Annotated in this window: 430 protein-coding genes, 2 pseudogenes, 1 riboswitch and 2 other annotated features (1 of these 435 cut by a window edge); of the genes and pseudogenes, 106 read left to right on the top strand and 326 right to left on the bottom strand. The window is 36.7% G+C overall.

Annotated elements, in window-relative coordinates; translation table 11 throughout:
• Positions 1 to 1,642: the 5' portion of a DAK2 domain-containing protein gene (locus MHH81_RS05985; RefSeq protein ID WP_340919052.1), read on the bottom strand. Its footprint begins 14 nt before the window's first position; 1,642 of the gene's 1,656 nt are visible here — the first part of the coding sequence; the start codon lies at positions 1,640 to 1,642; the stop codon falls past the left edge of the window.
• 16 nt (positions 1,643 to 1,658) lie between these two features.
• Positions 1,659 to 2,021 (bottom strand): Asp23/Gls24 family envelope stress response protein, encoded by a 363-nt coding sequence (locus MHH81_RS05980; RefSeq protein WP_340919050.1) that lies wholly within the window; start codon positions 2,019 to 2,021, stop codon positions 1,659 to 1,661.
• Between the two features lie 504 nt (positions 2,022 to 2,525).
• Here MHH81_RS05980 and rpmB point away from each other — a divergent pair.
• Positions 2,526 to 2,714: a 50S ribosomal protein L28 gene (gene rpmB, locus MHH81_RS05975; RefSeq protein WP_142605779.1), complete on the top strand. Its 189-nt coding sequence runs from the start codon at positions 2,526 to 2,528 to the stop codon at positions 2,712 to 2,714.
• 56 nt (positions 2,715 to 2,770) lie between these two features.
• Here rpmB and spoVM read toward each other — a convergent pair whose 3' ends face one another.
• The 13 genes from spoVM to gmk form a co-directional block, all read right to left on the bottom strand.
• The gene (spoVM, locus tag MHH81_RS05970; RefSeq protein ID WP_340919048.1) at positions 2,771 to 2,863 is read right to left on the bottom strand and encodes a stage V sporulation protein SpoVM; all 93 of its coding nucleotides are present in this window, start codon (positions 2,861 to 2,863) and stop codon (positions 2,771 to 2,773) included.
• A 14-nt stretch (positions 2,864 to 2,877) separates the two neighbouring features.
• A complete protein-coding gene (locus MHH81_RS05965; protein WP_340919045.1) occupies positions 2,878 to 3,534 on the bottom strand; it encodes a thiamine diphosphokinase in 657 nt (218 codons plus the stop codon).
• Positions 3,531 to 4,199, bottom strand: a complete 669-nt coding sequence (gene rpe / locus MHH81_RS05960; protein ID WP_340919043.1) for a ribulose-phosphate 3-epimerase — start codon at positions 4,197 to 4,199, stop codon at positions 3,531 to 3,533. The genes MHH81_RS05965 and rpe overlap by 4 nt, the downstream gene beginning before the upstream one ends.
• A 2-nt stretch (positions 4,200 to 4,201) precedes the next feature.
• Positions 4,202 to 5,086 (bottom strand): ribosome small subunit-dependent GTPase A, encoded by an 885-nt coding sequence (rsgA, locus tag MHH81_RS05955; RefSeq protein ID WP_340919041.1) that lies wholly within the window; start codon positions 5,084 to 5,086, stop codon positions 4,202 to 4,204.
• An 11-nt stretch (positions 5,087 to 5,097) separates the two neighbouring features.
• Positions 5,098 to 7,074, bottom strand: coding sequence for a Stk1 family PASTA domain-containing Ser/Thr kinase (pknB, locus tag MHH81_RS05950; protein WP_340919039.1), 1,977 nt, complete (start codon positions 7,072 to 7,074; stop codon positions 5,098 to 5,100).
• A gap of 2 nt (positions 7,075 to 7,076) precedes the next feature.
• Complete coding sequence (locus MHH81_RS05945; RefSeq protein ID WP_340919036.1) at positions 7,077 to 7,814, bottom strand: Stp1/IreP family PP2C-type Ser/Thr phosphatase; 738 nt, start codon at positions 7,812 to 7,814, stop codon at positions 7,077 to 7,079.
• Between the two features lie 40 nt (positions 7,815 to 7,854).
• Positions 7,855 to 9,207 (bottom strand): 16S rRNA (cytosine(967)-C(5))-methyltransferase RsmB, encoded by a 1,353-nt coding sequence (gene rsmB / locus MHH81_RS05940; protein WP_340919034.1) that lies wholly within the window; start codon positions 9,205 to 9,207, stop codon positions 7,855 to 7,857.
• The gene (gene fmt / locus MHH81_RS05935) at positions 9,204 to 10,145 is read right to left on the bottom strand and encodes a methionyl-tRNA formyltransferase (RefSeq protein WP_340919032.1); all 942 of its coding nucleotides are present in this window, start codon (positions 10,143 to 10,145) and stop codon (positions 9,204 to 9,206) included. Before fmt ends, rsmB begins: the two co-directional genes overlap by 4 nt.
• Positions 10,142 to 10,633: a peptide deformylase gene (def, locus tag MHH81_RS05930; protein WP_340919029.1), complete on the bottom strand. Its 492-nt coding sequence runs from the start codon at positions 10,631 to 10,633 to the stop codon at positions 10,142 to 10,144. Before def (MHH81_RS05930) ends, fmt begins: the two co-directional genes overlap by 4 nt.
• A 23-nt stretch (positions 10,634 to 10,656) precedes the next feature.
• Complete coding sequence (gene priA / locus MHH81_RS05925; RefSeq protein WP_340919027.1) at positions 10,657 to 13,068, bottom strand: primosomal protein N'; 2,412 nt, start codon at positions 13,066 to 13,068, stop codon at positions 10,657 to 10,659.
• Complete coding sequence (gene coaBC / locus MHH81_RS05920; protein ID WP_340919024.1) at positions 13,065 to 14,273, bottom strand: bifunctional phosphopantothenoylcysteine decarboxylase/phosphopantothenate--cysteine ligase CoaBC; 1,209 nt, start codon at positions 14,271 to 14,273, stop codon at positions 13,065 to 13,067. Before coaBC ends, priA begins: the two co-directional genes overlap by 4 nt.
• A gap of 169 nt (positions 14,274 to 14,442) precedes the next feature.
• Positions 14,443 to 14,667, bottom strand: a complete 225-nt coding sequence (gene rpoZ, locus MHH81_RS05915; protein ID WP_340919023.1) for a DNA-directed RNA polymerase subunit omega — start codon at positions 14,665 to 14,667, stop codon at positions 14,443 to 14,445.
• Positions 14,668 to 15,288 (bottom strand): guanylate kinase, encoded by a 621-nt coding sequence (gene gmk, locus MHH81_RS05910; protein ID WP_340919020.1) that lies wholly within the window; start codon positions 15,286 to 15,288, stop codon positions 14,668 to 14,670.
• Positions 15,289 to 15,812: 524 nt separating this feature from the next.
• On the opposite strand from gmk, the gene MHH81_RS05905 reads away from it, so the two are divergent.
• Positions 15,813 to 17,498, top strand: a complete 1,686-nt coding sequence (locus tag MHH81_RS05905; RefSeq protein ID WP_340919017.1) for an Rqc2 family fibronectin-binding protein — start codon at positions 15,813 to 15,815, stop codon at positions 17,496 to 17,498.
• A 400-nt stretch (positions 17,499 to 17,898) separates the two neighbouring features.
• Here MHH81_RS05905 and MHH81_RS21300 read toward each other — a convergent pair whose 3' ends face one another.
• From MHH81_RS21300 to MHH81_RS05875, 8 genes are all read right to left on the bottom strand, one after another.
• The gene (locus MHH81_RS21300) at positions 17,899 to 18,258 is read right to left on the bottom strand and encodes a tyrosine-type recombinase/integrase (protein ID WP_445678126.1); all 360 of its coding nucleotides are present in this window, start codon (positions 18,256 to 18,258) and stop codon (positions 17,899 to 17,901) included.
• Positions 18,259 to 18,566: 308 nt separating this feature from the next.
• Positions 18,567 to 24,194, bottom strand: a complete 5,628-nt coding sequence (locus tag MHH81_RS05900; RefSeq protein ID WP_340919016.1) for a sacsin N-terminal ATP-binding-like domain-containing protein — start codon at positions 24,192 to 24,194, stop codon at positions 18,567 to 18,569.
• On the bottom strand, positions 24,119 to 24,424 hold the full coding sequence (locus MHH81_RS21295) for an HNH endonuclease (RefSeq protein WP_445678070.1): 306 nt from the start codon (positions 24,422 to 24,424) through the stop codon (positions 24,119 to 24,121). The genes MHH81_RS05900 and MHH81_RS21295 overlap by 76 nt, the downstream gene beginning before the upstream one ends.
• A gap of 154 nt (positions 24,425 to 24,578) precedes the next feature.
• Complete coding sequence (locus tag MHH81_RS05895) at positions 24,579 to 25,241, bottom strand: hypothetical protein (RefSeq protein ID WP_340919014.1); 663 nt, start codon at positions 25,239 to 25,241, stop codon at positions 24,579 to 24,581.
• A gap of 416 nt (positions 25,242 to 25,657) precedes the next feature.
• Entirely contained in the window at positions 25,658 to 26,932 is a 1,275-nt protein-coding gene (locus tag MHH81_RS05890) for a hypothetical protein (protein ID WP_340919012.1), read from the bottom strand.
• A 140-nt stretch (positions 26,933 to 27,072) separates the two neighbouring features.
• A complete protein-coding gene (locus tag MHH81_RS05885) occupies positions 27,073 to 27,489 on the bottom strand; it encodes a hypothetical protein (protein WP_340919009.1) in 417 nt (138 codons plus the stop codon).
• 1,129 nt (positions 27,490 to 28,618) lie between these two features.
• Positions 28,619 to 30,076 carry a D-alanyl-D-alanine carboxypeptidase/D-alanyl-D-alanine endopeptidase gene (dacB, locus tag MHH81_RS05880; protein WP_340919006.1) on the bottom strand — a complete coding sequence of 486 codons (1,458 nt, stop codon included), beginning with the start codon at positions 30,074 to 30,076 and terminating at the stop codon, positions 28,619 to 28,621.
• A gap of 194 nt (positions 30,077 to 30,270) precedes the next feature.
• Positions 30,271 to 30,684 (bottom strand): hypothetical protein, encoded by a 414-nt coding sequence (locus MHH81_RS05875; protein ID WP_340919004.1) that lies wholly within the window; start codon positions 30,682 to 30,684, stop codon positions 30,271 to 30,273.
• Between the two features lie 223 nt (positions 30,685 to 30,907).
• On the opposite strand from MHH81_RS05875, the gene MHH81_RS05870 reads away from it, so the two are divergent.
• Positions 30,908 to 32,098: a M14 family metallopeptidase gene (locus tag MHH81_RS05870; protein WP_340919001.1), complete on the top strand. Its 1,191-nt coding sequence runs from the start codon at positions 30,908 to 30,910 to the stop codon at positions 32,096 to 32,098.
• Between the two features lie 389 nt (positions 32,099 to 32,487).
• Here MHH81_RS05870 and MHH81_RS05865 read toward each other — a convergent pair whose 3' ends face one another.
• The 8 genes from MHH81_RS05865 to MHH81_RS05830 all read right to left on the bottom strand — a co-directional run bounded on the left by MHH81_RS05865 (position 32,488) and on the right by MHH81_RS05830 (position 42,218).
• Positions 32,488 to 33,633, bottom strand: a complete 1,146-nt coding sequence (locus MHH81_RS05865; protein ID WP_340918999.1) for a DHHW family protein — start codon at positions 33,631 to 33,633, stop codon at positions 32,488 to 32,490.
• A gap of 11 nt (positions 33,634 to 33,644) precedes the next feature.
• On the bottom strand, positions 33,645 to 35,030 hold the full coding sequence (locus tag MHH81_RS05860) for an MBOAT family O-acyltransferase (protein WP_340918997.1): 1,386 nt from the start codon (positions 35,028 to 35,030) through the stop codon (positions 33,645 to 33,647).
• A gap of 6 nt (positions 35,031 to 35,036) precedes the next feature.
• On the bottom strand, positions 35,037 to 35,519 hold the full coding sequence (locus MHH81_RS05855; RefSeq protein ID WP_340918995.1) for a DUF4358 domain-containing protein: 483 nt from the start codon (positions 35,517 to 35,519) through the stop codon (positions 35,037 to 35,039).
• 329 nt (positions 35,520 to 35,848) lie between these two features.
• Positions 35,849 to 37,492 (bottom strand): class II aldolase/adducin family protein, encoded by a 1,644-nt coding sequence (locus MHH81_RS05850; RefSeq protein WP_340918993.1) that lies wholly within the window; start codon positions 37,490 to 37,492, stop codon positions 35,849 to 35,851.
• Between the two features lie 116 nt (positions 37,493 to 37,608).
• Positions 37,609 to 38,658 carry an autoinducer 2 ABC transporter substrate-binding protein LsrB gene (lsrB, locus tag MHH81_RS05845; RefSeq protein WP_340918991.1) on the bottom strand — a complete coding sequence of 350 codons (1,050 nt, stop codon included), beginning with the start codon at positions 38,656 to 38,658 and terminating at the stop codon, positions 37,609 to 37,611.
• A 32-nt stretch (positions 38,659 to 38,690) separates the two neighbouring features.
• Positions 38,691 to 39,647, bottom strand: coding sequence for an ABC transporter permease (locus MHH81_RS05840; protein WP_340925131.1), 957 nt, complete (start codon positions 39,645 to 39,647; stop codon positions 38,691 to 38,693).
• 19 nt (positions 39,648 to 39,666) lie between these two features.
• Complete coding sequence (locus MHH81_RS05835; protein WP_340925129.1) at positions 39,667 to 40,674, bottom strand: ABC transporter permease subunit; 1,008 nt, start codon at positions 40,672 to 40,674, stop codon at positions 39,667 to 39,669.
• A gap of 8 nt (positions 40,675 to 40,682) precedes the next feature.
• Entirely contained in the window at positions 40,683 to 42,218 is a 1,536-nt protein-coding gene (locus MHH81_RS05830) for a sugar ABC transporter ATP-binding protein (RefSeq protein WP_340918989.1), read from the bottom strand.
• Positions 42,219 to 42,670: 452 nt separating this feature from the next.
• On the opposite strand from MHH81_RS05830, the gene lsrK reads away from it, so the two are divergent.
• Positions 42,671 to 44,236, top strand: a complete 1,566-nt coding sequence (lsrK, locus tag MHH81_RS05825) for an autoinducer-2 kinase (RefSeq protein WP_340918986.1) — start codon at positions 42,671 to 42,673, stop codon at positions 44,234 to 44,236.
• Positions 44,237 to 44,251: 15 nt separating this feature from the next.
• Positions 44,252 to 44,605 carry a cupin domain-containing protein gene (locus MHH81_RS05820; protein ID WP_340918984.1) on the top strand — a complete coding sequence of 118 codons (354 nt, stop codon included), beginning with the start codon at positions 44,252 to 44,254 and terminating at the stop codon, positions 44,603 to 44,605.
• Positions 44,606 to 44,797: 192 nt separating this feature from the next.
• Here the strand turns inward: MHH81_RS05820 and MHH81_RS05815 are convergent, their stop codons facing one another.
• The 10 genes from MHH81_RS05815 to MHH81_RS05770 form a co-directional block, all read right to left on the bottom strand.
• Positions 44,798 to 45,658 (bottom strand): DUF421 domain-containing protein, encoded by an 861-nt coding sequence (locus MHH81_RS05815; RefSeq protein WP_340918982.1) that lies wholly within the window; start codon positions 45,656 to 45,658, stop codon positions 44,798 to 44,800.
• A gap of 22 nt (positions 45,659 to 45,680) precedes the next feature.
• Positions 45,681 to 45,887, bottom strand: a complete 207-nt coding sequence (locus MHH81_RS05810) for a DUF1657 domain-containing protein (protein ID WP_340918979.1) — start codon at positions 45,885 to 45,887, stop codon at positions 45,681 to 45,683.
• Positions 45,888 to 45,899: 12 nt separating this feature from the next.
• Positions 45,900 to 46,250 (bottom strand): stage V sporulation protein AE, encoded by a 351-nt coding sequence (gene spoVAE, locus MHH81_RS05805; protein WP_340918976.1) that lies wholly within the window; start codon positions 46,248 to 46,250, stop codon positions 45,900 to 45,902.
• Between the two features lie 2 nt (positions 46,251 to 46,252).
• Positions 46,253 to 47,266 carry a stage V sporulation protein AD gene (spoVAD, locus tag MHH81_RS05800; RefSeq protein ID WP_340918974.1) on the bottom strand — a complete coding sequence of 338 codons (1,014 nt, stop codon included), beginning with the start codon at positions 47,264 to 47,266 and terminating at the stop codon, positions 46,253 to 46,255.
• Positions 47,266 to 47,745 carry a stage V sporulation protein AC gene (gene spoVAC, locus MHH81_RS05795; RefSeq protein ID WP_340918972.1) on the bottom strand — a complete coding sequence of 160 codons (480 nt, stop codon included), beginning with the start codon at positions 47,743 to 47,745 and terminating at the stop codon, positions 47,266 to 47,268. The genes spoVAD and spoVAC (MHH81_RS05795) overlap by 1 nt, the downstream gene beginning before the upstream one ends.
• A gap of 19 nt (positions 47,746 to 47,764) precedes the next feature.
• Positions 47,765 to 48,238: a YhcN/YlaJ family sporulation lipoprotein gene (locus MHH81_RS05790; protein WP_340918969.1), complete on the bottom strand. Its 474-nt coding sequence runs from the start codon at positions 48,236 to 48,238 to the stop codon at positions 47,765 to 47,767.
• A 78-nt stretch (positions 48,239 to 48,316) separates the two neighbouring features.
• Positions 48,317 to 48,523, bottom strand: coding sequence for a DUF1657 domain-containing protein (locus tag MHH81_RS05785; protein ID WP_340918967.1), 207 nt, complete (start codon positions 48,521 to 48,523; stop codon positions 48,317 to 48,319).
• A 437-nt stretch (positions 48,524 to 48,960) separates the two neighbouring features.
• Positions 48,961 to 49,161 (bottom strand): hypothetical protein, encoded by a 201-nt coding sequence (locus MHH81_RS05780; RefSeq protein WP_340918965.1) that lies wholly within the window; start codon positions 49,159 to 49,161, stop codon positions 48,961 to 48,963.
• 169 nt (positions 49,162 to 49,330) lie between these two features.
• Complete coding sequence (locus MHH81_RS05775) at positions 49,331 to 50,269, bottom strand: Gfo/Idh/MocA family protein (RefSeq protein WP_340918962.1); 939 nt, start codon at positions 50,267 to 50,269, stop codon at positions 49,331 to 49,333.
• Positions 50,270 to 50,353: 84 nt separating this feature from the next.
• The gene (locus tag MHH81_RS05770; RefSeq protein ID WP_340918959.1) at positions 50,354 to 50,488 is read right to left on the bottom strand and encodes a hypothetical protein; all 135 of its coding nucleotides are present in this window, start codon (positions 50,486 to 50,488) and stop codon (positions 50,354 to 50,356) included.
• Between the two features lie 204 nt (positions 50,489 to 50,692).
• Here MHH81_RS05770 and MHH81_RS05765 point away from each other — a divergent pair, with 204 nt between their 5' ends.
• Together MHH81_RS05765 and MHH81_RS05760 are read left to right on the top strand one after the other, a co-directional pair.
• The gene (locus MHH81_RS05765) at positions 50,693 to 51,484 is read left to right on the top strand and encodes a serine hydrolase (protein ID WP_340918957.1); all 792 of its coding nucleotides are present in this window, start codon (positions 50,693 to 50,695) and stop codon (positions 51,482 to 51,484) included.
• A gap of 131 nt (positions 51,485 to 51,615) precedes the next feature.
• Positions 51,616 to 51,888: an alpha/beta-type small acid-soluble spore protein gene (locus MHH81_RS05760; RefSeq protein ID WP_340918954.1), complete on the top strand. Its 273-nt coding sequence runs from the start codon at positions 51,616 to 51,618 to the stop codon at positions 51,886 to 51,888.
• Positions 51,889 to 51,990: 102 nt separating this feature from the next.
• On the opposite strand, the pseudogene MHH81_RS21290 reads toward MHH81_RS05760, so the two are convergent.
• Positions 51,991 to 52,072: pseudogene (locus MHH81_RS21290) on the bottom strand (amidohydrolase family protein); the annotation flags it as partial.
• Positions 52,073 to 52,444: 372 nt separating this feature from the next.
• Here MHH81_RS21290 and MHH81_RS05755 point away from each other — a divergent pair.
• Positions 52,445 to 53,383: a YgaP family membrane protein gene (locus tag MHH81_RS05755; RefSeq protein WP_340918952.1), complete on the top strand. Its 939-nt coding sequence runs from the start codon at positions 52,445 to 52,447 to the stop codon at positions 53,381 to 53,383.
• A gap of 900 nt (positions 53,384 to 54,283) precedes the next feature.
• A complete protein-coding gene (locus tag MHH81_RS05750; protein WP_340918949.1) occupies positions 54,284 to 55,429 on the top strand; it encodes a HAMP domain-containing sensor histidine kinase in 1,146 nt (381 codons plus the stop codon).
• 279 nt (positions 55,430 to 55,708) lie between these two features.
• On the opposite strand, the gene MHH81_RS05745 is transcribed toward MHH81_RS05750, so the two are convergent.
• On the bottom strand, positions 55,709 to 56,587 hold the full coding sequence (locus tag MHH81_RS05745; RefSeq protein ID WP_340918946.1) for a LysR family transcriptional regulator: 879 nt from the start codon (positions 56,585 to 56,587) through the stop codon (positions 55,709 to 55,711).
• Between the two features lie 117 nt (positions 56,588 to 56,704).
• Between MHH81_RS05745 and hutG the strand changes: the two genes are divergently transcribed.
• Positions 56,705 to 57,634, top strand: a complete 930-nt coding sequence (gene hutG, locus MHH81_RS05740) for a formimidoylglutamase (RefSeq protein WP_340918943.1) — start codon at positions 56,705 to 56,707, stop codon at positions 57,632 to 57,634.
• Positions 57,635 to 57,644: 10 nt separating this feature from the next.
• Positions 57,645 to 58,829, top strand: coding sequence for a sodium/glutamate symporter (gene gltS, locus MHH81_RS05735; RefSeq protein ID WP_340918939.1), 1,185 nt, complete (start codon positions 57,645 to 57,647; stop codon positions 58,827 to 58,829).
• A gap of 143 nt (positions 58,830 to 58,972) precedes the next feature.
• On the opposite strand, the gene MHH81_RS05730 is transcribed toward gltS, so the two are convergent.
• The 3 genes from MHH81_RS05730 to MHH81_RS05720 are packed head-to-tail and all read right to left on the bottom strand — an operon-like array spanning position 58,973 to position 61,214.
• Complete coding sequence (locus MHH81_RS05730; protein ID WP_340918936.1) at positions 58,973 to 59,800, bottom strand: MetQ/NlpA family ABC transporter substrate-binding protein; 828 nt, start codon at positions 59,798 to 59,800, stop codon at positions 58,973 to 58,975.
• Positions 59,801 to 59,809: 9 nt separating this feature from the next.
• The gene (locus MHH81_RS05725) at positions 59,810 to 60,472 is read right to left on the bottom strand and encodes a methionine ABC transporter permease (RefSeq protein WP_340918934.1); all 663 of its coding nucleotides are present in this window, start codon (positions 60,470 to 60,472) and stop codon (positions 59,810 to 59,812) included.
• Positions 60,465 to 61,214, bottom strand: coding sequence for a methionine ABC transporter ATP-binding protein (locus MHH81_RS05720; RefSeq protein WP_340918931.1), 750 nt, complete (start codon positions 61,212 to 61,214; stop codon positions 60,465 to 60,467). Before MHH81_RS05720 ends, MHH81_RS05725 begins: the two co-directional genes overlap by 8 nt.
• 451 nt (positions 61,215 to 61,665) lie before the next feature.
• Here MHH81_RS05720 and MHH81_RS05715 point away from each other — a divergent pair, with 451 nt between their 5' ends.
• Positions 61,666 to 62,856, top strand: coding sequence for an MFS transporter (locus MHH81_RS05715; RefSeq protein ID WP_340918928.1), 1,191 nt, complete (start codon positions 61,666 to 61,668; stop codon positions 62,854 to 62,856).
• Between the two features lie 175 nt (positions 62,857 to 63,031).
• On the opposite strand, the gene MHH81_RS05710 is transcribed toward MHH81_RS05715, so the two are convergent.
• Entirely contained in the window at positions 63,032 to 63,487 is a 456-nt protein-coding gene (locus tag MHH81_RS05710; RefSeq protein WP_340918926.1) for an ATP-binding protein, read from the bottom strand.
• 604 nt (positions 63,488 to 64,091) lie between these two features.
• Between MHH81_RS05710 and MHH81_RS05705 the strand changes: the two genes are divergently transcribed.
• From MHH81_RS05705 to MHH81_RS05695, 3 genes are read left to right on the top strand one after another with little or no spacing between them, the layout of a single operon-like run.
• Positions 64,092 to 64,571 (top strand): DUF2975 domain-containing protein, encoded by a 480-nt coding sequence (locus MHH81_RS05705; RefSeq protein WP_340918924.1) that lies wholly within the window; start codon positions 64,092 to 64,094, stop codon positions 64,569 to 64,571.
• A gap of 10 nt (positions 64,572 to 64,581) precedes the next feature.
• The gene (locus MHH81_RS05700) at positions 64,582 to 64,797 is read left to right on the top strand and encodes a helix-turn-helix domain-containing protein (protein WP_340918922.1); all 216 of its coding nucleotides are present in this window, start codon (positions 64,582 to 64,584) and stop codon (positions 64,795 to 64,797) included.
• Between the two features lie 33 nt (positions 64,798 to 64,830).
• On the top strand, positions 64,831 to 66,078 hold the full coding sequence (locus MHH81_RS05695; protein ID WP_340918920.1) for a DUF4153 domain-containing protein: 1,248 nt from the start codon (positions 64,831 to 64,833) through the stop codon (positions 66,076 to 66,078).
• 1,100 nt (positions 66,079 to 67,178) lie between these two features.
• Here the strand turns inward: MHH81_RS05695 and MHH81_RS05690 are convergent.
• The 7 genes and pseudogenes from MHH81_RS05690 to MHH81_RS05660 form a co-directional block, all read right to left on the bottom strand.
• Positions 67,179 to 67,928 carry an ABC transporter permease gene (locus MHH81_RS05690; RefSeq protein WP_340918917.1) on the bottom strand — a complete coding sequence of 250 codons (750 nt, stop codon included), beginning with the start codon at positions 67,926 to 67,928 and terminating at the stop codon, positions 67,179 to 67,181.
• Positions 67,929 to 68,690: an ABC transporter ATP-binding protein gene (locus MHH81_RS05685; protein ID WP_340918914.1), complete on the bottom strand. Its 762-nt coding sequence runs from the start codon at positions 68,688 to 68,690 to the stop codon at positions 67,929 to 67,931. It abuts the gene before it with no gap.
• A 157-nt stretch (positions 68,691 to 68,847) separates the two neighbouring features.
• Positions 68,848 to 69,201 (bottom strand): DUF1048 domain-containing protein, encoded by a 354-nt coding sequence (locus MHH81_RS05680; protein ID WP_340918911.1) that lies wholly within the window; start codon positions 69,199 to 69,201, stop codon positions 68,848 to 68,850.
• Positions 69,202 to 69,271: 70 nt separating this feature from the next.
• Positions 69,272 to 69,395, bottom strand: a pseudogene (locus MHH81_RS05675) (PadR family transcriptional regulator); the annotation flags it as partial.
• Positions 69,396 to 69,520: 125 nt separating this feature from the next.
• Positions 69,521 to 69,874, bottom strand: coding sequence for a DUF1048 domain-containing protein (locus MHH81_RS05670; RefSeq protein WP_340918908.1), 354 nt, complete (start codon positions 69,872 to 69,874; stop codon positions 69,521 to 69,523).
• 70 nt (positions 69,875 to 69,944) lie between these two features.
• Positions 69,945 to 70,265, bottom strand: coding sequence for a PadR family transcriptional regulator (locus tag MHH81_RS05665; protein WP_340918905.1), 321 nt, complete (start codon positions 70,263 to 70,265; stop codon positions 69,945 to 69,947).
• A gap of 381 nt (positions 70,266 to 70,646) precedes the next feature.
• Complete coding sequence (locus MHH81_RS05660; protein WP_340918901.1) at positions 70,647 to 70,778, bottom strand: hypothetical protein; 132 nt, start codon at positions 70,776 to 70,778, stop codon at positions 70,647 to 70,649.
• A 237-nt stretch (positions 70,779 to 71,015) separates the two neighbouring features.
• On the opposite strand from MHH81_RS05660, the gene MHH81_RS05655 reads away from it, so the two are divergent.
• Complete coding sequence (locus tag MHH81_RS05655; RefSeq protein ID WP_340918898.1) at positions 71,016 to 71,918, top strand: DUF899 family protein; 903 nt, start codon at positions 71,016 to 71,018, stop codon at positions 71,916 to 71,918.
• A gap of 172 nt (positions 71,919 to 72,090) precedes the next feature.
• Here MHH81_RS05655 and MHH81_RS05650 read toward each other — a convergent pair whose 3' ends face one another.
• Entirely contained in the window at positions 72,091 to 72,978 is an 888-nt protein-coding gene (locus MHH81_RS05650; protein ID WP_340918895.1) for a LysR family transcriptional regulator, read from the bottom strand.
• 118 nt (positions 72,979 to 73,096) lie between these two features.
• Here MHH81_RS05650 and MHH81_RS05645 point away from each other — a divergent pair, with 118 nt between their 5' ends.
• From MHH81_RS05645 to MHH81_RS05635, 3 genes are all read left to right on the top strand, one after another.
• Entirely contained in the window at positions 73,097 to 73,792 is a 696-nt protein-coding gene (locus MHH81_RS05645; RefSeq protein WP_340918892.1) for a CoA transferase subunit A, read from the top strand.
• 16 nt (positions 73,793 to 73,808) lie between these two features.
• Positions 73,809 to 74,462 carry a CoA transferase subunit B gene (locus MHH81_RS05640; RefSeq protein WP_340925128.1) on the top strand — a complete coding sequence of 218 codons (654 nt, stop codon included), beginning with the start codon at positions 73,809 to 73,811 and terminating at the stop codon, positions 74,460 to 74,462.
• Between the two features lie 485 nt (positions 74,463 to 74,947).
• Positions 74,948 to 76,339, top strand: coding sequence for an amino acid permease (locus tag MHH81_RS05635; RefSeq protein ID WP_340918889.1), 1,392 nt, complete (start codon positions 74,948 to 74,950; stop codon positions 76,337 to 76,339).
• An 88-nt stretch (positions 76,340 to 76,427) separates the two neighbouring features.
• On the opposite strand, the gene MHH81_RS21285 is transcribed toward MHH81_RS05635, so the two are convergent.
• Entirely contained in the window at positions 76,428 to 76,577 is a 150-nt protein-coding gene (locus MHH81_RS21285; protein ID WP_445678069.1) for a hypothetical protein, read from the bottom strand.
• Positions 76,578 to 76,822: 245 nt separating this feature from the next.
• On the opposite strand from MHH81_RS21285, the gene pgeF reads away from it, so the two are divergent.
• Entirely contained in the window at positions 76,823 to 77,587 is a 765-nt protein-coding gene (gene pgeF, locus MHH81_RS05625; protein WP_340918886.1) for a peptidoglycan editing factor PgeF, read from the top strand.
• 124 nt (positions 77,588 to 77,711) lie between these two features.
• Here pgeF and MHH81_RS05620 read toward each other — a convergent pair whose 3' ends face one another.
• From MHH81_RS05620 to MHH81_RS05610, 3 genes are all read right to left on the bottom strand, one after another.
• The gene (locus tag MHH81_RS05620) at positions 77,712 to 78,602 is read right to left on the bottom strand and encodes a carbonic anhydrase (protein WP_340918884.1); all 891 of its coding nucleotides are present in this window, start codon (positions 78,600 to 78,602) and stop codon (positions 77,712 to 77,714) included.
• Positions 78,603 to 78,791: 189 nt separating this feature from the next.
• Positions 78,792 to 78,941, bottom strand: coding sequence for a hypothetical protein (locus MHH81_RS05615; protein WP_340918882.1), 150 nt, complete (start codon positions 78,939 to 78,941; stop codon positions 78,792 to 78,794).
• 17 nt (positions 78,942 to 78,958) lie between these two features.
• On the bottom strand, positions 78,959 to 79,210 hold the full coding sequence (locus MHH81_RS05610; RefSeq protein WP_340918879.1) for a hypothetical protein: 252 nt from the start codon (positions 79,208 to 79,210) through the stop codon (positions 78,959 to 78,961).
• A 369-nt stretch (positions 79,211 to 79,579) separates the two neighbouring features.
• Here MHH81_RS05610 and MHH81_RS05605 point away from each other — a divergent pair, with 369 nt between their 5' ends.
• Both MHH81_RS05605 and MHH81_RS05600 read left to right on the top strand, forming a co-directional pair.
• Positions 79,580 to 80,968, top strand: a complete 1,389-nt coding sequence (locus tag MHH81_RS05605) for a TldD/PmbA family protein (RefSeq protein WP_340918877.1) — start codon at positions 79,580 to 79,582, stop codon at positions 80,966 to 80,968.
• A 3-nt stretch (positions 80,969 to 80,971) separates the two neighbouring features.
• Complete coding sequence (locus MHH81_RS05600; RefSeq protein ID WP_340918874.1) at positions 80,972 to 82,315, top strand: TldD/PmbA family protein; 1,344 nt, start codon at positions 80,972 to 80,974, stop codon at positions 82,313 to 82,315.
• 184 nt (positions 82,316 to 82,499) lie between these two features.
• Here the strand turns inward: MHH81_RS05600 and hprK are convergent, their stop codons facing one another.
• The gene (hprK, locus tag MHH81_RS05595; protein ID WP_340918872.1) at positions 82,500 to 83,414 is read right to left on the bottom strand and encodes an HPr(Ser) kinase/phosphatase; all 915 of its coding nucleotides are present in this window, start codon (positions 83,412 to 83,414) and stop codon (positions 82,500 to 82,502) included.
• Positions 83,415 to 83,584: 170 nt separating this feature from the next.
• Positions 83,585 to 83,794, bottom strand: coding sequence for a hypothetical protein (locus tag MHH81_RS05590; RefSeq protein WP_340918870.1), 210 nt, complete (start codon positions 83,792 to 83,794; stop codon positions 83,585 to 83,587).
• A 262-nt stretch (positions 83,795 to 84,056) separates the two neighbouring features.
• Between MHH81_RS05590 and MHH81_RS05585 the strand changes: the two genes are divergently transcribed.
• Positions 84,057 to 84,776, top strand: coding sequence for a hypothetical protein (locus MHH81_RS05585; RefSeq protein WP_340918868.1), 720 nt, complete (start codon positions 84,057 to 84,059; stop codon positions 84,774 to 84,776).
• A gap of 44 nt (positions 84,777 to 84,820) precedes the next feature.
• A complete protein-coding gene (locus tag MHH81_RS05580) occupies positions 84,821 to 86,056 on the top strand; it encodes a polysaccharide deacetylase family protein (RefSeq protein WP_340918866.1) in 1,236 nt (411 codons plus the stop codon).
• Positions 86,057 to 86,394: 338 nt separating this feature from the next.
• Here MHH81_RS05580 and MHH81_RS05575 read toward each other — a convergent pair whose 3' ends face one another.
• Positions 86,395 to 87,279: a LysR family transcriptional regulator gene (locus tag MHH81_RS05575; RefSeq protein WP_340918864.1), complete on the bottom strand. Its 885-nt coding sequence runs from the start codon at positions 87,277 to 87,279 to the stop codon at positions 86,395 to 86,397.
• Positions 87,280 to 87,399: 120 nt separating this feature from the next.
• Here MHH81_RS05575 and MHH81_RS05570 point away from each other — a divergent pair, with 120 nt between their 5' ends.
• A complete protein-coding gene (locus MHH81_RS05570) occupies positions 87,400 to 88,590 on the top strand; it encodes a coenzyme F420-0:L-glutamate ligase (protein WP_340918863.1) in 1,191 nt (396 codons plus the stop codon).
• 715 nt (positions 88,591 to 89,305) lie between these two features.
• Here MHH81_RS05570 and MHH81_RS05565 read toward each other — a convergent pair.
• The gene (locus MHH81_RS05565) at positions 89,306 to 89,893 is read right to left on the bottom strand and encodes an NAD(P)H-dependent oxidoreductase (RefSeq protein ID WP_340918860.1); all 588 of its coding nucleotides are present in this window, start codon (positions 89,891 to 89,893) and stop codon (positions 89,306 to 89,308) included.
• 121 nt (positions 89,894 to 90,014) lie between these two features.
• Between MHH81_RS05565 and MHH81_RS05560 the strand changes: the two genes are divergently transcribed.
• Positions 90,015 to 90,449 (top strand): MarR family winged helix-turn-helix transcriptional regulator, encoded by a 435-nt coding sequence (locus MHH81_RS05560; protein ID WP_340918857.1) that lies wholly within the window; start codon positions 90,015 to 90,017, stop codon positions 90,447 to 90,449.
• Between the two features lie 282 nt (positions 90,450 to 90,731).
• On the opposite strand, the gene MHH81_RS05555 is transcribed toward MHH81_RS05560, so the two are convergent.
• Positions 90,732 to 91,322, bottom strand: a complete 591-nt coding sequence (locus tag MHH81_RS05555; protein WP_340918855.1) for a hypothetical protein — start codon at positions 91,320 to 91,322, stop codon at positions 90,732 to 90,734.
• A gap of 258 nt (positions 91,323 to 91,580) precedes the next feature.
• Here MHH81_RS05555 and MHH81_RS05550 point away from each other — a divergent pair, with 258 nt between their 5' ends.
• Both MHH81_RS05550 and MHH81_RS05545 read left to right on the top strand, forming a co-directional pair.
• Positions 91,581 to 92,666: a CotH kinase family protein gene (locus tag MHH81_RS05550; RefSeq protein WP_340918852.1), complete on the top strand. Its 1,086-nt coding sequence runs from the start codon at positions 91,581 to 91,583 to the stop codon at positions 92,664 to 92,666.
• Between the two features lie 54 nt (positions 92,667 to 92,720).
• Complete coding sequence (locus MHH81_RS05545; protein WP_340918849.1) at positions 92,721 to 93,098, top strand: SET domain-containing protein; 378 nt, start codon at positions 92,721 to 92,723, stop codon at positions 93,096 to 93,098.
• 624 nt (positions 93,099 to 93,722) lie between these two features.
• Here MHH81_RS05545 and pyrE read toward each other — a convergent pair.
• The 46 genes from pyrE to MHH81_RS05320 all read right to left on the bottom strand — a co-directional run bounded on the left by pyrE (position 93,723) and on the right by MHH81_RS05320 (position 141,003).
• Positions 93,723 to 94,355 (bottom strand): orotate phosphoribosyltransferase, encoded by a 633-nt coding sequence (gene pyrE, locus MHH81_RS05540; protein WP_340918846.1) that lies wholly within the window; start codon positions 94,353 to 94,355, stop codon positions 93,723 to 93,725.
• The gene (gene pyrF, locus MHH81_RS05535; RefSeq protein WP_340918843.1) at positions 94,352 to 95,062 is read right to left on the bottom strand and encodes an orotidine-5'-phosphate decarboxylase; all 711 of its coding nucleotides are present in this window, start codon (positions 95,060 to 95,062) and stop codon (positions 94,352 to 94,354) included. Before pyrF ends, pyrE begins: the two co-directional genes overlap by 4 nt.
• Positions 95,059 to 95,973 (bottom strand): dihydroorotate dehydrogenase, encoded by a 915-nt coding sequence (locus MHH81_RS05530; RefSeq protein ID WP_340918841.1) that lies wholly within the window; start codon positions 95,971 to 95,973, stop codon positions 95,059 to 95,061. Before MHH81_RS05530 ends, pyrF begins: the two co-directional genes overlap by 4 nt.
• Positions 95,970 to 96,746, bottom strand: coding sequence for a dihydroorotate dehydrogenase electron transfer subunit (locus MHH81_RS05525; protein WP_340918839.1), 777 nt, complete (start codon positions 96,744 to 96,746; stop codon positions 95,970 to 95,972). Before MHH81_RS05525 ends, MHH81_RS05530 begins: the two co-directional genes overlap by 4 nt.
• Complete coding sequence (carB, locus tag MHH81_RS05520) at positions 96,743 to 99,940, bottom strand: carbamoyl-phosphate synthase large subunit (RefSeq protein ID WP_340918837.1); 3,198 nt, start codon at positions 99,938 to 99,940, stop codon at positions 96,743 to 96,745. The genes MHH81_RS05525 and carB overlap by 4 nt, the downstream gene beginning before the upstream one ends.
• On the bottom strand, positions 99,933 to 101,033 hold the full coding sequence (locus tag MHH81_RS05515; RefSeq protein ID WP_340918835.1) for a carbamoyl phosphate synthase small subunit: 1,101 nt from the start codon (positions 101,031 to 101,033) through the stop codon (positions 99,933 to 99,935). Before MHH81_RS05515 ends, carB begins: the two co-directional genes overlap by 8 nt.
• Positions 101,030 to 102,310: a dihydroorotase gene (locus MHH81_RS05510; protein WP_340918833.1), complete on the bottom strand. Its 1,281-nt coding sequence runs from the start codon at positions 102,308 to 102,310 to the stop codon at positions 101,030 to 101,032. The genes MHH81_RS05515 and MHH81_RS05510 overlap by 4 nt, the downstream gene beginning before the upstream one ends.
• 1 nt (position 102,311) lies before the next feature.
• On the bottom strand, positions 102,312 to 103,190 hold the full coding sequence (locus MHH81_RS05505) for an aspartate carbamoyltransferase catalytic subunit (protein WP_340918832.1): 879 nt from the start codon (positions 103,188 to 103,190) through the stop codon (positions 102,312 to 102,314).
• Positions 103,191 to 103,338: 148 nt separating this feature from the next.
• A complete protein-coding gene (locus MHH81_RS05500; RefSeq protein WP_340918830.1) occupies positions 103,339 to 104,640 on the bottom strand; it encodes a solute carrier family 23 protein in 1,302 nt (433 codons plus the stop codon).
• Positions 104,641 to 104,668: 28 nt separating this feature from the next.
• Positions 104,669 to 105,211 carry a bifunctional pyr operon transcriptional regulator/uracil phosphoribosyltransferase PyrR gene (pyrR, locus tag MHH81_RS05495; protein ID WP_340918828.1) on the bottom strand — a complete coding sequence of 181 codons (543 nt, stop codon included), beginning with the start codon at positions 105,209 to 105,211 and terminating at the stop codon, positions 104,669 to 104,671.
• Between the two features lie 214 nt (positions 105,212 to 105,425).
• Positions 105,426 to 106,352, bottom strand: a complete 927-nt coding sequence (locus MHH81_RS05490; protein WP_340918827.1) for an RluA family pseudouridine synthase — start codon at positions 106,350 to 106,352, stop codon at positions 105,426 to 105,428.
• Positions 106,352 to 106,828 (bottom strand): signal peptidase II, encoded by a 477-nt coding sequence (lspA, locus tag MHH81_RS05485; RefSeq protein ID WP_340918824.1) that lies wholly within the window; start codon positions 106,826 to 106,828, stop codon positions 106,352 to 106,354. Before lspA ends, MHH81_RS05490 begins: the two co-directional genes overlap by 1 nt.
• A gap of 177 nt (positions 106,829 to 107,005) precedes the next feature.
• Positions 107,006 to 109,768: an isoleucine--tRNA ligase gene (gene ileS / locus MHH81_RS05480; RefSeq protein WP_340918821.1), complete on the bottom strand. Its 2,763-nt coding sequence runs from the start codon at positions 109,766 to 109,768 to the stop codon at positions 107,006 to 107,008.
• Positions 109,769 to 110,033: 265 nt separating this feature from the next.
• Positions 110,034 to 110,268: a binding site (T-box leader), on the bottom strand.
• A 52-nt stretch (positions 110,269 to 110,320) separates the two neighbouring features.
• Positions 110,321 to 110,830 (bottom strand): DivIVA domain-containing protein, encoded by a 510-nt coding sequence (locus MHH81_RS05475; protein WP_340918819.1) that lies wholly within the window; start codon positions 110,828 to 110,830, stop codon positions 110,321 to 110,323.
• A gap of 96 nt (positions 110,831 to 110,926) precedes the next feature.
• A complete protein-coding gene (locus tag MHH81_RS05470) occupies positions 110,927 to 111,715 on the bottom strand; it encodes a YlmH family RNA-binding protein (protein ID WP_340918816.1) in 789 nt (262 codons plus the stop codon).
• A 181-nt stretch (positions 111,716 to 111,896) separates the two neighbouring features.
• Positions 111,897 to 112,157 (bottom strand): YggT family protein, encoded by a 261-nt coding sequence (locus tag MHH81_RS05465; protein ID WP_340918813.1) that lies wholly within the window; start codon positions 112,155 to 112,157, stop codon positions 111,897 to 111,899.
• 18 nt (positions 112,158 to 112,175) lie between these two features.
• Positions 112,176 to 112,655: a cell division protein SepF gene (locus MHH81_RS05460; protein ID WP_340918811.1), complete on the bottom strand. Its 480-nt coding sequence runs from the start codon at positions 112,653 to 112,655 to the stop codon at positions 112,176 to 112,178.
• Positions 112,652 to 113,344, bottom strand: a complete 693-nt coding sequence (locus tag MHH81_RS05455; RefSeq protein ID WP_340918808.1) for a YggS family pyridoxal phosphate-dependent enzyme — start codon at positions 113,342 to 113,344, stop codon at positions 112,652 to 112,654. Before MHH81_RS05455 ends, MHH81_RS05460 begins: the two co-directional genes overlap by 4 nt.
• Before the next feature lie 76 nt (positions 113,345 to 113,420).
• Positions 113,421 to 113,660 (bottom strand): PRC-barrel domain-containing protein, encoded by a 240-nt coding sequence (locus tag MHH81_RS05450; RefSeq protein WP_340918806.1) that lies wholly within the window; start codon positions 113,658 to 113,660, stop codon positions 113,421 to 113,423.
• Positions 113,661 to 113,766: 106 nt separating this feature from the next.
• Positions 113,767 to 114,549, bottom strand: coding sequence for an RNA polymerase sporulation sigma factor SigG (sigG, locus tag MHH81_RS05445; protein WP_340918805.1), 783 nt, complete (start codon positions 114,547 to 114,549; stop codon positions 113,767 to 113,769).
• 90 nt (positions 114,550 to 114,639) lie between these two features.
• Entirely contained in the window at positions 114,640 to 115,347 is a 708-nt protein-coding gene (sigE, locus tag MHH81_RS05440; RefSeq protein WP_340918801.1) for an RNA polymerase sporulation sigma factor SigE, read from the bottom strand.
• Positions 115,347 to 116,189 (bottom strand): sigma-E processing peptidase SpoIIGA, encoded by an 843-nt coding sequence (locus tag MHH81_RS05435; RefSeq protein WP_340918799.1) that lies wholly within the window; start codon positions 116,187 to 116,189, stop codon positions 115,347 to 115,349. Before MHH81_RS05435 ends, sigE begins: the two co-directional genes overlap by 1 nt.
• Positions 116,190 to 117,198: 1,009 nt before the next feature.
• Positions 117,199 to 118,356, bottom strand: a complete 1,158-nt coding sequence (gene ftsZ / locus MHH81_RS05430; RefSeq protein WP_340918797.1) for a cell division protein FtsZ — start codon at positions 118,354 to 118,356, stop codon at positions 117,199 to 117,201.
• Between the two features lie 41 nt (positions 118,357 to 118,397).
• The gene (gene ftsA / locus MHH81_RS05425; RefSeq protein ID WP_340918795.1) at positions 118,398 to 119,699 is read right to left on the bottom strand and encodes a cell division protein FtsA; all 1,302 of its coding nucleotides are present in this window, start codon (positions 119,697 to 119,699) and stop codon (positions 118,398 to 118,400) included.
• A gap of 100 nt (positions 119,700 to 119,799) precedes the next feature.
• Positions 119,800 to 120,150: a small basic family protein gene (locus MHH81_RS05420; RefSeq protein WP_340918793.1), complete on the bottom strand. Its 351-nt coding sequence runs from the start codon at positions 120,148 to 120,150 to the stop codon at positions 119,800 to 119,802.
• Between the two features lie 4 nt (positions 120,151 to 120,154).
• Complete coding sequence (locus tag MHH81_RS05415; RefSeq protein WP_340918791.1) at positions 120,155 to 120,874, bottom strand: DUF881 domain-containing protein; 720 nt, start codon at positions 120,872 to 120,874, stop codon at positions 120,155 to 120,157.
• Between the two features lie 22 nt (positions 120,875 to 120,896).
• A complete protein-coding gene (locus MHH81_RS05410; protein WP_340918790.1) occupies positions 120,897 to 121,637 on the bottom strand; it encodes a DUF881 domain-containing protein in 741 nt (246 codons plus the stop codon).
• Positions 121,597 to 122,394: a cell division protein FtsQ/DivIB gene (locus MHH81_RS05405; RefSeq protein ID WP_340918787.1), complete on the bottom strand. Its 798-nt coding sequence runs from the start codon at positions 122,392 to 122,394 to the stop codon at positions 121,597 to 121,599. The genes MHH81_RS05410 and MHH81_RS05405 overlap by 41 nt, the downstream gene beginning before the upstream one ends.
• 1 nt (position 122,395) lies before the next feature.
• Entirely contained in the window at positions 122,396 to 123,463 is a 1,068-nt protein-coding gene (locus MHH81_RS05400; protein WP_340925127.1) for an FtsW/RodA/SpoVE family cell cycle protein, read from the bottom strand.
• Positions 123,464 to 123,506: 43 nt separating this feature from the next.
• Complete coding sequence (gene murD / locus MHH81_RS05395) at positions 123,507 to 124,862, bottom strand: UDP-N-acetylmuramoyl-L-alanine--D-glutamate ligase (RefSeq protein WP_340918786.1); 1,356 nt, start codon at positions 124,860 to 124,862, stop codon at positions 123,507 to 123,509.
• Position 124,863: 1 nt separating this feature from the next.
• Positions 124,864 to 125,835: a phospho-N-acetylmuramoyl-pentapeptide-transferase gene (gene mraY, locus MHH81_RS05390; protein WP_340918784.1), complete on the bottom strand. Its 972-nt coding sequence runs from the start codon at positions 125,833 to 125,835 to the stop codon at positions 124,864 to 124,866.
• Between the two features lie 50 nt (positions 125,836 to 125,885).
• Positions 125,886 to 127,739, bottom strand: a complete 1,854-nt coding sequence (locus MHH81_RS05385; RefSeq protein ID WP_340918782.1) for a penicillin-binding transpeptidase domain-containing protein — start codon at positions 127,737 to 127,739, stop codon at positions 125,886 to 125,888.
• A gap of 113 nt (positions 127,740 to 127,852) precedes the next feature.
• A complete protein-coding gene (locus MHH81_RS05380; protein WP_340918780.1) occupies positions 127,853 to 130,054 on the bottom strand; it encodes a penicillin-binding transpeptidase domain-containing protein in 2,202 nt (733 codons plus the stop codon).
• Positions 130,051 to 130,419 (bottom strand): cell division protein FtsL, encoded by a 369-nt coding sequence (gene ftsL, locus MHH81_RS05375; protein WP_340918778.1) that lies wholly within the window; start codon positions 130,417 to 130,419, stop codon positions 130,051 to 130,053. The genes MHH81_RS05380 and ftsL overlap by 4 nt, the downstream gene beginning before the upstream one ends.
• The gene (gene rsmH, locus MHH81_RS05370; protein WP_340918776.1) at positions 130,420 to 131,370 is read right to left on the bottom strand and encodes a 16S rRNA (cytosine(1402)-N(4))-methyltransferase RsmH; all 951 of its coding nucleotides are present in this window, start codon (positions 131,368 to 131,370) and stop codon (positions 130,420 to 130,422) included. It lies immediately after the preceding gene.
• A gap of 18 nt (positions 131,371 to 131,388) precedes the next feature.
• Entirely contained in the window at positions 131,389 to 131,820 is a 432-nt protein-coding gene (mraZ, locus tag MHH81_RS05365; protein ID WP_340918774.1) for a division/cell wall cluster transcriptional repressor MraZ, read from the bottom strand.
• Positions 131,821 to 132,002: 182 nt separating this feature from the next.
• Positions 132,003 to 133,619 carry a bacillithiol biosynthesis cysteine-adding enzyme BshC gene (bshC, locus tag MHH81_RS05360; protein WP_340918772.1) on the bottom strand — a complete coding sequence of 539 codons (1,617 nt, stop codon included), beginning with the start codon at positions 133,617 to 133,619 and terminating at the stop codon, positions 132,003 to 132,005.
• A gap of 68 nt (positions 133,620 to 133,687) precedes the next feature.
• A complete protein-coding gene (locus MHH81_RS21280; protein WP_445678068.1) occupies positions 133,688 to 134,074 on the bottom strand; it encodes a DUF3397 domain-containing protein in 387 nt (128 codons plus the stop codon).
• The gene (locus tag MHH81_RS05355) at positions 134,058 to 134,948 is read right to left on the bottom strand and encodes a ketopantoate reductase family protein (RefSeq protein WP_340918771.1); all 891 of its coding nucleotides are present in this window, start codon (positions 134,946 to 134,948) and stop codon (positions 134,058 to 134,060) included. Before MHH81_RS05355 ends, MHH81_RS21280 begins: the two co-directional genes overlap by 17 nt.
• A 61-nt stretch (positions 134,949 to 135,009) precedes the next feature.
• The gene (locus MHH81_RS05350; protein ID WP_340918769.1) at positions 135,010 to 136,551 is read right to left on the bottom strand and encodes an acyl-CoA carboxylase subunit beta; all 1,542 of its coding nucleotides are present in this window, start codon (positions 136,549 to 136,551) and stop codon (positions 135,010 to 135,012) included.
• Positions 136,552 to 136,604: 53 nt separating this feature from the next.
• Positions 136,605 to 136,817, bottom strand: coding sequence for an acetyl-CoA carboxylase biotin carboxyl carrier protein subunit (locus tag MHH81_RS05345; RefSeq protein WP_340918766.1), 213 nt, complete (start codon positions 136,815 to 136,817; stop codon positions 136,605 to 136,607).
• Positions 136,814 to 138,175: an acetyl-CoA carboxylase biotin carboxylase subunit gene (locus tag MHH81_RS05340; protein WP_340918764.1), complete on the bottom strand. Its 1,362-nt coding sequence runs from the start codon at positions 138,173 to 138,175 to the stop codon at positions 136,814 to 136,816. The genes MHH81_RS05345 and MHH81_RS05340 overlap by 4 nt, the downstream gene beginning before the upstream one ends.
• A gap of 741 nt (positions 138,176 to 138,916) precedes the next feature.
• Entirely contained in the window at positions 138,917 to 139,345 is a 429-nt protein-coding gene (locus MHH81_RS05335) for a hypothetical protein (protein ID WP_340918762.1), read from the bottom strand.
• A 60-nt stretch (positions 139,346 to 139,405) separates the two neighbouring features.
• On the bottom strand, positions 139,406 to 140,167 hold the full coding sequence (locus MHH81_RS05330; protein ID WP_340918760.1) for an enoyl-CoA hydratase/isomerase family protein: 762 nt from the start codon (positions 140,165 to 140,167) through the stop codon (positions 139,406 to 139,408).
• A 92-nt stretch (positions 140,168 to 140,259) separates the two neighbouring features.
• A complete protein-coding gene (gene rpmF / locus MHH81_RS05325; protein WP_340918757.1) occupies positions 140,260 to 140,433 on the bottom strand; it encodes a 50S ribosomal protein L32 in 174 nt (57 codons plus the stop codon).
• A 24-nt stretch (positions 140,434 to 140,457) separates the two neighbouring features.
• Positions 140,458 to 141,003, bottom strand: coding sequence for a YceD family protein (locus tag MHH81_RS05320; RefSeq protein WP_340918755.1), 546 nt, complete (start codon positions 141,001 to 141,003; stop codon positions 140,458 to 140,460).
• A 125-nt stretch (positions 141,004 to 141,128) separates the two neighbouring features.
• On the opposite strand from MHH81_RS05320, the gene MHH81_RS05315 reads away from it, so the two are divergent.
• Positions 141,129 to 142,343, top strand: coding sequence for a nucleotidyltransferase (locus tag MHH81_RS05315; protein WP_340918753.1), 1,215 nt, complete (start codon positions 141,129 to 141,131; stop codon positions 142,341 to 142,343).
• Between the two features lie 3 nt (positions 142,344 to 142,346).
• Here the strand turns inward: MHH81_RS05315 and MHH81_RS05310 are convergent, their stop codons facing one another.
• Positions 142,347 to 143,393: a SepM family pheromone-processing serine protease gene (locus MHH81_RS05310; RefSeq protein ID WP_340918752.1), complete on the bottom strand. Its 1,047-nt coding sequence runs from the start codon at positions 143,391 to 143,393 to the stop codon at positions 142,347 to 142,349.
• 221 nt (positions 143,394 to 143,614) lie between these two features.
• Here MHH81_RS05310 and MHH81_RS05305 point away from each other — a divergent pair, with 221 nt between their 5' ends.
• The gene (locus MHH81_RS05305) at positions 143,615 to 144,490 is read left to right on the top strand and encodes a hypothetical protein (RefSeq protein ID WP_340918748.1); all 876 of its coding nucleotides are present in this window, start codon (positions 143,615 to 143,617) and stop codon (positions 144,488 to 144,490) included.
• 97 nt (positions 144,491 to 144,587) lie between these two features.
• Here MHH81_RS05305 and coaD read toward each other — a convergent pair whose 3' ends face one another.
• From coaD to MHH81_RS05290, 3 genes are all read right to left on the bottom strand, one after another.
• Positions 144,588 to 145,073: a pantetheine-phosphate adenylyltransferase gene (gene coaD, locus MHH81_RS05300; protein ID WP_340918745.1), complete on the bottom strand. Its 486-nt coding sequence runs from the start codon at positions 145,071 to 145,073 to the stop codon at positions 144,588 to 144,590.
• A gap of 1 nt (position 145,074) precedes the next feature.
• Positions 145,075 to 145,641, bottom strand: coding sequence for a 16S rRNA (guanine(966)-N(2))-methyltransferase RsmD (rsmD, locus tag MHH81_RS05295; RefSeq protein WP_340918742.1), 567 nt, complete (start codon positions 145,639 to 145,641; stop codon positions 145,075 to 145,077).
• A 281-nt stretch (positions 145,642 to 145,922) separates the two neighbouring features.
• Positions 145,923 to 147,341, bottom strand: a complete 1,419-nt coding sequence (locus MHH81_RS05290) for a hypothetical protein (protein ID WP_340918740.1) — start codon at positions 147,339 to 147,341, stop codon at positions 145,923 to 145,925.
• A 52-nt stretch (positions 147,342 to 147,393) separates the two neighbouring features.
• On the opposite strand from MHH81_RS05290, the gene MHH81_RS05285 reads away from it, so the two are divergent.
• The gene (locus tag MHH81_RS05285; protein WP_340918738.1) at positions 147,394 to 147,780 is read left to right on the top strand and encodes a DUF7147 family protein; all 387 of its coding nucleotides are present in this window, start codon (positions 147,394 to 147,396) and stop codon (positions 147,778 to 147,780) included.
• An 11-nt stretch (positions 147,781 to 147,791) separates the two neighbouring features.
• Here MHH81_RS05285 and MHH81_RS05280 read toward each other — a convergent pair whose 3' ends face one another.
• Entirely contained in the window at positions 147,792 to 148,064 is a 273-nt protein-coding gene (locus MHH81_RS05280) for a YlbG family protein (RefSeq protein ID WP_340918736.1), read from the bottom strand.
• A 308-nt stretch (positions 148,065 to 148,372) separates the two neighbouring features.
• Between MHH81_RS05280 and MHH81_RS05275 the strand changes: the two genes are divergently transcribed.
• Complete coding sequence (locus tag MHH81_RS05275) at positions 148,373 to 149,275, top strand: glycerophosphodiester phosphodiesterase (RefSeq protein WP_340918733.1); 903 nt, start codon at positions 148,373 to 148,375, stop codon at positions 149,273 to 149,275.
• Positions 149,276 to 149,580: 305 nt separating this feature from the next.
• On the opposite strand, the gene MHH81_RS05270 is transcribed toward MHH81_RS05275, so the two are convergent.
• Positions 149,581 to 150,030, bottom strand: coding sequence for a YlbF family regulator (locus MHH81_RS05270; protein WP_340918730.1), 450 nt, complete (start codon positions 150,028 to 150,030; stop codon positions 149,581 to 149,583).
• A gap of 83 nt (positions 150,031 to 150,113) precedes the next feature.
• On the opposite strand from MHH81_RS05270, the gene MHH81_RS05265 reads away from it, so the two are divergent.
• Positions 150,114 to 150,611, top strand: a complete 498-nt coding sequence (locus MHH81_RS05265) for a PaaI family thioesterase (RefSeq protein WP_340918727.1) — start codon at positions 150,114 to 150,116, stop codon at positions 150,609 to 150,611.
• On the opposite strand, the gene MHH81_RS05260 is transcribed toward MHH81_RS05265, so the two are convergent.
• Positions 150,560 to 151,999: a UDP-N-acetylmuramoyl-L-alanyl-D-glutamate--2,6-diaminopimelate ligase gene (locus MHH81_RS05260; protein ID WP_340918725.1), complete on the bottom strand. Its 1,440-nt coding sequence runs from the start codon at positions 151,997 to 151,999 to the stop codon at positions 150,560 to 150,562. The two genes, MHH81_RS05265 and MHH81_RS05260, sit on opposite strands and share 52 nt — an antisense overlap.
• A 129-nt stretch (positions 152,000 to 152,128) precedes the next feature.
• Between MHH81_RS05260 and MHH81_RS05255 the strand changes: the two genes are divergently transcribed.
• Positions 152,129 to 152,860, top strand: a complete 732-nt coding sequence (locus MHH81_RS05255; RefSeq protein WP_340918723.1) for an amino acid kinase family protein — start codon at positions 152,129 to 152,131, stop codon at positions 152,858 to 152,860.
• On the opposite strand, the gene MHH81_RS05250 is transcribed toward MHH81_RS05255, so the two are convergent.
• On the bottom strand, positions 152,861 to 153,937 hold the full coding sequence (locus MHH81_RS05250; protein WP_340918720.1) for a CAP domain-containing protein: 1,077 nt from the start codon (positions 153,935 to 153,937) through the stop codon (positions 152,861 to 152,863). It lies immediately after the preceding gene.
• A gap of 152 nt (positions 153,938 to 154,089) precedes the next feature.
• Here MHH81_RS05250 and MHH81_RS05245 point away from each other — a divergent pair, with 152 nt between their 5' ends.
• Entirely contained in the window at positions 154,090 to 154,458 is a 369-nt protein-coding gene (locus MHH81_RS05245; protein WP_340918717.1) for a YugN family protein, read from the top strand.
• Positions 154,459 to 154,568: 110 nt separating this feature from the next.
• On the top strand, positions 154,569 to 155,627 hold the full coding sequence (gene ytvI / locus MHH81_RS05240; RefSeq protein ID WP_340918714.1) for a sporulation integral membrane protein YtvI: 1,059 nt from the start codon (positions 154,569 to 154,571) through the stop codon (positions 155,625 to 155,627).
• A 402-nt stretch (positions 155,628 to 156,029) separates the two neighbouring features.
• Here ytvI and MHH81_RS05235 read toward each other — a convergent pair whose 3' ends face one another.
• The 7 genes from MHH81_RS05235 to cyoE form a co-directional block, all read right to left on the bottom strand.
• Positions 156,030 to 156,491: a DUF420 domain-containing protein gene (locus MHH81_RS05235; protein WP_340918712.1), complete on the bottom strand. Its 462-nt coding sequence runs from the start codon at positions 156,489 to 156,491 to the stop codon at positions 156,030 to 156,032.
• A 33-nt stretch (positions 156,492 to 156,524) separates the two neighbouring features.
• A complete protein-coding gene (gene ctaG, locus MHH81_RS05230) occupies positions 156,525 to 157,436 on the bottom strand; it encodes a cytochrome c oxidase assembly factor CtaG (protein ID WP_340918709.1) in 912 nt (303 codons plus the stop codon).
• 155 nt (positions 157,437 to 157,591) lie between these two features.
• Positions 157,592 to 157,927: a cytochrome c oxidase subunit IVB gene (gene ctaF, locus MHH81_RS05225; RefSeq protein WP_340918706.1), complete on the bottom strand. Its 336-nt coding sequence runs from the start codon at positions 157,925 to 157,927 to the stop codon at positions 157,592 to 157,594.
• A 1-nt stretch (position 157,928) separates the two neighbouring features.
• Positions 157,929 to 158,555, bottom strand: a complete 627-nt coding sequence (locus MHH81_RS05220) for a cytochrome (ubi)quinol oxidase subunit III (RefSeq protein WP_340918704.1) — start codon at positions 158,553 to 158,555, stop codon at positions 157,929 to 157,931.
• Complete coding sequence (locus tag MHH81_RS05215) at positions 158,555 to 160,420, bottom strand: cytochrome c oxidase subunit I (RefSeq protein WP_340918701.1); 1,866 nt, start codon at positions 160,418 to 160,420, stop codon at positions 158,555 to 158,557. Before MHH81_RS05215 ends, MHH81_RS05220 begins: the two co-directional genes overlap by 1 nt.
• Positions 160,421 to 160,453: 33 nt before the next feature.
• Complete coding sequence (gene coxB, locus MHH81_RS05210; RefSeq protein WP_340925124.1) at positions 160,454 to 161,536, bottom strand: cytochrome c oxidase subunit II; 1,083 nt, start codon at positions 161,534 to 161,536, stop codon at positions 160,454 to 160,456.
• A 99-nt stretch (positions 161,537 to 161,635) separates the two neighbouring features.
• Entirely contained in the window at positions 161,636 to 162,559 is a 924-nt protein-coding gene (gene cyoE / locus MHH81_RS05205) for a heme o synthase (RefSeq protein WP_340918699.1), read from the bottom strand.
• A 326-nt stretch (positions 162,560 to 162,885) separates the two neighbouring features.
• Between cyoE and MHH81_RS05200 the strand changes: the two genes are divergently transcribed.
• Entirely contained in the window at positions 162,886 to 163,797 is a 912-nt protein-coding gene (locus MHH81_RS05200) for a COX15/CtaA family protein (RefSeq protein ID WP_340918697.1), read from the top strand.
• Positions 163,798 to 163,837: 40 nt separating this feature from the next.
• On the opposite strand, the gene pyc is transcribed toward MHH81_RS05200, so the two are convergent.
• From pyc to MHH81_RS05185, 3 genes are all read right to left on the bottom strand, one after another.
• Positions 163,838 to 167,278 (bottom strand): pyruvate carboxylase, encoded by a 3,441-nt coding sequence (pyc, locus tag MHH81_RS05195; RefSeq protein WP_340918695.1) that lies wholly within the window; start codon positions 167,276 to 167,278, stop codon positions 163,838 to 163,840.
• Positions 167,279 to 167,294: 16 nt separating this feature from the next.
• Positions 167,295 to 168,458, bottom strand: coding sequence for an FtsW/RodA/SpoVE family cell cycle protein (locus tag MHH81_RS05190; RefSeq protein WP_340918693.1), 1,164 nt, complete (start codon positions 168,456 to 168,458; stop codon positions 167,295 to 167,297).
• Between the two features lie 66 nt (positions 168,459 to 168,524).
• The gene (locus MHH81_RS05185) at positions 168,525 to 168,806 is read right to left on the bottom strand and encodes a YlaN family protein (protein WP_340918690.1); all 282 of its coding nucleotides are present in this window, start codon (positions 168,804 to 168,806) and stop codon (positions 168,525 to 168,527) included.
• Between the two features lie 177 nt (positions 168,807 to 168,983).
• On the opposite strand from MHH81_RS05185, the gene MHH81_RS05180 reads away from it, so the two are divergent.
• Both MHH81_RS05180 and MHH81_RS05175 read left to right on the top strand, forming a co-directional pair.
• Positions 168,984 to 169,481, top strand: coding sequence for a peptidyl-prolyl cis-trans isomerase (locus tag MHH81_RS05180; RefSeq protein ID WP_340918689.1), 498 nt, complete (start codon positions 168,984 to 168,986; stop codon positions 169,479 to 169,481).
• Positions 169,482 to 169,492: 11 nt separating this feature from the next.
• Positions 169,493 to 169,696, top strand: a complete 204-nt coding sequence (locus tag MHH81_RS05175) for a YlaI family protein (protein WP_340918686.1) — start codon at positions 169,493 to 169,495, stop codon at positions 169,694 to 169,696.
• A 689-nt stretch (positions 169,697 to 170,385) separates the two neighbouring features.
• Here MHH81_RS05175 and MHH81_RS05170 read toward each other — a convergent pair.
• On the bottom strand, positions 170,386 to 170,718 hold the full coding sequence (locus tag MHH81_RS05170) for a YlaH-like family protein (protein ID WP_340918683.1): 333 nt from the start codon (positions 170,716 to 170,718) through the stop codon (positions 170,386 to 170,388).
• 21 nt (positions 170,719 to 170,739) lie between these two features.
• Positions 170,740 to 172,587 (bottom strand): translational GTPase TypA, encoded by a 1,848-nt coding sequence (gene typA, locus MHH81_RS05165; protein ID WP_340918679.1) that lies wholly within the window; start codon positions 172,585 to 172,587, stop codon positions 170,740 to 170,742.
• Positions 172,588 to 172,692: 105 nt separating this feature from the next.
• Between typA and MHH81_RS05160 the strand changes: the two genes are divergently transcribed.
• Positions 172,693 to 172,878 (top strand): YlaF family protein, encoded by a 186-nt coding sequence (locus MHH81_RS05160; RefSeq protein ID WP_340918677.1) that lies wholly within the window; start codon positions 172,693 to 172,695, stop codon positions 172,876 to 172,878.
• Between the two features lie 84 nt (positions 172,879 to 172,962).
• Here the strand turns inward: MHH81_RS05160 and MHH81_RS05155 are convergent, their stop codons facing one another.
• Positions 172,963 to 173,754, bottom strand: coding sequence for an inositol monophosphatase family protein (locus tag MHH81_RS05155; protein ID WP_340918676.1), 792 nt, complete (start codon positions 173,752 to 173,754; stop codon positions 172,963 to 172,965).
• Positions 173,755 to 173,855: 101 nt separating this feature from the next.
• Positions 173,856 to 174,056 carry a hypothetical protein gene (locus MHH81_RS05150; protein WP_340918674.1) on the bottom strand — a complete coding sequence of 67 codons (201 nt, stop codon included), beginning with the start codon at positions 174,054 to 174,056 and terminating at the stop codon, positions 173,856 to 173,858.
• Positions 174,057 to 174,209: 153 nt separating this feature from the next.
• Between MHH81_RS05150 and MHH81_RS05145 the strand changes: the two genes are divergently transcribed.
• Complete coding sequence (locus MHH81_RS05145; protein ID WP_340918672.1) at positions 174,210 to 174,839, top strand: YktB family protein; 630 nt, start codon at positions 174,210 to 174,212, stop codon at positions 174,837 to 174,839.
• A 43-nt stretch (positions 174,840 to 174,882) separates the two neighbouring features.
• Here MHH81_RS05145 and MHH81_RS05140 read toward each other — a convergent pair whose 3' ends face one another.
• Both MHH81_RS05140 and MHH81_RS05135 read right to left on the bottom strand, forming a co-directional pair.
• Positions 174,883 to 175,152: a UPF0223 family protein gene (locus tag MHH81_RS05140; RefSeq protein WP_340918670.1), complete on the bottom strand. Its 270-nt coding sequence runs from the start codon at positions 175,150 to 175,152 to the stop codon at positions 174,883 to 174,885.
• 12 nt (positions 175,153 to 175,164) lie between these two features.
• Complete coding sequence (locus MHH81_RS05135; protein ID WP_340918668.1) at positions 175,165 to 176,124, bottom strand: NAD(P)H-dependent flavin oxidoreductase; 960 nt, start codon at positions 176,122 to 176,124, stop codon at positions 175,165 to 175,167.
• Positions 176,125 to 176,262: 138 nt separating this feature from the next.
• Between MHH81_RS05135 and MHH81_RS05130 the strand changes: the two genes are divergently transcribed.
• Positions 176,263 to 177,720 (top strand): aminotransferase class I/II-fold pyridoxal phosphate-dependent enzyme, encoded by a 1,458-nt coding sequence (locus tag MHH81_RS05130; protein WP_340918666.1) that lies wholly within the window; start codon positions 176,263 to 176,265, stop codon positions 177,718 to 177,720.
• A gap of 298 nt (positions 177,721 to 178,018) precedes the next feature.
• Here the strand turns inward: MHH81_RS05130 and MHH81_RS05125 are convergent, their stop codons facing one another.
• From MHH81_RS05125 to MHH81_RS05110, 4 genes are all read right to left on the bottom strand, one after another.
• Positions 178,019 to 178,696, bottom strand: coding sequence for an LrgB family protein (locus MHH81_RS05125; protein WP_340918664.1), 678 nt, complete (start codon positions 178,694 to 178,696; stop codon positions 178,019 to 178,021).
• Positions 178,693 to 179,070 carry a CidA/LrgA family protein gene (locus MHH81_RS05120; protein WP_340918662.1) on the bottom strand — a complete coding sequence of 126 codons (378 nt, stop codon included), beginning with the start codon at positions 179,068 to 179,070 and terminating at the stop codon, positions 178,693 to 178,695. Before MHH81_RS05120 ends, MHH81_RS05125 begins: the two co-directional genes overlap by 4 nt.
• A gap of 448 nt (positions 179,071 to 179,518) precedes the next feature.
• Positions 179,519 to 180,337 carry a polysaccharide deacetylase family protein gene (locus MHH81_RS05115; RefSeq protein WP_340918660.1) on the bottom strand — a complete coding sequence of 273 codons (819 nt, stop codon included), beginning with the start codon at positions 180,335 to 180,337 and terminating at the stop codon, positions 179,519 to 179,521.
• An 86-nt stretch (positions 180,338 to 180,423) separates the two neighbouring features.
• Complete coding sequence (locus MHH81_RS05110) at positions 180,424 to 183,471, bottom strand: efflux RND transporter permease subunit (protein WP_340925122.1); 3,048 nt, start codon at positions 183,469 to 183,471, stop codon at positions 180,424 to 180,426.
• Between the two features lie 104 nt (positions 183,472 to 183,575).
• Here MHH81_RS05110 and MHH81_RS05105 point away from each other — a divergent pair, with 104 nt between their 5' ends.
• The gene (locus MHH81_RS05105) at positions 183,576 to 184,190 is read left to right on the top strand and encodes a TetR/AcrR family transcriptional regulator (RefSeq protein ID WP_340918658.1); all 615 of its coding nucleotides are present in this window, start codon (positions 183,576 to 183,578) and stop codon (positions 184,188 to 184,190) included.
• Positions 184,191 to 184,225: 35 nt separating this feature from the next.
• Here the strand turns inward: MHH81_RS05105 and lpdA are convergent, their stop codons facing one another.
• The 5 genes from lpdA to MHH81_RS05080 form a co-directional block, all read right to left on the bottom strand.
• The gene (gene lpdA / locus MHH81_RS05100) at positions 184,226 to 185,638 is read right to left on the bottom strand and encodes a dihydrolipoyl dehydrogenase (protein WP_340918655.1); all 1,413 of its coding nucleotides are present in this window, start codon (positions 185,636 to 185,638) and stop codon (positions 184,226 to 184,228) included.
• Between the two features lie 3 nt (positions 185,639 to 185,641).
• Positions 185,642 to 186,994 (bottom strand): dihydrolipoamide acetyltransferase family protein, encoded by a 1,353-nt coding sequence (locus MHH81_RS05095; RefSeq protein WP_340918653.1) that lies wholly within the window; start codon positions 186,992 to 186,994, stop codon positions 185,642 to 185,644.
• 31 nt (positions 186,995 to 187,025) lie between these two features.
• Complete coding sequence (locus tag MHH81_RS05090; RefSeq protein ID WP_340918651.1) at positions 187,026 to 188,003, bottom strand: alpha-ketoacid dehydrogenase subunit beta; 978 nt, start codon at positions 188,001 to 188,003, stop codon at positions 187,026 to 187,028.
• Between the two features lie 3 nt (positions 188,004 to 188,006).
• Positions 188,007 to 189,119, bottom strand: a complete 1,113-nt coding sequence (gene pdhA, locus MHH81_RS05085) for a pyruvate dehydrogenase (acetyl-transferring) E1 component subunit alpha (protein WP_340918649.1) — start codon at positions 189,117 to 189,119, stop codon at positions 188,007 to 188,009.
• 643 nt (positions 189,120 to 189,762) lie between these two features.
• Positions 189,763 to 190,410, bottom strand: a complete 648-nt coding sequence (locus MHH81_RS05080) for a YkyA family protein (protein WP_340918647.1) — start codon at positions 190,408 to 190,410, stop codon at positions 189,763 to 189,765.
• A 134-nt stretch (positions 190,411 to 190,544) separates the two neighbouring features.
• Between MHH81_RS05080 and def (MHH81_RS05075) the strand changes: the two genes are divergently transcribed.
• Positions 190,545 to 191,102 (top strand): peptide deformylase, encoded by a 558-nt coding sequence (def, locus tag MHH81_RS05075; protein ID WP_340918644.1) that lies wholly within the window; start codon positions 190,545 to 190,547, stop codon positions 191,100 to 191,102.
• 388 nt (positions 191,103 to 191,490) lie between these two features.
• On the opposite strand, the gene MHH81_RS05070 is transcribed toward def (MHH81_RS05075), so the two are convergent.
• Positions 191,491 to 192,426, bottom strand: coding sequence for a carbohydrate kinase family protein (locus MHH81_RS05070; RefSeq protein WP_340918643.1), 936 nt, complete (start codon positions 192,424 to 192,426; stop codon positions 191,491 to 191,493).
• Positions 192,427 to 192,437: 11 nt separating this feature from the next.
• The gene (locus MHH81_RS05065) at positions 192,438 to 193,211 is read right to left on the bottom strand and encodes a Cof-type HAD-IIB family hydrolase (RefSeq protein WP_340918641.1); all 774 of its coding nucleotides are present in this window, start codon (positions 193,209 to 193,211) and stop codon (positions 192,438 to 192,440) included.
• 281 nt (positions 193,212 to 193,492) lie between these two features.
• On the opposite strand from MHH81_RS05065, the gene MHH81_RS05060 reads away from it, so the two are divergent.
• Together MHH81_RS05060 and rnjA are read left to right on the top strand one after the other, a co-directional pair.
• Entirely contained in the window at positions 193,493 to 193,702 is a 210-nt protein-coding gene (locus tag MHH81_RS05060) for a DNA-dependent RNA polymerase subunit epsilon (RefSeq protein ID WP_340918639.1), read from the top strand.
• Positions 193,703 to 193,705: 3 nt separating this feature from the next.
• Positions 193,706 to 195,373 (top strand): ribonuclease J1, encoded by a 1,668-nt coding sequence (gene rnjA / locus MHH81_RS05055; protein WP_340918637.1) that lies wholly within the window; start codon positions 193,706 to 193,708, stop codon positions 195,371 to 195,373.
• A 46-nt stretch (positions 195,374 to 195,419) separates the two neighbouring features.
• Here rnjA and MHH81_RS05050 read toward each other — a convergent pair whose 3' ends face one another.
• A complete protein-coding gene (locus MHH81_RS05050; protein ID WP_340918635.1) occupies positions 195,420 to 196,079 on the bottom strand; it encodes a potassium channel family protein in 660 nt (219 codons plus the stop codon).
• 100 nt (positions 196,080 to 196,179) lie between these two features.
• The gene (locus MHH81_RS05045; RefSeq protein ID WP_340918633.1) at positions 196,180 to 196,632 is read right to left on the bottom strand and encodes a TlpA family protein disulfide reductase; all 453 of its coding nucleotides are present in this window, start codon (positions 196,630 to 196,632) and stop codon (positions 196,180 to 196,182) included.
• Positions 196,633 to 196,828: 196 nt separating this feature from the next.
• Here MHH81_RS05045 and MHH81_RS05040 point away from each other — a divergent pair, with 196 nt between their 5' ends.
• The 7 genes from MHH81_RS05040 to MHH81_RS05010 all read left to right on the top strand — a co-directional run bounded on the left by MHH81_RS05040 (position 196,829) and on the right by MHH81_RS05010 (position 203,442).
• Positions 196,829 to 197,371: a helix-turn-helix domain-containing protein gene (locus tag MHH81_RS05040; RefSeq protein WP_340918631.1), complete on the top strand. Its 543-nt coding sequence runs from the start codon at positions 196,829 to 196,831 to the stop codon at positions 197,369 to 197,371.
• A gap of 291 nt (positions 197,372 to 197,662) precedes the next feature.
• Positions 197,663 to 198,769, top strand: a complete 1,107-nt coding sequence (locus MHH81_RS05035) for an ABC transporter ATP-binding protein (RefSeq protein WP_340918628.1) — start codon at positions 197,663 to 197,665, stop codon at positions 198,767 to 198,769.
• The gene (locus tag MHH81_RS05030) at positions 198,759 to 199,580 is read left to right on the top strand and encodes an ABC transporter permease (protein ID WP_340918626.1); all 822 of its coding nucleotides are present in this window, start codon (positions 198,759 to 198,761) and stop codon (positions 199,578 to 199,580) included. Before MHH81_RS05035 ends, MHH81_RS05030 begins: the two co-directional genes overlap by 11 nt.
• Positions 199,567 to 200,370, top strand: a complete 804-nt coding sequence (locus MHH81_RS05025; RefSeq protein ID WP_340918624.1) for an ABC transporter permease — start codon at positions 199,567 to 199,569, stop codon at positions 200,368 to 200,370. Before MHH81_RS05030 ends, MHH81_RS05025 begins: the two co-directional genes overlap by 14 nt.
• Positions 200,367 to 201,440, top strand: coding sequence for an ABC transporter substrate-binding protein (locus MHH81_RS05020; RefSeq protein WP_340918622.1), 1,074 nt, complete (start codon positions 200,367 to 200,369; stop codon positions 201,438 to 201,440). Before MHH81_RS05025 ends, MHH81_RS05020 begins: the two co-directional genes overlap by 4 nt.
• Positions 201,441 to 201,866: 426 nt before the next feature.
• A complete protein-coding gene (locus tag MHH81_RS05015; protein ID WP_340918620.1) occupies positions 201,867 to 203,051 on the top strand; it encodes an MFS transporter in 1,185 nt (394 codons plus the stop codon).
• A gap of 115 nt (positions 203,052 to 203,166) precedes the next feature.
• A complete protein-coding gene (locus MHH81_RS05010; protein ID WP_340918618.1) occupies positions 203,167 to 203,442 on the top strand; it encodes a hypothetical protein in 276 nt (91 codons plus the stop codon).
• A gap of 565 nt (positions 203,443 to 204,007) precedes the next feature.
• On the opposite strand, the gene MHH81_RS05005 is transcribed toward MHH81_RS05010, so the two are convergent.
• The 13 genes from MHH81_RS05005 to MHH81_RS04945 all read right to left on the bottom strand — a co-directional run bounded on the left by MHH81_RS05005 (position 204,008) and on the right by MHH81_RS04945 (position 222,508).
• Entirely contained in the window at positions 204,008 to 206,608 is a 2,601-nt protein-coding gene (locus MHH81_RS05005; protein WP_340918616.1) for a VWA domain-containing protein, read from the bottom strand.
• Positions 206,592 to 208,349, bottom strand: a complete 1,758-nt coding sequence (locus MHH81_RS05000; protein WP_340918614.1) for a vWA domain-containing protein — start codon at positions 208,347 to 208,349, stop codon at positions 206,592 to 206,594. The genes MHH81_RS05005 and MHH81_RS05000 overlap by 17 nt, the downstream gene beginning before the upstream one ends.
• A gap of 11 nt (positions 208,350 to 208,360) precedes the next feature.
• Positions 208,361 to 209,236 carry a DUF58 domain-containing protein gene (locus MHH81_RS04995; protein WP_340918612.1) on the bottom strand — a complete coding sequence of 292 codons (876 nt, stop codon included), beginning with the start codon at positions 209,234 to 209,236 and terminating at the stop codon, positions 208,361 to 208,363.
• Positions 209,233 to 210,225, bottom strand: a complete 993-nt coding sequence (locus tag MHH81_RS04990; protein WP_340918610.1) for an AAA family ATPase — start codon at positions 210,223 to 210,225, stop codon at positions 209,233 to 209,235. The genes MHH81_RS04995 and MHH81_RS04990 overlap by 4 nt, the downstream gene beginning before the upstream one ends.
• Positions 210,226 to 210,237: 12 nt before the next feature.
• Positions 210,238 to 211,656, bottom strand: coding sequence for a hypothetical protein (locus tag MHH81_RS04985; RefSeq protein WP_340918608.1), 1,419 nt, complete (start codon positions 211,654 to 211,656; stop codon positions 210,238 to 210,240).
• A 13-nt stretch (positions 211,657 to 211,669) separates the two neighbouring features.
• A complete protein-coding gene (locus MHH81_RS04980) occupies positions 211,670 to 212,512 on the bottom strand; it encodes an ABC transporter permease (protein ID WP_340918606.1) in 843 nt (280 codons plus the stop codon).
• A gap of 1 nt (position 212,513) precedes the next feature.
• On the bottom strand, positions 212,514 to 213,443 hold the full coding sequence (locus tag MHH81_RS04975) for an ABC transporter ATP-binding protein (protein WP_340918604.1): 930 nt from the start codon (positions 213,441 to 213,443) through the stop codon (positions 212,514 to 212,516).
• Complete coding sequence (locus MHH81_RS04970) at positions 213,440 to 215,851, bottom strand: hypothetical protein (protein ID WP_340918602.1); 2,412 nt, start codon at positions 215,849 to 215,851, stop codon at positions 213,440 to 213,442. Before MHH81_RS04970 ends, MHH81_RS04975 begins: the two co-directional genes overlap by 4 nt.
• Before the next feature lie 57 nt (positions 215,852 to 215,908).
• Positions 215,909 to 216,784 (bottom strand): LysR family transcriptional regulator, encoded by an 876-nt coding sequence (locus MHH81_RS04965; protein ID WP_340918599.1) that lies wholly within the window; start codon positions 216,782 to 216,784, stop codon positions 215,909 to 215,911.
• A 2-nt stretch (positions 216,785 to 216,786) separates the two neighbouring features.
• Positions 216,787 to 218,256, bottom strand: a complete 1,470-nt coding sequence (locus tag MHH81_RS04960) for an MDR family MFS transporter (RefSeq protein ID WP_340918596.1) — start codon at positions 218,254 to 218,256, stop codon at positions 216,787 to 216,789.
• Positions 218,257 to 218,775: 519 nt separating this feature from the next.
• Entirely contained in the window at positions 218,776 to 219,228 is a 453-nt protein-coding gene (gene cbpB, locus MHH81_RS04955) for a cyclic-di-AMP-binding protein CbpB (RefSeq protein ID WP_340918594.1), read from the bottom strand.
• A 114-nt stretch (positions 219,229 to 219,342) separates the two neighbouring features.
• Entirely contained in the window at positions 219,343 to 220,110 is a 768-nt protein-coding gene (gene fadH, locus MHH81_RS04950; protein ID WP_340918592.1) for a 2,4-dienoyl-CoA reductase, read from the bottom strand.
• Positions 220,111 to 220,465: 355 nt separating this feature from the next.
• On the bottom strand, positions 220,466 to 222,508 hold the full coding sequence (locus MHH81_RS04945) for a sensor domain-containing protein (protein ID WP_340918590.1): 2,043 nt from the start codon (positions 222,506 to 222,508) through the stop codon (positions 220,466 to 220,468).
• Positions 222,509 to 222,713: 205 nt separating this feature from the next.
• Here MHH81_RS04945 and MHH81_RS04940 point away from each other — a divergent pair, with 205 nt between their 5' ends.
• Positions 222,714 to 223,181, top strand: coding sequence for a YkyB family protein (locus MHH81_RS04940; protein ID WP_340918588.1), 468 nt, complete (start codon positions 222,714 to 222,716; stop codon positions 223,179 to 223,181).
• Positions 223,182 to 223,298: 117 nt separating this feature from the next.
• On the opposite strand, the gene MHH81_RS04935 is transcribed toward MHH81_RS04940, so the two are convergent.
• From MHH81_RS04935 to MHH81_RS04905, 7 genes are all read right to left on the bottom strand, one after another.
• The gene (locus MHH81_RS04935; protein WP_340918586.1) at positions 223,299 to 224,201 is read right to left on the bottom strand and encodes a chemotaxis protein; all 903 of its coding nucleotides are present in this window, start codon (positions 224,199 to 224,201) and stop codon (positions 223,299 to 223,301) included.
• A gap of 68 nt (positions 224,202 to 224,269) precedes the next feature.
• Positions 224,270 to 225,139, bottom strand: coding sequence for an NAD(P)-dependent oxidoreductase (locus MHH81_RS04930; RefSeq protein WP_340918584.1), 870 nt, complete (start codon positions 225,137 to 225,139; stop codon positions 224,270 to 224,272).
• 140 nt (positions 225,140 to 225,279) lie between these two features.
• On the bottom strand, positions 225,280 to 226,524 hold the full coding sequence (locus MHH81_RS04925; RefSeq protein ID WP_340918581.1) for a hypothetical protein: 1,245 nt from the start codon (positions 226,522 to 226,524) through the stop codon (positions 225,280 to 225,282).
• Positions 226,496 to 227,674 (bottom strand): DUF58 domain-containing protein, encoded by a 1,179-nt coding sequence (locus MHH81_RS04920; protein ID WP_340918579.1) that lies wholly within the window; start codon positions 227,672 to 227,674, stop codon positions 226,496 to 226,498. Before MHH81_RS04920 ends, MHH81_RS04925 begins: the two co-directional genes overlap by 29 nt.
• Entirely contained in the window at positions 227,671 to 228,609 is a 939-nt protein-coding gene (locus tag MHH81_RS04915; RefSeq protein ID WP_340918577.1) for an AAA family ATPase, read from the bottom strand. The genes MHH81_RS04920 and MHH81_RS04915 overlap by 4 nt, the downstream gene beginning before the upstream one ends.
• A 21-nt stretch (positions 228,610 to 228,630) precedes the next feature.
• Positions 228,631 to 228,807 (bottom strand): aspartyl-phosphate phosphatase Spo0E family protein, encoded by a 177-nt coding sequence (locus MHH81_RS04910; protein WP_340918575.1) that lies wholly within the window; start codon positions 228,805 to 228,807, stop codon positions 228,631 to 228,633.
• Positions 228,808 to 228,901: 94 nt separating this feature from the next.
• The gene (locus tag MHH81_RS04905; RefSeq protein ID WP_340925368.1) at positions 228,902 to 229,090 is read right to left on the bottom strand and encodes a hypothetical protein; all 189 of its coding nucleotides are present in this window, start codon (positions 229,088 to 229,090) and stop codon (positions 228,902 to 228,904) included.
• A gap of 126 nt (positions 229,091 to 229,216) precedes the next feature.
• Between MHH81_RS04905 and MHH81_RS04900 the strand changes: the two genes are divergently transcribed.
• The 3 genes from MHH81_RS04900 (at position 229,217) to MHH81_RS04890 (ending at position 230,810) form a co-directional block, all read left to right on the top strand.
• On the top strand, positions 229,217 to 229,405 hold the full coding sequence (locus tag MHH81_RS04900; protein ID WP_340918573.1) for a YkvS family protein: 189 nt from the start codon (positions 229,217 to 229,219) through the stop codon (positions 229,403 to 229,405).
• A gap of 154 nt (positions 229,406 to 229,559) precedes the next feature.
• Complete coding sequence (locus tag MHH81_RS04895; RefSeq protein ID WP_340918571.1) at positions 229,560 to 230,171, top strand: CPBP family intramembrane glutamic endopeptidase; 612 nt, start codon at positions 229,560 to 229,562, stop codon at positions 230,169 to 230,171.
• Positions 230,172 to 230,219: 48 nt separating this feature from the next.
• Positions 230,220 to 230,810 (top strand): hypothetical protein, encoded by a 591-nt coding sequence (locus MHH81_RS04890; protein WP_340918568.1) that lies wholly within the window; start codon positions 230,220 to 230,222, stop codon positions 230,808 to 230,810.
• A 209-nt stretch (positions 230,811 to 231,019) separates the two neighbouring features.
• Here MHH81_RS04890 and MHH81_RS04885 read toward each other — a convergent pair whose 3' ends face one another.
• Entirely contained in the window at positions 231,020 to 231,466 is a 447-nt protein-coding gene (locus tag MHH81_RS04885) for a MarR family winged helix-turn-helix transcriptional regulator (RefSeq protein WP_340918566.1), read from the bottom strand.
• A gap of 75 nt (positions 231,467 to 231,541) precedes the next feature.
• Entirely contained in the window at positions 231,542 to 232,597 is a 1,056-nt protein-coding gene (locus MHH81_RS04880; RefSeq protein WP_340918564.1) for an ATP-binding protein, read from the bottom strand.
• 183 nt (positions 232,598 to 232,780) lie between these two features.
• Between MHH81_RS04880 and MHH81_RS04875 the strand changes: the two genes are divergently transcribed.
• The gene (locus MHH81_RS04875; protein WP_340918562.1) at positions 232,781 to 234,520 is read left to right on the top strand and encodes a B12-binding domain-containing radical SAM protein; all 1,740 of its coding nucleotides are present in this window, start codon (positions 232,781 to 232,783) and stop codon (positions 234,518 to 234,520) included.
• A gap of 727 nt (positions 234,521 to 235,247) precedes the next feature.
• Here MHH81_RS04875 and MHH81_RS04870 read toward each other — a convergent pair.
• The 6 genes from MHH81_RS04870 to MHH81_RS04845 all read right to left on the bottom strand — a co-directional run bounded on the left by MHH81_RS04870 (position 235,248) and on the right by MHH81_RS04845 (position 245,387).
• Positions 235,248 to 236,618: a TrkH family potassium uptake protein gene (locus tag MHH81_RS04870; RefSeq protein WP_340925120.1), complete on the bottom strand. Its 1,371-nt coding sequence runs from the start codon at positions 236,616 to 236,618 to the stop codon at positions 235,248 to 235,250.
• A 142-nt stretch (positions 236,619 to 236,760) separates the two neighbouring features.
• On the bottom strand, positions 236,761 to 237,528 hold the full coding sequence (locus MHH81_RS04865; protein ID WP_340918560.1) for a TerC family protein: 768 nt from the start codon (positions 237,526 to 237,528) through the stop codon (positions 236,761 to 236,763).
• A 218-nt stretch (positions 237,529 to 237,746) separates the two neighbouring features.
• Positions 237,747 to 238,835 carry an SDR family oxidoreductase gene (locus tag MHH81_RS04860; protein ID WP_340918558.1) on the bottom strand — a complete coding sequence of 363 codons (1,089 nt, stop codon included), beginning with the start codon at positions 238,833 to 238,835 and terminating at the stop codon, positions 237,747 to 237,749.
• Between the two features lie 61 nt (positions 238,836 to 238,896).
• Positions 238,897 to 241,974 carry an efflux RND transporter permease subunit gene (locus tag MHH81_RS04855; protein ID WP_340918556.1) on the bottom strand — a complete coding sequence of 1,026 codons (3,078 nt, stop codon included), beginning with the start codon at positions 241,972 to 241,974 and terminating at the stop codon, positions 238,897 to 238,899.
• 637 nt (positions 241,975 to 242,611) lie between these two features.
• Positions 242,612 to 244,186, bottom strand: coding sequence for a peptide chain release factor 3 (locus tag MHH81_RS04850; RefSeq protein WP_340918554.1), 1,575 nt, complete (start codon positions 244,184 to 244,186; stop codon positions 242,612 to 242,614).
• Between the two features lie 151 nt (positions 244,187 to 244,337).
• Entirely contained in the window at positions 244,338 to 245,387 is a 1,050-nt protein-coding gene (locus MHH81_RS04845) for a M42 family metallopeptidase (RefSeq protein WP_340918552.1), read from the bottom strand.
• A 107-nt stretch (positions 245,388 to 245,494) separates the two neighbouring features.
• On the opposite strand from MHH81_RS04845, the gene MHH81_RS04840 reads away from it, so the two are divergent.
• The gene (locus MHH81_RS04840) at positions 245,495 to 247,060 is read left to right on the top strand and encodes a two-component system sensor histidine kinase NtrB (protein WP_340918550.1); all 1,566 of its coding nucleotides are present in this window, start codon (positions 245,495 to 245,497) and stop codon (positions 247,058 to 247,060) included.
• A gap of 332 nt (positions 247,061 to 247,392) precedes the next feature.
• Here MHH81_RS04840 and MHH81_RS04835 read toward each other — a convergent pair whose 3' ends face one another.
• Positions 247,393 to 248,781: an aldehyde dehydrogenase gene (locus MHH81_RS04835; RefSeq protein WP_340918548.1), complete on the bottom strand. Its 1,389-nt coding sequence runs from the start codon at positions 248,779 to 248,781 to the stop codon at positions 247,393 to 247,395.
• Between the two features lie 294 nt (positions 248,782 to 249,075).
• Here MHH81_RS04835 and MHH81_RS04830 point away from each other — a divergent pair, with 294 nt between their 5' ends.
• Positions 249,076 to 249,219 carry a hypothetical protein gene (locus MHH81_RS04830; protein ID WP_340918546.1) on the top strand — a complete coding sequence of 48 codons (144 nt, stop codon included), beginning with the start codon at positions 249,076 to 249,078 and terminating at the stop codon, positions 249,217 to 249,219.
• Between the two features lie 57 nt (positions 249,220 to 249,276).
• Here MHH81_RS04830 and MHH81_RS04825 read toward each other — a convergent pair whose 3' ends face one another.
• On the bottom strand, positions 249,277 to 250,122 hold the full coding sequence (locus MHH81_RS04825; protein WP_445678125.1) for a DNA-3-methyladenine glycosylase family protein: 846 nt from the start codon (positions 250,120 to 250,122) through the stop codon (positions 249,277 to 249,279).
• 46 nt (positions 250,123 to 250,168) lie between these two features.
• On the opposite strand from MHH81_RS04825, the gene MHH81_RS04820 reads away from it, so the two are divergent.
• Entirely contained in the window at positions 250,169 to 250,891 is a 723-nt protein-coding gene (locus MHH81_RS04820; RefSeq protein WP_340918542.1) for a thermonuclease family protein, read from the top strand.
• Between the two features lie 389 nt (positions 250,892 to 251,280).
• Here the strand turns inward: MHH81_RS04820 and MHH81_RS04815 are convergent, their stop codons facing one another.
• Positions 251,281 to 251,865 (bottom strand): phosphatidylglycerophosphatase A family protein, encoded by a 585-nt coding sequence (locus MHH81_RS04815; RefSeq protein ID WP_340918540.1) that lies wholly within the window; start codon positions 251,863 to 251,865, stop codon positions 251,281 to 251,283.
• 217 nt (positions 251,866 to 252,082) lie between these two features.
• Here MHH81_RS04815 and MHH81_RS04810 point away from each other — a divergent pair, with 217 nt between their 5' ends.
• From MHH81_RS04810 to MHH81_RS04800, 3 genes are read left to right on the top strand one after another with little or no spacing between them, the layout of a single operon-like run.
• Positions 252,083 to 252,805, top strand: coding sequence for an alpha/beta hydrolase (locus MHH81_RS04810; RefSeq protein ID WP_340918538.1), 723 nt, complete (start codon positions 252,083 to 252,085; stop codon positions 252,803 to 252,805).
• Positions 252,806 to 252,865: 60 nt separating this feature from the next.
• Entirely contained in the window at positions 252,866 to 253,381 is a 516-nt protein-coding gene (locus tag MHH81_RS04805; RefSeq protein ID WP_340918536.1) for a YjcG family protein, read from the top strand.
• A gap of 3 nt (positions 253,382 to 253,384) precedes the next feature.
• Complete coding sequence (locus MHH81_RS04800) at positions 253,385 to 253,816, top strand: GNAT family N-acetyltransferase (protein ID WP_340918534.1); 432 nt, start codon at positions 253,385 to 253,387, stop codon at positions 253,814 to 253,816.
• A 57-nt stretch (positions 253,817 to 253,873) separates the two neighbouring features.
• On the opposite strand, the gene MHH81_RS04795 is transcribed toward MHH81_RS04800, so the two are convergent.
• The 7 genes from MHH81_RS04795 to MHH81_RS04765 all read right to left on the bottom strand — a co-directional run bounded on the left by MHH81_RS04795 (position 253,874) and on the right by MHH81_RS04765 (position 256,967).
• Entirely contained in the window at positions 253,874 to 254,161 is a 288-nt protein-coding gene (locus MHH81_RS04795) for a hypothetical protein (protein ID WP_340918532.1), read from the bottom strand.
• A 102-nt stretch (positions 254,162 to 254,263) separates the two neighbouring features.
• Entirely contained in the window at positions 254,264 to 254,509 is a 246-nt protein-coding gene (locus MHH81_RS04790; RefSeq protein WP_340918529.1) for a stage VI sporulation protein F, read from the bottom strand.
• A gap of 32 nt (positions 254,510 to 254,541) precedes the next feature.
• The gene (locus tag MHH81_RS04785) at positions 254,542 to 254,682 is read right to left on the bottom strand and encodes a YjcZ family sporulation protein (RefSeq protein ID WP_340918525.1); all 141 of its coding nucleotides are present in this window, start codon (positions 254,680 to 254,682) and stop codon (positions 254,542 to 254,544) included.
• A 66-nt stretch (positions 254,683 to 254,748) separates the two neighbouring features.
• Entirely contained in the window at positions 254,749 to 255,114 is a 366-nt protein-coding gene (spoVAE, locus tag MHH81_RS04780) for a stage V sporulation protein AE (protein WP_340918523.1), read from the bottom strand.
• Between the two features lies 1 nt (position 255,115).
• Positions 255,116 to 256,123, bottom strand: coding sequence for a stage V sporulation protein AD (locus MHH81_RS04775; RefSeq protein ID WP_340918521.1), 1,008 nt, complete (start codon positions 256,121 to 256,123; stop codon positions 255,116 to 255,118).
• Positions 256,117 to 256,572 (bottom strand): stage V sporulation protein AC, encoded by a 456-nt coding sequence (gene spoVAC / locus MHH81_RS04770; protein WP_340918519.1) that lies wholly within the window; start codon positions 256,570 to 256,572, stop codon positions 256,117 to 256,119. Before spoVAC (MHH81_RS04770) ends, MHH81_RS04775 begins: the two co-directional genes overlap by 7 nt.
• Positions 256,572 to 256,967, bottom strand: a complete 396-nt coding sequence (locus MHH81_RS04765; RefSeq protein ID WP_340918517.1) for a hypothetical protein — start codon at positions 256,965 to 256,967, stop codon at positions 256,572 to 256,574. The genes spoVAC (MHH81_RS04770) and MHH81_RS04765 overlap by 1 nt, the downstream gene beginning before the upstream one ends.
• A gap of 131 nt (positions 256,968 to 257,098) precedes the next feature.
• Between MHH81_RS04765 and MHH81_RS04760 the strand changes: the two genes are divergently transcribed.
• Positions 257,099 to 257,611, top strand: a complete 513-nt coding sequence (locus MHH81_RS04760) for a CotY/CotZ family spore coat protein (RefSeq protein ID WP_340918515.1) — start codon at positions 257,099 to 257,101, stop codon at positions 257,609 to 257,611.
• A gap of 105 nt (positions 257,612 to 257,716) precedes the next feature.
• On the opposite strand, the gene MHH81_RS04755 is transcribed toward MHH81_RS04760, so the two are convergent.
• The 6 genes from MHH81_RS04755 to MHH81_RS04730 all read right to left on the bottom strand — a co-directional run bounded on the left by MHH81_RS04755 (position 257,717) and on the right by MHH81_RS04730 (position 262,663).
• A complete protein-coding gene (locus tag MHH81_RS04755) occupies positions 257,717 to 258,040 on the bottom strand; it encodes a hypothetical protein (protein ID WP_340918512.1) in 324 nt (107 codons plus the stop codon).
• A gap of 141 nt (positions 258,041 to 258,181) precedes the next feature.
• Positions 258,182 to 259,534, bottom strand: coding sequence for a magnesium transporter (gene mgtE / locus MHH81_RS04750; protein WP_340925118.1), 1,353 nt, complete (start codon positions 259,532 to 259,534; stop codon positions 258,182 to 258,184).
• A 168-nt stretch (positions 259,535 to 259,702) separates the two neighbouring features.
• Positions 259,703 to 260,623 (bottom strand): RluA family pseudouridine synthase, encoded by a 921-nt coding sequence (locus tag MHH81_RS04745; protein ID WP_340918510.1) that lies wholly within the window; start codon positions 260,621 to 260,623, stop codon positions 259,703 to 259,705.
• Positions 260,620 to 261,426 carry an NAD kinase gene (locus MHH81_RS04740; RefSeq protein ID WP_340918506.1) on the bottom strand — a complete coding sequence of 269 codons (807 nt, stop codon included), beginning with the start codon at positions 261,424 to 261,426 and terminating at the stop codon, positions 260,620 to 260,622. The genes MHH81_RS04745 and MHH81_RS04740 overlap by 4 nt, the downstream gene beginning before the upstream one ends.
• A gap of 174 nt (positions 261,427 to 261,600) precedes the next feature.
• Entirely contained in the window at positions 261,601 to 262,248 is a 648-nt protein-coding gene (locus tag MHH81_RS04735) for a GTP pyrophosphokinase (RefSeq protein ID WP_340918504.1), read from the bottom strand.
• 31 nt (positions 262,249 to 262,279) lie between these two features.
• Complete coding sequence (locus tag MHH81_RS04730) at positions 262,280 to 262,663, bottom strand: UPF0738 family protein (RefSeq protein WP_340918501.1); 384 nt, start codon at positions 262,661 to 262,663, stop codon at positions 262,280 to 262,282.
• Between the two features lie 100 nt (positions 262,664 to 262,763).
• Between MHH81_RS04730 and MHH81_RS04725 the strand changes: the two genes are divergently transcribed.
• From MHH81_RS04725 to MHH81_RS04710, 4 genes are all read left to right on the top strand, one after another.
• On the top strand, positions 262,764 to 263,339 hold the full coding sequence (locus MHH81_RS04725) for a CYTH domain-containing protein (RefSeq protein ID WP_340918499.1): 576 nt from the start codon (positions 262,764 to 262,766) through the stop codon (positions 263,337 to 263,339).
• Between the two features lie 48 nt (positions 263,340 to 263,387).
• Positions 263,388 to 263,996, top strand: coding sequence for a lytic transglycosylase domain-containing protein (locus MHH81_RS04720; protein WP_340918497.1), 609 nt, complete (start codon positions 263,388 to 263,390; stop codon positions 263,994 to 263,996).
• A gap of 123 nt (positions 263,997 to 264,119) precedes the next feature.
• The gene (locus MHH81_RS04715; RefSeq protein ID WP_340918495.1) at positions 264,120 to 264,518 is read left to right on the top strand and encodes a globin domain-containing protein; all 399 of its coding nucleotides are present in this window, start codon (positions 264,120 to 264,122) and stop codon (positions 264,516 to 264,518) included.
• Complete coding sequence (locus MHH81_RS04710) at positions 264,515 to 265,336, top strand: ClpXP adapter SpxH family protein (RefSeq protein ID WP_340918493.1); 822 nt, start codon at positions 264,515 to 264,517, stop codon at positions 265,334 to 265,336. Before MHH81_RS04715 ends, MHH81_RS04710 begins: the two co-directional genes overlap by 4 nt.
• 1,002 nt (positions 265,337 to 266,338) lie before the next feature.
• On the opposite strand, the gene pepF is transcribed toward MHH81_RS04710, so the two are convergent.
• The 10 genes from pepF to MHH81_RS04660 form a co-directional block, all read right to left on the bottom strand.
• A complete protein-coding gene (gene pepF / locus MHH81_RS04705; RefSeq protein WP_340918491.1) occupies positions 266,339 to 268,159 on the bottom strand; it encodes an oligoendopeptidase F in 1,821 nt (606 codons plus the stop codon).
• A gap of 49 nt (positions 268,160 to 268,208) precedes the next feature.
• Positions 268,209 to 269,375 (bottom strand): competence protein CoiA, encoded by a 1,167-nt coding sequence (locus tag MHH81_RS04700; RefSeq protein ID WP_340918489.1) that lies wholly within the window; start codon positions 269,373 to 269,375, stop codon positions 268,209 to 268,211.
• Positions 269,376 to 269,465: 90 nt separating this feature from the next.
• Complete coding sequence (gene mecA / locus MHH81_RS04695) at positions 269,466 to 270,131, bottom strand: adaptor protein MecA (RefSeq protein ID WP_340918486.1); 666 nt, start codon at positions 270,129 to 270,131, stop codon at positions 269,466 to 269,468.
• Positions 270,132 to 270,347: 216 nt separating this feature from the next.
• On the bottom strand, positions 270,348 to 270,743 hold the full coding sequence (spxA, locus tag MHH81_RS04690; RefSeq protein ID WP_340925117.1) for a transcriptional regulator SpxA: 396 nt from the start codon (positions 270,741 to 270,743) through the stop codon (positions 270,348 to 270,350).
• A 407-nt stretch (positions 270,744 to 271,150) separates the two neighbouring features.
• A complete protein-coding gene (locus MHH81_RS04685) occupies positions 271,151 to 272,359 on the bottom strand; it encodes a putative glycoside hydrolase (RefSeq protein ID WP_340918483.1) in 1,209 nt (402 codons plus the stop codon).
• A gap of 113 nt (positions 272,360 to 272,472) precedes the next feature.
• Entirely contained in the window at positions 272,473 to 273,414 is a 942-nt protein-coding gene (locus MHH81_RS04680) for an ABC transporter ATP-binding protein (RefSeq protein ID WP_340918481.1), read from the bottom strand.
• A complete protein-coding gene (locus MHH81_RS04675; RefSeq protein WP_340918478.1) occupies positions 273,414 to 274,478 on the bottom strand; it encodes an ABC transporter ATP-binding protein in 1,065 nt (354 codons plus the stop codon). Before MHH81_RS04675 ends, MHH81_RS04680 begins: the two co-directional genes overlap by 1 nt.
• Positions 274,479 to 274,494: 16 nt before the next feature.
• Positions 274,495 to 275,514, bottom strand: a complete 1,020-nt coding sequence (opp3C, locus tag MHH81_RS04670) for an oligopeptide ABC transporter permease (protein ID WP_340918475.1) — start codon at positions 275,512 to 275,514, stop codon at positions 274,495 to 274,497.
• Positions 275,514 to 276,446 (bottom strand): oligopeptide ABC transporter permease, encoded by a 933-nt coding sequence (gene opp3b, locus MHH81_RS04665; protein ID WP_340918473.1) that lies wholly within the window; start codon positions 276,444 to 276,446, stop codon positions 275,514 to 275,516. The genes opp3C and opp3b overlap by 1 nt, the downstream gene beginning before the upstream one ends.
• A gap of 192 nt (positions 276,447 to 276,638) precedes the next feature.
• Complete coding sequence (locus MHH81_RS04660) at positions 276,639 to 278,348, bottom strand: peptide ABC transporter substrate-binding protein (RefSeq protein WP_340918471.1); 1,710 nt, start codon at positions 278,346 to 278,348, stop codon at positions 276,639 to 276,641.
• A gap of 248 nt (positions 278,349 to 278,596) precedes the next feature.
• On the opposite strand from MHH81_RS04660, the gene MHH81_RS04655 reads away from it, so the two are divergent.
• Together MHH81_RS04655 and trpS are read left to right on the top strand one after the other, a co-directional pair.
• Positions 278,597 to 278,941: a DUF3899 domain-containing protein gene (locus MHH81_RS04655; protein WP_340918467.1), complete on the top strand. Its 345-nt coding sequence runs from the start codon at positions 278,597 to 278,599 to the stop codon at positions 278,939 to 278,941.
• 53 nt (positions 278,942 to 278,994) lie between these two features.
• Positions 278,995 to 279,207: a binding site (T-box leader), on the top strand.
• 43 nt (positions 279,208 to 279,250) lie between these two features.
• Positions 279,251 to 280,237: a tryptophan--tRNA ligase gene (gene trpS, locus MHH81_RS04650; protein ID WP_340918464.1), complete on the top strand. Its 987-nt coding sequence runs from the start codon at positions 279,251 to 279,253 to the stop codon at positions 280,235 to 280,237.
• Between the two features lie 246 nt (positions 280,238 to 280,483).
• Here the strand turns inward: trpS and MHH81_RS04645 are convergent, their stop codons facing one another.
• The 7 genes from MHH81_RS04645 to MHH81_RS04615 all read right to left on the bottom strand — a co-directional run bounded on the left by MHH81_RS04645 (position 280,484) and on the right by MHH81_RS04615 (position 289,101).
• Positions 280,484 to 282,337 (bottom strand): oligopeptide ABC transporter substrate-binding protein, encoded by a 1,854-nt coding sequence (locus MHH81_RS04645; protein WP_340918462.1) that lies wholly within the window; start codon positions 282,335 to 282,337, stop codon positions 280,484 to 280,486.
• A 60-nt stretch (positions 282,338 to 282,397) separates the two neighbouring features.
• On the bottom strand, positions 282,398 to 283,315 hold the full coding sequence (locus tag MHH81_RS04640) for an ABC transporter permease (protein ID WP_340918459.1): 918 nt from the start codon (positions 283,313 to 283,315) through the stop codon (positions 282,398 to 282,400).
• A 29-nt stretch (positions 283,316 to 283,344) separates the two neighbouring features.
• Positions 283,345 to 284,307 carry an oligopeptide ABC transporter permease gene (opp4B, locus tag MHH81_RS04635; protein ID WP_340918458.1) on the bottom strand — a complete coding sequence of 321 codons (963 nt, stop codon included), beginning with the start codon at positions 284,305 to 284,307 and terminating at the stop codon, positions 283,345 to 283,347.
• Between the two features lies 1 nt (position 284,308).
• On the bottom strand, positions 284,309 to 285,256 hold the full coding sequence (locus MHH81_RS04630; RefSeq protein WP_340918455.1) for an ABC transporter ATP-binding protein: 948 nt from the start codon (positions 285,254 to 285,256) through the stop codon (positions 284,309 to 284,311).
• Positions 285,253 to 286,266 carry an ABC transporter ATP-binding protein gene (locus tag MHH81_RS04625; RefSeq protein ID WP_340918451.1) on the bottom strand — a complete coding sequence of 338 codons (1,014 nt, stop codon included), beginning with the start codon at positions 286,264 to 286,266 and terminating at the stop codon, positions 285,253 to 285,255. Before MHH81_RS04625 ends, MHH81_RS04630 begins: the two co-directional genes overlap by 4 nt.
• A 636-nt stretch (positions 286,267 to 286,902) precedes the next feature.
• Entirely contained in the window at positions 286,903 to 288,138 is a 1,236-nt protein-coding gene (gene fabF / locus MHH81_RS04620) for a beta-ketoacyl-ACP synthase II (RefSeq protein ID WP_340918447.1), read from the bottom strand.
• A gap of 27 nt (positions 288,139 to 288,165) precedes the next feature.
• Positions 288,166 to 289,101 carry a beta-ketoacyl-ACP synthase III gene (locus MHH81_RS04615; RefSeq protein WP_340918444.1) on the bottom strand — a complete coding sequence of 312 codons (936 nt, stop codon included), beginning with the start codon at positions 289,099 to 289,101 and terminating at the stop codon, positions 288,166 to 288,168.
• A gap of 164 nt (positions 289,102 to 289,265) precedes the next feature.
• Between MHH81_RS04615 and MHH81_RS04610 the strand changes: the two genes are divergently transcribed.
• Positions 289,266 to 289,454 (top strand): YjzD family protein, encoded by a 189-nt coding sequence (locus tag MHH81_RS04610; protein ID WP_340918441.1) that lies wholly within the window; start codon positions 289,266 to 289,268, stop codon positions 289,452 to 289,454.
• A 215-nt stretch (positions 289,455 to 289,669) separates the two neighbouring features.
• Here the strand turns inward: MHH81_RS04610 and MHH81_RS04605 are convergent, their stop codons facing one another.
• Positions 289,670 to 291,796, bottom strand: a complete 2,127-nt coding sequence (locus tag MHH81_RS04605) for an ATP-dependent Clp protease ATP-binding subunit (RefSeq protein WP_340918438.1) — start codon at positions 291,794 to 291,796, stop codon at positions 289,670 to 289,672.
• Positions 291,797 to 291,947: 151 nt separating this feature from the next.
• Between MHH81_RS04605 and MHH81_RS04600 the strand changes: the two genes are divergently transcribed.
• Complete coding sequence (locus tag MHH81_RS04600; protein WP_340918436.1) at positions 291,948 to 292,643, top strand: Crp/Fnr family transcriptional regulator; 696 nt, start codon at positions 291,948 to 291,950, stop codon at positions 292,641 to 292,643.
• 49 nt (positions 292,644 to 292,692) lie between these two features.
• Here MHH81_RS04600 and MHH81_RS04595 read toward each other — a convergent pair whose 3' ends face one another.
• A complete protein-coding gene (locus MHH81_RS04595) occupies positions 292,693 to 293,001 on the bottom strand; it encodes a metal-sulfur cluster assembly factor (protein WP_340918433.1) in 309 nt (102 codons plus the stop codon).
• Positions 293,002 to 293,050: 49 nt separating this feature from the next.
• Positions 293,051 to 293,809: a prolyl oligopeptidase family serine peptidase gene (locus MHH81_RS04590; protein ID WP_340918430.1), complete on the bottom strand. Its 759-nt coding sequence runs from the start codon at positions 293,807 to 293,809 to the stop codon at positions 293,051 to 293,053.
• Positions 293,810 to 293,941: 132 nt separating this feature from the next.
• On the opposite strand from MHH81_RS04590, the gene MHH81_RS04585 reads away from it, so the two are divergent.
• Both MHH81_RS04585 and MHH81_RS04580 read left to right on the top strand, forming a co-directional pair.
• Positions 293,942 to 294,754, top strand: coding sequence for a Cof-type HAD-IIB family hydrolase (locus MHH81_RS04585; protein WP_340918428.1), 813 nt, complete (start codon positions 293,942 to 293,944; stop codon positions 294,752 to 294,754).
• A gap of 21 nt (positions 294,755 to 294,775) precedes the next feature.
• A complete protein-coding gene (locus MHH81_RS04580; protein WP_340918426.1) occupies positions 294,776 to 295,627 on the top strand; it encodes a DegV family protein in 852 nt (283 codons plus the stop codon).
• Positions 295,628 to 296,006: 379 nt separating this feature from the next.
• On the opposite strand, the gene MHH81_RS04575 is transcribed toward MHH81_RS04580, so the two are convergent.
• The 8 genes from MHH81_RS04575 to MHH81_RS04540 form a co-directional block, all read right to left on the bottom strand.
• Positions 296,007 to 297,449, bottom strand: coding sequence for an alpha-amylase family glycosyl hydrolase (locus MHH81_RS04575; RefSeq protein WP_340918423.1), 1,443 nt, complete (start codon positions 297,447 to 297,449; stop codon positions 296,007 to 296,009).
• A gap of 718 nt (positions 297,450 to 298,167) precedes the next feature.
• A complete protein-coding gene (locus MHH81_RS04570) occupies positions 298,168 to 298,530 on the bottom strand; it encodes a YisL family protein (RefSeq protein WP_340918419.1) in 363 nt (120 codons plus the stop codon).
• A gap of 59 nt (positions 298,531 to 298,589) precedes the next feature.
• Positions 298,590 to 299,486, bottom strand: coding sequence for a fumarylacetoacetate hydrolase family protein (locus MHH81_RS04565; protein WP_340918416.1), 897 nt, complete (start codon positions 299,484 to 299,486; stop codon positions 298,590 to 298,592).
• 46 nt (positions 299,487 to 299,532) lie between these two features.
• Entirely contained in the window at positions 299,533 to 300,723 is a 1,191-nt protein-coding gene (locus MHH81_RS04560; protein ID WP_340925116.1) for a DUF418 domain-containing protein, read from the bottom strand.
• Positions 300,724 to 300,741: 18 nt separating this feature from the next.
• Positions 300,742 to 304,455, bottom strand: coding sequence for a helicase-exonuclease AddAB subunit AddA (addA, locus tag MHH81_RS04555; RefSeq protein ID WP_340918411.1), 3,714 nt, complete (start codon positions 304,453 to 304,455; stop codon positions 300,742 to 300,744).
• Positions 304,442 to 307,936 (bottom strand): helicase-exonuclease AddAB subunit AddB, encoded by a 3,495-nt coding sequence (addB, locus tag MHH81_RS04550; protein WP_340918409.1) that lies wholly within the window; start codon positions 307,934 to 307,936, stop codon positions 304,442 to 304,444. Before addB ends, addA begins: the two co-directional genes overlap by 14 nt.
• Before the next feature lie 79 nt (positions 307,937 to 308,015).
• Complete coding sequence (gene lepB / locus MHH81_RS04545) at positions 308,016 to 308,567, bottom strand: signal peptidase I (protein ID WP_340918407.1); 552 nt, start codon at positions 308,565 to 308,567, stop codon at positions 308,016 to 308,018.
• Positions 308,560 to 309,201, bottom strand: a complete 642-nt coding sequence (locus MHH81_RS04540) for a TVP38/TMEM64 family protein (RefSeq protein ID WP_340918405.1) — start codon at positions 309,199 to 309,201, stop codon at positions 308,560 to 308,562. The genes lepB and MHH81_RS04540 overlap by 8 nt, the downstream gene beginning before the upstream one ends.
• A 114-nt stretch (positions 309,202 to 309,315) precedes the next feature.
• Here MHH81_RS04540 and MHH81_RS04535 point away from each other — a divergent pair, with 114 nt between their 5' ends.
• The 6 genes from MHH81_RS04535 (at position 309,316) to MHH81_RS04510 (ending at position 314,486) form a co-directional block, all read left to right on the top strand.
• Positions 309,316 to 310,023 carry an AzlC family ABC transporter permease gene (locus tag MHH81_RS04535; RefSeq protein ID WP_340918404.1) on the top strand — a complete coding sequence of 236 codons (708 nt, stop codon included), beginning with the start codon at positions 309,316 to 309,318 and terminating at the stop codon, positions 310,021 to 310,023.
• 4 nt (positions 310,024 to 310,027) lie between these two features.
• Positions 310,028 to 310,336 carry an AzlD domain-containing protein gene (locus tag MHH81_RS04530; protein WP_340918402.1) on the top strand — a complete coding sequence of 103 codons (309 nt, stop codon included), beginning with the start codon at positions 310,028 to 310,030 and terminating at the stop codon, positions 310,334 to 310,336.
• 99 nt (positions 310,337 to 310,435) lie between these two features.
• A riboswitch (SAM riboswitch) is annotated at positions 310,436 to 310,542 on the top strand.
• Between the two features lie 150 nt (positions 310,543 to 310,692).
• Complete coding sequence (locus MHH81_RS04525; protein ID WP_340918399.1) at positions 310,693 to 311,718, top strand: methionine ABC transporter ATP-binding protein; 1,026 nt, start codon at positions 310,693 to 310,695, stop codon at positions 311,716 to 311,718.
• Positions 311,708 to 312,370, top strand: a complete 663-nt coding sequence (locus MHH81_RS04520; protein WP_340918396.1) for a methionine ABC transporter permease — start codon at positions 311,708 to 311,710, stop codon at positions 312,368 to 312,370. Before MHH81_RS04525 ends, MHH81_RS04520 begins: the two co-directional genes overlap by 11 nt.
• A 25-nt stretch (positions 312,371 to 312,395) precedes the next feature.
• Complete coding sequence (locus tag MHH81_RS04515) at positions 312,396 to 313,265, top strand: MetQ/NlpA family ABC transporter substrate-binding protein (protein ID WP_340918393.1); 870 nt, start codon at positions 312,396 to 312,398, stop codon at positions 313,263 to 313,265.
• Between the two features lie 15 nt (positions 313,266 to 313,280).
• Complete coding sequence (locus MHH81_RS04510; protein WP_340918390.1) at positions 313,281 to 314,486, top strand: M20 family metallopeptidase; 1,206 nt, start codon at positions 313,281 to 313,283, stop codon at positions 314,484 to 314,486.
• Positions 314,487 to 314,691: 205 nt separating this feature from the next.
• On the opposite strand, the gene MHH81_RS04505 is transcribed toward MHH81_RS04510, so the two are convergent.
• The 15 genes from MHH81_RS04505 to MHH81_RS04435 all read right to left on the bottom strand — a co-directional run bounded on the left by MHH81_RS04505 (position 314,692) and on the right by MHH81_RS04435 (position 331,932).
• Positions 314,692 to 314,949: a CsbA family protein gene (locus tag MHH81_RS04505; protein ID WP_340918387.1), complete on the bottom strand. Its 258-nt coding sequence runs from the start codon at positions 314,947 to 314,949 to the stop codon at positions 314,692 to 314,694.
• Positions 314,950 to 314,957: 8 nt separating this feature from the next.
• Positions 314,958 to 316,124 (bottom strand): PDZ domain-containing protein, encoded by a 1,167-nt coding sequence (locus MHH81_RS04500; protein ID WP_340918384.1) that lies wholly within the window; start codon positions 316,122 to 316,124, stop codon positions 314,958 to 314,960.
• An 85-nt stretch (positions 316,125 to 316,209) separates the two neighbouring features.
• Positions 316,210 to 317,628: a S41 family peptidase gene (locus MHH81_RS04495; RefSeq protein WP_340918381.1), complete on the bottom strand. Its 1,419-nt coding sequence runs from the start codon at positions 317,626 to 317,628 to the stop codon at positions 316,210 to 316,212.
• A 71-nt stretch (positions 317,629 to 317,699) separates the two neighbouring features.
• On the bottom strand, positions 317,700 to 318,278 hold the full coding sequence (locus MHH81_RS04490; protein ID WP_340918378.1) for a redoxin domain-containing protein: 579 nt from the start codon (positions 318,276 to 318,278) through the stop codon (positions 317,700 to 317,702).
• Positions 318,279 to 318,439: 161 nt separating this feature from the next.
• Positions 318,440 to 319,747 carry a murein hydrolase activator EnvC family protein gene (locus tag MHH81_RS04485; protein WP_340918377.1) on the bottom strand — a complete coding sequence of 436 codons (1,308 nt, stop codon included), beginning with the start codon at positions 319,745 to 319,747 and terminating at the stop codon, positions 318,440 to 318,442.
• Between the two features lie 171 nt (positions 319,748 to 319,918).
• The gene (ftsX, locus tag MHH81_RS04480) at positions 319,919 to 320,806 is read right to left on the bottom strand and encodes a permease-like cell division protein FtsX (protein ID WP_340918374.1); all 888 of its coding nucleotides are present in this window, start codon (positions 320,804 to 320,806) and stop codon (positions 319,919 to 319,921) included.
• Positions 320,796 to 321,482, bottom strand: a complete 687-nt coding sequence (gene ftsE / locus MHH81_RS04475; RefSeq protein ID WP_340918372.1) for a cell division ATP-binding protein FtsE — start codon at positions 321,480 to 321,482, stop codon at positions 320,796 to 320,798. The genes ftsX and ftsE overlap by 11 nt, the downstream gene beginning before the upstream one ends.
• Positions 321,483 to 322,059: 577 nt before the next feature.
• Complete coding sequence (gene cccB / locus MHH81_RS04470; protein ID WP_340918369.1) at positions 322,060 to 322,398, bottom strand: cytochrome c551; 339 nt, start codon at positions 322,396 to 322,398, stop codon at positions 322,060 to 322,062.
• Positions 322,399 to 322,448: 50 nt separating this feature from the next.
• Entirely contained in the window at positions 322,449 to 323,318 is an 870-nt protein-coding gene (locus MHH81_RS04465) for a YitT family protein (RefSeq protein WP_340918367.1), read from the bottom strand.
• A gap of 879 nt (positions 323,319 to 324,197) precedes the next feature.
• Positions 324,198 to 325,299, bottom strand: a protein-coding gene (gene prfB / locus MHH81_RS04460) for a peptide chain release factor 2 (protein WP_340925115.1) whose coding sequence is annotated in 2 segments (ribosomal slippage) — positions 324,198 to 325,226 and positions 325,228 to 325,299 — 1,101 coding nt in all. Because the reading frame shifts where the segments join, the coding sequence is not laid out codon by codon here.
• Positions 325,300 to 325,328: 29 nt separating this feature from the next.
• Positions 325,329 to 327,839: a preprotein translocase subunit SecA gene (gene secA / locus MHH81_RS04455; RefSeq protein WP_340918366.1), complete on the bottom strand. Its 2,511-nt coding sequence runs from the start codon at positions 327,837 to 327,839 to the stop codon at positions 325,329 to 325,331.
• 278 nt (positions 327,840 to 328,117) lie between these two features.
• A complete protein-coding gene (hpf, locus tag MHH81_RS04450; RefSeq protein WP_340918364.1) occupies positions 328,118 to 328,675 on the bottom strand; it encodes a ribosome hibernation-promoting factor, HPF/YfiA family in 558 nt (185 codons plus the stop codon).
• Between the two features lie 106 nt (positions 328,676 to 328,781).
• Complete coding sequence (locus tag MHH81_RS04445; protein ID WP_340918362.1) at positions 328,782 to 329,165, bottom strand: PilZ domain-containing protein; 384 nt, start codon at positions 329,163 to 329,165, stop codon at positions 328,782 to 328,784.
• 362 nt (positions 329,166 to 329,527) lie between these two features.
• On the bottom strand, positions 329,528 to 330,022 hold the full coding sequence (locus MHH81_RS04440) for a C40 family peptidase (protein WP_340918359.1): 495 nt from the start codon (positions 330,020 to 330,022) through the stop codon (positions 329,528 to 329,530).
• A 221-nt stretch (positions 330,023 to 330,243) separates the two neighbouring features.
• The gene (locus MHH81_RS04435) at positions 330,244 to 331,932 is read right to left on the bottom strand and encodes a methyl-accepting chemotaxis protein (protein WP_340918357.1); all 1,689 of its coding nucleotides are present in this window, start codon (positions 331,930 to 331,932) and stop codon (positions 330,244 to 330,246) included.
• Between the two features lie 146 nt (positions 331,933 to 332,078).
• On the opposite strand from MHH81_RS04435, the gene MHH81_RS04430 reads away from it, so the two are divergent.
• Positions 332,079 to 332,870 carry an SDR family oxidoreductase gene (locus tag MHH81_RS04430; protein ID WP_340918355.1) on the top strand — a complete coding sequence of 264 codons (792 nt, stop codon included), beginning with the start codon at positions 332,079 to 332,081 and terminating at the stop codon, positions 332,868 to 332,870.
• 272 nt (positions 332,871 to 333,142) lie between these two features.
• On the opposite strand, the gene MHH81_RS04425 is transcribed toward MHH81_RS04430, so the two are convergent.
• The 13 genes from MHH81_RS04425 to MHH81_RS04365 all read right to left on the bottom strand — a co-directional run bounded on the left by MHH81_RS04425 (position 333,143) and on the right by MHH81_RS04365 (position 349,988).
• The gene (locus MHH81_RS04425; protein WP_340918353.1) at positions 333,143 to 333,988 is read right to left on the bottom strand and encodes a VOC family protein; all 846 of its coding nucleotides are present in this window, start codon (positions 333,986 to 333,988) and stop codon (positions 333,143 to 333,145) included.
• A gap of 367 nt (positions 333,989 to 334,355) precedes the next feature.
• Positions 334,356 to 335,369, bottom strand: a complete 1,014-nt coding sequence (locus MHH81_RS04420; RefSeq protein ID WP_340925114.1) for a threonine/serine dehydratase — start codon at positions 335,367 to 335,369, stop codon at positions 334,356 to 334,358.
• A 31-nt stretch (positions 335,370 to 335,400) separates the two neighbouring features.
• Positions 335,401 to 335,979, bottom strand: a complete 579-nt coding sequence (gene leuD / locus MHH81_RS04415) for a 3-isopropylmalate dehydratase small subunit (protein WP_340918350.1) — start codon at positions 335,977 to 335,979, stop codon at positions 335,401 to 335,403.
• Positions 335,980 to 336,078: 99 nt separating this feature from the next.
• On the bottom strand, positions 336,079 to 337,494 hold the full coding sequence (gene leuC / locus MHH81_RS04410; RefSeq protein WP_340918348.1) for a 3-isopropylmalate dehydratase large subunit: 1,416 nt from the start codon (positions 337,492 to 337,494) through the stop codon (positions 336,079 to 336,081).
• Between the two features lie 19 nt (positions 337,495 to 337,513).
• The gene (gene leuB / locus MHH81_RS04405) at positions 337,514 to 338,614 is read right to left on the bottom strand and encodes a 3-isopropylmalate dehydrogenase (RefSeq protein WP_340918345.1); all 1,101 of its coding nucleotides are present in this window, start codon (positions 338,612 to 338,614) and stop codon (positions 337,514 to 337,516) included.
• Between the two features lie 19 nt (positions 338,615 to 338,633).
• Entirely contained in the window at positions 338,634 to 340,175 is a 1,542-nt protein-coding gene (locus tag MHH81_RS04400; RefSeq protein ID WP_340918342.1) for a 2-isopropylmalate synthase, read from the bottom strand.
• Positions 340,162 to 341,196, bottom strand: coding sequence for a ketol-acid reductoisomerase (ilvC, locus tag MHH81_RS04395; protein ID WP_340918339.1), 1,035 nt, complete (start codon positions 341,194 to 341,196; stop codon positions 340,162 to 340,164). The genes MHH81_RS04400 and ilvC overlap by 14 nt, the downstream gene beginning before the upstream one ends.
• 35 nt (positions 341,197 to 341,231) lie before the next feature.
• Positions 341,232 to 341,744: an acetolactate synthase small subunit gene (gene ilvN / locus MHH81_RS04390; RefSeq protein ID WP_340918335.1), complete on the bottom strand. Its 513-nt coding sequence runs from the start codon at positions 341,742 to 341,744 to the stop codon at positions 341,232 to 341,234.
• On the bottom strand, positions 341,741 to 343,444 hold the full coding sequence (gene ilvB, locus MHH81_RS04385; protein WP_340925112.1) for an acetolactate synthase large subunit: 1,704 nt from the start codon (positions 343,442 to 343,444) through the stop codon (positions 341,741 to 341,743). Before ilvB ends, ilvN begins: the two co-directional genes overlap by 4 nt.
• Before the next feature lie 589 nt (positions 343,445 to 344,033).
• A complete protein-coding gene (gene ilvD, locus MHH81_RS04380) occupies positions 344,034 to 345,701 on the bottom strand; it encodes a dihydroxy-acid dehydratase (RefSeq protein WP_340918332.1) in 1,668 nt (555 codons plus the stop codon).
• Between the two features lie 1,144 nt (positions 345,702 to 346,845).
• Entirely contained in the window at positions 346,846 to 347,277 is a 432-nt protein-coding gene (locus tag MHH81_RS04375) for a hypothetical protein (protein ID WP_340918330.1), read from the bottom strand.
• A 263-nt stretch (positions 347,278 to 347,540) separates the two neighbouring features.
• Entirely contained in the window at positions 347,541 to 349,229 is a 1,689-nt protein-coding gene (locus MHH81_RS04370) for a methyl-accepting chemotaxis protein (RefSeq protein ID WP_340918324.1), read from the bottom strand.
• A gap of 18 nt (positions 349,230 to 349,247) precedes the next feature.
• Positions 349,248 to 349,988 (bottom strand): C40 family peptidase, encoded by a 741-nt coding sequence (locus MHH81_RS04365; protein WP_340918322.1) that lies wholly within the window; start codon positions 349,986 to 349,988, stop codon positions 349,248 to 349,250.
• Positions 349,989 to 350,280: 292 nt separating this feature from the next.
• Here MHH81_RS04365 and MHH81_RS04360 point away from each other — a divergent pair, with 292 nt between their 5' ends.
• Complete coding sequence (locus MHH81_RS04360) at positions 350,281 to 350,409, top strand: SCP2 sterol-binding domain-containing protein (protein ID WP_340925110.1); 129 nt, start codon at positions 350,281 to 350,283, stop codon at positions 350,407 to 350,409.
• A gap of 33 nt (positions 350,410 to 350,442) precedes the next feature.
• Here the strand turns inward: MHH81_RS04360 and MHH81_RS04355 are convergent, their stop codons facing one another.
• From MHH81_RS04355 to MHH81_RS04340, 4 genes are read right to left on the bottom strand one after another with little or no spacing between them, the layout of a single operon-like run.
• The gene (locus MHH81_RS04355) at positions 350,443 to 350,793 is read right to left on the bottom strand and encodes a flagellar protein FliT (protein WP_340918319.1); all 351 of its coding nucleotides are present in this window, start codon (positions 350,791 to 350,793) and stop codon (positions 350,443 to 350,445) included.
• Positions 350,793 to 351,191 (bottom strand): flagellar export chaperone FliS, encoded by a 399-nt coding sequence (gene fliS / locus MHH81_RS04350; protein WP_340918316.1) that lies wholly within the window; start codon positions 351,189 to 351,191, stop codon positions 350,793 to 350,795. Before fliS ends, MHH81_RS04355 begins: the two co-directional genes overlap by 1 nt.
• A gap of 48 nt (positions 351,192 to 351,239) precedes the next feature.
• Entirely contained in the window at positions 351,240 to 353,321 is a 2,082-nt protein-coding gene (gene fliD / locus MHH81_RS04345; protein WP_340918313.1) for a flagellar filament capping protein FliD, read from the bottom strand.
• A gap of 18 nt (positions 353,322 to 353,339) precedes the next feature.
• Positions 353,340 to 353,720, bottom strand: coding sequence for a flagellar protein FlaG (locus MHH81_RS04340; RefSeq protein WP_340918309.1), 381 nt, complete (start codon positions 353,718 to 353,720; stop codon positions 353,340 to 353,342).
• A gap of 139 nt (positions 353,721 to 353,859) precedes the next feature.
• On the opposite strand from MHH81_RS04340, the gene MHH81_RS04335 reads away from it, so the two are divergent.
• Positions 353,860 to 354,669, top strand: a complete 810-nt coding sequence (locus tag MHH81_RS04335; RefSeq protein ID WP_340918307.1) for a flagellin N-terminal helical domain-containing protein — start codon at positions 353,860 to 353,862, stop codon at positions 354,667 to 354,669.
• 45 nt (positions 354,670 to 354,714) lie between these two features.
• Here MHH81_RS04335 and MHH81_RS04330 read toward each other — a convergent pair whose 3' ends face one another.
• From MHH81_RS04330 to MHH81_RS04210, 25 genes are all read right to left on the bottom strand, one after another.
• Entirely contained in the window at positions 354,715 to 355,806 is a 1,092-nt protein-coding gene (locus tag MHH81_RS04330; protein ID WP_340918304.1) for a DUF2920 family protein, read from the bottom strand.
• 104 nt (positions 355,807 to 355,910) lie between these two features.
• Positions 355,911 to 357,131: a flagellin lysine-N-methylase gene (gene fliB / locus MHH81_RS04325; protein ID WP_340918302.1), complete on the bottom strand. Its 1,221-nt coding sequence runs from the start codon at positions 357,129 to 357,131 to the stop codon at positions 355,911 to 355,913.
• Between the two features lie 113 nt (positions 357,132 to 357,244).
• On the bottom strand, positions 357,245 to 358,297 hold the full coding sequence (pseI, locus tag MHH81_RS04320) for a pseudaminic acid synthase (RefSeq protein WP_340918299.1): 1,053 nt from the start codon (positions 358,295 to 358,297) through the stop codon (positions 357,245 to 357,247).
• Positions 358,297 to 358,878 (bottom strand): formyltransferase family protein, encoded by a 582-nt coding sequence (locus MHH81_RS04315; RefSeq protein WP_340918297.1) that lies wholly within the window; start codon positions 358,876 to 358,878, stop codon positions 358,297 to 358,299. Before MHH81_RS04315 ends, pseI begins: the two co-directional genes overlap by 1 nt.
• Positions 358,875 to 359,939: a UDP-2,4-diacetamido-2,4,6-trideoxy-beta-L-altropyranose hydrolase gene (gene pseG, locus MHH81_RS04310; RefSeq protein ID WP_340918296.1), complete on the bottom strand. Its 1,065-nt coding sequence runs from the start codon at positions 359,937 to 359,939 to the stop codon at positions 358,875 to 358,877. Before pseG ends, MHH81_RS04315 begins: the two co-directional genes overlap by 4 nt.
• Positions 359,940 to 359,950: 11 nt before the next feature.
• Positions 359,951 to 360,682, bottom strand: coding sequence for a glycosyltransferase family protein (locus MHH81_RS04305; RefSeq protein WP_340918293.1), 732 nt, complete (start codon positions 360,680 to 360,682; stop codon positions 359,951 to 359,953).
• The gene (pseC, locus tag MHH81_RS04300) at positions 360,679 to 361,836 is read right to left on the bottom strand and encodes a UDP-4-amino-4,6-dideoxy-N-acetyl-beta-L-altrosamine transaminase (RefSeq protein WP_340918289.1); all 1,158 of its coding nucleotides are present in this window, start codon (positions 361,834 to 361,836) and stop codon (positions 360,679 to 360,681) included. Before pseC ends, MHH81_RS04305 begins: the two co-directional genes overlap by 4 nt.
• A 37-nt stretch (positions 361,837 to 361,873) precedes the next feature.
• Positions 361,874 to 362,848, bottom strand: coding sequence for a UDP-N-acetylglucosamine 4,6-dehydratase (inverting) (pseB, locus tag MHH81_RS04295; RefSeq protein ID WP_340918287.1), 975 nt, complete (start codon positions 362,846 to 362,848; stop codon positions 361,874 to 361,876).
• Positions 362,849 to 363,109: 261 nt separating this feature from the next.
• Positions 363,110 to 363,301 (bottom strand): hypothetical protein, encoded by a 192-nt coding sequence (locus MHH81_RS04290; protein WP_340918284.1) that lies wholly within the window; start codon positions 363,299 to 363,301, stop codon positions 363,110 to 363,112.
• Positions 363,302 to 363,464: 163 nt separating this feature from the next.
• A complete protein-coding gene (locus tag MHH81_RS04285; protein WP_340918282.1) occupies positions 363,465 to 363,623 on the bottom strand; it encodes a hypothetical protein in 159 nt (52 codons plus the stop codon).
• Between the two features lie 159 nt (positions 363,624 to 363,782).
• A complete protein-coding gene (locus tag MHH81_RS04280) occupies positions 363,783 to 364,121 on the bottom strand; it encodes a hypothetical protein (protein WP_340918278.1) in 339 nt (112 codons plus the stop codon).
• A gap of 1 nt (position 364,122) precedes the next feature.
• Positions 364,123 to 365,838 carry a motility associated factor glycosyltransferase family protein gene (locus MHH81_RS04275; RefSeq protein WP_340918275.1) on the bottom strand — a complete coding sequence of 572 codons (1,716 nt, stop codon included), beginning with the start codon at positions 365,836 to 365,838 and terminating at the stop codon, positions 364,123 to 364,125.
• 93 nt (positions 365,839 to 365,931) lie between these two features.
• On the bottom strand, positions 365,932 to 366,750 hold the full coding sequence (locus MHH81_RS04270; RefSeq protein ID WP_340918272.1) for a flagellin N-terminal helical domain-containing protein: 819 nt from the start codon (positions 366,748 to 366,750) through the stop codon (positions 365,932 to 365,934).
• Positions 366,751 to 366,886: 136 nt separating this feature from the next.
• Entirely contained in the window at positions 366,887 to 367,111 is a 225-nt protein-coding gene (csrA, locus tag MHH81_RS04265) for a carbon storage regulator CsrA (protein ID WP_340918270.1), read from the bottom strand.
• Positions 367,111 to 367,545 carry a flagellar assembly protein FliW gene (gene fliW / locus MHH81_RS04260; protein WP_340918267.1) on the bottom strand — a complete coding sequence of 145 codons (435 nt, stop codon included), beginning with the start codon at positions 367,543 to 367,545 and terminating at the stop codon, positions 367,111 to 367,113. Before fliW ends, csrA begins: the two co-directional genes overlap by 1 nt.
• A 13-nt stretch (positions 367,546 to 367,558) precedes the next feature.
• A complete protein-coding gene (locus MHH81_RS04255; protein ID WP_340918265.1) occupies positions 367,559 to 368,113 on the bottom strand; it encodes a DUF6470 family protein in 555 nt (184 codons plus the stop codon).
• A gap of 51 nt (positions 368,114 to 368,164) precedes the next feature.
• Positions 368,165 to 369,052 carry a flagellar hook-associated protein FlgL gene (flgL, locus tag MHH81_RS04250; protein ID WP_340918263.1) on the bottom strand — a complete coding sequence of 296 codons (888 nt, stop codon included), beginning with the start codon at positions 369,050 to 369,052 and terminating at the stop codon, positions 368,165 to 368,167.
• Positions 369,053 to 369,067: 15 nt separating this feature from the next.
• On the bottom strand, positions 369,068 to 370,588 hold the full coding sequence (gene flgK / locus MHH81_RS04245) for a flagellar hook-associated protein FlgK (protein ID WP_340918260.1): 1,521 nt from the start codon (positions 370,586 to 370,588) through the stop codon (positions 369,068 to 369,070).
• A 12-nt stretch (positions 370,589 to 370,600) separates the two neighbouring features.
• On the bottom strand, positions 370,601 to 371,095 hold the full coding sequence (locus MHH81_RS04240; protein ID WP_340918258.1) for a flagellar protein FlgN: 495 nt from the start codon (positions 371,093 to 371,095) through the stop codon (positions 370,601 to 370,603).
• A gap of 14 nt (positions 371,096 to 371,109) precedes the next feature.
• The gene (gene flgM / locus MHH81_RS04235; protein ID WP_340918255.1) at positions 371,110 to 371,373 is read right to left on the bottom strand and encodes a flagellar biosynthesis anti-sigma factor FlgM; all 264 of its coding nucleotides are present in this window, start codon (positions 371,371 to 371,373) and stop codon (positions 371,110 to 371,112) included.
• 312 nt (positions 371,374 to 371,685) lie between these two features.
• A complete protein-coding gene (locus MHH81_RS04230) occupies positions 371,686 to 372,096 on the bottom strand; it encodes a TIGR03826 family flagellar region protein (protein WP_340918252.1) in 411 nt (136 codons plus the stop codon).
• 55 nt (positions 372,097 to 372,151) lie between these two features.
• Complete coding sequence (locus tag MHH81_RS04225) at positions 372,152 to 372,775, bottom strand: ComF family protein (RefSeq protein WP_340918248.1); 624 nt, start codon at positions 372,773 to 372,775, stop codon at positions 372,152 to 372,154.
• Positions 372,772 to 373,824, bottom strand: a complete 1,053-nt coding sequence (locus MHH81_RS04220; protein ID WP_340918246.1) for a DEAD/DEAH box helicase — start codon at positions 373,822 to 373,824, stop codon at positions 372,772 to 372,774. Before MHH81_RS04220 ends, MHH81_RS04225 begins: the two co-directional genes overlap by 4 nt.
• A gap of 299 nt (positions 373,825 to 374,123) precedes the next feature.
• Positions 374,124 to 374,969 carry a DegV family protein gene (locus MHH81_RS04215; RefSeq protein ID WP_340918244.1) on the bottom strand — a complete coding sequence of 282 codons (846 nt, stop codon included), beginning with the start codon at positions 374,967 to 374,969 and terminating at the stop codon, positions 374,124 to 374,126.
• 98 nt (positions 374,970 to 375,067) lie between these two features.
• On the bottom strand, positions 375,068 to 375,643 hold the full coding sequence (locus MHH81_RS04210; protein WP_340918242.1) for a nuclear transport factor 2 family protein: 576 nt from the start codon (positions 375,641 to 375,643) through the stop codon (positions 375,068 to 375,070).
• A gap of 139 nt (positions 375,644 to 375,782) precedes the next feature.
• Between MHH81_RS04210 and MHH81_RS04205 the strand changes: the two genes are divergently transcribed.
• Positions 375,783 to 376,712, top strand: a complete 930-nt coding sequence (locus MHH81_RS04205; RefSeq protein ID WP_340918240.1) for a nuclease-related domain-containing protein — start codon at positions 375,783 to 375,785, stop codon at positions 376,710 to 376,712.
• A gap of 682 nt (positions 376,713 to 377,394) precedes the next feature.
• On the opposite strand, the gene MHH81_RS04200 is transcribed toward MHH81_RS04205, so the two are convergent.
• Together MHH81_RS04200 and MHH81_RS04195 are read right to left on the bottom strand one after the other, a co-directional pair.
• Entirely contained in the window at positions 377,395 to 378,069 is a 675-nt protein-coding gene (locus MHH81_RS04200; protein ID WP_340918239.1) for a response regulator transcription factor, read from the bottom strand.
• 35 nt (positions 378,070 to 378,104) lie between these two features.
• Positions 378,105 to 379,250, bottom strand: a complete 1,146-nt coding sequence (locus tag MHH81_RS04195; protein WP_340918237.1) for a sensor histidine kinase — start codon at positions 379,248 to 379,250, stop codon at positions 378,105 to 378,107.
• 139 nt (positions 379,251 to 379,389) lie between these two features.
• Between MHH81_RS04195 and MHH81_RS04190 the strand changes: the two genes are divergently transcribed.
• Positions 379,390 to 380,025: a YigZ family protein gene (locus tag MHH81_RS04190; RefSeq protein ID WP_340918235.1), complete on the top strand. Its 636-nt coding sequence runs from the start codon at positions 379,390 to 379,392 to the stop codon at positions 380,023 to 380,025.
• Positions 380,026 to 380,156: 131 nt separating this feature from the next.
• The gene (locus tag MHH81_RS04185; RefSeq protein ID WP_340918233.1) at positions 380,157 to 381,206 is read left to right on the top strand and encodes an LCP family protein; all 1,050 of its coding nucleotides are present in this window, start codon (positions 380,157 to 380,159) and stop codon (positions 381,204 to 381,206) included.
• Positions 381,207 to 381,377: 171 nt separating this feature from the next.
• Here MHH81_RS04185 and MHH81_RS04180 read toward each other — a convergent pair whose 3' ends face one another.
• The 6 genes from MHH81_RS04180 to MHH81_RS04155 all read right to left on the bottom strand — a co-directional run bounded on the left by MHH81_RS04180 (position 381,378) and on the right by MHH81_RS04155 (position 390,875).
• Entirely contained in the window at positions 381,378 to 382,430 is a 1,053-nt protein-coding gene (locus tag MHH81_RS04180; protein WP_340918231.1) for a glycosyltransferase family 4 protein, read from the bottom strand.
• A gap of 83 nt (positions 382,431 to 382,513) precedes the next feature.
• Complete coding sequence (murJ, locus tag MHH81_RS04175; RefSeq protein WP_340918229.1) at positions 382,514 to 384,034, bottom strand: murein biosynthesis integral membrane protein MurJ; 1,521 nt, start codon at positions 384,032 to 384,034, stop codon at positions 382,514 to 382,516.
• Entirely contained in the window at positions 384,031 to 385,125 is a 1,095-nt protein-coding gene (locus MHH81_RS04170; protein WP_340918226.1) for a glycosyltransferase, read from the bottom strand. The genes murJ and MHH81_RS04170 overlap by 4 nt, the downstream gene beginning before the upstream one ends.
• Entirely contained in the window at positions 385,122 to 386,267 is a 1,146-nt protein-coding gene (locus tag MHH81_RS04165) for a polysaccharide pyruvyl transferase family protein (protein ID WP_340918223.1), read from the bottom strand. Before MHH81_RS04165 ends, MHH81_RS04170 begins: the two co-directional genes overlap by 4 nt.
• 369 nt (positions 386,268 to 386,636) lie before the next feature.
• On the bottom strand, positions 386,637 to 388,913 hold the full coding sequence (locus MHH81_RS04160) for an S-layer homology domain-containing protein (protein ID WP_340918220.1): 2,277 nt from the start codon (positions 388,911 to 388,913) through the stop codon (positions 386,637 to 386,639).
• 495 nt (positions 388,914 to 389,408) lie between these two features.
• The gene (locus tag MHH81_RS04155; protein WP_340918218.1) at positions 389,409 to 390,875 is read right to left on the bottom strand and encodes an O-antigen ligase family protein; all 1,467 of its coding nucleotides are present in this window, start codon (positions 390,873 to 390,875) and stop codon (positions 389,409 to 389,411) included.
• Positions 390,876 to 391,061: 186 nt separating this feature from the next.
• Between MHH81_RS04155 and MHH81_RS04150 the strand changes: the two genes are divergently transcribed.
• Complete coding sequence (locus tag MHH81_RS04150) at positions 391,062 to 393,068, top strand: S-layer homology domain-containing protein (protein ID WP_340918216.1); 2,007 nt, start codon at positions 391,062 to 391,064, stop codon at positions 393,066 to 393,068.
• A 446-nt stretch (positions 393,069 to 393,514) separates the two neighbouring features.
• Here the strand turns inward: MHH81_RS04150 and MHH81_RS04145 are convergent, their stop codons facing one another.
• Both MHH81_RS04145 and MHH81_RS04140 read right to left on the bottom strand, forming a co-directional pair.
• Positions 393,515 to 394,396 (bottom strand): C40 family peptidase, encoded by an 882-nt coding sequence (locus MHH81_RS04145; protein ID WP_340918215.1) that lies wholly within the window; start codon positions 394,394 to 394,396, stop codon positions 393,515 to 393,517.
• A 239-nt stretch (positions 394,397 to 394,635) separates the two neighbouring features.
• On the bottom strand, positions 394,636 to 396,525 hold the full coding sequence (locus MHH81_RS04140; RefSeq protein WP_340918212.1) for an N-acetylmuramoyl-L-alanine amidase: 1,890 nt from the start codon (positions 396,523 to 396,525) through the stop codon (positions 394,636 to 394,638).
• A gap of 229 nt (positions 396,526 to 396,754) precedes the next feature.
• Here MHH81_RS04140 and MHH81_RS04135 point away from each other — a divergent pair, with 229 nt between their 5' ends.
• Positions 396,755 to 399,001 (top strand): S-layer homology domain-containing protein, encoded by a 2,247-nt coding sequence (locus tag MHH81_RS04135; protein ID WP_340918210.1) that lies wholly within the window; start codon positions 396,755 to 396,757, stop codon positions 398,999 to 399,001.
• 556 nt (positions 399,002 to 399,557) lie between these two features.
• Here the strand turns inward: MHH81_RS04135 and MHH81_RS04130 are convergent.
• Positions 399,558 to 400,610, bottom strand: coding sequence for a CAP and S-layer homology domain-containing protein (locus tag MHH81_RS04130; protein WP_340918208.1), 1,053 nt, complete (start codon positions 400,608 to 400,610; stop codon positions 399,558 to 399,560).
• A gap of 476 nt (positions 400,611 to 401,086) precedes the next feature.
• Between MHH81_RS04130 and MHH81_RS04125 the strand changes: the two genes are divergently transcribed.
• Together MHH81_RS04125 and MHH81_RS04120 are read left to right on the top strand one after the other, a co-directional pair.
• Positions 401,087 to 401,992 (top strand): LCP family glycopolymer transferase, encoded by a 906-nt coding sequence (locus MHH81_RS04125; protein ID WP_340918206.1) that lies wholly within the window; start codon positions 401,087 to 401,089, stop codon positions 401,990 to 401,992.
• Complete coding sequence (locus tag MHH81_RS04120) at positions 401,985 to 402,389, top strand: hypothetical protein (protein ID WP_340918204.1); 405 nt, start codon at positions 401,985 to 401,987, stop codon at positions 402,387 to 402,389. Before MHH81_RS04125 ends, MHH81_RS04120 begins: the two co-directional genes overlap by 8 nt.
• A gap of 40 nt (positions 402,390 to 402,429) precedes the next feature.
• Here the strand turns inward: MHH81_RS04120 and MHH81_RS04115 are convergent, their stop codons facing one another.
• From MHH81_RS04115 to MHH81_RS04100, 4 genes are all read right to left on the bottom strand, one after another.
• Complete coding sequence (locus MHH81_RS04115) at positions 402,430 to 403,593, bottom strand: aminotransferase class I/II-fold pyridoxal phosphate-dependent enzyme (RefSeq protein WP_340918202.1); 1,164 nt, start codon at positions 403,591 to 403,593, stop codon at positions 402,430 to 402,432.
• A 151-nt stretch (positions 403,594 to 403,744) separates the two neighbouring features.
• Positions 403,745 to 404,173, bottom strand: coding sequence for a VOC family protein (locus MHH81_RS04110; protein WP_340918200.1), 429 nt, complete (start codon positions 404,171 to 404,173; stop codon positions 403,745 to 403,747).
• A gap of 100 nt (positions 404,174 to 404,273) precedes the next feature.
• A complete protein-coding gene (guaC, locus tag MHH81_RS04105) occupies positions 404,274 to 405,257 on the bottom strand; it encodes a GMP reductase (RefSeq protein ID WP_340918197.1) in 984 nt (327 codons plus the stop codon).
• Positions 405,258 to 406,044: 787 nt separating this feature from the next.
• A complete protein-coding gene (locus tag MHH81_RS04100) occupies positions 406,045 to 406,242 on the bottom strand; it encodes a hypothetical protein (protein WP_340918195.1) in 198 nt (65 codons plus the stop codon).
• A 216-nt stretch (positions 406,243 to 406,458) separates the two neighbouring features.
• Between MHH81_RS04100 and MHH81_RS04095 the strand changes: the two genes are divergently transcribed.
• The 5 genes from MHH81_RS04095 (at position 406,459) to MHH81_RS04075 (ending at position 410,448) form a co-directional block, all read left to right on the top strand.
• Entirely contained in the window at positions 406,459 to 406,662 is a 204-nt protein-coding gene (locus MHH81_RS04095) for a hypothetical protein (RefSeq protein ID WP_340918194.1), read from the top strand.
• 156 nt (positions 406,663 to 406,818) lie between these two features.
• Entirely contained in the window at positions 406,819 to 407,673 is an 855-nt protein-coding gene (locus tag MHH81_RS04090) for a MurR/RpiR family transcriptional regulator (RefSeq protein ID WP_340918192.1), read from the top strand.
• Between the two features lie 186 nt (positions 407,674 to 407,859).
• On the top strand, positions 407,860 to 408,144 hold the full coding sequence (locus tag MHH81_RS04085; RefSeq protein WP_340918190.1) for a hypothetical protein: 285 nt from the start codon (positions 407,860 to 407,862) through the stop codon (positions 408,142 to 408,144).
• Between the two features lie 30 nt (positions 408,145 to 408,174).
• The gene (gene menC / locus MHH81_RS04080) at positions 408,175 to 409,284 is read left to right on the top strand and encodes an o-succinylbenzoate synthase (protein ID WP_340918188.1); all 1,110 of its coding nucleotides are present in this window, start codon (positions 408,175 to 408,177) and stop codon (positions 409,282 to 409,284) included.
• A 183-nt stretch (positions 409,285 to 409,467) separates the two neighbouring features.
• Positions 409,468 to 410,448, top strand: coding sequence for a proline dehydrogenase family protein (locus tag MHH81_RS04075; RefSeq protein WP_340918184.1), 981 nt, complete (start codon positions 409,468 to 409,470; stop codon positions 410,446 to 410,448).
• A 395-nt stretch (positions 410,449 to 410,843) separates the two neighbouring features.
• Here MHH81_RS04075 and MHH81_RS04070 read toward each other — a convergent pair whose 3' ends face one another.
• From MHH81_RS04070 to MHH81_RS04060, 3 genes are read right to left on the bottom strand one after another with little or no spacing between them, the layout of a single operon-like run.
• Entirely contained in the window at positions 410,844 to 411,920 is a 1,077-nt protein-coding gene (locus MHH81_RS04070; RefSeq protein ID WP_340918182.1) for a hypothetical protein, read from the bottom strand.
• A 41-nt stretch (positions 411,921 to 411,961) separates the two neighbouring features.
• Positions 411,962 to 413,323, bottom strand: coding sequence for a sensor histidine kinase (locus tag MHH81_RS04065; protein WP_340918180.1), 1,362 nt, complete (start codon positions 413,321 to 413,323; stop codon positions 411,962 to 411,964).
• The gene (locus tag MHH81_RS04060) at positions 413,313 to 414,020 is read right to left on the bottom strand and encodes a response regulator transcription factor (protein WP_340918177.1); all 708 of its coding nucleotides are present in this window, start codon (positions 414,018 to 414,020) and stop codon (positions 413,313 to 413,315) included. The genes MHH81_RS04065 and MHH81_RS04060 overlap by 11 nt, the downstream gene beginning before the upstream one ends.
• A 322-nt stretch (positions 414,021 to 414,342) precedes the next feature.
• Between MHH81_RS04060 and MHH81_RS04055 the strand changes: the two genes are divergently transcribed.
• Together MHH81_RS04055 and MHH81_RS04050 are read left to right on the top strand one after the other, a co-directional pair.
• Positions 414,343 to 414,942, top strand: a complete 600-nt coding sequence (locus tag MHH81_RS04055; RefSeq protein ID WP_340918175.1) for a transposase — start codon at positions 414,343 to 414,345, stop codon at positions 414,940 to 414,942.
• A gap of 128 nt (positions 414,943 to 415,070) precedes the next feature.
• Positions 415,071 to 415,211: a hypothetical protein gene (locus MHH81_RS04050; RefSeq protein WP_340918173.1), complete on the top strand. Its 141-nt coding sequence runs from the start codon at positions 415,071 to 415,073 to the stop codon at positions 415,209 to 415,211.
• 557 nt (positions 415,212 to 415,768) lie between these two features.
• Here MHH81_RS04050 and MHH81_RS04045 read toward each other — a convergent pair.
• The gene (locus tag MHH81_RS04045) at positions 415,769 to 416,566 is read right to left on the bottom strand and encodes a gamma-glutamyl-gamma-aminobutyrate hydrolase family protein (protein WP_340918170.1); all 798 of its coding nucleotides are present in this window, start codon (positions 416,564 to 416,566) and stop codon (positions 415,769 to 415,771) included.
• 74 nt (positions 416,567 to 416,640) lie between these two features.
• Entirely contained in the window at positions 416,641 to 417,717 is a 1,077-nt protein-coding gene (locus MHH81_RS04040; RefSeq protein WP_340918168.1) for a branched-chain amino acid aminotransferase, read from the bottom strand.
• Between the two features lie 532 nt (positions 417,718 to 418,249).
• On the opposite strand from MHH81_RS04040, the gene MHH81_RS04035 reads away from it, so the two are divergent.
• The 3 genes from MHH81_RS04035 (at position 418,250) to MHH81_RS04025 (ending at position 423,808) form a co-directional block, all read left to right on the top strand.
• Entirely contained in the window at positions 418,250 to 419,893 is a 1,644-nt protein-coding gene (locus tag MHH81_RS04035) for a hypothetical protein (protein WP_340918167.1), read from the top strand.
• Positions 419,894 to 419,969: 76 nt separating this feature from the next.
• On the top strand, positions 419,970 to 421,424 hold the full coding sequence (locus MHH81_RS04030) for an S-layer homology domain-containing protein (protein WP_340918164.1): 1,455 nt from the start codon (positions 419,970 to 419,972) through the stop codon (positions 421,422 to 421,424).
• A 134-nt stretch (positions 421,425 to 421,558) separates the two neighbouring features.
• Positions 421,559 to 423,808 carry an S-layer homology domain-containing protein gene (locus MHH81_RS04025; RefSeq protein ID WP_340918162.1) on the top strand — a complete coding sequence of 750 codons (2,250 nt, stop codon included), beginning with the start codon at positions 421,559 to 421,561 and terminating at the stop codon, positions 423,806 to 423,808.
• A gap of 62 nt (positions 423,809 to 423,870) precedes the next feature.
• On the opposite strand, the gene MHH81_RS04020 is transcribed toward MHH81_RS04025, so the two are convergent.
• Together MHH81_RS04020 and MHH81_RS04015 are read right to left on the bottom strand one after the other, a co-directional pair.
• A complete protein-coding gene (locus MHH81_RS04020) occupies positions 423,871 to 425,214 on the bottom strand; it encodes a GntP family permease (protein ID WP_340918158.1) in 1,344 nt (447 codons plus the stop codon).
• Between the two features lie 4 nt (positions 425,215 to 425,218).
• A complete protein-coding gene (locus MHH81_RS04015) occupies positions 425,219 to 426,355 on the bottom strand; it encodes a glycerate kinase (RefSeq protein ID WP_340918156.1) in 1,137 nt (378 codons plus the stop codon).
• Between the two features lie 127 nt (positions 426,356 to 426,482).
• Here MHH81_RS04015 and MHH81_RS04010 point away from each other — a divergent pair, with 127 nt between their 5' ends.
• Positions 426,483 to 427,568, top strand: coding sequence for a CdaR family transcriptional regulator (locus MHH81_RS04010; RefSeq protein ID WP_340918154.1), 1,086 nt, complete (start codon positions 426,483 to 426,485; stop codon positions 427,566 to 427,568).
• A 188-nt stretch (positions 427,569 to 427,756) separates the two neighbouring features.
• Here the strand turns inward: MHH81_RS04010 and MHH81_RS04005 are convergent, their stop codons facing one another.
• Positions 427,757 to 428,242 carry a C40 family peptidase gene (locus tag MHH81_RS04005; RefSeq protein ID WP_340918151.1) on the bottom strand — a complete coding sequence of 162 codons (486 nt, stop codon included), beginning with the start codon at positions 428,240 to 428,242 and terminating at the stop codon, positions 427,757 to 427,759.
• 151 nt (positions 428,243 to 428,393) lie between these two features.
• The gene (locus MHH81_RS04000) at positions 428,394 to 429,653 is read right to left on the bottom strand and encodes a polysaccharide deacetylase family protein (RefSeq protein WP_340918148.1); all 1,260 of its coding nucleotides are present in this window, start codon (positions 429,651 to 429,653) and stop codon (positions 428,394 to 428,396) included.
• A gap of 216 nt (positions 429,654 to 429,869) precedes the next feature.
• Here MHH81_RS04000 and MHH81_RS03995 point away from each other — a divergent pair, with 216 nt between their 5' ends.
• Positions 429,870 to 431,576, top strand: coding sequence for a methyl-accepting chemotaxis protein (locus MHH81_RS03995; protein WP_340918146.1), 1,707 nt, complete (start codon positions 429,870 to 429,872; stop codon positions 431,574 to 431,576).
• Between the two features lie 168 nt (positions 431,577 to 431,744).
• On the opposite strand, the gene MHH81_RS03990 is transcribed toward MHH81_RS03995, so the two are convergent.
• The 16 genes from MHH81_RS03990 to MHH81_RS03915 form a co-directional block, all read right to left on the bottom strand.
• On the bottom strand, positions 431,745 to 432,617 hold the full coding sequence (locus MHH81_RS03990) for an ROK family protein (RefSeq protein WP_340918143.1): 873 nt from the start codon (positions 432,615 to 432,617) through the stop codon (positions 431,745 to 431,747).
• 59 nt (positions 432,618 to 432,676) lie between these two features.
• The gene (locus MHH81_RS03985) at positions 432,677 to 433,288 is read right to left on the bottom strand and encodes a LutC/YkgG family protein (RefSeq protein ID WP_340918141.1); all 612 of its coding nucleotides are present in this window, start codon (positions 433,286 to 433,288) and stop codon (positions 432,677 to 432,679) included.
• Entirely contained in the window at positions 433,281 to 434,714 is a 1,434-nt protein-coding gene (locus tag MHH81_RS03980) for a LutB/LldF family L-lactate oxidation iron-sulfur protein (RefSeq protein ID WP_340918138.1), read from the bottom strand. Before MHH81_RS03980 ends, MHH81_RS03985 begins: the two co-directional genes overlap by 8 nt.
• A gap of 3 nt (positions 434,715 to 434,717) precedes the next feature.
• A complete protein-coding gene (locus tag MHH81_RS03975; protein ID WP_340918135.1) occupies positions 434,718 to 435,443 on the bottom strand; it encodes a (Fe-S)-binding protein in 726 nt (241 codons plus the stop codon).
• A gap of 192 nt (positions 435,444 to 435,635) precedes the next feature.
• Positions 435,636 to 437,684, bottom strand: coding sequence for a bifunctional aldolase/short-chain dehydrogenase (locus MHH81_RS03970; RefSeq protein WP_340918133.1), 2,049 nt, complete (start codon positions 437,682 to 437,684; stop codon positions 435,636 to 435,638).
• Positions 437,681 to 439,276 carry a ribulokinase gene (locus tag MHH81_RS03965; RefSeq protein WP_340918131.1) on the bottom strand — a complete coding sequence of 532 codons (1,596 nt, stop codon included), beginning with the start codon at positions 439,274 to 439,276 and terminating at the stop codon, positions 437,681 to 437,683. Before MHH81_RS03965 ends, MHH81_RS03970 begins: the two co-directional genes overlap by 4 nt.
• 13 nt (positions 439,277 to 439,289) lie before the next feature.
• On the bottom strand, positions 439,290 to 441,074 hold the full coding sequence (locus MHH81_RS03960) for an L-fucose isomerase (RefSeq protein WP_340918129.1): 1,785 nt from the start codon (positions 441,072 to 441,074) through the stop codon (positions 439,290 to 439,292).
• A gap of 14 nt (positions 441,075 to 441,088) precedes the next feature.
• Positions 441,089 to 442,525, bottom strand: a complete 1,437-nt coding sequence (locus MHH81_RS03955; protein WP_340918127.1) for a rhamnulokinase — start codon at positions 442,523 to 442,525, stop codon at positions 441,089 to 441,091.
• Between the two features lie 12 nt (positions 442,526 to 442,537).
• Positions 442,538 to 443,182 (bottom strand): class II aldolase/adducin family protein, encoded by a 645-nt coding sequence (locus MHH81_RS03950; RefSeq protein WP_340918124.1) that lies wholly within the window; start codon positions 443,180 to 443,182, stop codon positions 442,538 to 442,540.
• A gap of 15 nt (positions 443,183 to 443,197) precedes the next feature.
• Positions 443,198 to 444,166 carry a Gfo/Idh/MocA family protein gene (locus MHH81_RS03945; protein ID WP_340918120.1) on the bottom strand — a complete coding sequence of 323 codons (969 nt, stop codon included), beginning with the start codon at positions 444,164 to 444,166 and terminating at the stop codon, positions 443,198 to 443,200.
• Between the two features lie 64 nt (positions 444,167 to 444,230).
• Positions 444,231 to 445,205, bottom strand: a complete 975-nt coding sequence (locus MHH81_RS03940) for an ABC transporter substrate-binding protein (protein WP_340918117.1) — start codon at positions 445,203 to 445,205, stop codon at positions 444,231 to 444,233.
• A 58-nt stretch (positions 445,206 to 445,263) separates the two neighbouring features.
• A complete protein-coding gene (locus MHH81_RS03935) occupies positions 445,264 to 446,256 on the bottom strand; it encodes an ABC transporter permease (RefSeq protein ID WP_340918115.1) in 993 nt (330 codons plus the stop codon).
• Positions 446,257 to 446,273: 17 nt separating this feature from the next.
• The gene (locus MHH81_RS03930) at positions 446,274 to 447,752 is read right to left on the bottom strand and encodes a sugar ABC transporter ATP-binding protein (RefSeq protein WP_340925107.1); all 1,479 of its coding nucleotides are present in this window, start codon (positions 447,750 to 447,752) and stop codon (positions 446,274 to 446,276) included.
• Between the two features lie 175 nt (positions 447,753 to 447,927).
• Complete coding sequence (locus MHH81_RS03925; protein WP_340918112.1) at positions 447,928 to 448,695, bottom strand: DeoR/GlpR family DNA-binding transcription regulator; 768 nt, start codon at positions 448,693 to 448,695, stop codon at positions 447,928 to 447,930.
• 18 nt (positions 448,696 to 448,713) lie between these two features.
• Positions 448,714 to 449,139 carry an RbsD/FucU family protein gene (locus MHH81_RS03920; protein ID WP_340918109.1) on the bottom strand — a complete coding sequence of 142 codons (426 nt, stop codon included), beginning with the start codon at positions 449,137 to 449,139 and terminating at the stop codon, positions 448,714 to 448,716.
• Between the two features lie 207 nt (positions 449,140 to 449,346).
• Complete coding sequence (locus MHH81_RS03915; RefSeq protein WP_340918107.1) at positions 449,347 to 450,945, bottom strand: M20/M25/M40 family metallo-hydrolase; 1,599 nt, start codon at positions 450,943 to 450,945, stop codon at positions 449,347 to 449,349.
• Between the two features lie 225 nt (positions 450,946 to 451,170).
• Here MHH81_RS03915 and MHH81_RS03910 point away from each other — a divergent pair, with 225 nt between their 5' ends.
• Entirely contained in the window at positions 451,171 to 451,908 is a 738-nt protein-coding gene (locus MHH81_RS03910; protein WP_340918105.1) for an IclR family transcriptional regulator, read from the top strand.
• A 409-nt stretch (positions 451,909 to 452,317) separates the two neighbouring features.
• On the opposite strand, the gene MHH81_RS03905 is transcribed toward MHH81_RS03910, so the two are convergent.
• Together MHH81_RS03905 and MHH81_RS03900 are read right to left on the bottom strand one after the other, a co-directional pair.
• The gene (locus tag MHH81_RS03905; RefSeq protein WP_340918103.1) at positions 452,318 to 452,755 is read right to left on the bottom strand and encodes a HEAT repeat domain-containing protein; all 438 of its coding nucleotides are present in this window, start codon (positions 452,753 to 452,755) and stop codon (positions 452,318 to 452,320) included.
• 24 nt (positions 452,756 to 452,779) lie between these two features.
• Entirely contained in the window at positions 452,780 to 452,926 is a 147-nt protein-coding gene (locus MHH81_RS03900) for a hypothetical protein (protein WP_340918100.1), read from the bottom strand.
• Positions 452,927 to 452,975: 49 nt separating this feature from the next.
• On the opposite strand from MHH81_RS03900, the gene MHH81_RS03895 reads away from it, so the two are divergent.
• The gene (locus MHH81_RS03895; protein WP_340918098.1) at positions 452,976 to 453,158 is read left to right on the top strand and encodes a hypothetical protein; all 183 of its coding nucleotides are present in this window, start codon (positions 452,976 to 452,978) and stop codon (positions 453,156 to 453,158) included.
• Between the two features lie 193 nt (positions 453,159 to 453,351).
• Here the strand turns inward: MHH81_RS03895 and MHH81_RS03890 are convergent, their stop codons facing one another.
• The 7 genes from MHH81_RS03890 to MHH81_RS03860 all read right to left on the bottom strand — a co-directional run bounded on the left by MHH81_RS03890 (position 453,352) and on the right by MHH81_RS03860 (position 459,638).
• Positions 453,352 to 454,224 carry a 3-hydroxyacyl-CoA dehydrogenase NAD-binding domain-containing protein gene (locus MHH81_RS03890; protein WP_340918095.1) on the bottom strand — a complete coding sequence of 291 codons (873 nt, stop codon included), beginning with the start codon at positions 454,222 to 454,224 and terminating at the stop codon, positions 453,352 to 453,354.
• 351 nt (positions 454,225 to 454,575) lie between these two features.
• Positions 454,576 to 455,757: an acetyl-CoA C-acetyltransferase gene (locus MHH81_RS03885; RefSeq protein WP_340918093.1), complete on the bottom strand. Its 1,182-nt coding sequence runs from the start codon at positions 455,755 to 455,757 to the stop codon at positions 454,576 to 454,578.
• A 426-nt stretch (positions 455,758 to 456,183) separates the two neighbouring features.
• Entirely contained in the window at positions 456,184 to 457,005 is an 822-nt protein-coding gene (locus tag MHH81_RS03880; protein WP_340918091.1) for an STAS domain-containing protein, read from the bottom strand.
• A gap of 16 nt (positions 457,006 to 457,021) precedes the next feature.
• Entirely contained in the window at positions 457,022 to 457,354 is a 333-nt protein-coding gene (gene ytxJ / locus MHH81_RS03875; RefSeq protein WP_340918089.1) for a bacillithiol system redox-active protein YtxJ, read from the bottom strand.
• Between the two features lie 573 nt (positions 457,355 to 457,927).
• A complete protein-coding gene (locus MHH81_RS03870; protein WP_340918086.1) occupies positions 457,928 to 458,164 on the bottom strand; it encodes a hypothetical protein in 237 nt (78 codons plus the stop codon).
• Between the two features lie 243 nt (positions 458,165 to 458,407).
• On the bottom strand, positions 458,408 to 458,890 hold the full coding sequence (locus tag MHH81_RS03865; protein WP_340918084.1) for a divergent PAP2 family protein: 483 nt from the start codon (positions 458,888 to 458,890) through the stop codon (positions 458,408 to 458,410).
• A gap of 82 nt (positions 458,891 to 458,972) precedes the next feature.
• On the bottom strand, positions 458,973 to 459,638 hold the full coding sequence (locus tag MHH81_RS03860) for a Dph6-related ATP pyrophosphatase (RefSeq protein WP_340918082.1): 666 nt from the start codon (positions 459,636 to 459,638) through the stop codon (positions 458,973 to 458,975).
• Positions 459,639 to 459,802: 164 nt separating this feature from the next.
• Here MHH81_RS03860 and MHH81_RS21275 point away from each other — a divergent pair, with 164 nt between their 5' ends.
• On the top strand, positions 459,803 to 460,138 hold the full coding sequence (locus MHH81_RS21275) for a DUF5658 family protein (RefSeq protein ID WP_445678067.1): 336 nt from the start codon (positions 459,803 to 459,805) through the stop codon (positions 460,136 to 460,138).
• A 34-nt stretch (positions 460,139 to 460,172) separates the two neighbouring features.
• Here MHH81_RS21275 and MHH81_RS03855 read toward each other — a convergent pair whose 3' ends face one another.
• Positions 460,173 to 461,174 (bottom strand): M23 family metallopeptidase, encoded by a 1,002-nt coding sequence (locus MHH81_RS03855; protein ID WP_340918079.1) that lies wholly within the window; start codon positions 461,172 to 461,174, stop codon positions 460,173 to 460,175.
• Between the last annotated feature and the right edge of the window lie 199 nt (positions 461,175 to 461,373).

Genomic DNA, 461,373 nt, shown 5'->3' with positions numbered 1-461,373 from the left:
AAATATAAGGATATAGTGGTTGTTTACCGTTATACAGTTCAACCTCAATATCTTCAAATTGCTCTTTAATATACGTAGCAAATTCTTTCGCTTCTTGTTCTGTAACGTCTTCACCGTAAATGACGGTGACAATTTCTGCTTCTTCATCTATCAATGCTTTTGCTAAGTTTGTTGCAGCTTCAACTCTAGAAGGATTAGAAAGAATGATTTTCCCTTCCGCAATGGACATGAAATCATCTTTTTTAATTTCAACACCGTCTATAGACGTGTCTCGAACAGCAAAAGTAATTTGACCTGTTTTCACATGAGCAAATGCAGCCGTCATATTCTTCTGATTTTCTTCTACAGTCACTTGAGCATTAAACGCTAAAATTGCCGCCATCCCTTGAGGAATAGTTTTTGTCGGCACTACCGCGGCTTCAATTCCTAAAACTTCTGCTGCTTGTTCAGCAGCCATAATAATATTTTTGTTATTTGGTAAGATAAGTACTCGTTCTGCACCAACAGCTTCAATTGCTTTCACAATATCCTCTGTAGAAGGATTCATCGTTTGACCACCTTCAATGACAGCCGATGCACCTAGGCTTTTCAACAGTTGCGAAACACCAGATCCCATTGCTACCGTTACAACGGCATAAGGATGTTTTTCTGCTTTTTTCGTTGGCATCTCGTTTGAGTATCCCGCCTCAACGATTTCGGTATGTTGTTGTCGCATATTCTCGATTTTTATTTTTATCAAGTCTCCGTATTGTTGGCCATATGATAACACTTCACCTGGAGTTTCGGAGTGAATATGGATTTTAGCAATTTCATCATCGGAGATAACTAATAAAGAATCTCCATACGCGCTTAAGTCATTGCGGAATGCCGTTTCATCAAAGGCTTTTTTACCCTCTTCAAATCGAACCATAAATTCTGTACAAAAACCAAATTCGATATCAGCAGTGTCCATAAACCCTTGTACACTTTTGTGGTGTTCTGCATTTACAAGATCATCCATGGAGGAACTAACAGTCTTCTCTGGTAGTTCTTCGCCTTTCAAGCTCGCTAAGAAGCCTTCATAAACAAATACAAGTCCTTGCCCACCACTATCTACTACTCCTACTTCTTTTAAAACAGGCAATAGGTCTGGTGTTCTATTTAATGATTGTTTTGCTTCTTCCACAATTGCTGTCATTAACTCGCGAATGTCCTCAACTGTTCCACTTACTTCTACAGCCTTCTTCGCAGAATCCTTCGCTACTGTTAGAATGGTACCTTCCACAGGCTTCATTACTGCTTTATAAGCTGTCTCGACACCGTAATGTAAGGCTTGTGCAAATTGTTTTGCATCTAATGTAGCATTTTGCTCGATAGACTTTCCAAAACCTCTGAATAGTTGTGATAAAATAACACCTGAATTTCCACGAGCTCCCATAAGTAAGCCTTTAGATAGAGCTTGTGCTGTTTTACCAATATGCTCTCCAGTATTCGCAGCTGTTTCCTTTGCGCCTGAAGTCATAGAAAGGTTCATATTTGTTCCTGTGTCACCATCTGGTACAGGAAATACATTTAATGCATCGACGTAATCTGCATTTTGGAAAAGATGATGTGCTCCCATCTTGACCATATCTGCAAATTGAATACCATTGATTGATTTCATTATTTTCTCTCCTTAATCACACGTTTGCCACGCGAACTCCTTGTACATAAACATTTACGGATTTCACAGACATACCAAGAGATTTATTAAGTGTGTACTTCACTTTGGATTGTACTTGATAAGCTATTTCAGAAATTTTCGTTCCGTAACTTACTATAATATACATATCAATATGTAGATCCTCTTTTTCTTGTCTTACTAGAACGCCTTTAGTGAAATTCTCTTTTCTTAATATATCTGTTAAACCATCTCTAATTTGATGCTTTGACGCCATACCAACGATCCCATAGCACTCCATTGCGGCTCCGCCAGCAATTTGAGCAACTGCATCTTGTGATATATCGATTTGTCCGAATTCGTTATTCAATTCAATTGACATGTTGAAACCTCCCAAGTCCTTTTTGACTATCCTTTATTGTACTACACCCATTGAAATTATAAAAGAAACGTTTCTTTTCGTCTACAGTTTCCCTGTTTTAAAATAGCGCGCATAAATAGTTACTGCTAGGATTTAGCGCTCTGGCATTCGCTTTCCGCGGGCGAGCGATGTGCCTACTCCTTCGCTTACGCTACTTGCAGGGTCTCGTCTGTCTCGCTTTCCTGCATGAGTCTCATGCCCTACAATAAATGGTAGAGTGAGACAAAAAATGCTGTGAACGCGACAAAATACCTTTCGAACACGACAAAGCGTACTCCGAACGAGACAAAACCAATCAAACAGATGCTCCGTTTGCGCACTTTTATAATATTGGACACTTTTTGTCTGTAAAGGTTTTTTTCTTGATAAGCCTTGCGTATAATAAAAGTCTGTGGTAAATTATTAAAGTATGTGAAATATCGAACTGAAAAATCTTTCAGCTTCTTTTTTAAAGGAGGAAATATAATGCCAAAAGTATGTGCAATCACTGGGCGTAAAGCTCGTTCTGGTAATGCTCGTTCTCACGCAATGAACGCTACTAAGCGTACATGGGGGGCAAACCTTCAAAAGGTCCGTATTCTTGTTGACGGTAAACCTAAACGTGTATGGGTTTCTGCTAGAGCTTTAAAATCAGGAAAAATTGAGCGCGTTTAATCGCACTCATAATTAATGCCAGGCCGACTACTGTCGACCTGGCATTTTTTCGTTTCCTACTTCTTCACTTCGTCCTTCTTAAACAAACGAATACAAACCTTGACAATACTACTGACGGATTTAGGCAATCTAAATGTGTAGACCTTCACACAATTCCTCCCTTTTAGTCACTGCTTCTTATCATTAAACATATGCCCGCAGTGAAAGAGATAGTACTTGTTCGATCTTTTTGTTCATTGCTAATAAACTTTGCATCCCCTACCATCATATTCTCATTAGCAACGTTATACTTAAATCCTTTTAACGTAATATTCTTCACCATTTCACCAAATGAAAAGAATGAAATGTACTTAAAATATGCATATTTCTCCACTTCATGGGTTCCAGGAAATAAAAACTGAATGCGATTCTGCTTATCTTGAATGGAAAAAGGAATAGTTGGATGATTTAATTGAAAGTGGCATACGTCATGTAAAGCTGCTTCATAATGATCTAGACGCCCACCACTTACCCCAGTTAAAATCACTTCATCTGGCTTATATTTTAACGCCTCTTGAAGAGCTATGTGGGTATCTGTCTCGTCTTTTTCCGCCTGTAATATCGTAACATTTCGTATTTTAAGTTTGAGCATATGTAATTCTTCATCTGTAAGGGAGTCAAAATCACCAATAATTTCATCTGGTGTTATTCCTTTTGCTAATAAATGAATAGCCCCTCTATCTGCACCAATAAAAACAGTTTCATCTTGCAAAAGAAGAAGCTGTTTAAGATCAACAACTTCTTCTAATGGACCTCCAGCGTAAACAATTACTCGTTTCATTTCGCCGCTACGCTTAAACCAGCTTCTTTAATTGCTTGCAAAGCTTTTCCTTTATCTGGAGCATTGTATATAGCTGACCCTGCCACTAAAATAGTAGCACCTGCTTCTACACAAGGCTTAATCGTTTCTTCATTTATTCCACCATCAATTTCTATTTCAATGGATAAGTTTCTTGTTTTAATAATGTCAGATAGTTGTTTCACTTTAGGAACGACAGAGTGAATAAACTTTTGCCCGCCAAATCCTGGGTTAACTGTCATGAACAGAACCATATCAATGTCTTCTAACACATGTTGAATAGACTCTATTGGTGTATGAGGATTTAACACAACTCCTGGCTTCACGCCAAATGAACGAATCAATTGAATCGTTCTATGAAGATGTGGAGAGGCTTCGACATGGACTGTAATATAGTCGGCGCCGGCTTTTGCAAAAGCCTCAATATACTGATCTGCATTTTCAATCATTAAATGGACATCTAAAGGAAGCTTTGTCAGTGGACGAAGTGCCTCCACAACAATTGGTCCCATTGTAATATTCGGAACAAAGTGTCCATCCATTACATCAATATGAATTAGCTCTGCTCCCGCTTTTTCGACTTCTAATACTTCTTCTCCTAGCTTAGCAAAGTTTGCTGCTAAAATGGATGGGGCGATTTTCACCATAATTAATACCTCGGCTTTCTATCTACTATTTCATCAAAGAACTGCAAATAATGTTTGTAACGATAATCTTTTATTTCTCCTGATTCGACTGCATCTTTTACGGCACATTTCGGTTCCTTCACATGCAGACACTCACGGAACTTACAGTCATCTTTTTTGGCTACAAAATCTGGAAAACAGTAAGTGAGTTCTTCTTTTTCCATCAAATCAAACTCGAACGAACTGAATCCAGGTGTATCTGCTAGTAGACCATCACACACTTCTATTAACTCCACATGTCTTGTCGTGTGTTTTCCTCGACCAAGTGCATTGGAAATAATACCAGTTTTAAGGTCAAGTGAAGGTAAAATTGTATTTAATAACGTAGATTTCCCAACACCAGATTGACCTGCTAAAACGGTCGTTTTACCTTTTAGGAGAGGTGCAATTTTGGCATCGAATTCCGGATCATCCTTGTAGGTCATTAATAGTTGATAACCAATTTGTTCATAATCTTTCATATATTGTTCCATCGTTTTTTCCATTTTTTCGTCCATTAAATCACTCTTCGTTAAGCAAATGATTGGCTCAATTTGGAATGATTCTAGGACAACTAAAAATCGATCCAATAATATGGTGTTGAAATCCGGCTCTTTAATGGAAAACACTAAAATTGCTTGGTCTATGTTGGCAATAGGGGGACGAACTAGGTTATTTTTCCGTTCATGTATAACTGTGATAGTACCGTCATTATTTCCTTCAACCGTATAATCGACAAAGTCCCCTACTAATGGGGATTCTCCCCTATTTCTAAAAACGCCTCTACCCCGACATTGAATAAGCTTGTCATTGTCGTCGTACACATAGTAATATCCGCTCAATGCTTTTCTAATTTGACCTTTTGGCATCCAAAGCCTCCCTAATTTATATCCTCATAAGCAATCGTTTCTACTGCAATTACAGTTGAATTTACTTCCACACGATACGCTGCTTTTTGACCTTCACTGATTTCTAGTTTTATTTGTTTTTCGATTGTTTCTGTCAAAACAAACTCTTCTACTGGCACTGTCATTGATCTCGTATTATCATCAATATAAATACGAACAATTTGTTCTGGGACAACTACCTCTCCATTCTCACCCTCGCTACCTTCCGCGTTTTCTGGAGGTTGTTCATAAGGAATCGTCACAGTTTTAACAAAAAATCGAGTAGCCTTTGCTTTTGGACCATCCGACAGTGTAACCTCAATGGTACTGCCAGGTGGCACTTTTGCGTTTACTTTAGGTGTTTGTTCTAGAACGTTTCCTTTAGGTTCACTTTCAGAATTCACCTTACTTCTAACGACTATTTTTAATCCCGTACTTTTTTCATAGTCACTTAATGCCTTTTCGTTAAATCCAGTTAAATCTTTAACTGTTCTTAGTTCTAACCCTTTACTTACGGTGAACACTAAGTCTGTTTCACCTGGAATAATTTCCGTACCCTCTTTTGGTGATTGGTCTAAAATGGTTCCAACTGCTTTTGACGAAAATTCCTCTACTATTTGGATACTATGATTTTGAAACAACGTTTTGACTTGATCAATGCCTCTACCCGTGTAGTCTTCCATGGTAGAGGTTTCCTTCCCAGAGGAAACAAACAAATGAATTTCGGTTTCTTTTTCACGAAGCTTCCCTGCTTCAGGGGTTGTTCGAATAACATTTCCTTCCTCCACTTCATCCGAAGGCTCTTCTGTTTGATCCCCAACCTTAAATCCATCTGCCTCTAATTGTTCAATAGCAGCCTTAAGCTCTAGATTTGCAACATCAGGAACTTCGATTTTTTCTGGTCTAAATAACCCTGGGAATACAATAATCATTAGTAATATTAATAATACTATTCCAGCTATTACACCACTAATAATTTTCCGTTTCTTTTGTTTCGGTTTTGGACTATTTTTTTCCAATGGCACGGATGCTGTAGACATTTTTTTCGTCTCAGAAACTTCTTCGAAAGAAACAGGTTCTTTAATAATTGGTAAAACTTTTGTTGCATCCTCGTCAATAGCTACAACAAACTTTTTCTCGCTTGCTCTTTCTGGTGATAAAGCAGTCGCTAAATCCGCTTCCATTTCCTCTGCAGAACGATATCTATTCTTCGCATCCTTCGCTGTGGCCTTTAGCACAACATTTTCCAAACTTTGCGGTATAGTCGGAATGATTGCTCGAATGGAAGGGGTTTCTGATTGGAGATGCTTTAATGCAATCGAAACTGCTGATTCTCCTGAAAACGGGAGTTGCCCCGTAAGAAGTTCAAACAATACAATCCCTAATGCATAAATATCTGATTGCTTCGTAGCTGTTCCTCCGCGCGCTTGCTCGGGTGATAAATAATGAACTGTCCCTAATACGGAATTGGTTTGCGTATAGGATGTCGCACTAAGCGCCATAGCAATACCGAAATCTGTTATCTTTACATTTTCTTGCTCGTCCAGCAAAATGTTCTGCGGCTTAATATCACGGTGAATAATGTGATTATTATGAGCAGTTGAAATTGCTGAAGTAAGCTGTTTCATAATAGAGACAGATTTAGCCGGTGAAATAGGAGCTTTTTGTTGTATGTATTGTTTTAATGTATCACCTTTGACATATTCCATGACAATATAGTGAATATCCTCATCTTCTCCTACATCATATATGTTCACAATATGTGGGTGTGTAAGGCTCGTTGCAGATAGTGCTTCACGTTGAAAACGTCGACGTAATTCTTCTTCATTTGAAAAATCATAGCGCAATACTTTAATCGCTACATCACGGTCTAAAATCATGTCATGCGCTAAATACACATTTGACATGCCGCCTCCACCAATCATATCGAGTAGCTTATATCTGCCACTAATTCTTTTACCTATTAACATCCTTACACCTCCTCAGCGTTGTTTGATAACAAGATTAATGAAATATTATCTTCTCCACCAGATTTGTTTGCTTCCTCCACTAAATCCTCTCCTTTTTGTTCGAGAGATTTATTCGAAAAAAGAATGTTCTGTATAAAGGATTCACTTAATTTGTTACTTAATCCATCCGTGCAAAAAAGAAAATAAGAATTTTGGGGAAATTCTACTTCAAAAAAATCCGGGTGAATCGTTCGTTCCGTTCCAACTGCTTTCATCAATACATTTTTCTTAGGATGCGTTTTTGCTTGCTCTTCACTAATTTCCCCTGAATCAATTAAAACATTTACGTAAGAATGGTCACGTGTAATTTGTTGAACCTTTTCTTTCGTAACGTGATACACACGGCTATCTCCTACATGTGCGATGAGACCTTTATTATTTTCAAACAGACCAGCGATTAACGTAGTACCCATTCCTTCACAGCCTGCCGTGATGGATGAGTGCCTAACAATTGACTGATTAATAGATTGAAATGTATACGTTAACCAATCTTTTGCTTTTACAATAGAAGGATTGTAAGCATGAAAATACTTTTGAAATTCGGAAATAGCTATTTCACTTGCTACATCTCCAGCGTTATGACCGCCCATACCATCTGCAACAACAGCTAGTATTCGATGATCTTTGCGAACAAACACATCTACACGGTCTTCATTTACCGTCCTTTTCATACCTACATCAGTTTTAACAACGAACTTCATCTATTCATTCACCTCTTATTGGTTTAGAACAACGTTGCAATTAGCTCTTCTTTTGAAAGACCGCTACAAAGAATCCATCACTTCTTAAATCATGTGGGAAAAGCTGTAGCATTCCCTCTTGCTCTTGTTCTTTAATATTTTTTACAACGTCTGGAAAATGTTGAAGGTGCATATCTGGATGAGATTCTAAAAACAATTGTGACGTTCCTTCATTTTCTTCACGGTCCACGGTACAAGTACTATAAACTAATAGGCCATCTGGTTTTAATAGCTTGTATGCCTCGTCTAATAGATTCATTTGAATCGGCTTAAGGGTAGCAAAATCTTTTTCGTTTTTCGTGTATTTAATGTCTGGCTTACGTTTCATCACCCCAAGACCACTACATGGTGCATCGACTAAAATGCGGTCAAATGATTGTTCTGGGTAAGCTTCCGATGCTTTACGACCATCCATTTCGACGGTTTCGATAAAATTAAATCCAAGTCTATCCGCATTTTCTTTCACTAGCTTTAATTTGTGCTGGTGAATATCCATTGCAACTAGCTTCCCAGTGTTTTTCATTTTTTCTGCAATATGCGTTGTTTTTCCACCAGGAGCAGAACACATATCTAATACAGTCATACCAGGCTCCACTTGAAGCGCATAAGCAGGAATCATGGAACTTTCGTCTTGAATCGTTACAAAGCCATTTTGGAAAGCTGTTGTTTTTGCTGCTTGAGCATTAAACAAATAAATACACTCAGGAATAACTTCGCTTTGTGCCACGACATATCCTTCTTGTGTTAATAAATGAAGTACTTGTTCTACTGTTCGTTTGAATATATTCACTCGAAGCGTTGTAACGGGTGCTTCATTATTTTCTTTTAGCATTTTTTCGGTCGTTTCAAAACCATATTGAGATATAAAACGCTTCACCATCCATAATGGGTGACTTGTTTCAATAGATAGTCGTTCCACTTCATCTTTAATTTCTTCCGTAGAACGTACACCTTCTCTTAATATTGAACGTAATATTCCGTTTACGGCTCCCGAAATACCTTTATGCCCTCTTCTTTTGGCAATATTCACTGCTTCGTTTACGGCTGCATGATCAGGAATTCTGGATAAATAATGAATTTGATATAAAGATAGACGTAGTAATTGTTTCACCCAATCATCTAGTTTTCCTTTAATGAATGGCTGTAAATAATAATCTAATGTCATTTTGTACTGAAGAGTTCCATAGGTTAGTTCCGTAAGTAATGCACGGTCTTTAGGCTCGATAGTATATTTTTCAATGGTTTGATGTAAAAGTAAGTTGCTGTACGCTTGTTGTTTTTCCACGGCCATTAAAATAGTTAGTGCTGCATCTCGAACATTACCTGTCCAGATTTTTTCTGTTTTTTTCGTCATTCAAAGTTATCCCCTATTCGCAATTTCGAACCAACGCCACGCAAATAATCTTCTGCGGACATTTTCTTTTTTCCAGATGGTTGTAATTCGTTTATTCGAATTGCTTCTTCAAATCCTGTTTGAATAACAAAATAATCCGACTCTATTTTCACAACAGTTCCTGGTTGTTCTTTTGTATTTACTTGTATCGTATCTGCTTTCCAAATTTTAACCGTTTGATCTTCCAACGTTGTATATGCGACTGGCCAAGGATGAAGTCCTCGAATTTGATTGTGTAACTGTAATGCGGATTTGTTCCAATCGAGTCTTTCCTGCTCTCTAGAAATATTTCTTGCAAACGTTACCAATGATTCATCTTGTTTCACACGATCATTTGTTTTAGCAATAATCGCAGGTAACGTTTCTTTTAATAAGTCAGAGCCAACTTTACTTAGCCTATCAAACAGTAATCCTGTATCATCTGCATGCTCAATGCCAATTTCACTTTGGGCGATTATATCACCAGCATCCAGCTTTTCTTCCATATACATAATCGTTACTCCCGTTTTATCTTGCCCATCGATAATAGCCTGATGAATTGGAGCACCTCCACGATATGCTGGTAACAAGGATGCATGGACATTAATACATCCAAGCGTAGGAGCGTCCAGCAATTCTTTTGGTAGTAATTGCCCAAATGCAGCCGTCACGATTAAATCAGCATTTAAAGCGATAATTTGCTGAAGTTCTTCTGAACCTTTTAGTTTTGTCGGTTGAATGACTGGCAAACCAAGTTTAAGTGCCTCTTCCTTTACAGGCGGTGGAGTTAATACTTTTTTTCTCCCTACAGGACGATCTGGCTGCGTTACAACAGCTAACACTTGATAGCCTTCCTCTACGAGCATACGTAGTATCGGAGCGGAGAATGCAGGTGTCCCCATGAAAACGATAGATGTCATGCTTCTTCCTCCTCCGCATTCTCAAGTTCTTCCACGTCTACGTAACGAATGATTTTAGATGTGAATAAAACACCGTGTAAATGGTCGATTTCATGCAAGATGGCTCTTGCCTCATAATCTTCTGCTTCTAATTCATACAAGGCACCATCGCGATCTTGTGCTTCTACTTTCACATAAAACGGACGCTCTACTTCGCCGTATATGTCTGGAAAGCTTAAGCAACCTTCTATTTCAATTTCAGAGCCACCAATTTCAACGACTTCCGGATTAATCATTTCAATCACTTCTTGTCCTTCTCCTAGATCGACAATGGCAACTTGAATCGTTTCACCGATTTGGGGTGCTGCAAGTCCAATACCATCAGCAGCGACCATTGTATCGTACATATCGTCTAGAAGAGCTGCTAGCTTTTTATCAAATACTTTTACTTCCTTACATTTTGTCGTAAGGACATCATTTGGGTGTGTGATTATTTCTAGAATTGCCATTTCTTTTCCTCATTTCAAACAGCTTATAAAATAGTGGATGGATCTAAGTCGACGGTTAATATAATCCCTTTTTTCATCCACTCCGTACGGTATATTTTAATTAGTTGCTGTAGTTTTTCAATTAATAGTGGTTCTTTTTTGTATTTTATCAAACATTGGTAACGATATCTATTTTGGATTTTACTAATTGCACATGCTGTAGGACCAACGACCATCGTACTAGAGGAAAGATTTTCTCTTAACCAATCGGTCGCAAGCTTCGCATATTCGGCAGCAAGCAGGACATTTTCATGCGTCACTTGCACAAGCGTTAAATAATAAAAAGGTGGATATTCATACTGTTTCCGAACTAGCATTTCACTATGATAAAAAGGTTCATACATTTGGGACTTGGAAAGCTCAATGGCATAATGCTCCGGAGTATACGTTTGAATATACACGACGCCTTCTTTATCATGTCTCCCAGCTCGTCCACTTACTTGCGTCATCAACTGAAACGTTTTTTCAGCAGCTCGGAAATCTGCTAGATGTAGGGTCGTGTCAGCATTCAACACGCCAACAAGCGTTATATTCGGAAAATCTAATCCTTTTGCAATCATTTGCGTGCCAAGTAAGATATCCGCTTCTCCGTCTCCAAACTGCTTCAATATGCGTTCATGAGACCCTTTTGTTCTAGTTGTATCTACATCCATGCGAAGTACTCGTGCATACGGAAAAAACTTCGCAATTTCTTCTTCTACTTTTTGCGTACCAGTTCCAAAAAATCGAATATGGTCACTTGTACATTCTGGACATTTCGTTGGGACTGGTTCTTCGTGTCCACAGTAATGACATTTAAGCTGCTCTCCCGCACGATGATACGTTAGGGAAATATCACATTGCTTACATTCCACAACCGTTCCACAGTCTCTACATAAAACGAAGGATGAAAATCCTCTTTTATTTAAAAACAGCACAATTTGTTCTTTCTTTTCAAGCTTTTCCTTCACCGCATCGGCAAGATCTACGCTAAACATGGAACGATTACCATTTTTAAGCTCTGCACGCATATCGACAACCTTCACGGTAGGTAAGGCTTGCTCTTTCGCACGCAAACGTAACGTTAGCAAGGAATACACATCTTTAGTAGCTCGTGCAAAGGATTCAAGAGACGGAGTAGCACTTCCTAAAATAACCGGACATTGATGAAACTCGCTACGCCAAATCGCTACATCCCTTGCATGATACCTTGGAGTATCTTCTTGCTTATAGGTAGATTCATGTTCTTCATCTAAAATGATGACACCTAAATCTTTAAAAGGTGCAAAAACAGCTGATCTTGCTCCTACCACTACTTTTACTTCGCCGCGCCAAATTTTACGCCATTCATCGTACTTTTCACCGATCGATAAGCCACTATGCATCACAGCTACTTGATCGCCAAAGCGTAGTTTAAAACGACGCGTCATTTGAGGGGTTAAGGAAATTTCAGGCACAAGCATAATCGCTTGCTTCCCTTTAGAAATCGCATTTTCTATAGCATGTAAGTAGATTTCTGTTTTCCCACTACCTGTTACGCCGTGCAGAAGAAATGTCGTATTTTCTGCATGGTCTTGTGAATGAGTAATCTTGGTTAATGCATTCGATTGTTCATCGGTCAGCTGAAACCGTTGATCTTTATCGTTATACTCGAGTGATGTAATTTCACGATACACTTCTTTGGTACCTTTTTGTATCACATGCTTATCTAACAATGCTTTGACGGTAGCAGTGCTGACATTTGCAGATTCTACTAGTTCCTGCATCGTAAAAGCACCTTGCTCTTGCAGTAACAACCATTCGATCAGTTCTTTTTGTTTCGTTGCTTGTTTCGTTAACTCATTTAACTGCTCAGCAATATATTCTTTATCTTCCACAAGCTTATACTTCACAATTATTTTTGCTTTTGCTTGTTGTTTGATGACTGTTTCTAGTTGCACGTTACCTGCAGTTAAGTACTTTTTCATCGGACGTAATAAATCCGCTTTTTCTATAGCCTCATAGGAGACGATATCTTTTTTGCCAAACAGGTCTAAAAAGGCATCATCCAGACCAACAGGATTTATGAGTTTAATGTTTTTCTTATACGAAGCACGTAGCGCAGCTGGAAGCATAACTTGAAGTGCATCAATCTCATAGCATAGCGTTTTTTTCGTCAGCCATTTGGACAATTGCAGAAGCTCTTCCGTGACAACGGGCTCCACGTCAATGATCGATTGAACTTCTTTTAGCTTGGACATATCTAAATCAGTATGCTGTTTAATATTCGTAATAAAGCCTTGTACTTTACGATTTCCGAAAGGGACATGAACGCGACTTCCACGTTCCACTAGTTCTTCTAAATGCTCGGGTACGATATAGTCAAATGGTCGGTCAATTGGATAGGCAGATACATCTACAATTACTTCTACTATCATTTACGCCCATCTTTTTCTAGCTGGATAATAGTTTGAAGTAATTGAAGCGCAAGCTCCTTTTTAGTTAAATGAGGAAAATGCATTTCTACGCCATTATGTCCAACTAACGTGACGGAATTTGTATCTGTTCCAAAACCTGAACCCGCTTCTGTTACGTCATTGGCAATAATATAATCCGCATTTTTCTTTTCCAATTTCCCTTTTGCATAATGAACAACATCATTTGTTTCTGCTGCAAATCCAATTAATAATTGATTTGTTTTCCTAGTCCCAAGCTCAGCAAGAATATCGGTTGTTCGCTCTAAAGCAATGGTCGCTTCCCCAGGTTGTTTTTTCATTTTTTGAGCTTGTACTACTTTTGGTTTGTAGTCTGCAACTGCTGCTGTTTTAATCACAATAGAAGCTGTATCGAACTGCGCTACCACTGCATCGTACATGCCCTGTGCACTTTCAACCGAGACAAACGTTACATTAGAAGGAGCATCTATACTAACTGGGCCAGAAATAAGCACGGTGTCAGCGCCTAAATTAGCTGCGGCCTCTGCCATTGCATAGCCCATCTTTCCGCTAGAAAAATTAGTTAGAAAACGAACTGGGTCTATTCTTTCTCTTGTAGGACCTGCAGTCACTACTACTTTTTGTCCCTTTAAAGGTAAATCCTTTGGAGAAAAATAATCTTCTACTAGCTTCACAATATTTTCTGGTTCCTCTAGTCGACCTTTCCCTACATACCCACATGCTAAAAAGCCTTCAGAAGGCTCAATGAATGAATATCCATCTTCGGAAAGTCGAGCTATATTTCGTTTTACTGCTGCATTATCATACATATGTACATTCATTGCCGGTGCAATCCATACCTTCGCAGTTGTTGCTAGTAAAGTCGTCGTCACCATATCATCTGCAATCCCGTTTGCAAGCTTGCCAATGACATTAGCTGTTGCTGGTGCAACAATGACTAAATCTGCCCAGTCCGCTAGATTGATATGCGCAATGACGCTAGAATCTTTTTCATCAAATGTATCCACATACACATCATTACGAGACATTACTTGAAAGCTTAAAGGTTGTACAAATTCCATCGCAGACCTCGTCATTATGACTTTCACATCTGCTCCAGCCTGCGTTAATTTACTTACAAGTGCAACGGCTTTATATACGGCAATACCACCTGTCACACAGACCACAATTTTTTTAGAAGTTAACATGGTTATTCTCCTCTCTAAACAACAAACTCCCAAAGAACTGTTCATTCTTTGGGAGGTGATAGTTTCTTAATCAAATTCGCCTTGGCGTATTTGAGTCCAGATTTGGCATCTGCCGGAGGCTATAGCTTTATTCAGTAGCGATATGAACGATCTGCTGAATGAAGTTATATTATACTTCGTCCTCGTAAACCGCGTCTTCGTTGGCAAATTCGATTGTAAGCTCACCAGCTGCAACTTCTTCTAACGCTTTCCCAACTTGTTTAGCTGATACGTATGAATGTAAACGCTCGCCGCCTACTTCTTGTAACTGACGAGCTCTTTTAGAAGCTACACTCACTAGTGAATATTTTGAATCGATTTTATTTTTTAATGAATCTACTGATGGATATAACATTTAATATTCCCCTTCCAACATTGCTAAATATCTTTTTTCAACACGTTCACGTCGACAATGCTCTGCAGCTACGATTGCGTTAATTTTCGCGCAAGCATTTTCTACTTCGTCATTTTCCACAACATAATCATATAAATGCATCATTTCCAGTTCCTGCCTTGCAGCCTGAATTCGAGAATTAATGACATCTTCTGTTTCCGTTCCTCTACCTATTAAGCGTTGTTCTAATTCTGATAAGCTAGGAGGAGCTAAGAAAATATAAAGTGCTTCTGGAGCTTTTTGACGTACTACACTTGCTCCTTGAACTTCTATTTCTAAAAATACATCTCGGCCAGAATCGAGTGTTTCATTAACATAATCAATTGGAGTACCATAGTAATTCCCTACATATGAGGCATATTCTAATAACTTCCCTTGTTCAATTAACTGTTCAAACTCTTCTTTCTGCTTAAAGAAATAATCTACTCCATCTACTTCGCCTTCTCGAGGAAGTCTAGTTGTCATAGAGATGGAATACTCATAATTTGTCCCGGGCTCTGAAAACAGTTCTTTTCTCACTGTCCCTTTACCAACTCCAGATGGACCTGATAAAACGATCAATATACCTTTTTCTCTTCGCATAATGTCTCCTTCAAATACATGCATACTCCGTTTGCCTGTACATTTATAACAGTTTACATACTTAACACATTATAACACAAGTTTCGATTAAAATGATAAGATAATAAGAAAAGCGTAAGTGCCTTTTAGAGGAATGCAGTCTAAGTTCGCGAAATCGTGTCGCAACGACTACAAAATCTTTTTTTGTTCTTTCGATTACTTATCGTAGAATAAATTGCTACTCGGATTTAGCGCTCTGGCATTCGCTTTCCGCGGGGCGAGCGCCGAGCCTCCTCCTTCGCTTACGCTACGTGCGGGGTCTCGCCTGTCTCGCTGATCCCGCAGGAGTCTCACGCCGCCGCGATAAATCCTATTATATGGGGTTAAGATTCAGCGATTAGTTACAATAAAAAATACTATTTTAGAGTTTTTCAGTGCACTGGCAAGGCGCTGAAGTAGGACATTTTTTTAGGAAAAAGTGAATCAAAATAAAAAACTGGCACCTGGAGCCAGATCAAAATAACGTTTTGAAAGAGGATAATATTATGGCTTTTGATGGATTATTTACAATTTCAATGAAAACGGAGCTTCAACAATTAGTAACTGGGCGTATTTCTAAAATACATCAACCAAATGCTCAAGAAATCTTAATGCAAATCCGAGCACAAGGGAAGAACTATAAATTATTGTTTTCTGTACACCCTTCTTATTCACGTGTGCAAATTACAAACGAAACAATTGACAATCCTGCAACACCTCCATTATTTTGCATGGTTTTACGTAAACATTTAGAAGGTGGAATCATCTCGTCCATTCGTCAACACGAAACAGATCGTATTATCATCTTCCAAATTCAAAGTAAAAACGAAATTGGAGATGACATTACTCGAGAAATCCATATGGAAATTATGGGGCGTCATAGTAACTTGTTATTAGTGGACCCTAGTCGAAATCTTATTTTGGAATGTATCAAGCATTTATCCCCTTCCATGAATAGCTATCGAACGATTTTGCCGGGTCAACCTTATATTGCCCCACCAACTCAAAATAAACTCCATCCATTAGTGTATTCAGAGGAACTGTTGAATGTAATTCAATCAGCCCATGAATCCAAAGAAATTGTGGAGCAAATTTCCGGATTCTCTCCTTTACATGCAAAAGAACTACTTTATCGATTTAATGAAGCAACTGATAGAGTGGAAGTTTATAAAGCATATATGAAAGAATTTGAACAAGGCGGATCAACAAAACAAATCGTCGAATTAAATGGGAAGACTTTTTATTCACCAAATGGTTTAACCCATTTAGATGGAGACAAACATAAGGAAGAAAGTCTCGGACATTTACTAGATCGAGTGTATTTTGCCAAAGCAGAACGCGACCGTGTAAAACAACAAGCGGGAGATTTAGAAAGATGGCTTCAAAACGAATTAAACAAATTGAAGCTAAAAATAAAAAAACTCCAAAAAGACTTCGAACAAGCTGAAAAACTAGATACTTTTCAACTGTACGGCGAGCTATTAATGGCAAATGCCTATGCAATGGAAAAAGGGGCAAAAGAAGTCGAGCTAGTGAACTACTACGACGAAAATGAAAAAACAGTCGTTATTCCATTAGATAACCGAAAAACACCAACTCAAAATGCACAAAGCTACTACAACCGATACACAAAAGCAAAAACAGCGTTACTCAAAATTGAGCAGCAATTCGAAATCACAAAAGAAGATATTGCTTATTTCGAATTACTACTACAACAAGTAATGCAAGCATCGCCAACCGACATCGAAGAAATTCGAGAAGAACTAACCGAGCAAGGCTTATTAAAAGCAAGAGCGTCGAAAAAGAAGAAAAAACCAACAAAACCAACGCCTGAAAAATTCATTGCCTCAGACGGCACAGAAATTTCCGTCGGCAAAAACAACAAACAAAATGATTTTGTTACATTCAAACTAGCTAAAAAAACAGATACATGGCTCCATACCAAGGATATCCCAGGATCCCATGTTGTTATACATTCGGATAAACCATCCGAGGTGGCTTTGTTAGAAGCAGCGAATCTTGCAGCTTATTTTAGTAAAGCACGCGAATCTGCTTCAGTGCCTGTGGATTATACGGTGATTAAGCAAGTGAAGAAGCCTAGTGGTGCGAAACCGGGGTTTGTGATTTATTTTGAACAGACGACGTTGTTTGTAACTCCGGATGAAGAGAAGATTAGACATATGAAGAAGTAGACATACAATAGCGACCAGGTGGTTTCCGGTTTGCTTAGGATTGCACATCTACTACACCTTTAACGAGAGAATGATAAAATCGGTTGGAAGTTGCCTGCGTCACTTCCAGCCGATTTCTTCTTTTCGGGGATGAAAGAATAGATTCTGTTCTTTTCATAAAGAAAGCAGCCGAAGATACAATTTCAGCTGCGCTTTGCTTTTATATCTTATATTCACTTACTATTAACAATTCTCAAGTGAAAGATAATTGGTTCCGAAAACTATCTGATTTGTTTTACCTCGACAAGGTGGGGGGCAAGTTCGAGACTTGTCGAGACCATCCTTATCATAAGCCTTAAAACGTTGATACATCAATGTTTTAAGGCTTTTTCTTTTAGTAAAAATTCCTAACATATACTTCTTATTTTAGGGTTTTTCCGCAATTTGTCCGCAGGATTTTTACTATATTAGTTAGAATGACCTTGAATGGCCTGATGAAAAGTATCCGCAATTTCGCTATCTGTATTCGGTAATAAATGCGCATAGAATTCCAATGTAATTTTGGGATTTGCATGTCCCAATCGTTTAGAAATTTTAACTTATCTACTCCTGCCGAGATAAGAATGGATGCATGCGTGTGTCGAATATCATGGAAACGAATATTTGGTACCTTGGCGCATTTTACAATACGCTTCATTACTCGTACAACATTGCGCGGATCTTGTAATCTACCTGTATTTGTACAAATGACCAAGTCTTGGTCCTCAAACGCAGATCCCACTAACTCCTTCCATTCTTCTATTCGTTTTTTATGCAAAACTAATTCATTCAGAACGAATTCAGGAATAGGGATTTGTCATTTGGAACTTTTTGTTTTCAAAGATGTGAAAATATAACCATTTTCAGGGACATGAGCTAACGATCTTCTCACATGAATTACTTTTTGTCCCAAGTCTATATCACTCCACTAGAGCCCTAAAATCTCCCCTCTTCGCATACCAGTATAGATGGCAAGTAAAAAAGTTAAATAAATTGTGCATAATTGTAGATTTTCTACCTCATATTTTAAAAAACTCAAAAGGTTCGAGTTTATTTCCTAAACTTAACCCTCACCCCAACATCTGTTAAACTAAATAACTTTTCCCCTTCTTTGGAATATGGATTAGGTAACCAGTAAATTTGTGGATCTTTAAATGTATTAGTAATGAAAGCGATGACGTATTCCGAGTTTTTCTTTTTGGCGTCTATTTTTGCTTGTGAGGTTTCCGAAGAGCCCATTTCAAATTTGTTATCTTGTCCAATTGTCGCTTTGACCTCAATATGAAAGGTCTTATTCCCTTCAATTATTTCAAAATCATAGCCAAGTGAATCATTAGCATTTTTTTCTTCAAACTCAATCCGACTATTCTCAGACACCCAATTTTCCGGAGTAAAGTCTTTATGATGATGCTTTAAATAGTTATAGATAATTAGCTCACCCACACGACCAACCATTGCCTGAATCTGCTTTCCTGGTCGACTTGGAGATCCTCCGTTTTTATTACCGCTATTCTTTGAAGGTTGATTTCGTTGAGGTAACTCCAATTCTTTAAGTGACATCGGCTGATCAAAATTACCGGTAGAACTCAAAACATTATTGTCTAGGGTATTGACCAGTTTCCCTAGGTTCTTATGATTGCTTTCATCCGAATCAAATTCTTGACCAAAAATATTTACCAGCCGCTTTTTACGAAGTTGCTTTTCCTTCTCATTTTCAATGAGCTCCTCCACATCTTCTATCTCTTCGTTTTGATTGAGAATGTCATCGATAGCCAAACTTATTTGATTCTCCCCTTTTCCTCTCAAGTTAACCAAATCATCATTAGGAATCCTACCGCTTTCAATAATAAATTCATAGGTTTGTTCTACATTCCATTCCTGTAACTCAAACAGTTCTCTTTCCCTGTCCTCAGTGACGTGAGCATATAGAGTACTCTCAGCAAGTAGCCAATATGCGGACACTTCCTCACCCTTTTGTTTCGAAAGTAAAATCGAAGCATATTGAAGCTTTTTCAGACACTCTTTTAATAGATTCTGATTATGTTTCGCAATTTCAAGATAGCTAATAAAATTTACTCCCACAGTTTTTAATTGATCGTTGAGTTTCTGCATACTCTTTGTTTCCCTAAAAATCTCTAATAAATTGTTTCTAACCCCATAGTTCTCAAGAAATTCTTTAAGCAGTCTTATTATATGGACATCTTTTAACTGCCATATCTCTCTAGTATACTGAGGTTCTAAATTTAATTCCCAGTAACTAGACTTCAATTTAAGATAAGTCTCAAATTCAATTAATAGGTTATTAACTAAGTACCGTAACACAGAAATCATCGTATTGGAAAATTGCTTTTTGTAAGACTCAAATTCCTCATACAATTGATCATTCACAACCACTTGGTTCACTTTTCCCAAATCCACTAACGCTTGATTCCATTTTTCAAGCTGCACACAATATTTTATATAAACACGGTGACCCATGGCTTTATAATTATTGGATTCCTTAGCCATTCGGACTATTTCACTAACCACAACCCCGGCAGAAAGGTATTTGGATACATAGTCCTCTAAGTTAGCTTCACTATCTATTAATGGAAAGTTCATAACTGCTTCTAGTGTGGCAGACTTGTCCTCTGCTAAAACAACAGTCGTCGGTAGCAACATCTCAATAATCCATTGTAAGTCTTCATTAACTACCCTTTTTACCGTTTCATAATCTTCTTGGGTGATTTTTAAAGATTGTAAAGCTTCTAGAATGACACCTTCAGCAGGCTCCTCCAAATCGTTTTTCAAAAACTTTGTAAAAGCAAATTTTAAGGAAAGCTCTAAAGGAGCGATTTGTAAAACCTCTCTTATACAGACTGCAAGATTCTCAAAGATATTGGTTGAATTTCTTGTAAATAATATGGTGTCAGTCTCTCTGTGATAAACTGTAATTTCGTTTTTTGTACTGATTACCTCTCCATCCATATTGATCAGTGATCGTTCAATGTGATCACAAGCTTGCCATTTAAGTTTTTTCAGTTCCACACAAATTTCATGAAATCTTTTATGATTAATCGATAAACCGCTATCCTCTCTAAAAATAACAACTGTCATAATAAAAGGAAATAGCCATTCTCTATCGTCTTCTATAAAATTAGTTTCACAGTCTGCGGCTTTCTCTTTATCCCATAGTTCAGCGTTAACATAAACCTTCTGTTCTAAGTTGGTTAATCTTCCCAAATTTGACTTATATAAATGGATCAACATCTCGATGAATTTCTTTCCATGATCAATAAAAAGGATGTTCAAATTGGAATTGTTTTGAAGTTCCATTAATCGCCTTTTATCATCTGGAATAAAAACAGTCAAACCTTCTTCATTGTTAAAATTTATTGCTTTTAAGTGATTATCTTGTGCCACAATTAACGACTCTGGACCATAATCAATAAATGTACTTTCAGGATCATAGAACTCTAGGAGATGCTCCCAGGTGCTTTTATAATGATTTTTAAAATAATTGATTAACTCTGGTTTTACCGCTTCACTTTCATACAAATAAGCAAGTTCATCTAAAAGTTCAACTGCCTCTTTAGGAGTCGCCGGATCAAAGCTACGCAGGTCGAGCTCCTTTATATTTGATATCGCCCCTGTTCTTTCTAGAAGCTGTGATATCTCGTAAGATACATGATTCAAATAAGAATAAGAAAAACCAGATGAGCGTAAATTGCTTGAATGTATATACCAGACCTTACTAGGAGGTAAAAATATACCTTCATCTTCCTTGCTAACAGGAATCCAGCTCAACCGACTTAGTGACAACTTCAGTAAGGATGGAAAAGACACTCTCCATTGTTGACCATCTAATTTTTTTAAATATACTTTTTCCCAATTCTTCCATTTAGGGAGAGAGGCTACGACAAGACCGGCGAAAACTAATCTAGTATTTTTTGAAAAACTATTGTAACCAGCCATTCCCTCTACTGTAAGAAATGGATATAACTCATAACTGAAGTTCCCAGAATAATAAGCCTTAGTTCTTGAAAGAAGGTCTTTATACCAGTTCAGTTGTTGTACCGAAAAATCCCCTTCGATTTTATCAGCAAAATAAAAGCCTGTATTATTACCATTGATTCTGATTTTCTCAGTTTCAATTACCGGCACCAAACGAAGAGTATCAATTGTTCCACAGAATTCAAAAAATTGAGCCATGTCTTCCTGAGTGAATTTATGACTATGGAATTTAGTGATAATTGTTTCATAGTCTAGAATCTGCTTTTTTTGGCCTTCAAGATAGCCATATTTCGCAATTTCATTAAAATATTGACTGAGGTAATGACCATATTGAACGGACCCATAGTTATTCCAATTGGATGAAAAATAAGTCTCTGTAGCCTTGTACCAACCACCATTACACGGAACCAACAGCTGATTAAATCGTCGCTTTAAACTATCTGGACTTGAAAGTGAACCAAAATAGAGTAACATCGTCCATTCCAAAAGTTCATAAAGCTGGTCTGATTTTTCTGTAGGAAAAGGGATGACCCCATCTCTAGGCATCTCAGGAATAATGACTTTCGTAAGGATATTTTCTAACTGAAACTCCTGGACGAGTCCACTATCTCTTAAAAAATCGTTAATTGAATTCTTTTTTCTCCCTTTAACCCCTTTTTCCGTCTCATATAATTTTAGATCCGAGTGGATGAAGGCAATTTTATTCTGTAAAAAGGAAGGGATATTAACTTTGGAACTCTCTTTTATCTCAGCAACATCTTCATAATGATTACCTTGCACAGGTGGGAAAAAGATGTACAGGCTATTTTCTGTGTCTCCTCCGGCATGAAGCTTGTAATCTTGTCCTAGCAAAATTTCATAGTCTGCTAAATCCTCCGCCGAATCGTCAAAGATTTTCACTAGTTCCTCATAAAAGAGCTGCCATTGACACATAGTAACCCTTTTTGAGTGTAAAATTTTTGCCAGACGTTCAGCCCATTCCGCCAGTTCACTTGATGTCGGATACCATTGGACTCCTAAATAGTCCCCAAATTCTTCAATACTCTTAATTCGATCATCCGAAATACCCGATAGTAGCTTAATACCTAATTGCTGGGAAAAATTCTGTGCTGAAAAGAGCTCATTGCTCCAATCACTTTTGAGAAGATACACATTATTAATCGACCCAAAGCACAGAATACTCTTTTGATCCTGATAAGGAAAAACCCCCCAATCTACTAAATCAATAGATTTTTCCTTTAATCGCTGCTTCAATTCTTCCATCACGATCCTCGGAATATCCTCGTCGCTCTCATGAAAGCTAATCAAATCAGCAATAAGATTTTCACAACGAGGCGGTTGGTTTTCGATGACATAATCCATTGATGCTAAAATCAAAATTGCTGCCTCACGAAGCAATAGCTCATTGAGGGCAAGTGATGTATTTATTTGAGTACGGTTCATTTGCCCTAAAAATGGTGCATTTATATGAAATGCAAATCCGTTAGGTTGTTTCGTAGGTAAGTAGATAAATATTTTTCCTTTTTGCTGTTCACTAGATAACGGAATTGCTAGATCAATTGTTGCAGCATCCAGAGTCTCCCAGCTCCCATGAAGCTTTGTCGCCGCTTGTAAAATTCTTTTCTGATTTTGAGGATCAGCCTTCCCGCCTATTGAACGGGAAACCAACAGATATTTTTTAGCTATCCCATCCCGATCTTCCATTTCAATCTCTTTAAAAATACAAGGGCCCTCTAATAGAAGCTTTGATTTTTTAGTCATATGTCTTGTGATTGTTTGCTTGTCCTTGTCTTCAAAAATAATGGTAAGCTCTTCGAGTCCATTTAGAAAAATCCAAGAATCAAGTTCCAATTCCTTTAGAGCGTTGACACAAATTTTTAAAGCATCATCCTCTGTTAATTCAAGTCTCACCACTGTCGCATAGCCTTCACGGCCTAAATCCATTAAAATGTCATCTTCATATTTATGTATCGGAAAAGGCAGCTGATAAGGAGAAATTTGCGATAAAGCTATTGAAATAAAGGAACGCTCGTCAACCATTTTTGTTTCAATCATTTGGGCATGGAGCGCATCTCGAAACCTTTGAATTTCATCAGGTCCCCAGTCCACAATTGGAATATCATAATTTGTGAGAAATTCTAAAGTTGGTGGAGATGGTGAATGCAATATCTTAAGGATATCGTCCACTAATCGTTGCACTTTGGAAGGATTAAACTCAAAGCTATAGCCATCAAACCCAAGACCCTCGACAAAAGTGCCAGAAAAAATCTGTGGAACTTTACTTACTTGCAGCACACTTTTAAAGCCGATTCCTTTATTCCCCACTGCCTCACTCGGGTTCTTATCACTTAAAGCGAGGCTTGATAAGGCATTAAAATTACTTTCTGTAAATGGATCCCCAGTATTAGCAAAATAGAGAACAGGGCTTTTTCCTTTGTATTCTTTCAAAATAATCTTTATCTTCCCTGGAGCACCACTTTTGGATTTGGTAATGGCATCATGCCCATTTTGCAAAAGCTCAATAATAAATCGATTTGCATAATCCTGTGTCATCTGCTCAGTTAAGTTATACACACTCTGATAATTCCGTGTTTTGTTTTTTATCTCTGCTAAAAATGAACGGAGCTCTCGAGCTGTTTTATCAGCAACCAAGTAACCATAGTCAATCCTACTTTGAACTTCCATAACATCCTCCTACAATTTGGACAAAGTGCTATTACATTATCTAAACAGTCACTATCACCTCTAGATAAATAATGAATATGATGAACTTCTAAAAATGGCTTGCCTATTTTATTGGAAAATGGAGCTGGATTTTCACATAATTGGCATACCCCTTGTGCTACTTTTTTTGCAAATTCTTTAATACACGCTACGAATAAATACTGATTTTTGAGCAGTTTTTCTTTTTTCATTATTTCTTGATTGACTAGTAGTCCACCGAAATCAATAGACTTATTAATGCCCGCTCTCCTCTTTTTTTAACGATTAAGAGGGGTCTTCTTAAGTATTATCATTTTTCTTTTCTTGAAGAAATTATTTTTCATGGTAGTTGAAGAACAAGATTCTTTAACATACACCAAAATAACTATTGATTTCGTTTCCTAATTTTGTTACTTCATAATGGTCGTCTAAAGTTCCATTTGAGTCGAATACATTAAGATGTATCAATCCTAATCTTTCAAGTTTGTTATTAACGTAGGAATGATATCCCATATCAAAATCCTCTTCAGGAAAAGCAGTTCGCGCGAACATACCTTCGGTAACTTTATAATTTTGGTTTAGGTGAACATCAATAAAATAGTGAATTTCTTTTACTCTTAGATTTCTTAATATATCAAAATAAACATACATTTTCTCCATATCAATTTCAGTTTTAGTCAGTGAAGCAACGAAACCATTTACAAATAGCTGGATTTTTTCTTCTTCTTGTTCTTCTACAACATAATCCCAAAACAGCGGATAAAGCTTCTTTCGCTGATTTTCCGGTAATCTGTCTTCGATTTCTTCAAATTTGTGATATAAATCCTCAATAGCAATCTGTAAGTTCCTTTGTTCCCTTTTCTTTTTATAATTGTCAAGGGAGGTAAAAAGGATTGTTGCAGCAGCAGCAGTAACTGGTTCTAAACTTACTATTGCTTGCGCATTCAATAATGGAATCATTGTAGCGCCAAACGAATCCGTCAAAGTCTCTTTAAACAATTCAAAGCCCTTCTTTTTTTTCACTTGCAATCCATCCCTCTTCTTCATGATAAATTTTATATGCTACTTATTTATTATAAATCACACAATTCAATAAATTGTAAATGCTATTATATTCAACTAACCTACCATTTTAGTTCAATAAGAAAAAAGAGCCACTTGAGCAGCTCAATGTTCTTCATGTAAAGCATCCATTAGCCACCCATACAGCACAAAATAGTGCTGCACCACAGAGAATGAAAATGGTTAGAGGTGTCAATATTAGTAGTCCACCGAAATCATTTTTCTTTTCTTGAAGAAATTATTTTTCATGGTAGTTGAATAGTGATGTGTATTATTTTTGGTTTTATAACAACTTGTAAAGATAGTATTCATTAACGGGTTGCCCGTTTATTATTAATGAATGTACTTTCCTTTTAAACATTACTAGAACAGGAACCAAAATATTAAAAGAATCCATCTATTCCATTGTTAAACTTTTCTTTTAAATAATCTTCCCATGAGTTTGTTCCTATATTAAGACATAACTCGGGATACATACAAATCAATTTTCCAATTGCCTTTTTAGCAATATTATAACTGTTTACTTCTCCTTCAATTTCACTAAAATAAGCTTCCTTGCCAGCATGTGCATATTCATTTCTCATTTTATAAAGTTGCTCTAATGAATCAATTATAGTTCTTCTTTCTAATAGATTCGGTATTTCAACAAATCTTGGAAGAAGAACTCGCACCTTCATTCTGTTACTATGATTTTCTTGTGCCAAGATGGTTTCAGCAGTTGTAATCATTAATAATACTCCTAGGGATTGTGATTCCCTATCACTTATTAAATCTAGGCTTTTATTATATGTCCTTAATGCACCATAAAAAAGGTTTCCCATACTTTTTGGTGATTCTTTTGTTAATACTAGTTGTTTAATTAGCTGAGTGAATTTTTCCATATGTTCAGTGTCATGAAGGAAGTCCGCAGAGAAACTACATTTTGTAGAGTAAGATATCGTACTATGACCTTGTCTCCAACTATCTTTTGCTAAAATAGCCAAGTGATGGTTTGTTTCGTAATTATAGAGATTAAGAATATCAATATTTGATAAATATTCGTCAACCTCATAAATCTCACCATAATAATATGCCCTAAGTAAAGAAACAATACCTCTGGCGATAAAGGAGGCATTATATCTTATATATTCAGTCTGCCCAGTATGATTAAATACTAAGATTGCATGCTTCATAAAATCAGGAGAACGACTTTGTTTAGTATGAGATAAACTATTTTTCACATTCGCTATACTAAGACCTGTAATTTTAGAGAGGTGGGTTACTTTATCCTCTTCACTCATTTTTCTAGGAATTATTGAAATCATTTCAGTATAAATTAATTCTTCTAATTTCAATTCCGGAAGTGGAATTAGTATAAAATGTTCATCTTTATTTAATAAGAAAACCTCTTTTATTCTTTCTATCAATTTTTGTATATCATCAATTAAAACTTCAGTCTCTCTTTTTGAACATCTTAAATAAATATCATTTAATAGAACGTCTTGAAGTAAACTATAATCTGAATAATTTTCATTCATAACCAGTTCACCAAAAGAACTTTCAAGATTACGATATACTTTTTCATTAATATATTCATAATTTTTTATGTAATAATCATCAAATTTTCTATTTACCAAAAAATTTAATAGGCTACTGTATAATTTTGCAGTGTTTTTCAAGTTGGCAACTCCTTAATTAATTCTTTTGTTTATAGTAAAGAATAGAGCTTTATTTTTGCATATTGGAATAAGTCACCATGTTAATAATATAATGTGGGAACATTACGCTGGGAACTAATCTATAGATAGATGAAAATTTTTTAAAAGCAGTTTTTGGTGATATATTGCCATACCTTTAATCCAATAAAATATGGTATATGAATCATGGTCTGATTCCATTTTATTGTATACTTTTCATCAGTAATTGACTGTGCAATCTCTGTTATCTTTGTAGAAGATAATGGGCTTTTAAGTAATTCAAAACGTTCAAGATTCATATAATGCTCTTCGTTAATGCTATTAGCTATATCACACATTTCAACTATACCTGTTGCTATACCTCGTGCAATTATTCCTCTGCTATTACTATATAAATAAATAATATCACCCGCTTCAATCTCATCTATGAAATATTTCCATGGTGAATAGTAAGCGGCTACTTTTTTTTCGTTTAACATCTCATTCTCATTTTGGGCATTATGAGTTTTATTTGTATTCACTAGATAAACTTTTGGCATTATGGAATCATCCTTTTCATCATTCTTAGTACACCTTTGATTTACGTATCTACTAGTAAAAAAGTTTCATTATAATTAAATAGAAGTTCATTTATGTAAAATCTACCGAAAACGATTAAACAATAGGAGTGTTATTGGCAGAGGGAGTAAAAAGTGGTCAAAGTCGATTACTTTCATTTAATGGCATCGCAAAGGAGAAGCACTCGCCATTAAATGGAAGGACCTAGACTTCACAAAAAATGAAATTCGGATAGTCTTTTCCTAGTTGTCCCTGTATATGATGCTCATATTATATAAGAGAGAGAAGACTTCGGCTGCTAAGGCCTGCTAGCTCAAATAATCTGGCTAATCCTATAATATTGGAGTATTGAAATGAGATAATTCTTAATTAACACTTATCAACTGTTTTAGCCTGTTTGAAACAAAAAAGTAATACAGACCACCTGTTCACTCATTTGTCCGCAATTTGTCCGCATAATTAATTTTTTGTACCGATAATTCTCCTAATAGGAAGAATATTTTTGAAAAAGATAATTGGTCTAGTTTTATCACTTATTGCATTGGTTTATCTACTTAACCTAATAGTATCAATCTAATAGAGGTTTTTATTAACTAGATAAATTCACCTTTCATTAGGTGTATACATTAAATAGATTTAAATTCGCGGAATATTATATAAGATAACCCTAGGTCACTTTCCCCTAGACAGCCTTTGGTTGAATAACCCCTAAATATTATCGTTTCTTATAGTATGTCTATACTGGTGATGCCAGTACCAAGATCAGTTGGGTAAGTCTGATCTTGTTTTTTTTGTGCTTCTAGGTGCATGGCTTACTTCTATATTTGTATTTTAAATATGTTAAGAAACAACTGAGAGGAAGTTACTTTTTTACGACCTTCTATATGAAAAATCATCGTTTTATAGAAGTTTCTTCTATATTAAATAAAGATAAGTGGAGGAAGTAATTTATATGAGACTGCCCCAATTTATTTATAATAATTTCAAACCATTTCTACTTCCATAGGATATTTCACTCTTCTCCTAATAGAAAAAACACCTCACGTTGTATTTAAAGGTACGATACCCGGTTTCAACGAAAAGGTGTTTTTATTTACCTAACTCAATTCCCTACAATTCTTTCGCTATTTCTTTAACAATTTCATCAATCGCTGTGGAAGCCCCCGATTTATTTTGAACTAACACACTAAAGATATACGATTGTCCACTACTTGCCTCTAAATAACCACTTAGTGTGCTTACTCCAGTTAATGAGCCTGTTTTTGCATAGACTTTTCCTGCAGTCAGTGGATCTTTCAATCGATTTCTTAAAGTACCACCTACCATTCGATCCGTATTTGCAGCTACTGGTAAGCTAGTAAAATAAGTATTAAACCAATCTTCTTCTTGTACTTTGTATAACAATTCACTTATCGCTAAACTCGAAACGCTATTTTCATGAGACATTCCAGAGCCATCTTCAAATTGCCAATCTGCCATATTTAAGTTAATTGAGTTTCCATATTCTCTTATAACTTGTAAGCCAGCCTTTGTGCTACCGTGATGATTTTTCACTTTCCCCATTGTTTTTACTAATATATCTGCTATGCCATTATTGCTTAGTTTCATATAAGGAATTAGCAGTTGCTCCAGTGTCATCGATTGCTTCATGGCAACGAGTTGAGCACTATTTGGTGTTGCAGCTTGAAATACTTTTTCTTTTGAATACTCGATTCCTGCTTCTGCTAAAACTGCTTGGAACATTGTCAATGTATGTGTCGTTGGATGTTGAACAGTCACCCATTCTTTTTTCGTTTTATCGACAGGAAGATTTCCACTAATGACAATCTGGTTTGATTGATATAATCTTTCAATTGTTACTGTATTGCTTTTTCCAGATTCTACTGTTTGTGCTTCATTTACTATTTGTAAATCACCAATGTTCGGCGTTACTTTAATGGAAGGTAATTCTCCAACTACAGTCCCAGTTGCTTCTACGATAATCGTTCCAGAATCGTAGTCTGTGTTTGGAGAAGTGGTTAAAGCTGAAATAGGTGCAGCGTAATAATAAGACTCGTCCTCAACCCAAATCCCAGGTGTTAATAAATCGTCATCAAACCATTTATCATCACCGACAATCCGACCATCGATTTTATGAATACCCTGTGATTTTAACTCTGCTGCGAACTGTTGTAGGTCTCCAATGGATAGCGTTGGATCACCTTCTCCTTTTAAGTAGACGTCCCCTTTTAAAACCCCATTGGACGTCTTCCCAGTAGTATAAAGGCTTGTATTAAAACGGTAATCCTTTCCTAGTACATCTAAAGCTGCTGCAGTGGTTAACAGTTTCATATTGGATGCTGGTTTTATAGTTGTTTGACCATTGTAGTCAAATATCATTTCACCAGAGATTCGGTCTCTTACCGTAATACTCACATCTGCTCCAGCTAATTTTTCTTCTACAATCCTAGTAATAGAATCACTTAACGTTTCCTCTACTGTTTCTTCTGCTTGAGCAACATTGTGAAAACTGAACATGCCCATAACCAACATCCAAGCCATCACCATGGTCATCCATTTTTTCTTCATGATTTTCCCCCTTTGAATTTTTTATTATTGCTTAGGGATATATTCATCATAAAGAAAATTTTTCCTTTACATCTATAAAAAACAGGCTTATCGATTGAGATTAAAAGAATTAACCTGAATCGATAAGCCTATATTTTTTTCGCAACTCATGTCAATTGTCCTGAAGAAAACAACCAACATAATACCAAACTACTTTATCTGCTCAATCCTATATAGCCCCTAATTTTCTTGACAATACCACTTGGCATTTTAAACTTAAATGCTTTGTTTACATCTACTAATTTTGTTGCCTTTCGTACAGCCATATAGCTTCTCTTAAATAATTTTCTGTTTTCTACAATATCAATTATGACCGCTTCTAAAAAAGCAATACTACAAACAATAATAAGTATAATAATTACGATCATATCGTAAATGCCATCGAAGGAATCTGGTTTATAAGAAATAAAGTTAAGTTTGATATAAAAGAAGAGCACACCAATAGCAAAAGAAAAAACAGGAATATATTTCATTAGACTATTGGACACTTTTTTCCCTAGATAATAGGTAATACACGCCACTAACCCCATTAAAATTAAACAAACAAATACGGCAATCTTAAAGCTCATTTGTTCACCTCTTTCAGTTTAAATTGATACGTTTTTGTTCATCAGGTCACCTGTATGCATTACACTACTATATTCGTTAATTTATAGAATAAACACTATTTCACTAAGAGTTTACCCAATTTAAGAGAATTTAGTCTCTATTTGTATAGAAATCTTTGAATTCACAATCCCCTACATTTTTTCATATACTTTTATAATGTACTCAATGAAGTGGAGGAACGACATGGATGTATATGTTAGACGTGGGGATTCATTTTGGTATTACAGCCAATTATTTAAGATTCCTCAACAGCTTATTATCAATTCCAACCGAAACATTAACCCTCAAACCCTCTCGGTGGGGAAACTCATTCAAATACCGGGATATGTTACGGTTAGTTATCAAATAAAAACGGGCGACACTTTTTGGTCAATTGCGGAAAGTCGAGACCTTCCTCTAGATGCAATTCTGCTTCTTAACCCTGGCCTGAACCCGAATAGCCTGCAAACGGGGCAGACAATTACTCTTCCTCTTAGAGTTACCTGGAGTATTGTGAATGGGAAACAAAATTATGATTACGATACCATGATGAATGATATTAGACAGTTACAGACGGTGTATCCATTCTTGCAAGTATCATCTATTGGCGATTCCGTTTTAGGTCGTGAAATACCTGAAATTTTAATTGGAAATGGTGATAAGAGGGTTCATTATAATGGTTCGTTTCATGCGAACGAATGGATTACTACTCCTATCCTTATGACCTTCTTAAATGATTATGTGCTGTCCTTAACGAACCAGAATACGATTCGCGGGCTTGTAACATCCCCTTTATATGAGCACTCGACATTATCCATTGTTCCGATGGTTAATCCGGATGGCGTTGATCTAGTGATAAATGGTCCACCTTCTGAGGAGCCTTATAGAAGCAACGTTATCGAATGGAATAATGGCAGCACGGACTTTTCAGGATGGAAAGCGAATATACATGGAGTGGATCTGAATGATCAATTTCCTGCACTCTGGGAATTGGAACGAGCACGCAATCCAAAAACTCCAGGACCTAGAGATTATGGAGGCGAAAGTCCATTGTCCGAGCCAGAAGCCATTGCGATGGCAGACCTAACTAGGAGACGGGATTTTGCTCAAGTACTAGCTTTTCATACGCAAGGAGAAGTTATTTATTGGGGGTTTCAAAACCTCGAACCACCTGAAACGGAAGCGATTGTCACCGTGTTTAGTAGAGTCAGCGGATACGAGCCCATTCAATCGATCGAAAGTTACGCAGGATATAAGGATTGGTTTATTCAAGACTGGCGGAGACCTGGTTTTACTGTTGAGGTTGGGAAAGGAATAAATCCGTTACCACTCACACAATTTGATGAAATCTATGAAAAGACATTGGGGATTTTTCTGTCCGCGTTATATTTATAATTATTTAATAATATTTTATATTTCCGCTGATGAAATGTTAGTTTTCTCCAATCCACCCCAGGTAAATACACTTTTTATTAATAGTTACATATGATGCATTAATGAAATCGCTTAGGGGGAGTCCTTATTATTATACATGTGGTAAGCTTTGGCGAAACGCTTTGAGATTGCAAGCAGCTATGAAGTAATTATAATTTGTAGGGTTTTCCCCTCAACCCTTTAGCACTTAGTTTTTTAGGTTTAGGAATGAAAGAATAGACTCTTTCTATATATAAGTAAGGAGCCGAAGATATATTTTCGGCTCCTCTTTTGATTTTTACTTTCACCATTTCGGACGCTCTATTGCTTCTTTTACGGAATAATAGAAATATACTACTGGGGATGATTCTCTAGTAATTCAGTTTCAAAAGTGCTGAATCGCTCACTAGAGTGGATGTATTAAATAAAAACAAAACGTCATTAATTTCATTTTTGGTCAAATACTCAGTGATGCTCCCGTTATAATACCGAATGTCTATCACATGGATTTCCGGTACATTTCTTGTGAGAAAAGGGATCAAGCTATGCGCATACGAATCTTTAAGGATGAGCAACTTATCTTGTTCAATCTGACGCGACTCAAGCTCCGTAGTAAGCTTCATTAAAGCGTGTACGCCTCCTAAAAAATAGGAATATTGATCTTTCTTAGCAAGAAAGCTCGTATCGTACATACCCGTTATCGTTTCATTTGTATCCGCAATATACATCTTCGTATGAGTAGGCTCACGAGGAATATAAGCTTCAATAGTATCCGGCGTTATTCCATTAAACTGACTCCTTGTATGATAGCTACCTAGAAACGAATTGCTCACTGTTTGTATTTGGAAATCCTTCTTAGAAAGGGGATCCCACCCCTTCTGCTCGGCATACGCAACATAAGCCAAATAAGCCCCGTATGTCGTCCAATGATGGTCAGTCCGATAATATATTGGATCAGTTGCATGTGGTTCCAGGAATTGAAATCCATTCATAAAGGTTATCTCGTTAAGCAGTTGATCTTCAAAAAATTGGTTTACTTTCTTTTGTGGATACGATGGCGCTAACCATGGCAAACGTTCAGGATAAAGTCCAATCGATGTGGGAACTAGCATGAAAGTCATGTTCACTTGCGATTGATTACTAACAAATAGGTTTACCGAATCTGTATATTGCTGAATCTTCGTATAGTCAGGCTCTAAGAACTTTTCCAATAAATATCCATCTTTTCCTTTATAAATACTGTTATTCTCTTGTTGTAGCCGAAATTGTTCCACAGTTGATTTTATCCACAACCACTCATCCCGAAAAGGAAAGTGGTCCGTGACAAACCTCTCAGCCTCTTCTGCATATTCCTTGGACATTAAGTTATCCCATGTTAGATGAGGAGAAGCCTGTAAATACCTGTTTTCTAGCTCCGAGAAACGTTCCCGAGGCAATATAAAAAAGAAGAGAGCGACTAGAAATAGCGTTCCGACAAACCCAAAGACCAATAACCGCTCCGCACTCTGCTTCATCATTTTTTACCTCCTTAGAAACGAAAATATAAGAACGGGTTAAAAGTCGCGTCTACCAAGTAAGCTACGGAAAGTAAGAAAAGAAACCCATACCAGACAAGGTGAATAAGAGTCAATTCATTATTCTTTGACGCTTCTTTCTTAGGTAAAGAGGCAATAACCAATACTAGTAGCAAAACCGCATTCGTATAAAAAAAGTACACTGTGTCGTTATTCCAAAGTAATTGGCCATTAAATCCTACCATAGCACTCAAATAACGAACAATCACGGAAGGCTGTTCAAAGGCGAATAGCACCCATCCAATGAGGATGAGCATAAGTGTATACATGTGCCTAACCCAACGAGGGAAGCTCAGCAGTAGATTTAAACCCCACCATTTTTCAATAAGTAAAATTACGCCGAAATACAATCCCCACAGTATGAAATTCCAACTAGCTCCATGCCAAAATCCCGTAAGGATCCAAACGATGAGAATATTACGCATTTGAATGATTAAACCACGGCGATTGCCTCCCAGTGGAATGTAGACATACTCGCGAAACCAACTGCCCAGAGATATATGCCATCTCCTCCAGAAGTCTGTAATGCTCTGAGCAATATATGGTTTGTTGAAATTCTCATTAAATCGAAATCCAAACATGAGACCAAGTCCAACGGCCATATCGGAATAACCACTAAAATCAAAATAGATTTGGAAGGCAAATGCGATTATACCAAGCCAAGCCGTTAAAACAGGCATTGAATCTGGATTTGAGTTCGAGATGGTGTCCCAAAGTAAGCCAATATTATTGGCTAATAGCACCTTCTTTGCCAGTCCGATAGTGAATCGTTGAACACCCTCTGCGAACATCTTGATACTTTCTGACCGCTTGTGGAGCTGTTCTGCAATCGTGTTATATTGCACGATTGGCCCTGCAACCAATTGAGGGAACAAGGCGACGTATGTTCCAAAATCAATCCAGTTCCGCTGTGCTTTAGCAGTTCCTCTATATACGTCTATGATGTATGACATCGATTGAAACGTGTAAAAGGATATTCCAATGGGCAGTGGAAGTTCGATTAAAGGAATATTCGTACCTAACATCGCATTTACATTTTGAATAAGAAAATCTGCATATTTAAAATAAGATAATAGTGCCAGGTTAACGATAATGGAAAATACAACAATGCCTTTTCGTTTTACCTTAGTCAAATTGGGTCTATCAAGTAGTAACCCAAAGCTATAATCTGTAAGAGTTGATACTAACATAATTACAATGTAAACTGGCTCCCCCCAGGAATAGAAGATAAGACTCACTATAAATAATAGGAGATTTCTAATCCTCCTTGGGGAACAATGGTAAAGAGCTAGAACAATAGGTAAGAACAAGAATAAGAAAAGCAAGCTGCTAAATACCATGGTTGTTTATTTTTGATCAAAGAAGCCTTCGAAAACTTTTACAAGCTCGTCTGCTTTGTCAGAGATGACCAATAATACATAGTTTCCTTTTGTCACCAGTTTATAGTTTTTGGCATTCTCATACTGGTCCGGAAGGTAATGTTCGAATTGCTTTTTCACACTTTCTGCTCTCTCTTTTACTCCTAACTCCACATCAGCTACATCTTTAGCGTCTTTCACTTTCAAAATTGCGATTTCATTTGTCTTTACATTCATCATTGGTATTCTAATCGAATAATCCTCAAGCTTCTCAGGATCAATATTGTATAAACCCTTCACTTCTTCTGGTGCCAATTCTATTTGAGAAGGTTGCTCGACTTCCTTCACCATTTGGTCGGTCATCTCTTTCGCAGACAACTTCGCCTCTACTGCAGCTGACTCATCATTAGAACAAGCAGTCACGACCACGCTTAATACTAGCATTAACATAAGAACCATTATTTTTTTCATTGTTATGTACTCCTCTTTTTCTATATATTGGATTTCAAAGTATTTAGACGTAAGTATTCAAATAACGTTACAATCGAGATACCTTTCGTTCACAAAAATAAACAACTGTTTGCTTATATTGAGCAAACAGTTGTTTATTTTTCGCTGATGATCATGGCGAGCTTTTCGAGGTTTTCAAGCCCCAATAAATAACTTCTCCTTACTTATGAAAAGCTAGCACTCGAGTAAAATCCCGTCTATTTGTTAGGTCTGCCATCGCAATTGCTTCTGGCTCGGACAATGGACTTTCGCCTCTATATGGATACTCCGAATCAACTTGTTAGGAAAAATCAATTTCCCAATATAGAAAGAATACCTTCTAATGCAGTTTGATTTGCTGTTGCATTAATAATACTAGTGGAATTCAACTCATGATGTTCATCCATATTTAGGGTACTTTCATTTGTTTTCAGAATGAAACCTGTCATTTCTTGCATTTCAAATACTTCATTAATTTTAATAACTTGATCCTTGGATAACGCTGCGTTTCCCCCTATAATTACACCATCTAACCCACCGTAATGTAAGATTGCTTTTTGAATTGCTTGTTCCACATGATTACCATCCATTAACTTGATTTGATTTTTATAACTATCTAACATAGCGCTAAGGTTTTCCGTGTAATCGGCTACCGCTACTATATGTGCACCTTTTTTTAGTAGTTTTTTCAACATTAGTTCTTCTTGAGGATTATTTATGCCAATGACGATAAAAATGTATCCTGCCAAATTTGGAACTGCTGGTGAAAGCGTTAGCTTGTATAATTCAAGCGGCCAATAATCAATGTCGAAAACTTCTTCTTCTGTCAGGTTTTTTGACGCGTGAAATATGTCGAGAACATTCGCAATCGCTTCATGCGAATGCCTTGCGATTTCTATATTTCTTTTTGCATTATCTAGAGAGATTCCTGCACCGAAACAGCCTACACCAGGTATTAGACCTACTTTAGGATCAATATTATCATGCATATCATAACCTTTTGGTAGTCTGCTTTGAAACTTAATGAAAAAATTTGTATACCTTTCTCGGTAGGATTGGATTGCATGTTTACAATCATCATTTTCCGAAATCACCAGTGAATCTTTTCCTATTCTTAAAATATGCTCAAGTGTGGATCTTCCACCAGTTGCGATTTGTTCCACATCTTTTCGATTTGCGATATTCAGCTGATTCTCATCAATCGTAATAATTTGTTTCTGCTTTTGAGAGAGTTGTCCACGTAAACGCAGAAGGAGTTTCGTGATCTTATCAGTCGTTAATTTCTCTTGACTTTCTGTTTCTTTTTTGGATTTATGGCTGTTAATATATGCTTTTGCTTTCTCTTCTAATTCAATTGTTTTTAAATAGGATTCTTCATGTGTATTTCCCCAAGTAACAAGTCCATGATGCTCCAATACAACCGCATAACTATTTGAAAACTGTTGTACTACTTTAGAAAGCTTAAATCCAGGTCGATAGTAAGGAACAAAAGCAACGTCATTACCTAATATTTCATGTATGATTTCTTCCGCATTTTCATGATTGGTTAATGTGCAGATTGCATCAGAGTGTACATGGTCGACATGTAATGCGTCGATAAATGCGTGAAGTAATGTTTCAATGGAAGGTCTTCGTTCTGCAGCACTTACCATACAATTAGCGAGATAATCCACCATATCTTCATCTGACATGCTATCTAACTCTAATAATGGAAGTAATTCTTCCAAATAAAGTCCAGAAAAATCTTGTTCTGTAATTGTCTTTAAATCACAACCGCTTCCTTTAATACGAAGAATCGTGCGTCTTCTCCCTAAGTGGTCTATTTCCTCCATCTTACTGGAGGTATTTCCTCCTCCATATAAAACAAGGTTAGGATCTATCCCCAATAGTTTAGATCGATTAACTAACTTACTAATATTACTTTCCCCTGGAATTATAAAAGGTTGATTGACCATGAAAACCCTCCTTCTTTTTCTTAATTAACAAAACAACTTTAAACTTAAGAAAATGAATCATAATCATAGGGTAGAAATGAGTACAGGACTATTTCTACCCTATGATGGAAATTCAATTAGAAATCGTAGTTATCAATATTCTCTTTCGTAAATGTAACTCGTTCTGGTAGTAAAATAATTCCGCTATCATCCGCAGTATATTCATAACCTTGAATGGTGTTTGGTTCAATCGTAACTTCACCAATTCCAGGTACATCAAATGAATCTCCTACTTTTAATTCTTTTCCTTCTACTGTCATCAAGTAAGCTACATAAGTAGCAATAGCCCCTTGTTGTTTGACATCCCATAAGCCAAATTGTTTAACTGTATCCCGTTTTACATAGTCTCTCATAACATTAGGAGTGGAAAATCCTGTAATAATTACTTCTCCCGCTTTATCTAGATTTTCAGCAGCCTGCGCCATCGCCGGTAAAGCAGTTGCGTCTGGAGCTAAGATTGCATCTATGTCAGGATATGTTGTTAATATACTTTCTCCTATTGTTAAAGATTTTTGTGCATCATTTTCACCATATTGTGTGGTGACAATTTCCCAGCCCGGATGTTTTTCAGCAATATATTCCTTTGCTTTTTCAACCCACTGGTTTTGGTCTGTAACCGTCGGACTTGAATAGAAAAAGGCTACTTTTGCATTTTCCTTGTCTAATTGATCAGCAGCCATATTGACCAATAGTTCTCCTAATTGAGTAGGAGTTCCTTGGTTGATATAAAAAGATCTATGTTCTGGACTCACGTCGGAATCCCATGTAAGAATTTTGACTCCACGTTCTTTTGCACGATCTAAAGCCTGATTCAACCCATCCACCGATGTCGAAGAAACCATTAATGCATCGTATCCTTGATTAACAAAATTATTAATATACTTTACTTGCTCAGCAACCGACGCTTCACTAGGGCCATCGTATTTGAATTCAACACCCAATGAATCTGCCATTTCTTCTGCTCCTAATCCTCCAGAAGTAAAAAATCCTACACCTGTCAATTTCGGAATGAAGGCTAATTTTACATCTTCTTTATTAACAGCTTCTTTTTCCTTATTACTACAAGCAGACACAATTACAAGAATTAGAGCGAAGATGAATACCAAAAACAGTTTATTGTTCTTCATAACATAAACTCCTCCTCTAGTATAATCTTCAATCAAGTAGCCTTTGTAGTAGAGCTTTGGTTCTTTGGAAACCACTTTTTCACACGATTTATATTAAAACGTCTCATTACAACAGCTACAATTAGCATAACTCCAACAATAATCGTTGTTTGTTCACTGGACATACCAGAAAGTTGGAGACCGTAGTTCATCATACCAACCACTATGCTCGCAATTACAGTTCCTAAAACTGTACCCCTTCCCCCTAATATACTTGTTCCACCAAGCACGACTGCCGTTATGACTGGCAAAATTGCTTGTGCTCCTAAATCAGATCTTGCAGAACTGAAATAGGATGTTAATATTATGCCGCTTATACCACCCCCTAAACCGGCTAGCATATAGGTGCTCATTACAATCCATCTAGTCGCAATGCCGCTATATTTAGCAGCTTTACTATTGATGCCGACTAAATATACATTACGTCCATATTTGGTGAAGTGAAGTAAAGCGCCAAAAACGATTAATATAAATAGAATTAACCATATTGAATTGGGAAGTCCTAATGTAATTCCATTTGCAATTTGAACAAAGGAATTCGGAAACCCACTAATCCCTTCAAATCCAGTAGCACTGGAGCCACCTGAAATCACTAAAGCTATTCCTGCGAACAAAAACATAGTACCCAAAGTCACAACGAGTGGTTGCACATCGGTAAATGCTACAATTAATCCATTGAGTAAGCCAGCTAAAGTACAGACAATTAAAGCTACAACAAGCGCAAGCCAAATATTGAGGCCACCCATCCATAGAACTCCGACAGTAATGGAAGAAAGCCCCATAGTAGAACCCACAGAAACATCAATCCCGCCAGTAATGATAACAAAGGTCATCGGAATTGCAGCGAGACCAATATATGCGAAGTCATTCATACTAAATAGTAGATTTTGTACATTTAAGAAACCAGGCGTCAGCAGACCGAAAAAGATTAATTCCCCTACTAAAAACATAAACAGGAAAAGCTCCCATTTAAGTAATAGCCTTAGTTTGCTTTTCACGTTCAGTTTCCTCCAAACTATTTTTCGGATTTTTACTGGATCGTTCATTTAGATATTTTTGAAACCTTGAATCCCCAACAACGATAACAATAAGTAATAAACCTGAAATGGCACTATTCCAATAAGCTGGAATTTTCATGAATACTAGTGAACTATTAATGACTGTGAAGAAAATAGCTCCTAATCCAGCTCCTACGACGCTACCCACTCCGCCAGTAAGAGCAACTCCCCCTAACACCGCGGCTGCAATTACTTGAAGTTCAATTCCGCTGCCGGTTTGATTTGAAACGAATCCAATATTCATAACAAAGATAAGAGAGGCGATCGATGCAGATATGCCCGACAATATAAACGCAAGAACTTTTACGACGTTCACTGGCAAACCTACTAATTGTGCACCGTCTGTATTATCACCTACCGCATAAAAGTAGCGACCAAATTTTGTTTTTGATAAGAAAAGGTACGAGATGAATACTAAAAAGGCACCTATCCACACGGGATAAGGGACACCTAGCATTTCCATTCTCGCAATTTTTTTGTAGTAATTCGGTATATTTTCAATCCACATTCCTTTTGTATATAGGAGCATGAGACCTCGAACTACTCCTAACATTCCCAATGTCATGATAATGGCTGGAATTTTTAAATAAGATACACCCATTCCATTTACAAACCCGATGACGGCGCCGATACATATGACTGAAAAAACCACTACGCCTAAATTCGCACCACTTGCGAGTAGTGTTCCACAGACTGCCGCTGACAAACCCAATATAGAACCAACCGAAACATCAATATTGGAAGTAAGAAGAACAAACGACTGACCAATAGCCATAACCAGTAATATAACGCTTCCATTTACGATCAATATTATCGAATCTATATCCGTGAACTGACTATTTATAGATCCAACGAAAACGAAGTAAACTATCATTAAAAGGATGATGGATAATTCTCTTACTTTCATTATTTGATACAGGAGTGATTTCACGCAATCACATCCTTTTTTACGCCAAAGGCTGCCGAAGTGATGCTATCGACCGTAAGTTTTTCTTTCTCTATTTCCATCTCGATTTTTCCCTCATGCATGACAAGTACTCGGTCACTTAGTTCTACAATTTCTTCTGTGTTCGATGAAATCAGCAAAACAGCTAATCCTCTTTCTTTCAACTGATTGATAATATGGTAGATATCCGCTCTTGCACTTGCATCTATTCCCCGAGTAGGTTCATCGAGCATAATTACTTTTGGATTAGTTGCTAAATATTTTGCGAGTACAACTTTTTGCTGATTGCCACCAGATAAATCGCTTAATTCTTGGTTTATACCTTCTGTTTTAATTTTTAAGTCTTCCACATATTTACTCGTGATTGCATTTTCTTTCTTAATCGGAATAAATAATCCATGTAACCGATTTAATAAGGTCGAGGTGATATTTTTTCGAACAGATGTAATTTTAAAAATTCCATGTGCGTGACGATCTTCCGGAACATAAGCCAACCCAAGATCCATTACTTTTCGAATGGAAACATTTTTAATTTTTTTACCGTTCAATATAATTGTGCCAGAATCGAATTTTTCCATACCGAAAATCGCTTCAGCTAACTCTGTTCTACCAGCTCCAACAACACCCGCAATCCCCAGTATTTCTCCCTCTCGTACCGAAAATGATATATTCCTAAATTTTTTCCCGAAAAGAGAATCTATTTGTAAAACGGTTTCTCCCAATTTTTCTATAGAAGGTGGAGCCGCATTTTTATTGTAAGTAATGCTGTCTTGTTCGTTTTTTTTCAGTAAATTTTGCTTCATATTTGCAGGTACTAGACCATCTAACAATCGTTCGTAGGAAAATTCAGATATAGGTCCTTGGGCAGAAATCCTTCCATCTCTAAGGACTGCAACTGAGTGGGATAACTCAAAAATTTCAGAGAATCGATGGGTAATATAAATAATTCCAATCCCGTTATCGGAAAGCTGCTTAATCGTATCGAAAAGCGAGTTAATCTCATTGTGCGTCAAGGTTGAAGTCGGTTCATCTAGGATTAATATCTGAGCCTCCCGAACAAGTCCTCGTAAAATTTCAACAAGCTGCTGTTCAGCAATTGATAGTGTTAACCCTAATCGGTTAATATCTAGATTCCATCCCACTCGGTCGATTACTTGTAAGATTTTCTTTCTTAGGTCTTTTTGTTTACCATTTCCTTTGAGTCCCATCGTAATATTTTCTTCAATCGTCATATTCGGGAAAATTAAAGGCTCCTGTGGTACTAAATAGATCCCATGTTTATGGGCATCACTAGGATTTGCAAAACGTACTATTTTTCCATTAATTTTCATTTCCCCACTATCGGCTTTATAAAGGCCAGTGATAATTTTCATTAATGTCGATTTACCAGCACCATTCCCACCAACAACTGCATATATTTCGCCTTTCTTCAGCGTAAAGTTAATCCCCAATAAGACATGATTCCCATTAAATTGTTTATGCAAATCTTCAATTTCTAATAAATACACTTCCGACAAGGTAGGTCCCCTCCTTCGAATTCAAAAAATCGAACAAAATCAAATACATCATTACAATTTGACCAATTTCTGAATCGCGAAAATGTGAATTATATATTTGGATTACCTCTTATATAAAGCGCTTACATTTTTTTGGGGAATTCTTCATTTAGAAAATATTTATATGAATAGTTGAATATGTTGAATAACGAGAGTGGTCATGACTTTTACTGCTCTAATTTATGCGATTTCCTCTCCCTTTATCACTTCTACTGAAAAATTGAAGAGCAATTTCTAACCAAATCTTCCGTTATAGAAATCCGTGAGCTTGCATTCGAAATGACATACATAACCAAATGATACTGGAGGAAAAGAAAAAATTCGATCAACCTGAAAGGGGGAAAAAGATCAAATTTTATTACTCATGAAGAAACAACTTCACAAATACTGACTTTTTAGGAGGAATGAACGATATGGATTTTCTTTTAGCATTTGACGCAGGGACCGGTAGTATTAGAGCTGTTTTATTTAATGAAAATGGAGAGCAAGTTTGTGTCTCGCAACAAGAATGGACACATCTTCCCGACACGAATTATCCAGGTTCCATGAATTTTGACTACGTTAAAAACTGGAATTTAATCATTCTGTGTATAAAAGAAGTATTAACAAAAGCAGAGATCAATCCAAAATCGATAAAAGCAGTTAGTGCAACAAGTATGCGAGAAGGATTTGTACTTTATGATGAAAAGGGTTGCGAAATATGGGCGTGTGCGAATGTAGATGCGCGTGCGGGTGGAGAAGTCGAAGCACTTAAACGTCAAAATAGCGAGCTGGAGACTATTAATTACAAATTATCCGGCCAGACTTTTGCTTTAGGCGCGGTTCCAAGATTAATGTGGTTGAAAAATCATCAGCCAGAAATATACAAGAAAGTCTCTGCGATTACGATGCTTAATGATTGGATTTTGTATAAATTATCCGGAGTACTGCAGGCTGATCCTTCCAATGGTTGTACAACTGGATTGTTCGATTTAACACGAAGAAATTGGTCTGAGGAAATAACGGAATTATACGACATAGATAAAGAGATTTTCACTAATGTGAATGAAGCAGGAACGGTTATCAGTCACATTAATCTGGAGGTAGCAGAGTTAACAGGATTAAGCGAAGAAACGCTCGTTGTAGCTGGGGGCGGAGACGCTCAATTAGCAACAGTTGGCGTAGGAGCAATTGAAAAAGGGCAAGCTATTGTTTCTGGAGGATCCTTTTGGCAACAAGAATTAAATATCGATAAGCCGATTGTGGATCCAAACAATCGAATTCGAATCAATTGTCATGCGATTCAAGACTTGTGGCAAGTAGAAACAATTGCTTTTTTTCCCGGCATTGTTATCAAATGGTTTAGGGATAGTTTCTGTGACAAAGAAGTAGAGGAAGCAACAAAAATAGGGAAAAATTTTTATGAAGTAATGGAGGAAAAAACGAAGAATGTACCTGTTGGATCGTATGGAGTTATTCCAATTTTTTCGGATATTATGAACTTTATTTCATGGAGACACGCAGCTCCTTCGTTTATCAATTTAAGTTTAGATCCTGAAAAGTCTGGTAAACATGTGCTATTTAGGGCGCTGCAGGAAAATGCAGCAATGGTGACTTTAGGGAACTTGAAAATTATTGAAGAAGTGACGGGGCATTATCCAAAAGAAATCATTTTTGCAGGTGGAGCATCTAATAGCAAGGTATGGTCTCAAATTCTCGCGGATATGTTAGGCGTTCCCGTGAAAGTTCCAAAAATTAAGGAAGCAGCTGCCCTTGGAACAGCATTATATGCAGGAGTAGGCGCAGGTATATTTGATAACATTTCTGATGTCGTTCGAAAGGTTGTCAAATTTGAAAAGAAATATGAACCAAATATGGAGCACCACCAACTATATCAGGAACTTTACAAAACCTGGCGTAGTGTGTATGTCGAGCAGTTAAAATTGGCTGATAGAAATATAACTGAACATATGTGGAAAGCTCCAGGTCTAACTATTTGAGAGGAAGTGCTTGCAATGAAAAAAGTGAATGAAAACGATTTCGAATATCGTTTTAAAGACCATGGCCCGAAATATCTAACTAGAGGACCTAATGTAGATATTGGTATCGTTGTTTTAAAACCAGGGCAAGACTTCCAAAATCACTACCATACTACCTGTGAAGAAATCTTTTATATTTTGGAAGGCTCAATTGATTTCTATATTAATAATGAAAGAGTAAAAGTAAAACCTGGAGATATGATACAATGCGCACCAAGAGATACACACTATTTGATAAACACATCAGATAGTAATTTTAAAGCCCTTTTTGTAAAATCACCCTATATTTCTGAAAGAGATGTTGTAACTGTGGATAATCCTATTATTTAATATGCGAGAGATTCATCTCATAAAGTAAGCAGCCGTAGATTCAATTTCGGCTGCTATTTTGCTTTTATACACCTTAAAAAACTGGAAATTTGGGTACAAAAGTAAGTTATCTCACCATTAATTCCAATTAATACATTTAATATAGGTTGTGAGTAGGAAGTACTAAACAAGGAGAGCCATAATCCGGTACAATTAACTCTTTAGGATATGGGTAACTTTATCAATAGCATTTTGTAGTTTTTCACTGTTTTTTGCATATAGTTGCTTAGCATCTTTATTTTCTGTTGCAAGCGCAAATAATTCTAAGTCCGCTTGGCATTTTTTCATCGTCGAAAGCATTAATGGCCTTTCCTGCGGAGATGGAACTTGTATCTTATCATCAAATAAATCAACCGTTAATTCCCCATAAGAGTTTACTTGTCCAATAAATACGTTTTCAATTGTAACCCCTAGTTTTTCTATTTCTGTCTTTAACCATCCTCGACTATACCCAATGGTTGCAAGAGGCTCAACTAAAATCTTGCCATCCATAATGACAGTTTGTGGCTCCTTTATTGAAGCTACTTTCATGTTTAAATCCTTTGGTGTTAAAGGTTGATTTTCCTTTTTCAGCATGACAGATAAATTACCTGTTGCTTCTAAAACCGCATATTCCACATCAGACACCTGAAAGACATCCTTATCTCGAAGTAATGCTAACATTTCGTCCACTGTATATCTTTCCTTCTTCAAATTATCTTCCATAACTTTTCCGTCTTTGATGAATATAGTCCCCTTGCCTTCTGTAAAATCGCGAAAATTTTTACTTTTCAAAGAAATGAGACCACCTAAAAATGGGATAAATGCAACTATTCCAATCCCTAACACCCCTAAATATATGCTTCCATCTAATCCCATAATACTTTCTCCTGCTATGCTTCCAATGGTTATTCCGGTTATATATTCAAAGAGAGAAAGTTGAGCTATTTGTTTTTTACCTAGTGCCTTGGTAACGAAAAAAAGCAAAATGACAAACAATACTGATCGAACCACGACATCTAGCCATTCAGGCATGATTAAAAGACCTCCTTTTTACTTAATACCCTTTATATTGATATTCTTCATTTTCCAATTCTCCGACCCTTTTTTTCAAATCTGCCACTATTTCGCTTACTAGCATCATTGTTTCATGTAGGATTTGTTTAGATTCATTATCTTGTGTCCGTTCTGCTAAATTGGATAGGCTACCTTCTACTCCTTTGAGACTAGCTAGACATTGTTTGACATCCGAAACTACCGTCATCTTCCATCCTCCTCATCCCTTAGGTTTGAATATCAAAGCACCTATCATGCCAAAAACAATGGCAGATGAAATACCCGAACTTGTTACTTCGAACATCCCTGTAAGGATCCCAACTAAGCCGTGTTTATCAGCTTCTGCCATCGCCCCATGTACCAGTGAATTACCAAAACTTGTAATAGGAACTGTAGCTCCTGCACCAGCAAAATCAATCAATGGTTCATATAAACCTACCCCATCTAAAATGGCACCAACTACTACAAGGGTACTTAACGTATGTGCTGGTGTAAGTTTAAACACATCAAACATAATTTGACCAATTACACAAATCAAGCCACCAACAACAAAAGCCCAAAAAAAGATCATATCTATTCTTCACCCCCGTATTCAATCGATACTGCATGAGCGATACAAGGAATTGTTTCGCTTTGTTGGAAGGTTAATGGTGATAATAAAGCACCCGTAGCTACTACTAACATTCTTTTAAATTCACCTTTTTTCATACGATTTAATAAATGCCCGTACACTACTGTCGCAGAGCAACCCGCACCACTAGCTCCTGACAATACTGGTTGCCCCTCCCGATAAATCATGAGTCCACAATCTTGGTATTGTTCTTGCGTGATAGGGATTCCATGCTTTTTGAATATATCAAGCGATGCTTCATGTCCTATTTTGCCGAGATCACCTGTTACAATTAAATCGTAATAAGAGGGATCAACGTTTCGTTCCTTTAAATGCGCCTCGATGGTATCAACCGCAGCTGGTGCCATAGCCCCTCCCATATTAAAAGGATCAGTCAACCCCATATCAATGACGCGGCCAATCGTGGCAGAAGTTACACGTGGTCCTTCGCCGGTATTACTTAACAAAGCCGCACCAGCACCTGTCACTGTCCATTGTGCAGTAGGTGGTTTTTGTCCACCGTATTCCGTTGGATAGCGAAACTGTTTTTCTACAGCAGTGTTATGGCTTGAAGCTCCCGTTAAAATATATTTAGCCCCATTTGTGTTAATAATATAGGCCCCTAGAGCCAATCCCTCCATAGATGTTGAACAGGCACCAAACAAACCGAAATAGGGAGCTCCAATGGTTCGACTTGCGAAACTTGTAGGGGTAATCTGGTTAATTAGGTCGCCTGCTAAAAGAAATTGAACTTGTTCCTTTTGGATTTTTCCCTTTTCTAATGCTTTTTGACAAGCTTCTTCAAATAGAATTTTATGTGCTTTTTCATAGGAATCTTGCGCGAGCCATAAGTCCGAATGTAGGAGATCAAAATCATCTGCTATAGCTCCATCTGCTTCAAATGGCCCTCCAACTGTTCCAGTGGAAATAATCACAGGTTTTTGATCAAAAATCCAAGTACGATGACCTGCTAACATTACAAACCACCCCACTGTATAAAAATTGTTTTAATCAAAGAAATTACAAATGCGGAAAATACGCCAAATAAAATGACCGAACCGGCAAGTTTAAACATATTACCACCTACCCCTAACACAAATCCTTCTGTTCTGTGTTCAATGGCTGCAGAGATAATAGCGTTCCCAAATCCGGTAACTGGAACAGCTGACCCTGCCCCTCCAAATTGGGCAATTCTATCATAAACCCCAAATCCGGTAAGAAGCATTGCAATAAAAACTAAAGTTCCCACCGTTGGATTACCCGCCGTTTTATCTGTAAAATCAAAATAATAAATATAAAATGTTGAAATTAGCTGACCGATTAGACAGATAAGACCACCGACTAAAAAAGCTTTTATGCAATTTTTAACTACTGGTCTTTTTGTTTCGTGTTTTTTTTGAAGTTCTTGGTATTCCTGTTGCACAGGTGTTAATAGTTTCTTTTTATTATTCGACATATAGCAAGCCTCTCTTTCTCTACGATTGTTCTTTCATGAGACTTTTGATTTTTTTAATATCTTTTTCTAAATCCTTCATACTCAAAGTATTCTTTTGGAGTTTTCCTTGCAGTTTGACAAGTTCAAAATACATTTTTTGATCTGCCGAAACTAAAATTGTATAATCAGGATACAGTTTTTCCAGATTTGATTTTATGTTCTTCTCAACTTTTTTTAATTGAAAACGATCAAATTGTTTTACTTTTATGGCTACTAATAGCTCTTTATCTGTATTCACAGCCATTACATCCGAAATTTCATCTTCAATGCTGACATTTTCAGTTGCTTGATTGGCAACGGATTGACTGATTGGCTTACTTATTTTCACCTGCGAAACATTCAAATCCTCATTGGCATCAGTATCCTGATCCTGATTTCCATTACAACCTGTGCATAATCCGATAACCATTAATATTAAAAGAGCAACTTTCAAATTTTTTATTTTGGATATCATGATTTCACCTCTTTTTTTATCTATTAATTTAGAGACAAAAGGTTAGTTAATTCAACCAACCTCTTGTCTCCTCTTTAATTATTCCTGTCTGTACTGAGGTTCTTCTTCTTGAATTTCTTGAAGACGTGGTTCAACACTGTCTACAATAGCTTGGGTTTTGATAGCAGCATCTTGATAAAGCGCCTTCGCTTGTTGATTATCTGTACTTAAAGCAAATGTTTCAAAGCTAGCTTGAGCAGTCTTCAATCCTGCTAGAACAGTCTTAATGTCATTTACTACTGTCATGAAAAACACCTCCTTTTATCTTTTGAGTTCTAAACTCTAAAGAATGTACTCATTTCCAATTTCTATTTATCAATTGGCCCAAATGAATCCTTGGATATTTTGCCCATTTCTTTACCAGTTTATACTATTGATAAGAACTCTTCTGTAAAGGGAAAGCTGGATCCATGCATATTGCCGCTTTAAATGTTGGTGCAGTTATCTTCATATCACTACAGTCGTCAAATATTATGACCAAGGAAGTCATCTTTCAAAAGCTTGTTCAACTGTCGGATCGAGATTTCTTGCCTAATTAAATAAAACCGCCTGTCTTAATCATATATTTTGATTAAGTCAGGCGGTTTATATTTTATAATTTAAACTTACATACAAGTCTTTGGAGACCCATTGCCTCTCCTTTTAATACTGAAGAGCTCATTGTTCCTTTATAGTTTCGTCATTTATTCGAGATATTCAAAACCTTCATCTGCACTGTCTTTCTTGTTGGTACCACTCGCACTCACCTTACTTTGATGTCGTTCTGCTGGATCAAAATTTTGTCCATTTAATTTCGCTTCGGACGCTGTTGGATTTCCGCTTTTTTCAGTAACATACCCGTAAGGATCCATAAATTTCTTTTCTTTCTCTTCTGAATTAGCCAAATGAAATCTCCTCCTATTCAACAATAGGATGCCATTAAACTTCTTTGTTATACCAAGATTTTTTTAACAGTACGTCAGTATCCACTAACGTTGTATGGAAGTAAAATATTAATAAAAATTACAACTCAGACCGATTTGAAGAGTCAAATCTCACTGTGAAACCTCTTCCCTATTTTAACAACTGATCAATCCACTCTTGCACCTTCACGCCTTCTTCAAACGATACAATCAGTGACTCCTTACCATTTATCACTCCATGACATGCATCTATAAGACTCATTGGCTTATTGTCCGGAATTTCATGAACAGCCACCTGATCCACTTCACTTATCCAAAGCTCTGACCAATTTCGAATCGTCATCACTTTTTCTGTTCCAAACACCTTAAATTCTAGACGCTCTTCCTGCCCAATTCCTGACAAACCATTTAGAACAATTGGTATCCCACTTTCTGTTTTAGCCAAGGCTGACACGCCTGTTTCGCATAGGTTTTCATCTTTTGGATAAGTCGTCTCGTGGGAAGAAATCGTAAAATGACCGAATAGTCGATAGATAAGTTGCAGATAATGTGGAAATACCTCTCTTATAAATCCACCTTGTTCTCTTGTACCAATCCATGGATTTTGCTGCCATTTTCTTGGCCAATGTGGGAAATAAGTATGTAATTCAATGCGAATAATATTGCCAAGTGAAGCTGTATTTATTGCATGTTGAAGACTATGTACAACTGGACTATACATTAACGGAAAATGCATCGCTGTCTGAACATTTGCTTCAGTTGCTACTCTTACCATAAGCATACCATCTTGCGTATCATGTGCTAGTGGCTTTTCGGAAAGAATATTTAAGCCATATGCAGCTATTTGTTCTGCCAGAGGAGCATGACTTACAGGGGGAGTTCCGATATACACCCAATTTGGTTTTGATTCCAAAAGCTCGTCTAACGTCCCAGCAACCGGAAGTTGATATTTTGTTGAAATTTCCTTAAGCCTTGTTTTATTTTCATCGAATACAGACACAATTTCGCAGTTAGGATGAGCCAAAATTTGATTAATGATACGCTCCCCAACAACCCCTGTTCCAATTAATGCAAAAGTAGTTTTTGTCATAATGCAATCTCCTTCATAGGTATTTGAATACTTTTTGCTACTACATAAAGACTATGAACCTTGTACATTTCGCTATTCTTTACACTATATCCATTTCTTAATTTCATATGCCGTTCGACCTGGTTCATCCCACTGTAGCATGTGCGTAACACCTTCCATCGCTATTACAGTAACATCATCTATACATTTTTTTAGCTCTGAGATACCGATTGCTCTCATAAAATTACCAAAACTTCTTAACTTCTATTAATTCTATATTCCTCCTGTTTATCCCTTCAAAAATAAGATCCATTCAATTACTTTATTTCTAGTGGTAAACCTTTATCAATAATATAAATCTCAACGTCTTCCGCTCTTCGTATGGTAATCTTGAAATATCAGAATTTACCATTAAATATGAAAAATTAAATTGGGAGGTTTAAAATGCAAAACGTAATTAAAAAATTAAAGGAAATAGAGTCTGGAACCATTGGGATCTTAATTTATTCCAGTGAAAAGCAAAAAATAGTTTCTGAGTATAATCGTGAAATGTCATTCCCACTTGCTTCAGCAGCAAAAGTAGCGGTTGGCTTTAGCATTGCTAAATGTGTAGAGGATAAATTATTTAAATGGAATGACATTGTAGAAGATGTTAACTTTAATCCAAATGAAGATAGCAAAGAATTATTTCCTCACTTTCAACAAAGGAGTACGCTATCACTACGAGAAGCTGTAGAAGTAATGATTGCCTGTCATGATAGTTTAGTGGCAAATAGTATAGTGCAAAAGTGTGGAGGATGGGAAAAAGTAAATAATAAAATTAAGTCTTACTTTCAAAATATAAATATTACTCAAAATCCACGTAATTTAGAAAACAGTGGTAAATTAAGTCAAGTGTTCGAATTACTGCTATTGATCTTTGAAGGATATCGATTAAGTCCTGATTTATGGGCTCCGATAATAAATGGATTGGTTAGACAAAGAGGCGATATAGATGGAATACCTACTCATTTTTTAAATCATATGTCTGGTGGCTTAGATAATGTTGTAGTTGATATTGGTATATTAGGAGATTTAAATCATTACCCATTATTGTACGTTTTGGGTGCAAAAAATTTACCTAATCGATCTAATTTTCAATTCTCCGATGAGAAGATTATAGAAGCTATGAAATTACTCTACCAAGAATACTTGAACCAATCAGCAACCAATTTTGAAGTTGAATCTCATAAATGAAAACTTCCTCTTTCTTCTCTAGCCCTATTAATATTTGAACCCGAACGAAAATAATTTCCGTTACATTTTCTCATTAAGAGGAGTGAAGTTTCATTTTCGGGAAAGACTAATGGATGAAGGAGTGAAGAAAAATGGCTAATAGAAATAAAATATTAGTACCCTCTGCTCGGGATGAATTAGACAAACTCAAGGCTCGAGTTATGAAAGAACAAGGTTATAACGTAGATATCAACAATCCGAATGATGTAAAATACGAAATTGCCGATGAACTAAGTATTCCATTGAATAAAGGTTATAATGGTAAACTTACATCTGAACAGGCCGGGAAAATAGGCGGACCGATTGGCGGTAATATGGTTAAAGAAATGATAAAAATGGCTCAAGAGCAAATGATGAGGAAATGAAATAGCCGCTGATCCCAATTCGGATGGATCAGTGGCTACTCTATTGTACATTCAAAAAGAAATAATCTCTCCGCCCAGCGAGCGTTTCCATTTGGGAATCTGATAGAATTGTAGTCGTTTCAATTTGGTACGCATAAGCAGCGAATAATTGGGGATTATAAAGTTGAAATGGATGAACATGTGGTTAGAAAATAATAGCCTGGAGTAATTACTTGTAAGCTTTCATTAACTGTTTCTGCGCCTTCCATTCTTTAGGAATTTCCATTCTTGCCTAAACTATACGAACACCAGAAATCCAAATGTTACCTTACACACACGATTTATAACTTCCAAGCTAATAATTGGTGTTTGTAAAAAAGTATCCGATGCGATGACCCCTTTCCATCAATGACTTTTTATCGAGCCCCGATTACCCCTATTTTCCATACCTGCAATTCCATGTCATCCATTCTCCCTTCGTAGTATCGGTAAAATCAATAGTAGTTACCGCAGTAAAATAGAATTAATAGTGATTCTCCATGCTTTATCCAAAATTCAGATAGGAGGTTCCACACAGATGACAAATAATCAACAAAATATCAGTACGAGTGATGCATACTCTCGTTTCGTGTTGGGCTCAGTGATGACTGCATATGGTACGACACGACTTATGCGTGACCCTAAAAGCAGAAGTGGGCGAATGCTTGTACTGTTAGGTTCCATGAAAGCAGCGGAAGGCGCAACAAGGTTTTGTCCAAGAAAAGCGATGAATTCATTGTTGGAGCAAAAAATGATGAGTGCAAACGCTTCACAAGGTTCATTAGCTAGTGCTGGAGCAGCGATGAATAGCGCAACTCAGTCCGGACAAAGTGCTTCTAGTGGCAATGCTGGACAAATGGGTGGAAGTATTATGCAGATGGTAGGGAATATTGCACAAAAATTTGCTGGAGGAAATGCACCTCAAAGTACTGCTAGTTCTCAAAGTGCGAGTGGTACACAAAATATGAGTGGCGGAGCTGGACAAAACGCTTCTGGTAGCAACCTCGCTCAGACGATTGGGAATGTAGCCCAACAATTAACGAGTGGTACTGCTGCTCAATCAATTGGTAACATCGCTCAAACCGTAGCCCCACAAGTTGGGCAAATGATGAACGACGTTGCGAGTATGACCGGATCACAAAATGCTGCTGGAACGAATAATGGTGGGAAGCAAGCGTCTGCAACGAGTGGAGCAACAAACACGAATGCCACGGCAAACGGAAACGCTAACACGAAGAATGCCGCAAATGGTACGAAAAACGCTACTACCAATAGTGAGGCAACGAAATCAGCTTCAGCTTCTAAAAATAGTGAAAGCAAGCAAGCTACTTCCACAAATGGTAACAACACGCCAAAAGCAGGTGCAACAAAAACAAAAATGGACGGTGCCGCTAATAACGCTAATTTATCGAATGTAGCTGCAATAAATGCATCAACCACAAACAAAAATGCACCAACACCAAATATTCTGCAATAATCATCTAACATGTCACTGCAAATTGCGGTGACATGTTTTTAATTCTTGGCTCTGTTTGTTTAGGTGGATGAGTAGAAAATATGACAGGAAAACAGTATGAAATGTTAATCACAATATAACTGCAATAATAAATGAGAAATTGTATAAATACCTATTTAAATACTTGCAAATCGATGATTAACATCATTTAAAGTTTCGCGCCTATATGGAACGAGTCTTTTTCTACACCTGTTTTTCGTATATTTTTTTAATCTACTATTTTTTGTAGGCACTTGATTGTAGTGAAAGACGGCGACTCCAGCGGGAATCGCATGAGCTGAAGGCCCCCGCAGGAGCAAACATAGGAACGAAGGCTAAGAACGCCACCTCGTGTGGCAACGCCTTCGTGACCAACATCGTGTTGGCCTGAGGAGACTGAAGCCATGCCCGCGGAAAGCGTCAGTCTGGAACGGAAATCAATACCTTGGAAAATAGACCATCTCTCAGTCACTATATGACTTTAGGTACAGCCCCATCCTTTTGATTTTTTCAGTATTATTTTTCTACACCTGCATCAATTTATGGGCTTATTGGACAGCCCCTTTTTTATATCTATATACTCTTTTATTTATAAAGAAAACGGAATTCTTCCATTTTGACCAATGAATGATTTTTTCATTAGCATCAGTACCTTCACAATCCATGCCTCTCTATGTATTACTAGCTGTATATTAGAAATCCTCTCTAATAATTTTCATCATTTATGTTATTATGGTTAAATCACACCATTTGTAATTTCAAGCATGTTGAAAAATTATTGACTCAAAACTTAAAACAACGAAAGGAGTACATATGAAGGAAAATTATACCCATATCAATAACAAAGTATATTATACGTTAGTGATCATCCTGACGACACTAATGATGATGGGTTTGTTATTAGATAATCCACGTTTTGGTGAACTTAAGATAGGTTACATTTTACATAGTGTTCTTACATTAGCTCTCGTTGCATGTTTATTGCTTTATCCTAGGTATCGGAATTATCATATTAGAATTATCATTATTATCGTTGGATCCGCTTATCTCTATACTATTTTCTTTTTATATCCAGACACTTGGTCTACCTTTATACTTCTCTGCTTTATTCCTGCAATTTCTATTTTATTTTTTGATTCAAAGCTATTTTATTTTTCTTTAATTTTAAACGGACTATTAATAACGGTTACATATAGTTATATCATGATAATGGATCAAGAAAATAGATACGCTCATATGAAATCAGATTTAATAGGAAATGTTAGTAACTTTATAGGGAGTCAAGTGATAATATATTGTATTTATTATTTATACCATGTACGTATAAAGAAACAGCAATTATATTATGAACAATTACAACACTCAGAACGATTAAAGACTACTGGACAACTTGCAGCTGCAGTTGCACATGAAATTAGAAATCCTTTGACAGCTGTTAAAGGTTTTTTGCAGTTTTACAGCGAAAAGGACACTCTATCTAGTAAGGATGTAAAAGATCATTTTACTTTGATGATTGATGAATTAAATACGGCAGAACAAGTAATTTCTCAATTTTTATGCATTGCAAAGCCAGATAAAGAGAAAAAAATAGAAATTGTAAACGTTCAGGCTGTTCTTCAAAGTGTAACTGATTTACTTAAATCATATGGGCTTGTACGTGATAATACGATTGAATTAAATGTGGATGAAGATTGCTATATCTACGCTAATGCAATAGAGTATAAACAATTAATGATAAATATTATCAAAAACGCAATTGAGGCCTCCAAAAGTGGTGATTCCGTTATTGTTCAGGTGAAAAGAAAGAATCATTTCGTGGAAATGAAAGTAATCGATACTGGTTGTGGTATGTCAAAAGCGGAAGTTGAGTCTCTCGGTACTCCTTTCTACTCTTTAAAAAGTAACGGGACAGGTTTAGGTTTAATGATTTGCTATCATATCGTTGAAAAATATAATGGTAGAATTGATTTCCAAAGTTCAATTGATGAAGGTACAACGGTTACTATCCGCTTTCCATCAAATAAATGAGGATTCTGTACGACCTTCTTTACCAATGAGGTGGCATGTTGGTACAAAAACCTCAATTACGTATGGTATAGTTGACAGTTCCTCATCATGATTTTTTGCTTATGAATCCTTACAAAATTTTTGATTAATGTGCGCTATTAAAATATCAAAGACTGTAGACTAAATGACCTAGAATCTAACAATTCTAGGTCATTTTTCACGTCTGAAGGAAATCCGAATAGGAGGTCCCCTTACTATAACGGATGTACTTAGAATATTATGGTTGTGCCTAGTACCTATTTAATGCATTGTCTTTATGAGCTCAAATAGCTCTAATATACTTTTTGGGAATGTACGGTCCTTCATGGTGCTTAAGTATACATTGCGATTTAGAAACTCACTGTGCACTGGGCTTGTTAGTAAGCATTCTGATAAATGATGTTTGACATAGTGTTGAGGTAAGATGGCAATTCCTAACCCTTCTTCTACCAATACTTTTATCATTTCAAATCGTTCTATTTTATATTGAATATTCGGTGTGACATTTTCCTGTTCAAACGCTTTTAATATTTGTGCACTCGTTTGAAATGCTGGCATACCTATTATCAATGCTTCTTTAGTAAAGTCTACTAGCGTTATTTTCTCTTTCGCAGCAAATGGATGATCTTTTTTTGTTACCACTACATACGGTTCGGTATACAATAATTCACTTTTTATTTCATGATCAACAATATGCTGGTTCGTAATTACTCCATGCACATTTAAATCTAATAAAGCTTGACGCACAGTTTGATTATACAATGTATCAATTAGAGTAATTTGATTTTGTGGGTATCGTTTTTGATATGCAATAATTACTTGTGAAAACCAGTAATTTGCTGATTCAATCATGCCTAATCGAATTTCTAACTGCTCCCCTTTTGCTAACTCTTTTAACTCGGTATCCATTACTTCAAATTGAGCAATTAAACTTTTCGAACGTTCATAAAATTGCTGTCCTAATTCCGTTAATTGAAATTGTTTGGTTGTACGTTCTATTAGCGATGCATTGATTTCTAGTTCCAGAGTTTTTATCGCATTGCTTAATGAAGGCTGTGAAATATGTAAGGCTTTTGCGGCCCTTGAAAAACTTTGATATTTTACGGTTGCATTGAAATAATACATCTTCCGTAAATCCATTTCGCACCTCATTTATAGTTTTAAACTATTATAATATAAAAAAATGATATTTGTTATTATAAATATTTATAAATATAATAAAAATATGTTTTTTCAGTCTTTAAGGAGGTGAACGTATTGCATAAAAAAACAGATTCAAAAGTTTGGCAAGGTCGCATCGATCATGATACGGATCACGCTTACTTTCGTTATCATCAAATTGTTCAATTGGCAACTACAACAACGCCAGGATCGGTTGGATTAATAGGCTTTGTTTGCGATGAAGGTGTCCGCCGTAACAATGGTCGGGTTGGTGCAAAAGATGCTCCTATTGCGTTACGTAAGCAGTTATCAACGTTGCCATGGCGTAATGATGTTCATATAAATTCTCTAATTGATTTGGGGGATATCATTTGTGAAGGTCATGAATTAGAGCAGGCACAACGAGAATTAGGGGATAAAGTTTCTGACATTTTAACAAACGGAAAGGCTATTGTACTTGGGGGCGGGCATGAAACATTATACGGACAATATTTAGGGGTGCGTAAAGCAGCAGGTCCGGACTCTTCCATTGGTTTGCTTAATATTGATGCGCACTTTGATATGCGTTCGTATGATAAACAAACCTCGTCAGGTACAATGTTTAAACAAATTTTAGACGAGGATCCAAATGCACATTATTTCGTATGTGGCATCCAACAATATGGGAACACGACTGCATTATTCGATACAGCCGCTCAATATGATGTGCAATACTTTTTAGATGAACAATTGGATTCAGCTCAGTTCACTAAAGATTTAAATGACTTCATGGATGCGCATGATGTTTTACTTGTTACTCTTTGTATGGATGTTATAAATGCTGCTGAAGCTCCGGGTGTCAGTGCACCATCACCATTCGGTTTGTCCGCTTTGAAGGTTCGGGACATTTTGCGCCAAATGGTTTCGCACAAAAACACTGTAAGTTTCAGCATTTGTGAAGTAAACCCTTCACTTGATGTAAATAATCAAACCGCAAAATTGGGTGCTTACTTTATCAATGAAGTAATTATGAACAGTTTGGAATAAACAAAGGGGGATGTATATGGCTTTAAATCAAATTACAACACTATGCCTAGCAGTAACATTATTTTTAATCGGTTCATTTTTAGTTAAAAGGGTCGGTTTTTTAAATCGATTTTGTATTCCGGCACCTGTTGTGGGGGGCTTGCTATTCGCTATTTTAGCAACGATTTTAAAAGGTTTCGACATTCTCGAAATTACTTTAGACACCTCACTACAATCCATTTTCATGATCACATTCTTTACAACGATTGGACTCGGTGCAAGTTTCAAACTTGTTAAATTAGGCGGCAAACTGCTAGTAATCTATTGGTTAGCTTGTGGTTTCTTAGCCTTAATGCAAAATGTGATTGGCGTTTCTTTAGCAAAAGTAATGGGTATTCATCCATTAATCGGCGTAATGGCTGGAGCCGTATCGATGGAAGGAGGACATGGTGCTGCTGCCGCTTTTGGGGAAACAATTGAAGGCTTAGGCGTACCTTCTGCCCTAACAATTGGGATGGCTGCAGCTACATGTGGATTAGTAGCTGGCGGACTTGTTGGTGGTCCCGTGATACAATACTTAATTCGCAAATTTAACTTAAAGCCATCTTCTGAAGAAACAGAAGCATACGTTGAAAAATCACAACATCCGATTACAGAAAAATCATTCATGCTGCAAGTTTTCTTAATCACATTCTGTATGGCTGCTGGTACATATGCAGGGGAATGGTTCTCTACTCTGACAGGATTTGTATTACCAGGTTATGTAGGTGCCATGTTCATTGCAGTAATCGTACGTAATATCGTCGATCGCTTCAAACCTGAATTAATCAACATGAAAGAAATCAACTTAATCGGTGATATTTCCCTTGGCATTTTCTTATCAATGGCATTGATGAGCATTAAACTATGGGAAGTCGCAGACTTAGCCTTACCATTATTCATCATCATTTTAGTTCAAGTACTCTTCATCGTATTATTCGCGGTGTTCGTTCTTTTCCGCTTACTCGGTAAAAATTACGATGCAGCGATTATGGTATCGGGTTTCCTTGGTCATGGTCTTGGTGCAACGCCCAACGCAATGGCAAATATGTCAGCAGTTGTTTCAAAATTTGGCCCATCACGTAAAGCATTCCTAATCGTACCGATCGTAGGAGCCTTCTTAATTGACGTTTTCGGTATGCCAATTATTATTACAACAATTAATCTCTTTAAATAGAAGTGCTAGGCCATAACACAATTCAAGAAGCGCAAACCATTAAGCTACACGGGTTTGCGCTTTTTATTTAGTAGTGCATGCATAGAAAGAGGGCCATTCTCTGTTGTAAAAACAACTAGAATAGCCCTTTCTTTATATCTGTATTAGAATGCCGGAATGGCAGTTTCATCATAATTTTCTTCTAAAAACTTGCGTACTTCTGGACTCGTCATAGCTTCAGCTAGCTTTTGAATCGACTCTGATTCAGCATTATCTTTGCGCGCTACTAGAGTAATCGCAAAGTCATTTTCAATTCCTTCTGTAAGGATAGCATCACTTTTTGGTGTCAATCCAAGTGGTGCAGCGTATGCAGGGTACAAGAATACTGCATCTGCATCATCATACATTCTCGCTAACATTAACAAATCTACTTCTTCAAACTTATAGTTTTTTGGGTTGTCAACAATATCAGCTTTCGTATAATATGGTCCCGTTTTTTCTTGTAAAGTAATGACATCATGTTGAGCTAACAATGCCAATGAACGATCTATATTGGAAACGTCATTCGCAATAGCGATTACAGCACCCTCCGGTAATTCGTCCATCGAATTGTATTCTTTAGAATATACACCATAATTCGCAAAATAGATTGGTACAATTGGAACTAGTTCTGCATCATTGTTTCTATTGAATTGCTCCATGTACGGAACATGTTGGAAGAAGTTTGCATCTACTTCTCCTGCCGCAAGCGCGCTGTTAGGCTGAACATTATCACTTAATACAACAATTTCGAGATTAATCCCTTCCTCTGCAAGTTTTGGTTTAACAAGCTCCAGCATTTCCGTCATTGGAGGAATTAAAGAAGCTACTTTCAATGTCACTTCTTCCTGCTCATTACTTTGCACATTTCCCTTATCATTTGCCTCATTTTTCTGGCTACAACCAGCTAAAATCAATAGTGACATCGTAATAAAAATAAGTATTTTTTTCATTTTTTTCTCCTATCTTTTATCAATCATTCTTGATACAGTTGTTCCAGTAAATTGGATGATCTGTACCAGTATGATCATAATAATAATCATGTACATCATTAATTCTGTTTTAAATTGTTGATATCCGTACCGAATGGCAAAGTCTCCTATACCACCGCCTCCGACTACTCCCATAATTGTCGAATAGGAAATAAAACTAATAATCGATGTTGTTAATCCGAGAACAAGTCCAGAACGGGCCTCAACATAAAGAAATTTAAAAATAACTTCCTTAACAGAAGCACCCATTGAAATGGCTGCTTCCATTACACCTCTTGGTACGTCTAATAAAGACTGCTCGACTAATCGCGAATAATGCGCAATAGCGATTATTGATAATGGAACAGTTGCGGCCGCTGTACCAATGGCTGTTCCAATGATTAATCGTGTAAATGGAATTAGAAAAACTACTAATAATAAAAAAGGAAAAGAACGAGTAATATTTACCAATAAATTTAAAGTAAAAAAAACAAAACGGTTCTCAAGTACTTGTCCCTTCTTGCAAAGGTAAAGTAACGTCCCAACTGGGAGGCCTAGAAGGATTGCAGCTAAAATAGAAACACCCACCATTACAAAGGTCTCTCCAATAGACGCCCAAATTTCAGCTTCATATTGAACTAATATATCAGGCATGGTCCATCTCACCACCCCTTTTTAATTGTTCTACAAAGTATCTTGGGCTACCGTCTATATGTTGAATCTTTTTTGGTTCAATTAATACGGTGTCATAGATTTCTCCAGCTTCCATTACAGTTACTCGATTACATATACTTTTAATTACTTCCATCTCATGACTTACAATGACAATAGTAACACCGAGTCTTTTATTTATATTTTCTAATACCTCTAATATTTCAGCAGTTGTATTAGGATCAAGGGAAGAAGTCGGTTCATCACATAACAAAACTTGCGGATAATTCGCTAATGCTCTTGCAATTGCAACGCGCTGCTTTTGTCCGCCACTTAATTGTGCAGGATATTTTTCCATGAAACTCTCCAACCCAACAAATTGAAGACACTCCACCACGCGGCTCCGTCGTTCTTTCCTTGGAAAGTTTGCCAATTCTAACGATACGGCTACATTATCGTAAACCGTTTTATTCAACACTAGATTAAAATGTTGAAAAATCATCCCTATTGATTTCCGTGCTTGTCGAAGTCCTTTGCTGCTCAAATCGGTTAACTTTTGACCATTCACTTCCACTTCACCTTCATCAGGGATCTCCAACAAATTCATTAGCCGCAGCAAGGTTGATTTACCTGCTCCACTAGCTCCAATAATTCCGTGAATCTCTCCTTTATTGATCGTTAAAGACAAGGATTTAATGGCCTGAAACTGTGAAAAACTTTTACTGACATTATGTAATTTAATCAAAAAAAAACCCCTTTCTAGTAGTTGAAGGGTTATTACAACAGCTCTAATTATAGCCTAATATACTTGGGCTGTCATTTTGGCAGATAATTTCGATATCAAATTTAAAAGCCAAGATAACCCCCAGTAAGTTAAAACTTTAGCACACGGAGGGATAGACCTTATTTCTTACAAAAAACTCATTTACTTATGGTACGGTTCTCCGTATTGTAACTAAATGAGGTTTTTACATACTAATTTTCTTAATACCAACTACTATCAATATTATTATCAACAGAAATGTGTTTTCTTAAATAGTTATCTGCTAACTCCCGTTGCATTGTCGATCCTGGTAATCCATTGACCTCTATTTGATAAGAAAGGGTTTTTCTCGCAAAAATATTTTATGGTATGATGTTTAGGTTGTTTTTCTACTTTGTGACACATTTACATTCATCTAAGAAAAGAGGTATTTATGCACCACACAAATTTATCCAAGCAACATTGGTTGCTCATCTTAACACTTACTTTATTAACATTTGTTCTCGGGACAAGCGAATTTGTTATTGTCGGAATCTTAACCGATATTTCCTCAAGCCTTCATATAACAAATGCAAAAGCAGGCACACTCGTTTCTGCGTTTGCAATTACGTTTGCCATCGCCACACCACTAGTGATGTCAGCAACAAGTCATTTTCCAAAGCGAAAATGGATGTTGTTTTTGATAGGAACTTTCATCGTCTTGAATGCTTTGTGTGTAATCTCGACGAGCTACATCATGCTCCTTGCACTTCGGATTATGACAGCGATTGTAACAGGAGTATTAATTTCTCTAGCCATGATTGTTGCAAGTGAAACCATGCCGATTAATAAACGCGGACTTGCTATATCATTCGTTTTCGGTGGTTTCACACTTGCAAATGTCGTTGGAGTGCCAATTGGTGTTGTCATTGCCGAATCGTACGGCTGGAATGCCACTTTCATGTTAACTACTTTCCTAGGAGGATTGGCGTTTTTGGCATCTTTTTTCTTCTTGCCTACTAGACTCAGCCAAATACGCAGTTCGATACGGGATCAGTTTTCTTTAATGACCAATCCAAGAATTTTGATGGCTTTTTTCATTCCTGCTCTCGGATTTGGCGCAACTTATACAATCTTTACGTACCTTGTTCCAATCTTGAAGGGAATGGAAGTACCAAATCATTCAATTAGCTTAATCTTATTTGGTTACGGATTTATCTCGATTTTCAGCAACATCCTCGCCGGTAAAATTGCCAGCCACAATGCAATCGGTCGCCTTCGGTTTGTTTTTCTCGTGCAGGCAGTTGTTCTGACAAGTTTATTTTGGACTACAAATCATTTTATTTTAGGACTGGCTAACCTTGGCTTGATGTCGTTAATGGCCATCCTCTTAACAACATCTACCCAGCTTTATTTAATAGACCTCGCCGGAATTTATCAACCAAAAGCAACAGGTCTCGCTGCTTCACTTATGCCAGTGGCAAGCAACGTAGGTATCGCTTTTGGTTCTGCATTAGGCGGAATTGTATACCATCAAGGGAATTTAATGAATGTAACATGGGTCGGTGGGATAGTTGCAGTCTGTGCAAGTCTGCTAACTTTCTTTAGCCATCGTTTAGATCAAAAACAAAAGAAATCAACATAAAAGGGATGCAACAATCACTTGGCATGCTTCCTATGGTATCTCCAGAAGAACCAAAATCTTTCCATGCCATAATTAATGATATTACAGTCCCTTTATATAAAATTGAAAAAAGAAGTATCAAGGACATTTAGTTGTTCTTTGATACTTCTTTTTATATTCGAAATTTCGAAAGGAATTAAATTATTCGTTTCGTCTCCATGTACGGCAGACACTCTTTTCCTTGCCTAATGGTTGCTGTACCATTCGTTGTTGTATAAGGCGGTGTTTCCGGCAAAACGTTCATGACCAAGAGCCGGATTGAATGATCTTTATAAAATATTTCATCAAATGAAGGGGTTATGTGTGGATCCGTATTTTCAAATATCCTTTTTTGTAATTCTTCTATGTCTACATCAAATGGAATCCCAATTAAAACATTGTCTATTCCCTGCATTTTGTCGGCCACGCCGAAAACAACGCTGCCCCCACCGCCATTTGCCATACAAACAGCGTATTTAATCATTTTATTGACGTTTTCCTCCACAGCACTAAAATTCCATTGTTTAAAGTCTAGGTCCTGTGCCTCAAAATCATCTGCAATATGATGATCCAATTGCTGAATGATCTCCATGATTTCGCTTTTATTCTTCATAAGTATATCCTCCTTTCCAGCAAAACCGATTATATACCTTGCAAATACGTTAACCAATGCTTATACAAAAAAGGCAGTCCCTTATTAAAAATACACTTGTAGAAAATACCTCTTATTATATTTATATGTTTGTTTCGTCATGTATAAAAGAAGAAGTTTGATGACCATTCAGAAAATAAAAAGTTATTATGAAACTTATGCCAACAAAATGAATCTATTTAATGAACAAACATGAAAACTTAAACATTCATGAATACTCCTTGCACAGGTACCTGAAATTTTGTTAAACAAATTAGAACCTCATTTACTTATGATACGGTTCACCGTGACACATCTAAATGAGGTGCTTCCATTTTTATTTGGCTCATTTGCGGCTCATTTTTTATAGATAAAGTTATTTTTTATTAGTGGACTAACAGTAATTCAATTGAGGCTCATGAGATACACCATATAGAGCATTTCTTTGTAAAGAGGAATGCTTTATATTTTTGTCCAAATTAACTTATTAACAACAAAAATCTTATAATAATCAATAAAAATTCATTGTTTATCGATAAATAAAATGTTAATATCTAATAAACAATACTTAAGAGAGGTGCTTTTCATGAAACCAGAAACACTATTTTTAAAGTTAGCTGTTGTTCTTATGGGCTTTCCAGTTCTTGCTTTATGCATCTTTTTGGTACCTGAGTTAGGTAATATTGCAGCAAAATTGCTTCCAGAGTTTGATTTCATTAAATACCTCGTTTCTATGGTTTTTGATGCATCGGCGATTCCTTTTTACTTTGCTTTGTATCAGGCGTTTAAACTTTTACGCTATATTGACAAAAATAAAGCTTTCTCACAATTATCTGTAAATGCTTTGAGAAATATCAAATTCTGTGCCATCACAATCAGTAGTTTGCATGTGCTACTCTTGCCGCTCTTTTATCTCTTTGCGGAGAAAGACGATGCACCAGGTGTCATCTTTGTTGGATTGGTTGTTCCTTTTGCTTCAATAGTGATTGCAGTCTTTGCTGCTGTTCTTCAAATGCTATTAAAAAATGCCATCGATATAAAATCAGAAAATGATTTAACGATATGAGGTGAAACCAATGGCAATTATTATCAATATTGATGTGATGTTGGCGAAAAGGAAAATGAGCGTAACAGAACTTTCTGAAAAGGTTGGAATCACGATGGCGAATCTTTCTATATTGAAAAATGGAAAGGCAAAAGCGATTCGATTATCAACTCTAGATGCGATTTGTAAGGCTTTAGAATGTCAGCCTGGGGATGTTTTAGAATACAAAAGTGATGAAGACTTTTAAAGATAAATTGACAATTATTAGGGAGGTATAATCATGGACAGTAAAAATTTAATTATTGAAAATATTTCTAATCCCCATGAGCTAGAGAGAATGTTTAGAAATGACCCCCATGCCTTTAAAAAGTCATTCTCAGACGCATGGGAACAAAATCCTGATTCTCAGGTTCTTGGCATTTGGTATGAAAGATTGCATTTCAAGGAACCTTCAAATTCAGAAAAATCTTCCTTTCTTCAAAAAGGTTTCTTATTCATGGGCATTTTAGCCATTCTGGCCGGGATAAGTACCAGAATCATTTTCCATTTTGTCGAACAGGAAGCAATTGCTCCAATTAACCTGGCTTTTGGTATAATTCCCTTTATTGCTGCCTATTTTGTTTACAATAATACTCCGAAAAAAAGTGTTATTTATTCCCTTGCAGCGTTGTTCCTAATTTCCGGGTTTTATCTTAATATGCTACCATTAAATTATAAAGACAGTATTATCCTTGCTTATTTACACCTTCCCATATTCTTATGGGTATTGGTAGGGCTTGCATTTACAGGAAATGAATATTCAAAAGGCAGTACAAGATTAGCCTATATTAAATTTAATTTGGAATTTTGTATTCTCTACGCCAGCATGGCAGTTAGCGGAATGGTGCTAGCGGCATTAACCATGCAGTTATTTAGCTTTGTTGGCTTGGATATAGAAGAATTCTATTTTAGTAATATCGTTTTATTTGGTGCTGCCGCTCTCGCTATTGTGGCTGCATACCTGGTATCAATGAATCTTAAACTTGCTAAGAATATTACACCATATATAGCTAAAATTTTTAGTCCTCTTGTCCTGGTCACATTGTTGGTCTATCTTATAACAGTTATATGGGTAGGAAAAAATCCATTCTTGGACCGCAATTTCCTGATAGCCTTCAACGGAATACTCCTTGGTGTATTGGCCGTTACCATATTTTCAATTACCGAAAGCGACTCAGACGAGAAAAAGAACATTTCAGATTATATAAATTTTTCCTTAATTGTTCTTGCGCTTATCATTGACAGTGTGGCTTTATCAGCCATTGTGTTCAGACTTTCTTCTTATGGGATTACACCAAACAGACTTGCTGTTTTAGGTGTAAACATACTTATCTGGGGAAATCTTATTTGGATTATGGTCTCCTATATGCGTTTTCTACAAAACAAGACCGGACCTTCACCCATCCAAGATGCGGTTACTAAGTATTTGCCAGTCTACGGACTTTGGGCGGCTTTCGTTACATTTACTTTTCCTTTCATTTTTAATTAGAAAGGCTTTATTAATGTAACGGATGCTGATCTTCCTAATAAAAGCCAAAAATAATCAAGGTTCTTTTCATAACTTGTTCATTTTTGGCTTTTTATTTTTCTAAAAAAACCTCATTTACTTCTGATACGGTTCTCCGTATAACAGGTTGCCCCCCATTTCCTCATTTCATTTTTCATCACACTTTTCTTAGTATATCTATATTTATCGTAAAGGCTTATACCATCAAAATTATCGAAAAATTTACAATTCCTTAAAAATTTTATCATTGCTTACATGTTATGATACGGTTCTTTTTTATATTTTCTGTACGCTATTCGGTCAACAGGTCCTGAACTCAGAGTTAAAGGCCTTGTAGCCGGTTGCACCATGACTGCTTTCCTCTTCCTTTCGTTGGGCTTTGATGCTTTCCTATAACTAAATGTAATCAACACAGAAACATGAAAATCGTTCCTTTTTAGCATAAGCTGAAGGCCAATTTATTGCACCGGCCATTAATGTAGAATGATCTAGCTATTAAGAACTTTAGTCAATGTACTTTTCTATTTGTTCAGTTTACCTTCTTCTACAACTTCAAGAAATTACAAAGGAGGTCAACCACTATTTATATGGTCAGCTTCCTCTTTTAGTGCATTTACTGAATTGTTTACAAGGTGTTTGGAAATGTCGTGTTCTCCATCCAACTAGTTTTATAAACTTACTCCCTGCAAATGTAGACCCATCCATTATTTTTTGGATAACAAATCGTAAAGCAAACGAGCTGATCTTTATTTTCAACATGGCCTTCTCCATGATATTAAAAATTTACTGAGGTCTCTTTCGTGAATAGATGGTCTATCATTACATATTTCAATGATCGCAATTGCCCCTTTTGAAAAGTGGCCCCCCCCTCGCCGTGTGCCAGGTTCCAGGGTTGTCCAACCCTCTTACCCTCCTTTGGTGATAATCCCCTCTTGTCAGTAGGGACAATTAACGGACAAAAAAAAACCCATTTTTATTAAAAATGGATTTTCTCTTTCAACTTAACGCAGCCTTCCATGTGATAGCAAATGCATTCATCGCAGTGGCTGACTATTGATATGGCTAATCCCATAATGGTGTACTTACCCTAACTGGCGTTTAAATACTTTAATGGCGAAGAAGTAAGAGATGACCATGATGCCGACACACCAGGCAAGCGCGATCCAGATATCGTTGCCTACAGACCCTTCATACAAGAGGGCACGAATCGCATTCACGATTGAAGTCACGGGCTGGTTCTCAGCGAACGCACGGACAATTTTAGGCATGGTTTCGGTGGGGACAAAGGCCGAACTGATAAACGGCAGGAAAATCAGCGGGTACGAGTAGGCTGTCGCCCCTTCCATAGACCCCGCTGTCAATCCGGGAATGATCGCAAGCCATGTCAGCGCCAGCGTAAACAGCCCGAGTATCCCAGCTACCGCGAGCCAATCCAGGATATCAGCGCTGGAACGGAAGCCCATCAAGAGCGCGACGAGGATAACCACCACGATAGTAAGCGCATTGGAAACAAGCGAGGTCAACACGTGAGCCCACAATACCGACGAGCGCTTGATGGGCATGGTAATGAAACGCGCCATCAGCCCGCTCTTTACATCCGTAAACAGCCGCACGGAAGTGTAAGCGACGCCGGATGCGATAGCCATCAGCAATATTCCCGGCAATAAATAATTGACGTAGTTTTCCGTGCCTGTCTCTATGGCGCCGCCAAATACGTAGACAAACAGCAGCAGCATCATAATCGGCGTAATCGCCACCGTGATAATCGTATCCGGGCTGCGCATGATGTTGCGCATTAAACGCCCTAGTAATACCCCTGTTTTGCTTTTCATTTACATCTCCTCCTTTTTGCCGATGATCGCGAGGAAAATTTCCTCCAATGTCGGCTGCTTCTCGATGTACTCCACTTTCGCTGGCGGGAACATCTCCTTGAGTTCGGTAAGGGTACCGGTCGTGATGATTTTTCCGCCATGCAGGATGGCGATACGGTCCGCCAGTTGTTCGGCTTCCTCCAGGTACTGGGTCGTCAGCAAGATGGTCGTGCCGCCGCCGGCAAGCTCCTTGACGGTATCCCAGACTTCAATCCGCGCTTCAGGGTCAAGCCCTGTCGTCGGTTCGTCGAGAAAAATGACTGCTGGCGTCCCGATCAGGCTCATGGCGATGTCCAGCCGGCGCTTCATCCCGCCGGAATATTTGTCCGCCCTGCGGTTGGCCGCATCGGTCAGGCTGAATCTTGCAAGCAGATTGTCGGCGACTTGAGCTGGATTGGAAACTCCCCGCAACTTGGCGATCATCATCAAGTTTTCCCGCCCGGTGAGCATGCCGTCTAAAGATGCGAACTGCCCTGTCAGGCTGATGCTCTGGCGAACATGATCCGGTTGACGCTGGACGTCAAAGCCACAAATACCTACTTCGCCGCCATCGGCCTTCATCAGTGTCGAGAGGATGTTGACTATCGTCGTCTTGCCCGCTCCATTTGAGCCCAGCAGTGCGAAAATTTCGCCACGCCGCACCTCAAAATCCACCCCCTTTAAGACTTCCTTGTCTTTAAAGGATTTTTTTAACCCTTTTACAGAAATCGCTGCATTGCTCATACTTTTTTCCTCCTTATAATAAGCGCCTTGCGGAGCTAGATTGCCTATACTCTTCTATTTAGTCTGACTGATAATCAGTATGACTTATTACCGGGTGAAAATATAACTGAATAGCGAAGGTGGTAATTCATGTTTGTTACCAGCTATTCAGTCGGTATTATCTATTGAATTTATTTTTTCCCAATCGCTTCATGATACTCTGATTCAAATCTTCACGATACTTGGCAACATAGGTTTTAGCGTTTGTCACTAGTTCGTCGGCAAAGGACGCCACGTCGCCCCCAGTGATTTCCAGCACTTGTCTGCCTTCCGCCGCACCGGCTTCGAACAACTCGATTAATTCATACTGCATGTGCAGCATATCCATCCCGCTGCCCGCTGAGAAATTCCACATGTAGTTTTGGATTTTCTTAAATACAAACCGGTAGTCCTCTGGCAGTGCTTCAACCCGTGCCATCATCATCTTGTATTCTTTTTTATCACCAATCATTTTTTTGAACATTTCTATCATGTTATTTTTCCTCCTTTTTATAAAGCTGAACAAGACACTCCAAAAATATCGTACGGAATATCTTATGAAGCTAGATTGACTTTAAGACATTGATTTTTGATGATACAAAATCCCATTTTTTTCCAAAACAATCCAAGTTCCTGGCTGCCAGCCTCATTAAGAGAGTAAAACTTGCGGGGCGGCCCCATATCTGACAGCTAGATTGCCTATACTCCTCTATTTAGTCTGACTGATAATCTGTATAACTTATTACTGGGTGAAAATATAACTGAATAGCGAAGGTGGTAATTCATGTTTGTTACCAGCTATTCAGTCGGTATTATTTATTGAATTTATTTTTTCCCAATCGCTTCATGATACTCTGATTCAAATCTTCACGATACTTGGCGACATAGGTTTTAGCGTTTGCCACTAGTTCGTCGGCAAAGTACGCCACGTCGTCCCCAGTGATTTCCAACACTTGTCTTCCTTCCGCGGCACCTGCTTCGAACAACTCGATTAATTCATACTGCATGTGCAGCATATCCATCCCGCTGCCCGCTGAGAAATTCCACATGTAGTTTTGAATTTTCTTAAATACAAACTGGTAGTCCTCTGGCAGGGCTTCAAGCCGTGCCATCATCATCTTGTATTCTTTTTTATCACCAATCATTTTTTTGAACATTTCCATCATGTTATTTTTCCTCCTTTTTTATAAAACTGAACAAGACACTCCAAAAATATCGTACGGATATCTTATGAAGCTAGATTGACTTTAAGACGTTGATTTTTGATGATACAAAATCCCATTTTTTCCAAAACAATTCAAGTTCCTGGCTGCCAGCCTCATTAAGTGAGTAAAACTTGCGGGGCGGCCCCATATCTGACGGTTTCTTTTCTATGTTCACCAGTTCTTTCTTTTCTAATCGCACGAGGATGGTGTAGACCGTCCCATCTACGACTTCAGTAAACCCAAGCTCGTTAAGGCGGCGGGTAATCTCGTAGCCATAGGTTTCATGGCGGCTGATGATTTCCAGAACGCAGCCTTCCAGTGAACCCTTCAGCATCTCAGTTAAATTTTCCATGTTCAGAGCCTCCTCTACTTTGTCTGACTTATATTCAGTATAACTTAGTACTAAGGGAAATTTTTACTGAATAGCTTTTGGGAAATCACGCTATTCAGTATTACTTATTACAAGTACATCGTAACACCGAGTAGCATAGGTGTCAACTATTTATCTTAAAAACATTTTTGCAACCTCGCTATCAAGTGGTGTTGATATCCAGTGTGACTTACTACAGGTATATCGTAACACGTAGTAGATGGACTGTCAACTGGATTTTCTAAATATTTTTAAAACCAGCTATCGCTAACGTCCTCGAATTGTTTTATTAAAATAGTCGGAAGACCTTCAGTGTGTTGGCCACTTCTTCGTCAGTGATACCGATATACCGTTTTGTGTCGATTAATCCGCATGGTTAAAGTTGTTAAACAACGCAATTACGTCGGGCGACAGCAACAATGTCTTTACTTTCGCATAATCTGCATGATTAGAAACGGATAATCGGATTGGTGCACGTTTAGCTAATTTACCCATGAGCAAATCTCAACTTAAATTGATTATAGAAGGAAATTTCCGAAGAATTATTGATTAATAAAGTGTAAAATAAGTGTTTTTGTAAAGATTAGTGCTAATAAATTGTTAAAGTTTAAAAAGTACTAGTTTCTAATACAATTTAAGGGGGTTAAGAATGAATAGATAATATGAAGTTTTGAAGGAAAAAGGTGCTATGTTGTTGAATGAATATAGTATTTGAAAAGGAGCTGAAATCATATGTCAACGTCCCATTTATTATCTCAAATTGAATTGCTTCAAAATGAAATTCTTGAAAAGAAAAGACAACTAACTGAGCTAAAAATGTCAGTGCCAGAAAGCCTTGTTCAAAACTACGAATTTACAACATCCATTCATCAACAAACTACCTTAGGCGAGTTGTTTGGTAACAAGAATGAATTAATTGTTATTCATAATATGGGTAAAGGTTGTTCGTATTGCACGATGTGGGCGGATGGTTTTAATGGTGTGTTTCATCATTTAAACGCCAAAGCAGGCTTTGTTGTCGCTTCACCAGACACACCAGAAGTGCAAGAGGATTTTGCTGCAAGTCGTAAATGGCAATTTCCTATGGTTTCCACTCAAGGTAGTACTTTTACGAAGGATATGGGCTTCCAAAATGGGAAGCAACACCTTCCTGGCGTGTCCACATTCCGTAAGGATAACGAGGGAAATATTTATCTAATTGCACAGTCACCTCTTGGACCAGGCGATGATTTTTGTGTGACTTGGCCATTGTTCGATTTACTTCCATCCGGTTCAAATGATGTCGTTGCCAAACAGAAATTAAACAATCGCTCTCCCTTCCAATTAACAAATAATATTGCAGTAGGTGTTACGGATTATCCTAATGCGCTTGAATTCTATGAGCATGTTTTAGGAATGAAAAAAGTACAGACCTTGGAAAAGGGGACGAAGTTTTCCATGAGTGGCACCAACTTCTTCGTTGAAGAAAGCTCGGAAAACAGTTCATTCTTTGAATTTGCAGTAGAAGATTTTGAAACTGCTTTGGACGTCTTATTAAAACATGGCTGCGTCATTAAGAAGGAGTACGCAAAAAAGAGCGTGATGATTGATGATCCATATGGAATGAAGTTTCATATGTTTGAAATAGAAAAATGAACAATGACTCCCCCTTCGTTGCTGGAGAGGGAGTCATTTTTTTATTTCACAATATGTTTCGGTGAATTTGCAGCAGAATCATGTAAAAAATGACTAGTTCGAAACTTTAAATAAACCAATTTGACAGCCTTTATAAAACCTTATCCTCTATAAGTGAATTTAACCAATAACATCAAATGAATTTACTGTCATTCGTAAACATTTGCAGAAACTTTCTCAACGCAAAAGATTGATATGCGTCTTTTTTCGTAACAATGGCTAGTTGCCAAAGAAGAGATGGTTTTTGCAATGAGATGGTTTTAATTATTGGATTGTTTTGTTTTTCAAAAATTGATTTTGGCAATAAAGTAATCCCTAGATTGGAAGCAACCAATTCCAAAATCAAATCCCATTGTGAGCTCTTATACGAAATAGTAGGGGTAAATCCTGCTTCTTTACATGTATTTATAATAAAATCATGCAAAGCAAAGTCTTTCGTAAAAATAATAAATTGTTCGTCTTTTAGTTCCGATAGAGCTATAGATGTACGATTAGCAAGCGGGTGATCTTGATTAATATACAGCACAAATTCGTCATTAATAAAAGGATAAACATTGAATTCCAATTCATCAATTGGCAGAACAATTAATCCCACGTCGATCTTACTCTCCTCCACAAGCTGTTCGATTAACTTAGCCCCAAGTTCCACGAGTTCGAGCTTCACATTTGGGTATTGGTCGTGGAAAGTACGAGCAATGTTCGGAAAGAAAAGGGTGCCTATAAGTGGTGGGATTCCTATTTTAATCTCGCCGGTATCGATTTCGATTAACTCATTTAGTAAATTTGGTAACTCATTTAGCAAATTAAGTGCCTGTTTCCCTTGTCTATATACAATTTTTCCAGCATCAGTCAATTCAAGATGGCGTGTTGAACGATCGAAAAGTTTCACATGTAATTCTTCTTCCAACTTTTTGACTGCCTTGCTCAATGAAGGTTGAGAGAGATACGAGTATTCTGTGGCCTTCGTAAAGCTACGTTGATTAGCTACTTCTATAAAAGACTTGATGTCACGCAGCTCCATTCCTATAACCCCCTCTTTTATTCTCTTTTGGAATAACTTCTATTCTATTTATGAATTTTACTTATATTCTGACTAGTTGTAAACTTTCTCTTATGAGGAAGAATTAGGAGGTAGTTATATGAGTAAGGTAATGAATTCAATTTTGGAAGCGGTTTCAGATATTCAAGACGGCTCATCACTTATTGTTGGTGGTTTTGGGCTTTGTGGTATACCAGAGATAACAATTCAAGCACTTCGTGAACAAGGTACGAAGAATCTTACTATCTATAGTAACAACTGCGGTGTCGATGATTGGGGTCTAGGGCTTTTGTTAGCGAATAAACAAATTAAGAAGATGATCTCCTCTTATGTCGGTGAAAATAAAATTTTCGAACAGCAATATTTAAGTGGTGAACTAGAAGTAGAACTGACACCACAAGGCACGCTTGCCGAACGAATGAGAGCTGGTGGAGCTGGTATTCCAGGTTTTTATACGGCGACGGGTGTAGGTACATTAATTGCAGAAGGCAAAGAAACGAAAGAATTTAATGGAAAAACATATTTACTTGAAGAAGGTATTGTGGCCGATTTTGCATTAGTAAAAGCGTGGAAAGCAGATACACTAGGCAACCTCATATACCGAAAAACGTCTCGCAACTTTAATCCGCTTGCGGCAATGGCTGGGAAAATAACTATTGCAGAAGTAGAAGAAATTGTCGAACCAGGTGAACTGAATCCCGATGAAATACACACACCAGGTATTTATGTGCAGCGACTTTTAGTTGGAAAAGATTATCAAAAACGAATTGAACGCAGAACAGTTGTCAAGGCGTAAAAAGGAGCGAATTATGATGAGAGATACACGTTTATCAATAGTGAAACGAGCTGTACACGAAATAAAAGACGGTATGAATGTAAATTTAGGAATTGGGATTCCAACTCTTGTCGCCAATGAGATTCCGACTGATTTTAACGTTTTATTACAATCAGAAAACGGTTTACTTGGCATTGGTCCTTACCCATTAGAAGGTGAAGAGGATCCAGATTTAATAAATGCAGGTAAGGAAACAATTACAACAGTTACTGGGTCTTCATTTTTTGACAGCGCCGAGTCATTTGCGATGATCCGTGGCGGACATATCGACCTTGCCATTCTTGGAGGTATGGAAGTATCTGAACATGGCGATCTAGCCAATTGGATGATTCCAGGGAAAATGGTCAAAGGAATGGGTGGAGCAATGGATCTCGTCAATGGCGCGAAACGGGTTGTTGTCGTGATGGAACATGTAAATAAAAACGGTGAATCAAAGATTAAAAAAGAATGTACGTTGCCTCTTACAGGTAAAGGAGTTGTTCATCGACTAATTACAGATTTAGCAGTGTTTGACTTCACAGAAAACGGAATGGTACTTATAGAAACGACAGAAGGCGTGACAATAGATGAAGTGAAACAGAAAACAGAAGCAAGTTTTACAGTTTTACCCGAACTTGTGGAGTTGAAATAATGCTATTTCCCCATTAATTATTGAAGACCTCAACAATTATGCTGAGGTCTTTTTTCTTTAACTTTTCGATATTTAAGTCAATGCAATTCATTTTTTATGGACTCAAACACTTTCAAAAGACGGAAAAGATGTTTCATTTGGCATTGCTTGACTATTAAATTTCCCCATTTTTTCAATAAGGTTCTCCTTGAATCATCTAAACACGCTATTATCTACTATATATTTTCTCCGTTTGTATACGCTTCTAAAAGGACCAAATCCATTGCAGTGTTGTTATTGTTTAAATCGTTTTCGAAAAATAGCTCTTTCATATAAGGATAGATATGTGCCAAACTGCGTAAACTAATTTTGCTACTGCTGCTCCATTTGACTTCAAAATAACTTATTATTCGACAAAATTCATGGAAAATCGACAAATTCATTTGACCTTTAATGAGTAAACGTATAGAATTTTAACATATTTTTAAGAAGAATGAGGGTTAAATGTGAAAAATGTATTATTCAGGAGAAAAAGTGTCGGAGCATTACTGAAAAAAAGTGGAGATATCCAACTAAAGAAAACGCTAGGCGCATTTGACTTAGTGTTGCTTGGGGTTGGTGCTATTGTTGGAACAGGTATATTCATCCTTCCTGGAACAGTAGCTGCGAGTCATTCTGGACCAGCAATTGTTTTTTCATTTATTATAGCTGCAATTGTCTGTGCATTGGCAGGTATGTGTTATTCAGAATTTTCTTCATCTATACCAGTAACTGGTAGTGCTTATACATATGGATATATTGTATTTGGAGAATTAGTCGCTTGGTTAGTTGGTTGGGCTTTAGTCTTAGAATATGGTTTGGCAGCTGCTTCGGTCGCAACTGGTTGGTCTTCTTATTTATCAGCTTTCTTAGAAGGATTTAATATCACCATTCCGAGGGCAATCTCAGGTCCTTTTAATCCAGCAGATGGAACTTATGTAAATGTACCAGCTATTGCTATTGTACTTGCCATTGCTTTATTATTAACGCGCGGGATACAAGAATCTGCAAAGCTTAATAAGATCATGGTATTTATTAAAGTAGGTGTTATTCTTTTATTTATCGGAGTAGGTATTTTTTATGTGGAGCCTACTAATTGGCAGCCATTTATGCCGTTCGGAATAAGTGGAGTTATGAGCGGGGCAGCCCTTGTTTTCTTTGCTTATCTTGGGTTTGATGCTGTTTCATCAGCGGCTGAAGAGGTAAAAAATCCACAACGTAATTTGCCAATTGGAATTATTGGTTCATTATTAATGTGTACATTACTTTACATAGCGGTTTCGTTTGTTTTAACTGGAATGGTTTCTTATACAAGTCTTAACGTAAGTGACCCAGTCAGCTTTGCTATGCAGCTAATTCACCTAGATTGGGTGGCTGGCGTGATTTCACTTGGTGCTGTTGTCGGGATGGTAACCGTTATACTTGTTATGTTATATGGAGGAACAAGACTTCTTTACGCGCTTGGACGCGATGGATTGCTTCCAAAAAGTATGTGTGAGTTAAGCAAAAAATATAATACACCAGTTAAAAATACGTGGACGTTTGCCCTACTTGTAGCTTTTTGTGCTGGCGTCATTCCATTGTCTAAACTGGCAGAATTAGTGAACATGGGAACATTAATTGCATTTACAATCGTTTCAATCGGAATTATTTACTTAAGGAAAGATAAAAGTATACCAGCCGGTGGTTTTAAAGTACCATTTTTCCCAATTTTACCGATTTGTTCTTTCATTTTATGTCTATTTTTAATTACTCAACTCTCTGTTCATACATGGATTGCATGCGGGATTTGGTTTGCATTTGGATTGTTTGTCTATTTTATTTATGGTAGAAAGCATAGCGTAATGAATAAAGAATAAGGAATCAAGAAGTGAGTGTGCATTGTAATGCAAATACAATGCATGCTCACTTTTCATCTTTTGAGAAACTATTTTTCTGCACGCAATCTCAAAGGTTGCGATGTTTTTTTGACGAAATAAATAAATTGCAAAATTTTAGAAGGTCATTAGTAGTAGATAAAACTCCTAGATGCTCTGCTACAATCACATAAAGTCTCAAAATTAACTCCATTCCATTTGGATTTTCTTGGTTATTCACAACTGCCGCTTCTTGTATATTCGCTACACCCTGGATATATGGATTCCCATAAATTAGACAAGGTTTCCTGCATTCCTTTCCTCGAGTTTTTGATACTATCTTGGCTTAGGAAGAGAATATTATGACATGATAATATAATTTATGAATGACACTTAATAATAGTTTCGATAGCCTCCAGAAAAACCATTGGTATACTGCCCTATACATCAGCCATAGATTCGTATATATTAAAGCAAGGTGATGATATGAAAACAACTATTTACTTAAATAATGAGAATCTAATAGCAGGGATGACCGTTAAAGATGAAGCCGAACTTGAATTCAATAATATGGCTCTCCACATTTGTGAAAACCCTGAAAATGTAGTGAGAAATCGCAAAAAATTAGCTGCTTCCTTGCATTGTGAGCTGGATAATTTCGTTTGTGCCAATCAAACACATAGCTCGAATTTCCAACACGTTACGCTTGCTGACAAAGGGCGCGGCGCTGATCGTTTGGATACCGCAATTGCGGATACAGACGCCCTATATACGTATGAGCCAAATCTTTTATTATGTAGCTTTACCGCCGATTGTGTCCCGGTATTTTTTTACAATGAAGTGAATGGCCTCATTGGCGTTGTACATTCCGGATGGCAAGGTACAGTCAAAGAAATTACCTTGAAACTTTTTGAGCATCTAAAACAAGTGGAGCATTGTAACCCGAGTGATTTACGTGTCCAAATTGGTGCAGCGCTAAGCCAGGAAAAGTTTGAAGTTGATGAAGATGTGTATGTAAAATTTAAAAACCTTGGCTATGCGGATGATTTTATGTATTACAATAACCAAACCAACAAGTATCACATCGACAATCAGCAAACCGTGAAAAAGCAATGTGAGTTGGCAGGTATCTCGACTGAGCAAATTACCATCGATCCAACCTGTACGTATTTAAGCCCAGATGGTTTCTCTTATCGTCAAGACAAACAAAGCGGAAGACATCTTAGTTTTATTATGAAAAAAGGCGATTGATCGAAAAAAATAAGTGGCATCGTTCCATTAGAACGATGCCCTTTTATTATTTACTATCATTTTTGCAAAACTGACATCACAACCACCGACAACTAGTAATCATATTTTGTACCAAGCTCTAAAACTATTCAGTAGAGTGTATGAACATGATACCTTTCACTAATACCTCACGTCCGTTTAACGGTTGAACTGGCCGATGATTAATAGGGAATATACTTTGGAAAGCAGCTATTTGCTCATTTGACATTTCGTGAGGTTCCTCCAATAAAACCCACTTTACACCTTCCGTACAAAGAGGAGTTGTGAAAGATCCGTTGTAGTGAAAAGAATTTTTGTCTGCAGGAAGTAAGCTTAATAAATCGATCCTTGTCACGAAAGAAGTATCTTCTTCTGTTTTAGAGAGGTTCTTCCACATATTGGATAACATTGTACTCTCCGCTCCTTCTTTGATCATCCATCCTAATACGGCATAACCCCCACTATCACTTTTATGAACGAAATGCAGCTCCATATCAAAACTTTGCCCATTAAAAAGGTGTTCACTTGGCGTGTGGAAGTGAAATTGATGAAGCTTATAGATAGTTCCATCCAATGTAATTGAGTTCTTGGCACCCTCTGCATTTGCCTGTATCGTATGGCCATTATTCACTATGTTGAATGTAGTTGACTCATACTGAATCTTCATATTTTCTGTTTCCTCAGGTTTTATTAATTGCGAAGTCACGATATTAATTGGTGATTGCTCTTTACCATTTACACATGCGGAAAAGGATGGATCCAATTCTCCCCAATAGTCAGGACCTGTATATCCTTCGTATGACCAGTGAATTTGGTGATTCTCAGCTTTTGAATCATTTCTCTTTTGAACGTATTTCTGCACGTTTCCATTTGAAAATGCAACAAGTATAAGAAAAAATGTAACTAATAAAACAAAATAATGAATTCTATTGTATTTCAATGAAGCTCTCTCCTTATAAAGATCATTAATTTCTTCTGTTTTATTAAATTGACCCAAAACAACCACACCTAAACAACTTCTATTACAAGTAGCTATTGAGAGTTACGGATGAACGACTACCACATGATTATCGAAAAAATGCGGAGGGATGCGACTTTGTCGCATCCCTCCGCATCAAGAAATCCAGGTAATGGTATTAAACTCGTTCAGTTCCAAGCACTCCAAAAGCACCTATACATAGAGTGCCTAGTTTGTTATCACCATTTTAATAAGCAATTTACTAGGTAATTTACTAGGTAATTTTTGGTTAATCAACACGTGTGATTCCTGCAGGATTCCTCTATTGGGATCTTTACTAAATGCATCATAATGATAAACCTTTACTGACTTCATCATTTTTTCCCCTCGGTTTCTTATTTCTTTATAGGTATCGTAACTTTTTGTACTACCTTAAAAACTACCCAGAACAAGAATGTATAAATGGCACTCTGAAGTATGCTAATAATTAGAGCAAATAAAAGTGACCCAAAATCTTCTAATTCATTAAAGTAATACAAATGAAATTTCCAATCATAAAAAAATGTGTATATGGAAACCATTGGTAGAACGAATGGGAATACTGCCCAGAAAAATTTAGTATATTCTTTTGGTAATATTAATCTCAATTCTTCACCTTCTTTTCGATAATCGGAGTTAGACGTAAACTCTCCCCTGCCATAACACTAGACTCTGTTAAATTAGTCTGTTGTTTTTTAGAAGCATATATTTTGTGACGAAAATCCACGAGACTCCTGCGGAAAAACGGGTTTCCGAGACCCCAGACGAGCTAATAGGAACAAATCCTAAATTCATTTATCCCTTCAAACTCAGTTAAGTTAATATTTTCCTATTAATAATTATTCTCCACTTTTCATTTAAATCCTTCAAAAAAAGATAGATGCAAATTAAAAATACTAAAAATACTAAATAATCAATATAATAAGTGTGTTCCAATAATAAGGTGAGATATAATCCAAAGTAAGGGGGAAGAGAAAATGATCAAACAATCAATAATTGAAAACGTACTAGAAGCCGCTCTCTCAACAGGCGGCGATTTCTCAGAAGTGTTCATTGAAGATAAATATGTGAACACAATAGAATTGCAAAGTGGAAAAATAGAGAAAAGTATATCTGGTCGTGATTTTGGCATTGGTATTCGTATTTTTTCGGGTCTCCAAAGCATCTATACCTATACGACTGATTTCTCCGAAGAAGGTTTGCTATTAGCAGCAAAACGCGCAGCACTTGCAATTAATAGTGGAGCACAAGGAATCATTCATCCACTTCAAAAAGAAACATTTAATCCTATACACCAAATTGTTCAAATGCCACAAAATGTCGAAAATGCTAGAAAAGTTGCCATCATGAGAAAGGCAAATGAGATTGCGAGAAATTATGATGAGCGTATACGGCAGGTCGCTCTCCGCTATTTTGACGAAGAACAAAATGTTCTGATTGCAAATTCCGAAGGTAAATTCATTGAAGACACACGTGTCCATAGTAGACTTTCCATTCAAGCGACCGCTTCCGATGGCGTCGAAATGCAAACAGGTTTCTATGGGCCAGGTGCACATGCAGGGTTTGAATTTATCGAAAAACTAGATCTCGAACATTATGCAGGCGAAGCGGCTCGTATTGCAGTAACGATGCTTGGTGCGGATGAATGTCCTAGTGGGAAGTTTCCAGTCATTATCGATAATGAATTCGGTGGTGTTATTTTCCATGAAGCATGTGGACACGGGCTGGAAGCGACTTCTGTTGCTAAAAATAATTCTGTTTTCGCGAATCGGATTGGTGAAAAGGTTGCACCTGATATCGTGACCTATATCGATGATGGTACACTCCCGAACGAATGGGGTTCCCTTGCTATTGATGATGAAGGTGAAAAAACTCGTAAAAATATCTTGATTGAAAATGGAATTTTAAAAGGTTATCTCATTGATAAATTTAATGCTCGTCGCATGAATGCAGAAGCGACTGGATCTTCCCGTCGCCAGTCGTATCGTTTCAACCCTACCTCTCGTATGACCAATACGTATATCGCACCTGGCACTTCTACACCGGAAGAAATTATCGCGTCTACGGAAAACGGCATTTATGCAAAATATATGGGGGGTGGCTCCGTAAATCCAGCAACAGGCGATTACAACTTCGCAGTGATGGAGGCCTATCTCGTGAAAGATGGCAAGATTAAACGTCCGGTTCGAGGTGCAACACTTATCGGAAATGGCGCGAAAACATTGCAACTTGTAGACCGTGTCGGCAATAATCTCGCACACGGTGCTGGATTGTGCGGCGCGTTAAGTGGAAGCCTCCCAGTAAATGTAGGTCAGCCAATGATTCGTATTAGTGAAATAACTGTCGGTGGAACAAAGGGGGAATAAAAGATGAATATTACTGACTTCCAGGAAGAGTTACTAAACAAGGCGATGGATGCAGGGTTCAAGGAAGCTGAAGTCTATTACGAACGTACTGAATCATTCCAATGTATGATTTTTGAAGGGGAAATTGATAGCTACGAAACTTCTGAAGATGGAGGTCTTGGTTTACGAGGTCTGTATAACGGAAAAATGGGTTACGCCTATACAGAAAAAATGGATGACGATTCCATACCATTTTTAATCGAGCGAGCGAAAGCGAATGCAGACGTGCTTGACGAAGATGACGGGACCGATATTTTCGAAGGAAGCAGAGAATACGTGGGTTATGATTTTTACAGCGAAGAGCTTGCAAATGTACAAATCCCTGAAAAAATTGAACTAATTAAATCCATTGAAAAGAAAGTCCTTTCATATGATCCACGGATTGTCTCGCTCAACTATTGCGCACTGCAAAGTTTTTCTGGAGATCGTGTGATGGCAAACAGTAAAGGCCTTTCATTAAAAGAAAAAAAGAACGGCCTAATCATCTTCATTTCCGCAGTCGTGAAAGATGGAGAAGAAATGAAGACAGGTGGTACCTATAAAGTAACACGTAATTTTGATTCTTTCGATGCGGATGAAATTGCAAAAGAAGTGGCAGAAGAAGCGTTGTCGAATCTTGGGGAGAAATCAATTCCAACAGGAAAATATCCAATTATTATGCGACATAATGCAGCAGCATCCCTTCTTGCAACGTTTACGCCCATCTTTTCAGCTGAAAATACACAAAAGGGTCTGTCCCTTTTAAAAGGGAAGGTTGGAGAAAAAATTGCATCTGATTCCTTTACCCTGCTTGATGATCCATTTCATCCGGATGCAGTTGCGGGATCAAATTTTGATGGAGAAGGTGTAGCCACAAAAAAACAGGCTATCATATCAAATGGTATACTAGAAACGCTCCTTCATAACAGAAAAACGGCAAAAATAGAAGGTGTCCAAACAACAGCCCATGCACATAAATCTTCTTATAAAAGTACACTTTCCATTGCACCACTGAATATGTATATTGCACCAGGAGTAAGAACGAAGGAAGAATTGATTTCTTCTCTAACTGAAGGTGTCCTTATTTCGGACTTGGCTGGTCTTCATTCCGGTACGAATACGATTTCTGGAGATTTTTCCGTTGCAGCTACGGGCTTTCATATTAAAGATGGTAAAATTGCCTCCCCTGTAAAACAGATGACAATAGCAGGTAACTTTTTCGATTTTATGAGGGATATCGAAGAAATTGCATCAGATTTATACTTTAGCCCAGGTGGTTTTGGTGCACCATCTGTCCTTTTAAAAGAACTTTCCATTACGGTTGACTGAGAACATCACGGGACATCCTCCAAAACAGAGGATGTCTTTTTTCCTCTTCCCTACTCTTTGGCATCAGGTTCTAAATGAAATATTTTTGTACTTTTTTATGTGCACTCGTTTAAACAAAACTATCCCTATCACTACATAAGGAATGTAGTGATAGGGATAGTTATTACTATTAGTTTGGTTTGGACTATTCGAAGTCTTCCTCGAGTCGTTTCACAAATTCCTCCGCAGCACTATAACCTTGTTGTTTTAAATACCAATTATTAGCCGCTGCTTCTATTAAACCAGCAACATCACGACCTGGTTGTAGTTGAATTTGAATATGCGGAATTTGAACACCCATATATTCGGTAAATTTCGTTTGCAACTCCAAGTCGTTATTCAGGGTATTTTGTTCCCACTTGGTCAATTCGATATCAAGTGCTATTCGTGTTTCTTCCTGAAATGCTGCTCTTCCATAAAGACGAACGACATTCAATAATCCGATACTCCTTAACGCGAGAAATTCCTTGTTCTTTTCATTATGTGATCCAAGAAGGGTTTGTGGACTTAACTTCTTCAACACGATGACATCATCCGCCACTAGTCTATGTCCACGTCCTATCAATGTGTGGGCAGTTTCACTTTTTCCAACACCTGACTTGCCTCGCAATAGAATACCAATTCCGGAGACATTCACACATACACCGTGAATCGCAATTTCCGGTGCCATTGCTTTCACGACAAATGCGTCCAGTTTCGCACTTACCTCACTCGTCGAGTCATGTGTACGTAAAACTGGTATTTCCTTTCCCACACAGTAATGAATTAATCCCAGCGGTTCTTCTTGATCGGATGTAATGATAATGCACGGAGGATCGTATTGAACGATATTACCAATGCGCAGTTTACATTCTTCATCTGTCAGTGTATGTAAATAATTTATTTCATTCTTCCCTAAGATTTGGACATGCTCAGTAGCAATGAAATCGAATTTATCCATAAACTCAAGACCAGGACGTCGTACTTTCGATTGTTTTAACGGACGATGCAATTGATCGTGACCTGTTAACACTTCAAAGGAATATTTCCGAACAATATCTTCTACTGTTATTGTTTTCATACTTAAACCACTCACCTTCTAGATTACAACTTACAAGCAATAATGCTTTTTATTCTATTAATATATACACCTATATATTGTGAAATTATTAGTAATGCTACCTTAATAGTGTATCCAGTGCAAGTAAAAAAAGATGTTCTCAAATTAATTAGTGAACATCAAATGACAATTCATAAATGATTTATCAGTAACTTGGAATCTACTCTATTTTTATCAAACAAGAAGGCGGAAGAAAAAGCAGTTACACATAATATAGAAATTATAGTAATGTCCGTAATAGCACTAGAATCCTCATCACCTAGAAATTGAATTAGGTTTTGGATTGCATGAAAAAGAATCAATGGATAAATGTTACCTGTTTTAATAAATAATTGTGCCAACCATAATAAATCCAATTATTCCAGAAAGACTTTATATCTTTATAATAGATAATAAAATGACTTTTTTCGATAATATCTTACAATTTCTTCATATTATGTTGACAATATTTGAAGTAATCATACAATATAATTAGGACATTCGTAGTTTATAGGAGTATTATAAATTAATTTATACTAATTACTATTATACTACTTACTATCCAGCTTATTTTGTTAATTGGCTGCAATTAATGGAAAATATTAAATTACAGGAGATGAAATTATGACTAAGGATAATAAGAATAAGCCCATGGGCTGGTTTAAAGGCGTTCTTTCCAATCCTCAAATAGAAAATGAAACCAAAGAAGTTTCAATTGAACTAATTGAGGAGTTTAGTAATATGGAAGATTTTATTCCTCCAGCAAACTCTACAAAAATATATACATTATCAAAGGATAATCAGGATAAATTATCTTTAGATTTAATCGTTTCTCTAGAAAATGTACTAAATGATCGACAATTGACGCTATATAAAAACGAAGGACTCGAAAGTCAGTTACATACAGCAAATGAGACGATTAGCCGTTTAAAGCATGATTTATTAAAGAAAGAACAGCTTGTTCAGGATAAGAATAAAGAAATTCGTACATTAGAAAGTAATCTTACGAATAAACAGATGGTCTATGACCAACTGCTAGAAGATTATAAAGAATATCAAAGTAATTCTAGTTCCGATTTTGAAAAAATCTCCACTCAATTGGAGAAAGAAATTAATAAATACAATATGCTTAGAGAAGAATCCTCTAATATTCAATATCAAAATATGTTAGCTATTAGAGAATTAGAAGAAAAAATTAGAAACCTAGAAGTAGAAAATCAAAAGTTTTCAGAGCAATATGTAAAAATCCTTGATGAAAAAGAGGAATTAATGAGAACAATTAATGATTTTACAGAGCGAATGTCTTTCTCTTTCACTTCTAAAACTAATATTAACAAAGAATAATCTAAGATAGACTCTCCATTTACAAGTAGAGAGAGGAGACAACTATGTCAGTCTATTTAGTAAAAATACTTGAATTATTATCACTCAATATAGAATTTGATCAATCTGTTTTGAGAGTAAGATTATCAACTGAGCACGATGTGGAACTACTTTGGGAAATCGATCAATTTACAGCGGAGCATCTAAAGGCATTAACTGTACTAGGTGGACAATACAAGTACAGATTATCTTTCCATAGTTCATGGGATTCCAATAAAAATCACTATATAAGTTTCTTAACGAAAACTTATAAAGATCAAAGTGAAAAAATTTATTTCCCTTGCTCCGAAGCTTACGTCAATGGATTAAAAGCTATTAAATGCAACGAACACATTACTCAGATTAGTATTGTAACACCCTTATCTGAGACCCCTTCACTAATTGATTTATTGGAAACAGAAGTAGTAGCTCCTAAAAAGTTTAACAGGAAGTTTGCTTGGATATCTGTAGCACTAATGTGTATACTGACAATCATTAGTGTAGACAACAGTTTTTTACATAAGGTAGAAATAAAAAAAATTACAAATGTAAAGTCAGAAAGTATGAGTAAAGAGAACATTTTAAATGTAGAAGAGACAGAAACTATAACAGGAAGCAGTGTTGAGAAAACCAAGCCTTCTAATGAATCAACTACTTCAGTAAAAGAATCTGCATTTCCAACAGAAGAATTAAACGAGGTAATTAACTTTAATATCCAGGAAGGTAATGTAGCGCTTACTTTCGATGACGGGCCGTCCAAATTCACAAAAGAAATCACGGATATATTAATGACATATAGTGTCGGTGGCACATTCTTTTTTATCGGAAATAATGTAGAGAAGCATCCTGATTCCGTTCAGTATGTACAAGCTAACGGTTACTCAATTGGCAGCCATTCTATGAGCCACCCTAATTTTGCAAAATTACCTTCCGTAAAACAAGAGTACGAAATCTTACATACAAATCGCTTAATTGAAGAAATAATTCAGGAGAAAGTTACTCTCTTTAGACCACCTTATGGTATCAAAAATGAAACAACAATAGACTTAATGAATTTAACAAATAGTAAGATGGTTCTTTGGAATTCGGATACCGAAGATTGGAAAAGTAATAATGCGAATGAAATTTTTAAGAATGTTGTTAATACTAAAGCATCTGGATCTATTATCTTACTACATGAATCACAAGCTGTAATAGACGCATTACCAAGAATTATTGAATATTTGCAAGGACAAGATTTGAATATTGTGAGTTTAAACTAAGAAAAACAATATATTTGAATTAAATTCATAAATAGTACTTAGTCATTAAAATACGAACATTTATCACTTTGTTGATGGAAGCGGAAGGCGGCGACTCCTGCGGGTTGAGTGAGACAGATAAGACATCACAAACGACGCGTGAGCGGCGGTGATGGCTTATCGCTCACCCCGCGGAAAGCGTCCGCCTATAGCGGAAATCAACTATACTTTATTCCTTGTAAAATATATATTTCTTTAGCTTCGTTTATTATAGTTCGTGTTTTTTTATGTAATTAAGAATTATGAAATTGATTCAATTAAACCTGATAATTACTAAAATATTATCGGGCTTATTTACCTTACCTTTCTTCTATTATCTCCACAAACTTTGTGGAAGCTGGTGATAGAGGTACACTTTTTAAATAACATACTCCTATACTTCGCTTCGGTATATTTTCCATTAGATTTACTTCGTATAGTAAGCCTTTATTTATATAGTCCTGTGAAAATTCTTTTGTCACACAGGCTATTCCTAAATTTATTTTAGCAAATTCTAATAATAAATCATGTGAGCCAAGTTCAAATTCTGGTGAAATCGCAACGCCTTTGGAACGCATATAATCTTCTACATACTTTCTGGAATTTGATTTTCGTTCTAGTAATATTAAAGGCAATTCCACTAACTCCTCTAGGCTTGTTGGTTTAGATAACCTGTTCATATATTTCTCCCCACAAACAAAAATGTCCTGGATTTCAATACATGGTCTTAACACTAAAGTAGGATCTTCAATCGGAAAGTTACAAATGGCAATATCGACTCCTCCCGATTTTAAAATGGAACAAATTTCTACTGTTGTACCATTTACAATGTTAAATTTAATGTTGGGATATTCATTGTGAAAGGCTTCTAAATAGGGAAGTAAAAAATACCTTGAAATCGTATCTCCTACACCTATCTTTAGTTTCCCCGTAGTTAAATTCTTATGCTCTAATATCTTTTCTTCTCCAGCGTGAATAAGGTTAAGCGCAGAATTGGCATATTCAAAGAGTAGAGCTCCTTCATTTGTTAACGTTACCCCTCTCGATGTTCTATTAAATAGACGTATTTCTAATTCTCTTTCTAATTGCATGATTGCTTGACTCACAGCTGGTTGTGTCATAAAGAGATCCTTTGCCGCCTTTGAAAAGCTTTTGCTATTGGCTACCTTACAAAATACTTTATATAAGTCTAATTTGCTTATCATATAATCTCTCCTTATACCTGATATTACATATATTAATTTCACTTATACCATTCAATTGAGGTATAGTACAAGAGGAAACATTACTTATATTAACTTTTATTGCTATAAGGAGAGATTATTTTGGAAAGAGTAGTTGGAACAGTTGTTAGAGGTCTTCGATGCCCAATCATCAATCAAGGCGATAATATTGAGGAAATTGTTGTAGATAGCGTACTAAAAGCTTCTGAAGCAGAAGGTTTTAACATTAACGATAAAGACATTATTACCGTTACAGAATCAATCGTTGCACGCTCTCAAGGGAACTATGCTACGATCGATCATATTGCAAAAGATGTTAGCTCAAAATTTGGAGATGATACAGTAGGCGTAATATTCCCTATCTTGAGTCGTAATCGTTTTGCAATCTGTCTACGAGGTATTGCTAAAGGATCTAAAAAAATTGTATTAATGCTTAGCTACCCATCTGATGAAGTTGGAAATCACTTAGTAGATTTAGACATGCTTGATGAAAAAGGTGTTAATCCTTGGACAGACGTTTTAACAGAAAAACAATTCCGTGACCACTTTGGATTCAATAAGCATCCTTTTACTGGTGTTGATTATATTGATTATTATAAGTCTTTAATTGAAGAGTATGGTGTGGAATGTGAAGTTATCTTCTCTAATAATCCAAAGACCATTTTAGAATATACAAAAAATGTTCTTACTTGTGATATTCATACAAGATTTAGAACGAAGAAAATATTAAGAGCAAACGGCGGAGAAAAAATCTTTAGCCTGGATAACATATTATCAGAGTCTATTGATGGCAGTGGATGTAATGAAGCATATGGTTTATTAGGTTCAAATAAATCAACAGAGGATTCCGTTAAGCTATTCCCACGTAATTGCCAGCCAACAGTTGATAATATTCAACAAAAGATGAAAGAAAAGACAGGCAAAGATGTAGAAGTAATGATATACGGAGACGGAGCATTCAAAGACCCAGTAGGTAAGATATGGGAACTTGCTGATCCAGTGGTATCTCCTGCTTATACAGCTGGCCTTGATGGAACACCTAACGAAATTAAACTAAAATATCTTGCGGATAATAATTTTGCTGATTTAAGAGGAGAAGAGCTTCAACAAGCTATCTCTCAATATATTACAAATAAAGGCTCTAATCTTGTAGGCGCTATGGAAGCACAAGGAACTACACCTAGAAGACTTACTGACCTTATCGGCTCTCTATCTGATTTAACATCAGGAAGCGGTGATAAAGGAACACCTATTGTCTTCATCCAAGGTTATTTTGATAACTATACAAAATAATGCAAAAAGACTTTTACTTATAGACAGTGAACATCCCAGACTGTAGACAAACTCAATTTTGGGTGCATAGAGTTGTATTTTAAATTCGGCAAGGACCACCACTTCGCTTTCCGTGGGCTTGGCTTCAGCCTCGGGCCAACATGAGGTTGGTCATGAAGGCGTTGCCGCAGGACGCGGCGTTCTTAGCCTTCCTTCCTCAAGCGTTCCTGCGGGGTCTTCTGCTCAAGCTGTTCCCACAGGAGTCTTCGTGGTGGGTCCTTGCCTTAAAAACAATTCCTTGTAGAAATCCACTATCTTTACTTTTAATTATATAAAGCAACCTCTTTAGGAATATCTATTATTATTCATAACCGTTTAATAAAAATACCTTTGTCCTCAAGCTGAGACGTTCACTTATAGATAGTGAACGTCTTTTCTATTTAAATATTAATTTCTTGAGTTAATTTCATAAATAGTACTTTGTCATTAAAATACGAACATTTTTAACTTCGTTGATTGAAGCGGCAGGCGGCGACTCCAGCGGGAATGAGTGAGACAGATAAGACAACACAAACGACGCGTAGCGGCGGTGATGGCTTATCGCTCACCCCGCGGAAAGCGTCCGCCTATAGCGGAAATCAACTATACTTTATTCCGTGTAAAAGTATATTTTTTTAGTTTCCTTTAGTATTGTTTGTGTTTTTTTATGTAAATTGGAATTATGAAATTGATTCTCTTAGCAATTTATTTCTTTAAAATATCGGTAAACTTTGTCTAGTTTTTTTGTTTGTTTCCCTTTGGAGTTTTCCATATTACCAAATTCAAAAAACTTCACTTTCTTAATTCCTACAAAACTAAATAAAGCTCTTTTCATTAAAACTTTATGTGCATTATTTAACCAGAAAAACAGATAATTGGTTGGTCCCTTCATGGTAGAAATACACACAACTGACTTCCCTTTTAATAGACCATCTGGTAATAACCCTTTCTTATCCTTGTAGGCAAAATTTGCTGCAAATAATTGATCAATGTATCCCAATAGCATTGCGGGAGGTCTTCCCCACCAAATTGGATAAACAAATATTATTTTATCAGCCCAGGTAATTTGCTTTCTATACTTTTCTAATTTTGGTTCGCGATACATGTCACGTCTTCGTTTATTTTCATTAAATACTAGCAGCGGATTAAAGCCCTCTTCATATAAGTCTAATACCTGTAACTCTTTTATATTAGGATTTTCATTACTTCCCTCAATTACTTTTTGTAAAAATGCATAATTTAAACTTTTATGATTCGGATATGTGTAAATAACTAGCGTATTCATAATTGCACCCCTTTTAATTATCATTTGATAACTAAATAATAGCACTATATACTTTTAGTTGTCAATTGATAATTGTTTTATGATAACTTTTTTGTTATGTTATTAGTACGAGGTGATGATTATGGACAAAAATGCTCTTTTTAACAAATGTATTACATTTTTAACTTCTGTTCATCAGGTGACACACGAATTAACACAAAGCGCTAAATCAGATTCAATCACACCTGTTCAATATAAAATTCTTGAATATATAACTGTTAGCCAACCTGTTACTCCTAGTGAAATTAGTGATTGTCAACACATATCTATGCCAAATACAAGTCGTGAGTTAAAAAAATTAACTGAAAAAAATTTAATTGAAAAATTAACTGATACAGAAGATCGCAGAAAACAATTTATTTGTCTTTCGAAAGAAGGAGAAATCATGATGAACCAAGCTTTTGCAACCATAGAATTACGTTTTCTAAATCGAATACAAAATGCTTCAAAAGAAGATTTACAAGAAATTGATCGTGCTCTAGATATACTTCAATCAAAACTATTTTATGAACAATGAATCAGTTGAAAATGCATATGTATAAACATAACGGCTACCTATATCTTGGTAGCCGTTTTTCTTTCTTATTTCAACACGCATTTATTCTATAAATTACTCGAGGATGAATATGGACGCTGCAGAGTGGACACTTGAAAGGACCCCTCATTAACTTACATAATTTCAAAGAGTCTGGGGAATTAAAAATTCAGCAACCTATCCCATTAAACTTTCTGCCTTCCAATGGAGACCATATTAGTGCTTTTTTCTAATAATAAAAAAATTCAAGCTTTAGTTTCTTGCTTAGTAAGGCAATTGTCCACACCATAATAAATCCCTTGCGTAATATAAAACTAAATCTGTTATTAAGGAGGTGCCCGTTATGAAAGAAATGGAATGTAATCCATCTTCTGCTAGCTGGTCTACTGGAAACACATCTACAAGTAGCTCGTCTACTGGAAACACATCTACAAGTAGCTCGTCTACAAGCAGTACATCTACTAGAAGCTCGTCTTCTAGTACCTCATCTACAGGAAGTTCGTCTACAGGAAGTACATCTACAGGAAGTTCGTCTTCTGGAAGTTCGTCTTCTAGTAGTTCGAAAGGTAAAAAAGGTAAAAAAGGTAAAAAAGGTAAAAGAGGTAGTTCATCTTCTGGAAGCTCATCTACTGGATCAACGTCAACAGGAAGTACATCTACCGGATCAACATCCACTGGTAGTTCGTCTACAAGCAGTACATCTACTAGAAGCTCGTCCTCTAGTAGCTCATCTTCAGGAAGTACGTCTACTGGAAGCTCGTCTTCTAGTAGCTCGAATGGAAAAAAAGGTAAAAAAGGTAATTCATCTTCTGGAAGCTCATCTACTGGATCAAAGTCTACTGGTAGATCGTCCAACTAAATTCAGTCTACAAGAAACACGTGTGTAAAAGAAATGATAAATTCGAGAGCATTCCTTTAACCAATACTCGATTGGTTAAAGGAGGCTTTTAAAGCTTAATAGATTTGTTATTTGCATACTGATACTTAACCCCTTAACTGACAACTAACATAGCCCTTGTTCAAAAGCCATGTACTAAGGCTATGTTAGTTGTCAGCTATAGTTCTAATATATAAATATATTAACCTATAAAATAATATCAAGGAGGTGAATATATGTCATATCAGATTCCATCTTATTTCTTAATGATCGAGGAAGAAGACCTAAATCATTTAAGAAAGAACTTAAATAGTGATGAATCTGTTCCAAGCAAATTAAAAGTAGAAGACATTATCCAGGATATTCAAATTGCCTATCGTGGTGCTTATACACGAAAGTTTCGAAAAAGATCCTATGTGATTGATTTTGATGATCCTGAAAAGTTATTTGGGGTTCGTAAGATTCATCTCAATGCGGAGTATAGAGACCCTTCACTTGTTCGTAACAAACTTTCTCTTGACTTCTTTCAAGATCTCGGTGTTTTATCACCCGATAGTCAACATATAAATTTTTACCGAAACGACACTTTCAAAGGTGTATATTTACAATTAGAGTCTGTAGATGATTTGTTTTTGAAAAAAAGGGGGCTTCCTGTTGGTCCCATTTATTATGCCACCAACAATGATGCAAACTTTTCTTTTACGAGAGACGAGAAGCCAAAAGAATCGTTAATGGACGGCTATTTCCAAGCATCTGGAAAACCTTCCGACGATATCTTTCTTCATGAATTGATTACTACCATTAATACTACCACTCAATCTAATTTCTTCGATGAAATCTCTCAACTTCTTAATATGGAGAATTATTTGCTTTGGTTAGTTGGCGCAGTTTGTACAATGAATAATGATGGGTTTACTCACAACTATGCCCTGTATCGCAATAGTGATACTGGCTTATTCGAAAAGCTTCCTTGGGATTATGATGCAACTTGGGGAAGAAAAGTTAGTGGTGGTATCATGGAGCATACTTACGTCCCTATTGAAGGAAAAAAAGGAAATCACCTTTTAAATCTTCTCTTTCAAATTCCAGAATTCCGAAAGCGTTACAAAGAAATGTTGGAAGAAATCCTTGAAACCAAATTTACTGTTAAATATTTAGAGGATAAAGTATTTTCCCTACATCAAATAGTACGTCCTCACATTCTTCTCGATCCCTACAAAAAAAAGAAGATTGATATTTTTGATGATGAACCAGAATTAATCTTTCAATTCATTCGAAATCGCAACGAATATTTAAAAGAACAATTAAGGAATTTTGACTAAATAATAGCTTATTAATAGCCTTAGCTACTTAAATAGCGGAAAGGAGTTCATGCTTTGGGTCCCATATGTATTAAAGAAACTGGTAAGTATGGTAGAGGGTTATTTGCTACACGAGATATTAAAAAGGATGAACTGATTGAGGTATCACCTGTTATAATATCACCTAAAAAAGAATGGAAGTATTTGAAAAAGACTATACTTTTTAATTACTGCTTTTATTGGGGGAAACGTAACGATACAGCCATCGCACTAGGATATGGAGCCCTATTTAATCATTCCTACTCTCCTAATGTAAATTTTGATAATAATAAAGATAATTTATCAATCGACTTTTATGCAATTGAAGATATATTGGCAGGTGAAGAATTAACAATAAATTATAATGGTGACCCCAAAGATAGGTCAGAATTATGGTTTAAAGTAATGGAGTAACTGACAGCAATGTAAACTAATTGTTTAATAACGTATTACCATAATTCAAACAAGCATGAACTTCCATATATCCCCCCCTCCCATCATCCACGAATAAAAAAATAGGAAGAACGTACCGAGAGTGTCCAACGGGTTCTTCCTCTATCAATCTAACAATTAATTTTACTCTCTATTAGTTGAGTTAATTACATAAATAGTACTTTGTCATTAAAATACAAGTATAGTTGATTTCCGCTATAGGCGGACGCTTTCCGCGGGGTGAGCGATAAGCCATCACCGCCACTACGCGTCGTTTGTGATGTCTTATCTGTCTCACTCATCCCGCTGGAGTCGCCGCCTGCCGCTTCAATCAACGAGTTTCCTTTAGTATTGTTTGTGTTTTTTTATGTAAATTGGAATTATGAAATTGATTCAGTTTACTCATAAATAGGCCTTTCACTCTCAAATAAAAGATAGGCAACATTTATCTGTGAAACTTTATCTTCTAGGATATGCTTTATGTTTTCCAAGTCATTTTGTACATATTCAGAATGGTATCTAGTACTTTTGTGCAAAGAGAATTACAAAATAACAAGAGCCACTCAAAAAGACGCTTTCCAACTGATTGGAAAGCGTCTTTTCTGTTTATTTTAGTAAGCCTTGTTTTAAATCATCATGCCATTTTGAAAGCATTGGTAAATCTGTTTCTGCTATCTTACCTGCTTCACGAGCAGCGTTTGTTAGAGCATCATAATTTGTCAAACTCACAAATGAAATTCCTTCTTCTTTGAAAGCTTCTTCTGCTTTTGGTAAACCGTATGTAAAAATACTTACAACTCCAAGAACTTCTAAACCTTCTTTTCGAAGCGCCTCTACTGCAACTAAGCTACTCCCTCCAGTAGAGATTAAATCTTCAATAACCACTACTTTTTGCCCAGCAACTACTTTACCTTCAATTTGATTGCCACGACCATGCTCTTTCGCTTTCGAACGAACATACATCATTGGAAGTTCAAGTACATCACTTACCCATGCAGCATGTGGTATACCCGCAGTTGCTGTTCCCGCTACTGCTTCTGTTCCTGGAAAGTTTTGTTGGATTGCTTCTGCTAATCCTTTTGCAATTTCTTTGCGAATTGCAGGAGATGACATCGTAATTCGGTTATCACAATAGATTGGAGATTTAATTCCGGAAGCCCATGTGAAAAGATCGTTTGGTTTTAACTCCACTGCTCCCACCTGAAGCAATGCTTTTGCAATTTTATTTTCTAAAGTCATGCGTTTTCCTCCCACATTTTTAATATTGTGTCATATGCTTGTACCGGGTTTTCAGCTTTTGTAATCGCACGTCCCACAACAATATGAGATGAGCCTAGGATTCTCGCATTTGCTGGAGTAGCGACACGTACTTGATCATGTGCTTCTCCTTCTGCTAAACGAATTCCTGGCGTTACACGTAAGAATTCAGCTCCACATGCTTCTACAATTTTTTTTGCTTCAAGAACGGAACAAACTACACCATCTAAGCTTGCTTGTTTTGCTAGTTTTGCATAGTGAACGACTGATTCATCAATCGTCGTTTGAATTAATTGTTCTACTTGCATTTGCTTTTCAGAAGTTGACGTTAACTGAGTTACTGCGATGATGGAAGGTCTTTTATTCCCAGCAGTTGTTCCTGCTTCTAGTCCTTCACGCGCTGCAATCATCATAGCCTCACCGCCAGCAGCGTGAACATTGACTAAGTCGGCCCCAAGTCGAGCTAACCCCTTCATTGCTTGTCCAACTGTATTCGGAATATCATGGAGCTTTAAATCAAGAAATACGTCATGTCCCATTTCTTTCAACTTATTTACGATTGAAGGGCCTTCTTGTAAATAAAGCTCCATTCCTACTTTTACAAATAGTGATTGCTCAAAAGGAGTTAAAAATTGATATGCATCTTCTGCTGAAGCAAAGTCTAATGCAATAATTGGACTGTTTTTCATAATCGATGACTCCTTCCAACTAATTCAGTAATCGTTTCAAAGCCAAGTTCATCCAATTTTTCTGGAAGTTGATCAATCAAGTTTGGACATACAAATGGATCTACAAAATTTGCCGTTCCTACAGCAACTGCACTTGCACCTGCTGATAAGAAATCGATCACATCATCCATTGTAGAGATACCACCCATTCCGATAATCGGAATAGACACTTGTTTCGCCACATCATACACCATGCGCAGTGCCACTGGTTTAATAGCTGGACCTGATAATCCACCAGTTACGTTTGCGATAACTGGTCGTCCAGTTTTCGTATCTAATCGCATACCAAGTAGTGTATTAATCATCGTAATCCCGTCTGCTCCACCTGCTTCTACTGCTCTTGCAATTTCTCCTACATCTGTAACATTAGGAGATAACTTTACATAGACAGGAACAGAGGATACTGCTTTCACAGCTCTTGTTAATTCTTCTGCTACGAGGGGATCTGTTCCAAATGTGATACCACCTTGTTTCACATTTGGACAAGAGATATTCAACTCCAGTGCATGTACATTTGGTGCTTTTGAAATAGCTTCTGCAACAGCTACATAATCTTCTGTAATATATCCCGCTACATTTGCGATAATTGGTACATCAAATTGCTCGAGCCATGGAAGTTCATTTTCCATCACTTTTGTTAAGCCTGGATTTTGTAATCCAATTGCATTTAACATCCCAGCAGGTGTTTCTGCTACACGTGGAGTTGGATTCCCAAGTCTAGTTTCAGGAGTTGTTGCTTTAATCATAATTGCGCCCAGCTTGGATAAATCATATAGTTGGGCATATTCTTTCCCAAATCCAAAGCAACCGGAAGCTGGCATAATTGGGTTTTTCAATGAAAGGCCTGGTAATTCGACCGCTAATCTATTCATACTCGAATCACTCCTGACTGGAACACTGGTCCATCTGAACATACTTTCACATAATCAGCTTCTGTTTTTTCTGTTGTTTCACAAACGCACGCAAAGCAAGCACCTATTCCACAGCCCATTCGTTGTTCAAACGATAAATATCCTTCTTTTTCAGGATACATTTTTTCAAGTGCCGCAAGCATCGGTGTTGGACCACAGCTATAATATACTGCGAAATCATCCGCTAATGTTTCTAGCACATTTGTGACAAAACCTTTATGTCCATAGCTTCCGTCTGCTGTCACGATATACGTTTCGCCAAGCTCTTGAAATTGTTTTTCGTAAAAAACAACATCTTCGGACTGAAATCCAAGTACATGAATTGGCTGTATACCTTTTTCCACAAGTCTTTTGGAAAGTTCGTAAAGTGGTGGTACACCAATTCCTCCACCAACTAGTAATGCTTTTTGTCCTGCTTCCACTTTATCGATTGGAAAACCGTTCCCAAGAGGTCCAAGTACATCTACTTGGTCCCCTTGTTTTTTTTCAGAAAGAAGCGTTGTTCCTCTTCCTTCTGCACGGTAAATCATCGTGAATTCTAATGTTTCTTTATCTATAGATGCAATACTAATAGGTCTTCTTAAGAGTGGTTCCATTTGGTCAGACACACGTAAATGAACAAATTGGCCTGGCTGTTTCATGTCATTTACGAGCTGCCCTATCAATGTTAATTCAAAAATGTTCGTCGCAATTTGTTTTTGTTTTACGACGCTCATTTGCTCTTGTCGAATCATGCACGAACCTCCTGATGTTTCATTGTTTCTGTTGAGAAAGTCATGGACTCAATTACTCGGAGCATTGCTTCTGCTGTATCTAGAGAAGTTAAGCATGGTATACCATTTTCAACTGATTCTCTTCGAATACGGAAGCCATCGCTTTCTGGCTGCATTCCTTTTGTTAGAGTATTAATAACAAATTGTGCATCCCCTTTTTGAATAACATCTAACAATGTCGTTCCTTTTGAACCGATTTTGTCTACGATATCTACTGGGATACCTGCTTTTTGAATTACTTGAGCTGTTCCTTGTGTAGCAATAATACGGAAGCCAATATTATAAAAACGTTTCGCAATCTCCGTTGCTTCTTCTTTATCTTTATCAGAAATCGTCATTAAGACAGATCCATGATCTTTAATTTCCATACCTGCAGCAACTAAGCCTTTATATAATGCTTTTTCTAAAGTAATGTCTTTCCCCATTACTTCCCCGGTTGACTTCATCTCAGGTCCAAGCGTAATGTCCACTCGGCGAAGTTTCGCAAAACTGAATACGGGAACTTTTACGTAAACTCCCGGGCTATTTGGAGCAAGTCCTGGTGTGTACCCTTGCTCTACAATCGATTGTCCTAGAATTGCTTTTGTAGCAATGTTCGCCATTGGAATCGATGTAATTTTACTTAAAAATGGTACTGTACGGCTTGAACGTGGATTTACTTCAATTACAAATACTTCATCTTTAGAGATAACGTATTGAATGTTCATTAATCCTACAATTTTCAATCCTTTTGCAAGACGAGTAGTGTAATCCACAAGTGTATCAATATGTTTCTGTGCTAATTTTTGTGGTGGATACACAGCAATTGAGTCACCAGAGTGAACTCCAGCGCGTTCGATATGTTCCATAATTCCAGGAATTAATACATTTTCACCATCACAAATTGCATCTACTTCAATTTCTGTTCCTGTTAAATAACGATCGATTAACACTGGTTTTTCCGGACTTGCTTCAACAGCGTTCTCCATATAATGTTTAATCTCATCTTCGTTATAGACGATTTGCATTGCACGACCACCAAGTACGTAAGATGGTCTTACTAATACTGGATAACCGATTTCATTGGCAATAACAACTGCTTCATCAACAGATACTGCTGTTTTTCCAAGTGGCTGAGGAATATCGATTTCATGTAATGCAGCTTCGAATTTGTTACGATTTTCTGCACGGTCGATATCTTCTAGTGTGGTACCTAGAATTTTTACTCCTCTTTCTTCGAGTCCTGCAGCAAGATTAATCGCCGTTTGTCCACCGAATTGTACAACTACTCCCTTTGGCTGCTCCAAATCTACAATATGCATCACATCTTCAAGTGTTAATGGCTCGAAGTATAATTTATCTGAGATAGAGAAATCAGTTGAAACTGTTTCAGGGTTATTATTGATAATAATCGCTTCATATCCTGCTTCTTTGATTGCCCATACAGAATGTACGGTTGCATAGTCAAATTCTACTCCTTGTCCAATGCGGATCGGGCCAGAACCTAGCACAATAACACTTTCTTTGTCTGTACGAATGGATTCGTTCTCTTCTTCATACGTTCCATAGAAGTATGGAGTTTCTGATTCGAACTCTCCTGCACAAGTATCGACCATTTTATAAACAGGTACAATTCCTTGCTCTTTCTTGAAATTGTAAACGTCAATTTCTTTTACGTTCCAATATTTTGCGATTGTTTTATCCGCAAAGCCCATACGTTTTGCTTTGTATAATACTTCTTTATCAAATGGATTTCCTTGGATGATTTCTTCGTATTTCACGATGTTTTGTAATTTATTTAAGAAGAATAAATCAATTTGACTCCACTCGTGAATTTGCTCTATCGTAACACCTCTTCTAAGTGCTTCTCCGATGAAGAATAGTCGCTCATCTCCAGCACGACGAATGCGTTTTTCAATCCACTCATCTGTAAGAGACTCACTGTTTTTCATTTCGATATGGAAGTGTCCTGTTTCTAGTGAACGAACCGATTTTAGAATTGCTTCTTCAAATGTACGTCCTAGAGACATTACCTCACCAGTTGCTTTCATTTGTGTGCCAAGATTACGTTTAGCAGATTCAAATTTATCAAATGGCCATCTTGGAATTTTTGCAACAATATAGTCTAATGCTGGTTCAAAGCATGCGTAAGTTTTCTCTGTTACCGGGTTCATCATTTCGTCCAAAGTTAATCCTACAGCAATTTTCGCAGCAAGTTTCGCAATTGGGTAACCAGTTGCTTTTGACGCAAGTGCTGATGAGCGACTTACGCGTGGATTTACTTCGATAATATAGTAGTTGAAACTATGTGGATCAAGTGCTAGTTGTACGTTACATCCACCTTCAATTTTTAGCGCACGAATAATTTTCAAGGATACATTACGAAGCATTTGATTTTCACGGTCCGATAATGTTTGCGTAGGAGCAACTACGATGGAATCTCCTGTATGAATTCCCACTGCATCTACGTTTTCCATATTACATACGACGATTGCATTGTCAGAAGAGTCACGCATTACTTCATACTCAATTTCTTTGTAACCAGCGATCGATTTTTCTAGGAGACATTGTGTTACTGGGCTGTACTTCAATCCGCTAGTTACGATTTCAAGCAAGTCTGCATCATTGTGACAAATACCGCCACCAGTTCCGCCTAGTGTAAACGCTGGACGCACGATTACAGGATATCCAATGCGCTCTACGAATGCTTTTGCTTCATCTAAGTTATGGATAATATCACTTTCTGGAACTGGTTCATTTAATTCATTCATCAATGTACGGAATAAATCACGGTCTTCTGCTTTATGAATCGCTTCTAGCTTCGTACCTAATATTTCAATTCCAAGTTCATCTAAAATTCCTGATTTATCTAGTTCAATCGCCATGTTCAATCCTGTTTGCCCACCTAATGTAGGGAGAATCGCATCTGGACGTTCTTTACGAATGATTTTGCTTACGAATGGTAATGTGATTGGTTCGATATATACTTTATCTGCTATTTCGGTGTCTGTCATGATTGTCGCTGGGTTCGAGTTCACAAGAATTACACGGTAGCCTTCTTCTCTTAATGAAATACAAGCTTGTGTACCAGCATAGTCAAACTCAGCTGCTTGTCCAATAACGATTGGGCCAGATCCGATTACTAATATTGTTTCTATATCTTTACGTTTAGGCATGTGAATTCTCCTTTTTGCTTTCAGCATTCATTAGTTCGATAAATTGATCAAATAAGTGAGTAGAATCCTCTGGACCACATGATCCTTCTGGATGGAACTGAACAGAGTACACTGGGAATTTTTTATGTCTTACCCCTTCAACCGTGCCATCATTTAATGCCACATGTGTAATTTCTAAATCTGTATGTGCGATGGAATCTGCATCGATTGCAAAACCATGATTTTGTGAAGTAAGCTCTGTTCGTCCTGTTGTTAAGTCTTTTACTGGATGATTTCCACCGCGGTGACCGAACTTCAATTTGAAAGACGTTGCACCACTTGCAAGAGAGATAAGTTGGTGTCCTAGACATACTCCGAAAATCGGCACTTGTCCGATAATTCCTTTTACCATTTCAATTGCTACAGGAATATCAGTTGGATCCCCAGGACCGTTTGACAACATCACTCCATCTGGATGCATTCCTAGAATGTCTTTTGCAGATGTGTTATAAGGAACAACGATGATGTCGCAATCACGTTTATTTAATTCTCTTAAAATGCCATGTTTCATACCAAAGTCAACAAGTACTACACGTTTCCCACGGCCTGGACTTGGATATGGGCGAGTGATGGATACTTGCTCTACTTCGTTTCTTGGAATTTCTGTAGTTTTCAATGTTTCCACTATTTCTTCCACGTTCACTTCTTCTCCAGCTTTTGTTAGCTGACCTTTTAAAGATCCATATTTACGAATAATACGCGTTAACTTTCTTGTATCAATTCCTTCAATCCCTGGAACATTTTTTGCTTCTAAAAATTCACTTAATGTAACCGTACTTCTGAAATTAGAAGGTTGTTCTGCAAGCTCTCTTACAACTACTCCTGTAAGACCTACCTCTATTGCTTCAAAATCATCTGGATTCACGCCATAATTACCAATCATCGGATACGTGAAAGTTAATATCTGTCCACAGTTGGAAGGATCTGAAATGGACTCTTGGTAGCCTGTCATTGCTGTTGTGAATATTACTTCTCCAACAGTTCCTTCCTCACTTCCAAATGCATTCCCTTTAAATACAGTACCGTCTTCTAATATTAAATATCTCGTTTTCATGCTTTTTCCTCCTGCCATACGATTTCTCCGTTATAAATAGTAACTTGTGGCCAACCTGTGCAAACCCATCCATTGAATGGTGTATTTTTTCCTTTAGATAAAAATGCCTCTTTATCAATAGCTTGTTCTTTTTCTAAGTCGATTAATACTAAATCCGCTGGAGCGCCTTCTTTAAGCTTTCCAAATTCAAATCCGAAAACATCCGCTGGTTTATTTGTTAAATAATCTAGGAGTTGTTTTATTGTCCATTCCCCATTTTTAACGAAATGTGTATATAAAAGTGGGAATGCAGTTTCCAGTCCGACAATTCCGAATGGAGCTTTTTCAAAGCCGTTTGCCTTTTCTTCATCCGTATGTGGAGCATGATCCGTTGCAATCAAATCTAATGTTCCATCCAATAAACCTTCGCGTAATGCCATCATATCGTCCTTCCCTCTTAAAGGAGGATTCATTTTCCAAACAGCATCATTCGCAGGAATATCGTCTTCACAAAGTAATAAATGATGTGGGCTTACCTCCGCAGTAACGTGCACACCAGCTTTTTTTGCATCTCTAATGACTCTTACTGATTCTTTTGTGCTCACATGACATACATGATAATGAGCGCCTGCTGCTTCTGCTAGTAATATATCCCTTGCTATATGTACTGATTCTGATACAGAAGGGATTCCTTTTAAGCCTAGCTCTTCGTTGCGTTTCCCTTTATGCATAACACCACCGTAGATCAGCGTATTGTCTTCACAGTGTGCGACAACTGGAATGTTAAATTTCGCTGCTTCCTCCATTGCTTCTAGCATCGTTCCAGCAGCTTGAACACCAACACCGTCATCTGTTAGAGCAAATGCTCCAAGTTTTTTTAATGCTTCAATATCCGTTCTTTCTTTCCCAGCCTGGCGAATCGTAATCGAAGCATAAGGTAACACACGAACAAGTGCTTTTTTCTCTATTAAATCTAATACGTGCGTGAAGTTTTCGGCTGTATCTGGTACTGGTCTTGTATTTGGCATGGCACAGATTGTTGTGTATCCGCCTTTAGCAGCAGACTTGGTTCCCGTTTCAATCGTTTCTTTTTGTTCGCCACCTGGCTCACGTAAATGGACATGTACATCGATAAAGCCTGGAGAAAGAAGCATTCCTTTTCCTTCTATTACTTGTGCATTATCAGCTGTGACGCTTGATCCGATTTTAGCTATTTTTCCTTCTTGAATTAAAACGGAGGTAGTTTCAAAATCTCCTTCATTGTTAACTATTTGAACGTTTTGAATAATTTTTGTCATGTTATTCTCTCCCTTTCAAAATTATTTCAATGATTGCCATGCGAATATAAACGCCATTTTCCATTTGCTTAAAAATTCTTGACCGGTCACACTCTACTAATTCACTTGCAATTTCTACATCTCGATTAAATGGAGCTGGATGCATGATAATTGCTTTATCTTTCATTTTGCGTTCTCTTTCGACTGTTAAGCCAAATGCTTGATGGTAGTCTTCCTTAGAGAATGTCATGTTGCTGTCATGTCTTTCATGTTGAACACGCAGCATCATGACCACATCGCTAGATTCAATGACTTTATCAAATTCATTAAAAGTATCAAATTCTCCTTGCCACTCTGGCGGGCAAACAAGATGGACGGTTGCACCAAGTCTCGTTAATGCATCTGCATTGGATCTTGCTACTCGACTATGTGCAATATCTCCAACTATTGTAACTACTATGTCTTGTAATGTGCCGAACTCTTGCCAAATTGTATAGATATCAAGGAGACTTTGTGTTGGATGATTTCCAGTTCCATCTCCTCCATTTATAATAGCTGGTTTTACTTTCCCAACTAATTGCTCAAAGAAACTATTTTCTTCATGTCTTATAACTAACGCATCTAAACCAATCGCTTCTAACACCTTCACTGTGTCATAAAGTGTTTCACCTTTTAATGTACTCGAAAAACCTGCTTCAAAAGGTATTACTCCTACTTGTAAGTTTCTTTCAGCCATTTCGAAACTCATTTTTGTTCGAGTGCTTGGCTCAAAAAACAGATTAGCCATTGTATAACTGTTTTTCACTGTAGAATGGGCGCCTTCACGAAACGCTTGTGCTTGTTTTAATATAGCCATTATTTGATCAACAGATAGATCTTTCATTGATACTAAATTTTTCATGAAATTCCCCTCTTTCTTATAAAAAAACCTCCTCGAAGACTCGAGAAGGTTCGTTTAAGTACAGATCAGTAGAAAGACTTTATATAAAGTCCCTACTCATCTATCCGAACCCTTTGCTGACTCTCTGTCCAGCTATTTAAAAGGTTATTTATTTAGTTGAATCCATACCGGAAGTTTCAGCTTCTTTTCTCCCGGGTAGGACTAGATTTAAGACAACACCGATGATTGCTGCTAAAGCCATTCCTTCTATACTTAGTGATTCTGTCACGATGAATTTTGCTCCACCGATTCCAATTACTAAGATTACGGATGCGATAACAAGATTTCGGCTATTTCCAAAGTCTACTTTCGCCTCCACTAACATGCGTAAACCGCTTGAAGCAATGATACCGAATAATAGAATGGAAACTCCTCCAAGAACCGCCGTTGGAATAGTTGTAAGAAGAGCCATTGCTTTACCGAAAAATGATAGTAAGATGGCAATCACTGCTGCACCCATGATGACATAGATACTGTAAACACGTGTAATTGCTAGAACTCCGATGTTTTCACCATATGTCGTTTTCGGAGGACCACCGATGAATGCACTGACAAATGTTCCTAAACCATCACCTAATAATGAGCGGTGTAAGCCCGGAGTTTTAATATAATCGCGGTCTACTACTTTACCAAGAACAAGTTGATGACCAATATGCTCTGAAATCGTTACAATGACGATTGGCACCATCACAAGTAGAATTTTAGATGTCACTTCGAATTCATAATGTACACCGGGAATTAAAAACTCCGGCAAAGCAAACATGTTTGCTTCTTTGATAGGAGTAAAGTCAACAATTCCGATTATCATGGAATAAATATAGCCGACTACCAATCCGATTAAGATCGGCATCGTGCTTAAAATATTTTTGAAATAGATCGTACAGAAGATTGCTGTAAATAATGTAACCAATGCTGCTGAGAAATGTAAGAAACTATATTCTTTTAAATCTGTACCTTCAATCGGAATATTCATCGCCATATCAACTGCAACTCCTGAAAGACCTAACCCAATAACCATTATTACTGGACCAACAACGATAGCAGGTAACAATTTCATGATCCATTTATAACCACTTTTCCAAATAACGAGTGACACAATACCATACACTAAACCTACAAACATCGCACCTATCATTGCATTACCAGGGCTTTCACCATAATTAGTTGCAATAAGAATCGGTGTAATAAAGGCGAATGATGAACCTAAATAAGCTGGTACTTGGAATCTCGTTACTAATAAAAAGATTATTGTAGCAATTCCACTTGTAAGTAAAGCAATCGCAGGGCTTAATCCAACTAACTGCGGTACTAAAATCGTTGATCCGAACATCGCGAACATATGCTGAAAACTTAACGTAATCAATTGCCCTCCTGTTGGCTTTTCATTTACATCTAATATCGCATTTGACATGAAGGTCCCCACCTTTTTATCTAGATTATTATTCAAAAATTGTTACAGCATCTATATCATCTGTTTCTGTAACTTTTACTACAATTCGTTCACTACTTGATGTAGGAATATTTTTTCCAACATAATCCGCTCGAATAGGTAGCTCTCGATGTCCTCGATCTATTAATACTGCCAATTGAATTTGCGCAGGTCTTCCTAAATCCATTACCGCGTCCATTGCTGCTCGAACCGTTCTACCTGTATACAAAACGTCATCTACCAAGATTACTTTTTTGTCTGTTACATCATGTGTAATATCTACTTGCTGAACTAACGGCTCATTTGATTCATTTTTTAAGGATAAGTCATCTCTGTATAATGTAATATCGAGTTCACCTGTTTTTATTGCTTTTCCTTCAATTCGTTCAATTCTATCTGCCAATCTCTTTGCTAAGAAAGCTCCCCTAGTTTTAATTCCCACTAATATACACTCATCAATACCTTTATTTCGTTCGATAATTTCATGTGCAATTCGTGTAAGTGCTCGGTTTATTGATTGTTCGTCTAATATACTTGCTTTTTCTACCGTCATTTTGACTTCCTCCTTCCGGAAATATAAAAAACCTCTTGAGCTAGAGATGCCCAAGAGGTTGTATGTGTGTATTAAATAGGGTGAACCCTAAAAATCCGCGGATTAATAGTGAGTCACTTTCACATGTACCTTCTCAGCCTCTCTGGACTGTTATTAAAGGTGATACTATTCAAATGTGTCTGCTGATTTACTTTTCTTCAATCAGTATAATACACTAGTCTTCATTAATCAATGATTGTTTTTTTAAATCTTGTATCAGATTTGTGAAGTCCTCTGGAAGTGGAGAAGAAAACTCTAAGTACTCACCAGTTTTCGGTTGAATAAATCCTAATACTCCCGCATGTAGAACTTGGCCATCAAAGTTGATTGTTTTCTTCGGACCGTATTTCGGATCTCCAGCTAAAGGATAACCAATATACTTCATGTGGACGCGAATTTGATGTGTTCTTCCTGTTTCAAGCTGACACTCCACTAACGTAAACTTATTGAATCGTTCCAATACACGGAAATGAGTCACTGCATGTTTTCCATTATCAACAACTGCCATGCTTTGTCGTTCTTTTTTATCCCGACCAATAGGAGCGTCAATTGTTCCTTTATCATGTGCAATATGCCCATGTACAAGCGCTGTATATTTACGAGTTACTGTTTTCTTCACCAGTTGATCGACTAAAGATACATGTGCAACATCATTTTTTGCGACCATTAATAGTCCGGTTGTATCTTTATCAATACGATGAACGATTCCAGGACGTAAAACTCCATTTATGCCTGATAAGTCTTTTATTTGATACATTAACCCATTTACAAGTGTCCCGCTCGTGTGACCAGGTGCAGGATGAACAACCATTCCACGTGGTTTGTACACTACCACTACATCCTCGTCCTCATAAACGATGTCTAAATTCAAGTTTTCAGCAACGATGTCTAGTGGAATTGCTTCAGGAGGAGATACAACAATAACGTCTCCTGCTTTCACTTTATAGTTCGTTTTAGGTGCTTCATTATTCACTAACACATATCCATCTTTTATAAAGTTTTGGATTTGTGTGCGTGACCATTCCGTCTCAAATGTAGCAATTGCTTTGTCAATTCTCTCTTTTTCTTGTTCTTTTTCTATTACAAATGTTAACTCTTCCATTACTTCACCTTTTTCTTTTCTGCTCGTTCTTCTTGTAGTATGAATAATATAATGAATACTACTCCTATTGTTAATGCCGCATCTGCAATATTAAAAATAGGAAAATCATAGTTTATAATTGGTATTAAAACATCCACAAAATCAACTACTTCTTTTCTCCAAAGTCGATCGATAAAATTCCCTAATGCTCCACCTAATAGCATCATTAAACCTACTTGAAACAATGGTTTACCATTAGCTTCTTTATGAAAATAATAAATAATCCCAATGATTACAATAATCGTGATGATCGTAAACAAACCCATTCGTCCTTGTAGCATTCCCCATGCAGCTCCGCGATTTCTATGCGAAAGGAGTGCAAAATAAGGATCCCAAAGAATGATACTTTCACCTAGCGTCATATTTTTAACAACAAGCCATTTTGTCCATTGATCTAAAGCAATGACAAACGCTGCAAGTCCGTAAAATTTCCACACATTAATTCCTCCGATAATGAAATTCTCCACTTTTTACTGATATGGAAAATTTCCGCTGAATGAATTTAAACAATCTTAACTAGTTTACCATAAAAGTATGCTATTCGTAAAAGAGCATATAGATTAAATGTATATAAAAAAATGTGGTCCTACTTGTTTAGGACCACATTCACTTTATTAAATATAATTATTTTCTACAACATCCGCACATCGAGTACATAATGTTGCATGTTTTTCATCTGAGCCGACTGTTTCAGAAATTGTCCAGCAGCGTTCACATTTCTCGCCATCTGCTTTTTCCACTAACACAGAAGCATGCTCCAGTACTAAGCTATTTGCTGGTGCTTCCGATTGAGCTCCACCTAATACAAACTTAGAAACGATGAATAATTGAGCAAAATCAATCGCATCTGTTTCAAATAATGATTTATAATCGTCATTTACATACAAAGTAACTTTTGCTTCCAGAGATTTACCGATTGTTTTAGCATTACGTGCTTCTTCTAACGCTTTTAATACATCATCACGTAATTCGATAATTTTCGTCCACTTTGGAGCTAGTGCTTCAAACGCTGGATATTCTACCGCTTCCGGCATATCTGTTAATTGTACGCTATCTTCTGTTTCATGCTCTAGATAAGCCCAAAGCTCATCTGTTGTATGTGGCAAGATAGGTGTCATTAATTTCAATAAAGCAAGAAGTGTGTCATACATAACTGTTTGCATTGCACGACGATCTTTATGATCTGCTCCATAAATATACACAACATCTTTTGCAACATCTAAATAGAATGAGCTCAATTCACCAGCAACGAAGTTATTTACTGCATGATAAACACTCGCAAAATCATAGCGCTCATAAGCAGCTCTTACTGTTTTAATAACCTCTTGCAGCTTCATGTACATATATTGATCTACTTCGCGAAGATCTTTAAATTCTACACGATCATTTACTGGGTGGAAATCACTAATATTCCCATGTAGGAAACGGAAAGTATTACGGATTTTACGATAAACTTCTGTTACTTGTTTAATAATAGCATCGGATACACGTACATCTGCCGTGTAATCAACAGAAGCAACCCATAAACGAAGAATGTCTGCACCAAGTTGATTCATCACTTTAGAAGGAACAATTACATTCCCTAGTGATTTACTCATTTTACGGCCATTACCATCTAAAATAAATCCATGACTTAAAAGTCCTTTGTAAGGTGCATGACCAAACATTGCAGTACTAGTAATTAATGAAGAGTTAAACCAACCACGATATTGGTCAGAGCCTTCTAAATACAAGTCAGCTGGGAAAACTAAATCGTCACGTTCTTCTAACACACCTTGATGTGAAGAACCAGAGTCAAACCATACGTCCATGATATCTGTTTCTTTCGTAAAGATACCATTTGGACTGTTAGGATGTGTAAATCCTTCTGGTAATAAATCTTTCGCTTCTCTTTGGAACCAAATATTTGAACCATGTTCACGGAATAATTTTGATACATGTGAAATTGTCTCTTCGGTAAGAATTGGTTCACCATCTTCTGCATAAAACACAGGAATTGGAACACCCCATACACGTTGACGAGAAATACACCAGTCTCCACGGTCACGAATCATATTGAATAGACGAGTTTCACCCCAAGCAGGTGTAAAATTTGTATCTCGAATAGCTTGTAATAATTCATCTCTAAATGCTTCAATTGAAGCAAACCACTGGGCAGTTGCACGGTAAATTACTGGTTTTTTTGTACGCCAGTCATGTGGATACGAGTGTGTAAAGAAAGTAAGTTTTTCAAGGGCTCCCGCTTCTTCTAAAGCTTCTGTAATAGCTTTATTGGCAGTATCATAAAATAAACCTTCAAATCCTGGTGCTTCTGCTGTCAATACACCACGATCATCCACTGGACATAAAACATCTAATCCATAAGCTTTACCTACGTAGAAATCGTCTTCCCCGTGCCCTGGAGCAGTATGAACACATCCTGTACCAGACTCCGTAGTTACGTGTTCTCCAAGAATTACTAGTGAATCACGATCGTAAAGTGGATGTTTGGCAACAAGTCGGTCCATCTCTTTACCATCTAGCGTACGTTCAATTGCGTATTCTTCCCAACCAAGTTCAGTTGAAACAGATTCCACTAATTCTTTTGCTACAACATACTTAGAACCTTTTGCACTTACAACTGCATATTCCACTGTAGGATGTAGCGCTATTCCTAAGTTCGCTGGAATTGTCCAAGGAGTTGTAGTCCAGATGATGAATTTCGTTCCCTCTTCTAGCACACCTTTTCCTTCTGTCACTGCGAAACTTACATAAATAGAAGGTGATTTTTTGTCTTGGTATTCAATTTCTGCTTCTGCTAATGCAGACTCACTTGATGGAGACCAGTAAACTGGCTTTAGCCCTTTATAAATATAGCCTTTTTTCGCCATTGCACCGAATACTTCGATTTGTCTTGATTCAAATTCTGGAGTAAGTGTTACATATGGATTTTCCCAATCACCGCGAACTCCTAAACGTTTAAATTGAGAGCGTTGGTTATTAATTTGTTCATAAGCATATTCTTCACATAGCTGTCTGAATTCTGCTAATGTCATTTCTTTACGTTTTACACCCTTGTTTGTTAGTGCTTGTTCAATTGGTAAACCATGTGTATCCCAACCTGGAACATACGGTGCATGAAACCCTGTCATGGATTTATGACGAACAATCATGTCCTTTAATACTTTGTTTAAAGCATGACCAATATGAATATCACCATTTGCGTATGGAGGACCATCATGTAATACGAAGAAAGGACGATCTGCTGTTCTTTCTTGTACTTTTTTATAAATATCTTGCTCCGCCCATTTTGCTTGAATATCTAATTCTTTTACTGGTAAATTCCCTCGCATTGGGAAATCCGTTTTTGGCATTAATAATGTGTCTTTGTACTCCATCTTTCTTCCTCCTTATTTGAATCAAATTCGCCCTGGCGTATTTGCTACCTGCGCAAAGCTTGTCGCAGAAAACAGTGCGTCCAGATTTTGAATTGTGCTCTTGTCTGCATAATGCAGGTCAGTTAGTCGTTGTCGCATGGATGCGACGAAATTGGGATAACATCTTTTAACTCTTCTCAAAATTTGTGACATACGACGGAGGCATTTATTTTACTCAATAGGTGTTTTGGCCCTACTGAATAAAATAAAAAAACCCCTCATCCCAAAAAGGGACGAGAAGTTAATGCTCGCGGTACCACCCTACTTGCGATTTTAATAAAAATCGCCGCTTAGTATGCCATAACGGGGCATATTCCGAAGACACTTACTATTAAATAAGGATAAAGTTCAGTGTCTTTGCTCCAAAGTGATATTCTAAAAAAGATTTATTGCTTGAGCTCTCACCATCCTCAAGTCGCTTAATCGAAATCTAATATAGACGTCTTTATCTTCGCATGTTTATTTGATATGCAATTATTATAGGAAAACTAAGCCAAACAGTCAAGAAATGTATTAATCCTCTGTTGCAGATATACGTTCTATTGCTGCTGTATCTGCATCATACTCCATTAAATGATTCCAATCGTCTGTATTGATCAAGTCTAATTGTGCTTCTATGAGCATTTTAAAGCGATTACGGAATACTTTCGATTGCTTCTTCAAATCCTCAATCTCAAGTGCAATTCTTCTCGCCTTTGTAAGTGCTTCGTTAACAATTCGATCCGCATTTTTTTCTGCTTCTTTTACAATTAGTTTTGCTTCTTTTTGAGAATTGCGTCTAACTTCTTCTGCAGCTTCCTGGGCAACAACGATAGACTTATGTAAAGTCTCTTCAATTGATGTAAAATGTCCTACCTTTTCGCTTGAAGATTTCAGTCTAGTTTCCAGATCCTTTTTCTCTTTAATAAGGATTTCAAGGTCCTTCATAATTTGATCGAGGAATTCATTTACTTCATCTTCACTGTATCCTCTAAATCCTCTACTGAATTCCTTGTTATGTATATCAAGGGGTGTTAATGGCATCAATTTCATCTCCTTTAATGTACTATCATTCTTTTCCTCTATTATACATTTACCATAGAGTGAATACATCTAAAATTCTAATATATTGTAGATAAATTAATTTTTTTGCTCTAATCGACCTATTTGAAGTCGAATTTTATCTTTTTTTGTTCTACCTTCAATCATCATTAATTTAACTCTTCCTAACCCACGAATGGATAGTAAGTCTAATTCTTGTAATTCCATCGACGTTTGATCTTTCTCTACCCAATTCACTTTTACTTTACCACTTTGAATTAGAGAAGCTGATTTTTGACGAGAAATATTAAAAACGGATGAAATGACTGTATCTAACCTTAATGAACTGACAGTAAGACTTTCCGATGTCCATTCCTCCTGTTGTTGGAAATAGTTTAAAGGATCTTCCACTGTTTCTACTTGTACTTTCACTTTTCCTATTCCATTAAAGTTAGCTCGAACATACTCTAAAACTTCAGAAGCAACGACAAATTGAATGGCGCCATCCTCTACACGAATATCTCCGAATTTACTTCTATCCATGCCAAGTGACATCATCGAACCAAGAACATCTTTATGACGCAAAGTAACAAATTTCTTTGGATAATTAACTTCCACAACAGTTATCGCAAATTCATCATTAGTTGGGATAAAATAAGAAGGATACAAAAGTACTCTTTTTCTTTCTGCACCATCTAAAGCACCTTCTGCTGACGATTCGATACCATCATATTGTCTACGGATCGAATCGACGATAAATTGCTGTCTCGGATCCAAAAAATCTGTTAGCTTTGGAGCATATCGATCTTCAATTTCTCGCATCAAACTGACTACTTGTTCAATAAATGGCTGCTCTTCTTTTCTAAAATGCTGTAGCACATGTTCCATGTAAGTATTCCCTCTCAAATATAGTAAAAAACCCCACAACAGTGGAGTTTGAGGCTGTAGACAAAACCTTCATTCATAGGTGTCACTCCAAACTGCCCTGTAAACACATGTCAGTTGTGAAGAGGATTACAGCCTACCTTCGCACATTATGTGGGTCTAGTTTAGCCGACAATTTGAAGGTTTAAATGAATGAAGCTAGTGACCAAATACCTTTCATTGCAAGCTGTAAAACAAAAATTGCAACAATTGGTGAGATATCAATCATGCCAAGTGGTGGGATGATTTTTCGGAATGGCTCTAAATAAGGTTCACAAATTCTTCCTAAAAATTGACCGAACGTCGATTGCTGGATATTCGGTACCCATGACATCAATATATAAATAATTAATGCATACGTATATAAAGTTACTGCTTGACTTAACAAATATAATACAAAGCTCATAGTTAAACTACTCCTCAATCAATCTAGGTCGTTATAATAATAATCCGATATGGCGCCAGCTACTTCTACTGAGTCTGGTGCACAAAGGAAAATATCCGTCCCTATTCGTTGTATGTCTCCACCTAAAGCGTACACTGTTCCGCTTAAAAAGTCGATTATTCTTATTCCTTGCTCTTTATCAATACGTTGTAAATTGACAATAACTGCTTTTTTGCTTTTCAAGTGTTCGGAAATATCTTGAGCTTCTGCATACACACGTGGCTCGATTAAGATTACTTTGGAAGACTTTTGCATATTTTGAATACTCACAAGATTTGGTGAACTTGTTTCTTTGGTTGCTGTATTAAATTTACGCTCTTTTGATGAGGATTTTACTGGCTGTTGTCTTAATTGGTTTTCCACGTGTCTTTGTTGTTGAGATCTTGGTTGTTCTGCTTCGGTTGCTTCTTCATCTTCGTCTAAATAGAAGAAATTTTTTACCCAGTTTTTCATGCTCATAAAACCTCCTTCTTCTCTTTACCGACTAATGCTGTTCCAATTCTAACAAATGTAGCGCCTTCCTCAATAGCTATTTCATAGTCTCCAGACATGCCCATCGATAACTCATTGCATGGTGCGTATGGTAATTGCTTATCTGCAATTTTCACTTGTAACTCTTTTAATTTACGAAAGACATTTCGTATGACAGAATCATCTTCCGTATTTGGAGCCATCGTCATCAAACCAATGACACGTATACGTGAAAAGTTTTTTAACTCTTCGATAAAGGATTCTACTTCTTCAAAAGAAAGACCATGTTTTGATTCTTCATCTGCCACATTGACTTGCACAAAGCAATCTTTTATAGAGGTTGCTCTTTTTTCTATTTCTTCTGCTAAACTAATTCGATCTAATGAATGTAAATAATCCACTTCATTGATAACCGATTTAACTTTTCTCGTTTGTAAAGTACCTATGTAATGCCATTTAACATCGACTGAAATGGCATCTAATTTTTTCTTTAAACCTTCTGGTCTGTTTTCCCCAAGATGGTTTACACCAGTAAGAATAACTTCTTTCGTTCTATCCACGGAAACTTCTTTCGTTACTGCAATAATTGTAACATATTCCGCTTTTCTATTAGCTCGAATACAAGCATCTTCCATTTTTTGTTGAATAAGTATTAAATTTTGCTGCACATTTGTCATTTAAAAACCAACTTTTCATCAATTGTTTTTGTTTATTGTAACAATGAAAGCCCGTTTTATCAATGATGAAACATGCCTATTCTAAGTTTTTTGAAACAATAATAACATCTTTTCCAATTATCGCTATATTTTGAACGGCAATTTTTTTCGTTTCTCTTTTTTTATTAAATATGGATGGATAAGCTCCATTTGTTTCTACAATAAATGAAATAATATGTCCGCTATCTTTATCTATTTCTGCATCCACTATAAATCCTAATAATTGACCGCTATTTGCTTCTATAACCTCTTTTTGTTGTGCCTCTGAAAATTTCATACTTAACCCCCTTTTTATATTATATGAACGAAAAAGAAAAAAACGCTTTTTCTATGCAGAAAAAGCATTTTTTGTGTAGGCCTGACCATTAACGTAGACCAAGCTATTATTTTGGATTTAATTGATTTTGGATAGTGGAAAGTGCACTTTTTTCTAAACGGGATATTTGTGCCTGTGATAACCCTAGATCCATTGCTATTTCGGTTTGGGTAGCTCCGAAATAAATCCTTTTTGTCAAGATTTTCTTTTGCCTTGTATCTAACTTTTGAAAACTCTCTTTCACGGTAAAATAAGTAACCCATTGATCTTCTGACACATCATTGTCACATAATTGGTCCATCATATAGATAGCATCTCCCCCATCACTAAAAATAGGTTCTTGAAGAGAAACAGGGTCTTGAATGGCATCTAATGATAGCAATATGTCCTCAACTGGAATTTCTAAAATTTTCGATAAGTCTTCTAGTGTAGGCTCTTCTAAATGCTCATTTATATATTGTTCTTTTGCTTTCATGGCTTTATATGCAATATCTCTTAATGACCTCGAAACACGTACGGAATGATGGTCACGCAAATGTCTTTTTATTTCTCCAATGATCATAGGGACAGCATACGTAGAAAATCGAACGTTATGCTTTAAATCAAAATTCTCTATGGACTTAATAAGTCCTATACAACCAACCTGAAACAAATCATCGGCTTGTTCTCCTCGATAAGCAAACCGTTGAACTAGACTTAAAACTAATCTTAGATTACCCATTACTAATTCTTCTTTTACGGATTCTTCTCCTGCTTGAAACCGAATAAACATTTCTTTCATTTGTTCGTGGGAAAGTAAAGGAAGCTTAGATGTATCAATGCCGCATAATTCAACTTTTGTTCTCGTCATAGATCTTCCTCCGGACTTTTTAATTGTTCTAAGTCAGTTTGTCCGTGAGTTTGAAGTTTATTCGGAGCTAGCAGCATCCAATTTCACCCATTAAGCTATGGGTTCATTTAACAGCTCTTTTAAATCTAAAATTATTTTCTTTTCTAAACGAGATATATAAGACTGGGAAATTCCTAAATGATCAGCTACTTCTTTTTGAGTCATTTCTTCCTGTCCATTTAATCCAAAACGACATTGCATAATATACTTTTCCCGATTTCCAAGAAGATTAATCGCTTCAAATACATGCTGACGCTCTAATTTTTTTTCCACATCCTCAATGATTAAATCTTCACTAGTTCCTAATATATCGGATAAGAGCAGCTCATTTCCATCTGAATCTGAATTTAATGGTTCATCAAAGGAAACTTCCGATTTCATTCGGTTCGTTTTCCGCAAATGCATAAGTATTTCATTCTCAATACATCTAGATGCATATGTTGCAAGCTTAATACCTTTATCCAGATTAAAAGTCTCCACGGCCTTTATAAGTCCAATAGAACCAATACTAATCAAATCTTCGATATTTGTATTCGTTTGATCAAATCTCCTTGCAATATAAACGACCAGTCTTAAATTCCGCTCAATTAAAACGTCTCTTGCGTGTTCATTACCTTCCATAAAGGATAAAAGCATTTCTCGTTCTTCTTCTCTTGAGAGTGGCTTGGGTAGGGATTCATTGCCACCAATATAATGTACTCCCTTTCTCCTAAGAGAAAGAAACCAAAAATACACCCGGCGTAACAAGTTCAACAACATTATTTGACACTCCTTTTCTTTAAATAAAAGTACGAGGAACTATGCAAAATTCCATCTGCCCCATGTGGAAATTTATCTTTTACCCTAGTCATCACAATATAGCCTTTAGGCAATGCTAAATCGTTTACAATCCATTGCTCGTACTTAATACCAATAACCCATGCCTTTTCTTTTTGTATAGTAGAAATAGGTATTAAACGTAATTTACTAGCATATTCTTTTGGAAGTTTATCCAACCCTACATTTTTTTCAAATTCCCAATTGCTGATCGCTCGAAACAGAGATTCTGGAAGGACACCTTGTAGCACTTCAGCGGCTACAAAATGGACTGGAGCATTAGAAAGCGGTTCTTTACATTCATTTCCGGAGTCAATAAAAAGAGTTAACTCTTTAGTGTTTCCAAACAATGTGACATTAGATGAATATAGTAATTCTCTATCCGAATGTGCAATATTTAGATGCAGAACATGTTTCGTTAGCAAATATAATCCGCCCGTTGCAATTAACGCAAAATTTACGATCATAAATGTATTACTACTATTTGTATACATTGGGGCAATCGCTGTTAATAATCCACCAGCAAAAATACTTGCGAGTAACGTCAATGTTATTGCTTTGACAATTTGTGAACGTTTCTTCCAAAAAGCGATTCCGATCATGAGGAAGAAAGTAAAAAACAATGTCATAACATGATGTGAAAAAATTACTGTTACCACTCCAGCAGTAAAAGCAGAAAGTAGCAAATATCTTTTTTGGTTTTCAATCCAACCAATTCTGTTTGCAAATGCTAAAACGGTATAGTTGAAAAAAGTATTAGTTGCTATCATAACTTCCGCGTACATGGCTCTCCTCCTTTTGTCTAAATCTTAGCATCCCTTATGTAAGAAATTTGTCAAAAGAACGTTCCAAAACCACTTTTTTAAACGACAAAAAATTAATACAAAAAAAATAATATTCTAAATCTACTCATCCATCCGCGAGACTCCTGTGAAAAGGGAGCGGAGTTTCGGAGGGCACTGAAAATTGTCATTCTAATAAATTATCTACCAAATAGCCGCTAAGAGAATTTAGCGCTTTGGCATTCGCTTTCCGTGGGCGATCGACGAGCCTCCTCCTTCGCTACGCTTCGTGCGGGGTCTCGTCTGTCTCGCTTTCCCACAGGAGTCTCATGCGTCGCGCTAAATTCTCTTAAATTAAATACTGCAAATAGTTCCTAAAAAATACTTATTTCCAGATTTAAATTCGTATCGGTCTTTCAAACAAAAATAGGCAACTTCTTGTTCGATTTTGAACAAGAAGTTGCCTATTTCTTTGATCTTTTCTATTCTTTTTCTGTACATTGTGGAACGTTCAAAATACGATATGTCATCAAAGTGGCCTTTAACAATAAATACTTAAACATACGAATCGGAGGAATTGCATTACGCCCATTGTATAACAGTATTTTTTTAATTCTTCCAAGATAAAAGTGAAGTCCACCAGCTCATTGATTTGGCGAAGCATATTATTTTTATTTTAAATAGTATTTATTTTTGGTGATTGGAGTGGAAGGCGGCGACTCCAGCGGGAAAAGTGCGTCCAGGTGAGACCCCGCAGGAGCGCACATAGGAACAAAGGCTAAGAACGCCACCTCGTGTGGCAACGCCTTCGTGACCAACATCCTGTCGGCCTGAGGAGGCTCACGGACCGCCCGCGGAAAGAGTCCGCCTGCAACGGAATCACCTAGATGTTATATTTAATCAAAAAGCGAGTTCTTGAACGACATATCGTTCAAGAACTCGCTAAGAGATGATTAATAGACTTTTTCAATGACCACTGATAGGTGGTTGCTTTCCTATTAATATATAAAGATTAGTTTCTACGTTGACGATTTCTCAAAAACGTCGGAATGTCTAGTGCATCTTCTTGTTGATGACTTGATGTTTGACGTTCTTGGTGTAATGGTTGTTGTGCATGTTGTTCTTCTTTTCGTGGTTCACGATTAGGTGTTGTTGCAGCATGTTGAGCTCTAGCAGCACCGAATCCTGTACCTCTAGGTTGTTTTTGCGTAATTACTTCTTCGTTAAATCCTGTTGCAATTACAGTAACGACAATTTCATCTTTCAAGTTATCATTAATAACTGAACCAAAAATCATATTTACTTCTTCATCCGAAGCAGAAGCAACAATATCAGCAGCTTCTTGAACTTCAAATAAACTTAAATTGGATCCACCTGTAATATTCATAAGCACACCTGTCGCTCCATCAATAGATGTTTCAAGAAGAGGACTTGAGATTGCTTTTTTCGCAGCTTCTGCAGCACGATTCTCACCTGCAGAAATACCAATTCCCATAAGTGCTGCCCCTTTATTGGACATAATCGTTTTAACATCTGCAAAGTCTAGGTTGATTAATCCTGGAACAGCGATTAAATCTGAAATTCCCTGAACCCCTTGACGTAAAACATTATCTGCTTCTCTAAATGCTTCAAGCATTGGCGTATTTTTGTCTACGATTTCAAGTAAGCGATCATTTGGAATAACGATAAGCGTATCAACCGCTTCTTTCATCATCCCGATACCACCTACAGCTTGCGTAGAACGTTTACGTCCTTCAAATGTAAATGGACGAGTAACTACTCCTACAGTTAGAGCTCCTAAATCACGGGCAATTTGAGCAATAACAGGAGCTGCTCCAGTACCGGTTCCTCCACCCATTCCAGCAGTAACAAATACCATATCAGCGCCTCTTAATGCTTCTTCTATTAGCTCTTTGCTTTCTTCCGCTGCTTTCTTTCCAACTTCGGGATTCGCACCTGCTCCTAATCCTCTCGTCAATTTACCACCAATTTGAAGTTTCACTTCGGCTTTTGACATATTTAGAGCTTGTGCATCCGTATTAACTGCTATAAAATCAACACCTTGAACTCCATGTTCGATCATTCGATTTACTGCGTTGTTACCGCCGCCACCGACTCCAATAACTTTAATAATCGCTAATTGATCTTCGTTTGTTTCAAATTCTAACATGCTATTGCCTCCTATATTCTTTCAACTATGATAAAGGTTTGTCATTCAAAAAATTTGTCGAAGAATTTCTTCGCTTTTGTCATCGCACTCTCTTTGTTTTCATTTGTCGAATTTTGTGTTTGTGTTTGTGTTTGTTTTTGTTTTTTTGGACTAGAAACTACTTCATTATGCGCAAGCTGAGATAAAGCAAGGCTATTCCCAATTTTACCATAGAAAAGATCTTCTTTATAGGCATATCTTATAAGACCAACAGCTGTTGTGTATTGCGGCTCACGAACACCAATATAGTCTGGTGTATACAATCTCACTCTTGTTTGTAAAATATGTCTTGCCAGTTGACCAATACCTTCTAATTTTGATACTCCCCCGGTAATAACAACACCACCTGGCAAGTCTTGGAGACCCATACGGTAAAAATCTTCCAATATCAATTCAAACAATTCTTCTAAACGAACCCCAATTATCTCCGCAATATATCGTTGAGAATATTGTTCTTTCATATCTGCACCAATAACTGGAACCTCAAAAAGTTCGTCATCCGAAGCATCATCATAAAAAGCATGTCCATATTTCAATTTAATCATCTCTGCTTGTTCTGTTGGTGTTTTCAAAACAATCGATAAATCTTTTGTAATATGATCTCCACCAACTGGAATAACAGAAGTATTAATCAAATGACCTTCATTGAAAATAGCAATTGTTGTGGATCCGCCACCAATATCAATATAAGCGGTGCCATGATTTTTTTCGTCTTCTGTTAAAGCAAAATGACCGCCTGCTAGAGGCTGTAAATATATCTCTCTTACCTGAAGACCGGCTCTTTCAACACATCTTAACACGTTATGTAAAATTGTTTTTGATGTAGTCATCATGATTCCATCCATCTCAAGACGAGTACCTATCATGCCACGAGGATCTTTAATTTCTTCCAAGTGGTCGACGATAAATTGCTTTGGCGCAATATTAATTAGCTCTCTCTCAGGAGGAATAGACATTACTTGAGCAGATTCGATTACACGTTCCAAATCTCCATCCGTAATTTCTCTATCTTCTCTATTAACAGCTACTACACCTTTAACGTTTTGTATGTTTGCTAAGTTAGCAGGGATTCCTAACACTATTTCTTGAATAGACATTCCAATCATTCTTTCAGCCTCACTTACGGCTTTTTTAATAGACTGAACTGTTGCATCTATATCTACAATGGTGCCTTTACGGATTCCATTTGACTTTACATTTCCTACTCCTATAACATGCAGCGAGTCATCATTCATTTCTCCAATCAAAACTTTAATGGAAGAAGACCCGATATCTAATGATACGTACAATTCAGATTGATTCAACCCGTAGCACCTCCTAAAAACTCTTTATTTATTATTCTATTGTAAAAAAGGGATAAAGTCTAAAATTTTCTAAAGAAATAGTAAATTAATCATGAAAACTTTATGCATTTTTTCTCTCACTCCATTTTGTTAATAAAATTCTTCGTATTACAGCGATATTTTGAAACAAACGCACACCGAATGCAAATATAGCAGCTAAGTATAAATCAACCCCCAGATGAACTCCTAAGAAGGCTAGCGCAGCTGCTAGCGCAATATTAAAGAAGAATCCAGATACAAATACCTTATCATCATAGACATGCTGCAATTGTGCTCGAATTCCTCCGAACAGAGTATCTAATGCAGCTAAAACGGCTATGGACAAATAGCTTTCATATATTTTTGGAATTTGTATATCTGTTAAAAGACCAAGTGAAATTCCAAGTATTAGACCTAATAATGGTAACCACATTTCATTACTCTCCTCCTGGAACTTCTTGTAGAAATTGCTTACTTACTGTTTGGTCATATGCAGATATACTCATGCTATGTTGTGGCTCTCCAATTACTAGTCTTAAATTATCAATATAAAAGTCGTCGCCTATTGCTGAAGCCTCCAATTGATTGTACATTTTTTTGGCATCTTCATATGTAGAAGTTCCTATTTTAATGTTAAATGGAGCATGTCTAATCGCAAGGTTGTTTACAGTTGTTTTACCATTAACATCTCTTATAGCAGAGGAGTATATAATCCGTTTCCCGTCTACTTCTACTGCTTTTGCTTTAAATCGATTAATTTCATTTATTAAACGGACAAGTAAATCGGGTGAAATCTCTTCTATTGCTTGTCCTACAATCATACTTTCTAAAGAGGGTTCTACAGTTATCATAAGCCCTGGACTATTCACATCAACTAATCCAATTTCTCTTTCTAACTGTTCCACCGTATCATTTAAAGCAATTTTCGGACTTTCGTTGACCATATTCTCGTATTTACCAATAGTTTGTTCAAGTACACGTACTTCCGATAATAACTCTGAATGTAATTCTGTTTCTTTCGCTAGTTCTTGTCGAATTGCCCAAATATCTCTCGTATCTCTAGTTTCTGGATTTTGTACTGTATTATATTGAACCGATAACATAAAACCAACTATTAACAAAATTATAGTAAACCGAATATAGACGGTTCTTTTCATTATTCGGCCCCCTTCACCTTTGTTAGTTTTTATCGCCTCGTAAAGCTGGCATAGTTATTTTCTCTCTTTCTTCGACAGTAACTACAAGATTGTCGCTTGTTAGCTGATCCACAATTCCTCCACTCAAATTAACGGAGGCTAATAATACGGATGGATCACCTACTGCTTCAATTGTAAATGGCGCCGGAAATGTCTTGCCATCTACCGTAATAACCGGGCCTGTACAACGTATAAACGAATTCGCATGAAGTCTCTGTCCATTAATGGAAATAGCTTCAGCACCAGAAATTTTTAATTCATTTATCACTTTAAAAACATGACTTTCATGCACAATGTAGTCATTTGGATTTTCTTGAGATGGATTATAAGCGCCATCTTGTAAAGAAACCGCAATCCCTTTTCCTTGAGAAGGTATATCACCTATTAATAACCTTAGCTTTTCTGCTTCTTTTACTAACTCTTCTACACTTTCTTCACTACTTGCAAATGACTGTTCAAAATCTCTAATTTCCTGTTGTTTTTCATTAATTTCTTCCGTGAGATCTTTGTTTTTTTCTTTTTGATTAATCAATTCTTCTCTATATTTCTCCATTTCCTCGAATGAATAGGAATTCCCAGAAGTTTCTTTTTCGTTTTTGGAAGAAACACTATAGGAGTAGGCGAGAATAAAACCTAGCACTAAACTTACCATGGAAATGAGTACTAACCCTCTAGAAGGAATTTTAAGGAGTCTGCTCTTCTTCAAGCTCCGTCGCCTCCTCATCTGTCTGTTCGCCATATACATCTACATATGGTTGGAAAAATGACCCTACTTCCAAATCTATAATTCCCTTCACAGCTGGTTCAAGCTGCGAAAAAATGAAGGGATAAAAATTCATTTTCTCAGAGAATGAAGGGATCATCGCTTGTACCTCATTGCCATCATTCATAAACACTTGTATGGAATGTTTGTCATTCTCATTCGGCGTATAATTTATTTGTGAAATAGTTAATAGAACTTCGCTATTTAAGTTTTTTAACTCTTTTATTAAACGCAGTCGAATTTTTTCATCATCAAATCCTGACAATATCGGCCCTTCTAACGGTAAGACTTGTCCATCTGGATCCATAATCTCTCCGTTTTCTAGGGTAATACGAAGAAAGTCTCCATCTTCTACATATCCAATTTGTTTATATTCTTCTATTTGAATTTCCACTTCAGTTAACCATTTTCGTTTCACAGTAACTGCTTTTACCCACTTATTTTGTTTCAGTAATTCCTCTAAATTCTTTTCTCTAAACCCCCACATGGAGTCACCAATTTCCAACGAAATTTGCTCTATGTACTGTTCTTTTGGAACAAGTGATGCCCCGTCCAATGTAATTGTTTGGACTTGGCTATACGAAGATTGAAAATAGAGGACTACCAATAATGTTGAGACAAAGAGAAAAAGTAGAATGGAAAACTTTTTGTTTGTTCTACGTCTTCTACGCTCTTTTAAAGTAGGTATGCGATCCTCAATATCTATGATTTTTTCCATTCTACCGCCTCCCTTCATTTGAAGATGTATTTGCTAAATTTAATATGATGCCAATGATTCCCCACGTCATAACTAGAGAAGATCCTCCATAGCTAATGAATGGCAGTGTAACTCCAGTAACAGGAAGTAAACCAGTTACCACTCCCATATTTAAAAACGTTTGTACTACCAATAAAGAAGTAAATCCGATGATCATTAGTTGAGCTTCCCTCGTTTTTGCTCTTGCAGCCATCGTAAAGCTTGTCGAAAAAAACATAACAAAAGCTGTAATGACGATTAACCCACCAATAAAACCTGTTTCTTCAAGCAAAATGGAGAAAATAAAATCATTTTGAGGCTCTGGCAAGTATAAAAACTTTTGTCTACTGTTCCCATATCCAAAGCCAAACAGTCCAGCGGGCCCTATAGCCAGCAAAGATTGAATTGCTTGAAACCCTGATCCTAAAGGATCCTTCCATGGATCTAAAAAAGCTTGAATTCGAACAAGTCTATAGGGAGCTGAAACAATTAATAATACAAAAGCAATAATTCCTGACATTCCAATAGCTGCAAAAAATTTCATTGGAAGACCCGCTGCAAATAATAAGAAGAAAACCCCAACGACAAGGACAAATGCTGAACCAAAATCAGGCTGCAGCATGATAAGACCAATTGGCAATATTAGTAATACAGCACTTTGAATATATACTTTACTTTTTGATTTCTTTTCATTTGCTAATGCACTAGCTAGCACTCCTAAAACAGAAATTTTAGCTAGCTCAGCCGGCTGGAAATTCATAAAACCGAGTGAAATCCAGCTTTGAGAACCATTTCGCACTACACCTATACCCGGTATTAATACACCAACTAACAATGCAATGGATACTAAATACAATACACGCCAAAATATCGGAAGTCGGATAAGGCCATTATTTTGAATAAAAAAGGCTCCTAAAATTCCAACAATTAAATAACTCCCTTGCTTCAATGCAAATGGCAATTGTCCTTTATAATGTACTTCGCTCCAATAAGAGCCTGCTGAGTGTACAAATAGAATTCCAATAATGGATAGAAAAAGGACGGAGGAGATGAAAAGTAACTTTCTTTTATCTTTCGATTATTTCATCCTTTCATTACTCTTGTAACGCTAGAACTTTTTCTATAAACTCATCCCCACGAAGCTCAAAGCTTTCGTATTGGTCCCAGCTTGCACAAGCCGGTGATAATAAAACAACATCTCCTTCTACCGAAACGTTTACCCCTTCTCGCATTGCTTCTGCTAAGTTGTTCACTTGAATGACAGTAGGAATACCTTGTTGTTCTCCAAACTCCTGCAAACGATCGGCAGTTTCCCCAAAGTGAATTAAAGCTTTCACATTATGTAAATAAGGGACTAATTCATCAAATGAGTGTCCACGATCCACTCCGCCAGCGATTAAAATAATTGGTTCCGAGAAGCCTTCTAATGCGCTCTTTGTAGCAAGAGCATTTGTAGCTTTGGAGTCATTATAAAACTTGCGACCTTTCCACTCTCTAACAAATTGGGTACGATGCTTAACCCCTTGAAATGTAGAAAGCACATGTAGGATACTTTCCAAAGAACAATCCATAAGTAATGCAGAAGCAGTTGCTGCTAACACATTTTCTAGATTATGTTTACCACGAAGTGCGATAATCGAACGTTCAAACAGTTTTTCCCCATTCCAATATATATACAAATCATCGGCACTTATGCCATCGTTTGTTTTATTACTAACATAGAATGGTACTTTGGAAGCCATGCTTTTATTAGCATAATCTGTAACTATCCTTTGTTCTCCGTTAAAAATAAACCAGTCTGTAGCATCTTGATTTTTGGCAATATTAAATTTTGCATCCGTGTATTCTTGGAAATCAGTATGATAATCTAAATGAGCTTCATACAAATTCAGCAATACAGAGATTTTTGGTTTTAACTGCTCTACACCCATCAACTGAAATGATGATAATTCCGTTACAATCGTATTTTCATTCGAAGCTTCGTTCGCAACGCTACTTGCAACTGTTCCGATATTTCCGGCAATTAGCGGATGCTTATCACCTGCTGCTAGCATTTCATAAATTAAAGTCGTTGTAGTCGTTTTCCCATTTGAACCTGTTATTCCAATCATCGGTGCATCACTAATTCGATAAGCTAGTTCTACCTCTGTCCAAACTGGAATGCCTCTTTTTTGGGCTTCTTTAATGACTACGTTTGTATACGGAATCCCTGGATTCTTAACAACAAGACTGAAACCCTCGTCTAAAAGATCCTCGGGGTGACTTCCACAAATAACAGTTAACCCTTTTGTAAGTAAATACTGTGCGTTATCATTTTGTTCAAAGGGCTTAGAATCATTGACAGTTACAAATGCACCTAAATCATGCAAAATTTCTGCTGCAGCTGTACCACTTTTCGCTAAACCTAGTACAAGTATTTTTTTATGATAGACAAACGGTAATTGTTTCACTTTACATCACCTCCATTATTACTACCAGCATTGCTGCAATAAAGTTAATCGCCCAAAATACGGTTACGATTTTACGTTCATTCCATCCAGAAAGTTCAAAATGATGATGGATCGGGCTCATTTTGAAAATTCGCTTGCCTGTCGTTTTAAAGCTAATCACCTGTAAAATAACAGATAACGTTTCGATCACAAATATTATCCCAACAAGTAATAGTAATACCTCTTGTTTTACTAAAATGGAGACCATTGCAAGAGCTCCACCTAATGCAAGAGATCCTGTATCACCCATGAATACTTGCGCTGGGTTTTTATTGAATAAAAGAAATCCTAAAAGTGCTCCAGCTACACTAAAAGCAAAGATCGCAATGTCCGCTTGTTCATAAGCAAGTGCAAGTACTGCGAATGTTGCAAAGGAGACCGATGCTGTTCCAGACACTAATCCATCTAATCCATCAGACAGATTTACTGCATTTGAAAATCCAACTAACCAAAAGATGAGAAATGCTACATAAAATTGTCCAAGTGAAAAATGTATATCTGTAAAAGGAATTGCAAGAGATGTATCAAATGGTCCAAGCTTTAATAAGAAATACGCGATAACCGAAATAATAATTTGGCCAATCAATTTTTGAATGGATGTTAAGCCAAGATTACGTTTTAATACTACTTTAATAAAATCATCTAAAAAACCAATTAGACCAAATCCAACTAATATGATGAGCAAGACAATTGATTGCGTCGTTAGCTCACCAAAGTATAATGAAATTGCAAGTGTGGAAACAATAATGGAAGTTAAAAATATAAGTCCTCCCATAGTTGGTGTACCTGCTTTTTTCTGATGTGATTCTGGGCCTTCTTCTCTTATGCTTTGCCCAAATTTCATCCTCCTTAAATAAGGGATGACGATTGGGGCAAGAATAACAGATAAGAGAAAGCTAACAAAAAGGGTAATGATCGTTGTAGATAATGTCATGAAAAAATCTCCTTAAAAACAATGAGCTATTAATAAACGCTATAGTTATTTTATTTTGTGTAAACATGTATGGTCCCATCCAATGGAATAAGACTTTTTTCTTTTGGTAACTGGTCTAGTATTTCTTCCCCTTCCCCGTGCCAAACAATGGAGAAAGGATACATATAGGATGTTACTTCTTTTTTCTTCACTCCTACTAAATTTGGAACACGAACTTGCTGAATATCCCCCCATCTATATTCTTTTTCTAGCTGTTTACCACCGGCTTTAATTTCGAGGGAGTCTTCAATAATTTGACCAACTATTGGTGCAGCAATAACTGACCCAAATACTAAAGAATTTTTGGGATTATCGATTGCAACGTATACAACTATTTCTGGATTATCCGCTGGGGCAAAACCGATAAAAGATACGATATATTCACCGTCCATATATTTACCGTCTTTTACCTTTTGGGCAGTTCCTGTTTTTCCACCAATTCGCAAACCATCTCTATACGCATGCCTTCCAGAGCCTAACGCTACAACACGTTCTAGCGCATCACGAACTTTTGCAGACGTTTCTTCACTGATTACTTGGTTTTTCATCTCTGGTTCGGTACTCGATAAAATATCATTCGTTTCTCCGTCTAAAACATTTTTAACAATAAAAGGTTTATATAAATAACCGCCGTTTACTGCTGCAGCAACTGCTTGCACTTGTTGTATTGGTGTTACCGATATCCCTTGACCGAATGATGTGGTGGCATGCTCGACAGGTCCATAACCTTCTTTACTAAATAGAATGCCCGTTGATTCGCCAGCCATTCCAGAACCTGTTGACTGTCCAAAACCAAATTTACGTATGTAGTCCTGAAGCTTATCAGGACCTACTCTTCTTCCTAACTCGATAAAACCTGGATTACAGGAGTCTTGGACTACTTCTAGGAAAGTTTCATCCCCATGCCCTTGTCTTTTCCAACATCTTAGCCTTGCACCTTCTACCATCGTATATCCAGCATCAAAAAAATGATCATTTTCCAGATCCACAACATTCTCTTCTAGTGCAGCACTTAATGTTATTATTTTAAATGTCGAACCGGGTTCAAATGTCATCCAAACTGGTAAATTACGATTATAAATAGTAGAGTCCACTTCTTGATAATTAGCAGGATCAAAGTTTGGAGCAGATGCGAGTGCGAGTATTTCTCCTGTATTAGGATTCATTGCAATACCAATAGCTTGCGTTGCATCATACTTCAGCATTGCTTGAGAAAGCTCTCTTTCTACGACTTCCTGAATTTTCATATCAATTGTTAATTGGACATGATTCCCAGTAACGCCACTTTTCCAACCATCATCCACATGAGGGAGAGGTACCCCTTTTGCATCTGTAAACATACGTATTGCTGATGACTTCCCTTTTAATATGGAATCATATTGGTATTCAATACCTGCAAGTCCTTGAGCATCGTAACCAGTGAATCCTAGCAATCTCGAAAGCATCTCCCCATGTGGATAGTCTCGTATATAATCGACACCCGCATACAGGCCATTTATATTTTTATCTTGAATTTCCATCGCAAGTTCGGTCGAAATATTTTTTCCTGCTGGCGCAATTTTAACTATAGAAGCTCTTTTATTAAGTTGTTTAAATAGTGCTTCTTTTTCCATTTCTATAAGTGGTGCAATTTGCTCCGCAACCTTTTCTGGTTCATCGTTTTGAGATGGCATATAAAATAAGGTTGGTGAAAGCTTATTTCCTACGATTACATCACCATTTCTATCCAATATATTACCTCGAAGTGATGCGTATGGTAATTCTCGATCCCAGCTTTCTTTCGCCTTCAGCGTCAGTTCATCAAATTGAAAAAACTGAAGTTGTATTAACTTCGAAGCAACTAACAAGAATAATATAACCGTCATAATCCAAATCATCCGCAAACGTATAATTTGTTTTATTTTAGAAATTACTTTTTCCCCTTTTATCCGTTTTAGATAGCGTATGAAAAAATGGCACTAACTATTCTATCACTCTTTTAGTCTTGTGGAAGAGCTTCCTCTGTTTCCTCTACCAAATGAGCATTTGTAGTTTCCTCTGGAGTCTCTAATTGAACGACTATTGGAGTGTTATCTGAAACTACAGAACCTGCTGTCAGACTTTGTTTTGTTACGAATCCTTCTCCAATAATTTCTATTGGAAGATTTGCTAATGATTTATAAATCATTAAATTCCTTTTGGACCAACCAGAGAAATTTGGTAGTTGAATTTCCCCTTGTCCTTTAATAAATACCAACCCACTGGAAATAATAGAAGTTCCGGCTGTTGGGTATTGCTCCACTACATTTTCTGACTGTCCAATTATAACAGTTTTCAATCCTTGTGACTCTAGTGCTATTTGGCTTTCCACAACATTATTTCCAACAACATCTGGCATTTCAATTGGTTCCGATAATTCAAGATTTTCGGGTTGAATATTTAAATACTTCAGACTATTTTCTGTCACGGAATTAAATATATCTGAAACAGGCTGCGACCCAACTTCAGTATCTTCTAATTGTGGTTTATGAACTGTAACATATACAACTAACTGAGGATCCTCGACAGGTGCCATTCCAAGGAAAGAATATAAAAATAATTCACGCCCCCAATAATATCCTCCATCAGGTTTTGCAATTTGCGCTGTCCCTGTTTTCCCAGCGGTTGTATATTCATTTAACTTAAATCGTTTTGCTGTACCATGTTCTGATGTAACCGTACTTGCCAGTATTTCTTTTACCTGATCAGCAGTCTTTGCTGAAATCGGCGACTCTTTTTCAATAGGCTCATGGTTACTTACTATTTCACCCGTATTCGGATTAACAATTTTGTCGATGACATACGGCTGCATCATTTTCCCTTTATTCGCAATGGCTGTCATGGCTTGTACTAACTGAATAGGTGTAACTGTGGAACCTTGCCCATAAGTGGTTGTCACTCTATTGATCGGGTACTGATCACTTATTATTCCACTTGCTTCGTTTGGCAAGTCAATTCCAGTTTTCTGACCAAATCCAAAACGATGAATATAGTCAATAAAGGTATCTTCCCCTAGACGTTGAAGCAAATAAGCCATTGAAACGTTGGAAGAACGTTGAAACCCTTCTAGAAAGGTAATATTCCCCCAACCTACCACGTTATGATCTCGAATTGTTCGGTCATATACACTGTACGAACCTGATTTATACGTTGCATTAGGGTCCCATACACCTTCTTCAATTGCCGCAGCTAACGTGAAAATTTTCATCGTTGAGCCAGGTTCAATTGTTTGTTCGGTTGCTTCGTTTAACCAGTTGGTTGATAGGCCCTCTCTCGTGTTCGGCTCAAATGTTGGCCTTTGAGACATCGCTAGAATTTCGCCCGTTTTTGGGTTTGCTACAATTGCGGTCATACGTTCCGGACTATATTTCTCTTCCGCTTTATTCAGTGCATCTTCTAAAAAGTTTTGAATGGTTTTATCAATGGTTAAGTAGATATCTTGTCCATTTTGTGGCTCCGTCACCATTTTCTCAGCATTCGGTAGTAAAAATCCCTTTGTATCACTTTTAAATTCTACTTTTCCAGCAGTTCCTGTTAACTCTTTGTTATAAATATATTCAAGTCCCATTTTTCCTACTGTATAGTCTTCCCCATCTTCTGTTTCTTCTTTAAGGGCAAAGCCAATTAGGTGAGAAGCAAACTCCCCATTGGGATATAGCCTTTTCAAATCTTGAATGAAAATAATACCAGGTAGCTGATACCCTTGTATCTCCATCATTTCTTCATGACTAATGTCTCTTCCCGCTTTTCCGAATTCTACTTGATATTTTTCAGCTTTTATATTTTTATTGAGTAAATCTAGTATTTCCTGTTCTGTCATATCAATATATTTCGATAATACTTGAGCCGTTTTTGCTGGATCAATTACATGTCGAGGAATACTACTATTCTTGGAAGCATCCGATCTAATAACGGCAATCATTTTATAGCTTATTGTATCTTCCACAATGACTTCTCCATTACGATCTAAAATTTTCCCTCTACTTGCTTGTAAAACTTGTTCTCTACTATACTTGGAATCTGCTCTTGTTGCTAACACTTGCCCTTCTGCTGTTCCAGTTACTTGGATAAATAAAAATCGGCTTAGCAATAGAAAAAAGAGCCCTCCATAAAGTAAAAACATTAGAAAGGCTCCCCATTGAAAACGAAATTTCTTATTCATTGTCCTGGTACTACCTTTACGTTTTGCTCATTCAGTTTCAAACCGAGCTCTTCCGCCTTTTTCCAAATACGCTTATAGGTAGATAATTCGCTTACTTGAATGGACAAGTCTGTATTTTCTTTTGAAGTCGTGTCTATTTGTTGTTCAAGTAGTGAAATGTCCGCAGTTGTTGCACGAACATTCGCTTGAGTTTGAATAATCATTATACCAAGTATAGTTACGACAGTTAATAACATAAGAAACAGAACTCGTTCACCTTTTGTAATTAGATACCTCTGTTGTTTTGCTTGCTTCTTCAATTGTGGTTGTTTAGGAGAAGAAGGCTGAGTTATGTAAGTTCTTGACTGATGATTACGTAAAGCCATTTAAACACTTCCCTTTTCAATTAGTTTTTCCACAATTCGCAGCTTAGCAGAACGAGAACGATTATTTACCTCTAATTCTTCTTCCGATGGCAAAATCGGCTTTCTTGTTACTAGTTTTAACATTGGCTCCATGCCTGCTGGAATTACTGGCAAGTTAGGCGGCAAGTTAGGTACCGATGATGCTTCTTTGAAAATTGTTTTAGTTAATCTATCTTCTAGAGAATGGAATGTAATAACACTTACTCTTCCACCCACTTTAATCATTCGAATTGCATCTTCTAAGGAATCCTCTGCTGCTCCTAGTTCATCATTAACAGCTATTCGGATTGCTTGGAAAATTCTTTTAGCTGGATGTCCACCAGTTCTCCTTGCAGCTGCAGGTATCCCTGCTTTTATTAACTCTACTAATTGAAATGTTGTTTCGATCGGAGCTACTTCTCTTGCTTGTTCTATTTTTCGCGCTACTTGCTTCGAAAATTTCTCTTCTCCATATCGGAAAAAGATTTTCACTAGTTTTTCATACGGCCAATCATTCACTACATGGAAAGCTGTTAACTCACTTGTTTGATCCATTCGCATATCTAATGGTGCATCGTAGTTGTAACTAAAACCACGTTCTGGAGTATCTAGTTGAGGTGATGAAACACCTAAGTCATATAAAATACCGTCTACTTTTTCAATCCCTATTTTATATAGTTCTTCTTTTAAATAACGGAAATTAGCATGAACAAATGTTACTTGATCTAAATAGGCTGCAAGTTTAATCTTTGCATTCTCGATAGCAGTCATGTCTTGATCGAAACAGATTAACCTGCCCTGTTCGTTTAATTGTTTAACTAAATATTCACTATGTCCCGCTCCGCCAAGGGTACAGTCTACATAAATACCATCTGGACGAATAGCTAGTCCATCTACTGTTTCTTTAAGTAATACGGTTGTGTGATGAAACAAGCTCTTTCCCTCCAATTCTTATATATCAAAACCGATCATATTTTCCGCAATATCATTAAAGGAATCCTCAGATTCTTCAAAGTAATTTTCCCAAGCTTCCTTCGCCCAAATTTCAAGACGATTTGAAACGCCAAGTACTATACATTCTTTGTCCATTTTTGCATAGGAACGAAGATTATTCGGAATGTTAATACGGCCTTGTTTATCTATTTCAACTTCAGTAGCACCCGAGAAGAAAAAACGAGTAAAAGCACGTGCATCTTTTTTGGTGACAGGAAGTTCTTTTAATTTTTCTTCGAGCTTTCGCCATTCATTCATAGGATAACCAAATAAGCAATTATCAAGACCACGTGTTAAAACAAAGTAATCTTCTAAATGCTCACGAAATTTGGAAGGTATAATTAACCGACCTTTCGCATCAACGTTATGTTGATATTCGCCCATGAACATGCTACTCACCCCACTTTATGTCAATAACATACCACATCCCCCCACTTTCCTCCACTCATTTCTTAAAAATATAACTATAATTTTACAAAATGGATAAATAGTACTTATTGAGACAGTAATAGTGCGGATTTGACATAAAATTTAACATAAAAAAGCCCCACATTTTATTGTGGGGCCCAGGTTTATATATATACTACATGATGCTTTCCATTAAATTCATACTTAACCTCTAAAAGGTCATTAACAAGACTTAATCCTACTTCATTTAATAATTGAAGTGGTGAATAGATTCTTTCCTGTAGCCCACCATTAGGAGTCAGTTCCATCGTAATTTGTTCGTATCGATAAATAGAAGCATCTAGCTTCCCAATTAAAGTATCTTCTATCGCATTTCCTAAAAATGATAGCTGTTTTTCATGATAAAGCAAATTTTTCTGAACTAATGGAGTTAATTTCAAATCTTCACTTAATAGAAGTTGCTCTAGTCCTTCATACTTAGCTGCAAGTTCTTCTCTCATTTTTTCAATCATTTGTGGAATTTGTTCATTTCGGTGGTCGTTGATGTATTGAACTTTTGCCTCTTCGACTAATCCGCCCCACACATCTTGAATTGTAAACGATAACTTTTCTAGCAAAGACTGCGTTTTAGAATTCACAATTGTTACACTCAAGCGAGGCATAATGACAGGCATCTTCATATTAAATAATTCAAATGCTGTTTTTAATGTAGCCCAGTATGCGATTTCTCCTGGTCCACCGATAAAACTTAAAGTAGGGAAGACCATTTCTTGCATAATTGGTCTTGTTACTACATTATTACTTAGCTTTTCCGGGTGATTTTTCGCTATATCCATCAATTCTTCTTTGGTAAATGAAATTCCTTTTGCCTCATGGATGAACATATGATCTTTTCTTTCTAATAAAAAGCGTTCTCCATCTTCCACATAAAATAAGTGAGCAGCTGATTCTTTTGTTTGAATCGGTGTTCCAAATCCAGCATGCTCAAAGACTGCTTCATGTTCAAATACAACTTTAGCTAGTTCCGAAGACTGTTGTACAAACAATTGGAAGTACTCACTTTCCAATTGTCGAAATGGTCCATATGCTGCATCTATTAGAAGCAAGCCTTCTTCTTGAAAAAGATCATTCATTAATGCAGCAAAGAAGTCTGGATAATTATTATTTCCCTCTAAAAGATACATGACTTTTGAAAAGAGCTCTTTCGTATACAATGTTTCCGGCAGACTTTGAAAAATTTCATCTAAATAATTTAGCATTAATTGTTTATCAAAATTTGTATCAGATGCCATCTTTTTTATTCTTGATTTTTCGGGATATACAAGTTTTTGAAGTTTTCTACTTCTCTCTATGTAAACATGGTTTATCTCATCAATATCGTGATCTTCCCCTGCAATCCAGAAAACAGGTATGACCGGCACTCCTAAAATATCTCTTTGTTGCTTTGCTAATGTAATAACAGAAATTGCTTTGTGGATGGAATACATTGGACCTGAAAGAACCCCTGCTTGCTGCCCTCCGATTACAACCACACCATTATCCTCTAATTCTTCTAAATGCTTTCTACTTTTTTCGGATATACCAAACTTACTCATATAGTTTGTTAATACTTTTACAAGTTCATTTCTTTTATGTTTGCTAAAGTCAGTTTCCTGAAGTCTTTTAATAAGTGCCTTTTGATTCCACTCATAATGAAAGAATGAAGATAAACTAGCTGTATCCTCTAAATACTTCTTATAAAATGAGGAAGCGAATGGTTGTGTGTATTGCTCTAATCGCACGATTTTTCCACCTCTTTACTATAAATACTTAAAGAGTATATCACTTCATAAGTAATAGGTAAAAATAATTAGCTTATATATTGCAAAACATATCGGATAACTCCGAATAACCATAGAAATCCATATAATACGCAAAGAAGAAGAAAAAATAGTCTCCAAATTTTTCGTAAAAGAGGGATAACTTCTATTTCTTTTTTTGATCGCCATTCAAAATAAGTAATAATGGTAGCTATTAATATGGAACTTACCACTAAAATAAACCCTATATTTTCGGAAAACACAATTGAATAGACAAGGGAAACCGACAAATATAAAAATAGAGTTGTGACATCAGCTGCAATTCCAAGTGACTTTTTTCGTTTATGTAAAATATATTTAGAAATGCTAAAAACTATTACATATATTAATACAGGAAACAAAATGAAAAAAGAAAGAATCTTAACGATCTCTTTCACCTACCTTATTCGCTTCAATTAACAATAAATAAAATGTATTTAGTATTGGTAATGCTTTATTTCTTTTAGTTGCTTCCTCGATAATTGCCCCAACTATCGTATCGAGTTCCATAACACGACCATTTTCATAATCTTTTAACATAGAGGAACGATTATATTCGGTATTTTTGCAAAGTGTCACTACTTCTTCCCAGCTAAGATGCTCTTTCCATTCTTCAAACGCTTCGATCAATTCATCGTATACACTCTTTAATATCTTTTTATATGTATCATTCTTTATGAGTTCCCCGTTTTGGACTTTTGTAATGGTTGTTAAAGGATTAATGAGGCAATTTAACATCGCTTTTTTAAAAAGAATCCGCTCTATATTTGTGGTGAACTGAAGTGGGAAGTCTTCTTTTTCAGTACAGAGAAACTCTTTCATTCTACTCCAATTTCCTTTATACAGACCAATAGAGGTTATTCCTACACCTAAATGTTGAACAGTAGTAGAATTTACTTTCGTTGCTCCATGCAAAACAGAACCAAGAATTATTGTATGTTGTTTTAAATTTTCTACATAAGGCAAATGGAGTAACCCATTTTGCAAAAATAAAAGAGGAGTTTTAGGGGGTATTAAATCTAGTTCTTTTTTTAGCTGATGCAAGTGATGGTATTTCACTGCGATAATAACTAAATCCATGTCATACAGTTTTTCTATGCTATAAACAAGATTGCAATGGATTGGCTGTTGAGAAGTATCGCCTTTTTCTATGTATAATTGATCAGTCATTTCACGATTGCGGATTAAAAAGGTCACATCATGCTTTGCTTCCGATAAATAAGCACCAAATAACATACCAATAGCTCCTGCACCTACAATACCAATGTTCATCTCAATCACCTCAAGTTATAAAAAGGTCTACCAAGAAGGCAGACCTTATTTTTTTTTGTAATTATACAGGTAGCACAGGGTGTTTTCGAGGTGCACTTGCAATTTCCTTATCTTTATAATAGCGGAGACGATTCGCAAGCTCCCCACGTAAATTGCTAGGAGCAACAATTTCGTCAATTATCATTTCAGAAGCCAATTTATAAATATTAATTTCTTCTTTATATTCTGCATGTTTTTCTTGCACAAATTTCACACGTTCTTTTGGATCTTCTATCGCTTCAATTTTATTTGAATAGACAGCATTTACGGCAGCTTCAGGACCCATTACTGCAATTTGAGCGGTAGGAAGTGCAATACATACGTCTGGTTCAAAAGCCGGACCAGCCATTGCATACAATCCTGCTCCGTATGCTTTACGAACAATAACCGATATTTTCGGTACGGTTGCAGAACTCATCGCTGCAATTAACTTCGCTCCGTGTCGAATAATACCTGCTCGTTCCACCTTCGTTCCAATCATAAATCCTGGTACGTCTGCCAAAAATAGTAACGGAATCGAAAATGCGTCACAAAGCGAAATAAACTTAGTGGCTTTGTCAGCAGAATCTACGAATAAAACGCCACCTTTTACTTTTGGCTGATTGGCAATAATTCCGACAGCCTGACCTTCTATACGAGCAAGTCCCGTAATAATTTCAGGTGCAAACAGTTGCTTGATATCGAAAAATGAATCCTCATCAATAATCTGAGAAATAGCTTCATACATATCGAATGGTGCATTTTGATTTTCAGGAATAATAGCTTCGAGTGAGCGCCCTTTAAATACTGCTTTTGGCTCTATCTCTTTAGGCTTTTCCATATAATTAGCAGGGAAAAAGCTTAAGTATCGTTTTGCTTCTGATATTGCTTCCTCTTCAGAAGTAACAAGTACATCGCCTACTCCACTCACTGTGCAATGCATGCGAGCTCCGCCCATTTCCTCAAGCGTCACTTTTTCACCAATTACTTTTTCAGCCATGCGAGGTGACCCCAAATACATCGAAGCATTGCCTTCCACCATGAACACTACATCACAAAATGCAGGAATATAAGCACCACCTGCTGCTGAGGGACCAAACAGCAAACAAATTTGCGGAATGAAACCTGAAAGTCTTACTTGGTTATGAAATATCTTCCCTGCTCCTCGACGATTTGGAAACATATCTAATTGATCTGTAATACGCGCACCAGCCGAGTCTACTAAATATAACATTGGTACTCTATTTTTTTCTGCTATTTCTTGAATACGAATAATTTTTTCAACTGTACGAGATCCCCATGAACCAGCTTTAACAGTTGAATCATTCGCCATTACGCAAACTGTTTGACCATTTACTTTCCCGGTTGCTGTGACAACCCCATCCGCAGGTAAATCACCAGCTTCTACATTTGCGAAACGACCATCTTCTATATAATCCCCATTATCAAATAGTAAAGCTAAACGGTCACGAACAAATAACTTCTTTTGTTCCTTCATTTTTTCGTGATATTTTGAATGACCACCAGAAAAAATGGACGTAAGCTTTTCTTCTAATCTTTCGTTGTAACCTTTAGTTTCTCCCACTTTGTATAACCCCCTTATTTAAAGCTTTAAAACACATTTGTCATCAGTTTGAATTATTCAAACGTAACTAGGATATCCCCTTCGTTTACAAAATCCCCTTCTGATACATTGATTGTAGCAACTTTACCCGCCACTTCCGATTCAATCGGAATCTCCATTTTCATCGATTCTAACACTATTAACACTTGTCCTACAGCAACTTCTTCTCCAACCGCTACATTTACTGTAAATACAGTTCCAGCCATTGTTGATTCTAAATTTTTCATTTTAAGTCTTCCTCCCTTTGATTTTCCATCCATTCCCCTAATACAGATGTTGAATATATCCCACTTAGAAAACTTTCAGCTTCTAAAAATTGTTTGAAAAGTGGAATATTTGTTTTCACACCTTCTATTTTAGCAGAAGAAAAAACTTTTTGCGCTTTCTCTATTGCTAATTTTCTGTTCTCTGCGTGAATAATGACTTTTGAAATCATAGGATCATAGAACGGTGTAACTTTATCCCCTTCTTCATACCCAGCGTCAATCCGGACACCTTCTAATGCTTCCCAATTCTGAGATGTTATCGTCCCAGGTGATGGGAAAAATGTTTTTGGATCCTCGGCATAAATTCTAAACTCAAAGGCATGACCTTTTGAAGAAATAGCTTGTTGGTTTTTCACAGGCAATTCTTCCCCCGCTGCTACTTTTAGCTGCCATTCTACTAAGTCAAATCCTGTTATCGCTTCTGTTACGGGATGCTCTACTTGTAATCTTGTATTCATTTCTAAGAAGTAAAATTGATGGTCTTGATCTACGATAAACTCAACTGTACCTGCATTAACATACTCTACTGCTTTCGCAGCATTTATTGCCGCTTCTAATAGCTTTTTTCGAGCTTCCTCTGGAAAATTAGGAGAGGGCGACTCTTCTAACACTTTTTGATTTCTCCTTTGAACGGAACAATTTCTCTCAAACAAATGAACAATATTTCCTTGAGAGTCACCAAAGATTTGTACTTCGATATGACGGGATGCTTCAATGTATTTCTCTAAAAATACAACATCACTTCCAAAATATGATTTCGCACGTGTTTTAGTGGATTCAAAGTGTTTTATTAGAGTGGCTTCATCATCACAACGAATCATCCCTATGCCACCACCCCCTGCACTTGCTTTCAACATTACTGGGTACCCAATAGTGAATGCAGCTTCTTTTGCAGCTTCTAAAGACGTTAAGCCTGCTTCTGTACCAGGAACTACCGGAACATTCGCTTCCAGCATTGTAAGTCTAGAAGCTATCTTATCTCCCATTTTCTCTATTGTTATTGGCTTAGGACCAATAAATTTAATACCTTCTTCTTCCGCCTTTCGAGCAAAATCTGCATTTTCCGATAAAAATCCGTATCCTGGATGAATAGCATCAACCTGTTCTCTTTTTGCAAGTGCAATTATGTCATCTGCTTTTAAATACGATAGTTGGACTTGGCTTGGACCAATTAAGAATGCAAAATCCGCTTCTTTCACGTAAGGTAAATCTTGATCTGCCTCGGAATAGATTGCTACCGTCTCGATATTTAACTTTTTACACGTTTTAATTATTCGACGCGCAATTTCTCCTCTGTTTGCAATTAAAACCTTTTTCATCTCTTTTCCCCCTTGTTAGAAAAAGTGAACCCCTTCTCTATTAGTCTATACGAAAAATGAAAACGATTTCAACTAAATATGAAATTTTCTAACAAAACAGTGATTTACTTCATCTACATTTTAACAAATAGCTCTTGATGAATTTATTATGTGACGAAATTCTGCGAGACTCCTGCGGAAAAACGGGCTGACAAAACCCCGCAACGAGCTATAGGAAAAAACCCTACTTTCGACGCAGAAGGTGCGCTGTGACCAACATCCAGTTGCCCCCCCCCGAGTATCACTTTGTTGATTGAAGCGGCAGGCGGCGACTCCAGCAGGATGAGTGAGACGGATAAGACATCACAAACGACGCGTGAGCTGTGGTGATGGCTTATCGCTCACCCTGCGGAAAGCGTCTGCCTATAGCGGGAATCAACAATACTTTATTCTGTGTAAATTATATATTTCTTTATCTTCCTTTAGGATTGTTCCTGTTTTTTAATGTAAATTGGAATTATGAAATTGATTCACCTAATAAATAAATAAATTAATTCAATTAAACTAATCTTTTTTCCAACTTTTTCTACAATAAAAAAAGAAGCCTCTAATTTTTAGAGACTTCTTCCGTTGATAAATGTATGTTAATTCTGGAATGAGCACATATTAAACGAACGATTTCAAGACATGCTAAGTGACACCTTCAAACTTTAGATATTGTCACCAACCTCAAAGATGTCTCTATTTCTAGAGACTTCTTTTTTAGTTATGCTCAATGTGTGTAAGGCCCTGCTTTGCCCAGTTTACTAATACCTCGTAATCTTTTTTTAATAAGTTATACGCATTAGAAATTTCATCGTACGATTGTCTCATTTCATCATAGCTTTGCATTGCTAACTGCAAGTGGTTTTGAAGGGAAGTAGAATCCACCAATTCTTTTGTTGTATCATCTTTTGATGTATCTTCTTTTAATGTTGCCTCAAAAGAAGATACTTCTTTTCGGAAAATTTGAGAACGTAGATTTTTATTCCAGCGGAATGCACAAGCTTGTTTGGAGCGTCCTAATAATATGCTTGCCTCCTGAAAACCAGAAATTTGGGTATGGCCTTGTTCAATCTTTTTCAAAACTAGCTCTTTTAATAGATTGTCTTCTTCTATAGTCCAACTATCTTTTCTCATTTTAACATTCATTTAGTTCACCCTTTGCTTTTTTACTAATATATGCAAAGTAGTGGTAAATAGACTCTCATTTTATTTCTTTTTTGCTAAAAACAAATCGACTGCTTCATGATGTACATCTTGCTCCCAAAGGATTGAACATGTCTTTACTTCATCCATTATTCTCTCGTATAATTGCGACTGTTCCCATTTTCGAATAGCCAGCTTTTTATATGCTTTTAATACGGTAGAGTGAGGAATAATCATTTTCTCGATAAACTTATGCAATGCAACTTGTTTATCTCCCTCAAAAATGTCAGTTGCCCAACCAAAGGATACAAGCTGAGCAGCATCATAAGGCACTGCTTCCGTAAGCATTTGAAGTGCATAGTCATGTCTCATTCCTTTTTCAAATAAGTAGGATCCACCACCCCATCCAGATGTAATGGCTAACTTACCTTGAATGAAACCACATTTTGCTTCTTTCTTTACTAAACGGTAATCGCATAATGTAGCAATTTCACACCCACCACCTATTGCAGTTCCATTTACTAAAGCAAGCGTCGGAATTTCTAATATTGCTATATCATATAAAACTTTTGCAGCTTCACGTAACATTTCAAAAGACTCTACTGCTGTTTTTAATTTATGAAAAACAGATAAGTCCCCTCCCGAACAAAATGATTTTTCACCCGCTCCTGTAATTACTGCTAATTTTATCGCTTTATCTGTTTTCACAGTATGTATGAATTGCCTAAATCCTTCTAAAACTTCTCCATTTATCGCATTATGAATAGCAGGTCTATTTATTTCAAAAATAATTATTTCATCTTTTTTTTCAATAGTATAAGCCATGTATTCCACCCCTTGTTAAATGTGTATATAGAGAAAAAGGCTACCGAAGAGCCATGGTCTCTTTGGTAGCCTTTTGAGAAACAAATACTGAATTATTTGCTTACTACTTCTTTCCCTTTGTATTGTCCGCATGATTTACAAATACGGTGAGCCAATTTCATTTCACCACAATTTGAACACGAAACCATACCAGGTACGGATAATTTAAAATGTGTACGACGTTTTCTTTTTACAGTTTTAGAAGTTCTTCTAGCTGGTACTGCCATTGGTGGCACCTCCTTACAGATCTATTATTCGTCTGTTTGATCAAAATACTTAGCTAATTCAGCAAGTCTTGGATCCAATTTTGGTTGGTCATCTTCTTGCAAATCATTAAGATCTTCATCTGTTGTATAACTCCAATTGTTTCCACCTTCATGTTTAAATTGGTCTGCACCTTCTTTATACACTTGCAACGGAATTTCTAAAAGGACTAACTCCTCTAGAACTGGATCTACATGAATAACATCGCCTTCAACTAGATGAAAGTTATCATCTGCTTGTGCGGATGCTAATGCTATTGCAGTCTCAGACCAGTTGAATACTTCAACAGATTCAATCTCAAAAGGATATTCTACATCTTCCCATGTGCGAGCACATGGTAATATTAGAGTCCCTGAAAGCTGTAGATGACAAGTCATTTGCGCTGCACCAAACGTGCAGTGCCCTTTTACATGAACGGGTGAAATGTTTCGAACGTCATGGTTTCGTTTTTCCACATTTTCGAGAACAACGAATTCATCTAACGTCATCCCGTTCTCACGATATTTAGCTAGCTGATGAATTACCCATTTCATACGATTATCACCTCAAGACAACAAAGTTGATTATATAATGACTATTTTTAGATGTCAAGATAATTTCTTGTCACTACATTATTTTAACATTATACTCTCATTAAGGGAAAGGATTTGATACGAAGATGAAAGCCACTGGATTAGTAGTAGAATACAACCCATTTCATAATGGACATTTACATCACTTACAACAATCAAGCGTGAAAACTAATAGTGACATTATTGTAGCAGTAATGTCTGGTAACTTTCTCCAACGTGGTGAACCAGCCCTTGTTGATAAATGGACACGAGCAAAAATGGCTCTCTCTGCTGGTGTTGATTTAATAATAGAGTTACCTTATGCTTTTGCAACTGCCCAGGCCAGCGATTTTGCAAAAGGCGCTATTTATTTATTAGAGTCTTTAAAATGCGAGACTTTTTGCTTTGGAAGCGAGGAAGGATCTTTAGAAGCATTTCAACATACCTATCATTTATTATTGGCAAAAAAAGCGGATTATAATACAGCTATTTCAAATTTTATGAAACAAGGAATTAGTTATCCAAAAGCATTAAATGAAGCATATAAAATGGTAGCTTCGGATTCTTCTGTTCCTTTAGTCGATTTATCTAAACCAAATAATATTTTAGGTTATCATTATATGGAAGCCGCTTATAATTTAAACGCGGCAATCAAACCAGAGACAATCCAGCGCGTCGTTGCTAATTACCATGACGAAGCTAAGCATTCTGAAACTATTGCAAGTGCAACTGGCATACGAAAAGTTTTATTCGATGAAAAAGAACTATCTGCCGTTCAACATTTTCTACCACGTACAAGTATAGAGGAATTAAATGAGTGGAAAAACACAGCCCAAGCATTCGGTTGCTGGGATAGATTTTATCCTTTATTGCGCTTTACAATTTTACGTCATAATAAAGAACGATTAGCTCAATTTACAGAGGTTACGGAAGGAATGGAAAATGCCATTTGGAATGCCGCTATGACAAGTGAAAATTTTCATACATTTATGCTGCAAATTAAGTCGAAACGATTTACATGGACGAGAATTCAAAGAATGTTAACGCATATTTTTACAGAGTTTACATGGGAACAGTTGCAGGAAATCGATCTACCCACTTATATTCGACCACTAGCAATGAATAAAAAGGGGCAAGCTTATTTACAATCAATAAAAAAAGACTTGCAGCTCCCTCTTGTAAGTAGAGTAGCCGCAAGTAAAGAAAATAAGCTGCTTCAGTTGGATATTAAAGCAGCAAATTTATATTATTTGGGTTTACAAAATGATTTCGGGCAAAGCATGGTTGGAAGCGATTTTCGTAAAATCCCAATTTTTCAATAAAAATTATTTGGGATCTAGTTGTTCCAAATAAGCTAAAGCATCATCAATAGTTTTTACAGGTACAATTTTCATTTTTGTGCCTATTTTTTTTGCGGATTTTACCGCTTCTTCATAGTTCGAAGTAAGATCCGGATTATTTGCAAGTATGGCTGGATCTATTTCGTCATCTGGTGCAAACATTATATCCATACCTTTTCGGTCTGCGGCAATTACTTTTAAATCAATTCCGCCAATTCGCCCTACTGTTCCATCTGGTTCCATCTCACCTGTTCCAGCAATATTATATCCTTTTGTAATATCTTCAGGTAACAATTGATTTAATATCTCTAATGTAAACATAAGGCCAGCAGAAGGTCCTCCTATTTCTTCCGAGTTAATACGGACTTCCGGAGTTGTTTCAACTAACTTATCCTCCGTATACGAAATACCGATTCCTGCTTTCCCTTGAACGCCGGGGATTGCTTTAAGTGTAACCTCTTTGGAAAGCTCTTTGCCATCTCGTTCTATTTTTAATTGAATAACGTCACCTGCTTGCTTGTCTGCTAAGTACGTTTTGATTGCTTCTTCGGTTAAATTTTTTGTATTATCCATTTCTAATATCTTATCGCCAGGTTCTAATACATTATCTGCTGCACTACCATCTACGACGTTAAAAATAAATATTCCGTTATTTGTCACAGTATAAGGCATATTTGCTCGATTGAAAGCAACTGTAATAGCATTAAATTGAGAATCAGACATAAGCTTTAATTGACGAACATTATATTCTTTTTCATCTTCATCTTCTTGACGAATTTGATTTGCTTTATAGATTTTTTGATTATCCACCACTTTAGCATATGCATAAGTAAGAGGAGTTGCTTTTGCTAATGCAATAGTTAATAGGCTCATCGTTCCGGCGTCATCTTCATCTCCGCCTTCGACTTCTACGAATGGAGTAAGTTCGTAAGCGCCGCCCGGCTTGGAAATATAAGATTCCATTGGATAAAAGGCTAATGCAGCTACAAGCGCTACAACAAAAAGAAGGATTAATGGCTTTCTCTTCTTCATAAGTTATCCCTCTCTTTCATAAATACAATTAAGTATTAGTTTATCACTTCCATTTTTTTCTGACAAAATAAATAAACGGGAAAATGGAAATCTCACTTTTTTGGTGACGATTAACACGTATTCAGAAGTGGCAATCACGCTTGAAAGACTTTTACTAGAGACTAGACATTAACTATGAGGGAACCTACAATTTTCCCTCAAGAAATAAGGGATGAAATAGGATGCATAAGATTATTACAATCGGTAGTTGGGCACTTATTATACTATTGTTTTTACAACCAGGTGTAGCACATAAAGGTGCAGTAGAAGGGATGCGAATATTCACGACAGCATTACTGCCCTACTTATTGCCTTATCTAGTTATTACCCAAATGTTTATTCGATCACAAAACACTTTTTTAAACACTACCAACAAGTTCAAATTGTATATGAATATATACATTCTTACTGCATTAGGAGGCTTTCCAAGTGGAGCTGCTATAATTTCTTCCCTAAAAGAAATAGGTACCTTAAACGAGCGAAATGCGAGTTGGTTATTAGCTATTTGTCATGCTCCAAGCCCAATGTTTGTAATTGGTTTTGTTGGCATCGAAATTTTTAATGCCGAGATTGCGGGTTTAAAATTGTTAATAATTATCCATCTCGTCAATTTGGCATTCCTCTTAGTATTCATCATTTTTTCGAAGCCTATTCAAACGAATGATTACGTCAAAAAAGCATCGATCTCACCATTTCAGGAAAGCATTAGAGAAACATCGCAAATACTATTGCTAATTGGAACAACTGTTATATTTTTCACAACAATAAGTATTATTGTTTTTGAATCCGTAAAAGAAGTAATACCATCCATTTCTCCGTTCGTATTAGTGCTAATTGCATCTTTTTTTGAAATGACCGGTGGCATTAGTTTGGCAGGAGAAATTTCATCAGGAACTACAATATTACCCTTTATAGTAGCGATAATCATAGCTTTTAGTGGACTTAGTATTCATATGCAAATTATTGTTCTTGCCCAAAAAGCAGGAATACCGATCAAACATTACATCCTATTTCGCTTCCTAAACATGCTCATCCTACCAATATTTTTCATCCTCTAACATGGCAAAAGTGTTACTGGTGCCAGGCACCTGTAACTATCCTGTAATATAATTTTCCCCTTTATGACAAAGAAAAAACCTTGCAAAATTTGCAAGGTTAATCGTTTTTGTACTTTAACTTAAGAGCTGCTTCCACTTGAGGTGGTACGAGCTCTTCTATTTTCCCACCATATTTAGCAACTTCTTTGACAATGCTAGAGCTTAAAAAGGAATATTGATTTTTTGTCATAATGAAAAATGTCTCAATTTCGTCATTTAATACACGGTTCATGGAAGTAATTTGCATCTCGTATTCAAAATCGGATACCGCTCGCAATCCACGGATAATAGCACTGGCACCTACGTTCTTAGCATAGTCCATTAATAGTCCAGAAAAAGTGTCGACCTTTACATTAGGAAGGTGAGAAGTAACATCTTTAATAAGTTTCATTCTTTCTTCTACTGAAAAAAGGGGATTTTTAGATGAGTTATTTAATACAACTACAAAAACTTCACCAAAAATAGATGCTCCTCGCGTAATAATATCTAAGTGTCCGTTTGTAATTGGATCAAAACTTCCTGGTACGACTGCTATTTTACTCAACTTAATTCCCCTCTTCTACATGGCTACGATAAATCGATATGACCGTCCCACCATAATTCTCTCTTCTTACGAGTTTAAAAGCACCAAATTCATCTTCTAAAGTAAGCATTTTATCATGCTCACAAACGATCATTCCCGACTCGTTCATGCACCCTTTTTCTACAATTGTTTTAACTAAGTCATAATAGATAACTTTGCTATAAGGAGGATCTACGAATAATAAGTCTATTTTTAAATCTCTTTTTTCAAATGCTTTTACAGCTCTAGAAGCATCAATTTTATAAATTTCACTTGCGTCCTCTAAACGACACTTCTTTAAATTTTCGTTGATTGTTTGAATTGCTTTTTGATCTTTTTCTATAAAAATGCAAGTATCGATTCCTCTACTTAATGACTCAATACCTAAACTTCCACTTCCCGCAAACAAATCTACAGCAAGACCGCCATCAAAATAAGGACCAATCATATTAAAAATGGATTCCTTCACTTTATCTGTTGTAGGTCTTGTATTTGTTCCTGGCACTGCTCTTAAAGGTAACCCTTTTCTTGTTCCTGATATAACTCTCATACTATTTCTCCTAGTTATCAAATTCGTCTTGGCGTTTTTACTTCCGCTTCACTTTGTTCAGCTCCGCAGGAAAAACATTTGCTCCTGCGTAAAGCTCGTCGCAGAAAAACGTGCGCCCAAATTTTGCAGCACCTGGCTTGCCGGGTGAACTCCTTTACAAAATCTGTGGCATCCGCCTGGGGCTTTACTATATTTAGCAGGTGTTTAGACACCAGTAAAATCGAAGAGCATTAGCATACATTTCACCACTTATAGAAATGGGAGACTTCTGCTGAATAAAGTTAAAATGAAGCGGATTGTGTAACACTTATTCGTTTTTCTTGTTTTTCAATATCTACTAAAAACAAACGAATTATCCACGATTCTTCCAGATAAAAATCTGCTCCGATTTTTTCAAATGGTTCTGACATTGCATCATATCTTTTGTCGTTTAATACATAAAATGGTTCCTTAATAGGAAAACGAAACGCTCTCATTGCATTTTGCACATATAATCCTTTGTCCGTATCTTTCAACGTGTAGCCTAATGCTGTTAACAATGGTTCCGCAGCATACATTACTTTCCCATCTTTAAACAGTACTTTTACGTCTTCTTGCCGTTGATCATTTATGTACACTGTTCTATTATCCTCAAAGAGCAATGGATATTTATCTACTTTAAATTGTTCATTTAAAGTAAAGAAGGAAGTTTTCAATTCAATTACTTCCGATAAAATTTCATCCAATTTTTGGGCACTCAACTGTTTGTTTTCCATTAATGCTTTTTTCCAGTCAGAAAGCTGATCTTCCGTAAAATAATTGATTAAGGTTTCATACATCCAGATCGATTTTTCAGATCCAATAGGAGAATCCGTTAAGAAACTACTAATAACCTCAGCCGTTATTAAATTTTCAGCAACTAATCCATATTGTAATTGTACATTTTTAATAATTAACTCTCGTTGAATAGAAGCAAGATCCTTGTTTTCAATAAATGCAATGCGAGAAGATTTAATATTGTATTTATTTTCTGTAAAAAGGACAGACATATGTTCACTATTTGGCAGCTGCATCTCAGTCAAAAGTGTCTTTAGATCTTCTGAGAGTTCTTCTTTTGAGTGAATAGTGAAATTGTCGTTCTCAAATTTCACTGGAAGTAATTCTTTTTGCCAATACAAATCAGAGAGACTACCTGCTCCAAAAAAGAGTGAATAATCAATTACATCCAAAGAAGTGGTGCCAACTATTGGAAGACCACTAACCCACATACCGCCTTTTTTTAATTCATCCGTAATGTGAAGAGTTGTATATGAAACTCCACCCTTTTCAAGCTTAGCTAAAAAACCGGATAAAACGATTCCGTCATGTAATCCATCTATTAAAGGTATTTCATAGGAAATACTTTGTTTGGATGTATCTCCTTCCTTAAAAGATATAAGATCTTCGGACAATCGGTTACAGCTCTCACTTGTATCTAAGTAACAACTCCTATTTTCACTTGAAATAGGCCAGGAGATCTTTATTTCTTCTTCAGGCAAATTCATAAAATGTTGCCTGATCATGAGCTTATCCTTTTTTAATTTTATTTCAATTTCTTGTTCAAAAAAGAAAGATTGTTCGCTATCATCCAACCCGGAAGAGTACACGTGATATTGAAATAATAACAATACACTATTAGTCACAATGAGTAACATAGATAAAAAACTTAGAATAATTTTCATAGAATTGTCCTCCAACAAAGTGGTAAGATGGATTGGAAAGGAAGTGTTTTCATTGATACAACGTTTTATAGAACTAGGTGAAGGATACGGAGATATATTTGAACTTTGTGAACTCGCTCGAGTAAATAAAAATCGAATACACCATGCATTTATTTTCACTTCTAAAAACGGCGAAAAAGAATATTGTTCTATAGCAATTGCCCTTAAGCCAGTTAATAGTGCTAACTTTTTCCCAATTTATATATGTCGTGAAGGAATAGCTAATACTCAACCGGAAACAAAAAGACTTACGTCATTTAAAGATACCTTAAATGAGTTACAAATTAAACCAATCCAAATTGACCTTAAACACTCTTCCACTTTTGTGGATACTCAATTATATTATCAGTATATAATTGGCATATTACGTTTAAATCATTTAGTACCACCGCTGCAATAGAATAAACTAACCTATAAGCCGATTTTGTAATCGTATTCTTTTGCTTTGTCTGGTTTACTATTTTCAAATTCTGTAATAAGAAATGGTCGATAGGATTCCAAAATTTCTTTAACAAATGGAAGTTTATTCATCTTTTGCTTAGCAGTTTCAATCTGATCTTGATCACAATATAACACAACATATTTCTGTTTTTTCGAAATATAATGGACATGACCGTATTTTCTTAAAGATTTCGCTTGTTTTAAATGATGCACATAGACAATTAATCCTTGTCTTTCTGTCATACGCTTCCCCTCATTTCTTCATTTCAAGAATACCATATGGAGGAAATTGATAGCAACAACAACAAGCTGACAGTTTTGAGTACTTTAACTATAATAAAAGGACAAGGCTCGGAGACTTTACGTTTACTAAGTAGGTTTGTTTCTAATAAATTGACTCTGTTAAACGATCATGTTGTTACCCGCTGACAATCCGCTCGCTTTCCGCCGTTTTTCGTCACAAAATAGGTGCTTTTAAAAAACAACAACCTAATCTAACAGAGCCTATAAATTAAATGAAAGCTTTCATGAAAAGGAGGATAAATCAATAGATGGGTAAAAAATCAAATGTAGCACTCGCTATTGCCGCAGCTGCTGGAGCTGCTTGGGCAAGTACTAAAGCATTTTCTAAACCACAGAGTCGGTCTTCAAAAGAAGCACTTGAATATGGGCATCCAATCATACTTGCCCATCGCGGTGGATCTGCACTGGCACCTGAATGCTCTCTTGCGGCTTTTGAAAAAGCAGCAAAATTAGGTGTCCATGGATTTGAAATTGATTTAAGGTTAACCAAAGATGAAGAAATTATTGTATTTCATGATGAAGATTTGGATAGGGTCACAAACTTTAATGGTAAAGTAGCAGATTATTCATTAGCAGAACTAAAAAAAGCAGACTTAGGATATCACTTTACCGATTTAGAAGGTTCGTACTCTTATAGAGATTGTGGGGAGCAAATTATTACATTAGGTGACCTTCTTGAACTGTATCCTCAAATGCTTATTAATATGGATATAAAAGATGCTCCTCAAACTTACGAAGGTAGCTTAATGCCTTCTAAGCTTTGGAGACTATTAGAAGAAAAACAAGCTTTTCAACGTGTAGTTGTCTCGAGCTTTTATGACGAACAAATTGACCGTTTTAACTTATACGCACAAAATGCAGTTGCATTAGGGGCTGGGGAAAAAGAAGTCAAAAAAGCTTACACAGCTTATAGTAGTCAGTTTAAGCATTTATATCATCCCAAGGCTGATGTATTTCAAATTCCAGTCAAATCAAATGTTTTTCCACTAGATACTGCAGGTTTTATTAAATTCTTAACATCACTAAACATCCCTGTTCATTACTGGACAATTAATGATCCAGTGGTGATGAAAAAGCTTATCCAGAACGGCGCAAAAGGTATCATCACTGATCGACCAGACCTAGCAATCGATGCATTAAAACTCGATTAAAAAAGGATGTGTGCATTACGCACACATCCCAGACTGTTGACAAACGCTTTCATTCTTCGTTGCTCCTGCGCAAAGCTCGTCGCAGAAAAGCGGTGCTTGCACTTCGTTGTAAGCTCATGAACTTAAGTTCATGAGCTTCCGCCTCGGTGCTCCTGCGCAAGCTCGTCGCAGATAAAAGCGTTGCTGGCGCGCCTCGACTGACAAGCGTTTTCAAGACAGTCTGAGGCGACACCTTCGAATTTAGAATTGTTTACAAACAAGGATGTGTGCATTACTACGCACACATCCTTCATTTTTCTCGCATATTAAGCAGAGCAAGAACAAGAACCACCCGAACCACAGCCGCTTCCACAGCTAGAGCCACTAGATGCAAAAAATGGATTGCTTACAGGTACTTTAACACCTTCTGAAACAGATTTACCTATTAACAAACTTACTTCATCTAGTAAGTCTTGTAATTCGTTTTCAGCAACTCTTAAGGTTGCTATTTCATCTATCATATCCAGTTTTCGTTTTGTTACTCGAATATCCTTCATTACTGTCGAATAATCTGGATGATATTTTCCGAATCGCTGAACCTCTTCATATTGATCTTTCAGTTTCGTGAAATGATTTATTTCACTAACTAAATTCGGATTTGTATATATAGCACGATGTGCTTCTAAGTATTGGTAAAATTGTTCAGAGGAAAGAACCATTGTACATAGCATATCTGACTGGTCCATTATCGTGGCCCATTCATTAGTCATTATCATAAGTGAAACCTCCAATCCTGTTTATCATAACAGAAATGCAGAAATAAATGCTAAACTATTATCTTATTGTTAGGAGAAAAATTATGAATGAATTACAAACACTGCTTACTCAAGTAACTGAAAATGCATCAGAGGTTGAAATGAGCTTACTAAAAGAATTCCTGAAAGGTATTCAAAATAAACAACAAAATGCTGCTCCCACCTATTTAAATGCCATTTTTCATATGGACACACAATATGAACAGGATATTTGTGTTGTAACGGTACCTGTAACCCCACTTATCCACAATAGCTTTCATATGCCTCACGGTGGAGTCATTGCAACGCTAACAGATAACGCCATGGGATTCCTTGTAAACAAAGATCTTCAACCGGAAGGAAAAGGTGCTGTTACAACAAATATGACGATTCATTACGTTAAGGCTGCTACAGAAAAAACGTTGATTGCGACAGCTTCATACTTACATAAAGGACGACAAACATTAGTTTTAGAATGTACTGTAACCCAGCCGGATGGAAAGAAAATTGCTTATGCCACAGGATCATTTTTTGTCATTGAACCACCTAACTCTTCAAAATAACTAAGAACTACCTGATGATCAGAAAAAGGGACTACAAGACCATTCAATATTTGCTCTTGCTCATGTCCCTTTCCTGCAATTAACACAACGTCTCCGTTTTTCGCGATGCTTAAAGCTAGCCTAATCGCTTTTCTTCGATCTGTCTCAATAAGTACCTTCCTTCTATCTAAATCTTTCACAATATCAGCGATGATATCTTCTGGATGTTCGTTTCTAGGATTGTCAGATGTTACGATTGCTATTGTTGCATAGCTTGTTGCCACCTCACCCATCCATTTCCTTTTTTGCTTATCTCGATTGCCTCCACATCCAAATACTACATAAACATTCCTTTTCGCATAAGAAACAATAGTAGATAAACAGGCATCTAGTGCATCAGGAGTATGCGCATAGTCTATGAGCACTTCTATTCCCCTACTATTAGGAATACGTTCTAGTCTCCCAGCAGGCAGTTTTACAGGCTGTATTTCTTCACAAGGAAAATCCAAAGCCAACAAAGTAGCTACAGCTGCAGCTAAGTTCATCCCATTGTAATGACCGTTGTTTCTCATCTTAACTCGTAATTTTTTCCCTCTTACTATTAGCTCATATGACACTATTTCCGTCGTATAATTTTCTTTTGTATAAATAACGTCATTTGTGCATCTTTCTCCAAATCGAATAACTGGTAAATACGCTTTTTGTGCTACGGTTCTACACCACTCATCATTATCATTTACAACAAGCTGCTTTGCTAATGAAATAAGTAACTCCTTTGATTTTTTGTAAGGAACCATTCCCCCATGGAACTCTAGATGGTCTTTTCCTATATTTAAAAATACTCCAATATCAATAGGATAACTTCCTAATCGATTGTCCAATAAACCTTGGGAGGAGGCCTCTAATACAATAAACTCTACATGATGATCAGAACAGTATTTTACTACTTGAATAAAATCATAAAACGGTAAAGTTGTATTATTTCGAAAGTTTCTTTTTATTTTCTTGCCATTTACAAATACACCTAGCGTACCAATGACACATACCGATTTGTTCTGTTGCATTAGTAATTGTCCTACAAATGTAGCAACCGTAGTTTTTCCATTTGTTCCGGTTATTCCAACTGTTTTTATTTGTTCACCATACAATTCATATGTCATATATGCGATTCTATCCTTCATAAGATACATATCCGCTGGTATGATAATCTGAGGAACAATACAGTCTTGAATAAAAAATGGCGTAAGTATCGCTATCGCTTCGTGCTGAATTGCTTCTTCTATAAACGAACGATTATTTGTTTCGGAAACAAATACATCTCCTTTTTGTATTTGCTTTGAATGATCAATAAATCTGTTTATCGTTAAAACATCTAAATCCCCAATTATCTTATAATCTAAGCCATCCATAAGCTCTTTTAATCGATAAATAGTAGCTCACTCCCTACACCATTCTTGTATAATCGCATACAGTAAATTGAATTCCTTGTATCGTATGAACGGAGTGTTTGAAATGTCACGAGTAGAGTGGTATAAATTATGATTGTGCAAAAGTATGGCGGAATCGCAATGCAGGATCGACCAAGTAGACAATTAGTTATTGCAAGAATTCAAAAAGCAATTAGTGTGCATCAAAAAGTATTAATTGTTGTTTCAGCCATGGGAAGAAGAGGGCAATACTACGCAACAGACACCTTATTAGATCTTATTCCAAATTCGACCAATGGCGTTGAAACAGACTTACTATCTGCATGTGGTGAACTTATTTCTGCATCTGTCTTATGTGCAGAACTAAAAAGTAAAGGAATTTTGGCAACCATTTTATATGGAAAAAGTGCAGGTATTATTACGAATGAAGCTTATGGAAATGCTCAGATTGAAAAAGTAAATACAAATACGTTAATAACCGCATTCCAAAATTTTAATTGTATCGTAGTACCCGGATTTCAAGGTGTTTCAGAAAAAACTCAAACCTTTACTACTCTTGGTAGAGGTGGAAGTGACTTAACAGCTGTCGTTTATGGGCATTACTTAAACGCAAAAGTTGTTGAATTTTATAAAAATGTACCAGGTGTTATGACTTCAGATCCTTTCACAAATGAAAATGTTGAGTTAATACCCTTTATGACATATGAAGAACTTCAAAATAAAATAAATGAACCAGTAGAAATAATACAAAAAAGAGCAGCAAAATTTGCTGCCCTCCACAAAGTTCCTTTGCATATACGATCCCTATATGAAGATAGAGAAGGTACAATTGTATTTCATTAGTTATTCCTGAATTTCTTTTATCATAGGTCGGTCAATGAAATTTTGTGTGTAGTAATTACCGTATACCCCTACTCCGGTATGGGTATACCATTTCCCTAATAAAGTCTCACGATGATCTTTAGAGTTTAACCAACCATTTACTGCCTCTCCTGCATCGAAATAAAAAGCTGCGGTATTACCACCTGCACGATCGAAAACAATAGACGATTCTTTTAACTTATCACTAAATTTGGAAACTTCGAATGTCTCATTTGTGACGATATTATTTTTCGCCATTTCCTCACTATGGGAAATAGCTATTTTCTGTAACGTATTATCAGACTCTAACACTTTTAAACCATGGCGAAAACGAAATACATTGGTGATTTCTACGATTTGTCTTTCATTCGCTTTATCAATTTCAGCTTGCAATGAAGATGAAGGTGCATTTGTTTCAATAATTGTTCCCTCATATAAAATGTCATATGGTTTATGTAAGAGAAGTGTTTTCGCATCCGTAAATCGAACCGCCTCTAACTGCTGATCTTTCTCATCAATATATAGCATCGCGAATAAGTCATCAAATTGAACTAAAATACGGTTGTTAATATCTTGTTCATTTAACGAAAAAGTATATGTGTTTTCGTCAATAGACATTGTTATTTCTGATTGCACAATAGTAAAACGATAAATTTCTTCCAACGTCTGTCCAATCTTATAAGGAGTAGCGTCCACATCACTACCGATCAAAAATGCTTGTGTTACAGTGTCCCCTGCTACTCCAAAAAGCTTATATGAAGAAAAGGAATCATTATATACCCACCAATCGTACCCATATGCGGATGGTTCAATTCGATTTGGCTTACCAAACAAGCTAGTTAGTTCGTGAGATGGTTTGCCTATTAAAGTAGAAATACCTTTTTTAGGCTTCGAAAAAATATTATTGACTTCTACTACATCCGGTGTTTTCTGTGGTATTAGTTGTCCAGAGTTATTAGACCCTGTAATGAGTTCATTCTCTTGAACCGGGTTATCAAAATATATCAATATTACTAGTACAATAGCAACAGCAATTAAAATACGAAATAGATTTTTCATCTCATTTTACTCCTGACTCGTCACTTCTTTTTCACTAGTATAACAAGCTTATGTGCAATTACACAATGTTGCCATTGCAACATTTTCAAATTTGAATTACTATTAATAGGAACGGATTCTAAGGTATTTTGAACGTGAAGGAGGACAATTCAATGTATTTCGAAAACACTGGTATAGAAAACACTGTCATTGATCTTAATCTATTAGATGATCTTATGGAAAAGCATGGTTTGGTTCGCGCTGGTCAATGGGATTACGAACGTGTAACTTATGACAAAAAGTATGAAATAAAAGAAGGTACATTTTATCTTCGTGTATTTGGTTTTACTAAAGATGGTGATGTTGGAGCACACGAGGCAAATATCACTCTATTAAAACCAGTAATCGGTAAACACTACTTTCCACACGGTGTCGAGTATGGTGAAAACGAAGTATTCCCGAATCACTTGCTTAAATCATGTGAACAAACACTTTCAGCTGTTAAAGCAGATTTAAATGCATTTGAAATTAATGTGCGATAAATGTAGTGCCTAAACGTTAGAGAATTTATTCTCTAACGTTTTTTCTGTTCAAAAAACAGTATGTTGTCTATACTAATTTAAACGACCTAGAAAGGAGAATAAGAATTGGTTTGAAAATTTTCAAAAAAGAGTATGTAAAGTACGCATTGCTTGTTCTTTTTATTTTATTAACTGCTATTTTTATTCTCCCTGTTTCGGTCCCAATTATATTAGCTTTACTTACTGCTATTATTATTGAACCAGTAGTAAAATTTACGCAAAAGACATTTAAATGGAAACGGAAACCATCCGTTATTGCAAACTTTATTTTCTTTATTAGTATCCTTTCAGGACTATTATATTTCGTTATAACTAAACTTATTAGTCAGCTAATATATACATCCAACGTAATTCCATTTCACTTAAATAACTTAACTGGAATATGGATTGATATTCAAAATAATTTATTTAAATATACCGAAGGTCTCCCGAAAGAAATTGTCTCATCTATTCAAGATAAGTTTGATTCGACCTTAGAAAGCATGAAGGAAGCTTTACTTGATTTGCTTAGTTATTCCAATATTTCAGCTCTTCTAACTAATATTCCAAACTTCTTGATTAGCTTTATTGTATTTATTATTGCTCTATTTTTATTTATGCTGGATTTAGAAAAATTACGAGCAAAGTTTTTCTACTTACTATCAGAAGATTCAGCTGAAAAAGTTATCTTTATGTCTTCTAGCCTTAAAAAAGTAGTTATTGGATTTATGAAAGCACAAATTTTAGCTAGTTTCATTATTTTAGGTGCTTCCCTAATTGGATTATTATTTATTATCACACCAAAGTATGCCATAATAATGTCCATCGTCATTTGGATCGTTGACATTATCCCTATTTTAGGATCTATTGCTGTTTTAGCACCTTGGGCTATCTACCACTACTTAACAGGAGACGTCGTTTTAGGTACCAAACTCACTGTTTTAGCAATTATATTATTAGTTATCCGAAGAGCTGTGGAGCCTAAATTAATGGGATCTCAAATGGGTATTTCACCACTTGCTATACTTATTGCCATGTTCATAGGAGCTAAACTGTTTGGTTTTCTTGGCTTTATAATAGGTCCATTTATCGTCATTATTTGCATTACTGCGAAAGAAGCAGGCATGATTAAACTAAACTTTAAAATATAATAAGAAAAGCGCATGCGCCATTTAAGTGCAATACCTGTTCGCAGACGTTTCCGGATAGCTTTGGAATGGACTTTAACTACATCATAACGGCGCGATTTTTAGAAGAGGGGGATCGTCACGATCCTCCTCTTCATTTTCGGTAATCTTGTGGCTTTTGTCCTTCCGTCGCCCTCCTGCAACTTTAAGCAACAGCTTAGTGCTTTTTTGGATAACGAGAGAATAGATTCTTTCTTACTCATGTGTGGTGGCTCCCGAAGATGCAATTTCGGGAGCTCTTTTACTGTCTATAAGTTGGATGCTAGCTATTTTTCTGTCATAAGCTCTGACTACAAGTGAGAGCCCTTATTATTTTCTTAACTAAGAGAAAAACCAACACAAAAATGTGTTGGTTTTTATTTCTATTTATCCACCGATAATCGCTTTAAAAACTGACGTTGTTTCTCCACCCTTATAAAATACATAAAGTAATAGATAAACAGCTACTCCTGTAATTGCGACAAAGAACCAAATTACGCTTGTAATGGGACCTATTTTACGATGCTTTTTAATATTATCTTTATAGCCTAAATATAATGTTACAACTCCGAATACAGCTCCTGTAGTTGCTAAAGTAATATGAAAAATTAAAAACAGCGTATAATAAACTTTAATATCATCCGGTCCACCGAATGCAGTATTCCCGATAAAAAGTGTGCGAGAAACATAGATAATGAAAAAAGTTAAAGCAGAAATTGCTGCAGCAATCATAGTTTTTTTATGAGCTTCAATTTTTCTTTGTTTAACAAAGGCCCATCCAATTGCTACTAATACAGCACTCAATACGATAAAAAACGTACTTATTGTTGGTAGTACAGGTAAATTCATCCTCATTCTCCTCGAATAAATTAATATAAGTTATTAAAGCTTAGCTTGAAGTTTCAAATCATCCAATGCTTTTTGAGTAATTTCATCTGCATTGTCTTGCTCATTTTTGAACCACTTAAAGAAGATAGAAAATAAAAATGCCGCATAAATAATTTCTTGAATTACTTTCATAATAATGCCACCAAGTTGCTGATCTTCTACAGGAGCCATGTTAGAAAATAGTTCTGGTCCTGAGAGTGACAAGCCTGCTAAAGTACTAGCAGGTACACATAATTCCATAGCCTTCAACCACACGTCACCATTCGTATAAGTCTCATACATTGCATGTCCAGAAAAAATGATAAGTGCACAAGCTGGAGTGATTAAAACCGCACTCGCAATTATATAACCGATTTTCTTTAAACCATGCAGTTTTTTCTCTGATTCGACAACGTCGACTATAGACCACCACATAAAAATGGCAGATAAAAATAACAAGAACGTATATGTCCCGTGAAGAACCTCATTCATCTTAATATAATCAAAAATTAACGGAATGTGATAGAAAGAGAAAAGGCCTGTAAACACAATTAAAGCAAGTAATGGTTTAGTTACAAATGGTAAAACTTTTCGGATAACCGGTAATTCAAGGACTACTTTCCAAACCCACCAAGGAATCCCCTTCATCAATAAAGGCGGAACTAACAATAATAAAAGAGCCATTTGCGTCATATGTACAGAAAACATAATATGAGCCATTAAATCTATAGGAGAGCCTTTTACTATATATAGAAGAACTAGACTTGTTAAAAAGTAAACAGCTTCTTTTCTTTTTAAAGGTTCTGATACTTTAAAGTCACTTCTCCATTTTACTGTGATCAAAAAATATAAGATTGCAATGCAAACTACTAATCCTATCATAACAGGGCTCCACAATGCTTGGAAGCCGAATATACTTATAGGCATACGTATCCTCGCTCCTTCTTAGGTTGCTTACTCCATTATAATGGTCATTACGAAGAACATCAATGAACGAACTATGACAAATATATCCTGTATCATCTTTCATTCCTAAAAAAAACGAGACTAAGATTTAACTTAGCCTCGTTTTTTCAATTCAATTATTGCCACCATACTATTGTTAGGAATGTTAATACAAAAGTAAAAGCAATCATTGCCCCGAAATATAAGAAAAATGCAGGGAAACTATGATTTTTTTCACTCATATGCATGAAGTAGTAAAGTTGCAATACTACTTGAATTGCAGCAAGTAATAAAATAATTGGAACAATATAGTATTTAGAAAAATCAGCTGCTACCGCAGAGAATGCAATTAGAGTTAAGAAAATCATAATTGCAAAAGTTGTTACTTGGCTACGCATAGCTTGTTTTCTTTTTCTTTTCAGATATTCAAACTCTGTTTGTGATTTTACATAGACTTGAGCGTCGTGTGACATGTTAACCAACAACTCCCATCAAGTATACTACTGTAAAGATGAATACCCACACAACATCGATGAAGTGCCAGTATAAAGAAGCAGTATAGTATTTTGGTGCATTATATAAACTAAATCCACGTTTTGCATTTCGTACCATTAATAAAATAATCCAGCCTAAACCAATAACTACGTGAAGACCATGCGTTCCAACTAACGTAAAGAATGAAGATGAAAAAGCACTTTGTCCATATGTGAAACCTAAATGTACATAGTGATTAAACTCATAAATTTCAAAACCTAAGAACGCTAATCCTAAGATTACAGTGATTGCTAACCAAGTTTGCATTCCTCTAAAGTTATGATTTTTCATATGATACATCGCGTATACACTTGTTAAGGAAGACGTTAATAGTAACATCGTCATAACAAACACTAATGGTAATTCAAATAATGTATTAGTTGAGAATTCCATTCCACTTGGACCTTTGTTTTTAAGCGCTAAATACGTTGCAAACAAACTCGCAAATAGTACAGTTTCTCCACCTAGAAACAGCCAGAAGCCTAAAAATTTATTTTTACCTTCAAGGGTTGACTGTTCTGGGTGATCTGGCCAAGATTGTGGGGTGTACTTTTTATTAAAGTCCATTATTTTTTACCCCCTTCATCATCCATTAAATCTTCTTTATGAATATGATATCCATGGTCATCTTTTAGTGAACGAACTGCCATAGAAGTTAAAGTAATTGCTAATCCAAGAACTAAAACAGGAATAGCCCAATCTTTTTCGCCATTATAAAGTGCACCGAAAGCAGCTACGAATAAACCGAATGTCATAACAAAAGGAATAAAAGAATTATTTGGCATATGAATATCAGAAAGTGGTTCCGCATATGTCATACCTTCTTTATTACCTTCTTGTTTTTCAATCCAGAAAGTATCAAGTCCACGAACAAGTGGCGTTTGCTTAAAGTTATAGAATGGAACTGGTTGTGGAATTGCCCACTCCAATGTACGTCCATCTTCCCAAGGGTCATTACCAACTTTTTCATTCTTAACAACAGTGATAATGATATTAACAACCAGAATAATAACCCCGATTGCCATGAAAATAGCACCGAAAGAACTGATTGCGTTAAATAGATCCCATCCTTGATTTGCTCCGAACGTAAATACGCGACGAGGCATACCCATTAATCCTAAGAAATGTTGAATAAAGAATGTTAAATGGAAACCGATAAAGAAGAACCAGAAAGTCCATTTACCTAGTTTTTCACTTAGCATTTGGTTAAACATTAATGGCCAATATAAGTGTAGTGCCGCTAAAATAGCGAGTACTACCCCACCAACGATTACGTAGTGGAAATGGGCAACGATAAAGTACGAATCGTGTAATTGGTAGTCTAGCGGTGCAGCAGCTTGCATAACTCCAGTTACACCACCTGCTACGAATGAAGGGATAAACCCTAATGCGTATAGCATCGGTGTCGTAACTTTAATACTACCTCCCCAAATTGTAAGGAGCCAGTTAAAGATTTTCATACCTGTAGGAACAGCAATTGCCATTGTTGCAACAGCGAAAATAGCATTAGCTGTTGGTCCTAAACCAACTGTGAACATATGGTGAGCCCAAACCATGAATCCTAAGAAACCAATTAATACAACCGCAAATACCATGGAAGAGTATCCAAATAGGCGTTTACGTGAGAATAGAGCGAAAATCTCAGAGAATATACCGAAAGCAGGTAATATTAAAATATATACTTCAGGATGTCCAAATATCCAGAATAAATGCTCCCAAATAATTGTATTTCCACCCATTGTATGATCAAAGAAATTTGCTCCGAACATACGGTCAAAAATCATGAAGAATAGTCCGATTGTAAGCGGTGGGAATGCAAATAATATTAACGCACTTGCAACAAATGTTGTCCATGTCATTAATGGCATACGCATGTATGTCATACCAGGAGCTCTCATATTAATAATCGTTACAAGAAAGTTAATACCGGCTATATATGTACCGGCACCGGATATTTGAAGTCCTAGTGCATAAAAGTCAATCCCATGGCCTGGTGATGCAAGAGATAATGATGCGTATGAAGTCCATCCTGCATCAGGTGCTCCGCCTAAGAACCATGATAAGTTAAGGAAAATTCCTCCAAAAAGGAACATCCAAAAACCAAGTGCATTTAAGAATGGGAACGCAACGTCACGTGCCCCAATTTGTAAAGGTACAACTGCATTCATATAACCAAACAATATTGGCATGGCCGCAAGGAAAATCATGGTTGTACCATGCATTGTAATAATTTCATTAAATAGTCCAGCACTTACAAAATCATTATCTGGTTTTGCTAATTGAATTCGAATTAGCATTGCCTCGATACCACCGATTACGAAAAATAAACCACCGGCAGCAAGGTAAAGGATAGCGATTTTTTTATGGTCGACTGTCGTTAAATAGTCCCATAGAGTTGCGCCAAAGCCTTTTTTCTTAGCGATAGAACTCACAACTTTAACCTCCCTCATAATTATATGTCGAAATTATTTTTCAACAGATAGTCCCATTAGATATTCTGCAAGAGCGTCTAACTGCTCTTCACTAAATTTTTCGCCATTGTTAATTTTTTCTGGCTGAGGCATTAAGTTACCTGGTTTATATTCTTGAGGATTATTAATCCATTTTTTCAAACTTTCTTCATCGTGAGTCATGAAACCAGCAACACGGTTGCGATCACCGAATGCAGCTAAGTTTGGCCCAACTCCACCAGTAGAACCAGCACCAGAAGTTGCATGACAAGCGATACAGCTTGTATTAAAGATTTCTTCACCTTGTGTAGCAAGATCACCTTCTGCAGTATGTACAGTAGTTTTCATTGCTTCTGCCCAAGAATTGAAGTCATCTCGATCAAGTGTTTTTACTTTGAAATCCATTAAAGCATGAGAAGGACCACAAAGCTCTGCACATTTCCCGTAAAATACTCCATCTTTCAGTCCAGCAGATTCTTTATCAAATTCTAGATAGAATTGGTTTACGTTTTCTACGTTCGTATCCATCTTACCACCAGCTGTTGGGATCCAGAATGAATGTTTTACATCAGCTGCTTTTAAATTAAAGTAAACCTTTTCACCAGTAGGAACAACAAGTTCTTGAGCAGTTACAATACCTAAATCTGGGTATTCAAACTCCCACCAATAAAGTTTAGCAGTTACATTAACTGTAACAGCAGTTTTGTTTCCTTCTTCATCCACATTATCCATTGCTGAAACATCTGCATGTTTATAAGTATACATTACTGTTGGAACTGCAAGTATTAATAATAGGACAATTGGAATAGCTGTCCAAATAACTTCCAGTGTATGACTTCCTTCCACTTGTTTAGGAATAACGTTTTCTCCAACTTTTGATCGACGGAATTTCACTAGAGCAACAACATAAATAATTACTACGACTATAATAACTAAAGCCATAATAGCAGATGATAGTAGTAATAAATTAAATTGATCTCTTCCGACTTGTCCAGCAGGTGTAAGCGTTGATAAATATTCTTCGCCACAACCCGACAAGAAAATCGTAAGAGCTGCTAAAAGTGAAAAAAGTCGCCATTTTTTAAGCCCTTTCATCATAGCTAAATCAAACCCCTCTTTCATAATTGTAATCATGTTCATTGGACTGTGGTTCTCTTCTATATGAATTCTTGTTGACTAAAGAAAGAATTCCAGTAGTTAAATAAAAATGGAGAAGATAATCATTGATACAAAAAGAATGGTCATATAGTTTAATGAATAGATAAACATACGAGTAGCCCATTTAATATCATCTTCTGCTCGGAAACCTTTGATCGATAGTAATAACCAGCCAATATTCAGCACTGTTCCTAATACGACAAAAGCAATTCCTAGTTCTACAAGTAAAAATGGTAATGGAAACAATAGTAAAATCCAAAGAAGCATCGATACCTTAGTTCGTTTAAATCCTTTAACTACAGGTAACATTGGTATGTTAGCTGCTCTATATTCCTCTGTGCGCTTCATTGCAAGTGCATAAAAATGTGGTGGCTGCCAAGCAAACATTATTAAAAATAATGCCAAAGCACCTAAGCTTAAACCTGGTTCCACTGCTGCCCATCCAATTACTGGAGGTATTGCACCAGAAATACTACCAACTACCGTATTGCTGACATGCCTTCTTTTCGACCACATAGAGTATAAAACAACGTAACTAATGATTCCCGCAAGTCCCCAAACTCCCGCAGAAGTCGAAGCCAGAAACAAAAAGATTTCACCTACAATCAATAATGCAAAAGAAGTTATCAGCACGGCTGATGGAGTAAATCTTCCAGTTACTGTTGGTCTACCCTCTTTACTTTTCATGACAGGGTCAATATCACGATCAATAAAGTTATTCATCGCTGCAGAACCGGCTATAATAAGTGCTGCTCCAAAGAGCGTAAAGAATATTAAATCTAATTCCTTTAGGAAATTACGATTAGTAAATTGAAAAGCTAACCACAAACCTGTAAAAGTCGTAACTAAATTGGAATTAACTATCCCTATTTTAATAAGTGATAAGAAGTCCTTATAAAATGATGTAGAAACGGGATCTGTTTTCGGTTCGTTAGTTGCGGTTATCGAATGACCATTTGACATGCTGCCCCTCCTTTCAAAGTTGTAAGCATTTTCCGCTACATTATACTATATCGAAAATACTTTGAAATTTCTATAGAGAATAAAGATTTCCGAATAATAAGTTCTATATACTTTTTATAAATAGTTAGAACATATCAATAATAAATCATTTCTTGCTTCTATTTGTGAAGGTTCAAGCACGAATTTATGAACAATTTGTGAATTGACCTTATCGTATACAAGTCTTCAATCGTTTTACATTGTATTTTCTTTCATGTTTCGATATTATCTAGAAGCAGATACCGTCTTTTATAGACGAGCAATATATACATAAAGTAGGTGGAGTATTGCACATTCATAAATATTTAAAATGGTTGGCTATAGCTTCTTCTGTTGGTATGCTTCTAATCCTCTTAGGAGGAGCACTTGTTACAAAAACCGACAGTGGCATGGGTTGCGGAAGGCATTGGCCAGGCTGTAACGGTCAACTAATACCAGATGAAATTACCGCGGAAGTATTAATTGAATTCTCACATCGCCTTGTAACAGGAGCTGTTGGTATATTAATACTCGCATTAGCTATTTGGGCTTGGCGTGCGTTAGGACACGTTCGTGAGACAAAATTTTTAGCTTTCATGGCTGTCTTTTTTTTAGTATTACAAGCTCTTATTGGCGCTGCACAGGTGAAATGGGGACAAGGGGATTTTATTCTCGCACTTCATTTTGGAATCTCACTTATTTCATTTGCGGCTGTACTCTTATTAACCTTATTAATCTTTGAGGTTGATCGGAAGTTTGATACAGATAAAATTAATATCGGTAAAACATTAAGATTTCATACCATCGGTGTAACATTATATTCTTATTTCGTTATTTATACTGGGGCTCTTGTTCGTCATACTGAATCTAGTTTAGTATGTCTCGATTGGCCATTATGTCGTAATAACGAGTTCTCACTTCCAACGAACTTATACGAGTGGATTCAAATGGGACATCGAGCAGCTGCAGGTTTAATTTTTATGTGGATATTAATCATTACGATTCATGTCATTAGAAATTATAAAGACCAACGCGCCATTTATTGGGGCTGGATAATTTCTTTAGTCCTCGTAACGACTCAAGTTTTATCGGGAATGTTTGTTGTGTTAACAAAACTTAATTTGTTTGTTGCATTATTACACTCATTAGTCATCTCACTTCTTTTTGGATTATTATGTTATATGATCTTATTATTATCCCGTAGTAAAACAAGTAAATAATAAAAGGCTGTTTGACAATGATTAGTCAAACAGCCTTTTTTTATTCCTTATCCATTTCTATTAGTAAATCACCCGTTGCAATAGCTTCTCCAGCTACAACAAAGATTTCTTTCACAACACCATTAAACGGAGCTTGTACCGTTGTTTCCATTTTCATTGCTTCCGTAATAAGTAAATGTTGCCCTCTTTTTACCTTACTTCCGGAGGCAACTGCAACTTTCAATACAGTTCCTGGCATTGTCGCTCCAATATGTCGTTCATTCGTCACATCCGCTTTTGGTTTAGCAATGTGACTTACTTCAATATTCATATCGAGAATGGAGATTTCACGTGGTTGTCCATTTAATTCAAAATAAATTATTCTATTTCCATCATGAGTTGGATTACTAATGGAAACTAATTTAATAATCAATGTTTTCCCTACTTCAATCTCTACCTCAATCTCTTCTCCAAGTCTCATACCGTATAAGAAAGTTGGTGTGTCTAAAACAGAAACGTCACCAAAATTCTTTTCTGTCTCACTATATTCTTCAAATACTTTTGGATAGAGTGTATAAGCTAGAATTTCTTGGCTAGTAATCGGACGCTCAAATTTATGAAATAACAACTCTTTTACAGCTTGGAAATCAACTGGCTCTAATAACTCTCCTGGTCGGACAATAATAGCTTGGCGATCCTTTAAAATGACTTTTTGAAGCTCTGCTGGAAAACCACCATATGGCTGACCAATATAACCTTCAAAAAATTCTATAACCGAGTCTGGGAAGTCAATCGTTTTCCCTCTTGTAATGACAGAAATTTCATCCAAGTTGTTTTGTACCATGAATAAAGCCATATCTCCTACCACTTTAGATGAAGGAGTAACTTTCACAACATCTCCAAATAGTAAATTGACACGAGAGTACATTTCTTTTACTTCTTCCCATCTCTCACCTAGACCTACTGCTTTAGCTTGTTGCTGAAGATTACTATATTGACCACCTGGCATTTCATGGACATATATTTCCGTATGTGGACTCATCATGCCACTTTCGAAATCTTGATAATACTTTCGAACATCCTCCCAGTAATAGGAAATTTTTTCAAATGCATTTACATCTCCAATTACTTCTCGATTAGAACCTTTCATCGCATAACTTAAACTGCTAGCGCTAGGTTGAGAAGTTAGGCCTGCCATGGAACCTAATGCAGTATCAACAATATCTACCCCTGCTTCAATCGCTTTTGCATAAGTGAAAATTCCATTACCACTTGTATCATGTGTATGCAGATGGATTGGGATATCCACTGTACTTTTAAGCTCACTCACTAAACGATATGCTGCTTCCGGTTTTAATAATCCAGCCATATCTTTAATCGCTAAAATATGCGCACCTGCAGCCTCTAATTCTTTCGCCATCTCTTTATAATATTGAACGGTATATTTTGAGCGAGAGTCATCTAAAATGTCTCCTGTGTAACAAATAGCTGCTTCTGCTATTTTTCCTGAATGTCTTGTTGCGTCAATTGCAACTTCCATACCTTTGATCCAGTTTAAACTATCAAAAATTCGGAAAACATCGATACCAGCTTCTGCAGATTCTTGAATAAAATCACGAATAACATTATCAGGATAGTTTTTATATCCTACTGCGTTTGCTCCGCGGAATAACATTTGGAATAGTACATTTGGAATCATTTCACGCATTTTTATTAATCGATCCCAAGGATTCTCCTTTAAGAAACGATACGCCACATCAAAGGTAGCCCCTCCCCACATTTCATAAGAGAATAAATTATGCATACCTTGAGCTGATTCATTGGCAATTTCAAACATATCATGAGAACGAACTCGAGTTGCTAATAGTGATTGATGGGCATCACGGAATGTTGTATCCGTTAATAGAACACCTTGCTGCTCTTTCACCCACTTAATAACTCCTTCAACACCTTGTTGTTCTAAAATTTGCTTTGTTCCAACTGGTGGTGCTTGGGATATATCAAAATTCGGCTTTCTAGCAGCACCAAATATAGGTTTTGACTTTTTCTCAATACCCGGAAAACCATTAACAGTAACATTTCCAATATAATTTAATAATTTGGTTCCTCTATCTTTCCTTTTTGGAAATAAAAATAACTCAGGTGTTGAATCAATAAAACTTGTATTAAACTTTCCAGAAATGAAACTTGGATGTTTCACTACATTTTCTAAAAAAGGAATATTAGTTTTAATTCCACGAATTCTAAATTCCTGTAAGTTTCGATTCATTTTAGCTGCAGCCTCTTTAAATGACATACCCCATGTTGAAACTTTTACGAGTAATGAATCATAATAAGGTGTAATTACAGCACCTTGAAATCCGTTACCTGCATCCAGGCGAACCCCAAATCCTCCACCTGATCGATAAACCATCAGCTTTCCTGTATCCGGCATAAAATGATTTAAAGGATCTTCGGTTGTGACACGTGATTGTATAGCAAATCCAAACAACGGAATATTTTCTTGACTTGGGATCCCCATCTCTTCACTTGGTAATGTTAGACCATCCGCGATTTTAATTTGTGCATGTACAATGTCAATACCCGTAATCATCTCTGTAATCGTATGCTCTACTTGAATACGTGGATTTACTTCAATAAAGAAAAATTCATTATCTGTTACTAGAAATTCTACAGTACCAGCATTTACGTATGAAACATTTTTCATTAATTTAACAGCGGCTTGACATATTTTATCTCGAAGTTCAGCATTTAAAGAATTGGATGGTGCAATTTCTACAACTTTTTGATGTCTTCTTTGAATCGAACAATCCCGTTCATATAGGTGAATTAAATTACCTTCTATATCTCCTAGTATTTGCACTTCAATATGCTTTGGCTGATATATAAATCGCTCCACATATACTTCGTCCGAACCAAATGCAGCTTTTGCCTCTGATTTAGCACGTTCATATGCACTTTCTAAATCATCTTCCGTTTGAACCACACGCATTCCTCGGCCTCCGCCACCTAAAGAAGCTTTGATCATCAAAGGATATCCATGAGCTGCTCCGAAGGTACGAACTTCTTCTATACTTTCTACTGGGCCGTCGCTACCCGGTATGACAGGAATTCCCGCTTTTTCCGCTTGATCACGCGCCTTTACTTTGTCACCAAACATATCTAAGTGTTGGGAAGTAGGACCGATAAATATAATTCCTTCTTCTTCGCAGCGTCTAGCAAAATCAACATTTTCTGATAAAAAACCGTAACCAGGATGAATAGCATCAGCCTTACTTTCTTTGGCAATGCGAATGATATCCTCAATATCTAAATAAGCATCTATCGGCTTTTTACCTTCTCCAACTAAATAAGACTCGTCCGATTTGAAACGATGAAATGAACCACTATCTTCTCTTGAATAAATCGCTACAGTACGTAAGTTTAACTCGGTACAAGCACGAAAAATTCGAATAGCAATTTCCCCTCTGTTTGCCACTACTATCTTTTTAATTTTATTCATCCCATTACACCCCTTATCATTTTATTTTCTCGTGCTTCACAAACATGGAAACATTCATTAATATTCCAATAGCAGCAGATAAAATGATGACGGAAGTTCCTCCATAACTAATAAAAGGAAGGGGAACTCCAGTAAGTGGAATAATCCCCAACATTCCACCTAAATTAACAAAGGTCTGAAAACCAATAATACTTGCAATACCAGCGGCAATCATTCGAGCTTGAGGATCTCTCGTAGATATAGCAATCGATATCCCTTTAAACACAATAAAAAACAAACCACATAAAACAAATAAAACACCAAAAATACCAAGTTCTTCTGCAATAATTGCCATAATAAAATCTGTATGTGGTTCAGGTAAATAACCGAATTTTTGATTAGAATTTCCTAACCCTAAACCTTTTATTCCGCCCGAACCTATCGCGATATAGCCATTTACAATCTGATATCCATATCCTTGTTCATAGTCAAATGGATTAAAAAAGGCTTCTAACCTTCCTCTACGATGAGGTGTAAGTAAAGTATCTTTCATGACATAAATAGCAAACAAGCCCATTGTTATTACTATGCTAATCAAACCAATTATTTTAGCAAATGATTTAAATTTAATTCCACTTGATGCTATTACTGAAATTGCAACAAAGCTAATAATCAGTGTATTTCCAACATCTGTTTCCATCATGATGGAAACAAATACAAAAAACAACACCACCAAAGGCGGTCCAACTGACTCGTTTAATTTATTTAACGTCCCATTCTCGTGTTTTTTTGTAAATATACCTGCAAAATATAACACTATGATTATTTTAGCAATTTCAGAAGGTTGAATATTTCCAAAGCCCAAATAAATCCAACTTTGAGATCCACTTTCTCCACCAGATCCAATAATGTGGACTAGAAATAATAAGGAAAACATGACTAATAACATAAGTTGCATCATGAATCTGCTTTTATAATGCTTATAAGGAAAAATAGAAGCCAAAAAGAAAGCTGGAAAAGCCAATAGCAAATTTAATTTTTGCTTATTAAAAAAATAATCAGGCTCCCGTCCATACTTTATAACTGACCAACCCATACTAGCACTATAAATCATGACTAGTCCAAACAAGCACAATGCCAAATAAACAAAAAATAGTGGATAATCAAAATTACGTAAATATCGTTTTAAATATGTAATCATGGTAAAAACCTCAATTTCTTTAGATAGAAAAAAAACTCAAACATTAGCTTTGTTTGAGTTTAATATTTATTTTTCTGTGTGGATATCATGTAAAACGGACAATTCTTGTTCAAGTGAAGCAATTATTTCTTTCCCTTCACTTCTCTCCAAAAGCCCAAGTTTTACCGCAAAATCTATTTCACGCGATAATCCAAACATTTGAGTGTCCAAAACCTCTTCATAAAGAGGACATTGAGGCATCGTTAAGTTATCCATTTGCACTTTTATCAGTTGTGCAATCTTTTCCGCATCTTTTTTCAAAAGCTCCAGCGCTTTATCTTGATACGAGAGTTGTATATTAGTATCCATGAGGACGCCCCCATTATTATTATTTATCGTTCTTCATCTCCCTAAAGTGTATCTTTTGCCTAGAAGAATTGCAAGTATTCTCTTATTCAACTTACCGAAATAATGAAATATTCTTTTGAACTTTTCATTTTAACGGTATACTAATATTGAATAGATAGTTTAGAGGAGGCAATTTCTTTGGAATTTATTATCCCTATTAAAGGTGCAGTTAAATTTAATATAACGCTTGACCCTACAGTTTGGATTTTTGATGATCGTAAAATTGATTTAGATGATTTTTTTTCTGGTGAATACGAGTACAAGGATGAACTAGAAGAATATGCAAAGGTTACTTCCGCTCACTGGTCTCGTGAAATTATTGAAGGTTCAACCACCCCCCCAACATTAAAAACCGAAAAGAAATATGAACGTACAAAAGTATTAACAAGTACATTTGGTATAGATTTAAAACAATTTATTTTTAACGCTGAACCCTTAAAGGATGCTACTTCCCTTATTATTGAAACAAACGAGGGTGAGCATTCTATTCCATTCGAGGAATTAGATTCTTTATTATTAAAATTTAGTCATAAAGGGAAGCCTCTTAAAGAAGATGGTCCAGTTCATGTGTTAAAAAAAGACGGTTCTAATATTAATAATCCAATCAAATTTGTCAAAGCATTCCGCATAGAATAGGAGATGTCTATATGAAAGTCCAATGTGTCATTTGCGAACGAATTGACGAACTTCCTGATGACTTACCGCTAGCAAAAAAACTTAGAAATCGCCCTATTCATACGTATATGTGCAAAGAGTGTCATGACCGTATAGAAGAAAAAACAAATAAACGATTGGCAACAGGAAAATTTATCTCTTATAAAAGCTCCCGTTTAATCGAAAATGAATTTTAATAAGAAAAGCGCTAATCGTGCCCAATAAGTACAAACCTGTTCGCAGAATTTCCGGATTGCTTTGGAATGGACTTTAGCCACATCATTACCGAGTATTTTTTAGGAGAGTGGGATCGTGACTAACATCACGATTCTACTCTCCTTTTCGGTAATCTTGTGGCTTTCGTCCTCCCGTTGCCCTCCTGCAACTTTAGGCAACATGTAAGTGCTGTTTTGGATACTTGAGAGAATAGTTTAATTCTTACTTATGTTGAAAGCTCCCGAAGATACAATTTCGGGAGCTCTTTTGCTACTGTATAAGTTGTATGCTAACTATTTTTTGTCATATGTTCTGTTTACAAGTGAGTTAATTTCATAAATAGTACTTCGTCATAAAATGCGAACATTATCACTTTGTTGATTGAAGTGGCAGGCGGCGATTCCAGTGGGATGAGTGAAGCAGAGAAGAATCACAAACGACGCGTGAGCTGTGGTGATGGCTTATCGCTCATCCAGCAGAAAGCGTCCGCCTATAGTGGAAATCAACTATACCTTATTTCGCTTAGAATATATATTTCTTGCTACCATATTAATAACTTTGTTTTACATGTAATTCATGGTAATTTTTAATTCTTCCAACTACCAGGAACACTGAGTTCAAGGCACATCGATTTAATATACTTTCTAAGTATATTAAAAAAACAACTCCGCTACCTTAAGGTAGTGGAGCTGTTTCTTTTTTCGAGTCGTAAACGAATCTTATAAACAATTAAAATTAAGGCTGCTACGATTAATCCTTCTACAACCGGAAGGAAAAACGCTAAAAATGTCAACATTAAACACCCTAATAATAAGAAAACATAAATGATTATGTTTTGTTTGAAATGTAATTTTTTCGCAAATCCAAGCTTGTACACAAGTAAGGATAGTAAAAAAATGACTAAAAATAATACATAACCCGCTACATCGAATGATGGCATTGTCTCGTAAATAAAACGCGAAATACTAGACATTCTATCAAGTACGAATTGCTGTTCCTCCAAGGTTATTCACCCTTTCAGTTCCTATTCAAGTTCTGCACTTTTCTTTTTCTTTGTAACACGTTCACGTTCACTCTTCTCTAGAATCTTTTTGCGTAAACGAATTGATTCAGGCGTTACTTCTAGGTACTCGTCATCACCTAAGAATTCTAATGCTTCTTCAAGACTTAAAATACGAGGTTTTTTAATAACGTTCGTTTGGTCTTTGTTAGCTGAACGAATGTTTGTTTTTTGTTTCATTTTTGTAATGTTAACAGTGATATCAGCATCACGAGTATTTTCACCAACAATCATACCTTCGTAGATTTCAGTACCTGGTTCTACGAATAATGTACCGCGGTCTTCAATCCCCATCATACCGTAAGTAGTTGATTTACCAGTTTCCATAGAAACAAGTACACCTTGGTGACGTCCACCAACACGACCTGAAACTACCGGCTGATAGCTATCGAACGTATGGTTAATTATACCAAAGCCTTTTGTTAGTGACATGAATTCTGTTGAGTAACCAATTAATCCACGAGCTGGTACCATAAAGATTAAACGAACTTGGCCATTTCCACTGTTGACCATATCAATCATTTCACCTTTACGTGTACCCATTGATTCAATGATCGCACCTACACAATCTTCAGGTACATCAATTTGTACACGTTCAACTGGTTCACATTTTTTACCTTCAATTTCACGAATAATTACTTCCGGTTTTGATACTTGTAATTCATAACCTTCACGACGCATATTTTCGATTAAAATCGACAAATGAAGCTCTCCGCGACCTGAAACTACCCATGCATCTGGAGATTCTGTATCTTCAACACGTAAAGATACGTCCGTTTGTAATTGAGAACGAAGGCGCTCTTCAATTTTACGTGATGTAACCCATTTACCTTCGCGACCAGCGAATGGTGAGTTATTTGTTAAGAATGTCATTTGTAATGTTGGTTCATCAATACGTAATGGCGTTAAAGCATCTGGATGATCTGTAGGACAAATTGTTTCACCTACGTTAATATCCTCCATACCAGATATCGCAATTAAATCTCCAGCCTTAGCCGATTGAATTTCTTCACGTTTTAAACCGAAGAAACCGAATAATTTTGTTACACGATAGTTTTTAACTTTACCATCTAGTTTCATCAAAGAAACCTGTTGACCTACTTCAACTGTCCCGCGGAATACACGACCAATACCAATACGACCTACATAATCATTATAGTCAAGTAATGCTACTTGGAATTGTAATGGATCTTCTGAGTTATCAATTGGTGCCGGGATTTCTTTAATAACCAATTCGAATAGAGATTTCATGTTTTCTTCTTGGTTAGCAGGATCTGCATCTAGTGAAGAAGTACCATTTACACCTGAAGCATAAACAACTGGGAATTCTAGTTGGTCTTCATCAGCACCTAATTCTATGAATAATTCTAAAACTTCATCTACTACTTCTAGTGGACGAGCTGAATCTTTATCTACTTTGTTTACTACAACGATAGGTGTTAATTTTTGTTCTAACGCTTTTTTCAATACGAATCGTGTTTGAGGCATACAACCTTCATATGCATCTACTACTAATAAAACTCCATCTACCATTTTTAAAATACGTTCTACTTCACCGCCGAAGTCAGCATGTCCAGGCGTATCAAGAATATTGATACGTGTACCATGATAGTCTACTGCTGTATTTTTAGCTAAAATCGTAATACCGCGTTCACGCTCGATATCATTCGAGTCCATCGCACGTTCTTCAACGTGTTCATTTGAACGGAAAGTACCTGATTGTTTTAATAATTGGTCAACTAATGTCGTTTTCCCATGGTCAACGTGTGCTATAATTGCAATGTTTCTTATATCTTGACGTAAATTTGTCATTTTTCCACTCCATATTCTTTTTTCGAGTCCATAACTGTGCTATTATATCACAAGTAGCACTAAAGTAATAATATTTTTCAATATTTTTTTTTGGAGGTAATCATTATGGGTAATGTAAAATGGATTTTTGTTCTATATTCTTTTGGTGCAATTTTATCGATGGCACTTATTGGAATCGCAATCGCACTTCGCAATATTCCTCTAATATTCCTGTTTCTTGCTTTACTTTTTGTCGTTATGGGATTTGGTTTTAAGACAAAGAAAAAAATGCGTGATCAAGGATTGTTATAGTGTAAATTCAGCAAGTAATCACTTGCTGAATTTTTTTATTTTGGCTTTGTAAACATTCTAAAAAACATCAACCTAATTTAACCATTATTTTAATTGAATATAATTGGATAATAATTGTTCATGTAAGCCAGGTTTTGAAATAATAAAGGTGTTTTGCTGCAATAAATTAATCGGTTCATTAGTCAGAGTAGTCACAACTGCACCTACCTCCTTTGCAATAACCATGCCTCCCGCAATATCCCACGGTGATAATCTCATCGACATGTATGCATCTAATCGACCTGTAACAACATATGAAATCTCAATAGCAGCTGATCCATAAGATCTTGACCCTCTCACTGTTTGTAAAAGTTTAACCATACCTTCATGCTGTATATGCCTATTCGGAATGACCCAGCTAGCATTTACTCCAACAATAGATTGTTCCACACTGGCATTTTTTACTGTAGGAATGCGGATATCGTTTGAAAAAGCCCCTTCACCTAAAGTTGCACTTAATAAATCATCTTCCATAACATTATAAATATAACCAAGAATCCCTACACCATCTTTGTAAATTCCTAAAGAAATAGCAAAGTTCTTTTTTTGATGAATAAAATTCATCGTGCCGTCTATTGGGTCTAGCATCCATACGTATCCATTTAAATCATGGATCTCGTCTCCAAATCCTTCTTCTCCAAATATTCGATGATCCGGTAGATCTCTTTTAATATGATTAATAAAATATTGTTCGGTTTCTTTATCAATATTTGTTACTAAATCATTTGCTTCTGACTTCGACTCAATTATTAGTGTGGATGAGAAAGAAGATTTAATGTTATTTGCCGCTTCTTTAATTAATGATTTCGCATATTTATCAAGAGTATGTATGTTCATTTCAACCATCCTTTCTAAAACATTACCTTTAGTATAAAGAAAAAAACACCCGCTGTCTTTCTAATTAGCTGGTGTTTTACGGTTCTATAGAAGGTAAATCTTCAATCGAGTGCATTTAGCTCCCCCAGAAGTTTGTGTATTTCTATCAGCTGCATTTTTGATTCCTTTATCTCTTTTTCATTTTGACTATTCATTGCGTCAAATAAAGTAGCAAGTTGGTAATCCAACTCCAATTTTAATGTTTGAATTCTTTCTTTTTCCACGTCATTTTTGCGAATAATTTGCACAACCTGTCTCATCATTAACACCCCTTCCTTTTTATTATAACTAAATATTCAGAACATTTTATATAATTTATGCCATCAACTAACTTATGTTGACTGAAAAATACTACCTACATGATTTTTACCCATATTTCCGATAAAATAAACATAGAAAGTGAAAGGAGTTTACATATGAGCAATTTTTTTTGGAAAGACGAGGATTTTGATTTATTTCAAATAGATGGTCTAGAAAACAGAATGACCGCACTTATTAAAAATGTCAGGCCAAAATTTGAGGAGCTAGGAAAACAATATAGTCTCTATTTTTCAAGTGCACTAGGGGATGAATACTTTCCACATGTAGCAAAACATGCTCGACGCTCCGTTAATCCACCAAAAGACAGTTGGGTTGCTTTTGCTCCGTATAAAAGAGGATATAAAGCACTACCACATTTTCAGATTGGGTTATGGGGAAGTCATCTTTTTATCATTGTAGCTGTCATCTATGAAGCACCTGATAAAGTAGCCATAGCAGAACGATTATTAAAGAAAAAAAGTTTGTTTAAAAAATTGCCAGCTGACTTCATTGTATCTGGAGATCATATGAAGCCCGAAGCAACTCCTCTGAAACAAGCAAAAGGCGATGACTTGGAGCAATTATTAGTAAGATTACGTGATGTGAAAAAGGGAGAATTTTTAGTAGGTCGACACATCGCCAGGGAAGAAGTAGTAAAGCTAACGGAAGATGAATTCTTTAAACTTGCGGAAGAAACGTTTGAACAGCTTCTACCTATCTACAAAACCATGATCAATAGGAAGTAAATAAAACCACCTATAGCTTTTTAGTTATAGGTGGTTTTATTAGTTATGCTTTAATAATAGCGCTATCTTCTAGTTCCTTCATCTTTTTTACGATTGGGTAACTAGCGTAACCACTTTCTTTTTCAAACTCACGGAAATATGTTTTTTCTTCTGCAATAGAAGGAACAATTTCTTTAAAGCGTCTGTATTTTTTTAGTAACTCTTCTCGTTTAACGCCCTTTTCGTACGCCTTTTCAATTGCTTCAAAAAATTGTACTACACCGACTATTTCATCTGTAGACCAATCTAAAGAAAAAGGATATGTGTATTCCATTTTTATACTCTCCTATAATTGCCATTTTTTTCGAACTTCTAACGCTTCAGAAACCATTCGTTCGATAAGCTCTTCTGTAGAGGGCACATCTTTGATTAAACCGATAGATTGCCCTGCCCATCCAAATCCTTTATCTATATTCCCCTCATAGATAAACTGCTTATTTGCTTCACCACTAACATAATCCTTTAAAGTATCATATGTTGATTTTTCCTTTTCGATACGTAAAATTGTTTCGGTCCAGCTGTTTTTAATCGCTCTTGCTGGAGCACCAATGGTTCTTTTAATTACTGTAGTGTCCGTTTCTTCGCTAGACAATAAAGCATTTTTATATGCTTCTGAGGCGTGAACACATTCTTTTGTAGCGATAAATCGAGTGCCCATTTCAATTCCTTCGGCCCCAAGTGCATGAGCTGCCATCCAGCCTCGCCCGTCAGCAATCCCTCCTGATGCAATCACCGGAATCGATACTGCATCTACCACTTGTGGAATTAATACGATCGTTCCAATATCATCTCTACCTAAATGACCTCCGCCCTCTTGACCAACAACCATTATAGCATCTGCTCCAAGTTGTTCCGCTTTTTGCGCTTGGCGCTTAGCTGCTACAAGCACTAATTTCTTTACGGGCGTACCTGCAAGTTTTTCTAGAATAGGTGCTGGATTTCCACCGGTCATGGAAATAACAGGTACTTTTTCATCTATTGCTACTTGTAACATATGCTCATAGGGTCTTCCCGTTTGCCCTATAGCAAAGTTTACACCGAACGGTTTATCTGTAAGCACTCTGACTTTACGTATTTCTTCACGCAATTCTTCTGGTGTTTTCAAGCTCATGGCAGTAACTTGCCCTAAACCACCTGCATTCGAAACAGCCGCACATAATTCAGAATATGCTAAATATGCAAGTCCCCCTTGAATAATTGGATAGTTTATTCCCAATAATTCAGTTACCCTTGTTTGAAAAATCATCCCTATCCCTCCCATAGCTCTAAGTGTAAAAGAATTAGCGTCATGATTCAATTCACAAATATTTTTATAGTAATAGAATAAACGAAGTGCTATAATTTCATTTGTTTTAAAAAAATAATATTAGAGGTGGTATGAGCGTTGTCACAATTAGAAACTCCATTGTTCGATGCACTACTGAAGCATCGAAACCGTCATCCTATCCAGTTTCATATTCCTGGGCATAAAAAAGGGAAAGGGATGGATCCTGCATTTCGAGAGTTTGTTGGAGATAATGTACTTTCCATAGATTTAATCAATATTGCCCCTTTAGATGACTTACATTCCCCTAAAGGTGCCATTAAACAAGCTCAACAATTGGCTGCAGAAGCATTCGGGGCTGATGAAACGTTTTTCTCTGTACAAGGGACAAGCGGAGCTATTATGACAATGATACTTACTATTTGTGGTCCTGGTGATAAAATACTTGTTCCACGAAATGTGCATAAATCAATAATGTCTGCGATTGTTTTTGCAGGAGCAATTCCTGTTTTTATTCATCCAGAAGTAGATGTAGAATTAGGTATTTCCCATGGTATTTCAGTAGAATCGGTTGAAAAAGCATTGAATGAACATCCCGACGCAAAAGGATTATTAGTTATTAATCCTACTTATTTCGGATTAGCCGCTGACCTGAAAAAAATTGTGGACATTACCCACGAAAGAGGAATTCCAGTAGTAGTAGATGAAGCACATGGCGTGCATATTCATTTTCATAATTCCCTTCCTATTTCAGCGATGGAAGCCGGAGCAGATATGGCTGCAACTTCCGTTCATAAATTAGGTGGCTCTATGACACAAAGTTCTATTCTAAATGTTAGGAATGGACTTGTTTCTACTAAACGTGTGCAATCCATTTTATCCATGCTTACAACAACATCTACCTCGTATCCTCTTTTAGCCTCTTTAGACACAGCTAGAAGACAATTAGCCATTCACGGTGAGGATTTAATCGGTGATGTCATTGACCTTGCTAAGGATACGCGTAAACGTATAAATGAAATTCCACATATTCGATGTGTTGGCGAAGAAATTTTGCATTCTTCTGCAACATTTGATATGGATCCAACCAAATTATTAATTAGTGTGAAAAATTTAGGGATGACAGGCTATGAAGCAGAAATATGGCTGAGAGAAAAAGCTAATATTGAAGTAGAACTTTCTGATCTATATAACATTCTTTGTTTAATAACACTTGGGGACTCCAAAAAAGAAACAAACTTACTAGTAAACGCACTTACTCGTATGGTTGAAGCTCATGAATCTGAAGCTGTAATTGTTGAACCATCCGTTACTTTACCTGATATTCCAGAACTTGCAATGTCACCTCGAGATGCGTTTTACGCTGCAACAGAATCAATTCCCCTGTCAGATGCTAGTGGACGAATTTCCGCAGAATTCGTTATGGTATATCCACCTGGGATTCCTATTTTTATTCCCGGGGAAATAATTACGCAAGGAAACATCGATTATATTCAGATGAATATCAAAGCTGGCCTACCTGTACAAGGACCAGAAGATGATACTTTAGAAATGATTCATGTTATTAAAGAAGATTAAGTAATAAAAGGGGCTGTCTCTAAAGTCATACATTGACTGAGAGATGGTCCCTTTTCCAATGTATTGATTTCCGTTCCAGACGGACGCTTTCCGCGGGCATGGCTTCAGTCTCCTCGTCGCTTTCGCTCCTGCGGGGCCTTCAGCTCATGCTATTCCCGCTGGAGTCGCCGTCTTTCACTACAATCAATTGCCTACAAAAAATAGTAGTATAAAAAAAAGTATACAAAAAACAGGTGTAGAAAAAGACTCGTTTTTCTACATCTGCTTCAATTTATGGGCTTATTGGACAACACCTTTATCATTGTAGTAATAAAGCAAATAAAGGACATATAAAGGATCCTACTACCGCACTTAATGTCATGGAAACAGTACCCATGGACAATGCTTGCTCTCCATATTCTGATAGTTTAGCTACACCAATTCCATGGGATGCACTTCCCATCGAAACTCCTCTACTAATCACTTTTTCAATACGACAAATTTTATATATGATAGGCCCAGTTATCGCCCCAGTTAAACCCGCCAATATAACAAAAACCGCAGTTAACGATGGAATACCTCCAATCGATTCAGTTATTTGCATAGCTACTGGTGTAGTAATAGATTTGGGTAATAAAGATATGATCAATTCATTATCGAAGTTTAATAAATTCGCAAATACAATCACACTGATTAAACCTGAAAGCATTGCAACTATGACACTGATCATAATAGAAAACTTATTTTTTATAATTGTTTCTCTTTGTGCATATAAAGGATATGCCATACTTACAACAGCTGGACCAAGCATCGCATCAATCCATTTTGCTCCGTTCATATAAGTGTCATAAGAAACGTCGAAAATTTGTAATAAAATAATAACCGCTATTGTTGTGGTTAACACTGGAAGAAGCAAAGGGGTTGTAAATCGGGCATACACCTTTTTCATAACGAAAAAGACAAAGATTGTTCCTACTATCATCGTAACTTCACTCATGAGGCAGACTCCTCTTTCGATTCTTTCCCTTCTATATATTGACAAACTCTTCCTGATACAATAATTGCCAAAATAGTACTTACAATAATTGTAAAGACTAGGAGCATTCCATTGAAAGATAAAAATTCAGGATAATTCATTACTCCAACAGTTGCAGGAACAAAAAATAATGCAAGGAGTCCTAATAATAACCCTGCTCCATCTTTAATTAGATTCACAGGAATTATTTTTGCATATAAACAACCTAAAAGTATCAATAAACCCATAATACTTCCCGGAAAATTAAAAGGGAATATTTGTACGATCAAAGACCCTACAAGGGAGAATAAATAAAGAATAATAACTTGAAATGCAATGCGAATATATTTTCCCATACATAACCTTAAAAAATGTAATCTTTTAAAGGTTTTCACCTCCTATAAACTAGTAACAGGAACATTCTACGCTTAATATGTTACGATATCCACGCCTCAAAAAATACCTCTGTGAAGCATGATCACAGAGGTAATAACACACGTGTTGATTATCCAAAAGTACCCAGTAAATTGCTTGCTAAAATGGTGATAACACACTAGGCACTCTATGTATAGCTGCTTTTTGGAGTGGTTGGAACTTAACGAGTTCTACACTATTATCGATATTTCTTGATGCAGAGGGATGCACAAAGTCACTTCCTGCTACACTTAGCCCTCGGTAATGATGTAGTGACCTTTCGTCCGAAGCGAACCAAAAACGTACAAGTGCAAAATGGGATCCTTGCGCATTTCTTGTGAAATTTTAATGGGGCAAATTAGATAATCAACAACCGTGAGGTAATACAACTTATTCTTCTATCCCCTTAATTGTCTGGGGATCAATAAATTCATAACCTTTTGCACGAAGACCTTCTACGATGTCTGTTAAAGCTTCTGCCGTCCATTTACGATCATGCATTAAGAGATTCGCTCCGTTTGTCAGATATTCCGTATTGACCATAATATCTGCTAAACTATTAGCTTCCATATATTGTTTCTCCCAATCATAGCCGTACGTCCAATTCATCAGAAGCATGCCTTCTTGTTGTACAAGTGCTTTGCTAAAATCTGTATTTATACCGAATGGTGCTCGGAAGAACTTTGGTTTTTCCCCAATGACAGCCTCTACTGTTTCATTTACTTTTAGTATCTCTTCTTGTTGCTGCGCTTCTGAACTATTTTTTAAATTAATATGTGTTTGCGTATGATTACCAATGGCAAAGCCCATATCGTATATTTCTTTTAAATTCGCTTTTTCTTCCTCTGTATCAATGAAATGACCATTTACAAAGAAGATGGCAGGTGCATTTAGTGATTTTAATGTTTTAGCCATTTCAAGACTATATTTATCTGGAGCATCATCGATTGTTAGTAATACAACCTTCGGATTAGCTTCCCCTATTGGTTGGAATGTCCAATTAGCTGCATTTACTTCATAAAGCTTCTCCGGCTTTTCTTCCACTCCGGGTTTCTCTTCAATCACTTCTACTGTTTCTTCCAAATTCTCGCTAGAAACTTCTATTATTTCTTCCGTTCCGCTTTGTACAACCGGTTTTTCTTCTGTAACACCACATGCTGAAAGTACAAGCAGTATTACAGCAAGTAATGTCCATTTTGTAAGATTCAATTAGATCACCATGCCCTTTCCTAACTATTCTAACATGTCAAAAAGAAAACCGTGTAGAAAATTTCTACACGGTTCACTCAGTATTTTTAGTTATTTGAGACTTTTTTTCTTCTAAACTTTGCAAAAAATTCATATACCATTGGCACGATTATTAATGTAAGTAAAGTTGAACTTATTAATCCACCGATTACAGTAATTCCCAAGCCTTTTGATATTAAGCCACTACCTTCTGCTCCAATTGCAAGCGGTATTAGCGCTCCAATTGTAGCAAGTGCAGTCATTAAGATTGGGCGAAGTCTTGTCGATCCAGCTTCAAGAATAGCTTCACGAGTCGAGTGACCTTCTTTTTCTTTATGAATTACTCTATCAATTAATACAATCGCATTAGTGACAACAATCCCTATTAACATTAATAGACCAAGCATGGAAGATACACTTAGTGTTTCACCCGCAATCGCTAATCCAACTAAAGCCCCAATTGCTGTGAACGGTAATGAGAATAGAATCGCAAACGGTGCAAGTCCTCCGCCAAACGTTATGACAAGGATTAGATATACAATCGCAATCGCTGCTAGCATGGCTAATCCTAGTTGCGTAAATGCCTCCGTAATATCCGCTGTTACACCAGAAGTACTAATTTCTATACCTGCTGGAACATCTAACTTATCGATTTCTGCTTGAATAGCTTTAGAAGTTTTTGCTACATCTTTAGCAGTTAAAGTACCAGAAACACTCGCAAATATTTTTCCTTCTCGACGGTTTACAGTATCAGAACTTGTTCCTTCTTCTACATGTACCAGTTCAGAAATTGGAACTTCTATACCAATTGGAGTTGCTATTGTTTCTTTTAATAAATCTTCTACTGATGTTTGTTTTTCAATCTTTTTATCAATATATACATCAAACGTTTGATCTTCTTTCGTAATCGTCGTTAGAACTTCTCGTTGAACATTTGGATTTAACTTCATCCCAATTTGCGCTGTTGTTAAACCGTATTGAGTTAGTTTATCTTGGTCTACTACAAAAGTATATTCTTTATAAGATTTAGATAAGCTTGTATTCACATCTTTGATATCTTTATTGTCCTCTAAAATAGATGCGATATTTTCTATTACTGGTTCAATTTCTTTTTTATTATTTCCATACACAAAATAACTGACTCCATTACTTGAACCACTTGTCGAGAAGTCTTGAGATTTCCATTCACCTTTTACATCAAATGATTGGATTTCTTTCATCACATCTTCTTTTACTTTCGTAAATTCCTCCGTTTCAGGATCAAATGTGATGTACATTAAGGAACCGTTAGAAGCTCCTGGGGCCATTGGATTTGCTCCACCAATGGATACTTGAACAATATCAACGTTGTCTTTCTCTAAGAAGTAGTTTTCTACTTGTTCGACACTCGCACTAACATCATCGGATGTTTCTCCAGCATCTGGTGTATACGTTACATACATTAACTTTTGCTCTTCATCAGGTAAGAAACTGACACCTACTACTGGAATCAGGAACATACTTGCGACTAGCAATACAACCGCAGCTATAGATGTAATCGCCTTGTGGTTTAACGCCCAATTTAAGGACTTTTTATAACCAGTAGCAAGTTTTCCTTGCGTTTCTTTATGAGAACCTGGACCTTTTTCCATATTCTTTTTGAATAAAGAATGAGCAAGCATCGGAACGATTGTCACCGCTACAAGTAATGATGCAAGTAAAGCAAATACCATGGTTAATGCGAATGGTAAAAATAATTCTCCAACCATACCACTAACTAATCCTAAAGGTAAAAACACAGCAATTGTAACTAGTGTAGATGATAAAATTGGAACAAACATTTCTTTTGTTGCTTCACGAATTAAGTCCTTGCCTGTTAATTTTTCACTCGTCAAGTTCATTCTTCGATAAATATTTTCCACAACAACTATAGAATCATCAATTACACGTGCGATAGCTACTGTCATTGCTCCAAGGGTCATCATATTCAGTGTTATGTCCATTTGATTTAGTAAGATAAATGCGATTAAAATGGATAACGGAATGGAAATAATGGAAATGATGGTAGACTTAAAGTTTCGTAAGAACAATAAGATGATAATTACCGCAAATAGTGCACCAAATAACGCTTTGCTCACCATCGTTTCCACAGAAGCCTCAATAGGCTCTCCTTGATCCAAGGTAACCTCAACATCTAAACCATCATAATCTTTCTCTAAATCCGGAATCATGTCTTTCACTGCATTTGCTACTTCTACTGTATTTGCATCTTGTGCCTTTACAATTTGAATAGCAATCGCTTCTTGCCCATTTGTACGTGAAATAGATTCTGCTTTACCCATAAATTCGATTTTAGCTATCTCTTTTAGAGTCACAGAAGACATTCCTGTAGGACTTACTACTGGAATTGGAAGGTTTTCTAAGTCTGCTAATGTAGCAACTTTCCCATCTACTACAACTGACTGTTCTTCCTCAGAGAATTGGAATAATCCTAAAGGCATCGTTAAATTTGTACCTTGTATGATAGCTTTAACAGTTGCTTCATCTAAACCAATTTGGGCCATTTTCTTTTGATCAAATACTAAACTAACTTCTTCTACTTGTTGTCCAGAAACAGCAACAGAAGATACACCTTCAATTCCTGCTATTTGAGGAACAATATCATTTTCGACATTATCTGTTAACGTAGCTAGATCTTTTTCGCTATTCGAAACGCTCAACGCAATAATTGGGAATGCGTTCATACTAATTCTTGCAATCGATGGATCTTGAACGTTATCAGGCTTTACTACATTGTCCAAAGCTGCTTTTACTTCTGTTTCTGCTTCTTTCATATCAATTCCATATGCAAATTCAATTTGGAGTGAAGATGCATTTTGAAAGGATGTAGAACTTACAGTTTTCACACCTTCTAGATTACTTACAGCTTTTTCAAATGGCTCAGATACATCCTTTGCCACTTGCTCTGGTGTCGCTCCAGGATAAACTGTCGTAACCGTAACTACTGGAATCGTAATATCTGGAATTGTTTCTAATTTCATTTGTGTTCCAGCATAAATGCCAGTAACAGTAATGATTAACGTTAATAGCCATACCGCTAATTTATTCTTCATAACAAAATTAATTATGGAATTCATCATTTTCCCCCACGTTCATTTATTTTGACCAATCAGTCACTATACTTTATAATAGTAAATGACCAGTCAGTCATTCGTCAACTAATAAGAGAGTAGGTCCTAATATGCCTGACAAAAAATTATTAATTATTGAAAAAGCAGTTGAATTAATTGCAAAGAATGGCTTTGAAACAACTTCTGTACAAGAAATAACAGAAGCATGTGGAATTTCTAAGGGTGCATTTTATATATATTTCAAATCAAAAGAAAGTCTTCTAATTAGTATATTTGAATTATTTTCAGAAAGGCTATCCGAAAGAATTTCTACTGTTTTTGAAATGGATATACCTGCAAAGGAAAAGTTACAAATGTTCCTATGTATACAACTTGAAGAAATCGATAAATACTCTGATTTTATTCTCATGCAACTTAGAGAAAATACAAAGCCTGACAATCGCGAGTTATTTAGTGTTATGACTCAAATGGACATGAAACTAAATGAACATCTACAAACCTTACTAGTCGGTTCTTACGGGGATAAGGTCTCCTTGCATTTAAAAGATTTAATTTTGTTAGTAAAAGGGATAACAAAAAGCTATGTAGAATTGATTGTTCTTTGCAAAACAAATTTTGATTATCGTGATTTAGCAAAATTCCTAGTTGATCGTGTTGACTCATTAGTTGCTGGCTTGACCACTCCATTTTTGACAGAAGACACAAAAAAACTACTTGATCGCTGAAAGAGTATTCAGCGACAAGTAGTTTTTTATTTATATTATTTTGAAAGAATGTGAATTGGATGACCCATTACTACTTCCGCAGCTTCCATTGCAATTTCACCTAAAGTTGGGTGAGCATGAATAGTCATTGCGATATCTTCAACAGTCATACCAGCTTCAATAGCTAAACCAAGTTCAGCGATCATATCAGAAGCTCCTTGTCCTACGATTTGCGCTCCAAGAAGTAACCCGTCTTCTTTACGAGAAACAAGTTTCACAAAACCTTCTGTAGCGTTAAGTGCAAGTGCACGACCGTTTGCTCCGAATGGGAATTTCCCAGCAGCAACATCATAACCTTGTTCTTTCGCTTGCGCTTCTGATAAACCAACTGTCGCTAATTCTGGATCTGTGAAACAAACTGCAGGAATTGCTAAATAATCTACAACAGAAGTTTGTCCAGCAATTACTTCAGCAGCTACTTTACCTTCATATGAAGCTTTATGTGCAAGTTGAGGACCTGCAACAACATCACCGATTGCAAAAATATTGTTAATGCTTGTGCGACATTGCTTATCTACTTCGATTAATCCGCGTTCTGCAAATTTAATACCTAATTCTTCTAATCCGATTTCATCCGTATTTGGACGACGGCCTACAGTTACTAATACGTAATCAGCTTCTACTTTTTTCTCTTCTCCGCTAACTTCATATGTAACTACTACGCCATTATCAGATTCTTCTACACCTTTAGCAGATGCTTTAACAGCAATTTCAACGCCTTTTTTCTTCAGGCCTTTTTTAACTATTGTCGTCATTTGTTTTTCGAAACCAGCTAAAATATCGTCGCCACCTTCGATAATTGTTACTTTAGAACCTAAGTTAGCAAATGCTGAACCTAGCTCTGTACCGATGTATCCTCCGCCAATAACTACCAAGTTTTCTGGGATCTCAGATAAACTTAAGGCACCTGTAGAGTTAATTACACGTTTTGTATATTTAAACGTTGGAATTTCTACTGGACGAGATCCAGTTGCGATAATCGCATGTTTAAATGTATATGTTTGTGCAGACTTTTCGTCCATTACACGAACTGTATTTGCATCAACAAAATAAGCTTCTCCACTAACGACCTCTATATTGTTTCCTTTTAATAAGCCAGAAACACCGCTCGTTAATTTTTTTACAACACTATCTTTGAAAGCTTGAGATTTTGTAAAGTCAATTTTCACGTCAGTTGCTGTAATACCCATTTCATCCGCATGTTTTGCTTGTTCAAAACGATGGCCAACAGAAATCAATGCTTTGGAAGGAATACAACCTACGTTTAAGCACACTCCACCGATATGTTCTTTTTCAACTACTACAACTTTTTGTCCTGTTTGTGCGGCACGAATTGCAGCTACATATCCTCCGGGACCTGAACCAATTACTAAAGTATCTGTTTCAATCGGGAAATCTCCTACTACCATTTTTTACGCCTCCATTAATAATAATTCTGGACTGCTAAGCAAACGTTTCATATGGTTCAACGCATGTTGCGCAGTCGCACCATCGATCATTCGATGATCAAAGCTCAAGGATAATGCTAACACAGGAGCCGCTACAATTTCACCATTTTTTATTACTGGTTTTTCTGAAATTCGACCAATTCCTAGAATTGCAACTTCTGGATGGTTGATAACTGGCGTAAACCATTGACCTCCAGCTGAACCAATATTCGTTATAGAGCAAGACGCGCCCTTCATTTCAGCAGAAGATAATTTACCATCACGTGCTTTAGTTGCAAGTGCATTAATTTCATCTGAAATAGCAAATACAGATTTGCGATCTGCATTTTTAATAACAGGAACTAATAGTCCTTTTTCTGTATCCGCTGCAATACCAATGTTAAAATAGTGTTTTTGAATTACTTCATTTGTTGCATCGTCGTACGATGTATTGAATTGCGGGAACTCTCGTAATGCACTCACAAGCGCTTTTACCACATAAGGTAAGTATGTTAACTTAATGTTTTTCTCAGCAGCAATATCTTTGAACTTTTTACGATGTGCTACTAGCTCTGTTACATCTACTTCATCCATTAGTGTTACATGAGGTGCAGTATGTTTAGAATGTACCATTGCTTTTGCAATTGCCTTACGCATTGGAGATAGTTTTTCCCTTGTTTCTGGGAATTCACCTTCCAATGAAACTGGTGCAGATGTTTTTTCTTCTATCTTCGTTTCATTTGTTGTTTCTTTAACCTCTGTTGGAGCAGAAACTTCGGCAGATTTTTGACCACCAGATAAGAATGATTCAATATCTTCTTTTAAAATTCGACCATTTTTCCCTGAACCGTTTACATCCGTAATATTTACTTCGTTTTCACGAGCAAATTTACGAACAGAAGGCATCGCTATGACACGTGTGTCCCCTTTAGGTTCTTGTTTGGACTCTTTTTTCACTTCTTTATTAGAAACTTCGGATTGTTTAGGCGCTTCCACAGCTTCTTTTTCGATCTTTTGACCAGCTTCTGCAGTTGCTTGAACTTGTGCTTCTGTTTTTTCTTCTTCGTTATGATCTCCTTTAAACTTAAGGTCCTCATACCCAGGAGCATCTAACTTAATCAGTATATCTCCCACTACTGCTACTGTTCCTTCACTTACTAATACTTCCGTTACTTTTCCTTTTACGGGAGAAGGAATTTCTACAACAGCTTTATCATTTTGTACTTCACATAATATATCATCTTCTTGTACTTCATCACCAGCTTTTACAAACCATTTAACGATTTCGCCTTCATGGATACCTTCACCGATATCCGGTAATCGAAATTCAAACGACATAGTTTTCACCCTTTCTATAGTGAGTTTAAAATTAGAACGTTAAAACTTTTTTAGCTGTTTCTACTATATCCTTAGAATTAGGTAACCAAACAGTTTCTGCTTGAGAGAATGGGAATACTGTATCAGCAGCAGTTACTCGTAACACAGGAGCTTCTAAACTTAATATAGCTCTTTCTGTAATCTCTGCTACTACGTTTGCAGCTATACCAGCTTGTTTTTGCGCTTCTTGTACAACAATTGCACGATTTGTTTTTTCTACTGAAGCGATAATCGTTTCAATATCTAACGGTTGAATTGTACGTAAATCCACAACTTCTACCGAATGACCTTCTTTTTCTAACTCTTCTGCTGCTTTCAAACTCTCATGCACCATTGCACCATATGCAATAATGGTTAAATCTGATCCTTCACGTTTTACATCAGCTTTTCCAAGAGGAATTGTATACTCTTCTTCTGGAACTTCTCCACGGAAAGAACGGTATAGTTTCATATGCTCTAGATAAATTACTGGGTCATTATCTCGAATAGCAGAGATCAATAAACCTTTTGCATCGTAAGGTGTAGAAGGAATAACCACTTTTACACCAGGTGTAGAAGTCATTAGAAGCTCTAAACTATCTGCATGCATTTCTGGAGTATGAACGCCCCCACCAAATGGAGAACGAATAGTTACTGGTGCATTAAATGCTCCACCTGTACGGAAACGCATACGAGCAAGTTGACCAGCAATAGAATCCATTACTTCAAATACAAATCCAAAGAACTGAATTTCAGGAACTGGACGGAAACCTTGTAACGATAGACCAACAGCTAATCCACCAATACCAGATTCAGCTAGAGGTGTATCGAATACTCTGTCTTCTCCGAATTCTTTTTGTAACCCTTCAGTTGCACGGAATACACCGCCGTTAACGCCAACGTCTTCACCGAAAACTAGAACGTTTTCATCATTTTTAAGCTCAGTACGGAGTGCATCCGTAATTGCTTGAATCATCGTCATTTGTGCCATCGGTTACTTCGACTCCTTCTCTGTATAGTAAGCTAATTGCTCATCTAAGTTATATGGATTTTCTTCATACATAATATTAATTAAGTCAGTTACTTTTTGTTTTGGAGCAGCATCTGCTTTTTTAATTGCTTCTTTAATTTCTTCTTTTGCTTTTTCAATTATTGCAGCTTCTTTTTCTTCATTCCAAATACCTTTAGTTTCTAGGTATTTACGGAAACGAACTAATGGGTCTTTCTTTTCCCATGCTGAATCTGTTTCAGATGTACGGTAACGAGTTGGATCATCACCAGCCATCGTATGTGGACCATAACGGTAACAAACTGCTTCGATTAAGCTTGGGCCTTCTCCATTAATTGCACGATCTCTAGCGTCCTTCGTAGCAGCGTAAACCGCTAAAGGATCCATTCCATCTACCAAAACACTTGGAATTCCAGCCGCAATACCTTTTTGAGCTATTGTTTTTGCTGCAGTTTGTAATTCACGAGGTGTTGAAATAGCGAATTGATTGTTTTGTACTATAAATACTGCTGGAACTCGGAAAGCACCTGCAAAGTTGATACCTTCGTAGAAATCACCTTGTGACGATCCTCCATCACCTGTGTACGTAATTGCAATCGCCTTCTTACCACGCTTTTGCATACCAAGCGCTACTCCAGCAGCTTGAATGAACTGTGCACCAATAATGATTTGTGGAGGGAATACATTTACACCTTCTGGAATTTGGTTCCCCATGAAATGACCACGAGAAAATAAAAATGCTTGCCATAAAGGTAAACCATGCCAAACGATTTGCGGCACATCACGGTAACCTGGTAAGATAAAATCTTCTTTTTCTAGAGCAAATTGGGATGCAAGCTGAGATGCTTCTTGACCTGCCGTAGGTGCGTAAAATCCTAGACGTCCTTGACGGTTTAAAGAAATAGATCGTTGGTCTAAAATTCGTGTATACACCATTCGGTTCATTAATTCTACGAGTTCTTCATCCGATAAGTTAGGGTTGGCTTGTTCATTAACAATTTCCCCTTCTTCGTTTAAAATCTGGAACATTTCAAACTTTTCTTCAATCTCGTGAAGCGTTTTCATTGGATCCAACTGCGGTACTTTTTTTGCAGCCATAATAGCAACTCTCCTTTTCTTCTGTATTAAAATTCTTAACTTATAAAGTAATACAACAACATTTCACTCTTAGTATACTCAAGAATAAATCTATGGTCAATCATATGAAATAAACGTTTTTTTTGAAAGAATATTAGAAATACTAAATTCTGTACTATAGATAAATTATGTCTGTACTATATCAGATTAGTAGAATCATAAAAAAAGAAGCCCCATAAAGGGGCTGCTTTCAGACTGTAGACAAACTCAATTTTTGTGGCTAGAGTTGTATATTAAATTCGGCAAGGACTACCACTTCGCTTTCCGTGGGCCTGGCTTCAGCCTCGTGCCAACACGAGGTTGGTCATGAAGGCGTTGCCGCAAAAGTTCTTTTGCGACGAGCTTTGCGCAGGAGCAGGACGCGGCATTCTTAGTCTTCCTTCCTCAAGCGTTCCTGCGGGGTCTTCTGCTCAAGCTGTTCCCACAGGAGTCTTCGTGGTGGTCCTTGCCTTATAAACAATTCCTTAAAGATATCCACTATCTTTACTTTTATTTGGATAAAGTAACCTCTTTAGGAATATTTATTGATATTATTATTCATAACCATTTATAAAAATACTTTTGTCGTCAAGCTTAAAGAGCACCATAAAGTGCTGCTTTAAGCTTATTTATTTTCTGTTTGCAAAGAAGTAAAAACTTCTTCCTTCACTTGATTAAGCTTAGCGGTCAAATCATTAAAATTTTGTACCGCTTGTTGCACCACTTCATTTTGCTTATTCACTACCATCACTTGTTCTTGAATAGAGCTTATTTCCACATCTTCTTCTATTAACATGTTATATAAATTTTCTTGTAAGTCAGCAAGAGTAGTATATTGCACTGTTAAATTATCATATGCATCATATCTATTTTTTAATGCTTCTTCCACTTGTTCAATGCTTGCTTTCTCTGATTCTTCTTTTGTCTCAGAAATTAGTACTTTAAAATCTGCCAATTTATCTGACGCTTGGTGAATTGCAGCTTTTTCTTTTTCTACTAATACTAATCTTTCTTCCAACAGTTTAGCTGTTTCCTCCACCTGAACCGTTAATTCTTCCTTTTGATCTTTAGTAAGTTCCATCATACTTTGAAAATTAGCTTGCTCTTTTAATTCTGTTTCTGCTAATAGCTTTTGTACATCTCTGTAATCAGATTCTAATTCATAGGTTTCCGATAGGATGTTAGACAATTTTTCTTCTGTTTTTTCCCCTAAAGTACATGCAGAAAGGAGTAAAACCATGCATACGGGTACAAAATATTTGATTATTTTCATTTCTTATCCTCCTATATTCATTTCAACTATAATAGTTATAGTTGGTAATATCAACTGACCATTTTTCTCTTTTTGTTTAGTAAATGTTCATTATTCGTTATAATAGTAATATGAAATTCGAAAGGACGATTAGAATGATTTTAATGCAAGATATCATTAGAGATGGCCATCCCACTCTACGTAAGAAAACACTTGAAATGACATTCCCTTTATCGGAAGATGATAAAAAACTTGCTAATGACTTATTAGAATATGTAATAAATAGTCAAGACGATGAGTTGGTGGAGAAATACAAAATACGCCCTGGTATTGGGATTGCTGCTCCACAGGTAAACGCTGAAAAAAGAATGTTCGCACTTCATTTAACTGATGAAGATGATAATGAAGTTAGTTTTGTAGCTGTAAACCCCAAAATAATTAGTCACTCCGTGGAAAAAACGTATATTTCTGCTGGTGAAGGCTGTTTATCAGTAGATGAAGTAATTGAAGGATATGTTCCTAGATATTCACGTATTACAGCAACCGGCTTTTATCCAGATGGAACTCCTTTTAAGAAACGCTTAAAAGGTCTAACAGCTATTGCATTTCAACATGAATTAGATCATTTAAATGGGATCATGTTTTACGATCATATAAATAAAGTAAATCCTTATGCGGAAATTCCAGATGCTGCTCCTTATGATAAAAAATAAACAAAAGGGGTTGTCCCTAAAGTCATATAGTTACTGAGAGATGCTCCCTTTTCCAATGTATTGATTTCCGTTCCAGACGGACGCTTTCCGCGGGCATGGCTTCAGTCTCCTCAGGCCAACACGATGTTGGTCACAAAGGCGTTGCCACACGAGGTGGCGTTCTTAGCCTTTGTTCCTTTGTTAGCTCCTGTGGGGCCTTCAGCTCATGCACCTGCCGCTTCGCTTTCGGTGCAGAAAACATTTGCTATTCCCGCTGGAGTCGCCGTCTTCTACTACAATCAATTGCCTACAAAAAATAGTAGTTTAATAAAAAGTATACAAAAAAACAGGTGTAGAAAAATTTCTACACCTGCTTCAATTTACGGGCTTATTGGACAGCCCCTTTTCTTTAATCTAGATCCGATAATCTTGGCATTGCAGAGAGTGCTCCAATTTTTGTCGCACAGATTGCTCCAAGTCTATTACCAAAAGAAATGTAGTCAATCCATTCTTCTTTTGTTTTTGGCTTTCCTTTTAAGTAAATGCTTGAAAGAATACCTGCCATAAAGGCATCTCCTGCACCTGTCGTGTCCACTGGTACTACTTTTTCCACTTTAATATGTATTAGTTCATCGTCAATCACTGCAAAAGTACCATCTTCTCCTACTGTAACCAGGATAGTCGGAATATGATATGGACGAAGCTGCTTAAGTCCTTCTTCTAATGACTCTGTTTCAGTCAAAAAGAAAAGTTCTTCATCTGTTAGCTTCAATAAATCTACAGAATTAAAAAATGAACGAATAGTGTTTCTACAAACTTCTTCACTTTCCCATCTTAATGGTCGAATATTTGCATCAAACGACAAATAAACATTTGCTTGATTAAATTGCTCCACTATAGCATTTGTAGTTTTATGTGCAGATGGGTGAAATAAAGTCCCTGAGCAAAAATGAAAAACGGAGGATTGTTGGAATGCATCATTGTTCAATGAAGAAAAATCAACCTGAATATTAGGCGTTTCATCCACATACGAATGAAAGATTCGGTCGTTATCCTCCGTTAAATGAACATATACCCCACTTACTCGTTTTTCAGGAACGACTTGAGCATATGTTAAATCCACCCCTTCGGAATCGAGCTCATTTTTTACAAACTCCGAAGTTTCATCATCTCCTAAAACAGTAATAATAGAAGATGCTGCTCCTAGTCTAGCAATTCCTGCTGCAACATTTACTGTAGCTCCACCTAAAAACATCGTAAATTCCATGTTTCTTTGGTCTTTTGCTATATAATCTACAAATGCATCACCATAGATCAGTATAGATTTGTTTGTCATTTCGTTCATAAAAGACTCCTTTAAATTAGCTTTAAATGCTTCAGGGCATTTGTTAATCCGTTTTCTGATACATGGTCCGTTACAAAGGAAGCATGTTCTTTTAATTCCTGTACTGAGTTACCCATTGCTACTCCAGTACCTACATATTGAAGCATTTCTACATCATTTAATCCATCTCCAAATGCTACCGCGTCTTCCTTTGTTTTCCGTATATGTGTTAATAGTTTTTCAATTCCAGTTGCTTTGGAGACTTCCTTAGGAAGCACGTCACAGGATACTCGATGCCAACGGACAAACTTTAACCTCGGAAATGCTTGTTCGTATACCTTTTGTTCTTCTACATCACAAAAAATAAGCGCTTGGTGAATATCATTTGTTAAAAAGAAATTTTCACCTTTACGAGGAAACTTTATTTTTAATGTTGAAATACTTTCCACCACATCATGATGATCAGGTAAATTAGAAACCATTTCATCACTGTCCATGTACACTAATGGTTGCTCTCGTTCAGTAGCAAATTCGGTTAAATCCTGAAGTTCGCTTTTATCGATTATCCCTTTATGTATAATCTCCCCTTGAAACTGCACAATTTGCCCATTGTAACATATAAAAGAATCTATTTTTAGTTGTTCTAAAATTGATTGTGCGGTAAATGGGGACCTACCAGTTGCAATCACTACTTCATGGCCATTTCTTCTTGCTTTATCAATAGATTCTTCCACACCAGTCGGAATGTTTTTATTACTATCTAAAATAGTTCCATCAATATCGAAAAATAATACTTTATTCACCATAAAAAAATCCCCTATCTAAAATGCGAATTATTTGACTTTTCAGTAAAATCCCTTTACACAATATAATATTTTGTATATACTAAGTAATAAGGAGTGAAGTGCCATGTTGAAGCGCCTTAAAAGGAAATGGTTGAGACGGCTCGGCGGAATACTCAGAAAAAAAACAATCGCTTAAATTCAGTGCCCTTCAAAAAATGAAGGGCTTTTCTTTATTTTAAAGAAGTAGCGTGATAATATAAAGAGAATTGATTTATTTTGAACGTGAAAAAGGAGAGTATAAAATGATTTTTAAAGTTTATTATCAAGAAAATGCACTAGAGGTACCAGTTCGCGAAAACACTAAGAGTCTATACGTTGAAGCAGATTCAGAGCGTGAAGTCCGTTCTCTGCTAAAAGATCGTAAATATAATATCGAACTAATTCAGTTGCTTGAAGGTAGTCATTTAGAGTACGAACAAGCAAGCCCGAATTTTAAAGTAGAGAAGATATAACCTATGAAATTTGTAAAAAATGATCAAACTGCGGTTTTCGCCCTCGGCGGACTAGGCGAAATCGGCAAAAACACTTATGGTGTTCAATTTCAAGATGAGATTATTTTAATAGATGCAGGGATAAAATTTCCTGAAGACGATCTATTAGGAATAGACTATGTTATTCCAGATTACACTTACTTAGTGAAAAACGTGGATAAAATTAAAGGGCTATTTATCACTCATGGTCACGAAGATCATATTGGTGGGATACCATACTTACTTAAACAACTTAATGTACCCGTTTATGGTGGTAAACTAGCTCTTGGTTTATTACGAAATAAATTAGAAGAACATGGCTTACTTCGACAAACGAAAATGCATGTAATAGAAGAAGCTGATGTGATTAAATTTAGAAAAACAGCCGTGAGTTTCTTTAGAACTACACATAGTATACCTGATGCTTATGGAATTGTTGTTAAAACACCACCAGGAAATATTGTTCACACTGGGGATTTCAAGTTCGATTTTACACCAGTTGGAGAGCCAGCAAACTTAACTAAAATGGCTGAAATTGGCCGTGATGGAGTTCTATGTTTACTTTCAGATAGTACAAATGCGGAAATTCCTAATTTCACCATGTCTGAACGCAAAGTTGGAGAAAGTATGGATTCCATTTTCCGTAAAGTGAATGGCCGCATTATCTTTGCTACTTTTGCATCTAATATTCATAGACTACAACAAGTAACAGATTCTGCAGTACAACACAATCGTAAAATTGCTGTATTTGGTCGCAGTATGGATAATGCCATTACAATTGGACGTGAGCTTGGTTATATTACAGCTCCAAAAGAAACATTTGTTGATGTGAGTGCTCTAAATCGATTACCTGCAAACGAAGTATTAATACTTTGTACAGGAAGTCAAGGTGAACCAATGGCAGCTCTATCCAGAATTGCAAATGGTACACATCGTCAAATTCAGATTCAACCAGGAGATACTGTAGTCTTTTCTTCTTCTCCAATCCCAGGTAATAGAGCAAGTGTTAATCGTACGATTAACTTACTATTCCGTGCAGGAGCAGAAGTAATACATGGTTCTTTGAATAATATTCATACCTCTGGTCATGGTTCTCAAGAAGAACAAAAACTGATGCTCCGATTGATGAAACCGAAATTCTTTATGCCAATTCACGGCGAGTACCGTATGTTAAAAATTCATACAGAGCTAGCTGTCGATTGTGATGTAGCTCCTGACAATACATTTATTATGGAGAATGGAGATGTTCTTGCTCTAAGTGCTAATGAGGCCCATGTAGCAGGTCGTATTCCTTCTGGAGATGTATATATCGATGGAAGTGGAATTGGTGATATTGGTAATATCGTTTTAAGAGATCGTCGTATTTTATCTGAAGAAGGGTTAGTAATTGTCGTCGTGAGTGCAGACATGGAAAGAAAGAAAATAGTTTCTGGTCCAGATATTATCTCACGCGGATTCGTTTATATGCGTGAATCCGGTACAATGATTAATGAAGCACAGCAAATGTTAAATAAACATCTACGTTTCACACTTCAAGATAAACCAATTGATTGGTCTGAGCTGAAAAATGAAATTACAGATGTTTTGAGCCCTTATTTATATGAAAAAACAAAGCGTCGCCCGATGATACTACCTATTATTATGGAAGTATAAAAATAAAAAAATGCCAGAGGAATATAGTTCCTTCTGGCATTTTTCTTTAGGAGAGCACTTTCTTTTCGAAACGATTAATATCTACATCCGCCCCAATGATAATAAGTACATCGTTTAACTGAAGCTGTTCATCTGCTTGTGGAGAGACATTAATGTTATTTCCTCGTTTAACTGCAACAATATTAATTCCATACTTTGCACGTATATCTAAATCTATAATAGAGTGTCCGGCAATTTTCTCATTTGCTATTATTTCCATAATTGAATGCTCATCAGAAAGTTCCAGGTAGTCAAGCACATTGTTAGATATTATATTATTCGCGATACGGATCCCCATGTCTCGTTCGGGATGTACAACTTTATCTGCACCAATTTTACGAAGTACTTTTTCATGATAATCATTTTGTGCTTTCACCGTAATTTTCTTCACGCCAATTTCTTTTAGCATTAAAGTAGTTAAAATACTGGATTGAATATCATCTCCAATAGCAACAATCACATGCTCAAAATTTCGAATACCAAGAGACTTCAAGACAGTTTCATCTGTTGTATCCGCTACAACTGCTTGCCGTGCGATGGAAGCAAATGCGTCTACGCGTTCAGACACTTTGTCTATCGCCATTACATCCGCGCCTTGATCGACTAATTCTTTTACAATACTTCCTCCAAATCGACCTAATCCAATTACAACAAATTCTTTATGCATACACTAGCCTCCTAGAAATCCAATGCACCTAGTTTAACACAACATAGTTCTTTCTGCGAAGAGTTGCCGTAGAAGTATTAAGAACAAAAAATGGTTCTTCCTAATATTTTTTTGATTCATTCATAAGAAGCACTAAACGTTTTTCTAACATTTTCAATCCAAGCTCTCCAGATTGGATATGTCGTAATAATCCTTGCTTATCAAACAAATAATAAGTTGGAACTACTCGATTTTGATATTTTTGTGTAATCTCTAAATTATGATCTAGACAGATTGGGTTGGTCATATTCATTTGAAAAGCCTTCGCTTGGATAAGGCGATTATTAACATCCTCTATTGACCTAGGCATATGCACTCCAACGAGCTTAAAATTATCACCATAAATTCTTTTCCAATCATTAATGATTTTAAATGCCCCTTCACAAACATGGCAACTCACTGACCAAAAGTGGACTAGAATAGGAACCTCTCCTATTAAATTCAACTTTGTTACATTTCCATTCATCCATTGAGTAGTCCGAGAAAACTCGGGTAACTCCTCTCTTAAGCGCATTCATTTCTCCCCTTTTCCTTTCGTCCACATTTAGTTTATGCATCACCCAAATAACTGCCCCCTGCTAAAAATCCAATTGGAAAAATTTTTTTTAAAATAATTCATATAAGTTGTTAAAGTAAACTTAAAGTTGTGTTAAAATAAACTTTATTTTATAAAATAGCTCTGCATCTTATTTAGAAGGAGCCTTATAATTATGCAAATAGGCAAAAAAATTAAAAGATTACGTTTGGAAAAAGGATTAACCCAAGAAGAATTAGGTGAAAGAACTGATTTAAGTAAAGGATTTATTTCTCAATTAGAAAGAGATATTAACTCACCTTCCATTGAAACGCTTTTTTCTATTTTAAATGTGCTGGGTTCTAAACCAAAAGACTTTTTTGATGACGAACAGGCTCGAACAAAGGTTGTGTATGAAAAAGAAGAACAAACGATTTTTGTAGATGAAGAAAAGAAATATAAACTTCACTGGCTCATATCTGAATCAAATGAAAATGAAATGGAACCAGTACTTATTTCTTTAGGAAAAGGTGGACAATTTAAACAGTTCGAGCCCTCCCTATCCCAAACGTTTATATTTGTATTACAAGGAAAAGTGGAGTTAACTCTAGGTAAACAACATTATTTTGCTTCTAAAGGGGAATCTCTCTATTTTGATGCATCCGATCACCATCTATTACAAAATGGTTCTGATGAAGATGCACAAGTAATTTATGTCGTTACAAATTCTTACTTATAAAAAAAGCGTAGGCGATTGTGGAATAGATAGATAATTGTAAAAAGCTGTTACTTACTTATCAAATAGGCTCTGTTAAATTAGAGGGTACTGAATTCTAATAAATTATCTATCAAATAACCGCTAAGAGAATTTAGCACTTTGGCATTCGCTTTCCCGTAGGAGTCTTATGTGTCGCGCTAAATTCTCTTAAATTAAATACAGCAAATAGTTCCTACAAAATCCGGATTTTCGGCAGGTAACTGCATGCATGATCGTTTAAAAGATCCCTAAAATAAATATTGGAGGTTTATTATGACAGAGACACCTATTATTCGTTTCGAGAATGTGACAAAAAACTATGATGAAGAAACTACTGTTTTAAAAAATATTAACTTTGAGTTAGAACGTGGTAAATTCTACACTTTACTAGGACCATCTGGTTGTGGAAAAACGACCATTTTGCGATTAATTGCAGGCTTTATGCAGCCATCAAGTGGAAGCATTTATTTCAATGGGAAATTAATAAATAATGTACCCGCAAACGAAAGACAAGTTAATACAGTATTTCAGGACTATGCCTTATTTCCTCACTTAAATGTTTTTGAAAATATAGCATTTGGCCTTCGTATAAAAAAATTAGGAAAAAAAGAGATTGAACAAAAAGTTTTAGAAGCTCTCGAGTTTGTCAACTTAAGTGGATATGAAAATAGAGAAATTGCCGAAATGTCGGGTGGTCAAAGACAACGTGTAGCAATTGCCCGCGCAATCGTAAATGATCCTGAAATCATTTTACTAGATGAGCCACTTTCAGCTCTAGACTTAAAACTGCGTTCTGAAATGCAATATGAGCTTCGCGAGCTTCAACAAAGACTTGGCAAGACTTTTATTTTTGTTACACATGACCAAGAAGAAGCACTGGCTATGTCTGATGAAATCTTCGTTTTAAACGCTGGTAATATCGAGCAAAGTGGAACTCCAATGGATATTTACGATGAACCAATTAACCGATTTGTCGCAGATTTTATTGGAGAATCTAATATCGTTTCTGGAACAATGGTAGCCGACTTCCGTATACATATCGGTGGAAAAGAATTCGAATGTGTCGATCAAGGGCTTAATCCAAATGAAAAAATAGATGTTGTCATTCGCCCTGAAGACTTAGAAATTACTACAGTTGAGAATGGAAAAATGAAGGTTAAAGTAGATACACAGTTATTTAGAGGAGTTCACTACGAACTTTCTACTTATGACGATGAAGGAAATGAATGGCTTGTTCATTCTACAAAAAAAGCAGATGTTGGAGAACTTATCGGGCTAAACTTTGACCCAGAAGCTATTCATGTTATGCGTCTAAATGAAACAGAAGAAGAATTTGATAAGCGACTTGAGTCTTATGGAGAAGACGCTTATGCAAACTAAAAATACGAAGAGGTTTTATTTAATACCTTATTTTGTTTGGATTGTTCTGTTTGTAATTGCTCCAATTGCTTTGATCACCTATTATTCTTTTTTCGATTTAAGCGGTAATTTCACATTAGACAATTATAAAAACTTCTTTACTTCTGTCTATTTAAAGTTAACTCTTAGTTCGTTCTGGTATGCATTTCTTATTACTCTGTTTTCATTATTTGTGGCATACCCAACTGCTTATCTACTGACAAAAACAAGACATAAACAGTTATGGTTATTACTAATCATTATTCCATCTTGGATTAACTTACTTTTAAAAACGTATGCATTCATTGGAATTTTTGGATTGTACGGACCGGTTAATGCATTTTTAAATGTTTTTGGTATGAAGGAGACACAAATATTATTTACAGACTTTAGTTTTATTTTTGTATCTGTTTATATTTTCATTCCATTTATGATCTTACCTATCTTTAACTCTCTTGATAAATTAAACCCCTCGTTAATCGATGCGAGTAGAGATTTAGGTGCTTCCAGTTGGACAACCTTTTCAAAGGTTATTTTCCCATTAACAGTAAATGGGGTTAAGGCTGGAATTCAAGCGGTATTCATTCCTTCCCTTTCGCTATTTATGATTACGCGATTAATTGCGGGGAACAAAGTAATTACACTAGGTACTGCTATTGAGCAACAATTTTTAGTCACTCAGAACTGGGGAATGGGTTCAACAATTGCCGTGTTCTTAATTATATTCATGGTCATTATTATGATTATTACTGGTCAGAGAGATAAGGGGGCTACTTCTAATGGAAAAAACTAGTAGAACAGCGAAACTGTATTTAGCCCTTGTTTTTGTCATTTTGTATGCTCCTATTTTTTATTTAATCTTTTACTCTTTCAATAGTGGCGGCAGCATGAATGATTTTGAATCTTTCACGCTAGAACATTACGCTGCTGTGTTTTCGGATACACGACTTATGATGATTCTTATTAATACAGTGATAGTAGCACTTCTTTCGGCACTACTATCTACAATAATTGGAGTATTTGGTTCGCTCGGTATCGTTTACATGCGTAACAAATCGCTACGTAATTCCATATTATCGTTAAATAATGTATTAATCGTAAGTCCTGATGTTGTAATCGGTGCTTCTTTCTTAATCTTATTTACGATGATTGGAGTGAAACTTGGATTTGCATCCGTTTTAATTTCACATATTGCTTTTAGTATTCCAATCGTTGTGCTTATGGTATTACCTAAGCTGCAAGAAATGAATAGCTCATTAATAGACGCGGCCGCTGACTTAGGTGCGACTAAAAGAGATATATTAACACGCGTTATTATTCCATTTATCAAACCGGGAATTTTTGCAGGTTTCTTTCTAGCACTTACGTATTCCTTGGATGATTTTGCAGTAACCTTTTTTGTAACAGGAAATGGTTTTAGCACACTTTCTGTTGAAATATACTCGATGGCACGTGCAGGCATCACTCTAACGATTAATGCATTATCCGGCATAATATTTATCGTTACACTTGTTCTCGTTGTAGGTTATTACTTCATAAGCCAACGCGGGAAAAACCCTATCGGAATGGGGGTACGAAAATGAAAGACATACTTAGAGCGTCGATAGCTATCTTGATCGTTTGTATTGTTTTGTTTATAGTAAATGATTATTTGGATAAAAGCTCTGGTAAGGCTAGTAGCGATACAGTAACTATATTTAACTGGGGAGAATACATCGATCCAGATTTGATTGCTCAGTTTGAAGAAGAATCAGGCTACCGTGTTGTGTATGAAACATTTGACTCAAACGAAGCAATGATGACGAAAATAGAGCAAGGTGGTACTTCGTATGATATTGCGGTTCCTTCTGAATACGCAATTGAGAAAATGAAGGAAAATGATTTACTTCTTCCGATCGATCATACAAAGATTCCAAACTTAAAAAATATTGACCCTTACTTTTTAGATTTATCATTTGACCCCAAAAATAAATATTCGATCCCATATTTCTGGGGAACAGTAGGTATTGTATTTAATCCTACATTGCTCGATGGGCAAACTTTTGAAAGCTGGGAAACACTTTGGGATCCTTCTTTAAGAGGGCAAGTTCTTTTAGTTGATGGTGCTCGTGAAGTTATTGGAATGGGACTAAATAGTTTAGGGTACTCGTTAAACTCAACAAATGAAAAAGAATTACATGAAGCATTAGAGAAACTGAAAAAGCTTTCTCCAAATATTAAGGCAATCATTGGAGATGAAGTAACTCAGCTCATGATAAACGAAGAAGCTGCTGTAGCACTCACTTGGTCGGGACAAGCAGCGGATATGATGTCGGAAAATGAGGAACTTGACTATGCTGTTCCTAAAGAAGGATCGAATTTATGGTTTGATAATATGGTTATTCCTAAAACAGCGGCTAATATAGAAGGTGCTCATGCATTTATTAATTTCATATTAGATGCAGAAGTTTCAGCTCAAAATGCAGATTATGTTGGTTATTCTATTCCAAATGCAGCTGCGGTGGAGTTAATGGATGAAGAGGTTACTTCCGATGAGCGTTTTTATCCTTCTGAGGAACAACTGGACAACCTAGAGGTATACAATAATCTTGGCCTTGAAATGCTTGGTAAGTACAATGAATTATTTTTAGAATTTAAGATGAGCTCAAACTAATAATTAGAATCGTCTTTTTATAGGCGATTCTAATTTTTTCTTTTCTTACTACACAAATCAATTTCATCATTCCAATTTACATGAAAAAACACGAACAATACTAAAGGAATTTATATTTTCACGGAATTAAGTATAGATGATTTCCGCTTTAGGCGGACGCTTTCCGCGGGGTGAGCAATAAGCCATCACCGCCGCTACGCGTCGTTTGTGATGTCTTATCTGTCTCACTCAACCCGCTGGAGTCGCCGCCTGCCGCTTCAAACAACAAAGTGATAAATGGTCGTATTTTAATGACAAAGCACTATTTATGAAATTAGTTCAATAAACAATTAGTGATAATTCGTGATGCGAAAGTTTTTATTCTTCAGGGAATGTGATAGAATCTATAGACATATGTAAGATTTTTTTATAGAAAGTTGGAAATGTATGACAAAGAAATCAAATCAATTTGCACTTTACATATTAATGTTTAATATGTTTATAGCGATGGCTGGAATCGGACTAGTTATTCCAGTTATGCCTCAATATTTAGAAACGTTTGGTGTAGCGGGTCAGGCCCTTGGATTTATTATTGCTTCCTTTGCTTTAGGCCAATTTTTATTTTCTCCTATAGCGGGAGATTTATCCGATTCATTTGGACGTAAAAAATTAATTATAGTAGGTTTAATAGTTTTCTCTGCCTCTCAATTATGGTTTGGATTGGCAACTCATGAATGGATGCTGTATGCTGCACGTTTTATTAGCGGAATTGGGGGAGCTTTTTTAATTCCGGCAACGATGGCATTTGTTGCAGACATAACATCATTTGAAGACCGTGGAAAAGGGATGGGACTATTAGGCGCATCCATGTCTCTTGGATTCATGATTGGACCCGCTATAGGTGGATTTTTAGCGAAAGTTAGCTTAACTTTCCCATTCTATATGGCTGCTCTAGCAGCAATTCTTTCTGCTGTTGTCTCATTCATCATATTGCCGGATATTAAAAATGCTGTTTCCGCAAATCCTTTAGAAAAGAAAAAACGAGAAAACATAATAATTCAAATGAAAAACTCAGTTAAAACACCTTATTTTATGATGTTAATCATCATCTTTGTTTTCTCATTTGGTATCGCCAATTTCCAAACGACCTTCTCTTTATACGTGGATCATAAATACAATTACACACCACAAGATATCGCAGTAGTTCTAACAGTCGGTGGATTCATTGGAGTAATCATTCAAACAGTTGTCGTCTCTAAGTTATTTAAACGGTTTGGTGAATTGAATGTAATCTTAGTAAGCTTAGTAATTGCAGCGTTGTCATTCTTGCTATTTTTCGTTGTAGATGGTTACTGGCTAATATTACTGGTTGCTTCTATTTTCTCAACAGCAACTACACTTATTCGACCAGCTGTAAACACGGTTGTTTCTAAGCTAGCTGGGCATGAGCAAGGATTTGCTGCAGGTATGAATAATGCCTATATGAGTTTAGGAAATATGATTGGACCAGCATTAGCAGGAATACTTTTTGATATAAATATTAACTTTCCATTTGTTATAGGCTCGATTATTTTACTATTCTCTTGGGGTATAACGCTTGTTTGGATTAAAAAGAAAAAACCGATTGTTTAATTAGAAAAGCGCAAGTGCCCTCTAAATACAAAACCTGTTTTGTATCGTTTTCGGTGGTCTTTGAACAGACTTGTTGCTATATCATAACCGACTGATTTTTTAGAGGTGGGTGGTCGTGACTGACGTCACGACCACCCTCTCTTTTCTCGGTAATTTTATAGCATCTATCTGTCCGGCGCCCTCCTTCAACAGTATGGATAAGGTTAAAGTCTTTTTGGATAATGAGAGAAAAGATGCTTTCCAACTCATAAAGGAAGCACCCGAAGATGCAATTTCGGGCGCTCTAGTGCTCCTCTATACAATAGATGCTTACTATTTTTTGGTCATATACTCTTTTACCAGTAGAAGAAAATTAACAGAAATGCTCTTCCTAAAGAGTCTTGCTAGCTAACAGGTTCATCCCCTCTACCTTACCTTGTATACAATCCACTGCATTTTCCTATAGATCAAAGTACCAGTGACATTATGCACTCAAAAACTATATACTTCCTTATCTTTTAGTTGTCCTTTCTTTTATGATTGATTTGAAAACAGTTACTTGATTGTAGTGGAAGGCGGCGACTCCAGCGGGATGAGTGAGACAGATGAGCCATCACAACGGACGCGTAGCGGCGGTGATGGCTCATCACTCACCCCGCGGAAAGCGTCCGCCTGTAACGGAAATCAACAGTAGTATTGAATCAATCTTTTTCTCAAACTATCTGAAACACTGAATTTATGGAACGGAAAATTGTACTTTCTTATTCTTAAGAATAGAGCATAGCGAACTTTAAGTAAAAACCTGTTCGAAGACATTTCCGGATTGCTTTGTAATGGACTTTAGCTACACCATTACCGTGGAATTTTTAGGAGAAGAGGATCGTTTGCAGTATGATATGGACTGGGCCATAACACGAAAAGCTGCTAGTGAATTTCTGAACTGCAATAGGGGCAGTTCACTTCTCACTAGCAGCTTTTTAACGATTCTTTTTGCCTTTTACGAGTTTTTCTACATTGCTTGTTACATCCGTGTTAGCACTAATTTCTTTTTTCCGGTTCATTTGAGAAAATGGAGCAAGCAATTGTCTAAACCCAAATCTTCTAATCGTGATATCCATGAAGAACAATATTATTGCAGAGAGTATAAGGAACTGCTGGATAGATTGTTTTTCAGAACTTTTTAAATCGATTGTTCGGAATGCTTCAGAAGCTTCGGTAAGCATCTTTCCACCTGTCCGACTAGCGATCATCTCCAGATTTCCTGTGTTTGGCTTTTGGACTTTATATTCTTCGCTATATGGAATAGAAATACCTGCTTGATACACTGCCTCTTGCTCATTTGATACTCGGAAAAACACTAGTCCTGGTTCACTATCAACAGTCACTCTCGATTTGCCTGGTGCAAGCGGCTCTGACGATACTGGTAGCTCTTCTCCTTTTTCATTTACCGCAGCTATTTCAATAAAAGAAGATTTCCCCGAAGGATCCGTTACCGTATAACTGCCGTCACTAGCCTTTTGAATTGTAAAAGGAACTTCACTATATGCTGGTAGAAGTCTTGAAATGGCAGTGTTCCAAAGGTCTCCCCAATTACTCCATCTAGCGAAATCTCCACTCCACTCTCCAGTAGAATCAGAGGTAAAAGCAATCGTTCTTCCTAATCCATACATCCATTCCGCTAGTACAGGATCTTCCTTCTCACTTTCGGCAATTACTGTAGCAGTTTGCTTAGGAGTCGTTGCAATATATGCATTCATTTGTGGAACGCCGTCTGCAAATAAACTTGTCCAAGCTGCATCACCATAAATAACCGGATAAAAAGGATTATCTTCAATATATGTTCTAGAAATCATTGCTGTCTCCGTTGACATGATAGCAGGAATGGTCGATTCATCTTCCACCTCGTAAAAGGTACCTCCACCCATTTCAGCTAAACTTTCCAGTAGTGCTCTATCCGCATCTTGCCCCACGGCAACAGTCGACACCGTAATTAAATTCTTTGCTCCCTCTTCGATTAACGTTTGATAGTCATTACTAGTAGAAGACTGACCATCTGTTAGTAAAATGATATGCTTTCTTTGAAGCTTTAATGGAGCTAAACGTTCATATGCGAGAGCCAGACCCGAATAAATTTCCGTTCCCCCACCGGATCCTACAGATAAAATACTCTCTACTGCAGCTTCCCTATTGGAAAGGGGTTCTGCCTCGATAATTTCCCAAGGACGATCATCAAAAGCTATAAATCCAAGTGTATCCTCGTCACGAAGCATCTCTACAGAACGTGCAGCTGCTTCTTTAGCATATTCTAATTTAGAACCACTCATACTGCCTGAACGATCCATCACAATAATTAACCCTAGAGATGGCAACTGTTGCTTCCCTTTTATTTCCATTTCAACAGGTAATAGCTTTTCAATTGGAGTTTTGAAATACCCTCCTAAGCCAAAGCTATTTTTACCTCCAACCATCATAAAGCCAACACCGAAATTTTTCACAGCCTGTTCAATAACTGTCATTTTCTGCTCCCCTACTGCGTGCCCAGGGACATTGTCAAAAATAATAGCATCATAAGCTAAATAATTGGATAGATCATAAGGTAGTGCAATTGCGTCTATTACGTCAGTTGTTATTACTTCTTGATCAATAACCGTTGGAATATTAGAATGACTTCCTTCGTTTGTGACAACTAACAGTCTTGGAGAGCTTTCTACATTTGTCACACTCGTCAATTTATTATTTTCAATTAAGCCATCATCAGGAACTATCACCTGAACTTGATACTTTAATAGTCCTTCTCCTTTAGAAGCATTTCGGAACGTAAAGCTATTGGTTCCTTTTTCTAATGTAATTTGTTCTCGTGACAATAATTGGTCATTTTGATAAAGAAGCAGCTCTCCTTTAGTATCCGTAGTTGCTTCTAATTTAACATTAAGCTGCTGTTGTTCTCCTTCAAAAGCAACTGGCGGAGTTTCAAAAGATGTGACAGCAACATCTTCCGAGGCTACTCTTTCTAGCTGTACAACATCTATTGTGACATTTCCCCCAGCAATTTTCACTAACTCATCTGCCACGGATCCACTTGTTTCTAATCCATCCGTGAACAGAACTATTCTTGTCGCTTTATTAGGATCTACTATACCTGTAGATAGTTGTAAAGCTCTTGCTATATCCGTATTTCCAGGTGACTTCATCGGTGTAAATACCGGTAAATTTACTTCTTCAGCAGTTAACGCAACTTCCGATTGAAAGTCTTCTGCAAATGTATATACCCCTACAACATGTGAATTTTTTCGAGAAGATAGACTCTCTTCAATCCATTCTGTCACTTGTTGCTCAGTGCCTTGGACAGAAGCTGAACGGTCCACTAAAAAGAGAACTTGTTCTTCTTTAATGGGTAATAAAAGATAAGGATTTGTTAAACCAAGAACTAAGCAGAAAACAGCAACAAGTCGAAGAAAAAATACTACTTTTCCTTCTCTTCGAAAAATCTTTTTATCTTTTCTCCATGTCCACATAAAATAAATAACAATTGGAATAAGTATTAAAAGCCATAGCGGTTGGTCAACTCGTAAATCCACGTCGTCTTTGCACCTCCCACTCCATAACAAACAATAACAATAATAGTACTAGAATATAAGGGACAAACGAATGCTGATCATAATTTTCCAGCTGATCTATCTGTTGTCCACTTAATTGATAAGTAGCTCCTTTTGCAATTTCTTTTTCCTTTTGAGATAAAGCAACCGCAAAGTTCTTTTCTATGTCGTTCGAACGAAGCACATATAACCCTGGCTTCTTCGGTGCAATAAAAGCTCCACCGTTTTCAATGGAATATTCATAAGAATCGTCCATTGTGTAAATTTCCCATTCATTTAATGCACTTCCAAGTGACTGCGGCTTTCGCTCATTCGGTGAAAAAGTCCCTATATACGTATTTCCGGCAGACAGTTGTTCCTTCACACTCCACATGAATAAGGGAAATGAAGGACTTAGTGGCCAATCCGTCATTTGAATATCGGAAAGAATGATAATATCTCCACGCGGGGATACCTGTATAAACGGCTCTTCACCTACTGTCGCAATGGTAGTATATCCATCGATCGGTGGGTATACGGCACTTACATAAATATCCGATAAATTAGCAAATGAAAAAAGAGGATGTTCAGTAGTTTGAACGACTCCATTTATCTCTTTTGCAGAAACGTCATTTCTACCAATAAATAAGGAGGCACTTTCTAGTTGTTCAATTAAACCGAATTGATTCGTTACGATTATGCCTTCTTCCTTCAATAAACCCACTTGTTCAGCTGGTACACTGCTCACTTCTATGTCCATCGATTGAAATGCAGTACGAACAAGTGCATGCATAGAACTGTCCACAAACACTTTGGATAATTGATCCTGCATAAATACAGTGATCGTATTATCTAAAGCATATTGATCCTGAACATCTAAAGATGCTTTTAAATAAGAAGATTCTACCATTTCATCGAAGGATAACGTAACCGTTTCATTTGGTGGTATTGTCACATTTTCTTTCACTAACTCTTTCTGCTCGTTTGAAAGACTTAGAGTCGTTACCTGTTCTTTGTTCGACTGATTTTCTAGTTGAATGAGAGCAGAAATTCCACTACTCGTTTTCGTTGCACCAAAACGTTTAATAGACGTATTGGTTACTTCCGATGTTTGCCCTTCCACATTCCAACTAACATTTTCATATTGCAGAGGCAATGATTGTCTATCTAACTCATCTGTAAAAATATATACGGAGGTAGCCTTTTTTTGGAAAAAGGATTGGGCAAAATCTAATGACTTCGACATATTTTCGTCTTCATAGCTTACTTCTAATTTATTAATCTCACTTTTAATAAGATTAAGATTCGTTTCTTGGCGCAGTAAAACAGCTGGTTGATTTCCCGTAGTAATCACTGTTAATGGCTTTCCTGATAATTGATCTATAAGACTTAGCATCTCTTTTTTATGCTGTTCAAAAAGCGTGGTATCATTTGTATTTACTTCCATTGTTGCAGAAGTATCTACGATAAAGATTACTTGTTCCCCAGCAAGCGCTTTCGTTTTCCAAAACGGCTGAAGTAAAGCAAAAACAAGTAATATCATTGCAAGCATTTGTAAATAAAATAAAGCATTGCGTTGTAAATGCTGCAAATAAGGGGATGCTTTCGTTTCTTTCATCACTTCCTGCCAAAAAAGAGTAGAAGAAACAGACTGCTTCGTATATTTTTTTCGAAAGAAATAATAAAGCAATACAGCTATTGGAAATATCGCTGTCCATAAAAATACTAGTTGATTAAACCCCATATATTCTCACCTCATTGCACCCAATTTGCACGTAAAAGCTGATGAAATAATACATGTGAAATCCCATCTTCTGCATTAACTTGAACCATTTTCACTCCAAATTTACTAGATAATAATTCAAGGCCTCTTTGATGTAATTTTCTTTCTTGCTCATATGTTTCCAGTACACGAGAAGACATCGATACATTTAACTGATGTGATGTCTCTACATCTTCAAGTTGGACATCTCCTGTATAAGATGGTGCAAGCTCGTCACTTGTAACAATCTGCAAAATGCGAATATCACCAGCAAACTTTGGTAGCTTTTGAAGTAACCTCTCCCACGACTCAAGACTTTCTAAGCAATCCGAAATAACAAATAATACAGTACTATCTTTTGGTAAAAAAATAGGGGCATTTTCAACAAATGACTGTATCATAGTTGGTTCCTTTAATTCAGAAACAGTCTGTGTAAATGCTTTTCGATAGGTTGCTCCCTTCCGTCGAAATGGTGGTTTCTTTTCAGTCGTTACGACTGAAAACGATAAACGATCATCTCTTTGTAGTACAAGAATCCCCAGAGAAACAGCTAGCTGTTTGGCAAATGTCCATTTCAATGGATCTCCCATTGATTTTGTTGAATCTAGCAATACATGAACTCGCATTTCCTGTTCGTCTAAAAATCGTTTAATAAAATACTTATCTGTTCGAGCATATACATTCCAATCTATTTGACGAACATCATCACCTGGAGCATATTCTCGGAAATCCGAAAAATCGAGAGAAGCACCAAAACGTGCGGAACGATGTGAACCTTTATGTTGACCACGTAACTTTGATCTTGTCGAGATGGAAAGCCGACTCAGTTTACCTGCCCAATCCTTTGGTACTAATTGATCTGTACTCATACGGTTTGTCCTTGCTTAATCGTTTGTAATACAAGATCTACGAGTTCATCTGCTGTTTTACCTTCTGCTTCTCCTTCGTAATTAAGTAATAAACGATGTCTAAGTACAGGCTTAGCAACTGATTTAATATCTGCAATAGAGACATGATAACGTCCCGCAACTAGCGCACGTGCTTTCGCAAGCTTGATAAGACTTTGTAAACCTCGAGGTCCACTTCCATACTGAACATACTTTGCAATTTCAGGAATTACTGCCGCCTCCGGATGGGTCGCTGCAATAATATCTACTGCATACTCCAGCATATCATCTGCGATTAGAACTTCTTTCACCATTTGCTGTGCATGTACAATTTCTTCCGCATTCATTATTTTATTTAACTCAATGGTTTGACCGCCCGTTGTTCGCTTTGTAATTTCCATAAGCTCTTCCTTGGAAGGATAAGAGACCAAAATTTTGCACAGAAAACGGTCCATTTGAGCTTCTGGTAAAGGATATGTTCCTTCCATTTCAATGGGGTTTTGTGTAGCAAGTACAAAGAATGGTCTATCCATTTGTTTCGTTTCTCCTAGTACCGTTACCGTTTTTTCTCCCATTGCCTCTAATAGAGCACTTTGTGTTTTTGGTGTTGCTCGGTTAATCTCATCTGCTAAAACCATTTGGCTAAAAATAGGACCTTTTTGAAAGGTGAATTGCTGCTTACCATTTTCTAAACGTTCAATCATACTTGTTCCCGTAATATCAGATGGCATTAAATCAGGGGTGAACTGGATTCGCGAAAAAGATAGATCCAACACTTCTGAAACTGTTCGAATAAGCATGGTTTTACCAAGTCCAGGCAAACCCTCTAACAGTGCATGCCCATCTGCTAAAACGCAGTAAATGGAAAACTCCACCGCTTCTTTTTGACCCACGATGAAATTCCCAATCTCTGCACGTACTTCATCTAACCGTTTACTTATATTTACATAATCTTCTGTTGTGAAAGTCATTAGTTTCCTCCATTATTCGCTATTTTCAACTGATGAAAAGTAATCTTGCACAATTCGCTGCAGGTCCGAGGGTAATTGCATACGCTCTGAACTCTTTATATATGATTCTGAATATTCATTAACAACTTCTTCGTACGGTCTTGCCGAACCACGAGTAACCGGTCCTTCTGCTGGTTGCTCACTTGTAGATTTTCCTTCTCCAAGCTCTCCTCCATCTACGCTAGTTTCAGAAGTTCCCCCAACTCTTGTTGGAATTGAAAGGAGATTTCTTCCACCAGAGCCGGTTCCTGCCCCTGAACCCTGGCCTTGACCTTGGCCTTGACCTTGACCTTGACCTTGGCCTTGACCTTGGCCTTGACCTTGACCTTGACCTTGGCCTTGACCTTTGCCTTGACCTTGGCCTTGACCTTGGCCTTGACCTTGACCCTGGCCTTGACCCTGGCCTTGATTGTTTTGTCCAGCACTTTGATTTTGACCGGAGCCTTGTTGGTTTCCTTTTCCTGTATTACTTCCATTATTTTTATTATTACTATTGGTGTTGGTCGAGTTTCCTTGTGCTACTGCACTAGCGTTATATGGGAAGGATTTACCCATCTTGCTTAAAGCAGTCTGAGTAGAAGCAGCACTTTTCGCCAATGTATTATTTACCTCTTCTAAAGAGGCTAATTCTTTTTGTTCATCTGCTGTTAAAGACGATTCAGTCGATCCCTCTTGTTCCGATAGTTCTTTCTTCTTTTCAAGCTTTTGTTCTTTTAAAGCCAATTCTTTTTGTTTTTTCACTACTTCACGTAACGCTTCCTCTGCAGTATCTACTTCTTTTAGCTTTTCTTTTAAATCCTTCAAGTCTTTTTTTACGGACTTCGCTAATTCTTTTTTCTCAAGTTTTTCTATTTCTTTTTTCATTTCATTTACAACTCGATCTTCTTTTTCCATATCCTTTGCTTCTAATTGTGTTGCCGCTGGAAAAGCATACAGTACTAAAGCTGACGCTAGTGCAAGAACAAATCCTAGAAGCCATTTAGGCTGTAAATAGTGTTTTTCTCGTTGTTTAAATTTCTCAAATGCTTTCTCACAGCCCAGTTCTGCCTTTGCTAATAAACCTTTAATAAGCATAGATTTTTCGTTAAGAAACGATACTGCAGAAATTAATAAATTATCATGGAAAAAGGAATCTAGTTTATGAAGTGCCGCTTCTTTGGAAGGTCGTTTCCAAAATGCGTATACAAAAACTGCGACAAAAACAATACCTCCAACAATAACTGCGGTTCGGATATAGTATGGAAATACAAATAAGCGAGAAACAAATAGAATAGACGCAGCAGAAGTGAATCCGTAAAACAAAGCAGCTTGGAGCATTCTAATGTAGTGCTCTACTGTAAGTCTACGTCTAGCTTTATGGACGAAACGAATTAGCTTATGTTGGCTATTCATCTATAATTCCTCCTCATTTTTTACGTTTCATATTCACACGTAATTTTTTTACAGCAATAAATACAGATAGAATAGTTATGCAAGCATAAAAAATTGTATATCCAGCCCAAATTGGAAATTCTACCTTTGTAGATTGTGTAATAAAATCATCCGACCCTGGAGTGATAAGCGTAAGCATTAACACAATCGGATTAATACTTGCAAAAAAGTGACCAATTGGTGAGGAAGTTAGTGTACCTGTTGCCATAGAATTCATTCCAGTAATGACAAGATAAATAAAACCAGTAACCGCAGTTAGAAATATCATTGTTCCATACGTTGCAATCATTGAAACTATCGTTTTACGAATAATTGTTGAATACATTATTCCTATTCCACCAATGGCAAGCATAGTTAAAAAGAAGAATAAGAAAATGATGCCGAGCTGTCCTGGAGATACTCCTCCAAAAAGAAAAACTAAACTGTAGATTGGTAATCCTGCAACTAATAACAAGAGAAGAAAAGCAATAGACGATGTTAACTTCCCAATAATGATTTGAAAGGAAGTCTGAGATGTAGTTAATAATATATTTAACGTTTGCTTTTCTCTCTCAGAACTAATGGCACCTGCTGTTAGCCCAGGAGTAATAAAGACAATAAGACCTAACTGAATATATGTCAGCATAGAGAACATGAAAAAGCTTTCTTCTGGTCGAAAATAACCTGTACCTGTGAAGGAAGTGGTCAACATAATAAAACCGAAAACAAAGATAGACATTGCAAGTAAATAAAAGAGAATTCCAGTAAAGCTTTTTAGGGAACGAAAGCGTAATTTAATTTCTTTTACTAATACTGGATTTGAAAAGGCTTGCTTCATCTTATTTCGCCCCCTTTGTAATTTCCATAAAGACATCTTCAAGGTTCGTTTCTGTCTCCGAGAAGGAAATAATTCTTAGTTGTTGGTCTAAAGCTTTTTTCAACAAATTAATTTGATCTTCTTCGGAACCTCGATAATTAAATATAATGGTACTTTTCTCTTCATGTATTTCCACTTTTGAAGCAAATGGATCTTCTTCAAAAAACGTTGCAGCATTCTCCAACAAACCTTTAACCCTCACCGAAATTTGTTTTTCCCCTGCAAGTTGTGCTTGAATTTCATCAACCGAGCCGTGCGCAATCAATTTACCCCCATCAATTACACCAATTTCATCACACATTTCAGCAAGCTCTGGCAATATATGCGAAGATATTAAAATTGTTTTCCCCATATTTTTTAGTTGTCTTAGGATATCTCTCATTTCCACACGAGCACGCGGATCAAGTCCCGAAGCAGGTTCATCCAGTATCAACACTTTAGGATCATGAATAAGTGCACGCGCTAAACATAAACGTTGTTTCATCCCCCTTGATAATAGATCTACGTAGTCATAACGTTTATGCGTTAGGTTAACCAACTCTAGTAGTTGGGGAATCAGAATTTGTCTCTCCACCTCTGGAATTCCATAACTTGCGCCGTAAAAATCTAAATACTCATTAGCTTTTAGTTGATCATAGACCCCGAAAAAGTCAGGCATATAACCTATTTGTTTCCTTACTTCATGCGGTTCGGTTTTGACACTTTTCCCATTCACATAAGCCTCTCCAGAAGTTGGTTGTAGCAGTGTAGCTAATATAGAAAAAGTTGTCGATTTCCCTGCTCCATTTGCCCCCACAAATCCAAATACAGTTCCTTCTTGTAGGGTAAGGTTTAAATCATTTAAAGCATAAAAAGAACCGTATTTTTTTGTTAACCCTTTAATCTCTATCATTTCTGAACCTCCCCTTTTAAGCGAACCTCTGGAAGTCTTGTATACGGATCACCTTGAGCTGATTTTTTGATTAATTTGTAATATACTTCCCCGGAATCATTAATATAATTTTGAATGTTTTCGGAAATTGTAAATCTACTTTCTTCTATTGGTTCAAAAGCTTCTGTTTCAATATTCCAAATTTCAATTGTTTGAGAACTTCGATCGGTATTCGCTATTTGTAATTGTGTCCACATTACTTTATTAGTAGGAATGGTATCAGGTATTTTCCAATAGATGTTATATTCACCATCATCTAAATACCATTCTAAATTGCTATTTTGCACTGGTTCCATATACTTTCCAAATTCATTTGTATTAACATTTACCGTAAACGTTGTAGCTGGTAGCACAAAATCACCTGCAAAAATCGTTTCAGCTTTGAACGGCTGAATAATTAAATGGAGAGCAGACATCTCCACTTTTTTGTCCTTTAATTCGATTGGAATTAGATTGTCCTCTGCAAAGGCCGTTATTGCTGGACTACTACCTAATTGATTGAACATTTGACTAGAAGAATATAAAGATTGCTTTCTTTGCTCAGTTAAATCAATTTGATTTCCAATATTCATGCCGTAGTTTCTATTTATATATGGATTGGAGGCTGGTGTTAACATAACAGTTCCTAAGTCTTTATTCACTTCTAGCTGTTCACCAGGCTGAAGATCACCTAACTTGATGAGTTTACTTCCAGACCAAACAGAAACTTCTTTCAGAGCAAATGGAAAGTTATTCTTTACTGTTCCAATTAATTTACTCGCATCTACTCGAAGGTCTACTTCAAAATTCCCCACGTCTTTCAGATGTGTATCACCAAAGAAATTCGAGACGGACCAGTAACCTACATCTCTGAACGTTAACTCACTATTAGAAGCATGTTTTTCAATAATAGCTTCTTCATGTACATTCATATTCTGACCATTAAATGAATTGTTATTTCTTTGGGCAACCATTGTAGTGGATGTTGGTGCAACAAATGAGAATTCTCCACTTTTATTACTTAATAAGGATTCAGCATAATAACCACTTAAACTATTATCCTCATTAACATATAAGAAGGAGGATTGTTGTACTTGTGGACGTGCAATACGATCCTTCGCTCCGTAGCCGAAAATAGCAGCGGATGCAATAATAGCGGTAAGTGGAATAATGCCCCACGCGTACTCTCGTTTGTCTTTTCTTTTCAATAAAAGGTATAAGAGCGGTCCTACTAGTATCATATAAATTAGCACAATACTAATCATTAAAGGTGTTGATACTTTGAATGAGCTAAATAATGAGTTTGTGTTTCCTACTTCATACACAAGTTGATCCTTTCCATTGTAGCCATACATCATATTATTAGATGTATTTTGTGCTTTTACGGACTGTACAATTGTAGTCATCAAGTCACTATAGACAGGGTCTTTTGATAAGGGTTCATCACCAAGAGAAAAGGTTGTTTGAATAATGGCACCTTTACCTAATTGTTTCTTTGCGGCTATTATTGTTCCATCTATACTAAATGACGGGGTTGCTCCCTCATTTAAAGATGCATCATACACTGTTAAAGCATTGGACAATGGGTTATTTGCAGTCAAACCAAGTACTTTTTCAGGCGATAAAGATTGGGTACTTGTTTGAAGAGTTAGTGGTAAGTATTCTCCTAACTTGCCTAATTCCACTTCTGTATTGTCAGAGGCACCAACTACAATAAAGCCTCCTGCACTAACATAGTCAACAAGCGCTTGTTGTTGTTGCTCTTCTAAATCTGCAAGGACAAATTCATCTATGATAATATAATCTGCCATCTCCCAAGCTTCAGCCCCTGTTGGGAGCGTAAAGTTACTCAGTTGAGCTACATGAATCACTTGGTTACTTATTTGATTTTGTTGTTTTATTTGGCTTAATACTTTTAACCTGTCAGCACTATTGGTGAAAGATAAATAAAATATAGATGATGGATCATTAAAGCTTACTCTTAAATTTTTAGTGCCTTTAAAATCAATGGACTTTCCTTTTTCCCAACCACCTTCGTAAAAGTGAATCATTTGAAATGTAGACCCTTGATACATATAGTCTTCGGACATTCCAGACGCTGCAACCTGAATTGTCTTTGTCTCTCCCGCACCAATTTCAAATGGGGTCGCTTGTGCATTTCCAAGATTATAGGATTCCAAAATATCTAATACGATATCTCCTGAAAAGGCGTCCCCTTTATTCTCAACGGTAATAGTAATTGGAAATCCTTTCCCATATTTCGCTTTACCATTAAATCCAGCATTTGCTTTTACTTGTAGGTTAGGTGCAGCCGAGGCTTCAATTGTTGGTAATAGCAAAAAATAGATAAAGAGTGCAGAAATAACCAATGTAATTTTTTGGATACGCATTTAATTTCCCCCTTTTTATGTATATATATTAGTACGTTTATCGTAGATGGAAGTTCCTTACTGAAATTTTTTTGCATGTTCTTTTACAATTTTGACAAAAGCTTCTACTTGTGGAAGATCAAATGCAGCATCATAACCAATAAGCCAAGTGTCTCTCGTTAACTCAAACTGCTCTTCATCGTTCGTCAAAGGTATCTTCTGCACGTCCTCATGACCGGTCAATGTAATGGAAGGAAGTATCGCGTATCCAATACCATTTAAAGCCATTTGTTTACATGTCTCAATTTGATCTACGATTATTTGTCTCTTTGGATTAATCGAAAAATGTTTTTGCCACCATTGCTGAATTTCTTGATAATAGTTAGAATCACTTTTAAATTGAATAAATGGTTTCTCTGTTGTTAAAACATCGTTAACCGAAGTCATCTCTTTATCCACAAGGTAAAGTGTATCTCTGAATAAATGAATTTTATTTCCTTTCCAATCTGTTTGTCCACGTACAATTCCAATCTGTGCCTCACCATCGTATATAGATTTTACAATTTCCGAACTCCAGCCTGTAAGAAGGGAAATCTTTGCTTCCGGATACGTTTGTACGAAATCTTTCAAAACTTTCGGCAGCCAATTATGACCTACGATGGAAGCACAAGCAATTTTTAACGTTCCATGTACTTTAGAGGTTAACGACTGAATCGCCTCATATACTTCTTCTTTCTGCTGAAGCATATTTACAGCATACTCGATTACAAGTTCTCCTTCTGGTGTTGGAGTTAACCCTTTCTGAGATCGTAAAAATAGTTTTGTCTGCCATTCTTTCTCAATGGTTTGAAGACGTAGAGAGAGAGCTGGTTGAGAAAGGAATAATCTCTCAGCTGCTTTTCGCATATTTTGTTCTTCTGCTAATACTTTAATAATGAGAAAATCTGATGTCATTTTTAAACCTCTTTCTTTTTAGGTAGTCCAAATACTAATACAAAACTAATTATTGCGAAGATAAAAGATGCAATAAATACTCCATGGAGTGCATACTCTAGTCCTGTTTGCAAAAATGATAGCTGCTCCATAGAGAATAGTTTTCGTTCATCTGCATCAAGCAACTGATTTACGCTACTTAATTCAAATGTGGATGAATGAATACTTAAATATTTGCTAATTGTTTTATTTACAATGACTCCAAGCAAAGCCGCTCCAAACATATTCCCGAAATTACGCATAAATAAATTACTGGCTGTTGCAACGCCCCTCCATTCATGCGTGACTGCTTCTTGAATCGTTACAATGAAGGATGTACTTGTAAGTCCCATACCAATACCAATGCAAAAACTACATACTGCAATTATAATCGGATGAAGTAAAGGATAAATGAAAATAAAAGAAAAAGTTCCAATCATTAAAAATATTGTCCCTATAAACGAAAGTTTGGATGCTCCATATTTGGGAAGTAAACGGCCTGCTGCCGTTGACGCAAGAGGCCAGCCAATAGATACAGCAGTTAATGTAAATCCAGCAACAATTGCTTTTTGCTCCATTACACCAGTTACATACATTGGTAAATAACTGGATAAGCCTATTAAAATTACACCGGTAGAAAATGAAATTAGATTGGCGAACAAGATTATTTTGTTTTTCCATATTACTATTGGCATAAATGGTTCCATTGCTTTTCTTTCGACTTTAAGAAAAATGATACATCCAATCATCACTACACCCAGTAAACTAAAACTTACTAAAGATATCCAAGGAAAAGATTGCCCTCCTTCTACTAACCAAAATAGTAAAGAAGACAGGATAACCGTCATTAGCAAAGCCCCTTTATAATCAACTACTGGCTTCTTACTTGAAACAGGCTCATGCAAAAATAGTACTATTCCAAGCATCGCAATAAGACCTAATGGAATATTCACCCAAAATACAAACTCCCATCCGACTGTTTCTACTAATATCCCACCTATAGCAGGTCCAGAAACAGCGGATATCCCCCAAACACTCGCTAAATAACCCTGTATTTTTGCGCGTTCATCTCCTTGATAAATGTCTCCTATAATAATGGTCGCAATTGGTTGTACTGCTCCTGCACCTAACCCTTGTATTAAGCGGTAAACAATTAATTGCTCCATCGAGGTAGCGAAACCACAAAGGAATGAACCGATTAAAAATAATGTAACGCCAATAAAAAATATTATTTTCCTTCCAAATAAATCCGCCAGCTTCCCATAAATTAAAACGGTTATTGTGCTCATTAATAAATAAGCTGAAAATACCCAACTATATCGAGAAAAGCCACCTAAGTCAGATGTTATATTGGGCATAGCTGTTGCAATGATAGTCGCTTCGACGGCTCCCATAAACATCGCAAGCATCACCGCTACTAATACAAAAGGTCTTTTTGTTGCTTTACTCTTCAAAACTCCCCCCCCATTTCATAGTAAAAGAATGATCGTAACAAGATAAATAAGGACTGCGTAGCCAAAATTGCAACTTAGGTCCACATAGCGTGGATCATATTCCTGCGCACAGCTCGCCGTAAATTTATTTGGCTGTCGTTGGGACACGATGTCACGATTTTAGATTGTCTTCTGCTGTAACCTATAAGAATGCAGGGTCAATTCCTTTATTCCCAAAGCTTATTACTTTGTATTTCGAGGTTGTAGGAGAGAAATGGGCAGACGACCGTCATACGATTATCGACAAGATAAGAGGGACGTGAATTCTTCACGTCCCTCTCACTCAGAAATCACGGTAATGATATAGTTGTCCGTTCCAAAGCAATCCGACAACGATCATCTTAAAAGTGAATGGATGTAGATACTTTTCCAAGAGAGTGCCCGAAAAGTACTGTAGTCTGGATAGTTAATGAGAAGAAGCGTATATACTTTTTAACTTAAAAAAAGAAGGCCTTTATAAGAGGCCTTCCCAGGTTGTCTTTACACTTGAGTTTCTTGTGATTGATATAAATACTTTTTCATTTGCTTTAAAATAACTCTTCTCGTTAATATACCTAAAAATGTTTGCTCATCATCGACTACACAAACATAAGGATTGTTAACTAATAAATCTAAACCTTTTTGAAATTTTTCATTAAAATGAATGACTGGTATATCTTTTTTCATAATACTATCTACTTTTAAATCTGGTAGTCGTTCGTATTCAATATGTTCTAATCCTAATATTTCATCTGTTATTTGTTGTGTACTTATTAAACCTTGCAGTCTATATTTCACGTCTAGCACTGGAATAGAAGAGTATCCAGTTTTAGTTAATACTAATAATGCATGTTCAGCGTTATTTCCTAATTGTACATGTGCTACTTTTTCCGCTGAAATAATGTAATCCTCAATCGGAATTTGTAAAAAATCTTTGCTGCTAACAAATATCATTGTATTCTACTCCTTTGTTTGTTTTCATGTTATGAAAACATAACGTATAAAACTATGATAGCATATGAAAGGAATAAAAACCTGTGAAATCGCTTACAAACTATTCATAATTTTTTAGAATGGAAATTGATTTAACCATTGACCTCCGTCTAATGTTACAATTTCTCCATTCATATAGGAGGCTTTATCAGATAAAATAAATGCGGCAAGCTCTGCAATTTCTTCTGGTTTACCAAGGCGACCTAATGGAATGGACTGCATGGTTCGTTTTGCAGCTTCCTCTGATTCCCAGAGTTTCCCTGCTCCACCTGTTCGCTCAATTGGGCCAGGAGCAATACCATTCACTCGAATACCGTATTTAGTTCCCCACTCAACCGCTAAAGTCCTAGTTAGTGACATAACTCCCGCTTTCGCGGCTGCAGAATGAACTACGCCCACCCCTGCTCCCCATGCATAAGTTACAAGCATATTCAAAATAGATCCTTTCGTGCCTTTACTTATCCAGTAATTCCCTACCGCATTGGAACAGTAAAAAGATCCATTTAAAACTATATCAATAACAGCTTTCCAGCCATTAGGTGTAAGTTTCTCTGACTCTACAATAAAATTACCTGCTGCATTGTTTACCAAACCATCGATCTGCCCATATGTTTTATCTGTAAACTCCACCATCGCTGAAACATGCTCTGGAATGCGCACATCCATTTGAAAAATGGCTATCGTATTACCATATGCTTCAATTTCTTTTTTTGCGCTTTCTAGCCTATCTAAGTCACGACCAGTAATGACAACATTTGCTCCTTCTGAAACAAACTTCATTGCCATGTATTTTCCCATCCCATTTGAACCGCCAGTAACGATAATCGTCTTCTCTTTCAACATTGGTCAGCACCCCTTTAAAATAAATGAATATTCATTCATTTATTTTATCATAATATTTAAAAAAATAACGTAAATCTCTAAAAGAAATTTTCGTTTTTACTTAATCCATCATGGCTGTTGATTATCCAATTTCCACTATTAAAATTTCACAAGAAATGCGCAAGGATACACGATTATCGAAAAAATGAGGAGGGATGCGACTTTGTCGCATCCCTCCTCATTAAGAAATCCCGGTAATGGTGTAGAACTCGGTCAGTTCTAAGCACTCCAAAAGCACCTATACATAGAGTGCCTAGTGTGTTATCACCATTTAATAAGCAATTTACTGCGTATTTTTGGTTAATCAGCACGTGTGTTATTTCATATATGATTTGTTAATATCGTCTATTGGTACTGGACGACTAAAATAATAGCCCTGGGCTTTTTGACAATTTGCAGCCTTTAATATTTCCACTTGCTTATCTTTTTCTACACCTTCTGCAATAACTTCCATTCCTAAGCTATGTGCCAGTTGAATAATCGTAGTTGCAATCGCTGCATTTTTTTCATCCAATTCCATATCTTTAATAAACGACTGATCAATTTTAATAATATCAATCGGATACTTTTTCAAATAACTTAAAGAAGAATATCCTGTTCCAAAATCATCGATAGAAATAACGATCCCAATGTCTTTCAACTCTTTTAACATTGTAAGCGTATCTTGCATATCAGTCATTGCACTCTCGGTAATTTCTACTTCTAATGAGCAAGGACTTATATTATATTTACGTATTTTATCCCGAATTTTAACCGCAAAATTTTCTTGTTTAAATTGCTGGGGTGAAATATTTACGGCAATACGAACTTCACGATAACCTTTCTCTTGCCAATATTTTAACTGTTTACAAACCTCTTCCAATACCCAATCACCAATTTGCATAATCATCCCCGATTGTTCCGCAAGTGGGATAAATTGCATGGGTGAGACATAACCAAACTTTCTATTATTCCAGCGAAGTAAGGCTTCAAAAGAGTTTATTTCACCTGTCACTAAATTAACTTGTGGCTGAAAATGAATAGAAAGCTCTTCTTTTTCTATCGCTCTTCGCAAATGGGATTCCATTAATGCTTCGTTTGGAAAAGATAAGTTCATTTGCTCCTGAAAATAACGATAATGTGCTCGTCCTCTGTCTTTTGCTACATATAAAGCTTGGTCGGCTTTGAGTAGCAACTCATCAATTTTATTACCATCATGAGGGAACATAGAGATTCCTACAGAAGCAGTAACAAAGTATTCTTGATGGTCCAAATAAATGGGTTTAGAAAGCTCCATTAAAATACTTTCGGAAAACAAGCTCGTCTCTTCTCGAGATTTACCTTTTAAAATAAAAACAAATTCATCTCCACTTTGTCTATATAAATTACTCATTTTATCAATATAAAGGCCAAGACGATCTGCTATTTTCTTTAATAATTCATCTCCATAGCTATAGCCAAGTGATTCATTTATAAGCTTAAATCTATCTAAGTCAATTCGTATAATGGCTATTTCACTTTGTAAGCTATTTGCTTGAATTAAATTATCACGTAAATGCTCTTTTAATGCTCTTCGATTCCATAATCCCGTTAAATGATCATGGTAAGCAAGATAAAATAATTGGTTTTGTTCATCCGTGTCTGTCATTGTATCCCGAATTATTAAATGAAAACCAGTTACTATCTCTTTATTTTGTATAGGAATAGCTTTTAAGTAAGTGGTAATATAATGACCTTTATCGTGCTGAATTAAACAATTCTGCATTTCAGTAGCATAACCACTTAAAGTTTGCTTCATCATAAGTTGGAAATTTCTTAAGGAATTTTCTTCAATCAATTTTTCGATTGGTTGCTTGACCAGCTTAACAGGATCATATCCGAAAACTTTTGAAGTCACCATATTCAAATACTGAATAATACCGTCTTCATCAATAGAGAAAATAGAATCTAAATTATTGTTTACAAGTGAAAGATATTTTTCTTTCACTTCTGTTAAAACACGTTTTTCAATTTCCTCTTCTGTCTTGTTATTCATTGTAATTCCGTACACTTTATTGTATCCTTCTTCTATTAAAACAATCGAAATATCAAACACATATAGCTCATCTTCAAGTGTTAATGGGAAATTATATAGCACCTGCTGCTTTTGTTCTAAATTTGTATGAATAGGCAGCTGATTCCAAATATTTTCTAATGATAAGGATTGGGAAACTGTATTTATCTTTGCCAAAAAGTTTGTTGCAGCATTATTTAGATATATAATTGAAAACTCATTTTTCCTATTTTTTTTCAAAATACAAGTAAGTAGAAATAAATTATCTTGGATTACATCAACTAAATAATTACTAATAGCTTGCTTTGTATCTGTAGATTTGTTCATGTAGTCCTCCATTATGTAGCGCACTGAAGAATACGATACAATTTATAAATAATAATACTTTACCTCATTTTATCGACACAATTCTCACTATCTTTAGATATTAAAGGTTAAAATCCTTTTGTACAATATTTTTTTGATTTGTTTACACAATTACTTGGAAAATTGGTATGATGGAGTATATAAAAAGCTTTCGTAGGAGGAATTTATGATAGCCACCAGCGTTGAAGAACAAATAGCTACTGCAATATACACCGTAAATAGACATGCTAAGACAGCAATCGATAATAAACCGCTTTATGAACTAAAGAAATTAGCAATTCAAAAACTAATAGTAGAAAATAAAGCTAAAAAAATTGGTCTTCATTTTGTTCGCAATCCGAGAAATAGTCAACAGCAATCCTCCGTATTAATACAATGCGCAGATTATTTTTTCCATATTATACCTGTTAAAGAAGACTTTAAACAACTACAACATCTTGGGCATCTCGATGATACATATCGGAACCCCATTAGAAAAATGAATTTAAGAATTGCAAGACAAATTCTTACCGATTATATAGGACCTCAGCCTATCATCAAAAAGTCCTCAAGCCAAACTACACATTTTGCTAAAAAATCTGCGCGAGTAACAAACAATCGCCCGCAAACGATGAAATCCTATTTAGATCGATAATAGATGGTTAGTCACTCATTTATTCTGGTACAGCAGTTACGGTATTAAATGAGAATGGAATCATTCGAGAACGAAAAAAAACTAGTGTGAAAAGAATTCTTTTCACGCTAGTTTTTTTTACAATATAAATTTATCTATTTTTAATACTAGTTCTGCAATTTCAGGTTTGCTAATTTGATCTTCTGCTCCCACTTGATCGCCTTTATGACGAAGATCATCCGTTATTAAACTACTAAAAATAAGTACTGGAAGTTTAGATAAGTGGCTATTTTCTTTTATACTTCTCGTTAAAGCATGACCATCCATTTGAGGCATTTCAATGTCTGTCACCACTATTTGAACATGTTCCGAAATATCTGGTGACACTTTTTCTAATTGTTCTAAATAGTTAAGAGTGTCCTTTCCATTTTCGAAAAATTCCAGATTAACGTAGCCTGCTTCGTTTAATGTATCATGTAATAGCTTTCGCAGAAGTGGAGAATCTTCGGCAACGACTATTTTCTTATTGGAACGCTCTCGCTGACCAAGTTTTTTGACAGATTCTACATTTATACCAGACTCTGGGTTAATGTCTACAATAATTTTCTCAAAATCTAGTAAGAGAATCATTACATCTTCTCGTTTAATAACACCTATTACATGAGAAGTTCCACCTTGATAAATATTGGAGGGCTTTTCTATTTGGTCCCAAGAAATCCGATGAATCTGAGTAACATTGTCAACATGGAAAACTACTCGTTGTTTATTAAATTCTGCAACTATATATTTTTCTTGCTCACTATTGATAGCTGGAAGTCCTAGAACTTTACTCATATTAACAACTGGTAATACTTCCCCACGAAGTTGAACGATACCTTCTACATGTGGATGTGCATGTGGAATATATGTGACAGCAATTGGTTGAATGATTTCTTTTACTTTAATAACATTAATTCCAAAGTTATTAGATCCTACTTGAAATTCCACTATTTCTAACTCATTTGTTCCACTTTCCAGTAATATTCCTTTATGGTCACTCACATAAATCGCCCTTTCCTTAACAACTTGAATAATCCGATTGTATCATATAGCAGTAAATAATTACTATGTCATTCGTATGTTTTTATTAACGTCTGGGTTCCATTATTTTCGTAACCTTTTGCTATTAACTCATCGTACATAGATTTCGCCAGTTGCAATCCTGGTAATTGTAAATTCATGTTTTCAGCTTCTTCTAGTGCTATTTTCATATCTTTTACAAAATGTTTAATATAAAATCCAGGTTCGTAATTTTCAGCAATCATTCGAGGTCCTAAATTACTTAAAGACCATGATCCAGCTGCTCCAGTTGAGATAGACCGTAGGACATGTTCTAAGTTTAGTCCAGCCTTTTTCCCATAGGCAAGTGCTTCACAAACCCCAATCATCCCTGTAGCAATCGTAATTTGATTGCACATTTTCGTATGTTGACCTGCTCCAGCAGGACCTTGATATAAAATTGTTTCGCCAAATAGATTTAATACAGGCAGCACTTGTTCAAATGTTTCTTTATCTCCCCCACACATAATGGAAAGTTTACCTAATTGCGCGCCGATATCTCCACCTGAAACTGGGGCATCTAATGAGAGCATTCCTTTCTCTTTTGCTGTTATATTGATTTTTTTTGCAAGAGTTGGAGTAGACGTAGTCATATCGATTACAACTAGACCTTTGTTCTCCACAGAAAAAATACCGTTTTTTCCAAAATAGATCTCTTCTACATCATGCGGATAACCTACCATTGTAAAAATAATATGTACATTTTTAGCTACATCACTTGCATGCTCCACCCAAGATGCACCTATTGTTATTAATTCCTCGGCTTTCTCTTTCGTTCTTGTATAAATAACGACTTCATGACCTGCTTTCAATAAATGCTTTACTAAACTTTTCCCCATAACACCCGTACCAATAAAACCAATTTTTAAATGCTCTGTCATTTGAAACCCTCCATTTACATTGTGAATATATATAGTGTACCAAAAAAGAGGACCATCCATATAGCTTTTGGATGGTCCTTAAAAAGGGGGAAATGAGAATGTTGCTGTGTTCTTTATTATTATGCCCGGCTATCATTTTTTTAAACATTTTTTTCAACAAAATTATATTTTTTTATTTCCTCCAGGTTTTTTATAAACATATCAGCTTTTGTAGTTTCTATTAATTGTCCCCCATACCTAACTTCCTCGTATATATAAAAAAATTTATCCTCTACTAGCCAGTCCATTCTTTTAAACCATTCTCTAACAGTTTCGCTTTTATTTCTATCCAATTTAAATCGCTGCGCTTCTAATTCAAACTGCAAATACTTTTCTCTTAATAGGGAAGATTCTACTTTATATAATGAGCTTTGTTGACTTTGTTGATTCTCTTCCAAATTGATCAATTGATTTGTTTCATTTCGAAAATTAATCCGTTCTACTTCTAATTTCTCTGGTTTGCTTTTCAACAAATAGCGTACAAAAAATAGAATGACAATTGTAGCTAACCCATAAACAATCCATTCCACTGGAAAGTTCAAAAAAGTTTCTTCCGAACCTATTTTATTTGGCTTTATTTTAGCTTGTTCTCCAACTGGTATTCGTGTATCTTCTTCTAGTTCTCTAATTTGTAAGCCATTCATTAAATTCTCTAGATATTCTAGTAAAGGAGCAAAAGGGATGACTACTACACGCATAATGGCTACAAATAATACATCCATCATTTTACGAACAACAGGAGCAATGAAATAAATAAAAACAGTGAAACTTGCCACGCTAACTAAACTAATAAGATAGATACCTAATCCTTTGCCAAGTGTAATGGAATTGTGCTTGTCCGTATTTATCCAAACAGAGAATAATCGTATCCCTACAAATAAAGCGATTCCAGTTACAAACACTGTATAAAGAATAGAATGATACCCTTCATATCCCATTAAAAAATTAATATAATGTACCACCAAAAATGTAGCGAAAAATAATAGTGTAAAGAAGCTATCATTCCCTTGCTCATTTTGCATTGTATTAAATCTTTCTTGAATGCGCCAAATTGAAATAATTACACCTAACACAAATAACCAAACAGGAGAGCCAAAAAGGAACAGGAATAACAGTATAAAAGATGGGAGGATAAATGGTACTAAGCTATTTGGTCCAGTTTTATGAAAGATTAGTTGGGCTGCAATCGCAATCACGAATTGTAGTCCAATCCAGATAAACGGGAGCGCAATAGTTGTATCATTTTGAAACAATACAAAAATCAAAGCCAGAATCCAAATATCTTGCAAATATTTTCCAAACGACTGAACTTGAATATTAATATGGTGGGTAGAATGAAGTATCATAATTTCCCCCTTTACTTACATCCGTTCGGTACAAAACATTTGTCCGACGCTCCCAATGAGTTAGTAAAGGCAAAAACTTTTCTAACTCATGTGTCATAACATAAACCACAACAGGGAGCTCCTCATGTGTTTCTATGTAAGTAATAATCCTTTCAAATGGAACGAAAAAATCACTAATAGACAATAAAGATAGAAGCTCTAATGCTTGAATTCGATGCTTATCTCCACTTCCTATTGTTAAATAAACAAAAGGGATTTTTCCATATGCACGTATATTTATTGCAAAAGAGAAGGGGATGTCTTCTTTATAACAAGCATCTATATGAGAGGCGAGCCACTCAATTTTTTCTTCAAAATCTTCAACCACTCTATACTTCTCCACAACATTTACAAGAAATAATACGGAGACGTTTGCTACTTTTGTAAACACCTTGGTTTGAAGCTGTTGCATTTTAGCACTAGCCTTCCAATGAATATGGTGAAATTGATCTCCAGGTTCATACTCTCTTGTTCCAATAGGAAAAAAAGGATCATCATATAAGGAAGAAGTTAATTCTAAATGACCTTGCTTCAACTTAGATGGAGTAAACTCTTCGTCAATGGTATACATCTGTGGGAACACAATTGCATCCATTAATATAAACGGCTTAAAGTCCAACCATACCGATCCCTCCGTTAAAGGATGTGGGATTTGAACTTCGATTTGTTTTATCCTAGCAAGACCTCTTCGAATACCTATTATTGGGATTTTTACTTTTACACTCTTTTTATAGCCAATAGAGAAAGGAACTTTTACCTCATGAAAACCAGCATTTGTTGTATTGGAAATTCCATTAGGTGCTATAGCAGATTGAAATGATATTAAGAGAGTTGCATTCCAAATGGGCAATCCTTTATTTTGAAAAGTTAGTACAATGTGAGACGTTGTATCTTTAATTAAACGAACTCTCTTTTTTTCATTTATCAGTTCTAACTTTTTTCCTACTTTTTTATAATAGTGCACTTGCAAAAGAGCAATAATTAGTAAAAAAGAAAAAACAGATAACAAGACATATTGTTTAAGGAGAAGACTAAAAATACATGTGAATACAAGAAGATCTACATAGATTCTCGTATTCTTCATACCTAAATCTTGACGACTCCAATTCATCGAACATTTGCCTCAACAGGAACTTCAATCTCACTAACTAGCTCTCTCATTATTTCTACTAAATTATGAACGAGCATTCCTTGTGAAGAAAGTTTCATACGGTGAAGACATACAGGTTCTATTACATTTTTCACATCGTCAGGTGTAACATACATTCTTCCATTAATAAATGCACTTGCTTTTGCAGCTTGTAGTAATGCTAGAGATGCACGACTACTCAATCCAAGCTCTATGTATGGATGGCTCCTTGTCTTGTGCACAATTTGTATAATGTACGTTAAAATATCCTCATGAACGACTACTTCTTTCACTTCCTTTGACCATGCTTCCACTTGTTCCAATGAAACGATTTTTTTCGTTTTAATTTCTCCTGGAGCCCGACCGAACTTTTGTAAAATAATTCTTTCCTCTTCCAATGTCGGGTAATCAATTGTTAGTTTAAATAAAAACCGATCTAATTGTGCCGCTGGGAGAGGAAACGTTCCTTGCTGAGATTCCACTGGATTTTGTGTTGCAATAACCATAAAGGGTGATAGTAGCTTAATCGTTTCCCCATCTATCGTCACTTGTTTTTCTTCCATTGCCTCTAACAAACTAGATTGAGTACGTGGAGTAGCTCGATTAATTTCATCCGCAAGTAAAATATTACTCATCACAGGACCAACTCGAAGGATAAATGATTGTTTTTGTGGATGGAAAAAACTTATGCCTGTGACATCAGAAGGTAATACATCAGGAGTAAATTGAAGTCTTTTAAATTCTCCTTGAATAGCATCTGCAAACGATTTAGCCATCATTGTTTTCCCCGAGCCTGGCACACTTTCTAACAGAACATGCCCCTGTACTAATAATCCCATGAGCATAAAGTTAATTTCTTTTTCCCTACCAACAATAGCCTTGTTCAATTCATCTTGAAGTAGTGATATATTGAGCACGTATAATTCTCCCTTTGAAAACTACTCAGCTTTATCCAATTTGCTATGCTGTTTTACTTGTGATTGAAATTCATTTAATAAATGATCCAATTCCTCACTAAGCTGAATAGTTTCTCTATTTGTCACACCTTTTTCAATTGCGGATTGAATCATCTTTTCTCTAGTATATTCTAATTTATTTAAAAAAGATTCTAACATAAAGAATCGCCCCTTTTACAAAATGTATATTCCTCTCAGTTTACCTTTTGTCTTCAGCGTTTAAACATAGAATATATCGACAATCGACGACAAATCAGCTTCTCGCTTTGCTTAAATAGGTATATATTATTTGGCCACCCTGCAATGCATTTCCAGAGAAGTGTTTAAAATCCTCTCTTTTGACCAATACTTTTCGAAACAACAAAAAATCATTTTTGGAAATTTCTAACGTTTTAATATCTCCATTTTGGAGCATATTTAACTTTTCTTCAAATAAATTCACTCAAGATGCTCCTTTCTATGTATCAAATGATGTATAGTTTCCAAACTTTTTATTAAAATACTTTACGTACAGCTTTTTTTAGGGCAAACTGTTTATATTATGTTCTAAAAGGGGATGGGACAATCTATGAAAATTGCTGAAGTCGGTAATATTATTGAATTTAAGGATGGTCTTCAAGGTATTGTTGAAAAGGTTAATGAAAACTCTGTAATTGTTGATTTAACCTATATGGAGAACTTTAACGAGCTTGAAATAGAAGAAAAGACGGTAATCAATCATAAGCGTTATAAGATATTATATAGTAACGAAGATTAAACGTCATGCCGTTCCTCTCCTTTAGATGAACGGTTTTTTAACTGGTTATACCACCTTTTACTTTTCTCCCGCCTAAAGCTCATGAAGTAGACCTTCCCACCCCCAACTCATAGGACATTTTATTTTTTCTGAATCTAGTAAGGATGTGCTTTTTATGTTTCGTCAAATACCAATAATCGGATTAATACTTTCACTTTGTTTAGCCTATGCTTTTAATTGGCTAACATTTTCAAATGACAAAGTATTTTGGTATTTCTACACATTTACCGTATTATTTCTCATGTCATTGGCTTTCTATTACGCTAAAATAGAAGATAGCTTAAGAACAACTCATTATGTCATACTTGGGCTGGCTTTTGGAGCGATCACATATGCTTTATTTGTTTTAGGTTATAAAGCTATTGATATTACCCCATTTATCTCCACAAATAGTGTGACAGCCTTTTTAAGTAAGTTTGGACCTGTTGCCATATGGCAATACCTTTTACTTTTACTTATCATTGCTCCTGGAGAAGAATTATTTTGGAGAGGTTATATTCAACATCAGTTGAAAAGATGGCTCTCCCCAGTGTTTTCCATTATTTTAAGTTCTTTACTATATGGTTTTTCATTCGTCTTTAGTGGTTTTCCGTTAGGTATTTTTGCTGCGTTCATGACGGGTATTATTTTCGGCATTTTATATGAATGGAAAAAAAGTATGCCTCTTATCATATTATCCCATATTACGCTATTAGTACTATTATTTTTAGTACTTCCACTTCGTTGAAACATTTTGGAATCCATCTCGTCTATTTAAAAAAGGAGTTGAATGATATTGAAAAAAGTACATTCTCTAATTTCTATTATTTCACTTTCTATCGTACTTGGAGCTTGTGGAACAACTACGGAAAGTGAAAAAACGGACCAGCCAGCACCTACAACAGAAACTAAGAACAGCGAAGAAACGGTTAGTCCTACTAATCCTGAACAAGAACTTTTAGGAACAACAGTAGAAAGTGAAAATCAAAACTACTCTATCACTGTAGTAGATAATTTTGAACTAACTAGTGAAGAGCCAAACAAAGATTTGATATTCAATCAAGAAAATGACTTGCAATCCATGCGAATTGAAACATTTGACTCAAACAATGAAACTCTAAATGACGTCACACAAAATCTAGTTGATACCTTGCAAGCATCAAATGATAGCGGAACTGTAGTCGAAATTACAGATCAAAATCTTATTCCAACAAATGAATCTATTAAGGATGCTAAAGCATTTCAAATAGATACACCTAGTGGAAAAGTTACTGGTTATACATTTGTACGAGAAGGGTTAATAGTTAAGCTTACTGTATTTGATACTAATGAATCTCCAGCTCTTGAAACCTTTGTAAAAATGGCAGAAACAATTAAAGTAAAATAAAAACTTCGGGCCTTCATGAAGGCTCGAAGTTTTTATTTTGTGTTGTATTTTAGTGTAGTTTTTAGCTAATCATTTGCGGGAGAATCCTCGCAGACTCCTGAAGGTAAGCGAGACAGACGAGACCCCGCAGGCGCAGCCGAGTAGGCTTTTCAGTTCGCCCGTGGAAAGCAAGCGGATTCTACCAATAAAGAGTCTAACAGACCCTTATTTTAATACGATAAATTTTTAATCGATAAACCTAGTTTCTTCAAGAGTGCAATTACTTGTTCTTTTTCTTCCTCTGATAGCGCATTCATTAATTCCACTAATTGTTCTTCGTGACGAGGAAAGAGCTCGTCCATAAACTTGTTTCCATCGTTAGTGATTTCTGCATAAGTTACACGTCGATCGGTATCACTTGAGACGCGGCTAATATATCCACGCCCCTCTAATTTATCTACTACATAAGTAATAGAGCCACTAGCCAGCAAAATTTTGTTACCAATCTGTTGGAGGGGCTGTTTACCTTTATGATATAAGAGTTCTAGCACTGCAAATTCCGTTGGATTTATGCCATTTTTCTGAATAAAATGATTCGTACATTCATGAATTACTTTATGAGCGCGTGACAGTACAATAAATAATTTTAAGGCACTGTTCGATTGTTCAATTGTCATTCTCTTCATCCTCACCTATATAAAATACATTAAACATTATTATATAGGTCTTCCTATTATATTGTCAAAATAGGATCAGGAACCCATGTGTAGTGGAAGGATAAATGTAAATGTTGTTCCTTTTCCTACTGTGCTACTTACTTCAATAGTGCCCCCATGTGCCTCTATAACCTTGGACACATGAGACAATCCTAGGCCAGTCCCAGTATTTTTTGTAGTGAAGAATGGATCAAAGATTTTGTCTAAGTCTTTACCTGCAATTCCTTGGCCTTGATCGTGTATTTCAATATTTATAGAATTATTACCAACACATTTGATATTAATGTGAATTTTCCCACCATCCGGCATCGATTCGATAGCATTTTTTATTGAATTAATAAATACTTGTTTCAATAAATTTCGATTTCCTAATATTTTACTTCCATTACTAATTTCTAATAGTACAACGATATCAATTACTTGCATTAACGCTTGTGGTGCCATAAAATTTACTACTTCCGTCATTAATTGTTGCACTTCAAAGTAAGTGTACTCCGTATTAACTGGCTTGGAAATTTGTAAAAACTCGGTTAGAATTTCTTCCATTCTTTGAATTTCATCATCAATAACGTTTAAGTATCGTTTACTATCTTCTGTTGCTGTTTTTAATAATAATTGGGTAAACCCTTTTAGGGAAGTTATTGGATTACGTATTTCATGGGCAATACTTGCAGCGAGTTGTCCAAGAGTACTAAGTGATTCCGTATGGTCGAGCTGTCTTTTCATATTCATTTTTTCTGATTCATCATATATTTCCGTTAAATAAATGTTTGTATCATTTTGTTTGGATACAATTAAATGGATATACTTATATTCACCTAAAGATGTTCGAACCTCACTAAATAGCTCTGCATATCCATTTTGAAATAATTCTTCCAATAATACTTTTTTGTTTTCATCTGTTGCTAAAAATATTTCAAAAAGCTGTAAAGCATTCATCGTGAGGAGTTCATCTCTGCTTATTTGGAAAATTTTTTCGATATGTGAATTAACCTCTAATATTGTTCCTTTTTCATTTATTAAAATGAGGCCACACGAAAAAAGCTGAAAGACATGTTCAAATTTTTGCTTGTACTTATACTCAGCTAACAACTATATCACCAAACCTCTCAACAGGAGTTTCATGAATAAATGAATTTCAACAAAATCATTCAATATTTTATTTATTCTGATTATTTCATATTAATTAAGATATTGAAATGATTCTTTTTACCTATATTGTCGTCTATGCGTTTCATTGTTACAATAGTTATACGAAAAAAGGAGTTTAAGAACATGAACATTATATTAACAACCTTGAATGCAAAGTTCATTCACACTAATTTAGCGCTTCGTTGCTTAAAGGCTTATGCAGAACCTGAATATTCCCCCCTTATAGTTGAATACACCATTAAAGATCCAACATTCAATATAGTTGCTGATTTATATCAAAAAAAGCCTGATATAGTTGGATTTAGTTGCTATATTTGGAACATTGAAGAGACGATAAAAGTCATCAAGATGTTAAAAACAGTAGACCCATCCATTACGATCGTTTTAGGCGGGCCTGAAGTTTCATACGATACAAACGTATGGCTACGACAAGTGAAAGAAATTGATTATATTATCGTTGGAGAAGGAGAACATTCATTTAAAGAATTGCTAAACTTTCTACATGAAAAACAAACTTTAAAAGATATACCTGGAGTAGCTTATGTGCATGACGACAAATTTATGCTTAATCCGCTACCATCAAAGTTAGATTTAAGAGATTCCCCTTCCCCCTATCGCTTTGAAGAAGATCTACCCAATCTCTCTAAACGAATTGCATACATTGAAACAAGTCGTGGGTGCCCGTTTTCGTGTCAATTTTGCTTGTCCTCTATTGAGGTTGGCGTAAGATATTTTAATCGAGATAAAGTAAAAGACGATATTCGCTATTTAATGGCGAATGGTGCCAAAACAATTAAATTTGTTGATAGAACATTTAACATCAGTAGAAGCTACGCAATGGAAATGTTTCAATTTCTGATGGATGAACATGTACCAGGAGTTGTTTTTCAATTTGAGATTACAGCAGACATTATGAGACCTGAAGTAATACAATTTTTAAATGATAACGCTCCAGCTGGACTTTTCCGCTTTGAAATCGGCGTTCAGTCCACAAATGATTTGACGAATGAGCTCGTAAAACGAAGACAAAACTTCGATAAGCTAAAACGCACGGTAACAATGGTTAAAAGTGGCGGCAAAATTGATCAGCATCTAGACTTAATAGCAGGTCTTCCTGAAGAAGATTACGAATCGTTTACGAGAACTTTTAATGAAGTATTTGAAATGCGTCCCGAAGAATTGCAATTAGGATTTTTAAAGTTACTTCGTGGTACAGGTCTCCGTGTAGAAGCAGAGAAATATGGTTACGTCTATGTAGATCAAGCACCTTACGAAATTTTCTCTAATAATGTGTTAACTTTTACTGATATTTTGCGCATTAAACAGGTAGAGGATGTATTAGAAAAGTATTGGAATGCACATCGAATGGACCATACACTGGAATATTTATTTGCTCACGTGTTTGATACACCATTTGACTTTTTCCAACAATTTGGGACGTTCTGGGAAGAGAAAAACTGGTCGAAAATTGGCCATCAATTAGAAGATCTATATACACGATTATTTGCATTCTTAGACGGACTAGATAGTATTTCTGTACCAACGATTCAAAGTGTCATGAAACTCGATTATCTATCTAAGCAAAAGTTCCAACCTCGTAAACCTTGGTGGGAAAATGACATAAATAAAGAAGAACAATCTGCATTATACAAGCAAATTTTAGAGAATCCTTCTATTGCTGGTGAAGAATTTGTGTCATTAGGTTTAAATGAACGAGAACTATTTAAGCAAACATTTGTCACTCCAATCTCTATTTGTGTTGATTCTTATAAGCAAGGAATTATTAAAGAAAGAGAAGGATACCTTCTAACTACATTTGGTAAAAGTGCATCCCCTCATTTTTCTTTTATCCAAACAAAATAAGCTAAGATACGCGCGTGCGGCCACTAAGTGCAAAACCTTTTCGCAGACGTTTACGGATTGCTTTGAAATGTACTTTAGCTACAACATAACCGCGCGATTTTTAGGAGAGAGGGCTGTCCAATAAGCCCATAAATTGAAGCAGGTGTAGAAAAACGAGTCTTTTTCTACACCTGTTTTTTGTATACTTTTTATTAAAACTACTATTTCTTGTAGGCAATTGATTGTAGTGGAAGACGGCGACTCCAGCGGGAATAGCAAATGTTTTCTGCACCGAAAGCGAAGCGGCAGGTGCATGAGCTGAAGGCCCCGCAGGAGCGAAAGCGACGAGGAGACTGAAGCCATGCCCGCGGAAAGCGTCCGTCTGGAACGGAATCAATACATTGGAAAAGGGACCATCTCTCAGTCAATGTATGACTTTAAGGACAGCCCCCTCTCCTTTTTCAGTAATTTTGTGAATTTCCCCCTTCCGCGGCCATCCAGAAACTGGCGACAGGTTAGTACTATTTGGTATTGGTATAATTCAGGATTAGATTCTTTCTTTATCAAGTTGAAGGCTCCCGAAGATGCAATTTCGGGAGCTTTTTTGCAGTTCTAAAAGTGAAGGCTATCTATTTTTATGTCATATTCTCTCTTTATAAGTATGAGAAATCAAAGAGTTAAATTTAAAAAAACGAGCATCTCGTCTATAATAGAACGAATTGCTCGTTTTTTATATTTGAGATACTTTTTAACCAATGATGACACGTTCTTTTGGATAGCGATATTTTGTTTTATTACTCTTTCCTCCTAATGTAAACAAGAAAGAAATTAAGCCTACTCGTCCGATGAACATAAGGATCATTATAGTTATTTTACCGGTATTCGACAGATCTTCCGTAATTCCTAATGACATTCCACAGGTACCGAAAGCAGAAGTGATTTCAAATATTAAGGTTGTAATAGGAATATTCGGCTCGGTAATGGACATTAAAATCGTTGCTACCAACACCATTGTAAGGGCTAAGATAATAACGGCAAATGCACGAAATACATCAACTAGCTGAATTTCACGATTAAATATTTGAATATTATCTTTACCCCTCGAGAAATTAATTAAAAACAGTATTGCGATTGCAAAGGTTGTTGTTCTGATCCCCCCACCAACTGAACTCGGTGAAGCACCAATGAACATAAGTGCACTCATAAATAAATTTGTACCCTCGTTGAAAAGTGTCACATCAAATGTCGTTAACCCCGCGGAACGAGTCGAAACGGAGTGAAAAAAGGCAGTAAAAAACTTTTCATGCCAAGGCATACCTTTAAAGGAGTTAAACATTTCTAGCAAGTAGATCATTATGGTTCCAAACACCAAAAGTATTCCATACGTAATAGTTGTTAGCTTTGTAAATAAAGAGAAACGAAAATTTTTGTTTTTATTAGAAAGAAACTCTTTAACTTCTATTAATACAGGGAAACCAATCGCTCCAAAAACAATTAATATACTTGTTATGATTTGAATGAAATAATCATGATGATAAGGGACTAGTGATTCTCCTGTAATATCAAACCCTGCATTTGTTGTGGCAGACACAGAAGTAAATATCCCATGAATAAAGGCTTCCTTAAGTGAATCATAATACTGAGTAAAATACATGGTTAAAAGCACTGCACCAAGAATTTGTATAAATATTAGAATTTTCACAATTTCTCGGATTAAGTTTACAACTCCCGATAAGCTAGATTGATTATGGTCGACCATAATTAACTGTCTCTCACGCAAACCGATTTTCTTTCCAGATATTAGCCAAATAAAGGTCCCTAAAGACATAATACCGATTCCGCCTAGCTGCAAAATAAGTATTATCATGACATATCCGAATACACTGTAAGTCTCTGAAATATTTATGGCAGTTAATCCAGTAACACTAACTGCACTAACCGCTGTAAATAAGCTATCTATAAAATCTACTTTTACACCAGGTTTATGAACACCTGGCAGACTCAGGAGAATAACAGAGACAGCAATTGCTATAAAGTAATAGATGACAATCACTTGAGCTGGAGTAAATTTTAATTTGGCTTTTAGTTTAGTTTGTTTCATTTGACTATTTCCTTTCAGTAAAGCTTGAAGCCTATTTACATATTGTAAAAAAAAAAAGTATAAAAAGATAGTCGAAAGAAACTATCTTTTCATACTCATTATAGCGTAGGTAGACAACAAATCCTAAATTGGAATGTATCACCTCAGACTATCTAATTAATTAAGCACTATGGTTCTTATTCTTCACAACACCTAGTAAGTAACCACCAAGCGCAATTGAAAGTAGCACAATCCAGAATGTAATCGTCCATGGTGCCGAATGTGGAAAGTCCTCATCCAATATTCCTACACCCGGATGGGAAAGTGTTAATACCGTTAGTTTAACCCCTACCCAACCTACGATTAAAAAAGCAGCGGTTTCAAGTGTTGGATATCTCTCTAGCAATTGAACAAATTTATGTGCAGCGAATCGCATAATGACAAGACCCATAACCCCGCCTAGGAACATAACTGCAAATTGCCCACCGTTAATACCACCAATATCAAAGTCACCTAAATGTGGTAACGTAACTGCGATAGCAACTGCCGCAAGCATTGAGTCGATTGCAAAAGCAATATCTGCAAGCTCTACTTTTAAAACAGTAAACCAAAAACCTGATCCTTTTGATTCCTTTTCTTCTTCCTCCATATGCGAATCTGATTTCTTCCGTTTATCATAAATATGTTTAAACGAAATAAATAGTAAGTAAGCTGCTCCTAACGCTTGAACCTGCCAAATATTCACCAAGAATGTAATCATGAATAACGCTAAAAATCTAAATACGAACGCACCTAATAGTCCGTAAAATAACGCTTTTTTCTGTTGTGCTTTCGGTAAATGTTTCACCATTACAGCCATAACGACTGCATTGTCTGCTGCAAGTAATCCCTCTAGTCCGACTAGTACAAGTAGAACCCAACCATACTCTAATAAAATTGCTAAATCCATTGTTATCCTCCTTTTTGCATATAAAAAGACCCCTGCCTTTAAAAAGGCAAAGGTCTTGCTAAGCAAATATAATAATTGCTATCATAACCGATGGCTAAAGCCATGTAATGACGACTATGAAATAGGTTTCCCTATAGCTACTCCCCTTTGACGAAAGTCAAAAGTCTATTTAATTATGTTATTTATTATAACATAACTAACTCATTTGTAAATGAAAACTATTTAATCGGAATATGAAAAGCTTGGTCTTTTCTGTGCAAGTTATAAAAACTAATCATTGCTGGAACCGATTCAATAAAATCTGGACAGGTTATATTCCCTTTGGATAAGATACTTTCCGCCACAGTTGTATCAAAAGAAGAATTCCATGTTAAATAGTCCAATGTTTCTTTTTCAACTTGTAGCATTTTCCGAACAGGATAAATAGCAACAGAAGCCTTCGCAAGAGATAAGGGAATTCTTCCTTTTGGATATTTCCCAGTAATTTCTTTCACAAACGTGCGATACACTTCTTCCACAGGATATGGTTTAGGATCTGTTAAATGGACGGTTTGACCAATTGCATCTTCACTAAAGCTACAATAAATAGATGCTTTTGTTATATAATCACTAGGCACTACATTAATAAAAGCACTGGACTTTCCTAAGTAAGGTAGAAAAGGAAGTTTCCTTAAATTTCTAATCATATTAATAAAGAAATATGGACCATCAAATTTAATGGTTACGCCCGTTTCAGAATGACCTCTTACTATTCCCGGTCGAATAATGGTAACTGGTATTTTTTCTTTCAGTTTTTCCACAAGAACTTCCGCTTCATATTTTGTCTCTTCATAATGATTTTTAAATCCAGTTGGTTTCACTAGCTCTGTTTCTAATAACTTCCCTTCTCTTTTCCCTGCAACATAAGCAGTACTGAAGTACATATACCTCTTAATATGAGGGAACTGAACAACTAGATCATTAAAATTCTCTGTGCCTTGGACATTGACTTTCCAAGCAATATCTTTAAGAACTGCTAGATCATAAATTGCAGCAAGATGCCAAATATATTCTACCTCGCTTTGTAGTTGAATAAGTAACTCTTTTTCAATACCAGCGTTAGGTTTTGTAATATCCCCTTCTACAATCACAATACGCTGGTCCTCCAATCCATCTTCATAAATTTCTTGAATCATTTCTTTTCCTCTTTCTAATTGATACGGGAGAACGATTACATATATGGAAGAGAATACTGTTTGCTGGCGAAGTTCTTTTATAATATTTATTGCTAGAAAACCCGGAAATCCAGATATTAGTGCTATTGACATTTAAGTCCACTCCTTTATAAAAAGTATAATGAAAAAGGGTCTTCAATTGAAGACCCTTCCATTAAATATTTTCAGAATGTTTAGATGACCTTTTTTTTCTTGTTTCTTTATCGAATAAACTATATATCACTGGCACTACATATAAAGTTAAGAAAGTAGAACTGATTAAACCACCGATTACTGTAAGAGCCATAGGTTGATTAATTTCAGTCCCTTCTCCAATCCCCAGAGCTAATGGTACTAATCCAAGAATTGTAGTAAGGGCAGTCATTAGTATTGGTCGTACACGGTCTCTAACCGCAGAAGTAATCGCTTCATACGACTCTATTCCCTCTGCTTTACGTTGGTTAATATAATCGACTAATACAATACCGTTATTTACGACTATCCCAACTAATATCAATATACCAATAACTGCAGAAATACTAATTGGAGTACTTGTTGTAAATAAACCGATAAATATACCAATAACTATTAGAGGTACTGTAAACATAATAACGAAGGGATATTTAAACGACTCAAATTGTGCAGCCATTACAATATATACTAAAACTACAGCTAATAAAACTGCTAAAATCATATCATTTTTAGCATTATCCAACAGTTCACGATCTCCACCAAATGAAATAGCAACATTTTCTTTTAAACCTTGATTTTGAATGGTCTCATCAATTAAATCAGACATTTCACCTAGTGAGTATTTAGACTCGTATTTAATAGAAAAAGCTACTGCACTCGCTTGATTTATACTTCTAATCGCTACTGGACCTTTCGCAATTTCTATATTTGCAACATCTTGCAGTTCTACAAACTGTCCAGAGGGTGTACGAAGTTTCAATTGCTTTAACTTATCTACACTATTTCGATAATCCTCGTCATATTTTACGTACACACCATATACTTCATTGTTTTCAGAAATAATTTGTGATGCAAATACACCTCTAGTGACGTTGTTAACCGTTTGTGCTATTTGAAACGGAGCTAATCCATACTCTGTAGCTGCATCGCGCTTTACAGTCATTTGTACTTCTTCTACTGTAGAAATTAAGTCATTATTTACTTTTACTACACCATCTAACTTCTCCAAGTCACTTTGTAAATCTTCCACTGCAGTATTTAATGCTTGTTTATCCACAGAAGAAACGGTGAAAGAAACTACATTTGGAGAAGAGCCAGAAGCAGTTTGTAAATTAAAGTTAATATCGACATTTTCTCCAGCGACATTCACTACTTTTGGCTGCACTTCATCGACAAATGAGAATATAGAACGGTTCCGTTCTGCTAAAGGTTTTAGTTTAACGGATATTTCTGCAACATTTGACCTGGAAGTACCCCGCGACTGACCTTCTTGACTCCCACCTACAAAGCTTACGTATACTTCAACGTCTTTTTCTTTTTGTAAAAGCGCTTCAATTTTATTTACGACATCGTCCGTTGCGGTAAAGGAAGAGCCATTTTCAAGCTTCACTGAAATGGAGACAAATCCTTCATCGGTTGCTGGTAAAAATTCAGTACCAACCCGAAACAATCCAAATACAGAAACAAAAAGCAATACTACCGTTAACGAAAGGATGATTGTACGATGGTTAAGCGACCATTTTACAGATCGTTCAAAATTATTATAAGTTTTGGATCTGCGTCTCTTCGCTTCGACGTTTCCTTTTGGCTTTTTGAGCATTCTACTTGCCATCATCGGAATTACAGTAATTGCTACAACTAATGAAGCAATTAAACTAAATGAAATAGTTAAAGCAAATTCCGTAAAAATTTGACCAATCAAACCCGAAAGAAATACGACAGGTACAAAAACCGCAATGGTTGTTAATGTGGAAGCCGTAATAGCACCAATCACTTCTTTAGTTCCCGTATAAGTTGCTTCTTTTGGATTTTTCCCTAAACTTAAATGACGCTCAATGTTTTCAATAACCACAATAGAGTTATCTACAAGCATACCAATTCCCAGTGCAAGAGCACCTAGTGTCATAATATTTAATGAAAAACCTGCAAAATACATTAAAACAAACGTCACAATAACAGAATAAGGTATTGCAACTCCAATAATAATTGGACTTCTGATTCCTCTTAGGAAAACAAATAGTACAACCATTGCCAATAAACCACCTGAGATAAGTGTTGAACCAATATTATTAATCGCAAGTTTGACATAGTCACCTTGGTCGAACAAAATATCTGCTGTAACACCTTTAAACTCATCTTTTTCCAATTGCTTGTTTAAAGCTTCTTCAAAGGCCGAGGATACACTGGCAGTATTCGCACTTGATTCTTGAAAAACAGATAGTAATACGGCAGGTTCTTCATTTGCTCTTGTTTCCGAATTTCTCTCTTGCTCGGTCAGTTGAACAGTTGCAACATCTGCAATGGTTACCTTCTTCCCATCAAGTGGATTTACAGAAATGACTAAGTTTTTAATGTCATCTATAGACGTTAAAGTACTTATAATACGAGTAGTTAAAGATTTTTTATCTTCTGTTTCAATTGGATCCCCTGGAAGTGAAATATTATTAGCTTGGATCAATTGAACAATATCATTTTGTGTAAGTCCTTTGCTTTGTAACATTTCTTGATCCAATAAAATTTGTACTTCTTCCACGAGGGATCCTGAAATATTTACACTGGCAACACCTTCAGTGCTTATTAATTCTCTTTCTAATTGCTCTGCAATCAAACGAATATCCGTTTCAGTATCTGCTGATCTAAGTGATAATTGAATGACTGGAAATTGTGCCGGGTCAAACTTTAAATATCTAGGCTTGTCTGCTCCAGTAGGAATTGGGACGCTGTCAATTCTTTGCATAACATCTAACTGAATATTATCCATATCTGTTGACCAATCAAACTCTAGGAGAATGAAATTAGCACCTTCTTGAGAAGTACTACTTATATTTTTAATTCCTTGTAGTGTGCTTAAAGATGATTCCAAAGGCTTTGTAATTTTTTCATCTACTTCTACAGGATTTGCCCCTGGATAATTCGTTACCACTACGGCAATTGGAGGATTTAAATCGGGAATTAAAGTGATAGGAATTTTAAAAAAAGACACTCCGCCCAAAATGATAACTAAAAACATTACAACGGTTGTAAAGACCGGCCTTTTTATGGAAAAATCACTTATTTTCATCTTTAGGGACCACCTTCTTATTTACTATTTCTATCATATGCCCTAGAAAGCAAGAGTTCAAATTTATAATTTCGAAAGCAGAGAGAAAATACCTTTTAATAGGGGAATTTGCTAAAACTCTACACCATTACCAAGAATCGAGGAACTGTCCCTAAAGTCATATGGTGACTGAGAGAGGTTCCTTTTCCAATGTATTGATTTCCGTTCCAGACGGACGCTTTCCGCGGGCATGGCTTCAGTCTCCTCAGGCCAACACGATATTGGTCACGAAGGCGTTGCCACACGAGGTGGCGTTCTTAGCCTTCGTTCCTTTATTCGCTCCTGCGGGGCCTTCAGCTCATGCACCTGCCGCTTCGCTTTCGGTGCAGAAAACATTTGCTATTCCCGCTGGAGTCGCCGTCTTTCACTACAATCAATTGCCTACAAAAAATAAGTATACGACTCCGTCATGTCCCTCACACTTGAAATCCCGGCAATGGTGTTACAATCGCGCTGTACAAAGCAATCCGAAATAATGAAAAACAAAGTGAATATATCTATATCCATTTTCAATAGATTGTAAGAAAAATGATGGTGTCTGGATAGTTAATGAGTAAAAAAGAGGCTACTTTTAAAAAAAAAGTTAGCCTCTTGTAGATTATAGAAGATTATACAATTTAATATGCTCGTATTTATCTTGGAACCAACGAGTCGCAAATTCATTTTCAAATAAGAACACATATTGATCATAACGATCTTTCACAAGCATACTTCTTGGACCAGTCATAGATTCTTTTACTTCTTCTTCATTTTCAATCCAACGAGCTACTTTTGATCCAATCGGTTCAATTCGAACTTCGACGTTGTATTCATTTTTCATTCGATGCTCAAATACTTCGAATTGAAGCTGTCCAACTGCTCCTAATATAACTTCTTCTGTATGCAGTGTCTTGTAATATTGAATCGCACCTTCTTGAACAAGCTGCATGATTCCTTTATGGAAATGCTTTGATTTCAACACATTTTTGGCAGTTACTTTTACAAACATTTCGGGTGTAAATTGAGGAAGTTTTTCATAATTAAATGCCTTTTTCCCCCCAACAACCGTGTCACCAATTTGATAGTTCCCCACATCGTAAAGTCCAATAATATCACCAGCTACAGCTATATCTACTGTTTCTCGATCATCTGCTAAAAACTGAGTAGATTGCGTCACTTTGAACGTTTTGCCTGTTCTTGCAAGCGTTACAGTCATCCCTCTCTCAAACTTACCAGAAACGATGCGGACGAAAGCAATACGATCTCGGTGTGCTGGATTCATATTAGCTTGTATTTTAAATATAAATCCGGAAAAATCTTCATTGAGGGGATTTACTTCCTCTTCATTTTCCGTCATTCGAGGCTGTGGAGTCGGTGCAAATTGTAAGTATGTTTCTAAAAAGGTTTGTACTCCGAAGTTTGTTAGGGCACTACCAAAGAATACAGGTGTTAAATCTCCTGCCAGTACTTTTTCTTTATCAAAATCATTCCCTGCTTCATTTAAAAGCATAATGTCATCCATTGCTTGAGTATAATAAGAAGTTTGTTTCATCGAATGTTCAACAGCAAGTTTCCCTTCCTCATCTAATGGAAGAAATCTTTCTGATTCTTCTGTTCGGAATTGTTCGATCCGGCCATTAAATCGATCATAAATCCCTAAAAATTCTTTCCCCATACCAATTGGCCAGTTCATTGCATAAGACTGAATTCCTAACACTTCTTCTAGTTCTTCCATTAGTTCAAGAGGTTCTTTACCTTGACGATCTAGTTTGTTTATAAATGTAAAAATCGGAATTCCTCTCATACGGCAAACTTTAAAAAGTTTTAACGTCTGGGCCTCAATCCCTTTAGCTGCATCCACGATCATTACTGCACTATCTACAGCCATAAGCGTACGATACGTATCTTCACTGAAATCCTGATGTCCAGGAGTATCGAGAATATTAATACGGCAATTATTAAAGTCAAATTGCATAACTGAGGATGTAACGGAAATTCCACGTTGTTTTTCAATTTCCATCCAGTCAGATGTTGCAAATTTCCCTGACTTTTTCCCTTTTACTGTTCCTGCATCACGAATTGCTCCACCAAAGTATAAAAGCTTTTCCGTAATAGTTGTTTTACCAGCATCTGGGTGGGAAATAATTGCAAAAGTTCTTCTTTTTAATATTTCATCTTGTAATTTTATGTCCATAACGTTATATCTCCTTCTTATTCACTTTTTTATCATATGGATTTAAGCCCAAAAATACAAGTAAAAAAAGAACCAGCTCACGTTTTTTAACGATTTTAATCGTATAAAAGTTTGCTGATTCCATGAAATTTACTTGAATTATTTAGATGGCTTACACCATTTTCGAATTCACATAGGTATACAATAGTTTTGCCGTGTTTTCTAACGATTCAATATGCGTACGCTCATATGCATGGGATGCTTCTATTCCTGGGCCAAATAATGCATGTTTTACATCAAAGCCTGCACGAATTGCGGCGGAAGCGTCAGATCCATAGAAAGGGTAAATATCTAATTTATACTCAATATTTTCTTCTTTCGCAAGTTCAACTAATTGACGTGTTAATTCATAATGATAAGGTCCCGAAGAATCTTTCGCACAAATAGATACCGTATATTCATCCGAGGTTTGCCCGTCTCCAATTGCTCCCATATCTACAGCGATATATTCAACTGTTTGCTCTGGAATATTGGAATTACCACCAAAACCTATCTCCTCATTGTTCGAAATATAAAAATGCGTTGTATATGGTAATGTCCAGTTGTTTTCCTGTACCGCTTTAATCAGCTGTAGCAACAACGCAGTACTCGCTTTATCGTCTAAATGACGTGATTTTATAAAACCTGTTTCAGTTTCTTCAAATCGAGGATCAAATGAGACAAAGTCTCCTACTTCTATTCCTAATTCTCGCGTACCATCAGCATTTGTTACTTTTTCATCCACACGAACTTCGATGTTTTGTTCATCTCTTGGAAGACTGCTCGCATTTTTATATACATGCACGGTCGTTTGATGCATTAATATAGTTCCGCGAATCTTTTTTCCACTCGCAGTATGTATGGTGCAATATTCCCCTTCTACAGCATTCCAGTTGAACCCTCCAACCATTGCTAGTTTCAATCTTCCACTAGCTTTGACTTCTTTCACCATCGCACCAAGGGTGTCCGTATGTGCTGTTAATAAACGATGCTTTGTATCATCTGTTCCTTTGATGGTAGCAATTAAAGCGCCTTTATTTGTACGTATATAAGAGACATTTAGCTCCTTCAAAATTCTCTCCATAAAATCCATTATTTCTTTCGTATATCCTGATGGACTTGGTATTTCCACTAATTGTTTTAATAGGGATACGGTTTCTTTTGCTTGAAATGTATATGACATAAATGAATCCTCCTTTAGTTCCTTCTTTTATCATAACAAAATCTTATATTTTCAGATACCAATAAATACGTTACTATAGGTAAGAGTTATCAGATAAGAGGTGCAATATGGAAACTTTTAAAATTTATCAGAAAAAGAATAAATTATTTTTTACAATTTTTACACTTTTCACTATCAGTCACCTTCGTTTTTTTGAAAGTGAATCAACTATCTATTATGCGCTCATTTATTTAGTTTTACTTGCAACTTTATTTTTTTGGAATTCAGAAAGGCCGGTCATTCAATACATTTTACTATCTTGTTTAAACGTATACATATTATTAGTGAATATTCATAGCGTTAGTGTAGTAATGACAATATTCTTTATTTACCCGATATACATAGCCATCCTATACAATTCTATTTTACCTAGAATAATATTGTTCTTCACTACATTAGTCGAAATCTGCGGTTTAATATATTTCAACAAAGCTTCGTATAATTATATTTTTACACTGGATGATTTTATAGCCTTTTTCATTCTATTAACTATGTTAGTATCCACTTCAATACTTAATACTCTTTTTGACAATAAATATTGGACGCGACTTTCTGATCAAAATAGATCAATGCGAAAGAAGTTACATTCTAGAGAAAGTTATTTACAGTTATTCTTTGATAATGCCAAAGATAGCATTGCTGTTTTCGATAAGGATAATAAAATAATTGAAGTAAATCCCGCATTTGAAGAGTTGTACGGATGGAGAAGAGAAGAAATTATAGGGAAAAATGTACCATTAGTTTCACCACAAAATAAACTTGATGCAGAAGCTAGAAGGAAACAAGTCTTAAATGGAGCAAGCTATCATTTTCTAGAAACGAAGGATATGAAAAAAGATGGGACCTGTTTTGACGCACAAATCACAATATCTCCAATTTATGATTATGAAGGAGCCTTAGTTGCCCTTTCTGTGATAAGCCGAGATATCAGCTTTAAAAAAGAAGCTGAAAATTTGCTTTTACAATCAGAAAAACTAAAAATCGCAGGAGAGATGGCTGCAGGAGTAGCGCATGAAATTCGTAATCCAATGACTGTTATATCTGGGTTTATTCAAATTATGAATAAGGATCCAAAACAGCCGTATTATCAATACTCAATGCTTATTGAAAAAGAGATAGAGCGTATTGATTATATAATTAGTGAATTTCTTATATTAGCAAAACCACACGCCAGGTTATCAAAGCGATATAACTTTATAAAAACACTTGACGACATTTGCATGTTGTTTCAGCCCGAGCTAAATTTAAAGGGAATTGTCTTGTCTAAAGAGATATTATTAGTTGACGCTTATATATTTGGAGAAGAAAGCCAGATGAAACAAGTACTTATTAATCTGATTAAAAATGCAATTGAAGCAATTACCGATAACGGAAAAATAAATATCATTTGCACAAGTGATCAAAAGGAAACCCTAACACTAAAAATTATGGATAATGGGATTGGAATGGATATGTCTACTGCTGAGAAAGTATTTGATCCATTCTTTACGACAAAAGTGAAAGGCACAGGGTTAGGCATGATGATTTCAGAAAAAATAATTACCGAACATGGAGGTAATATTTTTATTGAAAGTAAAGAAGGTACTGGGACAACTGTAACCATTCAAATGCCACATAAGGAAAAGGACTGCTAATTGTGCCTCTTTTTTAGTTTAAAAGTATTTATTTTATGGAGATTGGAGTGGAAAGCGTCCGCCTGCAACGGAATCACCTAGATGTTATTTTTAATCAAAAAGCGAGTTTTTGAACGAATTGTCGTTCAAGAACTCGCTAAGAAATGATTAATAGATTTTTTCAGTGGCCCCCTATTGCGGCTAAATCATTTATTCAGCTCCGTTTAACGATATTGTTGTTACCTGCGGAAAATCCACTCACTTTCCGTGGACGAACTGCCAAGCCTCCTCAGGGGCAACAGAATGTTGGTCACAAAATATTCTTTTGAAAAACAACTAATTTAATAGAGCCTTTATTTTAATAATCCTCTTACTAGTTTTACTTTATTTTTATATGGTGGATAGACAATGTTTATAGGTAATGATGTGCTCTTTTTCAGAATAGACTTTTGATGTGTAAATAACGTAAAGCTTGCTTCTCCATGATATGCTCGAACCCCTGAGTTACCTACTCCCCCAAATGGCAAATGAATACTACCTGCATGAGTGATCGCATCATTGATACATCCACCCCCAAATGATAATTCCTCTAAGAAATAATTTTGTGCGCGTTCCTGTTCACTAAACATATAAGCAGCTAATGGTTTTGGTAATTTTCGTATTTGACGAATAATAGTTGGTAAATCCTTATAGCTTATGATCGGTAATATGGGACCGAAAATTTCATCTTGCATGGAAGGACTTGAAAATGTTACCTCATCTAAAACGGTCGGCTCTATATATAAATCATTTTTGTCTGTGTATCCACCAAAGATTATATGCTCTTTTTCTTGTTCCATTATTTCCTTTAATCGATTAAAATGATTTACGCTTACAATTCTTCCTAAATCCGGGCTCTCTTGAATATTCTTGCCGTAAAATTGATGAATCGTACGCTTTAAAATTTTGATAAACTTTTCTTTTACATTTTCTTCTACTAATAAATAATCCGGGGCAATACAAGTTTGACCAGCATTTACGAACTTACCCCATATGATTCGTTTAGCTGCTAATTCTAAATTCGCTGTATGATCAACGATCGCTGGACTCTTTCCACCTAGCTCCAGTGCAACTGGTGTTAACCTTTCTGAGGCTGCTTTCATAACTACTTTCCCTACATTCACACTCCCGGTAAAAAAGATAAAATCAAAAGGCGCATGAATTAATAAAGATGTTTCCTCTTTTTCTCCTTCCACTACCCGAATGTAATGAGGTGTAAATGCCTCTGCAATTATTTTTTTTATTATACTAGTTGTATGAGGAGTTGCCTCAGAAGGTTTGATCACAGCACAGTTTCCTCCGGCAATTGCACCGAGCAATGGTTCCATCACTAATTGAAAAGGATAATTAAATGGCGCAATGATTAATACGGTTCCGTATGGATCATGAACCATAAAACTTTTAGCTGGCATAAGTGCTATTGGAGTTTTTACTTGCTTTGGCTCCATCCATTTTTCCAGATTTTTTTTCATAAACGAAATACTTTCGTACACTAAGCCTATTTCCGTCGTATATGCTTCGAATTCACTTTTTCTTAAATCATGAAAAAGTGCTTGAATAACATCTTTTTCATATTTTTTTATTGTGTTTTTTAACATGTTCAACTGATTTATACGAAATGTTGCTGATTTCGTCATTCCAGAATAATAAAAAGCATGATGTTCCTCTAACATTTTATCTAGCTGATGCATAGTAAAACTCATAATATCAGCACTCCTTTTTATGTATTTTTAAGTCTTAAAAGAATCATACTATTTATCTCAAGTAGACGAAAGAATAAACAAATTCTATTCCAATACATGATTCTTTATATTTTTGGAATACTACTTGTATAAAACCTATTAGGAAATACGCATTGCTCCTTTTAGTCTTTTAGCCTTATCCACCGCATATGAGGAAAGATTCATTTTTCAAATGAAACGTTTGAGTAGAAAACTTTCTAGGGTATATGATGGTCAAATGATTAATTATTTGTTTTTGGAAAGGGAGGATATAAAATGACAGAAACAGAAACATGGTGGGAACCAATTTTTAAAGGAGCCTTAACAATGGGACTTAATAAAGAGCGAATGATTGAATTAGAGGAAGAATCTTTTCTTTATTTCGAAGAAGAAAAAAAAGAAATGGAGACGAATAATTGAATAATGACTCATCATGAAATCAGCTTTCCCTTTCATAAAAGAAGGAAAAGCTGATTTTTATTCGATATTTCTCCATAGATATAAGGCGGCATAACTAAGGTATGGAGACCAAGCTTTAAAATGAGAATTGATTTCTTCTTTTAATGGCTTATTCTCCATTTTCCAAAGTTGTTTCAATGAGTTTTGAAGACCTATATCTCCCACTGGAAATAGATTTTCTCGCCCTAGTCCAAAAAGTAAGAAGCTTTCTGCAGTCCAAGGACCGATTCCACGATATTTAGTGAGTACTTTAAAGATGTTTTCGTCTGTTTCATTCGAAAGGGATTCTAACTGTAACTCTCCTTGTGCTATTACTTGAGAGATACCAATTATATACTCTGCTTTTCTTGCACTAAATTGCATGTTCCTAAGTGTATCCACATCAAGGTTTGCTATCTTATCAACTGTTGGGTAAAGCCATACATCATCCACTTGCGTTCCAAAACTTTTCACAAAACGGGTAGTTAGAGTTCTTGCAAAAGAGAGATTTAGTTGTTGATGAATAATGCTCTTAATCAGATTTGCGTATAAAGAATAATCGGTAATAATAGGTGTACCTTCAAATTTAGAAAATAATTCATGCAAATTTGTTTTAGCAAAATGAGCATTAACTGATTCTAAACTGCGATCAAAGTGGAATATGGAAGAAATACGATGAAGCTGTTCATCCGATTCAATTCCAGTTATTTCAAATTTAGGCTCATGAAATGATCCAATACTTTGTAAAGTAATAATCGAATAATCTAATGGTATTTTTACTAATTGATTGTTTATATCTACTGCATTTAGAGGGTCTAAAGCAAGTCTTGCAATTGCGTCATCAAATCTATAAGCGAAAGGTAACTCAATTGTCTGCGTCAATATGATCTCTCCTTTTCTACAGTATGCTACACTATGAATGGTGATTAAAATGAAAAAAGGGTTCATATTAATAGTTATTTCCCTGCTTTTTGGATGCTCGGAAATTCCATCAAACGGCGTCGCAAAAACGAGTGGCACAACTGACCAGATTCCTGTAGAACTAGTGGAAGTAATTGATGGAGATACAATTAAAGTAAAGTATAATGGAAACATTGAAAAAATTCGATACTTACTTGTTGATACGCCCGAAACAAACCATCAAACACTTGGTAAACAACCGTATGGAGAAGAGGCAAAAGTTCGTAATAAAGAGCTTTTAAACAGCGGCGATGTGACGATTGAATTTGATGTAGGAAATCGATTCGATGACTATGACCGCATGCTTGCATATATTTACGTAGATGGTGTTAGCGTTCAAGAAACGCTTTTGGAAGAAGGGTTAGCCCGTGTAGCCTACGTATTTCCTCCTAATACAAGATACTTAGACATGTTTGAAAATGCTTCTGAATTTGCAAAGGATGCTCAAATCGGTGTATGGGAAACAAATAATTACGTTACTTCACGTGGTTTTAATGCCTCTATTATGGAAGATTCCAATGAACTGGTAACTGAGTCTCCTGGCAAATGTGAGATTAAGGGAAATATTAATCGACAAGGAAAGAAAATTTACCATATTCGAGGTGGAAAGTATTATGAACAAACTAATCCCGAAGAATGGTTCTGTTCCGAACAAGAAGCTCAAAATGCTGGATATAAAAAATCAGGGGAATAAGAAAAGTACAAGCGCATATGTCTAGCCCGACAGGCAAACGGTGAATAGCGAGGAGTGGCTCCTCAGCCATCTGATTATAAAAAAATTCGTGAACGTAACTGAGTCACGTCCACGAATCTAGAAAAACTTTAATGTTGTAGCAGTTGTCCGCACTCTGAAAAAGAAGAAAAATAAAGTGTATAAATGTATGCCCATTTTTACTTAGTCTTGACAGTTATTGAGTAGAAAAGTATTTGTCTTCTTATTCCGTAAGTAAAGCGCAAAGTCCCTTAATAAAATTTGCGGCTTTAAAAAGGAGCATTTAGTCCCGCATGTAATCCATTAGAGGTTTTTATGCATCAAACTACCATGAAAACTGGATTCATGGTAGTTTGATTTTATTTACTATTTTACGTTCTTGTACCTTCAATGTTGGATTCTGGTGCGGTTTCTTTAGGTGAAATGTCCGAAAATGTTTCATTGGCTTCTTCTAGATCTCTTGTGCGGTGTGCTAAACGAGAGGCAGCACATGCTGCAATACTTGCAACAAGATCATCTAAAAATGTATGAATACCTCCACCTATTTTTGTATCCAGTTTCGAAATTAAGCCAGTTTTATTTTTGTCTAAATGACCAAAAGTTGTAACTGCTATGCTCCCATAAGTATATACAGCACCTAATGCAATTGTTTCATCTACTCCAAATAAGCCTTCATCAGCTTCGACTATTTGTTGAAGTGGCGCTGATAACATTTTTTTCTCGGCAAGCTCATCCAGTTCAATGCCCACTAAAATTGCATGTTGCATTTCTCTCTTTTTTAACACACTTTTTATGGATTCGACACAATGCTCAATTGTTAGTCCTTTATTGTATGGAAATTGCATTTCATATACAATTGTAGCAATCTCATCGATTGTTACCCCTCTTCGTTTTAAAGCATCGTGTGTTGCTTGTTCAACTGTTCGTGAATGTACTCTTGAAGTTTGTTTATCCATCTTTGTAATCCCCTTTATCGTTTGGCTATCTCTTTTAAAAGGCTCTGTTAAATGAATATGTTATTATGGACGAAATATATGCTTCTAAAAAACATTAGCGTAATTAAACACAGCCTTAAAAAATGAAGAAAGGAACACCCTAATGCTTCTCTTATTATACCTCTAACGCAGTATATGATACAATTTCTGTATAACATGACATCTAGAGGAGGAACTTATGAACAGAGGAACACTGGAAGATATATCGCTTTATAGCGAAGCACTTCAAGAAGAAATGCAATTGCTTATTTATTTACCACCAAATTATTCACCATTATACAAATATTCTGTTCTGATAGCTTCTGATGGGAAAGACTATTTTCAACTTGGTAGAATTTCTCGCATAGCAGACGAATTATATGAAAATGATGAAATTGAAAATTTAATAATTGTTGGTGTCCCGTACAAAAATGTAAAAGACCGTAGAGCAAAATACCACCCGGATGGTGAAAAGCATACTGCATATATCCGCTTTTTAGCACAAGAACTTGTACCATATATTGACGAGCACTACCCAACCTATCAAATTGGAATGGGGAGGGCACTAATAGGGGATTCCCTGGCCGCAACCGTATCTTTACTTACAGCACTTAACTATCCTAATACATTTGGAAAAGTAATTATGCATTCCCCCCTTGTAAATGACTATGTATTAGAAAAAATTGAAAGCAATAAAGAAGTCCATGCTTTTTCTCTCTATCATGTCATAGGCAATGAAGAAACTGCAGTAAAAACTGGGGATGGATTATTAACCGATTTCATCACCCCAAATAGAAAATTGCATAAATTACTAATAAGTAAAGGATATTCGACGTTCTATGAAGAATTAAATGGAGACCATACTTGGAAGCTTTGGCAACCAGATATAAAAAGATCAATATTAAACAATTTCAGTTTATAACGATTTTATTGTTATAATTATTATGTGAGCTGAATAAAAATTACGAGGAGGGTATTAAAAATGAAATACGGTATTGTTGCTTTCCCATCAAAAAAGGTACAGGACTTTGCTAATTCGTACAGAAAGCGTTACGACCCTCATTATGCGTTAATTACACCTCATATGACGATTAAAGGTGTTTTTGAAGCAGATGAAAATGAAATCAAAACAATTGCTCAAAAAGTTGCAGAGATCGTAAAGGAACATAAACCCTTTACATTGAAAACTGCTAAAGTGAGTTCATTTGCACCTGTTACAAATGCTATTTACTTTAAAGTTGAACCTACCGATGAGTTGTTATCATTGCATGATGATTTAAATTCTATCCGATTAAGTGATTTGGAAAATTATGCCTTTGTACCTCATATTACAATTGCACAAAAAATGAATGCAAGTGAGCATGACGATATTTATCCGCAATTAAAAATGATTGGCGCAGAATTTGAGGAAGAAATTGATCGTCTTCACTTACTTTACCAATTAGAAGATGGTTCGTGGACTGTATACGAAACATTTAGACTGTCTGGAGCTGAATAATCATTGGTTTTCGCAAAAATAGTAGAAACAGAAAAAGAATATAATGATGCAATATTTATTAGAAGAAAAGTATTTGTGGAAGAGCAAGATGTACCAGCTCATTTAGAACTAGACGAGTTCGATTCAGAAGCTGTACATTTTATTGCTTATGATGGAGAAACTCCCTTTGGAGCAGGTCGTATTCGCAAGATAGAACCTTCTATTGGGAAAATAGAGCGAGTATGCATACTTGAGAACTATCGAGGGAAAAATCTAGGGAACTTAATAATGCAATCTATGGAAGATTACGCAATTTCAAAAGTCTTCCATAAGCTTAAATTAAATGCGCAAAGCCATGCTTTACCCTTTTATGAAAAAAGAAATTATATTATGACATCACCAGAGTTTTTAGAGGCTGGTATACCACACCGTGCAATGGAGAAGAGCTTATCATAAGAAAAACCGCTAACTGAAATATTTCGGTTAGCGGTTTTTGCTTGTTTTATACGATTGTTAAATATAAACGTTAACAATGTTACCTTTTCCATATATATCCACAATAATTGGTGATAATTTTAGTGGTTTCGGTTGGATAAAGCTTTTATATAATGGCAGTTGTTTAGATGGTTCTAGTTGTTCCGATAATTGCTTTTCTACTTGTTCCTCTAAATGATCCTGAAATAAGGATTTCATTTTCATACGAGAAACATTACTTATATAAGCAAAATTATATTCATCCATTAGCATCCGGTTCGCATAAATCTGCGCTTGTAATGGTTGAACTGGAATAATATAGCCCATTTTTTCAACCTCCATTTAAATATATATATACGCTATACCCATTTAAACTATTCAGTAAACCTAGCCTTTTTATTTACCAGAAATTTCTAATAAATAAATGAATTATAGCATTTTTTCTATGTCAGATAAACTTAGTGAATTTCCTTTTTGTAAAATAGAATTCGTAAGTTGATCCTCTAATTCTTTGTTAACAGGTTTATTTGCTAGCTTGCCAACTTTACGTACTATTTTACGAACCTGACTTTCATCCGTAAAATCTGCATATGAGATGGCATTGGCAAGCGTAAAAAGATCTTCCATTGATACACCAGTTTTATTTTCAATCGCTCTAAAAAATGAATTTGACACTTAATTTTTCCCCCTCATCTAATATTTTTGAATTAAGGGAGAAAGCTTGCTCCGACAATAATTAATAGAATGAATAAAACTACGATTAGTACAAATGTTGTGCTTTGTTTGCCACAACAATTATTATCGTAACCATACCCTGGATTTACTCCACCACCACAGTAGCCGTACATATCTTTCCCTCCTTTCCTCTTCAAAGTATAATATGCAGGGGGTTCGAGGGAATGAGGGCGATTCAACTAGTACGTTGTTTTCTTCTTTTGAAAAATAAATGCACCAATGATACCAAATAATATAGCTGAACTAATTCCAGAGCTTGTTACTTCAAACATTCCGGTTAATACACCTATAAACCCATGTTTTTCCGCTTCAGCCATTGCACCATGAGTTAGTGAATTTCCAAAAGATGTGATTGGAATAGTTGCTCCTGCCCCAGCAAAATCAATTAAAGGCTCATATAAACCAAAACCATCTAAAATGGCACCACATACAACTAGTGTGCTTAAGGTATGTGCCGGAGTAAGTTTAAAGCCGTCCATTAATAGTTGTCCGATGACACATATGAGACCACCGACAATAAATGCAGTAATTATTGATGAAATCATCTTAACCCCTCTTTTCCATTCGGCATTCTATGGCATGTGCGATACACGGGATTGTTTCCCCTTGTTGAAAGGTTAAAGGGGACAATAATGCTCCTGTAGCTACCAATAATACTCGACTAAATACACCTTTTTTTAGTTGACCATAAATATGACTAAAAAATACTGCTGCTGAACAGCCTGCTCCACTAGCTCCTGCATTGAAAAAACTGTCTTCTCCATAAAATTGAGCACCTGCATCTTGTAAAATAACACCACTATCCTCATCTTGAAACATTTCCTTTAATATCGACAACCCAATTTTCCCTAAATCGCCTGTCATAATGATGTCATAATCAGCCATTTTACTATTAGTATTAGTTAAATGTCTTTCAATCGTATCTCTTGCAGCAGGTGCCATGGCTGCTCCCATATGTAGAGGATTCTTTTGTTTGCCATCCACCACTCTACCAATGGTTGCATGCGATATAATAGGTGCATTCTTTGCTTGTTTCTGTAATAATGCAAAACCTGCCGCCGTAACCGTCCATTGAGCAGTTTTTGGTTTTTGTGCACCGTATTCAAGTGGATATCTAAATTGTCGTTCCACTGCTGGATGATGGCTTGAAGCTCCTGCTAAAATAGATTTTGCATTGCCTGATTCTAATAGTAGACATCCCAAAATAATTGATTCCACAGAACTCGCACAAGCAGAAAAAACCCCTAACAATGGAATAGATAGCTGCCTAGCAGCAAAATTGGTTGGGGACAGCTGATTAATCAGATCTCCACCTATAAATACATCGACGTTCTCTAGCTTTTCGTGACCTTTCTTTACAGCTACCGAACAAGCTTTTTCAATATAACGAGTATTGGCTTGTTCATATGTTTCATTAGGTTCATTTTCTAATGGAAGAATTTCATCAAACGAATCTGCAAAAGGACTTTGTTTTTCCATTGGTCCTACAATTACACCTGTGCTTACTATACTTGGTTTGCCCATAAATTGAAGCGTTCCAGTTGTATTCACCATGAGATCACTCCCATTTTAACTAGAATAGTTTTAATTAGGGCTACAATAAAGGCAGAAAGTACGCCAAATACAATAACAGAGCCAGCTAATTTGAACATATTTCCACCAACACCTAATACATAGCCTTCTGTCCTATGTTCCATGGAAGCAGAAATAACTGCATTTCCAAAACCGGTTACAGGTACTGCAGAACCCGCCCCACCAAACTGAGAAATTTTTTTATATAACCCTGTCCCTGTTAAAATCATAGCGATAAACACCATAGTTGCAACCGTTGGACCAGCAGCTGTTTTTTCTGTAAAGGAAAAAAAACGCATATAGAAAAAAGTGATAAGTTGCCCTATTGTACAAATAATTCCTCCAACTAAAAATGCTTTTAACATATTTACAAGTAATGGTGTCTTTGGGTTCTGTTCATCAACAATTTTTTCGAATTGCTTTTGATCCATTATGTCTCTTCCTTCGATAATGATTTTATTTTTTCAATCGCTTCTACCAGTTTATCTTCTTTTAATTGTTGGTCGATTACTTTTTCAATCTCCCATTTAATTTTTAGATCTCCTGTGACCATCACCTCTTTGTTTGGAAATTTCTCTTCTAATTCTTTCGTTATTTTAGTTGTAATTTTTTCCATTTGAAATCGTTTCATTCTTTTTATATCTAATGCAACAAGTAAATCATTTTTATCCATGACACTTTTAAATCCATTTATCGATTCTTGTTTTTTTAGTACTTGTTCAAGTTGTGTAGAATCACTTTCTGAATAGATATTTTCCTTTTCTTCTGTATTTGAACACGCTGTGATAAATAGAAAAAGTAGAACTACGTACATTACTTTTTTCATGGAATACTTGCTCCTTTTAAAATAGTATGTACGCTGAAAAATGAAATATACAAGGTGTACTGAGGTATTTGCCCTTATCTAAAAAGAGAAGCTACATAAATTAGAAAGAGGTAAGAAGGAGGTGAAATTTAATGGGTTGTGGAAGAGTTGAAGATGTAAGAGATGGCAAAAGAAATGACCGCTGCGTTTGCGATGTGGTTCGTGCGATTAAAGACATTCAAGATCAAGCCACAGATGATTGTCCAGGTTGTCCTACTAGTTGCTTTTTAGAACCACTTGGAGGCCTTAGTCCTGCTCGTCGTAACCAAGCGGACACACGAGTTTTTATGTTATTAACGGAAGATGGTACACCATTTAAAGCATTTTTCAGGGATAGTGATATCTGTGATAACAATTGTATTTCTGTCTTTTTCAGAGTTGAAGATATCTTTGATAGATGTTGTGCAACTTTACGCGTATTAGAACCAATTGACAAAGATAGAAGAGAAGTAGATCTATTGAATGATGATGGTACAAAAATTGATCTAAGAAAACTTTGTAAAGTACGAGATTTCAGATTAACAGGAAGTTGTATCACAGTTGACTTGGATTGTTTCTGTGCAATTGAATGTGTAGCAGATGTATTTTTAGATGTATGTGACTGATCGTTTTAATACTGTAGTGTCTATTCCGTTCGGGTCATTACCGAACGGTTTTTTCGATACTAATTTTCAAAATAAAAAGCTACCCACGCTAAGGGTAGCCAATAATCATTTCATAATACTTCCACGCCAAACGATTTTTTTCACTTGATCCACTCGGTAAGTGATTAGCTCTCCTGCACCAAGAAAAAATGTCACATGCTCGTCATCTACTTTTTCTACTTCCCCTTGCAGAAGTACACCATCTTCCAAATGGAATACGAGTGGTCGATATGCTTTACGTTGAAATGGTTTTGCTAGAAATTTCATTTTTTCTACTAGAGCAATTGTTTTAGCTGACATATATTTTCGCATTTCGTATATCGATGTACTTTCATCTAGTACTTCTAAAGGCACTTCTAAGGGCTCTTCTAAAGGCACTTCAAAAGTCACTTCTATCCGCTCCCCAGGGGGTAGATGAAATACAGGAGGACCTGTTATAAAGAGTAAAGGGTCATTAAAAGAATTCACAGACACATCCTTTTTCCTTTACTTTATGCACCTATATTTAAAAATGTGAAAATTGCCTAATACTTATAAGGATGATATAAATAATGTTGCAAGACCGAGATATATTAAAATACTTACGACATCATTGATTGTTGTGATAAAAGGACCCGATGCAACAGCAGGGTCGATTTTCATCCGATGAATTAGTAAAGGTATAAAAGATCCTCCTAGTGTCGCAATAAAAATAGATGCAAAAATAGCCGTGCCCACTAAAATACCAATTAATAAGTCATGCTTCCAAAAGAAAACGACTCCTATCACTAACAATCCGCAAATTAAACCAGTAATAAGCCCCGTTCCTGCTTCTCTAAATAATAATTTCATTTTACTTTCTTCTTCAATATCACCAGTTGCGATACCCCGAACTGCAACCGCTAATGCCTGCGTCCCACTATTACCGGCCATACCAGCGATTAAAGGAATAAAAACTGCAAGTAACGCGACTTTATCTAGAGTTTGCTCAAAAATACTCATTAAATTCGCCGTCATCATGCCTAAAAATAATAAGATAACAAGCCAAGGAAGTCTTTTCTTTGCTGCTTGTAAAGGACTTTTATCAAAAGTATCCATATCTGAAACAGCCGCTAGCTTGGAATAGTCGTCAGATGCTTCTTCATCTAAAACATCAATAATATCATCCACCGTAACAATACCAAGTAGATGCTGCTCAAAATCTACAACTGGAACTGCTAAGAAATTATAATCTTTAATGGTTCGTGCTACTTCTTCTTGATCTTCACTCACTAACACACTAACTACACGTTCGTTCATAATTTCTTTAATTAGTGTATCTTCCTCCGCGATGATAAGGTTTCGAAGAGAAATAACTCCCGTTAAGCGATGAGACTCATTCACAACAAATAAATAATAAATTGTTTCTGCATTGGGTGCTTCACTTCTTAAAATGGTCATAGCAGATCGACAAGTGGAATTTTCAGGAATAGCAACATATTCCGTTGTCATAATGGATCCTGCAGTATATTCCTCATAATGTAACAAGTCTTTAATCTCTTGGGCAGATTCTTTATCCATTATGCTTAAATAACTAGCTACTTGATCTTTTCCTAACTCGTTAAGCACGTCTACTGCATTATCTGCATACATATAGGAAAGCATATCTGCTGCGTATACTGTGTCCATTTCTTTTAAGTAAAACTCGTAGCGCTCTTCATCAAATTTTGTGGCCTCAAACAACTCCGCCATTTCTTTAGGAGATAGGTAGTGAAAGATTTTCTGTCGTATTTCTTGGTCCACCTTTTCAAAAAATAGCGATTGGTCATACGGGTGAAGTTGCATAAAACTCTCTCTAAATTCATGCATTAATCCATTACTTAAATAATTTATTAGATTAGTTTCCTCTATTAATAATTCATTCATTTCTTCTTTCACACTTATCCCTCCTCTCGGCGATTTTCATTATTTATTGTATGTTGTTAATAATCAATAAGCAACAGCAATCTTACCACATTCATTATTCCCCGGGAAATTATTAAAAAACTATACCTATTTAGTTGAATGAAAAATCCCACTAATTCCTCCTGAATTTCAGGTTCTACTAGTGGGAATAAATTGTATAATCTCGCTCATGTCTCTAGGAAAAGGGGATTCCAATTTAAGGGGCTCATTTGTAAATGGATGAATCAATGTCAATTCTTTTGCATGAAGTGCTTGCCGTTCTATCAAAGTTAAGCTGCCCCCGTATAAATCGTCTCCAATTAAAGGGTGCCCAATGGACATCATATGTACACGTATTTGATGCGTTCGTCCAGTATGCAAATTTAGCTTCACATGCGTTAGCTCTTCTCCACTTATAGTAAACCTATTTAATACTTCAACAGACGTTTTAGCAAATTTACCCTCAGGAGAAATCATACGCTCAATGATACTACTATTTTTGCGACCAATAGGAGCATCGATTATAAATTTATCTTTTTCTACATGCCCATGAACAATGGCTTCATATGTTCTAGAGATGTCATTAGATTTTTGCATTTCACTTAATAGATGATGCGCATGACGATGCTTCGCCACACAAATAATGCCTGAAGTATCTTTATCTAATCTAGTAACAATATGGACCGTAGATGTTAGTCCATTTTCCTCTAAGTAGCCCGCTATTAGATTGGCAATTGTACCATTTGGATGCTCTCGCGATGGGATTGTACTTAATCCAGCTTCTTTTGTCAGCATTAATAGATGGTCATCTTCAAAAAGAATCGGAAATACACCTTTTTGTGCAACTAAGCCTTCACTTTTCTTCTCATCCGGAAAAATAATTGTAACGATATCCCCTATTTGTAATGTATGGCGAACCGTTTTTTCTTCCCCGTTGACAAGAATCAGGCCGCCTTCATATTTAATACTGGTTAATGCTTTTTTGGAAATACCGTATTGTCTAATTGCATCTCTTAATAAAATAGACGATTCCTTCATTTCAAAAGTAAGTTTTAAAGCGTGGCTTTTCATTTTTCAAGGTCACTATCTATAAAAGAATCATGTACTCTTTGCCAAAACGGGAAAGGTCTAAACCTCGCAAAACGAATTTTTTCATCTGCTACTCGGTATTTAATGGATTGCACATCCTTATGCAATAATTGTAAATGATCAACTGTTACCATAAAATCAGGTCCCTTAACAGGTTTCAATAGACACGTATGGTGCTTTGGTAATACTAGAGAAGAACCTACTGTTCGGAAAACACGATTATTTATAGATGCTATTTCAGCAAGTTGCATTGTTTCTAATGATGGATGCACGATAGAACCTCCAAGTGCTTTGTTGTATGCTGTACTTCCAGAAGGAGTAGACATACATAACCCATCGCCTCTGAATCGCTCAAAATGATTCCCATTTAACTCCACATCCATTACTAAGGTAACGTCAGGTGATTTTACGGTAGATTCATTCACTGCAAGGTAAACAGAGCTATCTTCTCCGTGACGATAATTAATCGTTACTTCCAAAAGAGGATATTCGATTACTTCAAACTCCTTTTTTGCAATACTTATAACTAATTTTTCAATTTCAGCTGGTTTCCAGTCTGCATAAAACCCTAAATGACCCGTGTGAATACCGACAAAAGCAACAGAACTTGTTAAATGCTTATACTTATGAAAAGCATGCAACAGCGTCCCATCTCCGCCTATAGATAACACGATATCTGGATTTTCTTCATCTAATATAAGCCCAAAATCAACTAAATACGTCTTTGCACTTTCCATTAAATGGTTGGATAGATCATCATTTCGAGACTGAATAAAAAATTTCATCTTTCACGTGACCTCTTTTCCGTTTGATTTTCATAGTTCTTACAGTACATAATGTGAAACTACAATCAGTGAGGAATCTTCCCACTGATTGTTTGTTGAAACACTCGGGCTTTTACTTACTTTATACCTTCTACTTACGAACCCAGATTTTATGGAATGCTTGCTGTGGAAGTTTTATTGCCCGTTAATGCGAGGTAGCTCTTTATTTTCACTAAAGTATTTCTGCGCTTCTTGTATTTCTCCTCGAATCAACGACATCTCTTCATCCAATCGAAAAGCAGCTTCTGCTGCATATTGTAGTCGTTTCTTAATTTCTTCTGGAAAAATACCCTTATACTTATAATTTAATGAATGTTCTATGGAAGCCCAAAAGTTCATGGCAAGAGTACGTATTTGTATTTCAGCTAATATATTTATTTCGCCATGTATTGTTTGAACGGGATACTCAATTATCATATGAAATGATCGATATCCACTTTGTTTTTTGTGAGAAATATAATCTCGCTCTTCAATGACCTTTATATCTTTTCTACTACGCAATATGTCTACTACGGTTTCAATATCATCTACGAATTGGCACATCATCCGCAAACCAGCTATATCAGGAATTTCTTTTGCCAATGTATCAGAAGGTTCAAATACAATACCTTTTTCAAGTGACTTGTCATAGATACTAGCTAACGGTTTAACTCGACCCGTTACAAATTCAATTGGGGAATTCGTATTCTCAATTTCAAATTGTGTACGCATCCCCTTTAACTTAACTTTTAATTCGGAAACTGCTTGCTTGTACGGCTCTAAAAAACGTTCCCATTGCCCCATAAGCTCTACCTCCACTTCACTTGAACTTTTTCTATGCTTTTAGTATTTCCTTGAAAGCTTCTTCTACTGCTTTTGAAAAATCATTACCGTAGTTATTATTGCCTTCAATGTTAAAAATAAGCATTTCAAGTTCTTCTTTAAACATATGTAGAGTTAGTTCAACATTCCCATATTGTAATGTAGGATCTTGGGAAGCTTTTAAAGTGTTTACTAGCAATGGCCAAACATCTTGTCCAAATTTAACATAGTGATACCCAGTTTCATCCTCTAATAAGTAGACAAATGATAATGAATCGGAGTCCGTAATCATCTGTCCTCCTGCTTTTATATTTGGTCGGATTGATGTTTCTTCTATTGTAAATCTTATATCATTTTCTAATTGCACTCCACTGTGCACATAATACGTAATAGGCAAAATAAATCGTTCCTTTCTGTGCATTCTACCCATTATTTTAACATATTGAAACTCATTGCAAACCGTCTATAATAGAAATAATACGAAAGGTAGTGAAAATGTGCATTCTGAACAAGAAATCGAATTTAAAAATTTACTAACAAAAGCAGAATTTGAACGATTCATCACATATTTTGAATTAAAGCCATCCGATTTTCATAAACAAACAAATTATTATTATGATACGGCAGATCAATATTTTAAAGAAAAGAAAATGGGTTTTCGTTTGCGGGTGTTACCTAATCGAAACGAATTAACATTAAAGATTCCTGTACATGACCATGTAATGGAAGAAAAAACAAAATTATTGTCGAATGCAGAGAGAGAGGCCATTATACATCATCTTCATTTTCCTACGGTACCCTTTCTTGAGCCATTGGTGGATAAAGGTCCCTTAATTTGTATCGGGAGTATGCAAACAAACCGAGCAAAAATAGAGATGGATAACGGAATCCTTTTTTTAGATCACTCTCTTTATAGTCAAACGGAAGACTTTGAGGTAGAATATGAGAGTAAAGATGTCGAAAATGGTCAAAAATTCTTTCTTCATTTAATGAAGAAACACAGTATTCCCATTCGATATACGGACAAAAAAATTGCTCGTCTCGTAACATATATCAATTCGTTGAAAGGTTGATGGCTTATCGATATTCAATCTCTAAAAACTTTAATAGAAATAAATGCAATGCAATCTTTTGGGAGTGTCCAAAGTATTCAAAGTAATTCTTCTACTCCTTTGTTTTCTGAATTGCTAGGACAGATGTATCAAACTACAGGAAATAATTCAAATTTAGAGAATATGTCATCCTTATTTTATAACGGCGATTCACCTGTATACTTACCATCCAATTTGTCCTATCAGCCTGAAAGTTTGGTTAGCTCCTTTTCGACATATGCACCAACTACTTCCATGCCTTCATCTAATTATGATGAGATCATTAAACGTGCTTCCGAAGCATATAATGTCCCAGAAAAGCTTATATCATCTGTTATTAAGCAAGAGTCAAATTTTGATCCTTCTGCAACTAGTACTGCAGGAGCATCCGGTTTAATGCAGTTAATGCCAGGAACAGCTAAGTATTTGGGAGTGAAAAATATTTTTGACCCCGAACAAAATATTATGGGTGGAGCAAAATACTTGCGCCAAATGCTTAATCAGTTTGATGGAAATATGGAAACTGCCCTCGCTGCATACAATGCTGGCCCTGGTGCAGTGAAGAAATATGATGGGATTCCACCTTATAAAGAAACACAAGACTACGTGAGAAAAGTATTAAACAACTACCAAACGTAGTCAGAAACGGCCAATTAATAGGTCGTTTTTTTGTATACGAACTCTATAACAGTCTAATTGTTTGAGATATTTGGCTTGGATTGATAGAATGATTGTAGTGCTAAAGCAAAGGGGTAAAGAATAATGACACAGAAACCAATACTTCCTTTCGACGAGATCGGAGCAGAGAAATTATCACAGCTTGTCGATACGTTTTACAATAACGTTGCAAAACATCCAAAGCTGAAGCCAATCTTTCCAGACGATTTAACAGAAACCGCTAGAAAACAAAAACAATTTTTAACGCAATACCTTGGCGGACCTAATTTATATACAGAAGAGCATGGACATCCAATGTTAAAAATGCGTCATAATCCTTTTTCTATTACACCCGAAAGAGCTGAAGCTTGGCTATCCTGCATGAGTGATGCAATGGATACTGTCGGACTCGACGGAAAGCTTCGCCAAGATTTATATAGAAGACTTGTACTTACTGCCAACCACATGGTCAATCAAATGAGTCATGAGGAGGAAAAAATGTGACAATAATACAAATTCCGGCTGAAACGATCGCATCTCCTATTATAAACAAGCCTATTGAAATGTATGTTTTTCTTGATCCGCTTTGTTCAGCTTGTTGGGATTTGCAACCGATAATTCGGAAGTTGCAAGTGGAATACGGCCAGTATCTAGCTATTCGAACAGTACTAGGTACACAATTGAATAATTTAAATACTGCTTGCCAAATGCCAAATGAAAATAGTTCTAATACTAATTGCGAATTACAGCATATAGAACACTCTGTTTTACCTTCTATCGCAGTGAAAGCAGCAGAATTTCAAGGAAAAAAAGCGGCTCTTCGTTTTTTTAATAAAATACAGGAACATCTATTTTTACAAACTAAAAATGTAACTTCTTTTTCAGTCCTTCAAGAACTTGCAAGTGAAGTCAAGATAGATGTAGATGAATTTACACAGGATATACAATCAAAAGAGTGTGCCCGTTCCTTTCAAAGTGATTTATCCATTACTTGTGAAATGGAAGTAGATTCGTTTCCAAGTATAGTATTCTTTAATGAAAACATAGAAGATGAAGGCATCAAAGTATCTGGCATATATTCATATAATATTTACGTTCAAATATTACAAGAAATGTTATATGATGTCCCTAAGAAACAAGAAACGCCAGCTCTTGATAAGCTTTTTGATCGTTTTCATTCCTTAACGACAAATGAAATTGCAGACTACTATAATATCACCCAACAACAAGCGGAAAGAGAGTTAAAAAAACTCTTGTTACTTCAAAAAGTAGACCGAGTTGTTCTTCCTAATTCAGTCGTTTGGCGATTAAAAAATAAATAAATAAACAAATAAATATATGAATTGAATGGCCCACCAATAATTTGGTGGCCACTAAAAAACTTATGCTTTTAAAACAGAAAATTCTTTTTAAACAAAAATCTGGCACTTCTTGTTCAAGTTTGAACAGGAAGTGCCAGATTTCTTTGTCTTACACGGAATAAAGTATAGTTGATTTCCGCTATAGGCGGACGCTTTCCGCGGGGTGAGCGATAAGCCATCACCACAGCTCACGCGTCGTTTGTGATGGCTTATCTGTCTCACTCATCCCGCTGGAGTCGCCGCCTGTCGCTTCAATCAACGAAGTCATAAATGTTCGTATTTTAATGAAAAAGTACTATTTATGAAATTAACTCGTTTGTATAAATTAAATTGTCTTTCCCTGTGATTCCGTTGCAGGCGGACGCTTTCCGCGGGCGGTCCGTGTGCCTCCTCGTCGCAAGCTCCTGCGGGGTCTCACCTGGACACGCTTTTCCCGCTGGAGTCGCCGCCTTCCACTCCCATCACCATAAAACAACCTAGATGTTATATTTAATCAAAAAGCTCCGTATCGATCATGTTTCGTCATAAAATATATGCTTCAAAAAATAACAGCCTAATTTAACAGAGCCTCTTACAAAAATAAAACATAGAAAACCCCTTTCCTCAGTTAGGAAAGGGGTTTTCATTTTACAAAGGGGATGGGAGAAATGTTCACGTTCAAACAAAGGGGTGTATGTTTTCTTGTGATTTATTTCACACTCTTACTTTAGCACGCCCCATTTAGAAATACAATGTATTAGAGCTACCTTTCACAAATTCGCCATACATTAGACGTCTAACCTTATCAAATAACAAAGACAACCTAAAAAAAGCACAAGCTCGCTTTTCTCTTGATCGTAATCGATTCGCTTTGGACAAAGAGAAAGTTACTCCACTACTAAGAGTCTAGCATGGAGAAAAGTCATACTTCTTTTCCCTTCAAAAAATCAAGCTGACTTTTCGTCAGCTTGATCTCATCTTTATCTATTCAGCTAATAATAATTGTTCTAGTTCATTTAATTTTTCTTCAAATACACGACATGCCTCTTCAATTGGAGCTGCTGTATTCATGTCTACTCCTGCTTTTTTCAAGACTTCAATCGGATAATCAGAGCAGCCCGCTTTTAAGAATTCATTAATGTAACGATCTACGGCAGGTTTACCTTCTGTTAAAATCTGATTGCTTAGAGCAGTTGCAGCACTTAGACCTGTGGCATATTGATATACATAGTAATTATAGTAGAAATGAGGAATTCTTGACCATTCCAATCCTATTTGTTCATCAATAACAATGTCATCACCAAAGTATTTTTTATTTAATTCATAGTATACTTCTGTTAATTTATCCGCTGTTAAGGCTTCTCCATCTTGATCTAACTGATGAATTACATGCTCGAACTCAGCAAACATGGTTTGACGGAAAACAGTGCCACGGAATCCTTCTAGCCAATGATTTAATAGGTAAATACGTTTCTTTGGATCATCAATTGTTTTCAATAAGTAATCGTTCAATAAAGCTTCGTTACAAGTAGAAGCTACTTCAGCTACGAAAATGGAATAATCTCCGTACACATAAGGTTGATTTGCACGCGTGTAGTAACTATGGATACTATGTCCAAATTCATGAGCTAGCGTAAATAGGTTATTCACGTTATTTTGCCAGTTCATCAAAATATATGGGTTTGTACCATACGATCCTGAAGAATAGGCTCCCGAGCGCTTTCCTTTCGTTTCTACAACGTCTACCCAGCGATTTTCTAGTCCTTGCTTCACAATGGATACATATTCTTCACCAAGTGGTTCAAAGCTATTTAGCATCGCCTCACACGCCTGGTCATACGTATATTCCATATCAAGTTCTTTCACAAGTGGTGTATATAAATCATACATATGCAGCTCGTCTACGCCTAATACTTTTTTACGCAAGCTAACATATTTATGAAGTAAATGAACGTTTTTATTAATGGTCCCTACTAAATTATCATATACACTTTCTGGAATATGATTTCCAGACATTGCTGCTTCACGTGCAGAGGTATAATTTCTAATTTTAGCGTTCACATTATCCCCTTTAACATTTCCACTTAAAGTAGAGGCAAATGTATTGCGAAACTTGCCATATGTGTCATACATAGCTTTAAATGCGTCTTCTCGCACGCGTCTATCTTCGCTTTCTAAGAAGCGTGAAAAACGGCCATGTGTTAATTGCACTTCATTTCCATCAGCATCTGTGATGTTCGGAAACTCTAAATCTGCATTGTTTAACTTCCCAAACGTATCAGATGAAGCTCCTGCTACTTCGGAAAATTGTGCTAACAATGCTTCTTGTTCTTTTGGAAGCACGTGTGGACGTTCTTTATTGATTTCTTCTAAAAGTTGACGATATACTTGAAGTTCTTTATTTTCATCTAGATAAGATGATAGAGTAGATTCATCTAATGATAAAATTTCCGGTACTAAAAATGATAACTCTGTTGAAACTTTTACATATAATGATTTTATACGGCTCTCCATTGCCTGATATGTGCTATTTGCTGTATCCTGATCGGAGCGCATATGCGCGTAAGTATACAGCTTTCGCAAGCGACTTGTAAGTTCATCACGATAAATCAATACGTCTAATAAGGCATTTGGACCATTTCCTATTGTCCCTTGAAAAGAGGACGCTTTTTTAGCTAGTGCAGAAACATCTTGAAATTCTTTTTCCCATACATCATTAGAAGCAAAAATGTCTTCTAATCTCCATGTTAAATGTTCCGCAACTTCATCACGCGTTAAGATTTTATTATTTGTTTCAGCTGACAAGATAAGCTCCCCTTCCATTTGTTTCGATATTCGAATCACCATTATTTTCTCAATTTTCTGGGCACTTTGCAAGGAATTGCCTATAAAGTAATTGATTCATTTTAGAAATGCTGCACTTGCTTCTATAAACGACATTTTCTGATTGAATTATACATTTTTTTAATACAAACAAATATGACTTTACTGCTTCTAGCTTGAGTTCTGATTGAGTGGGTCCTATTGGTCGATTGATTAGAAAAGATTGACATTGTAAGTGAGATGCTTGATGAATGGGGATATTTAAGGAATACAAATAATCGATAAATTGAGTTTGCCACTCCACAGCATGTACATGAAATGACTCTGCAAAGATAGTTGGAATCCCTATAAATAGAGGAAGCTTTTTAGGTTGTAGTTGCCATCTATAGCAGACTTGTAAAAAGGCTGATTGAACTCCTTTTTTATTGTAATAGTATAGATTGTCTATATGCTTGAACCGATGCTCTTTATAGATGCTTAAATACTTTTCAAATTCCTCCAAAGAAATATGTTTTACGAATGCAAATGGCCAGGTTTGGTTTGTAATAGGTAACTTTTTTACTTTGACGATATATAGATTTGCTCTTATATGCAATAAGTTTGAAATATAATGAAAGTATTTTGTTTGGGGACAGTAGGTGATAATCATTTTTCCGTATGTGGGGGATACGAGGAAAAATTGTTGGCGAAATGAGGATAGTTGCATTAGCCCTATTTCTTGATTGGGGAACTCTGAGATGGAAGGTGTTCTTAATATCCAAAGTGGGATTATTTGCCGTATTTTATAGCCTGCATTACGTTTATTAATTGTAGAGGGTAGTATTTGGCTGCATTGAAATTCAATTGCCACTTGTTCTTCATTCGTTTGCAGTAAAATATCTGGTCGCTGCTTGAGCGTTTGAATAAATGGCTCTAGTTGACAATTTAAGTTCAATTGATGAAAAAAAGCATAGAGTTGTAGTTTACCGTTTAAATGATCTTCACTTTCTCCTTCTGAAAATAACTGAGCACATTCGGCATTTCGCTTATGAGCAAAATGAGGAATATTAATGGTACCACTCTTCAAAATAACCTCCTCTTGGCATTGCATGCATAGAAAAGTACTTCTTTCCTTTAGTTCTTTCAAACTTTCCTGTGAATAATTGGCCGGAATAATAATTTCTCCTTGTTTTGTAATAGCCGTTAGTATGATAAACACCTCCTATTAAAAATGTACAAACTCTCAGCAATTAAATCAAGTGATAAGAGAATAGTTGGCCAAAAAAAAAACCTTCTGAAACAGAAGGTTTTAAAAATGTTTATTTAATTCTTTCAAGACATCATTTGCAATTATTTCTTTACCGTATTCTTGAATCATATGAATGGTTGTTTTTGTACTAAGACCAAATTCAGAAATCACGCTTAGTGTATTTAATACTGATTCAAATTCAACCACCTCTATATTAAAGCTTACATGTAAATAATACTTTTCCTCATAGTGGTACAGAGATGTTTTGAAATTTACTTTCTCTAGTTTTTTTGCTAGACCAAGTACATCATCAAAGTTCTCAAATTTAAATGTATACTCAGAAGGTATTTCATCTAAATCATCCATATAATTCGAAAAATCATCAAACTCATGAGGTCCTATGGAGCTAGAGACTCCATTTTTAAATATTTTGTTTGATACATCTTCCATTTCATCACTATCATCTGATCGTTCATCCTTAGCCAATTCCGTTCGAGTGACAATTACTTCCAAACCTTTTTCCATCGCATGAACTTGTATCCATAGTGGGCCATCCAACTCGTCAAAATGGTCATCATCATGAACCTCATCCATCATCTCCCAAAAAAGCTGCTCGCTCTTATCTTTATTAAACCATATTTCATCTCGGCTGAAGCCTCTTTCTTCAATGTCGATGTATGAAATGTATACTTTGAAAGTGTTATCATTGATACGCTCGATATCCATTTAACACATCTCCTTTCGCTTCTTACCGTCTCATTATTGTAGTGTCTTTTACTATTGTATGTTGTTTACGAAAAAAAGAAAAGGATTCCTGCTTCCCTTTTTAAATTATTAACTAAACTATATGCATTTTATGAAAATTTAATTATGAATGTAAGCGAAAAAAGAAAAGCTGATTATTTTTCAAAATTTCTTGAAAAACAACCAGCTCTGTTTGTTCTAGTTAACAAGTCGTTGTGCTTCAAGTAATTGATAAGCACGAACTTTTCGAGGTAAAAATCTACGTATTTCGTCTTCGTTATACCCAACTTGCAGACGTTTTTCGTCCAGTATAATTGGTCTACGCAATAATCCAGGATGCTCTTGGATCAATTCGTATAAACGTTGTAACGGAAGGCTTTCCACATCTACATTTAGCTTTTGAAAAATTTTAGAGCGAGTAGAGATAATTTCATCTGTTCCGTCTTCTGTCATTCGTAAAATTTCTTTTATTTCACTTATGCTAAGAGGTTCAGAAAAAATATTACGTTCAGTATATGGAATTTCATGTTCTTCTAACCACGCTTTTGCTTTTCTGCAAGAAGTACAGCTTGGTGAAGTAAATAGTGTAACCATCATTAAAATACACTTCCTTTCATATTTCGTTGTGTTATATAAAGTAGATTATAATTAATTTAATGTAGTATTTTACTTTTATAGTATACACCAATTAATAGTGAATTAAAATACGTTTAAAAGAAAAATTTTACTTTTAATTAATGCTGTCACAATTCTGTTGATTACATAAGCTATACTAGATTTATTAAATCTAAATGACCTACAATTAATTTATACCCGTCTAATTTATTGTTTAAACATAAAAATAAATTATTTTTAGTGCTATTCTCAATTAGATACGAATGATTGAAAATAACTGTTATACTTTATAATACGTTTTTCATGAAATAAGGTTTCAATAAATATAAAAAATATAAAAAAAAGCAAGAATTTTTAAATTCTGCTTTTTTATACATTCCTCTTTATTAAGGGGTATAGTCGACACCTGGAGAATACTTATTTCCTGCATTCCAGAGTAAATACTCCTTAATACCGGCTTCGTTAAGTGCTTTAATTTGCGCTTCAACTTCCTCTTTACCATATGTTAGATAGTTACCTGCCCCTAAGTAAGAAGCTGTAAAATCTTGTATCCATGGTCGTGAAATTGGAGGATTCTCTAATTCTGCTAACTTAGCATTTTCTACTTTTGCATATTCTTGTACTAAGCGGTAGGGCTCTAAATCAGGCTTTACTATCCCGAAGTAAGAAGTCCAATGACTTGGATAGATCATGGAGGAAATAACGTCCACATTCTCCGATATTTTAGAGAAGTTTTGTCCGATTCCAGGTGCTTCCGGTAAAGTTGCTGAATATCCAAAAATATCCACGGATAACTGTGCACCATAAGGTTTTAATTTTTCTCTAGCATATGCCACAAAATCTGTGACTGCAGATACCCTTCTTTGAACTGCATCTAACTCAGATGACTCATATGTTCCCAATGAATACTTTAGTGTGTCTTCTCTATTTTCAAATCCTTCTGGAAATCGTACATAATCAAATTGAATTTCCTTAAAGCCCATTTTGGCAGCTTCTATTGCGATTTCAATATTATAATCCCACACTTCTTGCAAAAAAGGATTAACAAAAGCCTCTCCCCGTCCATTTTTCCAAACAGACGACCCGTCAACGAATGACCATTCAGGCTTTCGCTCTGCAAGTTCCGTATCTTTAAAAATAACGATACGTGCAATTGGATATATTTCTTTCTGTTCCATTGTTTTGAGAGTAGCTTTAAGATCTTTTATGTATGGTCTACCAATATCGTACTTTGTAAGTGGAGATTCTTCACTTGGTTTATATGTTAAATTTCCAAAATCATCTTTAATATCAATTACCATGGCATTTAGTTCAGTTTTGTCTATTAAGGTTACTAAATCATTAAACCTAGCCCCACCTGCAGAATGTCCTGTTACATACACACCTCTTACTGCATCTGGATATTTAAATGTAAATCCAGAGTCATAGATGAATAATTTAGAAGAAGAAACAATCGTTTCGTCAATTGCTCCAAAACTGTACTCTTTCCCAGCAAAGTTATTGACAAATAGATTGGATTCAGCAGAAGCAGTACTTGGTATTAATGCAGCTGCTGCAATTGTAAAAGAGGCAAGCAATTTAAACGTGTACTTCATAATAGTTGTTCTTCCTTTCTTCCTTATGTCTTTATTCTAACAATTTAATAGTTGGAAAGAAAGGGTAAATTGACCAAAATAAACGGCCATTCTAATAAGAATGACCGTTTGTTTTATAGTCGTGAATTGGAGATGGCCTTCAGTGATTCAGATTCCTTTTCAGAACAGAAAACAAAGTGCCCAGGAGTAATTTCACGCATCGCAATTTCTTCTCCATCTTGGTAATTATGAACAGAAGGATCGTATGATTTACGCACACGAGTACGTTCATAATTTGGATCTGGAAGTGGAATTGCAGATAATAGTGACTGTGTATATGGATGTAACGGGTTATTATATAAATCTTCCGCAGGAGCAAGCTCTACTAGCTTCCCAAAATACATTACGCCAATACGGTCAGAAATGTATTTAACCATTGATAAATCATGGGCGATGAATAAATAGGTTAACCCTTTTTCTTCTTGTAATTCTTTTAGTAAGTTTACAACCTGTGCTTGGATAGATACGTCTAGAGCAGAGATAGGCTCATCTGCAATGATGAATTCAGGTTCTACAGCGAGTGCTCTAGCAATACCTAAGCGCTGACGTTGACCACCTGAAAACTCATGTGCATATCGATCAGCATGCTCACGATTTAAACCAACTGTCTCTAAAAGCTCTACAACACGTTCTTTACGTTCTTTTGGATTTTTCACAAGACCATGAATATCTAGGCCTTCTGCAATAATATCCAATACTTTCATACGAGGATTTAAAGATGCGTATGGATCTTGGAAAATCATTTGCATTTTACGATTAAATGTTTTTAAATCTTTTTTCGATTTTTTATCATGTACATCTACACCGTCATAAATCACTTGTCCATCAGTCGCGTTATATAAGCGGATAATTGTACGACCCGTCGTAGATTTACCACAGCCTGACTCTCCAACTAGTCCTAGAGTTTCCCCTTTATATATATCGAAGCTTACGTCATCAACTGCACGAACCTCATTCGGCTTACCTTGATTGAAATATTGCTTTAAATTTCTAATTTCAAGTAATTTTTCAGCCATCAGTAACTACCTCCTTTAGTTCCTTCATAATAACGGCTTCCAGGATACTTTTTCATGCGCTCAACAATAGCTAAAGGTGGTTCTACTTGTGGAGCGTCTGGATGTAATAACCAAGTTGCTGCATAATGAGTATCACTCACTTTAAAGAATGGTGGAGCTTCCTCTAAATCGATTTTCAAAGCATAATCACTTCGAAGAGCAAATGCATCTCCTTTTGGAGGAGACAATAGATCAGGAGGAGTTCCTGGTATAGCATATAATTTTTCTTCTGCTGTATCTAATGAAGGCATTGAGCTTAATAACCCCCATGTATATGGATGTTGTGGATTATAGAAAATTTCATCTACCGTACCAATCTCCACAATTTTACCACCATACATTACAGCTACTCTGTCCGCTACGTTTGCCACAACACCAAGATCATGTGTAATAAAGATAATAGAAGTATCAATTTTCTTTTGAAGATCCTTCATTAGCTCTAAAATTTGAGCTTGAATTGTAACGTCAAGTGCAGTAGTCGGCTCATCCGCAATTAGAATCTGTGGATTACATGCAAGCGCAATTGCAATTACAATACGTTGACGTTGACCACCAGAGAACTGGTGTGGATATTGCTTTATACGAGCTTCAGGTTTTGGCAGACCAACTAAACGTAACAAATCGACAGCTACTTTACGTGCTTCTGATTTACTCACTTTACGATGTTTTAAAATTGGTTCCATAATTTGATTACCAATTGTCATTGTTGGATTTAAAGAAGTCATTGGATCTTGGAAAATCATTGATATATCTTTTCCACGAATCTTTTGCATTTCTTTATCCGTTAATTTCGTTAAGTCTTTCCCGTTAAACAGGATTTGACCATTTTTAAACTCAGAACTTGATTCAGGCAACAGTCGCATAATCGCCTTTGTCGTAACCGATTTACCAGAACCAGACTCTCCAACGATTGCAAGAGTTTCCCCTTTTAATAAGTCAAAATTAACGCCACGAATGGCCTTAACTTCTCCTGCAAAGGTATGGAAGGAAAGCTCTAGGTCTTTAACCTCTAAAATCTTTTCCATTTTGGCTTTCCTCCTTTTAGTCTTTCATCTTCGGATCTAGTGCGTCACGTAAGCCATCACCTAGTAAGTTAAATGCAATCATTAACAAACTTAAAATGAGGGATGGGTACAGTAAAATATGTGGTTGGAATTTAATCATTTTGTAACCATCATTAATAAGTGTACCTAATGACGCATTAGGTGGTTGTAAGCCCAATCCAATAAAGCTTAAAAATGCTTCGAAGAAAATTGCACCTGGAATTGTAAACATTGTATTAATAATGATAATACCTAAAATATTAGGCAAAATATGCTTCACTATAATACGGCCATTTGATGCTCCCAATGTACGAGATGCCAATACAAATTCTTGGTTTTTGAATTTCAATACTTGACCACGAACAATACGCGACATACCAACCCAGCCGGTTATTGTAATAGCGATAATAATCGCCGTTATACCTGGTTCCATGAATAAACTCATGAGAATTACTATTACTAATGTTGGAATTCCATAAAGTATTTCAACAATGCGCTGCAATATATCATCCACACGTCCACCGTAAAATCCAGAAATACCACCGTATGCTACACCAATAACCATATCAATTAACGCTGCCATAAAAGCGATAAATAATGAGATTTGCGTACCTTCCCAAACTCGTGAGAACATATCACGACCAAGACCATCCGTACCAAACCAATAATACGTATCTACTTTTTTCATTTCATATAAATCTACTTCTTTTCCACCTAATGTACCGACCCCATCGAAGATACCTAGCTTTTCAAGTCCAGGTACTTTGGGTGGTAAGTTTGCATGTGTAATTGTTTGAGTATCTGCATCATGTGGACTAATCATTGGTCCCACAAAAGCCATAATGACGATAAATGCCAAAATAAACATACTCACAATAGCTGCTTTATTTTTACGTATACGTAACCAGGCATCTTGCCAAAAACTCATACTTGGTTTTGAAATTCTTTCCGCTTGTGTACTATCAATGTGAACTCTTTCAAAAGATCCAGCAGGTAATTTTTTTATATCTTGACTCATTAATCATTACCTCCTGATAAACGAATACGCGGGTCAATAATTCCATAAAGAATATCAACTACGAATATTACGACAATTAAGAACGCAGAGAAGAATAATGTAGTACCCATAATAATAGAGAAGTCATTAGAGAAAATGGATTTTACAAACTGTTCTCCGATTCCTGGAATAGCAAAAATCTGTTCAATTACAAGTGAACCGGTAAGTAAACCTGCAGCAAGCGGTCCTAAAACCGTCACAAGTGGGATTAACGCATTACGAAAAGCATGCTTAAACGCAATTTCATATCCACTTGCACCTTTAGATTTAGCTAAAGTAATATAATCTGAACTTAATACTTCAATCATTTCTGTACGAATAAAACGTGAAGCAGTCGCAAGTGGCCCCATTGCTAATGCAATAGATGGAAGCACGCTTGACATCCAACCATCTTTCCAAAGAGCAACCGGGAATATTTCCCACTTAACTGCTAGCCAATATTGAAGAAATGTAGCAAAAACGAAAGACGGAATAGAAATACCGACGATAGCAATAAACGTACTACCATAATCCCATATTGTATTCTGCTTTAATGCGGCAATCATACCTAACATGATTCCTAGTGCTACACCAAGTATTAAACCTTGAGTTCCAAGGATAAAAGATGGACCTAATCGATTAATAATCAAGTCTGTTACACTAGCATTTTTAAATTGGAATGAGTTTCCTAAATCACCTTGAGCCAGGTTTAGCATATACTTTGCATATTGTACTGGGACTGGTTGATCTAATCCGTATTTCGCTTCCACTATCGCAAGTTGTTGAGGGGATAGTTTTGAAGCAGAGCTAATCGGGGATCCTGGAAGCGCCTTCATCAAGAAGAAGGTTGCTGTCGCAATCAGGAAAAATGTTATAAACATATAAATCACACGACGAATAATGTATTTTGCCATCTTTGCACCTCCTAATGTAATCTAAAAAAAATAATCTATTATTCTATATAAACAGATAACTATGCTAATTGTCAAAATAACATCAAATAATATAATATTTTGTGAATTCTGATTCATTTAAAAAGAGAGTATATGGCCCTATAGGATACCATATACTCTCTAACTATGAGATTTTTAACCTACTAAAATCGCTTAGTTTTTACCTTCGATATAAGTCCATTTGTAGCTATAGTCTCCACCGAATGGGTGAGCAACAATACCTTTAACATATGGTTTTTGAAGGAACATTAAACCGCGTTGGTAAATAGGTCCGATACCGAAATCTTGATCGATAAGCATTTTTTCTGCATCAGCCATTGCTTGCCAACGAGCAGCAGGATCTAGAGCTAATTCGTTGTTAGCAGAGTTCACTAATTTATCATATTCTGGGTTAGAGTATGACATTTGGTTGTTACCGCCACCTGTTAACCATAAGTTCATGAATGTGTAAGGATCTTGGAAGTCAGGACCCCATCCAGCAACTTGAATCTCGTAGTCTTGGTTTGTATCAAGATCTAAACGAACGTTAAATGGTACTTCTTTAAGAGTAACAGTTAAACCAGGTAAGTTAGTTTCTAATTGAGATTTGAAGTACTCATCCATTTTCTTAGAAAGGTCAGTGTCTCCTCCAAGAATTTCAATTGAAAGCTCAGTAACACCTAGCTCAGCTTTACCTTTTTCCCATGCAGCTTGAGCTTCTTCTACATTGAAAGTAGCCATATCGCCATTTACATCACGGAAGTCAGATGCATTTTCATCGAAAGAGAATTCTTTTGGTACTAGGTAATTAGCTGGTACAGAACCATTTGCTAATACTACATCTACTAAGTCTTGTTTGTTGAAAGCTTTTGAAATTGCTTCACGAATATTTACGTTCGCAAGTGGAGTTTTTTCTCCAGTACGTTCTTGGTTATATTTGAAATAGAATACAGAAGTTTCCAATTCTTTTAGTAATTCTGGGTCAGCAGCGTATTGCATTGCATACTCACCATCAAGAGAAGTACGATCTTTCTCTCCATTTGTATAAAGGTTAACTCTAGTAGCAGTTTCTTTTACTACGTCATAGTTAATTTCCGTAAGTTTTACAGTATCTTTATCCCAGTATTGGTCATTTTTAACTAATTTCCAAGATAATCCTGTCCCATCCCATGCAGTAAGTGAGAATGGTCCGTTGTATAAAACAGCCTCAGAATTTTTCGCATAGTTTTCACCTTGCGATGTAACAAATTCTTCTTTTTGTGGTAAGAATGTTCCAAATGACATAAGAGATAAGAAATAAGGAATTGGTTTTTCAAGTGTTACTTCTAAAGTTTTTTCATCGATTGCTTTAACACCTAATTCAGTGTATTCAACCTTACCTTCAGAAATTTCAGTAGCGTTTTTAATAACTCCAGACATCATGTATGGACCGTATTCAGAACCAGTATCTGGGTTCATAGCACGTTTCCATGCAAATTCAAAGTCATTAGCAGTTACTGGAGAACCATCAGACCAGTTAGCATCACGTAAAGTGAATGTGTAAACTAATCCATCTTCAGAAACTTTTGGTTCACCTTCAGCGATTGCAGGAACTGCAACGTTTTCTTGATTTAAACGGTATAAACCTTCGTTTACATTGTTCAGTAAATCAAAACCAACAGCGTCAGTTGCTAAAGCAGAGTCCATTGTTGGAATTTCAGCAGTCATTATTAAGTTAAGTACCTGTTCTTCGTCAACTACCGCTGCTTCTTCTTCTTCAGGTGTAGTTTCTTTATCTGTTTCTGTAGTTGTTTTAGTGCCTTCTTCTTTACCGCCACATGCAGCTAAGAAAAGAGCAACAACTAACAGTAGGCTTAAAAGCCATGCAAACTTACTATTCTTCATTTTTTTAACCTCCCTAATATTCAGAAAAATTCATTACATTACTTATTATACATTTTACTTTTAACTTGTACAGACCTTTTTTATAATATTTTTACATTGTTGTAACAAAATCATTACATTGTCCTAACAATTGAGAATCATTGGTAATGAAAATGTTTCTTTTTTGATATTCACATTTACTAATATCTAAATTATTTTTTGATTATTTTTTATTTATCTTCTATAATTTACTCTGATAGAGGTGAATTATGAAAAAGAAAGTTATATATTTTTTAAGTGTCCAGTTACTTATTTTGATTCTTATGGTTCTCACTTATGGAAATGCTGAACTCGTTTATTACGCAAATATGTCTTTTTATGTTGGTGGAACCATAACATTTTTCGGATTAATGACATATGTAGTTTCAGGTGGTTTTTTTGATTTCTTTACGGAAAGTACACGCAAAGTGTTCACACCCAAACATATGAAATCAGAAGCAAACAAAATGCGATTGCCTTCGGAAGTTTTTTCATTTCCACACAAGCCAATAATCGCTTTAGGCTTATCCAGTTTATTTTGTATGTGCATCGCTTTATTTGTCTATTATAGTTAATTTTTTCGCTTGATTTTGGAGTTTCTTCTAATATATAATAGTCAAAACTAAATAATTGAGCTTTGACGAAGAAAAGTACATTTAATATCGTATGCTTAGAGAGTCTGTGGTCGGTGTAAACAGAACATACTTTAAATGGAATGGGCTTCTGAGCAGTATATGTGAATTTTAGTAGCATATACCGTATCCTTCACGTTATGAAGAAGAGTGGCTAATTATTTTAGCAAGCTGGGTGGTACCACGGATTTACATCATTCGTCCCTTTTTTGGGATGCATGATGTTTTTTTATTTTAAGGAGGAGTATTCAAATGAAAAAATTATTTTCAGGTGTACAACCAACAGGAACCATCACTCTAGGCAATTATATTGGAGCATTTAGACAGTTTATTTCATTACAAGATGACAATGAATGTGTATTTTGTATCGTAGATCAGCATGCAATTACAATCGCTCAAGACCCTCAAGAACTTCGTAATCACATTCGCTCACTTGCAGCATTATATATCGCTGTAGGGATAGATCCAGAGAAATCTACTTTATTTATACAATCCGAAGTTCCAGCACATGCGCAAGCTGGATGGATTATGCAATGTATATCTTATATCGGCGAACTAGAAAGAATGACACAATTTAAGGATAAATCAGATGGAAAAGATGCCGTTTCCGCTGCATTACTAACGTATCCACCTTTAATGGCTGCAGATATCCTGTTATACCAATCCGATATTGTACCTGTTGGGGATGACCAAAAACAACATGTAGAATTAACACGTGATTTAGCAGAAAGATTTAATAAACGCTATGGTCAAGTTCTTACAATTCCTGAAATCCAGCTACCTAAAAATGGAGCACGAATTAAATCTCTTCAAGACCCTTTAAAGAAAATGAGTAAATCTGATCCAAATCAGAAAGCCACTATTCGCATTTTAGATACACCTAAACAAATTGAAAAGAAAATAAAAAGTTCAGTTACCGATTCAGAAGGTATTGTAGCATTTGACCCTGAAAACAAACCAGGTGTTTCCAATCTTCTTACAATTGAATCTGCTCTAACCAATCTATCGATAGATGCACTTGTTCAAAAGTATGAAGGAGCAGGGTATGGAGATTTTAAAGCATCTGTAGCACAAGTAATAGTAGACCATTTCGCTCCAATTCAAGCACGTTATGAAGAGTTAATAAACTCGTCCGAGCTAGATGAAATATTAGATAAAGGTGCAGAGAAAGCGAATGCAATGGCAAAAAATACTTTATCTAAGATGGAAGCCGCAATGGGCCTTGGAAGAAGACGATAAGAGTTAGACTTAAAATCGAAAGACAAAAAACGGTAAAATCATTGGAGTTCAACATGTACATTAAAACGGAATTCCACGAATAGCCAAGAGATAAAAAGTTCAATGAAAGCACTAAATGGGAGCAGCTAATGACTGCTGTTCCATAACTGATTAAAAAGAGTAAAAGTCTTATTACGATCACATCCTTCGTAAATAATATGAAAAACGCCATCCGTTTATCACGAATGGCGTTTTTCATTTTATATATTATTTTGTTGACTTAACTGGCTCTTCAGCAAGTAATTCTACTTGACTTAAATCGAAATCTTCATTTGCACGATCAACATCATAATTTTTTACACCTTTATTGATTGAGTAAATTGCAGTACGGAATTGAGTTGGAATAACTGGTGCATTTTCTTCCATGTATAATTGCCATTCACGGAATGCATTTGCACGGTAAGTTGAATCGAATGCTTCTGGAGAATCGATTGCTTTAAGCAACTCATCTAACTCCGGAGTTGTGAAACGACTGAAGTTAAATGCTGCTTCTTTCCCATATAAACCTGCTGGAGATGGGTTAGTACCTGTTCCCCATGCAGCCATATAAATATCGATTTCTGGATCATCCGCTTCTACTTTATCGTAGAAAGAGTTGAATTCGATTAAACGTCCTGTTGATAATACAACTTTTAGCCCAACATCTGCCCAGTTTTGAATCCAGAATGCTGCCATTTCTTCTGCGATTGCATCGCCAGCCATTCCTGCGAACTTAATTTCTAATTTTTCACCTTTTGGATTTTCGCGGAATCCGTCTCCATCCGTATCTTTGTAACCAGCTTCGTCTAACAATGCAATTGCTTGATCTTTGTTATACGTATAGCCTTTTAACGAATCATCAAAGAATGTTGAAAATGCTGGTGGAATTAAAGATGTCGCACGAGAGCGTAGGTTATCATAGTAAACCTCATTCACTTGCTCTACATCAAGTGCATAACCCATTGCTTGACGTAATTTTACATCACTCATTTTAGCTGCTGGATCCATTGTAGAAAGTCCAGTTGCTGTATCATATTTACCTAATTTGAATCCTAAATAAGAATAAGAAAGCTCGGGTTGAGCCAAGATTGTAATGTTGTCAAAATCTTTTATTTCAGGATATTTTGTTGCTGGTAATGTGCCAGCTGTCATATGATATTCACCTGTTTGTATTGCTTTTGATATAGAAGTGGAAGGTACTGCTTTTAAAAGAACTCCGTCCAGTTTAGGAGCACCTTTCCAGTAGTTTTCATTTCTTACGAATTGTACAGATTCACCAGGTACGATTTTATCATATTTGAAAGCACCTAATGTTACAGGGTTTTTACGAACTGCATCAGACTCTAAAAGCTCTCCTACTGGAATGTCTTTTAAGATATGACTTGGTTCCGCAGAACTCCATAATCCATCACCACCCGAGAAAATTGCAGGTGATAATTTGTTAAATGAAATTTCTAAAGTAGATTCATCCACTTTTTTCAATCCTGAGATTGTGTCAGCTTTTCCATCGTGGTATTCAACTGCACCAATAATGTTTTGGAAATCACCATCATATCGAATCCCTTGGTAATCAGGGTGACCGATAATTAAATATGGATAAATTAAATCTTCAATTTTAAGAGGTTCTCCGTCAGACCATTTAACGCCTTCACGAATTTTAATTATAGCTTTATTCGTTTTTGGATCTGCTTCTAATGATGCTATTCCTTTGTCAGTGATTAATAGGTCACCATCATCAGCGAATATTACATTGCTTGCGTATTCCATAATATCTGCATCAAAGCCATCTTCATATAATACAAGTGAGAAAATCCCTTGGAATGGAGTATCTGTACCCAGTGCAACTTTTAACGTTCCACCTGTGATTGCATCTCCTTCATTGTTTACTGATAAAGGAAATGCTGATGAATCTGCTGGTTCTGCCGGCTCTGCTACTTCTTCTTCTTTTTCTTCTTCTTTTTCTTTTTCAGGTTCTTTTACTTCTGTACCTGTAGTTTCTTCTTTGTCGTCATTGTTACATGCACCAAGCACAAGCATGAAAGCTATAAGTACTGCTAGTAATGCCCAAAGCTTTTTACTCATTCTTTTTCCTCCTTTTTATATCTTTCTATATATCAAACGAAAATCGTTTAATACCAATCGTTACCCCTGACGTTGTCTTGCATCGGCAGAACGACGAATTGCCTGACCAACATAATTGATGGCTAGCATTAATACTAAAATTAATAAAGATGCTGGTAACCAAACCCACCACTTATCTTCTAAAATCAATGGATTATTCGCATAACTTACAAGTGTCCCTAAACTTGGAACAGTTTGTGGCAATCCAAATCCTAAATAAGATAATCCTGTTTCCAGTCCTACATTCCCCGCAAAACTAAGCGTTAATTCTACAATAAGGATGGAACTTAGATTTGGCATGATTTCTTTGAAAATGATTGTGGCGTCTCTTGTTCCCATTGTTTTTGACGCATTAACATAATCGCGTCTACTTTCCGTAAGCGACTTACTCCTTACAAGTCGTGCAGTACCGACCCACAAGAATGCACTCATAATTAATACAAAACTAGTTATTGTATATTTCGGGATAATTGTAACAAAAACGATAATAATCATTAGTGTAGGAATTGTGATAAAGAAATCAATAATACGCATAAAAATATTATCTATCAAACCACCAAAGTAACCTGTGATTAACCCTATGGCTACTCCCATTATCCCTGTTATAATCGTTACTGATAAAGCAATCGTAATGGAGTTTCGCGCACCGATGATTAATTGTCCTATAATGGAACGGCCACCTTGGTCAGCCCCAAGGAAAAACTTCTCCCCTGGTTCTCCAAACTTGTCACGAAGGCTCACTTTCATAAGGGCTTCTTGATCTATAAACATAGCCGCGATATAGATTCCTAAAATACCTAATACTAAAGCGAATAATGAGAACATAGCTAATTTATCTTTTTTAAACTCTCGTACGAGTACTTGAAAACCAGTAGGTGGAGAGCTATTAACTTCATTTTCTAAATTTCCTGTATTTTTAAATTCCAACGTTTTAGTCATTTTTCCTCTCTCCTTAACCCTTATTTTCGTCAATCTATCCTAATGCGAGGATCTACTATACTCATGATGATATCGGACAAGAGACTACCTAATAATGTTAAGAAGCCGAAAAGCATTACTAATGCAGTAATGACACTATAGTCTCGTGATGAGATGGAATGAATAAACAATTGACCCATCCCAGGATAACCGAAAATAGATTCGATAAAGATAGAGCCGGTAAGCAATCCAGTTATAGTGAAACCAAAAAAGGCTGCTATTGGTAATAAGGAATTTCTAAAAATATGCTGGCTGTAAACCTTTCGTACTGGAATTCCTTTACTTCGAGCAGTACGAACATAATCCATTGATTTCGCATCAATAATTTCTGAACGAAGATATTGAACAACTCCAGTTGTGCCTAGTATTGCATACGTAATGGCCGGCAATATCATATGGTAAATTTTATTCCAAAAATAACCTAGAGTGCCTTCGTCATGTTTTATATCGATTGTTCCACTAGTTGGGAACCAATTCAGCTGATAGCCAAATAAGAATAATAGTAGTAAACCTAATACAAAAGTAGGGATTGCATAAGTAATAAAAGTATATAAAACGATTGATTTATCTAGGAACGTATCTTGATAACGTCCTGCTAAAACTCCTAAAGGAATAGCAAAACTATAAAGTAAAATTACACTCAATAAGGACAGCCAAAGTGTGTTCTTCGCACGATCGCCGATTAAATCGGATACCGGTACTTTATATGTGTAACTTTTTCCAAAATCCCCTTGTGCAGCATTCACTATCCAGTTGTAATATTGTAAATACCAAGGATCATAAAAGCCCGCAGCTTCTCGCATTTCTTCCAGTCTATTTGCATCTGTTTCTGGAGTAATTAATCCTGTAAATGGATCCCCAGGCATAAACTTAGCCAAGATAAAGATAAGCAAACTTAAAACAAATAATTGTGGAATCATTGCAAGTACTCGTCTTAAAATCGTTTTCCACATATTAGATGGCCTCCTTTTTTAAAGCGGCCACCGCTACTTGATGTGTATCAGTCATCGTGTGTAAATTAAATACTCGTCCATTCTCATCAAAATACTTCTGATGATCTACAAGATAGTTTTGTTCCACTTCAATGCGTACTCTTTTACGGGCTTCCCGACCAAGCGGATTTACATCAGGTATAGCGGATAATAAGCGCTTTGTGTATATGTGTTGTGGATTGTTGTAAATATCATGACGATTACCAACTTCTACGAATCGTCCTTTATACATTATTGAAATTTGGTCACACATATGTTTAACTACACCCAAATCATGTGAAATAAATAAATAACTAAGACCAAACTCATTTTGAATATCTTTCAAAAAGTTCAAGACTTGTGCTTGAACGGATAAATCTAGTGCAGAAACTGGCTCGTCAGCAATAATTAATTTGGGATTGGTTGCAATTGCACGTGCAATACCAATACGTTGTTTCTGACCTCCAGAGAACTCATGGGGGTATTTTAATTTCGCATCCTCGTTCATCCCAACAATCGCCAACAACTCATTAATTTTACGTTTTTCCTCATTTGGTGTTAGTTTCAAGAAGTTTCTAATTGGTTCTGCAATAATATCTTGAACTCGTTTCCTAGGATTCAGACTAGAATGAGCATCTTGGAAAATCATTTGTATATCACGATTATAAGAGGAATTGTTACTACGACGTTTATGCGTCACATTCTCCCCTTCATAAATGATTTCTCCAGACGTAATTTTTTCTAATCCAATAATAGATTTACCTGTTGTAGATTTTCCACATCCAGATTCTCCAACCAAACCATAAGTCTTCCCTTTTTCAATATCTAGACTAATTCCATCAACTGCATATACTTTGTCGACGACAGTATTGAAAAATCCTCCGCGAATAGGGTAATGGACGTGTAAATCTTTGATTTGCATAAAGCTCATATGTTATTTCCTCCTTCTTCACTTTCCAAATGAAAGTGCTGCCAGCAAGTGCATCTAACTAAATGACCTGGAGAAATTTCGTGAAGTATTGGATTTTCTTCATGTGCAACATTTGGTATCCATGGAATACGTGCTGAGAAACGGCATCCTGTTCGTGGTAGTTTCACGAGAGAAGGTACAATTCCTTGAATTACTTGTAATTTTTCATTTTCGCTGTTCATTTGTGGAATAGAATTGAATAATGATCGTGTATATGGATGTTTTGGATTCGAGAATAATTCTTCTACTGGCGCTTCCTCAATAATTTGACCAGCGTACATAACCGCTACTCGGTCAGCTACTTCTGCTACAACGCCTAAGTCATGTGTGATAAGAATTATCCCTGCCCCTGTTTCAGCTTGTAAATCATTAAGTAAGTCTAAAATTTGGGCTTGGATTGTCACATCGAGTGCAGTAGTCGGTTCATCTGCAATGATTATATTTGGTTTACAGGAAATGGCAATGGCAATAATAACACGTTGGCGCATCCCACCTGACAACTGATGAGGAAATTGCTTTTTAACGCGCATTGGATTAGGTATTCCAACTTGATTTAATAATTCTATTACACGCTTTTCCCTTTCACTTTTAGACATCTTGGTATGGAATTTTAATGACTCTTCAATCTGTTCACCAATACGCATAAGTGGATTCAAAGCAGACAAAGGATCTTGGAAGATCATTCCGATTTCTTCCCCACGTACTTTGTTAAACTTTTCTTCATCCAGCTTCGCAAGATTTATTCCATCGTAGATAATTTCTCCTTCTACACGGGTCCTATTATGATCGTGAAGCCCAATAATAGAAGTCGCTAATGTAGACTTGCCGCAACCAGACTCACCAACAATAGCTAGAATTTCATTTTTCTTTAAATTGATGGATACACCATCTACTGCATCAAAATATGTATCCTTGATACGAAAGCCAGTATGTAAATCTTTTATCGTTAGTAGTTGATCAGTGATATTCAAAGTAATGAACTCCTTTCAAGAATCGATCGCTAGCCTCTTTACATTCAGAAATATATTTAACTAATTCAATATTTACACTTTTCTGTTTTTTAACTATCTTATTTGTAAAGTCTATTACAGTATTGTTACAATCGCAATACAAATTTTCTATCTTTTCCTTTTATTTACTCTATTTCGAAAATTGTAAAATAAGAATAAGGTCAATAATACCAACAGTTTTATTAATCTTTACATTGTTCAAAAAATTAATTAATAACACAAAAAAAGCATCATTTTTTGATGTTTTTTATCAATAAAATATCATTTAGTGCTTTAAATCGATAATATAATAGTATTTTAATTGACTAAATTAACATGCAACAAAAAAAGCATTTCCAATTTTTAAATTGGAAATGCTTGAATCAATTTTCATAATTCTAATTTATATGAAAAAACACGAACAATACTAAAGGAATATATATTTTACATGGAATAAAGTATAGTTGATTTCCGCTATAGGCGGACGCTTTCCGCGGGGTGAGCGATAAGCCATCACCGCCGCTCACGCGTCGTTTGTGATGTCTTATCTGTCTCACTCATCCCGCTGGAGTCGCCTGTCGCTTCAATCAACGAAGTGATCGCTTTTATAAAATTTAGTTAAATTTTCTTAAACAAGATACTCGCGTTATGCCCACCAAATCCTAATGAATTGCTCATTGAATATTGAATATCAGCTTTTCTAGCAATATTCGGTACATAATCTAAATCACAAATCGGGTCTGGATTTTCTAAATTGATTGTTGGAGGTAAAATACCTTCTTTCAACGCTAGAACACTAAAAATAGCTTCTATTCCCCCAGCTGCACCAAGTAAATGTCCCGTCATTGATTTAGTAGAGCTCATTGCCAAATTATATGCGTGTTCTGCAAAAACAGTTTTCACTGCCAATGTTTCAAATTGGTCATTGTATGGAGTACTTGTTCCATGTGCATTAATATAGTCTACTTGTTCCGGACTGATACCTGCATCTTCAATTGCTTGTTGCATCGCACGAGCAGCACCTTCTCCTTCAGGAGCTGGAGCAGTAATATGATGTGCATCACCAGTGGAACCATATCCAACGATTTCCGCATAGATTTTTGCTCCGCGGGCTACTGCATGTTCATATTCCTCTAATATAAGAATTCCTGCACCTTCTCCAATTACAAACCCATCACGATTTGCATCAAACGGTCTTGATGCTTTTTGAGGATCTGTATTTAAAGTTAATGCAGTGTTTGAACAGAATCCAGCTACTGACATATGTGTGATAGGTGATTCAGCTCCACCTGTGATCATTACATCAGCATCTCCGCGCTCAATCACTTTAAATGCATCCCCAATGGAGTTAGTACCAGATGCACAAGCTGTAACCGTACATGAGTTAATTGCTTTTGCTCCAAAATGAATAGACACTTGGCCAGCAGCCATATCAGGAATCATCATTGGTACAAAAAAGGGACTAACTCGACGAGCACCCTTTTCTAAAAAGATTCGGAATTGCGCTTCATACGTCTCCATCCCACCAATACCAGAACCAATCCATACACCCGTTCGAAGCCCAAGTTCTTCCGTAATAGTTAAGTTAGCATCTTCCACGGCCATGATAGATGCAGCTAGTGCATAATGTGTAAAACGGTCCATCTTACGAGCATCTTTTTTTTCAATATATTTTTCAATATCAAAATCTTTGACTTCTGCCGCAACTTTTGCTGCAAATTGACTAGCATCTAGTCGTGTCAGCATGCCTACTCCAGATTTTCCTTCTTTAATACCAGCCCATGTTGTTTCGATATCGTTACCAAGTGGTGTAATAGCTCCAACTCCAGTGACCACAACTCTACGTTTTGTCATTTATATTCATCCCTTCGTAATTTTAAATTATCTTCCCCATTTTAACGCAATTGCACCCCATGTTAATCCTCCACCGAATCCAACCATCACAATAACGTCATCGTCATTCACTTTACCATTCATTACTTCTTCTTTTAAAGAAAGTGGAATAGAAGCAGAAGAAGTGTTTCCGTATTTATGAATTGTCTTAGACATTTTTTCTTTTGGTAGCTCTAGTCTCTCTCTCGCTGCTTCCATTATTCGAATATTTGCTTGATGCGGGATTAACATATCTACATCTTCTTTATTTAATCCAGCTTTCTCTATTACATTAACCGCAGACTCTCCCATTTGTCTAACAGCAAACTTAAAAACTTCTCTGCCATTCATCGTAAGGTATGGACCATCTTGCTGTAAATACTTACCGCCGCTTCCGTTTGCACCAAGCTCGAACGATAATATACCACGTCCCTCGGATACTTTACTAACGATTACAGCACCCGCTCCATCACCAAATAGCACGGCTGTATTACGATCTTCCCAGTTTGTTATTTTAGAGAGCTTTTCTACGCCTACTACTAGTACATGAGAATACGTATCGGTTTCAACGAATTGCTTTGCAGTAACTATTCCATACATAAATCCTGCACATGCAGCTGATACATCCATTGCCGCAGCGTTTGACGCTCCAAGTTGTTCTTGTAACATTGTTGCTACACTTGGGAAAGGATTATCGGGTGTAACAGTTGCTACTAAAATTAAACCAATTTGTTCTGGATTTATTCCTGCATCCTTAATCGCTTCTTGTGCTGCTTTAAACGCCATATGAGAAGTATTTTCTTCTGGTGCGGCAATTCTTCTTTCTTCTATACCAGTTCTAGTTCGAATCCATTCATCAGATGTATCTAATTTTTTTTCAAGGTCTTCATTTGTCAAAATTTGATCAGGTGCATATGAACCTAAACCGATTATTCCTGCATTCATGAAAGTTCCTCTTTTCTTATAATCTATTATTAGTACCTGGTATTAATAATAACGAATATATGAACATTTTTCAACATCATAGTTAGATGTATTAAATAATCTTTTGAAAAGAACCACCGTATGGTATGATACATATAGTTAAAATCAATATGAGGTGAAAACAAATGAAATATATTATGACGTTAATATGGTCAGTTATTTTAGTTACAATGTTAAATTACGTAGTAAGCTCTGTACAGAACGTACCATTCGAAGTTGTTAATGGATTAATCATGTCAGTTCCAGTTGCAATTATGATTTTTATTATCGTTGCAATTATTCCAAACGACCCAGTAGCTTCAGAACATCACTAAAAAACAGCTCCCACTTGTTGGGAGCTGTTTTTATTTTGAGATGTGAGGATTCCACATTATATTGCGAATAATCCACTCTATCTTGCGAGTAACGCTTGTTATATTGCGCATAGCTTAAATATTGCTAGTATTCCTCATAATGTTGCAAATAGTCCAACCTATCTTGCGAGTACACTACGCAATGTTGCGGATAACGTAATCTATATTACACCTTGTTATCTTACAGTCAAGTGTCCATCTTCTACACTCGCTTCAATAGTGCCTCCTGGAAGAACATTTCCACCAATTAGCATTTTCGCTACAGCAGTTTCTAGATTACGTTGGATGAATCGTCTTAAAGGTCTTGCACCATATGCTGCATCTGTTCCTTCATTTACAATCCACTTAAAGACATTATCTTGCACTTCCAATGTAACTTCTTGCTCTTGCAATCTTTTTTGTAGCTGCTTCACATATTTCTCTGCGATTTTTTCAAAATGATGTGTCGTCAATGAATGGAACATAATGATGTCATCCATACGATTTAAAAGCTCGGGCTTAAAGTGCGCTCGAAGTGCAGTCATGACAAGTGTCTCTTCCTCTTCCCCTACTTTACTAGTCGTATTTCCAAGATATTGCGAACCAATATTAGATGTTAATATGACAACTGTATTCGTGAAATTAACGATCCTTCCTTGGCTATCCGTAATTCGTCCATCATCCATTAATTGCAGTAAAATATTCGCAACATCAGGGTGAGCTTTTTCAATTTCATCTAATAAAACAACGGAGTAAGGATTTCTGCGTACCGCTTCCGTCAGCTGACCACCTTCTTCATATCCAATATAGCCAGGAGGAGCGCCTACTAGTCGCGATACACTATGTTTTTCCATATACTCTGACATGTCGATACGAATAAAATGCTCTTCCGAATCAAATAAGTTGGCAGCCAATGCTTTGGCAAGTTCTGTTTTCCCAACTCCAGTAGGTCCTAAAAATAGGAAGGATCCAATCGGTTTTTGTGGATCTTTTATACCTGCTCTAGCTCTCCAAACGGCTTCCGTCACTAACTGAACCGCTTGATCCTGTCCAACTACTCGTTCTCCAAGCGTTTCTTTTAATCGCAAAAGTTTTTCTCTTTCTCCTTCGATAAGTTTTGTGACTGGGATGCCAGTCCATCTTGAAATAATTGATGCAATTTCATCAGCAGTTACTTCTTCTCGTAGTAAGCGCGTGTCCGTATCATTGTTTACTTCTTGCTCATAGACTAGTAATTCTTTTTCCAGAGTAGGTATCTTTCCATGACGAAGTTCTGCTGCTTTATTTAAATCGTACTTATTTTCAGCTTCCTCCAATTCTCTACGATATCGATCCAACTCTTCTCTTTTTTGCTGAATTACTTGAATCGCTTCTTTTTCCTGCCCCCATTTACTTCTCATTTCACTAGTTGATTCCTCTAGTTCTGCTAAGTCTTGACGCAATTGTTCTAATCTTTTTCGACTAGCAGCATCTTTTTCTTTTATTAACGCTTGTTCTTCTATTTGCAGCTGCATCATTTTTCTCGTAACTTCGTCTAACTCCTGCGGCATGGAATCTATCTCTGTTCGAATCATTGCACATGCCTCGTCTACTAAATCAATTGCCTTGTCCGGAAGAAAGCGTTCTGTCATATAACGATTAGAAAGCTGCGCTGCAGCGACAATCGCTCTATCATGTATGCGTACACCATGATGCAATTCAAATCTTTCTTTCAACCCGCGTAAAATAGAAACTGTATCTTCAACAGATGGCTCTCGTACGAGTACTTGTTGAAATCTTCTCTCTAAAGCAGGATCCTTTTCAATATACATACGATATTCATCTAATGTCGTTGCACCAATACAATGTAATTCTCCTCGAGCTAGCATCGGTTTTAACATATTACCTGCATCCATGGCACCGTCTGTTTTTCCAGCTCCTACAATTGTATGGATTTCATCGATAAATAAGATAATTTGTCCTTCGCTCTTTTTTACTTGCTTCAATACCGCTTGTAATCGTTCTTCAAATTCTCCTCGATACTTCGCCCCTGCAATGAGGGAGCTCATATCTAATTCAAATATTTCTTTCTCTTTCAAGCCCTCCGGTACATCTTTTCGGACAATACGTTGTGCTAATCCTTCTACAATGGCTGTTTTCCCTACACCAGGTTCTCCAATTAAAACAGGATTATTTTTTGTTTTTCTAGACAAAATCCGAATAACATCTCGAATCTCTTGATCACGACCGATAACAGGATCCATCTTTCCTTCTTTCACTGCAGTAATTAGATTACGACCGTACGTTTCTAAAGGACTTTTTTGATCTTGTTGATTCATTTGCATAACCAAACATCTCCCTTAAAATAGTTTGACCTTTTTTGACTAATGTAATTATAATATCTTCTCTTATTATTTGTAAAGAAAAGTGATTTTTCCCAAAGACGTTAGGTTATTATGCTATGATTGTTATATACACGGAAAGGTTGTGTTATTAATGAGCGAGTATATTTCTGATACAACAGGCATTTATTCACTATTTAAACAATATGGTTCCATAGTAAAATTAGAAAAAGATCGACCTGTTTTTCAAGAGGGCGAGCGCTCTGAAGAGATTTATTTCATCGTCTCTGGATCTGTAGGTATTAATAAAGACACAGAAAGCGGTAAACTTTTAACACTCCGAGTAGTCGGACCAAATGATTACATTGGTGAAACTGCTGTTTTTTGTGATATTGTATACCACTCCTTTTCTGCTATTACTTTAGAATCTACCCAATTATTATCGCTTCACCGAACCAAACTAGAGAATTTTTTAATGGAATCTACAGAGCTAATGGTAGAATGGACAAAATTTATTCAACTAGTTTATATAAAGAATCAAACTCGGTTTAGAGACTTAATGTTACATGGCAAAAAAGGAGCACTTTTCTCCACGTTGATTCGTCTTTCTAATACATATGGTCAAGTACAACCGGATGGAAGTATTATCATAGAGTACACACTAACCAATCAAAAGCTAGCAAATTTATGTGCCATGAGTAGAGAAGTTGTTAATAGAATGTTAAATGATATTAAAAATGCAGGTATTGTGTCCTTTCAAAAAGGAATCATTACCATTCATGATATTGAATTCTTGAAAAGAGAAAATGAGTGTGAGAATTGTCCCTTAACTATTTGCCGAATTGATTAAAAAAAGCGACCTCTTTCTATTTTTGTAATAGAAAGAGGTCGCTTTTATATTAACGTATGCCTAAGGCAATCTTAGCGTATCTAGACATATTATCTTTTGACCATGGTGGATTCCAGACGATGTTAACTTCAGTTTCTTTGACTTCTGGTAATTCCATAAGTGCTGTATTCACTTGATCCACAATCATCGGTCCCATTGGGCATCCCATGGATGTTAAAGTCATCGTAACTGTTCCAACACCCTCATCTGACAATTCAACATCGTATACTAAACCTAAATTGACAATATCTACGCCTAGTTCAGGGTCAATGACATTTTCAAGAGCTGCCATCATGCTATCTTTCATATCTTGGTCCATTTAAATAACCTCCTTACCTCATTAATCCATCATAACAAAACATCTATACTTATGCCAAATTGTTTGAAAGCCATTTTGTTGCGCTTAACATTCCCTTGCGAGATACTGCGTGACCTGCAGATTTTTCTTTCATAAACACGATATCATTCTCTCCATATTCATGTTTCAACGCTTCGATAAAATGTGCAGTCGGTTCAAATGGAACAACTGGATCTTTTTCTCCGTGCCAGAAAAACAACGGTTTATCAGCAAGTTTGTGCATTTGATTAGAAGCATCAAAAGAAGCTAACGTATCAAACATATTTTTTCTTTCTTCACTATTTAGCGGAATTTTAAACCCTTTTTGTTCTACTAAAGCCATTTGTGCTTTTGCAAGTTCAACATAACCCGGAGTCCCCATCATAATAGCAGCCGCGTCAATCCAAGGATAGGCAGTTAAACAGCCTAAAGTCGTGATACCACCCATGGAAGTTCCCGCAAGACCAATTTTCTGATCAATTAAATACCCGCGTTCGATAAGTTCTTCCTTTAATTTACCGACCTCTTCGATGGAGGTTAATACTATTTCCCAAAACCGAAGGCTAATTTCTACTTGGTCTAGTTTCTCCGCTCGGTCACCATGTAAAAGAGCGTCGGGTAATATTACTCTGCACCCTTGGTTAACTAGTTGATAAGCATAATGTAAATTATGTTCCTTTGCACTTTCAAACCCATGTAAGAATAGAACAATAGGTGCGTTATTACTTATTTCTTCATCAAATATATGTAATACAGGAATATTACCCCATAATTCAGATTGTGAAATCATTTCTTAAGCCACCTCCGTATTTATTATTATTCTAACAAAGCATTTCAATATTTACAAAAAAGCTAAACTATACGTTTTGACGTTCCTACTTGAACACGATAAACTTTAATAATAAAGAGGGGAGTTTTTCATATGCAACGTCACTTAATAGTATTGGATTTAGATGGAACATTATTGACCGATGAAAAAGTTATTTCGCAAAAGACAAAAAATACACTATTACAAGCAAAAGATGAAGGCCATGAAGTAATGATTGCAACTGGAAGACCTTATCGATCAAGTGAAATGTATTATAAAGAACTTGGACTAACGACACCAATTGTTAATTTTAATGGAGCATTTGTGCATCTTCCAATGAGTAACACGTGGAATACATGGCATAAGCCGATAGAATTAAAGGTAGTAAAAGAAGTAGTTGAAGCGGTTCAAAGTTTTTCCATAAAAAATATGCTAGCAGAAGTGTTGGATGACGTATACTTACATTATCATGATGAAAAAATGATCTCGGCATTCGCTTTAGGTAATCCACATATTACAACTGGTGATTTACGTACTTTTTTAAAAACAGATCCTACAAGCCTTCTGATACATGCAGAAGAGGAATCAGTTGACTTAGTTCGCAAACATTTACGGGATGTACATGCCGAAGTAATAGACCATCGCCGCTGGGGCGCTCCTTGGGATGTTATTGAAATTGTACGGAGCGGCTTAAACAAAGCGGTTGGTTTAGCGCAAGTTTCCGAGTATTTAAATATACCGAAAGAACGCATCATTGCATTTGGAGACGAAGACAATGATTTAGAAATGATTGAATTTGCAGGAGTTGGGGTTGCAATGGGCAATGCAATTGCACCACTCCAAAACATCGCCAACGAAATTACTTTATCTAATAATTCGGATGGTATTGCCGAATTATTAATAGAAAGATTACAATTAAACAAATAAGGATAATAAAGGAGGATGAAAATGAAATTATTCGCTGATAGCGCTAGTGACTTACCAAAATCTTTCTTTGAAGTACATGATGTTGAATTAGTACCACTTAGAGTTCATATTGACGAAAACGAGTATGATGATATTGTTGGTATTGATTCAAAAGAAGTATACGCAGCAATACGAGCTGGCAAACAGCCAAAAACCTCACAAGCATCTCCAGAACTTTTTTTAAGACTGTTTGAGGACCTTGCAAAATCAGGAGAAGAAGGTTTGTACATTGCACTCTCTTCTGCACTTTCCGGAACATATAGTACCGCTGTCATGATGCGCGAGCAGCTGCTTGAAACATATCCCGAACTAAAATTAACGATCATTGATTCGAAATGTGCATCACTAGGGATTGGGCTTCTGGTAAAAGAAGCAGTAAAGTTAAAAGACGAGGGCTTAGACTTACCAACTATTGAAGAAAAAATTCGATTTAATGCCGAGCATATGGAGCACCTATTCACGGTGGAAGACTTAGATTATCTAGCTCGTGGTGGAAGAGTTTCTAAAGCAAGTGCATTTATTGGTGGATTACTAAATATTAAACCACTTTTACATGTAGAAGACGGAAAACTAGTTCCAATTGAAAAAATTCGAGGTCGCAAAAAAGTAATTAAACGAATGATGGATATGATGGAGGAACGAGGTAGTCAATTAAATGAACAGATAGTCGCAATAAGTCATAGCGATGATGAAGCGACGGCGCTTGAAATGAAAAAAGTAATCGAAGAACGTTTTCAACCAAAGAGTATTGAAATACACCTGATTGGTTCGACTGTAGGGGCACATGTAGGTCCAGGAACTATGGCATTATTCTTTTTAAATAAGCTCTCATAAATTAATAGTAGATACTAAATAAATAGAAATGTTAAAAGGCGAAACTATAGAAATATAGATTTCGCCTTTTCCAATGTATTGATTTCCGTTCCAGACGGACGCTTTCCGCTACAATCAATTGCCTACAAAAAATAGTAGTTTAACATTCGTAAATAGAAAAAGACTGTTTCCAAGTCCATTTTATGACTTTGGAGACAGTCTTCTATTTATTTGGCGCTGTTATATTTTACTGTTATTTTTTAGCATATAATTTGAGGTAGAAACCGAGCAGACTACCGTGGGAAAGCGAGCCAGCATGCTTAGCCGAGGAAGCTTGTCGTTCGCCCGCAGAAATTAAACGGCTGCTACCATTAACAACACTTTTGTTTAACAACACCTTTTATTTATTATCCGCGTCGCGTCTTCGTTGCTTTCCTTTCTTCCAAACAACAACTAAGAATACGATAAACAGTAAGTAAGAAACTGCCATGGCAATTATATAAGAAGTATTTAAGCCTTTATGATCTGTTACTTGAAACACCTCTACAATTTCTCGATCCATTACTATTCGGTAAGAGCCATCATCGGAAGGTCGTATTAAATCGGATTCAAATAATCCTCGTAATTCCTTATCTTCACCCACGACGTCACTTGATAAATCGATTCGTTGCGTTCCACTTGTATTATTAACTACAACAATAAATGTTTCATCCTCAGAATAACGTTTGAAAACCATGTATCCATTTTCGTTTTTCAAAACTTCCATTTTCCCAGTACGCATAGTTTCGGATTTATTTCGAATCGAATTTATATCCTTAATATATTCGATTAATTCTTCATCTACTCGAAAGTTCATGACTTGGTGACTTTCTTGAGGAGTTTGTCCATTCATTGCAATTTCTGTACCATACGTCATATAAGGTACGCCAGGCATTGTTAGCATCGCACCTATCGCTGTTCTAATACGAGTAGGAGGGAACATATTTTCAAGTGCACTATAATAAGTAAATCTTTCCGAAGTTAAATCATCAATCATTAGTAAATCATTGTAGTTCGTAGAACCAATACCAGCTGTTGGATTATCCGTATTTTTAAAGGCTTCTCGAAAGTTTACTTGTAATTCTTCAGAATATTTTACATCAAAATCTGCATCCGATTCTTCTAGTGCAATGACATACATAGGATCACGTACTTCTTTTACACTTGCAATGATTTCATTTATAAAAGCTGTAGGAGCAGTATCTAATTCAGAAAGTTTTACACCATCAATTTCATATTTACTTGCAAAGCTAACGAGTGTTTCTGTTAAAGCTTTCTGCACTTCATCATTTGAAAGATCTAATTGCAGGACACCATTTTCAGAAGAAATAATCCAATCTTTCTTTTCATTGTCTACATTCCAAACATGATTGACACTATAATTATTTAAAGGAAACTCGATCATTATTTTTAGATTTTGTTTATGCGCTTCATCGATAAGCTTTTGGAATTCTTCTGGAGTACCAAAACGCTTTTCAATCTCATTAAAATCTAAAATCCGCTTACCATCATAGGTTTCAGTTGCGAATACAGGTCCAATAGAAATAGTCGTAAAGCCCATATCTTTAATATGTGCCATCTTATCAATAATCCCAACAAAATCCCCACCTGCAAAAGCATTTGGATCTTTTGCATTTACGTCATAATCATTAGAAATAACTTTATTAAAATAACGATCTACATATAAATCGTATATACTTTCGTTATGTATAGAAGCGTTTTCTTCTGCATTGGTAGTTTGAGTCGTTGTCACCCAAAGACCACTAATCAATAAACCGGTTACAAGCCATTTTTTTAATTTCAAGGTAAATCCTCCTTTATCTAGAACAGCAGAAGCGCAAGTCACTAGATCTAACAATTTGTTCAACACATCAACGTTATTTTAACAAAGCTACGTTTTAATCGCTATCGTTTAAACAGGAATGTCCTAAAAATAACCGATAATTCGTCCAAACTGTGTCATAAATAAAAAGTTACTTCGATAAAACAAGTTGTTTCTTACAAGTAAATGGCTGGATGAAACCCATATTCCCCTTAATCGGATGGCTTACCAGAATAATCGGGTGGTTTACCCGAATAAACGGATGGCTTACCAGAATAATCGGATGGTTTACCCGAATAATCGGATGGCTCAACCGAATAATCGGATGGCTCAACCGAATAATCGGATGGCTCAACCGAATAATCGGATGGCTAGGCTGACTAATCGGACGACTCCCCGCTTAATCTAGATTAACTGTTAAATCCATTAACAAAAGCCACCAATTAATTCGGTGGCTTCGACGTGTTATGCATACCCATTTCAATGTTGATCATCTAGTCAGGATCGGATGTTTTTTTGTAAACTTTAGAAACAATAATGGAAGCAATAACAAAGATCATCATCAATAGGATGACGAATATTAGTAAGGATACCCCTAGCATTTGTTATATCACTCCTTTTCATTCATTATTCCTCAAAATAACATACTTGTCCTAAAATGAAAAGGAGCTTCCACTAATGGAAAGCCCCTTCTGATTAATTAAGCTAAGAAATTTATACCCATTGGTAGTTTGAATCCAAGGAAAAGAGCGATGAAGAAGAAAACAAAAACCAAAACTAAAAATGTTGTATAGGGTTTGCCTTTTTTCTTTTTCACTAATGTCATTTCCATCATACCAATAACTAAGATACCTGCTAAAAATTTCATGCCATAAAGCATGCCCTCGCCATAGTCCATCCCTTTCATGAACAATGCCATACCAGTTACAATAATAAATAGATAGTCTAATCGTAAAATCATGTGAACAACTTTTGGATTAGCCATAGCTAATGCAACAAAAAATAGAATTAGTCCTACTACCCAAGTTGTAATGTGAAAATCTGTTCTTGCTAAAAAATCCATTTGTCTCACCTCGACGTTATTTTATTATATAAATATACTATAACACTTTCATCCGAATATTACTCGAACTTGTTCACCAACGTACCAATTCCTTCAATAGACACTTTCACAATATCGCCTGATTTCAGAAACTTAGGAGTATTAAAACCCTTCCCTACGCCAGCAGGAGTTCCTGTTAAAATTACATCACCTGGCTCTAAGGTAACAATTCTAGAAATTTCCGAAATTATTTGTTCCACCGAATAAATCATATCAGAAGTTAGTCCATTTTGACGAATTTCATCATTTACTTTTGTCACAATCGCAAGTTCTTGCGGGTTTGGCAGTTCATCTTTAGTCACTACATAAGGACCTAATGGACATGAGCCACTTAAACTTTTTCCAAGGAAATATTGTTGGTGCTTCGTTTGTAAATCACGTGCTGTTAAATCATTTGCAATAGTATAACCAAACACATAGTCATATGCTAATTTCGTTGGTATATTTTTCCCTTCTTTTCCTATAACAACTGCCAGTTCCCCTTCATAATCATAAGAGGATGTTATATCTGCATGAACGGAAAGCGTTTGTTCGTCTGCAGCAATAGTAGTTGGAGCCTTTGTAAACACGACAAAATCATTCGCTACACCTCCCATTTCTTTTGCATGGTCAGCGTAGTTTTTACCAATAGCCATAATATTTTTCGGAGTACGAGGAATTGGGGAAAGCCATTCAATTTCCGTAAAGGAACGTTTAAAACTATTTGCATTTTCCTCTTTCGAAGCTACTTCTACAAGTTTACGAATCTGCTCGATAAAATCCATCCCATAACTTACACCTTGAACAATGGATGTCGGGAAACTAGGTAAAACCTGGAGTGTCTCTTGTATGCTTAGTACATCCCATACTGCCTCTTCTTTTTTCACTTTTGGTCCGAAGTAAATTTTATCATTTAATCGGTATGATAATAGTTTCATCGTGTCGACTCTCCTTCAAATAGTTTTGAATCTAGTCTCTAGTCTATTACAAATTGATTTTGTTTTCATCCTTTTTAGGTAAAATATTTGAATAAGTCAGTTTTCTCCACAATGCTTCTACTGGTCCTTGCTTAAATCGTATAAACCATATTTCCGCAAATACTAGTTGTAAAACATATATGCCAACCGCCATCCATGTTCCTGTTACAATATCAATCTTTCCATACAATCCAAATCCATACGCATAAAATATAGTAGTAGCAATAATAGATTGCATTAAATAGATTGTCATCGACATTCTTCCAGCTTTTGCAACCGGTGATAAGATTTTAGGTACTACAGGAATCGTACATAACAAAGCTATTATTCCTGCATATGCCATTGCTTGTAGCGGTCCTCCAAATGTATCCTGTGCAGTAACGGTAAACACATTATCTCCCATCACATAAGGGATCCATTTAATGGCAGTACCAGCTGCCAAGCCAATAATAATTGTGATAATCCAAAACACTTTTAATTCTCTTGCTCTTTCAATTAACTTTAGCTTTGCAGCTGCTGCGCCAATTAATAAAAACGGAACGATCATAAATAACATCATAATAACAATTAACCCATTACCTGACATATATAACCAATCATCTAATCTTTGCCAAAATACATCTACCCAAGAGCCTTGAGAATAAGCGACGATTGATGCTTCTACTTCTTGAATGCCGGTATATAATATTGCATTATTCGGATCAATCTTAGCTAAAACAAACAAAAATCCGCTTAATAACCCATTTGGAATTAAAAATAAAAGAGCACTTATTAACAATAACCAAAAAGGCTTTAGCTTCATCATTGTTATTAATACTAATCCTGCTAGTGCATAAGTGATTAAAATATCACCTGACCAAATAAGAAACGCATGTATGCAGCCTATTAGTAACAAAACTAACAACCTTCTAACAGCTAGCTTTGTAAAGGAAGTTCCTCTTTCCTGCGTCTTCATAAATTGCATCGCAAGCCCGTACCCAAATAACATTGCAAATAACGGATAGACACTCCCTTGTACAAAGATATCTATCCACTTATATGTTTCATAATCCCCCGGAGCTTGGTACCAACTATATGGATTTACATAAATGTATGGACTATGAAAAAATAACATATTGACGACAAAAATCCCTAATAACGCAAACCCTCTCATAACGTCAATGGATATTACTCGTTCTTTCTCTCCTGTTGGACTCATCAACAATCTTATTTCCCCCTATAATGACACAGTTTTATTTCCATCAAATAAATACAGTGTTTTTTCTTTAATCTCCACTTGCATAATCGCTTCAATCGCTTGAGCATAAAGAGATAGCTGAATCTGGTAACGATTTTTCATTTCCTGTTGTAGTAAAGAATCATTATTTAATAAATGCTGGACCCGATCCGTTTTATAATCGAGTAAAACCCAGCGGCCATCATCTTCTAAAAACAAGCAGTCGACAACCCCTTGAATAATTTGCTTATCTCCATCCTGATCATGTAAAGCGTATGTGAATGGAAATTCTCGCATCACTTCTTTTGCATCACGCAAACGTGCCGCTATGTCGGAATGGAAGAAAGGCACTATTTTTTCTGGATGAATCGAAAGTTGTTCTGCTTTTGTTAAGATTTCTCGTTCTGCAAGCTTATCTGCAAATGCGCTCACTTGCTCTACTGTTTTCACTTCTGCCAAATCGACATTTTGCATAAATGCATGTACTGCTGTACCGACTTCTGCTCCAGTCAATTTTTCTTCTTGCTGAAGAAAGAATGGGCGCTTCGCGATTTTGGTGAGACTACTAGTATTACTGTTTGCTTGAAAATAGTCTTCTTCTCGCTCCATTAATTGTTGGATTTTTTTCATTTCGCTTACCGATTGTTTCGATCGTTTATGAGTAGCATATTCAAAGGCATATGGTGTATCAAATCGAGCCTGTATATCCGAAAGTAGGTCGGACTTCTCATGGTCTATAAGCATGTCTAACGTAATTTTCTCTTTTACTTTTGCTTCTGTCTGAATTTTTAAGTCATCGATGTGTTTCGCAACAATTGTCCACCTCGATTCACTCGCGACGATGTTGGCTTCCACTACGTTGGATATTTGCGTATAATCTGCATGTCTTGCAAGTGCCGGACCAATCCAATCCAAATATCCCTTCGCTTTAGCACGAATATAGTCAGGTAGCATCTCATCGCTCATAAGTGCCTGTGCGTCTTCCCATTTCTCCAGTGTTTTCGCAAGGTCTTTCACAGATGCAAGGAGAAATAAATGCTCTTTTGCACGAGTCATAGCCACATATAGGACACGCATTTCTTCCGCTTTTAACTCCATTTGTTTCTTTTCTTTCATAGATAAGAATGGCAAGGAAGTAAAGGAAATACGTTTGTCAGGATCAATTGCTTTTACAGCAAGTCCAAACGATTGGTCGAATAAATACGGTTCATTAAAGTCCATTTGGTTAAACGGTCTACCCATTCCTGCCAAAAATACAATTGGGAACTCCAAGCCTTTGGAAGAGTGAATCGTCATCAGCCGGACAACATTTTCTTTTTCACTAATCGCACGTGCTGTTCCTAAATCATCTCCACGTTTTCGCATGCGATCGATAAAACGTAAAAAGCGGAATAACCCTCGGAAGGAGGTCTTTTCATAATCGACAGCTCGGTCATGTAGAACACGTAAATTCGCTTGTCGCTGCTTTCCATTTGGCATCGACCCAACTATTTCATAATAATGGGTATCTAAATAGATTCGCCAAATTAAATCGGCTAGCGACCCTCTACGACTTAAATTCCGCCAATCTTCAAACTGTAATAAAAAACGCTGTAGTTTCTCGCTCGTTTCTGCAGAAATCCCTGCTCCCCCGCTTGATACAAAGGATTTTAAAGCATCATAAAAAGGTTCTTTCGGTGCAGAAAGACGTATAAGGGCTAGCTCCGACTCTGTTAATCCAACAAAAGGAGAACGGAGGACGGAAGCAAGGGAAATATCTTGGTAAGGATTATCAATGGTTCGAAGCGTATGAAGCATAATAAGCACTTCAATCGCTTCAAAATATCCTTTAGATAGCTCTGCATATAACGGAATCCCCGCTTCTTTAAATTGGTCTGTTACTTCCTGAGACCAAGTCATGGAACGCATTAAGATGACCATGTCGCTATATTGAACCGGACGAGAAATTTGCTTCCAAGGATCGTAAACAGTAGCTCCTGTGTCTATCATTTCTTTTATTTTGGATATGATATACCGAGCTTCTGCTTGTGATTTCTTTAGCTCTTCCTCCGCATTTAATTCTACTTTTTCTCCGTCCTCTTCTACTATTTCTACGCTACCATCCTCTACTTCATAGAGAAGGGCAAGTTCAACAGCTGCTTCTGCCTCATCGTAGGGAGCTTGAGGTTTTAAAGAAGCCGCATCATCGTAATTTATTTCGCCTACTTTTTCCCCCATCACTTGCTGGAAAATATAATTTGTTGCGTGTAGCACTTCTTTTCGACTTCTGAAGTTTGCATTTAAATCGATCCTCACCCCAGAATTCTCGGGCATTTCATTGAAAGTAAGATACTTTCCTAAAAACAGCATAGGCTCTGCTAACCGGAATCGATAAATGGATTGCTTCACATCTCCAACCATGAACATATTGCCAGTACTTTCATCCCTGCTTTTCACAAGTTTTAAGATAGTTTCCTGTAATCGGTTCGTATCCTGATATTCATCGACCAGTACTTCCTTGAAGCGATTTTGATATTCCTCTGCAATGGCGGACGGTACAAGCTGCCCATCCTCTTGACGCTCGGTTAGGATTTCTAACGCATAATGCTCTAAATCAGAAAAATCTACTAGCCCTTTTTCATTTTTAGCGATCGTATAACGTTCACCATAAGCAATTGCTAGTTCCACTAATGTTTGTAACTGAGGAGCCATTAAGCGCATTTCCTCTAGCAAACGTTCTGGTGTTCTTGTAAAATAATTTTCTTTTAGATCATTTACAATTTTTTTCACTTTATTTCTTTTACTTGTTGCCTGTTTCTTAAGTGCTTCGTCACAAGAATCTTTTTTTATCGATGCAGCTTTGACCCACGCCATGCTTTGGAAATAATAAAACACATCTTGCCAAGCACTCATTTTCATTAGACGTATTGCCTCTTGAATCACCTGTTCATCCTTCATAGCAGTTTCTGCCAGTGGAGCAGGTCCATTCGGAAGTGTTGCGAGCTTACGAATTTCTACTGTTACTGCAATGGCTTCTTCTAAGTGGTGAATAATGGCAAGCTTCAGTGGTTCTATAAAAGAAAGCTCATCAATGGTAATATCATCGCTTAATGTGTAGGCTTCTGGAATAGCAAGTAACCATTTTTTCGGTTCAGGATGTACCCGAGCATACGTGTACAACTTGTCAATCATTACTTCAATGGACTGATCATCTCGGTCCGATGTGAAGCTATCAGAAAGTCGGTACATCGCCTCTGGATTTTCCATTTGATACGCTTCTTCTAGTACTTCAGCTAATATATCATCCCGCATTAGAGCTGCTTCTGTTTCATTTGCAATCCGGAAACCAGGATCAATTGTCAACATATACGAATATTGTCGAACAATGTTTAAACAGAAGGAATGAAGCGTCGATATTTGCGCTTTATTTAAGAGATTAAGTTGCTTTCGTAAATGACTCGATGTTGGGTCGAGAGCGATTGCTTTTTCTAAAGCTTCCCCCATTCGATGACGCATTTCTGCTGCAGATGCATTGGTGAAAGTCACTACTAAGAGTTCATCGACATTAATCGGATTTTCTTTTGCAATTACTTTTTGAATGAGCCGGTCGATGAGGACAGCTGTTTTTCCTGAGCCTGCTGCTGCAGACACAAGTACGTCTGCACCGGTTACCCAAATAGCTTTCCATTGCGCTGGTGTCCACGTTAGCTCTGCTGGCATATTAGGAATGTTCATTTTGTCCCATCTCCTCCCGAATTTTTTCTGTAACAACATCTGGTTGCTCTACTTTTAATACACGTACTCCTTGTGCTGGATCTTGCGGATCAAATTGACACACACTTCGATACGAACAATACGTGCAAGGCATTTTGTCTTTTAAACGATACGGATACACGCGCGTATCTCCTGCATTCATGCCGTTACCAGCCTGCTCATGCTTTTTACGTACAAAGGACTGCAAAAGTTTCATTTGCTCGGGCTCTACTACTTTAGAGGAAGCTTTTGACAGGTTTCCATCTTTATTCATCCGAACAGGAATGACCTTCGAAAATCCTTCTATTTGTTCATCCATTTCCATAATGACCTCAGGATCATCGAGCAGCAAGCCGTTCATTTTATAGGATTTATAGATAGCATCCTGCAGCTCGGCATCTTCCATTTCTTTTTGAGATTGAATAAATGGATTATGCATATGCACATATAAAACACCTGCTGGCTCCGCATCTTCATGTAACCATATTTGTGCATTCTCGACGGCAACATCTAGATAAGTTAACATTTGAAGGGATAAACCGTGATACACCTCGTTTAAATCAATGCCTTTTTTCGAAGATTTATAATCAACAATTCGCACGAACATATTGCCATTTACATTTGCAGCGTCCACCCGGTCAATTCGCCCACGCAACTGCATGTTACGACGATTCTTTAACGGAATTTCAAGGGAAGGTAATTCTTCTCCAGGGCCAAATCCAGCTTCAATTGCAATAGGTACAAAACTGGATACTTTGGAATGTTTGCTAAGTGCTATAAGTGTTGACGCCACAATTTGCTCTAACTTACGCTGAATATAACGGTAGCGATTCGTACTAAGTAATAATTGATGGACAAATACAGGCACGATTTGATTTACCGCTTCTTTAGCCAGTTTCACGCATTGCTCTTTGGAAAGTTGGCCCCAAGTTAGATCTAACCGTTTCGTTTCATCTGCAATCCATTTAAGTGCTGCGTGAAATAAGTCGCCCATTGCTGGAGCTTCTAATCGATACTCTGCACGTTCCTCTAACTTTAAGCCATAGGCAGCAAAGTGAGCAAATGGGCAGCTATAGTATTTCTCTACACGCGACACACTAGATGTAATCGTTTCCCCGTATAAAGCAGTCGTCATTTCCTGAGATAGTCTTTCTGTTTTATTCCCTTGGATTAATGGTTTTATAATGCGATTTAACAATTTGGACCAATACGGATCATCCATATAATAGTGATACACCGATTGCCAAACTTCCGATAGATTTCCAGTTTCCATCGCTTCCCGTAATTGCATAACCACGTAAGGTAATGTCGTTCTAGGGTGACTGATTGCAGACATATCAAATATTTTTTCCGAAATATCCGTCGGGTCCATCACAGCGAATTCTACGGAAACTCCACTAACCATTTGTTGCAGTTTCTTTATATACATGGATGCAAGCAAAGCTTTCCCTTCACTATCCGCAATAGGATAGGACACGAACAAATAGTTAGAGGCAGTAGTAAATGCTTTATAGGTCAAATAATTTTCATCCAGGAGACGCACTTTAGAAGTTGGAGCAAGTTCAAAACCGATTTGTGTAAACCACTCACGCTCGGAATCCGATAATAATCCTTCATGGTCCATCCGTTTAGGATATACACCATCATTTACCCCAATAACAAAAATAGCTTGCATATTAGACAATCGGGCAATGTCAACACTTGCGACGATTACTTGATCGACTGTCGGAGGAATCCGAGAAAAGGTTAATTGATCATACCCTTCCTCTAATATTTTCGCTGCTTCCTCTATTGTCATTTCTTTTTCGCCAAACATTAATACGAATTGGTCTAATACATTTACCCACTCATTCCATGCCTGCTCATGCTCTGAAGCGAGTAACAATTGACCACTTTCTTCTTCTATTTGCTTCAGGCTTTGTAGCTTGTCATACACTTGAAGAGACTCCATAAAGGTAAACAAAGCTGTCGCAATGTCCAAAGCCGTTTTACTTTTATCTAATTGCTTGGAAAGTTTTATTAAAGGATCAACGACAATATCTCGAACAGCATGAATATCTGCTTGGATACTTAATTCCTCATCTGTTTGCACTTTCGAATAAAATTCTAGGCCACGATACTTTTTGTAAATCCACCTGCGTGCGTCATGCCATCTATCCCCGTATATACCAAAAGACAGCACAAAATTTTCTAACCTGTCCGCACGCTCTCTCCACTTATTTTTCGGAGCGCCTGGAGGAAAGAATAAATCTGTTTTTATTGCCCGAAACATTGGCTCGTACTTCCAATCCGTTCGAATAATTTCCAACACCGTTCGACTTAGCTCAATTAAAGGATGATGTAGCATCGATTTCTTTTGGCTAATAAATACAGGAATATCATACTGCGGGAATATCGTTTCTATTAAACCTTCGTATGTTTCTGCATCGCGATGTAAGATCGCCATTTCCTTGTAACGAACCTCTTTATGCTGAATCAGTTCCCGTATTTCCCTTGCCACAGCATGTATTTCAGCGCGACGATTGGACGCTTCCGTTATTCGTAAATATCCTTCTGTTTTCACCTCTAGCGGAGGTAACTGATCAAAGTTTTCTTCTATATGAGCAAGTTCCGCTACAGCAAAACGCTTTTGTTCTGCTAAGTGAACGATATTTTCAACTTCCAGAGTTTCTACTTGTGCCATTTCTAATAATCTAGCACATGTATTGGCTGGTTGATAAAATAAGGACTGCTCGTCTAGGGAATCCGCTAAGGACTCCATCGGAAGGGCAATAGTAATTCGCTTCACTTTTTTCATTAACGCTAGAATAATTTCTAGTTCTCTCGTTGTGAATGATGTAAATCCATCTATATAGATTTCCGATTTTCCTAGCAGTACAGAGTCTTGAATTTTCGTTGCTAGTAATGTTAAAAAACCTTCTCCGTCAATATAGCTTGCTCCTAATTTTTGTTCCATCAAATCAAGCATCATCATAATGTCCGATGATTTATCGAGTAAGGTTTTAGGTGCATTTACTGTTTGCAAATCATTTAGAGCGTTGGACATTGTCGCACTGTCGAGACAGTAGCGACTAAACTCTTTCAATAGCACTTCTATTTGATCTGTAAATCCTCGTTTGGTTGCAGCTCTCTTAAATAATTTAAACTCTTCTTTATTGTCTTCCAACAAACTTCGGATCAGCATCCGGTACCCAAATCCACTTATTTCTTCTTTAGCAATTCCGCCAGTCTCTTGTAGCACACGCCAAGCCAATCGCTTAAATGTCGTCACCTGTGCTCGTATTAACCCTTCAAGCCCTGAACCAGCAGCAAGATCATACTCACTAGAAAAAGACATTTGGTCTGGAACAATATAAAATAACGGATCTCCTAATGGAGCCGCCTTTAGCGTATTAACTATTTCTCTTTGCATGAACTTTGTCTTTCCTGATCCAGATCGACCAGTAACTATTCGTAATGACAAAATAACCTAGCCCCTCTCCATAAAAAAATCCGAATAATCCCTTACTTCTATTGTACAAAACATACGATAGAGTGGGAAATTATTCGGAATAAAAGTTAAATGTAAATCTAGAAATTGGCCAATATCTCACTTTTACTTCACCAATAATCTCATTTTTTTCAATAAAGTGAAAATATCGACTATCTAGACTAGACATACGATTATCACCCAATACAAAATACCTATTCGGAGGTACCGTTTTACTGCCAGTTACCTCGGATAACTCAAAATCCTCCGTAAAATTTTCTTCCGGATTTTTATAAGCTTCAAACGTCTCTAGAAATGGCTCTTCTACTTTTTTATTGTTAATAAATAACTCATCGTTTTCGTATTTAATCGTATCTCCTGGAATCCCAATCACTCTTTTTACATAATCTTCATTTTGTGCTCCATGAAATATAATAATATCCATCCGATTGATCGGTGAAAGCTTGTTCACAATCACTTTATCATGATCAGAAAATGTTGGCATCATGGATTTCCCAACAACTTCGTAATTAGTTGCAATAAACATACGAACTATCGTAACGATAACTACCCCAATGATGATTGCTGCTAACCATTCTACTACTTCTTTTTTAGTTTTACTCAAGATTTTCTCCTCTTTTAATTTTACTTTCATTACTAATTCTTTTAAGATCATCTTCCACTTTTGTATTAATTCGTTTTTCGATCCATTTCCCGACAAACCAAAGATTGGCAATTACAAGCACAACAATAGCCGTTCGCAATGGTTGCGTTACAAATGATTTAATATCAGATCCAATGAAACTCACGACGGATATCATGATGAATTTCCCAAGCGTAACTGTCCATAGATATGTATTCTTTTTCATATTAGACAAACCAGCAACAATATTAATAATCGCAGATGGAGTGAACGGAAAACAAATAAGCAAAAATAGTGGACCGAAACCATTCCTCTCTACCCATAATATTAATTTTTGAATCTTTTCATGCCTCGTAATAAAACCAAGAACTCGAGCTCGTCCATATTTACGAATGACTAGAAATACGGTATATGCACCTGCAACAGATCCTATCCAAGAAAGAAGAAATCCAAAAAGTAATCCGTATGCGGTTACGTTCGCTACGATAAATACCACTAACGGCAAAAACGGTAAAAAGGCCTCTAAGAAGGGCAGAAGGATACCGATTATTGGTCCGAGAGCACGATACTCATTCGTTAAATTAGTTAATGTCTCCAATGAAAACCAATCAGGCATGTTGCTTTCCTCCACTACTATGTATATTTATACTATTCCCTATTATTGTATACATAAAACTATTTTCTTATAGTATAATTTGTTCATTATGTTTTTTAGGGGGTTAAATTCTAATTGAAAAATTCATTATTTGGACAAGGTTTAAAGGCTGGTGTTAGTATTGCAATTGGCTATTTTCCAGTTGCTTTGACATTTGGCTTACTTGCTAAAACATCTGGTTTATCCATTCTAGAAGCTACAGCCATGAGTATTTTTGTGTATGCTGGAGCAGCCCAATACATGTCCTTAACGCTAATATCAAAAGGTGTCGATCCTATTTTAATCGTTTTAAACACTTTTGTCGTCAATATACGTCACTTTTTAATGACGGCTGCACTTAATGAAAAGATGCAGAGTGAGAAAAAATGGATTAAAGGAATCTATGCTTTTGGAATAACGGACGAATCATTTTCAGTGCTTGCAACGCAAAAGGAAGAAAAGATAGCTACTTCCTTTGCATTTGGAGTCGCATTGATCGCGTATAGTAGCTGGGTTATTTTTACTGCAATTGGTCATGTAATTGGAGCAAATCTCCCTGCTTTCTTACAGGCGGCCATGTCAATTGCTTTGTACGCTATGTTCGTTGGTCTCCTTGTCCCTTCTATGCGAGGAAATCGGAAAGTTGTCATGCTTGCGTTAATCGCTGCAACTGTCAATGGATTTTTTTATTGGTCACATCTATTATCGACAGGTTGGTCCATTTTAATCGCTACACTGGCATCTTCTATTTTTGTCGAAATAATTTATGCACGGCGTGATCGCGGTTTGCCGAAAGGAGTTTAAGTAAATGGGTGCATGGTATTGGTGGACACTAATTGGAATGACGCTTGTTACATATATCCCTCGAGCTTTTCCACTCACCTTCTTAGAGGGTAAAGAATTACCACCAGTCGTTTCTGGTGTATTACGAAATATTCCCTATGCAGTTTTAGGTGCATTAATATTTCCTGCTATTTTATATGTGCAAGAAGGTCATTTACTATTTGGCATAATAGGTACAGTTGTTGCGTTTTCTTTAGCTTTTATTTTCGAGAATGTAATGGTTGTAGTGCTAGGTACTATCGGAGTTTTAGCTCTATACAGTTTTATGTTTTAATAATTCAGAATTATTTTATTTTAAAAATATACTTGACGGCTAGGTTTTAAATGTTTAAAGTTTAAAACAATTCTTACAACAATTAAATAGCACATCACTTTCTTATCCAGAGAAACCGAGGGGCAGGCCCTATGACGTTTCGGCAGCAGGTTCAATTCGAACACTGTGCCAATTCCTGCAAGCGAATTTCGCTTGAAAGATGAGAAGAGATGGTTTTTCGTATATTCGAAGAGCTTTCTTTTTCTTATCTAACTTTAGATAAGATCAAGAAAGCTTTTTTTGTTCTCTTGATAGAAAGGTAGATGACTGCAAACCATTGTCTGTTAAGAATAGATGAACTATCAGGAGGTCTTCACATGATTGAATTTAAAAATGTTTCCAAGACATTTCGTCTTGGCAAACGGGAGGTGCATGCAGTCAAGAATGTTTCTCTAAAAGTAAGCAAAGGAGAAATATTCGGCATTATCGGATTTAGTGGAGCTGGAAAAAGTACACTGTTACGACTTGTCAATATGCTCGAGCGTCCCTCATCTGGGTCCGTATTAATCCAAGACATTGACGTTAACTCACTATCTTCCAAAGACTTACGAACGAGACGCCGCAACATTGGAATGATCTTTCAGAACTTTAACTTGTTTAATTCCCGTACAGTTGCAGGAAATATTGCGTATCCACTCAAGCTTGCTGGTTTATCCAAAAAAGTGATTAATACACGAGTAGAAGAGCTGTTACAATTTGTTGGTTTAGCAGATAAAGCAAAAGATTATCCGGATCAATTATCTGGAGGTCAAAAACAACGTGTCGGCATTGCACGAGCATTAGCTACTTCACCAGACGTACTTATTTGTGATGAAGCGACGTCTGCACTCGATCCTGAAACAACAGCAGATATTTTACGCTTACTAAAAAAAGTAAACAAAGAGTTTGGCATAACAATCTTGCTCATCACGCACGAAATGCATGTTATCCAATCGATTTGTCACAAAGTTGCTGTAATGGAGAACGGAGAAGTTATCGAATCTGGTGATGTATTCGATGTATTCACAGATCCACAGCATTCGACTTCGCAGCGTTTTATCCAATCCGTACAACAAGACTTACCTTCTGAAAATATTTTAGAAGATTGGCGCTCAAAAGGCGGAAAAAAATTATACCGAGTTATTTTCAAAGGGGAAATTACGAATAATGCCGTGCTCTCCCAAGTCACTCAAAAGCATCAGGTTCATTTCAACATTGTATATGGTTCCATTCGAGAGCTACAAGAAAAACTCTTCGGAAATTTACTTATCTCATTTGAGGGTAAAACAGAAGCTATACAAAACGCATTAGAAGAATTAAAGACAATTGTCAATTTGGAGGAGGTGGCACCCCATGAAAGTTGATTGGAGTACATTTTGGCCACGAATTTTAGAATCGACTGGCGAAACAATTATTATGGTGATTGCTACACTCATATTCGGTTCCATTCTTGGAATTACTATTGGTCTATTACTATTTGTCACAAGAGAAAAAAATATTTTAGAAAACAAAATTGTTTTTCAAGTGCTAAATATTTTAATTAATATTATTCGACCTATTCCATTCATTATTTTCCTAGTAGCTATTTCACAGTTAACTAGATTAGTTGTTGGTACAACAATCGGTACTACAGCTGCTATCTTCCCTATGACGATTGTTGCAAGTTTTTCAATCGCTCGAGTAGTGGAAAACAACTTAGTAAGTATTGATCCCGGGGTAATCGAAGCTGCGCAAGCTATGGGTGCTAGCCCCCTTCGCATCATTTTTACTGTATTAATTCCGGAAGCGCTTGGGCCACTTATTTTAGGGCTAACGTTTATCACAGTTAGTTTAATCGATTTCTCAGCGGTTGCCGGTACAGTCGGTGGTGGCGGTTTAGGTCATGTCGCTATGACTTACGGATATCAGCGATTTGACGGTAGTGTCATGCTCGTTACGGTTATCATATTAATCGTTCTTGTGCAGCTCGCACAATGGCTAGGAAATACCTTATCTAAAAAATTTATGAGACGTTAATTAAACCTAAAGGAGAGATTTATTGATGAAAAAGTTAAGTTTATTCGTACTAGCAATTATTACTGCTTTGGTATTATCCGCGTGTGGCAGTTCTTCGGCATCTACTACAGATGGTAAAGAAACAGTAAAAGTAAAAATTGGTGTGAATGGTTCTGATGGTATTCAATGGCCTATTCTTCAAGAAAAAGCTGCAAAAGAAGGTATTGAAATTGAATTAGTGGAGTTTGCTGATTACACATTACCGAACAATGCACTTGCACAAGGGGACATTGATTTAAATGCATTCCAACATCTTTCGTTCTTATCGCAATATGTAAAAGAAAGTGGTAACGATCTTGTTCCAATTGGTTCTACAATGTTTGCACCATTAGGTGTTTATTCTGAAAAAATTAAAGACATTTCAGAAATTAAAGAAGGCGATAAAATCGCTATTCCTGATGATCCAACTAACCAAGCACGTGCACTTCGTTTATTAGAAGCTGGAAAATTAATTACACTAGCAGATGACTTCGGACTAGCCGGTGATCCTTCTCAAATTACAGAAAATCCGTTGAACCTTGAAATTATTCCGATGGTTGCTCAGCAAACTCCTCGTGTATTACCAGATGTAACTGCAGCTATTATTAACAATGGTGTTGCTGGTCAAGCAGGCTTCTCTCCTGGTGAAGATCCTATTTTCAAGGAAGCTGGAGATAACGAATCTATCTACCCTTATGTAAACTTAATTGCAGCTCGGGCAGAAGATAAAGACAATGAGACATTTAAACGCATTGTTGAACTTTACCAAGAAGATGATATTAAACAAGCTGTATCAGAAGATACAAAAGGTGGTTCTTCTTTAGTCATTTTAACGCAAGAACAATTGGATGAAACATTTTCAAACCTATTAAAGTAAAGGAGGAAAACAATCATGAGTATTGTAAAAGAACGCAGAGAACTACTATCAAAATCTATCGATGATAAGAGAGAGCTGTACATTCAAACGAGTCAAGATATTCATGCAAATCCAGAGATCGGAAATCAAGAATTCTATGCAAGTGCGAAGCATGTAGAATTACTAAAGAATGCAGGATTTGAAGTAACAACTGCAGTTGCTGGTCACGAGACTGCATTTTACGCAGTAAAAGATAGCGGTAAAGAAGGAGCTACCATTGCTTATCTAGCAGAATATGACGCACTACCTGGTATCGGCCATGCATGTGGGCATAACATTATTGGGACTACTAGTGTTGCAGCAGGTATCGCATTAGCGGAAGCTATTTCTGAAACAGGCGGACGCGTCGTTGTGCTTGGTACCCCTGCCGAGGAAGGTGGACCTAATGGAAGTGCAAAAGGTAGTTTTGTCAGACATGGCTATTTAAAGGATGTGGATGTTGCCTTAATGATTCATCCAGCTGGTAAAACTTCATTGACCAGTGAAACGCTTGCTGTCGATCCTTTAGATTTTCATTTCTATGGAAAAGCTGCCCATGCATCTGGCTCGCCTGAACAAGGGATTAACGCATTAGATGCAGTGATTCAACTGTTCAATGGAATCAATGCACTTCGTCAGCAACTCCCTTCTGATGTTCGTATTCACGGCATTATTACACATGGTGGAGATGCACCGAATATAATTCCTGACTTTGCGTCTGCACGTTTTTATATTCGCGCAGAGACATGGAAGAAAACAGAAGAAGTTGCAGAAAAAGTGCGAGCTATTGCAAACGGAGCTGCTTTAGCAACAGGTGCAGACGTGAAAATCGAACGTTTCCAAAATGAAGTGCAAGACTTTGTGTTAAATACGGTATTGGATAACGTACTCCATTCCGAATTAGAAGCTGTCGGAGAAGTTGTGCATACCGAAAAACGAAAAGGTAAAGGTTCAACCGATGCCGGTAACATTAGCTATGCTGTGCCAACTGCGCACCCTCACATTAAAATTGGACCAGACGATTTAATTGCGCATACAATTGAATTCCGTGAAGCAGCGAAATCAGAGGATGGAAACGAAGCTCTGATTAAAGGAGCTAAAGCTTTAGCATCAACAGGTTATCGAATCCTGACGGACGCTCAGCTTCTTCACAGTATACGAAAAGAGTATGAGGCTTCACTTGCAAGAAAACAAGTGGAGTGAGTAATTAGAGGATGAATTTGTGAGTCTGGGGATGGAACTTGTTAGTAGTGGTTTTCTTGCGAATACGCATAGTAATGTTGCCCGGAATCACTTGAATGCTGCGAATAAGCAATCCTAACTTGCGAGTAACGGTTATCTTGCAATTAGGATCACACCATTGCTATTCGCCTTATCATCTTTCATTCCAAAGAAAAATCCGCTCTCTTTAAGAGGCGGATTTTTTCTTCTTATTATTAGTTTTCATATTGGTTGCATACCAAAATCCTGCTGTTAAGGACGCCGCATCTAGAATATATATCCACCATCGATGCGTGTAACCCGCGTAAACCGAAGCTGCGAACAATGCGACTGTCAATATTAACGCAACATAATGATTGAACGTAATACGTGTAAATAACACGACCAGCAGTGCAGGAGCAAAGATGGCCATTAGTACTTGTGTTGATAAAGATATTGTTTCCATATGTTCTCCTATCTTATTAAGATCAAGCCTAAACGGTAATGATCATGTCTAAACAAAATATGCTGACGCAAACGAAGCTCTCCGTTGGAATCCAGTACTTCCAATTTGCAATGTGCTGCATTTATTTGTACTGCCTCGTAAAGCTCTTGCTCGTCCGTCACCTTTTGTCCATTCACTTTTACAATACGCTCTCCGATTTGTAAACCCATCTTTTCAGCGGGCGAATCGGTTAGAACTCCTGCTATCATAACACCATTCGGCTGAGGAGACACTGCGAATGTGCCACTCGTTTCCTTTTTGTATTCCATATAGGAAATTACTAATCTCGCGAGTACAGCTAGCAGAATAACAACTGCACTAATAATTGGCATTACATAACCAATTGCAGCTGCAACAGTTACGATAATGCCCAACTGCCAGACCATTTTTCCGTAACGTTTATAAAACTGAACTGCCAGTGTACGTCTACTTTTTTGTTGAAACCCAATAACAAATGGAAATAATATCAAAGAAAACGAAGACTCTCCTATTGGAAATTGTGGCCAAAATGGAATATACGCACTTATAACATCACCAGGAATGACTAACAAGACAGGTAATAGCCACAGTCGCTTCGTTACATATTCCATCGCTTGGATGCCTCTTGCTGTTTTCACTAATTTAGGTGAAGCATAAGTAGCTCCGTGTTTTTGAATAAGGGCCCCTTCTACAATCAATAACAATCCTGCTAAAATGGCAATTGGGACAATAGCTTCATTTAATATATTTAGACCGGTCAATTCCCACGAAAATACTTGAAAAGACCAGTTATACGCATACATCACGTACAAAGTAGTGGTGCCTAGAGCAATGGCGTAAATTGCTGAACCTAGTTGATACATGAACAATAAAACAAATAAAATCATCCAAACACTATAGATAAATAACCACGAAGTTGGTACAACAAAGCCAATTCCAACACTAATAACCGATAAGATAATGGACCAAACGTAACCATCTAACAAAACATGCTTTGTTTCTGTCCAACCCCATAAGATTCTTGCGCGAAATTGCTTTCTTTCTCTTTTCACACGAACATAACCAATTAATACAGAGAAAAGAAGCGAAATATATACTGCTGGATGTAGGAAAAACCGTCCAATTCCTTTAGCCAACTCGATTAATAATTCTTGCACCTTACGCATCCTCCTCGCTTGCAACTATCTTTCCTATCATTGTAACAAACGTGGAGTCCTTTGCGTATAGGATTTTCGTATAATCTTACTTTTTCATAGCGTGAATTAAATAACTAATACCCATTTGAAGCTGCTTATCATTTTCTTTTCTCGCTTTATAATCCGTAATTGTTTTCGTTAAGGATTGAAATAATGTATCGTCTAGTCCCTCTTTAGCCGTTAGTTTATTTTTTTCACGGTACATTTCTAATGCATCTCTTGTATCTTCATCAAAATAACCATCTTTTCGTAAAATACTATAACCTAAAGCTCCCAATACTTGTTGAACATATTTAATCTCTTCTCCGTAATCTCCAACTTTAAATTCTCCACGATAAGATTTTAGATCCATCATATAAAGCTCATCTTGCTCGACTTTTAAATCTGCCTCAATACCTTTATGATGAATCCACTCTTGTTTTGGAGTAAGCCATTTATGCGTTGAAATTTTTAATTTACCTCCATTGGAAAGATCTTTTGTTTCCTGCACAGTTCCTTTCCCGAAGCTTGTTTCTCCTATGATCATGGCACGGTTATTATCCTTTAATGCTCCCGCTAACACTTCACTTGCTGAAGCACTTCCCCCATTTTGTAATAAAACAACAGGTACTTTATTTAAATAAGTCTTATCTTTGTTTTCCGTTTTCAGCATTTCCAGAACACCTTTCGAGTCTTGCATGTAAGCGAAAGTACTGCCATTTTGCAACAAAGTTCCGATAATAGAAGATACGCTAAATAAGTATCCGCCAGGGTTTCCTCTGACATCAACCAGGAGACCATCAATTCCACGTTCAACTAAAGCTTTTGTTTGTTTCTCCCACTCTTCTCCTGTCTTTTCCCCAAATATAGAAATCGTTACTAGTCCGATTGTATAATTATCCACTTCGTATACTTCACTAGAAACAGTATGCATTGCAATCGTATCTCGTTTCATATGTAACTCCACGTGTCGATCTTCGCTTGCACGATATACCGTCAGTTTCACACTAGTTCCTTTATCACCACTTAATAACCGAACAAGTTCCGTCATCTTTTTACCTTCTAGTCGTTCCCCATTAACACGTACAATCTCATCCTGCGGTTTCACTCCTGCTTTAAATGCTGGAGAATCCTTTATCGGTGCAACAACTATAAATTTCCCAGCGGAGAGCATAATTTCTACTCCAATTCCAACACGTTCTTCTGCTAGTGATGCTTCTTGAGCTAACGCTTCTTCTTTTGTCAAATAAGTACTATGCGGATCTTCTAACGCATCTGCCATTCCGCGAATGGCCCCTTCAACCAGCAGTTTTTCGTTTTTCGAAAACACAGCTTCTTTTTTAATTAAATTAAACGCTTCATCGATTACTTGACTATTACTAACATTTGTTTTTCCTGTACTCGATGTTGTTCCAAACCAAATGTACCCAAACCCAAGTATTATTACACCTAGAAAACCATATAAAAAAATCCGACTTTTGCGCAAGTTCAACCTCCTACTTTTCCACTAATATATGTGTGGAAAATGAAGTTTAATACTTGCCCAAAAATCGGGTTTTATTTTAAATTACTAACATACTCAATAAGCATTTGTTCATCCATCGGACCAACTATTTTATTTTGAATCGTACCAGTTGTATCAATCATATATGTAGTTGGTATTGTGATCGCTTGATATGTCTCTCCAAGTATACCTTCCTCATCTAAAGGAATTGGAAAGCTTAACGCGTAATCTTCTTGAAATGCTTTTACTTTATCTAGACCAACATCGGAGCTTGTCAAATTAACTGCTAAAATTTCCACGTTTTCTTGTTCTGCCATATCTTCGTAGTAGTTTTGCATATGAGGCATCTCTGCTTTACAAGGTGGACACCAAGTTGCCCAAAAGTTTAACACAACCTTTTTCCCCCGATAATCTGCAAGGGTCACTTCTTCCCCATCTAGTGTTGTCAGCGTGAAATTAGGTGCAGTATCTCCTTTACCAATACCTTCATTGGCAGGATTCATTGCTAAATCTGTTCCCATTTGTTCCCCAGCGAACGCATCTTTTTCATCAATATTATCTTTTACAAATGAAATGGTTGCGATTGCCACTAAACATCCAACGATTAATAAACCGACTATCTTTTTCTTCACAGTTTACCTCCAATTAACTCATCATTGTTTATTCCCATCGCTATTATTATAAGCATAATTGGATGAAGAATACCAATTTAATCTATTGGCAAGTTTGTAAATATGTCTAAAATAAAAAGACGCTCAATCACTTACTAAGGTGAGTAATTGAGCGTCTTTTTTTACATAGAAATATATCTTAATGGATTTACTGAGTTTTTCGCCATGCCTTCCCAGTTTCCAACGTGAATTTCAAAATGGAGATGCGGGCCAGTAGAGTTACCAGTGGTTCCGATTGCTCCTATAATTTGTCCTTTTGAAACAACTTGTCCAACACTTACTTTGATACTACTTAAATGCGCATATAAGGAAGTGAAGGTTTGACCATCAATCGAATGAGTTACCATAATAACATTTCCATATGTGCTCAGTGGAGATGCATAGGATACGACCCCATCTGCTGCTGATACAACAGGAGTTCCAGTACTGTTCGCAAAGTCTACTCCGTAGTGCATTTTCCCAGTACCATAAATAGGATGCACTCTATATCCGTAACCAGATGTAAATCTTCCTGAAGCAGGTTTTGTCCATTCACCGGAAGAGACGTTTGGAATTGAGGTAGAAGATCCGCCAGCTGCTTCTTGGCGTTTTCGTTCTTCCTCTTCTTTACGCTTTTTCTCTTCTGCTAGTTTTCTTGCTACTTCTGCAAGACGTTTTTGTTCTGATACAATTTTATCTTGCACATCTTGGCTTAAATTAAGCACTTCTTCATATTCTGTTTCCATTACTTCTTTTTGTTGCTCTAGCTTACTTTGTTCTACTTCTAACTGGTCAACTAAGTCGCCTTTGGAATCTTTTTGACTATCTAGCGAAGCTTTCAAACTAACAAGTTTATTTTTGCTCTCTTCATGTTCTTTTAACTTATTTTCTAAACTTGCTTTTTGTTCTTCTAACTGTTTTTTATCATCTGCTTGTTCTTTTAAAATCTTACGATCTGCTTCCATTAATGTATTAACGGCAGAGAAGCGATCGATAAAATCGATAAAACTATTTGCCCCGAGTAAAACGTCTATATAACTAACCGAACCTCCACTCACTTGTACAGCACGAATTCGTTCTTTTAACAACTTATCTCGTTCCTCGATTTTACGTTCCAATTCTGCAATGGAAGCTTGTAATTTTTCTATTTCCGTAGTGGTTAATTTGATTGCATTTAACACTTTCGAAATATCTTGTTCAGTTGCAATAATTTCTGAATCAAGCGCTTGAATTTGAGCCATAATTTTATCAATTTTCGACTCATTTTCATTTATTTTACCTTCTGTTTCTTTAATGTTCGAGTTAATTGAATTTTTCTTCTGCTCTAATTTTTTTTGTTCACTTTTTAAATCATTTAATGAATTGGCAAGAGCACTTGGACCAGTTAATAAAAGTGCTCCAGCTGTTGCCACTGCAATAATACGTAGCACCCATTTAGACTGTTTTCTCAAAGATTATTGCTCCTTTCAAACTATTATTCTCAAATATGCCTTGGCTTATTGGGACCCAGTTTCCCACCAGGTTTGGCAGGTGAACTCCTTACAAAATCTGTGGCATCCACCTGAGGCTATAAACTTAATCAGCAGAAAATTGCTTCCACAGAAGTCATTTGCTGCACAAGCTTATACTCGTAGAAATTTACGTACAGACATGAAACTACCCCAGATACCTATCAATACTCCCATTAATAAAATCAAGGCATTCACTTGATAGATGAAAGGCGAAAATTCCAGCAGTTCAAACAATTTTCCTTGTTCCAACTTCGGTGCTAGCATTTTGTGAATATTATAATAGAGTACTGTTACTAAAGTTATTGGAATGATTGCTCCTAATATCCCAAGCCACATTCCTTCTAATATGAAAGGAATACGAATAAACCAATTCGTTGCTCCAACAAGTTTCATAATTTCAATATCACGTCGTCTTGCAACAATAGTGATCCGAATCGTATTAGAAATTAAAAACATTGCCGTAAATAGCAACGCCAAAATTAATACTAGTCCTACATTTCTACTTGTGTTTAAGAAAGAGAATAGTTTTTCTATTTTTCCTTCGCCATATTTTACTTCGAACGTATTATCTAAACGATCGATTTTTTGTGCAATCTTCGCTGTTTCTTGTGGGTTAACAGCTTTTATATAATACACATTATGTAGAGGGTTTTGTTGTTCAAACAAACGTAAATCTTCTCCAAAATCTACTACTAACTTACTTAATTCATCTTCTTTTGGAGAATACACCACTTCAGCTACTCCTGATATGTTCTTAATCTCTTCTTCTAATTTCACTCTAGCTGCTTCATCAGCTGTAAGTTCTACATAGACTTTAACTTCTACATCTCTTTCTAAATCATCCGCTACCTTGTTTAAGTTCATCATTATCATAACGAAGACACCAACAAGTAGTAAGGTTACTGTTACTGCACTAACCGAAGCAAAAGTCATCCAGCCATTACGACTGATGCTTTTCAGGCTATCTCTGAAGTGTCGTCCTGCTGTTCTAGCTTTCATAACCATATTCTCCTCCGTATTCGTCTCGAGTGATTAATCCACCCTCCACTGCAATAACACGGTGTCTAATAGTATTTACAATTTCTCTATTATGTGTTGCCATTACAATCGTAGTTCCTCGGGCATTAATCTCTTCGAAAATATTCATAATTTCCCATGAAGTATCTGGATCTAAGTTTCCTGTAGGCTCGTCCGCAATAACAAGTTTAGGTGTATTTACAATAGATCGTGCAATGGATACTCGTTGTTGCTCTCCTCCAGAAAGCTCTGTTGGAAACATTCTTGCCTTATGTTTTAACCCAACTAATTCTAAAACTTCCATGACACGCTTACGTATAATTTTAGGAGACTCTTCAATAACTTCTAACGCAAAAGCTACATTTTCATACACATTAAGGCGAGGAAGTAATTTAAAGTCCTGAAAGACTACCCCAATTTGTCTTCTTAAATAGGGTACGTTTTTATTTTTTAAAGTGCTTAAATCACTACCGTTAATCTTAATAGTTCCTGAAGTTGGTCGTTCTTCTCGATACATCATTTTGATAAATGTCGATTTCCCTGCACCACTCGGACCTACGACATAAACAAACTCACCTTGCTTTATTTCTACATCAATCCCGTTTGCAGCAACTATTCCATTCGGATATTTTTTGAAGACGTTTATCATTTCTATCATTCTATATACCACCTAGTTTATTTCGTTTAATAAAAATACAACATGCCTATTATAACACTAGACGTCCGCTCTTTTGTTACAGTTTCATTTCAATTTATAGGTAATAAGTGAGAGCATAATAAATATTATCCTATTGCTTTATACTAAATAGTTATAAATTCACACCAACAATTGTACTACTACATCTAATTTCTACATCATTCGTCCATAATCCTTCTTTATTGAATCATAATTCCAATTTACATGAAAAAACACGAACAATACTAAAGGAAACTAAAGAAATATATATTTCACATGGAATAAAGTATAGTTGATTTCCACTATACGCGACGCTTTCCGCGGGGTGAGCGATAAGCCATCTCCACAGTTCACGCGTCGTTTGTGATGTCTTATCTGTCTCACTCATCCCGCAGGAGTCACCGCCTGTCGCTTCAATCAAAGAAGTGATTAATGTTCAATGACAAAGTACTATTTATGAAATTAACTCTATTAATAAAAAAGTGTCGAGCGTACATAAAAAAAAACAGTTGCCTATAGTACGCAACTGTTTTTTCGTAAGTAACATGTAGTTTAAGACTTACTTCTTAGCAGCTAACCATGCAGCAACTGCTTGAGCTTCTTCACCAGTAATAATTCCAGCTGGCATTGCATTTCGACCATTTTCAATAACATTTAATATTTCATCTTGAGATAGGCGTGCACCAACATCCGCTAGTGCTGGGAAGTTACCTTGACCTTCTAAATTACCACCGTGACAGCTAATGCATTTAGAAGTAACGATTTTTTCTGCATCTACGGTAGCTGTTTCTGTAGTAGTGCCATTAGAAGGTTTAGCAGGTTCTGCTTCTTTATTTCCACCACAAGCAGCTAAAATTAATCCAGCTCCAAATATTACAGCTAATAGTTTTTTGTTCATTGCTATTGCCTCCCCAAAAATAGTGGTATTACTTTCTTATTATACCATTTTTAGTACTTTTTAAAACCTTCTCCAAGAACTTCATATGCATCTGATACTATGACAAAAGCAGCAGGATCAATGACTCGGACAATATGTTTCAATTTTGTGAACTCGGTTTGATAAGCAACAACCATTATGATAGGTCGTTCTTTATTCGTATAACCCCCAAATGCTGGAAGTTTTGTCACCCCGCGATCTATCTCTTTATATATAGCATCCCTAATTTCGTCTTGTTTATTCGTAATAATATAAATCATTTTGGATTGACTAAAACCTAACTGTACAATATCGATCGTTTTAGTCGTCACAAAAAGACCTATTAATGCATAAAGTGCCTTTTCAATATCAAAAACAAATGCTGCACTTATAACAATTAAGCCATCGATCAATAATACACTTGTACCAAGCGAAAAACCTGTATACTTTGTAATAATTTGCGCCGCTAAATCGGTTCCTCCGGTAGAAGCACCACCACGAAAAACGATGCCTAAACCAAGACCAACTGCAATTCCTCCAAACAACGCACCTAAAAGTGGATTGTCTGTCCAAGGTTCCCAGCTCGAAGTAGCTAATACAACCGCTGGAAGTGTTAATGTTCCAACTAATGATTTGATTCCAAATCGTGCGCCTAAGAAAAATAAACCGGCGATGAAGAGCGGAATATTAAATGCATATTGAACAATTCCTGGTTCCCATCCAAAGACACCTTTTAGAATGGTACTAATTCCGCTCACTCCACCAGAAGCAATTTGGTTTGGCAATAAAAATACATTAAACCCAACCGCAATTATAGCGGCACCAATAATTACATATAAATAATCTCTTCCTTGCTCCAAAAACGGTGGCAATTCTTTATGTAGTCTGTGATTTGTTTCCATTAAATATCCTCTTTCGTTTCAAATACTTGTTATTGACTGAACTAGTATAACAACTGAAGGAAAGTTTGTGAACTTCAGTAAGATGGTACGATGAAGAGGTAAAGCAACAGAGAAGTAAAGGTTTTATATCGTGTTTGTTGGTGCACGAAAAAGGAGAAAACATTAAAAAACGTGAATCGTGCCTAAAAGAAGGAAAACCATCTTAGTAGAAGTATTATCAGAGCAATTTGTTTTCAATCGTTTCCTGAGTGCTTATTTAGAATCGAGGCATATAATCCATTGGCGTCTCTTATTATAAAAAAAGAACTGCCCAAAAAAGTATAGTTCTAATCTGTTATTTACTTATCGATTGCGCTTTATTATAAGTTTCATCAATTTAGGCTGCAATTACTTTTAATCTTCCGTAATAGTAGCGTTACTGTATCAGTGCTTTCTTCGATTATTGTTGCAAACTCATTTGTCCTAATGTTTATTGTTTCACTATTTTCATAGAAAGTGTCTACTTCAATTAAAAAAAATGGGCCTGTCCCTAAAGTCATATAGTGACTGAGAGATGGTCCCTTTTCCAATGTATTGATTTCCGTTCCAGACGGACGCTTTCCGCGGGCATGGCTTCAGTCACCTTAGGCAAACACGATGTTGGTCACGAAGGCGTTGCCACACGAGGTGGCGTTCTTAGCCTTCGTTCCTTTGTTCGCTCTTGCGGGGCCTTCAGCTCACGCTATTCCCGCTGGAGTCGCCGTCTTCCACTACAATCATTTGCCTACTAAAAATAGTAGTTTAATGAAAAGTATACAAAAAACAGGTGTAGAAAAAGACTCGTTTTTCTACACCTGCTTCAATTTATGGGCTTTATGGACAGCCTCATTTTTTCGTCTATTAATTTATTTTGGAGCGTAAGTAAGCGTGAATAAATGAATCAATTTCACCATCTACGACAGCATGAACATTTCCGCTTTCTTCATTTGTACGGTGATCTTTTACCATAGAATATGGGTGGAATACATATGAACGAATTTGACTTCCCCAGCCAATTTCCTTTTGTTCTCCACGGATTTCCGCAAGTTGCGCTTCTTGTTCCTCAATTTTTAATTGATATAACTTAGATTTTAATAGTTTCATAGCTTGCTCACGGTTTTTAATTTGTGAACGTTCGGTTTGACAAGTAACAACGCTGTTCGTTGGTAAATGGGTAATACGAACAGCTGAGTCTGTCGTATTAATATGCTGACCACCTGCACCAGTTGCACGATATGTGTCTATTTTTAAATCTTCTGTTCGAATGTCAATTTGGATTTCATCGTTGAATTCCGGCATAACTTCACAAGATACGAATGATGTATGGCGGCGACCAGAAGAATCGAAAGGCGAAATACGCACAAGACGATGTACCCCTTTTTCAGCTTTTAAATAGCCATAAGCATTATGACCTTTAATTAGCAGTGTTACCGATTTAATACCAGCTTCATCCCCTGGTAAGTAGTCAATTGTTTCGACTTTAAAGCCGCGTTTATCTGCCCATCGTTGGTACATACGAAGTAAGATAGAACCCCAGTCTTGGGACTCTGTTCCACCAGCACCTGGATGCAACTCTAAAATGGCATTATGCTTGTCATATTCTTCACTCAATAGTAATTGCAATTCAAATTCCCCTAGTTCAGAACTAAATTCTTTCAGTTCTGAACCAAGTTCTTCTTGTAATTCTTCGTCTGGCTCTTCTTTAATTAGCTCCAGAGTCATTTCTAAGTTTTCTTGTGTGGATACAAGTCCGTTATATTGTTCTACAATTCCTTTTAATCCGTTTAACTCATTAATTACTTTTTGTGCACCTTGTGCATCATCCCAAAAGTCAGGAAAAGTCATTAATTCCTCTAATTCTTGAATACGAACCTCTTTGTTTTCTAAGTCAAAGAGACCCCCTAAAGTCTTTTAACTTTCCAGCTGTTCGGTCTAATTCATTTCTTACTACTGAGATTTCTATCATGCTATTTGTTCCTCCGACTTTCTCATTTATTGCACGGCACCGTGACAATTTTTAAATTTTTCTCCGCTTCCACAAGGACATAGATCATTTCGACCAACAGAAGCTTGTTTGCGTACAGGCTTTTTCTTCACAGGCGCGCCATCTTCTTTTGGATTTACCGCTTGGCCTTTTGCTACTTCTTCACGTTCCAGATTGTTTCGAATTTCTGCTTTCATCGCATATTTCGCAACATCTTCTTGGATGGAATCAACCATCGCTTCGAACATAGCAAATCCTTCACTTTGATATTCACGAAGAGGATCTGTTTGACCATAAGCACGTAAGTGAATACCTTGACGGAGTTGATCCATCGCATCAATATGATCAATCCATTTAGAATCGATAGAGCGAAGTAATACAACTTTCTCGAATTCACGCATGCGTTCAGAAGTCATTTCTTCTTCTTTTGCATCATAGAAACGGATGACTTCTTCTTTAATTTTCTCGGTCATTTCTTCCGGAGATAGATCCGCTAAAAGTCCTTGCGTAATAATGCCCTCTGGCAATAAATTCGCTTGTACGTAGTCTTCTATCCCTTTCAAACTCCAGTCTGCTTTATTCTCAGAGCTTGTATGGGATGCTACCAAACTTTCAATGGCACCGAATAGCATGGATTCCACTAGCCCACGCATGTTTTCTGTTTCTAATACTTCATTACGTTCTTTATAAATAATTTCACGTTGTTGACGTAAAACATCATCATATTGTAATAAACGTTTACGTGAATCGAAGTTATTTCCTTCTACACGTTTTTGTGCTGATTCTACTGCACGAGAAACCATTTTCGACTGAATTGGCTGAGAATCGTCCATACCAAGTTTGGACATCATATTACGCATATTATCCGATCCAAAGCGACGCATTAATTCATCTTCCATTGAAAGATAGAACTGGGTAATCCCTGCATCTCCTTGACGACCAGAACGTCCACGTAACTGATTGTCTATACGACGTGACTCATGTCGTTCCGTACCAATTACCGCTAACCCTCCAGCTTCTAAAACACCTTCACCTAGTTTAATATCGGTACCACGACCAGCCATGTTTGTCGCAATGGTAACAGAACCAAGATGACCCGCAGTTGCAATTATTTCTGCCTCATGCTCATGGTTTTTCGCATTTAATACATTATGCTTAATACCATGTTTTGTTAACAGCTTGGAAATGATTTCAGATGTTTCAATTGCAACTGTACCAATTAATACGGGTTGACCTTTTTTGTGTCGCTCTGCAATATCAGCAGCAACAGCTTCAAATTTTCCAATCATCGATGCATAAATTAAATCCGCACGGTCATCTCTCATAATTGGACGGTTCGTTGGTATAGCAATAACGTTCATATTGTAAATATTGCGGAATTCCTCTTCTTCCGTTTTCGCGGTACCAGTCATTCCGGATAGTTTATCGTACATACGGAAAAAGTTTTGGAACGTGATCGTAGCCATCGTCATGGACTCGTTTTGAATTTCCAAGCCTTCTTTCGCTTCAATCGCTTGATGTAATCCATCACTATAACGGCGGCCCTTCATAAGACGACCTGTAAATGAGTCTACAATAACAACTTCGCCATCTTGCACTACATAGTCCACATCTATATGCATGGATACATGAGCTTTTAAGGATTGGTTGACAGCGTGATTTAAACGTACATGTGTTAAATCAAATAAGTTCTCGATACCAAAAGCTTTTTCTACTTTTTCTACACCCGTATCTGTTAACGTAACACCCTTTGTAGATTCTTCGTACGAATAGTCTTCTTCTTTAGTTAATGTTCTTACAAAAGCATTGGCCTGTTTATACAAAGCTGCTGCCTTATTTGCTTGTCCTGAAATTATTAAAGGCGTTCTCGCTTCATCAATTAAAATAGAATCGACTTCATCAATAACTGCATAGTGAAGCGGACGTTGTACTTTATCTTCTTTGTACAACACCATGTTGTCTCGTAAATAATCAAACCCAAGCTCATTATTTGTCGAATACGTAATATCCGCCGCATAAGCTTCGCGTTTTTCTTCTTTAGATAATGAATTTAAATTTAATCCAACGGACAATCCTAAGAAGTTATACAGTTGTCCCATTTCTGCAGCATCACGAGCAGACAAATATTCATTTACCGTCACGACATGTGCGCCAAGGCCAGGAATTGCATTTAAATACATAGACATGGTAGAAGTTAGCGTTTTCCCTTCCCCTGTCTTCATCTCTGCTATATTCCCTTCATGTAGAGCAGCTGCTCCCATAACTTGTACCCGGAATGGATACATGCCAAGTACACGTTTTGCTGCTTCACGAGCTACAGCAAATGCTTCAGGTAATAACTGATCTAAAGTTTCTCCATTCGCATAACGGCTGCGGAATTCATCGGTTTTCGCACGTAATGCATCATCCGACTTAGCTTCCATTTCGCTAGCTAATGCTTCTACTTGATTGACCTTTTTTTCTAATCGTTTTAATTCACGTTTGTTTAAATCGAATACTTTATTGAGTACACCAAGCATCTATTTTCACTTCCCATTTAGTCTTACTCTCCATTTTACCATTCGTTACAAAGTCACGCAAATAAGGTAGTGCACAATGTAAAAAAACTCTCCTCTTGCATAGAGGAGAGTTCGTATTATCAAAATAATATCTAACGGATGAAACACACGAGTAATTGTAGCAACCTAAGTTCTCCGTTAAAGGCGTTAGAGCAACTTTTTGGAGGCTGCATATGACTGCACTAGCAGTACATCTTTAGGCTTAAAAAACAAAATGAAAGCTTTCGCTTAAGATTAGTTTAGTTCGTTTCAATTAACCCGTATTTACCGTCACTTCGTTTGTAAACAATATTAGTACCATTCGAATCAGCATCTGTAAAGATGAAGAAATTATGGCCTAACATGTTCATTTGTAGAACAGCTTCTTCTTGATCCATTGGCTTTAGATCAAATTGTTTTGTACGGACAATATTAAATTCTTCCTCATCCGATTGCATAACAGGCGCATCAGGTCCTTCGATTGTTACAAAGTAAGAAGGTAAGCCTTCTCGCTCACGGGATTTTCGATTTACTCTTGTTTTATATTTGCGAATTTGACGCTCCAGCTTATCTATAATTAAATCAACTGCCGCATACATATCTGCGTGACGTTCTTCAGCACGCAATGTAAGATTTTTCATTGGAATTGTCACTTCAACTTTTGTTTGTCTGTCATTGTACACTTTTAAATTGACGTTAGCTGTAGCTTGTATTTCTTCGTTGAAGTAGCGATCCACTTTATCGATTTTTCCTTCGACGTATTCTCGAATTGCAGGAGTCACCTCAATGTTTTCTCCACGAATGTTAAAGTTTAGCATGTAAACTCCTCCTTTGATTTAACTCTATATATATATTTCAACATCCTATCTGAAATATCCTTCTTTAGATAAAAATTTATTTATTTTTTTGTCGAACTTTGACAAATTATTGTTTTTTTATTTCCATTTCTTTTCTTCGACGACTTTTAAGTTCACTAATGATTAATTGTTCGCTTTCAGTGTCCCCTAATAAGCGAACACCATACTCAAAACCACTGAATTTTCCTTTGGACCAAATAAATTCACCAATCATTGTAAGAGGTGCTTCATCTAAATTAAAATTTATTTCTATTTGTTTTAATTTATCAATAGAGATAAAAAGTTCTGAGTATATTTTCAATCCATTCGGACTAATATCAATTATTTTACATGTCCCCTTATTGGATATTTCCTGTGGAGATGTTTCACTAGCATTTTTTATTAATCGAAAAGTTGCTTCACACGGTTCTCCGAAGGTATAGCGGAAATATTCATTACGTTTGTACTGCATGTCTTTCCCTCCCTGCATCCACACAAAGAAGCTGTGTCGACTTTCCTCCATTATGACTATGGACTTATTATTTTTCAATATTTTTATAATTGAAAAACTGTACAAAAAATTTTGTTAGAATAAGGCTTTGTTAAATTAGGCTTTTGTTTTTTACAAAATATTTTGTGACAAAAATCCGCGAGACTCCTGCGGAAAAACGGGCTGCCAAGACACCGCAACGAGCTTGTAAGTGAGGAGGCTTGGCAGTTCGTCCGCGGAAAGCGAGCGGATTTTTGGCAGGTTACAACAAGATCATTTAACAGTGCCACGAATAAAAAAATGTTCCATCGTTAATTATACGATAGAACATTTTGTTATATGTTTTATTTGTTCACTGCAACTGTAACATCAGCAACTCGTTTAGCTCCAATATAACGATCACCCCAATAGTATGGGTCATTTAATTTATCAATTTTAACACCTTTTGAAGAGGAAGAATGGATAAACTTGCCCTCCCCTATATATATACCAACGTGTGAGACACCTTTACCTGTCGTGTTAAAGAATACTAGATCTCCGGATGTTAAATCATCTCGGTCGATTTTTGTTCCCGAGGCATGCATACCTGACGATGTTCTGGGAAGATTAATACCTAAATCATCGAACACATATCCTACAAATCCAGAGCAATCAAATCCTGCTGTAGTTGTACCGCCACCACGATATTTTGTTCCTACTAAATTTTTAGCAGTTGCAACTAATTCGTTTGAATTAACAGAGCTTGATGCTTCTGCATTTCCTACGAATGATGCCGTAGCTAATAGAATAGTTAATACAAATATAGTAATGACTTTTTGCGACATAGATTTAGTATTCATGTTGTTCCCCCAAGCAAACAAGTTTTCTGATAATTAACTAAATTCATCTTACCACGATTTAAACGTTTTTAACTTTACAGTTGTGTAACAATTATGTTACAAAGAACGTCTAATAAAGCTATAAAATTCCAACCTCAAATATTGCATAAGCCTCTATATATCAAGGTTTACGCAATAAAAACAAGCCCAAAAAGTCAATAAAATGACTTTTAAGGCTTTTGTTACATTATGAAACGTGATGTCGATGTTTCCAAATTGTTCGCTTGTTCGCTCACATTAGTGACTAGTTTAGACAAAGATTCAATCGTTCGGACATTCACAGAAAGTAATTGTACGGTTTGTTCCATATGTGCTGTATTTTCGTCAATAGATCTAGTCAATTCAAATATTAGCTTTTCTGATTCATTCTTTTCATGCTCAATTGTAAGGATAGACTCTGCCATATGATCGTTTTGATTTTTGGATTCATGAATAAAGGAAACAATAGCGTCCAATTTTTCATGCAGTAATTGAAACGTATTGGCACTATTTTTAGAAGTGGACAGACCCTCAGCAAACACTTTCTCCATATCATTCCCTTGAAGTGTAATAGAGTTAGAAATTTCGCGAATGGTATTTGCAGTTAAGGAAACCTCGTCTGCCAACTTTTTCACTTCTGCTGCAACAACTGCAAAGCCTTTTCCATGTTCGCCAGATCGAGCCGCTTCAATTCCAGCATTTAAAGCAAGCAAGTTGGTTTGTTTCGAAATAGATTGGACGATGGTCGTCATTCTGGCAATTTCTTCTGTTCGCTCTTGTAACAAAAGTCGTTCTTTATCCGCTGATTTAAATAAAGTCCGTAGTCGAGCTGCTTCCAATGCTGCAATTTTCATAGCATCTGCACTTTCATCTGCAATTTTAACAGCACTTGTCGCATGATTATTTAAAGTTAATGCTTTTTCTGTCACTTCTCCAAAGGTACCTGAAAACTCCTCTAGAAAAGTTCGTATACCTATGGAAGCTTCTCTTTGCTCCATCATACTGGCACTAGATTCATTTATTGCCAGTTGCACAGTGTTTGTGTCAGCAACTGTATTGGTCGAGTATTGTTTTAATAATGTACTATCTTCATTTAATCTCTCTGCTGTTTCCTTAATCATTTGTACCATGCTTGTTAAACTAGTTTTCATTTCATTCATAGCTTGCGAGACTTCCCCAATTTCGTCCTTTGTCGAAATAGGGATAGGATTAACTATTAAATTCCCTTTTGATATTTCTTTCGCTGAAGCTGCGACGATAGAAAGCTGACCTTTAATTTGACGATTCGTTACTAATAACAAAGTAATTGAAAATAGCCCGGAGATTAAAAAGGCTATAGTGACAGTTACAATTGTTTGTTGCTGACTTTTGTTCATTTCTTCAATTATAAGTTGTCGATTAACAGACTCATCTTTTCTTGTTGCATCCAGCATAGCCGTTAACATATTATATTTCTCATTAATAGACTGAAGCTGTCTACGCTTTGCGACATTCTCTTTATTTACCACAGAGTCTTTTAAATTATTTTCATATGTTGTTTGAATGCCATTTAATGTTTTCTGAAAGGTATCCCATTCAACATGAGCCATACGTTGAGTAGCAGTAGTAACTAGTTGATTCAAACTGTCTTTTTTCATTTCATATTCTTTGTCGTATTCTTCTAACGGATCACCTGCAAAATGTGATATGGCTATGTATAAACTTGCAACTTCTGCTCGCATAATATCTGCACTTTCGACATTTTCTGAAGATATCTCTAATTTGTCCGAAAGCCGTTGATTCTGAATTACTTGCACAATTAATAAAATCGTCATAATACCAAATAAGATAAAAGAACTAAAAGTTGTTATTAAATACTTCATTCGCAGTGGAATACTAGACCATTTTTTCATAGGTATTGAGACCTCCTAAAAGGAAATATAGCATATGAAACAAGAGGAAAGAATGGATTTTCAGAAACTTTACATGAACTTTACAATTACAAATCAGAAAATTCAATGTAATATGAAACTATCACATAATTGAAAGGAAGTTAAAAATGAATTTAGGACTTCAAAATAAACGTGTCATTGTGACTGCCTCAAGCAAGGGTCTAGGAAAAGCAACAGCTCTCCAATTTGCTATGGAAGGCGCAAAAATCCTCCTATCGAGTCGAAATGAGGAAGAACTGAAAACAACCGCTGAAGAAATAAAAGCAGTGAGCAACAATCAAGAAGTCTATTATGTAGTATGCGATGTTACTAAGGAAGACGACATTAATCGTCTATTTGAGACAGCAAGCGCGTTACTAGGTGGTGTCGATATTTTAGTAAATAACGCTGGCGGGCCTAGTCCTGGAGGCTTTTCACAGGTAACAGACGAAGATTGGTACACCGCATTCGAGAAAAATCTATTAAGCTATATTCGTACGATTCGTTTAGCACTCCCTTACATGAAAGAACAAAATTTTGGGAGAATCGTCAACATTTCCTCTTCTTCTACAAAAGAAGTAATAGATGGCCTTATTTTGTCGAATACATTCCGTTTAGGGATGGTTGGACTTTCAAAAAGTATTGCTCGCGAGTATGCAGTTAATAACATACTAATAAATACTGTCGGACCAGGTCGAATTCAGACGGATCGTATTACAGAGCTTGATCAAATTGCAGCTGTAAAGAAAAACGTGTCGATTAACGAAATTCAAGCTGGAAATAAGCAAATGATTCCAGCTGGACGTTATGGTGAGCCTGCTGAATTTGCGAATATTATTGCATTTTTGTGCTCGGAAGCTAACACGTATATGACTGGCCAAAACTTAGTAGTCGATGGCGGTATGTTGAAGGCCTTATAATAGAGGGAGAAGACTGGGAACTTTGGGTTTCCAGTTTTTTTGATGCCGATTTTGCGAATTGATCTTGGTTTGGGGAAGTAAGTCTCGGTTGAGGAGAAGTTGGTCTCGGTTTGGGTGAAATTGGTCTCGAATTTGGCGATTTGGTCTCGGTTTGGGTGAAATTGGTCTCGAATTTGGCGATTTGGTCTCGGTTTGGTGGAATTGGTCTCGTTTAGACATTATTTGTAAATTTTAATACAAAAAATGACTCCGATTGCTCGGAGTCATTTCATTTATTTTACGATTAATTTGATTTTATTTTGAGATGGATCTTTTGTGATGTAGATACCATTTTCTTCTACTACAGATGCATTGTTTGTTTTCAGGTTTTCGAGTGCAGTATTTAGTACTTCATTGTTTGGATATACTAAATTAAATGCTTCAAGACCCAAAGAGTTTTCCCCAGCTGGTTTTGCTCCTACTCCAGCCCATGTGTTCAATCCGATATGGTGGTGATATTTACCCGTTGCCATGAATAAAGCACCTGGATATGGAGTGACAACTTCAAATCCTAATAAATTATAAAATTTCTCTGTAGCTGCTAAATCAGCAACTTGTAAATGAATATGTCCCATTACAGTTCCTTCTGGTAAGCCAACCCATTTAGTACTTGCACCTTCTGCCAAAATGCTTTGTGCATCGATTTGAAGCGTATCCATTGCAACAAACTCACCATTCCATTTCCATTCTGTATCTGGACGGTCACTATAAATTTCGATGCCGTTCCCATCTGGATCATTTAAATATAATGCTTCACTTACTAAATGATCTCCTGCTCCAACGCGCGCATTAATTTCGATGAAATGCTTTAATACAGCACCTAAATCTGCACGACTTGGTAATAGAAGTGCAAAGTGGTACAAGCCTGTTGTGTTTTGTGGCTTAGTCTTACCATTTGCTGGTTGCTCTAAAGATAATAATGCTGTTTTTCCGTCAGCAGTCAAAAATACTTTGTTGTCTTTCTTTTCAAGTACTTTAAATCCGATTATCTCCTGATAATAGCTAAGAGAACGTTCTAAATCCGATACTTTTAATTCTACTAATTCCACGAAAGTATATGGTTTATTTTGATATTTCATTTATTATTCCTCCAATTTTTTTATCAGTTACTTATAGTAAGTTATTGTATTTTAGTTACCTAATAAAGTCAAGTAACTAATTTGCAAATTAATCTGATGAAATGTCATGAGCAGAGGCATACTTCTATTATTGTACCCATTACGCACAATATAGTACCTGGTACTCGCAATATATAGAGGCATACGCAAGATCGAACCATTTACTCGCAATATAAACTCTGTTACTCGCAATATTGCACTCCTTACACGCAATGTTCTGGCCATTATTCGCAACATTCCCAGTACACACCTGTTCCAATCACTTCATCGCTTATTCTCCACGCAAAATAAACCACTAGCCTTCATCGACTAGTGGTCCATACTTAATTTATTTTGCTAATGGAACTTGGATAGACATTTGTTGGCATTCCGATAGTTTGCCAACGTCGAAATTGCCTCCGCTTACGATAATACCTACGTTTTCGGAGGTGGATGGAATGCGATTATTCAACACTGCTGCTACTGCGGCAGCTCCTGCACCTTCAATAAGTGTTTTTTCTCGTTCGAGCATAAAGATAATTGCCGAAGCAATTTCTTGCTCTGTCACTGTGATGATGTCGTCCACGAAGGAATGAATAATGTTCATCGTCAGCTTTCCTGGGATTTTCACGTTAATGCCTTCCGCAATCGTCTTACCTTGAAATGGAACCAATCCATCGTTCTTTCCTTTATAAGCAATCGCAATCGCCGCTGAGTTAATGGATTGAACGCCAATTACTCGGATATCTGGACGAATGGATTTCACTGCAAGTAAAGTACCCGCAAGAAGTCCTCCTCCACCGGCTGGCACGATAATCGTGTCAATCTCCGGCCGTTGCTGTATCATTTCCATCGCAACGGTTGCCTGGCCTTCGATTACGGCTAAGTCGTCGAATGGATGAATGAATGTTGCTCCTGTACGAAGTTGCTCTTCTCTAGCAGCAACATATGCTTCATCAAAATTCTGTCCAACAAGTTTGACCGTTGCTCCGTAGCCTTTTGTTGCGTTCACTTTAGCAGCAGGTGTCCCGATTGGCATATAAATGGTGACGGGCACATTGCGGGCTTTTCCTGCGTAAGCGACACCTTGTGCGTGGTTCCCTGCAGAAGCCGCGATTAAGCCTTTTGCGCATTCTGCTTCGGTTAGCTGTGAAACTTTATTCATTGCACCTCTAATTTTAAATGAACCCGTTTTTTGCAAGTTCTCCATTTTCAGAAATACTATCTTTCCACAGAGTTCATTAATGGTAGACGACTTTTTACATGGTGTACGATGAACGAACTCCGCTACTTTTTCCGATGCTCGGTATAAACCTACAGTGTCGTATGAATTCCCAACAAAACCATCTCCTAATTCACTAATTTTTTGTAAAGCATATGGGTGATGTCTTTGATTACAGTTTCACTTTTTCTTCGTACGCTTTAATATGTTCTTCGTATTGGAATGTCAGTGAAATCTCATCCCATCCATTAAGAAGCATTTTCTTTTGGTACGGGTCAATGTCGAACGAATAAACTACTCCGTCCTCACCGCTCACTTTTTGTTCCTCTAAATTAACTGCCACATTATATACTTCTTTGCTAAGAATCGCTTCTACTTCTTCTACGGACAATTTAATAGGAAGAATCCCATTTTTCATGCAATTATTATAGAAAATATCTGCGAAACTTGGTGCAATGACTACGCGGAAACCATAGTCTAAAATCGACCAAGGTGCATGCTCACGAGACGATCCACAACCGAAGTTCTCATGTGCTACTAATATAGTAGAATCTTTAAATCGTTCGTCATTTAAGATGAAATCTTTTATTGAATTTCCTTCTGTATCAAAGCGCCAGTGATAAAACAAGTATTTACCGAACCCTGTACGCTCGATTCTTTTCAGAAATTCTTTTGAAATAATTTGGTCAGTATCAACATTTTTTTGATTTAACGGTGTAATGACACTTTTGATTTCATTAATAGGCTCCACGGGTTTTCCTCCTTATGCATTCACTAAATCAATTTCGCCTTGGAGTAATTGCGTTCAGACGCGGCGATCTTAGCCAGAGTTCCTCTAATCAGCAAGAGTTTAAACTCCTGCCAGATAAAGTTGAAATTTGCGAATATCTACAATATGACCTTCAATTGCTGCAGCTGCTGCCATTGCTGGGCTCATAAGATGTGTTCTAGATCCTGCACCTTGACGACCTTCGAAGTTACGGTTGGATGTAGATGCACAATGTTCGCCCGCTGGTACAATATCATCATTCATCGCTAGGCACATACTGCAACCAGATTCGCGCCATTCAAATCCTGCATCAAGGAATACTTTGTCTAAACCTTCTTGTTCTGCTTGTTTTTTCACGGTTTTAGATCCTGGAACGACGATTGCTTTTACATTTGGATGCACTTTGCAACCTTCTACAACGCTTGCAGCTGTTCGTAAATCGCTTAGACGTGCGTTCGTACAAGAACCAATAAATACATTGCTAATTTGAATATCTACTAAAGCCATGCCTTCTTCTAGACCCATATACGCTAGTGCTTTTTCATGCGCTTGTTGATCGCTTGTTTCAGTGAAATCTGAAGTATAAGGAATGTTTTGTGAAACCCCAGAACCCATCGAAGGATTTGTACCCCATGTAACAAACGGTTCGATTTCGTCAGTGGAAATTTCCACTGTTTTATCGTAAGTTGCACCTTCGTCTGACGCTAACGCTAACCAACGAGCTGCTTCTTGTTCAAAATTTACTCCCTTCGGAACATGCTCACGACCTCTTAGGAATTCAACCGTCGTTTCATCTGGACTAATTAAACCAGCACGAGCTCCTGCTTCGATCGACATATTACAAATGGTCATACGCTCTTCCATCGTCAACTTCCGAATAGCTTCTCCCGTATATTCCACAATATATCCGGTTCCCATATCAATACCGAATTTTGAAATGATCGCCAAAATAATATCTTTTGCTGCTACACCGTAACCAAGTTCACCAGTTACTTTGATTTCCATTGTTTTCGGTTTAGCTTGCCATAGCGTTTGAGTGGAAAGAACATGTTCCACTTCACTTGTTCCGATACCAAAAGCGATTGCACCGAACGCACCGTGAGTAGATGTGTGACTATCTCCACACACAATTGTTTTTCCAGGTTGAGTTAGGCCAAGTTCTGGTCCGATTATATGTACAATCCCTTGATCTGGATGGTCCATATTCGCAAGTGGAACACCAAATTCTTCACAGTTTTCTTGAAGCGTGCTGATTTGTTTACGTGCAATCACATCTTTAATCTGTTCTCTATTGCGAGTTGGTACGTTATGGTCCATTGTTGCATAGCAAAGATCCGGACGACGAACCTTACGATTATTTAGTCGTAACCCTTCAAAAGCCTGAGGAGATGTTACTTCATGAAGCAAGTGAAGATCGATATAGAGAAGGTCTGGTTTACCTTCTTCCTCGTATACAATATGTTCATCCCAAATTTTCTCAATAATCGTTTTTGCCATTTAGTCCCTCTCCTTTTGGTTAGACATAAGAAAACATAATGCTATCAGATACAAATTCTGAGTCTAACTCTTCTAATACTTTTGTTGTCCATTCCGTTGTAGATAGAGCTGGTTTTCCTTCTACTTGTAAATCACCTGTGAAATGACCATCATTTAATACATTAAATATCGCCGCTTCTACCGCTGCTGCTTCTGTTTCCAATTGGAAGGCTTCACGTAGCATCATAGCAACCGAAAGAATAGTTGCTGCTGGATTTGCTTTGTTTTGACCTGCAATATCAGGAGCAGAACCGTGGACAGGTTCATATAATCCGAAGCCATCTTCGCGAGTACTTGCAGATGGTAACATTCCTAGTGAACCAGTGATGACAGAAGCTTCATCACTTAAAATATCGCCAAACATATTTTCCGTTACGATAACATCAAATGCACCAGGTTTTGTAATCAATTTCATCGCAGTAGAATCAACAAGCATATGCTCTACTTCTACGTCTGGATAAGCATGTTTTTTCTCTTCTACGATTTCACGCCATAATTTACTTGTGTCTAATACATTCGCTTTATCAACAGAAGCCAGTTTTCCTCTGCGACTTCCCGCAATCTGGAAAGCTGTATCGACAATACGTTCAATTTCAGTTCTCGTATAAATAAGTGTGTCTAATGCATGATCCTTCGTTTTCTCACGTGGTTCGCTGAAATAAAGTCCTCCTGTAAGTTCACGAACGATTACCAAATCCACACTTTCCGCCACTTCCTTTTTAAGAGGAGAAGCCTCTAGTAATGCAGGGATAGCTTTAACAGGACGAATATTTGCATACAGTCCAAAATGTTTACGAATAGTTAGCAACCCTTTTTCTGGGCGTAAATGAGATGGATTTTGATCCCATTTTGGCCCGCCAACTGCGCCTAAGAGAATGGCATCACTTTTACTACACGCGTTTATTGTTTCTTCTGGAAGTGGATTTTCATAAGCATCGATCGCAGCTCCACCAATCAAAGCATATTGCAGATTAAACGTATGATTATATCGTTTTGCAATTGTTTGAAGTACCTTTACAGCAGCATCCGTTACTTCCGGACCAATTCCATCTCCGGGTAATACCGTAATCGTTTTTTCCATCTCATTCACTCCCGTTTAATTATTGATTAACTAGTACTTGTTCCTTATAATGAGCTGTCATTAATTGACGATTAATCGCATTAATATAAGCTCTAGCAGATGCTTTTAAAACATCTTGTGAAGCATTACGACCCGAAGAAGTCACGCCATTGTATGCTAAGTTAATAACAGCCTCTCCTAATGCATCGCGGCCTTTTGATATAGAAGAAACTCGGTAATCTAAAATACGAACTTCGCCTTGTACAAGCTTTTCAAGTGTATTAAAGATAGATTCTACTGCTCCTGAACCAGCACAAGTTTCCACTACACTTTCACCAGATGGTGCTTTTACTGTGATGGTCGATGTTGGTACATTATTTTCATAATGAATGACTAATTCTTCTAGTTCATATACTTCTACCTCTGCACTATTTACTTGCTGATCTGTCAATAAAGCAAATAAATCTTCGTCGGTAATTTCTTTCTTACGATCGGCAAGCTTTTTAAATGCTACAAATGCTGCATTTAATTTTTCCTCACTTAATTGGAAGCCCATTTGTGCTGCACGATCAAAGAATGCATGTCGACCAGAATGTTTTCCAAGGACTAGCTCTGTCACTACATCACCAATTAATTCAGGTGTGATAATTTCATACGTTTCAGGGTTTTTTAACATCCCATCTTGATGAATGCCAGATTCATGTGCGAAAGCATTTTTACCAACCACTGCTTTGTTTGGTTGAATCACAACTCCTGTTAACTTGCTTACAAGCTGACTCGTACGTTTCGTTTCTTTTAACACAATACCGGATTCCGCTTGGTAATAATCATTTCGAATATGAAGGGCTACTGCAATCTCTTCTAATGCTACATTTCCTGCACGCTCACCAATACCATTGATCGTACCCTCTACTTGTCTCGCACCATTTTCAATTGCTGCAAGCGTATTTGCTGTTGCTAATCCTAAGTCATCATGACAGTGAGCAGAAAGTTTCACTTTTTCAATACCCGTCACGTTTTCACCTAAGTATTTGAATAAAGCACCGTATTCAATTGGAGTAGCATAACCCACTGTATCTGGGATATTAATCGTTGTTGCTCCAGCTTTAATCACTTCATTCATAATACGAACGAGAAAATCTTTGTCCGAACGGGTTGCATCCTCTGCTGACCATTGGACGAGTGGGAAATATTTTCGAGCTAGTTTCACCGATTCCACTGCAATTTCAATTACTTGTTCCGGTGTTTTATTTAGCTTATATTGCATATGGATGGGCGATGTTGCGATAAAGGTGTGAAGATGCGGCTGCACCCCACCTTTTAAAGCATCCCAAGAAGTTTCGATATCACTTTTAATTGCACGAGCTAAACCTGTAACAATCGAGTTTTTCACTGTGTCAGCAATTTGTTTGACCGCTTGAAAGTCTCCAGGAGAAGAAGCAGGAAATCCTGCTTCAATTATGGAAACTCCGTACTTTTCAAGCTGACGAGCAATTTCTAGCTTTTCTTGCGTGTTTAGGTTAATTCCTGCAGATTGCTCTCCATCACGAAGCGTTGTGTCGAAAATATCAATTTTGCGCACTCGTCACCACTTCTTTCTTAACTTGTTTTTTCCCTTCATTAATGAATGGCATCATTTCACGAAGTTTTGCACCAACCACTTCGATTTGATGTTCAGATTCTGCTTTTTTGATTGCATTGTATTTTGGACGATCTGTTTCGTTTTCTTTAATCCATTCTCTTGCAAATGTACCGTCTTGAATGTCCGTTAATACGTCTTTCATACGATCTTTTACTGATGAGTCAATAATGCGTGGACCTGAAACGAAATCTCCCCACTCAGCTGTATCCGAGATAGAAGAACGCATTGTCGCCATTCCTCCTTCGTACATTAAGTCAACGATTAGTTTTAATTCGTGTAACGTTTCAAAATATGCAAGTTCTGGTTGGTATCCAGCCTCTACTAAAGTTTCGAAACCAGCTTTTACGATGGCAGTTGTACTACCACAAAGTACTGCTTGTTCTCCGAATAGATCAGTTTCTGTTTCTTCTTTGAAAGTTGTTTCTAGAACACCTGCACGAGCAGCACCGATACCTTTTGCATAAGCTAAAGCTAAATCTTTTGCTTGACCAGTTGCATCTTGGTAAACTGCAAATAAACCTGGTACTCCTGCGCCTGCTTCATATGTTCTACGTACTAAATGTCCAGGACCTTTAGGTGCTACTAAGAATACATCTACGTCTGTTGGAGGAACGATTTGATCGAAATGAATGTTAAATCCGTGTGCAAATACTAATGATTTCCCTGCAGTCAAAGCTGGTTCAATTTCAGCTTCATATACAGCTTTTTGTCTTTCGTCTGGTAATAAAATCATGATAACTTCTGCTTTTTCAGCAGCTTCTTTCACGGAATAAACGTCTAATCCATCTTCTTTAGCTTGATCAAACGATTTACCTGCACGAATACCTACAATTACGTTAAAGCCTGAATCCTTCAAGTTTTGAGCATGAGCGTGACCTTGTGAACCGTATCCGATTACCGCGATTGTTTTTTCTGTTAAGATTCCTTCGTTGATTTCTCCGTTATAATACATTTTAGCCATTGTTATTTCCTCCTCGAATTTGGGTTTTTATATTTTTATAAAATGGATAACTGTGGTGTAATTGCTTTCTGTGTTTCACGAACAAATGCCGTGACACCAGTTCTTGTAAGCTCTTTAATGCCATATGGCTTGAGCAAATCAATAAATGCATCGATTTTTTCAGGATTACCTGCCACTTGGAAAGTAACAACATTTTTACCAGTGTCTATGGTAGCAGCTCGGAAAGGTTCTACAATACTATTGATTTCCGCTCTCACAGCTGGTGGCGACACAACTTTCACGAGCGCCAACTCACGTACGACAATCGATTTTTCGGTAATATCATTTACTTTTAAAACATCTACTTGTTTTTGGAGCTGTTTTAATAGCTGCTCCAGCTTTTGTTCATCCGCAACATTCACGACAAACGTCATTTTAGATATTTGCGTTTGTTCTGTATGCCCTACTGTAATGCTTTCAATATTGAATTGACGCTTCATGAGAAGGCCAGTTACGCGGTTTAATACGCCGCTTTGATTCATCACGGTTACCGTTATGATTCTTTTCATTCTGGCTTCACTCCAATCATTTCGTGTAGTCCTTTACCTGGAGCAACCATTGGATAGACACTTTCTTTTTGAACCACTCGGCAATCAATTAAAACTGGCTCATTCGATGCTAACGCTTCTTTTAATTGCACCTTCGCATCTTCATATGTTTCGATTTTGTAGCCTTTAATATCGTAGGCTTCTGCTAGTTTGACGAAATCTGGCTGTACCGGAATCAATGATTGAGAGAAACGCTCTCCGTGGAATGTTTCTTGCCACTGGCGAACCATTCCAAGTGCTTGATTGTTCAAAATGATTATTTTGACCGGAATACGCATCTCTTGTAATAGAGATAATTCCTGAAGTGTCATTTGGAAACCTGCATCCCCAACGATAGAAACTACTTTAGCTTCTGGTTTTGCAAGCTGTGCACCAATTGCTGCCGGGAAACCAAATCCCATCGTGCCGAGTCCACCAGAAGTTACCCAGTTATGTGGATGATTGAATTTATAATACTGTGCTGTCCACATTTGATGTTGTCCAACGTCAGTAGTCACAACGGCATCTCCATTTGTATACTCGTGCACAAGCTCTAGAACTTGCTGTGGAAGAAGACCTCTTTCTTCACTTGCTTGGTAATGGAATGGATATTGTACCTTCGAAACATATAAACTCTCTAACCAAGCTACTGTGTTTCCATTAGGTACATCCTGTACTAGTAAAGCTTCTAACGCTTCCTTTGCATCTGCCACAATTGGAATTTCAGTTGGAACATTTTTTCCGATTTCTGCAGGATCTATATCGATATGAACTACTTTTGCATTCGGAGCAAAGTAATTTAAATTTCCTGTTAAGCGGTCATCAAATCTAGCTCCAACATTGATTAGTAAGTCACAAGTTTGAATCGCCATATTCGCTGTATACGTACCATGCATTCCTGCCATCCCTAAGAATAGTTCATGATCCCCTTCTATACTTCCGAGTCCTAGAAGTGTGTTTGTGACAGGAATTTGATATTTCTCTGCAAATGCTGCTAATTGATCTGATGCTTTTGCGAATAATACACCTGCACCAGCTAAGATCAATGGTTGTTTGGCAGTAGAAATAGCTTGAGCCGCTTTTTGAATTTGTAAAAAGTTCGGCGTTGTCGTTGGTTGATATCCTGGAAGATTCACTTCCTGATCGATATCAGCTGTTGAAACAAACATGCCTGTTGCCATATTTTTTGGAATATCTACGACGACTGGTCCTGGACGACCTGTGGAAGCAATATGAAAAGCTTCGTTAATAATTCTTGGTAAATCAGCGATATCTTTGATTTGATAATTATGTTTCGTAATTGGTTGCGTAATACCGATAATATCCGCTTCTTGAAAAGCATCCGTTCCAATAACAGTAGTAGCAACTTGCCCCGTTAATACAACCAGTGGAATGGAATCCATCATGGCATCGGCAATTCCTGTTACTAAGTTCGTTGCTCCAGGTCCTGAAGTAGCGATAACCACTCCAACTTTCCCTGAAACTCTTGCATAACCTTCTGCTGCATGAATTGCACCTTGTTCGTGACGGGCTAAGATATGCTTAATTGGATTTTTGTATAATGCATCATAAATCGGTAAAACCGCCCCACCTGGATAACCAAATACTACTTCCACTTGATGCTTTTTCAGTGTTTCGATTAAAACATCCGCTCCGACTAGTTGCTTGGGAGCAGCGGGCATTTCAGTATCTTCATAGGTTTGTTCTGCTTCTTCTACACTCAACTTCATCATAATTTCCTCCTTTTGTTCAAATCGTCCAGTTTTAAAGAAAAGCGACAGGTGCTGAAGTCTAGACAACACCTTGTTTTATAAAAAAAGAAAAGAACTTCTTCCCACACAAAGAAACCATCGTTCTTTTGTATAGGGATGAAATTCTTTTCATGGTACCACCCTAGTTCGCAGCGCAACCGCCACCTCGCAGACAACCGACGAACGCCAGCCATCCATTTATAACGAGAGTAGTCAGTTACTACACCCGGAAGTATCTAATAGGTTTCCCGTTCAACACTTCACTCCGAGGGGATGTCGCTAAAGGTTGTATTGCCGGCTCCCAGCTACACCAGCTCTCTGTAAATACAAATTTCCTTTAACTTTTGCCTCATCATAGATTTAAATATTAATCAAATTCGCCTTGGCGTATTTGTGTCCAGATTTTGCTCCTGCGTAAAGCTCGTCGCAGAAAACAGTGCATCGAACATGTTCGATGAACTCCTTTACAAAATCCGTGACATCCGCCGGGGGCAACTTTATTCAGCTTTGCTGAATAAAGTTAGATTTTCATAACTCCACCAGTGCTTGCAGATGTTACTAACTTCGAATATCTTGCTAAATAACCTTTTTTAATTTTGGGTTCAAAGGGTTGTAAGTTTGCTTTTCTTGCAGCTAATTCTTCATCACTTACGAGTAATTCTATTGTTCTATTAGTTAAATCAATAGCGATAATGTCATCATTTTCTATTAATGCAATCGGTCCACCATCTGCCGCTTCTGGAGAAATATGTCCAATGGAAATCCCTCTAGATGCGCCGGAGAATCGTCCATCTGTAATGAGTGCCACTTTCGTTCCTAAACCGCGACCTTGAATCGCTGATGTCGGAGCAAGCATTTCTGGCATCCCTGGTCCACCCTTTGGCCCTTCGTAGCGAATAACAACTACATGACCTTCTTGAACTGTACCGTTATCAATTGCTTCTTGAGAAGCTTCTTGTGATTCAAACACAATTGCTTTCCCAGTAAACTCTTTAATCGAAGGATCCACAGCACCAACCTTGATTACCCCTCCTTCAGGAGCAATATTCCCGAATAAAACGGACAAACCACCTACAGGACTATATGGGTTTTCTTTTCGGCGTATGACTTGATCATTTTTAATCTCTGACTCTTTTACATTTTCATAGAGCGTCTTACCTGTAATCGTCATACGATCCGGGTGAACAGCTCCTGGAATCTCGCAAAGCTCTTTTATAATGGCACTAACTCCTCCCGCTAGATGTACATCATGCATGGAGTAATCAGATGCTGGCATAATTTTCGATAAATAAGGAATACGTTTTGCCACTTCATTTATTTCTCTAACGTTATAGTCAATTTCCGCTTCATGCGCAATAGCTAATGTGTGAAGTACTGTATTGGTAGAACCTCCCATTGCCATGTCTAACGCAAAAGCATCATCGATTGTTTCTTTCGTAATCAAATCTCTCGGCTTCACATCTTCTTTAATCATACGTACAAGATGTTTAGCAGCTTCTTTAATAAGTTGGTGACGTTCGTCTGACGTCGCAACAATCGTACCGTTACCTGGTAATGTCACACCAAGCATTTCCATTAAAGAGTTCATCGAGTTCGCTGTGAACATTCCTGAACAGGAACCGCATGTAGGACATGCATTTTGTTCAATATCAAGAAGTTGTTCTGCGGACATGTTACCGGATTTATAAGAACCAACACCTTCGAAAACCGAAGTTAGAGAAAGCTGTTTCCCGTCAGCTGATACACCAGCTTCCATCGGTCCACCTGATACGAAAACAGATGGGACATTCGTTCTTACTGCCGCCATTAACATCCCCGGTGTGATTTTGTCACAGTTTGGAATGTAAAACACCCCATCGAACCAGTGTGCGTTAATAACTGTTTCGGCTGAGTCCGCGATAAGCTCACGACTCGGAAGTGAATATCTCATTCCGATGTGACCCATTGCAATTCCATCATCTACACCAATTGTGTTGAATTCGAATGGAATTCCTCCAGCCTCACGAATAGCTTCTTTTACAACCTCTGCAAACTTATTTAAATGCATGTGACCTGGAATAATATCAATATAGGAGTTACAAACACCGATAAACGGTTTATCTAAATCTCTTGTCTTAACCCCTGTAGCATAAAGCAAGCTACGGTGAGGGGCACGATCGACGCCTTTTTTAATCATGTCACTTCTCAATTTTAATCCGCTCCTATACTTACCGCTTTTCTCGCGTTTAGCTTTGAATCTTTGCTATTTTTCGATTGTGAATTTTCGCACAATATTTAATATATTGTTGATATCATAACGCCTATAAAATGCGACGTCAACACCCTTTTCGAAAATTATCAGTTAGTTTTGAATATTCACTTTTGTTGTAATCGCTTACATCTGCGATATATCGCATTTCATACGTAATGAAAATAATTGTGAACTTTTTGTAAAAATTAAATTAATTAACGATTGGATGTAAATGGTTGAAGGGGTTATTTAGATGTAAATTGTAACTCGAGACTTGCTCAGTAAATTCTCAAAATTAGTAGCAGTACCCAATAAATTTTCATTGATTGCGTCTTTCTTATGGGAGAGATATGGGGAGTAGGATGAATCGGAAATTCATCTGCGACTTATTTAAGTGATGTAATCAACTTGGAGCAATTATAAAAGATTTCTCATGCTTGTAGGCAGAGCTTATGACAGAAAGATAGTTAGCAACCAACTTATTGAGCAGTAAAAGAAGGGCTGTCCCTAAAGTCATACATTGACTGAGAGATGGTCCCTTTTCCAATGTATTGATTCCGTTCCAGACGGACGCTTTCCGCGGGCATGGCTTCAGTCTCCTCGTCGCTTTCGCTCCTGCGGGGCCTTCAGCTCATGCACCTGCCGCTTCGCTTTCGGTGCAGAAAACATTTGCTATTCCCGCTGGAGTCGCCGTCTTTCACTACAATCAATTGCCTACAAAAAATAGTAGTTTTAATAAAAAGTATACAAAAAACAGGTGTAGAAAAAGACTCGTTTTTATAAACCTGCTTCAATTTATGGGCTTATTGGACAGTCCCCTTCAACAAGAGTAAGAAAGAATTTATTCTCTCGTTATCCAAAACAACACTAACCAGTTACTAAAGTTGCAGGAAGGCGACGGAAGGACGCTATCAGCGATAATTACTTTTCTTAAGGCCCTTATTTCATGTTCTTGCAACCAGATTAATAACTCTGCTTTCCATGTAGTGTATTGGAGTTTCATATCGTTCAATACACCATGAACACTGGGTTCGTGGAATTCTAATTTCATAAACTTTCTTATCTATCAAAAAAACCCTTTCTCATTTTCGAGAAAGAGTCTTTACCATAAGTTTGGTTTTGCTACCATAAACCAGAGCATCATTAATAATAAGAAAATATATTTCCATACAGAGCGTCGTAATATAAAAATAAGTGCATATGAATCGATTTCGCCTGCATAGAATTGTCTAATCTTTGGCTTAAAGGCTTTTGCAAGAAACACAATGGAACTAATCATCACAACAATCGTCATGACTACCCACGATGTAGACCATGACCAGTTTCCTTGCCACATCAACAGGATTCCGGATGTTACTAATACATGCCCTGCATGCTTTACGATTCGGATCGCAGCTTGAAAAACTTCTATGTGCGAATCCAGCACGTCCCTATTTTTCTCTTTCATTCTATTTAAAACAGGGAAAAGAACAAAGAAAGGTCCAATAGAAAGAATCGCACTTATCACATGTGCAAAAAGAATGAATGTATACATAGCGTCATCACCTAGGTACATTATACGATATTTTTTTCACTAGAATGTGTCCAGTTCAGGAAATTTTAAGAGAAAACATTAGAATCAAAGGTGGGGTTTTGTATTTCACAACATTACTATGATTACTCACAATATAGAAAGCCTTACCTGCAACATTCCGGTGCATACTCGCAATATAAGGCCTTTTCCCTACAATTAACTCTGTCCACCTAAAAATGCCCCTTATTCACAGATCACGAATAGGGGGCGTTAACGATAATGTATTAAATTTTAAAATGACTTACTTCACTTTGTAGTTTTTCTGCTAGATTAGCTAACGATTGTGAGCTAGTTGAGATTTCCTCATTTACAGCTAATTGTTCCTCTGTAGCAGCACTTGTATCGCTTGCACCGGCAGATGCGCTACTTGCTAAAATTTGAACTTGTTGTGCGCTTTCGGTTACAGATTCCGCCATTGCATGAATTTGCTCGATTGCAGCAGAAACGGTTTCCACTTTTAATACTACTTCCCCTACGCTTGATTCGATTTCATTAAATACATGAAGTGACTCCGTTGTTTTTGAAAGACCTTCTTCTACTTTATCTCCACCAACTGTAATTGCTTTAACTGCATCACCCGAAGCTGATTGGATCAGTTGAACCATTGATTCAATTTCAGAAGCAGAGTTTTTCGATTGCTCCGCAAGCTTCCGCACTTCTTCCGCTACAACAGCAAAGCCTTTACCGTATTCCCCTGCTCGAGCTGCTTCAATAGCTGCATTCAGAGCAAGTAAATTGGTTTGTTCGGAGATATCTGTAATAAGTGCAGTTATGGACTGAATGGCATCCGAATGCTTCGCCATATCCTGCATTATTTCTGTCGTTTCTTTAAACGTCGAATGAATCGTATCCATCTGCGTAGCAACATCTGAGACAACAGTTGATCCTTTTGTCACAAGCACTCTTACTCCATCGGTCGCTTGCAGCATTTCTTCATTACTTATCGAAATTTGTCCAACACCTTGCTGTAACTCCATCATTGAATTTACAGAGGTTTCTAAATGGTTCACTTGTTGTTCACTTGCGACCATTTGTCCTTCAGCAGATCTCGCAACCATTTGAGATGAAGCTAGACTTTCCTCCGAGCTTGCAGAAAGTTCCTCTGCATTTGCGGCAAGCTGCATAGATGAATCACGTACACTGGATACAATTCTTTGTAAATCACTCGACATTTTATTAAAGGCTACTGCCATTACACCGACTTCATCTTTATTTTTAATCGTGATAGGATCTACTAATAAGTTACCTTTAGAAATTTCCTCTAAACCAGCAGTAACCTTTTGAATCGGTTTGGAAATACTTTTACTAATGAAATACGCCAAAATAATCCCAACCAAAACTCCTATAATCGATAAGAAAATGACAAACATGGTAGCGTTAGACTCAAAACGAGTTAGCTCTGCTCTCGTTTTATCCATATCATTCTGCAAAAACTGCTCAATCTCTTCTAAGTTTTTCAACATTTCCGCATTGATAGACTTAGACTTGGCTGTGAGTCTATTTATGTTCATCGTGTCTTTTTTCTGTTTTGCAGCTATAATATCATCATTATTAGTAGTAAAAGTTGCACTTTTCCTTTCAAATTCCTCTATCATTTCTAATGTTTCTGCAGAATATAGGTTACTGTGTAGCTCAGTTGTTAAACTATTTGTTTTTTCTTCATATTCCTTCACACTTTTTAGAGAAGCATCCGTGTTAAATAATAAGTAATCAAATAAACTTCGAGTAATATCCTTCTGAGCAATCTCAATTTCATTTACCAGATTCACTTTCACTGCGCGATCATCCAATAAAAATTTATATTCTTTACTGTTGTTAAACATTGTCCCTATCGTGGAAGCAGCAACAACGATTAATAATAATAGAATTGCAGAAAACCCAAACCACATCTTTTTTCCGATCGTCCATTTCATAAAAAAACTCCCTACTCTCTAATTCATACTTACCGTGTAAAAACGTTTAAACGATACAAAATGCTCTTTCCAATAAGAAGAATCTAAACTTGTTATCTCTACTCCTTTAGATCCAGCATGAATAAATTCATTATTACCTAGATAGATTCCCATATGGGAAATACCTTCTTTATATGTATTTTCAAAAAACACCAAATCCCCAACTACTGGACTTGTAACAGTTGCACTTTGTGTAAAATAACTTTCACTACTCTGTCGGGTAATACTTAAACCAGCTTGCGAATGAACAAAATAAATAAACCCGCTGCAATCAAAGCCAGCCATTGAATTCCCTCCATATAAATATGGAATACTTTGCATTCTTGGTGCAATATCTTGAAGTAATACGTAGATAGCTTGTCCACTTACAGACAGTTCTTTCGCTTCGTTAATAAATGTAGGAGGTTTAACAATTTGTTCCGACTTCACTTCACTTGATGGCACTTTTACTTCCGTTTTAGCAGAAGTCCCAGGCTTAACAGTTACTACATTTTGAGGAGCTTGACCAGCTTTTGGTTTTTGTACAATTAATTTTTGTTTCACATAAATACTATCCTTCGTAAGCTTATTCCAGCTTCTAAGATCATTAACGGACACTTTATGTACCTTAGCAATTTTAGTTAAAGAATCCCCTTTTTTCACTTCATATAAAGTGCTTGCACTCGCTGTCGATGCAAATAATAAAAGGATAATGGTAATTAGTAGTACTTTATTCCTCATAATTAAAATCTCCCCCCTATAACTTTTAACTTAATTTTATCACTTATTTTTGATTATCTGAAGACATTTTTTAACAGTTTATTCAAATGAAAATAAATTTCGTATATTTAGTCGAAATATGTGATGATTGCAATTAAATATTATTCATTTTTAATAGAAAGGAAGATTTCACATGCCAAAAATCGAAAACCTCCACATGATCGATATCTGGCATCTCATCGAAACTATATACTCGAACTCATGCCCTTTCCAAAACGAGAACATTCGATATTAATTCCAGCTCTCTCACTTTATAAAGCTCATTACCGGTGATCTAAACAGCACTTCTGCATTCATGATCGGAAAACTAAAGGTATATGGGAGTTTGAGATTGACTTTGAAGTTGGAGGGGCTTTTGTTATGTTTGAGAAGTAGATATTAAAAACGACTTTCGCTATAGCAAAAGTCGTTTTTATCATTTCTTATTATCAAAATACATACCATCTATTGTTTGTGTGACTGCGTAAGGGTTAGTATATGAACTCTCGTGGCGTTTTTTTTGTTGAAGATCTTTAATATCTGCCTTAACCTGGTACATTACTTTGGATAAGCGTTCATTTATCCCTCGATCCAGTTCCAGTAGATTAACATATAAAGGATGATCAGAAAGGACAGTGGAACCTAGAGCTTGAATGGATTCCTCTCGTTCATCCAGTAAAATATTGATTTGATCAATAAATGCTGTGCGCTCTTCATCCAGAGGAATGTTCGCCAAATGGGAATATAGTCTTTCTGAAGTTTGTAAAAATTGCTCGACTTCTGCCATTATGCCTGGCCTCCACTAAACTGCTTCTGACGGTTAACCTGAATGACTTGCTTCCACGTATCTCGGAATTCTGTTACGTAACCCTCTACTTCTTCAATAACTTCCACGGAGTTTTTAATATTAGCCTCAATGAGACGATGATTCATATACTCATACATTTGCATCATAGACTTAGAAATTTCAATATTCATATTCAGCGTCACCATAAGCTCTTGTATAATATTCTGTGACTTCTGCAAATTAATGTTTTTTTCCTGAATATTTTTTTCTGTAATCGCTACTTTCGCTTTACCTAAAAACTTCAGACACCCGTTATAGAGCATTAACGTTAACTCGCCAGGCGAAGCCGTACTCACACTATTATTTTTATAAGCTTGGTGAACCGATTGTGTTGCCAATACTATACAACTCCTTTTAATTTAAATCCAATAACTATTTTATCATAGTTAAGATGTTTGACCCATTAGCATTGCCGATTGTTGGTTTGCTTTACTTATCGCATTCTCCATCGCTGTGAACTGTCTCCAGTAGCGAGCTTCCACGTCTTTTAAACGATTCTGGAAACGAGTTATACGATCATTAGTATCTATTAAATTCTTACCTATGTCATATTGTTGGTCAGTATAACCCGCTTTTCCTGCACGCTTTTCAATACCTAATTGGAAATCTTTTATCGAATCACGCAAACGTTTCGCTATTCCTCGAGTATCAGTAGTTATAGTACCATCAGGTAGTGTTTCCGACTTAGATCCAGTACTTGTTAATGTATTGACAACTTGATCGGGATTTTCAGTCAAAGCTTTACGTAACTTGTCTTCATCAATGACAAGCTGACCACCATCCGAGTACACTTTGGATGTTGTGATGCCCATTTCAGCAAGCGTATCAATCAACTGTTCGCCATCACCGACTTTTCCATAAATGGTATTACGCATAGCACCAAGCCCACTACGAATAATATCATCACTTCTTAAAAGACCACTTTTCGCTTTTTCATCCCAAAGTTCTTGTTCTTTTTCTGACATATCTTTACGCTGCTCATCAGACAATGGAGGAAAGTCACGATATTTCTTTTCTTTCAATTGATCATTCATTCCAGAAATTAGTTCATTATATTTGCTAACGAACTCTTTAACTTTATCGACCATTGAATTTATGTCTGCAGTAGCTGTTAACTTAACGGGAGAAACAGAAGTATCTTGTGGTGTATTATTATTTTGGCTAACCGCTGCATCGTAATCAGCCTTTAATTGATCTCTAGTTTGTTCCTTAGATGCTAAATTTTGCTCCGCTTGAGTTTTCTGCTGATTAGCAATATCTAATTTAATATCTTCTTTCGCAACAGAACTAAGAGAATTAAATTCTGCTGTTTCTAAATTTTGGAGTGTAGTACGGTCCTCAGCACTTAAACCTTTCAGTAAAGCTTTTGCTTCTGGTGAAATTGATGAGGCTTCTATTGTTGCATTATCTATTTGTCCATCTGCATTTAGTGGTAAATCTTTAAAAGCTATAAAATCATTTTCGCTAATATTTGCTAAAGCATTTTTAAGAGCAGCTTTGTCAGTTACTAACGCTGAATATGCATCTTTTTGACTTTGGGGTATATTATCAAAGACCGTTTGTTGATTAGCTGCATTTTCCGTAGCTGTAGTTAAAGCAGCTGTTGCGTTCTCCACGTCCTTTTCTGCTAATGGTATTGCGGTTGCTAAACGAGCAATTTGTTCTTCTATTGTTTTTTTCACATTAAATGTAGAGTTAAGAGTTACATTGTATCCCGATATCATAAATGTATTTGTTGAACGCTCTGTTGAAATACCATTCACTTGGAAAATAGCATTGGTACCACCTTCTGCTAAGTTAGGAGAGTTCCCCATACCTAATGCTGAGAAAACATCATTACCAGCAGTTATTTGTACCTCTGCTCCTCCTTTAATATCACCTGTATTTTTTGCAGTAATTGAAAGCTTACCATTTTCAAATAAAGCAGATACACCAGCATTACTGTTATTGATTTTCGCAACAACATCATCTATAGAATCAGTAGCTTTAATATCAATTGGCGTAGCATCTGTTGCTAATGTGCCATTGGCTTGAATAGCTTTTAATGATATCTGAGTGTCAGCTGCAATTCCAAGTTCACTCATTTTAGTGCTACCAGTAGCGATACCTCCTGATGAAGTAGAAACAGTATTACCAACTTTTCTTGCAGCATTTGCTAGTTGGGAAACACCGTCAATTGAAAGTGAGCTGGATGCTGAGCCAGTAGCTGTTGCATTAATAAGAGTAGAATTCGAATTTTCCACCGTTTTTTTATGAAAATTACTAGAAACGAAAAAATTATCAAATAAGTAGGTATCAAAAGTTTTTAGCTTTGTATTAATTGCACGGTATGAATCACGTTTCCATTCATACGTTGTTTTCTTTTGAGTCATTTTATCAAGCGGAATACGCTCAGCTTTCATTAAATCTTTTACTATTTGATCTATATCCATTCCTGACGCTAAACCGCCAACTCTCAATCCTGCCATCCAAAAAACCTCCTAGTATTATATCTTTTCGTCAACAATCATCCCTAAAAATTTCTGCATCGAGTAAAAAGCATCTAACAACTTTCTAGGTGGAACTTCTCTAATAACCTCATCTGTTTTCGAATCGACTACTTGTACAAAATAGCGCTCTAGACCCTCATGCATGACAAACTTTGAGTTATGATTCTGTAGAGTCATAAACTCATTTAAAGCATCCACCGCTTTTTGTACTTTATCTTTTGGGAATATCTCTTTTTCATTTGCTTTCTGTTCTGCTTGCATTAGTTGTTTCAAAGAATTTTCTGTAACACTCGTTTTAGTAACTTCCAAATCTGCTTCATTCTTTGTCTGGGCAGGCATCGCAACGTCCTTCACTTGTGCTTGAGATGAAATTCTCAATTTTATCCCCTCCTACATTTGCAACTTTCTTTTATTTATATCGGTATAAATATTAAAAGTTTCAGCTAACGCAAAAATAATTGAAAGTATTGTCGATAATACTCTTGAAAGCTATAAATTTCACATGGAGGTGAATAAATTGAAAATACAAAACCAGGCATGGATTGCCTTCTCTACAAACAGGTATCAAAAAAATGAATCTTCAATAACAAAGACACTTGAAAAACTTTCAGGTGGAGACAAGCTGACACGTGCATCCAACAACGCTTCCGGATTATCTATTTCCGAAACCATGCGTGGACAAATACGAGGACTCGCTCGAGCTCAACAGAACATGCAAGATGGAATTTCTGTTTTAGAATCAACAGATGCTGGACTACAGCATGTTAGTAGCGTTCTTCAACGCATACGTGAGATAGCTGTTCAAACTTCTACAGACACTGTTACAAACGATGACCGTGCAGCAGCACAGGAAGAGATAGACCAACTACTTCAGTCTATAGATGACACAGCTGATAAAATGGAATTCAACACACAGAATATTCTAGGAGATGTTCGACCATTATACATACATGTCGGTGCAAATTCTGGTCAAAAGATACGAATCGACACAGTAAATGTTAGTACAGCTTCCCTAGGTATCGAAATTGTTAAACTTTCTAATCGAAAAGAAGCAGAAGAACTAATTTCAAAAGTCGATAATGCGCAATCCATTATATCTAAGCACTTAGCAAATACTGGTGCAGACTATGAAACATTAACTCATCATAAAGATAACGTCTCTTTAACTGAAATCAATCTTCAAAAAACCGAATCACTCATTCGAGATCCAGATATGGCGTTTGAAATGATGGAGTTCGTAAAAGAAGGTATTCGACAAAAAGGTGATGAGATGTTGATTAAGCAAACGAATCAGAATGTTAGTGATGTGTTGAGGTTGTTTAGATAACTGAAAAACCAGACTGACAAGTTTTTCTCTTCGCCAGTCTGGTTCTTATTTAAAATTATCCCTAGTAAAAACCGGTAGTCCAAAGGCATAATCTACTTCGATTTTTGTACAAGACAATATTATTTCATAGTTATTTGAATAAGCATTCAAATTTTCATGATCTCCTAATTGATTCACACCATACTCAAACATTTTTAAGAAATCAGCGTTCAATCCGTGTGTATTGGATTTGAATATTGCATGGTCTACTCTATTTTCATCCACTAAAATCAATTCTGCATGTTCTATTCCTTGAAAAATATTTACTTTTAAACTATGCTCTACTAAATCATCATTAGTTCCTTGAAAAGAAATAATCTTTGCAGCATTATTAAAATTATTATATAAAGTAACCAAGCTAAGTGCATTTATATCTTCTATGAGTTTTTTAGCTAAATAATCGAACTCTATTTGCAGTACCATCTTCCCATAGCTTTGAAATAAGTAACGATTCATCGTTAAGTATACTGGTTCTATCCAAGAAGAGTTGTCTATTATATGTGAAAATAAATGTGGAGCTAATCGGTTGCTTAAATGAAGCAAATACGCACCATGTGAATGTCCATATCCAATTACCCTATTTTCGTTAAACTCCATATTATTCTCTTTCAAAATAATTTTAACAGCTTCGATAGCAGTAATAATATCAATTGCTTGCATGAATCCCATATCATTAAAGTGATCACTTGTTTCTTCCAATTTTGCCATAACAGGAAGAGTTAGTTGTTTAGTAGATAGTATTTCTAGCAAGCAAGAAGAGTTAGCAATTAACGCACTTCTTTCCTCTAGAGAAAGTAAAGGTAAAAATTCCTTTTCATCACCATTTAATTTAAAGGATGATGCACTTTGCATAAACTCGCTACCAAAATAAGCACACTGAACTGTTACCAAGTTATTTTTATCGGAAAAAACCTCTCTCATTTTCTTATATACATTAGAATCAATATCTCCTCCGAAACCCGGGACTAAAATAGCAATTCCCGTATTACCATTCACTCCTGTTTTAGGAGATGAAATCTCTATGCGTAATTCTCTATTTGAATCACCATTATACAGGTTATGATGTGCTGGAATATTAATACGCTGATTATTAGCCATATGAATCTCCTTTAATCATGATTTTCTTTGAAAATGAATTTACGTTTTATTAATAAATGTTACAATTCTAATTCGTGATAAAAGATTTACAGATAATTCTTTTACTAGTTTTTTATTAAAGTAGCCATATGAGCCATCGTTGAGTATCCACTTTCTTTCAAACTGCCTATTACATTAACTAAATAGCTTTCATTATGATCAATGGTTTTGGAGTAGGATTGAATTAGCTTTAAAACAAGTTCAAAGGATAATCCTTTGTGCGTTTGAGCCATTCCAACTAAATGCATTCGTATAAGAGCAAAGTTAATAATCAGTATAACATAGCTATCAAATAACTTTTGCTGATCATAAGGGAATAGATTTTTGAAAACATAGTTCACTAGATAGTTTTCTAATATATAATCGTTTTCTGTCATAAATGTAGCATAGTATGTATCATGAGCTATTTTATATTTTTCAATGGTTTCTTCAATAGATTTCTCTTGATCTAAGGATAGTCCTTCAATCATTTCCTTCAAACACTCCAAATAGCGTTCACTTGATAAGCCATCCTTTAAACGATATTCAATTAGGGATTTTCCCATATTCATTTGAAAAGAGAGATTGGAAGACATTTCTTTGATTGACTGTGAGAACTCATCATTTTTCAATTGTTCAATATAATTTTCCATGATTTTAGGTAGCTGTTCTGTCCATTCTTGCTTAGGTAAAGAAGCAATTTTTTGAAAGAACAATCCTAAGAGAATTAGTCTATTTTCAATGGATTGACTCCTACTTTGTAACACTTGGATAGTAAAAATACGTAAATCCCAAAAAAACGGATTATTAGGCTCAGTTTGAAATTCCTTATTCATAAAGCCAAGAGTATTAACAGGTTCTTCTTCTTCGATAAAATCAATCCCTGCAGGATTAAGCAATGCATGACGAGCAGCCTCAGGACAAGAAAGCGATAAACTTTTTTCAACATTTTGATCTACTTTATTTAACATCCTTGGATAAATTGCGCACGTATTTGAGAGCATCTCTGCCCCAAGAAAAGAGTGCACTTTACATAATCCTTGATCATCCAATAGTGTGCAGGCACCCTTATCATTCATTCGAATTCTCGCGTAATCATGAGTAGAAGAATTCGAACGATTACGCGTCACATTTTTCTTTAGCAATTCCTTCATCACTGGATGATTCGTTTCACGATAGTTTTGAAATGTTTTTTTATCTACAGTTACCTTCCAACCAGCACAACAAGTGTCCTCACATGCAGAACCGATACATTGAAACTCTTTATAATATGTTGGTGTTAAAATGGGTCTCATTTTTTCTTTCATTAAAATCACCTATTTAGAATAGTTTTTTTGTAATTAAATTTAGGCCAAAATATAATTGGTATTAGTTAATTCTCACTCCATATAGAGCTTCTAATTAGTTAAGGAATAGAGTTTTATAATACCTCGTCTAAAGTCATAGGAGTACCCGCTTTAAAATCTTTCCTAGCCAATTTGTTTATAATTTTTTCATAATACTTCGGTTCAAGCCCATAACCTGGTCGAACAATTTTAATATTGTCAGTCGTAAACTTCTCTCCTTCTTTAATATCTTTTGAAACATAAATAGAGCGTCTAAATTTCAAAGAAGCTTTTTCTTTTTCAGTAGGTCCATACGTAACTTTTCCAAATGCTTGCCATGCGCGCTCTGTTTCTTCTACTAGCACTTTCATTTCTGCTGGTTCTAAAGAAAATGCAGCATCTACTCCACCATCTTCTCTAGACAGTGTGAAATGTTTTTCAATCACAGTTGCTCCTAATGCTACCGCAGCCACTGATACTCCCGTTCCCATTGTGTGATCTGATAACCCTACTTGCACGTCAAAAAGTTCTCTCATATGAGGGATTGTAGAAATATTCGTATTTTCTGGCGTAGCAGGGTAAGTGCTTGTACATTTCAATAAAATTAAATCTTTACAGCCTGCTTCTCTTGCTGTTCTCACTAATTCATCTAGCTCTGAGACAGTAGCCATTCCTGTTGATACAATCATTGGCTTACCTGTGGATGCTACTTTTTTAATAAGTGGTAAATCCGTATTTTCAAAAGAAGCAATTTTATATAGAGGTACATCTAATTCTTCTAAAAAATCGACTGCTGTATCATCAAAAGGTGTACTGAAAGCAATCATTCCTAGCTCGCGTGCACGGTCAAAAATTTGTTTATGCCATTCCCATGGAGTGTATGCTTGTTGGTAAAGTTGGAATAGTGAATTACCTTTCCATAAGCTTTCATCATCACTAATTAGAAAATCTGAATTTTCAACATTAAGAGTCATTGTATCAGCTGTATATGTCTGAATTTTCAAGGCTTTTGCTCCTGAGCTAGCTGCTGCTTCTACAATTTCCAATGCACGTTCCAACGATTGATTATGATTACCAGACATCTCAGCAATAATTAAAGGTTTATTAGTAGGGCCTATTCTTAAATTTGATAAGATAATTTCATTCATTAATTTTCTCCTCGCTTTACTGCTCCAATTAAATTACTTACCGGTGTATTCCAACCATCTTTTAATAAGTATGCATAATCTTCTTTATCCTTTAGTCTATGATAACTCCCCTTTCCTACTTGCTTAGTGCGAGTATTCTTTCCTTGTCTTATAAGCGGCCACACCTGAATAAACAATTTTTCTATTTCAAAAGTCAACTTTTGATAGGATGAAAACAATGTTTCATATGATTCAAAAACAATCTTTTTTTGAGCAATAATATCCCCCGTATCTAAACCTTTATCTATATAGTGAACCGTTACCCCTTTCGGCGTATCCTCAATAACACTCCATAGATTTGGATCTGCTCCTTTATTCCAGGGTAAATAAGAAATATGCAAGTTTATGATCCGATCCTTGTAGTAATCAACTAAATTAATCGGAATAATATACCTATACCCATAACTAACAATAAATTCGAAATCTTCTTTCAATACTTCTTCTGGTTGAATCTTATCAATAATATTGACAACACTATCCCCATAGGATAAAAGAAACTCTTGTATATTGTCCTTGTAAGGTCCTAAAAATAAAATTTTCATAGGCAGTTTACTTCTATTTCCCTTAAAACAGGATACTCTCTCATTTGGTCTTGATCCATCACCTTAGAACAATTTATCGACATATCTTTTATTTGAAATGGATTGCTCAAAATATTAGAAATTGCATTTTCAATGTCTAATACTCCAACTTCTTTACTAATTCCTAAGTTAATACTTGTTCCTAAAGTTGAAATAGCTTCAGTCAATTCATGCTGATTTTCTGCAACAATAATCGTTATGGAAGGAAGTCGTAAAAAACACCGCTCCCAAGTCGTTGAACCTCCTGCACCAATCGCTAAATCTGCATTCTGCATCAATTCCGCCATATTACTAACTTGACAATGAAAAATTGTATTTGGCATTTGATGACATAATTTTTCAACTTCATTACGTTTTGGATTGGAAGCTCCTACAACAACAGAAACTATAACGTTCTGTTTAATTTGTTTTCTTAATGCTTCCAACGTTTTTACTGTTTCCCCAGTAGGATCAGTTCCACCAAAAAAAACAAGGATATTTTCTATTTTTTCAGTTCTTTCTCTAGGTCCATTGACTACTTCTAAAAATTCATCTCGCAGTAATGCGTAATTAGGCCCTAAGAGCTGTACACAATTTTTGGGAACTAAACTTTGATATCTTGTTTCCAAGTTGACATAATAATTTTGATCAAGCAGTATGTCGCAATCGTGACTTCGATTAGCTAAATCATCAATAACCATTATTTTTTTTACAAAAGGTCTCAATTTTTCTTCCCACTCTTTATCTAACTCATAATGATCGACAATTAGTAGCTTCACTTCGAGACATCCACTTTTAATAATTTGTATTATCTGATTAACATCTTCCAACCAATATGCTTTCTCCAACTTTGTTTTATTTGGTATAGAGTGCACACTGAAACCTTGCAATTGAATGTAATCAATAATGTTTCCTTCTAATTCTCTACATACAAATAAAACTTGTAATCCTTTGCTTTTCAGTTGATTAGCTAACGTTAAGCAACGCATAACATGACCAGTTCCTATTTTAATAGACGAATCTACTCTTATTAATACTTGCATTATAATCACACCTATAGTTTCTTTTGTTCAATATGGGCATTTATTTTATTCCATTCAGGATATTTTCCTAAGATATTTATCACATCATCCATGTAAAACATCTTAGAAAAATGATAAAGTTCTTTCAAAATAAGTTCTATTAATTCAAAATCTTCCACTGTATCAACTGTCCAACGATAATGTCCTAAATCTTGTGGATTAGAGATAGAACCTAATCGAAACTTTTCTGGATTCGTATACATATATGCTGTAACATGCTCTCGATCTCTTTCAAGCGTAGCTTCTTTGTAAGATTTCTCTAACGCCTCTCTCGAGAATACCTCTGTATCTAATCCACGTGGATATGTTCTTTCGATTGTATTCGATACATAATCGAATTCAGAAGCATGGTCGATATAATAACAAATTGTTTCATCCATAACAATTGGATCAATAATTGGACAATCAGAAGTTAATCTAACAATAATATCTCCTTCAAATTGTTCAGCTGCTTCATAATAACGGGCAAGCACATCATTTTCAGAACCTCTATAATAATCCACACCATACTGTTCACAAAATTCAACAATTGGCTCATCCTTTTGATCAATCGTTGTGGCAATAACAATTTTATCAATACATTTAGACTGTCTTACTCTTTCTATTTGATAAGCTAGTAAAGCTTTACCATTTACTTTTTTTAGAATTTTCCCTGGTAATCTTGTAGAGCCCATTCGAGCTTGAATAATCGCTAAAACGGTCATTTTTTCACTTTCCCTATCACTAATTTCACTGCTTCAATAACATCATTAACATCTTGATCTTGCATTAAAGGAAACATAGGTAATGATATTATTTCTTCATATAGTTTTTCAGCATTCTGTAGAGAACCCTTCTTATACCCAAGTTGTTGATAGTACGGAAGAGTATGTACAGGGATATAATGAACATTCACACCGATATTTAATTTTTGGAGTTCTTCAAATACTTCTTTACGTGAAACAGTCAATTGATCTAAGTTCAATTTCAACACATACAAATGCCAGCTTGAATCTGTATATGGTAGTTGATATGGAATTTGTACTTGTGGAATATGAACAAATGCTTCGTTATATTCTGCTAAAATCTCTTTTCGTCTATTAATAAAGCCATCCAATTTAGTTATTTGACTACTACCAAGTGCTGCTTGAATATCAGTCATGCGATAGTTATAACCCAAAAACTGCATTTCATAATACCACGGTCCATGATTTCCCTTCATTAATGCAGGATCTCTGGTAATTCCATGAGAACGAAATTGTATAAGTTTATCATAATATTCTTTATTATTCGTTGTAATAATGCCACCCTCGCCTGTGGTTATATGTTTCACAGGGTGGAAACTAAACATCGTCATATCACTAAGAGCTCCAACTTTTTCACCTTTGTAAGTAGCTCCTAATGCATGTGCAGCATCCTCAATAACTACTAAATTATATTTTTTTGCAAGTGCATGAATCTCATCTAATTGGGCGGGTTGACCTGTAAAATGAACTGGAATAATAGCTTTTGTATTAGAAGTAATTTTTTTTTCGATATCGGTAGGGCAAATATTATAAGTTTGTGAATCAATATCGGCAAAAACGACTGTTCCACCTTGATATAAAACACAGTTTGCACTAGCAGCGAATGTAATAGGAGTTGTGATAACCTCATCACCTTCAGTAATTCCCGCCGCATAGCATGCACCATGCAATGCAGCTGTTCCATTAGAAAAAGCTACGGCATATTTTGCTCCTACATAATTTGCAACACTTTTTTCAAAGTTCACTATGCTAGGACCTGTAGTTAAATAATCTCCTCTTAATATATCTACTACAGCTGCAATATCATTTTCGTCAATGCATTGTTTTCCGTAAGGTAAATATGTATCTCTCATCGCGATTAGCTCCTTAAAGAAAAAATGTAGTCAAAGACTACATTTTTTCGACTAGTTCTCTTAACTGCTCTACTTTCAACCAATCATCATTTAAATCACTAGTATATTTAAATCCATCTGGAAGTGGTCTCCCTTGATTTTTCTTTTCACTCCACCAGGGAAACTCAGGTTGAATAACATAATATGTATCGAATTCTACCGTTCTTCGTGCATCATCTTCTGTAATCATTGCTTCATGTAGTTTTTCACCTGGACGAATACCGACAATTTTCATTTCACATTCAGGGGCAATTGCTTTTGCTAAGTCAACTACATTCATACTTGGAATTTTCGGGACGAATATCTCTCCGCCATTCATGTGAACAAGTCCATCCAATACAAATTGAACCCCTTGATCTAAAGTAATCCAAAAACGTGTCATACGTTCATCAGTTATTGGAAGCGTCCCTGTTTCCTTGATTTTTTGAAAAAATGGAACAACACTACCGCGGCTCCCAACAACATTCCCATAGCGAACTACTGCAAAACGTGTCTTTTTATCACCAGCATACGAATTCGCTGCTACAAATAACTTATCCGAAGCAAGCTTTGTCGCGCCGTACAAATTTACTGGGCTACATGCCTTATCTGTACTAAGGGCTATTACTTTTTCTACCCCTCTATCAATAGCAGCTTCAATGATATTTTGAGCACCGTGTATATTCGTTTTCACTGCTTCAAAAGGATTATATTCACATGCTTCTACATGCTTCATAGCAGCAGCATGAATAACGATATCTACACCATCAAATGCACGGTATAAGCGCTCTTTATCTCGGACATCTCCGATAAAAAAACGTATCCTTTCGTCTTTGAACTCTTGTGCCATTTCATATTGCTTTAACTCATCTCTACTAAAGACAATTACTTTTTTAACATCAGTTTCTAGCGCCTTACGGATAAATTTCTTTCCGAATGAGCCAGTACCGCCAGTTACTAATACGACTTTTCTTGATAGTGGGTGTACTGTCATTTTATCCTCCTATGTACTGTATTTTTACATTTTCTCTCTAAATTTCTGTTCTTCAATATATTAAACACCTTTAATTTTAGCACCATTCCGTGCAATCTTATAGATGCTAATAGATGATTGCTTTACTTTTTGCTCAAACCAGAGAAGATATGTACTTAAATTGGGAGATGCATGAATTCTCAGCTTTTTTCATTAACTTTCAGAAAGCGAATTCCTCTTGGGACATCTATGCCTGATGTGGGTTCACTCATGCATTCGATTTCAAGCAAAGACTAAGTCCTGTCCAATATTCTTCCTAAAACCTATGTATTCTAGCAATGATATTGCTTTAGTCACTACAGATCCGCTTGTTTCTAAAAAATGTACTTCTCTTTGTTGTGCCTCTTTTTCAGCAGCTCGGTATCCTCCCAGAAAAATACCGTATCGCTCCATCATGCAACGTTGTAATATCATGTCTAACAGTATCCATATATAATAGTGGACCTCTATATTTTGTATCTCGAATTTTTTCATCACAGATAGATAAGTATCTGTAATAATTCCTGCATCTGGCACGACTGTCTAGTTTTCAAGTCTCCTGAACAATCAAACAATGGATGATGATCATCCATTGGTTTTACCCGGTTCTATTTGTTTCACTGTGTTCAAGTAAAACAAAACGTTGATTTGACAATGACTTTTTCTCACCATACTCCTTAAAAAATGCAATTTCTTTTTGATCCACAGGTATGATGAAAATGGATTGTTTCCCTAAAATAGAAAGAAGCTCTTTCAAATGGCAGCCAATTCCTAACCCTATAAGCCAACCAGAATCTGCATGAATTGAGCAATACCATTAATAGGATCATACTTACCATTTAGTTAAATTCAGGTTAACTTAAGCCAACGGATTCTCCATTTCGAGCTTCTTCTACTTCCCATATCATTGCTGACATTAAACTGCGACGGCTTGGCAATCTTTAAAGAATGCCTGGATTTCATACTCAAACATATCTGCAACTAATACATAATCTTGTATCTCTAATCCATGATTGATTTCTTCCAAAAACTCATGTATTTTTTCCGTTTTCAGTTGAACTGTCAAGCTATTTTTGTGCAGTAAATCACTTGCTTCAGATAGCCATTGCACTCCATCACTAAAATCCATAATCTTTTTTAAGCCATTCGTAATTTGATTTTCTCGAAAATCATCCGCAATTTTTTGACATCCATCAGGAATTTTTTTTATATACTCATTGTAAGATTCAATTACTTCATATAATACTTCACTCATTTTACTCATCTCCAAGTTTTTTTATTATTTCATCCAATAAATTCTCTGTATATGTTCTCGAAAGGTTTGTTGCATTCAACAATCTGTTATATAGTACTTCATTTTGTTCGAATACGCGCTTGTATTCTTCCTCTTTACTTTCACTTTGCTTTGGCAAAAATCTATTCAAAACATCAATCGTGATTGGTTCAACAATGCTATCCATCGAAACTTTTCCAAACAGTTGTTTTAATTTTTTATCAACTTTATCTAAACCTTTAATAGCTTTTTGATTAAATATAATTTTAGAAGGATTTTCTTTTAAATGTCGTAATCCTTCATTTAATTGAAGCTTAATTTCTTCATAAATCTTTATTTCCGCCTCAATTTTACATACAAATTCTCTCCACTTAGGAATATCGATAACGGAAACCTTATCATCTATACGCTGATTTTTCTCTTTCAGCGGTTTAATATCATCGCAAAATGCTTGAAAGGTTTTTTGAGTAAATCCTTGGATTTTTACACCACCCTCTGTGCAATTAAAGAAACGTCCGGCTTCCTTTGATACTTCAGCAATCTGTTCAAAACCTTTCTTCATCGATAGAAAAACAGCATCTGTTAATACGTCTTCTCCATCATATCCTTCTATCAAGAAAGTTCTCCTTTCTTCTTTGAAATTATCATTAACAGTAGAAAAATGTTTATTATACTCTGCGTGCGTTTTGTTATCTGTATAAGCTAAATCTTGACCTATTAAAGCAATAGGACCACTTGAAATATATTGAGCGATCGTTAGTGCATAGTTAGCAACTGAAGCTCCTCCAAGTAATGTTGGTAATTGTTTTTGGGTCATCTTTTCAATATGTCTATGCATACCTGGTTCAAAAGAAGGAATAAAGCTAAATGCTAGCCCTTTAAATTGGTCCCTAATTTTATAATGATTCTTAATACTATATATTAATTTTGACTTATGAAAGGTATTATCTTTAAAATGATTATAATTCGCAATAGAGCCATCAATAGATACGATAAAATCTGCTTCAATATCGTAATGCAAAAGCGTATTAACAGTTGAGCCAGCCGCTATAACGACAATATTATCTCTTATTTTTTTTAGTAATGGAATTTGCTTCGTTAGAGAAGGCCCCCCTGATACAATCACTACTGGAAGATCATAGACTTTTTCTAACCTTGATAAACTTTCATCTTCAAAAACATGAAAAAGGTTTCGAATGTAATTTTCCTGCCATATTTCAGCGAAAAAATTAACTGTATTAAAAAAAACAGCATTTACACTTAACACATCTTTAACAGTTTTCAACACTAAATTATATAAATCAGGAAACAATTTATCATAATTTGGAGAACATATAATTTTCACGTTTACATTATAATCGTTTAGTAAATTATTTAATGCTAACTCAATATTATTTTCCGTTACGTCTATCATTACGTCGAAATCACGTTTATCCATGAGGGATTCAGTCTTTTTAAACAATGGGTCAATTATAAATAACTGATCATTTTCATTTAACTTCTTCTCCAAGGCCTCTGCAATATACCCAAGCCCAAAACCAAATAACACGTGTACATGATTTTCTGTGTATTGGCTTTTTGCAAACTGCTCCGCTTCTTTTCTAGGATTATATTTACTATGTAAAAAAAAATCATTTACTTTCAATGTAGGATCTAATGATTTTGATTGTATTTTCTCGATGTTTATATCTTGAATCACACTTACCACCTCTCTTCTTATATCGACAGATCTTTTTAAATATAAAGAAATCCCACTCTAAAAAATAGAGTGGGATTAAAAATACTAATAAAATTATTGTAGAAGTTGTAAAACACCTTGTGGTTGTTGATTTGCTTGAGCAAGCATAGATTGTGCTGCTTGAGTTAAGATGTTATTTTTAGTGAAGTTCATCATTTCTTTTGCCATATCAACGTCACGGATACGTGATTCTGCAGCAGTTAAGTTTTCTGAAGATGCACCTAAATTGTTGATCGTGTGCTCTAGACGGTTTTGAACAGCACCTAAGCTAGAACGTTGTTTTGAAACTGTTTCAATTGCAGTATTGATAGACGTAATCGCCTTACTAGCATTTGTTGTAGTATCTACTTTAACATCAGCAGCAGCAACTTTTAAACTTGCAGCATCCATTGAAGCGATGTCTAATGTAATAGATTGTCCTGAGTTAGCACCAATGTGGAAAGTTTTACCAGAGAATGCTCCACCTAATAAATTTTGAGTATTGAACTCTGTGTTCTTAGCAATACGGTCAATTTCAGAAGTTAAAGCTGTAATCTCAGATTGAATAGCTGTACGGTCAGCAGCTACGTTAGTATCATTTGCTGCTTGAACAGAAAGTTCACGCATACGTTGTAGGATAGAGTGAGTTTCGTTAAGAGCACCCTCAGCAGTTTGGATTAAAGAAATTGAATCTTGAGCATTTTTAGTAGCCATATCTAAACCGCGGATTTGTCCACGCATTTTTTCAGAGATTGCAAGACCAGCTGCGTCGTCTCCAGCGCGGTTGATTTTGAAACCTGAAGATAATTTTTCTAAGTTTTTAGCAGATTGCCCTTGGTTAGCTGTTAAGTTTCTGTGCGTGTTAAGAGCTGAAATATTGTGTTGAATTCTCATTGTGAGATTCCTCCTTGAATTTTGGTTTATTTAGTTCCACATCCTTGTGGAATTTGTTTGGCAGTATAAGGTCGGCCGCCCCATTTTTGCCTTACATAATTATTATCGTACTAAATTGGAAATGTTTAATAGTTTATTAAAGATTTTTTTTAAGAAGTTGCTCAATTAATGATTTGGATACATTTAATGACTCTTGATTTTGTTTTTGAATGCTTTCATATACTTCAGAACGATATATTTTTATATTTTTTGGTGCTACGATTCCTAGTTTTACTTGGTCACCGTCTATACTTAGTATTTTTAGTTCGATTTGATCGCCAATCATAATAGATTCATCTTTTTTTCGTGAGAGTACGAGCATTAAAAGTTGCTCCCTTCGATAGGGAATCGTAATGGATATGTATTTGAGTCTTGTAATACAAGTTGTTTTGCAATTTTCAGTTTGTGATTGATTAATACTGGGGCTTGTAAGTTTAATGTCGAATTACTAAAAGGTTCTTTTAAAGTTACTATAGAATACGTCAGTAAATTCTCAGAAGATTTTATTTTGAGTTCCTCTTTATCTTCATCTGATAATTCGAATGCATAATCTTTTTTAAATAAAAAAGGAAGAGCAAGTACGAACCCTATTTCTCGTTGCTTTACAGATTGTAAAATTGCAAAAGGAGAATCTATTTCTAATGGTAGGATGACAAATTCTGTTATGTCTTCAAAACCAGGCAACCCGTTTTGAAATTGTATGATTTCTTTTTCTTCTATAGTAACTTCACCTAGAAATTTTGTTTCGATGTTCATGTTTAAGCTCCTTTTAGACAATAACGTCTATTTCTATCGATGGGTTTTGTAGCATATATCCAGATACTTTACCTGGTGTATATTCGTGAACTGGTTTATTCACTTGTGCACTAATTTTTGCTTCTTGTGTTTGTACATTAACGTCTAACTTCGCAGGTGTATAATCTAATTTTACAGATCCAATAGAAGGTATAAAGTCTATCCCTAGCTTTGCTGAAACTGGAAATGTATTTTTCTTTGAAATGGAGACTATTGCATTTGAATTATGGGCAATATCCATCATTTGTCTGCCTTCACTTGCACGCCTGGCAATTCCTTGCATTACTTTTCGGCGACCTTCTGAGGCATATTTTTTTGTAGATTCTAGAGTGCCGATTAACCCTACATCTCGCCTTGCTTGGGAAGAATCAATTCTCATAAATCCTCGTGTAGTTTCCATTTCAACAATTGCTGCGGGTTGCTCAATATGTTGAGTTGCTTTTGGTTGACGAATTATTTGCTTTGGTTCTTCAATAGAAAGACCTAATCTTGCATCTGTTGTTTGAATTTGCAATCGCGGAAAGTTCATCTATCTCACCTCTAAAGAAAGCGTTTGAACAAGTTGTCCAAACGCTTTCTATTATCTTATAAAATCTACTAATGTTGCTTGAATAATCTTAGCACCCACAGAAAGAGCAGCTTGATGAATAGATTCTTGAGTTATCATTTCTGTAATGGCTTTTTCATAATCAATATCTTCATTATTCGAAAGTTGTTTGGTTACAATTACTTCTTGTGCCCCCAACCTGTTTTCCATCATATCTACTCTATTTTGGCGTGCACCGATATCTGCACGAGCCGCTAAAACGACCTTTTCGTTATCACTTTTCATTGTTAAGTATTTATCAAAATCCTTACCAGACTTATTAGGATCTTTTAAATCAGCCTCTAACCCGGTAATCATTGCATCTATATTTTGGAATATATCGAGTCCCTTAGTATTTACTGTAATTTCTACTCCATCGTAAACTTCTATATTAACATCTTTATTTACGCCTGGTGCTGCACCCGTCGTTAAAAAGTTTGTACCGTCATGTAAAGGTGAATTAGTATTCGTTCCGGAAAAAATATATTTATCCCCAACTTTTGTATTACTCATATCACGCATTTGTTCTTTAATTTGTGTAATTTCTTTTTCAATTTTCGTACGGTCATCTGGTGTTAAAGTGTCAGTAGAGGCTTGAGTAATAAGTTCTTGCACACGATGAAGAGCGAATCCTACTTTATCAAGTGCGTCATCTGAACTATCTAACCAGTTGTTTACTTCTCCAAGATTACGTTGATATTGCTCAACTTTGTTTAAATCAGTACGGTAACCTATCCCTTTAATAGCTACCACAGGATCTTGCGAAGGGCGAGTTATTTTTTTACCTGAGTTAATTTGTTCTTGTAGTATTCCCATTTTGTTATAACTTTTTGATAAGTTACGAAGCATATTAGTTGAAAGCATTGATTGTGTTACGCGCATGTATAAGTCCTCCTATTATAGTCCAACTCGGCCCATGCCGTTAATAATTTTGTCTAATGTTTCATCCACTACTGTAATCATTCGCGCTGATGCGTTGTATGCTTGTTGGAATGTAATCATATTTGTCATTTCTTCATCTAAAGAAACTGAGCTGACAGCAGCACGATTATTTTCCACAGTTAACTTGATTGTTCCTGAATTATAAGCCAAACGATTTGCTTGTTCTCCATCTACACCAAGTTGTCCAATCATTGATTGATAAAATGATTGAACAGTTGCTCCTCCTAGGCCTGTCAGTATGTCGGACTTCATATTTGCCAGGAGAATTGCATTTGCTCCGCTTCCTTCTTCACCTATTCCAGAAGAAGCAGCTACGCTACCGGGATCCTTGATAATGTTAGCATTAACTTTTATACCTGCTGCTCCTGAGCTAGTAACATCAAAGAAATCCGCAATATCAGCACTTCCAGCTAGTGGGTGTCCCTTTTCATGAATAACATTAAAGGCTTTTGCAAACTCATTAGCCATTTGATCTAATTTTGCGAGCATTTCTGGATAGTAACCTTGCGCATTTTTAGAATCTGTTCCATGCCCATATGAATTTATTTGAGACAACATTTTGCCTTTGTTTAATTCCATGTCATCATATGTTATCGGTCCACCTACTACAGTGCCACTTCCTGCCACAGTGAATCCATTGAAAGGTTCAAAATTTTCATTATTGGACATTCCATTTGGAGAAAGCTGCCCTGCATCTTTACCGTTAATTATCTCTATACTACCGGTTTTTGTTTTAATAGATACTTTTACAGATCCTTCGGCAATTGCTAATGAATTACCCCCGGATTTTGTATATTCAATATCAATTGGAAAAAATTGAGATAACTCATCTAGCAATGTATCACGAGCATCATATAAATCGTTTGGCATATACCCATTTGGTTCAATAGCTTGAATTTGTTCATTCAAAGAAGCAATTTGCTTCAAAATAGAGTTTACATCATCAGTGGATGTTAGAATTTCATTTTTTAAGTTTCCTTGAATATCTGAAAGTTGTTTATGGATATAGTTAAATGATTCCGCTACACCAATACCGCGCTGTACTACTACTTTACGAGCTGCCGCATTTTCAGGGTTTGTACTTAAGTCCTGAAGTGATTTCCAAAATTGATCTAAGGATGCATTTAATCCAAATTCAGACGGTTCCGACATAATGTCTTCCATTTCAGCAATTGCTGTCGATCGTGACTCCCAATAGCCAAGTTTAGTAGTTTCTTGGCGGTACTGTCGGTCAATAAATTGATCGCGAATTCGTTGTACAGATTGTGCTTGCACACCGGTTCCTAAATGACCCGGCATTTTTGGAGCATTAAGTCCAGTTCCCGGATAACCTAGAGTTGCTTCCATATTTACACGTTGGCGTGAATAGCCTAGTGTATTTGCGTTCGATATATTATGACCTGTTGTATAAAGAGCGGATTGTTGAGTATAAAGTCCGCGTTTACTTGTTTCTAATCCCATAAATGTGGAGCCCATGGGGTCGCCTCCTTAAGCTTGAGAATCGAAGTAGGTTTTCTCCTTGGATGGACCTTTTACTTCGTTTTTTGAGTAGTTTATTTGGTCTGGCTTTGGTCTTAACATATCTAAAGTTAAATTGACGAATTGTAGTGATTGAAGTGTTAGTTTTTGGTTTAAGTCATTTTGATGTTTGAGTGTTTCGAGCGTTAGTAGTAACTTATTACGTGCTGCACCCAGTTGCTCTTTTTCTTCGTCTGTGTTGGTATTTTCTAAGACATGTGCAACAGTTGGGTTGTCAGTAGGAGCAATTCCTTTTGCTCGAAGGTAATCCGTTACCTCTTGCTGACGCTGTAGCTCAAGCTGTGAAATACCTGCTACGTGCGCTTGCTCATCCTTGAGCAGTTGGTCTAGACTGTCCATGTCACCTGTTTTAATGGCTTCTGTTTTTTTATATGCAACTTCTAGTAAACTTTTGTGTAGCATATCTAGTTTGTCTAGGGCTTGCAAAATCTTTTCGATGGACATTTTATAAGCTCCTTTTACATACGGTAATAATTGAGAATGTTGGCTGCTAGTTTTTTAGCATCTACTTTATAAGTGCCAGCATCTATATCGGCTTTTATTGCAGCAACGCGTTCTGCTTGTTCTACCTCAACAGGTGATTTCGTTTGCATGCTTTTAGCAACAGATGAAATTTCCAATTGATCTGCAGCTGTTTTTGATGTGTTTTGTGCTTTCTCAGATAGCTGTTGGTTGCGTTTATATGGATTTACTTGGTTTAAACCAATGTTAGAAATTTTCATGATTGGTTGACCTCCCCTCTTCTTTATAAAGTGTCTACTGATTATTTCGGTTAAAAATGCGATGTGTTTAGCATTTTTTTGTAGGAAATGTTTGGAATATTGGTTGTACCGTATAAAATTTCTATTTTAACATGGATTATGGGTTAAGTTTTCTTTCGAAGTTCGGTTATAGCTCTTTCGCTTCTTAATTTGAAGTTGTTTTGCTGAGTTCAGTGAGGTTTATGCTCGATTCAGACCTGGTTATGCTCACTTCAGATGAGTTTACACTGGATTGAACCTGATTACAAAAAAACTCCCACGCTACGTGAGAGTTTAACTTTTATCTTTACGATAAGTAGTAACTTCTTGGTTGTTTACTTTTTCACGAAACTCTTTTGCAGCGTCGAATTGACGTAGTCCAGCTTGTAGTTTTTGGCTACAGCTTGCGCATAACTTTCCAACATTTGTTAATTTTCCGCAGTTGTCACATGGATAGCCAAGGTTTGGGAACATGGCTGGTTGAAGTCTATTTTTACGTACCCATTTATGTAGAAGCGATTCCTCTACGCCCGTTGCTTCTACAATTCTTTCAACAGTTGCTGCTCGATTTTCACGTTTACGAAGGAATCGGTATACGATTTCGTATAGTTTTTCTTCATTCATCGCGCAGTTATTACATACCTCTCTTAATCCTGTATAGTTAAAAAATTCGCCGCAGGACGGACAATTTTTTAGTTCACCCATGATGATATCCCCCCAAGTACTTTGCTGTCATTTTCTCCTTTTTTATATCGGCTGTTTATCCTTTTATTAAAGTGATGGCATCCACTCTCCTTGCTCCTGTTTCCTTCAAAACTTTCGCCGCGTGGTGAATCGTGGCGCCAGTTGTGTAAATATCATCGAATAAAATATAATTTAGCTCTTCGACTTTACCGATTACTTCAAATAATGGGTTCGCTTCTAAACGTTCCTTTTTCGACTTTTTCCCTTGCTCACTTGTTGCAGTTTTAGCGAGTATATGCTGAAAAGGAATTCCTGCACTATTTAATAGCTCGTCCACCTGTGCAAAGGTTCTTAACACTAGCTTTTCCGGATGCATTGGGATCGGTACCACTATTCCTTCTCTTTTCTCGAATACATGACGTAACTCTTCAGCAAAAATATGTGATAACGCAACATCTTGGAGAAATTTATACTGATGTAAATAGCTTTTCATCGCTTCGTTATAGGAATAAAGTGAAGTAACAGAATCGACTGCCCCTTCATAGCGAGTTCCTTTAAAATTCAAAAAGTCGATTTCTGTCTCAGCTTTTTCAAATTTACTCCAGCACCTACTACATGCATAGGCTGCTAATTCATATAAAATCAAGCTTCTCCAAGTAGGCGGTGATTGAAAGTTGCTTCCGCAAAGTAAACAGTTCAACTCTTATTCCACCCTTCAATTGCAGCTTTTGCATTGTCCATTTCGTAGCTAATGCCGTGATGGAAAAAGACAATATCTCCAGCAGGATACTGAAAAGAACGCCCGACTCGCCCACTTATTTGAATTAGAGCGCTCGATGTAAAGATTTTCTGTTCTGCTCCAACCACTGCTACATGAACATTTTCAATGGTGATGCCTCTTTCTAAAATAGTCGTTGTGAGTAGGCCTGGAATTTTCTTTTCACGAAGCTGCATGACGATTTCTTTTCGTTTGGGATGCTCGGCGTGGACCCTTGGTAAATGACCTGGAAAGCTTTCGAGCATTTCAATAGTTGGTAAGAAAACGAGAAATGGAATATTATTTGTTGTTTTTTCTTCGATCCATTGCTGCAATTTGTAAGGAACGCTGCCTTTCTTCAATTTTCTTGCGTAGCCATATAAGCTAGCAAATCTAGGGACAGGTAAATCATGCCCGTGATATCTACGGGAAAGAATGGATTGGTTCGTTGTTTTCAATGACTTGGTAGGAGTGGCTGTTACATAGTGAATGGCGGCGTGTTGTTTGGCAGCTTTGATGACGGCTTGCTGCAATGTCTCGTCTGCATAATAAGGAAAGGCGTCCGCTTCGTCGACAAATACCACGTCGAATGCTTTTTCAAACCGGTACAACTGATGAGTTGTAGCGAGCACTAAATCAGCGAAGCCTTCTTGATCTGGAGCTCCACCATAGAGTGCATGGATGGTAGTTTTCGGAAATACTTTTTGAAAGCGTGGGAAAAGTTCTAGTATAACGTCCGTTCGTGGAGCTGCAACGCATACACGTTTTCCTGCTTGTAAACTAGCAAAAATAGACGGAAATAGTAGCTCGGTTTTACCTGCTCCGCATACTGCACGGAGAAGATGTGATTTGTTTTGACGGACACTTGCTAAGAGTTCTTCACTTGCCTTCTGCTGAAGAGGGGTTAGCTGGCCGCTCCATGCAAACACATGAGCGTTCGCGCCGCGAGCATGCTCTTTGCTCCAAAGTAGGAGCTCAGAGCAACTACTCACTCGCCCCATCCGAATACAATGGCGGCAATAAACGCATATTTGGTTACAACGTGCACAATGAAATGAGTGAAATAAGGTTTGGTTTGTGTTGTGGCACCGGTTACAGACGTACTTCTTTAATTGCCAAAACAAAAAAGAGCTTTCGTCTGATTCGATACCTGGTTTGAGGTGAATGTGGCCACAGTCGATGTAGGCGTCGATGACTTCGCGCGGGAATGGGGTATGTTCGCGAAGCCATATGCGGCCAGTGAGAAATTGTTGTAATTGTTCGTTCATGGGCATCTTCCTAACGTGTTAGGCTAGTCGATTTTCACCCATCCGAGACCCATCGAACCTTCACCAAGGTGAGTGCCGATCACTGGTCCGAAATAGCTGATCGTAAAGTGAACATTTGGCATAAGTGGTTGTAACTCGTTTTTCCATGTGATTGCTTCGTTTTCGTTGTTCGCATGAATGATGGTGGCTTGCAGGTTGGCGTGTTTGTTTGCGTCTTCTTGAAGTAGGTCTGCAATGCGTTTCATCGCTTTTTTGCGTGTACGAACTTTTTCAAATGGCACGATGACTTTGTTTTCGAAGTGTAGAACTGGCTTGACCTGAAGCATCGTGCCAATGACACGTTCGATGCCGTTTAAGCGCCCACCGCGGTGCAGATGATCTAGACTGTCCACCATGAAGTATGCGCGCACGGTTTGTTTCATCGTGTTCAGTTCTTGCATGATTTCATCTGGATGAGCACCTGCTTGTGCCATTTCTGCAGCACGAAGGACGTAGAAGCCTTGTACCATACAGGAAACTTCCGAGTCAAATGGAATTACTTTAATATTGTCCACCATTTCGCCAGCTTGTTCGGCACCAGCAAGTGTTCCGCTGATTCCGCTCGATAGATGGATGGAAATGACTGCGTCGTATTCTTTAGATAGTTCTTCAAATGTTTCGACAAAGATTCCGAGGGACGGTTGCGATGTTTTAGGAAGCGCGCGTTCGTTTCGGATTTTCTCGTAAAATTCAGCTGCGTTGATGTCGATTTCTTCTCGGTAAGTGTCATTTCCGATGACAACGCTAAGTGGTACCATGCGAATGTTTAGGCTTTCGCGAATTTCTTGTGGGATATAAGCCGTACTATCCGTTACTACTACCGTTTTCATGTAAAAAAATCACACTCCTATTCCCTAGTTTACTGAATGTCTTAGGGAAATGAAAGGAAAAAATCCCCTGACATGATACATGTGGGGGATATAGTTTGTTATTCAGCTGTTTCACCTATAAAGTAAACGCTGGTGACTAACCATTTGCCGTCTTCTTTCGCGAAAACAGTTACTTGCCGACCATTACGATCGAGTTTCGCACCCGTCCCTGTTTGTTCCAGTGCAATATGTAAATTGGTAAAAACTTGCGCTTCTGCATCGTCGTATTTAATAATGGTTACGTCTTCGGCAGTACGGATTGTGTCGTACTCATCAAAGGCTTGTTCGACCACAACTTTTTCATCGTTATAGTTGAAGCCTTCTGGTTTTTTGGAGATAACGCCCATGTAACGGTTGATATCTTCTGCGTTAAAGGCTTCCATATACTCGTCGAATGCCGAGAGTATAGCTGTTTTTTCTTTTTCTGGTACGTTGGTTGCCTCTTCGATGTTGCCACCAGCCATTTCGAAGCCGACTTCGGATTTGTCTTTCGCTCCGTGGTCTGTTACCGTTTGTGCATCTGTTGGGGCTGCATCATTTGCAGATCCTGCGTTTTGCTTTGTATCTTCGGTGCTATTGCAAGCAGCAAGTGTTAGGGCGCATGCTGCGAGAGTAATTACTTGTATGAGTTTCATCTAGTTCTCCTCCTGCTGCTGATTCTGATAGTTATTTTGTCATAGTTATGACGAAAACTCAATTAATAGGTTTCGCCTAAAATGATAATGAAATTTTCTGATTTTTGAAGTATGATGTAGGTAGATTGGAGGTGAGTATTTGCAAGGTCATTTAGCTTTATTAAAAAGATTAGGTAATACGCACGAGAATGAGAGTTTTATTCGTGAAGAGATTCGAAAAAAAGAGGCTGGAGAGCGCGGTGAGGATAGACTTTTAGTAAAGCTTGGAGAGTTAAGATTGCCAGGTCCGTTTCGGATTTTTTCGGATGTAGCGTTGCATGAAGGTGATTGGAAGGTGCAAATCGATTGCCTTGTTGTGACGGACCGTTGTTGCATTGTGTTAGAATCTAAAAATATGAGTGGAGATTTGAATTTCGATACGAGCACCGAGGAGTTTTATAGACTAGAAGGAAATAATCTTGAAACGCCTTTCCCAAACCCATATTTTCAATTGATGCGTAATATACGATTTATGAAAGATTTGTTACGCAGGTCATTCCCCGAACTTCAAGTAACCGGAGCCATCGTCATGACATCCAAATCGTGTCGGATCCGGAATAAACCTTCCCATTATCCCATGTTTAAATTAGAAAGCATTATTGAGAAAATTATTCATATGTACAACCATTCTTCTCCTGATTTCCTGTCTGATAAACAGCTGGATACTCTCGAGCACATGATTCGAGGGGAGCAATCCAAGTTTACGTATCCTCCGTTATGCGAACACTATCGTATTTCTCAGAATGATTTGATTAGAGGGGTGGAGTGTCCGCATTGTGGTGTTTTTGGGATGAAGCGCTTATCGACTACTTGGACATGCTTAGCCTGTAAGAAAAATCATCGCTACGCACACATTTCTGCTGTAAACGACTATTTTCTGTTAATCAAAAAAGAAATTACTAATAAAGAGTTTCGAAGATTTTGTGGAATAAAATCCATCTATTCAGCATCTCGCATGTTAAATAGGATGAATTTAGAAGCACATGGCTCCGGACCTGGGAGATATTTTACTAAGAAAAGTGATAAATAAAGAGATTTTGAGAGGAAGTTTTGTTTCGCGCAACTTTGGCGAGCTTACTCGCAATATAGTAGGCATTTCTCGCAACATTTACTTGCGTATTCGCAATATTTAGTGGTGTAATCGCAATGTTTTTGTTGCGCGTAACTTTGGCGAGCTTACTCGCTATATAGTAGGCATTTCTCGCAACATTTACTTGCGTACGCGCAATATTTTGAGGCGTAGGAGCAATGTTTTTGTTACGCGCAACTTTGGCGAGCTTACTCGCAATATAGTAGGCATTTCTCGCAACATTTACTTGCGTACGCGCAATATTTAGTGGTGTAATCGCAATATTTTTGTTACGCGCAACTTTGGCGAGCTTACTCGCAATATAGTAGGCATTTCTCGCAACATTTACTTGCGTACGCGCAATATTTATTGGTGTAGTCGCAATGTTTTTGTTACGCGCAACTTTGGCGAGCTTACTCGCAATATAGTAGGCATTTCTCGCAACATTTACTTGCGTACGCGCAATATTTAGTGGTGTAGTCGCAATGTTTTTGTTACGCGCAGCTTTGGCGAGCTTACTCGCAATATAGTTGTCATTTCTCGCAAGATTTGGAGCGGTATTCGCAATGATTTTGTCACGCGCAATACATTAAGGTATTCAAAAACCCTCTTGCCCAAGGGTAAGAGGGTTCATAACTTTTATTTATCTTACTTCAACCCAGCCGTTTTTGATTCCTGTTACTACTGCTTGGGTGCGGTCGTTTACATTCATTTTTTGAAGAATGCTTGATACATGGTTTTTTACTGTTTTTTCAGAGATGAATAGTGTTTCTCCGATTGTACGGTTACTTTGTCCATCTGTTAATAGTTGAAGTACTTCGCATTCGCGCTTTGTTAGTAAATGGAACGGGCGGCGAATTTCGGTTTGATGGAAGTTTCCTTTATTTTCACGTTCGCTTAGGCGACGGAATTCTGCTACAAGGTTACGAGTTACTTTTGGATGTAGGTATGATCCACCTTTTGCTACCACTTTAATAGCGGAGACGATTGCCACAGCATCCATTTCTTTTAGCATGTATCCAAGTGCACCTGTTTTTAATGCATGGGATACGTATGATTCGTCGTCATGAATGGAAAGCATAATTACTTTCGCTTCTGGGAATCTTTCAATTAACTCTTCTGTTGCATCTACGCCATTTTTCGTGGGCATATTAATATCCATTAATACAACGTCTGGTAAGTATTGTTCGTATAAACGAAGTACGTCACTACCATCGCTGCCTTCTGCAACAACCTCGAATGTATCTTCGAAATCTAGTATACGTTTTACTCCCTCGCGGAAAAGTTGGTGGTCATCTATAATAATAATTTTTGTCATGTTCATTTCCTCCTATTTAAAAATGGCTATAGTTACTATTCCTTATTTATTGGTATGCTAAACAAAATGGATGTTCCTCTACCAGGTGCAGATATAATTTTCATCGTCCCATCAAGCAAATCAACGCGCTCTTGCATTCCAATTAAACCAAATGACTTTTCTTTTACGACTTTTGGATCAAATCCAACTCCATCATCTTTGACGAAAATATTCATCTTTTGTTTCGTCCATTCGATTTTCACGGATGCTTCTGTGAACTTTCCGTGTTTGATGCCATTTGTTAAGCATTCTTGGACAAGGCGAAAGATTGCTACTTCGAAATTTGGAAGTATTCGTTGTTCTTCTCCAAAAGTTTGGAAATTTATTCTACACGTTGGATTGTATTCTTCTGTAGTCATTATGTACTTTCGTAGCGTTGGAATCAATCCTAAATCATCAAGTGCCATTGGACGAAGATCATAAATTATACGCCGAACCTCAGAAAGTGCATTACGAACCATTTCTTTCAGCTCAATGATTTCTTTCATCGCTTCGTCCCCACCGCGTTGTTGATAGGTAATGTTGATCAAATCTGTTCTAAGTAACACATTGGCCAACATTTGCGCGGGGCCATCATGAATTTCACGAGAAAGTCTTTTACGTTCTTCCTCTTGTGCTTCAATAATCTTTAGCGTGAAATCTTGTTTAATCTTCGCATTTTCCAACGCTTCTCCAACGTCTTTTAAATCAGAAGTTAAATAATTCATCACAATATTTACTTGGTTAACGAGCTGGTCCGCTCGTTCGATCATTTCTAAAATCCCCTGTAATCTACGTTCTAATTCATCTCTTCTTTGTCTTAGTTGTCTTTCTTCGTTGCGTTTAATCAAAAGATTTATTTGAATTTCATTAGCAGTTTCATATGCACTACGTACCTGTGGTTCTTCATACGAATCAAAATTCTTGGAGACTTCAGCTAGACGATTTCGTGATAATCTGGATTTTGATTCAAGCGAATCCCCTTCAATAATAACCGTTTCAATGTTCCCGCGAATTATTTCTAACTCTACTTTCATTTCTTCGAAGCTTTGACGACTTTGTTCGCTTATAATGAATATATCCTTTTTCGAATGATCCATGACTTCGACCATTCGATCGAAAATAACATCTAACGATTGCACTTCAAGATTCTTATTCGTCATCTGTTTTTTCTCCTTTGTACATTCAAATGAGTCTTCATTCATTAGTGCTGACAATTTCTATTATAGCACTTAGTGACTAAAAATAAATTAAAATTAGTTTACAACTATGTTTCAATCGATACAGAAGGGAATTTTTATAATGCGAAATAATTACAAAACAGTAAAAGGCTACGGGGAGAGTGAGATTCTTATACAAAAGTCGCGCTTTATCACTTACGTTGAACGTGCCGAGACAGAACTACAAGCGCAAAATTTTATTAATAATATCAAACAAATGCATAAAGTTGCTACACATAACTGTTCGGCATATATAATTGGCGAGCACGATAACATTCAAAAAGCGAACGATGACGGAGAACCAAGTGGAACTGCAGGTGTTCCTATGCTTGAGGTCCTAAAGAAACAGGGTATAAAGGATACTGTAGTTGTCGTAACACGTTATTTTGGGGGTATAAAGCTCGGTGGTGGAGGTTTAATTCGAGCCTACGGAAAAGCGACAACAGAAGGAATTGACGCAGCAAAATTGGTGGAACGACAGCTACATCATTTAATGAAAGTATCCATAGACTATACTTGGCTAGGAAAAGTGGAAAATGAAGTGCGAAATTCCTCTTATCCTTTAAAAGAAATTAGTTACGCAGATTTAGTCGAAGTATTTGTCTACACAAAAGCTGAGGAAGAGGCAAAATTTGCAGAATGGATGACCGAAATAACAAACGGCCAAGCAAAAATGGAACTTGTCGAAAAAGATTTTCTAGAGTTCGAAGCGAATTAAATTTACCTATTCCCTAATCCGTTGTATAATAAAGGTCATGTCTAATCTATTGAAACTTATTTATCTATTGTACGTCTAATACTTAGCTATTTGTACGACTGAATAGTACCTAGATTAAGGGAGATAAAATAATGAAAAGAAAATTATATAAAAAAGAAAAAAAGAGGAGATCTAAAAAGCGTACTATATTAACAGTTTCTTTAATAGTAATTGCTTCTTTATTAATTTCTTTATCAACTTATGCTGCATATTTGACGAAAAAAGCAGAAACAGCTGCAGACAAAGCATTTGAGGTAGCTGGAGATCGCAAGGGGTCGGACAAGCGCCCTGAGAAAGTAGAACCTCTTAACGACAATGTTTCCGTTTTATTTATTGGGATAGATGATAGTGAAAAGCGTGATCAAGGTGATTCAGGTAGTCGCTCAGATGCATTAATGCTTGCTACATTAAATAATAAATCGAAAACCGTGAAGCTAATCAGTATCCCTCGTGATTCCTATGTATATATTGACGAGGTTGGCTATAATGATAAAATTACCCATGCCCATGCATATGGTGGAACAAAAGCCGCGATTGAAACGGTTGAAGATTTACTGGAAGTTCCAGTCGATTATTATGTGAAAATGAATTTTAACGCTTTTATTGATGTCGTTAATGCTTTAGGTGGAATTGAAGCTGAAGTTCCTTATAAATTAACGGAAAAAGACGAAAATGATCAACGAACAGTTAATTTACAACCTGGATTACAGGAGTTAGATGGTCGAGAAGCTTTAGCCTTAGCAAGAACGCGAAAATATGATAATGATATAGAACGTGGAAAACGTCAACAAATGATTCTTTCAGCGGTTGTTAAGAAAGCTAGCTCCGCTTCATCATTCACGAAGTACGGCGAAGTAATTGATGCTGTAGGAGATAATATGAAAACCGATATGACGTTTGATGAGATGAAATCCTTTTTTGAGTACATCAAAGGAGGGGTCCCTCAAATTGATACGCTTACTCTAGAAGGTTATGATGATATGTCTACCGGTACTTATTATTGGAAGCTAGAGGAAGAGAGTCTAGAAGAAACAAGAGATATACTAAAAAGCCACCTTGGACTTCAACCTGAAACAAGTAATATTTCAGACAACAATTCCGAACAAATTAAAGATTATGCTTCCGATGATGATCAATCTTAACTAGTATAGAGCAAGAAAGGGTTTTAAAGTTAACCCTTTCTTGCTCTATTTTTTTGTTAAAACTATTTATATATATCAATATTCCAGAAGAAAAGCCTCCTATTCTATAATAGAATAGGAGGCTAAAAATCTGCGCAATACTTTCAATATATGCTTATATTACTGAATTTGTCATTTACCGATCATTTTTACAAAGTTTATAAGTGGTCGATAATTCTTTCCTGCTAATCCAATAGCTTCTACAAACAACTCTATCGCTAACAGCATCACCATTAATAAAATAATTGCTCCCCATACGGTTGACTGAGAGAATATGATTGCTGCAATACCAAACATGGCTGCAATTGCATAAATAATAAGCACAGATTGACGATGTGTGAAACCTACATTCAACAAGCAATGATGTAAGTGTGATTTGTCTGGTGCTGATAAAGGTTGCTTCATACGAATTCTTCGGACGATAGCAAAGAATGTATCTGAAATTGGAACTCCAAGCACAATAATAGGGATTATCAACGCTACAACAGTAACATTTTTAAATCCAAGTAAGGCTAGGACAGAGATCATAAATCCTAAAAATAATGCTCCTGTGTCACCCATGAAAATTTTTGCTGGATAAAAATTAAATACCAAAAATCCTAAAGTACTTGCTGCTAATATTGCTGCCATCGCTGCAACAAATGGATTCCCCATCATAATCGCCACTCCTGAAAGCGTGATTAGTGCGATCGCAGAAACACCTGCTGCAAGACCATCTAATCCATCAATAAGGTTAACTGCATTCGTAATACCAATAATCCACAAAATGGTTAATGGGATAGCGAAATAACCAAACTCTAACTGTCCACCAAATATACCAAATGGTAAGTTAATAAATTCTATTTGTAATCCACCATATATAACAATACTTCCAGCTGCTAGGAGCTGACCAAGTAATTTAGCTTTTGCGGTAATCTCAAACATATCATCTAAAACACCTGTAATAATAATGATTAATGCACCTAACAGCATCGCTTTATCGTATTCGCCATCTGGACGATAAAAAGCAAAAGCTACTAAAAAAGCAAAAAATATAGCTAGTCCACCAAGTCTTGGCATGATTCTAGCATGAACTTTTCGGTGATTTGGAGTGTCAACTGCACCCAAGCGAAACGCTAATCTTTTTACAAGTGGAGTAAATAGTACGGATGCGACAAATGCCAGAACAAGTGTAAGGGCAAGCATCTCTCTCCTCCTCCTCAACAATATATAATGTTTTAAAACCATTTGTATTATAGCACGTATACAAATAAATATCATTTTTTTTTCTATTTAATTAAACTTTTTACCATACCTTTAAGTTTCACTAAAATTGATTTCGCTTCTTTTATTCCTAATAAAAGGAAAATACCTGCAAAACTTATAGTAAAAATGCTTAATCCTACTATAAATGTTAGCCATTTATACTCAAATATTAGGAACTCACTTGATAGATAAGTAACTATTCCAATTAATACAATGGAAACAAAAACCTTCCAAAAATCTTTATTCCATTTATTAAAGAAAGTCAATTCGAATTTTCGATTCGCATAAATAGCTAGCATGATGTAATTTATTGCCGAGGAAATAAATGTCCCCCATGCAATTGCCATTGCACCATGTGAATCAATGAATAAATAAATAACACTAATGTTAATAAGAAATACATTAATAATGCTGAAAATTACAGGTACAAATGAGTTCCCTTTTGCATAATAGAATCTGGTTACATAGGTATTTGCCGCTAAAAAAAACATCGATAATACGAAAATTTTTAAAATAGGTGTTGTGATTGCGGTAGATTCTAGTGTGAATTTTTTATATTCAAAAATAACTTGAATAAGATTCTCTGCATAAAAATAGGAAAAAAGAGTTACAGGGACTAATAGTATGATTAAATATCTTAGTCCAGTCGTATATAAATTCTTTATAGCTGTTTCATCTTTCTCCGCAACTTTTTTACTTAACATCGGATAAATGACGGTAGTAACCGCTGTCATCAATATAGCTTGTGGAAATTGTGTGAGCTTCGACGCATAGTTTACAGCGGAAACAAATCCATCTGAGAGCATTGCAGAAAATATACGCTGAATAAGGGCGTAAAACTGAATAGTTGCTCCTCCGAGCATAATTGGTAGTGCTAGTAACCAAAGCTTTTTCGTCGACTCCGATTGTTGAAATGAAAAACCAATCGGAAACTTATCCAATTTTTTATACCCTTTTATCAAAAATCCAATCATCAGTATTGCACTGAGTAATGCACCAATTCCGTATGCAACTGGACCATACCAATAATACAGGACTAATGAAATAATTAAAAAAGCAGCATTATAAATTAGAATAGAGAAACTGGATAGATGAAACTTAGCATTTACATTTAATAACCCACTATACCATGTGGATAAAACTAAAAATATAGTAGAAGGTAACATCCAATAAGACAAGTTTTGAGTAAGTTCTCGCTCTTTCTCGGTCAAATCTCCAAAAAATAAATCGATCGTTGGATTAATAAATAGAAGTACTACCGCAATTAATGCTACTATCGTAACCAAAACTGTTGTAAAGGTTTGCTTAATAAACAATCCTTGATCTGTCTTGGTTTGATTATAGACAGATATAAATGCTGTGGTAAACGCCCCACCTACTACTAAATATAGAAAATTTGGTATAGTATAAGCTGTAAAAATGCTATCTGCTATATAGCTTGTCCCAAATTGATAACCTATAATCATATCTCTTAAAAAACCAAACAATCTAGCAATAATATTAATAACAGCGACTGCTCCGATAATTTTTAAAAACTTATTCATTGTCTGTCTCCCTGTTTAATTGCTGATTCGTAAATGGCAATAAGCTTTTCTGTAATTATTTTTTCATCATGAATGTTTAGTACAGTTTCTGCACTTTCTTCCGCGTAATAGTCTGTCTCTTGAATGGAGCGCAGCATTTCCTCTGCAAGTGCTTTTGCATTTTGTACTTCAACTAAATGGCCAGCTCCATTCTCAAGCAATGAAACAAGTCCTCCCACACGTGATGCAATGACAGGTGTCCCAGTAGCAATTGCTTCTAATGCTACTAAACCAAACCCCTCAATATGAGAAGGAAGTACAAATACGTCACTTGCCTGAAACCAAGTAACCAGCTCTGATTGTTTCACTGGATCAATTAATAGAACATCTTCATTAACTAGTGGTTTAATTTTTTCTATAAACGACATATCTCTTCTAGATCCGATTATAGCTAGTTTTACTTTCACATCTGTCTGTTCTTTTACCTTTTGAAAAGCCTGAAGCAGTTCCTCTACTCCCTTTTGTTGTATAACATTTCCCACAAAAGTGAATAGGTATACGTCAGTAGTTAACTGAAGAGTTGCACGGGCTTCATTTTGATCGCCACGTTTAAAAATTTCTCGATTTACCCCCATACTCATAATGGTAATTTTACTAATAGGTATATTAAAATCCTCTTCTATTTGCTTCGCAAGAACTGGACCAACCGCAATGACATGAGCACTTTCTCGCAAAATCATACCTGTCCATTTACGAATACGAGCATTTTTTTTCGCCATTTTTTCAATATCACCACCGTGAGCTGTCACTACATAAGGAATACCAAACATCCTTTTTAATAGTAGAGAGAACATTCCGGATGGAAAAACGTAATGTGCATGTGTGATAGATATCCTATTACTTTGAAATAATCCAGTTTTCATGACACGTAGACCCCAGGCTGCGTACTTTTTCAATGCATTTTTCGCACCTGTTGCAGGATTTGTATTTACCCCAACCTCCACGTCCATTCCAGCCTTCTTTAGGGAATCTACTTGATTTTTCACAAAAATTCCGTAAGAGATATGGTCTTGAGTTGGATACATATTACTTATGACAAAGACTTTTTTCATTTTAAATTCACTGCCTTTTGAAATTGAGAAACTCCCTTTAATGCTTCTTGATTTAGATGAGCGGAAACCTTCTTCGTATTCTCTACAGTTGACTTCCAATCTTGAGCCATCTTACTAAAAGCTGCTGCAAATAGCGTAGCATCATGTTCCACTGCATCCATTGAAAAACAATATTCCCCAAGATTTGCAAGCTGCATAAAATCATTCACTTTCTTATGATAAGAAACCGCGATAATTGGCGTTTGCGTATCTGTCGCAAGAATTAGTGAATGTAGTCTTGTTCCGATGACGATATCTTGTTCTTTTGTAATAGCTAGAATATCTTGTGGTGGCAAGTTACGATCGATAATCACTACATTTTCCTTTGATGTCATCTTCGCTAAGATATCCTTTGTTACTGCAGCATCCTGTGGATATTTTGTAGCAAAGAAGGTAATTTCTACTTCACGTTCCGCAGAAAGATTATCTAAATTTCTTGCCATACTAGAAATATAAGCATCATACTTCTCTTCATTGCCTTCTGGCCAGTAATTAGCATTGTAGTAAGGTACAGCTGTCACACCTATTTTTCTTGGAGCTGCTGCATGGACTTTCCCTTCTCGTTTCAAAGTAAATGCTGGGTCTCCAATAATAGCAACTGGCTTCTTCACTCCAATTGATTCTAAAAGTTGTTTTGACTGAGGATCTCGAACAGAGACACTATCTGCATGCTTGCACATATAGTTAATAAACCATTTCCCTAGCGAAGTATTGAGTGGACCAGCTCCACAGCCATAAACTACATAACTTGTCCCAGATCGTTTAGCCATCATTGCATACGAACCATATAAAGGGGCTTCCCGTTTATACAAATCCATTAGAATGCCGCCTCCACCTATGACAAGCAAGTCGAAAGCAGCTACGTATTTTTTATTCAATTTATACGTTTTAATAAATGTCTTCACTGCATTTCCATTTTTATAATAAAGAGGGTAACTATCTACACCATACCGCTCAGCTGTTTGAGCCGGGTTATTACTAAATACCGTAATATCCTTACTTTTAATAGAGAATGTGCTTAATAATTGCTCAATAATACTTAATAAAATAGCTTCATCGCCATTATTGTCATTTCCGTAATTTCCTACAATACCTATTTTCATATACTTTCATCCTTTTACACATAATTATTGATTATATCATAACAAAAGCCCCTCTACATAACGCGGAGGGGCTCAAATTAAAGACAAAATCTAAAGTCGAAGGTGTCACTTCAGACTGTCTTGAAAACGCTTGTCTAGGAAGGCAACCTAAGTTCGTCGCATCCTTGCGACAACGGTTGCATGACCCACGTCCTGTGTGTCCGCGCGCTAGCACGAGGCGGAAGCGAATAGAACTTAGGTTCATGAGCTTACAACGATGTGCAAGTAACGAAGAATGAAAGCGTTGTGCTCCTGCGCAAGCTCGTCGCAAATTTAAAACACATTTGTCAACAGTCTGAACGCCTCTACATAACGCGGAGGGGCTCAAATTTATCGATGAATAGATCGATATAAAAATACGCTAAAATGCATTCGAGTAACTGGGACACTTGGCTTAAATGTGCCATCTGCATAACCAGTTGTAATATCATTAAATGCTAACGCTGAAATGGATTTCTCAGCCCAGTAACCACTCTTCACATCACTAAATTTAGTAGTGGAAGTTCCTGTTAATTTATACGCATTAGTTAAAATAGCAGCCATTTGTGCTCTTGTTAACGTACCTTGTGGATCGTATAAATTATTTTCTTTTCCACCAACAATTCTTGCATTGGCAACGGCAGCAATTTCTCTGTAATAAGGATGTGTGGTTGGAACATCTTTAAACCCAGGATCCGTCACACTTGTTAAGTCAAGTTTCAATGCACGGCTTATTAACACTGCAGCATGAGCACGACTTAAATTTTGTTCCGGTTTAAAAGTCGAATCCTCATAACCATGAATGTATCCATTATTTGTTAAATACACAATTTCTTTTAAATAAACATTTTTATTAGAAACATCACTAAAAGGTGATTGGAGAGAAGATGCAGGTTCTGTTACTTCTACATCAACAGATACTTTCTTTGTCCCTAGCTGAGCAATTATCTTTCCTTTTCCTGCAGTGTTGCTAGCAGTGAACTTTCCATTACTTGCAATAGTACCAATATTACCTTCCACAGTCCAACTCAGTTGGCTTGGATTATAGAGAAGTCCATTACCCGCGGCATCTTTTGCTGTCGCAGAAAAATTAATGGTTCCACCAGTATTTATTGTTTTAGCAGAGGAAGCTATAGAAAGTGTTGCAGGTTCCGAAACAATCGTCACAGGGAACGACTGGACTGCAGATTCATAGTTTACTAACACTCGATCTTGCCCTACTTTGGAAGCTGTGTACGTATATCCATTTATGTTTACCAAGTTGTTCTCGGATGAAATAATTACTTTTGAAGGATCAATCGTAATATTATTATAGTAAGCGTCCATAACATAGTTTAATTTTAATGTAATGGAAGAACCTAGTAACATGGTTCCAGTTTTATCTCGAGAAGCATTAATATGAGCTGGGCTACTTGTCGGTGCGGTACTTATAGCTTCTAAAATAGTAGAAACTCTCCGTTCATATCCATCAGATGGTCGATTCGCAAGCACAACATTGTTGCTTCCGTAATTACGAATGCCCATAGTTGTAGAGCCGCCACCATCTAAATTAATCGCTCGGTCAAATCCTAACTTTACTAGGTAATCTGCAAATTGCGTTAAAGACATTCCTTTGCTAAAGGACCCTAATCGACCATCTACTGTCACTAAATGAACTTGCTTCTTGTCAGCACTAATCGCTATAGCACTACGTGGAGCTATCTCTGTTGCTCGACTACTACTTGTATTCATTGTTATATATCTTTGGCCGTCTTTTACAAGCATCGGTCCACTTCCAAGCATGAACTGCGAATTTTTCCAGTTTTTATTTATATCAAAACCAACGCTTACTTGCTCCCCAATTTTCATATTTTTAAAGGAGTCGATCCATTTTTTTCCATTTACCGATAAAACAAACCCGTTCTTAGGAACTCTAATGACTTCCTCTGAACCATAGTCTCTTATTTGAGTGATTTTACCAGTCAATGTTTGACCAAAATAATTAGACGTAACAGGTTCTTCCGTTTCGATAACAAATTCTAAACCATATTTATTAGACCCTGTAGTCGTACCTACTTTTAGAGGTGTAAAAATAATCGCTTCATTATCTTGTCTTTCTCTATTTAAACCAGTAATTTCATAGTCTTGATTATTGTATTTGAGGTTAATATCAAAATCAAAGCTTTCAATATCTGCCGTTCCATCTTCTCTAATCCCAAAAGCAATTGGTGAACTAACATAAGCCGAATACGAATCTGAAAGTACACCACCATTGACAATCTCATTATTTTGAGAGATTAAGTACATAGGAAATCCAGTAGACATATTATAGAAACCAGCATTCACTGCCCCTACTACTCTATTACCTTCAAAAGAATGACTATTAGCAAGCTTAGTTGTTGTCGCTACACTATTAATAGGAGACGGTACTCCAATTTTAAGTGCAGTATATGGATCTTGTAAGTTAATTGCTAGGTGATTAATCGAATTTGTATATGTATTCTTGTAAGTATAATTCTTATATTGAACACCTGACGAAAGTGGTAAATCCTTATTTACTACTTGAAAAGCGTTCGCTTGTACTGGTAATGCAAAGATTAATACTGCAGCAATTGTTCCTACTATAAATTGTGTCCATTTTTTCATCATGTATTATCGCTCCAATTATTTTGAAGCTCCACACCATCCTTTCGTATAGCTCCTAGCATAACAAAAGAAAATCTACTTTTCTATGAAACTATGGATACATTTTCAAAAAGATGGATATTATAGGAAAGAAATGACTACCTTTACGAATTTTAGTTGAGAGGTTACGCTGGGTTTAACCGGTTATGCTGCCTTCAATTCTATTTATACTGGTTTCAACTCCATTTATGCTCTTTTCATTCTATTTATGCTGGATTCGACTGTTTATGCTGATTTCGATCCTATTTATGCTGGCTCCGATTCTACTTATACTAGTTTCAACTTCATTTATGCTCATTTCATTCTACTTATGCTGGATTCGACTGTTTATGCTGATTTCGATCCTATGATGTATGCTGACTCCAACTCTATTTATCCTGACTTCCCCTCATTTATGATCACTCCCCATTTTTATTCCACAAAAAAAGCAGGAAATCCATGGAGGACTCCTGCTTTACATTATTTATCTTTAAAATGAATAGTGGGATACCACTTATTCATAGCTGCAAAGCTTCCTAAAATGATAAAGAAGAAAATTGTGTAGGCCTTCAGTTCCCAAATATTATAATAGAAACCGGAGAAACCAGTTGAGAACCATAATGCAATCATAAACTTCCCAAACGTTGTATGTCGCTCTTTCCAGAATAACAGAAGCATTCCTACTAGGAATCCTGCAAACAATAGAACTCCAATTACACCTGTTTCCGCAATTACTTGAATGTATTGATTATCCGAATAGAAGTTCTTACCACCATATATATCGGAGCGAATTCCATAGTTATCGTATATAGGGGATCCGTATGATAATGTTGCGGCTCCACCAAATGTTCCAAATCCAGAACCAGTTAATGGATAGTCACTAAATACTTCAAATCCCTTTTTTAAATAAAAGATACGTCCGCTCTGCGTCATTAAGGCTAGATTATCTTCATTAAATGTTTCTTCAAAACGTCCACCAATACTACCTGTAGGACCACGTTCAGGAGATTGTAATCCAAAACTTTGGAAAAGAGATACCCCTAAGTTGACAGGATAATAAACCAAGATAATAGATGCTATTCCAGCAATGACTAACCTTTTAATAAGCTTCCAATCTTTAGCCAGGAAAATGAAAACTGCTCCTAAAACTGCTGCAGAAATAAATGTCCCTCGTGAATATGTCAAAATAAATATACCGATAAACATTACTAAGCTTACATTCAAGAAAACTTTATAAGATTTATCCTTATATAAATAACTTAAAAATAGTACAGCAACAATTCCAAACATTAACAATAAAGCTAATGAATTTGGATTTCCAGGCAAGCCATAAATTCTTACAATATTTGTGGCAGAAAGCGTTTTATACTTCCAAACGTCCGGCAGGAGCCATTGACGCATCGATAGTTTTTCTACTAACCCATGAATAGAAACTAGCCATGAAGTTAAAAGAGTAACCCACGCAAGACGTTCCAACCATGAAGCAGGTAGTATCGTGCGGGACAAAATATAATACAGCATATACATAATAAGAAATGTTCTTAACTGGAAAATAACAGATGCTATGCTGACGTCATTCAATAATCCAATAATTGAACCAAAGAATAAGAACGCGAAAAATAACCATTCAAACCATTTAAACGTAAGTAGACTTTTTAAATTTAATTTACTTGAAACAAGAAGCTTTGCAAAAACGGCAAATGTGATTATATCTCCAGCTAATTTTAAGCCTGGGTTTATTTCGAGTAGAATTGGTCTTATCGAAACATAGGGAACTAAGAACAGTAGGCTTTGGAATGGCTTAATATACGCAAAAGCCACAAAAAATATAGAAGTGATTATTATTGTTAAATTTGATGGTAAAAACATACTGATAATAAGAAATAAACAAGCTGCTAGGAAGGTTACAAGATCCTTCTTTGTGATATGTTTCTTAATTTGTGACATTCGATATTCCCTTTCTAGTTCATAACTTTTTAAAGCTAACCTATTATAACATCTATTTGTCTAATTGGCGTATAGTTTTCGTTACAATTTCAAAACAATTAATTGGACAAAATACCCTTATTTTACTATAAATCTTCTGATATTATAGTAGATAGCTTATAAGTTATAAAAGGGAGGTATTGGCTAGTGAAGAAGTTTTTAGTCCTAGCATTAACATTATTAGTAATTTTTAGTACATCCAATCTTGCATATGCAAGCGATGTTGATTCTCACCAAATGAAACATGAATTAAACTATTGGATCGCGAAAGATGTCATTCGGGCAGATGCAAAAGGAAATTACAATCCGAATAAAGCAGTAACACGAGGGGAATTTGCCTCATATATTACTCGAGCTTTTGAATTACCACCGTCTACTAAGTATAAATTTAATGATTTAAAAGCGAATAATAGTTTAACAATTGAAATCCAAAATGCTGCTGGAGCCGGAATATTAAGCGGATATCCAGATGGATCATTTAAGCCAAACCAAGAAATTACTCGCCAACAAATGGCTGGAATGCTCTATAAAGTGTTCAGATATTTGGAGTTACCTTTAGAAGAAGTTCAGCTAACTTTTAAAGATGCTGCAAAGATCGACCCTTCTTTTACTAAAGCAGTATCAGCGAATGTAAATTTAAATATTATTCGAGGAAGTACTGAAAAAGCGGGTGTCTATTTCTATCCAAAACGAAACGCAACGATTGGACATGCATCGGCATTTTTATATCGCATGGTGGCAGCAATTGAACTACTTAAACCAGAAGTTGAAGAACCTACAACACCCGAAATACCTGTGAAACCTCCAGTGGAACCTCCAGTAGAAACACCTACATACCGACTGGACACAATGGTGAATGGAGAAATCATAAAAGGAAATAAATATAATTCCTATGAGGAAGCATTAGCTAAATGGTCGGCGGGCACACAAGTAATCACTTATAATGATAAGATTGTAAAAATGAATTCTGGACTAGCAAGTGCAGCAGACACAAGTAAAAATTATACTTCTATCTATAGTAATAAAACTCTCACAAATGAGATTACGTATACTACGGAAGGTCGAGAGATGAAATACATAGGAAGTGGTCCTGACTACGTAATCGTTCAAGTTGGTGGGACAATAGGATATGCAAAACATAGTGAAGTAAATTTAACACCGACGCAAGCAATAACAGAAGAAACAAGGGACAGATATGTGAAAAATGGATCTGGGATGTTAAATCACTATATATATAATCATCTTACGAAGAAACTAGATTACTATACGGTAGGTCCAGCTCCAGATTTCATGATTCCATTCACTGATTATTTTAGCTATGACGGTGTTCAATTTTACGATGCAAAAGGAACTCTAAAAGGAACTTTCTATTCTTATTTCCAATTCCAATCTCTGAGACAAACAACCAATTACACAGCAGAGGAATTAGACAGTTACATTATGAATGTACTCGCTGAAAAAGAAGCGACGAAAATTGCTCGTTATGCAAACGCAACACAAAAATCCAAACTAATTGGTCTAGGTACTTACTTAAAAGAGATGGAAGCAACATATCGAGTGAATGCGATGTTTATTTTAGCTGCAGCAATGCATGAAAGTGATTTCGGTATTAGTAATTATGCACAAACTATCAATAACCTATATGGAATTGGTGTTTTTGATTCTGATCCTAATGCGACAATGTATGCAAAACCAGAAAATAGCGTGTTCGCCTTTGTCACACGTTTTATTAATGCAAACTACGGGCTTCCATCAGCAAAATATGCAAATGGATTAGTCCCAGGCAATAAAACAACTGGCGTCAATGTTAGATATGCATCAGATCCATATTGGGGTGCTAAAATTGCCGGACATATGTATCGCATAGACTTGGCACTTGGTTCAAAAGATTATCAGCAAGCAACACTGGCAATGACAACTTCGAATAGCATATTAAACGTTCGCGCTACTCCAGAAGTAAACAGTACAAATAAACTATATACTTATGCTCAAAAAGAGTTAGGCGTAAATGAAGCATTCGGATATCCAGTGGTAATCGTAGACGAAGTACAAGGAACAGACGGCTACACTTGGTACAAAGTTCTATCGGACACACCACCGCCAGCAGATTATGGTTGGATACGTGGAGATTTCCTTAAGAAGATATCCTATTAACTATTAGAAATGGGTTTGTCATAAAAGTCGTGAAAATCGACTTTTGCTGACAACCCATTTTTTTATAGCTTTGTTAAACAATCATGTTTGTTACCTGCCGAAAATCCGCTTGCTTCTCGCGGACGACCTACCAAGCCTCCTTGGGGCTGGTCACAGGCCCTTCTGCTTCGAAAAGTGGAGCCGACAGACGCAAATCCGTTGCCACATTTATTTTATGGTGATTGGAGTGGAAGGCGGCGACTCCAGCGGGAACAGCATGAGCTGAAGGCCCCGCAGGAGCGAAAGCGACGAGGAGACTGAAGCCACGCCCGCGGAAAACGTCCGTCAGGAACGGAAATCAATGCATTAATAGGGCCCTATTAGCTCTTCTCTTAATTTTAAACACAAAAATAGCTGGCCCGAAGTCAAATTTATACTTCTGGACCAGCTATTATTCTTTATGTATTTTATTTAATTCTTTCCAAAAATGTGTTCATTTGTTTATTTGTTACGTAATCGTTAAGACCATAAGAACCGTCTGGTTTTCCAATTGTAATTCCATTTTGTGCTAGGATTTGCACATACTCGCTTGCCCAATGTGTACTATTAACATCAGTAAATGCAAAAGTTCCGTTTCCTGGCTTTAAATCAAATGCTTCCACTAATACCTTTGCAACATGTGCTCTTGTAATTGGCTTAGAAGGATTGAATTTCCCATCTTCAGTACCTGAGAAAATTTTAGCTTCCGTTACTGCATTAATTGCATGGAAATAGTCAGATGTAGCTTTCACATCTTTGTATCGAATGGTGCTATCTGTACTTGATAGTTTTAATGTATCTGCAAGCTTCTGTGCTACTTCTGCTCGACTTGCGTAAATACTCATATCGATCGATGCAGATTTCACTTCTTCTACTCTTTTAGCACCTATGTATTTATCTCCCCAATAGTATGGATCATTTATAGAAGCAACACTTACTCCTTTAGAAGTAGCGGAACTTATAAATTGGTTAGCACCAATATATATCCCTACGTGAGAAACACCATTTCCAGTTGTATTAAAGAATACTAAATCTCCTACTTCTAAATCACTTTTGCTAACGCTAGTACCTATTTGATATTGGGACTTTGTATCTCTCGGAATATCTATCTCTAAGTCTTGAAACACCTGTTGTACAAATCCGGAGCAATCAAATCCTTGTGTTGTAGTACCTCCATATAAATAAGGAACACCTATGTATGTATGAGCTTGCGTTTTAATTTCGTTAGGAGAAGCAGCACCAGCTACTGTAGTATTTATTAAAAGTATAGAAGAACTAAGTAAACAAACTTTCAAAATCTTTTTAAACATTCTCTTTGAATCTCTCCTTTATTCTTTCTATTAGTAATACTATCATCTTTAAATAGCTTCCAACATTACAGTTATATATCAAATAGATAACAAAAATTTCGCTTTAGTAAATGCATAAGCCTTTAGAACCTCGATAGCGAAACACTTGTAGGATGTTATTCACAACAAAATTTTAATAATTCCCTAGACAACAAAAAACCATTTCGCAAAAATACGAAATGGTTTCTTGCTCCATAATATTAAGGAGCTGAATAATAATCTACAATACCATTATAAATGGATTGAGCATAAATCTCTAAATACTTATCACTGATCAATTTATTAAGATCTGCTTGGTTTGTAATAAACCCTAGTTCAACTAAAACAGAAGGTATATCTACCATCCTATTAACATAAAAATCCGCTTCTTTTATTCGGCGATCAACCATATTTGCATTTTTAACAATTTCAGAATGAATTTTAGTAGCCAGTAATTTACTTTCAGCTCCATTATCATTTGATGTCAGATTATAGAACGTCTCTGTACCTGTTACGGAAGCATTATTAATTGCGTTTACATGAATACTTACATAGATTTCTGAAAAAGTTGATTTTGCTAAAGCAACACGAGCCGGAAGTGTTGGATAGGTATCACCTGTTCTAGTCATTATAACTGTGGCACCTTGACTTTTAAGCTTTTGCTCTACCAGTTTTGCAACTTTAATAACAACGCTTTTTTCAGTCACTCCTTGACTAGAAGATCCTGGATCTGTACCACCGTGGCCTGGATCTATTAATATAATTCTGTTTTTTAACACACTACCTGATTGATTCAAAAGCTTTAAATATGATTTATGTGTATAACCTTCTCCACCATCATATTTCACTTTCGCCCAAAATCCATTAATACTTTGTACAGAAACCATCATACCTTTTGTTAATTTTCCTACAGTTGGATAAGAAGCACCTGGACCACTGCGGATATTTACTGAAGCAACTGTTACTTTACCAGCTAGATTTCCTAAACCAGTCGGTGGTGGTGTAACAGGTTCTTCAGGACCGTCTGTTTCTGAACTTGTGTACTTAGCATTAATATAGCCTGGAACTCCATTCATTTTTACTAAGTACCATCCATCGTATAAACCGTATGTTTCTACCTTTTCATTTTCGAGAAGCACCCCAACTACACTAGAAGTCGCTAATGGTTTACTTCTTACATTCAACTCAGCAGAAGTAATCTGAACTTGTCCAGTAGATTCTTTAATAGGTTGACCATTGATATCTAAGAAAGCTGTAAAATCACTACTGATATAATGTAACTCTCCCTGATAATCTACTTTCAACCAATCGCCTATTTTTTCATAAACTTCTAAAATGTCACCATTATTTACTTTGCCGACAATTGTACTAGATGTATTTGGCTCAGTCCGAACATTTAATGTATCATTAGTTAGAGTAACGATTACTTTTCCGATGGATTGATCGCTATCCGGGGTAGTTATCCCCCCTACTTCTAGCTTAAAAGTATCTTCCATTCCACGAGCTACGAAGAGTGCAAAATGTTTACGTGTAACTCCATTATGAGGCAAATACTTATTACCGTCCCCTTGCGTAAGTCCATTATAGTAAATAGCTTTCACATACTTTGCAATATTGCTAGTTTCCGCTATATCTGTAAAGATAATTGGCTTATTTGCAAATTCTGTTAGGCTCAAGTTGAATGCTTTTGCTAAAGCAATACTCATGTCATCTCTTGTTAAAGGTTTATTAATTCCAAAAGTTCCATCGCTATTTCCTTTTAAGAAACCAGACTTTACAGCGCGTTCTATGTAGCCTGATGCTTCAGTCCCCACCTTAACATCTGTAAAACTAGATTTGCTTACGATTAATGGTTTTTGATTACTAGCTTCCACAAGCATTTTTGCTGCTTGAGAACGTTTTAATACTTCGCCTGGCTTATAATATTGCTTACCATTAACTGTATATCCTTTTATTATTCCTTTGTTATATATGTATTCAATTTCTTGATATCCTTCATCGGAAGTAGAAACATCCGAAAATATTTGATTTGCGCTCGCTTTAGTAGAAAACGATGTAGCCGCAATAAGCACGAGACTTGAAATAAACATTTTTTTTAAAAAACCTCTCACTTTTGTTCTCCTCTCTATCCGTCTTTATTAGATACTATCAAAGATATCCATCAAATAATATCCTACATTTTTACTCTATTCGCTATTTTTTCACTAAATTCCATGTTTCAAAAAAAAGAAATTTGGAGATTAAATACATTAGTTTCATATAATCCCTTCAAATGACCATACATTTTAATAGATATATTTGTTATGATAGTTATTGACATAATTTTAGGAGGTAATATTTTTGAGAATTAGAAAGTTTTTTGTATTTTTTCTAACAATATCCTTTATTTTCAGCATCCATACCACTGTTACACAAGCAGAGTCGATAGATCAAAAATTTATAGATATAAATAATAATTATTGGGCTAAAGATGAAGTTACTCAATTAGTTGGTTTAGAAATTATTAATGGATATCCTGATTTACATTTTAGACCTTCTGTCGACGTATCACGTGGGCAAGCCGCGAATTTATTGACAAGTGCTTTAAAACTTCCCGATTCTCCCTACCAGCCCATCTTTACAGACATTAGTGCAAAATCTAGTTATTTAAAAGGGGTTATGGCCACGTATAAGGCAGGTATTTTTAACGGAAAACCAGACAAAACGTTTGGGGCTGGAGATACGTTAACTCGTGAGCAAATGGCTTCCGTTATTGCGAGAGCTTTTGAATTAGAAAATACGGGAGAAGAAATTTCCTTTAAAGATGATTCGAAGATTAGCGCGTCCCATAAAGAAGGTGTAACACTCCTTGCACAACACAAGATCACTACAGGTAAAGAAGATGGTACGTTCGATCCGAAATCAGGAGTTAACCGAGGTACATTTGTAGTGTTTTTACACCGTGCAATGGTTGCAACAGGAAAGATCGAGCCATTATCAGATGTTACTTTTAACGAAGCACCAACAAATGGCAAGTTGGAGACGGTTCGAGAAATACAAAATATCGTTGAGGTTCCACTATCTACTGGTTATAAAACATACATTCGCTCTAAAAACGATTTAAAATATTTAGGTGAAACAACTACTGAATACGGATACGCAACTGATACTGTATATACATATCGCGTGGTAAATTCAAAGGCAACTCTAGAAATTACAAGAAGAGACTTTCCAAATAATGACTATCTTGTTTTCACTAGTTTAATTAATGATTCCAATACGCCTGTGCAGCTTGATTTACTGATGAAATCATCAAACATTGAGAGTTCTAAGTTAATAAGTTATGACCGTTTTCCAATAGAGAAAAATGAAGATGACACTTTTGGATACGACCCTACTACCTATCCCAAAGGTATTGTCGAAACTAAAACAGTCTCAAACGATGTCTATCAAACTATGTTTAGTAAGCTATATCGCTCGAAGCAACTTACACTCACATATTCAGACGAAGCAAAGAGTGTAACAAGAGATCTTAAAGCAGAAGTTGATGCATTTTCCGATATTCAACTTGGAGATGAACAACTCACGGTTATACCACTTAAATCTTTAGGTTCAGACATTGTCGATTATTGGTTTATGAAATCGAATGAGCTTCTATTTAAAACAAGAGCTTCTATGGACAGTTGGATGTTAGAATCGGCGGTGAACTACCGCAAGCGAAACTCATGGTATACAGCAGATGGACCATACAATAAGATGGCTGTTACTGTCGAACCAATGCCTTCTTCATACAATGGATTTGGTCGAAACTTACTGATGGTAAAAGAAGATCGTATATTGAAACTCTATGAAGAGAATAAAGAACGATATTTTGAAAATCTACTGATTAATTCATTTGTTAACCTTCAAGTGTTTAAAGGTGATAAGACTTATTGGGAGACAGAAGTAACTAGTACGTATTTAAAAAGTTTATATGGAATTACTGCACCTTTTGTAGATACTAGATTTAATGAGCAGATTGCTCTTTTCCTATATAAAAGTGGAAAAGAGTTTGGTCATGATAATTATAATGAAGCACTAAGAAATTATGCTGATCTATTAACTACTCAGAAAAGTAAAGGAAATTATATTCCAGTTGACGGTAATTCTTACTATATCTCTGACTACTTCCCTGTTACGCAAAATGTCACTACTCATTCATCTATGAACCACGCACTTGGGGGGATGAATATTCTACTAACTGCTTATAACGAGTTTGGTGATGTGAAATATTTAACAACTGCTACTAGTATTCAAACAGCAATTAATAAAGATAAAAATTTGTGGATTCGACCAGATCATGATATATGGTACAAAGTTTCTCCTAAAAGAGAATTTGTTGGAAGAGATTATAATCATCTAACGCTGGAAGATTTAATAAACTCCTATACACTTTGGCAGGATATCGATCCAAGTCACTTACCATTTATTAAGGATTTAATTGTTTCAAAAGCTACGTATTTAGATCAAAATCAATTAGGGTACACAACTAAGATTAAAGAAGGCTTTGAACGACTAGGTATGCTGGATTTATTACCTAGAGGCCCGGAATATACGGACGCTAATTAAACAAGCGAAAAGCGCAATTTATAAGCCAAATCTGTTTGCACTTGTTACCGGAGTGCTTTGGACTAGGCGTTTGGCTACAACATTACTGAGGGGAGGAAAGTGACTGGTGTCACTTTCCTCCCCTCATACTGTAGACAAACTCAATTTTGGGTGCATAGAGTTGTAAATTAAATTCGGCAAGGACCACCACTTCGCTTTCCGTGGGCTTGGCTTCAGCCTCCTCGTCACTGCGTTCCTGCGGGGTCTTCTGCTCAAGCTGTTCCCACAGGAGTCTTCGTGGTAGTCCTTGCCTTATAAACAATTCCTTATAGATATCCACTATCTTTACTTTTAATTAGATAAAGCAACCTCTTAAGGAATATTTATTATTATTCATAACTTTTTATAAAAATACTTTAAGCTATTCCTTTAAGATGAATATATGTTGTGCCGAAAATCCTCGAGACGCCTGAGGAAAGCGACCGAATTTTCGTCAGGTAACAACGTGATCGTTTAACAGAGCTTATTAAAAAAAACGCATGAAACCAAGGAATGGTTCCCCTGTTTCATGCGTTTTTTAGTTACTTGAAAACATATGAACATAATAATAGTTTTTATTTGAATCTAACGCTATACCTACACCAATATTTGTATACTTTTCATTTAAAATATTGGCACGATGTCCTTCAGAATTCATCCAGGCAGTTACAACATTACTTGAATTTTTATATCCATGAGCAATATTTTCCCCAAACGTTCTATACGTATAACCAAACCCCTCTGCCATGTCCCAAGGTGCACCATATAAAGGAGACTCATGTTCAAAATAATTATGCATGACCATATCCTGCGCTTTGACAAATGCAATTTGATTAAGTTCGGGATCTTCCACTAATGTAGGCATACCCATTTTTTCCCGCTCTTTATTGACAAGTTGAATTGTTTCCAATACAAATTTATCATTACCTTGCTTAATCGTTTTATATTCTTTTACGAATGGATCGTATAATACATTATTCACACTAGGATCTTCTTTAAACTTAGCACTCTTATCAAGCAAAACTATCATTTGCGCACGTGTAACAGCTTGAGTAGGAGCAAACGAATTTTTCGATACTCCAGTGGAAATACCATTTTTCGCAAGAAAAGCTATGTACGGTTTTGCCCAGTAGTCCTCTGGTACATCATGAAAAGGCAATTCCACATCCTGTTCTACTGTAAACTCATACATTAACACGATAATTTTAGAAAGATGAGCCCTTGTTAATGATTTATTTGGATGAAAGTACTCACCATCTTTAAATATTCCAACTTTCGTGAGTGCAGCAATTTCATTGTATGCTGAATGCTCCAAACTTACGTCTTTATATGCCGGTTTATAATCACCTACTTCTGGTAGTTCAATAATTTTACTAATAATTTTTGCTGCTTGTGCCCTTGTTATAGATTCATGTGGACGAAATGTTCCGTCTTCATATCCTGTAATTATTTCTTGTTTTTGATTGGATAATAAATAAGGATAATACCATGCTTGCTCTTGCACATCCTTAAAAATAGAAGCACTTGCAACGGACGGGAGCAAAGTAACTATTGCTAAAACCATAATCATGGACTTACTTAATAGCTTCATATAAACACCTCCTCTTTTATTATACAGAAAAACCCCACCATTTTTACAAATGAGAGGATTTTTTTTATTATTTGAGTTAATTTCATATTGCTTTGTCATTAAAATTCGAACATTATCACTTTGTTAATTGAAGCGGCAGGCGGCGACTCCAGCGGAATGAGCGATACAGATAAGACATCACAAACGACGCACAGTGGCGGTGATGGCTTATCGCTCACCCCGCGGAAAGCGTCCGCCTAAAGCGGAAATCAACTATACTTTATTCCGTGTAATATACAGATTTCTTTAGTCTAAAAAAAACACTAATGAACACTTTTCGAGCAGTAAAATCCAAACTTTATTTTCTAATTCAGAAAACTCTTACCCCTTTATATGTTTAATAACTTGCTTTTACATACATACTTTCTATTAATAATTTCATCGTTTCATTCATACTTATAACAATACGTTTTTCCATAAAAGAATCGAGGTTCCTCATGTCTAAGAAAATCATCTGGATTTCAATTATTTCCTGTCTTATAATTGGTGGCGTCGTCTATGCAAGTAGTTTCTATAAAGATGTTTCCACTACGATAGAAGCAATACATGAACCTGAAATACGAAAGGTTTCTGAATTAAGGACTACAGAAGTGGAATTAGTCCAAAAAGAACCTTTTTCATTACTCCTGCTTGGTGTCGATGAACGGGAGAGTGACAAAGGCCGCTCTGATACAATCATCGTGTTAACTGTTAACCCGACGACTAATTCAACGAAAATGGTTAGTATTCCCCGAGATACATATACAGAAATCATCGGAAAAGATAGGTTAGATAAAATCAATCATGCGTACGCTTTTGGCGGAATTGAGATGGCTATGCAATCAGTTGAGGGCTTGCTTGATATTCCTATTGACTACGTCATACAAGTAAATATGGAAAGCTTTCTAGAAATCGTAGATATTATTGGTGGAGTTACTGTCGATAATGAAACAGCTTTTGAAGTATTTGGTTATACTTTTAATGAAGGAAGCATTCATTTAAACGGAGAACAAGCACTAGATTATGTTCGGATGCGAAAGGACGATCCACTTGGTGACTTTGGAAGACAAGCTAGACAAAAACAAGTACTCCAAGCCATCTTAAAAGAAGGTGCTTCCATTAAGAGTCTTTGGAATTACAAGGATGTATTGGGAAGCTTTGAAAAAAATATCCGAACAAATATGACCTTTGAACAAATGGTGGATATACAAAAAGGATATAAAAATGCACTAAACCAAATGGATACTTTGTCTTTTGAAAAGGGAGAAGGCAAGCTTCTGGATGGTATCTGGTACTATATGATGGATGAAGAAGAGTTGAATAATGTTACCGGAAAATTGAAGGAGCATTTGGAGATTGAATAATCCAGCTCTTTGCATTCGCAAACAGTTATTTTTAATTCTGATTTACCAATATCCCACCGAGAACGTAACGACTTACCTGCAAGCTTGTCAAATAACATCTGAAACACGAGAAATCCCCCCAAAAAAACGACAAAACCGTTTATTGGGGGTTTTTAGCTTGGGAGAAAATGTGGTAGCCTATGTTGTTCCAATTGGTAAGGAAACCGTCACTACAGAAGCATTAATCAGCTTTTTAGCAGCCTCACACCATGTAGAAGAATCATTTACTGTTACCGACATTTTCAATTTGTATTCTTTACCTTCTGTTCCCTCCGCAGAATTTGATGAACATGCCCCTAATAAAAGCATTGCAGCTAACCCAAGCGAACCTAATTTCCAACCTTTATGGGCTTATTAGACAGCCCCTCTTAATATAAGATTAATAGGAATGATATCTATCAAGACTCTTGGATAACTTTAATAAATTTCTCTAATCGATCTAATCCTTCTACTAGTACTGGCATCGCATAGGCATACGAAATTCGAATATATCCTTCTCCAAAAGGTGTAAATGTGCTACCAGGAACAACAGCTACCCCACCTTCATGCAATAGCTTCGTTGCAAAATCAAAAGAATTCAACCCTATAGTTTCTATTGAAGGAAAAATATAAAATGCCCCATTTGGCTTTTCTACATGCAGGCCCATCGCCATGAGACGATTGTACACATAGTCACGTCTCTTCACATATTCGACATTCATCTCATTTGGCGTATCTTTGGAGTTAGTTAACGCTTCAATTGCTGCATATTGACTTGGTAAAGAAGCACAAATTGTATTAAATGCATGCACTTTAACGACTTGCTGCATGACTTCTTCTGGTCCCATTAAAAATCCGATTCGCCAGCCCGTCATCGAATGTGATTTGGAGAGGCCGTGAATATAAAACAACTTATCTCTTAATTCTGTATAAGATGCAAATGAATGATGATTCCCAGAAAATGTGTTTTCACTATAAATTTCATCCGTTAAAATATAAACATCTTTTTCTACTAATAATTTCACTAGCTGATCCATCGTTTCTTTTGTAAGCACGACGCCAGTTGGATTGGATGGGTAATTAAAAAATACCGCTTTGGTTTTTTCCGTGATAAGTTCAGCAAGTTTTTCTGCTGAAGGTTGGAAATTCGTTTCTGTCGTATCTAAATAGACAACTTTAGCTCCACAAAATTGAATGACGGGTTCATATCCAGCATAGCAAGGAGCGGGTAAAATGACCTCGTCCCCTTCTTCCAAAATCGTTCGAAAAACAGTATCAATTGCTTCACTAGCTCCATTTGTAATAACGATTTCATTTTGAGGGTCGTAGGAAAATCCGTATTTATTCGTAAAAAAAGTGTTAACGGCTTGGCGGAGATCTAGTAACCCTGCATTATGTGAATAGCCAGTAAGATTCTGTTCGACTGCACGTATTCCAGCTTCCTTCACTGCTTGTGGTGTAGGAAAGTCCGGCTGGCCAATTGTTAAATTAATAGCATTTGGAAAATGGACTAACTGATTAGAGAACTGTCGAATACCCGGTACTTTTAATGCTTTCGCTCGTGGATTTAAAGTTAAAGACATTGTCTGTCATCCTTCTTTCTTTATTCATAGACTAAACCAATATACTGTTTACACTCATCTTATATAATAGTAATTTTGATGTAAATATATATAATAATAAAAGGGCTATGCAACCAAGTAATCTTAACCTGTTGCACAGCCCTCCTTTTATTTATTGTTGAAATTCTTCGCTTTCAAGACTTAGTTGCCATTCGATACCGAACTTGTCCTTCACAGAACCGTAGCATTTGCTCCAAAAAGTTTCTTGTAGCTCCATACCCACTTTTCCGCCTTCTTTAAGTGCTTCAAAAGCAGATCTGACTTCATCTTCATTTTTACTTACGATTGCTAAGCTAATATTATTACCTTGAATAAAAGGAGAACCAGGAAAAACATCCGAAAACATTACATTGCTTCCACTTAGGTTTAGTCGAGTGTGCATGACTAAATCTTTTGCTTCCTCTGGTAACGTGTAATCGGGACTTTGAGGTGCTTCACCGAAAGTCATAATTTGTGGTTTTTCTGTCTTAAAAACTTCTGCGTAAAACTCTGCAGCCTCGCGACAATTTCCATTAAAATTTAGATATACATCAACAGCCATTTGATACACTCCTCTTCTTTATATTGCTATTCATAAAATAATGAATGACAAGACTATTGTAGCATTTGACTGTTCTAAATAAAATATACCAAATTTACTTTTAATATACTTTATCACCATTGAATATGGAGTTTTTTACAACAACATAATCTACATTACGGATTGCTTCTAATTTATTGCCTCCAGCATAAGAAATAGAAGATTGAAGGTCTTGCTCCATTTCCTTCAAAGTATCTTCTAAAGGACCTTTATACTCAACAAACATTTTTTTGCCTTCTACGTTTTTCTTTTCGCCTTTTTGAAATTCGGAAGCAGAACCAAAATATTCTTTATATTGTTTACCATCTTTTTCTACCGTTACTCCTGGTGATTCCTCATGTCCGGCAAATAATGAACCAATCATGACCATAGATGCGCCAAAACGAACTGATTTTGCTATATCACCATGTGTACGAATTCCTCCGTCAGCAATAATCGGCTTACTTGCAGCTTTTGCACACCAACGTAGTGCAGCTAGTTGCCAACCACCCGTTCCAAATCCAGTTTTTATTTTCGTGATACATACTTTACCTGGCCCAATACCTACTTTTGTTGCATCTGCACCAGCATTTTCTAATTCTCTCACTGCTTCTGGAGTTCCTACATTTCCTGCAATAACAAAACTGTTTGGAATGTGCTTCTTAATATGTTGGATCATTGAAATTACTGCATTGGAATGACCATGTGCAATATCAATTGTAATAAATTCTGGTGTAAGTTGTTCATTTGCTAAATGTTGAACAAATTCATATTCTTCTTCTTTCACACCAACACTGATAGATGCGATTAATCCACGTGATTGCATATCTTTAATAAAAGTTACTCGTTTTTCAGGTTCAAAACGATGCATTATATAGAAGTAACCATTTTCCGCTAAGTAATTTGCAATTTTTTCATCTATAATCGTCTGCATATTCGCAGGTACTACAGGTAATTTAAATGTATGTTTACCTAATGTTACCGTTGTATCACATTCCGATCTGCTATTTACCACGCATTTCGCGGGAATTAATTGAATATCCTCATAGTCAAACACATTTTCCATGTATAACACTCCTAAATACGAATAATAATAGTTTTATTTATTTAAACGTTCGTCCATTGGATAATTTACATCATTTCGATACGTATGTCAAAGATTATTACTATTCATGTGAAGAAAAACGATGAGGAAACTAAAGAAATATATATTTTACACGGAATAAAGTATAGTTGATTTCCGCTATAGGCGGACGCTTTCCGCGGGGGGAGCGATAAGCCATCACCGCCGCTCACGCGTCGTTTGTGATGTCTTATCTGTCTCACTCATCCCGCTGGAGTCGCCGCCTGCCACTTCAATCAACAAAATGATAAATGTTCGTATTTTAATAATCATAAATTACACATACAACATAGAAACATACACACGTACCTTTAACCCCACTAACTCAAATCATGGATGAATTAACCTAATAGAATAAGTATTTAAGAAATGCTTTCAGCTTGAAGATAAAAGTATTTTTATAAATGGTTATAACTAAATAATAATAAATATTCCTGAAGAGGTTACTTTATCTAAAAAAGTAAAGATAGTGGATATCTATAAGGAATTGTTTATAAGGCAAGGACCACCACGAAGACTCCTGTGGGAACAGCTTGAGCAGAAGACACCGCAGGAACGCTTGAGGAAGGAAGGCTAAGAACGCCGGGTCCTGCGGCAACGCCTTCATGACCAACCTCGTGTTGGCCCGAGGCTGAAGCCAAGCCCACGGAAAGCGAAGTGGTGGTCCTTGCCGAATTTAATATACAATTCTATGCACCCAAAATTGAGTTTGTCTACAGTCTGTAAGCATTTAAGAAATGCTTTCTTTACTCTTCCTATCTACATGCATTTCAATTAATTTGATGCGATCGCTTAATTCTAAAACTGCTTGCATAATTTGATGATGCTCTGTTTTGGTTATATTCGTATGACGTTCCATCTGTTCAACAGATTCCTCTACTTTTTGAATACTTCGATTCATTACTCTTACCAGATATTCGACAGTCATATGTAATCAACTCCTTTTATTTAATTATTATTTTAAACATCCTCCAAATTATTTCAAATGTCAGAATTTATTATTTAATAAGAGAATGCCATTTACAAACGAAATAGATATTCAAAATTCAATTTTAAGGCCTTTTTAAACTCAAAAAAAAATTTTTGGACTTCATTTTCTAAATAAAGAATATACTATTTTTAAAGAGTAGAGGAGGAAATATGTGTGTATCCAAATCATGTTGACCCGGAAGAAATGGCTATGCGACAGGATTTAGATGTAATTGCTTCCCTTAATATGATTGGTGAAGGAGGTCCTGCTTTTATGATTGATGAAGATGAAGATGAAGTTGAAACTGAAACTGAAACTGAAACTGAAGCGAAAGTGCAAATCGTAGAGTCCGACCCTCCAGAAAATAATACCCATTAATACTCTTCCCCACATTTTGTGGGGTTTTTATATACTTCCAAAATAATAGATTGAATTCGATGGAATATTGTGATAAATTAGACAAAAGCATAAATGAAGCTAACACTTCATATTTAATTTAAAATAACGGTAAGCCTTCAAAAAGGAGTTATTCCATTGATCATACATAATCTCATCCGCGAGCATTTTGTTTCTATGTCCAAAAGTCAGAAAAAAATGGCAAACTATGTACTTGACCATCCAAGAGATATTGCCTTATGTTCTGCATCAGAACTTGGATCTAGAATTGGCATAAGTGAGTCTACAGTTATTCGTTTCTCCTATACAATAGGTTTCTCTGGATATGCCGAATTACAAAAGCTAATGCGCGAACATTATTTTATTAATGAACTAAGCTTAAAAAATACACAACAAACAGAAACTGATATTCCACAAAACAACAGTTTTCATAAACAAATAATGGAAAAAGATCGACAATCCATTCTCACTACTATGAATCAAATAGACGAAGCTTCTTATTACGCTGCTGTTCAACGTCTGTCGAAGGCTAAAACCGTTTACGTGCTCGGACTTCGCACGTCTTATTCCGCAGCCAATTGGCTTTCTTTTTCTTTAGGGCTTGTGAAAGAAAACGTACATTTTATGCGTCCTGAAACAGAAGATGTTATTCGTACAATTACTCAAATGAATGCAAATTCTGTTGTAATAATTATTTCTTTTCACCGTTATCTGAAGGAAACGATTCAAATTGCCGAACTTGTTCGTAAACAAAAAGCATATATTATTGGTTTAAGTGATTCCATGCTTGCCCCAATTCATGTTCATAGCGATGTTTTATTTCCTATTTATTCACAAAATAAATCGACTTTTGATGTAGTATCCCCTCTTTTCTCTTTTATGAATGCCATTGTTTCTGGACTAATAGTAGAACAAAAAGACGCATTTAGAAATAGGCAAGAATTGTATCAAAATATACCTAGTAATTTTCTGTTTGAAGAAGGTGACCAATAATAATTCAAGCATCACCGGAAATATCACCCACTATTGAAGCTGTTTTTCACTATTTTGTTTCGAATTGGCGATACTACATGTAACAACTGCTACGCTAAGATGAATGGTGTTGGGATAAACGCGCAGGTGGTTTACCCTCTGATCGTTTGTAAATCGGGTGGTAGATAACGAGTGGAGGAAAAATAGATGCCGGACATTAGGAAATTTGAACAACCCTTTCAAATCACCTTTACTGGACATAATCAACCGGTTTTAATGGAACCGTATTTATTTAGGCCAACTGAGGAAGCATATGAAGTACCAATTCCTCAACAAATTCAAGAAATGAAACTTACCGATCCTGAGCTAGCATTCAAATGGCGATTACAGATCAGAAAAATAATGCAAATATTATTTACGGAGAACTATGAATTATTAGCTGTTCGCAAAACAGATGAAACGGTCAACTATTATCAATTTGTCAAAAAATAACGATTACACAACATCCAAAGGGGTGACGACATGCACATAAAAAAGATAACCATACGTCAAATGAAAATGACGATGAAATCACCCTTTGCAACTAGCTTGGGTAGTTTTCAAGAGAAAGAATTTCTATTATTAGAAGTAACGGACGAACTAGGAAATACCGGCTGGGGTGAATCTACTGCTTTTTCTGCTCCTTGGTACTCTGAAGAAACTTTACAAACCAACTTACATATAATCCGAGATTTCTTAATTCCACTTGTGCTAAATAAAGAAATTAAGCATCCTGATGATGTTAGTCAAATCTTTTCCCCACTTCGGAAAAATAATATGGCCAAAGCAGCAGTAGAAGGTGCTATTTGGGACTTATATGCTAAACGTAATAAGCTATCACTTGCGGATGCGCTTGGAGGAACAGCTGAGAAAATAGAAGTAGGAATTAGTATCGGCATTCAAAAGAGTACAGAAGCATTGATTGAAGTCGTTCGTGGGTATATCCAAGAGGGCTACAAACGAATGAAAGTGAAAATTAAACCCGGATATGATGTAGAAGTAATCCGCTCCTTGCGAGAAGCTTTTCCAGAGGTTCCCCTTATGGCGGATGCGAACTCTGCGTATACATTAGATGATTTAGAATTATTGAAGCAACTAGATGAATTCGATTTAATGATGATTGAGCAACCCCTTGCTTCAGATGATATAATCGATCATGCCAAACTTCAAAAAGAATTAAAAACACCTATTTGTTTAGATGAAAGTATTCTTTCGCTAGAGGATGCACGAAAAGCAATAGACCTTGGTAGTACAAAAATTATTAATGTAAAAATTGGTCGTGTGGGAGGTTTAACCGAATCGAAAAAAATTCATGACTATTGTATGGAAAAGGGTATACCTATTTGGTGCGGGGGAATGCTAGAGGCTGGCATTGGACGAGCGCATAATGTCGCTTTAACTTCTCTCCCGAACTTTATCCTACCTGGCGATACAGCAAGTTCTTCCCGGTACTGGGAAGAGGATGTGATTACACCTGAGGTCGTTGCCATAGATGGATACATTACAGTTCCTGATGGGTATGGGATCGGCTACGAACCAAATCTAGAGGTTATGGAACGCTATACAGTGGAACATTTTACGTTTGAAGGATGATAATTAGAAGGATTGGGGTTACTTGTTAGCGAGTTGCTCCAAAAGTAGTGGCTACACTATTAGACATCACTCCTCCTATTATCCTAAAAACATTTCCAATTAGACAAATTCCCAGACGGTAGATGCGTCATTTATTATTTTCATGGTATAATAAGACATCCAAATAGAGATAGGAGCATCACAATGTTAAAAGATATTTTTATGGCTTTGTCAGAGAATCAAGTATTAAATGGGGCAGCAAAAAAATATGGTTTGAAAATGGGTGCACAGCATGTTGTGGCTGGAACAAACATTGAAGAAACAATGGAAAGCATTAAAAAATTAAATGCATTAGGTATTTCTTGTACTGTAGATAATTTAGGTGAATTTGTTTTCGAAAAGGAAGAGGCTTTAGAAGCAAAAGCTCAAATTATAGCAGTAGTTGAAGCAATTGAAGAACATCAAGTAGATGCGCATATTTCATTGAAGCCATCACAGCTTGGATTAGATATTGACTATGATTTTGCTTTAGAAAACTTAAAGGATATTGTAGCAGCTGCAAATAAATATGGTACTTTCATCAACATCGACATGGAGTCAACCAAACATTTGCAACCATCATTCGACATTTTGGACGAGCTATCTAAAGAATTTGATAATGTTGGTACAGTAATTCAAGCATACTTCTACCGCGCTGTAGAAGACATTCAAAAGTATAAAAACTTCCGCCTTCGTATCGTAAAAGGTGCTTACAAAGAACCTGCTGAAGTTGCATACCAAACAAAAGAAGAAATCGATAAAAACTATGTTGAATTAATCGAATGGCACTTACTAAACGGTAAATTCACTTCAATCGCAACACATGATCATAATGTCATTAACCACATTAAACAATTTATAAAAGAAAATGATATTCCATATGACAAATTTGAATTCCAAATGCTTTATGGATTCCGAACAGACATGCAGCAACAACTTGCAAAAGAAGGCTATAACTTCTGTACATACGTACCATTTGGTAAAGACTGGTACGGTTACTTCATGCGTCGTCTAGCAGAACGTCCACAAAACATGAACCTAGTAGTAAAACAATTATTCAACAAAAAAACAAACACATTTATCGGTATTGCTGCCGGTGCATTCGCACTTGGAAGACTAACAAAAAACAACAGAAACAAAAGATAAATGAGCAAAACTGCACTGCCTCCATGGCAGCGCAGTTTTTTCTGTATAAGAGAGTATACAAAGCTAACCAAAAACGTACAAGTGCAAAATGGGATCCTTTCGCATTTCTTGTAAAATTTCAATGGGGCAAATTGGATAATTAACAACCATGCAAAAACACCACATTCTACGGGGAAGATAGAATGTGGTGTTTTTTTAGATTAGTCGGTTGCGTTGGTTGCGCATATTTATAGGTATAGCTGGTTGCCCTAATGAAATCCCCCAATTAAACGTTGTTGTTAGAAGTTACCACTCTAGGTTGCTTATCAATAATTACTATTATTCTTTTACTAAGTTAATAGTAATTGAGTTAAATGAGAATACACCTAGAGTTTTATTAGAATTTGATGAGAATTTTATTCCCATGTGACAGAAAGTATTTTTCCAGAGATTGCATGAACTTGAATTGTTGCTTTGCTCGGCTTTTCTTTTGTACTTTCTTTGGTACTTTCTTTGGTACTTTCTTTGGTACTTTCTTTGGATTGTTTCTCAGGTAGTGCCGCTTTCATTACAATTAAGTAATAACCGCCCTCATTTGTTTTCACAAATGAGTTACTTTCCACAGTTCCTTTATATTGCTGTTGAGCCGTTTTAATCGCTTCTTCTTCTGAAATTAATACGGTTGCCGGTTTATTCGGTTTAACTTCAAGAACTGTTTCTATTACTTCCTCTTTATCTACTGTTAATGAAGCGACTTTTGATTGCTCTACCTCTTGAGTAGATTCTTCTACTTTCACTAGTTCAGTTTGGGACGATTCTTCTTTATTCGTTGCTGCTGTTTTTACTTCTTCTGTTTTACTTGAATCAGAAGTTAATACATCTTTAATTGCATCTTTAATAACTTCTTTAATCTGTTTTTCTTCCTTTTCTTCTTTTGCATTTTCTTCTGCATTAGAAATTGGAGGCTTTACTACTTTTACAGTAGTTTTTTCAGTAGCATTTTCAGTAGCTATAACTGTTTCCGATGGCTGTTTAGAAGCATCTTTTGGTTTTTTACTAATAATTATTTGTGTCGGAGGTTTCACTTCTTCAACATTTGTATTCGTTTCTTTAGGTGTTGTATTTTCAATGAGTGGTTTTTCCACAATTAGAATTGTATCATCCGTGATAGCATCTATAGATTCTGCTGTTTTATTATCTTTTTCAATAATAAGTGTGTCCGTTTGCTCTAGCGAATAAATTTCACCTGTAAGAGCATTCATTTCTACTAAATAAACTGCTCCGCTTTTTGTAATAACCGCTTTGTACATATCATTCATTTTCGTAATGCCTGCTACTTCTGCGCCATACATATGCTCAAGTTGGGAGCGGACTTCATTTTCAGATATCAACTGTTGGCTTGTTTGAGTGATCTTTAATAAAAGTAAAATTCCTACTGCACCTGTTATCACTATAAACATCAATAGAAATCTTTTTACTTTGAAAAATTTCATTCACGCTTTCCCTCCTCCAATTCTATTTTAATGGACAAACATTAAAAATCGCTGAGAATTGGACTATTTGGAATGAAAATATGAATAGTCGTTCCAAAGCCTACTGTACTTTCTATCGTCAATTGTGCAGACAGCCGCATGGCAATATCTTTTGCGATGGCCATACCGAGTCCTGTTCCACCTGTTTTTCTATTTCGATCTTCATCTACACGATAAAATCGGTCAAAAATATACTCTATATCTTTTTTCGAAATGCCATTTCCAAAATCCATAATAGAAATTGTCGTGCCCATTTCATCTTCTATAATGGACGTTTTGATTTCTTGTTCACTATACTTTCGAGCATTATCTAAAATAATAAAAAGTAATTGTCTTAATTGTTCAATATCCGTATTTGCATAAATTGGCCCTTCCCCTTTAAGTAAAAACTTACGATCATATGCAGTTCGCATAGATTTCAAAGTAGATTCTACTAAATCAAATACATCGATTGTTTGGAAATGATGCACATTGTAACCATTCCCTTTTGCCAGTAACAACATTTGAGAAATCATTTCTTTCATTCTACGAGTCTCGCTTATGATCACTTGTACGGATTCTTCAGCAATCGCCTTGTTCTCAAAGCCATGACGTGAGAGTAGCTTTGCATAGCTCTCTATAACGGTTAGAGGTGTCTTTAATTCATGTGAAGCATCCGATACAAATTGCTCTTGTTTTTTATAATTTTGCTCCAGTTGCACCATCATCTCATTAAAAGCAAAACCCATTTGTGCCATCTCGTCTTTCCCTTTAGGTCGGACGGCTATTTTTTCATAATTCCCTGATAGCCTACTTTGTGACATTGTATTAATTAATTTTTTAATGGGACTAGTGATAATATTACCGAGCGTTACACTAGAAGCAGTCATGAGAAGCATTCCAGCTATCGTCACACCAACTAATATAAGGCGTAAGAAGTCTAAGTTCTTTTCCACATCCAATAGTATTTTCATCGTCTGAACTTCTACAATGTCACCATTCAGCCAAATGACTGGTTTACTTATCGTTAAAATAGGCGCCCCTTGGAATGTTCCAATTGCATACCTATCTCCTACCTCAAGCTCTGGTATATAAGTATTCACCCCGTCTATCGTTTGTACAAACAATTCTGATTCTCCGTATTTATCAATTACTCGAATGCCACCAGTAGTAGGAATAAATGTGCGTAAAATAGTCGCCGCATCATCTTCCTCCTTCATTTTACTTAATGCAGTGATTAACTCATCTACATCTGTGTTAAGTTGTTTATATTCCGTATCAAAAGCCATTTTTTCAAATAAAAAATATACACCAATATTCATCATGCTTATGATGACTAACGTAAGGATAGTAGAAAATAGGTGTATTTTTGTTTTAAGCTTCATTCCTTTGCTCCTTCAGTACATACCCAACACCACGTACTGTTTGAATATGAGAAGGCTTTTGATTCTCCTCTAATTTTTTTCGAACATATCTTATGTAAACATCGACAACATTTGTGTCTCCATAATAATCATAGCCCCATACCGCATCTAATAGCTGCTCTCTTGTTAGGACTTGGGTAGGATGCTTCATTAAGTAAAGCAATAAATCATATTCACGAGGGGTTAAGTTAATCGACTCACCATCATTTGTGATTTCACGAGTTTGTTCGTTTAACATGAGTGAATGAAAAGTATGGACATTCTCTACTTTTATAGCAATAGATGGAGAGGATTTTGTAAACCGAATTGCTGAACGAGCTCGGGCGAGCAGCTCTTCAATTTCAAACGGCTTCGTCACATAATCATTTGCACCTAAATCCAAACCAGTCACTTTATCATCTAAATTACTTTTAGCAGTTAACAAAATAACAGGTGTATCCGATTCTGTCGCACGGATTCGTCTTAGTACATCTAAGCCATTTAAACCAGGCAACATTAAATCTAGCAGTACTAAATCCCACTGTTGTTCTCTATATTTAATCAGACCATCTGTCCCTGTATATGCAATATCTACCGCGTAGCCTTCGAATTCTAACTCCAATTGTAGAACACGAGCAATATTTTCCTCATCTTCAATAATTAAGACATTTTTCGTCATTCCGAAGCCTCCTCTTTCCTCCTATTTTATCACACAACATTAGAACATTTTAATACGCTCATTTTAATAAGGTATTGTTACAGTATTGTTACTGGTGCCAGGCACCAGTAACAATACTGTAACAATTATTTTGGAACGTAAATGAAAAAATTGGTTAGGTTAAGAATTTTATTTTGGGGGCTTTTTAGGTGTCACAATTTATTTTTGGAGCGTTTTGGTAGTTAAGAACTAAATTGTTGCAGGAAAATGCAAATTGTGACAATTGCGGTTCTATTTTTTTTGTTATATGGTGGAATCAAATCATTGGAGGTGTGTAATTTCTATGGGTAGAATGAGAAGAATTTGGCAACCGGAGATTTTTTATCATGTGACGATGCGGGGAAATAACCGACAGAATATATTTTTGAATGATGGGGACTTTAAGCTCTTTTTTCGTGCATTACACTTCACTTTCAAGAAATATCCATTTACTATCATTGCTTACTGCATGATGAATAATCATTATCATTTGCTTATTCGTTCACCAGAAGTGCCACTTTCAGATGTGATGGCACTCATTAACAAACGCTACTCAGAGTATTTCAAGCGGAAGTATAAGTATTTTGGTCAACTTTATGAAACGCGCTATTTTGCTAGCATGGTTTCTGATCCTATTAGTTTATTAAATGTGAGTAGCTATATTCACCATAACCCACTAAATACAACAAGACCTATCGTTGATAAAATAGAACATTATCCTTATAGCTCTTTTCAATATTACTATCAGCACAAAAAACCAGAGCACCCTTTTGTTAATACGCAATTGCTTCCAGCAATAATGGAAAGATACCCTGAAATAAAAACGAAAGACTATTGTACGTATTGCGAGAATTTCCGCATGGAAGAAGAAAAACCCTCTCTTTGTCAGTATAGCTTGTCATAAGACGAGGCCACTGAAAAAGTCTATTAATCATCTAGGTGATTCCGTTGCGGGCGGTCCCGTGAGCCTCCTTGTCGCAAACTCCTGCGGGGTATCAATTTGATGACTAAATGAAAGAAAAGTTGGCGAATATGCCCGCTGTACAGGAAAAGGTCAAGGTATTAAAAGAAGTCAATGAAGATTACGAAATGCAATTAAACTATTCAACGGATCTAGATGCTCTTGTCGGGCGTAAGACAACGGATTACGTATTATTACATCAGCAGTGGTGACAAACAGGCGAAAAAAGTGCCGTGCAATATCTACAAGAATTAATTTGAAAAAGAAAGCAACGGGCAAGGAAGTGGAAGCGGTTATTGGCGAAACAGCCTACTCAGGAAAAGACAATTAATTTATACAAACGAGTTAATTTCATAAATAGTACTTTGTCATTAAAATACGATCATTTATCACTTTGTTGATTGAAGCGACAGGCGGCGACTCCTGCGGGATGAGTGAAACAGAGAAGCCATCACAAACGACGCGTGGCGGCGGTGATGGCTTCTCACTCACCCCGCGGAAAGTGTATCCCATAGCGGAAATCAACTATACATTATACCGTGTAATATATATATTTCTTTAGTTTCCTTAGTATTTTTCGTGTTTATTTCATGTAAATTGGATCTGAAACAGATTTTGAAATTGCTGAACGAAGAGGAGAAATAGACAAAGAAATCCGGCACTTCCTGTTCAAACTTGAACAAGAACTGCCGGATTTTTGTTTAAAAAGAATTTACTGTTTTAAAAACGTAAGTTTTTCAGTGGTCTCACATAAGACAGGATTCTTTCTTTAGGCAATTGTTTCTTCACTAGGTATAAGGGAGAGCTTTTGATTAGCTACTTTACATGCTTCTACAAAAGCATGGAAAAGCGGTCGAATGGTTGAAACAGTGCCTTCCATCATTTCTGGATGCCATTGAACTGCTACGACGAAACGGTTACCTGTTTCCCATTCCATCCCCTCTATAATTCCGTCGGGAGCGATCATTGTTACTTTAAAACCTTGCCCTAGCTCTTTTACTGCCTGATGATGAAAACTATTTACCCCAAGCTCATCCGATTGATAAATTTCATAGAGTATAGACTCTTTCTCAATACTCACTGGGTGAAATGCATGATGCTTCACTGCTTTATGGACAGAATGATTCATTCCTTCGGGCATTTGAGTTTGCAAGTCTTGGTAAAGTGTTCCGCCTGTTGCAACTGTTAATAACTGCATCCCACGACATATCCCAAGTACAGGTAATGATGTCTCTAATAAAACCTTTTGCGCTAACTTTACTTCATGGTTATCGCGTTTTGGTTCAATCAATCCAAGTCCAAATCTAGGGTATTCTCCATAGTAATTTGGATCGATATCCGATCCTCCAGAAAATAATATTCCATCTAGCTTTTGCAAAAGAGGTGTTAACGTTTCTAAATCCTCCGTAATAGGTAAAATTACCGGCACTCCACCTGCACGTTCTATCGCAACAATATAATCGTCTGCAAGCAGTTGCCATTCTTGATTTTTAGCACCTATTCCAGATGCTAGTCCAACAGTATCATCAGTTAAATAATTTGCACAAATACCAATAAGTGGTTTCATTGTTCGTCTCCCCGTTCCAATGCAAAATGACATAAAATGATCACTCCAATATGAAAGGAGCGACACCTTTTACTCTATTCTTTTATTTCAACAACCCATCCAAAAGGATCTAATAGATTACCTTTTTGAATTCCTGTTAATGTTTCATATAATTTGGATGAAAGCTCACCAGTTTCGCCGTTATTCACATAAAATAACTCGCCTTTCCAGCGAAGCTCGCCTATTGGAGAAATAACAGCGGCCGTTCCCGTTCCAAAAGCCTCATCTAATTTTCCATTGAGATAAGCTTCACGAATTTCTTCCATGGAAACTTTACGCTCTGTAACTGGAACATTCCAATGCTTTAATAGTTGGATAATCGATTTACGCGTAATACCGTCTAAAATACTACCGTTTAAAGAAGGAGTTACAACTTCTCCATCAATTTTGAAGAATACATTCATGCTACCTACTTCTTCAATATATTTTCGTTCAATCCCATCTAACCAAAGTACCTGTGAGTACCCTTCACGATCTGCCACTTCCTGCGCTTTTAAACCGGAAGCATAGTTTCCTGCAGTTTTCGCAGTACCAGTCCCCCCTGCAACAGCACGAACATACTCGTTTTCAACAAGAATTTTAACAGGGTGAATACCCTCTTTATAATAAGAACCTACAGGTGACATGATAATGATGAAACTATAAGTAAGAGCAGCGGAAACCCCCAAATGAGCCTCGGTTGCAATCATAAATGGTCGAATATATAAAGATGTACCAGGTTCAGCTGGAATCCATTCTTTATCAACCTCAATTAACTGCTTCAATGCTTCAATCGCATGATCTTCATCGATTTTTGGCATGCTTAGTCTGTCACATGAAATGTTCAAACGCTTCATATTTTCTTCTGGACGGAATAAACGGACAACACCGTCTTCTGCTAGATAAGCCTTCATGCCTTCAAAAACTGTTTGCCCATAATGAAAAATAGTTGCAGAAGGATCTAAAGTTATTGGCTGATAAGGGACAATTCGATAATCATGCCAGCCTACACCATCTGTATAATCTGCAATAAACATATGGTCCGTAAATGTTCTACCAAATAGAAGTTGATCTGCTGGTACTTTTTCTTTTTTGTTTTCATTTTTTGTAATTTGAATTTTTAGACTACTCATGTCGTAATTTTCCCCTATCAATAAAATTTATTAAATTGCAACTAGTTTCTATGTGCAATATATTATATGCAATTATACTACTTTTAAGAAAATTGGAAATACCTTTTTAAAATTAATTTCAAAAACTTTAGTACATAATCAATTTCATAATTCCAATTTACATAAAAACACGAACATTACTAAAGAAAACTAAAGAAATATATATATTACACGGAATAAAGTTTAGTAGATTTCCACTATAGGCGGACGCTTTCCACGGGGTGAGCGACAAGACTCACCGCCGCTCACGCGTCGTTTGTGATGTCTTTTCTGCCTCACTCATCCCACTGGAGTCTCCGCATGCCGCTTCAATCAACGAAGTGATAAATGTTTATATTTTAATAACAAAGTACTATTTATGAAATTAACTTACACATTACCATTCTGTTTCATTTGAATTATATAAATTCTCATTTTTCCATAAAAGTATTAGACTTTCTACCGATAAATTAGGTATACATATAAATTCTAGAAATTTTAAGGAGGCAATAAATTGTCCAAAAAACGCATGCTCATACTCCCAATGATAATTTTACTATATAGTTACTTCCTCTATCCGGTTCAGACTAATGCAGCCACTATTGTAAAAGGAACATTTGTAGACGTCTCTTATGAAAATGTTTCTTTACCTAATGGGGCTATTGATAAAAGAATAAAAACAATTACCATTCAAAATAGCAGCGGTAAAACAACTACTTTAAATATCGATAAATACGCTTCCCTCTCCATTAATTCTACATCGACAACAATAGATGCATTTAAGTTAGGAATGAAAGTGGAAGCTGATGTCAATTTACGCAAGGTGAAAGCACTGCGCGGCTTCATTGATGTATCTCAAGAAAATACAGATGCTATCGGAAAATCCATTGCTGGAACAATTAATAAAATTGATAAAAAAGGTACTTTTATTTCTATCAGACTTGATAATGGAATATCAAAAACCTTCTATATAAATAATGAAACGGAATTTTATAAAGACACTAATCTTGTTGATCTAAGCCTCTTATACGAGGGCGATCGAGTGAAGTTAAAGATAGAAGAACATAACTCTAATATACTTACTTCTGTTGAAGTAATTACGCAAGGTGCTATAATAGAAAACCTTTATAAAGGTACTATTAAACAAATTGACCCGATTCAAAACAAGTTAATTGTAAAAGATGAACAAGTATTTCGCGATTGGAAATGGCAATCTCAAATACCTGTTGGTAATTCTTCCAAAACATATTCAACCAAAACACCAATCTTTGTTGGCAATAAACAAATAGAACAAGATCAGCTCCGCTACTATGCCAATGATGAAGTTTACTATGTGACAGTTAGTCAATTCGATAAAGAAATCATTCAAAAGATCGTGATAAAGCGGACGAATGAACGAACGTTTTATGAGCCTATGACTTCTATCAATACGACTACCAAGAAAATTGGATTAAAAAATATAGGGATTGTTCCATATCATGACGGATCCATCATTATTCGTAATGGAAGATTAGTTGACTCCTATAGTCTTCAATCAAGTGGAACAGCCTTTGTCGTAACAGATGGAACGAATACAAGCCAATACGCAAACATTGTGCATGTGACAAATGATGGATTCCAAAGCCCAAATTTAGCAGAACACGACGTTTATTATGGAAAAATTAGCTCCGCAGGGACATACAATATAACCATTAATAATGCGAAGAAACTATCAAACAACTATTGGACTACTGCTCCAATTACAAGTCTTACTATGAGTAATGATACGAACGTGGTGGAAGATTTCAGACGTTCAACAATATCCGTAGTCCCTAGAAATGAAATGGATGAAAGAATTGGCCAATATGGCTACTTCTACGTTCAAGACAACCAAATTGTTGCCGCTCATATTGTTGGTACTTCGACTAATATCGCTCAACTAGTTTCCGTAGGACGCCTAGAATCTGCAGCGCATGGAACAACACTTCGAGTACAAAACGTAAGCCACTGGTACCAAGGTATTTGGAAAGAAGCAGGGAAAATTTATAGTATGAATGTTGAACAAGCTACAATTATTAAAGATGGAAAAGTAATAACCATTGATGAATTAGAACCAAATGATCGACTATTCATCATTCATGAATCTGTTGTAAAAGGACGTATCATTTTAGTCAATTAAGTAGAAAGTGGCATGTGAGCATCTATGTTTACATGCCATTTCAACTTTGACAAGAAAAGAGGGAAATAATATAAACATGAACACATTCATTAAGAAACTATCTATTTATTTTACAGCAGTTATCTTATCACTTGTTTTATTCAATGAAACAACAAATGCAAAAGCACCTGACTTTAATGGGGGTGTATTAAATGAATATACATATGAAGAAGTATTCTTCTTATCTGGAGCACCTGTTAAATTTTCTGGAAAAGCGACCATTACAGAAAAAGAAAATAAAAACCTAATAACGACAACTTATAAATTTAATCTCTCCAATGCATTAGGAGATAAATTAACTAGAAGTATTGTATATGTCTCTACTTTAGAAGCTTTTGAAGATAAAGGTCAAACTACCTCCAATACTTCTGTCAAAAGTTTTTCTGAAAAAGTGACAATCGGTACGGATACCTATACATTAGATGATTTTCAATTTTCTCAGGCTTCTGTCATTGATAATCGACCTGCAACTGATTACTATTCAGGTAATATAGTCGGTCGTAAAATTTATCTTAAAACTTCCAAAGGAACAGGAAGTTCAACAAATAAAGAGACCATTACCGTATTTATTAATGGACGAGATGTAGGATATAAAAACTTTTGGGGTGCTACTGAAACACAAGTCATGGATTACGAAATAAACACACGTTTAGGAAATGCATTTATCACGAGCAAAGTTTCGGACAGTAAATCGAAAATACTTCAATATGAAACACATCCTCCTTCTCTATCTAGTTTTGTTGGTGGGCATACCGTTATTAACTCAAGCAATATGATTTCGGAATATACATATGATATTCCATATGCAAAAATTGCAAGTAATAAAAATGGAACTATTAATCTAAATCAAGAAAAAGTTCCAACAATCGAACGACTAATTGTCCCTAAATTTCGCGATTTATCTAACCACTGGGCAAAAGATGATATCGAAAAGCTGTATTCTCTCGGTATTTTTGATGAATCAAGTTCATTTTTCTCCCCAAATACACCAATGAAGAGATACCAATTTACAATAGGAGTATTAAGGGCTGTGGATCTTCGTGTTCTAGAACAACCTAAAAATAAAAAGCCTCCTACTAAAGCAATTTTTTCTGATTTAGATCCTAAAGATCCTGATTATATATATATTGAGAGTGCCGTTGAGAAAGGCATTATTAATGGAGTTAACCCAAGTAAATTTGCACCAAATCAACCTATTACGAGAGCTCAAGCTGTAGCTATCCTAGTTCGTGCTTTAGGTTTGGAAGGGCGCGCACCAAGTCCTGGATTCAAAACTAATTTTGCAGATGACAATAAGATACCAACATACGCAAAGGAAAGTGTCTATGTAGCAACGGAGCTCGGCTTAATTAATGGAGATGAGAAGAATCGATTTAATCCAAATCAATCTTTAACTAGAGCACAATCTGCCGCGATGATTGCTCGATTTTTAAACTTTCTAGAAAATGATTTAAAACAAAATTATCGAGATGATATGCTCTTCTTTGATTAGGCTCTGTTAAACAATCATTTTGTTATGGACGAAAATCCACTCGCTTTCCGCGGACGAACTGCGAAGCCTCCTCGGGGCAACAGCACTCCTTCTGCGTCGAAAGGCGTAGCCGATTAATAGAAAGGAAAGATTAGATGAAAAAATTGAAAATGAAAACAATACTTCTCATGATGACTTTACTTTTGTTTATTCCTAGTATTACGCTACAAGTAAATGCTGCTAATCTCTATAAAGACATTAATAAGGATTATTGGGCCTATTCTTCAATTGTATGGGCCAATAAAAAAGGGATCATGAAAGGTTACCCTGATGGAACATTCGGACCTACTAAAGCAATAACTGAATCTCAGTTAGTATCCGTACTTTCTAAATTCGATACTTCCTTTAAAGCAACTGGTTCTTATATAACAAAGCCCGGCGAGCCTACCTCCGCTGGATATTATCGATACTTCAAAAGTAAGAATATGCCTGTAAATGGCTATACAAACACAAAAAAAAGAGATAAAGCAGTTACAAGAGGGCAGTTTGCTCGAATCATCGCAGCAGCAGATGGTCTAAATCTCACAGAACCCTATGCGGTACAGTATTTTTACAGTCAAAACCTTTCTAGTGGTTCAAGTGGAAAGAAAACCTATGAAGACTTCAATCCAGCTAAAGCATTAACTAGAGCAGATGCAACTGTTTTTCTAAATAGACTAGCAAATCGAGGGACATTTAAAATATCAGGTATAAATGGTACCATTTTTGGAAGTGATAATGTAGCGATAGATAAACCTACTGATTTCCCAGATACAGGTACAATTGTTTTTCCAGGTCCCTCTGATAAAGAACCTGATAAAAAACCTGTTTCTCCAACGTATGATTCTCGCCTAGCAGATATGGATATCCAGCATCCGACATTAATTGCAAACGGAGTAGATTCATCTTTCATTACACTCATTTTAAAAGATTGCTATGGAAACACTATTCCATATGATCAATCCATACCTTTTGTTGTTACTTCTAAATTAGGAGCAACTATTACAGGTGAACAAGGTGGGAAATGGACTAGCTCGACTACTCTATACACAGACGGTCCTGATATATCAGCACAAATAACCGCATTAAAATCAACAAAATCTCTGAATGATACAATTTCATTTAAGATTAGTGACAATAACAGCACTGGAGTAAATATGGCCTGCTATAAAAATCCTGTTTCTGTGCAAATTAGTTATGATCCACAAGCAGAGCTTCGTATTGAACATGAAGTTTTTAATAAGGATTCGTTTTTTGTTAAAGCATCTATTGTTCGACCTGGTGGTCAAATCATAACAGATTATAATGGAAAGGTTCGCTTCGACTCTGCTCAGCTTTCTTTTTCAAATAATGAAGTAAGTTTTGTAAATGGAGTTGCTAGAACTTCTATTAAATCTTATCCATGGGGGGATTCTTCCCTTAGTGCTAAAATTTCACAATCAGATGCAAGATACACAAGCGAACTTACTTCCATTTTAAATAAATTTCATAGTCACGAGATAAATGTTGACCGTCCGCTTTATGCAGATTACAGCTGCCCTAGAGACTTTGAGGTTGGATTTATTATAGACTCGTCTGGAAGTATGAAACGAAGCGATCCAAGCCGACTTCGCGTTTCTAAGTCACAGGAATTAATATCTGCACTTAATGCTCCGACAAATGTTGGTGCACATTTTGATTCAAAAGGTTACCTTCTTGGTAAAGGGTCTCCTTCCTTTATTAGTTCTACTTTTAACCAAGTTAGACAAGCTGGTGGAACCAACATTGCAGATGGACTTGATAAGGCCTTTGATTCTTTTTCAACTGGCAACACTCCCAAAATAGCTATTTTACTAACAGATGGGAAGTCTAGTCCAAGTAAAATTGTTTCATTAATTAAAGAGGCTAGAGATCGTAATATTACTGTATATACAATCGGACTTGGAGATAAAAAGTTTTTGAATGAAGAACTACTGGAACAAATAGCAAATAGTACAGGTGGTAGTTATTATCATGTTGCAGAAAGTACTGATATTGCTGCTGCTTATCAAGCAATTCTAGACGAAATTACATGTGAAACCCACTACCCAAGTTGTTCGTATTATGATCAAGGATTCCTATCACCTACTATTAAGTCTACTAGAACAAACTTTTACATGAACACGTTTATAAGTGAAAATTGTGGAGAAGTTGCTAGAGTGATCGTTCAATTTACATCACTTGAAGGTAACATTGACTACGAACTCATTTATAGGGGACAAAATTATTATGCTCTTGAAAAAGAAATACACGAAATTACGGACCTTACCCTTTTCACAGAAGGTACATTTATTGCATATGATTCTGAAGGAAATAAGATTGGCGAAAAAACCATTACGATTAAATAAATAATAAAAACGTCTCGAGTGATGTACATTCACTTGAGACGTTTTTTTGTACTCATATTTATTTAAACGAAAATGAACCAAAGAATCATGGTCACAATAATGGTTGTCACACCTTGTAACAACGTTGCCATTGTTTGTGCTTTGTAAGCATCCGTTACTTTCATACCACTGAACTGCGTCACGACCCAGAAGTAGCTGTCATTTACGTGACTCACCGTCATAGCACCTGCCCCAACTGCCATCACAACTAGCGCTAACGGTAATGCACCTTCGATACCTATAGTTGGTAGCATTGGTGCAATTAACGAGGAAGTTATGACTAGTGCTGCTGTAGAAGATCCTTGAGCTGTTTTCAATGCTGCTGCGATTAAGAAAGGTACTAATAAGAACCATGCTCCGTTTGCAAGAGCACCTAAATCCATTTGCTGCAATAAGTCTGCTACCCCAGAGTTTTTAATAACTGTACCAAATGATCCTCCAGCACCTGTGATCAATAGAATAGGGGCCGCTTCTTTTAAGCTTTCTCCAATCCATCCCGATAAAGTCTTTTCACTAATTTCCGGTAACAGTAGGAATGAAGCAAACACTCCAAATAATAACGCTACTGTTGGTGCCCCTAAAAATCGTAGGAATTGTGTAAAGCCAGTTTCGCTACCTGTCAATGCCGCTACCGAACCTATACCGATTAATACAATTGGCAATACGATCGGAAGAAAAGATTTAAATGTAGATGGCATTTTACCAAATGACTTAATTACGTCTTCATAATCTAGCGCTTCTTCCTCATCTGCTTCTACTTCAATTGTCGTACCTACTTTTATTGCCCATAGATAACCAACAATTACCGCTGGAATTGCGACAAATAAACCAACTAATATAATGGTTCCTAAATAATCTGTTGCACCTATGTTACCAGCAGCTGCAATCGGCCCTGGTGTTGGTGGTACTAACGTATGGGTTGCATATAAGCCTGTGGATAACGCAATGGCCATCGATGCAACTTTTACTTTCGCACGTTTCGCTAATGATTTTTTCAAGCTAGATAAAATAATGTACCCAGAGTCACAAAATACGGGTATCGACACAATATAACCTATAATAGACATTGCTAGCTGTGGACGTTTCTCCCCTAAAACCCGAAGCACCACTTCCGCCATACGATATGCTGCACCAGACTTTTCTAAAATAACTCCGATAATCGTACCTGCAACAATGACAATACCTATACTCGTCATCAGCCCGCCAAAACCAGCGTTTACATTTTCTACGACCGTAAGTAGTGGCATACCAGAAGCAATACCAACAAAAAACGCACTAATTAAAAGAGCTAAAAATGGATGAAGTTTGAACACGGCAGTTGCTACAACCACAAAAATAACGCCTAATAAAATGACTAAAAACAACATTTTCTCACACCCCTTTTTCTATTATTAACTTCATTGTTTCTTTTGTTCGCAATCGTAAATAAAAAGCAGCATTTCGAATCGATTCTTCTTTTGAAATCTCGCTATCTGCTACACTAGCTAGTTTATAAAAATAAGTAGATAGTTCCGAAAAACTCTCTTCTTCAATAAAACCAGAAATTAATATTACAGGAATACCTTTCTTTTTTGCAGCATTCGCTATGCCAATAGGCGCCTTACCAGAAAGTGTTTGATTATCTGTTTTCCCTTCTCCTGTAATGATGAAATCAGCATCCTCTATTTGTTTATGAAAATTAATAGCTTCCATGACAACCTCTATACCGGGTTTTAGTTCAACAGGGAAAAATGCAAGAAATGCACCACCAAGTCCCCCTGCTGCACCTGCCCCAGGTCGATTATGAAGCGTGATGCCAGTTAGACATTCAATATTATTGGCGAGATGCAATAAGTTTTGATCTAGCGTTTCTACTAAATCAGGTGTCACGCCTTTTTGAGGGCCAAAAATAGCTGTTGCTCCATTTGGACCGATAAAAGGATTATCCACGTCACAAGCGATGATAAAACGACATTCCTCTATTCGTTTATCAAAGCTAGTTACATCTATTTCATGCAAATCTCTTAATGATTGCGGTCCTTGTGGTAATGCTTCCCCGTCTCTATTTCGAAACTTCATACCCAAAGCCTGTAACATTCCAGTTCCACCATCATTTGTCGCACTACCACCAATTCCTACGACAAATTTTCTGTACCCACTATCTAGTGCATGACGGATGAGCTCCCCAGTTCCATAAGTAGAAGCTTCAAGTGGATTTTTTTCATGCTCCTCTAAAAGCGTTAAGCCAGATGCTTTCGCCATTTCAATGACGCAAGTTTTTCCGTCTCCGAGCACACCATATTCCACTCGAATTGGTCGGCCAAGTGGATCTTGTACAACGAGATGAACAGTATGCCCATTTGTTGCAATAATCAGAGGTTCAAGCGTTCCTTCTCCACCATCTGCAACAGGTAGTAGTACAGTTTCGATCATTGGATTAATCTCATTCATTGCAGCTACCATTTCTTGTGCAGCCTCTGTTGCTGTTAATGAACCTTTGAAAGAATCAGGACTAACAACGATTTTCATAGGTTCTCCTCCTTTTTGTTAAGCGCTTACATAGAATTATAGTGTTAATATTCTAAATTTACATTATACTTATTGTATAAGTTTTCTGTATTATAACAGGTGGTATTTTATACTTATCGGAGGTTCTATGATTACAAAACAACTTGCCCAACAAATTGTTGAACAGACGACGCTGAGGCTTCACCGAAATATTAACGTTATTCAAACGAATGGAATGATTCTTGCTTCAGCGGATCAACTACGTGTAGATAGTATTCATGAAGGGGCAGTTAACGTTGCCCAAACGAAAAAGCCTTTGTGGATTACAGAGGATAATAAACACTTATTTCCTAAGACGAAGCCTGGTATTAATTTACCTATATTTTTTCAAGAGGAATTAGTCGGGGTCATTGGAATCACAGGGAATCCAGAAGAAATCGAAGAAATTGCAACGCTTGTACAACTTACAACTGAAATGATGGTCCACCAGGCGTTAATTGTTTCCGAACGAGAATGGAAACGAAAAATGCAAGAGATGGTATTTGAAGAATTAATGAGTGGACAACCGCTCCAAAAAGTCATTTTCGAACGAATAAATAAAATAGGTTTTCTAAATAATCCCCCATTCCATGCAATAATGATTGAAATTAGCCCAGAATCAAAATCATACCAAAATATTTTTCAAGGAATCGAGCAGTTTTTTCATAGCGATTCTATTTTAATTGGACATTATCAATTAAACGAACATTTTATTCTTACTTCTGACCTAGACGAAAAAGTTTTTAACCGAAAAGTAGCGTTGCTAGCGGAAAAATTAAAGAAATATAATGCACTTCCTCTAGCGATTGGACAGATTGTACATTCTCTTGACCAGGTGCATTACGCTTACCAAACCGCGAAAATTGCTCTACAATTTGGTGAGCGACATAAGCCAATTATTCACTTCGAAGAGGCGGAAATTTTTTCATTGTTCAAAAAGGGAGAATCTCCAGAAGCAAAACATTTTACACATCGAGTACTATCCAATTTAGATGACAAGCTCGTTAGCACACTACAAGCATATTTTAATGTCAATCAACAACATGCAATATGTGCAGAAACATTAGCAATTCACCGACACACACTTAAATATCGTCTAAATAAAATACGCGAGTTGACTGGATATAACCCAACCATTTTTCAAGACGCCATCATACTACAAATCGCATTATGGATGACGATCGGAAAAAACTGATAAGTACAGCACAAAAAGGCAAGGCACTGGACTGCACTTGATTTCCATTTTCAAGAGTCGCCAGAAAAGCACTTTAGCCCAGAGGTAGAAACACTTGTAGAAAGTGATCGACGTGTTAGAATTTTATAGTTTCCTAAACAACAAAAAACCGTTTCAGCTTTTCCACTGAAACGGTTGTATGGATATCATTATTTTTTTGCTACATATACAGGCGCTACTTTCTTAGCACCTACGTATTTGTTCCCCCAATAATAAGGGTCATTTAATTTATCAATTCGAACACCTTTTGATGTAGAAGCATGAATGAACTTTCCACTACCTATGTACATACCAGCGTGAGATACGCCTTTACCTGATGTATTGAAGAAAACTAAGTCTCCCACGGCTAAATTCGCTTTTTTTACTGTTTTCCCTGTGCTATACATTCCTGCTGCTGTTCTTGGCAATGAAACACCATTTTTCTTGTAAACGTAATTGAGGAAACCTGAGCAATCAAATCCTGCCTTTGTTGTTCCACCATAACGATATTCAATTCCTATTAGACTTTTCGCACTTGATACGATTTGAGTTGATGCTACAGTGCTTGCTGCTTCTGTATTTCCTACAAATGTTCCCGCGGCTAAAACTACAGTTAAACTAAAGATAGTGATGATTTTTTTAAACAAAGAAGTCAAAACTTGTTCCTCCAAAAGACACGTATTGAAAAATTTATATAACTAATTTCTGAAAATTTCTCTATACCCATACTAACACGAACAAAACAGGCGTGACTTTACAGTTGTGTAACAAAATGATTACATTAATCTCATCAACAGTTTGGACTTATCATTTAGTGGAAGCTATTTCAGATTCGTTATAGCTGTTCGTTAATTTTTTCGCAAAATCCTCTAATGTATGTTGAGAATGTATTCGAATACGATTGATGCGAAGAGGGTCGTCAAACATTTTTACAGTTCCTTCTCGTATCGTAAATCCTAAACGAATGTTATTTTCCTCCATAGCAGTTAATGCCTTATCGGATGTTTTTCCATAAGGATATGCAAGAGAAAGTATTTCATTCTCTGCGTTTTGCAAGGAAGTTAAAAAAGTGGAGCCTGTATTTAGATCATTACTTATCGCAAAAGTAGATTCAGATTCTAAGTAACTTTTATTCGTTTTACTATTAAATCGATGAAAATCATGCGTATGCAATTGATAATTAAAAACATCGTCCGTTCTCATTATGTCATTAGCACCGATATATTGATATTTCCATAAATCAAACGCTTCACTTTGCTCAGGCACTTTACTACTAATCAGAAAGCTGATTGCTTTAAAATCTAATCGCTTTAAATAATCATATGCATATTCCACATTTGATAAATAACCATCATCGAATGTAATTAAAAACACTTTATCCGGGAGTGTGGCTTTTCCTTTTATCCACTCTTCAAATACATGTAAATCTACTGTTCTCCAACCATTTTGTTTCAAATATCTCATTTGTTCTCTAAATTTATTTGTTTCCAAAACAGATAAATTACCTTCATATATAGTACTCGATTTTTCATTGGCCAAATGATGATACATTAATACAGGAATTCCAGTATCTTCTTCTGTACTCTTTTTATAAATGTACCCTATTTGCCCACCAAATTGGACTTGATAAAAGCCTACTTCTGCTTCTTTAATCGGGACACGAATACCTTTTTTTATTTTACCGATTACTTTTCCACCTGGTTTTGACTGATTATAAACAGATACTTCAGATTTCGTGACAATATTAGTAATAAAAGGCTCCGGCTCTACCGAATAATTTGCTTTTCCTACTTTTCTTGCATTGTCTTTTCGTACATACATCTCGCCATTTCCGAACGGTAATACAAAATACTCTTCTGTCTCTTCTACTAAGTCATACTCCATACCTTTCAATAACCCTGCTAAAGGATAAAACTCTCCTTCTGAGAGTTTTCCATAAGCAACTTCTCTTTTTAATAATTGAATGCGTTCCTGACTTTCTGTCTCCTCTGCTGAAACAGTTTCGTCCATTAATAATATTGTACTAGCTATCACTAACAGAAAAATAACGACTAATTTCTTATACACTTTCCAAACCTCTATTCATTTAATACTATAAGCAATTAGCAAATTATATCATAATAACGTTAAAATAATGGATTTTTTTATTAAAATGCATTAAAATCTTACACGTCATTTTAATTAATTGTACATATATCGCATATCTTTTCTTCCCGCTTTTATGGTATAAATAGGTGAATACATAATTATTTAATGGATTAAAGAACAGGGGAGAAATAGAAAGTGAAATTAAAAAACACACTAACAATTCATTTGGGAGCGATTATTGTTGGGATAATCGTAGTTATGCTGTTAATTACTTCTGTTGCTACATATAAAACAGCCTATGACCAATTGTATAAGGCTGCAGGGATAGAAGCATATGGCTGTGCAAATATTACAACTGGTCTGATAGCACCAAATGATATTAAACAAATAATCGCTGGTGATACTGCGACTATTGATGCAGTTGGTAAGCAGTTAAACTGGACAACTGCACATAAAGATATTTTTGAAACCCAATATATTATTGATCTGGATGGAAAATTATTAGCACTCGATGATAATTTAAAAGAGCTAGGTTATAAGGCTGGCGATCAATTTTATACAGATAAAGAAGCCGTTAAAATGCTTACAGAAATGGGACATCCTACATACACAGAAAGTTATGAATTTGCTGGCATGAAACGTCTTTCTGGTTATGCACCTATTTTTGAAAACCACGATCCTAATGGGAAAATTATCGCTATTAGTGTTATTGATTTTGATGCCTCTATTGTGGCAGATCGAACATGGGATGTTGTAAGTAAAGGATTACTTGTAAGTGTAATTCCATTGATTCTTGCTTCATTCGTTACCCTTTTATTAATTAGAAGAAAAACTAAACCGCTTTCCGCACTCATTGCCTATGCTGGTGAAATCGCAAAAGGCAATCTTGCTGTAAAAGATACGAACTTTACGAGTAAGGATGAGATTGGTGATTTAAGCCAAACACTTAATACTCTCTCTAGTAACTTACGCAATATTGTTGGAACAATACAAACGACTTCTCTTCAATTGTCTCGAAATGCGGAGGAAACGTCGTCTTCATTAAATGAAATGAAAGATGCTATCCATCAGGTAGCTACGAATATGAGTGAAAATGTGACATCTATATCAGACGGCACGATCACTGCAGAGCGATCTTCTTCCATTTTACAATCACTGGCGGCAGGTCTTCAAAATTCGAAAGAGAATGCAGATGTGAGTGTAATGAATTCCAAAACGACGATGCAGACTGCCAAAGAAGGACTAACTCGTGCAAGCGAAATTAGTCGTGACATGGATAAAATTCGTAGTGCATCTATTGAAACTGGTGATACCATTCAACGTTTAAATGAAGCAACGACTAAAATTCAGCATATTACCGGCTCCATTGCAGCAATTGCAGCTCAAACGAATTTACTTGCTTTAAACGCATCCATAGAAGCTGCTCGTGCTGGTGAACAAGGAAAAGGATTTGCTGTTGTTGCTGACGAGGTTCGAAAACTAGCGGAGCAATCAAATGTAGAAGTCAATCAAGTCGAAATGATCGTCAAAGATATTACGGAAAGTATTCAACTAGTCGTTTCTTCTACAGAAGAGAGCACAAAACTGATTGAAACAGGGTCTGTTACCGTTCAACAAACGTCTCAATCACTAAGCGACATTTCAGCCGCAGTTGCTCAGACAGTGGAAGAAATTTCGCTGATCTCTAACATGACAACAATGGAAGCGGAAAATTCCAAAGAGGTTGTGAAATTGATTAATCAATTAACAGAATCTATACACGAAATTGAAGAAGTGACAACATCCATTTCAGCAGTAACCGAAGAAACTACTGCGTCCATCGACGAAGTTGCTATCCGCTCAACTGAAACTAGTCAAGTCGCACAAGAGCTTCAACAAATCGCATTAAGATTTAAACTTTAAAATAAATGAATGGGCTATCCCTAAGTCATATAGTGACTGAGAGATGGTCCCTTTTCCAATGTATTGATTTTCGTTCCAGACGGACGCTTTCCACGGGCATGGCTTCAGTCTCCTCGTCGCTTTCGCTCAGCTGTTACCTAGGAATATACCGAATTGAAATAACTTAAATTATTTCATCTTTTTTATTTGCCCAGCAAAGACTAATCCTCCAACTAGTCCTGCATTATCCCCTAACTTTGGAAGAACGATAGTGTCTTCTAGGTTGGCTAGAGCTGGGTAGTAGGTGTAGCCGTTTAGTTGGGTTTTGATGTTACGTTTGATGTTCGGAAGGAGTTGGGGTTGGTTCATGACGCCGCCTCCGATGATGATGCGATCAGGTCCGTGGGCGAGCATCATTTGGTAGACTCCTTGTGCGATATAGTTTGCTTCTAGCTCCCAAGCAGGATGATCTGCTGGGAGATTTTTTGCGTTAGTGTTGTGTCTTTTTTCGATTGCAGGGCCGGATGCTAGTCCTTCGAAGCAATCGGTGTGGAATGGGCAATTGCTTGGCGTTGTGTCTTCGGGTGTTCGTTTGATCCAGACGTGGCCCATTTCTGGGTGTTGGACGGATCGAAGGAATTGTTTATCTGTGACTACACCTCCGCCGATTCCTGTTCCGATCGTGATGTATAGCACTGTACGATCGTGTTTGCCTGCACCACATGCCGCTTCGCCAAGTGCTGCTACGTTGACGTCGCTTTGTAGTTCGATTGGGATGTTGAGGTTGGCTTTTAATGTTTGTAGGAACGGAAAGAAACGCCAAGCTAGCTTTGGCGTGTCGAGTATAGTTCCGTATAGTTCGCTTTGTCGGTCGACGTTTACTGGTCCGAAGGTGCCGACTCCGATTGCGTCGACTGGGTTTGCTTGAAAGAATTCTATGAATTGTTGCATGTTTTGTTCTGGCATTGTTGTTGGGAACTGGGCTTGTTTGAAGATGTTACCGTGTTCATCTCCAATTGCGCAATTCATTTTTGTGCCGCCAGCTTCAATAGAACCTAGCATAGGGTTTGACCTCCTTTTTGGTTAGGCTACGTTATGTGGTGTTCAAGACTTTATTCCCATTAGTCGATGATGACGTAAATGGTTCGAAGTGGTCCGTGGACGCCGACTACTAGGTAGCTTTCGATGTCAGCAGAGTTACTTGGGCCTGTTATATAGTTTATACAAGACGGGACTTCTTTCCCTTCTTTTATTCGTTGGTGTAATTGTCTCATGCTTTCTCGTAAGCGCGGGACAATTGTACCGACAGGGATGAGTACGATATGGATTTCAGGTAGTAGGCTGACGGATCTGCCTTTGTTATTTTCGTTTAATAGGACGACTGTCCCTGATTCTGCTAATGCTTGATCGCAGTATGTTATGCCAAATTTAGCTTGTTCCGCTGTTAGGATGTTTTGATTGCCAAGAGCTGGGTTCCATCTTGTTGTGTGTTGTTCTAGCCAGTTTTCTAATTGTTCAGGTGCATCTTGTATAGAAGATAGTATTTCGTTTGCATAAATTCCTTCTATTAAAGTGTTTAGTGTATCTATTAGATGGCTTGGTGTTGTTTCGACAATTTCCGCACGGATGAGTTTGGCCGATTCGATGAACACTTGTTTTACAGAGTGTGTTTCGATGTCGTTGTAGACACTTGAAATAGGAAGTGCTATTTTTTTTCGTTCGAGTTTAGTCATGTGAGTTGGCCCCCTCATGGTCTTTCATCCAATCGCGGAAGCGGCTTTGTTTTGGCGTTGGGAAGTCTCGGCTATTTGTCCATTCTTTTAGAAGTCCTGGGCCGTTTGATATCATTTGTTTGTTTTTGAGTAGCATTTTGAGACTGACTGCTGCCATTTTGGAGCCTCCTGTGTAGACGGAATTCGTAGATGCTCCGAAACCAAATGCTTTCATCATGAGCCGTTCGCTAATTGGTGCTTTTCCTTCTGTTTCGACGATTGCTTGACGATGCTTCAATAGTAGGCCATGCAACGGAATTTTCACTGGGCAGACATCTGTGCATGCGCCGCAAAGTGTGGATGCGTATGGTAAGTCCTTGTGATCTTCGTAACCGTCGAGTAGTGGTGTGAGTACTGCTCCGACTGGGCCAGGATAGATGGAGCCGTATGCATGACCACCAATGTGACGATATACGGGGCAGACGTTTAAGCAAGCTCCGCAGCGGATACATTGCAAGATTTCTTGGAAGTCGGTGCCGAGTATTTTCGAGCGTCCGTTGTCGACGATTACGACATGGAGTTCTTCTGGACCGTCGACTTCTTGTTGTTTTTTTGGTCCGGTTAATAGTGTGACGTAGCTTGTAATGCGTTGCCCGACAGCTGCTCTTGTTAGTAGGCTAACCATGACATCTAAGTCTTCAAATGTTGGGACTAGTCTCTCCATTCCCATTACTGTAATTTGTGTTTTAGGGATCGTTGTGACAAGGCGAGCATTTCCTTCATTCGTCACGAGACAGATTGTTCCACTTTCCGCTACTCCGAAATTACATCCCGTGATTCCAACGTCGGCTTCTAGAAATTTTGTTCTGAGTGTGTAGCGTGCGTGTTTTGCGAGTTCGTCTGGGTCGGCCGATTTTGTGTAGCCGAGTTTTTCGACGAAAACGTCTCGGATTTGTTCTTTCTTTTTATGTAGTGCTGGTACAACGATATGCGATGGTGGGTCGTGGTCGTCGACTTGGAGGATGAATTCTCCGAGATCGGTTTCGACTACTTCGCAACCGATGGATTCGAGTGCTGCGTTTAGTCCGATTTCTTCTGTTACCATGGATTTGGCTTTGACGATTTTTTTAGCATTCTTTTTTTGTACGACTTCTTTGATGTAGCGGGTTGCTTCTAGGTCATCTTTTGCGAAGTAGACAATGCCACCGCTTTTGGTTACTTGTTCGCTAAATTGTTCAAGGTAATGGGCTAGGTTGTTGACGGTGTGCTGACGGATTTCTTGACCTGCTTCGCGCCATTTTTCCCATTCGCCGAGTTGGTCGGTTGCGAGGTTTCTTCTGGCACCAAGGCCGTCTTGCGCGCTGGATACCGCTTTTCGCATGAAGTCGTTTTTGAGTTCAGCAGTCATGCGTTTTTTGAATGGTCCTGCTTTTATTTTGATCGACATCGGTTATCCCCTCATCCCTCGGTTTAATACTTCGGCAATATGTAGAACTTCGACTGGTTGTTTTTCACGTGATAATCGGCCACCTATGTTCATGAGGCATCCGCAGTCTGCTCCGATAAGATAGTCGACGTTAGCGTTCATGATGTGAGTGACTTTTTCTTTGACCATTTCAGCTGATATGTCGCCCATTTTGACGGAAAATGTTCCTCCGAATCCACAGCATTGGTCGGAGCCTTTTAGTGGTTTTATTATTAAATCGGCTACTTGGTTTAGTAATTGCTTTGGTTCTTCGCGTACGCCAAGTAAGCGAGTCATATGGCAAGATGTGTGGAATACGGCGGTTCCGGGTAGTGATGTGTCGATTTTTGTGACGCCGAGTACGTGGACGATGAATTGTGTTAGTTCGTATGTTTTGTCGGCGACGGATTTTGCGATTTTACTCCATTTTGAGTCGTCTTGGAATATATGTGCGTATTCTTTTAGCATTAGGGCGCATGAGCCCGATGGTGTAACGATGTATTCAGCGTGTTGAAACGTTTCGAGCAGGTGGATCATTGCTGGTTTCGCTTCGTTTAGGTAGCCGCTGTTGTAGGCGGGTTGGCCGCAGCAAATTTGACCAGTTGGGTAGTCGATTTGGCAGCCGAGTTTTTCGAGTAGTTCGACTGTTGCGATGCCGGCATTTGGCTGGAATAGGTCGATTAGGCATGTGGAGAATAGGGTTACGCGCATCGTTTGGTGCCTTCCTTTCTGAAAAAGCCGCTTCTTTTGGAAGCGACTTTGGGTTTTTACTTTGGTGGCTTTGAGGTTTTCCTGGTGCTGTTTGGACCTTTCGCGTTTGCTTGGTTGGTTGTCGCGTTCGACGATAGGTTTGTTGTGTTCATGGCCGAATTTGTCGTGTTTAGATTAAATGTTGCCAATAGTTTATCTTGTGAAGGCTGCTGCTACGCCGCCGTCTACTGTTAACATGCAGCCGGTTGTTTTGGCTGATTTACTAGATGCGAAAAAGGCGATTGCTTCTGCGATGTCTCTTGGGTAGATGTTTTCTTTTAGTACGGTACGTTCTTTGTAGTGATTTTCGAGTTCGTCTGGTTCGATTCCGTATGCTGCTGCTCGTTCTTCACGCCATTTGGAGCCCCAGATTGCGGAGCCTTGTAGGACTGCGTCTGGTAAGACGGAGTTGGCACGGATGCTGAAGTCTCCACCTTCTGCTGCGATGCAACGTGCTAGATGGACTTCGAGTGCTTTTACTGCGCTATAGGCAGATGCATTTTTGCCGGCGTAGATCGAGTTTTTGGAGCCGATGAATATCATACTGCCGCCTGTTTCTTGTGTTTTCATAACTTTGAATGCTTCGCGCGATACGAGGAAGTAGCCTGTTCCTAGTACGTTCATGTTTAGGTTCCATTCTTTTAGTGTTGTTTCTTCGAATGGGCTAGATGTTGCGAGTCCTGCGTTGTTGACTAGTATGTCGATTCCGCCGTATGTGCGGATGACTTGTTGGAACGATGCGATAATTTGTTCTTCATTCGTTACGTCCATTTGTACCGCTGTTGCACGACCTGCTCCGTATGTGGCATTTATGTCGTTTGCGATTTTGTCTGCACCTTCTAGGTTTAGGTCAGCAAGGACTACATGTGCACCTTGGGATGCGAGTAGTCGGCATGTTTCGGAGCCGATTCCGCCTGCTCCTCCTGTTACGAATGCTACTTTTCTAGAAAACTCGGCTTCTTTTGGCGCCAGTGATAGTTTGTATAGCTCTAGTGGCCAATATTCGATGCCGAATGATTCTTCTGCTGATAGTGATGTGAATCCTCCTAGTGCGTCGGAGCCTTTCATAACTGCGATTGCTCGGTGGTATAGTGCCCCACTTACTAAGGCAGATGCTTTGTCTTTTCCAGTATTAATCATTCCGATGCCTTTTATTAGAATGACGCGTGGTGATGGGTTGAACATTTCGTCGTTTTCTAATGCGTATGCTTCAAAGTATTTTTTGTAGTCGTTTTGGTAGTTTTCGATGCTTGTTTTAAGTGTTTCGATGTTGCCATCCCAGTCGATGAATAGTGGGACACGTTTTGTGTGTACGAGATGGTCTGGGCATGCTGCACCGACTTGTGATAGCTTGCTTGCTCGTGCGCTATTGACGAATTCGAGTACGTCGTCTGCGTCGTCGTAAGAGACGATCATGCCTTCGTTTTTCGATACTTGCCCACGAATGACTGGAAGGATTTCGTTTAATACTTCTTGTCTTTTTTCTGGTGATAATGCTTCTGCTGCTTGACCACCGAATGCAGGATTTTCCATAAGTTGTTCGTCAATATATGCTTTTGCTTCGTTAATCACTTGGAGCGTTTTGTCGTAGCTTTCGCGAGCTGTTTCTCCCCATACGACTAGGCCATGTTTTTCCATAAGGACTAGTTCTGCGTTTCGGTTATTTTTTACTCCGTCTGCAATCATTTTTGATAGTAGGAATCCTGGACGTATGTATGGAACCCACACAAATCGGTCGCCGAAAATTTCTTTGGCGATTTCTTTGCCGTTTGGTGCACAGCAAATGCTAATGATGCTATCTGGGTGTGTATGGTCAATATGTTTATATGGAAGGAACGCATGTAAAAGTGTCTCGATGGAGGCACGTGGATGTGATTTGTTGATCATGCAATGTCCTAAATAGTCGACCATTTCTTCGTCCGTCATATCTTCACGTTCTTGCAGCGGGAGAATATGTTCTAATTGGAGTGCCGTGAAGTTAGACTCTTTCATTGTTGCAAGGTCCGAGCCGCTTCCTTTTACCCACATAATATCTACTTCTTGCCCACGGAAATCGAGTGCTTTCGTTTTGAAGGATGTGTTGCCACCTCCCCAGTTGCAGACACGACGATCTGTTCCGATTAGGTTCGAGCGGAATGTTAGTTCTTCTAGCGTGTTTGCTTCGACTGTTTTAGTGGACGTTTCCCATAGGTTTTCAATCATTGTTGTTTCTCCCCTTTCAATTTATGCAGGTCGTACATGATGGATGTTTGTTGTACAAAGTACGTACTTAGTTTTTGATACATATCGAATAGTTGGTTGTATGTTTGTTCGTTTTCTTTGTTTGGCTTGTATGTGACCGATTGCTTAGATGCCATTTGGTTGATGGCTTCTGGAAATGAGTTGTAGGCATTTGCTGCAACTGCTCCTAATATTGCTGCTCCAAGTGCTGGTGCTTGGTCGTTTTCTACGACGGTAATTTCCTTTTGCAAAATGTCTGCGTAAATTTGCATAAGCAATGTGTTTTTCTTTGGTATTCCACCTGTTGCAACTACTTGGTTTATCGGGATGTCGTTGCTTTCGAATAGCTCGATAATGACACGAGTCCCAAAAGCAGTCGCTTCCAATAAAGCCCGGTAAATTTCAAACGGTTGTGTGGAAAGCTTTTCTCCGACTAATAGTCCAGAAAGAGTCGAGTCAACATATGGCGTTCTGCAGCCGTTTTGCCAATCGATTGCGAGTAAGCCGCTTTCTCCTGGTTTCAGTACTTGTGCTTGCTCCGTTAACGTTTGAAAGTCTGCATTATATTTTTTAACGAAATGTGCAAATAGGTCGCCTACTGCTGCTTGCCCTGCTTCGTATGCGTAATATCCTGGTAGGATGCCGTCTTCTACTACGCCACTAATACCAGGGACAAGTACTTCTTTGTCACTAAGTAAAAGATGGCAAGAAGAAGTGCCCATTACGATAACGATTGTTCCAGGTTCACTGACACCAGCTCCTGGCAATGCTGCGTGTGCATCAATAATTCCAACTGCAATTGGTGTTCCTTCTCGTAACCCTGTAAGTTCGCTCATTTCTTTAGACAAGGTTCCTGCTTTTGTACCTGTCGATTTTACTTCTCCTGCGAGCTTCGTATTGTAAATATTGTCGAGTGCAGGATGGATTTTTTGTAATGTTTCATTCGAAATATAGCCTGTTTCTTTATGCCATGTTCCTTTGTACCCTGCAGAGCAGCTATTGCGTGTCATGCTGCCTGTTAGTTTGGAAACGACCCAATCTCCTGCTTCTAGGAAAAATGCAGTTTCTTCGAAAAGTGCTGGATCGTCATTTGCGATTTCCATTATTTTAGGGAGCATCCATTCTGAAGAAATTGTGCCCCCGTAACGTTGAATCCATTTTTCATTTTGTGCTATTTTCGTTAGTTGTTTTGCTTCGACTTCCGCTTCGTGATGCTTCCACAATTTGACGTAAGCATGCGGGTTTGCTTCATGTTGTTTTAATTTGCATAGCGGTTTTAACTCTTCATTCACAGGTAAAATCGTACAAGATGTGAAGTCTAAGCCGACGCCGATTACGTCCGTTGGATCAATGTTTGTTAGTACTTCCGGAATTGACTTTGCAAGTACGTCTAGGTAATCTTGCGGCACTTGAAGTGCGGTTTCTTTCCCCAGTGTTCGATTATATAAATGCCCAGTAATGACGCCATGGGGGTACGGCGTCACACTAGTAGCGACGATATCGCCGTTTGCGATGTTTACTAAAATAACACGACCTGATTCGGTTCCATAGTCGATCCCGATTGCGTATTTCACGAAATTCACCTCCTTATTTATAAAGAGGACCGAAGTTTTGACATGCACGGAAGTCAGCTGCTTCGCTTTGCTGCGTTCCGAACATGCTCCAAGCACTTGGTCTGAAAATAGTAGATGCTTCGACGTTATGCATGTTGACAGGGATGCGTAAGATAGACGCAAGTGCGATTAAGTCTGCGCCGATATGTCCATAGCTTGCGACGCAGTGATTCGCGCCCCAGTTGTTCATGACAGAATACACGTCTGTGAATGCACCTTCGCCAGTTAAGTTCGGTACAAACCAAGTTGTCGGCCATGTCGGATCTGTTCGAAGGTCAAGTGTGTCGTGCATGTCGTCTTCGAGTTCGATTGTGTGTCCTTCTGCAATTTGTAGCACTGGCCCTAAGCCTTTTACGTAATTGAGACGTGCGATTGTGACAGGCATATCTCCTTTAGTTGTGAAGTCTGTCGAGTAGCCACCACCTCTAAAGTATTCGGTCGACGCTGGTCGCCACTGAACGTTATTAAGTGTTTCTTTTACTTCTTCGTCTGTAATTTTCCAGAAAGGCTTGATAGCGGGCTTGCCGTCTATCGTTTGGCGACCTGCTCCGTCAAGTGCAGCAGAGCCTGAGTTAATAAGATGAATAAAGCCATTTTCAGCTCTGCCAGTGAGTTTTTTTCCAGTTACTCGTTCTACTGCTTCTGGACTCCAGTAAGTGCGCACGTCAGCGAAAATTTGGGCAGTGTTTGTGAGTAAGTGACCCATCGCCATTGTGACACCGTTCAAGCTATCATTTTCAGTTGCAAGTAAGTACGGTGCACGTTTGCCGTTCCAGTCGAATGATGAGTTAAGAATTGTTTCCATAAAGTCTCCATTCGGGAAGTGGTCTGTCCATTGACGTTGCCCTTGGAATCCAGCGATTAATGCGTTTCGGCCGTTCGCTTCCTCTTCAAAGCCTTTTTCTTTCAGCTTTTCATTGCCAACCATTAAGTCACGTGAAATGAGCGTCATTTTAATCGAACGTTCCCAGTCGCTTTGTTTTTCTGCGTCGGTACGTTTGAATGCTTCTTTGTTATTGTCTTCCCCGCGAATTAAGTTTTCGTTCGCCCAATGGAGTGCTTTTTCGTATTCGTCTTTGTCGTAAATTTCAAGGTCCATACGGCGAATGAATTCACTCATATCGATGTATTCATTGCGCATGCCAAGGTATTCTTGGAAAAAATCATCTTTTACGATACTTCCGGCAATCCCCATCGAAACGGAGCCCATTGCAAGATATGATTTTCCTTTTAGCATTGCAGCAGCAAGTCCTGCTTTTGCAAAGCGCAAAAGTTTTTCTTGGATGTCGTTTGGAATGTTCGAATCTCCAGCATCTTGTACGTCATGACCGTAAATTCCGAAGGCAGGAAGCCCTTTTTGGTTATAGCCAGCTAGTACAGCAGCGAGGTAAACTGCTCCTGGACGCTCTGTTCCGTTGAAGCCCCAAACTGCTTTTGGCAAATGTGGGTCCATATCCATCGTTTCACTTCCGTAACACCAGCAAGGGGTAACGGTGATTGAAACTCCAACTCCTTCTTTTTTGAACTTTTCTGCCGCATGTGCCGCCTCTGCCACTCCACCGATGCATGTGTCGGCAATGACGCATTCTACTGGTTCGCCGTTATAATAGTTGAGGTTTTCTGATAGAAATTTTGCCACGTTTTTTGCCATATTCATCGTCGTTTCTTCGAGTGATTCACGCACTCCATTGCGACGCCCATCAATTGTTGGGCGAATTCCTATTTTAGGAAGTGTTCCGATGTAACGATCTTTTGTCATGTTTGTACCCTCCATTAGTTATGTAATAGTTGTTGAAATTTTGTGGTTGCTTCTTGCCATTCATTTGCGTTCTTCGGTTCGTATTCCATCATGTCGAAAGAGTTTGCGACAAGTAGTCTACCTTCTTCAATCGTATGAATTTCTCCAAGTGCACGGAGCTGAGACAGTCCATTGCCAATGGAGCTCGCTTCTGCTGGCCCAGTGAAAACTGTTTTTTGTGTTGCATTTGCGATAAATTGGCATAAGTTTTTGTTTTGCGTTCCACCACCGCCGATTTGAATTTCGGATGTGGTGGATTGGGTGATTTTTTCTATTTGCTTAATCGTGTGTGCAAATTTTAGTGCCAAGCTTTCGACGAAGCAGCGAATTTGTGCTCCTACGTTTGTGGGAGCTTGCTGATTCGTTTTGCTGCAGTATTCTTTGATCGCTTGTATCATCGACGGTGGGTTGAAAAAGAGTGCGTCGTCCGGGTCGATGAATGTTTGAAACGGTTTTGCTTTTGTTAGCTCGTGAATTTCTTGTTCATATGTGAAGTGGAGACCTTGTTGCTTCCACTCTTCTCTCAATTTTTGTAGAATCCAAAATCCCATGGCGTTTTTTTGGAATCGGTAGTGGCCTTCGCTCGTTCCTTCGTTTGTAAAGCCTTCTTGGAACGCTTCAATTGTTGTAATTGGAGCTTCAATTTCTTTTCCGATAAGTCCCCATGTGCCGATACTCATGAAAATAGAATTGGCTTTTTGAATCGGGAGTGCGGATAAAGCACATGCTGTGTCATGCCCAGGTACGAGTGCCATTTTGATGTTTTTGTTAGAAGTTAAACTGCCGACGATTTGGTGCGGCATTTCGATTTTTGCAAGTGGGAGTTGTTTATTGAAAAAAGTGTTTTGAATTTGTTCGTCCCATTGCTTGTTTGCGTTTACTAGCTGTGATGTGGATGAAATCGTAAATTCATTCATCATGACACCTGATAATGCGTGCATTAGTAGGTTTGGCGTCATTAGTATTTGTGCCGTTTCTTCCAGGTAATGCGGGTATTGATGTTGGATTGCAATTAGCTGAAACAATGTGTTGATGGCGGATATTTCATTGCCAGTTTGTTGAAATAATTCATATGCTGGAATATTGTTTGTTGCTTGTTGTACGTAAGGCTCGGGATAGGTGTCTCGGTACGAAAAGGGTTTGGATACGAGTGTGCCATTTCGTTGAAGCAGCCCGAAATCTACGCCCCATGTATCGATACCTAAAGATTCTGCTTGGAAGTCTACTTTTTCGATGCCAGTGTTTAGCTCTCGAATTAAGTGAGCGTAATCCCAATAATAATGTCCGTTTTCATAGATTGGTCTGTTTGCGAAACGATGAATTTCTGTCATTTCAAGTTTTTTTCCATTGAATCCTTGGGCAACGAGTCGACCACTGGACGCACCTAAATCATAGGCAAGAACTGTTTTCATAACGTTTGCCTCCTATTCTTTAAGCAATTTAGAGCGATATCTTTCTGCCGAAAGGTTTCGAAGATCCACACATTCTTGTTCAGTTAAAATTCTTGGTCCTCCGAAAATACTGCTAATCGCATACACTTTTGCAGATTCTTCCGTTAGCTGCATGAAGAAATATGCTTCTTTCATCGTTTTACCGAGCGTCAGGACGCCGTGGTTTCGTAAAATCATTACTTCATGCTTTCCTACAAGCTCTGCTACTTTTTCTGCTAGCTCATTTGTCGTCGGAATAACATAGTCGATATACCCTACGCTTTTCACCATCGCTGGGAAGTCTGGAAATAAAGCAGGAATGTCTTTTCCAGCAGATGAAACTCCAACTGAATAAGTAGGATGTGCATGAAGCACTGCTTGAATTTCCTCACTTTTTCGGAAACATTCCAAATGCATTAGAACTTCGGATGATGGACGTAAGTCTCCAGCTATTTCTCCAGTTGTAATATTCACTTTCACCCATTGGTGGGGTTCAATTTCTTTTAAGTCAAAGCCACTTGGAGAAATGTACATATCGTCTCCATCTCGCATACTTAAATTTCCGCCTGCTCCTACAACTAGTCCTTGATCTACTAGTTTGTGGGCATATTTTGTTAGTTCTTCAATGACTTTGGACATTTGGACACTTCCTTTCTAGTGCAATAATTGGTTAATCTTTTCGAGTTCGATCGCTTGTTGGAGCATTTGTGCTTCTGTGTAGTTGGACGGCAGTTCGTTATTTTCAACCGCTAGCTGAAACGCTTTTATTTCTTCTACATATGCATTTGCTGTTTCAGTAATTAAGTACATTTCGTTGTTTGATTCGTATTGAATAATTCCTTCATGATTATTTAAGTCAGAACGGAATGCAAACGGTAACTGCATCGTACCTTTTGTGCCGATAATATCAATCGTTTGTGTCATCGGAGCGTAAAAACTAGCGTCAATTTGAGCAAGAATTCCCGACGGATATTTTAGCTGTACAGCTACATGCGTATCGACTTGTTTATCGGATCTACCAGTTAACGCTTGGACACTTATCGGACTTTCTTCTATTAAGTAGTGAATCGCATTTAACGGATAACAACCGATGTCATTGAATGCCCCTCCGCCAAGATTCGGATTTAGTCGAATGTCATTGCCCCAGTCTTCCATCGTAAAGTGGAGCCGAGAGCGAATTGTTAGCATGTCACCGATTACTCCTTGTGCTAGAAGCTCTTTTGCCTTCGCCATTTGCGGGTGAAAGCGATACATGAATGCTTCCATTAAGATGACACCATGTTTGTTGCTTTCGCTTTGAAGCTCTTGTAAGTCACTTGCGTGCATGACGATTGGTTTTTCGCAAAGCACATGTTTTTTTACTTGGATTGCTGCCAGTGCCCACTTTTTGTGATGCGTGTTCGGAAGTGCTATGTACACTGCATCGACTTCAGGCGATTCGATTAGCGATTCATACGTGTCGTATATGTTTGGGATGTTGAAGTCATTTGCAAATTGCTGCGCTTTTCCGCTTAAGCTTGCGATTGCTACAACTTCTGCATTACTTACTTGTTGGATTGCTGGAATGACTTGTTGTTTTGCAATATTAGCTGCACCGATAATGCCCCATCGCAGTTTTTTCATTGAAGCAAGCCTCCTAGTTTTTTAAGAGTATAGGAGCTGGCTAGGCCAGCCCCCATTGGTTTGTTTATTCGTAAAGTGCTGCTTTGATGTCTGCATCTTCCATATTGTCTTTGTCATAGTAATAGAAGCCAGTGTCGATTGTTTTTTCAACTTTTTTGCCGTTCATAGCATCTACTGCAGCTTTTACCGTTTCGTAACCGATACCTACTGGATTTTGTGTTACTGCTCCAGCCATTAAGCCGTTTTTGATCGCATCAATTTGTTGTTTACCAGAGTCAAAGCCGATTACTACTAGGTCGCCTGATTTGTTTAGTTCTTGTACTGCGTTCACAACTCCAATTGCCGATCCTTCGTTAGAACCAAAAATTCCTTTAAGATCGCTGTGAGCAGAGATAATTGCTTTTGCAAGGTCAGTCGATTTCAAGTGATCTCCGCCACCATATTGGATATCAACGATTTTGATATTTGGGTATTTCGATTCGATTTGTTCTTTGAAGCCGTCACGACGCTCTACTCCAGTTACAGAAGTTTGGTCATGAACGATTAGTGCGATTTTTCCTTCGCCGCCGATGAACTCAGCCATTTTGTCTGCGGCAAGTGCTGCTGCAGCTTTGTTATTTGTAGATGCAGTTGCCAGTGGAATTTCACTGTCTACACCTGAGTCAAAGGCGATAACTGGAATATTTTTTTCCTTCATCTCTTCCAATAATGGAGTTGCTGCTTGCGAGTCAAGAGCTGCAAAACCAATAGCATCTGGCTTTTTGTCTAATGCCGCGCGAAGCATTTCTATTTGTTTATCTACTTGTGCTTCAGTTTCAGGTCCTTCAAATGTAATTTTCACATCAAATTCATCTGCCGCTTTTTCCGCCCCTTGCTTAACCGCTTGCCAGAATTGATGTTGGAATCCTTTCGAAACAATGGCTACATAGGGTTGTTTATCTCCGTCTGAGCTGCCAGTTTCTGCATCGTCTGAGTTACATGCACCTAAAATCATTGATACAGCTAACATACTTCCTAAAAACCAAGATCTTTTCTTCATTTATTTCTCCCCATTCCCAATATTTTATATTTGAAGTCACTTGGACTAAATACCGTTTTTATTCCTTACGTCTTCTGAGAATATCCATATATACTGCGAGAATGATAACTAAGCCGACAACGACCGTTTGCCATTCTTGTGGGATCGACATGATGCGGAGTCCGTTTGTTAGAACGCTCATGATTAACGCTCCAATTACTGTTCCAACAATCGTCCCTTTCCCACCACTAAGTGAAGTTCCGCCGATTACTACAGCTGCGATCGCTTCTAATTCATACCCTTGACCAAGTGCTGGTTGCGCCGAATTCAAGCGAGATGCCATAATAACACCGGCAATTCCTGTGAAAGCTCCTGCTAATGAATAAATGGATACTTTCCAAAAGTCGACGTTTACTCCTGAAAGTTTTGTCGCTTCTTCATTGCTTCCAATCGCGAAATTATAACGACCTAAAATCGTTTTCGAAAGAATGACTGCTCCGATTATTGCAGAGACGAAGAATATAAGAACCGCATTTGGAATGTTGACGCCTGGAATAATTGATCCAAGTGCGATTTTAGTGAATAGCTTGTGATCTGTGAAATAAATTGGAGCTGCTCCTGAAATAACAAGCGCTAACCCTTTTGCAACCATCATCATTGCGAGTGTTGCAATGAATGGCGGTATTTTCAGCTTCGTTATGGCGATTCCGCAAAGAAATCCACAAAACGCACCAGTTGCAATTCCTGCAAACACCCCAACAATGAGCGGAAGTCCTGCATTCACGATGACAACTCCGGTAATAACCGAAGATAGCGTCATTACTGTACCTACAGATAAGTCGATTCCGCTTGTGATAATAACAAATGTAGCTCCTAGTGCTAAAATTCCGATTACTGCTGTGGATAATAAAATACCAATTATGTTGCTCCATTGCAGAAAGCTACTCGATGCAAAGGAGAAAAATATAACTAAGGCGATTAAGCTTCCGAAAGCGAGTGTTTGTTGAATTGCTCCGGGTGGTATAACCTTTTTCTTCACTGGTTCTTTTTCGATTACTGATTCGATGTTCACTTACTTCACCCCTATTGTTAGTGGAGTTGCGTTGCATACTCCATTATTTTTTCTTGCGTTGCATCCTCGGATGAAAGTACTCCGGTAATTTTGCCTTCCGCCATGACAACAATTCGGTGACTCATTCGCAGTATTTCAGGTAATTCCGATGAGATCATAATGATTGATTTTCCGCTCGCTGCAAGTTCGTCGAGCAGTTTGTAAATTTCTCCTTTGGCTCCTACGTCAATTCCTCTCGTTGGTTCGTCGAATATGAGGATGTCGCAATCTCTTTGTAGCCATTTAGCGATAACTACTTTTTGCTGGTTTCCTCCAGAGAGGAATCTAATTTCTTGGTCAACGGATGGTGTTTTGATTTTGAGCTGGTCGACGTATTGTTCGGCCATTTTTTTTATTTTGGAATCGCTTACAAACATTGTTTTTGATTGATAATCTTTAATTGTTGCAAGTGCAATATTCGATTTTACATCCATGTTAACAAGTAGCCCAAATTGTTTTCGGTCTTCTGATAAATAACCGATTCCTTGTTTTACTGCTTCTGCTGGAGATTTTATATTTACTTTATTGCCATGGAGATGGATCGTTCCGGTTGTTACTGGATCTGCTCCAAATAGTACTCTAGCAACTTCTGTGCGTCCTGCTCCCATTAAGCCGGCAAATCCAAGTATTTCTCCTTTTTTTAATTCGAAAGAAACGTCTTTTAATAATGCTTTCGTGGAGATGTTTTTCATCTGAAGCACTGTTTCTTTTTCACCTTCTGCGATGTTCGGCTTCGATTCTATGTACACATGTCTGCCAACCATAAGCTGGATCACTTTGCTCATTTCTGTTTCAGCAGTTGTCAGTGTGTCAACGTATGTCCCGTCTCGCATAACGGTAATTCGGTCGGAAATTTTTTTGAGTTCATCCATCCTGTGGGAGATGTAGATGATTCCGACGCCTTTTTCTCTAAGGCTATTAATAATTTCAAAGAGTGCTTCGATTTCTATTTCGGTTAAGGCTGTTGTTGGTTCGTCCATGATGAGTATTTTGGAATTGAAGGAAAGTGCTTTTGCAATTTCAACCATTTGTTGCTTTGCTACAGTTAAGTTTTGCACTTTTGTCTTGGGGTCTAAGTCTAAGTTGAGTTTTTCGAAAAGTTCTTTTGCTTGGTTGTTTAGTTTTTTGTCGTCTACTAGAAGATTGAGTGCTCCTTTTGGCTCTCTTCCTATGAAAATATTTTCAGCAATGGAGAGGTCTTTCATCAAGTTGAGCTCTTGGTGAATAATTGAAATCCCAAGTTCCTGCGCATGTTTTGGTGATGTGACGTTAATTTCATTTCCTTGCAGCGTGATGGTTCCTTCATCCTTTTGATAAATGCCAGTTAATATTTTCATAAGTGTGGATTTTCCGGCTCCGTTTTCTCCTACTAGTGCAAGTACTTCTCCGTATTGTAGGTCTACTTGAACATTTGAAAGCGCTTTAACTCCTGGGAAAGACTTAGATATATGCTCCATTTTTAATAAAGGTTCCACTTTTCATCCCACCTTTTGTTGAGTTGCTTCTGTTTATATTTGTTTATCTGTGTTTTTGTTGATTATAAAACAAGTATTTTTAAAAATCAATAGAATATTTTATAATTTCTGAATACTTATTTTACATCTTGCTTACTATATGATGCGCAAATGTGATTCACTCCAGTTGCGCATACAAAATTGATATGTTTTTTTCTTCGAAATAGTTTAAATATGTTTTATTTGCATGATTATCTACAATAATTGTGTTGATTACATCTTCTTTTTCAATATACGCAAATGCTTTTTTCTCCAATTTTGTATGGTCTAATAGGAGAATTTTTTCATCCGCCATTTCAATCATTTTTCGTTTGATAATCGCTTGTTGTTCATTGGAATCACTAATCCCCCATTGTTTGTGTAGACCTTTGCAGGAGAAAAAGACTTTATTGACATGGTAACGTTCGAGTGCGTTTACAGTTAATGGCCCAACTAACGACAAAGAGGATGGAGACAAATTGCCACCAACAACAACCACTTGTATGTTCGAATGGCCCGCAAGCTCTACTCCTACACGGATAGAGTTCGTCAATACAGTCATTCTGTGATTCGGTATTAGGCGCGCAAGGTAGAGCGCTGTCGTACTTGCATCAAGAAAAATAATGTCATCCTCTTGTATAAGTTTGACGGCTTCTTTTGCGACCGCTAATTTTTCTTCCTTATTCATCACCTCTCGCTGGAAATACGGGATGTCCCCTTCTTCCTCCTCTGTGGAAATAGCACCTCCGTGCGTGCGAGCAAGCTTGCCTTCGGATTCGAGTTTTTCTAAGTCACGTCGGATTGTTTCCTCTGTAACTTTCAGGCTTTTACTTAGTTCGGAAACGCGTGCTGTTTTATTGGCATTCACGATGCTGATGATTTTTTTATGTCTTTCTGGAACTAGCATGTTGGATTTCCCCTTTCGTTAAGTGATAACACCTTTTTTTAGAATAATATTTGCGTAGAGTGCTTGTTCGCTTGTAGCAATGATTGCGTATGCTTGTTTCGCTTGATCGTAAAATTGAAATCGTTCGAGTTTAGTTGGTGTGAAATTGGTGTTTTCTGTTTTTGTCAGAATGGTTGTGTACTCGGACCAGATTGGCGGCGTGTCTACTTCTGGGCCATGCATCATGTAAAACACAGCTGACTCCGCATATGGATCAAGCGGCATTAAAGTTAATATCGCTTGGAGGATTTCTGGTATGTTTAGGCCATCGAGTCTGATTAAATTTTTAGCATGTGATGCAGCTGGAAAGTTTCCATCCGCAATTACAATTTCATCTCCATGCCCCATTTCCATTAAAATTTTTATAAAATCTGGTGATATGCACGTTGGAATGTTCTTAAGCATCTGTTTTCTCCTTTGTTTGTTTTTGTTTTTATATTATAATACCAAATAATCGGAAAATTGGAAGAATTATTTTTAGGGGTGATGTGGTGGGTTGGGTTTTGGGCTTTCGCGAGCGGCTTGGCGTTACTGGTGCCAGGCACCCGCAACAATTCTGTAATAAAAGCAAAAAAAGTGACTCCACTTAGAACTTTGGAGTCACTTTAACTATTAGTATAAACTTTTTATGAGTGTTTCTAGCATGACTGGCATTTCGACGAACGCGCTATCGACGTGAAGGCGCTCTGTTTTTTGATGTGCGTCTTTCCCGAATGGACCAACATTTAGTACAGGTCCTTTTAGCTGCGCCATATCTTCAAATGGAATGCTGTACGTGTCACCCCATACCGGCGTGTTGCTTTCAAAGGCAGACCATCCGTTTCCGTCATCCTCATAATTTACATAGCTTAAATCACAAATGCCATTAAAATAGTGGATTTGATCGATTTTGTTGTTAAACGTTTGTGCAGATTTTTTCATTAGCTCTACCAACTCTTTTACAAGTGGATGATCGGATGTGTTAACTGCTGGATAATATGGTGGTGCAAATAGGATTACCGTTGCAGGCGCTAGCTCTTGGCACTGAATCATCAGATTGTCTACGATGCGTAGTGATTTTTCTCGATCGTCCCAATCATCGTGCTGAAGCGCTTCCCGTTTCAAGCGTTCCACTTCTTCTGAGCCTAATTTTTTATTCGCATATGCAAGTAATTGTTCGTAGCGAAGAACTTTCACATTACCTACACCTTTTACTTGCTCGCGGTCGCAAATTAGTTGGTAGTCCTCGTTCAGAGCAGACATTGCTTCATTTGCCACTTGTTCGAATAAATCCATAACTTCTGAAGCCGTTCGTTTCAATAAAAACACATTATACAATGCAACCGCACGATAAGGAGTTTGCGTCGAATAGGACATCTTTAAATCTTTTTGCTGCAATGAAACCGGTAGTGGAGTGCTTTCTCCAAGATCCGTCTCACAAAATAAAGGATTCCATTCCATACGTTGCGTCAAATAAGATGCAATATAGTTCGCCGTCATTCCTTTCATCGGCTCTCCAACATGAGTCTCCTTCCCGTAAAACAAAGCTGCAGGCATGATTTTCCCAATAGTTCCAGAGTAAATATATTCATGAATATCCGTTGGGCTTTGAGAAAACGAAGGCTCACTATTTAAAAATAATTTATACGTCAATCCGAATTCTTCACGAATACGTACTAACTGCGTAACCGCTGCTCGCATACCAGCAGAGTTCACTTCTTCATCAGGAACTGTAGTCAAAATAAGATTGATTGGCCACTCTTCTACACTTGCTTTTTCTATCAACTGCATATGCAGAGCCAGTCCCATTTTCATATCCATTGTTCCACGGCCAAATAAATACTTGCCTGTTTCCAAATCAATTCGAGCCGACTCTGGTAAATCGGTTGGATTCTCCATAAGCTTCTTCGTTAATTCCTCTGGAAAATACGCGAGCGGTTCTAATACACCATACTCTTCCGTCTGAACCGTATCAAAATGGCTAATGAGCACAACCGTCTCCGTCGCCTCAGGATGTTTATATAAACCCGTGACAACATGTCTACCAAGACCAGCATCATGTAACTGCAAATGACTTGGATGCTCTTGAAAATACTTCAACTCTCTCAACTTATCAAGCGCTTTCGGAGCAAAAGTAGTTTCCCCTTCCGTCAACGTAATACTATTCCAACTAACAATCTCACAAAGCAACGCGCGAAGTTTCTCCGGTGTATCCCATAATAATTGATTCATCTCTATTATCTCCTTTATCTATCAATCCACTACTATATTAAATAGGTTGAATAGTGTCTAATTTGTGTGGGTGCCTGGCACCTTGATGTTCACCACATTTTCCACTGAACGGAAAACGTTTCCGAATATCGGAAAGTTTATATTTAAAATATAGATGCTTCATGATATGATGTCAATATATTAAGAAAACTTTTTATTTATCTATAAAAATAGGCGGTGTATTATATGCAATCTATCATCCGAGCCATGACCGTTGCAAAAGTATTAGCATCTCACTCAACGGAAAAGGGCGTTACCATATCAGATTTATCTAAGCAATGTGAGCTTCCACTTAGTACGATGCACAGACTCCTGCAAGCAATGATCAAACAAGGTCTAGTCGAACAAGACGAACGTTCTAAAACCTATCGACTTGGAATACGTTGGCTGGAATACGGACTGCAAGTGTATGAATCTATCGATTATGTCAGCAAAATTAGACCAGAATTAGAACGATTGTCCAAAGAAGTTGAGGAAAGCGTCTATTTAAACAAGCCACTTGGTAATGAAGCAATCATCGTAGAAAGAATCGACAGCGAAAAAAACCCGATTCGAATTTATGACCAGCTCGGTTTACGTATCCCAATGAACATCGGTGCAGCAAACAAGGCCATGCTAGCCGCGATGTCTACAGACAAATCATTCGCTATTTTACCTCAGTTGTTACCTGGTGATAAAATTGCCGAATTCCAAAAAACGCTGGAGGAAATTAGAAAACAAGGCTTTGCCATAAGCCATTCAGAAAGAACGGAAGGCACGTCATCAATTGCTGTATCTTTAAAAGACGGCTTTGGCCGAGTCATTGGTGCCATCAGCATAGGTGTCGTCAGCTTCAACCTCACAGAAGAACGTCTAGAATACCTAAGAACTAAAGTAATCGAAACCGGTAAAAGAATTTCTGCAAAATTAGCTTCCGGTAGCTAAAGAACCAAAGCGCAAGTGCCTATGTTAGAGGAATACAGTCTAAGTTCGCGACATCGTGGTGCTCCTGCGCAAAGCTCGTCGCAAAATAAAAGAACATTTCGCAACGACTGCATGACCTGCATCCTGCAGGCCTCCGACAGGCAAATGGGATGGGGTAGGTCTTCGAGCTTGCGCAGGAGCACATGTTTTTAACTGCGACGAGCTTAGCGCTGGAGTCTGGACGGAGAATCACTAGTAGAAAGTTATCCACATGACATAGATTTTATAATTTCCTAAAGCTTAAAAAAGAGGACAATCGTCTATTGAACGATCGCCCTCCTTGCTTATTTATATGTAACAAAAATGTTTCTGGTGCCTGGCACCTGTAATATTTTTGCAACAAATCTTCTAGTTGTTCTAGCTAAAATGCTTATTTCAGGTTAGCCCATTCATTTTCTAGCCATGTTTTGAAATTGTCGCCTTTTTCGCCTTCGTATGCATCATACACATCGATTCGCATTCTTTTCAATTTCGTTAAAAATTCCTCAAATGTATGACCAGCTGGTAAGCTTTTTTTCACTCGAACGAATACTTTATTTGCACCTTTGATAACTTCAAACTTTGTTTGTTTTGGTAATTGAACGTCTTCTCCAAATTCAAGGAGTATACGGTGTGCTGCTTCTTTAATTTTGTACACTGGATCGTTCGCTACTCTTACTTTTAAGATATCGATTACTTGGCTAGTATTATACTTGCCCAGTTCCTCGACAGCATCATAACGCGCTTTCCAATTTGCCGTGCGGTTTGCTGCTTTTTTTAGTTCCTCATAATTCTCTGGCAACTCATTTGATACGATCTTTTTACTCAATCTATCCAAACTCCTTTTATGTTCTTATATATTAATTATTTTCTCCATCCCATCATTATATACTACATCAAGCATAACTCCTATTTTTATATAAATAATCGACAGAAACCAAATAATTTCAACAATATTTTGAACTTTTCCACAATCTGTTGAAATTAATTTTCCCCGCATGATATACTCCAATAAAAAGGGGTGGGAGAATTTGGGAAGTATCAATCAAATGAAGAAGTACAAATATTACTTAACTTTTAAAGGTGGGCATGACTTAGTATTCGAAACCGACACCGACCTCCGTAAAGCAAAAAAAGACAAAATAAACGGTGGTACCTTTGTAGTTACAGAAAATCAGTACACGATTAACATTTCACAACTAAAAAGTATAAAAGTAAAAATACAAAAATAGCTATTCATCACCCTAGACCTCTCATACATATAAAACGCATGATACTCGATAAAATCGAATAACATGCGTTTTTTTAATCCATCCCTTCATATTACAAAAGTATTGCTGGTGCCAGACACCCGTAAAACTTCTGTAATATGAAGGTTAAAAAAAACCGCAAACTCCTTGATTTAAAGGATTGCGGTTTTTTGAACTAGTTATATTGATAGAATCCTCGGCCAGTTTTTCTGCCTAGATGTCCTGCTCGTACATGTTTTCGAAGTAAAGGAGGTACGCGATATTTTGAATCTCCTGTTTCCTCAAATAAAGTTTCTGCAACCGAAAGTAACGTATCAAGACCGATTAAATCAGCTAGCGCCAATGGTCCAATTGGTTGGTTTGTTCCAAGCATCATGCCCTTGTCGATATCTTCTGCAGATGCAATACCTTCTCCAAGTACAAACATAGCTTCATTTAACATTGGCACAAGAATACGATTCACAACAAACAAGGGTGCATCGACAATAGAAATACTTTCCTTACCTATCGACTGCACTAATCTAGCAATTATTTCGTAAGTCTCATTCGAAGTGTCTGAACCTCGAATAATTTCGACTAGTTTCATCACCGGAACAGGATTAAAGAAATGCATACCAATAACACGATCTGCTCGATGTGTGGCAGCTCCAATTTCCGTAATACTTAGACCAGACGTATTAGAAGCAATAATAGTCTTCTCTTCACAAATTGCATCCAGCTCAACAAACACTTTTTTCTTCCAATCGATATTTTCGACAATTGCTTCGACTATAACATCCATATCAACTAGGGCATTTTTCTCCGCCGTAAACGTAATCCGAGAAAGTACTTGGCCAATCTCATTAAAATCTCGATCTTCTTTCTTGTATAGTCTCCATAAATTAGCATCGATCATTTTAGCAGCCTTGCCAAGCATCTCTTTGTTTACATCACATAGGATAACTTCATATCCAGCTGAAGCCATCACTTGCGCAATGCCATTCCCCATTGTTCCAGCACCTAAAACACCAATTTTCATCAACGTAACCTCCCACAGACTATCAAACATAACGGATTACTTACTTCATTATTAAAAATAAAATTACTATGTACGCAAGCTAAAAAAACCTCAATTCTATAACATTTCTATATTAACCCATTACCCAAATGAACATATTTCCTTCAATTATCAGATTATTATTCACTAATAATTATACTAACAATAAGGAAAATGTAAATATCAAATTCACGCAAAAGTTTGATATTTTTCATCTATTACATTTATATATCAATTTCATTACGGGTGCCTGGCACCCGTAATAACAACCTAAGTTAACGGAGCCAAATAAAAAGGTATCTTTCAAAACTATTTATTAATAGCCTCGTAAGATACCTTTTAAAATTATCCTGTTGTTACCACCTACACACTTTCAATAATGACCGCAATCCCCTGGCCACCACCGATACACAAGCTAGCCACTCCGTATTGTAAGCCACGTCTTTTTAATTCATATGCTAATGAAAGGAGAATTCGCGTACCGCTCGCTCCAACGGGATGCCCTAACGCAATCGCACCACCGTTGACATTTGTCTTCTCCCGATCTAATCCAAGCTCTTTTTCAACTGCTAAATATTGAGAAGCAAATGCCTCATTGATTTCAATCAAATCCATATCCTCTAATCGTAGCTCTGCTCGTTCCAATGCTTGTCGAATAGCGGGTACTGGACCAATTCCCATAATAGAAGGATCGACCCCTGCCACACCCCACGAGATGATCTTCGCCATCGGAGTTAACCCATGCTCCGCTACCGATTTTTCACTAGCCACAATAACAGAGGCTGCTCCATCATTGATTCCGCTAGCATTTCCTGCTGTAACCGTCCCATTTTTCATAAATGATGGTTTCAGGGAAGCAAGTTTTTCCGACGTCATATCTCCTCTAATATGTTCGTCTGCTGAAACAGATACAAACCCTTTTCGAGTGGGAACTTCCACTGCAACAATCTCTTCTGCAAATACTCCAGTCTCTTGCGCTTTCGCTGCACGTTTCTGACTTAAAAGAGCAAACTCGTCCTGCTCTTCTCGTGATAGGTCATACTGCTCCGCTAATTTCTCCGCCGTCATTCCCATGCCGCTTCCGATATACTCATCATTCAACGTGCTTAACACCATGTCTTCATACACAACCGTTCCAAGCTTCGCACCACCAAATCGGGCATGAAAATTCGCATAAGGAGCCAATGACATATTATCGACTCCACCAGCTAAAACGATTTCTGCTTCGTTCAATAAAATCAGTTGCGCAGCAGATACTACAGCCTGTGCACCCGAACCGCATAAACGATTCAGATTATATGCAGGCACCTCCATCGGCACACCTGCTTTTAGCGCAATATGCCGCGATAAAAACGCCGCATTTGTACTAGAGTGAATAACATTTCCATAGATAACATGATCAACTTGATCTGCATCTACCTTAGAACGTTTCAAAGCTTCGACAGCTGTCGCTACTCCTAAATCATCCGCTTTCACATTGGCAAAGGAACCACCAAAGCTCGTGAAAGCTGTTCTTGCTCCGTCTACTAGAAAAACTGAATTCACATTATTTCCCCCTATCCTTCTCGCAGTGCATTTTTCAGTACTTTTGAACTTGCATTCCTAGGTAAGCTTTTGATAATTTCCGTAACAAACATCTCTCAAATACCCCTTAGATTAAATGATAGAGTTCAGTTCAGTGCTTAAAACATTTAATTGTCAGAAAAATCTTTCTCTCAAAACTATTATACTTCCATTTATATGAAAGTAAAACCTAGATTAATATGGACCAACAAATGGAAAGTTGGATAAAAAATAGGCTCAGTTAAACCGCGACACTCCTGCGCAAAGACAGGCTTTCAAGACTCCACAACGAGCTTGCGAGTGAAGAGGTTGGCATTCGTTCACAACAACATGATTGTTTAACAGTGCCAAAAAATAAAATAAATCCAATCTCTCTCAAGGAGGGATTGGATTTCTATTTCTTATGAATTAAAACAATTTCACGCTTTCCACCGCTTGTTGGACACTCCCAAACGTTTTAAATGAAGTAAAATCAATACCCGCTTTCACGATCATCATGGATAGATTTGGCCGAATCCCCGTCAGAATCACATGAATACCTAGCAGTTCCAGCACATTATTGATTGTAAAAATATGCTGGGCAACCTCCTCATCTATTGTCAATATTCCAGAGAAATCAATAATCAAGTGATCAATTTCTAGATTCGGAATCGTAGGCACGACGTTATCGAGCAGATGTTGAACACGCGAGTAATCAATAATCCCTATTAAAGGCAATACGGCAATCCCTTTTTGAATAGGAACGATTGGTGCAGACAATTTATTTATTTCTTTTTGTCGTTCATTCATTAAATCATCCCGATAGTCTTCGTAAGCTGAAAGAGTCTCAATCATACTGACATCCATCAAATAGCAGATCCGATTATTGATCGTCGCTACTTCTTTTGTCGACAACCCATGGTCGATAGAAATTTGAGTTATATATTCTAAATACATTAAACGATTTTTGGCATATGGTTTCATGAGTGTAGAAAACTGTCTGAAAACAGCTGCTTGCTGTTCTCCTGATTTTTTACTCCATTTGATTAACTCATCCGCTGCCTCTTCATTCGTATCATTAAAAGATTTTGCCAGTAGCACTAAAAATTCAACATTCATCTTTTTAGACTGTTCTAACATTTCATCCGTCACTTGATATTCGACATGCTCTAGTGCAATATTCGTCATTTCAGAAACAATTCTTGCTGCGTTATCAATCAAATACTGTCCGACTTTTGCTATACCAGTCATTCTCTCTACACTTCCCCTAGATAGATTCCACTGCTTTTCCTAAATCCTTACTTGTAATCTTCCAATGAGACGCATTCCAAACCACTGCCCCTTTGTTAATCAAAAAAGCTTGTGGTGACTCGTGCCGAACGCCTAAATCACGTTCAATCTCATTAGACACCGCACGATTTTGGATCACCTTGACTAAATACGTTTTCACGGGCGAATCAAACGAAGTAAACTCCCCATACGCACGTGCACTCACTGGACAAGTTGTACTATGCTTAAACAATAACACTGCCTGTTCCTTCGACTCCTCCAAGACAACCTTCCACTCCTCAACCGAAGTAATCTCCGTATACCTTGCCAACTAATTCATCCTTTCTAAATAACAATCTTCTCACTAGTTCTTTACCCCAATATTCCAAAACCTAACAACATAATCATTCAATTCCTTAAATCCATTTTACACTAAGCACTCTTTAATGTTTCATTTCTTCCCTTGTATATTCCTCTTCCTCTGATGTTTCAGAAGTGTTACTGGTGCCAGGCACCAGTAACACTTCTGTAACGTTTATTCCTCAATCTTCTCATATCCATTTTTAAAGACAAATCTTTGAAGGCAGTTGACCTAAAAAAATGTGTTTGTAAGAACTAATACCACCACCTGCTACACATCTTTCTACTATGTTGTTTATATAGCTTATTTTTGGGCAATAAAAAAGTATAGGCTTTATTGTCTCGAAAGGAGAAATAGAACACCAACTTCAACTTAGAAATTGAATACGAAGATGGAGAAAAGATAACATATTCTAACAGCACAAAATAAAAAAAGCCAAGTCGGATATTCTACTCCAACTTGGCTTTTCACCTTTTTTTCGGTCCTTAAAGCATAGCCCCACTTACCTTTAAACTGCATTATTCATAACCTGCAAGTAGCTAATTAAACAACTGCTTCCATGTATTTATGAAACACCTTTTTTTCAAACAACTGTATATATTCTAATGTTTCATCTGGTGTAAAGAAAAACACAAAATCATGCTGCTCTCCTTCTACTTCTCGATCATAATCTAGCACACAAATATTTTTAACACCTTTTGATTTCAAATTTCGAATCAAAATTCTTGTATGTATATCAAAGCCCAAAATTACATGAACGGGCATTTTAATCAGTTCCATCCTGTTTCCTCCAAATACTCACAATCTCTTAACTTTAAATTATTCACCTCTCATTAGCAATAGGAAGTAAATAGCAAGCAAATTATCTGGTTTTGATTTTTATTTAGACCGTTCAGATTCAGTTTATTACAGGAGTGTTACTGGTGCCTGGCACCAGTAACACTCCTGCAATACCACGCAACCTTAAACTTTTGTAACAAAAAATCCCCACAAGTCAAAATGACTCATGGGGTTTCAGATCCACTACCTATACTTTTTCTCATCGTTTTCTATCTTTGCACAAAGTAAACCGAATGCTGTTCCTAACAGTGCACCCGCTGCGACTTCTACTGGTTGATGTCCGAGAAGTTCTTTTAGCTCCACTTCTCTCTGGACATACTCAAAACTTGGGAAGTTTCCTGACAAAGCCGCCACATTATCTTCTAAATCGTTGACCAACTGCGCGATTTCGCCTGTATGTCTTCTAATCCCTTGCGCATCGTACATGACGATTACGCCAAACACTACGGCAAGTGCTGTTTCCGTGTGCCGTGTCCCTTTATTTGCAGCGACATAAGATGCCAAGGCTGAAACCCCTGCAGAGTGGGAGCTTGGCATCCCTCCCGTTGTAAACGCTTGTTTCATATCCCATTTTCCAGTTAGTTTTTTATGCGTCAGTATCTTTAATCCCTGTGCTATGCCAATTGCGGATAACGCAGTTACGATTCCTCTATTCATTTTTTTCATAAGCAGCCTCCAGCACTCTTCATGATGGTATGTATTTTCTTCTATAAGATTCCCTTTTTAGGAAGAAATAATCGAAAAAAATTTAACTTTTTTTATTCAATAAAACCGGTGAGAAAACATAATCTCCTCTTTCTATTGGCTCTCCAACCACCACAGGAACCCTACTAGAAAAAATCGGTCCATCGACGACAACCGTATGAAACTCTCCATTTTCGCCACACGAATCAATCCCGACTGCCTCCAGTTCTTCGACAATCTCTTTCGTAAACTGCTTCCCAACATATTTCGCCGGCATCATGGATGTATTTACCACAACAATCCATGCTTCAAAACCAGCGTCCAACAGCTCTTCCACAATGAATCTTCGAGGCTCCTGCCACAATGGATGAACAGCAACAATGTCCGACTTTGCACAAGTATTCTGCACCCATTCCAAATGTTCTTCTATATCAATATCCCCAAAGACACCATGCGTAATTCCTTCATCCCGAAACTCATCCATTGCATCCATAAATTGATTTTCATAAGAATTCCAACTTGTCTCTTTGATGAATAAAGGTACCCCAAGCCGCTCCGCTTGCGCTTGAACAACTTCGAGAGGAAGCGCATGTGATTTGGAAATATCCCCATCCTCTTCAAACATCGTCAAAATCTTTTTCGGGATCATCCCTAATTTCAAAGCACGATAATACGCCATCGCAGAATCTTTGCCACCACTCCATGAAGAAACAAAAATAGTGTTTTTCATACTTCATCTCACTTCCTTTTTATGATTTTGGATCCAATCAAACCTATTAATAACACTTCCATGTTGAATAAATATGTAAAGTATTACGTATAATTTAACACAAAATTCAACATAATAGCACAATCACCTAGTTAATTGTCACTTACAGAGAGGAGTTCAATTATGTGGATATAAAGCTACATCTCCCCACCCGGAGCAAATCATTCAACATTACATTCCTTCTATTGACACTTGCTATTTTCGATAGCATTGTTACTGATTTTGGTATAAGTAACAACTACATCTCAGAAGCAAATCCCTTGATGCGAATCATATATGAAACCAGTGTACCTGGATTTTACGCCATTAAAATAATCCTTCCCCTATTATTTATGTATTTAATCTCGAAATTTGAGCCTAAAAGGTACTTGCAATTATTAATTGCTGCTGCTCTTTTCTTATACGCATTCGTTCTATTTCAACACATTTATTGGTTATACTTAATCTTTGTAGCAACCTAAAAAATCCAGCAACCACTTAGCTGCTGGATTCATTTTATTGCTTTTTAACTGCACTTTTTTCTTCTTTTTCCCATTTTTTCAATAAAGGATAAGGATCGTAAGCCCATTCTGTCCGCCCATTATATTTATACATACCGTAGTGAAGATGAGGTGGAAACTTACCAGAAGTCCCTTTCTTCCCATATCCCGAACTACCAACATAACCAATGACTGTACCAGGTTCCAGAATGTCCCCTTCTTCTAATCCTTTCGTAAAACTTGATAAATGGGCATAATAATGATACGTATTATTTACATCTCGAATGCCAATTCGCCAGCCCCCATAATCATTCCAACCCATCGTTTCTACCACACCATATGTAGCAGACCTCACAGGAACTCCACTATAGGAAAACAAATCAGTACCTTCGTGCATTCGACGTCCGCCCCAGCCTCTTCTATCTCCCCAAGTACTGCGATAACTATAATCGTGTCGAATAGAAAGAGGAAAAGCACGCTTATCCAAATTCAACATTTCAAAATGCTTGTAAATTTTAGCATTGGTCATAATCTGATTAACGGTCATATCTCGCACATAATACTCTTTAAGAGCCTTTTTAAAATCTCTTTCGGAATGAACACGAGCACTTAAATATTGAGTCAATGTCAACATGACATCATCGTCATTTTCTCGATCGGCCAATTCATCATTATTACCATCAACTCCATTACCAGCAAAGAAAACAATCGAAGTTAAATCCGTATCCTTTTTCAGCGGATTCAGTACTCCTGTCCAAAAGTCCTCGGAAAACTGAATAGCAACTACACCTTCGCTTTTAGGTATATCTTTCCGGACTTCTTGAATATTCCGTTCATATTGATCTACCGCAGCCAGATAATACCAAGGTAAGGTATCCGTAGAATACTTTATATAATAATCCATCCGATTTTCTAAAATTTCTTCTCTCGACGGCACTTTTTCTTCTGCTAAAACAGTGGAAGCAAAGAGAAAAAATAGGACACTTATGGAAAAGGTGATTTTAAACCAGTGAATCAAACAAAATACCTCCTTTTTTAATACTTCAAATAGGATTCCCAGTTCAGCTTGTTTCATGAATAAATAAAGTTTAGATTTTTTATACAATAAATGGCTTACCGCAACCAAATCAAAAACGACTGAAAATAAACTGTCGACCCAAGCTAAATCATTGCATGAATCAGATTTCATTTACAATAAATGGCTTATCGCAACCAAA

It is taken from the genome of Psychrobacillus sp. FSL H8-0484 (assembly GCF_038005325.1).
Classification (GTDB): Bacteria; Bacillota; Bacilli; order Bacillales_A; family Planococcaceae; genus Psychrobacillus.
This window is presented reverse-complemented; position numbering and strand designations above follow the sequence as displayed.

Bases quoted from the DNA above. Each gene is read 5' to 3' on its own strand.
- MHH81_RS04580 (WP_340918426.1), top strand. From the start codon at position 294,776: ATGAAATTATTCGCTGATAGCGCTAGTGACTTACCAAAATCTTTCTTT.
- MHH81_RS05305 (WP_340918748.1), top strand. From the start codon at position 143,615: ATGCATAAGATTATTACAATCGGTAGTTGGGCACTTATTATACTATTG.
- MHH81_RS04315 (WP_340918297.1), bottom strand. From the start codon at position 358,878: ATGAAAATTTTATTTTTAGGACCTTACAAGGACAATATACAAGAGTTT.
- MHH81_RS05660 (WP_340918901.1), bottom strand. From the start codon at position 70,778: ATGGGTAAATTAGCTAAACGTGCACCAATCCGATTATCCGTTTCTAAT.
- MHH81_RS05870 (WP_340919001.1), top strand. From the start codon at position 30,908: ATGGATGTATATGTTAGACGTGGGGATTCATTTTGGTATTACAGCCAA.
- MHH81_RS04965 (WP_340918599.1), bottom strand. From the start codon at position 216,784: ATGACATCAGATTTTCTCATTATTAAAGTATTAGCAGAAGAACAAAAT.
- MHH81_RS04820 (WP_340918542.1), top strand. From the start codon at position 250,169: ATGAAAAAAGGGTTCATATTAATAGTTATTTCCCTGCTTTTTGGATGC.
- MHH81_RS05730 (WP_340918936.1), bottom strand. From the start codon at position 59,800: ATGAAAAAAATACTTATTTTTATTACGATGTCACTATTGATTTTAGCT.
- hprK (WP_340918872.1), bottom strand. From the start codon at position 83,414: ATGAAAACAATAACAGTAGAAGATATTGTTCGGAAATATTCCTTTGAA.
- MHH81_RS05875 (WP_340919004.1), bottom strand. From the start codon at position 30,684: ATGAGCTTTAAGATTGCCGTATTTGTTTGTTTAATTTTAATGGGGTTA.
- MHH81_RS05415 (WP_340918791.1), bottom strand. From the start codon at position 120,874: ATGAAAAGAACCGTCTATATTCGGTTTACTATAATTTTGTTAATAGTT.
- trpS (WP_340918464.1), top strand. From the start codon at position 279,251: ATGAAAAAATTATTTTCAGGTGTACAACCAACAGGAACCATCACTCTA.
- MHH81_RS04185 (WP_340918233.1), top strand. From the start codon at position 380,157: ATGAAAAGAAAATTATATAAAAAAGAAAAAAAGAGGAGATCTAAAAAG.
- MHH81_RS05945 (WP_340919036.1), bottom strand. From the start codon at position 7,814: ATGAAGTTCGTTGTTAAAACTGATGTAGGTATGAAAAGGACGGTAAAT.
- MHH81_RS04925 (WP_340918581.1), bottom strand. From the start codon at position 226,524: ATGATACTTCATTCTACCCACCATATTAATATTCAAGTTCAGTCGTTT.
- rsmB (WP_340919034.1), bottom strand. From the start codon at position 9,207: ATGACGAAAAAAACAGAAAAAATCTGGACAGGTAATGTTCGAGATGCA.
- pseI (WP_340918299.1), bottom strand. From the start codon at position 358,297: ATGAATGAAATTATCTTATCAAATTTAAGAATAGGCCCTACTAATAAA.
- MHH81_RS03910 (WP_340918105.1), top strand. From the start codon at position 451,171: ATGCAATCTATCATCCGAGCCATGACCGTTGCAAAAGTATTAGCATCT.
- rsgA (WP_340919041.1), bottom strand. From the start codon at position 5,086: ATGCCAAAAGGTCAAATTAGAAAAGCATTGAGCGGATATTACTATGTG.
- MHH81_RS05105 (WP_340918658.1), top strand. From the start codon at position 183,576: ATGCCTGACAAAAAATTATTAATTATTGAAAAAGCAGTTGAATTAATT.
- MHH81_RS05060 (WP_340918639.1), top strand. From the start codon at position 193,493: ATGATTTTTAAAGTTTATTATCAAGAAAATGCACTAGAGGTACCAGTT.
- MHH81_RS04010 (WP_340918154.1), top strand. From the start codon at position 426,483: ATGATTACAAAACAACTTGCCCAACAAATTGTTGAACAGACGACGCTG.
- MHH81_RS05095 (WP_340918653.1), bottom strand. From the start codon at position 186,994: ATGTCGTTTGAATTTCGATTACCGGATATCGGTGAAGGTATCCATGAA.
- MHH81_RS05775 (WP_340918962.1), bottom strand. From the start codon at position 50,269: ATGACAAAAACTACTTTTGCATTAATTGGAACAGGGGTTGTTGGGGAG.
- MHH81_RS05900 (WP_340919016.1), bottom strand. From the start codon at position 24,194: ATGGAAGTTCAAAGTAGGATTGACTATGGTTACTTGGTTGCTGATAAA.
- leuB (WP_340918345.1), bottom strand. From the start codon at position 338,614: ATGGAAAAAACGATTACGGTATTACCCGGAGATGGAATTGGTCCGGAA.
- MHH81_RS03890 (WP_340918095.1), bottom strand. From the start codon at position 454,224: ATGTTTGATAGTCTGTGGGAGGTTACGTTGATGAAAATTGGTGTTTTA.
- MHH81_RS03895 (WP_340918098.1), top strand. From the start codon at position 452,976: ATGAAGAAGTACAAATATTACTTAACTTTTAAAGGTGGGCATGACTTA.
- MHH81_RS05680 (WP_340918911.1), bottom strand. From the start codon at position 69,201: ATGATAGAAATGTTCAAAAAAATGATTGGTGATAAAAAAGAATACAAG.
- MHH81_RS05670 (WP_340918908.1), bottom strand. From the start codon at position 69,874: ATGATGGAAATGTTCAAAAAAATGATTGGTGATAAAAAAGAATACAAG.
- MHH81_RS04775 (WP_340918521.1), bottom strand. From the start codon at position 256,123: ATGGTGAATACAACTGGAACGCTTCAATTTATGGGCAAACCAAGTATA.
- MHH81_RS05275 (WP_340918733.1), top strand. From the start codon at position 148,373: ATGGGTAAAAAATCAAATGTAGCACTCGCTATTGCCGCAGCTGCTGGA.
- MHH81_RS04525 (WP_340918399.1), top strand. From the start codon at position 310,693: ATGATTGAATTTAAAAATGTTTCCAAGACATTTCGTCTTGGCAAACGG.
- MHH81_RS05455 (WP_340918808.1), bottom strand. From the start codon at position 113,344: ATGACAAATGTGCAGCAAAATTTAATACTTATTCAACAAAAAATGGAA.
- MHH81_RS05290 (WP_340918740.1), bottom strand. From the start codon at position 147,341: ATGAAAATTATTCTAAGTTTTTTATCTATGTTACTCATTGTGACTAAT.
- MHH81_RS05705 (WP_340918924.1), top strand. From the start codon at position 64,092: ATGAAACCAGAAACACTATTTTTAAAGTTAGCTGTTGTTCTTATGGGC.
- MHH81_RS04375 (WP_340918330.1), bottom strand. From the start codon at position 347,277: ATGTATACATTCATTCTTTTTGCACATGTGATAAGTGCGATTCTTTCT.
- MHH81_RS04970 (WP_340918602.1), bottom strand. From the start codon at position 215,851: ATGCGTATCCAAAAAATTACATTGGTTATTTCTGCACTCTTTATCTAT.
- MHH81_RS03960 (WP_340918129.1), bottom strand. From the start codon at position 441,074: ATGACAAAAGATCGTTACATCGGAACACTTCCTAAAATAGGAATTCGC.
- MHH81_RS05815 (WP_340918982.1), bottom strand. From the start codon at position 45,658: ATGCCTGAATGGCTAGATGTCGTGGTTCGATCAGTATTGTTTGTCATT.
- MHH81_RS04850 (WP_340918554.1), bottom strand. From the start codon at position 244,186: ATGGACATAAAATTACAAGATGAAATATTAAAAAGAAGAACTTTTGCA.
- MHH81_RS04290 (WP_340918284.1), bottom strand. From the start codon at position 363,301: ATGATATTACAACGTTGCATGATGGAGCGATACGGTATTTTTCTGGGA.
- MHH81_RS04020 (WP_340918158.1), bottom strand. From the start codon at position 425,214: ATGTTGTTTTTAGTCATTTTATTAGGCGTTATTTTTGTGGTTGTAGCA.
- pseB (WP_340918287.1), bottom strand. From the start codon at position 362,848: ATGACAGTACACCCACTATCAAGAAAAGTCGTATTAGTAACTGGCGGT.
- menC (WP_340918188.1), top strand. From the start codon at position 408,175: ATGCACATAAAAAAGATAACCATACGTCAAATGAAAATGACGATGAAA.
- flgM (WP_340918255.1), bottom strand. From the start codon at position 371,373: ATGAAAATTTCTAACATTGGTTTAAACCAAGTAAATCCATATAAACGC.
- MHH81_RS04060 (WP_340918177.1), bottom strand. From the start codon at position 414,020: ATGACGAAAAATGTCTTAATTATTGAAGATGAGGAAAATATTGCTCGT.
- opp3C (WP_340918475.1), bottom strand. From the start codon at position 275,514: ATGAGTCAAGATATAAAAAAATTACCTGCTGGATCTTTTGAAAGAGTT.
- MHH81_RS05665 (WP_340918905.1), bottom strand. From the start codon at position 70,265: ATGGAAAATTTAACTGAGATGCTGAAGGGTTCACTGGAAGGCTGCGTT.
- MHH81_RS04230 (WP_340918252.1), bottom strand. From the start codon at position 372,096: ATGGGTGAACTAAAAAATTGTCCGTCCTGCGGCGAATTTTTTAACTAT.
- MHH81_RS05050 (WP_340918635.1), bottom strand. From the start codon at position 196,079: ATGCATAAAGAATTTGTTGTAATTGGATTAGGTCGATTTGGAGGAAGT.
- MHH81_RS05260 (WP_340918725.1), bottom strand. From the start codon at position 151,999: ATGGATGGCTTAGATTATAAGATAATTGGGGATTTAGATGTTTTAACG.
- fliB (WP_340918302.1), bottom strand. From the start codon at position 357,131: ATGAAAGAAAAAATGAGACCCATTTTAACACCAACATATTATAAAGAG.
- cyoE (WP_340918699.1), bottom strand. From the start codon at position 162,559: ATGTCAAATGGTCATTCGATAACCGCAACTAACGAACCGAAAACAGAT.
- MHH81_RS05190 (WP_340918693.1), bottom strand. From the start codon at position 168,458: ATGATTACATATTTAAAACGATATTTACGTAATTTTGATTATCCACTA.
- MHH81_RS04735 (WP_340918504.1), bottom strand. From the start codon at position 262,248: ATGGGGCAATGGGAACGTTTTTTAGAGCCGTACAAGCAAGCAGTTTCC.
- MHH81_RS05145 (WP_340918672.1), top strand. From the start codon at position 174,210: ATGAGCAATTTTTTTTGGAAAGACGAGGATTTTGATTTATTTCAAATA.
- MHH81_RS05270 (WP_340918730.1), bottom strand. From the start codon at position 150,030: ATGATAATGACTAATGAATGGGCCACGATAATGGACCAGTCAGATATG.
- MHH81_RS04045 (WP_340918170.1), bottom strand. From the start codon at position 416,566: ATGAAACCACTTATTGGTATTTGTGCAAATTATTTAACTGATGATACT.
- MHH81_RS04200 (WP_340918239.1), bottom strand. From the start codon at position 378,069: ATGACAAAAATTATTATTATAGATGACCACCAACTTTTCCGCGAGGGA.
- MHH81_RS05550 (WP_340918852.1), top strand. From the start codon at position 91,581: ATGTCATATCAGATTCCATCTTATTTCTTAATGATCGAGGAAGAAGAC.
- MHH81_RS05235 (WP_340918712.1), bottom strand. From the start codon at position 156,491: ATGAATTTACCTGTACTACCAACAATAAGTACGTTTTTTATCGTATTG.
- MHH81_RS05025 (WP_340918624.1), top strand. From the start codon at position 199,567: ATGGAAAAAACTAGTAGAACAGCGAAACTGTATTTAGCCCTTGTTTTT.
- lsrB (WP_340918991.1), bottom strand. From the start codon at position 38,658: ATGAAGAACAATAAACTGTTTTTGGTATTCATCTTCGCTCTAATTCTT.
- MHH81_RS05320 (WP_340918755.1), bottom strand. From the start codon at position 141,003: ATGAAATGGGTAATTCATCAGCTAGCTAAATATCGTGAGAACGGGATG.
- hpf (WP_340918364.1), bottom strand. From the start codon at position 328,675: ATGCTAAACTTTAACATTCGTGGAGAAAACATTGAGGTGACTCCTGCA.
- MHH81_RS05160 (WP_340918677.1), top strand. From the start codon at position 172,693: ATGGGTAATGTAAAATGGATTTTTGTTCTATATTCTTTTGGTGCAATT.
- MHH81_RS03970 (WP_340918133.1), bottom strand. From the start codon at position 437,684: ATGATTGAAAACCTATGGGAAACGTCCACTAAAACAGTCGAAGCAAAC.
- MHH81_RS05500 (WP_340918830.1), bottom strand. From the start codon at position 104,640: ATGTCAAATGCGATATTAGATGTAAATGAAAAGCCAACAGGAGGGCAA.
- MHH81_RS05650 (WP_340918895.1), bottom strand. From the start codon at position 72,978: ATGGAGCTGCGTGACATCAAGTCTTTTATAGAAGTAGCTAATCAACGT.
- MHH81_RS04440 (WP_340918359.1), bottom strand. From the start codon at position 330,022: ATGAATACTAAATCTATGTCGCAAAAAGTCATTACTATATTTGTATTA.
- MHH81_RS05530 (WP_340918841.1), bottom strand. From the start codon at position 95,973: ATGAATAGATTAGCGGTCGAATTACCAGGCCTTTCATTGAAAAACCCA.
- MHH81_RS04145 (WP_340918215.1), bottom strand. From the start codon at position 394,396: ATGTTTAAAAAGATTTTGAAAGTTTGTTTACTTAGTTCTTCTATACTT.
- MHH81_RS04520 (WP_340918396.1), top strand. From the start codon at position 311,708: ATGAAAGTTGATTGGAGTACATTTTGGCCACGAATTTTAGAATCGACT.
- mraY (WP_340918784.1), bottom strand. From the start codon at position 125,835: ATGACATTATCTACAACGATCATTACCCTTTTTGTTAGCTTTCTCTTA.
- leuC (WP_340918348.1), bottom strand. From the start codon at position 337,494: ATGGCAAAAACGATTATTGAGAAAATTTGGGATGAACATATTGTATAC.
- mgtE (WP_340925118.1), bottom strand. From the start codon at position 259,534: ATGAATGAATTATTAATAGAGGAAACTAATCTAATAAATTATTTAAGT.
- MHH81_RS05140 (WP_340918670.1), bottom strand. From the start codon at position 175,152: ATGGAATACACATATCCTTTTTCTTTAGATTGGTCTACAGATGAAATA.
- MHH81_RS05510 (WP_340918833.1), bottom strand. From the start codon at position 102,310: ATGACAAAAATTATTCAAAACGTTCAAATAGTTAACAATGAAGGAGAT.
- MHH81_RS05245 (WP_340918717.1), top strand. From the start codon at position 154,090: ATGTATTTCGAAAACACTGGTATAGAAAACACTGTCATTGATCTTAAT.
- MHH81_RS04745 (WP_340918510.1), bottom strand. From the start codon at position 260,623: ATGAAAAGCCACGCTTTAAAACTTACTTTTGAAATGAAGGAATCGTCT.
- MHH81_RS05585 (WP_340918868.1), top strand. From the start codon at position 84,057: ATGACTAAGGATAATAAGAATAAGCCCATGGGCTGGTTTAAAGGCGTT.
- MHH81_RS05580 (WP_340918866.1), top strand. From the start codon at position 84,821: ATGTCAGTCTATTTAGTAAAAATACTTGAATTATTATCACTCAATATA.
- MHH81_RS05135 (WP_340918668.1), bottom strand. From the start codon at position 176,124: ATGATTTTTCAAACAAGGGTAACTGAATTATTGGGAATAAACTATCCA.
- MHH81_RS03980 (WP_340918138.1), bottom strand. From the start codon at position 434,714: ATGTCGATCAAAATAAAAGCAGGACCATTCAAAAAACGCATGACTGCT.
- MHH81_RS04860 (WP_340918558.1), bottom strand. From the start codon at position 238,835: ATGTCAATAGCACTAATATCTGGATTTCCGGGTTTTCTAGCAATAAAT.
- rpe (WP_340919043.1), bottom strand. From the start codon at position 4,199: ATGGTGAAAATCGCCCCATCCATTTTAGCAGCAAACTTTGCTAAGCTA.
- MHH81_RS04945 (WP_340918590.1), bottom strand. From the start codon at position 222,508: ATGAACAAATCTACAGATACAAAGCAAGCTATTAGTAATTATTTAGTT.
- mecA (WP_340918486.1), bottom strand. From the start codon at position 270,131: ATGGATATCGAGCGTATCAATGATAACACTTTCAAAGTATACATTTCA.
- MHH81_RS04595 (WP_340918433.1), bottom strand. From the start codon at position 293,001: ATGGACCAAGATATGAAAGATAGCATGATGGCAGCTCTTGAAAATGTC.
- MHH81_RS04130 (WP_340918208.1), bottom strand. From the start codon at position 400,610: ATGAAGCTATTAAGTAAGTCCATGATTATGGTTTTAGCAATAGTTACT.
- MHH81_RS04655 (WP_340918467.1), top strand. From the start codon at position 278,597: ATGAAAAAGAAAGTTATATATTTTTTAAGTGTCCAGTTACTTATTTTG.
- MHH81_RS03985 (WP_340918141.1), bottom strand. From the start codon at position 433,288: ATGACTAAACTCGAACGAAAAAAAATAGCACTTCCTATTTCAAGTGTC.
- MHH81_RS04210 (WP_340918242.1), bottom strand. From the start codon at position 375,643: ATGAAACTCATACAAGTAATTACTCTCGCAGCATGCGCCCTAACACTT.
- MHH81_RS05475 (WP_340918819.1), bottom strand. From the start codon at position 110,830: ATGCCATTAACACCCCTTGATATACATAACAAGGAATTCAGTAGAGGA.
- coxB (WP_340925124.1), bottom strand. From the start codon at position 161,536: ATGATGAAAGGGCTTAAAAAATGGCGACTTTTTTCACTTTTAGCAGCT.
- rpmF (WP_340918757.1), bottom strand. From the start codon at position 140,433: ATGGCAGTACCAGCTAGAAGAACTTCTAAAACTGTAAAAAGAAAACGT.
- MHH81_RS05710 (WP_340918926.1), bottom strand. From the start codon at position 63,487: ATGAAGAATAAAAGCGAAATCATGGAGATCATTCAGCAATTGGATCAT.
- MHH81_RS05785 (WP_340918967.1), bottom strand. From the start codon at position 48,523: ATGACAGTAGTAAATGACATTAAGACTGTTCTAGCAGGATTGAAGACT.
- MHH81_RS04805 (WP_340918536.1), top strand. From the start codon at position 252,866: ATGAAATACGGTATTGTTGCTTTCCCATCAAAAAAGGTACAGGACTTT.
- carB (WP_340918837.1), bottom strand. From the start codon at position 99,940: ATGCCTAAACGTAAAGATATAGAAACAATATTAGTAATCGGATCTGGC.
- MHH81_RS05000 (WP_340918614.1), bottom strand. From the start codon at position 208,349: ATGGGGTTTAATCAACTAGTATTTTTATGGACAGCGATATTTCCAATA.
- MHH81_RS03920 (WP_340918109.1), bottom strand. From the start codon at position 449,139: ATGCTTAAGAACATTCCAACGTGCATATCACCAGATTTTATAAAAATT.
- MHH81_RS04680 (WP_340918481.1), bottom strand. From the start codon at position 273,414: ATGGCTGAAAAATTACTTGAAATTAGAAATTTAAAGCAATATTTCAAT.
- MHH81_RS04015 (WP_340918156.1), bottom strand. From the start codon at position 426,355: ATGAAAATCGTTGTTAGTCCTGATTCTTTCAAAGGTTCATTAACAGCA.
- ftsZ (WP_340918797.1), bottom strand. From the start codon at position 118,356: ATGTTAGAATTTGAAACAAACGAAGATCAATTAGCGATTATTAAAGTT.
- MHH81_RS04365 (WP_340918322.1), bottom strand. From the start codon at position 349,988: ATGAGGAATAAAGTACTACTAATTACCATTATCCTTTTATTATTTGCA.
- MHH81_RS04445 (WP_340918362.1), bottom strand. From the start codon at position 329,165: ATGCAGTACAAACGTAATGAATATTTCCGCTATACCTTCGGAGAACCG.
- rpoZ (WP_340919023.1), bottom strand. From the start codon at position 14,667: ATGTTATATCCATCAGTAGATTCATTAAAAAATAAAATCGATTCAAAA.
- MHH81_RS05255 (WP_340918723.1), top strand. From the start codon at position 152,129: ATGATTGTGCAAAAGTATGGCGGAATCGCAATGCAGGATCGACCAAGT.
- spoVAC (WP_340918519.1), bottom strand. From the start codon at position 256,572: ATGGATCAAAAGCAATTCGAAAAAATTGTTGATGAACAGAACCCAAAG.
- priA (WP_340919027.1), bottom strand. From the start codon at position 13,068: ATGATAGTAGAAGTAATTGTAGATGTATCTGCCTATCCAATTGACCGA.
- MHH81_RS04815 (WP_340918540.1), bottom strand. From the start codon at position 251,865: ATGGATAAACAAACTTCAAGAGTACATTCACGAACAGTTGAACAAGCA.
- MHH81_RS04675 (WP_340918478.1), bottom strand. From the start codon at position 274,478: ATGGAAAAGATTTTAGAGGTTAAAGACCTAGAGCTTTCCTTCCATACC.
- MHH81_RS04110 (WP_340918200.1), bottom strand. From the start codon at position 404,173: ATGGCTGTTGATGTATATCTAAATTTTAATGGAAATTGTCGCGAGGCT.
- MHH81_RS04195 (WP_340918237.1), bottom strand. From the start codon at position 379,250: ATGACGAATAAGAATCTTGAAGTGCAATCGTTAGATGTTATTTTCGAT.
- MHH81_RS04645 (WP_340918462.1), bottom strand. From the start codon at position 282,337: ATGAGTAAAAAGCTTTGGGCATTACTAGCAGTACTTATAGCTTTCATG.
- ctaF (WP_340918706.1), bottom strand. From the start codon at position 157,927: ATGTCACACGACGCTCAAGTCTATGTAAAATCACAAACAGAGTTTGAA.
- pseG (WP_340918296.1), bottom strand. From the start codon at position 359,939: ATGCAAGTATTAATAAGAGTAGATTCGTCTATTAAAATAGGAACTGGT.
- MHH81_RS04560 (WP_340925116.1), bottom strand. From the start codon at position 300,723: ATGAGTCCAACAGGAGAGAAAGAACGAGTAATATCCATTGACGTTATG.
- MHH81_RS04190 (WP_340918235.1), top strand. From the start codon at position 379,390: ATGCGAAATAATTACAAAACAGTAAAAGGCTACGGGGAGAGTGAGATT.
- sigE (WP_340918801.1), bottom strand. From the start codon at position 115,347: ATGTTGTTGAACTTGTTACGCCGGGTGTATTTTTGGTTTCTTTCTCTT.
- MHH81_RS03945 (WP_340918120.1), bottom strand. From the start codon at position 444,166: ATGAAAAAACTGCGATGGGGCATTATCGGTGCAGCTAATATTGCAAAA.
- MHH81_RS05110 (WP_340925122.1), bottom strand. From the start codon at position 183,471: ATGAATTCCATAATTAATTTTGTTATGAAGAATAAATTAGCGGTATGG.
- MHH81_RS04830 (WP_340918546.1), top strand. From the start codon at position 249,076: ATGACAGAAACAGAAACATGGTGGGAACCAATTTTTAAAGGAGCCTTA.
- MHH81_RS04765 (WP_340918517.1), bottom strand. From the start codon at position 256,967: ATGAAAAAAGTAATGTACGTAGTTCTACTTTTTCTATTTATCACAGCG.
- MHH81_RS05315 (WP_340918753.1), top strand. From the start codon at position 141,129: ATGAAAGCCACTGGATTAGTAGTAGAATACAACCCATTTCATAATGGA.
- fadH (WP_340918592.1), bottom strand. From the start codon at position 220,110: ATGTTGAAAGAGAAGACGATTATCGTTACTGGCGGTTCAAATGGGATG.
- MHH81_RS05310 (WP_340918752.1), bottom strand. From the start codon at position 143,393: ATGAAGAAGAGAAAGCCATTAATCCTTCTTTTTGTTGTAGCGCTTGTA.
- MHH81_RS05470 (WP_340918816.1), bottom strand. From the start codon at position 111,715: ATGGAACATGTGCTACAGCATTTTAGAAAAGAAGAGCAGCCATTTATT.
- MHH81_RS04505 (WP_340918387.1), bottom strand. From the start codon at position 314,949: ATGGAAACAATATCTTTATCAACACAAGTACTAATGGCCATCTTTGCT.
- MHH81_RS04030 (WP_340918164.1), top strand. From the start codon at position 419,970: ATGAACACATTCATTAAGAAACTATCTATTTATTTTACAGCAGTTATC.
- MHH81_RS05435 (WP_340918799.1), bottom strand. From the start codon at position 116,189: ATGTACGCGGAAGTTATGATAGCAACTAATACTTTTTTCAACTATACC.
- MHH81_RS05450 (WP_340918806.1), bottom strand. From the start codon at position 113,660: ATGAAATTTTCAGAGGCACAACAAAAAGAGGTTATAGAAGCAAATAGC.
- spoVAE (WP_340918523.1), bottom strand. From the start codon at position 255,114: ATGATTTCATCAATAATTACTGCATTTATTGTCGGTGGTCTCATATGT.
- MHH81_RS04640 (WP_340918459.1), bottom strand. From the start codon at position 283,315: ATGACTAAAACGTTGGAATTTAAAAATACAGGAAATTTAGAAAATGAA.
- MHH81_RS05525 (WP_340918839.1), bottom strand. From the start codon at position 96,746: ATGATTCGACAAGAGCAAATGAGCGTCGTAAAACAAAAACAAATTGCG.
- spoVAE (WP_340918976.1), bottom strand. From the start codon at position 46,250: ATGATCTTTTTTTGGGCTTTTGTTGTTGGTGGCTTGATTTGTGTAATT.
- MHH81_RS04565 (WP_340918416.1), bottom strand. From the start codon at position 299,486: ATGAAACTATTATCATACCGATTAAATGATAAAATTTACTTCGGACCA.
- MHH81_RS05850 (WP_340918993.1), bottom strand. From the start codon at position 37,492: ATGGTCAATCAACCTTTTATAATTCCAGGGGAAAGTAATATTAGTAAG.
- MHH81_RS04125 (WP_340918206.1), top strand. From the start codon at position 401,087: ATGTCTAAGAAAATCATCTGGATTTCAATTATTTCCTGTCTTATAATT.
- MHH81_RS05090 (WP_340918651.1), bottom strand. From the start codon at position 188,003: ATGGCACAAATGACGATGATTCAAGCAATTACGGATGCACTCCGTACT.
- MHH81_RS04685 (WP_340918483.1), bottom strand. From the start codon at position 272,359: ATGAAGTACACGTTTAAATTGCTTGCCTCTTTTACAATTGCAGCAGCT.
- MHH81_RS04180 (WP_340918231.1), bottom strand. From the start codon at position 382,430: ATGCTTGCCCTTACACTTGTTCTGGCATTTGTCGCATCCGTACTATTT.
- ftsX (WP_340918374.1), bottom strand. From the start codon at position 320,806: ATGAAAGCTAGAACAGCAGGACGACACTTCAGAGATAGCCTGAAAAGC.
- MHH81_RS04885 (WP_340918566.1), bottom strand. From the start codon at position 231,466: ATGACAATTGAACAATCGAACAGTGCCTTAAAATTATTTATTGTACTG.
- MHH81_RS04430 (WP_340918355.1), top strand. From the start codon at position 332,079: ATGAATTTAGGACTTCAAAATAAACGTGTCATTGTGACTGCCTCAAGC.
- MHH81_RS21295 (WP_445678070.1), bottom strand. From the start codon at position 24,424: ATGAAAAAAGAAAAACTGCTCAAAAATCAGTATTTATTCGTAGCGTGT.
- MHH81_RS04160 (WP_340918220.1), bottom strand. From the start codon at position 388,913: ATGATGAAAAAATGGACACAATTTATAGTAGGAACAATTGCTGCAGTA.
- MHH81_RS05750 (WP_340918949.1), top strand. From the start codon at position 54,284: ATGATGATGGGTTTGTTATTAGATAATCCACGTTTTGGTGAACTTAAG.
- gltS (WP_340918939.1), top strand. From the start codon at position 57,645: ATGTATATGGCTTTAAATCAAATTACAACACTATGCCTAGCAGTAACA.
- MHH81_RS05755 (WP_340918952.1), top strand. From the start codon at position 52,445: ATGACAAATAATCAACAAAATATCAGTACGAGTGATGCATACTCTCGT.
- ftsE (WP_340918372.1), bottom strand. From the start codon at position 321,482: ATGATAGAAATGATAAACGTCTTCAAAAAATATCCGAATGGAATAGTT.
- MHH81_RS05725 (WP_340918934.1), bottom strand. From the start codon at position 60,472: ATGCCTGATATATTAGTTCAATATGAAGCTGAAATTTGGGCGTCTATT.
- MHH81_RS04980 (WP_340918606.1), bottom strand. From the start codon at position 212,512: ATGAAGCAAGCCTTTTCAAATCCAGTATTAGTAAAAGAAATTAAATTA.
- MHH81_RS04660 (WP_340918471.1), bottom strand. From the start codon at position 278,348: ATGAAGAATAGTAAGTTTGCATGGCTTTTAAGCCTACTGTTAGTTGTT.
- MHH81_RS04785 (WP_340918525.1), bottom strand. From the start codon at position 254,682: ATGTACGGCTACTGTGGTGGTGGAGTAAATCCAGGGTATGGTTACGAT.
- pyc (WP_340918695.1), bottom strand. From the start codon at position 167,278: ATGAATAAAATTAAAAAGATAGTAGTGGCAAACAGAGGGGAAATTGCT.
- MHH81_RS04875 (WP_340918562.1), top strand. From the start codon at position 232,781: ATGAACATTATATTAACAACCTTGAATGCAAAGTTCATTCACACTAAT.
- MHH81_RS05045 (WP_340918633.1), bottom strand. From the start codon at position 196,632: ATGCGCTTAAGAGAGGAGTTACCCGAGTTTTCTCGGACTACTCAATGG.
- spxA (WP_340925117.1), bottom strand. From the start codon at position 270,743: ATGGTTACACTATTTACTTCACCAAGCTGTACTTCTTGCAGAAAAGCA.
- MHH81_RS04075 (WP_340918184.1), top strand. From the start codon at position 409,468: ATGTTAAAAGATATTTTTATGGCTTTGTCAGAGAATCAAGTATTAAAT.
- MHH81_RS04840 (WP_340918550.1), top strand. From the start codon at position 245,495: ATGGAAACTTTTAAAATTTATCAGAAAAAGAATAAATTATTTTTTACA.
- MHH81_RS03925 (WP_340918112.1), bottom strand. From the start codon at position 448,695: ATGCTAGTTCCAGAAAGACATAAAAAAATCATCAGCATCGTGAATGCC.
- mraZ (WP_340918774.1), bottom strand. From the start codon at position 131,820: ATGTTCATGGGCGAATATCAACATAACGTTGATGCGAAAGGTCGGTTA.
- MHH81_RS04600 (WP_340918436.1), top strand. From the start codon at position 291,948: ATGAGCGAGTATATTTCTGATACAACAGGCATTTATTCACTATTTAAA.
- MHH81_RS03955 (WP_340918127.1), bottom strand. From the start codon at position 442,525: ATGAAAACAGTTCTTGCCTATGATTTAGGTGCGTCCAGTGGTCGACTC.
- MHH81_RS04050 (WP_340918173.1), top strand. From the start codon at position 415,071: ATGCCCGCTGTACAGGAAAAGGTCAAGGTATTAAAAGAAGTCAATGAA.
- pyrF (WP_340918843.1), bottom strand. From the start codon at position 95,062: ATGAAAAACAGTCCAATTATTGCATTAGACTTTGCTTCAGCAGAAGAT.
- MHH81_RS05035 (WP_340918628.1), top strand. From the start codon at position 197,663: ATGACAGAGACACCTATTATTCGTTTCGAGAATGTGACAAAAAACTAT.
- MHH81_RS04740 (WP_340918506.1), bottom strand. From the start codon at position 261,426: ATGAAATTTTTTATTCAGTCTCGAAATGATGATCTATCCAACCATTTA.
- MHH81_RS04215 (WP_340918244.1), bottom strand. From the start codon at position 374,969: ATGAAAACGGTAGTAGTAACGGATAGTACGGCTTATATCCCACAAGAA.
- MHH81_RS04155 (WP_340918218.1), bottom strand. From the start codon at position 390,875: ATGTCACAAATTAAGAAACATATCACAAAGAAGGATCTTGTAACCTTC.
- MHH81_RS05330 (WP_340918760.1), bottom strand. From the start codon at position 140,167: ATGGCTTATACTATTGAAAAAAAAGATGAAATAATTATTTTTGAAATA.
- murJ (WP_340918229.1), bottom strand. From the start codon at position 384,034: ATGAATAAGTTTTTAAAAATTATCGGAGCAGTCGCTGTTATTAATATT.
- MHH81_RS04630 (WP_340918455.1), bottom strand. From the start codon at position 285,256: ATGAGCTTTATGCAAATCAAAGATTTACACGTCCATTACCCTATTCGC.
- MHH81_RS05345 (WP_340918766.1), bottom strand. From the start codon at position 136,817: ATGAAAAATTTAGAATCAACAATGGCTGGAACTGTATTTACAGTAAAT.
- pdhA (WP_340918649.1), bottom strand. From the start codon at position 189,119: ATGGCTGCAAAAAAAGTACCGCAGTTGGATCCAATGAAAACGCTTCAC.
- pyrR (WP_340918828.1), bottom strand. From the start codon at position 105,211: ATGACGGTAGAAAAAGCAAGTATATTAGACGAACAATCAATAAACCGA.
- ilvC (WP_340918339.1), bottom strand. From the start codon at position 341,196: ATGGCTAAAATGTATTATAACGGAGAAATCAACGAAGGAATCTTAACA.
- MHH81_RS04975 (WP_340918604.1), bottom strand. From the start codon at position 213,443: ATGATAGAGATTAAAGGGTTAACAAAAAAATACGGTTCTTTTTATGCT.
- MHH81_RS05335 (WP_340918762.1), bottom strand. From the start codon at position 139,345: ATGAATGTTAAAATGAGAAAAGATAGTTGGACTATAGAAGAAGACAAT.
- MHH81_RS05405 (WP_340918787.1), bottom strand. From the start codon at position 122,394: ATGGAAAAAATCATAGATATTGAGGATCGCATACCTACTTTAAAAGAG.
- rnjA (WP_340918637.1), top strand. From the start codon at position 193,706: ATGAAATTTGTAAAAAATGATCAAACTGCGGTTTTCGCCCTCGGCGGA.
- MHH81_RS05695 (WP_340918920.1), top strand. From the start codon at position 64,831: ATGGACAGTAAAAATTTAATTATTGAAAATATTTCTAATCCCCATGAG.
- fabF (WP_340918447.1), bottom strand. From the start codon at position 288,138: ATGACAAAACGTAGAGTTGTGGTCACTGGAGTTGGAGCTATTACACCA.
- MHH81_RS03990 (WP_340918143.1), bottom strand. From the start codon at position 432,617: ATGCTAGGTTCTATTGAAGCTGGCGGCACAAAAATGAATTGCGCAATT.
- MHH81_RS05865 (WP_340918999.1), bottom strand. From the start codon at position 33,633: ATGATGAAGCAGAGTGCGGAGCGGTTATTGGTCTTTGGGTTTGTCGGA.
- MHH81_RS05040 (WP_340918631.1), top strand. From the start codon at position 196,829: ATGCAAATAGGCAAAAAAATTAAAAGATTACGTTTGGAAAAAGGATTA.
- MHH81_RS04355 (WP_340918319.1), bottom strand. From the start codon at position 350,793: ATGGCAGAAGTCGAGCAATTTTTACAAACTTCAGAAAGACTATATTCC.
- MHH81_RS03950 (WP_340918124.1), bottom strand. From the start codon at position 443,182: ATGTCCAAAGTCATTGAAGAACTAACAAAATATGCCCACAAACTAGTA.
- MHH81_RS04515 (WP_340918393.1), top strand. From the start codon at position 312,396: ATGAAAAAGTTAAGTTTATTCGTACTAGCAATTATTACTGCTTTGGTA.
- ilvN (WP_340918335.1), bottom strand. From the start codon at position 341,744: ATGAAAAGAATCATAACGGTAACCGTGATGAATCAAAGCGGCGTATTA.
- MHH81_RS05280 (WP_340918736.1), bottom strand. From the start codon at position 148,064: ATGACAGAAAGACAAGGATTAATTGTCTATGTGCATCATTTAAAACAA.
- MHH81_RS05565 (WP_340918860.1), bottom strand. From the start codon at position 89,893: ATGAATACGCTAGTTATTTACACATATCCGAATCATAAAAGTTTAAAT.
- addA (WP_340918411.1), bottom strand. From the start codon at position 304,455: ATGAACATTCCTAATATGCCAGCAGAGCTAACGTGGACACCAGCGCAA.
- MHH81_RS05460 (WP_340918811.1), bottom strand. From the start codon at position 112,655: ATGAGCATGAAAAACTGGGTAAAAAATTTCTTCTATTTAGACGAAGAT.
- MHH81_RS05380 (WP_340918780.1), bottom strand. From the start codon at position 130,054: ATGAATAAGAAATTTCGTTTTCAATGGGGAGCCTTTCTAATGTTTTTA.
- MHH81_RS05340 (WP_340918764.1), bottom strand. From the start codon at position 138,175: ATGAAAAAGGTTTTAATTGCAAACAGAGGAGAAATTGCGCGTCGAATA.
- spoVAD (WP_340918974.1), bottom strand. From the start codon at position 47,266: ATGTTAGCAGGTCATCGTACTTGGATTTTTGATCAAAAACCTGTGATT.
- MHH81_RS04305 (WP_340918293.1), bottom strand. From the start codon at position 360,682: ATGACCGTTTTAGCGATTATTCAAGCTCGAATGGGCTCTACAAGATTA.
- MHH81_RS04845 (WP_340918552.1), bottom strand. From the start codon at position 245,387: ATGTCATATACATTTCAAGCAAAAGAAACCGTATCCCTATTAAAACAA.
- def (WP_340919029.1), bottom strand. From the start codon at position 10,633: ATGGCAATTCTAGAAATAATCACACACCCAAATGATGTCCTTACGACA.
- MHH81_RS04930 (WP_340918584.1), bottom strand. From the start codon at position 225,139: ATGACAGAGCATTTAAAAATTGGTTTTATTGGTACGGGTGTTATGGGG.
- MHH81_RS04995 (WP_340918612.1), bottom strand. From the start codon at position 209,236: ATGAGTACAGATCAATTAGTACCAAAGGATTGGGCAGGTAAACTGAGT.
- MHH81_RS03940 (WP_340918117.1), bottom strand. From the start codon at position 445,205: ATGAAGAAAAGATCTTGGTTTTTAGGAAGTATGTTAGCTGTATCAATG.
- MHH81_RS05885 (WP_340919009.1), bottom strand. From the start codon at position 27,489: ATGCCAAAAGTTTATCTAGTGAATACAAATAAAACTCATAATGCCCAA.
- sigG (WP_340918805.1), bottom strand. From the start codon at position 114,549: ATGACGAGAACAAAAGTTGAATTATGCGGCATTGATACATCTAAGCTT.
- MHH81_RS04865 (WP_340918560.1), bottom strand. From the start codon at position 237,528: ATGGATTTAGCAATTTTATTAGAGTATGGTTGGGTTCTACTTGTACTA.
- def (WP_340918644.1), top strand. From the start codon at position 190,545: ATGATTTTAATGCAAGATATCATTAGAGATGGCCATCCCACTCTACGT.
- MHH81_RS05965 (WP_340919045.1), bottom strand. From the start codon at position 3,534: ATGAAACGAGTAATTGTTTACGCTGGAGGTCCATTAGAAGAAGTTGTT.
- MHH81_RS05020 (WP_340918622.1), top strand. From the start codon at position 200,367: ATGAAAGACATACTTAGAGCGTCGATAGCTATCTTGATCGTTTGTATT.
- ileS (WP_340918821.1), bottom strand. From the start codon at position 109,768: ATGGAGTACAAAGACACATTATTAATGCCAAAAACGGATTTCCCAATG.
- ftsL (WP_340918778.1), bottom strand. From the start codon at position 130,419: ATGGCTTTACGTAATCATCAGTCAAGAACTTACATAACTCAGCCTTCT.
- MHH81_RS04280 (WP_340918278.1), bottom strand. From the start codon at position 364,121: ATGAGTGAAGTATTATATGAAGTAATTGAATCTTACAATGAGTATATA.
- MHH81_RS05860 (WP_340918997.1), bottom strand. From the start codon at position 35,030: ATGGTATTTAGCAGCTTGCTTTTCTTATTCTTGTTCTTACCTATTGTT.
- MHH81_RS04835 (WP_340918548.1), bottom strand. From the start codon at position 248,781: ATGAGTTTTACTATGCATCAGCTAGATAAAATGTTAGAGGAACATCAT.
- MHH81_RS04605 (WP_340918438.1), bottom strand. From the start codon at position 291,796: ATGCAAATGAATCAACAAGATCAAAAAAGTCCTTTAGAAACGTACGGT.
- MHH81_RS04040 (WP_340918168.1), bottom strand. From the start codon at position 417,717: ATGAGTAGTCTAAAAATTCAAATTACAAAAAATGAAAACAAAAAAGAA.
- typA (WP_340918679.1), bottom strand. From the start codon at position 172,587: ATGACAAATTTACGTCAAGATATAAGAAACATTGCAATTATAGCACAC.
- MHH81_RS05615 (WP_340918882.1), bottom strand. From the start codon at position 78,941: ATGATGAAGTCAGTAAAGGTTTATCATTATGATGCATTTAGTAAAGAT.
- MHH81_RS05120 (WP_340918662.1), bottom strand. From the start codon at position 179,070: ATGGGAAAATATATTCGCATTGCATTTCAAGTTATTATTCTTTATTTA.
- MHH81_RS04540 (WP_340918405.1), bottom strand. From the start codon at position 309,201: ATGCCTGATTGGTTTTCATTGGAGACATTAACTAATTTAACGAATGAG.
- MHH81_RS05575 (WP_340918864.1), bottom strand. From the start codon at position 87,279: ATGATAAGCAAATTAGACTTATATAAAGTATTTTGTAAGGTAGCCAAT.
- cbpB (WP_340918594.1), bottom strand. From the start codon at position 219,228: ATGATATTTGTTAGCAGCAAAGATTTTTTACAAATTCCGATTGAGGAT.
- MHH81_RS05080 (WP_340918647.1), bottom strand. From the start codon at position 190,410: ATGAAAATAATCAAATATTTTGTACCCGTATGCATGGTTTTACTCCTT.
- MHH81_RS04590 (WP_340918430.1), bottom strand. From the start codon at position 293,809: ATGATTTCACAATCTGAATTATGGGGTAATATTCCTGTATTACATATA.
- rpmB (WP_142605779.1), top strand. From the start codon at position 2,526: ATGCCAAAAGTATGTGCAATCACTGGGCGTAAAGCTCGTTCTGGTAAT.
- MHH81_RS04910 (WP_340918575.1), bottom strand. From the start codon at position 228,807: ATGTTAGAATCTTTTTTAAATAAATTAGAATATACTAGAGAAAAGATG.
- MHH81_RS04810 (WP_340918538.1), top strand. From the start codon at position 252,083: ATGAACAGAGGAACACTGGAAGATATATCGCTTTATAGCGAAGCACTT.
- MHH81_RS05640 (WP_340925128.1), top strand. From the start codon at position 73,809: ATGAGAGATACACGTTTATCAATAGTGAAACGAGCTGTACACGAAATA.
- fliD (WP_340918313.1), bottom strand. From the start codon at position 353,321: ATGGCAGGATTGAGAGTTGGCGGTTTAGCGTCAGGAATGGATATAGAT.
- MHH81_RS05855 (WP_340918995.1), bottom strand. From the start codon at position 35,519: ATGAAAAAAATAATGGTTCTTATGTTAATGCTAGTATTAAGCGTGGTC.
- MHH81_RS05355 (WP_340918771.1), bottom strand. From the start codon at position 134,948: ATGAACATTGGTATTGTAGGTGCAGGAGCTATTGGTATGTTATTTGGT.
- MHH81_RS05185 (WP_340918690.1), bottom strand. From the start codon at position 168,806: ATGGATACTAATATACAACTCTCGTATCAAGATAAAGCGCTGGAGCTT.
- MHH81_RS04985 (WP_340918608.1), bottom strand. From the start codon at position 211,656: ATGAATAGCCAACATAAGCTAATTCGTTTCGTCCATAAAGCTAGACGT.
- MHH81_RS05765 (WP_340918957.1), top strand. From the start codon at position 50,693: ATGCAAAACGTAATTAAAAAATTAAAGGAAATAGAGTCTGGAACCATT.
- MHH81_RS05655 (WP_340918898.1), top strand. From the start codon at position 71,016: ATGTCAACGTCCCATTTATTATCTCAAATTGAATTGCTTCAAAATGAA.
- MHH81_RS05155 (WP_340918676.1), bottom strand. From the start codon at position 173,754: ATGAACATACATACTCTTGATAAATATGCGAAATCATTAATTAAAGAA.
- MHH81_RS05250 (WP_340918720.1), bottom strand. From the start codon at position 153,937: ATGAAAAATCTATTTCGTATTTTAATTGCTGTTGCTATTGTACTAGTA.
- MHH81_RS05420 (WP_340918793.1), bottom strand. From the start codon at position 120,150: ATGTGGTTACCATTATTAGGTCTAATACTTGGAATTTCACTTGGTCTT.
- MHH81_RS05820 (WP_340918984.1), top strand. From the start codon at position 44,252: ATGAAAAAAGTGAATGAAAACGATTTCGAATATCGTTTTAAAGACCAT.
- MHH81_RS04055 (WP_340918175.1), top strand. From the start codon at position 414,343: ATGGGTAGAATGAGAAGAATTTGGCAACCGGAGATTTTTTATCATGTG.
- MHH81_RS04510 (WP_340918390.1), top strand. From the start codon at position 313,281: ATGAGTATTGTAAAAGAACGCAGAGAACTACTATCAAAATCTATCGAT.
- MHH81_RS05070 (WP_340918643.1), bottom strand. From the start codon at position 192,426: ATGAACGAAATGACAAACAAATCTATACTGATCTATGGTGATGCATTT.
- MHH81_RS04170 (WP_340918226.1), bottom strand. From the start codon at position 385,125: ATGAAAAAAGTCTTTGTCATAAGTAATATGTATCCAACTCAAGACCAT.
- lpdA (WP_340918655.1), bottom strand. From the start codon at position 185,638: ATGGTAGTAGGAGATTTCCCGATTGAAACAGATACTTTAGTAATTGGT.
- MHH81_RS05645 (WP_340918892.1), top strand. From the start codon at position 73,097: ATGAGTAAGGTAATGAATTCAATTTTGGAAGCGGTTTCAGATATTCAA.
- MHH81_RS05690 (WP_340918917.1), bottom strand. From the start codon at position 67,928: ATGAAAAGCAAAACAGGGGTATTACTAGGGCGTTTAATGCGCAACATC.
- MHH81_RS04435 (WP_340918357.1), bottom strand. From the start codon at position 331,932: ATGAAAAAATGGTCTAGTATTCCACTGCGAATGAAGTATTTAATAACA.
- MHH81_RS05015 (WP_340918620.1), top strand. From the start codon at position 201,867: ATGACAAAGAAATCAAATCAATTTGCACTTTACATATTAATGTTTAAT.
- pyrE (WP_340918846.1), bottom strand. From the start codon at position 94,355: ATGACTTTAGAAAATAAAATTGCAAAAGCATTGCTTCAGGTGGGAGCA.
- MHH81_RS05560 (WP_340918857.1), top strand. From the start codon at position 90,015: ATGGACAAAAATGCTCTTTTTAACAAATGTATTACATTTTTAACTTCT.
- MHH81_RS04465 (WP_340918367.1), bottom strand. From the start codon at position 323,318: ATGGAAACAAATCACAGACTACATAAAGAATTGCCACCGTTTTTGGAG.
- MHH81_RS04085 (WP_340918190.1), top strand. From the start codon at position 407,860: ATGCCGGACATTAGGAAATTTGAACAACCCTTTCAAATCACCTTTACT.
- MHH81_RS05810 (WP_340918979.1), bottom strand. From the start codon at position 45,887: ATGACGGTAGTTTCGGATGTCAAACAATGTCTAGCTAGTCTCAAAGGA.
- MHH81_RS03915 (WP_340918107.1), bottom strand. From the start codon at position 450,945: ATGAATCAATTATTATGGGATACACCGGAGAAACTTCGCGCGTTGCTT.
- MHH81_RS05125 (WP_340918664.1), bottom strand. From the start codon at position 178,696: ATGAGTGAAGTTACGATGATAGTAGGAACAATCTTTGTCTTTTTCGTT.
- MHH81_RS04920 (WP_340918579.1), bottom strand. From the start codon at position 227,674: ATGAATTGGAGTCGTCAAGATTTAGGTATGAAGAATACGAGAATCTAT.
- MHH81_RS04255 (WP_340918265.1), bottom strand. From the start codon at position 368,113: ATGAACTTTCCGCGATTGCAAATTCAAACAACAGATGCAAGATTAGGT.
- flgL (WP_340918263.1), bottom strand. From the start codon at position 369,052: ATGCGCGTAACACAATCAATGCTTTCAACTAATATGCTTCGTAACTTA.
- MHH81_RS05505 (WP_340918832.1), bottom strand. From the start codon at position 103,190: ATGAAAAATTTAGTATCAATGAAAGATCTATCTGTTGATCAAATAATG.
- MHH81_RS03865 (WP_340918084.1), bottom strand. From the start codon at position 458,890: ATGAAAAAAATGAATAGAGGAATCGTAACTGCGTTATCCGCAATTGGC.
- MHH81_RS05840 (WP_340925131.1), bottom strand. From the start codon at position 39,647: ATGTTTTTAGTAGGGGAATTAATCTTTTTCGGTCTGCTGACGCCTGGT.
- MHH81_RS05600 (WP_340918874.1), top strand. From the start codon at position 80,972: ATGAATATTACTGACTTCCAGGAAGAGTTACTAAACAAGGCGATGGAT.
- fliW (WP_340918267.1), bottom strand. From the start codon at position 367,545: ATGAACATCGAAACAAAATTTCTAGGTGAAGTTACTATAGAAGAAAAA.
- spoVAC (WP_340918972.1), bottom strand. From the start codon at position 47,745: ATGTCGAATAATAAAAAGAAACTATTAACACCTGTGCAACAGGAATAC.
- MHH81_RS04070 (WP_340918182.1), bottom strand. From the start codon at position 411,920: ATGAAATTTTTCAAAGTAAAAAGATTTCTATTGATGTTTATAGTGATA.
- MHH81_RS04720 (WP_340918497.1), top strand. From the start codon at position 263,388: ATGCAATCTTTTGGGAGTGTCCAAAGTATTCAAAGTAATTCTTCTACT.
- MHH81_RS04795 (WP_340918532.1), bottom strand. From the start codon at position 254,161: ATGGGCTATATTATTCCAGTTCAACCATTACAAGCGCAGATTTATGCG.
- MHH81_RS04570 (WP_340918419.1), bottom strand. From the start codon at position 298,530: ATGGATTTTTTAGCAAGAACAGATTTTCACATTACAACTTGGGTAGTA.
- pknB (WP_340919039.1), bottom strand. From the start codon at position 7,074: ATGTTAATAGGTAAAAGAATTAGTGGCAGATATAAGCTACTCGATATG.
- MHH81_RS04240 (WP_340918258.1), bottom strand. From the start codon at position 371,095: ATGTCCATCGAAAAGATTTTGCAAGCCCTAGACAAACTAGATATGCTA.
- MHH81_RS03930 (WP_340925107.1), bottom strand. From the start codon at position 447,752: ATGGAGCATATATCTAAGTCTTTCCCAGGAGTTAAAGCGCTTTCAAAT.
- MHH81_RS04270 (WP_340918272.1), bottom strand. From the start codon at position 366,750: ATGAGAATTCAACACAATATTTCAGCTCTTAACACGCACAGAAACTTA.
- flgK (WP_340918260.1), bottom strand. From the start codon at position 370,588: ATGGGCTCCACATTTATGGGATTAGAAACAAGTAAACGCGGACTTTAT.
- MHH81_RS05700 (WP_340918922.1), top strand. From the start codon at position 64,582: ATGGCAATTATTATCAATATTGATGTGATGTTGGCGAAAAGGAAAATG.
- ctaG (WP_340918709.1), bottom strand. From the start codon at position 157,436: ATGCCTATAAGTATATTCGGCTTCCAAGCATTGTGGAGCCCTGTTATG.
- MHH81_RS05065 (WP_340918641.1), bottom strand. From the start codon at position 193,211: ATGGTGAATAAAGTATTATTTTTCGATATTGATGGAACTATTTTAGAT.
- opp4B (WP_340918458.1), bottom strand. From the start codon at position 284,307: ATGTGGAAAACGATTTTAAGACGAGTACTTGCAATGATTCCACAATTA.
- MHH81_RS05980 (WP_340919050.1), bottom strand. From the start codon at position 2,021: ATGTCAATTGAATTGAATAACGAATTCGGACAAATCGATATATCACAA.
- MHH81_RS05790 (WP_340918969.1), bottom strand. From the start codon at position 48,238: ATGATATCCAAAATAAAAAATTTGAAAGTTGCTCTTTTAATATTAATG.
- MHH81_RS05465 (WP_340918813.1), bottom strand. From the start codon at position 112,157: ATGAGCTTTGTATTATATTTGTTAAGTCAAGCAGTAACTTTATATACG.
- ilvB (WP_340925112.1), bottom strand. From the start codon at position 343,444: ATGCCCGCTGCTCCCAAGCAACTAGTCGGAGCGGATGTTTTAATCGAA.
- opp3b (WP_340918473.1), bottom strand. From the start codon at position 276,446: ATGGCAAAATACATTATTCGTCGTGTGATTTATATGTTTATAACATTT.
- MHH81_RS04370 (WP_340918324.1), bottom strand. From the start codon at position 349,229: ATGAAATGGACGATCGGAAAAAAGATGTGGTTTGGGTTTTCTGCAATT.
- MHH81_RS04760 (WP_340918515.1), top strand. From the start codon at position 257,099: ATGGGTTGTGGAAGAGTTGAAGATGTAAGAGATGGCAAAAGAAATGAC.
- MHH81_RS05745 (WP_340918946.1), bottom strand. From the start codon at position 56,587: ATGGATTTACGGAAGATGTATTATTTCAATGCAACCGTAAAATATCAA.
- MHH81_RS04585 (WP_340918428.1), top strand. From the start codon at position 293,942: ATGCAACGTCACTTAATAGTATTGGATTTAGATGGAACATTATTGACC.
- MHH81_RS04025 (WP_340918162.1), top strand. From the start codon at position 421,559: ATGAAAAAATTGAAAATGAAAACAATACTTCTCATGATGACTTTACTT.
- MHH81_RS03860 (WP_340918082.1), bottom strand. From the start codon at position 459,638: ATGAAAAACACTATTTTTGTTTCTTCATGGAGTGGTGGCAAAGATTCT.
- MHH81_RS05265 (WP_340918727.1), top strand. From the start codon at position 150,114: ATGAATGAATTACAAACACTGCTTACTCAAGTAACTGAAAATGCATCA.
- MHH81_RS03900 (WP_340918100.1), bottom strand. From the start codon at position 452,926: ATGCGGGGAAAATTAATTTCAACAGATTGTGGAAAAGTTCAAAATATT.
- MHH81_RS05385 (WP_340918782.1), bottom strand. From the start codon at position 127,739: ATGACGGTTATATTATTCTTGTTAGTTGCTTCGAAGTTAATACAACTT.
- MHH81_RS04615 (WP_340918444.1), bottom strand. From the start codon at position 289,101: ATGAATGCAGGAATAATCGGTTTAGGTTCATATGCACCTGATCAAATT.
- gmk (WP_340919020.1), bottom strand. From the start codon at position 15,288: ATGCGAAGAGAAAAAGGTATATTGATCGTTTTATCAGGTCCATCTGGA.
- MHH81_RS05760 (WP_340918954.1), top strand. From the start codon at position 51,616: ATGGCTAATAGAAATAAAATATTAGTACCCTCTGCTCGGGATGAATTA.
- MHH81_RS05715 (WP_340918928.1), top strand. From the start codon at position 61,666: ATGCACCACACAAATTTATCCAAGCAACATTGGTTGCTCATCTTAACA.
- lsrK (WP_340918986.1), top strand. From the start codon at position 42,671: ATGGATTTTCTTTTAGCATTTGACGCAGGGACCGGTAGTATTAGAGCT.
- MHH81_RS04855 (WP_340918556.1), bottom strand. From the start codon at position 241,974: ATGAAAATAAGTGATTTTTCCATAAAAAGGCCGGTCTTTACAACCGTT.
- MHH81_RS05770 (WP_340918959.1), bottom strand. From the start codon at position 50,488: ATGAGAGCAATCGGTATCTCAGAGCTAAAAAAATGTATAGATGATGTT.
- MHH81_RS04115 (WP_340918202.1), bottom strand. From the start codon at position 403,593: ATGTCTTTAACTTTAAATCCACGAGCGAAAGCATTAAAAGTACCGGGT.
- MHH81_RS04715 (WP_340918495.1), top strand. From the start codon at position 264,120: ATGACACAGAAACCAATACTTCCTTTCGACGAGATCGGAGCAGAGAAA.
- MHH81_RS04165 (WP_340918223.1), bottom strand. From the start codon at position 386,267: ATGAAAATAGGTATTGTAGGAAATTACGGAAATGACAATAATGGCGAT.
- MHH81_RS04900 (WP_340918573.1), top strand. From the start codon at position 229,217: ATGAAAATTGCTGAAGTCGGTAATATTATTGAATTTAAGGATGGTCTT.
- MHH81_RS04065 (WP_340918180.1), bottom strand. From the start codon at position 413,323: ATGAAGCTTAAAACAAAAATACACCTATTTTCTACTATCCTTACGTTA.
- csrA (WP_340918270.1), bottom strand. From the start codon at position 367,111: ATGCTCGTACTCTCACGAAAAAAAGATGAATCTATTATGATTGGCGAT.
- MHH81_RS04425 (WP_340918353.1), bottom strand. From the start codon at position 333,988: ATGAAATATCAAAATAAACCATATACTTTCGTGGAATTAGTAGAATTA.
- fmt (WP_340919032.1), bottom strand. From the start codon at position 10,145: ATGACATCTATCGTTTTCATGGGGACACCTGCATTCTCCGCTCCGATA.
- MHH81_RS05220 (WP_340918704.1), bottom strand. From the start codon at position 158,555: ATGGACTTTAATAAAAAGTACACCCCACAATCTTGGCCAGATCACCCA.
- MHH81_RS03975 (WP_340918135.1), bottom strand. From the start codon at position 435,443: ATGCGCGTAACCCTATTCTCCACATGCCTAATCGACCTATTCCAGCCA.
- MHH81_RS05490 (WP_340918827.1), bottom strand. From the start codon at position 106,352: ATGGAAGAGTTAACATTTGTAATAGAAAAAGAACAAGAAAAAGAGAGA.
- secA (WP_340918366.1), bottom strand. From the start codon at position 327,839: ATGCTTGGTGTACTCAATAAAGTATTCGATTTAAACAAACGTGAATTA.
- MHH81_RS04990 (WP_340918610.1), bottom strand. From the start codon at position 210,225: ATGACTTTCACAACAGAAGATTATGTAAATATAAGTAAACGGTTAGAT.
- MHH81_RS05150 (WP_340918674.1), bottom strand. From the start codon at position 174,056: ATGATGAGACAGGTTGTGCAAATTATTCGCAAAAATGACGTGGAAAAA.
- MHH81_RS04330 (WP_340918304.1), bottom strand. From the start codon at position 355,806: ATGGCTAATAATCAGCGTATTAATATTCCAGCACATCATAACCTGTAT.
- pseC (WP_340918289.1), bottom strand. From the start codon at position 361,836: ATGAGAGATACATATTTACCTTACGGAAAACAATGCATTGACGAAAAT.
- MHH81_RS03880 (WP_340918091.1), bottom strand. From the start codon at position 457,005: ATGACTGGTATAGCAAAAGTCGGACAGTATTTGATTGATAACGCAGCA.
- MHH81_RS03870 (WP_340918086.1), bottom strand. From the start codon at position 458,164: ATGGAACTGATTAAAATGCCCGTTCATGTAATTTTGGGCTTTGATATA.
- MHH81_RS04610 (WP_340918441.1), top strand. From the start codon at position 289,266: ATGAAATATATTATGACGTTAATATGGTCAGTTATTTTAGTTACAATG.
- MHH81_RS05030 (WP_340918626.1), top strand. From the start codon at position 198,759: ATGCAAACTAAAAATACGAAGAGGTTTTATTTAATACCTTATTTTGTT.
- pgeF (WP_340918886.1), top strand. From the start codon at position 76,823: ATGAAAACAACTATTTACTTAAATAATGAGAATCTAATAGCAGGGATG.
- cccB (WP_340918369.1), bottom strand. From the start codon at position 322,398: ATGAACAAAAAACTATTAGCTGTAATATTTGGAGCTGGATTAATTTTA.
- MHH81_RS05905 (WP_340919017.1), top strand. From the start codon at position 15,813: ATGGCTTTTGATGGATTATTTACAATTTCAATGAAAACGGAGCTTCAA.
- MHH81_RS05605 (WP_340918877.1), top strand. From the start codon at position 79,580: ATGATCAAACAATCAATAATTGAAAACGTACTAGAAGCCGCTCTCTCA.
- dacB (WP_340919006.1), bottom strand. From the start codon at position 30,076: ATGAAGAAAAAATGGATGACCATGGTGATGGCTTGGATGTTGGTTATG.
- MHH81_RS05685 (WP_340918914.1), bottom strand. From the start codon at position 68,690: ATGAGCAATGCAGCGATTTCTGTAAAAGGGTTAAAAAAATCCTTTAAA.
- guaC (WP_340918197.1), bottom strand. From the start codon at position 405,257: ATGGAAAATGTGTTTGACTATGAGGATATTCAATTAATTCCCGCGAAA.
- MHH81_RS05175 (WP_340918686.1), top strand. From the start codon at position 169,493: ATGAAAGTCCAATGTGTCATTTGCGAACGAATTGACGAACTTCCTGAT.
- MHH81_RS05410 (WP_340918790.1), bottom strand. From the start codon at position 121,637: ATGAGGAGGCGACGGAGCTTGAAGAAGAGCAGACTCCTTAAAATTCCT.
- MHH81_RS05515 (WP_340918835.1), bottom strand. From the start codon at position 101,033: ATGAAAACGAGATATTTAATATTAGAAGACGGTACTGTATTTAAAGGG.
- rsmD (WP_340918742.1), bottom strand. From the start codon at position 145,641: ATGAGAGTTATATCAGGAACAAGAAAAGGGTTACCTTTAAGAGCAGTG.
- MHH81_RS04895 (WP_340918571.1), top strand. From the start codon at position 229,560: ATGTTTCGTCAAATACCAATAATCGGATTAATACTTTCACTTTGTTTA.
- MHH81_RS04940 (WP_340918588.1), top strand. From the start codon at position 222,714: ATGATAGCCACCAGCGTTGAAGAACAAATAGCTACTGCAATATACACC.
- MHH81_RS04100 (WP_340918195.1), bottom strand. From the start codon at position 406,242: ATGACTGTCGAATATCTGGTAAGAGTAATGAATCGAAGTATTCAAAAA.
- coaBC (WP_340919024.1), bottom strand. From the start codon at position 14,273: ATGTTAACTTCTAAAAAAATTGTGGTCTGTGTGACAGGTGGTATTGCC.
- MHH81_RS04530 (WP_340918402.1), top strand. From the start codon at position 310,028: ATGGGTGCATGGTATTGGTGGACACTAATTGGAATGACGCTTGTTACA.